Raw genomic sequence first — 461,373 nt, forward strand, 5'->3', positions numbered from 1 at the left:
CCCGGCTGGTCTGGTGCAGGGGATGTAAGGGATGCAAGGGGACGGTGCGGCGCTTTGCGCAAAGCGGCCGCCGCAGGGCGCAATGCCGTGCAGGTGCTTTTGTGCAAAGAGGGAGCTGCGGAAAGCAGCAACAGGCATGGGTGCAGCCAAGGACGCCTCACAAGGTGTTTGGTCGGGAACAGGTTTGTTGCATGTTTGCATCCTGTGTGCCAAATTTCACCATGCTGAAATGATTTACTTTTTTGCTATATTGCTTGTGAATGGGGTAAATACGCGGCAGAGTTGTCGTATGTTGCGACAAAAAAATTTTTCATAAAAATTTAATAAATTAAGTATGATATCTGTTTTGATTGAAAAACACGACATATTTGTCGCTAATTTGGACGGCGCGGCATGTTCCGCAAAGAACGTATTGGGAAAAAGTGAGGTCTGGCGGGGATAGCAAAAGGGCAGGGGATGTTGTGAATCATTTGGCATGTAAATTGAAAGGAGGGGCGCGTTAATATCACAACAGTGCCCGTCGGTACTACGAAGGAGTTTTAATCATGGCTGCAAAAGCAAAGCGCGCCGCCCTTATAGGTTACGACTGCCTTATTCCTAAAAGGCTTGAAGTAATGCTCGCTCAGGGGGGGCTCGATAACTTCAGAAAGTTCATGCAGGAGGGCAGCTACATTCCCGAAGGTTTCAATCTGCCTACGGTCACTCCGCCGTCCTGGGCCACTATCTGCACGGGCGCATGGCCCCGCACCCACGGCGTGGAAGACTACTATTACTACCATGAAGGCCGCAGCCTTGATTACAAGGAAACCTCGCAGGCTTTTGGCTCCACCATCCTGACCGCAGAGACCATCTGGGACGCGTGGGACAAAGCTGGCAAGAAGTGCCTCGTGGTCAACTACCCCATGTCCTGGCCGTCCAAAATGCAGCACGGCGTCATGATCATGGGCGAGGGCCTCAGCCCCGCCGAAACGCGCTGGCCCCTGCATGGCAATGAGCACAAGGAATATTTGTGCTCTGAAAGCGTTATCTCCACAGATTTCTATCCCATGGGTTCCCAGGGCACCTTTGATGATGCCGAAAGCTGGGCCAACCTGCCGGAAGGCGAAGAACCCCTTGAAATGAACGTGCGTATGCACTTCAAGGAAGCCATCGAACCCCTGGAAGACCAGACCTGGCACTGCCTTGTGTGGCAGAGCGGCGATGAAGGCTATGACCGCATGGCCCTTTGCCCTGAAAAGGACTACGCCAAGGCCTTCTTTACCATCCAGCTTGGCCAGTGGAGCGAACCCGCCCAGCACGACTTTACCGTGAAGGCCGATGGCCGCACCGAAAAAGGCGTGTTCCGCGCCAAGCTCATGCAGCTTTCTGACGATGCTGAAGAATTCAAACTGTATATTTCCGGCATTGCTGGCCGTTGCGGTTTTATCGCTCCGGCTGAAGCCGCCGCTCAGATTGACTTCAGCAAGCACATCACGGCCAACGATATTGGTCTGGTCGCCTATCTGCACGGCATTATTGATACCGACACCGTGTGCGAACTGGTGGACTTTCACAGTGCATGGCTCTGGAACACCATTGAGTCGCTTATCAAGGCTAATGCGGACTGGGATCTCTTCTACATGCACTCCCACCCCATTGACTGGTTCTACCACGGCTGGCTCAGCGAGCTGGACAGCACGGACGATGCGGTTCGCACCAAGGCCGAAAAGATGGAACGCTACATCTACGAAGTGGAAGACCGTCTGCTTGGCCGCCTCATGGACATCATGGGCGATGAAACCGTCATGTGCGTATGCTCCGACCACGGCGCAACGCCCCTCGGCCCCATCCTCAACACGGCCCACGCCCTCAAGGAAGCGGGTCTGTGCTCTTACGAACCCAAAAAGTCTGAAAACTACTGGGATATTTACGAGGAAACCGAAGGCTTCAATTACGTGCTTGATGTGAGCAAGTCGCTTGCCGTGCCGCAGCGCTACATGTTCGTGTACGTGAACCTGAAGGGCCGTTACCCCGGCGGTATTGTTGAGCAGGAAGACTACGAAAACGTGCGCGACCGCATCATCAACGCCCTGCTGGACTACAAGCATCCCGACACGGGCGACCGCCCCGTGCTGCTTGCCGTGCGCAAGGAAGACGCTCACGTGTTTGGCATGGGCGGCGCGCAGGCTGGCGATGTGGTGTACGTGCTCAAACCCGAATACATGGCCGAACACGGTTACGGCCTGCCCACCGGCGAATCCGGCTGCGGCAGCCTCAAGAACCTGCTCATGTTCCGCGGCCCCAACATCCGCAAGGGCTACCGCTATACCCGTCCGCGCTGGCTGGCCGACATCGTGCCCACCTTCTGCTACATTACGGGCAATCCTGTGCCCGCCGACGCCGAAGGCGCGCCCATTTACCAGATCATGGAAAACCCCAATCTGGTTGATTAATTCACCATGCCGGGGCAAGGGCGCGGCTTTTGCACCGGCGCGATAAAACACAAAGCCCCGCATCAGCGGGGCAGACGACAAGGATAAGATCATGGCTGAAAAGAAAGCGATTCTCCTGATGCTGCCTTCCGTTGCGCTCAGCGGCGCATCCGAAGCGCTGGACAAGCTGAAGAAAAAGGCCGTTCTGCTGGCTAATGCCGACAGCGCCGGTCTGGAAGCTCTGGCCCTGGAACTTGGCGGCAAAAAGGTTGAAGCTGCCGCCCTTGAAGGCGCGGAAGACGCGCTGCTGGTGGTGCAAGGTGATGAATCCGCTCTGACAGCCGCTCTGGAAGCCGCTGACCGTCGCACCCTGGTGGTGGTTGCCGCCGCTGACGGCGTTGCCTTCTACGGTCTGGCTGTGGACAGCAAGGCCGGGGCCGTTGTCCGCGCCGTTAACGCGCAGGATATTGCCGTTACCATTGCCACCATTGCGGATCTGCCCGTCAGCGCCCAGTGCACCGGGGGTATCATTTATCAGGCAATGAAAAATCCCAACCTCAAGCTTGATGAAATCAGAAAGCTCAAAGAAGCCCTGGTGCGCATGGAATCGGTTATTCAGCGTGATAACCGTGAACCCTGGGACAAGCACGACTGCGCCTAATTTTCTTGCCGCTGTGACCGCGCCTGCCGTGTGGGGGCATGGCTTGCGCGGTTATCTGGAACCGCAGCCGTGCTGCGGTTCCGACCCATACCTTCCTCCAAACGCCTGCGGAGATTGAGCTTTATGTTCAGTCTTCGCAGGCTGTTGTTTTATCGGTATGCGGGCAACTCAAACCTGTTTAACGCAGCTTTGCTGTTGATAAAAATTTGCGATAACTGTTGATTGTGATTTTTTTTATGTGATAATTAAAATATAGCTATATATGTGGCAATAGTTAGCATTATTGTGTTGTCATAACGACTTGTTGTGGCGTCACTATTTGTATTTTGTGCTGCATTGTTGCCTGTGTACTTGTTATTCTCTGATAAATTTGAAATCATTAAAATGAAGTAATCAGAAGTGCTTTTTAAATTATGGCTGTTGCTTTTTTTGATAATAGTCAGCATTTGTTATTAACGGTGCATCTGTAAATAATAAATGGGAAAGTATTTGTTTCATTAAAAGTGGCGCGAAGAGCTGCGTTAGGCTGAACACCCTGCGAATTTCTGTCAGATTTGAATGCAGGGAGGTCGCGATTATAAATTCAGTTTGACAATTGGGGGAATGCATGAAGTTTCTCAGAACAATTGTTGACGCGCTATGGAGGGCATCGCTCCGGTTTCGATCCGTTCAGCCCGGTAAAATCTTTGTGGTCGCACAAAGGGACTATTTGTTATTGCGGCTCTTTTTTGTAGACAGACAACGCCAGCTTGAAAATGTTGCCTGCGATGTTCTGTATATTTCACCACAAAAAATATTGCTCAAAGCAAACAAGCGTTTTTTGCCTGATATTCTTAAAGGAGAGCGCTGTAGTCTGTATGTAAAAGTACCTCATGCAATAGCTGAAAAATATCTAGGAATTTCATATCCTGCAATCAGGCATGGTTTCATTTTTAAAACACGGATCATCGCAAATCATATAGATACTGAATCAAAGCAATGCATTGTTGAAGTTTCCATGCCTAAAACATATGTGCAGCGTGATCTGCAGCGACATGAGCGCGTAGGTCTCACGCCTCTGATGCTCAAAAAAAGTTCTCTGTGGATTTGCAACAAGCAGTTGCCTAAATCTGTGAATGATATGAATGAGACGCGTTCTGGATTTTTGGGTGACAATATATGTTCTGCTGTACATATTGTGAATCTATCCGCAGGTGGATTAAGAGTGCAACTTGATAATCTTAAAGGTTTTGAAAATCCCCGCAGTGAGTTAAACAAGCCAGTTGTGTTGCATCTTGTATTGTACAAGACCTCACGCAAGGAACTGTCAGTGTGGGCAGTATGTTCTTGTGTCAAAGTCCATTTCAGCCCGAGCCTGAAAATACTGACATTTTTCTTGAAATATGTGCGGGAATGGGATGATCCAGATGAGGGCGGCGTGGGCTGGAAAGCCGTTGACCGCGATGGAATTTCGGACATTGAGTCCTGGGTGGACAACGACTATTGTATGCTGCTTGATAAAAACCATATGATTTCTGAGGAATTATGTCTTTGTTTTGGCCTTGATCCTGTCAGTATGCATAAAAAAACCGCACGCCGTTCATAACAGGCATGCGGGATAAGATAAAATAACTACAGGGAATTGCGAAAATCAATTTCTAACCTTGCAGCTTTTCACTCCCCCCGGACATTCTGCGCATTTTGCGTTGCAGGGTGCGCAGGTTCAGCCCCAGCTCTTCCGCTGCTTTGCCCCTGTGCCAGCGGCACTTTTCAAGCGCCTGCCGGATCATTCGTTCTTCAAGTTGCAGCACGGCCTGATCAAGGCTGATGCCCTGGGGCGTGTTGAGCAGCAGGTCGGCTCGTCCGGCGTCCCCCAGCGAGAGAAGCGCCTCGTCGCCAAAGGCAAGGTAACGGTCAAGAAAGTTGTGCAGCTCACGCACGTTTCCGGGCCAGTCGTACTGCTCCACGGCCAGTCGCACATGGGGCGGCAGAATAAGGTTCAGGCCGCGCTTTTCAAGCCATGCCTCCACCAATAGGGCAATGTCGCCGTGACGTTCGCGCAGGGGCGGCAGGGTGATGGAAAGCACGTTGACCCGGTAATAAAAATCGGAGCGCATGGTTTTTTCGCGCACCATTTTTGCAAGATCCTGGTTGGTTGCCGCAATAAGGCGGAAGGATGACTCCTTGGGCGTATTGCCGCCCACGGGGGTATACATCTTGTTTTCAATGGCTCTGAGCAGCTTGACCTGTAGATGCAAGGGCAGTTCGCCTATTTCGTCCAGAAACAGCGTGCCGCCGTTGGCCGCGCCTATGTAGCCCTCTTTATTGGCATGCGCGCCGGAAAACGCCCCCTTCACGTGCCCGAAAAATTCACTCTCCAGCAGTTGCTCGGGGATTGCGCCGCAGTTTACCGGCACATAACGGCCCTTGCGCCCGCTGTATTCATGAATGCTCTTGGCGGCAAGGTCTTTGCCGCAGCCGGTTTCACCGTAAATGATGACGTTTGAATCTGTTTCCGCCGCCTTGAGAATCTGGCTGTATACGCGGCGCATGGGCTCGCTTTTGCCCACAATGTTGCCAAGGCCGTAAAGATTGATAACAGAGGTTCGCAGCTCTCGATTTTCTTCGCGCAGGGCCATTTCCTGAAATTTCTGCTCGCTCACGTCCATGATCAGGCCTTCGAGATACCGCAGAACGCCCGAATCATCGTACACTCCCTCCCCCTGATCCCACAGCCATTTGACGCGCCCAGACGGCAGTAAAAGCCGGTACATGACCTGATATGGCTCATGGGCGACAATACTGTCGCGGATGGCTTTGCGGCTGGGGCCGAGGTCATCGGGGTGGGTCATCAGTTCAATGGTGTTGTGGTGGTCAAGCACCATGTCTTCGGCTGGCACCCCCAGCAACTCGTAGCTGCCACGGCTTACAAACTCCAGTTCATACTGAAGATAATCACTTTCCGGCGCGTCGATATTGAGAACGCGGCACCGATAGGCCATGCCGGGCAGGTGATTGAGCAGGCGGCGATAGCTTTTTTCCACATTAATGGGGGGAACTGGGGGCGATGAAAGCATGTGGCGGCAACCTTGCAAAAAATGTCGTTTGTCGCGACACAAATGTCGCTTCCGGGCCGGGATACTAGCGGCATGTGCCATAAAACACAAGCGCGGATGGCGTTGTGAAGCCAAGGGCAATCTGATGGCACTATTAGTGCAATAGGCAGGCCAAATCGCGCGGGGGCAGAGTGCTCTTGCGTTTTTTCAGCCTGGAGGCTTTGAAATGTCACATGAACTCAGTGTTTCTCTCTGCCGCCGCGGCGGCAAGGTGGATCTGGATATGGAGAGCGGCGCCTTTGGCGTGCTCACCATAGACGGTGAAAAGATTCCGCCCGAAGAACGTTCCGGCACGGCCAAAAAGCTCCTGGCCGCCTCTGCCCTGTACTGCTATTGCGCCGCTTTGGACAAGGCCCTGGATACGCGCAATGCCAAGTACGACAAAATCGAGGCCAAGGCCACGTTGCACACAGGCACCGATGATCTGGGCCGGGGCAGGGTAACGGGCATTGATATCGATGTTACCGTGCATCTGGATGAAGAGTACGAATTCATTTTTGACCGTGTGGAAAAGATCATGCGTCAAGGCTGCCTGGTCACGGGTTCGCTGGAGGCCGCCTTCCCCGTGAAGTACAACCTCAGGCTCGCCGACGACGAAGATTAGGAGCCCGCATGTCCGACCAGAAAAAAAGCATGATCGTTGTGGGCGGCGGCCCTGGCGGTTACACGGCGGCTTTTGCGGCCGCCAAGGCCGGAATGGCCGTGACCCTCGTGGAGTGCGCCGAACTTGGCGGCACCTGCCTCAACAATGGTTGCATACCCACCAAGACTATCAAGTCGTCTGCGGAAGCGCTGGAGATTGCCCAGCAGGCGGTGCAGTTCGGCGTCAAGATTGAAGGCGGCGTCAGCATTGACCCGCAGGCCGTCTACGAGCGCAAGGAGCGCGTTTGCGCCACCCTGCGTTCGGGCCTTGAAAAGACCTGCGCCGCCCTGGGCGTAACCCTGGTGCGCGGCAAGGGGCGCCTGCTTTGCGGCGGCGCGGTGGAGGTGACCGGCAACGGCGCAAGCTCCAGCCTGTCAGCGGATTACGTCATACTGGCAACGGGTTCGCATCCTGTGAACCTGCCGGGCCTGACAGCCGACCACAAACGCATTCTCACCAGCGACGATGCTCTCAAGCTCACGCATGTGCCTGCCTCCATCATCATTGTGGGTGGCGGCGTCATTGGCTGCGAGCTGGCCTGCATCTATAGGGCTTTTGGCTCCGTTGTCACAGTGATTGAAGGGCAGGACAGGATATTGCCCCTGCCTTCGGTGGATGCCGACATCAGCACCTTGCTCCAGCGCGAGATGAAAAAGCGCCGCATTGCCTGCGAACTCGGGCAAACGCTCACCCATGTGCGCGTGGATGAAAACGGCGTCAGCGGCGTACTTGCGCCATCGCCCTTTGTGAGCGGCGCGCCCGCGAGGCCCGAACGCCCCATCAGCGCCGAGATGGTGCTTGTTTCTGTGGGCCGCGCCTCCATGACCGCCGGGCTTGGCCTCAAGGAAGCCGGTGTTGCCACGGACGAACGCGGCTGGATACGCGCTGATGAATACATGCGCACATCCCTGCCCGGCGTGTATGCCATTGGCGATGCCCTTGGCCCTGCGCGCGTCATGCTGGCCCATGTGGCGGCCGCCGAGGCTCTTTGCGCCGTTAACGACTGCCTGACCGGCGGCAAGGGCTCTCCCATGGATTACCGTTTTGTACCTTCGGCCATCTTCACCTCGCCGGAAATCGGCTGCGTGGGTATGAGCGAGCAGCAGGCGCGCGATGCGGGCTATGAGGTCAAAACCTCGGTTGTGCAGGTGCGCGAACTTGGCAAGGCTCAGGCTATGGGCGCGCTGCCCGGCTTCTGCAAGCTGGTGGCGGATGCCAGCGACGGCACCCTGCTGGGCGCGCACATGGCTGGCGCGCACGCCACCGACCTTATTGCCGAAACAACTCTGGCTTTGCGCATGGGCGCTTCCATCAACGACATAGCCACCACCATTCACGCCCACCCCACGCTGGCCGAAGCCATTGGCGACGCTGCCCTGCGTATGGAAGAGGAGTAGTATCATGAAAGATCTTGACCAATTGGCTTTGCCCGAAAACCTGCGCTATACCGACGAACACGTGTGGCTGTGCGTGGAAGGCGAAACCGCCACCGTAGGTATCAGCGACTTTGCCCAGGATCAGCTTGGCGAGATCGCTTTTGTTGATCTGCCCGCCGTGGGTGCAACATACAAAAACGGTCAGGAATTCGGCACCGTTGAATCGCTGAAGTCCGTCAACGCCCTGTTCATGCCTGTTGCCGGGTCAGTGCTTGAAGTGAATGAAACGCTGGAAAGCACGCCCACCCTCGTCAATGCCAAGCCCTACAACGAAGGCTGGATGCTGCGCATCCGTATGGACGACCCTGCCGAGGCAACAGCTCTGGCCGACAGCGCCGCCTACCTCAACCTTTTGCGCAAGGGCTAAAGGGCAAAACGGTGAAAGGCCCTTCCGGCAACGGCCCGAAAAGCGACAGGGGCGCGTGCAGCACCTCTGCGCGGGATGCGGCATACGTACGCAAGGGGCTTTTTCTCGCTGCGCTGACAGGGGTAATTTTCAGTCTTGATGGCCCTATTCTGAAGCAGGGGCTGGTGAAAGAGCCGTTCAGCATACCTGAATTCTGGTTGTTGGCCCCCCTGTTTGCCGCAGGCTGTCACGACATCAGCGCGGCCTGTCTTTCTCTTGTCCTCAATGTGGCCCAGGGCAAAGGGCGGGAGGTGTTCCGCACCTTTTGCAGCAAGCCCGGCAAGTTTTGTATAATGGGCGCTTTTATGGGCGCTCCCCTCGGCATGGGGGGGTACCTGATGGGCATTTCGCTGGCAGGGCCAGCCTATGCCTTGCCCATTTCCACCCTGTATCCGGCAATTGCGGCGGTGCTGGCGCGCTTTTTTCTGAAAGAGCGCATTTCCGCAAGGGCCATGTGCGGCCTTACGCTTTGCGTGGCGGGCGCGTTTACCGTGGGCTGGTCCGCGCCGCAGGGCGGCGTGGGAGGTCAGGCCTTTTATCTGGGGTTGGGGTTCGCCTTTCTGGCCGCCTTTGGCTGGGCATCGGAAGGCGTGTGCGTTACGGCGGGCATGGATTTTATCGAGCCTGTTGTGGCCCTGAACGTCTATCAGATCGTTTCCAGCCTGCTGTATGTGCTGGTGATCGTGCCTGCGGCCTTTGTGCTGCTGGAGCGCACCCGGCCCGGTCTGGACGCAGTTGGTCTGCTGATGCAGGCCCTTGCCAGCCCCGGTTTGCCCTTTTGCATAGCCGCTGGCCTGGTGGGCTGTATTTCATACCGCTGCTGGTACACGGCCATGAACATGACCGGCGTATGCCGGGCCATGGCCCTGAACGTGACCTATGCCCTCTGGGGCATACTATTCAGCGCCCTTTTTACCAACGTTACCGTTACCCGTAATCTTGTGGCGGGCGCGGTGGTGATAGTTGCGGGCATTGTGCTGGTTGTCATGCAGAGCAAGGGCGGAACAGCCTTGCGCCAAGCGCAGGAGGGGCTGTGATGCGTATTCGACTGCCTTTGCGGCTGGCTGTTGGCAGGTTGCTGCTGGACGGCGCGCCCCGCACTGCCTGTGATGTGTGCGCGGCCCTGGAACCAGAATATGCGGGCGAAAGGCAGATCAATGCGGCGAACATTGAAGCCCAGCTGCAAGCCCTCAAGGGTGTGGGTATTGTGATCGTTTGCAATGAATCCGATCAGGGCGTTGCGTACGGAATCACCCCTGATGGCAGGCAGCGGGTTTTGCGCAATCTCTAACGCAGGGCAGGCCGCGCAAAACGGCAAGCCCGATCAAAACCGGAAAGATCAAACCATCCCCTGTGGAGGAAAGTGCGACGTAATTGTCGCCTCCCTTGTGCGGAGAGATGGGGGGACGAGGGCATCCCGGCAGGGGTTGTTCTTTTATTCCCTAGCGTGGCCTGGAAAAATCGGGTACAGCGGCCCGCGCAAGCCCCAAATATGCGCGTCAATGGCGGGTGCGTCACATGTGTCGCAAAATGCGCGTTCGTGTCGCAATCAGTGCCGCAACAAGGGCATGTTGAGTAAAAAATATCCTGCAATAGCTGACGATAAGCGGTTTTTTGCAGGAGTTGTGAAAAATGGTATATATTATGCAAAATGACTCACAAAGAATTTCGAAGCACGCGCAACTATCCCGGCAGCCCATTGGCAGCTTTCAGGGGCGTTTGGCTTCTTTTGAGCACCCGGACGGCAGACCGGGACATTTAACAACTCTCACCAAGGAGTGCAGCCGTGCAGCAAACCGATGACTGTGCCTGTTCCGACGCTAAAATAGCAGTCAGGGATCTAACGAAAATGTATGGGGATCTTACCGTTCTGGATAAGGTCAACTTTACCATCAAGCGCGGAGAGCTGGTTTGCATAGTCGGGCCTACGGGATGCGGCAAGACAACCTTTCTCAACTGCATGTCCAAACTTACGGAAACCACCTCCGGCAACATCTACATTGATGGTGAAGTGGCAAATCCGCGCAAGCATAACCTGGCCTTTGTGTTTCAGGAACCAACGGCTTTGCCGTGGCTTACCGTGGAAGAAAACGTGGCCTATGGCATGCGCATAAAAAAGGTTCCGCCCAAGCAGCTCAGGGAACGCCTTGATATGATCCTGGAGATGGTGGGTCTGGAAGATACGGCCAAGCTGTATCCCAACCAGGTTTCGGCCAGCATGATGCAGCGTATCGCCGTGGCGCGCGCCTTTGCCGTGAACCCTGATCTGCTGCTCATGGATGAACCCTACGGCCAGCTTGACGTGAAGCTGCGCTTCTATCTTGAAGACGAGCTTGTGAAGCTGTGGCAGACCCTCAAGAGCACCGTGCTTTTTGTTACGCACAACATTGAAGAAGCCGTGTATGTGGCTGACCGCATCCTGGTGCTGAGCCCCAAGCCCACCAAGGTGAGGGCGGAAGTGGTTGTTGACCTGCCGCGCCCGAGGGATTTCAGGGATCCGCGTTTTGTCGAACTTCGCCGCCAGGTCACAGACCTCATCCGCTGGTGGTAGGAAAAAGGGACAGCTTATGCAATGCAATGAAAAAGTAACCTACCGCAAGCCCATGCGGCTTCGCATCCTGCCGGTTCTGAGCGTTTGTATTTTTCTTGGCGTGTGGCAGCTGTGCGTTGGCCCGGCTGACAGCAACGACTGGCGCATTCCCGGTACGCTGCTCAGCTCGCCGTATGACATTCTGAGCCTCATGTTCGACAAGCTCACCAATCCCGCACCTGACGGCGCAGTGTTGCTGGAGCATGCCTGGACAAGTATGCAGGAAGCCTTTTTGGGCTACGTGCTGGCCCTGATTGTGGGCCTGCCCCTGGGTCTTGCAATGGGCTGGTTCACCACGGTGCGCGGCCTTGTGCGCCCCATATTTGAAATCATCCGGCCCATTCCGCCGGTTGCCTGGATTCCGTTGACCATTTTCTGGTTCGGCATCGGTCTGCCCGGCAAGGTTTTTATCATCTGGCTTTCGGGCATCGTGCCGTGCGTCATCAATACATACACCGGCGTGCGCATGACCAACCCTGTGCATATCCAGATGGCCAGAACCTATGGCGCTTCCGACTGGCAGATATTTACCTCCATCTGCGTTCCTTCCGCGCTGCCCATGGTGTTTGGCGCATTGCAGATCGCCCTGGCCTACTGCTGGGTGACCCTGGTTGCCGCTGAACTGCTGGCCGCAGACAAGGGCCTTGGCTACCTCATCACCATCGGCCGCATGCTTGGCCGTACCGACCTTGTGATGGTGGGCATGGTGAGCGTGGGTATAGCTGGCGCAATCATCGGTTTCATCATTGACAAGATCGAATCCCGGCTGCTGGCCGGCATCAGGAGATAGCGCCATGCAGTCTTCCTCGGCGTCCAACGGGCAGACCCAGAGCGTCTGCAATGAAACCATCAAGAACACGAAAAAATACGAGTTTTCGCTGATACGTGCCCTCAAGAGCGAATACTTCTTGTACATCGTTTCGCTGGTGAGCTTTTTCGGCCTGTGGCAGTGGGCTGCCACGTCCAACGTGTTCGGGTACAGCAGCGCCCTGGCCACGCCCTTTCAGGTGGTGGAAAGCCTGCACGACCTGAGCGTCAACAAGCTTTCCGGCCTTGGCCTGCTCGAACATCTGTGGATCAGCACGCGCCGCGTTATCATCGGCTTTTTGATTGCCGCTGGCTTTGGCATCCCGCTGGGTCTGTTCATGGCTTTCAACGAAACATTCCGCGCCGTTGTGAAGCCCATTTTCGACATGTTCAAGCCCATGCCGCCCCTGGCCTGGATTTCTGTGGCCATCCTGTGGTTCGGCATTGGCGAAGCGCCCAAGATTTTTATCATCGTCATTGGCTCCTTTGTGCCGGTGGTGCTCAACTCTTACAGCTGCCTGCAACTCATCGAACCCGAATTTTTCGATGTGGTGCGCATCATCGGCGGCAAGCGCTGGGACGAAATCCGCCTTGTGTGCATTCCTGGCGCACTGCCCGCCATTACGGCTGGTTTGCAGATCGCCATGTCCAGCGCCTGGACGTGCGTTGTGGCTGCGGAGCTTGTGAATTCCCGTTCCGGCCTTGGCTACATCATTGTGCAGGGTATGAAACTGTCCGACCCCGGCATGATTATCGGCGGCATGCTCATTATTACCGCCGTTTCGCTGGTGTTCACCCTGGGGATGGATCTGCTGACCCGCAAGCTGTGCCCCTGGCAGCGTGAAATCGAGAATCTTTAGAGAGCCAAGGAGCTGAACGTGAAAGACACGCAGCCAAAAATTGTCTGTGACAATATAAGCAAAACCTTCATCCAGAAGGGAACCCAGGTGGTTCCGGTTCTGGAAAACATCTCCCTTGAGGTGCGCGATCAGGAGTTTCTGGTCATCCTCGGGCCGGGGCAGTGCGGCAAGACAACCTTGCTGCGCATCCTCGCCGGGCTTGAAGCGCCTTCATCCGGCGCGGCCTATCTGGACGGCAAGCAGATTGTGGCCCCCGGCCCGCAGATCGGCCTGGTGTTTCAGAGCTACAAGCTCTTTCCGTGGAAGACCGTGCGCCAGAACGTGGAAATTGGCCTTGAGGTGCGCGGGCTTGAGCCTGCGAAGGTTCGTGAGATCTCAAATCACTATCTTGGCATGGTCGGTCTGCAAGGCTTTGAGGATTACTATCCTCACCAGCTTTCGGGCGGCATGAAGCAGCGTGTGGGCATTGCCCGCGCCTATGCTCTCAACCCCGAGGTGCTGCTGCTTGATGAACCCTTTGGTCAGCTTGACGCCCAGACCCGCTTTTTCATGGAGCAGGAAACCGAGCGCATCTGGCACATGGACAAGCGCACCATGATTTTTGTGACCAACAACATTGATGAAGCCCTGTTCCTCGCCGACCGCATCGTCACCATGGAAGACAAGCTGCCGGGGCATGTGCACACTTCGTATGATGTGCCCCTGCCGCGCCCGCGCGACACCATGGATCCCGCGTTCCTCGAACTGCGGGCCAGAATTACGGAAGAACAGAAGCTCACGCTCTAGTACTGCGCACAGCAGCAAGGGCCGCGCCGCACTTGGGTGCGCCTGCCAGCGGTGCGGCCCTTGCCGCGCATGCGAGAGCATGGATTTCTCGGCAAACCTGTATGCACTTGCCGAGGTTGCTCAAGTGGTTTGTTTGAAGGTTCAAGCAGTTGAAAGGTTTTTCGTCAAAAGCGGATCTGTCCACTAACCAATTAGGAGTCATGCATGAGAAAACTGCTTCTGGTCGCGCTTCTGCTTTGCATGGGCGCTGTCATCTGCGGCGGCCCCGTCGCCACTCTGGCAGCCGACAAGCCCGTTGAAATTTCCACCTGCTGGATGGACGAATCCCCGGGCTTCAACATCTGGTACGCCAAGAAAATGGGTTGGGACAAGGAAGAAGGCCTGGACATCAAGATGCTGCTGTTCAACAGCGGCCCTGCCCAGATGGAAGCCCTGCCCGCCAAGGAATGGGTGCTCGGTTCCACGGGCGTTGGCGGTCAGCTGATCGGCGGCATCCGTTATAATATCTACTCCGTGGCCCCCATCATCAGCGAAGGCGAAGTGCACGTGCTTTACCTGCGCCCCGACAGCCCCGCCGCCAAGGTCAAGGGCTACAACCCCAAGTATCCCAACGTGTACGGCAGCCCTGAAACCGTCAAGGGCATGAAGATCCTGTACACCTCCCAGACCACCGTTCACTACATGATCGGCAAGTGGCTGAGCATCCTTGGCCTTACCGAAGCCGATGTGACTCTGGTGAACATGGAACAGCCCTCAGCCGTGCCTGCTTTTGAAAAGGGCATTGGCGATGCCGTGTGCCTGTGGGCGCCCTTTACCTTTGTGGCTGATTCCCGCAAGTGGCAGCGCGCCGGCACCATGACCGACATGGACTGCATCACCGTATCTTCGCTCGTGGGCGACAAAAAATGGTGCGATGAAAACCCCGAACTGGTTGCCAAGTTCCTGCGCGTGTACCTGCGCGGTTCCAACATGCTGCGCGAAGAAGGCCCCAGCCCCCGCATCATCAAGGAATACCGTCAGTACATGAACGAATTCGCCGGTATCCGCATGACTGACGAAGAAGCCAAGCTCGACATCCAGATCCACCCCCGCTGGTCTTACGAAGAAACCATGGCTCTGCTCGACAGATCCAAGGGTGAATCGCAGGCCGACAAGTGGCAGAATTCTGTGGCCGACTTCTTTGGCAGCATCAAGCGCTTCTCGCCTGCTGAAATCAAGAAGTTCAAGGACGCCCAGATCAATACCGACAAGTTCCTCAAGCAGGTTCAGCTGCCCATTCCCAGCTGGAAGTAGCTCCTCCCCCACGGACACGCGCCGGATGTAAATCCGGCAGTACCGGGCCTGTTCTTTGCCTATTGCCGGGCAAGAACAGGCCCCTTATTTTTTATGGCAGGGCAGGGGATGACAGAGGATTGCAGAGGATGGTTGTGGATGTCTGTGAAAGGCCGTGTGTGGCGGGCAGGGCGGGGGAGACCTTGCCCCCGGTAAAGCCCGTGGAGGATTGCTGTGGGGGTAGTCTGTGCGGGAATATCGCGGCTATCCGCTATGTGGGCAGCAAGTGATCTGACCGCTGATTATTTGCCTTTATCTTCAGCTCCATCATCCGGCGCGGAGGTGGTCACAAGGCCCACGTCCTTGATGCCAGCGCCGCGTACCTTGTCCATCACGCTCATGACCATGCCGTAGGGAACATCCTTGTCGGCCCGAACAAAGAGCTGCCGCCCGCTGTCCTTTACCCGCGCGCTCAGGGCATCCGGAAGATTGTCCATGTCTGTTTCCTGCTCGTTGAGAAACAGCGCTCCGCCATTTTTGACCGTCAGGATAACGTGGTCGTCATCCGTGGGCAGCACTTCGGAGGTTTCCACCTTGGGCAGGGCTACATCAAGCCCTTCGGTCATCATGGGGGCTGTGACCATAAAGATGATCAGCAAGACCAGCATCACATCCACAAAGGGCGTGACGTTGATATCGGCAACAAAATCGTCGTCGGCGGAAGATGCGGCCATGACTAGCGCTCCTCTGAAAAGGCTATGCCGTCAGCGTGTTGCGGCGCTTCGTGTTGCAGGCGGTTGAGCATCTGCCCTGCAAAGTTGATGCATACGCCCTCAATATGGGCCAGTTTGGCGCGGAACACGTTGTAACCACACACGGCGGGTATGGCCACAAACAGGCCGACAGCGGTGGCGATGAGCGCCTCGGCAATGCCGGGCGCGACAGTTGCCAGCGAAACGCTCTTCATTTGGGCAATGGCGGTGAAGGAATGCATGATGCCCCACACCGTGCCGAATAGGCCAATAAAGGGGGCCGTGTTGGCTGCGGTGGCAAGCAGGGCCAGGGATGATTTGAGAACGGCGAGTTCTTCCGCAACGGCAAAGTGCAGGGCCCTGCGTACATTGTCGTTCAACAGACGGTCAACATCGCCCGTGCGGGAAATACGGTTGAATTCGCGAATGGCGCGGCGTGCAATGCCAAAAAGGGGGGAGTGCTTGTCATTTGCCAGCACGGGCAGCGCCCGACTCAGCTCCCCGGCCTCGTCAAACGCCGCCAGCCCCGCCTGCGTGCGCTGCTGGGCTGTGCGCAGCAACATCCATTTGCTGCACATATAGGCCCAGCTTGCCACAGACATGCACAAGAGCAGCGCCAGCACGCACTTGGAAACAAATGTTGCCTGCAACACCGCCTGAATCATGGAATCCATTATATCCCCCCAAAGAATATGAAATTGAAATTCAAAGCTATTGTGTGGTAGTACGCTCCGCAAGCTTTGTCAACCTGACAGGATAAATTCAAGCAAAACAGTATAATGTTGAGCATGTTACCTGTTGATGCTGAAGTCGACCGGAAATTCCACCACGCACATCACAGGCTTGCCGCCCACCTTGCCTGGGGCAAAGCGCCAGCGCTGCACGGCTTCAAGGGTTTCTTCCTTGAAGTGCTGCGTTTCCTTGCCTGGCAGAACCACGGCGCGCACCACCTTGCCCTGGGCGTCAATGACGGCGCGCACAATGACGGTGGCTTCCTTGCCAATACGCTTAGCCGCAGGCGGGTAGTTGGGCTTGACCCGGTGGATGGCAACAGGTGACTGATCCCACTGGTTGAAGCCGTATACCGAGCCAGCGCCCTGGCCACGCCCCTGATGCATGCCAAGCCCGCCGCCGCTGCCGCCGCCCTGACCTCCATCGTTTCTGCCGCTGCCCTGAGCTTCGGCGGCGCTGCCAGCGGATTCGGCATCCGGCCCCTGCCGGGTATCACTGCCCAGCGAGGGCGGCGGTGTTTCCATGGGGGGGCGGTCTTCTGTTTTGGCCGTGGGCCGTTTTTGCTGATGCTCCTTTTTGGGCGGGCGCTTTGGCTCGCACTTTTTTTTGAGTATCAGATCCGGCTGTTCAACTGGCTGCTCGGCCTGCGGTGTTTTTTTGTCCTTGGGCTGTTCTTTTTCCTCAACCGGAGCGTTGCGCTCCTCCCTGGCTGTGGCGTTGGGATCAGTGCCGTTGGTGACCGAGGCATGGCTTGCGCCTTGCGTGGCAGTGCCCATGCCCATGCCCACAAGGGAAACCCGCATGGACGATTCGCCGCCGCCAGAGGCCTGCAAAGGGATGCCCCACAGGCATATAAACAGCCCTACGTGTACGCCCAGCGAGAACAGCAGGCCTCTTTTGTGCGTTTCGCGGGATGCGGCAGAAGCAGCGCCCAGTTTTTGCGGATTGATGCGCCGCAGGGTGGAGCGCGCCGCCACAGGGCCAGCGGCGGGCAGATGTTGCTCTTTGCTCTGGGCGGAAGCCTTGAGCAGCTCGCGCAATTTGGCTGACTGCGGCTGGCAAAAAACCTCCCGCACTGGCCCCTGTTCCACGCATTTGCCCTTGTCCAGCACAAGCACCCGCTGGCAAAAGCCCTTTACCAGCGTGAGATCATGGCTGATAAAGATCAGCGACATGCCAAAGCGCTGCTGCAAACCACGCAGCAACTCAATAATCTGGAATTGCAGCGCCCTGTCCAGTGATGAGGTGGGTTCGTCCAGCAGCAGTACGCGGGGGCGCAGCACAAGGGCGCGCGCAATGGCTACGCGCTGGCGTTCACCGCCGGAAAGTTCGTGCGGAAAACGGCTGGCATATGCCGGAGAAAGTCCCACATCCCGCAGCGCCTCAAGAACGCGCTGCGGCCTGTCCTGCGCTCGTGGGGCGTGCACGCGCAGGCCTTCTTGAATGAGGTCATGCACGCACATGCGCGGATTGAGCGAAAGATAGGGGTTTTGAAACACCACCTGAATGCTGGCGCGCAGGGGGGCCATTTGCGCATGGGTCAGATTCTGGATTTCTTTGCCCATAAGACGGATTCCGCCACGGCTTGCCACAAGCCGCAGCACGGCCAGGGCCATGCTTGATTTTCCTGATCCGCTCTCGCCCACAATACCCAGGCATTCGCCCTGATGCAGGGCAAAGTTCACGTTGTCCAGCGCGGTAAAGGGCAGCTGCGTCCGCTGGAAAAGCCGCGTTTTCGGGCGGCAAAAATCCACGCTCAGACCTTGCGCCTCCAGAATGGGGCTGCCGCCATGCCGGGGAACATCCTCGGCCCACTGACGGCTGCCTGTGTGGAGCAGGGCGCGGGTGTATTCGTGTTGCGGGTCTGCAAAGAGCGAGGAGGAGGACTCCACAATTTCGCCGTGGCGCATCACGTGAATCGTATCCGCAAATCGCCGCACCATGCCCAGATCATGGCTCACAAGCAGCAGGCTCATGCCCAGTTCCGCGCGCATGTCGCGCAAAAGCTCCAGAATAGCCTGTTGCACGGTGGCGTCCAGAGCGGTTGTGGGTTCGTCTGCAATGAGCAGGTCGGGCTTGTTGGCCACGGCCAGCGCAAGCATGATGCGCTGCCTTTGTCCGCCGGAAAGCTGGTGCGGGTATGCCCTGTAACGTTCCACAGCTTGGTCGAGCCGCACAAGGTCAAAGAGATCCAGCACCCGCGAGCGCACCTGCTCCTCACTCAGGCTTTCGTGCGCGCGCAGGCATTCGGCCACCTGATCGCCCACGCGGTGCAGGGGATTGAGCGCTGCCAGCGGATCCTGAAAAACCATGCCGATTTTGCGTCCGCGCAGGGCCATGACGGCCTTATCCGGCAGGCTGAGCACGTCCTCGTCTTTAAACAGAATGCGCCCCTGCGTTACGTGCGCCCCGCCGGGGAGCAGACGCACGATGGAACGGGAGGTGAGGGTTTTGCCCGCGCCGCTCTCGCCCACAAGGGCAACGCACTGGCCCTTTTCCACACTGAACGAAACATCGCGCACCACTGTGCGCATAGCCGTGCCCCTGGCTGTGCCAAGGGCTGCCGGGTCGGAGATTCCCCTCCCGGTTTTGGCATCAGCTCTGGCAAAGGCCACATGCAGGTTTTGAACGTCAAGAAGGCTCATGCCTGCTCCCTCCATGTGTTTTGCGGGGTTTCCGCGTCTGCCGCGCCGCCGCTCAAAAATACGCCGGGGTCAAAGGCATCGCGCAGGCCCTCGCCAATAAAAACGAGGCAGGTCAGCATGCCCGCAAGGGTAAAAAAGGCGGCAAGGCCTATCCACGGGGCAAAGAGGTTGTTCTTGCCCTGCACCACCAGTTCGCCCAGCGAGGGGTATTCCGGCGGCAGCCCAAAACCCAGAAAGTCCAGCGATGTCAGGGTGACGATGGAGGCATTGACCAAAAAGGGCAGAATGGAAATCAGGGCCACAACGGCGTTGGGCAGCACATGGCGCAGCATTATGCTTTTATCCGGCACGCCCAGCGCACGGGCCGCCCGCACGTATTCCATGTTGCGCGCCCGCAGGCTCTCGGCCCGCACCACGCCCACCACGCGCATCCAGCTGAAGGCCAGCATGAGGGCAAGCAGCGCCCAGAATCCCATGGTCATGACGCTGGAAATGATGATGATAAGATACAGCACGGGAATCCCGCCCCACACCTCCATGAAGCGCTGAAACAGCAGGTCTGGCAGCCCGCCGTAATAGCCCTGGGCAACCCCTGCGGTCATGCCCACGGCGCAGCCGAAAAAAGAGAGGCACAGACCGAACAGTACGGAAATGCGGAACCCATAAAGCAGCCGCGCCAGAATGTCCCGCCCCTGATCGTCCGTGCCCAGCCAGTTGCCGTGCCCTGGCGGCGCGGGAAAGGTCGTGCCCTCCTGCCGCGAAATGGTGTTGAAAGAATAGCGCACCGGGGGCCACAAGGCCCAGCCACGCTCCGCGATGGCGGTCTGGATGAATGGGTCTGCAAAATCGGCGGCAATGGGCAGGTCGCCCCCAAAGACGCGCTCGTCCAGAGTGTGAAACATGGGAAAGTAGAGCCGGTTTTCATAGCTCACCACTAGGGGGCGGTCATTGGCCAGAAACTCGGAGCACAGGCTGGCGGCAAAGCACAGGCAGAACAGGCACAGGCTGACTAATGCCCGGCGGTTGCTGCGGAACGTCTGCCATCTGCGGCGTGTGATGGGGTTCATGCCTTGCTCCTCCCGCTGAAATCGATGCGGGGATCAACCTTTGTCATGGTCAGATCTCCAATGATGGACGTCACAAGGCCGATGAGCGTGAAAATATAGAGCGTGGCGAACATGACGGGATAATCCCGCTGCATGGCGGCCTCAAATCCCAGCAGCCCCAGCCCGTTGAGCGAGAATATGGTTTCTATCAGCAATGATCCGGCAAAAAACATGCGCACAAACGCGCCGGGCAGCCCGGCAATGATGATCAGCATGGCGTTGCGGAACACATGCCCGTACAGCACGGTTCTTTCATTCAGGCCCTTGGCGCGCGCTGTTTCAACATACTGCTTGCTCAGCTCGTCCAGAAAGGAATTGCGGGTCAGCATGGTGAGCCCGGCAAAACCGCCGATGGTCATGGAAAGTACGGGCAGGGCCATGTGGTGCAGGTAGTCCAGCACCTGCCGCCAGAAGGGCAGGCTCTCGTAACCCAGAGTGTGCAGGCCCCGCAGCGGGAATATCTGCCAGTAGGAGCCGCCCGCAAACAGCACGATCAGCAGCACGGCAAACAGAAAACCGGGGATGGCGCTGGCCGCCACCATGACGGCCCCGGTGGCGAAGTCAAAGGTGCTGCCCCGGCGTACGGCCCGGGCTATGCCTACGGGTATGGACACAAGGTAAATGAGCAGGGTGCTCCACACGCCGATGCTGATGGAAACAGGCAAGGCGTTTACAAGCAGCCCGGCTACGCTGTCTGCCTTGAACAGGCTTTTGCCGAAATCAAACGTGGCAAAGTCGCGCAGCATTTCCCCATACCGGGTGAGAATGGGCTTGTCGAAACCGTAGAGCTTGCGGATGGCGTCCAGCGTTTGCGGGTTAAGCCCGCGCGCGCCGGAATAGGCGCTTTCAGCAGTATCTGCCATGCCTGCGGCGGGCAGGTCGGCTCCGGCGCTGCCCACCCGTTCCATATAGGCGCTGCCGCTGCCTTCCAGCATGGCGATGAACTGCTCCACAGGCCCGCCGGGCGCAGTCTGCACAATAAAAAAGTTGATGGTCAGAATGCCCAGCAGTGTGGGGAAGATAAGCAACAGACGGCGAAGAGTGTAACGCAGCATCAGCGCGCCTCCCTGTCGGTTTGCACAACGGTGGCGGGCACAGCCTGCGCGGGCGGCGTAGCCCCGGTTGCCGGGACATGCCACGCCATGATGTCCACACCTTCATTGCCTTGCTCTGCTGGCGGGGTGATGCGGTCTTTCCACCATGCAATGCGCATGCTGCCGCTGTACCATGCGGGGATAACGTAGCAGCCGTGTTGCAGCAGCCTGTCCAGCAGTGCGGCGCGGGTGTGCAGATCCTCGCGGGTGGGGGCCGCCACCAGTTCGTCCACCAGCGTGTCGATCACGGCATCGCGTATGCCCGCATAATTGCGCGAGCCGCGCGCCCCGGCAGCCGTTGAAGACCAGTAGTTGCGCTGCTCGTTGCCGGGATTGGACGACTGCCGCACCGTGGCCTGAATAAGGTCAAAGTCGAATGCCCGTACACGGCTGACGTACTGGGTCTGATCCACCAGCCGCACGTTGAGCGTGATGCCCAACCTTTTGAGCGTATTGCGAAAGGGCGTGTACACGCGCTGCATGGAGGGCGAACTGGTCAGGATTGTCAGGCTGAGGGGCTGGCCCTGAGCGTTGAGCATCTCGCTGTTTTGTATGCGCCAGCCGGCTTCTTCCAGCAGATGCAGGGCGGCGCGCATCCTTTGACGTTCGGTATCGCGCCCGCCAGCGGGCTGCACGGGCAGAGGGCCGAAAACTGCGGGATCAAGCCTGTCGCGCCAGCGCTCCATGAGCTCAAGCTCCCCGGCGGAGGGCAGGGGCTGCGCCGCAAAGGGGGAGCCAGTGAAAAAACTGCTGTAACGCGTGTAGGCATTGTAAAAGAAGGCGCTGTTCATCCAGTCAAAGTCAAACAGCAGGCTCAGCGCCTGGCGCACGCGCCTGTCCGCCAGTGCCGGGCGGCGGGTGTTCAGGAAAATGCCGCCCATGCCCATGGGGCTGGCATACTCCTGAAGCTGCCGGGTAATGCGTCCATCCCGCACGGCGGGCACATTGTAGGCATTGGTCCAGTCCTTGATATTGCTTTCGCTGTAAAAATCCGCTTCTCCGGCAAAAAAGGCCTCGCGCGCAACGGAAACATCACGGTAATAATCCACCTGAACCGTATCAAAATTGTAGCGGCCCTGATTGACGGGCAGGTTTTGCCCCCACCAGTCTTTACGGCGCTCGTAAATGAGGCGTGAGCCCATAACGCTGCCTGTGAGGCGGTAGGGGCCGCTGCCGGGCATGATGTCCGTCTGCGGGTCGCCCAGATTGCGGCCTTGCCACCAGTGGGCGGGCAGCACGGGCATCTGGCAGACAATGAGCGGCAGTTCGCGGTTGGTGCCGGAGGCAAGCTTGAAGATCACCTCATGTTCACCAGCAATTTCCACGCCTTGCACCTGCTCGTAATAGGAGCGGTAGACGGGCGAGGCCTGCTTGATGAGTGCGGTGAATGTAAAGGCCACATCCTGCGCTGTAACAGGGGTGCCGTCAGAAAACCTGGCCTGCGGGCGCAGGCGCACACGCAGGGTTGTGCGGTCTGGCGAGAGGTCAAAGCTTTCGGCCAGCAGCCCGCGCATGATGAACTCCTCCGTGCCGCGCTGGCTTACGCCAAGCGTTTCGTATGTCAGGCCAAGCTGCGCCGCGCTGACGCCACGAGGGCTGAAGGGGTTGAAGCTATCGAATGTGCCAATGGCGCTCAGGCGGAGCCTCCCGCCCTTGGGCGCGTCCGGGTTTACGTGGGTAAAGGGCGGGAGAGATTCGCTTTGCTGCGCATCCTCCCACAGGCCCAGAACCTCATGGGGCGCGCCCAGGGCGGGCGAAACTGTTACGGCGGCCAGCAGCGCCGCGCACACGCCAGCCCTGAGCGCAGCCAGAATACCGCGCAGCGGCCCGTAAGGCGCGCGATTCATGGCTGGATGACGTGGGGTGGCGGCTGCCGCTGCCGTTTCAGCATGCATGACGTGGTGGCTCCAGATGCGTTAAAAGGTATACTTTACGCCAAAGTAAAACTGGCGGCCCAGGGCATAGGTTCCCTGCGATGTGGCGGTAGTGCTGAGGTTGGACAGATTTTTTCTGTCCAGCAGGTTGAGCGCTTCCACTTCCAGCGTAAGGGTCTGATCTTTGTACTTGATGGCGTCAAAGCTCAGCTTGGCGTCCACGTTGAGGCTGTCTTCCTGATAGGCTGTTCTGTAGGATGAAAGCAGAAGGCCGGAAGGCCCGACCACACTGGTGGAACCGGAATCGTTGTAAAGGCGTTTACCTCCCTGTTCCCAGCGCAACTGGCCCATGAGACGCAGGCGGTCTTCCCAGAACTGGGCGCTGTGGGTGTAGGCAATAACCCAGGGGGAGTTGAAGTTGCTGGCAGGCATGTCGCCCTTTGGCGTGACGACGCCGTTGAGCAGCACAAAGTTTGGATCGCGGATGGTGGAATCCGTTTCGCTGAAGGAATCGTTTGTCCAGTCCGTATAGTTGCCTTCGGTTTTGGACCAGGTGGCGGAAAGCTCGCCCGTGTGCTTGCCCCAGTCGCCAAAATCAAAGGTGCGCTCGGCAGAAAGCGTGATGCCCTTGTAGTCGGTCTTGCCGTCGTTGGAATACTGGGAGTAGCTGATGCCGTCTTCCTTGACCATCGCACCCTTGAGCTGATTGCGGTAGTCGCGTTTGACGTAGGTGGCCTTGAACAGCGTGTCCCACACGTCAGCCGACGCGCCAAACGTGTATTCATCGTTGTACGGCGTTTTGAGGGACCCAAGGCGGAAGGCTCCGGGGGGCGCTTTGGGGCCTGCAACCCAAGGGGAGTTCCAGTTCGCACGTGTGAAGGTCTGCAAGAATGAGCTGCCGTGCAAGGCTTTTTCCATGACCTGAGTGCCGTAATAGCGGTTGTAACCGCCGAAAACATTGAAGCGGTTGTCGTTAAGCAGGTCGATATTGACAAAAAGGCGCGGAGCCACATCGGTGTTTTCGGTCAGCGAATCGTAGGAAACGCGCGCACCGGGGCGGATAGTAAGCCGCTCAACCTTGATGGTGTCCTGTAAATAAAATGCCGGGGCAAACACGCTCTCGCGGCGCTCAAGGTCGTTGTAAACCTGCTTTGTCTTGGCATACTGCTCGCCAGTTATGACGCCGTTGCCGTACGATCCCGATGCCCCGCTGGCTAACGCGGCATTGGTAAAAACCGTGTACCCGCCGCGTTCGCTCTCCAGCATGATCTTTTTGAGTTCAAAGCCTGTTTCCAGCTGATGCGTAAAGTACTTGGGGCCAAAGGCCTTGAAGTCCATGCTGCTGGCCCAGCTCAGGGTGGTTTGCTGCTGAAGGTAGTCGCCGTAGCCGCCTTCCGTTGCCAGATTGTTGCTATAGGCCCAGCTTTTGGTGGACGGGCTCACTTTCCATACATAGTTGACATCTTTGTTGTTTTTACGGTCAAGGTTGTTCTTGCTGTAGGTGATGTCGTTGCTCCAGCGCCCGATGGGAAAGTCGTAGTGGCTGTTGAGCATCATATCAACGCCGCCGCCGTTTACGCTGTATTCGCCGCCGTCCTTGAAGTTGGCGTTGAAGAGCGTGGCTTTGTAGGGCGCGTAAATGGTGGTAAGGCTCAGATACAGCGGGCTGGTCTCCGGCGTGTTGATCTTGAAGAGGTAGTTCTCATTCAGGCGGCGTTCGGTCACGGAGCCATCGCCAGCCTTGAGCTTGAGCGGTATGATGGATGTGGTGTTGGTATAGGCCATCATGACGCCAGGGCCGTTTTGCCACAGGGGGCCTTCCAGCCGCAGCGAAGGATAATACTTGTAAAATTCCGGCTGGTAATTGTTGCCTGCAAGGGGTTGAGCGTTGCTGTCGCTGCTGGTGTAGTGAAATTGCGTCAGGTTGCTGTCTGTATAGCGAAAGGCCGCCATGCCGCGCCATCTGTCTGAGGCGGCATCGCGCAGCTTGGCGTCGATCACGCCGCCAAGAAAGTCGCCGTACTTGGCGGGCACGTTTTCCGTGTAGACCTTCACGGTATCCAGCATGTCGGTGCTGATCATGATGGACTGCGAATCGCCGGTGGGGATGCCGCTATTGGCGGTGTGTTCATACCCGCCGGGATTGATGAGGTTGTTGTTGCCCAGCCCGTTGATGATGAAGTTGTTTTCGTAGTGTTTTGCGCCACGAATGGAAATTTTGGGCGGTGTGATTTCGCCGCCGAGCATGCCGCTACGTGAGGACGAATCAAACTGCACGTTGGATTGCCCGCGCAACAGGTCATTGATGCTGTTGGTGGCTGAGGGGGTCATGTCCATGGTGCGGCGGTCGATCAAAATTTCGCCGGGCTGTTCTGTCTGGCCGCGAACCTGCACCCCTTCCAGCCGGTGTACTTTCCCGGCTGTTTCGTCCGCAGCTGCGCCTTCCGCCGGTTTGCCCTGCTGAGCTGGGGAGGGTGCGCCATTGCGGCGCAAAGCCTCCTCAATGGCGGCGTCATCTGGCGATTCCGATTCCACAGCAAGCGCCATGCGCGCAGAGGGGAGTTGCGCCAGCAGCGCCGCAGCCAGCAGCATGAGCTGCACGCAGAGCGCTTTTTTCTTAAAAAAAGAATGCAATTTCCTTTTCATCTTTAAGGCTACCTTTCTTCCTGTGACAGACAAACCGAAAGCCCGTGCGTCCTTAATGCGGTCGCACTGCCTTTCGCGCGCGTTAGCGCAGCATCAACCCGTGTATGTTAAGCGGCGCTGCCGCAATGACAGCCCTGCGGCAGCATTCGTGCCAGAGGGCCTGCAACCAGAAGCGTCAGCAGGGCAGGCAGACCAAAAACAAGTACAAGCAGGATTTCGGGTGCGCAGGTGCGCAGCAGCGTACCGGATTCCATGCGTCTGTTGCCCTGCCGCTTACGGATGGCAAGGAGCAGGAGCAGGCCCAGCAGATTTCCGCCAGCGGCCCAGAGGGGATATTCCGGCAGGGCGACTTTCAGGCTGGTTCCGGCAATATGGGGTTCAAACTGCACCACAGTCAGCGGGCAGAGGAATGAAAGCCAGCGCTGCTGACTCATCTGCCGTTCAACAACCGTTGCAGGGGGGCTGAGCAGCAGGTTGCGGATGATTTTAAGGTCGCCGTCAGCCGCAATCACAAGCACATCCTGAGCCATGCGCGAGCCAAGAGTGTTCACGTTAAAGGTCGCATCCAGCGGGGTGGCCCACACCGAAACATTCTGCACATCAGGCTGATACTGCAAGGGCAGCCGCATGGGGGCCTGACCGCGCCTGTTTATGTACAGACCAGTTTCTGTGGCGATAGTGCCCAGCAGGCCACTGTATTTGTTTTCGCGCACATCCACGCGCAGCGTTTTGCCGGGGATGAGATGCCCGGTGTTGCGGCATTCGGGCTTGCCGCGCACCATAAGCAACTGGAAGAGCATACCCTTTGCATCCACGAAAAAGAGGCCTTCATCCATGCTTTTGAAGGGGTCGGCATTGCTGCCCGCAGCCTGAAGGGGAAACTGCGCCCCGGCGGTGAGCACTGCGGCGGTAAAGGCGGCTCCTTTGGCGGTGTTTTCCTTGCCGTTGGCGCAATTCACAAAGCGCAGGCGGGTGTCGTCCAGCAGCAGGATGTCTGGCGGCAGGGAAAAGGACGCGGTTTCTGGCGCAGATTCCATAAGCACGAGAACGCGGGACTGCGGGAGCATGACCTCGCGCGGGGTTGCCCGCAGGCGCACGCCTTCCTGCGCATTCCTGAAGGTGACGGAGCGCCCGTTGACGCTCATGGGGAATCCCCCCCATTTTTCCACATCGCGCGAAAACATGTAGGGCAGGGCCATGCGCCCATCGCGCTGGCTGATGCGGTTGCCTTCCTCGTCCCTGAACTGGAACACCGAAGGCCCGGTTTCAAAAATGATAAAGTCCTTTTTTACCGAACTGTATACAGCGCTTAGCTGAAGATAATCCGCCCGCGTGGCCCGCAGGTACAGTTGCGGAACAAACCAGGCCAGAACAAAAATACCCAGAAACACCGGGGCAAGGCGAAGCCAGTAAATACGCATTATTCTCCCTCCTTGACCCGCAGGGCGGCTGCGGCCACAGCCGGAATCCAGGGCAGACAGGCGGCGGCGTAAAGCCATATGCTGTTGCTCATGGGTGCGAAGCCTCGCCCCCCTGTCAGCATGGTTACATAGGCGAATCCCGCCAGAGCAAAGCATATCTTGCGTTTGAACGAAGGGTCGGCAATGGCGGCGGCAGTGGCGCACCAGCTTGTAATGCCAGCCAGGCCCCAGGGCAGCAGGGTTTTGAACATGGGTACGGAAAGCTCCGGCGGCAGGCCGTGGTGATTGTTTATCAGGGCAAAGCCTGCGGATGCGGCGCAGAATACAAGCGCCATCAGGCCCAGACCGGTTGCGGCCTGAACAGCAAGAGCCGGAATGGCGTTGACCGGGAGGTGGAAGAGCAGGCGCAGTCTTTTACCCAAGCATTCAGGGGCCATCTGCACCGAGGCAAGCCAGATGCCGCCAAGAATGAAGGCCCACTGGAGAGAGCCAAAATAGATGCTCTCCTTGAATATCAGCCCGTTCCAGGTATCCACGGCACCGTGCATGGAAAGCACGCCCTTGAACGTCAGGTGGTAGTCCGCAAGGGCCGCGCCAGCGAAAATAAAGGGGATGCACCAGAAATAGCGCAGTTTGATCCATTCCTTAAAAAACAGTGCCTTGATCATGTCCTTCCTGCTTTGCTCTATGCCGTGTTGCTGTGCCGTTCAGAGCAGATTGCCGTTGAAATGCCCTAGTATCTGCCTGTCAGACCCACAAATGCGTCCTCAAAGGTCATGGGCACGGGTTGGGGCGCGCCATCCGGGCAAGCCACCCCTCGTGCTTCAAGAAAAACGCGCATTTCATCCGGCTGGGCCCGGCTGAACAGCATCAACCTGTCTGCGCAGCGCTCGACCCGCAGCAAGGGGCCATCGTTGTTGCGCAATTCGTCCGCGGCAGTGCAAAGCGGCAGATCATAGCGCAAAAATGAACGCATGAAATCCGCCTGGCGTTCTTTGGCCAGAACTGCCCCCTTGTGGATAACCACCAGCGAATCAAGCAGGTTTTCCAGCTCCTGCACCACGTGCGAGGTCAGCAATACCGTGGTTCCGTAGCGGCGCACGTGATCCCGCAAAAAGTCGAGAAACAGGCGGCGGTAGCCCACATCAAGGCCTAGGGAATAATCGTCAAGGATCATCAGCTCGGCCCGTTGCGCCAAGATGAGGCCCAGTGTGACCTGCGAGCGCTGCCCGCAGGAAAGTCTGGTGATGCGCCGGGTAAAGGGTATACCCATGCGGCCCACCACATCATAATAGATGCCCCTGTCCCACTGTGGATAAAAGCTGGAATAGAAGCGTTCAATCTCGCCGATGGTCATGAAATTGTACTGGATGAAGCCCTCGTGCAGCAGGCCGATACGTGCGCGCACCTGCGGCGGTATGGCGTGGCTTGGGTGCCCCATGACCATGCACCGGCCCGAATCCGGCTGCATGAAGCCCATCAGGATGTTGATGCTGGTGCTTTTCCCCGCGCCGTTTTTACCCAGTAAACCCACAATCTCGCCGCGCGACACGCTGAAATCAACGCCGTGCAACACTTCTGTGCCGTGGTAGCTATGGCGAAGAGCCTCGCATGAAATAAGCTCATCCATCACTTGCTCTCCTTGGCTGTATTGGTCTTGCTGGGGCTGGGCCTGGCGATATTGCCCTGGTCGGCACTGGGCTGGGAATGCGCCGCAACTGTCCATATGGCGGAGGGAGCTGCCAGAAGGTCTTTCAGAGCTTCCGCTACAGCTTCTTTTGTGCAGTTTTGCAGGTTGCTCTCTGTTGTTTTGCTCCATTCAAGATAGGGGTAGCCTGTAGCCAGTTCTGTAAGCAGCATGCGCTGCCAGTACTGGGTGTTGCTGCGGCTGGTCTGAATCTGGGTGAGCATGGGCAGGCGCAGTCGGTCCAGTTCCTGCTGGCTCACCTTCCAGGGGGCGAGAGTCCCAAGATATTCCCTAACCTGCCCCATCTGCTCCCGGTTGGTGTGTACATCGATCTGGAGCAGGGAATAGCCGTCCTCATTGGGCATGGTGCGGTAAAAGGCGCTGGGGCTGTAACTTGCGCCCATGCGCTCGCGCAGATCGCGGCGCAGTTTGTCGCGCAGCAGCGCTGCCGCAAGCTGCCGGGCAGCCAGAACTTCCCTGTTGCCCTGCGGTGCGAAATCAAGACGCCATGCCTTGCGGACAACGGCCTGATCTACAGAATCCGGAACCAGAATGCTCGCGGATTTGCCAGCAGGAAATTCCAGCGGGGCGGGTTTTTCTTCCGCGGCCGCAGGCTGGGTTGTGATGTGGCTGAAGTAGCGTTGTGCCAGTGAAATTGCTGCATTGGGGTCAATATCGCCGCTGATGATCACACGCACAGGCTCTTTTTTACGGCTGGCGGCGATAAAGCTGCGCACATCGTCAATGCCAAGGCTGGCCGCTTCCTCGGGCCTGAGGGGCTGATATCTGCGCACATTGCCGTAAAAAAAGGTCTGCCCTGCGATTTTTGAAACTTCTTCAACCGTTTCAGTCTGTTTGCGGTTTTGAGCTTCAAGTTTGCGCAGGGCGCGTTGGAGGCCGTCAGTCTCAGGCTGCGGATCGCTGAACTGCGTCCACACCGCCTGCACCAGCAACTCAAGCTGCCGGGAGTCACCTTCAACACTGATGATGGCATTGTTGGGGCCGTGCACCTCACCGACCCTGCCGCCCATGCGCTCCGACAGTTTTTGCGTTTCAAGGCGCGAGAGTGCGCCGAGGCCGCTTTCTGCCAGAGTTGCGTTGGCTGTTTGGGCAAGGGCGGTGACGCTGTCGGGCAAGTTGGCGTATCCCTTGCCAAAGAGAAGCTGCACCGAGGCCTTGTTGGGCTCAAAATTAAGCGGAAGCACGTAGCATTCAACGGCGTCGCTCAGACGGGTCTGGAGGAGGGGTACAGCCGGGCTGCCCGGCTGGGAAAGATCACGGCTGGCTATGGGCGCATCTGCGGGGGCCGCAGTTGCCGATGCTGCCGCCGGAAGTTCAAGATATGGGAAAGCAATGGATTTTGTCTGCACCGTGGGCACTGGCTGCGCAGCAAGGCCCTCTTGCCATGCTGTGAGGATGGCGGCTGCATCGGGCGGTGTGGCGCTGCCCACGGCAAGGAAAACATCGTCCATTGCCAGCATGGAGCGGAGCGCCGCATTGACCGCATCTTCCGTGATGGCGGGACGCAACTGCCGGAACAGGTCCAGATCAAAGGCGGGGGCGGTTTGAACGTAGTCCGCATTGGCGGTGCGTACAAACTGGTCTGCCACATCGGCATTGCTCATGCCAGCGCGCTGCTCCTTGAAGCGGGAAATTCTTTTTTCTGCAAAATCAAGTGCCTGAGCTATCTCCTGCCGGGTGAAGCCGTGCGTTGCCGCCAGCTTCACCTCTTGCGCCAGGGCAGGCAGCGCCTGTTGCCAGCCGCCGGAGTGCGTTGCCAGCCCGATAGCGGCAGAAGGGGTAAGGCCCTGCCGCCAGTTTGCGACAAAGCGCGCGTTGTTCCAGAGATTGTCGCGTTGATCGCGCTCCAGCAGGCGGCGCTGCATGCAGTACCCGAGCACGGAATCCACAAGCTGGTTTTGCTGATTCAGACGCGTATCGCGCTGGTGCATGCGTGGAAAGCGCATTATTACAGAAAGTTCCTCGCCGCTGATGGCGCGTTGCTCCCCTTGCGCCTGAATGCCGCCAAGCTGCGCCTCGCCCCATGATGGGGGGAAGGGCACCGGGCCGGGGGTCGTCATGTCTGCAAAGCTGTTTTTCACAAGCTGACTGACCTGATCGGCAGTGACGGAGCCTGCGATAACCAGAATCATGCGTTCCGGGTGGTACCATTTGCGGTAAAAAGCCTTCAGGCGCTCGGAGGTTGCCCCACGGATGCAGTCTTCCGTGCCGATGGGCTGGTTTACAAAGGCTGTGCCCGCATAGAGCTGGGCAGTGCGCTGGCGTTTGCTTGCCATGGCTTCGCTGTCGCGCACATTTTTTTCTGCCAGAATAACGCCCAGCTCCTTGGCGACTTCTTGCGGGGCAAACTGGATGCCATCCGCAAAGTCGCGCAGAATTTTCATCCCCATGGCAAGCGTGCTGGTGTCGCAGGATGTGAGGTTGAGTTTGAAGACGGTTTCAGCCCAGGCTGTGTGGGCATTGGTGTCGCCGCCAAAGCTCATGCCGTGGCGCTGGAAAAAGGGAATGAGCGATCCGGGGGCAAAATTGCGCGTTCCGTTAAACGCCATATGTTCAATATAGTGGGCGTATCCTAACTCACTGGGCATTTCCATCAGCGAACCGGCCTGAACATCCAGATACATGGAAACGCGACCAGCTGGTTTGGCATTGGGGATGACCGCATAACGGAAACCGTTTGGCAGCCGCCCAAAGGTGATGGCAGGATCTGGCGGCAGGTCAGAATGCTCGTGCGCCCATTTGCCGTCGTACCAAAATGCTTCCGGGGGGGTGTTTGTAAGGATATTTTTTGCAAATGATGTGGAAGTTAAGGCCGTTAACACAATGCACAGGGCAAGGATTGATTCGGTCAAAAATATGGTCATGTCTTCATATCCGCATGTTTGAGTGCTTGGAGTAATGAAAATCTCTATCTGGAAATGAAATTGAATTTCTTTTGACTTAGCTAAGTAGCCAGAAACTTGGATAGTGTCAATTATAATGGTGAGTTATTTATAAGGCGTTATGAGTGAATAAAAAATATCAGAAAATCTGCACAGAGGTTTTTAGCAGAAGCGTTTATATAACTATCTTAATTAAAATAGCTTTTATAAAAATATTGGCTGTAGATTACAATTGAAAAAGGAATATCCTTTGAAAAGCGGCGAGGGATGAAAGTGTGGCGGTTGCCGTTGAGGGGGGGGGGGCAGGTTGCTGCTGGGGGAGATGTCAGGATTTTTTCTGTGGCGGATTTTCAGTGGCTGCAATTAGTTGCGGGTGCGTAAAAAAAGAAGGAGGAGTTGTGTTCCTCCTCCTTGCCTGTGGTGGCTGAATGGCTGCAGAGTGTTTTCCCGGCATCAATCCTGAAGCTGAGGGCGACGCAAACCTGCTGAGATTCGCTGAAAATGTATCTGATCTGCCAGAATATGCTGCGCGCAACCGCAACTAGCTAATAAATCTGCAGTAATGCGGCAATGGTATGATAATCAAAGGCACTCAGGGCGTCATGCATACTTCGCCTTATGTTGTGTCTTTTGCAAACTTCAAAAAAATGACAGCACTACTGATTATCAGGATGCAACGTATGAATTCCATAGCCTGATGGCAGCCGATTCGCTGACAGACCACTGCAAAGGGCAGTTTCCGCATTCGCAGACAAGCCGATATATGTCGTTAACTCTGCCTTCAGGTCTGGATACTTCAACCTTGGGGGCTTTTCCACATTTGATACAGGGGTGAATGACAGGGAGATTTTCTTTGTTCATGCGGGCAACATAATCTTCTTGTTGCCAGTAGTCAAAAGGGATTAACCACAAAGGCCTGCCAGGTGTTCTAAGCGGTGGCATAAACCTGGACAGCTTGAAAGTGGACAGCTCACAGTATCTTTTTGTTTCCCTGCTAGCTCATAGGTTTGTTAGGCAGGCCTTTGCGATCCCCTGTTTGCAAACAGGGCTGAAAGGAACGATGGAAATAATAATATGCAATTATTAAAAATGGTTAAGTGCGTCTTGTTCGCTGATTTATGAAAGGCTGTTTCAGCGTTTGCCAATGCGTACAGTTAAGCAACAATAAGGTTAATTGTATGTGTAACTGGTGTAGTTTTGTTATTGATGTATGTTTTTGTTAGTTTTTTTAATTATAGTAATTTTAGAGACACTGTTAATTTGTTATGGTACACTGCTAGCAGGTATTGATTGATGGGAGTAGCTGTGGAATATCAACTTGATCTTGTTTCTGTGGCTCTCAAGAGCGAAGGTGAAAAAATATTCACCCTTGCAGATGGTCATGAAATGAAAATTTTGCCATCGGGCGATGGCAAAACAATGTCCATCATTATTGATGACGGTGTTTCATACAAGACAAAAGGAGCAAACGACTTTGTAAAAATAATCAGACAGATATTAGAGGGTAGAGGCATTGCCGGATGGGATGAAACTCGGGAAGGACAAGACAATGTTGATCAGGTTCTTTTCATGTACAAAGATGATATTGAATAACGTTTTATGAATAATTTGTAATGCATAATGCTTGCAAATATCAGACACAGGGCATGAATTATTCTACAATCAATCCGCACCATGCTTTTATTTTACATTGGGTAACGTTTATTTGCCCATGTGAGGAGGTACAATTTTTTTGAACATGAACAGGGAGAATGAATTATGCAAATTAACTCAAAACAGCGTGCTGAAATAGAACGAATTTTATCGAATTGGAAAAGATATCTTGATAGTCTTCCGCCAGCATCCGATGATTTGAAATTACATAAATGGCTTGGTATGAATACGTCGTTAGTGAAAAAAGATACTTTTAGTAATAATTTGCGCTTTGTTGCAGATGAACTGAGAACGCGCCTTGACGCAACGGCATTATAAAGCTGGGTAAAATAAGGGTGTGAGCAGGGCTGTCCTTGTCAGGTAGGCAACGTTATTGGGTCGCAAGAGCTGAACGTTGCATCCCTGGGCAGTTCATCTCACCTTCTTTGTTTTGATGGTGGATGGATCCAGACGATTGCGATTCTCTGGGGAAGTCGGGTCTGCGGGGAGAGCCGGGTTTTAGCAAACTGTTAACCATTCTGGTAGCAGCTTGGGTTGAGACAGGCAATTTTTCGAGGGCGGTTGAATTACTGTGCGCAGGCCTGTGGCATAGTTCAGATAAAAAAAGAAGGCCGTGAAAATCACGGCCTTCCTGCATTTTAAATGCTTGCTGGACTTACCAGCGACGGGCGGCGGGCTTTTTGGGCTCAGCCTTGTTCACGCGCAGAGCGCGGCCGTCAACTTCTTTGCCGTCAAGGGCAGAGATGGCGTTGATGGCGCTGCTTTCGTCCATTTCAACAAAACCGAAGCCACGGGCGCGGCCGGTTTCGCGATCAGAAATCAGGTTCACGGAAAGAACATCGCCATAGGGCTTGAAGAGAGCTTCAACGCCGTCCTGGGTAGCAGACCAAGACAAATTACCGACATAAATAGAAGTAGCCATGTGAGACTCCAAGGGGTTAAGGGGAGGTAGACTTTCTGCTTGAAGCCTTACCCATGTAAAGTCTCTGGCGAAAAATTTACTATACCCAATCAGTGATGTGGTAACATAGGGTGGTGTGCAGAAAATGTCAATGAATGTTATTTTAAAATAAGTAACATGACGGCGGAAATTTACATTTTTTATAGAACTATTATCAGGTGGATCAGTGGGATACAGACTAAAAAATTATTTTTTATTATTCATTTAGACACCATGATTTTATGTTGATATGATGGTTAATTGATATTGAAAAAATTGGAGCATGTATGAATTATAAATTACGGCTTGTCGCAAATGTTCTTACAAGTAAGGAAGAAAAGGTTTTTACCTTTCATGATGGGCTAAGAATGTCCATCGAACCCGTGGGCGATGGTAAAACAGTAAATATCACCCTGGGGGAAGATGAGACGTACAAAACTAAAGGTGCTGATGCCTTTTTGAAAAGGGCGGAAAAAATACTCAAGCAGCGGGCACAAAGTGAGTCTGGCGAGTCCTCAGAGAATCATGACGATATATTCAAGATTCTTTCCTTGTATGAAGGCTGCGGCCAGCGCCGTAGGTGATATGCGGCTGAAAATGGCGCAAGCTGCAGATAGTGTAATTTAATTTTTTATTACGCTTCTTTTGTGTTTAAAAACTGGCTTTGCCTATTAAGGCAGAGCCAGTTTTTACGTCTATGCGCTGGAATTTAGCACGAACAGCGCTTGTCACAGGGGGGTACCGCACATGGCGCCTTGGGGAAACCCTTGGGAATTTTATGAATGTTGATTAAAGACTAATTAATATAATAATAAATATAGATTAATATTATAAGCAGGGGAAGGTTATGAGAAATAAATTTTTTGGAGGAAATATGTTTAAACGGATTGCTCTTGCTGTAGCTCTGACTCTGAGCCTTTCAGTTCCTGCAATGGCTGAAAATTCCGGAATTTATGTGGGCTTGAAGTTCCTTGACTCCATCCAGAGCACGGGTTCCATGTCCAGAAGCGGTGCAGTTGTTAACGCCTTTGATGTCAAGAACTACTCGCAAAACACGATGGGCGGCGGCATATATGCTGGCTATGACTTTTATTCCCTGAACCAGGTTCCCTTGCGCGCGGAAATTGAATACGACATCCGCACCAATTCGACCACCAGCTGGGAACTCAAAAATGGTGGCAAAGCTGCTGAGCTCAAAGGCACCTGGGGCCTTCAGACCCTGTTCCTCAACGCATATTGGGATTTCCACAACAGCACGGCCTTCACACCCTATGTTGGCGCGGGCCTTGGCATGGGCTTTCTCAAGAGCAAGTACGAAATTGAAATCCCCAGCGCGGGAAGCGAAAGCACCACCAATCTGAACACTGTTTTTGCGTGGAATGCAGGCGCTGGCGTTTCCTACGCTTTTACCGACAACATTTCCGCTGATCTTGCCTATCGCTTTGTGGGCCTTGGCTACTCGGAAACCGAAAAGACCATTTTGGGCGAAAAGCAGAAGCTTGGCATGGCACCCTATGCCAACGAATTCAGCCTTGGCCTGCGGTATACGTTTTAAGCATTGTTTCATGACCACCTCCCTTCCTGTGGCCGTCCTGTGTGGGCGGCCTTTTTTGTGGGGACACAGGGATGGCATTCCGGATGCGAGCGCGCCTGTCGCTGGCTGCTCGTTGAAGCTGGCAGCGGGCTTTAGCAAGTACTTGTCGTTGGGGCGCTTACCCGAGGCGCGAGGGGCAGTTCATTCGTCGCTGAAAGAGAGCAGACAGAGGGAGCTTCTGGGGAAGGGCGGATAGCAATTTTCGAAGCTATCACGAAATAAGTCACGGATAGTAAAGGGTTCGCCAAAAAGAAAAAGGAGTTACTGTTTCCAGTAACCCCTTGAAATCTGGCGGAGAGGGGGAGATTCGAACTCCCGGTACGCTATTAACGTACACACGATTTCCAATCGTGCTCCTTAGACCAGCTCGGACACCTCTCCATTCGGTGTTGTGCACCGCTCAAAGCCGAATACCTATATAGCAGGCATTTGGGAATTGCAAGAGAAAAAATTGAATCAGGGCAGTTTGTTGCAAAAAAAGTTGTCGTGAGGGCAGCAATCGGCCCAATGCGGTGCGCCCTTTCCTGTTCGCCGCACAGGGCATCGGCCCTGGCGAAGCCCCACAGCACAGCAAAGCGTCCAGAGCAAAGGCCACAGACCAAAGTCCCACAGCGCCCCCTAAGAACAAAGGCCCACCCGGAATCCCAGGCGGGCCTTGCATGATATATCAACAGAGCTGCTTGCCGATCGGCCTTGGCTAATCGTCTTTGCGGTCCTTGTTTTTTGTCTCGTCGTCTTTGCGCTTTTTCTTGATGGTCTGCGCGGCGCGATAAAAAGCCCACAGGCCAAAGATCGCCATAACGGTAATGCCCACAGCGTTGAGTGTCAGGATGTCCATTATATGATCCTTCTGACGGCATCAGGCTGCTGAGGCCGCGCCATTGCGCAAGCGCGCGTTCTTGTTCTTGTCCGCAGGGGGTTAGCCCATCACGCCTATGGTGCTGAAGCCGCTGTCCACATAGATGACCTGGCCCGTCACAGCGTGGGCAAGGTCAGAGGCGAGGTACAGGGCCGTGCCGCCCACGTCGCCGGTGGTGACGTTGCGGTGCAGCGGGGCGTTGCGGTCAACAATGTTGCACAGATCCTTCATGCTGGAAACAGCAGAAGCGGCAAGGGTCTTGATGGGGCCAGCGCTGATGGCGTTGATGCGGATGCCCTTGGTGCCAAAGTCGCAGGCAAGGTAGCGCACGGAGGCCTCAAGAGCGGCCTTGGCAACGCCCATGACGTTGTAGCCGGGAATGACCTTGGTGGATCCGTGATAGGTCATGGTCATGATGGAAGAACCCTCGTGCAGCAGGGGTTCAAATGCGCGACAGACGCCAGTGAGGGAGTAAGCGGAAACATCCAGGGCAAGGCGGAAGCCCTCGCGGGAGGTGTCCACAAAGCGGCCACCCAGGTCTTCGCGATTGGCAAAGGCCACGGAATGCACAAGAATATCCAGATCGCCCCACTTCTCTTTGACCATATCTGCGGCAGCCTGGATCTGCGCGTCATCGCACACATCGCACTGGAAGGTGAATTCACCGCCAAGCTCTTCGCTCAGGGGGTCAACGCGTTTTTTGATGGCATCGCCCACATAGTTGAACGCCAGTCGGGCGCCCTGTTCCCTAAGGGCATTGGCAATGCCGTACGCGATACTTCTATTATTGGCCAAACCCAGTATAAGAGCTTTCTTTCCTTGCAGCAGCATGGATCCTCCTGAAAAAACAACGCAAACCGAACGTGTCGGCACTAAAGTGTATCAAAACAGCGGCAGCGCGCGCCTGGGCGAAAAAAAACGCACAATATACTCGGCGCTGTCGGACAGTGGACGGCAGGTCGATGGTACGGCCCGGCGCTTTTGTGAAAAAAGTGCCTAGGCTCCCACGCCAAAGGCGCGCCCGGCACTGTTGTACCGGACGCGCTCAAATTTTTTACTTTGTAAGGATGTCGTAAGCTTCCTGGTAGCGGTTCGCCGTGGCCTTAATGATTTCTTCCGGCAGGGCGGGCGGCGGGGGCTGCTTGTTCCAGGGCTGTTTTTCCAGCCAGTCGCGCAGGTACTGCTTGTCAAAGCTGGGCTGGCCCTGACCTGGCTGATACTGGTCAGCGGGCCAGAAGCGGGAAGAATCGGGCGTGAGCACTTCATCAATGAGGTGCAGCTTGCCGTCAATAAAGCCGAATTCAAACTTGGTGTCCGCCACGATGATGCCGCGCCCGGCGGCGTAGGTGCGCCCGGCCTCGTAAATGGCAAGCGTGGTGCGTTCAACCTGGGCGGCGGTTTCCGCGCCGAGCAGTTCTGCAGCCTGGGCCACGCTGATGTTTTCATCGTGCTGGCCCAGTTCGGCCTTGGTGGAGGGCGTAAACAGCGCAGGTTCCAGCTTGTCGGATTCGCGCAGGTTGGCGGGCAGCTTGTAGCCGCACAGGGTGCCGGTGGCCTTGTAATCCTTCCAGCCGGAGCCGGTGATGTAGCCGCGCACAATGCATTCCACGGGCAGGGGCTTGGCCTTGCGCACGATGACGGCGCGGCCTTCAAGCTCGTCCTTCCAGGGGGCCAGAGCGGCGGGGAAGCGGTTCACATCGCTTTCAATCAAGTGATTGGGAATGATATCCTTGAACTTTTCCATCCAGAACAGGGTGATCTGGTTAAGAATCACGCCCTTGTAGGGGATGGGTTCGTTCATGATCACATCAAAGGCCGACATGCGGTCAGTGGTGACAATGAGCAGTGTTTTTTCGTCCACATCATAGATGTCGCGCACTTTCCCGCGAGAAAGAAGGGGATAGGCGCTGATCTCGGTTTTTACCACGACTTTCATGATGGCTCCTGATTCCTCTGGCTCTTGCTATTTCTTCCCGCGCGCTTCAACGGAGCGGGCGTGGGCTTCCAGGCCTTCCAGCCGGGCAAGGGCGGCTATGGACTGCATGTTCTGCTGTAAAAAGGTTGAAGAAGCGGCCACGATGCTGGTCTTTTTGCAGAAGGTCTGCACCGAAAGAGCCGATGAAAAACGCGCCGTTCCCAGTGTGGGCAGCACATGGTTGGGGCCGGCAAAATAGTCGCCCACAGGTTCTGGGCTGTGCTGGCCCATGAATACGGCCCCGGCATGGCGGATAAAGGGCAATACGGCCCAGGGGTCGCGGGTGCACAATTCAAGATGCTCCGGGGCCACCATGTTGGCAACCGCCACTGCTACGGAAAGATTGGGCGTAACCACAATGGCGCTCCAGTCTTCCAGTGCGCGGGCGGCGGTGGTGGCTCTGGGCAGGGCGGCGCACTGCTTTTTCAGCTCCTGCTGGAGGGCATCGGCCAGACGGGCATCGTCAGTGATGCAGATAGCCGAGGCCAGGGCATCGTGCTCCGCCTGCGAAAGCATATCCGCAGCAAGCCATGCGGGGTTGGCGGAAGAATCGGCCAGCACGAGCACTTCGCTCGGCCCGGCGATCATATCAATGCCCACAGTGCCCTGCACAAAGCGCTTGGCAGTGGTGACAAAAATATTGCCCGGCCCGGCAATAACATCCACAGGCTGAATGGTCTGCGTGCCGTAAGCCATGGCCGCAATGGACCATGCCCCGCCAACGCGGTAAACTTCATCAATATCAAGTAGATGTGCGGCGGCAAGAATGTGCGGATTTACCGTGCCGTCCTTGCGGGGCGGCGTAAATACGGCCAGACGCGGCACGCCAGCCACCTGGGCGGGTATGGCGCTCATGAGCAGGCTGGAAACAAGGGGCGTATTGCCGCCCTGACCGCCGGGAACATACAGGCCGCCCGCGTCAACAGATGTGACCTGCTGGCCGAGAATGCTGCCGTCCGGGCGGGTGAGAAACCACGATTTCTCAACCTGCGCTTCGTGGAAAGAACGTATATTGGACGCAGCCTCGCCGATGATTTCGCGGCTTTCAATGGTGACGGAGGCTGCCGCCTTGGCGATTTCCTGTTCGCTCACGCGCAGGGGCGGGGCAAAGTCAGGGCAGTCAAAATTGCGCGTGTACTCCACAAGGGCGTCGTCGCCCTTTTGCCGCACAGCGTTGATAATGTCGGTTACGGCGCTTTCCACCCCGTTGCCGGGGTTGTGCCGCCCTTGCAGCCACTGGGCCAGCGCGGGCCATTCCTGTTCATGTTGCAGCGTCAAAATTCGGCATGTCATAGTGCTGTTCCTCTTCTGGTTCGCGCAATATACAGAAGCCGCCGCAGAATGTCGAGGCGCAGATGTCTGTCAGCTGGCGCAAGTGCTGGAGCAGCAGCGGCCGGAACAAAACTTTTTGCAGTGACGGCAGCGCCTTGACAGTGTGGACAAGCATACTTACTTAACGGAAAGCATCGTGACCCCGCCGGGGTCGATTCAGGAGGAAGCATGCAGCGTCATAAAATGAACCACTCATTCGGACAGCAAGGCAGCCAGCAGGGCGGCCAGGCGGATAACCGGGCAGAATGTCAGCCCGAAAAGCCGGAAGATGGTTTTCTTGAAGAAGACGGTATTCTGTTCGGTCAAAATGCGGGTAAAAATCCCGCTGCCGATTCCGTGCAGGAGTCTGATACTGCCCCGGCAGACAAGGCGGCTTCAGCCGAAAGCCTTGAAGAACGTTGCAAGGCGGAGCTGACAGAAATGCGCCTGCGCAATGCCGCAGAAATGGACAATTTCAAGAAGCGCCTCACGCGCGAGCATGAAGAGCAGATGCGCTACGCGGCTGAAAAGGTCTTGGGCGACCTGCTGCCCACGCTTGATAACCTTGATCTGGCCCTGCGTTACGGCAGCAAGAGCGAAGCCTGCAAGGACATGTTGCAGGGCGTGGCCATGACCCACAAGCTCCTGCTTGATGCGGTGGAAAAGCACGGCCTCAAGCCCCTCGGCGAGGAAGGCGAAGAATTTGATCCCAACGTGCATGAAGCCGTGGGGTTTGAAGACCGCCCCGATTTTGCTCCCAACTCTGTGGCGCGTGTGCTGCAACGGGGTTTCAAGCTGGGCGAGCGTTTGCTCCGTCCCGCCAAGGTGATGATAAAACAGTAATTTTTTTACGCGGTTTTTTCGGCCCGGCGTCTTTGGATGCCGGGCTTTTCTGTTTTTTGCGCGCTGGGTTATGCCGTGCCCAGAAAATGGACGGCTTCGGCAATGATTTGCCGTAATTGTGATGCCGTTTCCGGCTCGTCACCCTCATGGGCACTGCCTTCCGGGTCGTAATCACCACCCATTTGCAGCGCCAGGCCCAGGCGTAATTCCAGCAGTTCCCCTTCCGCCAGCGGGCAAAAGGCAACACCTCTCCGCCCAATGGCGGAAAATGAACGCGGCAGCATTCCCATGCCATCCCCCTGGGCAATGCGGGCCAGCAGCACGTCGTGCTCTCCCGGTTCTTCCAGATAAACTGGTGCAAAGCCCACATGGGTGAAAATGCCGCGCATATGATCAAAGTACGCGGGATTGTTCTCGCGCCGAAACCAGAAAAGAGGTCTGCCGTTCAGGTCTTGCAGTTTTGCTGCGCCGTTGCCTGCAAGGGGCAGGCCTGCAAGCCATGCTGTGGGCAAAGCTGCAAGCAGAGGTTCCGCATACGGCAGGGGGCTAATATGAACGCCCGCAGCATCAAGCGGCAGAGCCACCAGCGCCGCGTTCAGCCTGCCCCGGTGAACTCCCCGCGCAAGTTGGGGCGAGGGCTGGCGCACATACCGCACCGGGCTGCCGTTGAGAGTATCAAGTCTTTTTATAAAGCCCGCAAAAATGCCCTGTTCAAAGGCTGTTGTCAGGCCAATGGACAAGGATGCTTCCGATCCATTCCTGCCATGTCCGAGCCTCCGCAAACGCGGCCCTGCGGCGTCCTGTGCTTCCAGTACCGGGCGGACAATGCGCAGCACTTCCAGCCCAGACTCTGTGAGTGTCAGCCCTCGGCTGTGGCGTTCAAACAGCGTGATGCCCAGCATTTCCTCCAGATGCCGCATATGGCGGCTCAGGGGCGGCTGGGTCATATAGAGCCTGTCAGCTGCGCGGCGCAGGCTGCCTTCTTCTGCAACTACAGAAAAATAGCGCAGCAGCCGCCAGTCGGGGATGTCAAAAAGATCGTTAGTCATGCTTTAAAGGTATCACCAAAAAGGCAAGAGGCAAAGCAAGGGCTTGGGCATAAAAGTCTGATCAGGGCCACGGCATTGAGCCAGGCCATTACCCAGGAGAATGTCATGCAGACTGATCGTTATGCCGCAGGGCTTGCCATGCTGGAACAGGTTGACGGACGCGGTGGGGAAGAAGTGCTGGAAAGCGTGCGGGCCATTTGCCCAGATTTTGCGCAATACCTTGTAGAATTTCCGTTCGGGGATATCTATTCAAGACCAGGCCTGGATTTGAAAAAACGGGAGATTGCCGTTGTGGCGGCCCTGACCGCAATGGGCAACGCGGCCCCGCAACTGCGAGTGCATATTGCGGCTGCCCTGCATGTGGGCTGCACCCGTCAGGAAATACTGGAGGTCATTATGCAGATGGCCGTGTACGGGGGGTTTCCCGCAGCGTTGAACGGCCTGTTTGCCGCCAGGGATGTTTTTGACGGGCAGGATGGGCAGAAAGTGTAGGGCAGGCGCGGCGCTTGCTGTTGGTAGCCGCTGTGTCAGAACAGGGGGAAATGCCGGGCGGATGCAGAAGCCCGCCATTACGCGGAAAAGTTCAGGAGCAGCTACATGTCTGAATATTTCGCGGCGATGCTGCGGAACTGCTCCTGCATGGCCAAAAAGGCGTCTACCACTTCGGGATCAAACTGGGTTCCGCGCCCTTCCAAAATAATGCGCATGGCTGTTTCGTGCGGCATGGCGGGTTTGTAGACACGCTTGCTGCGCAGGGCGTCGTACACGTCGGCCACGCTCATAAGGCGGGCGGAAAGCGGAATGTCCTTGCCAGCTATCCCGCGCGGATAGCCCTTGCCGTCCCAACGCTCGTGGTGGCAGTAGGCAATGTCGCTGGCGATGCGCAGAAAGGAATTTTCCCCCAAAAATTTGTCAGCCGAGGCCAGCACCGCTCGCCCCAGCGTGGTGTGTTCCTTCATGGCCTCGTATTCCTCATCGGTGAGGGGGCCGGGCTTGTGCAGTACTGTGTCTGCAATGGCGACCTTGCCAACATCGTGCAGCGGCGCTGAAAGGTAGAGCCACGAAATGGCATCGGCATCCAGCTCGTCCCTGTACTCAGGCAGTTGGGAAATATAGACGGCCAGCGCCTTCACATAGTTCTGCGTGCGTTTGATGTGCGCACCGGTTTCCGTATCGCGCCATTCAGCAAGGCTTGCCATGGCGTGAATAGTGGCTTCCTGCGTGAGGGCAAGCTGGCGTGTGCGGGCAAGCACCAGGTCGTTCAGGTGGTCGCGGTAGAGTTTGAACTTGAGCTGGTTGGCTACGCGGTTGCGCACCAGCGAGGAGCGGAAAGGCTTGGTTATGTAATCCTGCGCGCCCAGCGAGAGGCCCTTGGCTTCGTCGGTTTCTTCATTCTGCGCCGTAATGAACATAACCGGGATGTCACGGGTCTGCGCATCGCTGCGCAGGCGCTTGCACACTTCGTACCCGTCCATGCCGGGCATGATGACGTCAAGCAGGATCAGGTCTGGCGGGGGCTGCCGCAGGGCCAGACGCAAGGCGTCTGTGCCGTTTTTGGCAAACATGATTGTGTATTTGTCGCGCAGGCATTCACTGAGAATGCGCAGGTTTTCAGGCGCGTCATCCACAAGCAGGATGATGTTGCGCCTGTGTACCTGGGATGGATCGGCGGTTTCTTCTGTCCAGTTCATGACTTGCCCCGTGTGAGCACGGGCAGGCGTGTGGCTAGATGTTCGCCCAGGCGGCGCACCATGCGGCTTTCTGCCGCTGTGAGCACGTCATAGGTTTTGCCCGCCACCGGTTCAGCATCGGCATAAATGCCTCGGGCGATCACATCATCGTGGCGGTTTTTCAGTGTCCAGCGCGCCTCAAGCACGGCCTTGGAATCGAAATTGCCGTCCAGTCTCTGCAAATCCACAAGCAGCACATAGTCGGCGCGGGTGTCGTCGCCCGGCGCAAGCACATTCAGCCCCACGGCCAACAAGGGCGGGGTCAGCACTTCCTGCACCACGCGGCGCACACCATGCCCCACGGGCTCCGCCCAGGCGTGAAATTGCGAAACAACAAGCTCTGTCTCACCATTCACACGGCTGACAATACTGTTGCGGTCAAGATAATCCGGCACAGTGACCTGCGCCACGCGCAGGTTTTTTGTGGGCAGCGTGTCGGCCTTGACCGGGTCAATGGCGCTTTCAAGCAGATAGTAGCGCGTGGGTGTGCTGCGCGCGCAGCCGCTCAAAAGTGTGAGCAGCACCAGCGAAAGAAGAAGGATTTTGCGTTGCATCAGCGTGTTCCTTGCTTGCCCCGCAGCAGAGCTTCGGGATTACGTTCAAGCATTTCGGCCAGGGTGCGCATCGAGCGCATGGTATCGGTGCTCTCTTTGAGAAGGCGGCGCAGGTCGTTCATGGTGGGCGAATCGCGCCCCAGAATACCCTGGGCCGATGATGTGACCACGCGCAACTGATCTGCCGCAACTGCCATGCTCTGCATGGCTTCGCGGAAGGAAACCAGCGTGGCGGGCAGCTCTTTTTCAACAGAGGCGCTGGCCGTGCTCAGGCTTTTGAGAACCTGTTCCGTATTGGTGCGCATGGAACCGTCGTGCAGGATGCCGTGGGCTTCCTGAAAGGTGTTGGTGAATGCCGTAAGCGCCTTGCCCAGCTTGTCGTCACTGAGGCCGAGGGCAAGGTTTTGCAGCACGGCGCTGAAAGAATTTACCATCTGCTCCAGCGGCATCTGCGAGAGCGTGCTTTGCAGCGTATCAATGGGCGAAGGAATGGTGGGGATTTCCATATCCGGCGTAGCGGAGCGGAAGTTGGCCGCCGTGGAAGGATAAAAATCAAGTTCCACGCGGTATTGGCCGGTGATGAGGCTTTGCAGTTGCAGCCGCCCACGCAGGCCGCGCTGCACCATGCGGCGTATGATTTCCTGCTGGAAAGACTCGGAAGGAGCGGCAGCGCCGCTGGCGCGTACAAAGCTGCGTTCGTCAATGCGGATATAGACGGGGATGGTCACGTTGGAATCCCGCGCGTTGGCAACCAGATTGATGCGCGTGACGCTGCCCATGGGCACGCCCCTGAACACAACCGGCGCGCCCGTGGAAAGCCCGCTGACCGAGCCATCAAAGTACATCACATATTCAAGGTCATTGCTGAAAAGGCGGCCACCGCCGAGCAGCATGATGCCCAGCACCAGCAGGGCCAGGCCCCCCAGCACAAAAGCGCCGACAGTTGTTTTGTATGACTGCGAGTTCATCAGGATTGTTCCTTGTGCGAAGTTGCAGCGTGTGAAGTTGCCGCCGGGGCATTTTCGCCTGCGTCTTCATTCCGGTCGCGCATGCCGCCTCTGGTCAGAAAGAGCTTTGCGCTTTGTTCTGTATTGGGATCTTTCGCCAACTCGCTGGGATTACCGCTGGCAGTGACCGTTCTGCTCTGCGCATCCAGAAAGATGCTGTTTCTGGCTATGGTAAAAATGCTCGGCAATTCGTGAGAAACAATAACAAACGTGGTGCCCAGACTGTCGCGGAGTTCCAGTATCAGATCGTCAAGCAGCCGGGAGCTGACAGGGTCAAGCCCTGCAGAAGGCTCGTCCAGAAAGAGAATCTGCGGATCAAGCGCCAGCGCCCGGGCAAGCCCCGCGCGTTTGCGCATGCCGCCGCTGATCTCCGAGGGGTAATAATCCTCAAATCCGGCCAGACCCGCAAGAGCCAGTTTGAGCGAGGCCTGCTCCCGGATTTCATCATCGGTAAGATCAGTGTACTGCTGCAGGGGCAGACCTACATTTTCCGCCAGTGTCATGGAGCTCCACAACGCACCGCCCTGAAAGAGCACGCCCGTGCTGCGCATGATGCGGCTGCGGCTTTCTTCCGTGCCAGCCCAGAAATCCTCGCCATTATAGTAAATCTGTCCTTCCTGCGGCTCCTTGAGGCCCATGAGCACGCGCAACAGGGTGCTTTTGCCGCAACCGGAGCCGCCCATGACCATGAAAATGTCGCCCACGCGCACGTCAAACGACACGTTGCGCATGAGCACAAAGGAGCCGAAGGCCACCGTAAGGTCGCGTACCCTGATGCGCACGTCTTCATCCGATACGGCTGGGGCCGGGCTGGACGGGACAGAGCCGGGTGCGTCCGTATTGGGCAGGATAATGGAGGGCTGGGCGGCGTCAGGCATGTTACACATCCAGCACGTTGCAGATAACGGTGATGATGGCGGTAGCCACAATAATGCCCACAATGGCCTGCACAACCGCCGTTGTGGTGGCCTGGCCCACAGCCTGGGCGCTGCGCCCGCAGCGTATGCCCTGATAGCACCCAGCCACGGCCACAATGGCTCCGAAAACCGTGCCGTACACAAGGCCGATAATCATATGCTTGAAGGGCACCATCTGGATGGTGGCGTTAATGTATTCCATGGGGTTCAGTCGCAACATGGTGGTGCCCACAAGAAAACCGCCGATAATGCCCATGAGGTCGGCATACAGGGTCAGCAGGGGGATCATGGCCATGAGGGCCAGCACACGCGGCAGCACAAGAAAATCGTGTGGAGAAATACCTAGGGTGGAGAGGGCGTCCACCTCTTCGTTGACCTGCATGGTGCCGATAAGGGCGGCGTAGGCCGCGCCCACCCGGCCCGCCATGACCACGCCCACCATGATGGCCCCCATGACACGCAGCATGCCGATGCCCACAAGGCCCGCAACGTAAATCTGCGCGCCAAACTGGGTGAGCTGCACCGCGCCCACAAAGGCCAGAATCAGGCCAAACAGCAGGCTGGTGAGCGAAATGATGGGCAGGGCGGCCACGCCGCATTCGTGCATGGCTGCAAACAGATCCATGGGGCGCATCTTGGCCTTGCCAAGAAACAGCCGCCAGATGGAAAGCACAATCTCGCCAAGAAAATTCAGAAAGTCCGTGATCTTGGGCGGCAGGGCCAGCACGGTCTCGCCCACACGGGTCACAAAGCCCATATCTGTTTTGCTGCGTTCAGAGCCTGCCTTGGCAGGAACCGCAAAGGCCAGTTTGATAAGGCGCTCGAGGCCTTCGGGCAGTTCTGTATGCACCGGCAGGTCACGGGCGCGCGCCGCCTTGACCATCTGCACCAGAAAAACCAGCAGGGTGCTGTCCCACTGTCCAAGGGCGGCGCTTTCAAGACGCACTTCGCGGATGCGCTGGTCGGCTGTCTGGCTCAGGGCGGCCATGGCCTCCTGTGGCCAGGGCTCGTCCAGATTCCAGCGCCCGCCAACGCTCACGCGCAGCAGCGGCCCTTGAACAGATACGGTCACTTGCGGACTTGTTTCCATCACTATACTATACGCGTAGCATAACATCTTCGCAAGCATCCTTGCCTGCGAACCATTTTGAAACCTTTTTGAAACTCCAAACCACCGGGCTGTCATGTCGCTGAAACAACGCCTCAATCTTTCTGCCGAGCCTGTCTTTCTTATGGACGGCTCTGCCTTTATATATCGCGGTTTTTTTGCCAACAAGAACATGCAGCGCTCCGACGGCTTTCCCACCAATGCGCTGGTGGTGGTAACGCGTGTGCTGCTGCGCATTCTGCGCGATGAGCGGCCCTCCCATTTTCTCTTCGTCAAGGACGGCAAGGGCAAGAACTTTCGTCATGATCTGTACCCGCTGTACAAGGCCAACCGGGATGCCACACCCGAAGATCTGGTGCGGCAGATGGATCCCATTGTGCGCATGGTCAAGGCTCTTGGCATTCCTGTTGAAATTTCCGACGGCTGCGAGGCTGACGACTGCATAGCCTCGCTGGCAGCGCGTTTTTCCGCCCAGCGGCCCGTGGTTATTGTGAGCGGGGATAAAGACCTAAAGCAGTGCCTCGGCCCCAACGTGTACATGTGGGACCCTGCATCCAAGGAAGAAAAACTGCTCTCTGGCGCGGATTTTACGGCGGAAAGCGGCCTCAGGCCAGACCAGTGGGCCGATGTGCAGGCTCTTGTGGGCGACACGAGCGATAATATCCCCGGCGTACCGGGCATCGGCCCCAAGACGGCGCAGAAAATTTTTGAAATATGCCCAACGCTTGAAGACATACGCGACCATTTTGCCCTGCTTGGCCCCAAGATTCAGGACAAACTGCGCGACCACCTTGAAAACATGTTTTTGTGGCGGCAGCTCACGGCCCTTTCGCTGGATGTGTGCACCGGGCTGACCCTTGACGACATGGCCGTCAATCCGCTGGATGAAGCCTTGTGCGCCAGCATGGCGGACGAATTTGAACTGCACGCCCTGCGCCGCGACATGGCAACGCTGGCCCGTTTGCAGCGTAATGCCCCCGCAGGTTCGGCAGCGGCCCAGACGGGCCTTGCAGCTGAGGGGTCTGCACCGAATGCTGGCTCAAATACTGGTGCGGATGCTGGCGCGTCTCGCCCGTCTGCCCAGGGTTCTCTGATGGCTGCCGCCGAAAAATCTCCTTCAAGGGCGCGCCCCGCAGCCGGGGCAGGCCCACAGATGAGCCTGCTGGATGTGGCCGACGAACCCGAAGCTCCGCTTCTGAGTGAAGCAGGGCAGTTGCCCCCCTGCGCAGGGCTTGAGGCCGCAATCATCTGGCCCGGCGGGCCGGGTAAACCGCCCCATGTGGCGGTGGCTGGCGGCGATGATTTTCGCTGGGGCGGCACTGTGGATGATCTTTGCGCGTGGCTTGCCGGGGCGCAAAGGCTGGTGACGTCTGACCTCAAGGCCCAGCTGATAGCCGCCGCTTGCTGGCGCAAGCTGCCGTCCGAGGCCAATCCTCCGTTTTTCTTTGATCTTGGCCTTGCCGCCTACCTCATTAACCCTGAGGAAAGCGATTACGGCTGGCCCCGTCTGGCTGTGCGCTGGGGCATACCCCTGCACGAAGGACAGGGCGGCAACGGCCCGGCCAGCATGGCCCTGCGCATGGCCGCTTCCATGGAGCAGCGGCTGGAGGCTGACGGTCTGCTCGAGCTGTACCGCACACTTGAACTGCCGCTCACGCCTGTGCTGGCCCAGATGGAGGCGCGCGGTGTCGCCATTGACGCAGCGGCCTTTCAGTCCTTTCTTTCAGACGTGCAGGGCGAGATCGACAGGCTCACGCAGGAGGTTTTTGCCGCAGCGGGAACCACGTTCAACATCCGCTCGGCCCAGCAGCTCGGCGAGGTGCTGTTCAACACGCTCAAGTTGCCCTCGCCGCGCAAAACCCGTGGCGGGCAGGCATCCACCAATCAGGAAACACTGGAAAAACTGGCCGGGCAGCATCCCGTGGTAGAGAGCATTCTTCAGTTCCGCAAACTGGAAAAAATGCGCTCCACCTATCTGGATCCCCTGCCGCGTCTTGTGGACCCGCGCGGGCGCATCCATACGACCTTTAACCAGAAGGCCACAGCCACGGGGCGGCTTTCGTCCAGCAATCCCAATCTTCAGAACATCCCCGTGCGCGGGCCGCTGGGCAAGCGCATGCGCTCGTGCTTTATCGCCGGGCCGGATCACGCCCTTGTTTCCGCCGACTATTCGCAGGTTGAACTGCGCGTGCTGGCCCACATGTCGCAGGATACGGCCCTGCTTGAAGCCTTCCGCAACGGTGAGGACATTCACGCCCGCACGGCTGCGCTTGTGTACGACCTGCCATCCAGCGAGGTCAGCCCCGACCAGCGGCGCAACGCCAAGACCATCAACTTTGGTCTTATTTACGGCATGGGCGCGCAAAAGTTGGCTCAGGAACTGAAAATTACCACCAATGAGGCCAAGGAATTCATTGCGCGCTATTTTGAGCGACTCACAGGCCTTAAGCAATTCTATGAAGAGGTGGAGGCTGTTGCCAAGCGGCAGGGCTATGTGACCACCCTTGGCGGTCGGCGGCGCTTGTTGCCCGATATCCATTCCGCCAACGGGCAGAACTACGCGCTGGCGCGGCGGCAGGCTATCAATACCGTGATTCAGGGGTCAGCGGCGGATATCATCAAGCTTGCCATGCTGGCTGTGGCCCATGATGCGGAGTTGAAGCGGCTGGATGCCCGGTTGCTCTTGCAGGTGCATGACGAACTTTTGCTGGAAGTGCCCACGGAGGCTGCGGCTGCCGCGGGTGAGCGGGTGGCGGCGCTTATGGGCGGGGTTGCGCCGGGCGGCGTGGCTTTGTCTGTGCCTCTTGTCGTGGATTGGGGGCAGGGCAGGGATTGGGGCTCCGCCCACTAGGGCGCAAGCGTCTTTTGTTCTCAGGCTGCGTCAGACTGCGGCGGCTTTTTCGGTCGAGTGCCAAAATCGCTGCTGTCTTTATCCGTAGCTTCCTTCGTCGCAACGGCTAAAGCATGCACACTCCCTCAAAGCCGCCTTGTCTTCCTTGCCTGAGAACAAAATCCATCTTGCGCCGGGAATGAACCCCGCCATGCTAGGTTGCTTTGCGGTTTGGGGAGAGCCTGTCAGGCTGATTTACGCAAACCCGACTTTTGCGGCCTGAATGCGTCAGCGCCGGGATTTTGATGCTCACGTACTTGAGTACGCTGCGCTCAAAACCCCGGCGTTTCCTTTTCAGGCCACAAAAAGCGTATTTTGCAAATTCGCCCAACACCAGCCATCGCCTTCGCATTCGCTCCAGCGAGTTTAAGGAAGGCGACTCCACGACCAGCTCCTGATGGCGAGTGGTATCTTTCTAACTCGTAGGGTGTTTGGTGGGTTACGGCTGTTGGGAACATGCGTTGCAAAAAAAGTAAAATTTTTTAGTAGGATACAGATTTTCTGTTTGTCTCTTATTTTGTAGCCTAGAAGCTTACAGTAAATTTAAGACGGGAGAAAGTGAATCAAAGCGATTTTTCAACGGTTTAATAGGCAAATGATTGTTGGCTGAAACGGAAATCATCCAAAGAGAAAGCGGACTCTGGCATTTACGCGGTGCGGAGGGAGATCACCTGAGTGAGCGGTGCGGAGGGAGATCACCTGAGTGAGCGGAGCGAGGGAAGGAAGCTCCCGCAGCCATAGCCGCGTTGACCTCGTCGTTTTTCGGAAGTTGGAAGCCCTCTTAAGGGGGTGTTCCGGGGGGAGTGCAGAGGGGGCCAAGGAGGGGCGCAGCCCCGACGGAGTGTTGGCAACGTCAACACGACCGGAAATCAGGAGTAGGTCGCGGCTTTGCCGCGCCGTAAGCGACAGATTTTCGTGCCTTACCGCCCGGCGGCGTAGACGCCGATGGCGGCCCAAAGCCCGTAAAACGGGATTTGGCATCAGGATGAAGGGGGCGTAGCCCCATAACCGGCCCCGCCTTGCCGCGCGCCGCGCAGGCGTCCCAAACTCCGCCGAGAGGCGGAACTCCGTGCCCGAAGGGCAGCATACTCAAGCATTCGCACGCCAGAGGGCAAGATATCGTGCCCTAAGGGCAGCAAAAATCCGTTATCTGCCAGCCGCGCAGCGGCGAAAAACAACACTTCCACCTTTCAAATACGCTTCCAGCCCGCCGGGCAACTGAAACCGCGTATTCCCCCGCCCCTTGGCAAGGGCATCATCCAAGGCCAGCAATGTGCGTGCCCGTGCCTGACCGTGAATCTGTCCCGTACTGTCAGAATCCTCGTCAGCATTCCCCGCCGCAGGGCGGCACAAAAACCGTACAGCCCGTACATACAGGCGCAATCGGGCAGCCGGGTGCAGCCCCGCCAGCAACCTCGCGGGCAAGATCAGGCTGGGGCCTTTGGCGGTGTTTTCATTCTTCCGCAGCTCAGCGTCATCCTTCCCCACAATCCACGGATGTTCTGCCAGAGCCGCGTCTAGCGCCGTATTCCAGTAATCCTCATCCATGCGCGCCATTTGCCAGAGATCATGCAGGGTGCGGTCTAGGGAGGGATTTTCTTCGCGCAGCAGGGGCAGCACATCCAGCCGCAGCCTGTTGCGCTTGTAGTGGCGGCTCTGGTTGCTGGCATCCTCGCGCCAGTCAATGCCGCATTCGACCAACAATGTTCTCAACGCTTGCGCGTCCGTTGCCAGCAGGGGGCGCAGCATATGGCGCTCGTCATCGCGGGCGGCCATGCCGCCAAGGGCGGGCCAGCCTGTGCCCCGCGTGAGGCGCAGCAGCACGTCCTCGCTCACATCGCCTGCGTGGTGCCCAAGGGCGATAAAGTCGGCCCTCACGGCAACGCGTTCCTGCTCAAGCAGGGCATAGCGTAACCGACGGGCGGCATCTTCAATGCCAATGCCGCTGTTTTCGGCAAGCTTGCGCACATCGGCTTGCCGCACGATGCAGGGGATGTTCAGGATGTTGCATAACTGGAGTGTAAATACAGCGTCTTGCGCAGATTCGTCCCGCAAGCCGTGGTCAACGCTCAGGGCGTGGAGGCTCAGCTCCAACCGTGGAGCCAGCAGGTGCAGCACAAAGGCCAGCGCCGTGGAATCTGCTCCGCCGGAGAGGGCCAGCAGCAGACGCGAACCTTTTGCAAGCCCAAGCCGCGTCAGGCAGAATCGTTCCACCTCAAGGCAAAGACGGGCCGCAGCGGGCGGGATGTTTTGCAGCGTAGGCGCGGATTTGATCATGGCATGCCTGCGGCAAGGATGTATGGGCAAAATGTCGGCCCTGAGAGATTTGAGTCTGCGAGGCTGGGAATGCCCAGTGCGGGAGGGCTTTGGGGAGCAGCATGTGCCGCCCCTAAGCCGGATTGATGCCCAGCTCGGCCAGCAGGTTCTCAAGCCATACGATCATGCGGTCGCGCAGTTCGGGCGAGGCATAGTGCACGCACTCGCAGCGCATACGGCCACGCGCGCGCACCAACAGTTCAAGGCGCACAAAATTTTCTTCAATTTCAAGGCCCATAACGTGGGGGCCGCAGCTTTCCTCATGCTCCTGCTGCACAGGCGAGAGCATGTCGGCGGGAACGGGCAGCCAGAAGAGGCCGTCCATGCCCGAGGTAAGCTCCATCTGGGTGAGGGTGGCGGTCAGCTTTGCGGTATCTTCTTCCGTAATGTCATCAATTCCGTACCAGCGCATCAATGTTCCTCCGAATAAGGGCAGCCAGTTTTATCCAGATTGAAAATACGGCGCGCAATGCTGATGCGCGGGCCGTTGCCCTCCTGGGACATGCTGCCGCGCTTGAGAAACATGATGGGGTCGTGGTTGAGCTTGCGCACCAGCGCACCCACCAGAGCCTCAAGGGCATCGCGGGTTTCATCGTTCACCGGGCCGAGCCTTTTGAGGGTCTTGACCAGTTCTTCCTGTCCCATGCGCTCGCCGCGCTGGATGAGGTCAACGATGGTGGGCTGCACATCAAGGCTTGAAAGCCAGCGGGAGAACAGCAGCACTTCCTCGTTGACGATATCCGCGGCCTTGGCGGCCTCATCACGGCGGGTGGCGAGGTTTTCTTCCACCACTTCCTTGAGGTCGTCAATGTCGTACAGATAGACGTTGTCGAGGCCATTGACGTCCGGGTCGATGTCGCGCGGCACGGCAATGTCGATAAAGAACATGGGCCTGTTCTTGCGGGCCTTGAGCACTGCGCGAATGTCGCGCGCGCGGATGATGGGTTCCTGCGAGCCGGTGGAGGTGATGATGATGTCCACCTCTGTCAGATGCTCAGCCATGTCTTCAAAGGGGATGGCCCGTCCCTTGAACTGCTTTGCCAGCTCCTGCCCGCGCTCAAGAGTGCGGTTGGCAACCAGAATTTCATCAATGCCCGACTGCAAAAGGTGCATGGCGGCAAGTTCGGCCATTTCACCCGCGCCCACCAGCATGGCCTTGTGGGTCTTCATGTCGCCAAAAATGCGTTTGGCAAGCTCCACGGCGGCATAGCTGATGGAAACCGCGCTGGAGGCCACCGCAGTTTCTGTGCGTACCCTTTTGGCTACGGAAAAAGCCTTGTGTACCAGTCTGTTAAGTATAACGCCCGTGGCGTGGCATTTGACCGCCTTGCGGTAGGCGGTTTTGAGCTGGCCCAGAATCTGCGGTTCGCCCAGCACCATGGAATCAAGGCTGGACGCCACAGAAAACAGATGGCGCACCGCTTCCAGATTTTTGTGCACGTAGACGTAGGGCTTGAGCTCTTCGGGCTTTGCGCCGCGCGCAACGGCCCAGTTTTCAAGCACCTGTCCGGCCACGTCGCCGTTGCCGGCGGCCAGCAGCTCCACGCGGTTGCAGGTGGAAAGGATCACGCTTTCGCTCACCGCGCCAACACACGGCACGGCCCAATGCTCTTCATCGCAGTGGTTGACCAGGGCAAAGCGCTCGCGCACGTCCACGCTGGCAGTGCGATGATTCAGGCCGACAAGAAAGATATCACAGTCCATGATGATAGCCCGGTCAGCGCCGGATGAATGCGTGGTGTGTTTCCATGAAGGTATTCACCACAATGATTGAAAAGAGGCAGAGAATAAATACAAAAACAGCCAGTTGCGCAGGCTTGCGGCCCTTCCAGCCTTTGGTGAGGCGGTTGTGGAAAAGCACGGAGTAGAACAGCCAGATCACAATGCTGATAACTTCCTTGGGGTCGCCCGTCACCGTGCCGCCAAATACCGGCTTGGCCCAGATAAGCCCGGAAACGATGCCCAGAGTATACATGGGGAAGCCGATCATGGTCGTGATGGCGTTGATTTTATCAAGCATGGAGAGGGCGGGCATGTCGAGCCAAAAGCCCTTCATGGTCAGCTTGCTCTTGATGCGCCCCTCCATGAACAGAAAGAGCGCACCGGCGGCAAAAGCCAGCGCCAGCAGGGCAAGGCTCAAAAAGAGCGTGCCGATATGCAGGGCGTAAAATGAGGTGTTGAGCGAGGGCGGTACCTGCACCACTGAGGCCAGATACGGGGCCGACATGGCAAAGAGCATAAGCCCAAGCGGCGTGGCGAATACCAGCGGAATCTCCTGCCGCAGCTTGGCCCAGGCGGCAATGCCACAGAGCACCACAAACCAGGCCATGAGCTGAAAGTACGCGCCAGCGCTCAGGCCGCCGGGCAGAGCCTTGTGAAAGCCCAGAAAGAGCATGAGCGTCTGACAGGCAAAGCCCGCCAGCGCCACGCTACAGCCTATCTTGCGCCACAGGGCGCTGCGCGCGGCAATGCCCGCAAGCCCTGCAACACTGGCGGAGCCATAGAGCAGCAGGGTTACGGCGGTGGAAAATTCAGGGGAGATCATGGAGCAACTCCGCTATATTGGCGTGCAGTGCGGGCGGAAGCGCCGCCTGCAAATAACGCGTACAGTTTTCATGGTCGTGTTCTTCCAGCCACTGTTGCAGAGGCGATTCTGCCAGCTTGCGGAACAATCCGGTATTCTGCCCTGTATCTTGCCCCAAGGCAAGAACCAGTGGCCGCAGCCGACCCATCAGGGTTGCCATGCGCGAACGCGGTTCAAGCCAGCGCTCAAGTTCGCCCTTCCAGCGGCGGGCCAGCGCGGGGCTTGCCCCACCAGTGGAAAGCCCCGCCGCAAGCGGGGTGCTGCGGGCCACGGCAGGCACCTGAAAACAGCCTTCATCCGGATTGCTCGCGCTGTTGCACAAAACACCCGCTGCGGCGCACAGAGCGGCAATGCGGCTGTTTTCCGCAGCGCTGCCCGTGGCGGCAAATACCAACCCGCAGCCCTTGAGGTCGGCAGCCTCGCAGGCGCGGCATTCAAAGCGTACCCTTGGGTCGCGCAGCAGTTCCGCCGCTTCCGGCGCTGATTCCGGCGCAGGCCCGGCAAGGTCGAGCACCAGCACGGATGCCGGATTGCAGGCCAGCAGGCCGGAAAGTTTGCGTTGCCCCACCTGACCAAGGCCGACCACCAGACAGCGGATGCCTGAAAGCGAGATAAATATGGGGTAGAGCGGGGCGGTGGGCTGTTGTGCGCGCATGTGTGATCCAGATGGTGAAAGAAGCTTGAAGGTGAGCATACAGCAGTGCGAAATATTTTGCAAAGGGCCAGCGCGCTGCCGTCTTTGCGCAGCTTCAATTGTTGTGCAGCGCAGTTGCGCCCCACATTGCTTGCCTCGGTGGGCAGATTGCCTTAGATTGTGGGCAATTGGCAGTTTTACGCATGTTTCGGCCATTAACTGACTACTGCCATCAACAACCATACGGAACGACATGCCCAAATTTCTGGTCATACAGGCGGCGCGCTTTGGCGATCTGGTGCAGACCAAGCGCCTGTTGCTGAGTCTGGCTTTGCGCGGCGAGGTTCATCTTGCCGTGGATGCCAGTTTGGTTCCGCTGGCCAGGGTGCTCTATCCCTTTGCCGAATTGCACGCCCTGTCGGTGCACGGCAGGCCCGAGGCAGAGGCGTTGGCGCGCAGCACCGCTGTGCTGGTCCGTTGGCAGGGCTTGCACTTTGAAGCCGTGTACAACTGCAATTTTTCCGGCACTACTGCGGCCCTGTGCCGAGTTTTTGAGGCAGAACAGGTTCAGGGGTATCGGCCCGAGTCCGGGGGGATTTCGCGTTCGCCCTGGGCGCGGCTTGGCTTCCGCCTCAGTGAACGGCGCGCGCTGGCAACGCTGAATCTTGTGGATTTTTGGGCGCATTTCGCACCAGAACCGGTTGAGTCTCGCAGGGTCAACCCCGAGGCGACCCCCGGCGGGCGAGGGCTTGGCGTGGTGCTGGCTGGGCGGGAATCTCGCCGCTCGTTGCCCGTGCCCGTGCTGGCCGAGGTGGTGCGCACGGCCTTTGGGGCAATGGGGGGGCCGCGAGTGCGCCTGCTGGGTTCAAAGGCGGAGCAGCCCGCAGCCCGTCAGCTCATGCGGCATTTGCCCGGCAAGATGCTCGACAGGGTTGAAGATTGCAGCGGCAAAACAGACTGGCCCGGCCTTGTGGACGTTGTAAACGAGCTGGATGCGCTGATCACGCCCGATACAGGCATCATGCACCTTGGCGCACACCTTGGCGTGCCTGTGCTTGGTTTTTTCCTTTCTTCGGCCTGGCTGCACGAAACCGGGCCATACGGCGTGGGCCATTATGTATGGCAGACGGCGCGCACCTGCGGGCCGTGCCTGGAAACCGCCCCTTGCCCCTACGATGTGGCCTGTGGTCAGCCTTTGGCACAGGTGGAGCTCTTGCGCTCCATTGCCGCAGTGCTTGCTTGCATAAAATCGGGCGCGCCCTCAGCCACCGCACAGGCGGAATCATGGCCGCCCCTGCCAGCGGATTTGCAGTTGTGGCGCACGGGCATGGACGCCTTGGGCACGCTGCCTCACCTGCTCGCGGGCTGTGACCCGCATGCGCGAGAGCGCAGGTATGTGCGCGATTTTCTGGCTGCGCGCCTGCATCTGCCCATGTTGGACGAAAGCGCCGCCCTTGCCCCGCAAGCTCCGAATCTTGACGAATGGCTTTATAACGATGCGGACTGGATGTTGCCGCCAGGGAGATACTGCTGATGCCCGCCGCTCCTCTGCGAATTCTTGTGGTGCTGCCCATGTACGGCGGCTCGCTGCCCATCGGCCGTTACTGCGCCAGCGCTCTCAGCGGGCTAGGGCACAGTGTGCGCGTGTTTGAGGCGCCCTTGCTGCACCCGGCTTTTACCGGACTGCGCGGCCTTGGGCTGGCCCCTGCGCAGACAGCCCAGCTGGAAAATTCTTTTTTGCAGGTGGTTTCGCAGGCCGTGTGGGCGCAGGTGCAGGCGCAGGAGCCGCATCTGGTGCTGGCTCTGGCGCAGGCTCCCATAGGGCGCAGCCTGTTGCAGCGTTTGCGCCGGTCGGGCGTGCGCACGGCCATGTGGTTTGTGGAAGACCACGAGGTTTTTGACTACTGGAAGGCCTACGCACCGCTGTACGATGTTTTTGCCGTTATCCAGAAAGAGCCTTTTTTATCCATGCTCTCGGGCATCGGGCAGGGCAACTCCCTGTATCTGCCGCTGGCGGCCCAGCCGGATTTCCACAAGCCTCTGGAACTGACCGAGCAGGAAAAGCGCGAATACGGGGCCGATATCGGCTTTCTTGGCGCGGGTTACCCCAACCGGCGGCTGGCTTTTCGTCAGCTGGTAGGGCGTGATTTTAAAATCTGGGGGTCGGACTGGGACGGCGAGAGCCTGCTTGCGCCCCACGTGCAGCGCGGCGGCGCACGCATTGATGCGGATGAGAGCGTCAAAATCTACAATGCCACGCGCGTCAACCTGAATCTGCACTCGAGCCTCGGCACTGCGGAGCTTGTGAGCAAGGGGGATTTTGTCAATCCTCGCACTTTTGAACTGGCGTGCATGGGGGCCTTTCAGCTTGTGGACAGGCGGGCGCTCATGCCCGAGCTGTTTGCGCAGGATGAACTGGCAACCTTTGGCACGCTGGAAGAATTTTACGCGGGCATCGAGTATTTTCTGGCCCATCCGGACGAGCGCCATGCCTTTGCCGCCCGCGCAAGGGAGCGGGTGTTGCGCGATCATACGTATGAGCAGCGCATGGCCGCCCTGCTTGATTTTGTGGAGCAGCGCCTCGGCCCCTGGCCGCTTGAGCTGGAGTCTTCCGGCGGCATGCCGCCTGATGTGGAGGCCGCGCTCACTCCGGAGATTCGCAGGGACATGGCGGCGGTGGTGCAGGGGCTTGGCCTTGGCCCCAATGCCGGATTTGACGATGTCATCAATGCCTTGCGCGCCCGTAGCGGTGTACTGACGGAAACAGAGGCTGCCCTGCTGTTTCTGGATGAATGGCGCAGGCAGTACGGCAAAAAATAATTTCCCACTACCGCAGAAAAATTCTTGGCGCGCATGCCCAGTTTTGCCCGCGGCGCAGATATGAAAAACCCCGCCGTGAGGCGGGGTTTTTACGTCATATCAATGTGACAAGTTGTCGTTACTGCACAATATCGGTCATGGACGGAGGCAGGGTGATTTCCGTCATGTTGAGGTAGAAGGGCAGCATGATGGCAACCGCCAGCGCCAGCGCGGCCAGCAGGGTGATCTTGTGGCGCATGGGGGTGGCGCTGCGGGCCACGAATGTCCAGAGCAGGGCCGGAGCAAGCCAGAGCAGCAGCTCTGCGCTTTCCATGATGGCGTCAGTGACGGTAAAGGTGTCGTTTTGCCATGCGTTCTGCACGTCAAACACCGAGGATGCCAGCAAAATAACCCAGAAAACAGCCCAGGCATTGCGCGCCCATGTGGCGCACCAGGGGAGCATGGTATTGTAGTGGTCGCGGCCAAAATCGTCGTATTTGCGGCGCAGCACAAGCCAGAAAGCGCCCATGCCGCCTGCCACGGCCAGCATCAGGGGCAACGACCAGAAAAGGGCGCACCAGAAGGGGGTTCCAAAACCGGGAACATAAATGTGCCCAAGGGTCAGCAAGTCTGCATCGGGGCGGGCCAGGGCCGTGAGCAGGCGCGCGGCAGCCAGGGACGCCACGGTGGCGATGATGCCCTGAATGCCGCTGACCACGCCCATGCCCACATGCAGCATGGGCAGCTTGAGCAAAAATTTCCACAGCGCAAAATACATGCTGTTGATAAGCACGGCCAGGCCGAGCATGATCCAGCTCATTTCAACCATGAAGTCGGAGATGGAGTCGGGCGTATAGGAGTTTTGCGTAAAGAAGAGCCAGACCCTGCCGCAGATGAGCAGCGCCCAGCCAAGCAACAATGAGAGCAAGGCCAGCTGGCGGGCGCATTTTTCATAGGAGGCGCGCTTGCGCGTAACCGCCAGCGCCCGTGCGGCGGCAGACATGAAACCCAGGCCCGCAAAGGCCAGCAGGGCCGCGAGCGGCAGGGCAATGCTCAGGGCGTCAAGGCCCATGCGCGCCAAGGGAAAGGACTGTCCAAGATGCCGCAACGCGTCCATCCAAGTTGTCAGGGCCGCTGCCATTTCCTGGAAAAAATTCATCTGGCTTCGCCTCCGGTCTGGCTTGATGCCGGATAGGAACTGTTCATGCGGATTATCGCCGCCCTTCGCCTGCCGTGCCTCGGGTAAGCCCCTGTGCACGTGCGGATGAAGGCAAAATCCCGTTTTGCAACCGGGGGCAAGGCACATCAGCAGGCCGTGAAACAGCCCTTTGGATGTTGCGACGCTCCGGTTGTCCGTATCTGTTATGCTGTACGAGCGTGAGCAAGCCTGTTCTTGCCTGAAAAACGCTGCCGCTGCAAGAGTTCTTGAAATATGGCCGGGGTTGAGGCACAAGAAAGGTTGGCAGGTTGATGGGCTTGTGCGTTTGCAGTTCTGGCAGCTATAGCAGCCGGACAAGCGGCAAGGCCGGGCCGACTTTTTTTTGATGGGCGTCTGTTGCGGGCTTTTGATGCATTGAGCGATATTTCAACGCAAGAATGCTCTTGTGCTGGAGACCGGGATGAAAACACTGATTGTTGTGCCGTTGGCCTGCGTTGCGCTGGTTGCCGGGTGCGCTTCTTCTGACAAAATGCGTCAGGTGGAATCGACCAGCGAAACCAACCAGAAGGTGCTGCGCGAGACCGACCAGCGGTTGCGCACGCTGGAGCAAAGCGTAAACACGCTTGATACCCAGGTTGCCCAGCTCAATAACAGGGTTTACGAAGTGCGCACCCGTGGCGGACAAAAAACCGGCATGACCGTGGTGCCCATTATTCCGCCGCAGCCCCACAAAAGTGCTGTGGTTGCGCCTGCCCAGCCGGAAAGCGCCCAGCTAACCGCGCACGGCCCGGTTGCGACCAGCAGCCCCGAGCGTCCCGCAAGCCAGCCCCCAGTGAATCCCGCAAATACAGCATCGGCAAATTCTGCAACGCCCAACGCCCGCGCTCTTGATCCTGCCGCCACAATCAGGCCGATTCCCGCTGCCGCCCCGCGTGAGGCTGCCAAAGCCGAAGCCGAGGCAATGCCCAAAACTCCTGCGGCAAAGACCGCTGCCCAGCAAAGCCCAGCAGAAAAGCCGCAAGCCGCCGCCAAGGGCGCGACGGGGTCGGCGTCTGCCTCATCCGCCGCATCTTTCGCCCTGCCGCCTGAGTCGGCTTCACCCCCTGCGGCTTCTGCCGCAAGCGGAAAGGGGGCGGTTCAGCCCATGCTGCCGCCCGTTGCCGCAGCCGGGGGCAATCCTGATGTTCCCGTGCCTTCTGTGCCGGTCTCTGATCTTGCCCTGCCGCCCGAGCATCCAGGGCTGGGCCTGCCGCCCCTGCCTGGGGATGCCGCCGCCAAAAACGGCGCAAAGGGCAAGGCTGCCAAAGCCGCTGCCGGATCGGCTCCTGCTTCGGCTCCTGCTTCGGCGGCAAGCGCTGCCGCCACGCCTGCTGTTTCGGCGCAAGCCCAGCCGCAAGCTCCTGCGCAACCGTCCGCAGCCTTGCCCAAGAGCGGCAAGGGCGAAGAAGCCGCATACAAGGCAGCCTTGCAGCCTGCCATGTCTGGCCGGGCCGCAGACAGCATTGGCCGTTTTCAGACCTTTTTGCAGGAATACCCTCAGGGCCGCTTTGCCGCCAATGCGGAATACTGGATTGGCGAGGGGTATTACGCCCAGGGCAAGTACAAGGATGCGCTGGCGCAGTTTGAAAAGGTCAACAGCCAGTGGCCGCGTCATCATAAAAACGCCGATGCCCTGCTGAAAACCGGCATGACTCTGAGCCGCATGGGCGACAAGGAAGGTGCCGCGCAGGCCTACAAAAAGCTGCTGTCGCAGTTTCCCAACTCAGAAGCGGCGGGGCTTGCCCGGTCGCGTGGTCTGGCCCGGTAAAATGGGCTTTGCAGCGGCGCTGGGCCATACAGCGGTGGCGGCATGAGCCAGCAGTGTAAAACTCTGGCTGCAATGGACGAGGCCGCCCGCAAGGAATACTGGGCCAGCCTTGCCCTGCGGCACTGCCGTGGGCTGGGTGCGCGTTCTGCCGCACGCCTTGCGCGGCACTTTGGCTCGGCCTACGCCGCCGTGCAGGCGCGTGAACTCTGGCATGAGGCGGGCGTCAACAAGGGGCAGGCCGCCGAACTTGCTACGGGTTCGTGGCGTGTCACTGCCAGGGAAGAATGGGATCGCGCCCGTGATCTTGCCGCATCCATAGTTCTGTGGACAGACCCTGAATATCCCGTTCTGCTGCGCCCGGTTATTGACGCGCCCCTGCTGCTCTATTGCCGGGGCGATCTTTCCCTGCTGCAATCGCCGGGTTTTGCGGTGGTTGGCTCGCGCAAGGCCACCAAACATGGCAGGTCTGTGGCCGAATACATGGCGCGCTGTCTTTCGGCCTGCGGCATTGCCATTGTTTCCGGCATGGCGCTGGGCATAGACAGGGTTGCCCATGAGGCCGCGCTTGAGCGCGTTGGCCGCAGCATCGGCGTGTTGGGAACGGGCATTGATATGCTCTATCCTATTGGCAACATGACTGTTTTTGATGAAATGGAGCGCCGGGGCCTGCTGATCTCTGAATTCGCACCCGGTACGCTGCCGCATGCGGGCAATTTCCCCATCCGCAACCGCATCATCAGCGGGCTTTCGCTGGGTGTGCTGGTGGTGGAGGCCGCCCAGCGGTCGGGCAGCCTTATCACGGCGCGGCTGGCGCTGGAGCAAAACCGTGAAGTGTACGCCGTGCCAGGGCCTGCGCTGGATGCCCATTGCCTTGGCTGTCAGGATTTGGTGCGTCAGGGCGCGCATGCAGTATTCAGCGCCGAGGATGTGTTGCGCGATCTGGCGGAGCAGTTGCGGCCCTTTGGCATCAGCGAGGTCGGTGTGCCTGTTGAAGAGGAAGGGCTGCTGGAGGATGTGCCTGCGCCGGAATCACCCAAGGCGGCAGGCGCGCTAAAGACATCAGAATCCAGTGCCGCAGGCCGGGGCGCGACGGCGGGGAAACCCGGTAGGGCCAAGGCCAATGGGCAGGATGCTCCAACCGGGGAGCATGTCAGCGAAAACGCATCCAATATAGATGATACCAGCAGCAAGGCGGTCACAGTGCAGCCCCTCAACGAGGGCGAGCGAGTCGCTGCGGAAAACGCCGCTGCCGCCGATGGCAACGCTGGTCTGCTTGAGTATCTGCGTCAGCATGGCCCCACCCATGCCGATGTTCTGGCTGATGCCGCAGGGCTGAGCGCTGCGGCGGCCAATGCCGCTCTTGTGGGGCTTGAGATGCTGGGCAAGGTGCGGCGTCTGCCCGGCGCGCGTTATGAGGTAACGGCATGAGCAAGGCACAGAGCGGGCAAAATGGCCCGGACAGCGCGACCGCCAGCCGAAAGGCCGGGAGCGGTGCTGCTGCGGCCAAAACGGCAGGGCGCAAAAAAACTGCTGGCAAGCCGATTCAAGGTTCGTTAACCGAGGCAGCCACGCCAAACACTCAGGAACAGGCCGCTGGCGGGCAACGTAAACTCGGCCCCGACCGGGCAAAGCTCTTTGTTGATGCCTTTCTGGCCTGGATGGAAGTGCAGAAGGGCGCTTCGCCCGCCACGCTCAAAGCCTATGGCAGCGACCTTGCGCAACTCATCGAATTTCTGCGCGGGCAGGATGCTAACCTTGGAAGGCCCGAAACCGTCACCCGGCGGCACGTGCAGGCCTATCTGGCCTGGCTGTTCCGTCAGGGCGAGGCAAAAAGCTCCATGGCCAGAAAACTGGCGGCTGTGCGTTCATTCTTCCGTTTTCAACAGCGCAATGGTGTGGTAACAGAAAATGTGGCCGCGCAGGTGCGCAATCCCCGGCAGGAAAAGCGCCACCCCCGCGCCCTGAATGTGGACGAAACCTTTGCCTTGCTAGATGCGGAGCATGGGCAGGCCGGGACAGAGAGCGCCGAATCTGCGCGCCTGCTGTGCCGCGACCTTGCCTTGGCGGAACTGCTTTATGGTTCTGGCCTGCGTATTTCTGAGGCGCTTGGCCTCGATATTGATGATGTGCAGCTTTCATCGCGCGTGTTGCGCGTTATGGGTAAAGGCTCGCGCGAGCGGCTTGCGCCGCTTTCCGACACATCGTGCGAGAGCCTCAAGGCATGGCTTGACGAGCGTCCGCTCCTGGCTCTGCCGGAAGAACAGGCTCTGTTTGTGGGTTCGCGCGGTTCGCGCCTGAACCGCAGGGAGGCTGCGCGCATTGTGGAGCGCCTGTGCCGCCGGGCCGGGCTGGATTTTACAGTGTCGCCGCACAGCCTGCGCCATTCGTTTGCAACGCACCTGCTTTCGGCTGGGGCCGACCTGCGCAGCGTGCAGGAGCTGCTGGGACACCGCAGATTGACCACCACCCAGCGCTATACGCAGGTAAGCCTTGAGCATTTGATGGAAGCCTACGACAAGGCCCATCCCAAGGCGACGAAAAAATAAAAAAATCACTAAGTTAAAAATATTGTTTATTTTCAAGTAGATATGTTTTCTAGGGTAGAGTGTCCACTAATCTGTTTCGGGTTTTTTTGTGCGAAGACCTTGGCATGAACAGGACTTTGTGCTAAAGAGAACAAAGCGGTCGCACTGAACCGCATACCCGAACAATACCGGAAGGAGAGACTGTCATGTCCGCATTAGTTATTGGTCACATGAATCCTGATACCGACAGCATCATTTCTGCCATTGCCGCCGCCGACCTGTACAGCAAGCGCGGTCTGGACGTTACCCCTGCCGCCCAGGGCGCGCCCACTCCTGAAACCGAATTCGTGCTCAAGAAGTTCGGTCTCACCGCTCCCCAGGTTGTTGCCGATGTGGCTGGCAAGAATCTGTATCTGGTGGACTATTCCGATCTGGCTCAGGCCCCCAAGGGAATGGATTCCGCCTGTGTGCTCGGTATCGCTGATCACCACAAGCTTGGTGATGTGACCACTTCCGCGCCCCTGGAAGCCTGGATCTGGCCCGTGGGCTGCACCTGCACCGTGCTGAAGAACATGTTTGACTTCTACGGCGTGGAAATTTCCAAGGGCATCGCTGGCGGCATGCTGTGCGCGATCCTTTCCGATACCGTTATCTTCAAGTCCCCCACCTGCACCCCCGCCGACAAGAAGGCCGTTGAAGAACTGGCCAAGATCGCGGGCGTGAGCGACGTGATGTCTCTGGGCATGGAAATGTTCAAGGTCAAGAGCGCCGTTGAAGGCACCTCCATGAAGGACCTGGTCTTCCGTGACTACAAGGACTTCGACATGGGCGGCAAGAAAGTTGGCATCGGCCAGCTCGAAGTGGTCGACCTTTCCATTCTGGAACCCGTCAAGGCTGGCCTTCAGGCCGAAATCGCCCGCGTGAAGGGCGAAGGCCGTCACAGCGTGTTCCTGCTGCTCACCGACATCATGAAGGAAGGCTCTGAAATGCTGATCGTTTCTGACGATCCTTCCGTGGTGGAAAAGGCTTTTGGCGTGAAGGCCGAAGGCAAATCCGTGTGGCTGCCCGGCGTGATGAGCCGCAAAAAGCAGGTCGTGCCCAACTTTGAAAAGGCTTTCAAGTAAGCTTTAGCTTAGCTTGAAATGATTTTGCCCCGCCGGGGCAGGGAAGCAGGTTCTTGCGAACCGAACCCCTGCCGTGGCGGGGTTTTTTTGCATGGCAGCACTTGGCGCTCTTTTAAGCGCCAAGTGCTGCCTTTTGCGCAAGGGTGAGGCCGCGTCATAACAGTGCCGCACCGGCGAGCGATTTGTGCGGTAGCGGGCTCTGGCGATACGGCTGAACAATGCCGCACTGTTCCGTTATCCCTTAGCGGCACTTTGCCCGCGCTCTGGCTGATATGGGGGCGCAACTTGCGGCAAAAGCGGGGTAAACAATCAGCCCTGTGCGGGTTACTTGACCCCAGCGCACGCATGTTGCCGCGTAATTCAGTTGAGGGCTGGCTCCGCCTGATGCTCGGACGCAAAAAAGGCTGCCAGTTCTATGCGAACCGACAGCCTTTGACTCTTTTACTGCGGTGGTTGGCGAGTGTGCGGCCTACAGGCTGCGTTCTTCCAGACCTTCGCCGCTCTTTTGTTTGGCCTTGTTGGGCGGGGTAGTGACAGGCTGCAAGCCGGGCACTACGTCATGCACTTCTGTGGGCGGCAAGAGCGGATCGGCGGCATCGCGCTGAATGACCTTGCTGTCGCGCACATACAGCGTGCAGGAAAGGCCAAAGCATTCATATACCGCGGCCACGGTGCCCTTGAGTTTTTCCTGATCATTGAGCGGCGGCGGAACAAGCACATAATAAATGCGGGTGCGCCCACCCCTCTTGGGTTCCACAAAGCAGGAGACTATCCATTCATCCTGCCCGTCCCCGTTCCAGTCCGCAATGCCGACCATATTGACTTTAAGCTTCTGCGTGGCATGATTGATGCTGAAACCGTTGGGGAAACGCTGCACGCGGCTGTCGGGCAGGATGGTGGCGGAAAATGTTTCGCCAAGATACACATCGTGCGCCGTATCGTTTTGCAGCATAAATGAGGGCGAAAGGCGGGTGAAAAGTATGTCGCCGTAGTCTTTCAAACCCTTGAACGACATGGGGGCAGTGTAGGAGCCGTCCTTGTCCAGCAGGTCACGGGCCTGGAGTTCCTTGGGCATGTTATGCGCCATTTTCATGAATTCGTCTTTTTCCACCACAACCACAGGGCGGGTGGTACCGCAGCCAGCAAGCAGACAGCCCAGGCAAAGCAGGGCGCAGATTCGCGATAAGACCATGATGTGTGTCGACTCCCCTGGCGGAGATTTGACGGCAAAAAGCCGCTTCTCCGTGAATGCAGCATTTGTAAGCGTCTGCGAGCGGCTTGTAAAGAGCATTGCAGGCAGTCTGGTACGGTATCTGCATGTTTTTATGATAATGTCATGAAAATGCTCCAACCCCACAGGACACGACATGTCTGAACCAATATACTTGCAGATGCCCGAAGCCCGGTTGAAAAAGCATGGCCGCATGTTTTTGCGCCTTCTGCCCCTGTGGGTGATAGCCTGTCTGGTTGCCGCCGGGTGGTGGTGGATTGAATCTGGCCGTGTGACAAGCACCTGGGCCATGCTCGATGGCATGGTGTACGCTGTTTCGTCCGAATTTCCCGCCAAGGTCGAATCCGTGTCTGTCCGCGAGGGTGATCACGTCAAAAAAGGACAGGTCTTGGCCCGGCTGGACGCCAAAGCATACGCTGGCCGTGTGGGCGAGGCCGGGCGCGAGGCAGCCGCTCTGCGCACCATGGCTGGCCCGCCCAGCATTGAAGAGACAGCAGCCCGCCTCAAACAGGCGCAGGATTCAGAACAGGAGATGGTGCGCCGCATCGCACTGGCGCGGCATGATGAAGACCTCAAGCAGAAGGCGCGCGAAGAACGAGTGGCGGAGCATGTGCGCGCCCAGCTGGCCTTGCGCACACTTGATAGCCAGGGCGGTGAGCGCGCTGTGGGCAGCGCGCGTTACGCAGCCGCCAAACAGGCAGAAGCTCAGACCCGCCTTGCCAAGGAGCGGGCCATTGTGGAATTTGAGCAGGTCAGCCTTGTGCGCGCAGCTATAGATCAGGAACTTGCCCGAGTGCGCGCGGAAGCACTACGTTACAAACAGTTGGCCTCAAGCAACCGCTATGCGCCAAAATATGTGGCAGGGGCCTTGGGCGCTGCCATGAATGCCGTGCCGCAAAATGCTGTGGACGGCAATCTCTACGCGCCGCAAGATGGGCGCATTCTGCGTGGCATCGCCATGCCAGGGCAGTCTGTGCAGCGCGGAGAGCCAGTGGTCTTGCTGCTGCCCGAGGGCAAGGAAGCGCAAAAGTCCTTCTGGCTGTTGGCCTTCTTTACGCAGGATGCCGCCAATGCCCTCAAACCGGGCCAGAAGTGCGCCATAACCCTGAAAAACGACACCAAGCTTGAAGGGCGCGTCTACGACAGGCTCGACCCCCAGCCCCTGCCGTCCAATGCCATTGCGGACAACAAGGATGCCAGGGAAACTGCGGCCCGCCCGGAAGTTTACGTGCCTGTGCGCATAACCATCAGCGATGGCGAGGGAAAGCAGTTTGAACCCGGCATGCTGGGGAAGTGCGAGGTCATGACGCGGGTTTTCTGGAATTAGGGGGATGCTGGGCATCTGTGCGGCAGACGACCTAGCTGATGAATCTTGTCGATTGAATTTATTGCCCTTTGGGTATGATATTTCGCCATCCGGCGAAATTTGGGACGCCTGCGCGGCACGCGGTTTCGCCTCCCCGGCGTGGGATGAGCCTTTAATCTTTGCTGCCCTGCGGGCACGGGGACTCCGCCGTCCGGCGGAGTTTTGGACGCCTCCCCGGCGTGGGGCAACGGGGGCCTGTTAGGGGCTGCGCCCCCTCCATCCTGATGCCAAATCCCGTTTTACGGGCTTTGGGCCGCCATCGGCGTCTACGCCGCCGGGCGGTAAGGCACGAAAATCAGTCGCTTACGGCGCGGCAAAGCCGCGACCTACTCCTGATTTCCGCTCGTGTTGACTGGGTCAACACTCGGCAGGGGCTTCGCCCCTTGCCCCCCTTGCATCCCCCCCGGATCACCCCCAAAGAGGGCTTTCAACTATCTTTATGCTACGAGGGCAACGCGGCTATAGCTGCGGGAGCTTCCTTCCCTCGCTGCGCTCACTCAGGGGATCTCCCCCCGCGCCGCGTTAATGCCAGAGTACGTTTTCGCTTTGAATGTTTTCCGTTTCAGCCGAATACCGCAAAAAATTAGTTAGTTTCCGGCAATACTCTGGGACGATTTCTGACGCCAAACGTATACTCGCACTCGTTCAGAAGCAGTGAAAACGCCCCAACCTCATCAAACTACCACCATACGGAAAACTGAAATTTCGCATATCGGCCTAGCAGCCTCAGCCCTCGCTGCAACACATCTGCCGTTCTCTTTCCATTGCCTTCCTTGTTTTTTCCTACTTCCCCTACTTCCCGGTGTACACGGCGCCAGAGGTGGGGCTTTCCTTGACCACGATTTTTGAAAGCCCCCTGATCTGGGAATCCAGCTTGCCCCAGAGCCAGATGGCGATATTCTCGCTGGTGGGATTTTCAAGCCCTTCAATATCATTCAGATACGTGTGATCCAGCTGGTCAACATACGACTTCGCAATCGATTTAATGTCGCCAAAATCAACAACCCAGCCATTGGTTTCAGACACTTCGCCCTGTACATAAACTTCAACAACAAAAGTATGCCCATGCAGATTGCCGCATTTGTGGCCTGCCGGAACAGCGGGCAACCGGTGCGCTGCGTCAAACGTCATAGTAACGTAAATATCCATATGCTCTCCTACGAAATCCCGATAAACTTGTGTGTCTGAAGGCTGAGCTTCCACAGTGGGCGATCCTGGCAGATGCTGACCGCGTCTTCCGTTGCCTGTGACTGACCAGCATAGTCGCGGGGTTGCAGAAAAAAATGTTTGAAATCCAGTTGCTCAAAATCCTGTACGGAGATGGCCTCTTGAGGCCAGACGAGCTTTAGCTCGCTCCCGGATGTAACAACCAGTTTCGTTCCCGCCTTGGGGCTGACCGTAATCCAGTCCAAGCCCTCAGGCAGGGCAAGCGTCCCGTTGGTTTCTATTCCCGTCTCCACACCGCAGCGGCCCAACTCCTGCAACAATTCTTCGGTAAGTTGCAGGGCAGGTTCCCCCCCTGTAAAGACCACGTAAGGCCGATAGCCCGGATGCGTATAGCTGGGGAAAAAAGAGCAGATCGCCTGGGCCAGCGTAGCGGCGTTTTTGAATTCTCCGCCCGATTTCTCGGCCCCGAGAAAGTCTGTATCGCAAAATGGGCATTTGGCAAATTTGCGATCTTCTTCCCGTCCTGACCACAGGTTGCAGCCGGAAAAACGGCAGAAAACTGCGGGGCGGCCTGCGTGGAACCCTTCCCCCTGCAACGTATAAAAAATTTCCTTGACTGCAAAGCTCACTATATTTCTCCAGTTTCACCGCACAGTTGCCGTGCACTCGCTTTTACGCAACAGGCAGGCAGCCGCAATCTTACTGCGTGAAGCGCGTATTCTTATACCCTCAGAGACATGCTGAGGCAAAATGTGTATTTTATCAAGAATATCAATGGAGTGTTGGCAGCGCCCAGGCAATGGACTTGCAGCTTTTGAAAAGCAAGCGCCGGGATTTTGCGCGTCCGTACTCCTGCACGGTAGCATCAAAACCCCGGCGCTGACGCATTCAGCGCGGCAAAATCGTATTTGCGCCATCAGGCCTGGCAGGCAAGCCAATTCCCGGTTAAGGGATGGAGCCAGTTATGGAGTCTGATCAGTTCGCCTGTCCTTCCAGTTCCGCCAGATGGTTGCGGGCAAAATCCAGGCTGGCGTCAAGCTCCAGCGCGGCGCTCAGATATTCGCGGGCCTGCTCGGCATTGCCCATGAATTTTTCGCACAGGCCGAGGTTGGCGAGGTCCATTGCAGAACCTTTGTCCACCCGCAGCACAGCCTTAAAGGCCTCTGCCGCCTTGGCGTAGTCGCCGGTCTTGAAGTGGGCCACGCCAAGCAGGTTGCCGTATTCCTTCATGTCCGGGCAGAGCTTGGCAGCGGCTGCCAGCGCGGGCAGTGCCTCCTGCCAGCGGCATTCGAGGGTATCTGCATAGCCAAGGTAAAAGGAGGCCAGAGCCTGGGAATCTGCGTCGGGTTGCAGAGGCACGGCTGCGGCAAAGGCGCTGCGGGCCGTGTTGAAATCTTCCGCGCGCAGGGCCAGCATGCCTTCAAAGAATGGCAGAAAATGCGCGCCGGGATAGCATGATTCCAGCACTTTCAGGCCGTGCAGCACTGTCTCCGCATCGGCTTCTTCCACGAGTTTGCGGCCCACAAAGAGTCCAAGGCTCTGGTTGCGGTCGCGCTCGCGAAAATGCAGGCCCGGTACAATGCTGTAATGGGTGGGGATGCCGAGGCGCGGGTGCGTGGTTTCTACCGCGTAAAGCTCCAGCGGAGCAAGGCCGCGCAGGGCTGTGAGCAGTTCTTCACGGATATCGGCATTCTCCACGGTGGGCAGGCTGGCGAGGGAGACGGTTGGGCCTTCGATAAGCCAGTTGACCTGTTCAAGGGTCGTGTACTTGGAAAGGCCCGAAGCTTCGTAGCAGGCGCGGGTGCAAAAATCGCCTGCAAGCTGGGCAACTTCCGTAACCGCGCGGATAGCCGCCTTGGCAGGGGAAGCCGCAGTACCGGCGGTGTAGACGATTTCAGAACTGTCGGGAAAGGTTTTGGGATCCCAGGCCACGGCGGCAACCGTGGGCAGGGGCATGCCCTGGGAAAAATCTTTCAGCACAATGTGCACGCCCTCGCGGTCAAAGGCCGCCAGCAGTTCGGCCAGCACCGGGTCAAAGGCGCAGGATGCCGGGTCGATGGTGGGCGTGGTGGGCAGGTTGCGGTCAACGCGGCAGCACACGTGGCGCTCAATCAATTCGCTCAGGCCTTGCAGCAGCGATTCTTCGCGGCTGTTGCCAGCCGAGGTGCCGTTGAATTCGCCAAGCAGTTTGAACCAGTCCAGCGGGAGCCACACGGTTTTGCCGTCCAGCAGGCGGGTAGCGGGGTAGAACTGCCAGCGCGTGAGATCAAGCACACGGCGGGCATCCTGCGGCGAAAGGGTGTCGTCCACCGAGCGCAGCATGGCCTCAATGGGCAGCAGATCACTGCCAAAACGGGCCTCGGCCTCGCTCCATGTGGCGCTGACCATGTGGGGGCGTTCTTCCCAAAAGCTGAAAAAGGCATAACGCTCCATCAGTTCCATGAGGGCCGAAGCCTCGGCCTGTTCGGCGGAGGAGCCTTTGCCCATCTGCTTGCGGGTGGGCATGATACGGCGGGCATCGGCACCGCACACGCTCAGAAACACGGGAATGCCAAGCCTGCCCACGTCCACGCGGCGCGTTTTTGACAAAATGTCGAGGCGGGAGGAATCCAGCCGCTCGCGCACGCGGGCAATGGTCTGCGCGGGACTCATGGTTTTGTCCAGATCGCGCGTGTAGCCCTTGGGGCAAGGGGCCAGAGTTATGATGGGCAACTGCTCGTTCATGGCCGCTCCAGAATCAGAATACTGTACAGACGGCGCTGTTCTTCGCCGTTTTCGTCGTGGGATTTAACGCCGATGCGGCCTTCGGTAATTTTGAAGGTCTTGGCCGCGATTTTGCCAAAATGGGGTTTGGCGCGGGCCACGTCGGTGCAGAAAAAGGCCTTGCCGCCGGGTGCGAGGTGGCGATCCACAAACTTGACCAACGGCCTGTGCAGGTCGTCCAGATAGAGGATTTCCGAGGCGGCGATAATGTCAAAGCCGCTGGCAAAGCGCGGGTCGCGGCCCGGCGCGGTCACGTCCACGTGGGTGACCTCGATCTGGTCGCCCAGACCGTTGCGCAGCACGTTGGCCCTGGCAAAACGCAGGGCCTGCTCCACCACATCGCTCAGCACCACACGCGCAAATCCGTAGCGGGCAGCCACTAGGCTCAGCGCGCCGCAGCCAGCGCCAAGCTCCAGCAGGCTTTTGCCCTGCGGTTCATACTTGCGCAGCAAACGGCCCAACACAAACGAACCGGGCCAAAGCTTTGCCCACAGGGGCAGATCCTTGAGCGGATCATGGATGGCCTTGCGTTGCAGCAGCTTGTCCAGATGCGCGCTCATGTTCTGTATGGAGAGCACCTGAAGGGGATTTTCGTCCACATGCAGCGGCTCGAATTCCACATCAAAATCGGTGCGGATGCGTTCCAGCAGGGTCTCAAGTTCGGCGGCATGGGCCGGGGAAAGACTGGTCGATGTTTCCTCGGGTGACAGAGGCGGACACAGGGAGTCAGACATGGATGTTCCTTGCAAAGGGGAATACAAAGGCTTCGATAAGTTAGTTACTATACCCGCATTTGAGGCGCATGGCAATCCTTATTGATTAAGTAGGTATTGCAGTGGGCCAGCCCCCCCGCAAAAGAGGTTCGGCCCACCAAAGGGACTCGACCCAGCAGGGGAAGTCTGGCATTGTTGGCTGGTCGGCTGGTGTGCCAGTGGCCCCGCCGCAAACACTGAGCGAGAGGATTATGAAGCAGATTTTTCGTTTGGAAATGGTTGTGGCCGAAGAAGATGCAGACCGCGCCACCGGCTTGCTGACCTTGGGTGTGCCCTTTGGCTGGGAAGAAGAAACCCTGCCCACGGGTGAAACCCGCTTTCGCGTGCATTGCGAAAACCCCGAATTCATCAACAACCTGCAAAGCGACCTTCAGGCCCGCATTCCCGCTGCGGAATACACCCTGACCACGCTTGAGGATCAGGACTGGCTGGCAGCATGGCGGCAGTTTTTTACGCCTGTGCCCTGCGGCAACCGGTTTGTGGTGCTGCCCCCCTGGCTTGCCGACAGCAATGATTTTCCTGGTCGGGAAAAGATTGTTATCGAGCCCAAGAGCGCGTTTGGCACGGGCCATCATGCCACCACGGCCCTGTGCCTCACCGTGCTGAGCGAGCTCGTGGAAGCTGGGCGCGTCAAGCCGGGCCAGCATTTTCTGGACCTCGGCACTGGCTCGGGCGTGCTTGGCATTGCCTGCTGCAAGAGCGGCCTGACCGGTGAAGGCTACGACATCGACATGCTGGCCGTGGAAAATGCCATTGAAAACAGGCAGATCAACGGAATCGAAGGCTTTGAAGTGGGCCTTGGCAGCATAGACGCCCTTGAAGGCCGTACCTATGATCTGGTGCTGGCAAATATTCTGGCCCGCCCGCTGATTGATCTTGCCCAGCGCATTGTGTGGGCCTGCAAGCCCGGCGCATGCCTGGTGCTCTCAGGCCTGCTTGAAATTCAGGCCGACAGCGTGGAAGAAGCCTACATGGGCCAATGCCTGCCCAAGCCCCGCCGCGTTATTGACGGCGAGTGGTGCGCGCTGGTCTGGGATTAGCATTGACGGTATTTGCTCTGGCAGCTGCGGCGGCGCAGGCGGATATTTCGTCTGCGTTGCCCGGTTTGCCCATTGTTCTTGCGCCGGAAACCGCCCCGGCAATGCTCTTTGCCATATTGGTCGGGCTTGGTGTTGTCTTGCAGCTTGCGGGCAGGTTTTACGCCAGCCGGGGCGCAGCCCTGCTTGGGGCGGGCCTTGTGCTCGGCGCGGGCCTGTTTGACCGCGACCCGGTGCTGGTGGTTGGGCAGCTTGTGCTTGTGGCGGCCCTGTGGCCCAAAGCGCGCAAAAAGGCCCGTACTGCGGAAAGCCGGAGAAAGCGAAATCCGGCCTAGAATCAGGCCATTGCGCAGATTATTGCTTTGGCCAGTGCTTGGGCCGCTGCTTTGCACGGCGTTCCCCTGATCGGGGTGGAATCTGCCCGGAACTCAGCCCGGAATTTTGCGCAATGCGCAGGCAGGCTGTTCGTGCTATCGGCGCTGATCCCAGGTGGGGATGGGCGGCGGAGTGTAGTTATCGAGATCTTTCAGCGTAGTGCCCATGCGGGTAGGACGTCCGTTGGGGCCGCGCAGCACAGGCCCGCAAGACTGCGCTTCAATGACGGGCGGTATGCTCGCCGGGTCGGGGCGCAGCACTTCATCAGCAGAATGCAGATAGGGCAGGGGGTCAACGGCCTTGCCCGAGGCGTCCAGCAGGCCAAAGTGCAGGTGGGCCCCGGTGGTTCTGCCGGTACAGCCTACAAGCCCCACGGGTTCGCCTGCGGTAACGCGCTGCCCGGTTTTTACCAGAGTTTTTGACATGTGCCCGTAGCGCGCCGTCATGCCGTCTTCCTGGCGGATGTCAACGGAGAGGCCCAGTGGGCCGTTTTCGCCAGCGCGGATGACTGTGCCGGGCTTGAAGGCCGTGACAGGCCAGCCCATGTGCGCGCGAATGTCTATGCCCCCATGATCGCGCATGACCATGCCGCGCCTGCTGAGCCAGCCGGGCATGCGGCGGTTGCCAAAGGGGGATGTAATCAGCTCTCGCAGAGGCGGCAAGGAACGGCAGACCTCGGCATTGGCGGCTGTCTTGGGATGGGCTGATTCCGGTATTGCTGGCGAAGATTCAGGCTCTGCACGCTGGCTGCTGGCAGAAGTGCCCTGCGCTTCGGTTTGCCCGGCCTCAGATTCTGGACTGTCTGGCTGGCCCGCGCTGGGTTCCGCAACAAGTTCCGTGGCAAGTTCCGTGGCAAGTTTTGCGCTGGCGGCAGCAGGCGCAACCGATGCGCCCCCGGCAACAAGTTCCGTGGGCGGGCAGCCAAGGGCTATGCAGAGGGCGGCAGGCGCGAGTCTGCTCAGAAATTTCGACACGTTTTCTCCCAGGCTGCTGGCTGCGCGTTTTGAGCGTGAACAGGTCGGCAGCATACGGCCCACTGTAAAAAAAGCAAGCCAGGCTTACTGCTAGTATGGCGAAAAGCCCGGCACAAGGAGGCAGCACATGCAGTTACGATCCATCACCGGAGACGTCACAGGGCGTCCCACCATTGATGGCGCAGGTGTGCGCCTTGTGCGCGTGCTTGGTTCGCCCACAGTCAAAACGTTTGATCCCTTTCTTATGCTTGATGCCTTTGATTCCGTAAATCCGGAGGATTACGTAAAGGGTTTTCCCATGCATCCTCACCGGGGCATTGAAACCTTCACCTATCTTGTGAATGGCGTCATCGAGCACAAGGACAGTTTGGGCAATGCTGGCGTTATCCGTGATGGCGGCTGCCAGTGGATGACCGCCGGGAGCGGCATCCTGCATCAGGAGATGCCCCTTGCCTCGCCGCGCATGCTCGGCCTGCAACTCTGGATCAATCTGCCGGCCGCCCACAAGATGACCGATCCCAAGTACCGCGACATCACCCTCGATATGGTGCCACGTGTTGAGGAAGAGGCCGCTTCCGTGGCCGTGGTCGCGGGTGAATACAAGGGGGTTGAAGGTGCTGCGCGCGGCGACTATGTGGACGTGCGTTTTCTGGACGTGCGCCTCAAGCCCGGCGCGCGCTGGCAGGTGGAAACAAACCCCGCGCACACGGTTTTTGCCTATTTGTATGCTGGCGACTGTTTCTTGATGGATGGCAGGGAGCCAATGCTGGCCCGGCATGCTTACCTTCTGGTCGATGGGGACACCGTGGCCTTTGAAGGCGGCGAAGAAGAATGCCGCTTTGTGCTGGTTTCCGGCGCGCCCTTGCGGGAACCAGTTGCCTGGGGCGGCCCCATTGTCATGAATACGGATGAAGAGCTGATGCAGGCGTATTTTGAAATTGAAGAAGGCAGATTCATCAAACACTGGCTTCCATCTGCGCAGAATTAGCCGCTGGAGGATTGAAAATATCCGGCTTGACACGGCTGCTGCGGGGTCTTATCTGACCAATTTGCTTTGCAAACAGGAGCAAGTACCATGCAAAATTGTATTTCTGTCTTGTTTCGTAAGGGCAAACATCACGGCCTGGCACTTTTATGCACGCTGCTCGTAGCCGCTTTTGCGGTTACTTGCGCGTTTGCCGCCGAGCCCAAGGTGCGCGTTCTTGCCACCACCTATCCCGTATATCTGTTGACCCGCGCTGTTGCCCAGACAAGCCCGGATGTACAGGTTGACCTGCTCATTCCCGCCCAGACCGGCTGCCCGCACGACTACGCGCTGACCCCCAAGGACATGCAAAAACTCTCCAAGGCCAATGTTGTGATCATCAACGGCCTGGGTATGGAGTCCTTTCTGGAAAAGCCGCTTGCCGCCGCAGGCAAGAAGATCGCCATCATCGACAGCAGCAAGGGCGTAAACGCCATTGTTGAAAAACATGACGAAGATCACGATGCCGACCACGACAAGGCGGACGTTGCCCATAAGGATGACCACAACCCTGGGGCAGCGGCAAAAGGGCATGATCATGCTCATGAACACGGTCACGGCCATGACCATGGGCACGACCACGGCGGCCTGAATCCGCACGCTTTTTCCAGCCCGCTGCAAGCTGCAGTGATGGCGCGTAACATTGGCCGTGGCCTTGCTGCGGCTGCGCCCGTTGCCGCAAAAAACTGCCCGCAGGCTGCGGAAGCCTATGCCGCCAGGCTTGAGACTCTGGGCCAGCGCCTTGCCGCCGTGGGGGCCAATGCCGCCAACAAGAATGTGGTGGCCCTGCACGATGGTATGGCCTACCTTGTGCGCGATGCCGGACTGAACCTTGTGGATGTGATTCAGGAAGATGAAGAGGCCCAGCCTTCTGCGGCGCGCCTGCTCGATCTCGTGAAAAAAATAAGAGAATCCAAGCCGGTCGTGCTCATTGGTGAGCCGCAGTATTCGGACAAGCCCGTGCTCGCCCTTGCGGCAGAAACGGGTGTTCCGGCAGTGCAGCTTGACCCGCTGGCCTCGGGGGCGTCTGACGCGTCCCTTGATTATTATGAAACCGTCATGTCCAAAAACATTGCCACGTTAGAGAAATATTTTGGCAAATAAGAGCTTGCTTGCCCCCTCGGTCTGCTTTGAGAATGTATGCCTCAGCCGGGGGGGCAATCGTATTCTGAACAATATCTGCGCCACTGCGCCAGCTGGCGGCAGTACGGTTCTTGTGGGCCCCAACGGGGCGGGCAAGACCACGCTGCTGCTCTGCCTTATTGGTGAAATGGCCTATACGGGATGCATCCAGTTTGCTGGCCTTGAGCGCCAGCCCCGCATGGCCTATGTGCCGCAGCATCTGATTATGGATCGTAGCCTGCCCTTGCGCGTGTGCGAATTTCTGGCCCTGAGCCGCCAGCGCCAGCCCTTGTGGCTGGGACTGCGCCCCTGGGCGCGCAGCGAGGGCCGCCGCCTTTTGCAGATGGTCAAGGCCGAGCATCTGGAGCAGAGTCGTATGGGCGACCTTTCTGGCGGCGAACTGCGCCGTGTGCTGCTGGCTGCGGCCCTTGGCCGCAATCCGGAACTGCTGGTGCTGGACGAGCCTGCGGCAGGCGTAGACGTGCGCGGCGAGAGGCTCTTTTGGGAATTGCTGGACACCGCCCGGCGCGAGCGCGGCTTTACGCAGATCATGGTCAGCCACAATCTGCCTCTGGTGGCGCACTACGCAACCCACGTGATCTGCCTCAACAAGACCGTATGCGCCACAGGCGCGCCGCGCGCCACGCTGACATCCTCCACCCTCATGGAGCTTTTTGGCGTGCCTATCCACCTGTACCCGGACCAGTGCGACCCTGAAGACCCTGGCTGCCCTCAGTGCGGCGTGGTGAGCGAAGCCGAGGGCCTGCTGCCCAACTATGCGGCCATAGAGCGGCGCGAAGCAGCCCGTATGAATGCACGGCTGGCCTCGCGCATGGCAGCCTCACCGTGCGAACCCTGCAGCGAAAAAGCGCCGGATCAGGGAGGTTCCCGTGCCTGATCTCAGCCCAATATACGCGCTTATTTCCATGATTCCGCTTGATTGCCTGCAAATGCGCTTTATGCAGCAGGCCTTGCTCGGAGTGCTGCTGCTGGCCCCCATGGCCTCAGTGCTTGGTGTGGAAGTTATCAATTTTCGCATGGCCTTTTTTTCAGACGCCATCGGGCACTCGGCCTTTGCCGGGGTTGCGCTGGGGTTGATACTGGCTGTGCCGCCGCGTCTTGCCATGCCCCTGTTTGGTATTCTGGTGGGGCTTGGCATCATGGCTGTGCGTCGCAAGAGCGACCTTTCGTCCGACACCGTCATCGGCATTGTTTTTTCTGCCGTGGTGGCTTTTGGCCTTGCCGTGGTGAGCCGGGCAGAAGGCGTGGGCAGGGACATGCAGCGCTTTCTTTACGGCGATATCCTTACCATCACCGATGGCGAAATCGGCTTTCTGGCCTTGCTGTTTGTTGCCCTGCTGGCCTTTCAGGCCGTGGGCTACAACAGGCTGATGTGCATTGCCCTGAACCCCGTTATGGCGCGGGTTCACGGTGTGCGCGTGGCGCTGTGGCAATATGCTTTTGCCGGGCTGCTGGCGCTGGTGGTGATGTTTTCCGTGTGGGCGGTGGGGGTGCTGCTGGTGACGGCCATGCTCATTGTGCCCGCCGCCACGGCCCGCAATTTTGCCCGTTCCGCCGGGGGGATGTTCTGGTGGGCGCTTCTTGTGGGCACAACATCCGCATTTGCAGGGCTGACGCTTTCGGCTCAGGAATGGCTGGCTACGGCCAGCGGAGCCACCATTATTCTTGTGGCCTGCTGCTGGTTTGCTGTAAGCCTGTTTGTTGCAGGGGCCACGGGCCGCAGACGTTCCTGACGGCAGCGCCGCAGCGCATCTTTACGTCTGCTCTGGCACTCTTTGTTGCAATACCACAAAAAACGCCTTCCCCTTTCAGTTGGGGAAGGCGTTTTGGCTTTTGGGGTAGCTGTTATGAGTTAGGCCAGCTTTTTGACCGCTTCCAGAGCGGCTGCGTAGTCAGGTTCGTGGGCAACTTCACCCACCAGCTGACTGTATGCCAGGGTGCCATCCGGGGCGACCACAAAGACCGAGCGGGCCAGCAGATCCAGCTCCTTGATCAGAATGCCGTAGGCCTTGCCAAAGGCACCTGCACGGTAGTCGGATAGGGCTTCAACAGCGGTTACGCCAGCAGCGCCGCACCAGCGAGCCTGCGCAAAGGGCAGGTCGCGGCTTACTGCCACAATACGCACCTTGTCGGACAAGGCTGCTGCTTCGGTATTGAAGCGGCGAACTTCCATATCGCATACGGGAGTATCCAGCGAGGGAACGCATACAAGCACAAGCACCTTGCCAGCGTAGTCTTTCAGGCTGCGGGGGCTCATATCATTGGCGGTCAGCGTGAAGTCGGGGACCTTGCCGCCAATGGCTGGCTGGGTGCCTTCAAGATGCATGACATTGCCTTTGAAAGTAACTGTATCCATAGGAAACTCCTTATTGTTTCAGGGTTCTTGGATTCTGTGCCATCAAGGCCTTATTGTCAATAATTATTATTAGCGAGTAAGAAAAAGCCCGATTTCTCGCTCCTGCCTTTTCATTGTATCGTTGCGGGAAACTGTTCGCAAGGGCAGCGCGTAGCGGTACACTGCGGCGGTGGAGAAAACCTTTTGCTTCTCCATTGCCATGCGCGTGGCAATGCCTATATATACATAAGAATGTGCCTACATCAGGAGAATTTGATGAGTACTTTGACACCTCGCGGCATTGTTGCCGAACTTGATAAATTTGTGGTGGGTCAGGAACAGGCCAAGCGTATGGTTGCCGTGGCGGTGCGCAACCGCTGGCGGCGTCAGCATCTTGCGCCGGAGTTGCGCGATGAAGTTTCGCCCAAGAATATCATCATGATGGGCCCCACGGGCGTGGGCAAAACGGAAATTGCCCGCCGCCTGGCCAAGCTTTCTGGCGCGCCTTTTGTAAAGGTTGAAGCCACCAAGTTTACCGAAGTGGGCTATGTGGGGCGCGATGTGGAATCCATGGTGCGCGACCTCATGGAAATCGGCATCAACCTTGTGCGCGATGAAGAAAATGCCCGTGTGCGCAAAGCTGCCGAGGCCGCTGCGGAATCGCGTCTTATGGATTTGCTGTTGCCCAGCTCCTTCGGGTCGGAAGAGCGCGCCTCCACGCGCGAAAAGCTTTTGCAGCAGTTCCGTCTTGGTTTTCTGGATGACCGCGAAGTGGAAGTGGAAGTTACCGAGCAGGGCGGCGGCAGTGTTGATCTGTTTGCCATCCCCGGCATGGAGCAGATGGGCGGGCAGGTTAAGGACATGTTCAGCAAGGCCTTTCCGCCCAAGCACAGCCGCCGCAAAATGAAGGTGCGCAATGCCTTTGCCGTGCTTGTGCAGGAAGAATCGGGCAGGCTTGTGGATCAGGAAGCCCTGGTGGACAAGGCCCGCGAAAGGGTGGAGCAGACGGGCATCATCTTTATTGACGAAATCGACAAGATCGCCAGCTCCTCGCAAAACCGCACGTCAGACATTTCGCGCGAGGGCGTGCAGCGCGACCTGCTGCCCATTGTGGAAGGTAGTTCGGTCAACACCAAGTATGGCATGATCCGCACGGATCACATCCTGTTTATCGCGGCGGGGGCTTTCCATTTCAGCAAGCCATCGGACATGATCCCCGAATTGCAGGGGCGTTTCCCCTTGCGGGTGGAATTGCAGCCCCTGGGCAGGGAAGAATTTTTGCGCATCCTCAAGGAGCCGGACAATGCCCTGACCAAGCAGTACGAGGCATTGCTGGGTACGGAGCAGATTCGCCTGAGTTTTACGGATGACGGGCTGGAAGAAATTGCGGCCTTTGCCGAAGACACCAATTCCCGCACGGAGAATATCGGCGCGCGGCGGCTCTATACAATCATGGAAAAGATCCTGGCTGACATATCCTTTGACGCGCCTGAAATGCCCGGCGCGCAGGTGGTGGTCAACAAGGCCTATGTGGAAGAGCATTTGCAGGATGTGCGCGATGATCAGGATTTGAGCCAGTATATTCTGTAAGCTCTGGGCCTGTGCGCGGCTTCGGCTGCGTGACAGCGGAAGCAGAGCATAAGAAATCGGAACATTGAAGATCAAAAAAACCGGCCACTGGCCGGTTTTTTTGTAACTACCGATAGAACAAAAGAAAAAAGGTTCGCGGTATAACCGCGAACCTGAATTTTCTGGTGGGCCATCAGGGACTCGAACCCCGAACCAACTGATTAAGAGTCAGCTGCTCTACCAATTGAGCTAATGACCCGCATTGCGTGAAGAGGTGTTTACGCAAATGGGGGGAAAGTGTCAAGCGGATACGATTTTTTTTGTAAAATTATTTTGCGCGACAGGCCATTACCTGCAAATATCGATGCGGTAGAATTAGTAAATTCCCGCTCTGGGCGGGGAAATTTTAAAGTTTTGAACGAAAAGAAAAAGTTTTTTGCCTGCAAGGCATGGCAATCCAGCCACGGGCGGCTTCCTCGTGAATCAACTCAGTAAAATTACACAGTCTTAAGGAGTGTCTGACAGGATCGGGCATTAAAAGACCGTGATTTTGTTTTGCCGAAGCGCAATCTGCTAAATTGGCTCTAAATCAAAGATGGGGCAAGAGCCGGGCGTTAGCGCTGTCTGGCTGCGTTGCCGAGCTGCTTTTGGCCAATCAGAGAGGCAACCGCGCTGAGGGCTTGACGAATCGGCGCACCTTGGGCTACAAAGCCACTCACGTCATGCATATGCGGCATTGCCCATGTGCCTTGATCAGTCTGCCGGGATGGTGGAATTGGTAGACGCAGCGGACTCAAAATCCGCCGAGGGCAACCTCTTGCGAGTTCAAGTCTCGCTCCCGGTACCAAAAAAGTAAGGGCTTGCAGCAATGCAAGCCCTTTTTCGTTGATTTTTCCGCACCATCTTGCACCAAACCCAAAGGCGGCATTAGTGCATCTGCCTGCGGCTGCCCGCAAAGTTTACCCTGTTAGACTAATGCACGGTAAACGCAAACAACTGCAGCCGCAGCAATGACCACCTTAAGTATGTTGCGAAATGCGTCCGGATTAATCCATTTGGCAACAGGGAATGCGCAGAATGTTCCCAGCATGGTGGCCGGAAAGCCGTATAGCGCATATTGAATTACTGCTGGTGAATAAAGGCCGGAATACGCCTGTAATGTGCAGGTCAGTGTTCCCCTGAGTATGAAAAACACACCCAGCGTGCCCAGAAACACCCTCGGCTGCCAGCCTGCATATAAGCCGTATGCGCCCACAGGCGGCCCGTCAAAAGAGATTGCTGTTCCAAATACTCCGGCTGCACAGCCTGCAAGCCCGCCTACCAGCCATGATTCTGTTCCCTTTTCGCGAATACGAAAAACTTGTTGCCAGAGCAGAAATAGCAGCAGCAGTACACCAACAATTCCCTGCAATATTTGTCCTGGAACCATCTGCAAGATGAACAGGCCTGCCACCGACCCTGGTATTGTTCCAGCCAGGAGCGGGCCCAGCGCACTGACCCGGCAAAAACGAAAATGCAGAGCAGTCAGCGTGCCGTCCATGGCGAGATTGAGAATGCAGCTGAGGACAATAACCTGCTGTATGGGGATGAACATGGCCGCTATCGGAACTGCAAACATGGCGCCGCCTATTCCGCTGACTCCAGAAATAAATCCTCCCATGAACCAGGCGCAGACGACCACAATTACTTCTAACTCCATAACATTTTTATTCCTTTTGTTTCGAATGATCTAAATCAATCTGCGTCAGTGTACTGATGGTGCGTGTGCACCAGTGGAACACAAAAGTTTTTTTATATTTTCAAGCCTTTCTAGAACAAGGTTTCGCCCTGTGGCCTGAGCATCGGCAATGCATTGCGAATATGCGTTCAGAGTTGTTTCTGAATACATCAACAATTCGCACAGCAGGTACCGACAAAAATCTGCATCATTGCCGTCAAAATAATCGGGATGTTCCTTCACCGCAGTCTGAAGCCATGCCAATTCGCAAGAAATTATATTCTTTATGGTTTGGGAAATTTCGGGCATTTCAATGCTCCCGCACATCAACGCGTATTTTTCCGTCATCACGTTTCGGCCTGCGCGTTCAGCATCTCTCAGGTCACTCAGCCATGCTGCAAGAACCTGTGGTGAAAGAACTCCATATACAATATGACGCATGGTGCGGAAAGCTTCGGGCTGATTTTGGCAGTCCGCCTTGCCACCTACATTATTAACTGCCTGGAACATTTTCAGCTCCAAAGCGATTATTTCATTGATGACGGATGCGTCGTTGCTGTCAGTCATTTTTGCTCCATGTCTAAAAAAAGTTGTAATGAATAGCCGTTTCTAAATTTGTAACCAAATTCACATGAAGTCCTTAAGCAAATACAGTGCCAGAGATATTAGTGGCTTTTGCAAGTTGTTGAACGCCGCAAATAAATTGTAGTATTTCAAAATGAGAAAAAAATTTTCGCAAAAAGGAAAAAATTCATCGAAATATAAAAAATAGTTTATGGAAGCTAATGGTTTTTTATACTAATAGATCAATATACCTACATATTGCGGTAGTCAGACTGTCCTGGAGATTTTTTTCACTATTTGGCACAGCCTTTGCTCAACAGTCACGAAGACAGTTATTCCCAGCCGGCAGCTACATGAGGGAATAACCAGTGGACAGGTGCAACAGCCAGTGAATTCTGTTTCGACGTCCCCCGGGGTGCACGATGCAATTGTCGAAGCAGATTCTCTGGCCCACTCTTTAGTGCTGGGAGTACTATTATGTCGGAACAGGTTAAGCTTGAAAAAACACTATCGCCAATGCAGGTTTGCGCATTGGCGCTGGGCTCCATTGTCGGCTGGGGTTGCTTTGTGTTGCCGGGGGATATGTTTCTGCCCAAGGCCGGGCCGCTTGGAACGCTTTACGGCTTCATGATAGGTGCGTTCCTTATTTGTTTTGTTGCAGTGTGTCTTAGCTATATGATCAAGTACGCGCCTGTGGCAGGCGGTGCATTTGCTTACGCATACATAGGTTTTGGCCCCACAGCAGCGTTTGTCTGCGGCTGGGCGCTTGTAATCGGATACATTGCCATTGTGGCCATTGATATCGCCGCGCTGTCGGTGATCTTTCGGTTTTTGTTCCCAGGTATTTTTGAATTCGGCCCGTTGTATGCCATAGCCGGATGGCAGGTATACACAGGGGAAGTGCTGTTGATGACGGCCGGAACCCTGATTTTTGGCTGGATCAACTACCGGGGCATTGGCATAGCAGGTAAAATTCAGCTTGTACTGGCTTTTATGCTGACAATTGGCATTGTCGCACTGTTTGCTGGTGTGGTTGCTCTGGATTCGAGTCAATTGAGTAATCTTACTCCTGGTTTTTCAGAGAATGGCTCGCCTCTGTCTTGCGTGCTCCTGATTTTTGCCATTTCCCCCTTCCTTTTCGTCGGATTTGATACCGTTCCCCAGGCGGCGGAGGAGTTCTCCTTTGACCCCGCCCGGGCAAGAAACATCATGATAATTGCCATTGTCGTAGGTGTTATCCTGTACGCCATGGTAATGCTTGCAGTGGGTATGGCTATATCTTATCCGGAAATGCTCGCAAAACTGGATGCGCAGCGCGCAACCGGCGGTGCCGCCTGGGGCGCTGGCGAAGTGGCAACCATGGCCTTTGGCCGATTCGGCAGTGTTGTTCTTGCATGCGCCGTATTTGGCGCAGTCCTTACAGGCATCAACGGGTTCTTTATCGCGGCCAGCCGGTTACTGCTCAGCATGTCCCGCAGCCGGATCCTTCCCGAATGGTTTGGCAAAATCCATCCCAAGTACCACACGCCTTACAATGCAGTGCTTTTTATCGTCATAATCACACTTCTGACGCCATTCGCTGGCCGTTCGGCCATCGCCTGGACGGTTGATATGAGCTCCGTTGGTACAGGCATCGGCTATCTCTTTACCTGCCTGGCCGCCCGCCGCGTCATCAATGGTGGTGTTAATGTTCCCAACAAGGCCTTCAAGCTGCTTTGCTGCGCTATCGGAACCATCACCGCCGTACTGTGCATTGTGCTCCTGCTTATCCCCGGCTCTCCGGCCCTCATCGGCGGTGCACCCTTTGCCTGCCTTGGCATCTGGATAGTGCTCGGATTTATTTTCTACAGTACCAGCAAGAAAAACTGGGTTACCCTCCCAGAAGCCGAGGTCAGAACAAATATTCTGGGCAGTAAAGATATTGCTGTGTACTTCAACTCTTAGGCCTGCAGCCTGCCACAGGATTAAACCTGTCGGATAATCTCTTCAAAAAAGTAAAATGTACCCCTTGCCGAATCAGACAAGGGGTACGTTGCTTTCAATATGGAGACACTGTCATGTCTTTATATTCTCTTAAAGCGCCATTGGCTATTTTGTGCGGCGCGTTTTGCGCAAGCACTTCCGGCACGGCACAGGCCCTTGCGCCGGATGGTGTTACGCCCCTCGCCGTCGGCGCCATTCGTCTTCTGGGTGGGGGGCTGGTGCTTTTGCTGTGGGGATTGATTTCACGCAACATCCCCCGGCCTGCTGGCTGGCCGAAATTGCATATCGTTATTTCTGCCGCAGGGCTGACTGCTTATCAGCTCTTTTTTTTTGAAGCCTGCAAGCAAATTGGCGTGGCCGTTAGCACAATGGTTGCTATTGGCGGTTGCCCCATAGTCGTGGGAATTCTTGGGTGGTTTTTTTTGAAAGAGAAACCTGCCAGAGTCTGGTATGCTGGCACGGTCTTGGCCTTGTGCGGCCTTGCGATGCTGACGCTGGGTACAGGCGGCCAAGTGCAATTCAGTATACCGGGGATGGGGCTGGCTGTGCTTGCGGCATGCAGCTACGCTGTATTTCTTGTGGCCATCAAGCCGATGCTGCAACGGCATGATCCATCGCAGATCATGACGGTCATCTTTCTGATCGGGGGGCTGAGTCTTGCGCCCTTGCTCTGTACGCAGCCGCTTGGATGGCTCTTGACGCCGCGTGGGGCGTTGGTCGCCGCAAATCTTGCCACCTTGACAACCAGCCTCTCATTTACCCTGGTGCTGTATGGCATGAAAACTACTTCTGCGGCTGTGACTTCCACGTTGGGGCTGGCCGAACCTATCGGAGCGGCCGTTCTTGGTTTTATGGTGCTTAACGAACCATGCACCCAACAAACTCTGCTCGGATTGTTTTGTATCTTGGTAAGCATGTTTTTTTTGATTGCCTCGTCACACAAACCATCCTGTAATGGCAGGCAATCAGTATTGAATTGATTGTACTTCCAGGAGATTGCAGCTTTCCAGGAGTATGCGATCGATGTGCGGGCGAATTTACGCCAAAAGCCCCGCTCCAGAAACGGAGCGGGGCTTTTGGCGTAAACGACGTATTGGCGGGAATACTATTCTGCTGTTGCCGTAACAACTACGCCCTTATCCTCGCTGAAAGAAAGGGAAAATGCGTTTCCGTGCTTCAGCAGAAAGTCTTTTTCTGCAACGAAAGGAACGCCGTGAATTTTGGTCTGCTCGTCTTCTTCAGCGTCTGCTGCATCCATTCCAAGACCAAGAGTGATTTTGGAATGGCATCCGCCGCCGACCTTGTATTCACGAAGCCGTACACAAGTGCCTTCGTCTTCTTCTTCCAGCATTGTGCGCAGTTTTTGCAGCATTGCATCATCGATTGTAACTGTAAACATGAGAAACCTCCGCAGTGTCGGATTTTATTTCTTATACGAGAGATTTGCGCATCGGCACGGGAGGATGCCCCAGAGCATTGTTATGCCGGAGCCACGACTACCCCTTGACCTTCAACATAAGAAAGTGTGAAGGCCCTGCCGTATTTGAGCAGAAAATCTTTTTCTGCCGTAAACGGCACATTGCCTACAGAAATCTGTTCGTCTTCATCTTCATCTGGCTCGTCCATACCCAGACCGAGTACGATTTTTGAGTGTCAGCCTCCGCCGACTTTATATTCCCTGAGCCTGACGCAGGTTCCTTCGTCTTCGTCCTGAAGCATGTTGCTGAGTTTTTGCAGCATTGCTTCATCAATCGCCACTGAGAACATTCTACCTCCTATATGATAGTATACTTCAAACCATGCCTCTTCATCCTGATCAGCGTTTTTTCGAGCGAATCCGCTGTATATTGGCTCACAGGCGGCAATGGCTTGTTTAAGGCCCTGTATTTGCTGGTGCCAAACATGTGGCAAGGCATGACTTCTATATGCTGTTGCCCGAATTTGCCCAAAAAGCTGGACATGGCTGCAAAATTCTCATCGCTGTCATTTAACCCTGGCATAAGTGGCATACGGATGCGCACCTCAATGCCCGAGAGAAGTGCAGATTGCAGATTTTTCAGAATAAGAGCGTTGTCCTGCCCTGTAAGTTCTTTGTGTTGCACCGGGTCCATGTGTTTGCAGTCAAACAGCAGCAGGTCGGCAAGCTTCAGGGTTTTTTCAAAGCGGTCTTCAGGGCAGAATCCGCAGGTATCCACAGCTGTATGCAGTGCGTCATCGTGGGCTGTTTGCAACAGATCAATGAAAAAATCTCCGCCCATGGTTGGCTCACCACCGCCAAAGGTGACTCCGCCGCCGGAATTCGCATAAAAAGCTGAATCCCTGTGGACAATCTCCATCACCTCATCAACCGTCATTGTCTTGCCGCTGATTTCTCTGGCCTTGTTGGGGCAAACTGCCGCACAGGCACCACAAGATGTGCATTTTTCAGCGATTTTCCCACATTTGCCGTCTTTCTGGCGCACTGCCGCACCACTGGGGCAGGCGGCCAGGCAGGCGCCGCACCCTGTGCAAAGGTCGCTGAAAACCAGAAGCTGCGGGGCAACCTGCTGAGATTCAGGATTGCTGCACCATAAACATCGCAGCGGGCACCCTTTGAGGAAAACGGTGGTGCGTATCCCCGGCCCGTCCTGAATGGACATACGCTGGATGTTATAAATCATTCCTTGGCTCATGGTTGCACCTGAACTTCCACACAGCGGGAGGCCGGGGGACGGCAACATCCCCCCGGCCTCGTATGGAGGAGAGATTAAAAGTTATTATATTCCGTGCGCTTGACGATTTCGTTCTGAACGCCCTTGTCCAGCCGGGTGAAATACGCGCTGAAGCCAGCCACGCGGACCACCAGGTTGCGGTAATCCTGGGGCTTTTTCTGCGCGTCTTTAAGCGTTTCGGAGGAAACGCAGTTGAACTGGATGTGCGAACCATCAAAGTCGCAATAGGTTTTTATAAGTGAAACTAGCAACCTTTCGCCTGCGGGACCAGCCAGGGCAGCAGGCGTGAGCTTGACGTTGAAGTGGTTTGCGCCATACCGCACGGTGTCGATAGCCTGTGCGCCAGCCTTGATAAGCGCCGTGATGCCTTCATGATCCGTGCCCGGGGTGGCCGAGACGCTGCCGTCTGTCAGAGCTACACCGGCTTTGCGGCCATTTGGCAGAGCGCCCATGAGCGCGCCAAAGTAGTTGTGGTAGGAAAGCGAATAAGCATCCAGCGGGGTGCGGTAGCCAAAGCAATCCGGGCCGATGGAGCCGTGGATGGTATCCACGTCGCGATAGAAGCGCTGCACGAAGGCTTCCACATCGGGAAAGTCATTCCCGTGTTTGGGCGCATCAAAGCACATCTGCCGGATATCTTCATATCCTTCAAAGTTGGCTTTAATAGCCTCCAGCAGTTTTTCCATGGTTACGGCCTTGGTTTCAAACACCAGATGCCGAATGGCGAGAAGCGAGTTGGCCGCGTCAATGCCTGCGGTCATGATGGGATTGACCTGCGGGTAGCGGGTGCCGCCTTCTTCTTCGCACATTCCTTTGTCTATGCAGCCATCATACATGACAGAACGGAAGATGCTCGGCACCACTTCAAGCCGCGCCATCTGGCTCAAATCAGAATGGTGGCGAGAAACAGTGAACACCTGCTTGAGCTGCGCCTTATAGGCATCGTAAACTTCCTCAAAGCTCTTGAATTCTACGGGGTCACCCGTTTCGACGCCCAACTGTTTTTTGGTTTGCGGATCTTTGCCATTGTTGAGCAGAAGTTCCACAACCTTTGCAAGGCATGGCTGATCTTCTTGGGTGATAAAACTGCCCTTGCCGCAAACACCTGTGGAAACGCAGCCGTAGTTGCCCACGTTGCGAGCATCTTCCAGTGTGATGCCGCCCTTGTATTGAGCAAAGCGGTTCATGGTGCGTTGAATAACCACATTGTTGTTCAGAATCTGCGGTTGGCCGGACCCACCACGAATGCATTCCACCACTTTGTGCATGTAGGAATCTTTAAGCTTGGGATGGTAGAGCAGGGTCAGGGTCGGCTGGATGTTTTTCATCTGGATCTGCGTTTCCAGCAGCAGTTCTTCAAGCTCCGTGCTGGCATCGTTGCCGTCCTTGTCAAACCCGCCGATGGTAATGCTTTGACCCGTGTGACCAGAGAGGGTCATGGCGTATGAGCCGCCCTGATACTCGGCCAGTTCCAGGTGCTTTATCCACTGGAATTTGAGCAGAGTGAGCACCTGCTCGCGGCTCATGTTGCCTTCTTCAATGTCCTTTTTGTAGAAGGGATACATGTACTGCCCATAGCGGCCGGGTGAGCAGGCGCAGGCCATCTGTTCGGTTTCTATGCAAAGATGGATGAACCAGAAAGACTGTATGGCCTCACGGAAGTTGCGGGCCGGAAATTCAGGAACTCGGCGGCAAATCTCGGCGATTTCGAGCAGTTCTGCCTTGTTGGCAGCATCCGTCTCTGTTTGCGCCGTATGCTCGGCCAGATCGGCATATCTGTGGGAATGGGCGATGACCGCTTCGCAGGCAACAATCATGGAGCGGTACAGTTCGGTCTGGTTGGTACGCTCAAGCGTGGTGGGGCAGTCAAGCAGGCGCTGCTTCAGGTCATCAATGACCCAGCGCATGCCCTTGTTCAGAGCCAGGGGGTAATCGGCAATGCCTGACCCGCTGGCAACGCTCACGTTGTCGTAGTACACGCCAGCTTTGGAGTAAGGGGCGGGGTTGAATCCGTACTTATCCTTGAACAGCTTGTTGTTTATATCGATGCAGGTGTGACCGCGCCAAGATTTATATGTTTTTTCAAGCAGCTCCTGAGTTTCCTGCGGAATCTTCATTTCGCCGAGCGAGGCCATTTTGGCCATCTGCATTTCTTCCTTGATCCAGGCCACGTTCCATTCAGGATAAGCGTAAACACCGGCGCGCGTGCCAGTCAGCGTTCCCACAATAGGGTTCCCGTCCAGGAATATCTTTTTTTTGAGCAACACGCGTTCGAGCAACTTGGCCCGCTTGTAGAAGATGTGCTCGCCGTTGAACTCCTGATAAACCTCATCAAGAAATTGCAGCCGTTCCGGGTCCATGATCTGCGGGGCATTGAGAAGAAATTCCTTAAGGTCTGTCAGGCGGCTTGCCGCCGTGCTCCAGTTGATCGCATAACCCTTGGGTTCGGTTGTTTCACCGCTTTGAAAGGGAACAACAGGCATTGTATACTCCTAACTAGTTTTGCCCTGCATACGCAAAGGCAGGTTTTTTGCTTGTAAGAAAACAACGCGTTTATGTGGGGATAAGCACAAGCTGTGCCACGCTCTGATTTTATTGCCAAAAGCGCTAAAAAGCGGACTCGTACCGAGTTCTGAGCAGGTTTGCCTCGTAGGGCAACGTAAGAAAATTTCATAAAAAGAAAGAAATTTGTCTTTTTTTAAAAAAACAGATACTCAAAACTTGAAGTAATGTCGGTTGTCTCCCCAAAAGGGGCTGTTTGGCTAAAAGGATGTGAAAAATGGCACATGACTCAACCCTGCGACGCAGGTTTGCCAGCGTAAGCCGCGAAAGCGTGCTGAATCCGTCCATGCTTGCTATCTGGGATGGTATGGGTATTGGCGTTGCTGTTGTTGATGCAGAAGGAATATGCAGGTACATGAATCCGATACAGCAGCGGATTGATGGATTTGATCAGGTTATTGGTAAGCATATTACCAATCTGTATGTTCCACACGACATCAAGTGCATACCGACAATTGAGTGTCTTCAAAAGGGAAAGCCTATCTTAAGACGGGTGTATACCTATAAGACTACAAACAATTTTATGACCCGTACGGTCACGGATTTCTTTGCGCTGTTTGATAGTGGTGTTAAAGATGGCGTTATTGCGTTTACAAGCTGGCTTGGAGAAGACATCCTCGGCAAGCTTGGCATACGAAAAAGTGAAGGGCGGGGCTGTAACAAACCGCAGACGCTGTATTCATTCAACGATCTTGTAGGTAAGGATCAGGCTCTTGTGGCGGTGATTGAGGCCGCGCGTGCAGCAGCGCATTCAAGCTCGCCGATAATGATCTGGGGGGAAAGCGGCACTGGCAAAGAGGTTTTTGCTCAGGCCATACATGCGGCGAGCAACCGGGCGGCCTTTCCTTTTGTGCCAGTTAACTGCGCGGCCATTCCAGAAACTCTGCTCGAAAGCATCCTGTTTGGCACCACCAAGGGCACCTATACCGACGCCTCAGATAAGCCCGGCCTTTTTGAAGAGGCCAACCACGGTACCATCCTGCTGGACGAACTCAACTCCATGCCGCTTGGTCTGCAAGCCAAGTTGCTACGCGTTTTGCAGGAAAAGCGCGTCCGGCGACTTGGATCGCACGAAGAAATACCAGTAGATGTGCGGATTATCAGTATTCTCAATCAGCATCCGCTTGAGGCAGTGCAGAGCGGCGTGCTGCGGCGGGACTTTTTTTACCGCCTTGCGGTGGTAAGCTTGGCAGTGCCGCCATTGCGCGAGCGGCGAGAGGATATTCCCCTGCTTGTCAAATCTGTGGTGGCAAATACGGAGGGCGGCAATCCGGTCAGTATTTCCGGCGAGGCCATGCGCATGTTCATGGAATACCACTGGCCTGGTAATGTCAGAGAGCTGGAGCATGTGATTGAGGGCAGCTTGGCAATGATGAACGAAGAACGTTCCATTGATCTCAATTCGCTCCCAAAGCATTTTCTCGAGTTCTACCAAAAAGATCGCAATGAGCCAGCGGGTGTGCCAGTAGCACAACTGGCTGAAGCCGCTTCAATTATTGAAAGCGAGCATAAGGAATCATATTACGACTATAGCGTGATTCAGAGAGGTACTGTTGTTTCGCTTAAAGAATGCATGAATGCCTACGAATCTTCATGTATAAATAATGTGTTGCGGATAACAGGCGGAAATGTGGCCAAGGCTGCGCGGATGATGCATCTTACGCCAGCTGGATTGCGCTACAGGATAAAAATGTTGAAGATTGATGATTCTTATTATTAGGCATGCCTTGTAGGTAGCTGTAGTTATTATTTTTTTTACTTTCATTGGTGATGGGCGCAGTACACGTCTGCCGCAGTCGAGACTATGGCGCAATGCTGCTTTTTGGGGCGATTGCCGTGGGATGCGCAAGGCAGGGGCTGATACCGAGGTAAACAGCAAGCACTGGGCAAAAAATGGACTAGGTGATTGAAGGCTGGGCACAATTTTTAAAGTCCGGCCCGAATGCGGCCAGATGAAAGCCACGAGCCCCTTGACCAGCCGCGTCTTGTGGTGATGGTAACATCTATTGAAAAGAACACGTTGACCGGGATTAATGGTGCTGGGGCGGCCTCTGGCAGGATATCTGTTTTGATGCAATCAAGCGGTTGTCATGCTGTGAGCCGGGCTGGATTTTTATCCGGCTTTTTATTGTGCGATCTCTTTGATCTAGCTGCGGCATTTGCAAGGTGAAAGGGCTAAAATGACCACGAACATTGTATGGAGAAGAGACGGATTTTTATTACGGTCAGCCCGTTTTGAAGATTCAGAGCCTTACTATGAGCAGAATTACAATCCCCTGGACAGAGAACTGGTAAGAATGACAGGGTGCAAGGATAGTTTTACAAAAGTAGAAGTCACCTCATTTTTTAGTAAATCCATTGAAGCTGCCGACAGATATCTATTTTTACTCATGGCACCGGACAAGAGTATTATTGGCGAATGCGTTGTGAGCGAGATTGATCATGCTCTTCGCAGCGCTCATTTTCGCATTGCTATTCTTCAAAATGCATATAGGGCAAGAGGACTTGGAACATGGGCAGTTCAGTCCATTTGTCGTTTTGTTTTCGATGAATTAAAGATGCATCGTCTTGAACTGAATGTGTTTTCATACAACACGCAGGCACGGCGTGTGCATGAAAAATCAGGATTCAGGATAGAAGGTATCCGGCGCGATGCGATTATGTATGGTGGCAAGTATGAGGATGATATTTTAATGGCCATGCTGGAAGACGAATGGAATTTAATTAACTAAAATATAAAGATAATCTTGCAAATGTCTTGCCCTCTGCTGATGCGTTTTGCCCACATGTGTGGTGTAAAAAACTTCAGATAATTCTTCTTGTGTACGAATCGAATTTTTCACCAGCGCGGTGCTACCGTTACGGCCTGAGACCCCACTGAATACCTTGATTGCAGCAGTCTAAAGCAGACAGTGGTGCAATTACTCAATGCCGTGTGCATCCCTATCGACAAGCTGATGCCCTTACGCTAACTTGATATACAACTTTAGGCCGAATCATGTCGGCGCATCTGCAACAGCAAGGTATCCTGTGTTTTTTTATAGCGCTTGTCGTGTCCTGCCTGCCTTTAAGGGCGGCGGGTCATGACAGCATCAGCGCCTTCAGGTTGGAGGCCCTCATTCGAGGCGGCGTGTCAGCGCCCGCCTGTTTCCCCTTCCCATAGCCTAGGCAGGAAGCGGGGGCTTTTTTATTGCCTGCCGTACTCCTGCTCTTGTTCCATATCTCCCCACGTTTCCCCCTGTAGCAGTTTAGTTGCCGAAGCTTCCCATTGTATTGACCGTCTTGCAGCACTGCGCTGCTGGCGCTTTTGTCATATTGCCCGCTCCACAGCCTTGCGCTGTGCGGCGGGTTTTGTTTTGCGTTTTTGTACCGCAGCAATGGGTACGATCAGGAGTATGCGCTATGTATGTAGCTGGAATTGATGTTGGTTCTGTGGCTGCAAAGGCCGTTGTGCTTGAGCTGCTGCCCAACGGCGGCTCGCAGATTGCCGGGCGGGCAGTGCTGCCCACAGGCTGGAATACCGCCGAGGCGGGCGAATTTGCGCTCAACAATGCCTGCGAGGCTGCCGCAATGGCGCGCAACGATCTGAGGCATGTCACTGCCACGGGCTACGGGCGCATTGCCCTGCCTTTTGCCGACAAAACGGTTACGGAGATCAGTTGTCATGCGCGGGGCGCTGCACATCTTTTCCCCCGCGCCGGGCTTGTGCTCGATATCGGCGGGCAGGACAGCAAGGTGATAAGCCTGGATATTCCGCGAGAAGTGGAGGCGGGCAATATGGATGCGGCTGGCGGCGCGGCCAGTTTGGGCGCGCTCAAATCCGCCAGCAAACCGGGCGCAGTGCGCGATTTTTTGATGAACGACAAGTGCGCGGCAGGCACCGGACGTTTTTTGCAGGTGCTCTCGGGTATTTTGAACATGCCGTTGGACGAGCTGGGCAAGGCAGCCGCCACTGGCAAGCCTGTGGCCATCTCAAGCATGTGCGCTGTGTTTGCAGAAACAGAGATTGTGGGCCTGCTGGCCCGCAGCACGCCGCCGCAAGATATAGCAGCAGGGGTGTTCCGCGCCATTGCCCGCAGAATGTGCGCCCTTGCCCGGCGCATCCCCATGCAGGGGGAATGCGTATTCACCGGCGGCCTGGCGACCAGCCCCGCCTTTGCCGCCATTCTTTCAGACGAACTTGGCCTGACAGTTCAGGTGCCGCACGACCCGCAGACTGTGGGTGCGCTTGGGGCGGCCCTGATTGCCGCAGATTTGTGCGCGAAAAAAGACCGCGCTCTCAATACACAGCAATAACATCAATAACCTCAATAACCTCGCAAGGAAGGAAAGCATCATGAAGTGTGCCAGCTTTGACCGCATTATTACTGCTTTTGAAAAAAACGCTCTGGCAGTGCAGGAGGCCAAGAGGGAAGGTAAAAAAGTTGTGGGCCAGTACTGCCTGTACAGCCCTTCTGAAATAGCGGTGGCCGCAGGGGCCATCCCGGTTTCCTTGTGCGGCACCCGCAACGATTCCATCCCCGCGGCAGAAGAAATGCTGCCCCGCGCCCTTTGTCCGCTCATCAAGAGCAGCTTCGGCTTTGCGCTTAAAGACAGTTGCCCCTACCTGAGCGCGGCAGATGTGGTTGTGGCCGACACCACCTGTGACGGCAAAAAGAAAATGTACGAGCTGCTTGCAGCCTACAAACCCGTTTTTCTGCTGCAACTGCCCCAGGTGCAGAATGATGACGCCCTTGCATACTGGCGGCATCAGTTTGAGCTGCTCATCGCCTATCTGGAAAAAGAATTTGGCGTATCCATCACAGAGCAGAAACTGCGCGACGCCATCAAGCTCATGAACCGTGAGCGCATGGCCCTCAAGGCCGTTATGGATCTGGCAAAGCGCAAACCCTCGCCCATCACGGGCATGGAGCTGCTGGAAATCGGGTTCAAAACGTCCTTCTTCCCTGATAAGGAAAAAGGCATCTCCATGATGCTGGAACTTGCGGACGATCTGGGCAAAATGGCCGATGCGGGCCAGACAGGCGTTGCCGCAAGCGCGCCGCGCATACTGCTGACGGGCGTTCCTGTGGGCATGGGGTCGCACAAGGTTGTGCGCCTGATTGAAGAATGCGGCGGCAGCGTGGTCTGCCTTGATAACTGCTCCGGCTACAAGAAAACCCGCGTGATGATGGACGAGCAGGGCGACCCGCTGACCGAGATGGCCCGCCGTTATCTGGATGTGCCCTGTGCCGTCATGTCGCCCAATCCGCGCCGCTACGAGGCCATCAAGGAACTGGCGGCAGATTTCGCGGTGGATGCTGTGGTTGACCTGACCTGGCAGGGCTGCCAGACCTATGCGGTGGAATCGTCCTCCCTCAAGAAATTTGTTCAGGAATCCTTGCAGTTGCCCTTCCTGCAAATCGAAACAGACTACTCTGAAACGGATACGGAGCAGCTCAAGGTTCGCGTAGAGGCGTTTATCGAAATGCTGTAGAAGCTGCGGTTACTCCCGCCAGCGTCAGGCGGCCCGCGCTGCTCCCGAATGTAATTACGGGGCAGGGCAGGCCGCCTGATTTTTTTTGCGGATGCGCATGCGCTTGGGCCCTCAGATTATGGTCTTGGCAGCCTCAGCTTCTCTTTTTGCGCACTTGTAATGGTACATCTTAACGTCTGCCCGCGAAATGGTGTCGTCAATGCTGACATCCTGCGCCGGGTCAAATTGCGCAATGCCGTACGAAAAGCACAGGCAGAAGTTTCCAATGGTAACTTGTCGTGCCTCAACGCAAATTTCAGCAATCTTTTTTTCTGTTGCGTCCAGGCTGGCGTTGAACAGCAATGTAACAAACTCATCACCGCCAATGCGGTACGTTGAGCCCTGAGTCCTGAAATTTTTCATAAGAAGCTGGGCAAGGGCCCTGATGTGTTCATCGCCAGCCGAGTGACCAAACTGGTCGTTGATGGCTTTAAGTTTGTTCAGGTCGCACGACACCACGGTTATGTTTTTTTGTTGCTCTGTACCGTGCAGCTTGTGGGTGGCCAGTTCAAAGGCGTTGCGGTTCATTGCGCCTGTGAGCAAATCTGTATATGCGAGCCATTGATAGAGGGGAATGGAAAAGCTGCGAATCAGCACAATGGCCACAAAGCCAACGCCAATGGCAACGCAAATGGAAGCAATGATGTAATACCGCTGGGAGCTTGCGGTATTTTCAGCAAAATATTCTCCGTCAAATTCGATAACAAGAGCGCCAACCGTGACTCCGTTGCTTTTGATCGGTTCGCAAGACGGAATGATCATGCCCCATGATGTATTAAGAATATCTGTTGCATGAAAAACATCACCATCTAGACATTTGTTCACAGCGGGGAGAATTTCGGCTTCTATGGGCGAACCGCAGGCACGAAAATCTTCTGAATCCCGTGGCAGGCCATCAACAACATATATGGCATTGCCTTCAGAATTGCGCTTTGCCGTGTAGAGATACCTGACGGCGGTTATTTTACGAACGTCGTCAAGCTCTTGCTGCACCTTATTGTAAAGGTGCGAATCCTCATCTTTGTCATCATAAATTGCAGTGAAGTTTTCTGGCGGTATGCGGTCAAGCAAGAGAGAAAAAATGGCGTCTGACCTCATGGTTGTTATGAGTTTTAAATCAAGATTTCTGTAATAATAGAAAATTGAAGTTATCAACGCCGCAGTTATTATTATGGAAATAACAACGAGAGAGAGTAATTTTAACTCTGCGCGTGAGAAGGTTTTATCAAATTTGTTTCTGTCCGTTGATTCTGTATAGTACTTCTTAAGCATATCAGATTCCCTTGAAATGAATGCGATGATGGCTTCTCAATTTATACGCTACAATAAACTATATTTGATATCAAGCTTCTCAACTTTTTGAAATAATTATCTTATAATAAACAGGATATTGAAGTGAAAAATTTTATGAGTCAAATTGGTCGCGTAAATATAAGTTAATTTAATCTGCAAATATTAATATCGAAAGTGTGGTTGAAGTCATTGTCAGCTCGCATAAGTAACCACGCAGTAACGGTTCTTACCTGGGTAGGATATGCATGTCGCAGGTAAACTGGCGGTATGGGCAGTACAAGCAATGGCAAAAAGGTGAGATTGTGAAAAAGTGTTTTTTTGCACTGTTGCAAAAAAACACTTTTTTAAATTATATTGTAAATTAAGTATGTTATAAAAAATATGTTGTAAATTTGCAACAATGAGAATTGATGGTGGTTTCTGGAATTTTGGAGATATTTTTAAAAAATATAAATATTACATATAGTTAAATATAATGGCACGGATGATGCTCTTATGTGGTCATTGAGATGAATATCACAAGCATCTCGCTTGAACATAATCACCATTCAGGAGTTTCATCATGAGTCAGTGCGGTTGCTGCATGTCCCCCCAGGAAGAACGCGTTGTCAATAAGAGCGTTGACCGTAAAGGGCGCGAGCGCGTTTACGGCATTCTGGAACAGAACCAGTTCAGCCTTCCCCACGTGGACGTTGAGCGCGCCAAGTATTTCACCGAATCCATGCGCGAAACCGAAGGTGAACTGCTGACCCTGCGCTGGGCCAAGGCCCTGAAAAACGTGGCCGAAAAAATCACCGTATATATTACCCCCAGCCAGCTTATTGCTGGCCGCGTGGGCAAGTTTGGCCGTTACGGCATTCTGTATCCTGAAATCGACGGCGACTTTTACCGCGAAGTACTGGCCGACCTTGAGCACCGCGACAAGAGCCCCTTCCAGATTTCGCAGGAAGACATCAAGGTTGTTATGGAAGAGATCGCCCCCTACTGGGAAGGCAAGACCTACCATGAACACCTCAACAAGACCCTGCCTGCCGAAATCCGCAACGTCACCTATGTGGACGAACGCGGCCTCAAGTCCAAGTTCGTGGTAAGCGAAACCTCGTCCTACCGTTCGGCCCTTCAGTGGGTGCCGGACTACGAAAAGGTCATCAAGCGCGGCTTCCTCGATATTCAAAAAGAAGCCCGCGAAAAGCTTGCCACCCTTGATCTGACCAACTCCGTTGATCTGTGGGACAAGAAGCCCTTTCTCGAAGCCATGATCATCGTGTGCGACTCCATCATGATCTGGGCCAAGCGCCACGCCGATCTGGCCCGCGAACTTGCCGCCAAGGAAGGTGACCCCAAGCGCAAGGCCGAGCTGCTCCAGATAGCCGAAACCTGCGATCACGTGCCCGCTCACCCTGCCCGCAGCTTCCGCGAAGCCATGCAGTGCCAGTGGTTTGTGCAGATGTTTTCGCGCATCGAGCAGAAGGCCAGCGCCATCATCTCCAATGGCCGTATGGACCAGTACCTGTACCCCCTGTACAAAAAGGACATTGAAGAAGGCATCATCAGCCGCGAAGAAGCCAAGGAACTGCTCGAATGCATGTGGGTGGACATGGCCCAGTTCATCGACCTGTACATCAACCCCACGGGCGTTGAGTTCCAGGAAGGCTACGCCCACTGGGAAGCCGTGACCATCGGCGGCCAGACCCCCGATGGCGAAGACGCCACCAACGATCTGACCTACCTGTTCCTTGAATCCAAGCGCGAATTCCCGCTCAACTACCCCGACCTTGCCGCGCGCATCCACTCCCGTTCGCCCGAACGCTTCCTGCGCGAAGTGGCCCTGACCATCAAGGATGGCTCCGGCTTCCCCAAGCTCATCAACGATGAAGAAGTGGTGTTCCTCAACACCATCAAGGGCTGCCCGGTCAACGAAGCTCTGGACTACGCCGTTTCCGGCTGCACCGAAACCCGCATGCCCAACCGCGATACCTATACCTCCGGTTGCGTGTACGTGAACTTTGCCACCGCCCTTGAAATGACCATGTACAATGGCCGCATGCAGCACTACGGCGATGAGGTTGTGGGCCTTGAAACGGGCGAAGCGACAACCTTCAAGAACTGGGAAGACTTTTACGAAGCCTACAAGGCCCAGCACCTCAACCTGCTGCGCAAGGCCTTCCAGCAGCAGCATGTGGTGGACAAGCTGCGCCCGCAGCACTTTGCCGCGCCGCTTTCTTCCGTGCTGCACAACCTGTGCATGGAAAACCTCATGGATCTGCACTGCGAAAAGATCCCCGGCGGCGTGGATTACTCCTACTTTGAATTCCTGGGCTACGGCACTGTGGTGGACTCCCTTGCCGCCATCAAAAAGCTGGTGTTTGAAGAAAAACGCCTGAGCATGAAAGAAGTGGTGGAAGCCTGCAAGGCCGACTTCAAGGGTGCCGAACCCGTGCGCGAAATGCTGCGCAACGCCCCCTGCTACGGCAACAACGATCCCTATGTGGACAGCATTGCCAAGGACGTTGACCGCGTGACGCAGGTGGAAGCTGAAAAGAGCTCCCGCGATCGCGGCGTGCATGTGGACGTGCGCTACGTGCCCATCACCTCGCATGTACCCTTTGGCAAGGTGGTTTCCGCCACGCCCAACGGCCGCCATGCCTGGACTGCGCTTTCCGACGGTTCTTCCGCTTCGCACGGCGCGGACAAGAACGGCCCCACCGCGGTTCTGCTTTCCAACTACCATTCCAAGAACTACGGCATGACCAACCGCGCTTCCCGCCTGCTGAACATCAAGCTGTCGCCCAAGTGCGTTTCCGGCGATGAAGGCACCGAGAAGATCGTGAACCTTATCCGCACCTGGTGCGACCTCAAGCTGTGGCACCTGCAGTTCAACATCGTGAACAGGCAGACCCTGCTCAACGCCCAGAAAGAACCCGACAACTACCGCAGCCTGCTGGTGCGCATTGCAGGGTACAGCGCGTACTTCTGCGATCTTTCCCGCGATCTGCAGAACGACATCATCGACCGTACCGAACACGCCCAGTTCTAACATATCGCCGCGAGGGGCTTTTGCCGGACTGCGTCAAGTTTCTTGCCGGATACCAAAGGCCCCTCGCAGCGATACTCTCCAAAACCCTCAAACAAACAGACCGTCAGGGGAGGGGCAAGCCCCCTCCCGAAAATTTCCAGCGCGGAAATCAGCCGTTTAACAGAGTGCAAGCCCGCCATCTGTTCCTGATTTCTGACCGCGTTGACCGTGCCAACGCTCCGGGGGGAGGGGAGCAATCCCTTCCCCCTTTGAATTTACTCAAACGGCGCGCCAGGGCTGGCCGCACACCAAGGATGACCCCATGACTGACGCACAAGTACAAGGCGTTGTTTTTAATATACAGAAGTTCAGCGTGCACGATGGCGAAGGTATCCGCACCCTGGTTTTCCTCAAGGGTTGCCCTCTGCGTTGCCGTTGGTGCAGCAATCCGGAGTCGCAGAATCTCCACCCCGAGCACGCCTTCAATCCCTCGCGTTGCCTTACTGCCCAGGTCTGCGGGCGCTGCCTCAATGCCTGTACTTCGGGCGCGCTCAGCCTTGTGGATGGCCTGATCGCGCATGACCGCAGCAAGTGCAGCGAATGCTTTGCCTGTGTGCGCGCCTGCCCCTCGGGCGCGCAGAGCGTATATGGCGAAACCATGTCTGTGCGGCAGGTGCTTGATAAAGTTGAAGAGGACGGCGTCTTTTATCACCGTTCCGGCGGCGGCATGACACTCTCCGGCGGCGAGGCCCTCATGCAGCACGAATTTGCCAATGCCCTGCTGCGCGAGGCCCGCAAACATCACATCAATACCACCATCGAAACCTGTGGCTGTTATCCCTACGAGCATCTGCATGAGGCCTGCAACCACCTGAACAAGCTGATTTTTGACATAAAGAGCCTTGACCCTGTGCAACACAAAAAGCATACGGGCGTGGATAATATGCTGATTTTGCGCAATTTTGCACGAGTCTGCGAGGACTTTCCCCAGTTGCCCATACTTGCGCGTACCCCGGTGATACCCGGATTCAATGACACCGAGGACGATATCCTGGCTATCCGCGAATCAATTCCCCGGCGTCCCAATATCCAGTACGAGCTGTTAGGCTACCACCGTATGGGGCAGCCCAAGTATGGCTACCTTGGCCGCCAGTATGAACTTGAAGGCGCAAAGCTTGATGAAGCAAAGATGGAGCACTTGAGAAAAATTGCTTCTTAGTGCTGAATTTGTTGTATTTTTATGGAATCAAGCGCCAGGACCGCAAGGCCCTGGCGTTCTGTTTTTGGGATGAATATTGGTGGTTGTGTAAAAATGCACAGCCAGCTATTGGGTGTGTGTTTTTTTGCACAGGTTGGTTGCTCTACTTTTATATAACATGCTTATTTTTAATGATAAAATATTGTTTTTTGATTTGTTGCAATTCTGCAACGGGTGAGTGCGTGTGGAGAAGAATGATAAATAATTCTTATTCCTGATTAAAATATATAATTATTTTAGAGTATTATAAAATTATTTACGTCTCCTTTTGCCATTTGCAATCAGTATGAGGGCAGTGTGCAGCACTATTTGTGAGTGCTGCCAACCGGTGCAGTTTTTCAGAAATATATCTCCCCGCCATATTTTTTATAACATAATGATATTATAGATATTTTTTAATGATATCTATTGTTATCACTATTAGGAGGCTTGTTTTTGCACTCAATTTCACAATAGGCACGCTTCTTGCCTTTAGGGATGCATAGCCGCGAGGCACAATTTTTATTCCTAAAGGAATGTTTCATGAACATCATTGATTTCCGTTTTCGCCCCAGCACCCCTGACGCCGTTAAGGGAATGCTTTCCAACAAAGTGTTCGGCGGCATGTTTGAACTTTTCAAATACGCTGACCGGGCCAAGCCAGAGCCTATTGAAAAGATCGTTGCCGACATGGAAAAGCAGGGCGTGGTCAAAGGGGTTGTGACAGGGCGTGACGCTGAAACCACCTATGGTCTTGGATCCGCCAATCCCGGTATTCTTGAGCTCATGCGCCAGTACCCGGACAAGTTCATCGGCTTTGCCGGGCTTGATCCCCACAAGGGCATGGACGCCACAGCAGAGCTTACAAACATGGTGAACAAGGGCATGCGCGGCGCGGCCATTGACCCGTATCTTGCGCGCATCCCTGCCAGCCATGCCAGGTATTATCCCATCTACGCCAAATGCTGCGAACTTGACGTGCCCATCGTCATCACAACCGGCCCCGCCACTCTGGTGGACGGTGCGGTGATGGATGATGCCCACCCCCGGCACATCGACCGCATAGCCGCCGATTTCCCCAAGCTCAAGATTGTTATCAGCCACGGCTGCTACCCCTGGGTGAGCGAGGTCATCATGACCGTGCACCGTAACCGCAACGTGTACATCGACCTTGCGGAATACGAAGAACAGCCTTTTTCCGAAGGCTACATCAAGGCCGCCAATACCCTCATCGGCGACAAGGTGCTCTTTGCCAGCGCGGCGCCATTTATGGATTTTCAGGAGCAGATCGAGCTGTACAAGCGGCTCCCCTTTACGCCGGAAACGCTTGAAAACGTCATGTACAACAACGCGGCGCGTCTGCTCAATCTTTAATGATTGCAGGCGCAAGCCGCGAGGCTGCGCATCTGCCCAGCGAGTTTTGACCGGGAGCGGATCGGTTTCGTGTCCTGGTAGTGAATAAACGAAGTGGCTTCAGGGAATGTTCCCCCCGGGCGCTAGCGCTTTGGCGCAAAGGCCAGTATGAACATCCAGGCAAAAGGATCAAAGGAAAACCATGCATAGCGAACAAATGACTCACGACCAGAAGAAGAATCTGCGCCGCGTTGTGGCTTCGTCCATCATCGGCGCTGTCATCGAATGGTACGACTTCTTCCTGTACGGCGTTGTGGCCGGGCTTTTCTTCAACAAGCTGTATTTCCCTGATTTTGACGCGCGTATCGGCACTATGCTTGCTTTTGCCACTTTTGCGGTCGGCTTTGTGGCGCGGCCTTTGGGCGGCGTGATTTTTGGCCATTTTGGCGACAAGCTGGGCCGTAAAAAAATGCTCATCCTGACCCTGGAAATCATGGGTATCGCCACTGTCTGCATCGGCCTTATCCCCACCTACCACACCATTGGCATCTGGGCGCCTATCCTGCTGATCGTCTGCCGTCTTGCCCAGGGCATCGGCCTTGGCGGCGAGTGGGGCGGCGCGGTGCTCATGTCTTATGAATCCGCACCGGCAGACAAGCGCGCCTTTTACGCCAGCCTGCCGCAGATCGGCATGTCGCTTGGTCTGTTGCTTGCCTCGGGCATCGTGGGCTTCTTCTCTGTTGTTCTTACTGACGAAGCCTTCCTTAACTGGGGCTGGCGCGTTGCCTTCCTGCTTTCTGCCGTGCTGCTTGCCGTTGGCGGCTACATGCGCAGCACCGTGCAGGAAACCAAGGACTTTTCTGAAGCCAAGGAGAAGATGCCTGAAGCCAAGTATCCCCTGCTGGACGCCTTCAAGCGTTATCCCAAGATGATGCTGGCCTGCATGGGCGCACGCTTTATCGATGGCGTGTCCTTCAACGTCTTTGGCGTGTATTCGCTCACCTATCTTACGCAGCAGCACGGCATTGGCCGCTCCGCAGCCCTGACCGCCGTGATGATTTCTTCTCTCGTCATGTCCTGCTTTATCCCCTTCTGGGGCCATATGGCCGACAAGCACGGCAAAGCCAAAATTTACGGCGTGTGCGCTGTGCTGCTCGGTATCTCCAGCTTCCCGGCCTTCTGGGTGCTGCATAACTTCTCCGGCAACTACCTGTGCGTGGTGCTTGCCCTGGCGCTGCCTTTCGGCATCCTGCACGCCGCCGTGTTCGGCACCATGTCCAGCGTGTTTTCTGAAAGCTTTGACGCTTCGGTGCGTTACTCCGGCATCTCCTTTGTTTATCAGTTCACCGCCATCTTTGCCTCGGGTCTGACCCCCATGGTCGCCGCCATGCTCACCGGCATGGCCGATGGCGCGCCCTGGTACCTCTGCGGCTATCTGGCCGGCATTGGCGTGCTCAGCGCGCTTTCCACCCTGTGGCTCAGCCGCATGGCCCGCGCCCGCCGCAATGCCCAGGCCAGCAATACTGTTACCCAAACCCCTAAGACCGCAATGGTAGAAGCCACCAGCGCCGAAGGGTTCTAACAATGGAACACGCTGTCGGCTTTTGCCGGACGGCAGCGCCTTTCATTTGCTCCCATGCCCGTAAAACGGGCGTGGGAGCATACTTGCGCCCTGGGAGATAATGCATGTACAATCCCCACATGCTAGCAGACTATGTAGAACAACTTTGCGATACCTTCCGGGACGCTATCTGCGTTACTGACCGGGAAGGCATCGTTACGCTCGTGAACAAGCGCCATGCGGAACTGACCGGTATTTCCCGTGAAAAGATGGTGGGGAGCCGCATTCAGGACATGGTGCAGAACGGCATTTTTGACGTTGTGCTTAATCCGCGCATTGTGGAAACCGGGCAAAAGGTCTCAAGTGTACAGAACCTCTACAACGGGCGCACCTTGCTGCTTGACGGGCACCCTGTAAAGGACGCCACGGGCAAGGTCGCCTATGTGGTAACGGTTATCCGTGATATCACGGCGCTGACCGAACTGCGCGAGGAAATTACCGCGCAGCGCGAACTGCTTGAAACTTTTCAGAATCTCAGCAGTGAAGGCGTCACGGGCAACCAGTACCCGCGCGTGGTGCAAAGCCCTGTCATGCAGCGCCTGTACGCCGAAGCCTGCGCCATTGCAGAAACGGACGCAACCGTGTTGCTGCTGGGTGAAACCGGCGTGGGCAAGGACGTTGTGGCCCGGCATATCCACCGCAACAGCCTGAGGGCCGATGCGCCCTTTATCAAGGTGGACTGCGGCAGCATCCCTGAAAACCTGATAGAAACGGAACTGTTCGGCTATGTTCCCGGCAGTTTTTCCGGCGCAAGCAAGCATGGCAAGGCCGGGCTTGTGGAGGCGGCCTCGGGCGGCACCCTGTTTCTTGATGAAATTGGCGAACTGCCCATGACCATGCAGTCGCGCCTGCTGCGGGTGCTACAGGATTGGGAAGTGCTGCGCGTGGGCGCCACAGTGCCCAAAAAGGTGGATGTGCGCGTTGTGGCCGCCACCAACAAGGAGCTGGAGCGCGAGGTCGCCAAGGGCACGTTCCGTTCTGATCTTTATTACCGCCTCAAGGTGGCGGTGCTGAACATCCCGCCCCTGCGCTCGCGACGCGTGGATATTCTGCCGTTGGCGCAGAGCTTTTTTACCTTTTACGGCAAGAAGTACCGCAAGGCCGTCAATCTTTCTGACGAGGCCAAGCAGGTGCTGCAAAACCACACATGGCCGGGCAATGTGCGCGAGCTGGAAAACCTCGTGCAGGGGCTGGTGGTGACCTGCAAGCATGGGCTTGTGGGCGTGCGCGATCTGGCGGGCATCCGCCCCTTGCCGCCGTGCGAATCCGGCGAAGGGCGCTACGCCTTGCCCTCCATTGAAGGCCGCTCGCTCAAAAGCATCATGAAGGAAGTGGAAACTGCGGTCATCGAAAAGGGCATGCAGCGCTACGGCTCCATCAGCGAGCTTTCGCGCCAGTTTCAGATGGACCGCAGCACCATATTTCGCAAAGTTAAGGAAATTGAAGCCATCAAGCATGGTTAGCGGCTGCGCCAGCCAGATCAATCCACCTGGGCGGCATTGTTTGCCGTGGGCTTTTGCAGCGGCGGCTGTTGCAATCTGCGCCATCGCAGCGCGACTGAATATTCTGGAGTATGCATGAAGGGTCTGAACCTTGCGCGTGAATTTTATGCGGCCTGCCTTCCCGCTTTGCGGGCGGAGATTCCCGACATTATGGACGTGGCCGCCGCTGGTCTGGTGGGCGAAGGCTCGGAATGCTTTGGCTGCGACGATGCGGAATCCCAGGATCACGACTTTGGCCCGGCTTTTTGCCTCTGGTTGCCGCGCCAGATTCTGCGGGCAGAGCTGCCGCGCATAGAGGCTGCCTTTGCCCGCTTGCCACGCGAGTTTCAGGGCTTTGAAAGCAGGCTTGCGCCTGAGCGCAGGCAGGGAAGGGTAGGGCCGCTGCCCATTGAAGATTTTTATGCCTTTTTTACCGGGCTGGAAGACGTGCCCGCCACCTGGCAGCAGTGGCTTGCCATCCCCGAACATCAGCTTGCGGCCTGCACCAACGGTCAGGTTTTTGAAGACCGGGGCGGGGAATTTACGCGGCGGCGCGATGCCCTGCTGGCGTGCTATCCGCGCGATGTGCTGCTCAAAAAGATGGCGGCCCGCTGCATGATCATGGCACAGGCCGGGCAATACAATCTGCCCCGCAGCCTCAAGCGCAATGATTCTGTGGCGGTCATGCTGGCAACGGCGCGCTTTGCGGAGGCGGCGCTTTCCTTCGTCTTTTTGTGCAACCGCCGTTACATGCCCTTTTACAAATGGGCCGGAAAGCTGGCCGCAACTTTGCCCGTGCTCGGCCCGCAACTGGCGCGCGCATTGAGCCTTGTGGCGCAGACCCCGGCCAATCAGGAGCACGGAGCGCAGATTGTTGCGGCGGTGGAAGAATTTTGCGGCATGGCGGCGGCGCATCTGCGCGCTGTGGACCTGAGCCGCGCATCCGGCAACTGGCTCTGGGAGCATGGGCCGCAGATTCTGCGGCATGTGGAAGAGCCAGCCCTGCTGCATATGGATATGCTGCAAGGCTGATCTTGCCCCGCAGCCCTTGCCTCTGGCTGCATTAGAAAGCCTTTTTACTCTGTCGAGCACCTATTCCACGAGGAGTTGCCGATGGCCGCACAACGCCAATGGCTTGATGAACTGCGCCCCGCCCTTAATCTGATGAAGCAGGGCCAACCGCAAAGGTGCATTGAAGCGCTGGAAGCGCTTGTTGCGCGGTATCCCGGCGATGATCTTTGCCGCGCTCTGGCGCTGGACGGCATGGGCCGTGCCAATTTTGCCCTGCAACGCCCGGATGCCGCCGTTCAGGCCCTGCAGGAAAGCCTTGCCCTGTTGCGCGCCGTCATGGGCCCCACAGCGCCCATGACCCTCGGGGCCATGCAGAACCTTGCCCATGCACTGCTTGGGCTTGAAAAGGTAGAAGAAAGCCTTGATCTTGGGCGTGAAGCCCTGCGGCTTACCATTGAGGCCTGCGGGTCGGATTCCCCACAGGTTGCGGAAGCGCAGTTGCGTCTTTCCTCCGCCTATTACCGCAAGCGCGATTTTGACCGGGCGGAATCCCTTATGCTCAGCGCCAAGGAAATCTGGGAAAAACAGGGTTTCTGCGTGCCGCAACTGGGTGTTTGCCTCAATAACCTTGGGCGCATCTGCGAAGAACGCGGGCAGCTTGCCGAAGGCATCGCCCTGCACCGTCAGGCCGTGGCTTTGCGGCGGGAACTGCTGGGCGAGCACGAGGAAACGGCTTTTTCTCTGGGTAATCTTGGCGTGGCGCTGGCCTCTGCCGGGCAGTGGGACGAGGCCGCCGCGACCTTGCAGGATTCTGTGAGCATGTACGACCGCCTTGGTCTTGGCATGGGCGCAGAAGCGCAGGGCTACAAAAAGAATCTTGAAATCTGCCATCAGGCCAGAGCGGCTGCGGCCCCCACGGCGTGAGCTGAAGGAGTATAGGCTATGCAGGAAAATTTTGATCGGGAAGCAGCGCTTGCCGAGATCATTGAACGCGAGCTTGCCATGTTTTTGGCCACCAACAACGAGGGCGGCGTTTCAGAATGCCAGACCCGGCCCGACACATTCCGCGCCATGCGAAAAATGGCCCATTCCGCGCACGAAGATGCCGTGCTGGATTCGTACCTTGCCGATTTGCGGCAGGCGGAAGTGAACAGCCGCAATCTTATGGTTGAAAAATACGCCCGCATGGACGACCGTTTGCCGCCCCTGAGCACAAGCCCGCTGCTGGATGAAATCGCCGATGCTGAAGAGGCCTTTCTGCATGAGGCCCAGACGCGCTATCCGCACGTCATAAAAAGCAACGGTCAGGGTATGTTTCGCCGTTACCTGCGCTGCGAGCTTGAAACGCTTTCGGACAGAACGCTGGAACTCTACGCCGCGCAGGTGCGCCGCGCGCAACAGCAGGGCCGCAACCTTGTGGTGGAACGGCACGATTTTTTGATGCGCCTGCTGGGCAAGGGCGGCATTGACGCCTGCGAAGCCGCAGCACAGGGCAAATAGCAGGGGCGCGGGATATGGAATTTGGTTTTATCGGCGTAGGTGCCATGGGCGGGCCGCTGGCGCGCAATCTTATCCGCGCGGGCAAAACCGTGCACGTGTACAACCGCAGCGCCGAGGGGAGGGATAAAACCCTTGCCGTCGGAAAAAGCGGCGTACCCGCCATGAGTATGGCGGACATGGCTCCCTGCAAAGTCGTATTCACCTGCCTGGCCCTGCCGGAACATCTGACGGAAAAAGCCCTCGGCACGGATGGCCTGTACGCGCACATGCAACCCGGTTCCGTGCATGTGGAACTTTCGACCATCGATTCCCATACTGCCTTTGCCCTTGCCGAAGCCGCAGACAGGCAGGGTATTGCCTACATTCAATGCCCCCTTGGCAAAACGCCAGCCCATGCGGAACGCGGCGAAGCCCCGCTCTTTGTGGGCGGCGACCAGCAGGCCATTGCCGGGCTGGCCGAAGTCTGGCCCATTCTTGGCGTGTTCAACAATGTGGGCACGGTTGAAGCTGCCTGCGCGGTCAAGCTGGTCAGCAATCTTGTGGGCATGGCAAATCTTGCTGTTTTGAGCGAGGGGCTGCGCATAGGCGAGGCCGCCGGGGTGGAAAAAAATCTGCTGCTGCAACTGCTTGGCGAAACTGGCGCGCAAAGTTTTCAGCTTGATGCCAGGGGAAAATCCATGGCCCAAGGGGAGTATGATCCCCCGAGGTTCGCGCTGGAACTTGCCCTCAAAGATCTGCGCCTTGGCTGCGGTATGGCCCACGGCATGAATGTGGATGTGCCCCTGCTGGATATGGTTTTTGCCCGGTTCGGCCGTGGCGAGGCTGCGGGGCTGGGCAAGAAGGACTGCGCAGCGGTGCACGAAGTTTAGGGGCTGATTCAGCATAATTATATTGTCGGACTGGCAAGTATTTTCAGCTCGCACAAATACGCTGGCAAACAGCGGCAAGTCATAAAATTCGATAAAAGAACCCCCATCAGGCGGGCAGAGTATACCGGAAGGAGTACCTGTTTTTGCCTGATGGGGGCTGTTTTTTGGGGCTTGTCGCGCGGGTTCTGTGCAGAAAACGTGCGGGAGGCCCCATAATATGCTTTGTGTGGGCTTGATGCCTTTTGTGTTGGTTTACTTGAGCGCCGCCGCGCCAGCCTTGGAAACGGCGGTGTCTTCAGCCACGCTGCCGCCGCTCACGCCGATGGCCCCGACAATGACGCCATTGCGGATCAGCAGTTCGCCGCCGCCAAAGATGACAAGACCCCTGTTGGTGACTTCAATGCCATAAAGTTCCTTACCCGGCTGGGAGGCAGCGCCAAGCTGGGCAGTGGACATATTGAAATAGCGGGCCGTTATGGCCTTTTTTTGTGAAATATCGATGCTGCCAATAAAGGCCCCATCCTCACGGACAAAGGCTTTGAGGTTGCCCCCGGCATCCACAACGGCAATGTTCATGGGGATACCCTGTTTTACAGAGAAAGCTAGAGCAGTGTTGAGCACTGTCTGCGCTTCGGCCAGGGTAAGATCGCCAGGAAGCTGCTTAGCGGGTGCTGCGGCGTAAGCGTTGAAGGCAACAAGTAAAAGGACAAGAAAAAGAGGCAGGATACGGCGCACGGTGCTACTCCTTAGTTGATGTTAAGGAAACAGAATTTCAACCGTGGGGGGGGCGAAACCGTCACTGCGGGTTTGGCTCCTGATGCTTGAGGATAGCTCTTTGTGTAAAAAAGAACAATGTCGTTTTTGTGGCTAAACGGGCTGCGGATTGCTTGCCTGTGCAATGATTGCAAGCGCTTCAGCAAGAATCTAATCCACAGATTTTTTATTGCTGCCTGACCCTCCCCCCGAAAAGTATGCCATTGAAAAGTTCGTGTTCCTGACATAGGAGCACAAGAATGAAACGTAGCAGATTCACCGAAGAACAGATTATTGGAATCTTGCGGCAAGCCGAGGCTGGCGTTCGTGTTGTCGATCTTTGCCGTCAGAATGGTATTTCGGATGCGACCTTTTACAAATGTCGCAGCAAGTTCGGTGGAAGGAACATCTCTGACGCAAAGCGGTTACGCCAGTTAGAGGAAGAAAATGCACGGCTGAAAAGACTTGTAGGCGAGCAGGCACTTGATATTGTCGTCCTGAAGGACGTGATCTCAAAAAACTTTTGAAGCCCGCAGCCAACAGGGAAGCCGTGCATCACATTCAGGCTGCGCATGGCTACTCAGAGCGGCGGGCTTGCCGAGTGATTCAGTTTAATCGTTGTTCAGCCAGACGGCCACCATCTGAGGACCGTGATCTTCTTTTACGGACTCGGATGCTGGAACTGGCAAATGATCGACGGCGTTTCGGTTCTCCGCGCTTGCATGAATTATTGCGCCGGGAAGAGCTGGTGCAGAATCACAAGCGGACAGAAAGGATTTACCAGGAAGAAAACCTTTCGTTGCGCACCCGCAAACGCGTGAAGCGTCCAAGCCATGCCCGTATTGTCCAGGCTGGCCCTGATGGCCCGGATGAACAATGGGCGATGGATTTTGTAAGCGACTCCCTTATGGGTGGGCGACGCATCCAGATTTTGACAATTGCCGACCTGTGGGATCGTTCAAGCCCCGCACTCGAAGTGGATATGTCGTTGCCTGGAGTTCGAGTTGTGCGTGTTCTTGAAAGACTACGCCTTCAAGGTCGGTTGCCGCAGCGTATCAAGGTTGATAATGGGCCGGAATTTAGCGGTAAGGCCCTGGATGCATGGGCTTTTGAGCATGGAGTACAGATAGAGTTACTCGTCCGGGGACGCCTACGGATAATGGGCACATTGAAAGTTTTAACGGAAGATTCCGGGATGAGTGTTTAAATCAAAACGTGTTTCTGTCCCTGCACGATGCCCGCAGAACAGTTGAAGCTTGGCGGCAGGATTACAACCAGCAGCGACCGCACAGCTCATTGGGCTGGCTAACTCCGGAAGAGTTCCGTGAAAAGAATATAACCTGCAACCCATTGGGAACCACTAACTTACAAGTGGTATACGCAGTGGGGTAAGGTCACTCCGTCTTATCAGATGTATTTTGATGCAGATAAAAGCGTCACGTAAAAACATCATGATCTTTGAGGCGTTGGAATGTTGCCAAGTCCTGTTGCTGAATTGAGGATTGCGGTTTGCTTGATGGTGTGTTGTTTAAAATTTCTATGGGAGATATCAGCTCATCGTCCATGGTAAATGCACGCACTTTTTCTATCGAAGTGTAAATTTTTCACGCTTGGGATACCGTCAGCGACGGTCAACGCTATCTTGAAAAGATGCCAGCAGGATTTCTGCTATTTCACGGATTGCGCCCTTGCCGCCGGGACTAGTGGTACAATATGAAGATATTTCTATGGCCTTTGGGTGCGCGTCTGCAGGACAGCACGGCCACCCAGCAGCTGAGAGACAATTAAAATCATTTATGTCATTTCCAATATATGCTATCTGTTTAAAAGAGAGTCCCCGCTTAACAAGCCACCCCTCAAGCGCCTTCTTTTTGTCTTGGCATTGTTGTATAACCTCAATACGTAATTTTTTTGCTCTCGCACTTACGACGGGGTTTGATTCTTTTGATAAAATGAGCACTTCAAATCCATTTTTTTGTAATAATTCAATGCCCATGCCATCAGATCTGGAACAGCGAACACTTTCGCATCCATTTTGATCAACATATACGCAGTCGTCGGTGTGGACACCGTCAAAATCAGTCACCAGTGTTTTTATCCCTGGAGGTGGCGGCAGCCTAAGCTGTTGTCCCCTTCGTGCCGCAAATAATGCGTCAATGAGGCGCAAATCATCAACCGTATCAATTTCTACAAATGGCAATTCTAGAGGCACTAATTTCGTTGGCCCACAAAAACGGCTGCTATGTTTAATGAATTGTGCGACGCGCATGACGTAAACGGCACCAGTTTCGCGAAATCGCTGGGGTAAATCCTGGCGACGCACTCTTGGCTTTGTTTTATCGTGGTTTATGCCAAAGGCTTCGCCATTTGCATCTACACCCCAAAAAAAGCCATGGTCTTCCGCGGCAGATAAGGCCACATCAAACCGAGAGTCTTCAAGTGCTGATATTACTCTATCTATATCTGTATGTGTGGTTAATGGAGAGGTGCATTGCAAGAAAACCAGGATTTCTGGATCAATGCCCTGCTCGTGCAATACCTGTAATCCATGGAGTAATGCGTCTTCAGACGATGCCGTATCGCCAGATATCGTAGATGGGCGCATAATGACTTTCGCGCCAAACTGCGAAGCCGTTGATGCTATTTCTGGATCATCTGTTGAAACATACACAGCATCGACATGGCTGCTTTCGTGAGCGGCAAGGACAGCGTGTGCTACGAGAGGGAGTCCCCCAACTACGCGAAGATTCTTTCGCAAAATACCCTTTGATCCTCCCCTCGCGGGGATGATCGCGACACACCGAATAACGCTGTTATCCACGATAATTCTTCCATTTAAGTTTTTCGCGTTGTATAGCCTCTACAGGAAGAATTTCTTCCCGTTTATACGTGAGCGCTTTGCCAACACTCGCAATATCGCGGCAGAGTTTGCGCAAGCCATCCGGTTCAAGACTCGCAGCATGATCGGTGCCTTTCCATGTTCTGTCTAGGGTGAAGTGTCGCTCAACCCATTTTGCTCCAAGCGTCAAGGCTGCGATATCGGCAGCGATCCCGAGATGATGGCCCGAGAATCCAATTCCTCCTATTCTACGCTCAAACCGTCTTTTCAGGTAGTCAATTTCAAGGAGGCAAATGTCCTCAAATGCGACAGGGTATCCAGATGTGCACGAATACAGAATAACATCTTGCGCTCGACCCTGAGATTCATAAAAATCTACTATTTGATCTATTTCTTCACGATTCGTCATGCCAACTGAAAGATGCAATTGGCCTGAATGATGCTTGCAGAGAAATTCCTGCATAGGGAAGTTTAAATTGCATGCTGAAGGAATTTTAATGAGGGCAGGTCGCAGTTCGGTGATCTCTTTTGCGGACGTGAGATCCCAGACAGAAGTTGAGTAGATGATTCCTTCCTTTTCGCAATGAGCCTTCAATTCCGCGTGCTGTTCTTGCGTAAACTCAAGGGCTTCTCTATGCAGTCCATACGTGGCGGCATAGGCATTTTCTGGCACTGGATGTGGCGCGTTATACTGTTCTTCTGTCAGCAATACCTTATTGTTCCGTTTTTGGAATTTAGCGATATGAGCCTTGCAATACGTGGCGGCGACGGTGATCATCTTTTTTGCAATGTCCATTTCGCCTTTATGGTTGCATCCTATTTCAGCGATAACATAAGCCATTATATTCTCCAGTGTTAAGGTAATAAGACTATGAAATGGATATTGTGCATATCTAACAGATGACATCTTAATAACACATCAAGCAAACAATGTTAGCTTAAAAAAATACTTGTAACGACAAGGAATCAGCTAAAAATTCTCGGAAAATTCAAAAGTGGAGGCCCACCTGCCACAAAAAATAGATATTTTTAAAATCATTCTTGCCGCCAAAGAGGTGAAGCATGTTGGAGTTAGCAGCAAAGATAAGGAAGATACCTTTCATTGCTATATCTGCTCCAACCATATCTCCAGAGCAATTCCGTGGCAAGTTGGCAGTGAGGTAAGATCACTTTTTTGCCTGATGGAGTAAAGCATTATGTCCAGGATATTTAATGGCATTCTCAGCAGTGAGCACAATCAAATTGCATTTGGTTAGTTCTTGCAGAAATATTATAGATAATCAAAAGATGTCTGGTATAAATATTATCTCATTAATTTTTTAGCCGTGAATATATTGTTGAAATAGTTTTGTATAGGAATGGATAGTGCTGTAGATTTTTTTTTATTTTTTCTTTGATTTTGGCCTGCATGGATGAATGCTTGCTCCATTCCTCAGCAAATTTTTGAAAGTGCATTGTTATTATTTCAGGGTAATTTCTTTCATGCAGGTCACTCATAAACATTTGAAGTGTTGAGATTCCTCCCCAGTACAAATGATTCTCAACGGCTTGAAGAACATAGAGGAGTGCTTCTCCATGAAGTTCTTTTTGTAGTGCGAAGTCGAGCATATGTCTGATAATTATCAGTCTATCTTTATTATTACGCTGTTGCACTAATGGATTTGAACAGATGGAGTTGTTATTGTCCATGCTGTAAGAATAAATAGCACCAGGACAAAAAACTATTTTTTGTGCTGTATATGTAGTCTGTAGGGCAAAGAGCATGTCTTCCGCAAAACCGAAATATCCCTCTTCGACGAGAAAACGAATGGCATTGTCTTCAAGAAGCTTCCGATGAATCATTTTTGCATATGGGCCAGGGTAGTAAGTTTCCTTCACCAAAGAAAGTCTTTCGGCAACGAGCTTGAATGTTTTCGCCGGGTAGCTGGTGGTTTCAATTATATTCCCCTGGCGTACTCGGTGAAGATTGCACAGCACTATATCAGCAGATGTAGCCAGTGCGGTTTTATAAAGAGCGTGTACGTAGTCTGAGCTGACGTAATCGTCCGCATCAACAAACAGTACATAGGTTCCACAAGCCATGTCCAATCCCCAGTTTCTGGCCGCAACAGCCCCACGGTTACTTTGATTGCTCCAAATAATGCGGCTGTCTCTTTTTGCATACTGAAAGCATATTTCAGCTGTTTTGTCCGTGCTGCCATCATTAACCAGAAGGACTTCCATTGATTCCGGACCGCTGGCGAGTATGGAATCTAAGCAATGCGTTAAGAATTTTTCAACATTGTATGCTGGAATTATTACAGAAATATCTTTCATGCCCTTTCCGTGTATAAATTAAACTATCTTCTGCGCCCCAAAAGTATTGTTATGCCAAAAAATGTTACACGCAAATATTTATGAAATTTTTTTGTCTCCAGACCTTTGAGGGTTTGCTGTAAAACTATCTTCAAATCTGTAAATTTATCAGAGGAGAGTGATCTGTATGTGAGCCCCTGGACAGGAGCAGCGACAACTTCATTCGTGTTCGTTAGACGCAGGTAGTGTATGGTTTTCCCTGGGTACAGACAGTTCAAGGTATAAAAAAAAGCTTTGAGTTGCTGTGGCGTAAGACTCTCACAGGAGAAATCAATGAATAATATGCTTGACGCAATCGCAAGTGACCCTCGTATTGACGCAATTTGTGCTGCTTGCAAATATGTTATGTCTTTTATGTCGCCGTGAATAGTTTTTTGATCAAGCACGCTGTTGCAAGATGCAGGAATAATAGAGTGAATCAAGCCATCGCGTAAATTTTTTGCTATAATGGATTCAAGAAATTTATAGAAATGTGTGCCTGTTATCTGATTATGTAAAGAAAATGTGTTGTCAGTGAATAGCTTCAAAAGCCCCTTTGCCACTTCAGGGATTTGTCCAAAGGCTACAATATTCGCGTACTCCCCATGCAGGTGATCCGATTTTACAATGGAAAAAAGAGGAATATTTCTGAAGAGTTGAAGAGTGAGCACCTGTGGGCTTCGAACAAAGCGGATGAGCATGCCAAGGCTTCTTCGACCGTTTTTAAAATTTTTTGCAAAAACATATCCCCTGAATTTCCAGTACAAAACTGGGGGCAGAAGCCCTCTGGCTAAAGCAAAATACTTTTCGTGCAAGTAATTAGGCACCATGGAAAACTTGTAGCAAATTTCACTGTATGCATAGGCATAGAAAAATGGCCAAAGATTCCCCGGCAAGAGCTTTTTGAGCCGCATTTCAATATGTGCCAAAATGCCCAGCATATGGATCGCCATTTCATTTTTTCCGTCTGTAGTATCACTGATAATGGACCCAGGCCTATTTATGCGGTAGCAAATCAGTCGTTCTCTGACTTGAGCCATCCGTTTTGCAGCAAATATTGTTTGGAAATAAAATGGATTGTCTTCGTAAATAAGCCCTAGCGGAAAATTCGCACCTATTTCATCAAGGAAACTTTTTTTACACAGCTTATTCCAAGCCACAACAAACGACTTATAGGAAAAAATGCTATCAGCGCCCACATCTCGCCAATCAAAACTGTATTCAAATTTTACATCGTTAAAAAGGGGGAGACTTGAGGTATCATTTGCAACAACTGTTTGGCGCAGGGTGTCATCAAAGTATTGCACTTGAGAAAATACGATATCTGCATCATATTCTACAGCCTTAGCATGGAGTTTAGCGAAGGCGTCGGACAGTACGTAGTCATCTGAGTCAAGAAAAACTACGTACTCCCCTTTAGCAATGCGGAAACCTGTGTTGCGAGCACCAGCGAGGCCCAAATTTTTTTGATGGATCACCCCTACCCTCGCGTCCATTGCCGCGTACGCATCACACATATCTGGACAATTGTCTGGGCTGCCATCATCTACAAGAATCACTTCTATGTCTGAAAGCGACTGTGTCAAGACACTTTCAACGCACTGGTTGAGATATTTTTCAACATTATAAACAGGGATGATGACAGATATAAGAGGGTGTTTCATGAATTTTTTCTGCGAGTAAACAGCTTTATTTTGTTAAAAAGAAAGTATATCTGGCTATCTGGTAGCCATTGAACAGCAAGCACAGAGAGTCCAAATAGTTCATACACTCGGTAGCAGCCTTGCTTAAATCCTCGCAAAACAGTTTTACCCAATAAACAAATTTCAAGTCGCAGTTCCTTCGGTGTTATTTGAAGAAATTCGGACACAGAGGCTTCAGCCGGTTTGGAGAAGTAGCTTGTGAGGTGTTTTGTGTTTAACCAACGCAGTATAGATGGTTTGATCCAAGATCCACCCCACCAATGAATAGTATATGTGTTATCACTGATGCAACTTTTATCATATTTTTCGTTATACCGATAAGGATAAAAAACTTTTTCTGGGAATAGTGTTATTGGGCCAAACGTAACAGCCTCCTGAAAAATCCGACTGTCATAGAGAATGCATTTATATTTTTGTGTAAGAATGCACGTAGTAATTTCCGGGATGGTATAGAGTGGCGTTTTCCATATAGATCGCTGATAAAATTCATATAGGTCGCAGAGTAGAGGGTGCCCAGCGACGCAACCAAAAATGGACATATTTACTTTGTCCCATGATTCAAAGGCAGCAAAGAAGTCGTGCTTTAGAAAACAGTCAAAACGTTTTAGAGCGGTAATATCCGTATCGCAGTAAACGCCTCCGTAATCTCTGAGAGTTTTTACCCGGATATAGTCGGCAACATAGGCCCACATTTTGCGTTCGTAAACGGCTCTAAACCATGAACATCGCTCAAGTTCTTTTGGGAAATCAAAATACTGGGTAGAGTTGTTGACTTCAATAATGTCATAGTCTGGCATGACATTCTTCCAGCTGCCAATACAATCGGATATCTCCTTTGGCAAAGGGCCATCAAATACATAAAATATTCTTTTTGGTATTTCCGGAGTATCTGTCATGCTGAAATAATCCATAATATTATATGTCTAGCAGTAATATAGTTATAGAATACATTGATTATTTCTGTTGTGATATGCAAGCGTCTCTATTGTAAATAATGCTTAGCGACTGTGATCATTGCGTTGCATTAGTCCATAAAGTCTTCCGCGGAAAACTTTCCAATAATATTCACGCGAAAGATCGCTGCTCAAAAACATGCGAGTTAAAGGATAGAGCACATTGAGGAGCTTAAATGTCAGTGAAAAATTGTGTTTTCTAAGAAGTTCCATTCTGCCATGGGAATAACCCCATAGTTTTTTATCAGATTCTGGGCCATCCTGCCATGGATCGTGGAATACCACTATATCTTTTCGCCGATAGATATTGAACCCCATGCTCAGCGATCTAAGTAAATAGTCCGTTTCTTCACCGCTTTGGTACGGGGTTGAAGCGCCCGTTCCCAGATTTTCGTCAAACTCTCCCACCTTCTCCACGACGGCTCTTCTTAGAAAGATAAGCCATGATGGTGCTTTTCGAAACACGGAGAATCGTGTTTCTCTGACCAGTGAAGGTGCAGGCAGTTTTTGGGTAAATGAGCCAATGCAACCAGAAGAGTGGTGGTTTGTTGAAAAAAAAATTAGCTACCTTCAGCAAAGTGTCTGGTGAATAATGGCAATCATCGTCTGTGAGGGCAACAATATCTCCTCTTACATGCGGTAGCAGTTGATTCCTTGCAGCAGAGAGTCCTTTGGGGGGAATCAAGCGATAGTCGATATCAAGCTTCGTGCTGTAGTGTTGCAAAATATCCGCCAAAAATTGTGGCGGATTTTGATCCCCCAGTAGAACAGTGAAGTGTGGATACTTCTGCACGACCAAACTCTCAAGGAGGCGAATGAACGGTTCTCTCCTATTTCTGGTCGTTACAAGTAGCGAGAAGTGTGGAGTGGCGTGGCTGTCTGCAGAAAGATGCACGGTAGAAACTTCTCCTTATCCTAGTATGCTGGGTTTAATTGCAAATGCAATTTTTTATTTTTCTTGCGACTTTGTGTAGTTTTTTGTGGCGCTTAATGTAATTTTTAAAGACCAAATAGATTTTTTGCAGGGGATCACGAAAAAGAATTTTCGGCTGCAAATCTTCAAACTTCCCCACCAAAAGACCGGTCAGGGCACATGCTTTTGCCTTGCTTCCTGTATGTCGTTCCGCTTGAATCTCTTTGAGAATGCAAGGAATCCAGTCATCCTCATTGGCAGAGAAGTTTGAAATTTTTGGAAGAGTGGAAATTCGCATGGGAACGTATTGTTTCAAATCCAAAGAACGTTGCAAATTTTCTTCAAGAGAGTTTACTGAGCCGTAATTAGCATATTGCTCAAGCGTTTCAATTTTTAAATACTTTGTTATATCAGTTTTGTCTGAATATTTGCTATAAATTGTGCGCACGAAACTCAATGTCAGTTGGTTTTGAGGATAATAAAGTTCCTGCTGCTTTTTTTGCAGTAAAATATCATTTCGTTCATAATCCGTGTACCAAGAATACTGGTTTTCACTAGATGTGTCCTTGCAGCCAAAAATGCGCTCAATACAATTGGGGGTTATTTGTTTTATGCACTTCCAGACATAACTTCCACCCCATTCAACTTCCATGAGAGGCTCAAAATATTCCTGTAAAAGCTCCATTGAAATGTGAATATAAGGGTGCCAAGCATGAATATAATCTTGATGAATAACCACAGATTCATTAGGTATCAGATGCGGAAAAAAATTTCTAATCACACTATCTGTTACAGCAAGAGTCTTGCAACAATCTAAGCCAAGTAATGCAATTGGCTGTTGGTATGCATATCCAATTTCACAAATATCACCTTCATGGACAGTGAGCATTGATGTGAACGATGCTGTCATTTTGTCAAAAAAATTGCGAAAACTTGTTAATTCGTCCTTTACCTCATCTCCAAATATGTCTTGCAACCACTGACGAATATATCCCTCATCAATTTTGAATAAATCGTACACATATACCTTTTTGTCCTCAGGACACATAAATGTATTATTTTTTAATCCTTCAATAAGGGCATGGGTTGTTCCCCCAACGAAACATCCTGCGTCGATGACGGCGCCGGGACATGATATTTGCGAGGCGTAGTGATAGTAAATGGCACGATCTCCAACCGTGAGCATGGCCGGATGTTCTTTAGCTGCAGGGGGGCACGTGGCGTCATAGTTATCAAAAAGGCGTTGGCGCTCAATTCGGCTCGGTTCGGGAACCTCAATAATTTTAACAGGCAGTGTTTTAATGTCCTTTTGTCTATCCCCATGATAAAATTCAATTATATTTTCACTATTGAAACAACCAATTATCTTGTCATAGCACTCATTTGAAGGGCGGATATGCATAAGCGATCGTATCATATAGAAAATAGAATTAAACTGTTGCTGTTTAATTTTTTTAGTAACCACAGCAGCAATGTATTGTGCTGATTCAAAGAAAGCCTCAACAGCCTGACTTTCCAGCCCGTTAGCAATCACTTTGTAGGTATTATGCCCCAGAATGCTAACAGCCACTTCCGAGGTGTATTCTTCCAGGGAAAATTTGAGGAGATTTCTCTGAATGATTGCCCAAATCAAGGATGCATTGATGCAATTCGCTTTTGACCACGGTCTATTGGACAGGCTGTTCTTTCGTTCTCGATAGTTAACACTGACCGTTGAGGTGTAGTAAACTCTATCAGACATTGCGTAAATAAAGGGGATTAGCGCCAAGTCTTCATGGGCTCCGGCGGGGAAAGAAAATCCATGTTTCCTGTAAAATGCACTGTCAAAGAGTGTCCCCCAAGCACGCATAGGGATAAAAGAATCTCGATCTAACAGGTATGCACCTCGGAAGGCTTGAAGTCCCGCTAGCGCCACATTGATATCCCCGCCCCACTGTGCGCGTTGTTTTTCATCAAAAGCTTCTTCTTTGCCGTTGAGCAACAATTTACGGCAGCTACCCACGACAACTGGGTATCCACCTTCATTCATTGTAGCAACAAGGTTTGCAATGACAGAATCCGATGCAAGAGTATCATCTGAATCTAAAAAGAAAATATATTTCCCGTGGGCTGCCGCCACTCCGGTGTTTCTAGCAGGGCCTAAGCCCAAGTTGCAGTCATGTTTGCACAAAATTATATTATTATGATGTACAGCATAGCGATTCAGGATTCCCAAAGTCCCATCTGTTGATTTGTCATCCACTAGAATCAGTTCAATAGTAACATCACGTTGTGCAAGAATTGAATCCAAGCACTCACCAACATAGCTCTGAACATTGTAGCAAGGTACAATCACAGAGACAATATCGTCTGTTTGATTGACGAAAGCAGTTTTAGGGCGACCAAACAAAGTTAGCCCAGAACAGCGAAGATCTTCTTCAGAGATATTTTTTGCTGCAAGTGTATAATAGTTATTAAGCGTATTGCCGTCCTCACTACGCTCACTTGCAAAGTAGAAGTATTTGTCTAAAGTGCGCAATAGCTCTGAAGGTAGTTTTTTATTTGAGGTTGAAGAGAAATAAATACTATCAACAATGGGCTCAACATCCTCAGCTATAGCAATTGACGTTCCAACTTTATCCATTAACGCCGCACGCATTTCATCGGCATTCAATACTAGGTGTGCCCAGTTATCTATTGGATTATTGTATGAAAATGTGTATCCTCCAGGGATTGATGAGCTTTTTGTTGCCCACAAGTGGTGGCCATTGCTGCACGTCCAGAACGGTTCCCCTTGTAAATATATTTGGCCATCTGGTTTCAAAATTTCAAGCAATTTTAGGGCAATGGACTCTATATCCATGAGGTGTTCTAGTGTTGCAATGCAAAAAATTAAATCAATTGAATGAGGAAGTATCTGACAGTTTGCAAAATCTTCCTGAAATACCATCAGGTTATCTTGAAGCAAGTATTTATCTTTCTTCGGGAGCCATGGATTGTACGCACATACAGAGGATGCTCCATTGGCAATGCAGAGTTGGGCCATCACCAAATTAGGGTCAGAGCCTATTTCAATAATATTCTTATTTATTATGGGTGTGTGTTTGAGCATTTCTTCGAATGAATGCAAATAATAGGTGTCCTTCCCTTCACTTACAAGGGGAATTCCCTTTGTAATAACAGTTGAAGATGATGTAAGCATGAGTTCTGCCTTTTTTTTATATTTAGCCATTAGAGTTTTGTACAATGTTTTGGATTCTTGCCGCAACTCGTCTATAAGACAAGGGTGTTCAACTATTTTGCATATGCAATGAAGCATATCTGGTATGCTTTTAGCAATATGGAAAGAGCTCAAAGCGCCTGTACCCTCAGCAGCTCCTTCTGTGCAAACTAAAGCCGCTCCATGCGCCATCGCATCTAATGTCTTGATTTTTATTCCAGTTCCACCTCGTTCAGGGTTGATAATGACATCACACGCAGCATAAAAATCATGCAAGGATGGTACTTGCCCCAAAAGGGTGTGCTCCAGAGCGGCAAATTCATTCGGGGGGCAGAATTCGTAAATTCTGTCGGACACTCCACCTGCGATACGGAGGGAGATTTTGTCTTGAAGATTCTTGTCCTTGGCAGCTGCGCGTACAAAGAGAGCTAAATTTTCTTCATTTATAAAGTTACTTGACCCGATATAACCAATAACGAGCTTATCTCTTGGGTCTGAAGGAAACGTAAGCTCAACTGGAGAGGGAAGAGGAGGGATGGTAATAACTTGTTTGGTTGGAGGAGATATTTGCGTAAAGTAAGCGGCTTCTTTCTCTTGTAGGGCTATAATCTTGTCAGCTCTGCTACATGCAAGTTTTTCTCCCTCAGCATCAAGGCTCATCCAGCCTGATTCAGAAAAACCTTGAGCCAAAATTTTACGATTTCTGTCGAGGAAACTGTCATGCGTCAATAAAATCTTTTCCGTGTACGAATGGCAATAGTCAAAAATCGCGGTAAAAAAAGTATAATTTGTGAAGCAGATGTCGTAGGGGAATTGCGCTACAAGCTCCTTAACCTTGCTGATGACTTCTAAGCCACACCAATCATCAACATGTACATTCAGGCCATTACTGTTGGCGCTCGTAGAATAGCTCGTGACTGGTATTGAGAATATTTTATCATAGCATTTGGCATCGCCAGATTGTTTTTTGTTTCGTATATCACGCGCATCAATTCCATAGTATAATAGGTGAATTTCGTATCCTTGACGATGGAAAAGCTCCAGCCAATACCGAATGACAACAGAATTTCCTTCATTTTTTAGTGGATGAAACATGGTTGCAAACAGAACTCGTTTGTGGTTGCTAGTCGTTTTTACTCTCTGAAATTCCGAAGGTGATACTCCTGTTTTGTCAAACCATATATGACAGTCTTTTTTAAATAGAGGAAAATTCCTGCATACATCATAATAGGGGAAAAAAGATACATTGTCTGTGAGGTAGTGCTTTTCACAGTAATTTGTGACTGAAAAAGTTTGTTTTGGGTGGCGTTGCCCTGTAAGATACAGATGTATTCCTGGTTCTCTCGCGAACTCAAGAACTTCTTGTAGTAGATCTTCATGTTGGTAGAGAGGAATGTCGGCGCCAATATTCATTGTTTTCCCTTAGTTTGTTCTGTCATCATATCTTTTAGAAAAAGTAATACAACTGGATAGGCTGGCATGGAGTGGTGGGTCACATCTTGAACAATAATCTCCATCACAAGTTTCCACTCGTAATCTTCTAAAAAAATTTTGCAAAGCCCAATTTGCTCGGTGGGCAGTGTGGCGTTATAAGTCGTAAGTTGGTATAATGCATCAAAAAGAAGTTTAGATCGATCGTGTATTGGGCGCGATGCTAAAAGCTTAAGCCAAACGTAGAAACTTGGTTGCAATGGATCAAGTAATGATAGTAGTAATGCTAGGCTTGTTCCCTTTGCTTCAAGAGGGTCAGATTCCCCTTTCCTGCGATATTCAGAAGATTGCAATGCTAAGACATGATTGATTGCCTGCTCTGTTGTTTTAGCTTGTGAAATTGCGTTGTCGTGCTGTCTGTACAGCATGAGTGTACAAGGAACATTACCGAGTTCGTATGATTCCAATAGGCGAAGCCATAGGTCGTAATCCTGAGTGCTGGCAAATTGTCTCCTATAGCCGCCGACAGCCTTGATGGCTGAGGTTCGTATGATAGAACCCGGATGCGACAGTTCCGGGCCGACAGTGTACGTTTTCTGGCGAATAGCAGTTGGCGCAGAGGGAGGCTTCCAGCTGTGAGGTTCACTTTCGTGGCCTTCATCATCAAAGAAGAAGAGATGGCAACCAGCAGCGGCAATTTCAGCGTGTGCTTTCATATATGACAACTGAAATTCTATTCGCTCAGGAAAAGCAATATCATCCGCATCCATCCTTACAATATACGGCGTTTCTATTGACTGTAAGCCTTTGTTAAGGCTTGCTGTCAATCCTATATTGTAGTCATTGGAAATAATAGATATTCTAGCATCTTTTTTCGCATATTCTGCAATAATTGCAGACGTGCCATCCGTTGAGGCATCGTCAATAATCAAGAATAAAAAGTTTTGCATTGTTTGTTGCAAAATACTGATAATGGCATTTTCCACATAGTTTCTGTCATTATGGCAGGCCATCAACACCGTTACAGGGCAGCCTTGCGGAGGGGTTTGTATAAACTCGACGCGGTCTGTCGCTTCGCACCATATTTCTCCCCAGCGAAATTCCTTGTAGCTAATAGCCAAGCCTGCTCTGCTCAGCTCGTGCACAAAGCTTTCATACGTGTATTCCGTCTCGTGGGTTGGATCAAGACGCCACTCTATGCCGAGTTCCTTTTTCAACGGAACACGCCAATCACGCTCAAAAATCGGCACTCGCAGCAGAAAACGTCTTGGGTGTAATTTGTTTCGCAGTGCGATAAGGAAAGAAATCCTGTTAGGTAAGTGTTCCAGAACATTTGAGAGAACAACTGTGTCATACTCCCCATCCTGAATATCCGTTATCGCATTCCCTTGTACGAATGTTATATTCGGGTGGGAAAACCTGCTTCGCGCAAAGGCAATGTTCTCTCCGCTCAACTCAATACCTGTAACCAGTGCCTGCGCATTTTTTGCCATGTCGTATGCCAAAAAACCGACACCGCAGCCAACGTCAATGACTTTTTCGCCACGTTGAACACGGTTGACAAAAAAATCATGATACTTGGTATGTCGGTGTTTTGAGTGGATTCCGCCATCGTAGGCAATGGCAAGTTTTCCTTCCAAAGGGTATAAGTGTTCTTCAAAAGAAAAAAGAAGGCGTAATGCCTCATCTGGTGATTTTTCTGATATGAATTTGTGTATAGTTGTTATTGTGTCATTTAAAAAAGTTTCGCTTGAATTTTGAATTATTGGCTTCAGTTGAAGTTCAAGTTTTCTAAAGATGTGTTGAGCCTCTTCATGTGTTTTTGTTGAAATGTATTCTTCAATGCTGTTTATAATGCTGTTACAGAATTCAGCATTTGTAGTCTGTTGCTTCCGAGAGAGTAATGCGTGTAATTTTCGGCAACCTGAGGAGAATAGCGCGGCCAATGCGAGTATACATTTTGTGACAAGCATGTGGCGAGGGAATTTTTCATAAACCCTCAGTTCCAGATTCAAAATTACATTCAAAGAAAACTTTTTGGCTGCTATCCTGGCATTTTCGCCCAGCCTTCGCCTTAATACCTCATTGTCAAGCAGTGTTTTAAGACCAGCTCGGATGGAATGGGAATCTGGAGAGCACAGTAGTCCATTTTTATGATCTTCAATGATTGTGCTAATTCCCGGGACATTGGTAGCAAGAACGGCACACCCACACGCCATATATTCCAGAAGAGATTTTGGATGACCTTCATAATGTGAAACCAACGTGCAAATTGTGCTTTTGCAGAGTATTGATGGGAGTTGAGTGTGCGCAACAGAATGAACAAACTCAACTTTGACCGCATTAACTCGGGCAAAATCGGCAAGAGCCTCTCTTTCAGGTCCATCGCCAATAAGTTGAAGTGAAACATCAATCCCACTACAGGCCTCAATCAGGGCAAAAATATTCTTCTGTGGGGCTAGCCTACCCACTTGGGTAATTACAATAGGTCTTTTGGCGGAATAATCCGGCAGCGGGGCATGAAAAAAGTGATCTGGAATATAATTAGGAATGCAGGTAATAGCCTCTGGTTGCACATTGTGCGCTGATATAATGTATTTGCCTGCTTCTTGAGTTGTCACAATGCAGGCATTTGCTTTGGAAAACACTTCCCGTTCTATGCGCAAGGCATGGCCGAGAGTTTCCGGGTTTTCCTGATAGCAAAATTCGCTCCAGACATAACCACAACGGGAAACAAAAGGTTTGCCCCATATTCTGGCGCAACGCAAAGCGCAATCCGCCCCGTTTGTCTGGTTTGATTTGATAACGTCCGCCTTAATTAAAGGCAGAGCATGAAGGAAAGGCATGTGTCGCTCATATTGTCCACATGGCAAGTTATGGAAATTGCCATAAACCTTAAGCCATGGAAAGCTTTGAGCAATATCTAGTTCCTTTTTATCACCCCAAGAAATGATGCTAATTTGTCCCCCCTGCTCTGCCAATTTTTGGTATAAAGCCAACTCCCTTAGCAATGAGCCGTTTCTCTCCCAAGCTTCCAGCGACATCCCACGAGTCATTACAAGGACTAGTCGTATTATTTTTTTTATATTTTCAACTTTTGGCATGGCAAGCACATTGGTGGTGAGGTTATCTGATGTTAGTGCGATTTGTGACACTTATTTGAGGTTCTAGGGGGTAAGAAAAAAAATTGTCTTTAAATAACGTGTAGAACGGTTTTTGGGAAAAAAATATATATAGCCTTTGGCGATTGTGGTCACAATCTGCTAACAGATGGCGCGAATATTCCTTGCAAATTTTAAAAGTCGTTTCGTTTCAATACCCACCATAGTGGACCGCATTCAAGGTCAAAAAAGTCAATATCATCTCGGAACAGTTTTCGGAATGCATTGTCACTTTTCTTGGCTTGTCGGGGAATTTCACAATATTCACTGTCAAATTGCAAAACTGAAAATCCCATGCGCCTTGATCTGTAGTTAATAAATTCTTGAGCATCAGTTGGTGAAAAAAACCAACGATGTCTATCTTCTTCCGGTTCTGGCTGAAGACCATAAAACTTCATATCCTTTTTCCGTCCTCTGTATCTTCCACTTCGCAAAAAATGCATGAAATCAGCGTATGGATTCGGGAGAGAAATAATAACAGTCTTTTTTGCTATTCTACAACATTCATCAAAAGCCGCGTGAATATGCTCCAGATGCTCTAGAACGTCCAAGCACAACACAACATCAAAGGACATATCTTCAAATGGATATGGGCAGTTCTCCAGATTGTATTCTTGATCAATCGAAGCGCCAAAGCCAATCGTGTGATAGCGGACGTTATGGGGAAGATGTTTTGCCAAGACACCTTTATCGGCACCAACATCAAGGATGTCATCAACACAAAGTGCTGTTTTATATTTCTCCCAGACGTATTGTCCTTTGCCTTCGCGGTCGGTATAGACAAAATCTGTAAAAAAATCGCAATTGAGTTTGTGTAAAATAGCCATTTCATCTCACTAGTTATTGAGACTGAAGGAATTCACTTCTTTTCACCAATGTATATTGTCTGCCATTGTTCTAACCATCCACCCATTGCGTCAATAGGTGGAGTATCAAGATTGTCTTTTAGCTTCCCTCCATAGTGGTTTTGCCGTCGTCTGCTAATATCGTAACCTAGTTGTAATGTTTTCATGTCTCCGGTTTGGTTGAAAAGTATTTCAAGGCCAGAGTGTGTAAATCTGAAAAAATCCTTGGGACATGGATGATAGCGCCAGGAAAAAGGTGTCAGATGAACATTTAACCCGCTGGGCCTACAGATTCGCACACATTCTCTGCCCGCAGCAAAAGGATCAGCAACATGTTCAAGTACGTTGTTTGAAAAAACCAATTCATAAGAATTGCTGGAAATTTCAGGGCAATGGATTATATCCCCGCGTATGAATCCTCTGCGGGGTTGCACATCAACATCCAATATATCATACCCATTGCAGGCAACAGCTTGCGGAAATAAAAAAGAAAATTCCCCATTTCGACCCCCTACATCGAGAACTTTCTTAGGTTTTTTTTCAAGTATAAATTGGAATACATCTTTCTCGGAAATGAGGTTCAAATGGGATGAGTATGCCCCATCATTTAAAATTTGTTTAGCACGATTTTTTTTAGTAACTAAAAAATTATTATAGATAAAGCGAAACATTCAAAACCTCATTATAAAATCATAAATTATTTGTACAATGTTATTTGTAACTAATCCATCACATCTATATTCACTCAAGACAACGTTTTCGCATCCTTTTATAGAATTATTCCGCGCATTGACAAGTACACCTCGTAGTTCATCCGGGGATTCAAGATAAAAAGCCGAGAGTGAAGAATAGTAGCTTTCACGTGGGCCACCGAGGAAGCTGGCTATAAAGCAAGGTACACCGCTTCCAATATTTTCAAATATCAGGCTGCTTCCTAGGGAAATGATGGCGTCATAAGCAAAGATATATTTTCCTGGCCAGTCACCGGGGTGAAGGGTAATGCCGAGCGTATCGCAGATTGGTTGATTGGTAACAACATCATGCCATGCTGCCGCTAATGGATGTATTTTCAGCCCAAGAGACCAGCCTTTAGGCAGCAGTGCTAGTACTTTTTCATACATTGCACGCTGGTTAGCAATGCATGTTTCGTAGGTGTCACCGTCTTGAGATATCACCCCACGGCGTCCCCCCGGGTGCAACAGCAAAACGCGTTTGCGTAGACCTGAATGTAAGTTTTCATTCTCTTTCTTATGGGCCAAAGAGTCGGAAAACGGAAGGCCAGAGTGGAACCAGGATCTCGACAAGGCAGACTTTCGTAATGTGAACAGGTAGTCCGCCTCAGCAGACAATTGGGGTGCTAAGGAAAAATTTTTGTTGATATAGAGATCTGGAATATTTTGATACGGAAGTGCCACCAGAACGGTCTTGCCATTTGAAAATGTGTTTAATTCTTTAAAGCATTTATTGACACTCAGAACAACGTCAAAGGCTCCAAAATTTTTCCAGCCAAATCTTTGGAAAAGGTTGCGGACTTGATGGAACGTCTTGTTCCCAGGAAGCACAGTGGTGTTTTCTTCAATCCAACGCACTTTGTCTATTCCACTATAATCCATACCAATAAGATCACAGATAAATCTTAACGCTGTTTCGTCCAATGAGGTAACAGCCTTAGGATTATCGCGTATATAGGATTCAGAAAAATAACCCCGTTTAACCATGTATATATTGTGTCCATCTTGGATGAGGCGTCGAGCCACTGGCCATATGGATCGATAATAAAGCGTCATTGTTCCTGTACACAAAATATCGAGAGACATCATCCCTCCAAAATATGCAGATGCATTGCAGCACGAACTGACTGCGCCATCAGTAATCTTTTACTTTCACTCCGCTACCAGACGAATGACGGTTCCCTCGCCTGCTGGGCGAATATCACCAAAATACTCATGCTTCAGTTTGGAAAGGGTGTTTGCCAAATAATCTGTCATTGGTATACCATTGGTATTCATAGCGCGGATATGCAATCCGGGCGCTTCTAATACATAGCAAAGCGACTGAGCAGTAAAAAGTGGACATGTGAACCTGGGGGCTTGGGCATGGCTACATCTTTGTTTGGGTGAGGCACTTCGATAAAAAGATATCGTGTCAGTTCCCACTTTTTTTAGGCGCATGACATTTTTACTCTTGCATTTTGGGCACAAATCTTTTTTTTGCGAAATAATTCTGAAAAATATAATATATTATATAAATATCAATAAGCATTTTTTTCAGAGTTTTTCCAATCTATCTTTATCTTTTTTTATGGCGTCAACATACAGAGAAATCATAGGTGATTTCGTGTCAAATATCGTAACGTTTTGCATTTCTGGATGCACGCTGCCACCAAAGCCGGAGTGGATAACTGTAAAGCCAGCCTGCTGCAATGCCTCACTGAGTTTTTCAAACGAATACCATTGGATATGGTCACCAGGAGCTTCTGGTCTAAAGGGCAATTTGTGTACAATAAAGTTTAAAAATTCATCCATAGCCATTGTTTCAAATGCATCTTTTAATATATCATCTGGAAAAACTGACGTCCGTTTTATATACTGCTTGCAGCGAGGTGTTGCAATTTCACGGACAAGGTAGTCTAGCGGTTTCGGATGGGGAGTCTGCGAGTCTCGCCATTTACCTTGGAACCACGCGTCTCTCCACGACCAGTATTGGGGATAATGTTTTGTGGCCATATATAGCGCCTCCGCGTCAGGACAGATAACACGAAAGACGCCTTTAGGGCGGAGAACCCTGTAAACTTCAGAAAAGAGGGATCGAATATATTCTTCTTCTATATGTTCAATGACATGCGAACAGTAGGCAAGGGTGATGGAATTGTTTGCAAAAGGGAGTGCGTCTTTTCTTATATCGAACGGAATGAATTCCGCTGTTTGACGGGAACTGTACCATTCGCTAGGGAAATCGAGATTAGTCCAACCAGCAGCAGAAAAAGCTCCAGCCCCAATGTTAATTTTAGTTTTTTTTAAATCATCACAGGAAGTAGGCAACTGTTCATTGTGGACTTCGACTCGAGGTTTGCGCCAGAAGAAAAACGATTGAAGCATTACGGTTGTCCTTGTGTGCTCTTGTCAAGAGTCCATGCTTGTTCACACCAAATAACACCTGCTCTGGCGTCTGCTATGAGTGCGCCCTTGGGAATGACCATGTCAAATGTTACCGCGTTTTCCACGATATCGAACACTATGTCACCTTTGACTTTCACCGTAAGTATCAGCCCTTTTTCGAGAAGCGGAAGAGTGGGAACCGTACACAAAATGGCACCCTTGCCCTGAGGTAGAGGCCCTAGATCAGATTTTGCCGAATTAAGGAAAAGCAGGATTTCATCTCGGGAGTTTTTGATGACTAGGGCAATTCCATACCCTCGGATAGGTGTTTTAGCTGTATAATAGATCTTGAATGTTGCAGCCGCACCTGTGATTGGTGCATCAATTACGTTGCCCTTGGAATCCAGAAATTCAATGCTGGTGATTCGCATGTCTCCCGAGCCTTGGCGTTGATCCTCGGGGAGCAGTTTTCTAGTTGTTTTTCCGGCAATGCCCAGTGTGGCATAATATTCATCAAGAGTTTCCATAGCTGTGCCATAATGGAGCATTTTTCCAGACTCAAGTAGCATCCCATCTGTACATATCCGGGTTATTGCTGTTGGGCTATGTGAAACAAAAAGTAGGCTGACACCCTGCTCTAACATAGCATAAATAGCGTTCAAGCATTTTTTTTGAAACATGATATCACCGACAGAGAGTGCTTCATCCACAATCAGCAGATCTGCCTGAACGTACAGTGCAATGCCAAATGCTAGGCGCGAAACCATGCCGCTTGAATATTGCCATACCGGACGTAAAAGCCAATCTCCCAGTTCGCTAAAATCTTCAACTTTAGCGGCGACAGCTTGAATTTCCGTTCGGCTCAATCCCATGATTGTGCCGAGTATCCCAATATTCTCCCTGCCAGACAGCTCCATGCTCATGCCGGCAGTCAATTCGATCATGGGAAAAATTCGTCCATAAACATTAACAGTGCCTTTGTCTGGTGGGGTCACTCCGGCTAGCACTTTTAACAAGGTTGACTTCCCTGCGCCGTTTCTGCCGAGAATACCCAAAGAACCACCGCGTGGGAGGGTGAAATTAATGTCACGCAAGGCCCATTCGTGATCCGCAACATGCTGCTTTTTCCACGGAAGGAAAGGTGGCAGGCCGTATCTTTTCCACAGCCCCTTAACTTCAATTATCGATTTTTCACTCATATTAATAAATATCCGCAACGTAGCGCGCAATGCGCTTGAATAAGGGCAAAGCAATGGCCCAAAGGAGGATTGTGATCAGCAGGACTTTAAGCAGGACGCTCCAATCGGGGAATGTGCCCAAAAACAATATTTGACGAAACATCCCCACGCATTCGGCAATTGGATTGATTTGCACGGCCCACAGTAGGCTTTTGGGAATAATTGCGGGAGAATAAAAAATTGGTGTGGCAAACATCCCCAGTTGAATCAAGGTAGGAAGTACCTGGATGATATCTTGACGATAAAAGGCGATTGAAGCAACCAAGAGGCCAAGTCCGAGTGCAAAGAAAAACACCAGCAGAAAAATTACTGGGATGAATAGATGTAACCATCCTGGTATGTAATTATAATAGATGAGCATTCCTTCTAGTAAGACTAGATAGATGCAACAGGTAAATAAGGGGAGTAGCGAACTTGCAAGAACAAACACTAATGGGGGAACAGGCATTTTTTTCAAGATGCTGACATTTGCCACAACGGCAGGAAAGGCCGAATTTAGAATCCCTGCGAATAGCAGCCAGATGCTCAAACCCGAAAACAGGAAGGGGATCATAGGTACCCCTTCAGGATTGGACAGGCCGAACATCAGGCGAAAAAAAACAAAAACGCACAAGTAAGCTGCCGGGGCAACAAAGGCCCAAAGTGGTCCAAGGCATGTGCGGCGATACATGGAGTTAAACTCTCGCCAAAAAATGGCTTTCACCAGCGTTATATTACGCTGCCAGCTGGATATGTTCAGGTGCATACTCCTCCGAATCTGTTCAATCAGCATAATTCGAGAATGATGATACTCACAAATGTCCCGCTAGTCATCCCCAGCTATTTTTTTATCTAGCTTAAGCGAGAAGTGCGATTGCTGAACGCACGTGAGGCGATCCGTATTGTAAATATACTTATTTTTATCCATAATTGGGGGGCAGTCAATAATTGTTTTTTGGAAAAAAGGCCGATTTCATTATCCAGCATGTAACATGCCTTTTCAGCATGTTTTTAACTACCATATGTTTTGTTTAGAAGACTACAACCCTTTACTCAAACATAACGCAAGAAAGTTGCAATCCAAATTTTAATACGCCACAAATCAAACAGCTTTTCGCGTGAATCTTTTTTTACCTGCCTGCTGACAATGTCCTGTGACGCCTTCCAGCCTGGCATTGAGCACAAATAGGTGACTGATAACTCCAGTGCATGGTAGTAAGAACAGTAATATAACTTGATTACACTCATATAACTTTGTTTGACTAAAATAACTTTTTACGCCAATGTCGGGGCATGTCGCAATCATTGCCCGTCACAACGTGGGAAGTCCTGAAGCTCACTATTCCGCAGATGGGCCTCATGCTGTGCCATCTGGCGGTTTCCATGACAGACCTGTGGGTATGCGGTCAGATTGATGGCCGAATCCTTGCGGTGCTTGGCGGCATCTCTCAAATTTTCGCCTTTCTCATGCTTGTCACGTCTATGGTTGCCAGCGGCTGTATGGCTACTGTCAGCCGCGCCGTGGGGGCTGGCCTGCTCTTGCGGGCTCGGCGATATGCCGGGCTGGTTCTCTGCATATCGCTGCTTGCCGGAAGCTGCGTTGCTGCTCTGGCCCTTCTGGCGTTGCGGCTCGTGCCCCTGAATGGTTTGTTTTCTCCGGAGCTTGCTCCTGCCGCCTCCCTGTTTGCCCAAGCCTATGCCCTGCAATTGCCGTTTTATTACAGCATGATAATTCTCAATTCCACATTTCGCGCGCACAAAATGGTGTGGCTGCCCTTTGCCACTTTGTGCCTGGTGGCGCTGGTCAATTATGTGGGCAGCGTGGGCTACGGGCTGGGCCGCTGGGGGCTGCCCCAGTTGGGCTATGCCGGGGTGGCGTGGTCAACCGTTGCCTCGTCTGTGCTGGGCTTTGCCTGCAATATTGCTCTGGCGGCGCGGCGGGGAATCATCAGCCGGTCATCCTTTGCAAGCTGGCGGTGGAACAGGGCCGCGCTGCCGCGGCTGTGGCGCATTGGCATCCCCGCTGCCTTGGGCAGTCTGGCAGGGCAGAGCGGCAGCATGGCCTTGCTGGCCTGTGTTGCAAACATGCCCGGCAATGCTGCGGAAACTCTGGCGGGGATGACGCTCGGCATGCGGGTTATCAGCATGCTGTATTTTCCTGTGGCGGCGATGGGTATGACCCTTGCCATCATGACAGGGCATTTGCTGGGCGCACGGCGCAAGGCTGAATGCTACGGCATGGGTCTGCACTATGCCCGACAGGTGGCCATGATCGCCATTGTGGCGGCAGCGGCACTGTTTTTGAGCCGACACGCCATTGCGCGCTGGTTCACCCATGACCAGGCCGCCGTAACGGTGGCAGGAATTTTTCTGCTGGTCGCCTGCGCAAAACTGCCGCTGGAAGTAGTGGGCATGCTGTTGCAGGCAGTGCTGGACGGCGCAGGGGCCACGCGCCTTACCAGCCGCATTACTGCCCTGACCCGCTGGGGCATCTGCGTCCCCCTGGCCTATGCCCTGACCTATCTGCTGCATTGTGGGGCCACTGGCATCTTTGTGTCCATGGCCTGCGCCGAAGCAACCGGAACCCTGTGCCTGCTGTACCTGTACAGGCAAAAAAAATGGCTTGGTAGCCTGTGATCTCTTTGATATACCCTACAAGTTAACAGCATTCAAAGAATGTTAGACAGAGGTATATTAAGGAGCCGCCCCCAATGCCCGAAGACGAAAAGCAGCTTTCGCCAGCGCTGGAAAATTATCTCGCCATTATTTTCAGGCAGGAATTTGCCGCCGGGGCCTGTAGGCCCAGCGACATTGCCGATGCCGCCGGAGTTGCCCGCCCCTCTGTGACCAACGCCCTGCGCGAGCTGGCAAAGCGCGGCTACGTGACCTACGCCCCGTACAGCCTCGTAAATCTGACCGAAAAAGGGCTTCGTGCCGGGCAGGAACTGGCGCACCGCAACATGGTGCTGAAAGACTTTTTTCAGAATGTACTGCAACTTTCAGAAGACAGAGCCGCTAGCGTGGCCTGTGAGCTTGAACACGTCATTCCTGAGGATGTAATGCTGCGCTGGCGGCAGTTTGTGCTGTACATGCACCACACGCAGAGCGAGTGGGAGCATTGGCAACAAAAAACCGAAGCCCTGCGCGAAGAGCACGCCACAAAGCAACATGCGGCAAGCCCCAAGGCACCGCCAGCAATCGTGCATCGCAAAGAGTTTGTAAAAGACTGACCGACAGGCCCAAATCGATGCGCCGTGCAGGCATTTTGCATGCGTCAACAGGGCGGGTTTTCGCGCCATCAGCGCATGCGGGGGCACTCTCGGCCAATCCGCTCTAGTGGAGCGAATATTCCACAGGCACCCGCACGCTAAAGCTGCTGCCGCGAACTCCGGTATCCAGACCGGCAAGCCTTGTACCCAACTGCTCCGTGGCTGAATCCAGCACGCCGTGGCCGCTGCCCCTGTGCAGCGAGGAGCCAGTGACCTTGCCATCATTGCCCACCTGCACCAGCAGAATGGCTGTGCCCTCGGCTCCGGTGCGCCGTGCGTGCTTGGGGTAGTTTTTATACTGTTCTATGGCCCCCAGCAGTTTGTGCAGCACGCTTGGGCTGGCTGCGCCGCCTGATTCCGCGCCGTTTTTTCCATGCCCTGCGGTTCCCTTGCCGTCTATAACGCCCCTGGCCTGCGCCTCAGCCCCTGCGCCGGGGGGAGTCTCTGCGGCGTTTTGCTGCGGCATCTGCACGGCAGCAGCAGTTTGCACAGGTTTGACCGATGCGGCCCGCTGTATGTCTTGTTGCTGGGGCTTGCTCATGCTGGTTTTTTTGACTGGCGAAACCGTTTTTTCAGACGCCTGCGCCATGTTGTTCACAGGTTGCGGCGGCTGAGGCTGCTGTTTTTCCTGCGTCTTTATCACCTCTTGCGGCGTGATAGCCCTCAACGGAGCTGCCGCGCCCCCATCCGGCAGGCTTGGGGCAGCAGCGGGGCGAACGCTGGCTGCCATCTGCGCAAGCGACACCCGATAGACTTTTTCCTGCGGCAAGGAGGCCTGTCCACCCAACAGCAGGGCAAGGGCGATAAGGCCGCCGTGCAACGTCAGCGAAGCCAGGGTTGATCCTGAACACAGACCGGGCAAGACTGACAGTTTTTTCATGATGTTGACCTCCATGCGTGCAAGGTCGCCTGCGGCAGGGCTTTGCGGCACCGCCGCAGGCGGGCCTGTTCTGTTATACCGTGGCAGCAAGGGCCGTGATGTATTCCCGCGCCTGTCGGCAGTCTTCCTCATCGGGATGCTTGGCGGCTTCTTCAAGGCGGGCGCGGCGTTCGTCCGTCATGGGGTGGGCGTTGTCGGCCATTTTCTGCATCATGGCCACCACCGCCGGGTCAACGCGGCCCTGACACAGGAATGATCCCAGAATCCTGTTGCCGCGTTGCGGCTCATTGAGCAGAGCTTCTCCCTTTTTTTTGCAGTCAGCGGCGTGTTCCGAGTCCGGCCATGCCCCAAGGGTCCCGAACAGGGCCACGGTGCAGTTTTCGATGCTCTCAATATACCGTTTGGCATCGGCATCGGGCATGCCTTTGTCCACCCAGTAGCCCACGGCCACAAAGTCATAGCCGCTGGGGTTTGGGGCATCCTTTACAGGGTAAATATCGCAGTCGTGCAGGCCCTCAGCCACGGCACGGGCCACCTTTTCCGTATTACCAGTGCGGGAGGAGTAGGCCACCAGAGTTTTCATTGAATATTCTCCTTGCCCAGCGCCGTGCGCAGCGCCAGAAAGCGTTCTTTTACCGAGGGGATGAGCGCGCGGTTTTCGCGCCCTATGTAGATGGAAAACACAACCGCGCCCGCTGCATCAAAAAACTGGATGCTGTGACTTTCCAACCCTATGAAGGGCAGGGACAAAAAAGCCATGTGGGCAATGTTGTTGCTGCAAATGTGCCCGCCCAGAGGGCAGCCGTGATCAAGGTTGAAATAGCCGCCCCCGTGCTTGCCAGCGGGGATCTGCCCCTTGATCTCCACCACGCTTCCACCGTGGCGCATGATGAACGTGGCGGATTCCCAGGCTGTGAGGTCGGCCCATATGGCGTCAAAGTCCGCCGCTGCGGCAAAGGCCCGCATGGGCTGGGGCAGAGCTTCCGCGGCCTGAAGTTCGCTGACGCCGCAGGTCTGCGCCAGCGTGTCCAGCATGACCATTTTTTTCTCGGCCAGTAGGGCCGCTACCTTGTCTGCCAGTGTATTGTCGTTTGCCGTTGTCATGGCAGCTTCCTTTACACCGCCTGAGCGGTGGAGTTTTTGTGCTGGGCGGTGATGCTCGGGGTATTGCCGTGCTGCTTACGGGCAGGTGTTTCCGTCAGCGGGGGGTCGATTTGTCGGGGTCCGACCAGCGGCAAGCGCAGCGCCTGCCGCCCCATGCCAGCCAGCAGCTCCAGATCGTGTGTGATAAGTAGCACGCTGCGTTCCTGATGGGCCTGCCGCTCAATGGCGGCTGCAAGCCTGTTCATGTTGGCCCCGTCAAGGCCGCTGGTCGGTTCGTCCAGAATGAGCAGGGAAGGGCGTTTGGCCAGAGCGCAGGCAACGACCAGACGCTGCTTTTCCCCGCCGGAAAGCGACTGCGGATGCCGCCCCGCGAGATGCAGCAGGCCGAATTCTTCAAGCAGCATGCGCACATGCTCGGGGTCCTTTTGCCCGGCCAGCTCCAGACAGGTCTGCACCTCCTGCTCCACGGTGCGCATGTGCAGTTGATGGTCGGCATTCTGCAAGACCAGGCCGCTGTGGCGCATGCGCTGTCTTGCATCGCACGGTTGATCGCGAATGAGGATTTCGCCGTTCTGCTGCTGGTCGAGGCCCGCAAGAATCCGGGCCAAAGTGGTTTTGCCCGCTCCATTGTGCCCAATAATGGCAGTGACGCCGCCGGGCAGGTCAAAATTGACGTCTTCGTAGAGGGGCTTGCGGCCCTTGTGCGCATGGGTGAGGTTGCGGGCCTGTATCAGCCCGTGGGCGCTGGTGCAGCCGGGCAGGGTGCGGCGCGCATCGGGAACGCGGGCCTCGCGCAGGCCGAAGCGCCGCCGCAGTTCCGCATCGTGCAGCATGGCAAAGTCGCCCTCCGCCTCAATGCGTCCCTCGCGCATCACAACAACCCTGTCCACCACGTCAGCCAGCCAGTAGAGCCTGTGGTCAACCACCAGAATCGCCATGCCGCGCTCCTTGAGCTGGGCCAGCTTGAGGGCCAGTTCGGCCGTGGATTCCGGATCAAGGTTGGCCGTGGGTTCGTCCAGCACAAGGGCCTGCGGGCGTTGGGTCCACAGGGAGGCCAGGCCGACCTTCTGCTTTTGGCCTTCAGAAAGCTGATGTATGGATGACCGGCAAATTTCCTCCAGGCCAAACTGCCTGACGGCCCCGGCAACGGCATGGCGCATGGTTTCAATGCCAAGTCCTTGCCATTCCAGAGCAAACGAAAGTTCATCTTCAACATTAAGAGCAAAAAACTGCTGCTCGGGATCCTGAAACAGGGTTCCGGCCTGACGGGCAAGCTGGGGCGGGGTCTGCTCCGTGGTGGGCGTACCGTTGACCAGCACCCGGCCTTGCAGGGTACCGCTGAAATAATGGGGGCACAGGCCGTTGAGCAGCCGGATAAGCGTGGATTTGCCGCATCCGCTTGCGCCGGTGCAGAGCACGAGTTCGCCCGGCTCTACCGCAAGGCTGAGGTCGCGCACGGCAGGGCTTTGCTGGTGCGGATAGGTGTAGGTGACGTTTTTACAACGCAGCATCAGCGCATTCCTCCAAGGCTGGTTCCGCCCAGATGCATTTGCAGAGTCAGAGCCGCCGTCAGCACCGCACAGGCCGCAATCAGCAGCAGCGTGTCGCGCAGGGCCCAATGGCAAGTTTTGTAGGGGGTCATGGTTTTGCCGTAGCCCAGTCCCTTGAGCTCCGCCGCGATGCCAAGATCTTCTGATGTGCGCAGCGAGCGGAACAGCAGGGGAGTGAACAGCAGTCGCATGCTCTGCACCGGATGGCGGGTAATACCCCATGGTGAAAGTCTGTAGCCCCGAAGCCGCAGCGATTCCGTGACCTGCTGCACATCGGCCAGAAAGGTGGGGATAAAGCGCACCACAACCGCCGCGGGCAGATAGATGCAGAATGGCAGCCGCATGCCGCGCAAGGCATTGAGCAGATCCTGCACACGAGTGGAAAGCGCCATGGGCAAAACCACGTGCAGCATGGTGAGCATACGCAAAAAGGGAACAACAAGCCCTGTAAATCCGGCTTTGTTGAGCGACGGCATGAACTGTCCCATGATCCACATGCAGCCCATTGCCATGCCGCACATGAGGGTAAAGAAAAGATATGCCCAGAGCAGCGCCTTGGGTTTGCGCAGAGAAAGCGCGTAGCACATGGAAAATCCGCAAAGCAGCAATTGCCCCTGAATGTTTGAAACAACCAGGGAGCCGATTGCCGCCACCACGCTCAAGGCCAGTTTTGCGCGTGCGTCCACCTTGGGCAGCCAACCTGCGGCGTCTGCCGCGTTATTGTCGAACAATGCCCGCATGGCGCAGCTCCTTTACAGCGTTGTACCCGGTGAACAGACCCGCCGCCGCCCCCAGGTACCCCAATATGACCACCGGAACCGCCGCCATGAGCAGGGAAGGATTTTCGCGCATGAATAACCAGGAAATTCCCAGCGAACAGACCCTGCTCGCAATGTCGAACACGCCCACGGCCAGCACCGGGCCCCATGCCCGGCTGTAACCGCCGCAAAGGGCGACAGATGCCTCAGCCATGAGAGCGCCCAGCAAGATCGCGGGCAGCAGGGTGATGCTGGCCCCAAGCAACAGGGCGCTGACGAGCATGCTGACCAGCGAGAACAACAGCAATGTTCCTGCCTTGCGCACCCTGTAGAGCATTACCACCAGCAGGGTCGTGTAGATCAGGTTTTTCAGCAGCAGCGAAACCGGATTCATGCCGCCCCCGGCCAAGGCCACCAGCAGCGTGGAAACCTTGGCCGCAGCGGCAAAAACCCCAATGACAACGAGCTCGTGGGCGCTCCAGTATCGATGGACCAGTTCACTCATGGTGCAACTCCAATATCCGCCCTTATATAGAAAATGAATACGAAATTCAATATCAATACAAGGGCGGATACCTGATTTAAAATTCCACACTTACCTTGATGTTGGCGTGAACCCCTGGTTCGTAAATGGCGGCATTGGGTTCAAGACTGTATTTTTGGTTAAAAATGTTAAGCACTTCGCCCACAACCATGTACTGCTTTTCTTTGCCGAATTTTACGCCCAGCATGGCGTTGGCCGTTGTCCACGTATCGTTCTTGTATTCGATACGGCTGGAGCCGCTTTCGGTCTGGGTCTGGCTGGCAAATCGGGCGTAAACATCGCCGATGATGTCCACGTCGTCGTTGACGGAGTGGAGCGAGCGCACGCCTGCCCGGCCTGTCCATTCCGGCACGCCGGTTTTCCACGTGGTGTAGTCGCCGTTGTCATACTGGCGTTTCATCCAGGTGGCGGAAACGTAGGGGGTGAAGCCAAAGGGCAGGTCATAGCTGCCGCTCAGTTCCATGCCATGGGTTTTGGCCGAGCTGACGTTGCGGTAGCGGTAGGTATTGTTGCCGATCTGTTCGGTGGCAATGTAGTCCGAGGCAACGGTGTAGAAAAGCGACGCATCGAGGGCCAGCCCGTGAGCCGCGTAGCGAGCGCCCACTTCCCAATTGTTGGAGTGCTCGGGTTTGAGTGCGGAGTTGGGTTCAACCGTGCCGCCGCCCATGCTGGAGATGATATATTTCTCCTGCAGGTTAGGCACCCTGAATCCCTGCGAAAAACCGGCCCGCAAGGTCATGTCGTCAATGCCCTGCCACATGAGCGAAAGGTTGAATACCGGCTGCGATTCCCATGTGCTGCCCTCGCCGCCAGCGCTGGGATTGGAATACGTGGTGGTAGGCGGGCCCATCATCTGGGATGTTGTGGTTTTGTCGCCGCGCGCTGTGTTCATGGTTGAGCGCACCCAGGTTTGGCGCACGCCGTAGTTGAGGGTGAAATCCCACGGCAGCTTGGTTTCCATGAGGCCGTACACGGCATGCGTGTCCATGTAGCCCTCGTACTTGTAGTGCGTGAGGGAATTGATTTTTCTGGTCATGAAGGCGTTAATGGGAATGGACATGTTGGAATAGGTATTGGTGTCGGCATCCAGCCCATCGCGGTTGAATTCATAGCCGGCAATGAGGTAGTTGTTTTCGCCCAGAGCCCAGTCGCTCTGCATGCTCGCGCCCCATTGCTCGTTGGTGTTGTCCGCGTAGTTGTTCATCAGCACAGAAGTTGTGCCGGACTTCGCCTCCACATGGTTGAGCATCTTTTTGTGGGTGTCTTGCCAGAAGGCATCCAGCCGCAGCTTGGGCAGGAAGGACGTGAGGTTTTTTGCCTCCATGAAGACGGCGGCTTTTTTGCGCTCCCACGGGGAAATATCGACGTAAAACGAATTGTCTTCCGTGGTTCCGGCCATGACATCGCTGTAAAACTGCTCGTAGGAGCCGCCCATGGTGAACTTGTCGCTGAAGTCGTAGCTCAGGAAGGCGGAGCCTGACTGCTCCTTGAACTTTGAATGCGGGGCCTCGCCGTCAGGCGTGGAAAGATTGTGCTGATAGGTATTGAACCCTGTGGCGCGGTACTTGAAACCCTTGTACGCGCCGTAGATGGACAGGCTTTCGTCAAAGCCCTTGGTTGAGCCGTTGTAGCTGCTAGTTATCTGCCCTTGGATGGGCTTGGTGCCGCCCTTCTTGGTGATGATGTTTACAACGCCGCCCAGCGCTTCGGAGCCGTAGAGCACCGAAGCTGGCCCCTTGATGACCTCAATGCGCTCAATGATCGCCGGGTCAACGAGCAGGGGCGTGCCGTCCATGGACTTGTTTTCGGCAATTTTTTGCCCATCGATGAGAATAAGCACGCGGGTGGGGTTTTCACCGCGCAGGGATATGCGCTTCAACCCCTGCGCGCCAGAATTGACAACCTGCACGCCGGGCACGTCTTCCAGAAGGCCGCCGACAGTTGTCGCTGTCGATTCCTTGATCTGTTCCTTGGTGACCACGCTGACCGACATGGGCACGTCGAGCAGTTCCTTTTCCACCCTTGAGGCAGAAACTTTGACGGTTTCCGTCTCAAGGGTCTGAGCCGGGGCCGGCGCCCCCCAGAGCAGCAGCCCGGCAAGGCCCAAGGGCAGGGCCTGAGCGTTTAATTTACGCAGCAGCGACATTCTTTTCCTCCAGCATCGCCTTGAGAAAATTGAGTAAAAGTTGTGTGAGGTTTACCTGCCAGAATTGCCCGGCCAGGGTGAGCACCACCCGGCCATCATGCCATTCAAGCAGTTGGGCGCGTTGCCACTGGGCAAGCACTGGCTCCCATATTTGACCAAGAGGCAGGGCAAAACGACGCTCAAGGCCTTTTACATCCATCCAGCCCTGCTCCATACACTCGGCAACCGACCTGTAGAGGAAGTAGTGGCGCTGGGGGCTTTGCACAAAGGCCAGAGGCTTGCGTCCGTCACGCACATCCTGCTGCCATTCTGCGTAATTGCTGTTGTTCATGTAAAAGTGCCCGCCCAGATTGCCCCCTGCGCCGGGGCCGAAAGCAAGGCAGTTGGCCGAAGCCTTGACATACAGATTGTAGAGGTTGCGTTCGCGCGAAGTGCGCGCCCAGTGGCTGAGGGAAAGGCGGCGGTAGAAGGCCCCTTCCATGTCTTCCACCGCTGCGGCGTACATGGCCGACTGAAGGGGAATATCCGCCGTGGGGGCGATTTTGCCCTGTTCGATGCCGCGCCCAAGCGGGGTCTGGCGGTACACATTGAGCTGGTAGCAGTCCGCCCCGTCAAGGTTGAGGGATTGGGCAACGGCAATGTCTTCGCGCCAGAGTTCCAGCGTCTGGTTGGGGAAACCGTAAATAAGGTCAACAATGACGGCGGCCTGATCGTAGCTCAAAAGCTGCTCAAGGCCGCGCTCCATGTCTTCGCGCGAACCCAGCCGCCCCATGGACTGCCGGATGGAGGTATGGAAGCTCTGCACGCCCAGCGAAAAGCGGTTTGCGCCGCCTTCAAGGCAGGCTTCCATTTTGCTAGGCCCGAAATTGGTGAGCCTGCCTTCAACCGTGATTTCGCAGTCGTTGGCAAGCGGGAGCGCCTCTCGCACTCCTTCAAGAATGCGCTTGAGGTCTTCCGCTTCAAGGGCTGTGGGGGTGCCGCCGCCAAAATACACGGCGTGAACGGGCGTGCTCTGCACTGCCTTGCGCTCGCGCCACATTTGCAGCTCCGCCAGCAGGGCGTCGGCATACAGGCGGCTGTCGCTTTCGTGATAGGCCTTGTTGTAAAACCCGCAGTACAGGCAGTGCGTCTGGCAAAAGGGCACATGGATGTAGGCCACTGTTTTGCCCTTGAGGGGCGAGGCCAAAAGCAGATCCATATGGCTCTGCATGCTTTCCGGCTCAATCATGTTGCCGCCAGTACCGGGGTGCATGGCGATTTTGCCGTCAAAGGCGTGCGAGAGGGCGCATACGCCTTCTTTGGCAAAAAAAGCGGAGAGGTCTTTGGGCGCGCGCCCTGACGCCGCCGATAATTTGCCCGGATCGGGCATTTCGTAAATTTTCTGGTTAGGCTGGGGATGCATCTGCGTTCCTCGATTGCAAATAAAAGTTAGTCTTAACTAATTCTGTTAACTTCAATTAATTAAATTGAAAAAGAATGTCAATACCAGATTGAAAAAAGCTCAGCAATTCGTGAGGACGCCCGGCTGTTAATGGAAAAATGGTGGAGAAAGCAGCTTGGAGCCAAAGAACAGTAGCGGGCTTCTTGCAAAATTTGCGAGGGGAGCAAGGGGGATCGTGATGATGGGAGGGGCAGAAAAAGATTGCTTGCAATCCGCCGGAGGCGCTGCCTGAATTCGGCAGCTTATCTGGCAACGGCGCGCCAGTATAAGCTGCCAGCAAAAGCCCCTGCCCGCATAATCGCAGGGCAGGGGCTTGGGGCGCATCAGGTGGCCGTTTTTTTATCAAGCCAGTCTAGGGCAGCAATGTTGCTGCATCACCCAAAGGCCGTGCGACATCGACCCGGTGTGCATGCTACTTCCAGACGCTTTCCGCCACTTCAACAACAAGGCGTATCTTGTTCCACTGCTCTTCTTCTGTCAGCGTGTTTCCTTCTTCAGTGGAGGAAAAGCCGCACTGGGGGCTGAGGCAAAGCTGCTCAAGCGGAACAGTCTGCGCAGCTTCATCTATTCTTGCCCTGATGGCACCACGGTCTTCCAGCGTGCCGGTCTTGCTTGATACCAGCCCAAGAACCACCTGCTGGTCACGCATGTGCCTGAGCGGCGTAAAATCGCCTGCACGCTCGGAATCGTATTCCAGAAAGAAGCCGTCCAGTCTGGCCCTGCCAAAAAGCTCCTGCGCCACAGGTTCGTATCCGCCGCTGGAAAACCATGTGGAACGGAAGTTTCCCCGGCAGATGTGCATGGTCACCGTCATGTCGGAGGGCCGGTCTGCGATGGCGGCATTTACAAGGTTCACATATTTTGCCGCCAACGCCGCAGGATCAATGCCTCTCTTTGTCAGCGCTGCGCGCTGTTCGGCGGAGCACAGGGCACCCCAGCTCGTGTCATCCAGCTGGAGGTAGCGGCAGCCAGCGTCGTAAAATGCCTTCAGGGCGTCTTTGTACGCATTGGCAATATCTTCCAGCAACGCGTTTTCAGACCCATAGAAATTGGGCAGGGTAAACTGCTCGTTGCGGATAGCCAGAACAAAGTGGAGCATGGCTGGTGAAGGAATGGTCATTTTGGCCGTGTGCTCGCCAGCGCAGGATTTAAGAAAGGCAAAATCACGCAGCATGGGGTGGTTGGAAAAGCCCACCGGGCCAGCCAGCTCAACGCTTTCGGCCTTGGTGTGTACGCCGTGAAAAATAAAGCCCTTGCTGGTAGCCGTTTTTTGAATGCCCTGAAGCCCAGCAAAAAAATCCAGATGCCACCAACTGCGGCGAAATTCGCCATCGGTAACGGCCTTGAGCCCGCACTGTTTCTGTTTTTCTACCAACTTACGGATGGCCTCGTCTTCCACCTTGCGCAGATCATCGGGGGTGATTTCTTTGTCTTGCAGTTGTTTTCTGGCCTTTTTTATGGATTCCGGGCGCAGAAAGCTGCCCACGTGGTCAGCGCGGAAAGGAGGTTTGTTCCAAAAATCTACGGTGTTTTTTTCAGCCTTCATTTATTTATCCTTTATGTTCGGTTACGCCAGCGTGGCGCGAACAGTTTTTGCGGCTTCAACCATGTTTTCCAGCGACGGGTACGCTTCATCCCACTGGCGTGTTTTCAGGCCGCAATCAGGGTTAACCCACAGTTTTTCCGCTGGAATGTGCCTGAGTGCGCGGTGCAGCAGTTCGATCATTTCTTCCGTTGAAGGCACGCGTGGGCTGTGGATATCGTACACGCCGGGGCCGACCTCGTTGGAGTAGTTGAACCTGTCAAAAGCCTCCAGAAGCTCCATGCCGCTGCGGCTGGATTCTATGCTGATGACATCGGCGTCCATCTGGGCAATCCAGGGCAGAATGGCGTTGAACTCGCTGTAGCACATGTGCGTGTGTATCTGCGTGCTGTCGGCAACGCTTGAGGTAGCCAGCCTGAAAGCCTCCACGGCCCAATGAAGATAATCTTCCGCTGCTGCGCGAGTCAGGGGCATACCCTCGCGCAGGGCGGCCTCGTCAATCTGGATGATGCGCACGCCAGCCTTTTCCAGATCAAGAACTTCGTCTCGGATAGCAAAGGCAATCTGCTTGCACACTTCTGCCCGCGGGAGGTCGTCCCGTACAAAGCTCCAGCACAGAATGGTCACCGGGCCTGTGAGCATGCCCTTGACCGGCTTTTGCGTGAGCGACTGCGCATAGCGTATCCAGGCTACGGTCATGGGCTTTTTGCGGTACACATCACCGTAGATTACGGGCGGTTTAACGCAACGGCTGCCGTAGCTCTGCACCCAGCCGTTCTGCGTAAAGCAGAATCCTCCCAGTTGTTGACCGAAGTATTCAACCATGTCGTTGCGTTCCGCTTCGCCATGCACCAGTACGTCCAGACCCAGCTGTTCCTGCTTTTCAATGCAATGGCGGATCTCATTTTGCATGGCTGCCGTGTATGCGGCTTCGTTTATGCTACCGTTTTTGAAGTCGCGCCGGGTTTTGCGTATTTCTGCCGTTTGAGGAAACGACCCGATGGTCGTAGTGGGCAGGGGAGGCAAGGCAAGCCAGCCTTGCGCTTTTTTGCGGGCGGGATAGCTGGATTGGCGGTGCAGTTGCGAAGGGGCGACGGCGGCAACCCGCTGCCGCACAGTTTCAACATACTGATCGGGATGCGCTGCGGCATCATGCGGGTCTGCCGTATTGCGCTGCAATCCTTCGGAATTAGCCTGTTCCGCAATTTTCCCAAGGTTTGCAACTTCCGCACATTTTTGCACCGCAAAGGCCATGCGGTGACGGATATGGTCTGGCAGGGCTGTTTCTGCCTCCAGATCCACGGGCGAGTGCAGCAAGGAGCAGCTTGAGCCGACAAGAATCCGTTCGCTGCCCAAAGCCGCTGTTGCTTGCGCAATGCACGGCAATATCCGGGCAAAATCCGTCTTCCAGATATTACGCCCGTTCACTGCTCCAAGCGAAAGCGCCATATTATCAGGGATGGCGGCCATGATTTTGCCCAGCTCATCCCTGCCGCGTACCATATCCACATGCAGCACCGCGCAGCCGGAATCCACCGCCAGCGCGAGATTTTTTTCAAGCGGCCCAAAGTATGTTGTGAGCATCAGCCTGTTGCCGCAGGCGGCGTTGAGACCCGCGTATATTTCGGTAAAGCGCCTGACCGCAGCCGGGGGCAGCAACTCTGTGCTCAGCACGGGTTCTTCTATCTGGATACTGTCGCAGAGAGGGGCGAGCGAGGCCAGCAGATTGGCGTACACCAAGACAATGCTCTCAAGGCGCGACCATTTGTGTGCCTCGTGCCGCGATTTTGCCAGCGTCAGCCAGGTAAAAGGCCCGATCATGGCTGGCTTGGGCGCAAAGCCCAGATCCCGGGCCAGGAGCGTGTCTGCCAGTACAGGATGCTTACCCTCCTGCCAGGGCGCATCGCCTTCAAATTCTGGTACAAGGTAGTGGTAGTTGGTGTCGAACCACTTGGTCATTTCCAAGGGCGGAACATTGCGCAGGGCGTCACCCCGCGCAAGGCTGAAGTATCTCTCTAGCGGTGAGTCGGCCTTGTCCGCGGCAAACCTTGCGGGCACTGCACCGAGCATGCAAGTGATATCGAGCATGCGGTCATAAAGCGAAAAATCTCCGGTGGTCACATAAGCAAGGCCAGCATCGCGCTGGATGCGCCAGTGTCGCTTTTTCAGGTCGTTTGCGACTTCAATAAGGGATTGGGCGGAACGGGTACCGTCCCAGAAAGACTCAAGGGCTTGTTTCAGCTCTCTTTGTCTGCCGATTGATGGAAACCCGAGAATGTGGGTTTTCATGGGGATGCTCCTTTCAATAGAAGTTGAAAGGGCAGTCCATTTCACGTTCGTCCAGAACAGGATGCGGGGCATCCGTCAGGCCGGGCATTTGCCTGTACGCGAGACAGTACTGCCGTGCTGCGCCAATCGCAGCAATTGTGACAAGTCGTCTCCTGGCTTCCGGCCTGTGGCAGTCTGGCCTTCCCATTTGCAATTGCAAACAGTGACCATGACCCAGGTAAATGCCGGTTACAGTGGCGCGCCCGCGGCAGATTTTCACTGCCTTCCGTTTCTAATCACAATATCTGGATAAATTGATATATAGTTTTGTTCTTTTCGTCAACAGTCGCCTTTGTGCAATACCCACATGCTGTGGCCTAAAATCGCCCCCCTAAAGATATGCATTGAAAGGTAGTGCTCCTGCCATAGGAGCACCAGAATGAAGCGGAGCAGATTCATAGAAGAGCAGAGTAGTGGGATAGCGGGCCTATGCACAGATGGTTGTATCCGGTGCTATTGCTTGTTTTCCCATTCAGGTTCCTCCCTGGTTTCGGGCAAAGTATCCTGCTCGAACAGGCCGAACTTTTTCATTTTTCTCCAAAGCGTAGCGCGCCCAATGCCCAACCGGAGCGCAGTTTCTTTTCTGTTTCCGCCGCATTGCCGCAACATGTCGCGCAGGGCGCGTGCTTCCAGAGCATAAAGGCTGGCGGCAGAGGAGTCCTGTTGGCTGACAACTGGGGCAACGTCGTTTGAGCATGTCTGTTCGTATGGGTGACAGCTGCGCAGGGAATCGGCCATGATGTCTTCAGAAAGCACACCATGCGTGGCAATAACCATGGCTCGCTCCAGAACATTGGCCAGTTGCCGTACATTGCCCGGCCAGGGGATAGTTTCCAGAAGCGCCATTCCCCGTGGATCTATTCTTGGCATGGGTTTGTGCTGTTCTTTGGATTTTCTGTGCAGTATGAACCGCGCCAGCAGGCCGACATCCCCCAAGCGTTCCACCAGCGGGGGAAGCTCCAGAATGAGCACCGCCAGTCTGTAGTACAGGTCTTCCCTGAACCTTCCCGCCTGAACTTCTTTCGCCAGATTGCGGTTGGTGGCCGCGATAATGCGCACATCCACCGGCGTTACCTTGTTGTCGCCCACGCGCGAAACCTCTTTTTCCTGTAGGACTCGCAGCAGGCGACATTGCAGGGGTAAAGGCATTTCGCTTATTTCATCCAGAAAAATGGTGCCGCAGTGGGCCATTTCAAAAAGACCCATTTTGCCGCTTTCGCTGGCACCAGTGAACGCCCCCCGCACATAGCCGAACAGCTCGCTCTCAAGCAGGTTTTCTGGCAGAGCGGCGCAGTTTACGGCCACAAAGGGGCTGTCTGCCCTGGCGCTGGCATTGTGGATAGACTGCGCAAATAGCTCCTTGCCTGTTCCTGTTTTGCCGTAAATGAGGACAGTGCTTTCGGACTGCGCATAGGTAAAGGCCCGCTTTTTTGCTTTTTCCAGTGATTCCGATTTTCCCACCACATCGGCAAAGGTGCTTTTGGCCACATGCCCAGAATCACGTACCCGTTTGCGCACCCGCTGCTCCAGAGACTGGATGCGCCGCACTTCCTGCAACGTAAGCACCGCGCCCCGGCTGTGCCCGTTCACGTGGATGGGCACACTGGTAACAGCCAGAGAATTGCCGCCTATCAGGCATACCTCGGAGGCTTGCTCGTTTTCAGGCGTCTGGATGCAGGATTCCCAGGGCATGCCCAAAACCTCGCGCACGTCGCGCCCCACCACATCTTGCCGCCGCAGGCCAAGCAGCTCAAGGCCGATGCGGTTTATCTCAGAAATATGCCCCGAGGCATCAATGCCGATAATGCCATCGTTGATGGAGTTGAGCAGGGCATTAATTGTGCCGAGGCGCAGGTCTTTTTCCTTCTGGAGCGAAACAATGCGCTTGCCCTCTTCAATGGCGTCCTGAATGACGCGCGGATCCATGTCGATGTGTACGCCCTGCGCGCCAAGAGCCCGTGCGGCGTTTACCACGGGCGAGCCGCCCACAAAGGCCTTTACGCCTCTGGCAATGAGCTGCCGCAGTCTTTCCGATATATCGGCAAGATCCGTCAGGGTTTCCACAATCACCGGTTTTTCAAAAAAATCCTTTAGGGCAAGAGCGTTGTAGGTGAAGGATTCAAATCCCACCACCGCGATTTTATCCGCAAGGCCAAAGGCGCGGTTGACCGCGCGCAGCATGTCCACGCTCGTATACCTTAGCTCCAGCACATGCGTTTTGAGGGCTTCTTTAAGCAGGGCAGCCGTGCCGCCGTTGCTGACTACAACCATGGCCTGCCCCTGGTCGATATGGCTTTGGGCAAGGCGCACTGCATCTTCCAGCGCTGCTTCATAAACAAGAAAGCTCTCGCCGATGCGGCTGAAAATGTTGCTGATAGTGTTGGTAATCGGTTCGCTTGGGGTGATGAACAGAATGTCTTCCCTGCGGATATGAACCATGGACGTCTCCATCTGCAAATTGTTTCCTTTTGATACATGGTATATCAAGTGAAACATAAATGAAACAGATAGATGCAACACATCATTCTGAACCCGCCGGTATTCTGGAGGTAGCCTGAAGGATGAATACTGTTTTAGTATTGTAATACGCTGTAATTAATGAGTTTTTTAAGGTGTGTGCGCCTGTCTGCAACCACTGGACTCTACTGGCATGTCTCTTGCTTTTTGGCGCAAGAATGCATTCGCCATGTTTCATAGGGAGGACACCATGAGAGTTCATGTCATAGAACCCATAGACGAAAGCGCCATGCGCAAACTGCGTGCTGTGGCGGAAGTAGTGGCGTGGGATGATCCGGAAAAAAACGACCTTTCCCGAGCGGATGCGGTCATTGTGCGCGCCGCGTCCGTCACGCGCGAGCAGATTCTTGCTGCACCGGGGCTGAAGGTTATCGGCAAGCACGGCGTTGGCGTGAACGCCATTGATCTGGTCACAGCCAAGGAGCGGGGCATACCTGTTGTGTATACCCCGCTGAGCAACGTAAATTCAGTAGCCGAACTGGTTTTTGGCTTTATTCTCGCCACTGCCCGCAAGCTGCGCGACAATATGGAGCACATACGCCGAGGGGCAGAGCGCATAGCCCCCGCAACTCTTACAGGCCTTGAGATTTCCGGGAAGTCGCTTGGTCTTGTAGGCTTCGGCAATATAGGTTCACGCGTGGCGCAGATTGCCGTGAATGGGTTCGGCATGGAGGTTCATGCCTACGACCCCTATATGAAAGGGGCCACAGCGAAGGAGCGCGGCGTGCACTTGCATGAAACTCTTGAAAGCATGCTGTGCGAGGCAGACTACATCAGCGTGAGCGTACCACTTACCGAAACGACCAGAGGCCTCATAGGCTCCGCGCAGTTTGCCTGCTGCAAGCCCACGGCCGTTATCGTCAGCACCGCGCGCGGCGGGGTTATTGACGAATCTGCCCTTTATGAGGCCTTGGTGCGCAAGACTATTTACGGCGCTGCCAGCGACGTATTTGTGCAGGAACCCCCCACCATGGAAAATCCTCTCCTGCAATTACCCAACTTTATTGGCACCCTGCATATAGGCGGCAGTACGCACGAATCGCTTGTGCGCGTTGGCAATACGGTTGTGGACGATGTGCTTGCCGTGTTGCACGGTGAAAAACCGCTCTATCCCTATGCGGTATAGCTTTTTGTTTTAGCCTGTTACCGAAAAGGATTCCGCTATGACTCAGACGGATACAACCTCGCCGGTTGAAGAACAAAAGTTGCGTGAAGCAAAAAAGGCCACTGCGGCCGCCGCATTCGGTACCTTTTTGGAATATTATGATTTTTCAGTATACGGTTACTGCGCCGCCCGCATATCCAAGGAATTTTTTCCCAGCGACAATCCCACGGTTTCATTGCTCTCCACCTTGGCCGTGTTTGGTCTGGCCTTTATTGTCCGGCCTTTGGGCGGCCTGTTTTTCGGGCACATCGGTGACCGCTACGGGCGAAAATTTTCGCTTGTGGCTACGGTGGTGCTTATCGGTGTGGCCTGTACGGCCATCGGCTGCCTGCCCACCTACGATCAGATAGGCATTGCTGCGCCTATCCTGCTGATTCTTTGCCGCATATTGCAAGGATTTTCCGCCGGGGGCGAGATAGGCAGCGCGGCTTCGTACATTCGTGAATGGGCACCCGCAGAACGCCGCTCCCTGTATCTTTCCTTTGTGCCCAGCGTGGCCAATTTGGGCAAGGCCGGGGCCGCTGGCCTTACCGGACTGGCCGCCTATCTGTTTGTTGGCGAAAGCGCAAGCTGGGCCTGGCGTGTACCCTTTCTGGTGGCCATGCCCCTCATGCTCGGTTGCCTCTGGATGCGTCTCAAAATCGAGGATACTCCCGATTTCACCAACATGAAGAATGAGGGCAAGCTTTCTGAGGCCCCCATTAAGGAGCTGATAGGTCAGTACCCTGCTTCACTGTGCAAGCTGTTCATGTACTCTCTGGTTCAGAATGTGGGCACGTATTGCGGTACCGTGTATGTCGCCATCTATATGCGCACAGTGCTGAAAATGCCTGCCACCGAAGTTGGTTTTATCGTGCTGATAGCCGTGACCTGCGCGGCCCTCTTCATACCCGTGTTCGGCCTCATCACAGACCGCGTAGGCCCTGTTAAAACGCTGGTGGCCTGCTACGTCTGCTATATTGTGCTGAGCTATCCCTGCTACTCAATAATGGGCAAGAGCTTTGGCATGGCCATATTTGCACTGGTTACCACCATGATCCCTTATGCCCTGTGCCAGGCTGGGTCATATTCCATGTACCCGGAGCTGTTGCCGCCCCGCGTGCGCAGCACAGGGGTTTCCTTCGGGCATAGCATGGGGGCTGTTTTGGGCGGGGCCACCACTCCGTTTCTGGCCACGTGGCTCATCTCCAAGTTCAACGACATCATGATTCCCGCTTACATCCTCATTTTTGTGGGTGCGCTGGGCCTGGTTAACCTGCTGATTCTCAAGAAGGCCGACCCCGCTGAAGGGCGTCGGTTCCGCTAATGGCCTTTCTTTAAACAACAGTACGCGGAGAAATATATGGAACTTTTTGATTGCACTCTTCGTGACGGCGGCAATGTGCTTGGCAACGGGTTTCCGGCTGATCTGACGGAACTAATACTGAAAGGGCTTGTTGATTGCGGCGTACGGTATATCGAATACGGCAATGCCAATGGCATTGCCGCGGGCGAAGAGCAGGGCAAGGTTGCCCCGCTGACCGATGCCCAATACATGGCTCTGGCCAAGCCGCTGGTGGGTAAGGCTCGTTTGGGTATGTTCATTCTCGCTGGCAACGCTACGGAAGCACGTGTGGCGGCGGCCGCAGAGGCTGGCCTGAGTTTTTTGCGCGTAGGGGCCAATGCTGGTGATGCCGACAATGCGCGTCAGGCCGTTGAACTGGTAAAAAAGCATAAGCTCGAGGCCTGCTATTCACTGATGAAGGCCTACGTGCTCAGCCCTGATGCGCTGGCCGATGAGGCCGCGCGATTGCAGGATATGGGAGTGGATATGGTGACCATTATGGATTCTGCAGGAACCATGATGCCGGATGAAGTCTGCAGCTATGTAAAGAAAATGGTGCGACGGGTGAGTATTCCCGTAGGTTTCCATGGGCATAACAATCTGGGTATGTCCGTGCCCAACGCAGTTGCGGCTTTCAGGGAAGGTGCCGCCATAATCGACTGTGGTTTGATGGGCATGGCTCGCAGCGCGGGTAATTTGGCAACGGAGATCGCGGTAGCCGTTTTTGACCGGCTCGGGGTTCGCACGGCTGATCTGAATGTTCTTTTGCAGTTTATTGATGAAAAGCTTGCGCCCGCCATGGAGAAACACAATTACAGGGCGCCTGTCGTGCCCCTTGATCTGGTGTTTGGCCTTGCGGGATGTCATTCTTCCAATACTGCGGCATTGCGCGAAGCTTCAAAGGAGTATGGCGTGGATATCTTCCGCCTTACCATGGCCGTTTCTGCTGAAAACCGCAAAAATCCTTCCAAGGATCTCATAAAACAGCACGCATCCAAGCTTGCTGCTGCGCGTTGCCTGTAGGGCTTGCGCCCGTCCTTGCACGGCGGTTCCTGGCGTGATCTTTTTTTTGATGTGTGCAACCGTCTTATGTTATGCAGTAAAAAGCGGGGGCCGCGCCGTTCATTGCGTGGCCCCCGCGGGTGGGACATCTTCAGCGGTGTTGCAGGGTGCGAGGGAGCACCTTGGCAATATCCACAGGCTAGTAGCTGTTTTTTTTACCGGTAGTTCCGGAAAGGTTTTTGTAGGTGGCCAGCGCATTGTCCATGGCATCGATAAAGAGCATAGTGTCAACGGCAACGGCAACAAATGTTGCGCCCCATTCAACGCATTTGCGCGCCATGACCGGATCCACGGCGAGAATGCCGGGGGCTTTGCCCTTCTCGCGAATGCGGCGGATTGTACGCTCAATTATTGCCGTAACTTCCGGGTGCCCGGCATCATCCGGATGCCCGAGAGAGGCTGAAAGGTCAGCAGGGCCAATAAACACGCCATCCACGCCTTCCACATCAATGATCTCATCCAGATTTTCAAGCGCCTTGCGGCTTTCAACCTGAACAAGCAGGCACAGGTTTTCTTCCGCTTGCGCCATGTATTTGGGTACGCGGCTCCAGCGGGAAGCCCGCGCAATACTGGCTCCAACTCCGCGCACGCCATGAGGGGGATACCGCAAGGCATTCACCATGCGCCGGGCGTCGTCCGCAGTGTCCACCATGGGAACCAAAACGGTCTGCGCGCCAATATCCAGCACCTGTTTCAGCAGCGCCTTATCACCTTCAAGGGGGCGCACCACTGGGTGGGCCGGATAGGGCGCCACGGCCTGCAGTTGCGCCAAAAGCGTCTGCACATTGTTTGGCGCATGTTCTCCGTCAATCAACAGCCAATCGTAATCGCACGTGGCCGCCATTTCCGCAATGTAGGATGAGGCGGTGCTCAGCCAAAGACCTATCTGCACTTCGCCACGGGAAATGGCTTCCTTGAACCTGTTCTTCTGTTTCATGGTGTGTACTCGTTATTTTTGTAAGCCGCTATGCCGACTGCTTTTCAGGTTGCGCTTTTTTGTCCTTGCGCAACATCATAATGGCGATGGAACCGATTATGGTGATGACTGCAAGCGTCAGCAGCCCGGCCAACTTGTTGCCAAACAGAATATCGGCCTGAGCCTTGATGTTAGGGGCAAGAAAACCGCCGATTGCGCCAAACATATTGGTAAATCCGATACCAGCGGCAAGTGCCGCGCCCGTGAGCATGCTTGTGGGCATTGTCCAGAATACGGGCTGAACCGCAATAAATCCCGCCGCGGCAAAACACAAGGCTACAATGGCTATAACCGGACTTGCCAGCGCGGAAACGCCAATGCCAATGCCCGCCATAAGCAGGGTAAGGGCGGCGATGTTACGCCGTTCACCCGTGCGGTCTGAATAGCGGGGAATGTAATAGGTGCCGAAGAGGGCCGCAATCCAGGGAATTGCCGTAACAAGCGAAGCCTTGAAGCCCACGGCTGTACCCAGCAGCGCCGCCACCTGTGATGGCAGGTAGAAAACCAGCCCGTAAACACTGATTTGAATGATCATGTAAATGACGGCCAGATGCCACACGGTTTTATTGCGCATGCCGTCGCTGATGCGTGAAGTTGTTTTGCCGCTTTCTTCTGCCGCAAGCGTGGCAGCAAGATGGTCTCTTTCGGCTTTACTGAGAAAGCGCGCCTCAGCGGGGGTGTTGTCCAAATACAGGAAGGTAGCCACACCAGCGAGAAGAGCCAGTCCGCCTTCGATGACAAACATCCAGTACCATCCAGGGTGTCCCATGAAGCCGTGCATCTCGAGTAGCGCGCCGGATAACGGAGAACCCAGGGTAAGCGCCAGCGGAGCACCCATATAAAAGAGTCCCATGATGCCAGCGCGCTTGCTTTGTGGAAACCACTGGGATGTAAGGTAAATCATACCAGGGAAGAATCCCGCCTCGGCCGCGCCCAACAGACTGCGAACAAGCAGGAATTTCATTTCCGTATCCGCATAGGCCATGGCCGCTGAAAGCAGGCCCCACACAAGGGTAGTGCCGCCAATCCACGCCCGTGCGCCGAATTTTCGCATAAGCAGGTTGGCCGGAACCCCCAGCACAGCGTAAAAAATAAAGAAAATGCCGGCGCCCATGGCAAAAGCGCCGTCGCTCAAGCCAGTATCAATCTGATAGGCCTGTTTGGCGAATCCTATGTTCGCCCTGTCCAGAAATGCCAGAATATACAGCATCAGCATGAAAGGAATAAGCCGCAGGCGAGTTTTGTTGACAACCTGCTCAATATCAGGTGACATATTCTGCTCCTGTTGCACGGTCATTAGCTATGGGAGAGAGGGCTGCCGGGGTGCCACCCGGTGGCCCGATTTTCGTAGCGGGGGTCGGAACCCCTTTGCGTCGAATCCATGGCCGATCCTTTCCTAGTGTTCAAAGGGGCGGACGATGTCGCACGCTCTGTTCAATTCAACGCCGAAACCAGGCTTGTCCAGGGTTTCCTTGCTGATGCGTCCGTTCACCGGCACGGGCTCGTTGAGCAGCAGCGGGTGGAACTGCGGGCGTACCTCAAGGCAGTCGGGGCTGGTCATAAGGTATTCGCTGAACGGGGTGTTGACGAACGTGATGACGGCATGGTGCGAGTAGACGGAGGAACCGTGCGGCACCACAAGTTGCCCACGCGATTTGGCAATGGCCGCAATCTCGGTAAGTGTTGTAATACCGCCGCACCAGCCCACATCAGGCTGCATGATGTCCACGCCGGTTTCTGAAAGTGTGCCGAACGACTGGATGGTGCCGTGGTGTTCGCCCGTGGTCACCATCATGCCCGCAGGCACGTTGCGCTTCAGTTCCCTGTAACTGTCATACTGTTGCGGGGGAAAGCATTCCTCAATCCATTTCAGATTGTATGGCGCGCAGGCGTGAGCCAGTTTGACGGCGTAATTCACGTCCTGGCTCATCCAGCAATCAAGCATCAGCCAAAAATCAGGGCCGCATTTCTCACGGTATTCCGCAACCATGGCCGCATCTTTGCGAATGCCTTCATCGCCGTCGTGCGGTCCCCAGTGGGTAGGCATTTTCCCGCCGATGAATCCCATCTTCTGGGCGGCGTCAGGACGTGCTCCTGTGGCGTAAAAACGAATTTCGTCCCGAACAGCGCCGCCAAGCAGCTTGTAAACGGGCATGTCGAGCACTTTTCCGAACAGGTCCCACAAGGCCAGATCAACGCAGGAAATGGTGTTCATGACCACACCGCCTGAGCCGGAGTAGTACATGGTGGCGTTAATCATCTGGTCGTGAATAAGCTTGATGTCGCTGACGCAACGGCCTTCAATGAAACGGTTAAGGTGTTTTTCGACAATAAAGCAGCCAAGTTCGCCGCCGGTGGAAATGGCAAAGCCGGTAACACCGTTTTCCGCTTCAACTTCAACAATAAGGGTGCCCAGCACATTAATGCCGAAAGACTGACGCGACTGCTCATACTTTTTGTACTTGCTCATGGGTGTGGCAATGTGGTCGTCGATCCAGTGCTTTCCTGCCTGATCATGGTAGTCTCCGCCACCACCCGCAGCCTTGGCGGTCGCACCGCCGCAGTAATACGCCCGAACCTGCTTGATTTTGGGAAGATTCATTTTTTTCCTCCATGTTGCTGGTTAGTTGTCCGTCTGGAACAGATGGCTGCGCGCCTTACCCGTTCCAACCCAGATCACGTGATATGTCTTTTGCGCAGGCAACAACACCGCGCGCAAGTTCCGGAACGGTATCGTCCGATATCTGCATGGATGCGCCAACAACCGAAATGGCACCGGCCAGCGCGCCCCTGGCGTCAAATACAGGGGCGGCCACGCAACGCACGTCCGGCTCGTCTTCCCCATTATCAAATCCCCACCCTTGTTGGCGAATGCGAGTCAGTTCCACGCGTAGAGCTTCAGAATTGGTGATGGAAGTGGGGGTGGTACCCACAAACGTCGTCCCGGCAATAATGGATTCGCGAATGTTGTCCTGCTGCCATGCCAAAAGGCATTTCCCAAGGGCCGACCTGTAAAGAGAAAGCCTTTTGCCCACGTAAGAGCGCACACTTATGGTGCCCTGTGATTCAATTTTCAGAATATAGTAGGCAGAATCACCGTCCACTATGCCGAAGTGGCAGAGCAAACCAGTGCGCTCCATAAGAACCGTAAGGTGCGGGCGGGATATTTCGCGGACATCCAGCTGCGCCGCGGCTTTTTCTCCTAGGGCGATAAGCCTGACCCACAACCGGTAATTACCCCTGTCATCCTGCTTTACCAGACGGAGTTCCTGTAATTCTTTCAGCAAAAGGTAAGCAGTGCTTTTGGGCATGCCGGAATGTTCAATCAACTGCGCTGTGTTGGCTGAGCCTTGCTCCGCCAGACACTCGAGAATCGCCATGGTTCTTTGTAATGTTGACATAGATTTTTCCAATATTTTGGAATGAATTCCTAATTGTTGAACTAAACCTAGGATGCAAGAAGATTTGTGTCAAGCAGTCCGCTCTTTCCATAGCAAAACGTGATCGCTCGACATCCACGAAAAAAAATTTTTCCATGATAACAGTAAAATAGACGGGGAGATGCATGCGCGAGGGCGGCAAAGGGCGCGCTCAAAAAAGATGCGAAACAGGAAGCATGCCCGTTGACGCGGAAGAACAGCAGGGGGGCCTGAAAGCGGAAGTATAACCCGCGGGCATGTCTGCGGTCTCGCGCCGCAAATGCTTGTTGCCAAGCTAGGGTTCGGATATACATAGATTGACTGTATTACTTGCAGAGTACCCTTGGGATATTTATGGGGAAAAGCGCAAAACCCGTTTTGCATTGCGGCGAAGTCTGCTTATGGTCGCAACCTTGGAGCAAAAAATGAAAACGCGTGTAGAACACGATTTTCTTGGCGAAATGAAAATTCCGGCCAATGCCTATTATGGCGTGCAAACCATGCGGGCCGTGCAGAATTTTAGCATTTCTGGCCGCACAATTTCCCAATGCCCTTCGCTGATAAGGGCTTTGGCTTACGTAAAAAAGGCTGCGGCCCTTGCCAATGCGGAACTGGGCGCATTGCCTGCAAACATAAGCAAGTCCATCTGCGCTGCGTGCGATGAACTGCTGGCGGGCAAACTGCATGACCAGTTTCCGGTGGATACCATTCAGGGTGGGGCAGGTACCTCTACCAATATGAACGCCAATGAGGTTATTGCCAATCGCGCCCTGGAAATCATGGGTCATGAAAAGGGCGATTACCAGTATTGCCACCCGAACAACCACGTCAACTGTTCCCAATCCACCAACGATGCCTATCCAACAGCCTTCAGGCTGGCTCTGTATGCCGAGCTTACCAACCTCATGGAGCACATGCGGTATATTCAGGGCTGCTTTGCGCGCAAAGGTGTGGAATTTGCCGATGTGGTAAAGATGGGCCGCACCCAGTTGCAGGACGCCGTGCCCATGACGCTGGGCCAGGAATTTTCGGCTTACGCAACAACCATCGGCGAAGACATTCTGCGCGTTGAAAAAAATCGTAAACTGCTTCTTGAGATTAACCTTGGGGCCACGGCCATCGGCACCGGCATCAACGCGCCTTCAGATTATTCGCGCATTGTTTGCAACCATCTCAGCAATCTTATCGGGCTCAATGTGGTGACGTCAGACAACTTGATTGAAGCCACATGGGACACAGGCAGCTATGTGCAGATTTCGGGCGTGCTCAAGCGTTTTGCCGTCAAACTTTCAAAAATCTGCAATGATCTTCGTCTGCTTTCTTCCGGCCCGCGTACGGGTATTAACGAGATAAATCTGCCGCGCCGTCAGCCGGGTTCTTCCATCATGCCCGGCAAGGTCAATCCCGTCATTCCCGAGGTGATCAACCAAATATGCTTTGACGTCATTGGCAAGGACATGACTGTAACCATGGCCGCAGAGGCGGGGCAGCTTGAACTGAACGTCATGGAGCCGATAATTGCCCACACGCTTTTTTTGGCGGTGGAACGCCTGGGCATCGGATGCAGGACGCTTGGGGAAAAATGTGTGGAAGGCATTACCGCCAACAGGGAACGCTGCCTGGAACTCGTAATCAATTCCATCGGTATCGTGACCAATCTTGTGCCGGTTATCGGTTACGAAAAATCGGCGGCAATCGCCAAAGAGGCCTTGGATACCAATAAATCAGTTTCTGAAGTGGCGCTTGCGCATGGCGTGATGACTGCGGAACAACTTGAGAAACTGCTTTCGCCCGAAAGCATGACCCGCCCAAGCCGCGCGCACCTGTAAAATACAACCTTACGGTAACGCTGCGGGGCAATCCGCAACTCCAGACAATAAAAAGCCGCTCAGGCCTGCGCGCTACCGCGTGCACCTAGGCGGAATATTCTACGTTGAAGAATGAATCAGGCAGCGGAAACGCCTTTGATTTGCTTGCCCACGCCCGTAAGGTTTGTTTTTTATTTAACCTTGCGGATCAATGTTCACGGTAACTTTTTGAGATGAAGGCGGGGGCAAAGCCTCTCCAAGAAAGAAGAGCAAGCCAGAATCTCTTGAACTGAACAGAGGTCTGAAAAGTAGAAAGCCCGTTAAGCCTTCAGCTTAACGGGCTTCTTTAAACTCTCTCTGAGTTCAAATGATGCCAAGGACGGAACTCGGAACAATTTGAAATGTAGAGTTTCAACACGTTGAATTTGTTTTATTTTTTTTGTTTGCGAAGGCTTGTGACCCCGTTTGTGATCCCATAGCAGCCATGACCTACGTGAAAATTCAGAATAAAAAAGAGGAGTGGCCATCATAGGGTTTATATCAATTAGCGACTTATTGGCCATACGAACAATCATTTCTGGACAGAGAGATTCACCTCTACCCCATCCACTCACATAATTTCCAATCAAGCATATCGCCCTGCCAGGCGCAAGTTATTCGTGGATTTAATGAATAATTCCGTGAATGATATTGACATCCATTTTCTATTTCACTAAGAATGAAATCGATCTTCACTTTCGTTTAACAACTTGAACTGATTGCCTAGCTGATTTTTAGACGGGCAGAGCATCAAAGTTGTTATTTATCAGTTTGCTATCTGTAGTTTTGCCGATGGTATGACGCAATAATTATATCTATTTTGATTAAAACTCTTTTTATCTAATTTAAATAACCTTTATTCACCTGTAATAATTAGATGAGTAGTATGCTGTATTCTTTTAAAAGAAATATTTTACCTGCGATAATGATAGTATGTGCATTGCATCTGTTGGTATTTTTTTGCATTGCATATGTATTTTCAAATGATCGTTTGGATATATCAACACAACACGGGTCTGCAATTTCTATTCAATTTGCTGTTGTTCCAGACTCTTCAGCAACAGAAGCCTTTGTTCCGCAAGTTGCGGAACCAGAAGTTTCTCCTGAGCCTGAACCCGTGATCGACTCTGAGCCACAGCCTGTCGTTAACCTGCCCAAACCAAAGCCCAAGCAGCAAGATAAGCCCAAATACAAGCCCAAGCCTCAAACCCCAAAATCGTCATCTGCTTCAGTTGATGCTGCGCAAGGCCGGACATCGGAAAATGCTTCGCCCGTCACGGGCCCGGCTTCGCAAAGCGCTCAACTACGATCTGGTGGGGACTCGGCCACAGTGGTTCGCAGGGTCAAGCCCTCATATCCTGCGCTTTCCCGCCGCATGGGCGAGGAGGGGCGCGTCGTCCTCAACGTGCTGGTGAAAGCGGACGGGACAGCAGGGGCTGTCAGCGTCAAGCGGTCCAGCGGTTTCCCCCGGCTGGATGATGCGGCGAGCAACGCTGTGCGAGTATGGCGTTTTGAACCGTACAAGATCGGCGGGCTGGCCGCAGATCACGAATATAGTGTTGTGGTCGATTTTTCGTTGACTAATTAGGAGAAAATTAATGGAAAACAAATTTAACTTGATAAGCATATGGGGGCATGGCGATGCCGTAACCCATACAGTAGCCATAATACTTTTACTTATGTCAATTGCATCGTGGACAGTGATTGTAATTGGGATTTTAAGACAGCAGAAATTTAAAAAGAATCGTGCAAGATCAAAATATTTTTGGATGAAAGATACTGTTGATGAATCTATTGATAACATTTGCAACAATGCTTCGCCATGGAAACAGATAGCACTTGAAGGGAGATACGCTTCTCAAGGGTTTTGTTCTACTGCGGCGGATACACAGAACCCAAATGCACATGCGGACTGGGTCATTCGCTCAATGGCCAGTGTGCTGGATAAAATTTCATATTACCAGAGCTATGGATTGGTTCTTCTTTCTTCCATTGGTGCAACAGCCCCCTTTGTAGGGTTGTTTGGCACGGTCTGGGGTATTTACCACACCCTTATTGCCCTGAGTGGCGGCGGGCAGATGAGCATTGATCAGGTTGCAGGGCCTATCGGCGAAGCCCTTGTCATGACGGCCTTTGGTCTGGTTGTGGCTATCCCGGCAGTGCTTGGCAACAACGCCATAGCAAACTGCAATCGCAGAAATCTGCAGGAACTGGGGCTGTTTGCCCAAGATCTGCAAACCTATCTTGTTACAGGGCAGCGGCCACTTTCTACCAAGTAACCGCAACAAGGAGAAGGTATATGCACGTCGGCGGAAAGAGCTTGAGCGCAAGAATGGATGGCGAGGTTATGAGTGACATAAATGTTACTCCTCTTGTGGATATAATGCTTGTGCTGCTCATCGTATTTATTATTACGGCGCCAGTAATTCATCAGGCTTTTAAACTCAACCTTCCAAAAGAAAATGCACAGAAGCATGAGTTGCAGAACTCGGATATAACTATCGAAATATCCGGCGCTGGCGCGTACAGCATGAATGGTAAACCTGTTACAGAAGATGGCTTGCTTACGGAACTACAGGGTGTTGAACGTGGAAATGGCGGCGATGCGCGTATCAATCTCCATGCTGATGAATCAACGCAATACACAAACATCGCCCGGGTTCTTGCGCTTGCTCAGCAGGCCGGTCTTTCCAAAATTGCCTTTGTTACTTCACCTCAAAACGAAACAAGGTAACGATTTGCATTTATAATACAAACCTTAACTGCAGTCTGCGATGTGTATTCGGCATCGAGAGGAGAACTGGGGAATGACGCGAAGAAGAAAGGTTTCCTTGGTGGCGGGGTTGATGGTTATGGGCTTGTGCGGCCTGGCAGGGCCTGCACTAGCGGATGATGCAGCGGGGGGGGCTCCTGATGCAGCAGGGCAAAGTACCGAAGAAAAAAGAGCCCTTGATGTGGTGCATGTTACAGCGCAAAAGCGCTCGGAGGCGGAAAACGCCGTGCCCATCAGCATGGAGGTAACAACTCCTGAAGAAATGAGGGCTGATCACATTACAAATGTAGAAAATTTGGTGTCTTCAACCCCGAACGCCTCAATGGGAACCGGCGCAACCGGTAGTGCCATGTCAGCCTACATCAGCATTCGTGGTATTGGATCAACCATTTCTGAAACGGATCCCGCAGTCGGCATGTTTTTGGATGGCATTCCTCTTTCACAGATTCACAACTATATGGGCAACCTTCTTGATGTTGAGCAAGTTGAAGTGCTGCGTGGTCCTCAAGGCACTTTGTATGGCCGCAATACCCTTGGCGGTGCAATCAACATAAATTCAAAAAAACCAGATCCCAGCAAGTATGAAGGTCATGTCACAATCGGCGTCGGCAATAAAGAGCAGTTTCGCTCCGAGGTTGTGGGCAACGCCCCCCTTTGGGACGGAAAAGCCGCAGTGCGCGCAGCTTTTGCATACGATCAGGTTGGGCATGTGTGGGATAACGATCAAGGCGGCAATGTCGGCAAGCAGAACAACTATCAGGGACGCTTGAGCTGGTTCATGATGCTTGGGGAAAACACAACTCTTGATCTTAGTGCTGATATACAGAAGCAGTATCGCAACGATGGCGCCGTCATGACTATGGATGACTACAATAATGACCAGCGCCATTATAATGTTTCAAGCCCTCTTGGTGGGAGCAATAACTCTGGTGGCGTCAGGGCTGAGCTCAATCATGATTTTGACAGCGGTTATAAGTTGACCTCGCTCACAGGGTACCGCAGTTCTGCCATGAATTATAAGGGTAACTACGGACCTGTTGGTTTCTTCAATAATGTCAGCGCAATGTATAACGCATTTGGGTTTACAAATTTCCAGTTTCGGGATCATGGAACATATGGGGAAAGTTTCGGGCAGATTTCTCAGGAACTTCGGCTGACTTCCCCTGATAAAGCGGCATTCAAATATGTGACTGGCGTGTATGCGGACTACAACCGCACGGACGTTACGAACTCCATAACGAACAAGTGGGATGCCGGCTCCGTTTGGTTCCCTTGGTCAATGAACGACAATCATGCGGATTTGGAATTGCGGGGGCAGCAGAACGGTTGGTCTGTGGCCGCATTTGGCGATGGGTCATACGACTTTGACGAACACTGGCAGGTGTTTGGTGGAGCGCGTGTTGGCTACGACAAAAAAACTTATGAATTCAAGGCGTCATCCAACCTTGGGGAAGACTATATTGCAGGTTTCTGGGATGGGCCTGGTTTGAAAATGGTTCGTGAGTATGATGGCACTTGGGATAATATATATTTTACCCCAAAGGGCGGAATCAAATATAACTTCAACGAATTTAACAACGTTTATTTCAGCGTAAGCCGTGGTTACAAATCTGGTGGCTTCTCGACTTCATTGTTCTACAACAAGCCGGGCTTTAAGTACGATGAGGAAACCACAATCAACTATGAACTCGGTATGAAGAACATGTTTCTTGACGGGCGCATTAGCCTTGATACCTCGCTTTTCTATGTTGATTGGCGTGATCAGCAGGTTCTGGCCTATGACTCATCAACCGGTATAACCGGAATTATCAACGCTCCCCAAAGCCGATCCTACGGTTTTGAAACCAGTCTCAAAGGCAAATTTGATAATGGCATACATGTTGGGATTGGCGTGGGCTACGCGGATGCGACGTATGTTGATTTTAAGAATGCCCCCGGAACCTATGGTGGCTCGATTGATGCCAGTGGAAAGCAACAGCAGTACCATTCAAAATTTACTGGCAGGGCCAACGCTGGCTATGAATTTGCTTTGCCATGGGACAATCTGGTTGCAACTTTTGACGCAATCTACCGTTATCGCTCAAAGTATTACTTTGATGTTGAAAACAGGATTGAGCAAGAAGGCTATGGAACGGTTGATGCCAGCTTTACTGTTGGCAACGATTCCTACGAGGTAAACCTTTGGGGGAGGAATCTCCTCAACCAGGGTGCGCTTGCTTCCGCAAGTTACATGAACGCCAGAAACTCGACTTATGACCAGAACACGGTAGTCAGCCTTATTGATCCCCTTATGTTCGGCATAAACTTTACCAAAAAGTTTTAGGCAATAATGCTACTCAGGGGTGCGTTTTCCCTGCACTGCGGGATGCCGTTTGCAGAGAAAGCGCACCTCATGGCGGAGAATTCAATGAAGTGCGCGGTTCTTGCTTCTGTTGTCATAGCCAGCCTCCTTGGCGGCTGCTACGGGCGGTCAGATACTGAAGTTCAGGGCTATGTTGAAGGTGATTTTGTCAGAGTTTCTCTGCCTGCAAGCGGTATTGTTGAAACCCTCTCTGTTTCGCGCGGCAGTCATGTTAAGGAGGGAGAAGTCCTTTTTACCCTCGACAGCAACAGGGAAAAAGCCGCACTGGACAAGGCCAGATCCGAGCTTGAGGCCGCAAAGGCGGAAGTATCCAATCTACTTTCTGCGGAACGGAATGATGAAATAGAAGCCTTGCAGTCTGGCATTGCAGAGCTCAAGGCCCAGCTTGCCTACACCGCAGCGTCGTATCGCCGTAAATTGAATCTCAGCCACAGCGGTGCTGCGTCAATGGATGAAGTTGAGCGCCTGCGGTCAGAGGAATCGGCCACGAGGGCAAAAATCCGCGCCAGCGAAAGCCGTCTGCGTTTGGCCCAGCTGAGCATTGGGCGCGAAGGCGAAATTGAAGCCGCGCAAAAGATGCTGCAATTCCGTCAGGCCGCTGTGCGCGAGGCAGAGGCGAATCTGGCTCTGCGACAAGCGATAGCGCCTGCTGATGCCGTGGTAAACGATATCATCTATCGGCCTGGAGAAACCATAGCGAGTGGGCAGGCCGTGGTGGAACTGCTGCCACCAGATAACATCAAGGCCCGTTTTTTTCTGTCCCCGACCCAGGTTGGCTGGACGTCCGCAGAACCGGAAATTCTGCTGCAATGCGAAGGTTGCGGCAAAGGCATCCCCGCTCGCGTAAATTTTGTTTCTTCCGAGGCTGCCTACAGGCCGCCGGTGCTTTATTCGCGTAACGAATCGGGCAAGCTGGCCTTTATGGTTGAAGCGGTTCCTCTTGAGTCTTGCGCGCAACTACGCCCGGGGCTGCCCGTGACGGGAGTTTTCCATAAATGACAAACGCCATCGAAGTGCAGGGCCTTACCAAAACGTTTGGCAATGCTACTGTGGTAGATTCTGTGTCGTTCAGCGTTCCAGAGGGCCAGATTGTTGGTTTTCTTGGCCCCAACGGATCAGGAAAAACCACGACCCTGCGGATGATGTGCGGCCTGCTGACGCCGGACAAAGGCACTGGCACCTGCCTTGGGCTCGATATCTTGACGCAGGCAGATCAGATCAAACTACAGGTGGGGTACATGCCTCAGCGTTTTTCGCTTTATGAAGACATGACTCTTGAAGAAAATCTCGCCTTTACAGCCCGCATTTATGGGTTGAGCAATGTGCGCCGTGAAATCCAGAGCGTGCTGCACCGACTGGGATTGTGGGACCAGCGCAAAAAGCTGGCCGGGTCGCTCTCTGGCGGGTGGAAGCAACGGTTGGCACTGGCAAGCTGCGTGATGCACAAGCCCAAGGTATTGCTTCTGGATGAACCCACCGCAGGGGTGGACCCTACAGCCCGGCGGGAATTTTGGGAGCAGATACATGCACTGGCGGCAGAGGGTATTACCGTGCTTGTGTCAACACACTATATGGATGAGGCGGAGCGCTGCCACAGCATTGCCTACATTGCCTATGGCAAACTGCTTGCTTGCGGCACAAGCCGCGAGCTTATCAAAATGTTTCCCATGAAAATGTACTCCGCATGCCTCAAGCCAGACCTGGCGCCAGCAATTCTTACCCGCATAGCGCAGCGGCTTGAGTCGCAAAACCATGTGGATGTGGTTATACCCTTTGGCAATGACCTGCACGTGGGCGGCGCAGATGCAGCCCTGCTTGAAGAGGCGATCCGCCCCTGGCGGCATGACCCGGCGCTGGTGTGGTCAGACGCCGAGGCATCGCTTGAGGATCTGTTTATTCTTCTCATGAACCGTGCCCTGAAAGATATGAAGATGGGGCTGGCCTGATGTTTAGTGGATTTTCCCTAAGGCGTTTTGTGGCTTTGCTGATTAAGGAACTGATCCAGATGAAGCGCGACCGGGCAACGTTTTCCATGTTGCTCAGCGTGCCGCTTATGGAAATTCTTCTGTTTGGCTATGCGATCAATGCCGACCCAAAGCATCTGCCCACCCTTGTGGTTGATGGTGATCAGTCGGTTATGAGCCGTTCGTTTGTAAGTTCCCTGGAAGTATCGGGCTATTTTTTGATCACCAACCGCAATGCAACGGAAGCGGAGTCGCAGCGGGCGCTGGCCAACGGTTCCACCCAGTTTGTCATCAATATTCCCGTAGATTTTTCACGAAAGGTTGCCAGGGGCGAACGCCCCGAGGTGCTGGTCGAGGCTGACGCAACCGATCCTTCCGCCACTTCCGCCGCCATAGCTGCCCTGTCCGGGCTTGCGGCAAAAGCCATAAATGCGGATCTCACCGGGCCGCTTTCTGAATTGAAGCAGGGGAGCCCGCCGTACTCGTTGCTGGTGCACCGCAAGTATAACGAAGAAAACGAATCGGCGTTCAGCGTGGTTCCCGGTATCCTTGGCGTGGTGCTTTCATCAACCATGATCATGATGACTTCCATAGCCATGACCCGTGAACGTGAACGTGGAACCCTGGAAAGTCTGCTGGTGGCCCCCATTCGGCCCCTAGAGATGATGCTTGGCAAGATTTCGCCCTACATCCTTATAGGATTCGGTCAGATACTGGTTATTCTTACAGCTGCAAAGGTGCTTTTTCATGTGCCAATGATGGGTTCCATGGCCTTGTTGTTTCTGGTTTGCGTGGTTTTTATCTGCGCAAATCTGGCACTTGGATTCATTTTTTCATCCATTGCCAAAAACCAGATGCAGGCCAATCAGGCTTCTTCAGGTTTTCTGCTGCCGTCCATCATCTTGTCTGGGTTTATGTTTCCTTATCGGGGTATGCCAGACTGGGCGCAATGGCTTGGTGAAATATTGCCGGTAACGCATTTTTTGCGGATTGTGCGCGGGATTCTTCTTAAAGGTAATACCCTTGCTGATATCTGGGTGGATTTTGGCGCGTTAGTGCTGATTCTGGCGGTTGTCTGCACACTGTCCATCCGCTGCTACCGCCGTACGCTGGATTAGGCCTTTCCAATCTGGGCGCACAGCAAAATTTGGATACATTCTTCAGCTTATAGGCATCACCTGAAGGCAACAGGTGTAAATTTCAAGGATGCGTATGTTAGCAATGTTATCACGAAAGCCTTTTTCTGTATGGAGTCTGATAGCCAGCCTCTACACTACGCAATATCTCGGGCTGAGCTTTTTTTCAGTTGCACTTGTTGCCATATTACGCAAGCAGGGTGCTCCTCTTGAGCAGATAAGCTCCGTTTATGCCCTTGGCATGATTGGAGCCTGCAAATTTTTGTGGGCTCCCTTGGTGGATAAAATTCGTTTCACACCACGAATTGGTCATTTTCGTGGTTGGCTGATCTTGATGCAGTCGCTCCTGGTTGTGGTGCTTTGTGCTATCGCAAGCCTGGATGTGCAAACAGACTTTGGCTCTGTTTATCTGCTGTGCATCGTCATGGCCCTGTGCGGAGCAACCCAGGATATCGCAACAGATGGCCTGGTATGCTCCATCCTTTCCAAAGAAGAGCGGGGCATCGGCAATGGCATTCAGACTGCCGGGGGCATGCTCGGCTTTATGATAGGCGCAGGCTTTGTGTTGATGGCATACCCCAGCCTTGGCTGGCGTCAGTCTGTCTTGATTCTGGCTCTGGGCACTGCCGTGTCATTGGTGCAACTGCTTTTCTTTGTTGAAGATGAATTGCAAATTCAAAAGCAAAGTGGTTTGCAGGCCGCTGCCAGGCTTGTGGGGTTTTGGCGTCAGCCGGGCATGACATCCTGGCTTGTGATGCTGTTGCTTTTCCCCATGGGAATTACAGTTGCCTACAGTCTGTTGACGCCAATTCTGGTGGATAATCATTGGTCGCTTGAACGCATCGGGTTTTATGTGGATGTGCTCGGTCCAGTTATGGGCATTGCTTCCAGCTTGTTCGCAGGGTGGATGATTTCCCGCCATGGACGGAGTTTCACCATGAATTATTGCTTGGGGATGCAGCTGCTCAGTATTGCAGCGGTGCTTTTTATGGCCATGGGAAACGTGAGCACAAGTATGGTCGTAGCTGCGGTCATGGCTCATTTTCTGGGCTATGTGCCGTCAGTCACCATGCTTAGCACGCTGATGATGGATCATGCATCCAAAGAAAGTCCGGCAACAGACTACACAGTGCAGTTCAGCATATATCAGTTTTTTGCAATGGGCATGGGGGGCACGGGCATGGTTATGGCTGGTCGCCTGGGTTACAGTGCAACTATTTGCGCAGCGTTAGCCTGCTCGGCGCTAGGGGGCATCTTCGCCAGATTTTATGTGTCCTCCTCTGCAAAAAAAGAACCCCGCGCGTCTGTGGCTTAAGCGCGCGAACGCCCCCTTAACAAAGGCGGCTGGCAAGATGAATATTCGCGGCAGCACGCTTGTTGCCGCAACACAACTGCTTCCGGCAAGCGAGATGAGGTGAACATGTTTTACGCGCATGATCTTGGATGGCCGATAAAGGAGATAGAGCGCTACAGGGCGGAAGGTTACTGGCGTGAGGAAACGCTTAACACCTTTCTGAGTGATCTGGCGCGTAAGCACACAGGGCATCTTGCTGTTATTGATGGCGAGTTTTGCCTTACCTATGCTGAGCTGGAGCAAAAGGTGGCTCAGGCTGCCGCCGGGTTTGCCGCACTTGGGCTCACGGCGGGGCAAACGGTGGTTTTGCAATTGCCAAACTGCTGGGAATTTGTGGTTGCCTTTTTTGCCCTTGTCCGCCTTGGGGTTGCCCCGGTTATGGCTCTGCCCGCGCATCGAAAGGCAGAGATTTCCGCATTTGTGGAGGCGGCTGGCGCAAAAGCCTATATCTGCGCCGACGAGGCGTCGGGCTTTGACTACCGCACGTTGGCTCGCGAACTGCAACAGCAGTACCCCGGCCTTGATCACGTAATTGTGCGCGGCAATGCAGAGGAGTTTGTTCCTTTCAAATCCTTGTTTGGCACCGGTTTTGCTTTGCCGCAAGACCCTGCCATGCCCGACTCCCTGCTCTGTTTTCTGCTTTCGGGCGGCACCACGAGCACCCCAAAGCTGATTGCGCGCGTCCATTGTGAATACCTCTGTTCAGCCCGTTACAACGCCGCCGCCAATGGGTTCGATGCCTCAACCGTCTATCTGGCCACCTTGCCTATGGCGCACAACTTTCCGCTGGCCGCACCTGGTCTGCTGGGAACCTTTTTATGCGGCGGAACCCTGGTCATAGCCGAAAATCCCGATCCAGACACATGCTTTGACCTGATAGACAAGCATTCCGTCACCAGCACCGCCCTTGTGCCGCCTGCGGCGATTCTCTGGTGCGACATGGCGGAACTGCTGGATCGTGAGGGGGATTTTCCCAGTTTACAGAGCATCCAGGTTGGTGGCGCGCGCGTGAGTGAAGAACTTGCAAGGCGCACCATAAAAGTATTCGGCTGCCGCTTTCAGAATGTTTTCGGCATGTCTGAAGGTCTGGTAAGCATGACCCGCATGGATATGGATGAAGAAACGGTTTGCAGCACACAGGGAAAACCCGTGTGCCCGGCGGACGAGTTTCGTATCGTTGACGCCGCAGGCAAGGAGGTGCCGGATAATACCGTCGGTGGTTTGCAGATTCGCGGGCCATACACCATCCATGCCTACTACAAACGGCCAGATGTCGATGCGGAATCGTTTACCACCGATGGATTTTTTCGCACTGGGGACCTTGCGCGGCGTAGGCCTGACGGGTGCATGGTGCTTGAAGGGCGGGAAAAGGATCAAATCCAGCGTTGCGGAGAAAAAATAACTCCCGAAGAAGTGGAAAATGTACTTGTAACCTGCCATGGAGTGCGTGATGCCGTGCTTGTGGGCATTCCGGACGAGCATCTGGGCGAGCGTATATGCGCTTTTATCCATGTGCACGAGCACGATGACGATGGCTTGAGCGCGCGCTCGCTACGTCTTTTTTTACAACAGAACGGTCTGACGACCTTCAAGATCCCCGATCAGTTTGTATTTGTTCCTTCGTTTCCCTGCACTGCGGTGGGCAAAAATAACCGTCGCAGCTTGCGCGAGCAGCTTCTGATGCAATATCAGCAACATATTGCAGAAGCTAAAGGAGCAGAACATGAATGCTGAAGCTCCGATACTATCGCGCCTCGGCTTGCGCCGCTGGATTGCGGAAGTTCTTGATTGCTCCCCGGAATTGATAGGAGACGAAGATTCCCTCATAGAGCTTGGCATGAGTTCGCTCATGATGATGCGTCTGCCTGTTATGCTCAAAAAAGCTGGCGTAAGCGTCAAGCTTGCGGATATGCTGAAAGATGCAACCTTGGGAAGCTGGGTTCGGTTGGTGGAGCAGGGCAGAAGATGCTCTGCGGAGCAGGAGCCGGAACGCATCGTTGACGGGCAGCCCTTTGCGCTCACGGATATGCAGCGGGCTTACTGGCTGGGGCGTCAAACGGTTTTTCCCTTGGGGGGAATTGCCGCGCACGGCTATCTGGAAATTCATGAGCCAAAGGGAAAATTTGATCTGCCGCGTCTGGAAAAAGCCCTCAACCAGACAATACTGGCCCATCCCATGCTGCGGACAGTGCTGACGCCAGATGGGCAGCAAAAGGTGCTGCCAGAGGTTCCCTGGTACCGCATACACAGCCGTTGCGGCGCGCATGCCACGGCAGAGTGCAGGGAGGAGATGCGGGCGGAAGTGCTGCCAGCGGAAACTTGGCCGCTGTTTAACATATGCGTGAGCGGAACGGACAACGCGCCTTGCGCATATCTCCATATCAGCTTTGATATCCTGCTGCTTGATGTGGCCTCTCTGGCTTTGTGGCTGAACGAGCTGCACGGTCTTTACACTGGGCAGCAGAAAAAAGCCTGCATTAGTAACAGACAGTTCTCACAATATGTAGCGCAAGCTGAGGCCAGCAAAGAACTGGCGTCTGCAAAGAGGCACCGGGAGTGGTGGCAGGCGCGCGCGGCGCAGTTGCCCCGAGCGCCCCAGTTGCCGTTTGCCCATCAGCCAAGAGAACTCACGCCACCCGTCATAGGTAGGCTTGCGTCGCACATGCAGGCCGATGCATGGCAAAGCCTCAAAAGTCACGCGGCAAGGGCCGGGGTGACAGCTGCGGGAATGTTCGCTGCCATTCTTGGTGAAACTCTTTCGCGGTTCAGCCGTTCGCCTCACATGACTCTGAACCTGACCCTGTTTGACCGGGCAGGGGAAAGAGCAGCCTATGACGGCGTGTTGGGTGATTTTACCTCTATGCTGCCGGTGACGGTGCGCGCAGGTGCGGGGCAGACTTTTCTTGCGCTGTGCCGCGCCGCCCATGAGGATATTTGTCAGGCGCTGTCACATGCGGATATCAGCGGGGCCGAGGTCAATGCAATCATCGCCCGCGCTCACGCTACACCCAACGAAAACCCACTTCCCGTTGTGTTGACCTGCGCCACGGGCATTGCAGGCGGCAGCTATCTGGATGCGGCTTCACGCTTCGGAGAGCTGATTTTTGCCTGCAATCAGGCTCCGCAGACATGGATAGACGCGCAGGTTGTGGAATATCGCGATGGACTTTCGCTGGTTTGGGATTATCCCCAAGGTCTTTTCCCTCCCGACCTTGTTGAAAGCATGTTTGAGCAGTTTGTAGCTCTGGCCCATGCCCTGTCAGACGGCGGGGTGTGGGGGATGTCTGCTCAGACCGTGCGGCAGCCGCGTATACAGCCAGCATCTCTGGCCTTGTTGCCCCCTGCCCGGCAGAGCCTGGCAGGGCCTTTCTTGAAGCGCGCCGCGTTCAGCCCTGCGGCAACCGCCCTCATTACACCCGAGAAGACGCTCTCTTACGGCGAACTGGATCGGCTCAGCGGGGATCTGGCTCATCGGCTGACCTCGGAACTGCTGGTCAACAAGGGGGAACTGGTTGGCATTGCCCTTCCCAAGGGATGGCTTCAGGTGGTGGCCGTTCTGGCGGTGCTGCGCGCTGGGGCGGCATACTTGCCCGTGAACGTCAGCGACCCGCAAAGCCGTATTTTGACCATCCTTGCGGAAGGCGGCGTTCGCCTTGCCCTGTGCGATGGGAAAAACCAAGGATTTCTGGCTGACGCAGACTGCCAGCTTGCAGAAATTTCTGTCGAAAGCACACCTCTGCTGCTTGCGGATTTTTCTGGAAATGACACTGGGAGTGCAAGGGCAACTGGAGCTGACAAGAAGCAATCCGGCGGACAGACTGTTGCGGCTGACGCTTCGGTGGATGTCGATCCGGAAGCCACGGCCTATGTGATTTTTACTTCTGGGTCTACGGGCAAACCCAAGGGCGTGGCGGTTTCGCATCAGTCTGCGCTGAATACGATTTTAGATGTCAATTCCAGGAATGCCGTGGGCCCAAATGACAGGGTGTTTGGCATCTCGCAACTCAACTTTGATCTTTCCGTCTATGATATCTTTGGCACTCTGGCGGCTGGCGCGGCTTTGGTTTTGCCACAGCTCGCGGAATTTGCCGAACCTCTGGAGTGGGTGAAGCAGGTGGAGCATACGCAGGTTACTGTGTGGAACTCTGTGCCGGCGCTGGCGCAATTGCTGCTGGATTCAGCCAAAGCCACAGGAGGATGCCTGAAGCATTTGCGCCTCTTTATGCTCAGTGGAGACTGGCTGCCAGTAGAATTGGCCGCCAGCATCCTTGCCTTGCCGCAAGAACCGCGTCTGGTCAGCATGGGCGGAGCGACAGAAGCCGCAATCTGGTCAGTTGAAAAAGTTGTGGATGCGCTTTTGCCGGGGCAGAAGACAGTTCCTTATGGAAAACCGCTTTCCGGTCAGATGCTCTACGTGCTGGACGCATCCATGAGGCCATGCCCCCTGTGGGTACCCGGCGAAATATACATCGCGGGAGTGGGGCTCGCGCAGGAATATCTGCACAGGCCGGAACTGACGGAACAATCGTTTTTTTCTCACCCTCAGACTGGCGAGCGGCTCTACCGAACCGGCGACTGGGGAAGAATGCTGCCTGATGGCGATATTGAATTTATGGGCCGCGATGACACGCAGGTCAAAATCAACGGCATGCGCATTGAGCTTGGTGAAATTGAATCAGCCATTGCAGAGATGCCCGGTGTGCGGCAGGCCGTTGCCGTTGTGGCCGAGCACTCGCAGAGTAGAAAAATCGTGGCTTTTGCCCAGCCGGACGGAGATCACAAGTTGGACGCCCAGCGTATCGGCCTGGCCCTGAAAGGTCGGTTGCCTTATTCCTGGCTGCCAGCGGAAATTTGTCTGGAATCAACATTCCCGCTCACTGCCAACGGCAAGGTTGACCGGCGCGCCCTGACTGCCCGGGCAAAGGCCTCCCTGAGCAAGCCCCGCGCCAGGGAGGCGTCTGTTCCTGAAACAAAGGCCCAGCAGCAGATAGCGGATGTGTGGGCATCCGTGCTCAACGGAGCGCGGCCAGGCGTATCGGTATCCTTTTTTGATGCAGGCGGGACTTCATTTCTTGCCATGCAGCTGTCCACACGGCTCACGGCGGTATTGCAGCGGCCTGTGCCTGTTCTTTCTGTTTTTCAGTACACAACCATAGCCAGTCAGGCGAAGCACCTCATTGATGCCGAAGTGCTCTGTTCCACAGAAGCCGGGCACACTCAAGGCCGCGTTGAAAAGCTCCGCGCCATGGCGTCCCGCGTGCGCCCCAGGAGGTAACATGACAGAAAATTCTTTAAAAATAGCAATAGTTGGCATGGCTGGGCGCTTCCCTGGTGCGGAAAACCTGGATGCTTTCTGGGAAAATCTGCAAGCCGGAATTTCCGGTGGAAAGATGCTTGCCGATGCTGACGATGGTTTGGTTCACTACGGCTTTGCGCTCGAAAACAAAGACATGTTTGATGGCGATTTTTTTGACGTTCCCGCGCGCGAAGCAAGAATGCTGGACCCGCAGCACCGAATTTTTCTTGAATGCGCGTATGCGGCTCTGGAGCATGCGGGCATGGCCCCCAGAGCCAACCGTCAGCTTGTTGGAGTTTTTGGAAGCTGCAATTTCAACGGCTACGCACTGCGCTTTGCAGACAGGATTCTGGACGCCAAGCCTCTTGATCTGGTGGATATGCTTGCAGCCAGCGACAAGGATTATCTGGCTGCGCGTGTTGCGTACAAGCTGAACCTGAAAGGCCCGGCAATGACGGTGCAAAGCGCCTGCTCATCGTCCCTTGCGGCTGCGGCAATGGCTTGTCAGGCTCTTCTCGCCGGGCAGTGCGATGTGGCTTTGGCGGGCGGTGCGGCGCTGAAGGCCGGGGTGAGCCCCGGCTACAGCTATGAGCCGGAGGGGCCGCTTTCATGCGATGGGCATGTCCGCGCCTACAGCGATGATGCCAGTGGAGTGAACGAAGGGGAAGGGGTTGGCGTTGTCGTGCTCAAACGTCTGGATGACGCGTTGCGCGACAGGGATATCATTTATGCCGTCATTTCCGGCTATGCCATTGGCAACGATGGCTCGGACAAAACGGGATTTTACGCGCCGTCCGTGTCTGGTCAGGCGGCGGTCATTGCCGATGCTCTGGCTATGTCTGGTGTTGACCCTCTGGAAATTGGCCTTGTGGAGGGACACGGTACAGGGACGCCCATTGGCGACCCCATGGAAGTTGCGGCGCTTACTCAGGCCTGGGCAATTCCCCAAAGCGCTCCCCGCCAGTATTGCCGTCTGGGGTCAGTAAAAACTGGCATAGGGCACCTGAACGCCGCCGCAGGCGTTGCCAGCCTGATCAAGACAGCGCTGGCGCTGCATCACAAGGTTATTCCCGCCTCGCTGGATTTTCACGCGCCCAATCCGAGGCTGGCGCTGAAGTCTACCCCTTTTAGAATTGCCGGCAAAACAGAATCCTGGACTGTTGCGGCAGGCAAAACCCGCGTTGCAGCGGTAAATTCACTGGGTATCGGCGGCAACAATGTGCATCTGATCTTGGAGGAAGGCCCGGAGCCCACAGCTACGGATGCCCCTGGCGCAACCTTGATTACCCTTTCCGCCAAAACTACTGCCGCTCTTGAAAAAAAGGTGGTGGAGCTGAGCTCATGGGGGCAGGCGCATCCTGTCCCGCTGGCTGACCTCGCGCATACGCTGCTTTTGGGGCGCGATATGCAGGCCTGCCGCCTGAGCCTTGTTTGTCAGGATTCGGAGTCACTTTTGCGCACGCTGCAATCTTCGGCTTTGTTGCGCCGGACAAACAGGCTGGAAGATCCAGACAAGGCCCGGCCCGTGGCTTTTCTGTTCCCCGGTTTCGGATCGCAGTATTCGGGCATGGCAAGGGAGCTTTGCGCACTACATCCAGAATTTGGAAATGTTTTCAATAGAATATGCGCGTTGTTTCAGCATGAGACCGGGATTGACGTGGCTGCGGCGCTTGATCGTCAGGAAGTGTCCACAGATACGCGTCTGGGTACGTTTGCCCTGTTTGCCGTGGAATACGCGCTGGCGATTCTGTTGCAAGACTTTGGAATACAGCCCTCCTTTGTGATGGGGCATTCGGCAGGGGAGTACGTAGCCGCAACCGTGGCGGGGGTCTTTTCCGAGAACGCCGCCGTTCGCCTTATTGCAGAACGATCGCGGCTTATTGACGAGTCCCCGTCAGGGGCAATGCTTTTTGTGCCGATGGCGTCAGAAAAGCTGCAACTCCTTTTGCCAGAAGGGGTAAGCATTGCAACTGTGATCACACCCAACGGATGCGTTGCCTCCGGCACTGCGCATGGAATCAATGCACTTGAGGCTGCGCTGAATGCGGCAGACCTGCCGTTCTCAAAACTGGCAGCAGAAAAGGCGGGCCACTCCAGCCTGCTGCATTTCGCCATGCCGCTGCTGCGCAAGGCTTTTGAGGGCGTCGAGCTGCACAGACCGCAACTGCCCATACTTTCAAATGTCACTGGAAGCTGGCTCACAGAAGCTGAAGCCACGGATGCCGAATACTGGGTTCGCCAGTTGTGCGCCCCTGTGCAGCTATCTGACCAGATATCCACATTGTGCCATGAGGGCGAGGCAGTATTGCTTGAAGTTGGCCCTTCGCGAAAGCTGAGCGCCATGCTGCGCCGCCATCCGGCCTTCAAAAAACACTCGCCGATTATTCCCGTGATGCCTTCAGAACAGGGCAAGACCGGGGAGCATATGGCCCTTCTGGAAGCCATAGGGCAACTCTGGCAACAGGGAGGCCGCGCTGACTGGGCAAAAATAGATGCCCTGAGCGGCGGCGGGCACGCTGTGCCTTTGCCGACCTATCCCTTTGAGCGCCAGCGTTACTGGCTTGAACGGCATATGGCGGGCGGCAAGACGCCAACGGATCAGGGAATGGAAATTTCTGTTCTCTGCTGGCGACAGATACCTGTGACAATGCCCGTAATGCCTCAGGGCGTTATAGGATTTTTGGGCAAAGATGGGGCTGATGTTGCCGAGGCGTTGCGCCAGCGTGGCTGGAATACCCTGCTGTTCAAAACTCTTGCGGATTTGCAGGGCAGTCGTGCCCTGCCGGATACATTGGTGGACTGCCGTTTTGCCGGACAAGGCGGTAATTCACTGGCATCTGCGGCGCGTACGTGCGGGGAGGCGGCGGAGTTGTGCGCATGGCTGGCCGAGTGCGCCAACGGGCAGGCCATGAGTGTTTACTGGCTCACCTCCGGAGCGGCGGCCTTTGGCACGGCCCTGCCGATCATTGACAGAAGCGCCTTGCTGGCTCCTGCCCGTGTGCTGCCGTTTGAGTCCAGAAATACCCTGGCTTGCGTGCTGGATGTGGAAGAAGGACTTTCCGCCCCGGTACTGGCCGACCTGCTGGAAAAGGCTGTGAGCAACCGCATGGCGGCAACAGCGCTGACGTCTCTTGTGGCTGTGCGCGCCGGAATTTTCTGGCAGGAGCAACCTGAATGCGTGCAGCAGTCTGAAAATATAAAAGAGCACATTCATCTGCGTGAAGGGGCGGTCTACCTTGTTTTTGGCGGCAGTGGCGGCATTGGCCGAACATTCATGCTCGATCTGGCCAGGCAGGCAGCCGAGCAGCAGCGCCGCATAACACTTGTCCCCCTACAGAAAACGCGCCGATCCGCAGAATTCTGGGAGAACTGCGCCAGTGAGTGGGCGATTGTCAGGCCGCGCTATGTCGACCTCAACAAGCAGGATGAACTCATGCAGGTATTGGATGAGGTGCTTGCTGAACATAAAGATGTGGCTGGAATTGTGCACGCCAGCGGCGTCACTGGCGGTGGATTGATGCAGGCGCAAAGTTTGTCCGTTGAAAAGACGGAAAACTGGAGCGCCAAGGTTATCCCATTGCTTGGCATTGAAAAGGTGATGCAGTTTTGTAACGTTGATTTTGTTATTTTTAATACATCCATAGGCGCATTGTGCGGTTCTGTTGGACAACTGGATAACACTGTAGCCAACATAGTGCTGGATACCTGGGCCATGCGGCAGCAGCGCGCGGGAACACGCGTCATGGGTATACGCTGGGACGTATGGCGTCAGGTAGGCATGATCAACAAGATGGCTTCGTTGCATGCGCGGCTTTCCGGAGAGGAGCTGAAGGGGGGCATAGCTCCTGATGCTGCCCTTGCGGCGGTTAAGGCTTGCTTCGGAATGATGGTGGAGCTTCCTGTTGTCAGCGGTCGCAGCCTTGCCGCCATGCTTGAAGAGGCGCGCACCAAGCGCGGGCTTGCAACGGATGCTCTTGAGTCGGCCGACCTCAAGGCCGAAGGAAGCGTTGGGCAGCGCCCCCCGCTGATGGTCGAATGGCGCGGAGCACGTCATGCGCTGGACCGGGCTCTTGTTGATCTTTTTGAGTCGCGCCTTGGCTTAAGCGGCATAGGTATTGATGATGACTATGTGGAGCTTGGGGGCGACAGCCTCATGGCAATGCCCCTGGCAAAAGAAATCCGTGATCTCTTTGATCTCTCCGCATTCAGCGTAGCGCAGATATTCCGTCAACGGACTGTGGCGAACATTGCAGACTACCTGACCGAATCGCAGGAGGAAAAGGAAAGGCTGTTTGCCCTCGCAGAACTGCTTGAATCTGTAAAGCACATGCGCCCAGAGGACGTTTCTGCGTCACTGGAGGCCTTGTCATGAGTCTCAGCGCCGAACAGTTGCAGCTTTTTTCCCGGCTGGCAGGGCAAAAGGGGCTTGCCCGCGCAGAACACCGAACCAGCCGTCAACAGAGTCCTTGCCCGGTGCAGGAGGGCGAGCCCCAAGAATTTCCCATGACGGACGTGCAGCGCGCCTACTGGATTGGACGCACGGCTGGCGTCAACCTGAGCGGCGTGGGGAGCCACGGATATCAGGAGTTTGATTGCGGCGCCCTGGATGTTGAACGACTGCAGAAAGCCTGGGACAGGGTTATTGCCTGTCACGACATGCTGCGCGCCACGGTAACGCGTGAGGGCATGTTTCACATCGTGCCGGAGGTGCCGCCTCTGCGCTGGGAAATTGAGGATTTGCGTCAGCTTGATGCCGCAGAAAAGGAACAGCGCCTTGCAGCGCGGCGAAACAAGCTTTCGCACCGCGTCCCCGACCTTTCCGTATGGCCGATAATAACACTTGGAGCAAGCATTATCGCCGATGACTTTGTGCGCGTGCACCTGAGTTGCGATGCTGTCATGGCGGACGTGTACAGCATTGGCAACTGTCTGCGGGAGCTAAGTTTTTTCTATACGCATCCCCAGGGCGACATGCCCGTTCCGGGCATGACTTTCGGTCAGTATGTGGAAGAGCAGAAACGTAAGGAAGAGACCAGTTTTTATCATGAGTGCCGCAAATACTGGCAGGACAGGCTGGCGGACTTTCCCGCTGCGCCGCAATTGCCAACGCAGGAAGCACAGCCGCAGGTGCAGCGGTTCAAACGCTTGAAGGCCGGTCTGGAACCGGAACAATGGGCAGCGTTCAAGGCCATGTGCAACCGGCACGCCCTTACCCCTTCCGTGGTATTATACACAGTCTTTGCTGCCGTGATGGGCCAGTGGGCCGCCCGGCCGGATTTTTGCCTTAACATAACGGTTTTCAACAGGGAATCTGAAAATCCGGCCATTCAACATGTGGTGGGCGATTTTACCACAACCATGCTTTCAGCGGCCAGAAAGATGCGTCCGCAGGAAAGCTTTGTTGATTACGCCAGAGAACTGGACGCCCGGTTCTGGCAGGATGTGGAACACAGCGCGTACTCTGGCATAAAGGTTCTTCAGGATATTTCCGAGCGGCAAAGGCGTCCGGTTCTTATGCCCATTGTTTTTACAAGTGCGCTGGGCGCCGGGGATGTGGGAGAAATTCTGGACACCAACAACGGCGTGTTCGGAAAACCCGCCTACACAATAACACAGACTCCCCAGATATGGCTTGACCATCAGGTTCTTGAGGAAGACGGAAGGCTGGTTTTCAACTGGGATGTGGTGGAAGGGATTTTTGACGAAGTTCTTCAGAATGCCATTTTCCGCTGCTATGGCAGCATTGTTGAAGCTCTTTGCAAGCCTGACGCAGACTGGCAGCAGCCAATCATGCCCGAATTGCCTGAAGAGCAGATGGCGCGACGCCACGATGCAGACCCTTGTTTTGAAGACGATGGGCATTTGTTGCACCAGGGATTTCTGGAGCATGTGCTGGCGCTCCCCAACAAAAAGGCCGTTATTGCGCCCGATCGCACGCTGACGTTTGGCGAGCTGTTTCAGGCGGCTTACGCCGTGGCGCGGCAGTTGACGGGCGCTTTGCCGCAAAATACGCAGAATGTCCTTGTGGCTGTGGGGCTTCCCAAAGGCTGGGAACAGATTGCGGCTGTCATGGGTATTCTGCTTACGGGCGCAGCCTATGTGCCGATTGACCCCGCGTGGCCCCGTGCGCGGCGCTCGGCCATTTTGCAACAGGGATTCATGGCTGTGGTTGCGGAGCAAGGCGCAGCCGCCCATGACTGGGATGATCTGCCGCTGGCGGTCGTCAGGCAGGAGGACACTTCGGTAGATGCGGCGGCAGACGCGGCGGCTGATGCGCTTGTTACTGCCCGGCAAACCTCGCCGGACAGGTTGGCCTACGTCATCTTTACCTCTGGAACAACAGGTACGCCCAAGGGCGTCATGATGACGCACCGTGCGGTGCAAAATACCATTCGCGATATCAATTCAAGATTCGGGGTTTCGTCAAACGACAGTGTATTCGCCATCTCCGCCCTGTCATTTGATCTTTCGGTCTATGATATTTTTGGTCTGCTTTCGGCTGGTGGGCATATTGTACTGCCTGATGAACGTGAAATACGTGACCCTTCCGCCTGGGTGCGCCGTCTTGCCCGCCATCCGGCAACCCTGTGGAATTCTGTGCCGATGCTGTGGCAGATGTTTGTGGAACACGGTGCGGCTGTGGAGCATATGCCCCGGCTGGCGTTGCTTTCCGGCGACTGGATTCCGCCGCGCTTGCCGGGCGATTCTGCGCACTTTTCTCCTGCAACCAGATTGATAAGTCTGGGAGGCGCCACGGAGGCCGCCATCTGGTCCATTGCTTACGAAATGTCGCCCAATGATCCCCCGGCAGGGTGGAAGTCCATTCCCTATGGCCGCGCGCTTGCGAATCAGAAAATGCTCGTTCTGCATGAGGACATGACCCCTTGCCCGGATGATGTGCCCGGTGAACTGTATATCGGCGGAAGGGGCCTTGCCATGGGCTACCTGGGGGACAAGGCGCTCACTGACCAGCGTTTCATTACGCACCCGCGTAGTGGAGAGAGGCTTTATCGCACTGGCGACATGGCTCGGTGGCGCGGTAACGGGCAGATAGAATTTATGGGGCGCAACGACACTCAGGTGAAGGTAAATGGCTTTCGCATTGAACTTGGGGATATTGAGGCTGCCCTTGCCTCCCTGCCGGGCGTGCAGGCTGCCGTTGCTGCCATAATGCCGCTGGCTGGCGCAGGCAAAGGGCTGGTGGGATATGTGGTGCCGCAGCAGTCACAGCGCTCGCCCTCCCCAAACGATTTGCACACGGCCCTCCGGGCCAGACTGCCCCTGTATATGGTGCCTCAACATTACGTGGTGCTTGAGCAGTTGCCGCTTTCCGATAATGGGAAGGTGGACAGAAAGCGCCTGCCTGCTCCCCAGCTTGAAGAAATCGCCACACAGGAAAAAGGCACGGAGCTTGAGGAGCGCATTCGTGAAATTGTTGGGCTGCATCTGGGTATTTCGTCATTTGGCCTCCATGACAGATTTTTTGACCTTGGAGCCACCTCGCTTCTGATGGTTAAGATCCATCGCAGTCTTAACCAGATACTCCCGCAGCAGATTGCATTGATCCAGCTTTTTGAAGCACCCAGCGTGCATGCGTTGGCCAGTCTTATCACAATGGGAAGTACAGACGCCCCCGGCAAAGGACGCAGCCATGCGGAAAAACGGCTGGCTGCCAGAAATTCACGCCGGGGCAAGGCTGTGCAGCCGTAAAACGTATTTTTCATAATTGCCGGGCTGGCGCATGCACAGACATATGCCGGATGCGCATTACCGCGCTTTTTCGCCAAAGAAATTGGAGAAGACGGATGACCAAGTGGAATGAAGACAGGCCTGATGCCGTTGCAGTTATCGGAGCAGCGGCGCGTTTTCCGGGGGCTGTATCGCTCGATGCTTTTTGGGATGCCGTGCGGACTGGTCGTAATTGTACCACAGATACCGCAATTGAGGATTTGAGGGCCGGAGGCGTTCCTGATGCCGACCTCGGTGTGGATGGCTACATTACAGCCATGGGCCGTCTTGATGATGTAATGGCCTTTGATGCCGGTTTTTTTGGTATAAGCGCTCATGAGGCGGAGTTGATGGACCCGCAGCAGCGCAAGTTTCTCGAATGCGCATACGAGGCTCTGGAAAGTGCTGGTTATGCGCCGGGCGTCAACGAAAACCGCGTGGGGGTCTACGCATCTGCCAGCCACAGCAGTTATCTGCCTTCGGCTATCCTTGGCGCGGGAACCGCCCGCGTGACGGAAGCACTGCAAATGGCCATTGGCAATGACAGGGATTACCTTGCCACGCGTATTTCCAATCTTCTTGATCTCACAGGCCCCAGCCTTACGGTGCAGACGGCCTGCTCCTCGTCGCTTACCGCCATACACCTGGCCTGCCAGAGCCTGCTTGCGGGCGAATGCGATATGGCGCTGGCTGGCGGGGTGTCCATAACCTTGCCTCAGGTGGACGGATACCGACACAGGGAAGGGCTTATTCTTTCGCGCAGCGGCGTATGCCGTCCTTTTGACGCGCAGGCAGATGGAACCGTCAACGGCAACGGCGTAGGGATCATCCTGCTTAAGCCGCTTGATGCGGCGCTCAGGGATGGGGATGCCATCCATGCCATTGTGCGCGGAACCGCCGTCAACAATGACGGGGCCAGCAAGGTGGGCTATACGGCTCCGTCTGTTCATGGCGAGGCTGCGGCTGTAGCCGAGGCTCTTGGAGTAAGTTGCGTTTTGCCAGAGGAAATAGAATTCATTTCCACTCACGGCACCGCAACTGCAATAGGAGACCCCATTGAGATAGAGGCCCTTACGCGCGCCCTTGAAACCTCCAAAAGGGAATACTGCACACTTGGCGCTATAAAGGCCAATATTGGGCATCTTGACGCAGCGGCAGGCATAGCTGGTTTCATGGTGGCCATGCTGGCTCTTGAAAAGGCGGAGTTGCCGCCGATTGCCAATTTTAGCACGCCCAATCCTGCCTTGCGGTTGAACGAAACCCCCTTTGTTATCAGAAAAACCGCAACCCGCTGGACGAATGCTACACGCTACGCCATGGCCAATGCTTTTGGTTTTGGCGGGACCAACGTTTCCATCGTGCTTGAATCTGCGCCAGAAGTGGCTGAACCCAATAAATATGAAGATGATGGGCCGTTTATACTGCCGCTTTCAGCCCACACCCAAAGCGCGCTGGATGCGCTGGTGGATATATGGCGGCAGTGCGCCGCGCAGTGCCCCCATCTGTTGCACGCCTGCTGGACAGCAGCCTGCCGCCGCAGCCACCGGGCCTACCGTATGGCTTTTGTGGGTAAATCCCGCGCGGAGCTTGTGGCCGCACTTGCAGCGTATCCGCAAAAAAATGTCCTTGGGCAGAATGCGCAGGAAAACACCGCTATCGAGGCTGTAATACCTGCCGCAACGCTGCTTCAAAGTCTTTGCCACAAGTTTGGCAATGCGCGTGAGGCCATTGGACAGTATGCTGCCGAGGCCGCAATGGATCTGGAAACTGCTCTTGGGCAGCAGAAATTTTGCGCTGATGCGCTGGATAAATTTTGTCAGGCCATGGGAGTCGAACCATTGGCATTGCGACTCACAGGTGCACCCGATGCGGATGCAGCTCTGCTGCATTTTTTGCAGCATGTTGCCAGCGCCTATGCTTCTGGCAAGCAGATAGGCTGGGCTCACCTGCTAGACGGACGGCTTACGCGTATTCCACTCACGCCCTTTTCTCGGGCGACGTACTGCCATGCGCTTGCGCAGCGGCGGGAATATGTTCCGCATGACCCGGTAGAGGCCGCGCAGGTGGCAGCAGCGCGCATGGCTGCAACAGCGGGGCATGTTCTTGAACCACATATGTTGGTGGAACGTGAGGCTCTGCTGGAGAATCTGTGCGCGGGCGCTGTGGCACGGGCCTTTGCCAGGCTGGGATTCCCCAGCAGGGCAAAGGTTGCCCAAGCGCTTGAAGCCATGCGTATTCCCCTCCAGCTCTCGCAGCTTGTAGAAAGGCTGCTTCTGGCCCTGCACGAAAAAGGTCTGCTGCGTCGCGATGGGGATTTTTATCATGATCTTGCGCAAATATCGGAAGCGGCATTCAGCGAACTTGAGGCAGAAACGCAACCCGTCTGGGAAGCCTGGGGGGCAATGGAATCCGTAGTTCTTTCCACTGCGGAACGCTTGCCCGATCTGCTGACAGGGCAGCTTGACCTGCGGGAAACATTCATGCCCAGAGGCAACCTGAGCGGAGCGCGCAGGGTGTATTCCGAGCTGCCCAATTCCGTATATTTCAACGCTCTTGTGCGGGAGCATGTGCGCGAATGGCTTGAAAAAACGGCATCGGGAGAGGCTGTACGCATTTTTGAAATAGGCGGTGGAACAGCCGCCACAGCCGAACGTATCTTGCCTCTGTTGCCGCCAGACAGATCCACATACATGTTTACCGATGTGTCGCCCGTGTTTCTCAAACAGGCAAAGCAGCGGTTTTCAGAATATGGATTTCTTCGCACCGGTCTGTTCAACATGGAAGAGCAGCCGGAAATTCAGGGGTTTGAGACGGGCATCTATGATATCGTCATCGCTGCAAACGTACTGCACGCCGCCAAAGACTTGAGCGTTGCCGTAAGGCATGCGGCCTCACTGCTACGCCCTGGCGGCATGCTGCTTCTGTATGAGATAACCCGTGCCAATTTCCTTGGTGAGATAACCACGGGGCTTTTGCTGCCTGATATCACGGATTGCGCTGTCCGTGGCATCCAGCCCATGGCCTCCAATAAAACATGGGAGTCTGTGCTCGCTGCCAGCGGCTTTGGCGATATCCAGATTTTGCCGCGTGACGATCAGGCGGAGGCGGCCCTGCCGGACAGGGTGCTTTCGGCCCGGTATCTGAACAATAACGTCAAGGCAGAAGCGGTGCTTCCTGCCTGGTGCACCTATCAGACGGTTTGGGAACCAAGGGATATTACGGGCAATGGTGCTAAACTGGGCAGAATTCTATTGCTGGCAACCCATGAAGATGCCCCACAGTTTGCGGCAGAGGCAAAAAAACGCGGCCTGGCGCTTACGCTTGTTCCGGCAGAATGCACGGTGGCAGACCTGCGGGAGTGGACAGATAGGCAGGCCCTCTGCACCGTGCTTGACGCAAGAGCCCTGAGCGAAACAACGCACAGCACAAACTGCGCGGAGCAAGAGCGCCTTTGCGGTGGAATGCTCCATCTGCTTTCGCTGTTTACCGCCAGAGAACTGGGCGGAACAAAATGGCAATGGGCTACATTGACCAAGGGGGCCGCGCGCACTGTGCTGCATCCGGCCCAGGCCACCTATTGGGGAATGAACCGTGTTGTGTCCATGGGCCATCCGGAACTGGGGCTGCGCCAGTTTGACCTTGCCGATGCGTCAGCCGGAACCATAAGCACTCTTTTTGACCTGCTTGAAAGCGGAGAATCTGAAGAACTCAACGCCATCGATGGGGGGCAGTGGCTGGTGCCAAGGCTTGAGCGCCGGGCTATTGCGGATATTCCCCCATGCGGCAAAACGCCAGACACCACAGGCTGGCAGGTTATTGTGGGAGGTCTGGGCGGCATAGGAATGGCCTTGGCTAGGGAGCTGGTTTCCCAGGGTTTTCTGTGCATAGCACTGCTCAGCCGTCGCGCTCCCGGCCCGGAAGAACTGCAAGCCATTGCAGAGATAGAAAAAAGCGGCGCACAGGGTGCAAGTATAGTTTGTGTTCAGGCCGACGTAACGGACTACTCTGCACTTGCACTGGCAGCTGCCCATCTGGAATCACAGGCCGCAATACGCGCAGTATACCATTGCGCCGTGGTCAAGCGCGTCAGCGGTGCGGATGAACGCGATCCCTGGCCCGCCTTCTGGCAGATTATGGCTCCAAAGGTTCTTGGGGCATGGAATCTCCACCGCCTTTCCGAGGAGCGCAAGCTGACGCTGGACAGGATGGTGTTCTTTTCCTCCTCGGTCAGCATTGCTCCGCCGTACAGCTTGCCCCATTACGTTGCCGCCAATACCTATCTGGACGCACTTGCCCGCTGGCGGCGCAATCAGGGGTTGCCCGCGCTTTCCATCAGTTGGGGGGCGTGGAAGGACATCGGCACGGTTTCCGATCCTGCCCAGGCCGACCACCTGCGCAACGGCGGGCTATACGGTTTTTCTCCCGCTGAAGGCATGGCCCTGCTGAACGCTGTTCTTGGCAGAGATACGGCGCATCTGGGGGTGATGAAGGTCGACTGGTCACGTCTGCTCAGGCAGTACGGGGAGCGCGTTCCTGCCTATTTTTCCCGATTTTGCAGCAGGGGTGCGGCGCAATCGGTCATGCCCTCCGAGCATGGCATCAATACGGCCAATCCTGTTGCGGAGCGGTCACATATCCTTTCATCTCTGCGAAGCGCCAAGGGAGAAAACGAACGGCGCTCCATGCTGGAAGCGTGGCTTAAAGAGCGTTTTGCCTCACTGCTGAAGACAGGAGCGGAATCCATTGACCGCACTGCAAGCCTCTTTGATCTTGGTGTGGACTCCCTGATGTTCATAGAGATGACAGATGGGCTTGAGAAAGACCTGGATATCAAGATTTCGCCAAGCAGCCTGCTTCAGAATTTCACTGTTGAAAACATTGCGGCCAAGTTGCTGCCTGACCTGAAACTGGGGAGCAATACCACAAGCTCACTTGCAGAGTTGTTTATTCCAGAGCCGCACAAGCGGTACGAACCTTTCAGCCTGACGGACGTGCAGCGGGCCTACTGGATTGGCCGCCGTCAGGAAATGGCCTTGGGCAATACCGCCTGCCAGGGATACATAGAATTTGACTGCGAAAATCTTGATGTGGAGCGGCTGCAAAGCGCCTGGCAACGTCTGATAGCCCGGCACGACACCCTGAGAACCGTTATTGGCGAGGACGGCTTGCAGCGCGTACTTGAACATGCGCCGGATTTCAGCATTGCGGCGCATGACCTGACGGGCCTGACTGACGCTGAGCGGAATGATGCGCTGGCGAGCATACGCGGCAGGCTTTCGCACAAGGTGCACGATCCTATGCTGTGGCCTCTGTTTGATGTGGAGGTTTCGTTGCTTTCCGGCAACATGCGGCGTTTGCATGTGCTTATGGACAATGTGGTGATGGATGGAAGGAGCATCAGTATCCTTCTGGCAGAGTGGGCGGCTTTGTACCATAACCCGGATCACCCCTTGCCTCCGCAAGAAATTTCATTCCGTGACTATATTTCCGCGCTTGAACGTTACCGTAAAACAGAAGCCTACCAGCAGGCAGAAGCCTACTGGGATGCGGAGGCAAAACTGCTGCCTCCGGCCCCGGAACTGCCGCTGGCAAAACAGCCAGAATGCATAGAAAAACCCAGGTTTGCCCGTCACGACTACCGTATGGCTCCAGACTTGTGGCAAGCTCTCAAAGTTGCCGCAGGGCGGCATGGGGTAACATTTTCTTCTGTGCTGCTCACGGCCTATGCTGATGTTCTGGGCCTTTGGAGCCGGTCTTCCAGTTTGACGGTCAACGCCCCTGTCTTCACCCGTCTGCCGTTCCATCCCGCTGTAAACAATGTGCTTGGCGAGTTTACATCAAGTATACTGGTGCGTTGCGAAACAGGCCGGGGTATGGCCTTTGCCGACAAGGTCAAGGCTGTGCAGCAGCGTGTTTTTGACGGGCTGAAATATTGCCAGGTCAGCGGCGTTGAGGTCATGCGCCGTAAAATACGTGACGGAGCTTCCTCACGGTCTGTGCGGATGCCTGTTGTTTTTACCAGCACCTTTGGCCTCGCAAAAAAGGCGGATACAGGTTTTGCATCGTCCATTGAGGGATTTTCTTCTCTCGGGCGGGAAGTTTTTAATATCAGCCAAACACCACAGGTCTGGATAGATAATCATGTGCATGACCGTGATGGAACGCTGAGCATTTACTGGGATGTGGTGGAAGAACTGTTCCCGGCTGGAATGATAGACAGCATGTTTGCGGCCTATTGCGGTACGCTTGAACGACTGGCCAAAGACGATGCTGCCTGGATAGCCGATGTTCCCGCAGAGTTCGAGGTGAAGGTTGAGCAGCCTTTGCCGCTGAAGGAAAAAGCGCAATTGCTGCATGCCGGCTTTGTTCGCAATGCCGCTCAATATCCTGACCGCACGGCTGTTATTGATGCAGACAGGGTGATGACCTACGGCGAACTTTTCAGGGAAGCAGCCACGCTGGCGGGGAGGATTGCCGCCCTGGTTGCTCCAAAGAGTCACGAAATTCCTCTCGTGGCCGTGGCCTTGCCAAGAGGGCATCAGCAGGCAGTGGCGGTGCTGGCCGTGCTTTTTGCTGGCGCGGCCTATGTTCCCATTGACCCCGATTGGCCGTTGCCGCGCCGTAAGGCCGTGCTTGACGAAGCAAGGCCCGCTTGCGTCGTGTCCTTGATGGGCGAGGATGCTGCAAACTGGAATGCCCTGCCCATTTGCCCCGTTCTTGATCCCGTTGCGGAAAATTGCGGCCAACATATGGCGCTGGATGCGTTGTTGCGCACAGATCCCGGCTCGCTTGCATACGTTATATTTACATCGGGCACCACGGGAGTACCCAAGGGCGTCATGATGAGCCATGCCTCCGCCATGGTGACCATTGATGAAATCAACAGGCGGTTTTGCGTTACGGAGCATGATCGGGTGCTTGCTCTGTCGGCACTGACCTTTGACCTCTCCGTGTACGATTTCTTTGGTATATGGGCCGCTGGCGGGGGAGTTGTCATGCTCCGTGAATCCACCATCCGCCGTCCTGATGTATGGCGGGCGCTCATGGAACAGCACGGTGTCACTGTATGGAATTCCGTACCCATGTTCTGGCAGATGCTGCTTGAATCTGGCGAAATACCCCAAACACCACCGCGACTGGCCTTTTTGAGCGGCGACAGCATCCCTGTGAGCCTGCCTGCCGAAAGCGCAAAGCAGTTTCCGACAACGCATATGGTGAGCCTGGGAGGAGCCACAGAGGCTGGCATCTGGTCAATCTGCCACGAAATGGCTCCAGACGACCCGCAGCCGGGCTGGCAGAGCATCCCATACGGCAAGGCCCTTGCCGGGCAGAGTTTTCAGGTGCGGCATGAGGATATGCGTATATGCCCTGAACATGTGGCTGGAGAACTCTATATCGGCGGCGCAGCGTTGGCCCTTGGGTATCTGCATAATCCGGAGCTCACAGCCGCAAGGTTCGTCCATTCGCCGTCAGGCGGAGAACGGCTCTATAAAACAGGCGATATGGGCGTCAGGCATGCCGATGGAGCTATCGAGTTTCTTGGCCGTCTGGACACTCAGGTTAAAGTGGGTGGATTTCGGATAGAACTCGGCGATGTGGAGGCCGCTCTGGCCGCCCTGCCGGATGTGGCGCTCTGCGCGGCTGTGCTGGCAGGGGCAGGGCAACTGGCAGCTTTTGTGGTTCCAGCCAACACGCCCAGCGCACCAACTGCGGAGGCTCTGCAAAAGGCGCTTGGGGAAGCACTTCCCCGGTACATGGTGCCCGCGCTCATCAGGGTTGTTGATCGAATGCCTCTCACCCCCAATGGAAAAATAGACCGGCGCGCGCTTGCGGAACTCGCCGGGCAGGCGGTTGCCCGTGCGCAGGGCTCCGTTCCTTCTTCAACTTCCTCGTATTCTTCTTCCGAGGCAATGCTCTGCGATGTCTGGCGAGAGGTGCTGGGCGTGCCAGTTGCCCCTGCGGACAATGTTTTTGCCCTGGGCGCGGATTCTCTTGGCGCGGTAAGAGCGGAGGCGCTCGTCAAAAAACGGTACGGTCTGAAACTTCCTTTGCAGACAGTGTTTGATCACCCCGTGGTGAGCGAAATGGCCAATTGTCTGGACGAGCGTTTGTTGCCGGATGTGGGCACTCTGCGCTCGTCAGCATCTTCAGAAGTGCTGTTCTGCCTCGGCGATGCGGTGACGGACGGAAGCAGTTTCCATGATTTTGCACGCTACTGGCCTCTGGGAAGCGTGAAAACAGTATCCGTGATGCCCATGAAAAGTGACACCCTTGAAACAGCTGTTGCGCGGTTGTGCCGCCATATCTCACTTGCACAACCGCAAGGCCCGCTCCGGGTGGCGGGGTATTGCGCAGGAGGCCTGCTTGCCTGGCTGGTGGCGGAACACCTGCAGGAAATGGGGCGCGTGGTGGACAGGCTTGTTCTGATTGACTGCATGCCCCTTCCGCCCGGCATACACAACAATGCTTCGATGTTGGAAGGAATTGTGCTGGGTATGGCCGGACATTCTTCGCCTGAGTTGCTGGAAAACCTTGGCGGCCTGTGCGCACTGCTTGAGGGCGCGGAGTATAAAAAAACCGCCGTGCCCAGCGCCTTTGTGGAAAGTCAGGAAATAGTTGGGCAGGGGCAGGGTTTTGAGTTCTGGCGTAACAGGGCAGGCCTGCTCCACAAAATTCCCTCACCCGGAACACACGCCGACTGCCTGAAGCGCAAACAGCTTCTGGTGTGGCTTGGAGAATTTGTCGACTGGTTTGAAACAGCGGGGGAGGCGCAGCATGTCTGAGTTGAGTCCCTGGCTTATCTTTGATCGTTTGCCGGAGCCGGATGACCTGATTCTTTTCTGCTTGCACTTTGCAGGAGGGCAGGCGGCTGTTTTTCGGCAGTGGCAGGAAAATGCGCCGCAGGGCACGGCCATTTGCCGGGTGCAGCTGCCCGGGCACGGCACGCGCATGAATGAGCCGCTCCTGTCGGACATGGAATCGGTACTGGATGGACTGCTGCATGCGTCCAGCCCCTGGCTGGGTCAGCGATTTGCGTTTTTCGGGCATTCCATGGGCGGCACCATTGCCGCTGAATGGGCCATTCGGCTTCAGGAGGAAAACATGCCTTTGCCGCAGTGCCTTTTTATCAGCGCCTCGGAACCTGCGCACAAGCACTGGTGGCCTCCGTGCAGCGATTTGCCAACAGATGCGTTCAGATCGTTCATTTTCAGCAATGGGGGCATCCCGCGCGAAGTCATGGAGCATGAGGAACTTATGGAAATATTCGAGCCCATTCTTCGTGCGGACTACGCCCTGCTTGAAAACTGGGCTCCAAAACCCGTGCGTTCCATCCATGTTCCCATTGTGGCCTTTGCGGGAATGGATGACACCGTGGTTCCACAACCGGTGGTGCGCGAGTGGAAGCGTTTTGCGGCTTCTGCATGGGAACTGCGGCATATACCGGGCGGACATTTTTTTATTCAGACACATGCGGAGCTGGTGATGTCCAGCACTTTCGACTGCCTGAAAAAATTGAATTAAGGAGCGCTGGAATGAGTAGCTTGCAGGCTGAAACGCAATCTGTTTACCGCCATGAAGCGCCCGCAACAATGCGCGCTGTGGTGCTCTACAAGGCGGAAGATGAAAAATTAATGTCCATTGCGGATGAGGATGAAAGGCTGAGAGCCGCAATCCATGTTGAACATGACGTTCCTGTACCCAAGCCTGGTCCAGGCGAGGTGCTGGTCAAGGTTATGGCTGGCGCAATGAACTACAATACTCTTTGGGCGCTGCGCAGACACCCTGTCAGCACGTTTGACCGGCTGGGAAGATTCGCCAAGCTTGATCCTGATGCCGTGCGCCACAACCTGGATTACCAAATCATGGGCAGCGATGGGGCTGGCGTTGTTGTCAGCGTTGGGGATGGCGTAAAAAACTGCCAGCCCGGCGATAATATTGTGGTTTTCCCCGTGGTTTTTGATCACCAATCCCCACAGGCCATTGAGGATTACCTGTACGATGAAAAAAGCCGCATTTGGGGCTATGAAACCAATTTTGGCGCTTTTGCGGACTATTGCCTCATACGCGCCACGCAGGTGCTTCCCAAACCCAAACATCTTTCATGGGCAGAAGCCGCAGTGCTGACCGGAGGAAATTCCACCGTGTACCGTATGCTGGTTTCTCCCAACGGCGCCCAGATCAAGATTGGCGAAAGCGTTCTTGTTTGGGGGGCCAGCGGCGGCATAGGCAGCATGGCGGTACAGTACGCGTTGCGGGCTGGCGCAACGCCCATCGGCATTGTCTCAACGGAGGAGAAGGCCGAACTTGTGCGCGCTCTCGGCTGCACGGCGGTGATTGTGCGGCCCAATGCGGAAAACAACTTTGTGAACGCGGACGGTACCCCAAACATGCGCAGGCTGGTTCGCTTTCGCCGGGATGTTTTGCAGGCAAACCAGGGGCGGGCGCCAGATGTGGTTTTTGAACATCCCGGGCGCGCAACCTTTTACGCCAGCGTTCTGGTGGCGGCCAACCGGGGGCGCATTGTGACCTGCGGGTCAACAACGGGTTACGAGCATCTTTACGATAACAGATACCTGTGGATGTATGGCAAACGTATCATTGGTTCGCACTGCGCTTCGTGGAATGAGGCCGCGCGGGCAAACGACCTGATCTGCCGTGGCGTGATTATGCCAGAACTGAGCAGCGCCTTTCCGCTGGAACGCTTTGATGATGCCGTTGCAATGCTGAACAGCGACCATGTGGGAAAAATAGCAATCCTGTGCAACGCCAGTACCGCTGACGAAGGCATTGAAGATATGGTTCTTCGTAATGAAATCGGTGAGCGGCAGTTCAGAATTTTCCGCAAAAAGGATGCATGATGGAACAGGTTAAGGAAACAGGGAAAAGCCCACTCTATGTATACTGGCAGGCTGCGCTGCCAGACAGGGGCAAGCTGCTGCTTACCCTGCTGCTTGCCTGCCTGGCTGCGGCGCTTGAAATTGTGCCCTTTGTCCTCATTTGGGTCATTGCCAGGGAGGCATTTGAGAACATGGCCGGAACAGACAGGGCGCTCTGGCTGACCGGGGGAATCCTGGGCGCAATACTGCTGCGCTTTGCCATACAGGGGGCCGTAACCATTCTTGGGCATCTGGCCGGATTCCGTTCAGAATGCCGGCTGCGTTGCCGTCTGATAGACCACATGAAAACTGTCATGCCCGCTGCCGTTGAAGGAAAAAGCGCTCAGCTGAGCCGTGCCGCCATGGATGAAGTGGGTCGCCTCAACGGTATTTTGGCCCACACCATTCCAGATGCCATTGCTGGCGTGTTTATGTTCCTGATATGCGCCGTGCTGCTGCTCTGGGCAGACTGGCGGCTTGCCATGGTCTCGTGCAGCATGCTGGCCTTGGGCGCATGGGCGCAGGTGCGCATCGCCAAGGCTTCTCCCGAGATGTTCGTGCGCTGGGTGCAGGCAGACGGGCGGGCATCGTCGGCGCTTCTATTTTATGTCAGGGGGCTTGCCACATTGCGGGCCTTTAACCGGCAGGCAAGCTCTCTCAATGAAGTGACCGACAGCATCTTTGCCATCGGCAAGCTGGCGGGCGAGGTAACCCGAGCCTGCGCCGTGCCGTATTCGTTGTTTGGCCTTGCCATGACGTCACCCTTGCTCGTTATTCTGCCATGCGCTCTGCTGCTCCACGAATACGGCTCGCTTGGCACGGCTGACCTTGTTTTTGCAACGGCCATCAGCGGAATTATGCTACTTCCGCTTACCAAGGTGGTCATGAGCCTTACCGCACTTCGCCTTTTGCAGGCCGCAGCCGCCCACATACGGGATATGATGGCGCTGCCGGCCTTTGCCGACCCCCCCGCGTATAAACCTGTGACTGGTGCAGAAGTTGTTTTTGAAAATGTGTCCTACAGCATTGCATCTGGTTCCGGAGAGGAGGTTTCCATACTCCGGAACATCAACTTCACCCTGCCGCAAGGCCGCATTACAACCGTTACGGGTCCATCCGGGTCAGGAAAAACAACACTGGCCAGACTTCTGGCGCGTCTTGATGATGTTTCGCAGGGCCGTATTCTCATTGGTGGGCAGGATATCCGTGATCTCCCAATCCTCCAGTTTCAGAAACTTGTGAGCATTGTTTTTCAGGATGCCTTTTTGTTTCACGGCACGATCCGAGAGAATGTGCTGCTTGCCAAGCCTGACGCAACAGAAAGCGAACTTGCAAATGCCATTGAGGCTGCTGGTTGCGCTGAAATGCTGAAATATATGCCCCTGGGGCTGGACACGCCAGTGGGGGATAAAGGGCTGGGACTTTCAGGCGGTGAACAGCAGCGCATCGCCATTGCCCGGGCATTTCTGAAAAATGCGCCCATCCTGATTTTGGATGAAGCGACCGCCCATCTTGATCCTCTTGCCGCAAAGGATATTACGCGCAGTCTGAAGCGTCTGATGACTGACAAAACAGTTTTTGCCATCTCCCACCGTCTTAACGAGATAGAGAACGCCCATGCCACACTTGTTGTTGTGAACGGTTCCCTTGAAAAACAGGGAACGCATGGAGAGTTGCTGGCCTCTTCGGCGGTATATCAGAATCTTTGGCAGTTGCAGACGCGTTCAAGCGCATGGAGGCTCGGCATGGAACGAGCCAGGGGAGAGGTGGCATGATTCGGGAATATCTGGGTTTTGATCTGACAGAGCATCGAGATGATAAAATGATGCAGGGCATTGTTTTTGGCGCTCTGGGGGCCTGCGCCGAAGCCTTGCCCTGGTTTTTGGCAGCGTTTGCCTTGCCATATGTGCTGGAAGGGGGAAACACGCTTGCTGCTGCGGTAGCCGTTGCGGCACTGGGGATTGTGGGTTTTCTGCTGGGACTCATGGCAAAGGTTAAGGCTTTGTGCGCCAATTTTGACGCAACATACGCGATGGTTTCGCATGCCAGAATCGGCTTGGCCAACCATCTTGCAAAATTGCCTTTGGGCCGGGTGCTGTTGCAAAGGGACGGGGCCTGGGCCGAACTGATAACCGCGCAGTTCAGCATGTATCAAGACATAGTAACCCTGGTTTGGGGCTGCGTGGTGGCTGGAACAGCCTTTCCCGTACTGTTGTGGTTGCTGCTGCTCTGGCTCAACTGGGCCAGTGCGGTGGTGCTGTTGCTGGCGCTGCCTTGCGCCATGCTGAGTGTGCCCCTGGCGTATCGATTGCTGGACAGGGCCGCAGCCAAGGTTGCCAAAGCGCGGCAAGAGGCCTCTGTGAATGTGCTTGAGGTCATTACAGGTGCAAGGGATCTGCGTTTTTTCGATCCTCTGGAGCAACGTGCCGAAACTGCACTGCAATCCCTGCGCGACTACCGCGACCAATCCATGAAAACAGAGGTGGCGCCTGCCCCCGCATTACTGCTGTTTAGCCTGGTCATCTTTATCGGAGCCGCAGTGTCTATTGGTGTGGCAAGTCTGCAATTTGCTGCGCAAGGGGGCAGCCCCGCAACGTTTTTTGTGGTGATTTTGCTGACGCTGCGCCTGGGCATGGCAATCAATGAATTTGGTCCATATCTGGCGGAAATGCGTTTTGTTGGCACAATCATTCAACGTATCCGAGATGTTATGGATGAACCGATCATGCCGCAAACGCACCAGGGACAACAGCCGCAGGATGGCGGCATTGACGTGTCGCACGTGATATTCAGCTATGGCGGTGCGGATGTCATTCATAATGCTTCACTTCAGGTAGGCAATGGTAAAATGGCCGCCCTGGTGGGGCCATCTGGGTCTGGAAAAAGTACACTCGCAGCGCTGACGGCCCGTTTGTGGGACGTCAAAGGCGGGGCTATTCGCATAGGCAATGTGGATTTGCGGGATATGGATGAACGCACATTGCAGGAAACAGTGAGCATGGTGTTGCAGGATGTGGTTCTGTTCCCCATGACTGTTGCGGATAATATCCGTCTTGGGCGTCCTGAAGCTTCAATGGACAAGGTGATTGAGGTCGCCAAGGCTGCCTGCATCCATGAGCGTGTGGTGCAACTGCCTCTTGGGTATGAGACCCTACTTGAAAGCGGAGATGTCGCGCTTTCAGGCGGGGAACGTCAGCGGTTGGCCATTGCCAGGGCCATTCTGAAAGATGCGCCTGTTCTTATTCTGGATGAAGCAACGGCAAGTCTTGATCTGGAAAATGAAACAGCGGTGCAGCAAGCCCTCGCCAATCTTTGCCGGGAGAAAACCACACTTGTGATTGCACACCGCCTTTGGACCATTCAGGATGCAGATTGCATTTTTGTGATGGACAAAGGTGCCATAGTTGAGCGCGGAACCCATGTTGAACTGATGAACGCAGCGGGATTGTACGCAAAAATGTGGGAAGTGCAGAATGAAGGAGGGTAGTTCTTTGCGCAGAATATGTTTTTGCGGTTTTCATATTGATGGTTCAGGAATATTTGTTTCTGCGTCGTGCTCCTGTAGTGGCAATTGCTTCTAATCATTTAAAGGAGACAACATGGAAAACAAGGAAATGTACGCTGACGCCGGGGAATTTTATGACGTGATGGCAGGCAATTTGTGGCAGCGCCGCAAGGGCTTTCTGAAAGCACTTTCTGGTCTTGTGGATGTAGAAGGGGCTGTTCTGGATATCGGTTCTGGCACCGGGCATGGCCTTGTTGCCGTGGGCCGCGTGTTGCCCGATGTGGAAATGTTTGCCATAGAACCTTCCCCGACTATGCGTGCCGTGCTTGTATCGCGGATCATGCAGACAGAAGGCCTGCAAAAGCGAACTACCGTGATCCCATCAACCTTTGAAGGCGCTGATCTGCCTGAAAAAGTCCGGGCCGTGCTGTTTCTTGCCTGCATCGGTCTTATGGACGATGCGGCCCGGCGTAATTTCTGGGGCAGGCTTGCTAAACATATGTCGCCCGGCGGTTTGGTGCTTTTTGACGTGATGATGATTGATAAACCTCAGCCTGTTGAAAAGATTCATGTGGCGGAAGTGCCCATGGGACGCAATGTTTACCATGCCTGGGCTGAAGGTGTCCCGCTGGATGAGCAGCGTGAAAAATGGGTGTCCACATATCAGATTGTCCGTGACGGCAAAGTAGTTCTGGAAAGCCATGCTGAGTATACATGGCAGACTGTAAGCCTCAAGGATGTTGCGCGGGAGGCGGCCCCCCATGGCTTTGAATTTGAACCCGTAAATGATGATACACTTATTCCCTCGGGTATACTGCGCAAACTGCCAGCGTAATCTGTTCTGCCCCGGCACCGGGAGTATGCGGGTCTTATTGCACCTTCGTCATTGCCATCGGCATGGATTTTTACTGCTCTGTGGTGCGATGCACGGCACGAAGGACAGTATCGGCTCAGAATAACAGGTCTTTTGGCTGGCATGTAACATGATGTGCCAGCCAAAAGATTGTATCACGCGGATTGTCATTCGTGGCAGTAGGGTGGAATGGGGGCGAACCCGTTTTGGGGTTTGCCGGTGGGATTTTTTGTTCTGCGGTGGCGTAGTAATATTTAATGAATTGAAAATTCATTTTCATTTTTAATTAGAGTAAATTCGAGAGGTACACCATGAAAAAACCGGGCGAATGCTCAAGCCTTGAAGATATCCGCTATGAAATAGATCTGCTGGATAAAGAAATGGTCAACCTGCTTGGTCGCCGCCTGGAGTATGTCCTAGCGGCTGCTGCTTTCAAAAAGGGTGAGGAGGACATCCCCGCGCCAGATCGGGTAAGAAGCATGCTGGCGCAAAGGCGGGCATGGGCCAGGGATTGCGGGCTTGCGGAAGACTTTGTTGAAAAGTTGTTTATTCGTATTACCGACTGGTACATTGCCACGCAGATCGGGCATTGGCGGCAAATCTACATGCCGGGCAGGGCGGGTGAATGATGTTTGACGTTATCCGCCATTCCCTGCTTTTCGCAATGGACACCGCCAGCAAGAAAGCATCCGCAGAAGGACGGTCGGTGCTTGCAGTTGCAAGTACACCTGTGCCTCATGCGGATTTGCTTTCTATATTTGCCCGCTATTCTCGTCAGGATGATGTAAGCTTGTGGCTTGGGCTTGCGGGCAGATCCATACTCGGCGTGGGGAGCGCCCTGGAGTGTTTGGGACAGAACAGCCGTAGATTTTCCACGGTTTCTTCTGAATGGCATGCAGCCATTGATGGGGCTGTTGTGGTAGGCGGTATCGCGCCATTTGCACTGGGTGGTTTTCGGTTTGACCCTGCCTGCAACATTTCGCCAATGTGGAAAAATTTTAAGGATGGGGCACTGTCGATACCTCGTCTGGCAGTTTTGCATCTGGAAGACGGCGGTTGCCATGTGGTCGCTGCGGATTACGTTCCTCCCCATGCTGATCTGGTCAGCAGGTTTGAGCGCATGGTTTCTTTATGGAAAAACAGGGATTCAATCGCTGGGTCTGCCCCTTTAGCACCACCAGTGTTACTTGAGTCAGAAAAAGAGAAGCACCGTTGGCATACTCTGGTGCATGCTGCCCTGCGCGATATTTCGCAGGGCAAGGCCAGAAAGATTGTTGCCGCGCGTATGCTGCGGGTCAAAGCCGACGTGCCATTTGCTGTGCCTGCTATTGTGCAGCGTTTGAAGGTGGACAATCCCAAAGCTGCGCTTTTCGCTTTTGGGCGAAAGGGGGCTTATTTTGTCGGCGCTACTCCGGAGGTTCTTCTTGCCGCAAATGCTGGAGTTTTTCGCACAATGGCCCTGGCAGGCAGCGCTCCGCGAAGTGAAGACCCCGCTCAGGATGCAGCATTTGGACAAGGGTTGTTGGCCTCTGAAAAGGAACGGCAGGAGCATGATTTTGTAGTGCAGGCCGTATCGCAGGCGCTCAGATCGCGCTGCAGATGCATTGCTATGGATGCCTCGCCCTCGCTGCACAAACTGAAAAGTGTGCAACATCTAGTAACCCATTTTGGGGGTGAGATTGTGCAGCCATACAATATTCTTGATATTATTGAACATCTGCATCCCACCCCCGCTGTGGGTGGGGTACCTTGCAATAGTGCGCTGGAATTCTTGCGTGCCCATGAAGATTTTGACCGAGGCTGGTACGCAGGGCCGGTAGGTTGGCTTGATGCTCTTGGCAACGGGGAGTTTATGGTCTCGCTACGGTCTGGCATCATCGACGGACGAAGCGCAACTCTTTTTGCCGGTTGCGGTCTGGTGGCTGGTTCTGATCCTGAAAAAGAATATCGGGAAACGCAGCTAAAATTTTCCACCATGCTAGACGGGGTATGCCCAGAGTGGAAAAAAAATAAGCCAATGCGAGTTAAAAAGGCTCTACCTCAAAGACAGGGGCAAAGCGTCCCTGAGAAAGGAGAGCAAGCCACAATCGCTTGAACTGAACAGAAGTCTGAAAAGAAGAAAGCCCGCTAAGCTGTCAGCTTAACGGGCTTCTTTGAACTCTCTCTGAGTTCAAATGGTGCCGAGGGCGGGACTCGGCAGCGGAGCGAGGAGGACTAGAGCCAACTGGCTGTATTGCTTGATAAGTTAAAAGAGCAGGGTAGTTATGGTGACCCAGTGAGTGGCACACTCACACGCTGTGCCAGATGTCTTATTTAACCCATCTCGTCTTCACCAGCAAGGGCACACGTCTCATGTCTGCCGAACCCTATTTATGGATCATGGCGGACATAACCCGACAATCTTTGTTACTTCTCCTTGCCGACGGTCTATGTTCCATTTCTTGCATCAGTTGACAAGGCTAGGTTATATAGCCTGTAGAAGCTGTTGAAATATTTCAGACAACAAATGAAACTGCGCCGTTGGGGGATCCATGCTCCAATATACTCCGCGTTATCCAAAGGCATTCGGTCATCCTGCCTGGAAGCTGTATGGCTCTGTAAATGATGCGCTTCTGCAAGACTTATTTTGGCGTAAAGTTCAGACAGACCCCGGTCTTGTGGCAAGATTGGCAAAAATCCTTGATCCTAATGCAACGCAAGAAAAAGAAGATATTTTTCTATCTGATAATACTGCTATTTCTTTGCATCCTGAAAGCTGCGGTGCATATTCTACAATAAGAAACAGCTTGTTGAATTACCTTCATGGAAACAGTGAAGATAAAAAAATTATTTCCGAAGCAGAAGAATATCCAGCAGCGGGTGGATTATATCTTGGCCCACTTTTCCGCCAGAAATGTGGGTGGCTTCCAGAAAATATCTGTTCGAATATCATCAGGGAAATAGAGTTGCCTCTGACCAAAGAAGATCGTTGTCTCTTCAATAGAAAGGCTTGTCACAACAGCGTGCTGATGACGGACATAGACAAGCAGCATGCGCAACAGACTATTAAAGACTTTTCGATAAATTTTGGATTCAAGCAATTTAGAGTGTATTGGTACTCCACAGAGAATGGAAGTACAGCGTTTGGTATTGTGTATTTTTTTAATGAATCAGGAATGGTTGCTAAGCTTCCCATATCGGCCTGGCAGCGTGCGGGTAACTCTACTGGCAATGTTGTTTTTGATCTGCTTTATCCTACCAATAAAGTTCCTCTTTATAATCTATGTGATATCATACGGTTTAGGCCTAGCTCTCAATATGTCCTCATATGCTCAAGCGAAGCGATGTGCGAGACTATCAAGCAGGATCACGCATGGATATCCAAATGGCTACCAATAACGACATGTAGTTCGGTTGAAAGAAGCGATTGGGCATCCTTGGGTTCACTGATTCCGCTTATTTTTCCAGACAACACGGCAGCCGGGTGCCATGAGGCTTTTAAGGTGTACTCCGCTTTGCAGAAGCAAGGGAGCTCTGCCTATTTTTTAAGACGCCAGAAGGTGACAAGCCTCTCTGGTTTGGTCCAAGACTTGTCTGACCTGACTCGCACCAACGGTGACGGTGAGTGCGATCTTTCTGAATTCGCAAAACATTGCCGCGAAAAATTTGGCGTGGAGCCTCCGCAGGGAATTTTACCCCAAGGGCAGCCTTTGCTGGAATTGCCCGACAGCAAAAACGAACCAGAATTGCTTCTGGAAGATCTACTGCGTCTTGGTGACCAGATGACGATGTTTGCATGGCGTGGTGTAGGAAAGAGTTTATTTGTGCTGTTGCAGGCATTGTGCTTCGCAAATGGACAAAAGGCGCTCTGTGGGAAGGTCTGCCCTTCGCGGAAATACCGTGTCTTGATAATTGATGCAGAGTTGCCCGCAGACAGCCTGAAAAAACGTGCTCGCGCAATTGCCGAAGGACTTGGTTTGCCAGAGAGTGCCGCGAATGAACTTATAGTCCGTTCATCCGTGACTGAAAAAAAAGATATACGGTTGGATACTGACGCTGGTTGGGAGGACTTGCTGCCTGACCTTGAACAAGCCGAGATTATTGTTGTTGATAGCCTCTTCAAAGTTTTTCCGTCGAGCATGTCAACAGGGATTTCCAATGCAGCTGCTCCCAATATGTTCTATGATTGGTGCAGAAAGCATAGAAAAACAGCAATTGTGGTTGATCACCAAGGTAAAAAGGGAGATACCGCGTATGGCACAATGGGGAAAGAGATTGCTTTAGACGTTGTTCTGCAGCTGAAGAGTAGTAAATGTGGAATTGAAGCAATAGCAACAAAAAATCGTAATTTTGAATCTGGTGAACATTGCTGGACTAGTTACAAAATTAAGAGCGAAGCTAGCAGGATGGTCTTTGACGTTAGTCAGAAACCTATGATTCATTCTGATTCAGGCCTACTTTGTTCCGATGATGAAAATTCAGAAGATGTGGACGGTGATATGCCGGTTGCTAGCGTGTTGACTATTGATCAAGCCATAGTCGATTATGCCAAAAAGAACCCTACACATGGGCAGAAGGAAGTGTGTGCTGCTATTGTTGAAATGGGCATATGTAAAAGGGCTACCGCTCACAAGTATTACAAGGCACTGAGGGAAAAAGGCATGCTTGCTGATTCAACGGAAAATAACACTAGTGTGCAATTGGATGATGATACATGTTAGTCCCAGTACAGCGCGGTGCAATATATTAGTGAAGATTGGCCGGTCAGCGGTTGGTGGTTTTTTCCCCTTCTACCTAGACTCTGAAAACCAATCTTGCTTAGCTGGCTAGGCATATTTTTACTGTCCATCCATCTACTGACGACTCCCCTAAAGGGGGAGTCGTCAGTAGATGGATGGACAAAATAATTGTCAACCATTCTAATAACGATTTGTTGTCATTAGTTTGTATAAGTAAACTTTATCGCAACAATGTTATGTGAAATTTGTTAGCATCTTTCAGAAGTAAATTTTTTTATATTCGGTGTAGTGCGTACTTGTCTATCCCGGTTTTAGTAGTGTCTTAATAATAATCATAAAAAAGCTATTTGCTACAAATGATACGTGCATTCTGTAGAATAAATTATAAACACGATGTTTATTGCCAGTGGTATGTTTATTAGCCATAAAAGTAATAACTATGACAGAGTAAAAGTAAGCCAAGGGAGATGGTCATGGCAAAAGACACCACTTCTGGGAATAAATACAGAGGCTACACAATTAACAATGGTCAAGATGGTAACCTCCATTGTCATATAAAAACATTAGACCAGATCATAGGCACGGTTGAACACATGACAGCAGAGCACTCAAGGGTGTTGTCAGTACGCCTTGATATTCAGAACACAGCAACTGGTCGTATCGGGAACAATGGACAAGAGATTGACTATACACTCGACAGTAAGGACATGACCAGGATTATTGAAAGTGCAACACGTACTCTAAACTCAAAATCAAAAGATGGGAAAAATGATCCCGATGTGCACTGGGTCTGGACTACAGAAAGGACCTCGCCAGATGACAAGCCACACTTTCATGTAAATGCGTTTGTCAACGGCAATGCAATTCAAAACGGCTATTCCGTTAAAGAAGCTGTGAGTAGGGCAGTCAAAAACAAACTGCAAAACGCAAATAACACTCCCAATGAAAGCTATGAGGGATTGGTTAATTTTTCTGGGAGCAATGGAGCCAAAGGCAAGCTCATAGAGCGCAATTCACCTGAGGCCGAAGATCAGATCAATGATGTAATCTTTGCTGGTAGCTATTTGGCTAAAGTCCGCACCAAGGAATTCAACCCCAAAGGATCAAGGGTATCCTCATGCACAAGGATCCCTCGAAAATGATGTTGCGAGTTGCGGAGGTAGTGGTATCCTCCAGACCTCTCGGATAAGCCTTTATGTTTGCAGGACATCGGGGGCCTGGTTTGTGTTGACTTTTTTTTTCAATCATCCCTACGCTAATTAAAAGACTTGCTCGCAGACTTTATTGGTTGTTTTGGTGACTTCGGAGTTCCGAAGTGTGGAATGGTCAAAAAATACGAGGTGTTGCTGTGTCTATTAATCCACCCAAGGTATCGACAAGTGCTCAATTTGTCCCCCAGAACCCTGTGGGTGTTAGCTCAAAGATCGAGATGCTCAAGATATCAGAGATATTGCCTGATAGTAATCAGCCCCGGCGCTATTTTGATAAACAGCAACTTGAAGAGTTGAAAGGCTCTATTAGTGTTAATGGAATTATTACTCCGATTCTATACCGGGTTGATGGCGATAAAAAAGTAATAGTCTCGGGTGAGCGCAGATACAAGGCCGCATCAGAACTTGGTCTTGAAGAACTGCCAGCTCAGTTGGTATCTGGAAATTATAGGATCATTGCATTAACTGAAAATTTACAACGCAACTCTCTCCTGCCCATGGAAGAAGCTCGAGCTATTCAAGACATCATCAATGCATCTGGTTTAGCTCAACAAGGCGTTGCAGTTCAATTGGGCAAGGCAGAAAGTACTATCTCTGAAATACTCAAGCTCAATAGCCTCCCATCTGGCATACAAGACGCGGCTATTACGAGTCCCCTTTGGTCGCGCAATAAACTGCTTAAACTTTCAAAATTAAAAGATGATAAGCAGCAAGCTGAATTCAAAAAGATGCTAGAGGCCATCGAAAAGAAGGAAGCAGCCAAAAAGTCGCGAGATTCTAGTTCTGGTGAAGCAGGGCAGAAACCTACTGCCCAACCGGAAAATAAGATTCCCAAAATAGACCGCAGATTGACCGCATTCAAAGGTCACATCCAAAAGTTGCGCGATAGAATCAAGAAAGATGTAGAAAAAATAACGGATGCTCGTTTTAGAGAAGGCATTGAAAAGGAGATACGAGCTCTACTGGATGAAGTCTCTGCCTATCAGAAAGGCAAATCCGAAGAGAATTAACTGTTTCACTCAAAATATTTGAGGGTGTTGCTTTACTGGCAACACCCTTTTTTTATTTTATTATCTGCTTATTATATGCATTCCCACACCAACCCTTATCAGCCCAACAGGCAGGAGAACACATGCAACAATACTGGCAACGCAATTTTGAGCGTTCTGAAAGACTAATAAACCATGGCATCGGCACAGAAGCATTTTTTAGAACCATAGAACAGGAATTGCCGCCCGTGGTCTCAAGAGCAGAGCTAGCGAAGGCAACAGGAGGGCTGATTTCAGCAAAAACGCTGTCCAATGAAGACGCTTTGCACAAAGGCCCCGCAGAGCGTGTACGGGCAGGGTCAAAGATTGGCTACCCCCGCGCCTCAGTCATGGCGTATATTCGGAAAAAATTTCAACTATTATGAAAAAATTTGAGGTGATTATGTACGGTTTTACCCCACGCAGTGCCAATCAGCCTGCTTCTGACAAGCAACTTTGCTATGCCTATGACCTCGCGGAGCGGCAGGGACTAGACGCTGAAGCTCTTTGTTCTATAAACTTTTACAAGGAATATAGCGAAATGACAGCAAATGAGGCTAGCCAACTCATTGAGTTGCTAACGCAATGAATATGTTTTTGTTATCTGTTGATGGGATAATGCGTTATGCAGAATATATACTTTATCATGGCAATTGAAACTGAAAATTATACTGTAACAACAATAATCAGTGCTAGAAATGATACCATAAATTTATTATTGTTAGTCTTTTGTGGGGAACTATGATTAAAAATAGTAATTTTTTGTGAGTAGTTCTGTTTAATAGCGAGGATATCTTCTGCTAGTGTAAGTCGTATTGATATTTTACATGCAGTACAACGGGGATATCGCCGTTGCCCAGAAGCTCCGGGCGTTTCACGCTGCCGCTGGCCGCGCGAACAGCCCGGTATGCCGCAGCATCGAGAGCTGGTGACCCCGATGTCTGCCGCAGCACAGGGTCGGTAAAGCTGCCGTCAGGGCGCACGGTGAAAGCATAGGCTGCAACGCCAAGCAGTCCTTCTTCGCCTCCATCCATGCGGTGGGCATGTACTGCCGCATCCAGCTCGTCAAGAAAGGCAAAAAAAGCCTCACGTCGTTTGTCTGCGGTATTTTGCGGCTCCATCCTGGTGGGGGTTGCCTCCATACTGATGTCAGCGCCGCCTTGCAGAGAAGCCCCTATCCCAAGGGATTCCATGCTGATTATTGTGGGTGTGCCCAGCGAATTTTGCGCGGAGGCTGCGCCAAACAGGTGGAGCATGCCCCAGTGGGCAAGGCACGAAATGGCAAGCGCGGCGTAGAACCGCTCGGTGGTGGTCATGGCCTGTCCGTTGCCGGCTGTCCAGTGGTGGCAATAAGCAGTTTTTCGCCGCCCTCCATACGCACTTCATCCACAAGAAATATCAGGCCTTCTACCGGTGCCTTGGGGTCAGCGGCCAGCACAAGTCTGCCCGGCCTGCTCCTGAAGCCGCGCACAAGCTCGTGCAGTTTGCTCCTGACTTCCTGCCGGGGCAGGGGTTGGCCTTCGCAAAGAATATCGCCGTCAGCGGTGAGGCGCAGTTCAATCACCCTGCCTGACAGGGTTTTGCTGCTGTTGGCTGCGGGCAGATCAACCTCAAGCCCGCGCACCGCAAATGCAGCGGAAATTACAAAAAATATCAGCAATATGAATAACATATCTATGAGCGGAATCAGGTCGTACTCATATGCTGCGTTCAACGGGCGGGAAAGGCGAAGCATCTGCATTGCCTCCTTGGAACAGCAAGAGGTAATTTGCCGGGCAAGTCTGCGTTAGAAGATGGTGTCGCAGCTCGCACAGCGAAATAAATTAGCAGGCATCGCCAGTGGCGGTTGTGCTTTGCATCAATGATGCATTGCCCGCAGCGTCAAGCATGCTGGCAATGTTCTTGAGACGGGCATGAAAAAATGCCAGCGAAAACTGGGCAACAATGGCAATGCACAGGCCGGATGCCGTGTTGAGCAATGCCTGCCAGATACCGTCGGCCAGCATGCTCATGTCCACACCGTTGGTGGCGTGCGCGATGCGCGAAAAAATGGAGATCATCCCGCTCACCGTTCCCAGCAGGCCCATGAGCGGGGCCAGCCGGGCAATTGCGCCGAGCAGGCCGAGCCGCCGCTCCAGTTGTTCAAGAATCTGTTCGCCTGCCAGATGCAGGGCTGATTCGCGGTTGGGGCTTGCCACTGTGAGCAGCTCGGCAAACGGTTGCAGCAGCGGCACTGCGGCCATGCGTTCTGCCACCGTTTCCACATCGCCGTTGCACGAGGCTTTGAGCAGGGCCGCGCGCAGTCCGTCATCGGGCAAGCCGCACGATGCGTATAGCAGCAGGCGTTCCACAATTATCGTCAGGGCAAGAATGGAAACTGCCAGCAGGGGCCACATCATCCAGCCCCCAAGTGCAATGATGTTCATTACTGCCTCCTTGACGCAACCGGCACGCAGTACCGGCAGGGTTTATGCTGTTGTGGGTGCGCTGCCTGAAGCATGAACCGGCGCGAGGTTCACCCCGATAAAGACCATGTACCGCTCGTCTGATCCATCGGGGGCTTCTTCAAATTCCAGGCGGCCAGCGGCGTACTGGGCAACGGCTGGCGTAACAGTTCCATCGCTGCAAAGATTGACAATGCCCTTGGCCCGGCACAGCCCTGGGCCAGCGCAAGCCACCATGCGTTCTATGTCTTTTACGCTGACCGGCTGCGGCAGATTGAGGCAAAATGAGGCAAAACCCTCGTCTGCATGATTGAGGTTGCGCAAGGCGTTCATGGGGCGCAGACGGGGCATGCGCGAGGGCGGCAGCCCCTGGGCGTCCAGCCATGCGGTGTGCAGGGAGTCCAGAACGGCAAAGGATATGTTGCCCTGCGCTGCGGGCAGGATAACGGCTTTGGGATTGCGACGGCGCAGGTCGTGCATCATCGTTTCAAGCTGTTGTCGGGAGACGGCGTCGGACTTGTTGGCAATGATGACATCGGCCTGTTCCACCTGCGCCATGCTGATGCCAGAGCAGGATGCGTCCCAGGTCAGCGCGTCGGCGACCGTTATGATCAGCCCAGGCCGCACCAGATCGTCAAGGTCTTTCATGGATTCAAGCACGTTGGCGGGGTTGGCAAGGCCTGTGGTTTCAAGGATTATCTGTTCGGCGGGGGCCGCTTGCAGCAGGCGTTGCAGGCCGGGCCGCAGGCTGTCTGCAAGCGAGCAGCATACGCAACCTTCGTCCAGTGCTTCCACATGCGTCTCCCCGCGAGTGAGAGAAGCATCAAGCCCTATGCGGCCAAACTCATTCTGTATGACGGCGGCGTACTGCTCCCGGCCATTCAGATAATCCAGCCAGCGGCGCAGAAATGTGGTTTTGCCCGCGCCAAGAAAACCGGTCAGTATGTGCATGACAGGCAGATCGGCGTTGGTGCATGCAGCCCCTTGGCGCTGGCGGCCGGGCAGGTGCGTCAGAACCTTGCCTTCAGCAGACAGGGCGGCGACCGCCCCCGCACGGCCAGTGCTGCCACAAGCAGCGTGGGCCGGAGCCTGCGGGCCTGTTCCCAGTTGCGCTTGCAGCGACAGAACTTTGGGGAGGGTATTTTCTCGGTCTGCATCTGGCTGTGTCTGCGGCGTCATGTGCAGGCTTAGGTGCGGTTCTTCTTCAAACAGGGTGCTTGCGGTGGCTGTTACCGTTGTAAAGAGCCGCAGCAGCAGCCTGAATGCGGGCACATCATATTCCACCCCGCCGGGTGGAACAATCCACTCCAGAGGCTGCGCGGATTGCACTGCGTAGCTGTTTGATGCGGCAGGGGGTTGCGTGGCAATTCCCTGTTGGGAAATCTGGCGGTATCTGGCCGGTGCGGCTACGGACAGGGTCAGGCCTGTGCCATCCAGCGCGGTGACAATCTGAAATTTCCCCATGCAGAACGGGGCCAGCTTTGGCGCGTGCAGCGAAAGATTGCGCACGCTTTCCTCGTATCTCTCACCCAGGGCCAGCGACAGGGCCTGTAGAGGAAAAGTGTCGAGGACGGGATCTGCCGCATCGGGGAAAACGTGCGCTGTGAACGTGCCGTAAAGAAAAGAAGCATCCGCGTGTTCTTCCTGAAAAACTAGGCCGTAGACGTGTGGAGAATTAGCCACCCGGCATGTCCAGGCGGCATACAGCTGGTTGGAGGGGCGTACCCCTCGCCAGCCCAGCCCCCGTGCCCGTCTGCGGTCAAGGTGTATGCCGGAGAGCAGGCAGTTGAGTATGGATGGACTCTCTGCATCTGTTTCTGGCGAGAGGGGGCGCGGCAATAGCGTATCGAGGCGCATGGCTGTTCTCCGTCGCGGTAGGCTGTGTTTTAACCCAGCCGGGAGGGGAGTGGTGTGCTCCCCCCCCGGCTGTGCCGTTTACGAGGGAAACTTGATGACGTCCCCGTTGCCGAGGTAGTTTGTTGTTTTGGAGCGAAACCGCGCCGTACCTTTCACAACCGGATAACCGGCATCCACAAATTTTTGCGCCGTGATAAGCCCAGTGCAGTGGTTGCAACCCACCCTTTGCAGATCCCACTTTTTAAGGCCTATGACCAGGTCGTCGTACTTGGGGTCCCAGTCGTCAAAGGGTGAGATGTGCAGGCCGCCGTAGAGTCCGTAGAACTGGTCGTTTTCGTAGGCAATGGTCTTGTAGGCGGTGTCGGCAAAAAGAATGATGCCCTGGTGGCAGCACCCGGTAATGCTCACAAGGCCAATATCTTTTACGTTGCAGTAGAGCGACATTTCCCCAAACACCTTGAAAATGATGGGGCAGTCAAAGCCATAGAGGGCCACGCCCTCCTGAATTTTGTGCAGGCCCTTGGGCACTTCTGTCCACTTGCCCACATGGCCGCTGTCTTTAAGATACTGCTTGCCGTTGGGGTAGAAGGTGTTGGGCGTGTAGATGTGAATATTCGGATTGTACTTGGTTACGGCGGGCAGGCCAAAGTAGTGGTCCATGTGCTCGTGCGTCTGGATCATGGCGGCAATTTCATTGTTTGCCAGCATGGTGTCGATGCCTTCGCGCTTGTAGCAGGTGTCCATCCACAGGTAATTCCAGCCGGTGTCAAAAAGGTATTTTGTCACCTTGCCGTCCATGGCTTCAATTTCAACAAGGCATGAAAAACCACCGGCATTCTCGGAGTGTACGCTGTTTTCGCGTACGATCTGCCAGGCTTCTTCCAGCTTGTTGGGCAGCAGGTGCTTGATCAGCTTCATGCCGTCGGCGTAACTGCCCTTGCCAATGCCCTTGCCGTTGCCGAACGGCGGCCAGTTGAACGTGTACTGGTCTACCAGCAGGCCGCCTGCGCCGGTCACATCCTTCATGAATGTGCCGTTGTCAAACCAGCTTGTCTCGGAGATATTGGTAATCTTGATTGCCTTGCATACGCCGATATCTGCGGTTCCGCGCTTTACGTCCTTAAGAAAGGCCCTGCGCATGGGTGAATATGAATACGCGCCCATGGCTCCGATGGCCCCTACGCCGACCCCTAACGCAGCACCCTTGATAAATTCTCGTCTGTCCATGTTGTTCTCCCTACTGCACAAGGGTGAAGTGTGCGCTGAACCAGGGCAGCGCGGCCACTATGGCAAAGTACAGAATAACGCCAGCGAGAATGCCCACCACAAGGCCGGGAAGCATGGCCGGGGTCCAGGCGCTCTGGACGGCAAAGGCGTGTTCTTCGGCGGCGATATCCTCGCTGGTGCGCAATTCGCGCTTCCAGCCGGGCCAACCGTCCATGAACCACCAGTTGATCAGCCAGATGTCGATGAGCCAGATCATGGGTATCATGGGGAACTGCTGCGGGTGAGAAAAGCCCTTTTGCGTGCCGAGTACAAAGTGGGCGTACTTGTAGTACAGGCAGTACACAGCGATACCGCCAAGGGCCACCAGCCCTGTACGGATAAGTACGTTTACCGGAGTGCTAAACTTGTTGGGCCAGTTGCCGCAATAGAATTGCAGAAATAGCGCTGGCACAAGGAAGAAGATGGCCGTTTCACCCACGTGCAGCCAGCGCCAGTCGGGGGCGGCATCGCGCCGGTGACCGCGTATGGCGTCGCCCCACACGAGTTCCTGCATGTACCAGAAGAAGAAGCACAGCGAAACGGAGATGGCTATGATGCCAAAAAATGTCACAAAACGGCGCAGCCCCGGCCTTTTGATAAGGCAGAATGGATAGCGCTCCCAAATTCCTTCCACAAACCACACCACAACGGTGCAGCACATGATCCAGGCCACATGGAAGTTGGCCGAAACAGTTTGCGCAAACGATTCCCAGTACGGCGGCGTAATGGCCGTAAAGTACTGCCACGGGTAATACAGAATGCCCATGTGGTTGTGCATGGTCATAAAGTAGATGACCAGACTCAGGCAGAACGTGCCCAGCCAGATGCTGAAGCCTCTCACAGGTTGGCCCTCGTTTTGCCAGGGGCGGCCCTCCAGAGCCACAATCCAGGCCGGGCTGATCCACGAGGCAATAACGGCAAACATCATGCAGGCCTGGGCCGCGTATTCTGTGGAGTAGAAATCGGTCAGCCCTGGCAGTTTTTGCAACTGGTGCGGGCTGAAATAGGCAAATGCAAAATTGCCCAGAATATTTTCAAAAAAACCATGAATCATCAGTATCATAACGCCTACTGACACAAGCGATAGCACAAGGCCCTTTTGCAGGGGGTGCGCGTTGCGTATCCAGTTGCGTTTGAATGGCCAGAAATCGAAAATATAGGCCATCCAGATGAGAATAATGAGCCACCAGCGGCAATAGTTGTAGCCCACATAGGGCGTATAAAAGCGCATGATGCCGCGTGGATCCTGAAAAATCCACCAGGTTACGGCAAATATGGAGAGCGTTACCGCCATGTTGGCCAATACAGGCCAGGGGCCCTGCCAACGCTTGATGAGCTTTCGCTCTTCAAGATAGGGAATGTCGTGGTCAGCCATAGAACCCTCCTCAAGATTGCGGGGTTTCCGTTTCCACGGGGGGGCGCGCTTGTGCGCGCATTGCCTGTGCAACTGCTCGAATCAGTGCATCCTCGTTCATGCTATCCACGGGCAGCCCTAGCCGCTGCCCTTCAAACCGCAACATGATGGACGAAAATTCCGGCGGCAGCAGTGCCTCGCCGGTGCAGGCCAGGGCCTCTGCACCGAAACTTTCGCCCGGTATGCATGGGGAAACCGCGCGCCAGTTTCCCCGTAAAAAATTGCGTCTTTTCTGGTCTGTCATTCTTCTTCCCCAAGGCTTTGCAAAAGACATGTTGCGTAGGCCGAAACGGAAGATGCGCAGGCTTGCGCGTCTGCATGGCGCAGACCGTGCAGCGTGCGGGCCAGGTGCTTGAACAGCTCCTCCAGCCGCGCCTGGCTGCACTCTTGCAACCGCCGGGCAAGCGCACCAACCTCTGGCAGTGTGGCTGCGCCGGCCTGCGCAAGGCGGGCGTTGTCGATGGCCCGTAAAAGTATGTAGAAAAATTTGAGGTGATGCTGCGCCAGCAGGCGCATATCGCCGCTGTGCAGCGCCATGCCGATGGAGGGCAGATGCCGCTCAATGGTCAGCATGACTGACGGCGCAAACGAACCGGATACCGCTGCCAGCAAGGGGGGCATGACGATATTCATGGCCCGCAGGCTGTCGGCCAGGCTGGCGGCGTCGGGGTTGCAGGGCAGGGCACGGACAAATGTGCCCTTGTTGCGGCGGGTTTCCAGAATACCCTTGCCCACAAGGGTGCTCAGGGCCGTGCGCAGCGTTGCGCGGCTGACCCCAAGCTCTTCGGCGAGGTGGCGCTCGGCGGGCAGGCGTTCAAAAAGTGACCAGCGCCCTTGCAACAGGGCGTGTTCCAGCGGGTTTTCGGCGTTTGCTGGCGTGATCATGGGCGTCCTCCAGGCAAAGCGTATTCAAGTACTTTTATATGACTTCATTGTGCGCGCCTGTAAATTTTTTGGCAACACAAGCCAAAAAAATTTCTTCTCATGTTTAACATTATGAAAAACATGATGTATTTTTATCAATTTGGTATGACCACTATAAAAGTGTGTGTACAATTGAACGGATTACAAGCAGATTATACGGGTTAAATAACAGGGAGATAATTAAAATAAATATCAATGGTCAGACCACAGGCGCGTATAAAAAAGACTTGCTCATGGTCAGTGTCTATTTTACTGCCAATACGGCTGGATTGCGTTTTTATTGTCAACAAATGGAGCTGGAATGGCGCGTTTTCTTCAATGGCGCAAGGGCTTTCCTGGATTATTGTGGAGCATTTGCCAGCGCGAGTCGCGTCTTGAGGTTTTTACCCGATGGCGCGGCGCGGGTTTTGATGCGCCGCAGCTGCTGAAAAATGCCGCATTCAGAAAGCAGGCTGTGATGGAGCAGGATTATCCACTGCTAGTGGAGTTCTGGGACATGATCCACGCCGGGCGGCCTGCCGCCGCTATCTTCAGGCTAAAATACGATGATGGCCGCACGCCGCTCATTTTGCAGGGCTGGCCAGAGCCGGAGCAGGATGTGTACAGCGGTTTTTTGAAAGAGGCTTTTTTGCCTGGCGGCTACAATTCTGCTTGCTACAATGCGCAGCTTCAGATGCGCGTGGGAGATGCCGATTACCCGGTATTTACCGTAGACCTGAAAAAGCAAAAACTGTGCGACGTTAACACAGCCGCGCAAATGCTTTTTTGGGGGGAAGAGCAGGCGGAACGCGTGCTTGTGCTCAAAGATGTAGTGCCGCCGTCAGCCATGAGAGTTTTTTTGACCGCGATGGAAAAGGCTGTCGAGCGGGATGCGTGGTCGGGCAAGTTGCTTCTGGGCAATGCCGAGCGTGGGCTATTTTCCGCACATGTGCGGCTTACCTTGTGGGGCGAGCCGGGCAAGGAGGTTGTGCGGGCTGCGCTGGTCAAGGTTGATGCCAAACCCGTGAAGCTTGAGGATGACGGTGCTCTCGCGCTTTGCACAGGCGATCTGCGCCCGGCGCTTGAAGAGCTGCATGGCCTTTGCAAACCCGAAGTTGACGGGCTGATGCTTTCGCATATCCAGATGGGCAGCGGCCGTGTAGCCGTATATGGTGTGGGGCCTGTTTTTGAGGGCCTTGAATGGGGCACCCTGCATGCCTATGAGGGCACTATCGCTCAGGATATTGAGCGGTACAGTTTGAGTTCGCTGATTGTGGAAGACACCCTGGACAGTGTCAAATCCATTGACTGGGCGTTATTTGCCCCACTAGGCGTCCGCTCGTATTTTGCCAAACCTTTCTATGCCGAGCATGGTCTGCACGCTGTCCTTATTCTGGCTAGCAAAAGGCAACGCGCCTTTGGAGCAGATGCGGAAACTCTTTATGTAGATGTTTCGGCGGCATTTGGTCAGATCATGTTGCGCTGGAGGAATCCTTGATCAACTCCTGTTGCGACAGGTATATGTACAAATATAACTTTTTACATATTTTGCCTCATTAGTTGTATATTCCACTAATATAGTTCGTTTTATTAATGTCTTTATGTTTCAGAAAACTAATTTTATGGTAATATAATTGCTTTTGGCAATAATGACTAACAGAGAGGGCCGGGGAAATCCCCGGCTCTCTCTGTTAAGGCCCGGACCGTACGTCTTACATCTGCTACAATTCACCAACCTTTCGCAGAGAAATTTGCGCCTGCAACGGAATGCCGGGCACTGTGCCCGTTCCTTTAATCTCATTCCCTGATACCTTGCCGAGCAACGAAAAGTTTGTGGCATCGCCCAGCACAGAGAATCCTGCACCGTGCTTGATCAGGCTGACGTCGGCCCTGACTGTATCTCCAGTAAGGGCGTAATTTCCATGATAGGCGATAACTGCATCTCCGCCGCGCATAATCCCATTTTCAAGGAACACTGTGCCACTCCCACTTCCGAGTGGTGAGGCAAAATCAACATGATAGATACCGTTCATACATACTTCCTTTGCTTCCCGGCGACCATGTGGTCACCGGGAAAATGTTGCGGTGCGTAAAATGCTACTTGCCTTTATGCTTGGTAGGGTCAACCAGCTTGTAGCCTTGCCCTTTGCCGGGGGTAGGAGGCAACGGTTTGCCTTTGACAACCGTCACTTCCGTTTTGGTTTTGGAGTTTTGGTATTGACCGGAATCAGGGGCCTTTTCACCAGGATTCAGTATTTGCTTCGGCATGGGGGTGCTCCTTACAATGTTGAAGATGGGTAGTAGTGGTCTCGCCTTTACAGCCATTATTGTCCTATATGTAAGAATCGTGCCAAAACCAGCACACTACTCTAAATATCTAGATTTATATAAAAATATTGTAGAACAAAAAATATTCATCCTTGATGAAGCATAACTATTATTGTGCTGACACAATAAATATTATAGTCCTTTTTTATGAATACACTCATATGTTGGATCGGTAATGCTGACCTCTCTGCAGCTGAAGCAGGCGACGACCACAATCTTGGCCCAATCGCTCAGGCGCTCAAGGTTGATAGATATACACATGTGCTTCTTCTGAATAATTATCTTAATGACAGGGTCACCATCTATCGCCAGTGGCTAACGAGCCAGTTCACCACAGTGATTGATATTCGGCCCGTCGAGTTAACCAGCCCCACCAATCATAAAGAAATTTATGAATCCGTAAGAAATATTCTTCACGAATTTACATGCCGCTATCCCGACTCATCACTGACTTTTCACATAAGCCCAGGCACACCTGCGATGGCCCTCGTATGGCTGCTACTGGCTCCAACGTACGGGGCGCGAGTTATTGAATCGTCCCGTGTAAAGGGCGTGCAACAAGTTCAATTCCCATTTGAAATTGCGGCTTATTTTTTGCCAGACCGTGATCTTTCCCGCCTGACGCAAGCAAACACGCCAGCTCATCCGGCCTTTAAAGATGTGTTGTACAGTAGCCCTGTGATGCAGCAGGTTGTGCAGCACGCGCTGAATGTGGCACCCCGCGACGTTACTATTCTTATTGAGGGGGAATCTGGCACAGGCAAAGAACTGTTTGCGCGAGCTATACACGCTGGCAGCCTGCGGGCAGGGAAGAATTTCATTGCCGTCAACTGCGGTGCAATCCCGGCTGAACTTATTGAATCGCAGCTATTTGGCTATAAAAAAGGAGCGTTCACCAACGCTCTTAAAGATACCCCCGGCTACTTTCAGTCTGCCGAGGGGGGTACACTATTCCTTGATGAATTGGGTGAGCTTCCACCCGCTGCTCAGGTCAAATTACTGCGAGCTCTTGAAGAACGTGCTGTTACTCCGGTGGGTTGTACGCAAGAAGAAAAGGTAAACGTGCGCATTATTGCGGCAACAAATAAAAACCTTATGCACGAGGTCGCTGCCGGACGGTTTCGTAGCGATTTATTCTACCGCTTGGCAGTCGGAATTGTGCGCCTACCAGCGCTACGGGAACGTGGGAGTGACTTGGAATTGCTGCTAGAGCATTCGCTAAAACAAGCCAACGAAGAGCTTGCCATAAATGGCAAGCCCTCCCAGAAACAATTTTCTGATGCCGCAAAGAACATTCTTCTCAGTCATTCTTGGCCGGGAAATGTACGCGAGTTAAAAAATACCGTTATGCGGGCGGCGTTATGGTCGCCTGCTGACCTCATAGATGCTGACTCAGCCAGGCAAGCCCTGCTTGTCACCCCTGAAAATCCTGTTAACCTTTTGGATCGACCAATAGGTAACGGCTTTTCATTAAAGGGTTTGCTAGATATGGTAGAGTCTCACTACTTGAAAAGAGCCATGCATGAAGCTGGTGGAGTTAAGACAAAAGCAGCTGACTTGCTGGGTTTGGGGTCGTATCAGACCCTAACCAACTGGTTGGCCAAGCAGGGATTGAAATAAGTGGCACAGCCCTTGCTTGTAGCAAGACATGAATGAGGAACACATGCAGTCAACAAATTTTGAGTTTTTACGGCCTGCATGGCCGGAACTTGCCGAGCTGGGAGCTTTTGCCGAGCTTTATGTGCAGAGTGATCCTCCTTCTTCACGTTTTAAGAGCCGCCTTCTCGCTGAGCATCTGGCCATGTTTGTGTGCAAAGAATTGGGTATTCCTATTGTGGATGGCAATTTTCTTGCGGTGCTCAAAGAATTGGAAAGAACGAAAACTCTGCCCAAGCCCGTGCTTGATACATTCCATCAGGTTCGTATGTCGGGCAACAAGGCTGTGCACAGTCTTATTCAGGACAACAGTCACGCACTCGAAACAGTCAAAAGCGTTTTTGATTTGGCCCGCTGGTGGGTATTATTCAGTACCCACAGCAAAGAGGGCTTGCCAACGGCGTTTAAGTCTATCCAAAGTATTTCTGCTCCCAGTGCGCAATACGAGCTTGAGCACCTCAAAAAACTGCATGAAGCAAGCGAAGTCCTCGTTGCTGAAAATGCAAAATTGCACAGCCAATACGAAAGTCTGAGCGCTGAAGCGCGGGCCACAAATTCGGCTGCCTTCAAGGCTAAGGCCACTGAAGCTGCTGACGCTCTTCTCTTTAATGAAGAGGAAACGCGCAAGCGCCTTATTGATACCATGCTTCTTGTATCTGGCTGGGACGTTAAAGATAAGGCTCAGGTTGATTTCGAGGTTCCGCTCTCCATTGATGGCACGCCATCTGGCACTGGCCGTGCAGATTATGTGCTTTATGATGAAGACCATACGCCTCTTGCTGTTGTCGAGGCCAAACGCACAGCTGAAAGCCCCGCTAAAGGCCGCAAACAGGCGCAGGGTTACGCTGATGCTTTGGAAAAAATAAGCGGCATTCGCCCACTCATTATTCTTAGCAATGGCTACGAAACAACCTTGGTGGATGATGCTGGCGGGCCAGCCTCACTGACACCGCGCGGATATCCTGATAGGCAAATCTACGGCATTCCTTCTCGAGACAGTCTGAACTATCGCGTTAAGTTCCAGCGCGAAAGAATGCAAAATCCGGCGCACGTGAAGCACCGTCCTGACATCGCTGGGGGGGCAGGCCGCGAATACCAGTTAGAAGCCATCAAGGCGGTTGCGGAGTGTTTTGGTGAAAAGCGCCGCCGCAAGGCCCTTATTGTTCAAGCGACTGGTACGGGGAAAACCCGCGTGGCCGTTGCACTTGCCGACCTTCTCATGCGCGCTGGCTTTGCCAAGCGAGTGCTCTTTCTTTGCGACAGAAGAGAATTGCGCCGTCAGGCAAAAAACGCCTTCACTCAATTTTTGCCAGATTATAACGTAAGTTTGTTGGCCCGCACCAGAGAGCCAGCAGCGCAGGTAGTTCTAGGTACATATCCCGCCATGATGAAGCGGTTTCAGCAGTACGATGTGGCTTGGTTTGATCTTATCATTGCAGATGAATCACACCGGAGTATTTACAACAAATACAGAGATCTATTTCTTTATTTTGATGCCCTGCAAATTGGCCTTACCGCAACGCCAAGAAATAAAGTCTCGCACAATACCTACAAGATGTTCCAGTGTGATGATGGTCTTCCGACCTATTTTTACGAATATGAAAGAGCAATTCAGGAAGGCACTCTGGTAGATTTTACGGTCATTACGGTAACCACTAGATTTTTGCGGGAAGGAATCCATTATAGCCAACTTTCCGACGAAGAGCGGCTGCGCATTGAAGAAGAAGGCATTGACCCTGAAAGCTTAGAAATCGATGCGGAGAGAATCGATTCTCAAGCTTATAATAAAGATACCAATCGTAAAATTCTGCAAAACCTTATGGAAAATGGCCTGCGTGATAACACAGAAAACGGGCCTGGCAAAAGTATCATTTTTGCCCGCAATCATGTGCATGCGGAACTATTAGGCAAGCTTTTTCAGGAAATGTACCCAGAGTTTGGCCCCAATTACTGCGCCGTCATCGATAACTATAACCCGCGTGCCGAGCAGCTAATTGATGATTTCAAAACCCCTGGCAGCGATCCTGTCATCGCCGTGTCGGTGGATATGCTGGATACTGGCATAGATGTGCCGGAAGTGCTCAATCTTGTTTTTGCCAAGCCAGTAAAATCTTACGTTAAGTTTTGGCAAATGATTGGTCGTGGAACTCGCCTTTGTAAAGATCTGCATGGCCCAGGCAAGCACAAAGAACAGTTTTACCTTTTTGACCATTGGGGCAACTGCGAATATTTCGAAGTGGATCGGGCTAAGGAAGAGGCCCAAACTAGCACGTCACTTCTTGAACGGGTATTCGAGGCACGTCTTGCCTTGGCTGAAACTGCACTGGCCAAATATGACAAAACAACCTTTGACCTCACGTTGCCCCTCGTGCGGGGAATGATACAGGCATTGCCAGACAACAGCCTGCCAGTGCAGGAAAAATATCGGCATAAGCTGTTTGCTTTGTCCGGCTCAACCCTAGAGCAATTTTCCCCAACAACGGTGCAGCTTGTGCGCAAAGAACTCTCGCCGCTCATGCGCTATGTAAACATTCGTGGCGACAAAGAGGCGTACGCTTTTGACCTTTTGCTGACGGAGTTGCAAACAGAGTTATTGCGTGAAAGCACTATCGCCGAGGGATTGAAAAATAAGCTGGATAATGCCCTGGCTGGCCTGCAAACGAACATAATGGCCGTGCGTGACAAATTCGACCACATCAGGCCGTTGCGGGAGCAATCTTTTTGGGAACAGCCATTATCAGCCCTTCTGCCCGCCTTGGAAGAAAAACGCCAGGCCTTGCGGGGTATAATGCAATTCAGTATCACACCGGGCACGCCTTCCGGCATGCCACCGCGTATTCTGGATATTGCTGACTCTGGTGTCGTTTATACGGTGCGGGGAACAATGCGGCCTTCTCCGGAAGACATGCGCGCATACCGGGAAAAAATTCGCGGCGTACTAGAACCGCATTTTACCACCGACCCCACATTGCGCAAACTGCGACATGGCGAGCCCCTGAGCGAAGAGGACTTTGCCCATATTGCCTCATTGGTGCTCACTCAAAATGCGGGGGTAAGCCTGGATACCTTGCGCGAGTTCTATCCGGCCACTTCACAACTTGAAATGGAATTACGGGCCATTGTTGGTATGGATGCAGAAGCGGTCAAGGAGCGCTTTGCAGTATTCTTTCATAGGCACCCGAGTCTTGGATCCATGCAAATAGCCTTTTTAAACCTGCTGCAAAAGCATATTCAGGCTTACGGTCCTGTACAGCTGGAGCATTTGTACGAAGCACCATTTACGCATTTGAGTGCAGATGGGCCGGACGGAATTTTTACTAACGAAGAACAGATGCAAGACCTTGTATCTGTGCTCGAATCTTTAACAGAGCCGACCCCTAGCGCGGCTTCTGCCTAACCAGACTTTTGGAGCTTTTCATGACCAATGGTGACCTGCGCAATAAAATCGACAAACTTTGGACAGACTTTTGGACAGGGGGCATCACCAACCCTCTGACCGTCATTGAGCAGATCACCTATCTGTTTTTTTGTCGCATGCTGGACGAAGCTGAAACAAACCGAGAAAAAGCCGCTCAACGCACCAAGCAGCCATATAAACCCCTATGGTTTGCCAAAGATCAAAAAGAACTGCGATGGGGAAATTTTCGTCATATGACCGGTGAGCCACTGCTCACTCTGGTACGTGACAAAGTTTTTCCCTTTTTACGCACCCTCGATCAGCCCCATAATGTCAACGGTGAAAATGAAGGCGCAAAAATCGGCCTGGGCGCACTCATGAAGGATGCGCAGCTGCTTATTGTAAAGCCCGGGCTGCTTTCCAGCGCCATTGCCGCTGTTCATGAAATGGACATGGGCAATACCGATGCCAAGGGGGATCTTTACGAATATTTGCTCTCCAAGCTGAGCACTGCAGGAATCAACGGGCAGTTTCGCACTCCCGCCCATATCCGCGAACTCATGGTTGAGCTGCTAGAGCCTAAACCCACAGATGTTATTGGCGATCCTGCTTGTGGTACCGCTGGTTTCTTGGTCAAGGCTATGGAATACCTGCGCCGTACCAATACTTCGCCGGACATGGTCTTTAACGGCGATGATGGCAGCCCTGTCTATGTGGGCGACCAGCTCACTCCCTACCTTGATCACATCAACAACCACATGTTTCGTGGTTTTGACTTTGATCAGACCATGCTGCGCCTCTCGGCCATGAATATGATGTTGCACGGCGTGGCAGGGCAGTGCATTTTTTATCAGGATTCCCTTTCGGAGAGCTTTAAACAGAATTATCCTGCTGAAGTTGAAGAGCATTTCGATATCATTCTGGCCAACCCACCTTTTAAAGGTAATCTTGATGGGGATGACATCGCTCAGGAGCTCACCCGTAAGGTTAAGAGTACCAAAACAGAATTGCTATTTTTGGTGCGTATGCTGGGCATGTCGAAGAAAGGCGGACGTTGTGCGGTTATTGTGCCGGATGGCGTGCTTTTTGGTTCCAGCAAAGCCCACATTGCCCTACGACAGCTGCTGGTGGATGACAACCAGCTTGATGCCGTTATTTCTCTGCCCTCGGGTGTATTTAAGCCATATGCGGGTGTGAGCACGGCCATCTTGCTTTTTACCAAGGGCGGCAACACTTCCGACGTATTCTTTTTTGACGTGCAGGCTGATGGCTTTAGCTTGGACGATAAACGCAACCCCATTGAAGCCAATGATCTGCCGGAATTGCTGAAATGCTGGAAAACACGGGATGCAGGCAAGGTTACTGACCGCACCAGCAAGGCCTTTTTTGTGTCTGACGCAGAAATACGCGAACAAAAGTATGACCTGAGCCTCAACCGCTATAAGCAGCAGGTGTATACACTAGAAGAGTATGATCCGCCGTTGGTGATCCTGGAGCGCATGGAAGTTTTGGAACAAGGAATCATGGCGGACATGGTAGAACTACGGGAGATGCTGAAATGAAGTGGAAGACTGTCCCGATAGGGAATGTATGCCAAATTATTTCTGGCACTACACCATCAACTAAAATAAAAAAGTATTGGAATGGAGAGCTTGATTGGGTAACTCCTGGAGAAATAGAAGACAAATCAAAATACATCGTTAGCACTCAAAAAAAAATTACAAAGCAAGCAGTAAAAGAAACAAATCTGCGTCTTCTTCCAGTTGGAACAGTACTTTTATCTTCGCGAGCTCCCATTGGTAAAGTGGCAATTGCTGCGACTGAGATGTACTGTAATCAAGGGTTCAAAAGCCTCATTTGTTCAAGCGAAGTGCATAATGAATTTTTATATTGGTTCTTAAAGGGGAAAAGAAAATTTTTGAATTTTCTTGGACGGGGAGCAACTTTTAAAGAAATCTCAAAGGACATTGTTGCTTCAATAGAGCTTCCTCTTCCCCCTCTTGCCGAGCAGAAGCGCATTGCTACAATTTTAGATAAAGCAGAAGCTATACGCCGAAAACGCCAGCAGTCCCTCGAGCTGGTAGACGTTTTTTTAAAAAGCGTATTTTTGGACATGTTCGGTGAGCCGGTTGCGAATTCGAAGGGATGGGATATTTCCACGTTTGCGAATCTCGCAGATTTCCGGCTAGGGAAGATGCTTGATGGAAAGCAGCAAACAGGAAGTCACCAGCATCCGTATCTTGCCAATTACAACGTTCAATGGTTTTCATTTGATTTGACAAAGCTGAGAGTTATGGATTTTGACCATAAGGATAGAGAGGAATTTTCTTTAAAACGCGGGGATATTCTTATATGTGAAGGAGGGGAAATCGGACGGACAGCTATATGGAATTGCGAAATTGAAAATTGTTTTTTTCAAAAAGCACTCCATAGAGTTCGATGTAACCAGGATTTTGTTACTCCAGAATACATTATGTATTTAATGTTTTTTTATGCTAAAAATAAATTATTTGACACATTAGTTGGTGGTGCTGCAACAATACCACACTTGACTGGAAAAAAATTGAAAGAACTTACTATCCCTTTGCCACCTATAAATGTGCAATATGAATTTTCGTCAATTGTGAAGCATGCATTGGCTATTAAAGCTAATCTTTGCAAAAAAAGTTATGAAGCTGATAATCTTTTTGACTCAATTCAAATGCAACTATTCTGAAGATGCGTAGAATATATTTGAGCATGACGTATTTGTGGCACGGCGCCTCTTATAATTGTAAATATTTAAAATATTTTCGATCCCTACTGCACAAACAAGAGTGATGCAGGCACTCTGTATAAACTATACAAAAAGGTTTCCTATGCGTCTGACAACACTGGATATCAAAAATTTTAAGGGGATTGATGAAGCTGGTATTCGTGTCAGCTTTGCCCCAATAACGTTGCTTTTTGGCCCAAACAATGCAGGTAAAAGTACAATTATCCAAGCTTTGCACCTTATACATGAAATTCTGTGCAACAATAATTACAATCCAGACAGTGTTAAAGGTGGTGGAAGCTCAATTAACCTTGGTGGATTTAAACAGTTTGTTCATAAGCATGACTTGACTCGTGCCGTAAGTATATGTCTTGAGTTTGATCTTGAAGGTACGGATCTTCCTCCATTTGTGCGTCGTGACGAAATCAAATGGCAACAAATGCAGAATTATTTGTCTGAGCATAGCAATAGAGCGCACACAGAGAGAGACTGTCCATTTTTCGATGAAATAAAGCTCATTGATATCGATGAGCCTTCAGATAGCATTTGGGAAACAGCTCAAGACGCACTTAACAGAATCTCAAACATTGGCGTGTGTGTTAACATCTCGTGGGGTGTGGCCACGGAACGGCCATTCATTTCACGGTATGAGATTACCATGAATGGCGTGGTTGTGTGTGGCATCTCTTGCAAAGAAAATGGTGCTCAGCTCTTTGAAGGTATTGATTCTTCGCCAATATTAACACCAAGTGAAAAGGAACAGTGCCGCAAGCACATTGAAATTAATCTGTTATCTGACAATGAAAGTGGAACCTCGGACGACAATGAAATTGAATTGCCTAAACTGTTTGAGATTATTTCTCAAATAATTAATTTTGATTCTACATGGGAATCGTTAATCCCAGGCTCTTCTGGTACTGACTATTGCCCAGGGTACACTGAGATTCTCAACCCAGAAGTCAGGGGCAATGCGCTCCCGCTATGGGACAGACCTCTGGATTTATCAGAAATCACGTCCTCAAAGATCTGTGAGTCATTTCTTTCATCATTGCTTGTTGGCCCAGGTCTTTTGTTAAGAGATTTGCTGGATGCGCATCTCCTTTATATTGGCCCGTTGCGTGCCATACCTCCTCGTAATTTTTTACCCGCTCAAACAGCAGATCCTGATAGATGGGCAAACGGCTTGGCCGCTTGGGATATCCTTGCCTCAGCGGATCCATACGAACTTGAACAGGTAAATCAGTGCCTTTCTGAGCTTTGGGGCAAGCAACCACAATACTATGTTTGTCGAAAAAATAATTTAACTCTTGATGCCAACGGTACCCTTGCCTTTGCTCTTCAAGTCGCCTTGATGGAGGGTGACGTCGACGAGGCCACGTTGCCGCTTTTGCGTCAACTCCTTGCACAGGCTCCCGAGGCATGCATAGTTTTTCGCAGTCGCAGTTCTGACATGGAAGTAGTGCCCCATGACATGGGTGTTGGTATTGCTCAGGTCATGCCAGTGCTAGTTGCTGGTGCGTTAGCTAAGCGCAATGCAGTGATAGCTGTCGAGCAGCCGGAGTTGCATATTCACCCTGCGTGGCAGACTGCTTTGGGTGATGTGTTTTGTCGGGCAATCAGCAATGATGATCCGCCGATGTTTCTTTTGGAAACTCACAGCGAACATCTCATGCTGCGGCTGCTGAGGCGAGTTCGGGAAACGTCTGAGGCGGAGCTACCTGCTGGCTTTCCTAAGATACTTCCAGAAATGATTTCCGTTCTATGCGTGCAGTCCAATGAGGATGGGCGAACAGAAATCATCCGTATTCCTGTCACGCCTGACGGTGATTTTGGGCAAAAGTGGCCTAACGGCTTTTTTGCTGAGCGGGCAAAGGAGTTGTTCTAATGCTGCATGAATTTGCCGTTGAACCTAAATTGCTAGGTACTTGGGAGTCCTTTCATTACCTCCATGAAAAATTTGGCGTTCCAAAGGCTAGGCTAATCGCAGAATTTCCCAAAAAATGGCGCAAGATGGTTCACGAAGCTGCCGATAACTTCTCAGTTCGTCAGAGAAAGATTCTTGAAGAATGGTTGGCGGACAAAGGTGCATTCTTAGTCCCGAGTGGACGTGACTGCGCGATGCCTGACAATTGGCTCGAAAGCGCCGAGTCAGCACACGCTGAAAAACCATTTCATGCAATTCTCGCTTGCGAAAATCCGCGAGCAAACCCAGCGGTACTTTCTGCAGATTCTCCAATTACTGAAACTCATCATTTATTCACGTGTCCGCACGAGTGCGCAATGCCAAAAAATCTAGCTGGGTATCTTGCAGTTAGCAGCTCGCTTTTGCGCCATTCACGAGAAATAATTTTTGTTGATCCGTATTTTAAAGCTGAAAAAAAATGGGGGGAACCGCTCAGAGAGATGCTTCGATGCATCCCTGTTGAACCCACGAAACTCAAATATTGCGTCAACATATCTCCGAATGGTGAGTCACAAGATTTTCGTGTTTCCGAGTTAAAAGAGAAACTGCCACGATTTATCCCTAAAAATTTTTCCCTTAACATTGTCATGATTGAAAAGGTTTTGGGACACGATACTCATAACCGTTTTATTCTGACGGAACGGGGGGGCTTAAAATTCCCATGGGGATTGGATGTGTTAGAAGGCTCACCGGAAGATATTGTAAACTTGATGGATAAAGAAACTCATCAGGCAAAATTTGCAGAGTATTCAACCCTTACAGGTCATTCGGTCGTTGCAACTCTCATGATTACTGGGACAGCGGAACTATGAAGATGCCTTCCTTTGATCAACTTATTCTCCCTACTCTCAACGCTCTGGAAAACCTTGGTGGGTCTGGTAGCATTGAAGAAATTGCAAGCACGGTCATTCAGAATCTTAATCTGCCGGAGGCCGTCACTTCGCAGCCTCACAACGCTGACAAGCCAAGCCAGACAGAGGTGGAGTATCGTTTGGCGTGGGCACGAACGTACCTTAAAAAGTACGGCCTGATAGACAACTCAGATCGTGGTGTATGGGCACTGACTCCCCAACACAAGCCAGGACAGGTTATTGACGTCAAAACGCTAGTGCAGACAGTTAGGGCGACCAGTGCTGCCCTATCAAAAAAGAAACAAAAGAGTCTGGTGGAAGAAGACTCGCTGCCATCTATTGCCGAAGAAGTGGAAGCTGGGTGGAGAGAAATATTGCATCAGCAATTGTTGCAACTAAAACCAGACGCTTTTGAAAGGCTGTCCATGCGGCTATTGCGCGAGAGTGGCTTTGTTCAGGTAGAAGTAACAGGTCGGTCTGGTGATGGTGGCATAGATGGCAAGGGCATCATCAAGCTGCAAAATGTGTTGAGCTACCATGTTGTATTTCAGTGCAAACGTTACAAAGAAAGCGTTGGCTCAGGGGCTATTCGTGACTTTCGCGGGGCCATGATCGGCAGAGCCGACAAGGGACTGTTCATAACAACAGGCGCATTCACCCGTGATGCAATAAAGGAAGCCACCCGTGACGGAGCATCTCCTATCGACCTTATTGATGGGGAAGACCTTGTGGATATGCTCAAGCAACTTCGTCTTGGTGTTGCTGTCCGCATGGTCGAGGAGGTCGAAGTAAACTCTGCATGGTTTGAAGGAATTTAAGTAAGAAATCTAGTTATTCTGTGTTGCAACGTATATATTAAATTCATTTCTATAAAAAACGAATATTCATGTTTTATAATTCAACACAATAAATAATAAAGAGGCTATTATGAACTCTTCAAAAGTAAAGTTTTTGCAAGAAACTTCTATTGTTGATGATTTCATTTCTTTTTTCAATCAAAAACGCCCAATTTATAAACTTCATAACAGACCAGACCCTCCAGATGCTGTAATTGAAAATACGTTTCTCAAAAAATATTTTTGGTTCGAAGTTACAACAGTGTTCTTTAGCAAGGAATGGGCAATTGATTTAAACTCCTCTGCTGATCACAATAGAGTCCATAAGCCAATGCAACAAGGTCCGTACGTTAATATGGATGATACGGTCTTCCAGCGCACTATTAAAATATTTTCAGAAAAGAATAAAAAGAAAAGCTATGACGAGGCGTTTTCAAAACATGGAAAAGGAATGCTAGTAATAAAAATATATTCTCCATGGGGTGTTGATAACAATCTATTTGTTAGAATAAGAAATGCAATAAGGAGAAAAAATAAAAGAACTCTCTTCAACAGAGTTTACATATATTCAACATGTGGAGATGGATACACGTTTATGAGATGCTGACATTAACTCAGCCAGATAAGTATGTCATTGAACAATTAGTGTTTATTACATATTAAAATAAAATTTAACCATGTTATCCATCAATTTTTAAGAACATATTACTCTTTCAAGAATACCAGAGTAAAATTCTAAATCAACCAGAAAGCTCTGTCCGGCTCAAGCCGGATGGGGCTTTTGCCATTTTCGAGGGTACAAACATGAACCAATATCAATCAGAAATCATTACTGAACTGGCCAAGGCCCTGCTTAACGTGCAGCGAACCGTGCAACCTGTCACCAAAGACGCAGAAAATCCCTTCACCAAGAGCTGGTACGCTAGCCTCAACAGTGTCATGGACGCCTGCCGTGATGCTCTCATCGAAAACGGCATCTGGCTGTGCCAGTACCCGGTGCCTGTGGAGCAGCCTAACTCCCTAGGGCTGGTTACCAAGCTGACCCATGCAGAGTCTGGTCAGTGGCAAAGCTCTCTTGCCGTGGTTCCTTTACCCAAGGCCGACCCGCAGGGCATGGGATCGGCAATGACATATGCTCGCCGCTACGCTTTAACCGCCATGTTGGGCATGGTAACAGAAGATGACGATGGTGAAGGTGCTAAAAATGGCAAAAAATCGCCTACACGGCCAAAATTGTCCGTAATTACCCCTGAATCACAAAAAGCGCGTCATCGCGACCCATCCACAGCAAACAACATTTCAAACACCTCAAATCGCCCCTCAGCAAGCCTTGAAAATCTACCGCCCCTAGAAGGCGTCACCTACCAGCAGGTTACCGCTCAAGATGGGCGTCCCTGCATCATTGCCACCGGCAACACGCAGGCCAAAAAGGAATTACTGACCGGTTCGGGCTTCCGTTGGAACCCGCAGAGAAAATTGTGGTGGAAGTATGTTGACGCCGCATAAAAAAAATAAAAGTACCGAGTGAGAGGGCTGCCTGATGGCGGCCCTCTCGCTTTTATGGAGACTAGATCATGGAGCAGATGAACCGCACGGAAGGATTACGGGCTCTAATCAGGCAAGGTCTGCAGGCCGTTGCCCACAACGACACACTTGCACACCTAGGCGACCGCTCCTGCTATGTGGGGATGAGCGACATCGGCCAGCACTGGGAATGCCCACGGGCTGCGTTGGCCAGAAAGGTGATGCCCATCACAAACAGCCTGGAACGGCTGCTTACGCTGCAGCGCGGGCACTGGTTCGAATCTGGGGTTGGGCAAGCTCTGGCATCGCAGGGCCTGCATGTATTGCCTCAGCTTGAAATCAGCTGGCAGCATCAGGGTGTACCCATCAAAGCTCATCTTGATTTTGTGCTGGTCTGGGGTGCGCCCGTCAATGCCATACGCATTCTGGAAGTGAAGAGTACGGACAAGTTACCAGTTTCGCCTCACGATTCTCATCTGCTGCAACTGCACGGGCAAATCGGCCTTTTGGTAAAAGCATGGAACAAGCCCGTTTTCAGTCTTCGTGCTGAGGACGGCACGATTCTGCATGACAAAATGACCTTCCCTCAACTTTGCCGTGCCCAGCTTGGTCTTGAGATGCCCCCAACTGCTGCCGAGGCAAGTATGGAAGCATGGTTGCTCTGCCTTTCCATGAAAGAGGTTAAAGCGTTCGGCCCCTATGGCTTCAATCAGGCCATGCTCGATACGGCCCTTGACCATGCGGCCCAACTTTGGGGAGAACTTGCAGATTTCCGCGCCGGACACATAACCCTGGCACAGGTTGATTGCGCTCAGGGCTTTTACCCATTGTGCTCGTTCTGCGAGCACAATGGCGACTGCCCTAAATTCCCGCAAGGCGTGCAAATGCCACAATGGGAGCCAGCACTGGAAAAGCTGGCAGCCCTTAAAGATCAGCGTACTGCTTTGGATTCCGAGATAAAAGAAATGGAAACAGTACTCAAGCTGGTTCACCGCCAGGCTGGCACACGGAATTGGGTAGACACGGGAAACTACCGCTTTCGTATGGCAGTGGCAGCAGGGCGTACCACGTTGGACAAGGATGCTCTGCGGGAGGAGTTGACCGAGATTCTTAACGCTGAGCACATGGGCGGCATCGACGTGGATACCTTGCTGGCCCGTTGCGAGCGCACCGGCTCACCTGTCGAAAAATTGAGCATTTCGCCCATAAACTGAAAAATGGGGCACTCATGACCATCCCCTCACTTTTATCCCGTTCGCCAAAACCGCCCCACCCTGGGGCAGTTTTCGTTTTAAGGAGCCAGGCATGAATAATATCAACGACCTTTGTAAGCTGCAGCCCACGGATCTTGATGCCGGTCAGGTCTTCAGCGGCAGGCCCTCCGGCACCACGGTCAGGGGCTACGCCGTCCCTTCGGCCTACACCCCGGCCATTGACCACGAATATATCTTCCATGAGTCCAGCCGCGATGTTGTGGTCTGGTTTCTCAACCCCCAGGAACCACTGTACGTCTTCGGCCCCACTGGTTGCGGCAAAACCAGCTGCATCAAGCAGCTGGCTGCCAGACTTAACTATCCCGTCTTTGAGGTCACCGGACATGGGCGGATGGAGTTTGCCGACCTGGTTGGTCACCTGACAGTAAAAAATGGCAGCATGACCTTCGAGTACGGCCCGCTTGCACTTGCCATGCGTTACGGCGCACTTTTGCTGCTGAATGAGATCGACCTGACATCCCCTGAAATTGCAGCAGGCTTGAACAGCGTGCTGGACGGCTCCCCCCTGTGCATAGCGGAAAATGGCGGCGAACTGATTGCGCCGCACCCCATGTTTCGTCTGATTGCCACGGCCAATACCAATGGCGGCGGCGATGACACCGGCCTCTACCAGGGCACCCAGCGGCAGAACCTTGCATGGCTGGACCGCTTCACCATCTGCGAAGTGGGCTACCCATCTGCCGATGTGGAAAAAAGCCTACTTGCCCGGCGCTTCCCTTCGCTGCCCCAATCGCTGTGTGCCACCATGGTGGACTATGCCAATGAGGTCCGCAAGCTGTTCATGGGTGAGTCTTCCACCAGCAATCTGACCAACGCCATTGAAGTTACATTCTCCACTCGCAGTTTGCTGCGATGGGGTGATCTGACCGTTCGCTTTCAGCCTCTGGCCCATCAGGGCGTGCAGCCCGTCACCTATGCCCTCGACCGGGCACTGGGCTTCCGAGCCAGCCGTGAAACCCGCGCAATGTTGCACGAGCTAGCTCAACGCATGTTCCCGCAACAGGTCGAAGTTGAGTCCTCCCAAACCGTAACGGCAGAAATTGAAATCCTGCAAGGCGAGCAAGCCCTACGCTTCATGCGCGGCCATCTGCACCACACACCCACGGTGGCCAAGCCCCTCGTTCATCTTCAGGTAATTCACAACCTTTCCGGCAAAAAGCAGGACGGCAAGTTCTGGATCGGCGAGGCTAGCCCTGTGGGCCTCACGCTAAAGTGGGGCAAGCCGGACACCGTTGGCCAGCAGCATTTTATTCCCGCCGAAAACTGTGAGGGCAACAATTCCGTGATGGAGCTTGAAGCACGCGCAGAAAAGAAAATCAAAGAAGGCTACTCCCTCAATACAACAAGAAGCTCATTCTAGGAGGCTACTATGGCACAACTTGTTTCTGACATTCGTATTTTGGACAACTTGCTGGCCCTCAACCTCAACGTCAGCCTGTGGTCTGCCCGTCGTAAAATGAGTCAGGAAGACCTGGGCGGCGCAGAACTGCCCCCTGAAGATCTGGCTTCTTTGGGCTCAAAGCGCATTGCCGACCCGGAAAACCTCAAGGTGTTCGGCACACTCAAAGCCCGCGCCTTCAACTACCTTGACCGGCAAGGTGTACGGTTTATGTCCGGCTGGGCCATCCCCGAAGAAAAGGCCGGCGAAATCGTGCAGGAGCTGCTTAACATCCGCACTGAATTCCAGAAAGAAAAGGAAGCATTTCTGGCGGACTACGACCAAAATATTCAGGGATGGATAGAGAAACACCATCAATGGGGCGAAATCATTCGTAACTCCCTTGTGGGGCCTGACTATGTACGCGCCCGCATGGATTTTCGCTGGCAGCTGTACAAGGTGGCCCCGCTTGAACAGCACACAGACAACACCGCTGTGCTGGAAGCAGGTCTGGCGGAAGAGGTGCAGGGCCTCGGCGGCACCCTGTTTGATGAGGTGGCCAAGTCGGCTGACGATATATGGCGCAGGGTTTATCATGGCAAAACGGAGGTAACCCACAAGGCGCTCTCGCCGCTGCGCACCCTGCATGCCAAGCTCACGGGCTTGTCATTTGTAGAGCCACATGTGGCCCCGGTAGCTGACATCGTGCAGGCTGCACTGTTGCGCATGCCCAAGAAGGGCAACATCACGGGTACAGACCTGCTGCTTTTGCAAGGGCTGGTCTGCCTGCTCAAGGACAGTACGACTCTTGTGGGCCACGCTCAGAAAGTAATTGAGGGCTACGGCCCGGCATTTGTGCTGGATGCCCTGTTGGCTGGTCCGGACGTTATCCACGAGCCAGACGGCCTTGCTGGACAGATGGATGGCACCATGGATGGGAATCTGGACGATGAACCCATCCTGCCTGAGATTCCCGTGGCTGACAGCGCATTACCGCATCCTGCCATACCCAGCCTGGGCCTGTGGTGATGCCATGATACGCACAAAAGACGTTCTCAACTGTCTGCCCCTTGTGGCATCTATCCTTGGTGACCGCTATGGCGTGCAGGTACGTATTGGCGGCAAGGAAGCCTGCACCAACGGTAAAGTTATCCATCTGCCATCGTTGCCCATTGATTGTGAGCCGGAATTATTGGCTCTGGCCAAGGGGTTCACAGACCATGAGGCTGCCCATATACGGCACACAGATTTTGGCGTGTTGCAAGCCGCGAATCTTGATCCTGTGACCTTCAATTTGTTCAACTGTCTTGAAGATTGGCGTGTTGAAAAAATGCTGTCAGGCATTTTCCCTGGCTGCCGGAGAAACCTGAACTGGCTAATACGACGATTCTTTGTGGAGCAGGCACAGCCAAGGGCCGGGGACGATTCCCCGGCCCTTGCTGTTTTGGACTATGTGCTGTTGACAGTGCGAGCCTGGGATGTGGATGAGGTGACACCGGCACGCCAACACGCGGCAAGCATCGTGGAGCAGCACTTCCCCAGCTTGATAGGAGCCCTGGATGCCATCTTGGTCAAGGCCTACATCCATTGTCCGGATACGATGGCAGCAGTCAAATACGCTCGGCAAATCGCTCAGTGCATCCGGCAGTGGGAACCGCCTCAACCAACTGCAACCACCAAATGTACGGATAAAGACGGTCAGGGTGACATGCCCCAGCTGACAAAGGAGGGCACCGATTCAGCCTCACAAATTGACCAGCAATCTGAGCCGCTTCAACCGCTAAGGGCTTTGAGTGCTTTACCGCTTAAAGCCCTATTCCATGCGGAGGCGCAGGATCTACCCCAGCAACTCGGCGAAATCATGGCGATTGAGCTTGCCAATAGCAGCGTAGAATCCTCCAGTGACGCTCTGACTGTGGCGGTAGAAGGCACTCGACAAGCAGCCCCCTTGCCAGCAGAGCAGAAGCTGCAAGCCCTTCAGGCCAGCATTGCCCTGCGCACTCGCCTTCAGGGTTTTCTGCAGGCACAAACACAAAGGCGTTGCAGTATCGGGCGCAGAGGGACTCTGCACGCCAATTCACTTTATCGTCTGCAGGTTGGCAATGCTCGTGTTTTCCAAAAGGAGTCTGTGCAATTGGGCCTCAATACGGCTGTCCACGTCCTGCTGGACGTAAGTGGCAGCATGGCTGGCGCACCGATTAATCTTGCCAATCGGGCATGCTTTGCCGTGGCAACGGCGCTGAGCCATATCCGTGGCGTGAACCCTGCAGTAACAGCCTTTCCCGCAGTCACGGAAACCAATTCAGTATTCCCCATCATGCGACACGGGCAGGCCGTGCCAGACATGTTCGACATTCGGGCTTCTGGAGGGACTCCCCTAGCTGGGGCCGTGTGGTGGGTTTTGCAAACAATGTTGCCCCTCAAAGAGCGGCGCAAGATGATTCTGGTTATCACTGATGGCATGCCGGACAACCCGTTGGCTGCAAACAATGCCATCGGAGTGGCGCAAAAACTTGGCTTTGAAGTTTATGGCCTTGGCATACGGGATGAGCACATCACGCACCTGTTGCCACACACAAGCCGGGTGGTCAACGACTTGCCTGATCTGGTACCTGCCATGTTTGCCCTGCTGCAGACTGCATTGCTTAAAGGCGGTGCTGTATGATGGCTCCCCTCGATTTTAGCCCTTGGTACCGAACGGGAATATTTCGTTTCTTCTTACTTAACAAAAAGCGGCGCATTCAGCGCTGCTAAATGAAGGGGGGGTAAATGAATTACCTGAACTGGATACCTGTTGTTATAGCTGTGCTTCAAGCAATTAAAGACAATTGGGATGACTAGCCTGTACTCGGGTAGCAAATAGGAGCAAGAAAATGAGCAGCAAATGGGCATTTATAGGCGGCATACTGACAGGGATCGCAGGAGTATTCACAGCGGCTGCGGTTTCGGTGGAATTGGAAAATCGAAAAGACAGCAGATGCAATGCGGAAGAGGAACTGAAAAGGCTGGCCTTGCCTGAAAGCGAAGGCAGGTAAAAAAGTTGATCACTGGGCAAGGATGCAGGCTATTCCTGCATCCTTGCCCAGTGATGCCATTTCCTGAATGAAGCGAAGAGAATATCGATTCTTTCATTTCGATTTCTCGAAAGAAATTTTTGAGATAAGTTCCTCGTAAATTTGTTTTATTGAAAACTTATCTCCATATTGCCTGCCGGCCAAATTTTGTATTTCATGCCCAAATACCTGTCGAAACATGTCAGTATGCATGTTTCTGACTTTGAAAAAATTTGAAAAAGAGTGTCTGAGTGAATGAAAGCTTTTTCCATCAACAATATTTTTTTCTTTCAGAAGTAAACCAAATGCTTTTCCTACTTGCTTTCCATATTTAGGTGATTTTTCAGTTTTATTTAATAATGGAAATAGTCTGATCTGATTGCTTTTTATCATTACATTCCTGTATGATATCAATCCTAATTTTATCAGATGCTCATGTATTGGTATCTTTCGTTTTGCATTTTTCGTTTTTAAGATTTTATCGCATAAACCGTCAGTGCTGTCTTCTCGAATATCAATCAAAAATATGCCATCTTCTTCATAGATATCCTCGCAGTGAAGCTGACATATTTCTTCAAGCCGCATCCCAGTATAGAGGGCAATCAAAGGAACCCAATAATAGGCTGGATTCTTGAAAGCACTAGGTTTATAGCCAGCGCAAAAGAATATCCGTTTTATATCATCATCAGTGAGTGGGAGTCTCTTTTCTATGTCCTGCTGTGTATCTTTAAGTCCAAGTCCTTGCGCAGGATTACGCTCAATCAAATTCTCACGCATAGCCCAAGTAAACATTCCTGAAACAGCTTCAACAATTACATTGATGCTTTTTATACTCAATGGAGTTTTATTTTTGTATTTTTCAATGAACTCTTTTATGGAAAGCCCAGATTTATCTAATTGTTCTCGCCATCGCGGAGGAAGTTTTTGAAGTGTATCTCTAAAACTACGCATATCCTGTCTGGTAATAGAATTTATTGGTTTGTTCCCAATGATTCTTAAGAGACTTGTAACTCTGTTTTTATGATCTGCAAGAGAACGTTCTGCCCATGCGCCGTCTTTAACTTTTATAACGCAATAGCGATCTATGAGTTCATCAAGATTTAGATACTTTTCTTCTGCTGGGCTTAGAGATTGTTGATATGGAGTATATTCTGCTTGGTGGTAGGGTTGTTCATAAGAAAAATCTCCTCGTAGTCTTGCTGCCCTAATTTTTTGAAGGCTGATTTGCATGGCCAGATAACTTCTGGTGAGTCCATCTACATTGTCGCGGGAAATTTCTGAGATATCAAATACACCGTTCTTAACAAGGTCAAAGACACAACGTTGAACATCGTTATCGAAATTATTTCCAGTGTTGAGATTGTTAAGGTGCATTGATGCTATGTTATCGTTGATATGTGCAATATCAACATTTTCAATGTTACATTCGTCATCTTCAGTCTGGATTATATCCGGTGGAGTAGGCGATACAGCCTCATCGTCAATCTGATACTTTAAATATCCGTTCAATCGTTTGCGAATATCAGAAGGGCTCAATTCTCGTTTGTCTGGAGCATCAAGGATTTTATTCAGCTCATCCTGAAGGAATCTACGAAGCTCCTTAATTCGCTTCATGTTTTCAGCAAAATCAGTATGTCCGCTCATCGTCCAATGCTCCAAGGATTCTTTGGTCAAGGCGTGTAGCTGCGCAGCTATGCGTGATGCCTGAAATTGATAGGCCGTACGCAGGCTGATCCGGATTTCCTTCGCGGGGCAGCCTAGCGTGTGCTGCTTGGGAAGCTTATAGCGATAGTAAAAGATCCTTCCTTTTAGGTAAAGGAAGGCAGGAAGCTTGGCAGGGGAGAGGTGATTATCGGGGGCATACTTGCACATAGTCGTAACTCCTGTGACCCAGTGAGTGCCCCAAAAGGGCATCTGCAAAGGGGAATGGGGTCACCAACTACGGAAAGCTTATCAAACGATAGAAAAAGAAAAAGGAATTGAGCTTGTTAGCTCAATTCCTAAATTCGTGGTGCCGAGGGCGGGACTCGAACCCGCACGAGAATCCTCACTACCCCCTCAAGATAGCGTGTCTACCAGTTCCACCACCTCGGCGCGAGAAGATGTACTACGGCAAACTGAAATACTTGGCAAGCTTTTTTTTCAAAAATTTATCAAGACTTGCGCTTGAAGGTTGATACAGGTAGATTTTTTCGTTCATGAGAGGTGAGTATGGACGAGATAGTACAAAAGTTTTTGCGCGGCACAGGGCCTGTGCTGTGCGTGGATATAGGCAGCGGCACGCAGGATGCCCTTTTGGCCCGCCCAGGCCTTGAGTGCGAGAACTGGCCGCGCTTTGTTTTGCCAGCCCCAGCGCGGCTCGTTGCGCAGCGCATCCGCGAGCTGACCCTGCTCAAGCGTAATATATGGCTTTACGGCGCCAACATGGGGGGCGGCTTTACTCAGGCCATCAAGGAACATTTGGCGGCGGGTCTTTCTGTCAGTGCAACCGCAGCGGCCACGCGCGGTATTCATGATAATGAAGAAGTCGTGCGCAAAATCGGCGTGGAAGTGCGTTCCAATTGCCCCGAGGGCAGTGTGCCGGTTTTTCTCACCGATTATTCGCCGGAATTCTGGGGCGGGCTGCTGCGCCATGCAGGGCTGCCCCTGCCGCATCTGGTGCTGACCGCTGCGCAGGATCACGGTTTTCATACCCACGGCAACCGTCAGGCGCGCATGCGCGCATGGACGGAACTGCTGGGCGCATCTTCTGATCCCAGGCACTGGATATACGAAACGCCGCCGCCTTCGCTGACGCGCCTTGTGCCTTTGCACGATAAAACAGGCGGCCCGGTTGCGGACACCGGGGCCAGTGCGCTACTAGGCGCATTGTGCGACAAGGAAGTGATGGACCGCAGCTATCGGCAGGGCATCACGGTCATCAACGTGGGCAACGGGCATACCGTGGCTGCGCTGGTATATAAGGGACAGGTGCGCGGAATTTACGAGCATCACACCGGCATGCGCACTCTGGAGCAACTGCTGGGTGATCTTGAACAGTTCCGCAAGCACTGGCTGCCCACAGAAGAGGTGCAGGCCTCCGGCGGGCACGGCACGGCTTTTGGCCCGTATTGCGAAGAAGCCGGCGGCTATGAGCCAACCTACATCACCGGGCCAAAGCGCGCTCTGCTGCAAGGGCAGGGGCGTTTTCTGGCCCCGCACGGCGATATGATGATCGCCGGATGTTTCGGCCTTATCTGGGGATGGGCGCACACCCGGGCTGGAGAGTAGCTTTTTGTTCCCGTCACGGCGGGTGGATACGCATTACAAGCTGGCGCGCCTCGGGGGCGTTGCGGCATGAAGCTGAGGAGGCGGCATGGAATTCTTTGATGAGGCGGAGTGTTGGAGCAGGGATCAGATTGAGCAGACCCAGCTTTCCCGGCTGAGAAGCACAGTGGCCCAGACGCGCAAGTGCGATTTTTACCGTCAGCGCCTGGACGAAGCGGGCGTTGGCCCGGATTCCATCCGCAGCCTGGATGATCTGCGGCGCATCCCCTTTACCACCAAGCAGGATCTGCGCTCCCAGTACCCCACAGGGCTTTTGTGCGTGCCGCAGTCCGAGATCGTGCGCATGCACTGCTCCAGCGGTACCACCGGTTCGCCCGTGGCCATCTGCCACACGCAGAACGACATCAATTCCTGGGCCGACCTTATGGCGCGCAGCATCCACATGGTTGGCGTGCGCCGGGACGATGTTTTCCAGAACATGTCCGGCTACGGGCTGTTCACGGGCGGCCTTGGCATCCATTTTGGCGCGGAGCGTCTGGGCTGCATGACCATCCCCGCCGGGGCTGGCAACTCGCGCCGCCAGATCAAGCTCGCCAAGGATTTCCGCACTACGGTGGCCCACATTCTGCCCTCATACGCACTCATTCTGGGTGAACACCTGCGCAATATGGGTGAAGACCCGCGCCAGTTCCCCTTGCGCATAGCCCTTGTGGGTGCGGAGCCGTATACCGAAGAATTCCGCCGCCGCATCGAAGATCTTTTTGACATGAAGGCCTACAACTCCTACGGATTGTCTGAAATGAACGGCCCCGGCGTGGGCTTTGAGTGCCTGCATCAGGCGGGAATGCACCTGTGGGAAGATGCCTATATCCCTGAAATCGTTGATCCTGAAACTGGCGAACCCATGCCCGAGGGCGAAGTGGGCGAACTTGTCATGACCTGCCTGTGCCGCCAGGGCATGCCCATCCTGCGTTACCGCACCCGCGACCTTACGCGCTTTTTGCCGGGCGAGTGCGCCTGTGGCCGCAAGCACCGCCGCATAGACCGCATCCTTGGCCGCGCGGACGACATGTTCATCATCAAGGGCGTCAACATCTACCCCATGCAGATTGAGCAGGTCATCATGACCTTTGCGGAAGTGGGTCAGAGCTACCTGATCTTGCTTGAGAACGATGGGCTTGGCGATGTGATGCGCGTGCAGATCGAAATCCGCGACGAGCATTTTGTGGAAGACATGCGCGTGCTGCAAAACCTGCAAAAGGCCATTGCCGCGCGCCTGCGCGATGAAATCCTCATTACGCCCAGGGTTGAACTTGTGGAAAGCAACAGCCTGCCGCGTACCGAGGGCAAGGCCGTGCGCTTGCAAGATATGCGCAACAAAAACTAACAGCGACCGGAGAGCCGCATGGATTTTCTGCCTTTTCCCCTGGCTTCATTGCTGGCCGGGGCATTCATAACGCTGCTGTGCTTTGTGCTGCTGCTCAACATTTTTGGGCTGCCCGCCAACTGGGTGCTGCTGGGGCTTGTGGCGTTGTGGAAGGTGGTGCATCCCGGCGCGACCTCCATGGATGTCTGGTTCTGGATCATGATGGTGGGCATGGCCCTTGTGGGCGAAGCCCTGGAAATGGGCATGCAGATACTCAAGGCCAAACGCTATGGCTCCAGTTCTTCCGGCACGTTTGCGGGGATGATTGGGGCCATAGCGGGGGCCATTCTGCTTGCGCCGCTCTTTTTTGGGCTTGGGGCGCTTATCGGCGCGCTGGCTGGGGCGTGGACAGGCTGTTTTGTTGTGGAGCACCTCAAGGGGCGCCCCCTGCGCGAAGCACTGGACGCGGCTTTTGGCGCCATGATGGGCCGATTCCTCGGCACTGTGTGCAAGTGCGGCGCAGGCGGGGCCATGCTGGCTCTGGCTGCCGGGCGTATCTGGCCCAAGCTGCCGCCCCAGATGCCGGCTTTTTCTCCCGAAGCTCCCACGCAGGTCTTGCTGACGCTGCTGCGGGGCCTGTGCTGAGGTTATGATGCTGCTGCAAGGTCTTGAAGTTGTATTGGTCAAAACGCGCTTTCCTGAAAATATTGGCATGGCTGCCCGCGCCTGCGTCAACATGGGCTGCCCAACCTTGCGCCTTGTTGATCCGGAACGGTGGGACAGGGAAAAGGCGCGCCCTTTGGCAACGCCAAAGGGGCAGGATATTCTGGATGCCGTGGAAGTGCATGAAGACGTGGCGCAGGCCGTAGCTCAAAGCGCACTGGTATTTGGCACCACCGCGCGCGTGGGCGGCTGGCGTCAGGCTTTGCTTTCGCCGGAGCAGGCCGCGCACGAGGCTGCGGCCGTGCTCGCCAAGGGCGAGAAGGTTTCTTTTGTTTTTGGCCCGGAAGACCGTGGCCTTAACAACGATGAGATCATGCATTGCCACCGCTTGGTAACCATCCCCACGGATCCGGCTGCCAGTTCGCTCAATCTTGCCCAGGCCGTGCTGCTGCTCAGTTACACCTGCGCCAATGCCGTGCGTGCCCTGCAACACGGCGAAAGGCAGATAGAAATGCCGCGCGGCGGTAAGGTGGCAACTGCGGCAGAGCAGGAGCGCTTGGTGGAATCGCTTAAGGATGTGTTACTGCGTCTTGATTATCTGCACGGTGACAACCGTGATTATTTTTTGATGCCCTGGCGCAGGCTTATTAGTCGGGCAGGACTATTACGGCACGAATATGATGCCCTCATGGGACTGTGCCGTCAGGTGCGTAACAAACTGCCAGATTAATTTTTTTTATGCAGGCTTTTCAAAAGCCCGTTCTTGCTCTCCATGCATGGTTCAATGCTGTGAGGACGCAGGAACGGGTTTTTTCTATTGGGTGCAATGCTGACTTGCAATTTTTTTTCTTTTTTCTTCGACACTGGGCAGCGCCCGCTAATGACTCAAAAAGTCTGACTAGTTGAAAAAAAATTCACAATCATTGAGGCGAGGGGTTAGTTCTAACACTCCAGATTTAAACGCGATTTTTTTTCTACGCAACAAGCAAACAAGTTGAACCCATTGACCATACTCAAGTATCTGATACTCTAAACGTATATTTTGTGTTATCTGTTTTGTTGTAGGAGAAATCGTTTTTTCGTAACTATCTTGATCTGTGGCCTATTAATTTTTTTAACCATGCCGTTAAGGAGAGTGAAGATCACTTAGTCTTAAATAAAGCTGGCCGTAAGCCCCGTGCAGAGTTTTTGCACTCCGAGGGTGAGCGCTGGCGGCTGGTCTGCACCGGCCACATGGCGTTATGATACGGTAAATTTGTGGTGGACGTTTCTGGCAAGGAGAATGGCATGCGTTGGACTATTGCGCACACATATGTCGGATCGCTATTCGGCGCGCTGATTACATGCTGTGGCGTTGTGCTTTTTGTCTCAATCTACTTCATGAAAGTTCCGATCGAAGACGAACTGAACAAGGGCATCGTAAGGATGCAGCAGGTCATCAGTTCTGCCAATGAAACCACAGCTCAAAAGTTTTTGCAAAGTGCTGATCTTATTGCAGAGGATGATGACTTTGCCAGGGCTGTCGCTGAAAAAAACACTGATGCGGCGGTCAAGCTTGGCTCAGTCCTGATGAAAAAGGCCGGTTCGGATTTTATGACCATCACCGATGAAAAGGGGATAGTCATAGGCCGCGGGCATTCCAAAAAGCACGGCGACAGCGTTACCAATCAGGAAACCGTGGTTATTGCCCTCACGGGCAAGCCCGCTGTGGCCGTGGTGGCTGGCACGGAGGTGCCGTTCACAATACGCGCAAGTTTTCCCGTAATGCACGATGGCAAGCTTGTGGGCAGCGTATCTATTGGTACCTCGCTTGTTACGCCCGCCTATCTTGACTGGCTCAAAAAGCTTTCTGGCGTCAACGTCACCATTTTTAAGGGTGATATGCGCGTAATGACAACCATCATGCAGGATGGCAAGCGCGCCATTGGCACCAAACTGCAATCGCCTGAAATTCTCAAGGCAGTGCTTGAGCGTGGCGAAACGGTTTACTCACATAATAATATTCTTGGTATTGACTACAATTCTGCCTACTGGCCAGTCAAAGATGCCAATGGCAAAATCGTGGGTATGTGGTTTGTGGGTATGCCTATTGATGAATTACAGCGTCTGGAACGCGTGGCCATAAGCAATTCCATATGGATTGGGGTGGGCCTGCTGGTCTTTCAGCTGATTCTTTCGTTTGTTCTCGGCCTCAAGATCAGTGCCCCCATTCGCAAAATAACCGCCTATGCGCAGGCTGTTGCCGACGGCAATAACGAGGCGCAGCTTGACGTATACAGCCGTGACGACATGGGACAACTGGCTGATTCCTTGCGCACGATGGAAGATAATCTGCGCAAGCTGGTGCGCGATGCCAGCGAAAAGGCCGAGGAAGCTCACAGAATGGGCGATGAAGCCAGGGTCGCCATGGAAGAGGCCCGTGTGGCACAGGGACAGGCGGAGCAGGCCAAGCGCGAGGGCATGATCAGCGCTGCTGCCCAGATAGAAGAGGTGGTGGGGCAGCTGAACGCCTCCATCAATGATATTTCCGAGCAGGTGGAAAACACCAGCGGTGCTCTTGACCATGCCGCAAGCCGATTGGCCGAAACCGCAACCGCCATGGAAGAAATGAATTCCACGGTGCTTGAAGTCGCCAAAAATGCCGGCGGGGCGTCTGATATCTCCAACGCTGCCAAGCGTAAGGCAGAGGTCGGTTCTGAGATTGTGTCCAGAGCCGTGGTGGGTATTCAGGAAGTGCAGCGGCAATCGCAGGCCCTCAGGGACGGCATGACCCAGCTGGACGACCACGCCAAGGCCATCAGCCAGATCATGGGCGTCATTTCAGATATCGCGGATCAAACCAACCTGCTGGCCCTGAACGCGGCTATTGAAGCCGCCCGTGCGGGCGATGCCGGGCGCGGATTTGCCGTGGTGGCTGACGAAGTGCGCAAGCTGGCGGAAAAGACCATGTCCTCCACCACCGATGTGGGCAACGCCATTGCTGCCATCCAGCAAAGCGCCGGACAGAGTATTCAGCAGGTGGAAAAGGCCGTTGGCAACATTTCTGAAGCTACGGAGTATTCCAACAAGTCTGGCGAAGCCCTGAAAGAAATCGTTGGCATGGTGGATCAGACAGCCGATGAAGTGCGGGCCATTGCCGCCGCAAGCGAGCAACAGTCTGCCACCAGCGAAGAAATCAACAGGTCTGTTGCTGATGTTAACCACATTGCGGCAAGCACTTCGCAATCCATGCAGGTCGCCATGAAGGAACTGGAATCCCTGCGTGCCCTGGCCCGCAGCCTTATGGATCTTATAGAACATATGAAGAAGGGCTAAGGCCCAGCGGCTTGCTCCCATAACGAATAAAGGCTCTGTTCCTTCGGGAACAGAGCCTTTGCTTTTTGAGGTAGGCGTTCTCCGCGCAGTTCGGGCTGTCAGGGCAGGAGGGATTACAGCGCATATCGCCTCCTCCCGGTTCCCATGAGATATTCCCGTTAACTTGCTCCTGCCTAGGTCTATCGGCGCAGAATTGTTTTCAATGTTTCAGCTTCTGCCCCGCTGCAGCTTTTAAGAAACTGCTCAAGGCGGGCTTGCACGGCAGGGTGCCTTGGGGCGAGGTCGTACAGTGAGGCCGCCGCCGCGGCGCTGCCGGAAAATGTGTCGTCATTGCGCAATCCCTCTGAATTCAGCTTGGCGTAGCGCAGGGCAGCGCGGATAATGGCATCCAGAAATTCATTGCTGCCAGAGGCCATAAAGGCCGCCCAATACATCTGTAATACGGATTTTTCCGAATAGATGTCCCAGTTGGTCAGCGGGGCGGGGCTGTGCCGAATCTGCTGGAGCAGCAGCTTTTCCTCCGGCTGCAGCAGTGTGGCAAGCAGCTCTTCTTCATCAGGCAATTGCGCAAGATGGGCCATCCAGGCCAGAGTGCGCCGCCCATCGCGGCTCAGACCGGGCTGGGGGGGCAACAGGCGTTGCCGGGCAGACGGATCATCGCGCAACACCTGCGCCAGAAAGGTTGCCAGCATGATCTGTTTGAGGCTGTCTTTCAGCACCCCTTGCCCGTCAAACGTGCGCAGAATGCCTGGCAGCGTCTCGATGCGGCGGTGCTGGTAATAATATTCCAGGTCGTTGGCATAAAAGGACAATCCCTTGGAAATGGCAAGCGCATTGCAAGGGCGCGGCCATGCCGCGGGCAACAGACAGGCAAGGGTTGCCGCAATAAGCAGAAAAACCGCAAAGCGGGCAGGGGGAGTAGCAATTTTCATGGGTGGGTGTGGGTTAATCAAAGTCGGCAAGCAGGGCATCCAGCCCCAGCACATTGGGTGAACTTTCGCGCAGGCGGTTCAGCAGGCGCACGCGGGCTTCCAGCAGGTGGGGTGAGGACACGCCGTTGCGGATGGAACTGTGCGCCTCCAGAAAAGCCGCCAGATTGTCGCAAACCTTAACAAGTTGGCCGTCCTTGGGATCCAGATCGTCCCGGTTGCATGTGGCAAGAGCCTGAAAGCTCTCAACTGCCCGAACTGTGCCATTTTCACACACGCATTCCTGAAATTCGGAGCCGACCGCCGCGCCAAGGTAGTATTCAATGCGCTCCACCAGGGAGGTGAAGCCCTCCGCGCGCAAGGGGCCATACACGCGGCGCTCCAGCTCTTTATCCTCGTATTCCTTGATAATCTTTGGCAAGTCTGAAATGGACTGCTTGACCGGCGAGATAATGTCGCGGGTGAGCACTTCCGGCAGGTCGTGGAACAATCCGCAGAAAAAGTTGTTGTTGGCGCGCGCTGGGCAGGCATCAACGGCAAGGCTGAAACAGTAGGCGTAGCTGGCCACAATAAACATATGGCCGAGAACAGACGTGGCCGGAATGCGCGGGGCCTGCGTCCACCGCACCTGAAAGCGCAGCTGCCCGCACAGGTTGGCAAGGCGCGAGAGGGCCGTGCCCTGGCTGCGCATGGAGGCAAGGCCGCGCAAGTCCGTGAACGTATCCAGCCGATCGGGAAACGACTGGCCTATGTCACCCATTTCATCATCAAACGGCGCGTTAAGCGGCTCTATGAGCCTGAATTCCCACTGCGAGGCAAAGAGGTGGGCAGCAGTAAGAATGCGGCGCGCAAGCGTGTCGTCATCAGGGCTGGTGTGCCACTGGCGCATGCGTTCCCAAAAGGGGCCAAGAGGCGCAAGCGAAGGCTCAAGCATGTCGAGCACGTGCTCGGTCAACTGGCGGAACTGCTCGGGGTTTTCCTTGATTCTGTAGTAGATGGGCGGCTTGATGTCGGTGATGATGAGCCGGTAGAAATAATCAAACAGCCCGCCCTCAATGATTTCTGTTGCAAGCGCCGTGCGTTCCGGGGCTGTCATGTGGCGGGAGTTTTCGTGCCAGAGCACGCAGGCCAGGAGCATTTTGTGGGCCTGCTTGTCAATTTCAAGCAGTTCCACTGGCCGCAGCTTGTCATTCCAGCGTAACAGATACGCGCCGGAAAAAATAAGCTGTAGAAGATTCTTGCGAATTACAGGCATGAAAAGCCCCCCCAAAAAAAATGGCTACGCAAAAAACCGTTTGCACTATAGGGCGGAGTGGAGTAAAGCTCAAGAGCTTCAACGCTGTTGCCGGGAAAAAGCCGCATATGCCAAGGGCATGTGGGGTGCATCCCGATTGAGATGAGCAGTTGCGTATACAACTCGCGAATCCTGGTGACGCGGTGTATCGCCAAAGTGGTCATTTTTTCGCCCCTGATGAAGGCGATCGCTTGACAGCTATTGGCGTTTATAGTATTGAGGCTGCCTTTACTGCGATATTGTCGTCATCCCGTTCGACGGCACATCGCGCAATGGATCTTTTTGCTGCCGTTATGGCCGCTGATATTTGCAGATGTGAGGAGTCACTCCGATGAAGACGTTCAGCCCCACCCCCAAAGACATCAACCGTGAATGGTTCGTGGTTGACGCTCAGGATCAGGTGCTCGGTCGTCTGGCCAGCCAGATAGCCCACCGCCTGCGCGGCAAACATAAGCCCGAATTCGCTCCCCATATGGATAACGGTGACTTTATCGTGGTTGTTAACTGCGAAAAGATTAAAGTTACCGGTAAAAAGATGACTGACAAAAAGTACTACCGGCACTCTGGCTGGGTGGGCGGCCTCAAAACCACCCAACTCGGCGACATGCTGGCCGACAAGCCCGCCCGCGTGCTGACCACTGCGGTGAGAGGCATGCTGCCCAAGAATCGTCTGGGGCGCGCCATGCTGAAGAAACTGAAGATTTACGCCGGGACCGAACATCCGCATACGGCCCAGAATCCCCAGCCGCTGACGCTGCCGCATTAAGGAGTAAAGAGCCATGAGCGAGAAATTTGAATACGGCACTGGCCGCCGCAAGACCGCTACGGCCCGTACCCGCGTCTACGCCGGTTCCGGCGGCATCACGGTAAACGGCCGCAACTTTGAGGATTATTTTCCTCGCAAGACCCTGCAGATGATCATCCGTCAGCCCCTGGTTCTTGCCAAGCTGTCCGACAAGTTTGACATCCGCGTGAACGTTGCCGGTGGCGGCGTTACCGGTCAGGCCGAAGCCGTGCGCCACGGTATTTCCCGTGCGCTGCTTCTGATTGATCCGGCCCTGCGCCCCATGCTCAAGAAAGCTGGCTTCCTTACCCGCGATGCCCGCAAAAAAGAACGTAAAAAGTACGGCCTGCGCGCTGCCCGCGCCCGGTACCAGTACTCCAAGCGTTAATATGCCTTTATGGAAGCCCTCTTTATGGGAGGGCTTCCTTTTTGCCTTTGAGCGGGTCGCATGTCGGCCCGCTTTTTTTTGGCGGAGTTCCCGAGCAGTTTTGTAGGAATGCTCGGCCCGCTCCCGCTCCAATCCCGGCGACTCTGCGGAGTGCCGCATCTGTGGTGGTCTTATGGAAAACGACAATACTTCAAATTTTTCTTCCGCATCTGATGTGTTGCCGATGCTGGATTATGCCTACACCCATGAGCAGACGCAGGCCACTACCGGCTATTTTTCCTGTGTTCCGCCAGAAAATCTGGATTTTGACCGCGCGCTGGAACGGCTTGAGGCCGCGCCAATGGACGATTTTCTGCACCTGCATCTGCTAAAGCTTCTCGCGGACAAGGCGCAGGATGAGCTGAACCTTCTGGCCGCCAGTTGTTATGACGCTGCCAGCAACAAGTTTACCCGGCCAGTGCTGGCGGCCCTGCTGGCTGAGTGCGCCTTGCTCGGCGCGGAATCGCCAGAAAAGGGCCACGGCCTTAGCGCGTCCTTTCCGCCTGATGCCGCGGAGCGGCTGGCAGCTTACAGCCCCGCCGTGTATCTGCGGGCTGCAACCCTGCCTGACCACGCCATTGCCGCTGCCTGGAGCGCCCTGTTCCGCGCCAATATCTGCGAGCATCATTCCCTGCCGCGACCGGACGAGGCTGGCATAGCACCTCTGTTCAGCGGGGAATTGCTCGATGCCACAGCCCGGCGCATGGCGGAGCATGCCGATGCACTGGCCCGGCAGCACGAAAAATTCAAGGCCGAAGCCTGGGAACCCTGGCAGCGGCCTCCGGCGCAGGAAACATACCTGCGCGCCGTGGACTCGCTGATGGAAAACGGTGTCGTGGATGGCCCTGAACTGCGCCATGAGGCATCGCTTTCACCCATTGCGCTACTGCGCGGCTGGCAGGTGGATATTGCCGTAACCAACGGTTCGGTGCGCCATACATTGCGGGGCAAGGCCACAGCCTACGGGCGCGGCCTGTCCCTGGCAGCGGCCCGCGCATCCTACGCCATGGAAATTGTGGAACGCGCCAGCACCTATGTGAGCGTTGGGCCGGGGGGGGGCACTGCCGCCCATGCTGGAACTATCCTTGGCCGCAAAACAGAACTGCCCCTGACGCTTGCGCGTTTTTCCGAGCTGGCGGAGCAGGGCAGAGCGGCGCTCGACCCCAATCTGCTGCCTCTGGAAGCTCCCTATACTGATGCCCCCCTGCACTGGCTCCCGGCCTCGGACGCATCTGGCGCGACCGTTCTTGTGCCTGCGCAGGCGGTGTTTCTGTTCTGCAATCTGGACGAGCAAGCTCTGTTTATTGCTGGTGGCTCCACCGGCCTTGCATCTGGCAATATTATGGATGAAGCTGTGGTTGCCGCCCTTACGGAAATCGCCGAGCGCGACGCCGAGGCCACAACTCCTTACAGTCGCACGCGCTGCTTTATGCTGCGCAGCCGCGATCAACTCATTCAGTCGCTGCTTGACGACTACGCTGCCTGCGGCATCCGCGTGCAGTTTCAGGATTTGACCACGGAACTTGGGCTGCCTGTGTACCAGTGCTTTGTCACCGGGCGTGACGGTACTGTCGCGCGGGCCACAGGAGCCAATCTTTGCGGCGCGCGGGCTGCCTTGGCTGCGCTCACCGAAACCCCGTGGCCTTATTCAACGGCGCAAACCAAGCCGCCATGCCCTTCAGCTCCAGGACTAGCGGGACTGCCCGTTCGTGTGTTAGAAGATCTGCCGGATTACAGCCTGCCCTCCCCCCGCGCCAACCGCCGTTTGTTAGAGTCGGTGCTGTCGGCGCACGGCAGAAGTCCTCTCTATGTGGATCTGACCCGCAAGGATTTTGATATCCCCGTGGTCAGGGCCATTGTTCCCGGTCTTGCCCTCACGGCAGAGTGGGACAGGTTCTCAAGGCCGGACGCGCGCCTTTTTGCGCGTTATGCCGCGTGTTGTCTATGAGTTGCCGTAAGTACAGCTAATTACAATTGCAGCCCGGCGGCAACTCGGGTATAGTAGGGAGCGACCGGCCCATAAGAGAACAGGCCGCTCTGAACGCACAACCTTTGGAGGGTTAGGATGAAACTGGGTAAATTTCTTGCCGCGCTGGCTGGTCTGGCGCTGACCTTCGGCGTTGCTGGCCAGGCGCTTGCCGCTGATGCCGGTCCCATCAAAATCGGCGTGTACCTTCCTCTGACCGGGCAGAATGCCTTTGGCGGCCAGCTCGAACTTGAGGGCGTGCGTCTCGCCCATAAGGAAATGCCCAAGGTTCTTGACCGCCCCGTTGAACTGGTGGTGGTTGACAACAAGTCTGACAAGGTCGAATCGGCCAACGCCGTGAAGCGCCTTATCGAACGCGACAAGGTCGTGGCCCTTATCGGCACCTACGGTTCCTCGCTGGCCATGGCTGGCGCTGAAGTGGCTGAAAAGGCCGCTGTCCCCGGCGTGGGCACCTCCTGCACCAACCCCCTTGTGACCCAGGGCAAGAAGTACTACTTCCGCGCCTGCTTCATTGATCCTTACCAGGGCGCTGCCGCCGCTACCTATGCCTATGAAACCCTCGGCTTCCGCAAGGCCGCCGTGCTCATGGACATGACCAGCGACTACGCCGTGGGCCTCTCCAGCTTCTTTACCCGCGATTTCAAGAAGCTCGGCGGCGAAATTGTGGCTACTCTCAAATACAGCTCCGGCGATCAGGACTTCACCGCCCAGCTGACCGAACTCATCGCCAAAAAGCCTGACATCGTCTTCATGCCCGCCTACTTTGCCGAAGGCGCCATCATCATGAAGCAGGCCCGCGAACTGGGCGCCAAGTTCCGCCTCATGGGCGCGGACGCCATGGACAACCCCGACACCCTCAAGCTGGGCGGCAAGGCTGCGGAAGGCTTCCTGCACACCACCTTCCCCTACGACCCCGCCATGCCCAACATGAGCCCCGAAGCCAAGCGCTTCACCGAAGCCTGGAAGACCGCCTATCCTGACAAGGAAACCAACGTTAACGGCGCTCTTGGCTACAACACCTATTTCCTGATCCTTGACGCCATCAAGCGCGCCAATTCTTCTGATCCCAAGGCCATTACCAAGGCTCTTGCAGAAACCAAGGATCTGCCCACCGCACTGGGCCTGCTGACCATCAACAAGACCCATGATGCAGAAATGCCCGTGGGCATCATTGAATACAAAGATGGCAAGCGCGTTTACGTGGGCGAAGTTACACCCAAATAAGTAAACAACAGATCAACCCCGCGGCGATATTCGCCGCGGGGTGCTTTTTTCATTTTTTTGCCGCTGTTCGAGCGGAAGGGCCAATTATGGCCTTTTGTCCGTTGCGAGGCGCTGAGGTGGCCCATGAGCCTTGATATGTTTTTGCAGCACTGCTTTAACGCCCTGACCCTTGGGTCGCTGTATGCGCTGATCGCCATCGGCTACACCATGGTTTACGGCATCCTGCGCCTGATCAACTTTGCCCACGGCGATATTTTGATGATCGGCGCGTATTTTGTATTTTTCGGCACGTTCGCCTTTGGCTGGCCCTGGGGTGTAGCCGCTGTTGTCGCCGTTCTTGGCGCCAGCGTGCTCGGTATCCTTGTAGAAAGGATAGCCTACAGACCCTTGCGCGATGCCCCGCGTATTTCGGCGCTTATCAGCGCCATTGCCGTATCATTTTTTATTGAAAGCCTCGCCGTGGTGGTCTTTACCGGCCAGCCCCGCCCCGTGTTGCAGCCCGAATGGCTGGTTTCTGAATGGCAGCTTGGCGGCATACGCATTCTGCCGCTCACAGCCTTTGTGCCGATCATGACCATCGTGCTTGTGGCCATACTTTTGTATGTGGTGTACCGAACAAAGCCTGGCCTCGCCATGCGGGCCATTTCAAAAGATATTGAAACTACGCGCCTTTTGGGTGTGCGGGTGGACAACATCATTGCCCTCACGTTTGGCATAGGCTCAGCGCTGGCGGCGGCCTCGGGCATCATGTGGGCCTTGCGTTACCCGCAGGTGCATCCCTATATGGGCATCATGCCTGGCCTCAAGGCCTTTATCGCTGCGGTGTTCGGCGGCATTGGCTCCATTCAGGGCGCTGTTATCGGCGGTGTTGCCCTTGGCTTTGTTGAAATCATGACCGTGGCCTTCATGCCTGAGCTTTCGGGGTACCGCGACGCTTTCGCCTTTGTGCTGCTGGTGTTCGTGCTGCTGTTCAAGCCCACAGGGCTGCTGGGTGAGCGAATGGAGGAGAAAATCTAATGCGCCTGAACAGAAGCACCATTCTGAGCATCATGGTCATGCTGCTGTTTGGCCTTGTGCTCTCCCAGGCAGAAAGCTTTCTCGGCGATTACCAGATTTATATCGCCAAACTCATTTTCATCAACGCCATTCTGGCGCTTTCGCTCAACCTGATCTACGGGTTTACCGGGCTCTTCTCTCTGGGGCATGCCGGATTTATCGCCATCGGCGCGTATGTTTCGGCCCTGTGCATCTTGAGTCCCGAGCAGAAAGAAATGATGTGGATTCTTGAACCGATCATCTGGCCTTTCTCCGATCTGTTTACGCCTTTCTGGGTTTCTGCGCTGGCTGGCGGGTTGGTGGCCACCATCTTTGCCTTTATCATCGCCGTGCCAGTGCTGCGGCTTGGCGATGACTACCTCGGCATTGCCACCCTCGGCTTTGCAGAAATCATCCGCGTCCTGATCGTCAACGCTACCTCCATCACCAACGGTTCGCTGGGCATCAAGGGCATTCCAGGGCATGCAAGTCTGCTTTCGTGCTACATCTGGATGCTCTTTACGCTCATAGTGCTTTCGCGGCTCATATTCAGCAATTTCGGAAACGTGATGCGCTGTATACGTGATAACGAAATCGCCGCCAGGGTCATGGGCATCAACGTGTTCCGCTACAAGGTGCTTTCGTTTTGCGTGGGCGCGTTTTTTGCCGGTGTGGGCGGTGCGCTGCTTGGCTCCCACCTCTCCACCATTGACCCCAAGATGTTCAACTTTCTGCTGACCTTCAACGTACTCATGTTCGTTGTGGCTGGCGGTCTTGGCTCGCTGACGGGCAGCCTGCTCGGCGCCACGGTCATCACCATCCTGCTTGAATGGCTGCGCGCCATTGAAGAACCCATGGATCTGGGCTTTATTGAAATCCCCGGCATCCCCGGCATGCGTATGGTGGTGTTTTCGCTGGTGCTGCTGGCCATTATTCTTTATCGGCGCGAGGGCATCATGGGAACCCGTGAGCTGACCTGGAAATCAATGGGCGCGTTCTTCAGGAGGGGCAAGGCATGAGCGGTTTTAATCTGCCCAAGGCTCCCAATTACGAGGGCGCGCTGCTGCTGGCCAAGGACGTGACCATGCGCTTTGGCGGCGTGACCGCCGTGAGCGATCTTTCCATCGCCCTGCCCAAGGGTGCCATCGCGGGCATTATCGGCCCCAACGGCGCCGGCAAAACCACCGCATTCAACGTTCTGAGCGGTTTTTACACGCCTCAGGAAGGCGACGTGGTTTTTGACGGCAAGAGCGTGAAGGGTCTTGGCCCCTCGGAAATCTGCCGCATGGGCATGGCCCGCACTTTCCAGAACATCCGTCTGTCGCAGCAGATGACCGTGCTTGAAAACATCATGGTCGGCTGTCATGTGCGCCGCCGCTGCCCCTGGTGGATGGCCCCTCTGGGGATTCCCGCTTTTTATAAGGAAGAAGCGGCCATTGTGGAAAAAAGCAAGCAGCTTGCCGATCGGGTAAACCTGAGCGGCAACCTCAACGATCAGGCGGGCAGCCTGCCATACGGCGCGCAGCGCAGGCTTGAGATTGCCCGCGCTCTGGCCACAGAGCCAAAACTGTTGCTGCTTGATGAACCCGCAGCGGGCATGAATCCGCAGGAAAGCCTGGATCTCATGCATTTTATCGGCCATATCCGTGACGAATTCGACCTCACCATCCTGCTGATCGAGCATGACATGAAGGTCGTCATGGGCGTGTGCCAGTACATCTGGGTCATGGAATACGGCGCCTTGATCGCCGAGGGCGAGCCGGAAGCCATACGCAACAACCCCGTGGTTATCCGCGCCTATCTGGGTGAGGACGCCTCGCTGGAAAAAGTCATTTAGCCGTGACCAGGGCGGCGGAGCCTTGCTCCCGCTGCCCGTTGCGGCTTGCAAAGGCGCTGTTTGCCGCTCCTGTGCAGGAGCAAACGGCCATACGCAGCAGATAGACATGCCCGGAAAGCTCTTCCGGTGCAGACCGACATATGGACAGGGTGCATCATGCTTGAAATTCGTAATCTCCATGTGCGCTACGGCGGCATTCAGGCCGTTCAGGGCGTAAGCCTGAATATCCCGCGCGGCAGCATTGTGACGCTTATCGGGGCCAACGGCGCGGGCAAGAGCAGTATTATCCGCTCCATTGCCGGCCTGAACAAAACTATCAGCGGCGACATTCTGCTGACCCGGCACGAGGGCGATGCCCCGGCTTCGCTCATGGGCCTCAAGCCTGAAGACATGGTGCGCAAGGGCATTTCTCTTTCGCCGGAAGGGCGGCGTATCCTGCCCCATCTGACGGTGGAGGAAAACCTGCACCTGGGCGCGTATTCGCGCAGCGACAAGGCAGAAATAGCCCATGATATCGAGTGGGTTTACAGCTTGTTTCCACGACTCAAGGAACGTCTCTGGCAGAAAGGCGGTACGCTCTCCGGCGGCGAGCAGCAGATGCTGGCCGTGGGCCGCGCGCTCATGAGCCGCCCCGATCTGCTCATGCTTGACGAGCCTTCGCTGGGGCTTGCCCCGCTGCTGGTGCGCGAAATTTTCGACATCGTCAAGCGCATCAACGAAGAAGGTAAAACCGTCCTGCTGGTGGAGCAGAACGCCTTTGCGGCGCTTTCTGTGGCGCACTATGCCTACATTCTTGAAGTTGGCAGGGTCGTGCTTGAAGGCCCTGGACGCGAACTGCTTGAAAACCCCAAGGTCAAGGACGCCTACCTCGGCGGCTAGACCTTCTCCTGATTACAAACAGCGTTGATCTGATCAGCGCTCAAACCGGCGATCACATGACTGCCGGTTTTTTGTTGCTGAAAACTTCGGCAAATTCAACATGGCCACGACCTCATGAAGCCGGGCCGACGGGTTTGGTAAAAGACAGCAGCTTGCCACCCCGTGCCGGGGGTATTAGTATTCAAGTCGGTTAAAACAGTCCGGGAGCAGGGCGGGGCAATCCATCGCCGCTGCACCCTTGCGACTGCAAATCCATAAGGAGCAAACATGCAACGCATACTTCTGTTATTGCCCCTGCTGCTGGCCTTGCTGGCTGGCGCGGCCTCTGCGGCTCCGGGCGAACAGCGAACCCTGACCAAACTGCCCAACGGGCTTTCCGTGTATATCATCAAGGACAGCCGCTTTCCTCTGGTGGCAACGCGCCTTTACGTGCGCACCGGGTCGGCCAATGAGGACGCCAAGCAGGCTGGCATCAGCCATCTGCTTGAGCACATGGTCTTCAAAGGTACAGAGCATCGGCCCAAGGGCCAGGTGGCGCGCGATGTGGAAGCCCTTGGCGGCTACCTCAACGCGGCCACCAGCTTTGACAAGACATGGTACATGACGGACATGCCCGCCGCCCACTGGCGTATGGGCATGGACGTGGTGAAAGAAATGGCCTTTCAGGCCTCTCTGGATCCCAAGGAGCTGGAGTCGGAAAAAGAAGTGGTGATTTCCGAGCTTGAGCGCGATCAGGATTCGCCCATGAGCAGGCTGTTTGAAAGCCTGCAGGTGTCCACACTCCAGAACACCCCCTACGGGCGACCCATCATTGGTTTTAAGGAAACCGTGCGCGCCATCACTGCCGATGACCTTCGCGCCTATGTGAAGCGCTGGTATCAGCCGCAAAACATGATGCTGCTGGTGGCGGGCGATATTGATCCGCAAGCTGTGATGCATCACGCGCAGGAACTTTTTGGCGGCATGGCCAACACCAACGATGCTGTTACGCCGCCGCAGGTCGATTTGCTTACTGCCCCCGGCGGTCAGCGTGTTGAAGTGGTGCGCGGCCCCTGGAACAAGGTCTATCTGGGCATGGCCTTTCCTGCGCCAGCCTTGCGGGACCTGCGCTCTGTGGATCTGGACGTGCTGAGCTACCTGCTTGGCGGCGACGGCACCTCGCTGCTGAGCCGCAAATACGAGTATGAAAAGCAGCTTGTGGACAGCATCAGCGTGGGCAACATGAGCCTTGCGCGCGCGGGCATGCTGTACATTACAGCCAATATGGCCCCGGAAAAGCTGGAGGCCTTCTGGCAGGGGCTGACCACAGATCTTGCCAAACTCAAGGCCGCAGACTTCAAACCCGAGGCCCTCAAGCGCGCCCGCTACAATCTTGAAGACAGCATGGACCGCTCGGCGGAAACGCTCAACGGTCTGGCCTCCTGGCTGGGCAGCGTCCAGTTTGAACTGGGCGGCGATGTGGCGGAACAAAATCTGCGCTTCACCCAGCGTAATGTTTCGCAGCCGCAGGTGCAGCAGGCCATTGACCTCTGGTTTGACCCCAGCAGGGCGCGGGTGCGTGTGCTCGCGCCTGAGAATGCCAAGCTGCCCGATCTGGAAGCCGTGCTGCAAAAGAACTGGCCCGGCAGCGCCGCTGCCAAAACTGCGCAGCAGGCTTCGGCCAGTGCGGGTCAGCAGGAAGTGGTCGATCTGGGGCAGGGACGTACCGTCATTCTTATTCCTGATGCCACTGTGCCCTATGTGGCGGTTGATCTCATGCTGCCCGGCGGCAACGCCCTGCTGAAGCCTGACCAGCAAGGGCTGGCAGAACTGACGGCCAGCACCCTTGGCGATGGCAGCGGCAAACTGGACGCCCAGGCCATGGAACGCTATTTCGCCGACCGCGCGGCATCACTCTCCGCCAAGGCGGGCCTGCAAACCTTTACCGTGTCCCTGACCGGCCCGGCCCGGTTCAATGCCGATTATTTCTCCATGCTGGGCGAGGTTCTGGGCAAGCCCCGCTTTGAAGCCAAGGAAATCAAGCGTGAAGCGGAAAACATGAAGGCCGCCATCCGCCAGCGGGCAGACAGGCCCACCTCCTTCCTGTTCTCGCGCGTGAATCCCTTCATCTTCCCCGGCGGGCAGCCCTACGGCTACGACAGCCTGGGGACGGAAGCGAACCTTTCCAAGTTTACGCCCAAGGATGTACGCTCGTTCTGGGACAAGCAGCTCGTGCAGCCCTGGGTGCTGGCAGTGGCAGGCGATTTTGACCGCGAGGCCGTGCTGGCCTTTGCCCGCACATTGCCCGCGCCAGACAAAAAGGATTTCTCCTTGCCCGCCCCCTCGTGGGGTGATGCCCGCAACCTTGATCTGCATCTGCCGGGGCGCAATCAGGCCCACGTGCTCCAGATGTTCAAGGCTGTGCCCTACACCAGCCCGGACGCCCCGGCACTCATGCTTTTGCAGTCTGTGCTTTCCGGGCAGAGCGGCCTGCTGTTCAGCCAGATGCGCGATGAGCAGGGCCTTGGGTACACGGTCACGGCATTTTACCGCGCCATGCCTCAGGCTGGCATGATGGCTTTTTATATTGGCACTACGCCTGACAAGGTGGCGCAGGCGCGTGAAGGCTTTGCCAAGATTATTGCTGATATCAAGGCAAAACCCCTGCCTACGGAACTGCTCGAGGCCGGGGCCAACCGCCTGCTTGGCGAATACTACCGCGACAAGCAAAGCCTTGATTCCCGCGCGGGCGTGGCCGCCACAGACGCCGTGCTGGGCCTGCCCCGCGATTTCAGCAAGTCGCTCATCGACAAAGCAGCCAAGCTGACCCCTGCGGATATTCAGGCTGTGGCGCAGAAGTATCTGGACGACAAGAACCTCTACAACATGATCCTGCTGCCGTAGGCGGCGTTTCGGGTTTATTGACGGGCTGCATCGGGTATCCGATTGCGCTTCCCTGCAAATTGGCGGTGGAAGCGGAGTTGGGCCGATGCGGCCCCTTGTGTTGCTTGGCTGTTACGAAATGCTCAATCACTGTTTGCGCGTACAAAAAAAGTTTTTATAAACGATATCTTCGGCAAGGGGCGGGCAAATAAAAATGTCAAGTCCGAGGTAAGTCCCCTTACGTGGGGGAGGCCGTCTTGAAAACCCGGCGTGGGTAGAGTAAGTTCTTGTCTGCGTTACGGGAACTGCTTTCTGAGGAAAGCTCGCCAGGTATCGGCTGCGGTCGCAGTGCCGGTGCCTGGGCGGCAGCGCCATGCGGGCATGATGCCTGAATTCATGACGAAATGTTCCAGCAACGCCAATCAAAGCCACACATGTTGCGGGTCAGGTTGCCTGATCTGGCTCTAGTCAGGGCGAACTTTTTTGTTCCCGCCCTCACTGTTTTGCGGCCTTGATGTAGTGAAAAAATGGGCAGGCAAGAAAATTCAATAGTGAATTCGCAGTGTTGCTACGGCACTAGGAGAGCTTTTTTGCGTGCATTTATTGACAGGGTGCAATTCTTTTGAGATTTTCTAGACATTGAAAGCGCCATGGAGCTTAATAGGGAATTCCCGTGAAATTCGGGAGCGGACCCGCCGCCGTGTGCCTGTTCAAAACCGCTTTTCCTCGCGTGTCACTGGATAAAACCGGGAAGGCCGAAAAGCGGCAGGCAAGCCGGAAGACCTACTTTCAACCGTTCTAAGAAAGTGGAGCATCTGCAACGGGCTTTTGCAGATGAACCGTCAGAAAAAGGCCATTGATGGCCTCTCCGCCCGTTTTGTTCGGGCGCCCTTTTTGTTCATAGCCCACACGTTTGGAGCGAAGTTCATGCTCGCCAGCATTATTAAGCGCGACGGCACGGAAGTGCCTTTTGATTCGGTCAAGATTCTCAATGCCATCACCAAGGCCAATCAGGCAGTTGGCGGTGAAGACATGTCCCCCACTGACCTGCTGTTTGTCACCGAAAAGGTGTGCAAAAAGCTGGAGTCGCGCTGCCTCAAGCATGTGGAAGAAATTCAGGATGTTGTTGAAGAAACCCTGATTCAGTACGACTACGCCAAAAGCGCCAAGGCTTACATTCTGTACCGGGCCGAGCATACGAAAATCCGTAATGCGGAATCGTATCTCATGGATATCTATAAAAAACTTACGTATTCCCCGGCCCTGCAGGAAGACATCAAGCGCGAGAACGCCAATATCGATGGCGATACGGCCATGGGCACCATGCTCAAGTATGGTTCCGAGGGCTCAAAATTCTTCATCGATAACTACATTCTGCCCAAGGATGCATCTGCCGCGCATCTTAACGGCGATATCCACATTCACGACAAAGATTTTTACATGCTCACGGAAACGTGCTGCCAGATTGACCTTATCCCCCTGTTTAAAAATGGTTTTTCCACGGGGCACGGGCATTTGCGCGAGCCCAATTCCATTGAGAGCTACTCGGCCCTTGCCTGCATTGCCATTCAGGCCAACCAGAATGAAATGCACGGCGGCCAGAGTGTGCCGCATTTTGACTTTGCCATGGCCGAAGGCGTTATCAAAACCTACCGCAAGGAATATGAGCGCGCCTTTGCCGCCTTTTTGCGCATTGCCCAGAATCTGGAAGAGCAGGCAGCCATTGACGCCGCCAGAGAAACCATCGCACTGTTGCCCGAAGGCCCACGCCTTGGCACCTGCGATGCCTTTGGAGAAGCTCTTGTGGCGGCTGCCCCCGAGGCCCAGCGCGAACTTGTAACGCGCGCGCATGCCTATGCTGCCGGCGAAGCCTTCAAATACACAGAGCGCCGCACCTATCAGGCCATGGAAGCCCTGATCCACAACCTGAACACCATGAATTCCCGCGCAGGCGCGCAGGTGCCTTTCAGCTCCATCAACTACGGCACGGATGTTTCTGCCGAGGGCCGCATAGTTGTCAAAAACTTGCTGCGCGCCACCAAGGCCGGGCTTGGCAATGGGGAAACCTCCATTTTCCCCGTGCAGATTTTCAAGGTGAAGTCCGGGGTCAACTATAATCCCGAAGATCCCAACTACGATCTTTTCAAGCAGGCTATGGATGTTTCCGCCATGCGGCTCTTCCCCAATTTCAGCTTTCTTGATGCGCCGTACAACCTCCAGTACTACCATCCGGACGACTATAATACGGAAGTGGCGTACATGGGCTGCCGCACACGTGTGCTTGGCAACGTGTACGACAAGGACAGGCAGGTTACGTGCGGTCGCGGTAATCTGAGCTTTACGTCCATCAACCTTCCCCGGCTTGGGCTGGATGCGCGCGGTGATATCAGCCGTTTCTACGCTCTGCTGGACGACAAGATCGATCTGGTGTTCCGCCAGTTGCTGCACCGGCTCAAGATCCAGAGCGCCAAAAAGGTGCGTAACTATCCCTTCCTCATGGGCGAGGGCATCTGGCTTGATTCCGACAAACTGGGTTGGGACGACAGCATTGAAGAAGTGCTCAAGCACGGCACACTGACCGTGGGCTTTATCGGCCTTGCCGAAACGCTCAAGGCTCTTGTGGGCCAGCACCACGGCGAAAGCGAAGATGCCCAGAAGCTTGGCATTGAGATTGTTACGCATCTGCGCAAGCGGTGCGATGACGAAGCTGAAAAGACAGGGCTCAATTTTTCACTCATCGCCACCCCGGCGGAAAGCCTGAGCGGGCGCTTTGTCAATCTCGACAAGGAAAAGTTCGGCAGCATCCCCGGCATCACTGACAGGGATTACTACACCAACTCGTTCCACGTGCCGGTGTACTGCCCCATCAAGGCCTTTAAAAAGATACAGATCGAGGCTCCGTACCACGCGCTGACCAATGCGGGCCACATCACCTATGTGGAGCTGGATGGCGATACCTGCAAAAACCTTGAGGCCTTTGAGAGCATCATCCGTTTTATGCACGATAATGGCGTTGGCTACGGCTCCATCAACCATCCCCTGGATCGCGACCCTGTCTGCGGCTATGTGGGTGTGATCAATGGCGCCTGCCCCCGTTGCGGCCGTAAGGAAGGCGAAGGCGTGAGTGCCGAGCTGCTTAAAGAACTGCGTAAAAAATACCCGCACACCCCCAAGTGGGACTAGCGGTCATATACAATTTTCATCAACTTTTGCTGATAGAACAAGGAGAGCGAAAATGCTAATGAAATCGCGTCTGTTCGAGGAAACCAAGCCCGCGCAGAAACTTGTGGGCCAGGATGTGGGTTTTGAACGTACCCGCCGCATCACCGGTTACCTTGTGGGAACGCTTGACCGTTTCAACAACGCCAAGCGCTCGGAAGAGCGCGATCGTGTCAAGCATGCCTGAATCCGGTAATGCCGGGGTCATGCGGCTGTCAGGCATTGTGGAAGAATCCATAGTGGACGGCCCGGGCCTGAGGTATGTCTTGTTCACGCAGGGTTGCCCGCATCACTGCAAAGGGTGCCACAATCCGCAGACGCACGACTTTGAGGGCGGCTTTCCGTTTACGGCGGAGGCCGCCCTTGCCCAGCTTGGGGAGAACCCTCTCCTGGCGGGCGTGACGCTGTCTGGCGGGGAGCCCTTTGAGCAGGCCCAGGCGCTCTGCGCCGTGGCCGAGGGTGTACAGGCCATGCGCAAAAATGTGATCACCTACACGGGGTACACATTCGAAGCCCTGCTTGCCCGCAATGACTCTTGGACAAACCGGCTGCTGGAACTGACGGATGTTCTTGTGGATGGCCCCTATGTGGAAAGCCTCCGCGACCTTGAGCTGCAGTTCAGGGGCAGTTCAAACCAGCGCCTCCTTGACCGCGCTGCCCGAGAACGAATAGCGGCAGAACTGCTCAGCCGTTGAACTTTTTGCGAGTCCTGACAGTTTGCTCTGCCGATCGCGTCTGTTCCCCGCTTTTAGCGGGGTTTTTTATTGGGGTTTGGCCGCAGAAGGCTTACTGCTCTGGTGTGGGCTTTGTGCCGGTCACATATGAGGCAAAACCCACATCCATCTGCTGTATATGATCCACCAGCCAGGTTTTCAGGTATTCCAGCAGGGCAATATCAATAAAAGCCTTGTCGTCAAGCACGGCCTCCCTGAGTTCTGTCACTGTTTTTCTGAAACTCTGGTGTACTTCAATGTGCCGTGCTGTGAGCGGATAAGCCGTGCGGCTGAAGAATATTTCTTCTGTGGCAAAATGGCTAAAGGCATAGCCCGTCAGATCATCAAGAATTTCGAGCAGCAGACTTTTATCGCAGCCTTTCTGCATTCCACGGTGTAGTTTGTTGATGTACGAAAGCAAGAGCTTGTGCTGGCCGTCAATGACGGGAATGTTCGTGTTGTAGCGGCTATCCCAGGGGAAGGCCTCTGCAAGCGTAGTATCTGCTTCGTCTTTGTCAGTGTCAGCTGTGCCCAAAAGCTGGCTGGCGTGCAGCAATATGCATTCGCTATGGTGGAGCACCGCAGAAAGGTCAAGAATTTGCTCCGTGATGTGCGGGCGGTCCACAGGTAACACACTGCCCGCATCAGCAGCTGTAGCCAGGTCATTCAATTCAGATTGGGCTTTGCGCAGCGCCGCAAGGGCAGTCTGCTGCGTCTGCATGTCCACAACGCGCCTTTCGCGCAGTTCCTGAATTTCCTGCCGGAGTTTGGCTGCTGTTTCGCGCGCCTCGGCAAGATCGTGGCGAAGCGTGGCCTCTCTGGCATTGAGGCTGTCTTCCAGAGCGCGCACAACATCGCAGGCCGTGGGTATGGACGGAATTTCAGCGCAGCCTGGCTGCGCGAGGGCAGCTACGACTGTGCGCAAGGGAAGCAGGAGGTAGCGGTAGAGCAGCACAAGGCCGCAGAAGGAAAAAATCAGGGAGAGGACAACAGCAAGCCGAGAAAAGGGCGGGGTGAGCTGCATGGCGATAATGCCAGCCAAGGGAGCAATAATCAGAAAAATGATTGGAACGCCCATGATTCCCCCCGTCAGTGGGTATGGCTACCCAGTTCAAGGTTGCCTGGCAGCCTTGGCCGCCTCATCGCACAGCCTGCGCATAACCACAAAGTTTGCTGCAGCCTTGCGCTGGGCGCGTATGCGCTCTTTGTTGACGCGTAGCACATTATCGGCCAGGAGCGCTACCACGCCGTTGTCCAGATAGCCGAGTTCCGCCATGGATGCGATGATTTTCATGGCTTCGGCCAGAGGCATGCCGTTGCGGTAGGGGCGGTCTTCTGTGAGGGCTGTAAATACATCCGCTACGGCGATGATACGCACAGGGAGCGTCAGGCTGCTTCCTTCAATATTGTGGGGATAGCCAGTGCCGTCAATGCGTTCGTGGTGTCTGCCTCCCCATTCCCGTACGCAGGTAAAACCGGGTATGGAACCCAGCAAATCCATGCTGATTTCAGCATGTTTCTGAATTTCCTGCACTTCTTCAGGCGTGAGCGCCGCTGGTTTTTCCAGAATTTCGAGCGGCACCGCGAGTTTGCCAATGTCATGCAGCAGACCGGCCACAAACATGGTTGTGAGATCGTCGGCATCGGCCATGCGGGTCAGCCTGAGCAGCATGCGCGCCGTATAGGCCACGCCAAGGGAGTGGGTGGCTGTAAAGGGGCTTTTGGAGTCAATGGTTTGCGAAAAAAGCCCGCACAGTTCCACAAGCTGCACCGGGCCAAGAATCACAGAGCCAAATGCCGTAGCCAGGTATTCTTCCATGCGCTCGTGGCTGCCCAGAAGCGCTGAAATTTCCGCATCATGAGCGAGGGTTGCCAGCGCTTCAAGGCAGGCTGGGGCGTATTCCCTGTCTCTTGCCTGCAGGGTGAGGCAGATGCTGTGCAGGTCAGAAGTCTGCTTGCCGCGCAGGGCCACGTCAACCCGGTCAGCCATGTGAATACAATTGGCTGGCAGTGAATGCTGGTCGGATGCCTCATAGCTGCACCATTCCGTATGGTGATGCAGCACCATGTCGCATACAGGCGTGGGCAGCCCTGCTGTTTTGCAAAAGGCCCAGCCAGCCCGGCAGTGCAGGGCTTTGTTGCGCTCAAATATGAGGTCGCGCGTATCGCTTTTGAGCGGCACTGCCCCAATATCGTGCAGCATGCTGGCCATAAGCATGTATTTGCGCGTGGTGCGGGGTAACCGCATGCGTTCGGCAATAACCTGGCTCAAAAAGGCAACCCGCAGATGATGTCCGGCAAGAAGCGGCGTGACCATGTCCAGCGCACGCGAAAAACCCATCAGCAGATCAAAAAGGCGAATTGAACGCATGAAACCTCACTCTCACCAATCGGGACAGATATTCAAAGTAAAATGATAGGACAACCGGCCCCTGGAGGCAAGAGGCTCATTTGCGTAGCGACCGAAAGAAAGAGTACTCTTTTGCATCATGGGTGCAACCAGAGCCGTATGTTACAATTGCGCAGAATTTTTGCCGCAGACGTAAATGTGCCGCACCCGGATGAGTGCGGCACGTAATCTAAAGGTATTGAAATCTGCGCCAATTGTTGCTTGAGCCAGGATTAATCCTTGAAAGGAGAAATCATGCGCAGGGTTTTGATGACATCAGGGAAGTTCTGGATGACAAAGTCCACTTCTTCCTGCGTGGTGTAGCGGGAGAGGGAAAGGCGGATGGAGCCGTGGGCGTATGTAAAGGGCACACCCATGGCGCGCAGTACATGCGAAGGTTCAAGGCTGCCAGAGGTGCAGGCAGACCCGGAGCTTGCACAGATGCCGAACCTGTCGAGCATGAGCAGGATGGCTTCGCCTTCCACATTTTTAAATGCAATATTGGTGGTGTTGGGCAGGCGGTTATCCACATCGCCGTTCACCATGCAGTCGGGGATACGTTCGAGCAGTCCCTGTTCAAGCCTGTCGCGCAGCATGGCCACGCTGACGCGTTCTTCCTGCATGTGCGCAATGGCAAGCTGAGCCGCTGCGCCAAGCCCTGCAATGTAGGGCACATTTTCCGTACCCGCACGGCGTCCCCGCTCCTGATGGCCGCCCCGCAAAAACGGGCGGAAGCGCACACCCTTGCGCACATACAGCACGCCAATTCCCTTGGGGGCATGCAGCTTGTGGCCGGAGAGCGAAAGCATATCCGCAGGCAGATGGGCAAGGTCAATGGGCGTTTTGCCAACGGCCTGCACGGCATCAGTATGGAACAGCACGCCGCGCTCGCTGGCCATTTCAGCCATGCGCTGGATGGGATAGATATTGCCCACTTCATTGTTGGCAAACATGATGGATGCCAGCGCCGTATCAGGCGTGAGGGCAGCTGCGTATTCGTCCAGATCAAGGCGTCCCTTGTTGTCCACGCCAAGGTAGGTCACCCGGTAACCCTGGCGTTCCCAGTGCTGCATGACGCTGAGCACGGCGGGATGTTCCACGCGGGTGGTTATGAGGTGGCGCTTTTCAGGCTGGGTCTGGATGGCAGACCATATGGCGGCATTGTCGCTCTCCGACCCGCAGGAGGTAAAGATGATTTCGTCCGGGTTTGCACCCAGCAGACTGGCCATCTGCTCGCGGGCTTTTTCGACCGCATCGGCCACCTGACCGCCAAAGGTGTGCATGCTTGAAGGGTTGCCGTACAGCTCGTTCAGATAGGGCAGAATGGCATCGCGTACTTCAGGCGCAACAGCCGTGGTGGCGTTGTTGTCAAGATATATGGTTTTCATGGCGGTTAGGCCTCCTCAACCACGATGTCGGCTTCAACATGTTCGCGCAGCAGGCGCTGCACCAGATCGCGGATGGTCACTTCGCTCGAGCGGCACTGGGCGCAGCGCCCGCGCAGGGAGACCACAACGCGCAGACCGTCCACATCCACCAGTTCAATATCGCCGCCGTCAGCAGCAAGCTGGGGGCGGATTTCTTCATCGATGGTCTTGAGCACCTTCTGCATGCGCTGCACGTTGGTGAGGCGGGGTTTGGGCTTGAGCTCGACCAAGGGCTTCTGCTTGAGCTGACCAGCCAGAATTTCGGCGATTTCATCAAGGCATTCGCCGCATGCGCCGCCAGCCTTGGTGTAGTTGGTGATTTCTTCAACGGTCTTGAGGCCGTTTTCGGTGATGGCGCGGATAATCTGGGCATCCGTGATGCCAAAGCACTTACACACCAGCTTGCCGTCTTCGTGGGCATGGGGCACGGGCGGTTCGCCCTTCCACTGGCGGATGGCGGCTTCAAGCGCCTCCTGGCCCATGACGGAGCAGTGCATCTTCTGCTTAGGCAGGCCGCCCAAAGCGTTGGTGATGTCCTTGTTGGTGATCTTGAGCGCGTCTTCAACAGACATGCCCTTGACCATGTCTGTCAGCACAGAGCTTGACGCAATGGCGCTGGCGCAGCCAAAGGTTTCAAAGCTGGCGTCTTCAATGATGTGCTGGTCGTTGATCTTGAGATATAGCTTAAGGGCGTCGCCGCAGGTCAGGCTGCCCACTTCGCCAATGGCGTTGGCGCCTTCAAGGGGACCCACATTGTGCGGCCGCATAAAGTGGTCGTGTACTGCTTCAGTGTAATTCCACATGATTGCCTCCCGTTACGGAGCATTTCTCTGAGTCTATGATTTCCTGCAAGGTGCGCTTTTGCAGGAAGGAGCGGATGTGCCCGTCCAGTTCTGTCCAGAAGCCCCGGGTGGAGCAGTGGGATTCGCGTTGGCAATGGCGACCCTTGCTCAGACAGCGCACAGGGGAAATTTCACCCTCAAGATGCTGAAAGACTTCTTCAATGTTAATATCTGATGGCGATTTGGCAAGGGAGTATCCGCCGCCAGAACCGCGCACAGCACGCAAGATGCCCATGGGGCGCAGTGCCCGCACTATCTGTTCCAGATAGCCCGATGAGATGTTTTCTTCACGGGCCACCTGCCCCAGTTGCAAAAGAGAGCCCTGGGGCTGGGCCGCCAGACGCAGCAAGAAGCGCAATCCGTAACGGGTTCTGGTAGAAAATCGCATAGGCATCCTCGTATCCTGTAGGGGTTCAGGATTATGAACTCTTACTTGCCCTGCCGGTCACGGGCAATGGCAGTAAGGCTGAAGGGCGTTTCCTGGTAAACGTAGTAGTTAAGCCAGTTGCAGTAGAACAGGTGCGCGTGCGCCCTCCAGTTCATGTTGGGCAGACGGCTGGGATCGTTGCCGGGATAGTAGTTGCTGGGCGGTATGGGACTCATGCCCCGTTCCTGATCGCGGCGGAATTCCGCATCCAGGGTGCCCCTGTCGTACTCAAGGTGCCCGGTCATGAAAACCTGTGAATGATCGCGGCTCTCAACCAGAGCAAGCCCGGCTTCTGGCGATTCGGCAAGAATGCGCAGCTCGGATTGTTTGCTCACATCCTTGGCGCGAACTTCTGTATGGCGCGAATGGGGCGCGACAAACGTATCGTCAAAGCCGCTGAACAGGCGGCAGGCCGGCTGCAAGATGTCGTGCTGGAACACGCCGGAAACTTTGGCAGGCATGGCGAACTTGGGGATACCGTAAAAATGGTACAGGGCCGCCTGCGCCGCCCAGCAGATGTACAGGGTGGAGTACACGCGGCTTTGCGCAAAGGTCATGATGTCCAGCAGCTCGTGCCAATAGTCCACATCTTCAAAAGGGAGGTGTTCCACCGGAGCGCCGGTCACGATCATGCCGTCAAAGCTGCCGTGGCGAATTTCTGAAAATGTCTTGTAAAAACGCTCAAGATGCTGAGTGGGAGTATTTTTGGATTCGTGAGCTTCTGTGCGCAGCAGGGTGATGTTGACCTGGAGGGGCGAATTACTCAAAAGCCGCAGCAACTGCGTTTCTGTGGCGATCTTGGTGGGCATGAGGTTGACGATGGCGATTTCCAGCGGACGAATGTCCTGCTGAACAGCGCGATCTTCCGTCATCACAAAGATGTTTTCGCTCTCAAGCGCTGCACAGGCGGGAAGATCAGCAGGAATCTTGATGGGCATGTCGATGATCCTTTACAGCAAAGCAGTCTTACTTGGCAGTGCGTTCACTGCCCCTTACGGCCCGTCTGCGGGTTACGGTTTTTGGGCGATTTCAATTAATAAAAGCCCGCCCCTAAAACATAGCATTACACTATGTTTTGTCAAGGCGGACTTTAGGTATTTCCTACATGGGCATTTCTTGCCCATGTATACTTCTTATAACATGCTTACAATTGTACAATATGCGTCTCCAGCGTCAAGGTGCTGCCTGCTGCCTCAATGGCGCGGTGCGCCAGCCTGTCCAGCCCGCCGCAGCAGGGCACGCTCATGCGCAGTACGGTGATGCCCGCAATGCCGCCCTGTTTGATGATGGTTGTGAGCCTTTCGACCAGCACTTCGTTGTCTTCAAGCTTGGGGCAGGCAATGATGGGTACGCGCCCGCGCATCCAGTCCGTATGCAGATTGGGCAGGGCAAAGCCTGCGCAATGGGCGGCCAGCAGGATATTGGCCCCGCGCAGATAGGGCGCTGTTGGCGGAACCAGCCGCAACTGGATGGGCCAGGTGGGCACCTGCGCCCGCAGGTCTTGCGATCCGGCGGGGGCCGTGGTTGCAGGGCCGCCAGTCAGCGGGGTGAACGTGCGCGCCATGCTGCCGGGGCAGCCGCCGCCGTGTGGGCGGTGGGGCTGGGCGATTCCATCCCTTTTTGCCTTGGCGGCCAGGGCCGCTTCTTCATCAAATTCGGGCGCGTCCCTTTCCACAAGGCGCAGGGCGCCCTCGGGGCAGTTCAGACATGCGCCGAGGCCGTCGCAGTAGATGTCGCTGACAAGTTTGGCCTTGCCGTCAATGATGGCAAGCGCTCCCTCGGCGCAGTCGAGTACGCATTGCCCGCAGCCGTTGCACTTTTCTTCGTCAATCTCAATGATGGGACGTTTCATGTTATGCCTCCTTTGCCATGCGCGTCAGCGCTGCGGGCGTGTCGATGACATGGTCGGCCTGGGCTGCGCGCAGTTCGTCCGCGCCGCGAAATCCCCAGGCCACGCCGATTGAGATCATACCCGCATTGCGGGCGGTGAAGATATCCACGTTGCTGTCGCCCACGTAAAAGCTGCGTTGGGGCAAAAAGTCCATGTGCCGCAGCATGTCGAGCGGGGCGTCCGGCTCCGGCTTGAGGGGCACGCCCTCCCTGCCGCCGCGCACAAGGGTAAACGGCACGTCAGGAAAGTAGCGGCGCACCAGCTCAACCGTGAGGTCGTCCGGCTTGTTGGAAAGGACGGCCAGGGCATGGCCATCTGCGGCAAGCGTGTGCAGCGCTTCGGTGATGCCGGCATAGGGCTTGGTGCGGATGCACATATTTTCACCGTAGCGGGCGCGGGCCGCTGCAATCAACGCTGTCAGCTGGTCTGAAGAAAGCTTTGCTGCTTCACCCTCGGGGAGGGCGTCATTCACAAGTTTGTGAAAGCCGCGGCCCACATAGAATCTGTACGCTGGCAAGGGATGAACTGGATAGCCGTGACTGGCCAGAACATCGTTGCAGGCCTGACCAATGTCTTCCAGGCTGTCAACCAGTGTTCCATCCAGATCAAAAATGAATGCTCTCATGTATGCTCCTGTGGGCCCTGCAAGCGGGCACCCGTACTGTAGCTGAAAAGTGGATTAAATCACAAGTATTCAATGGGTATTAATGCGACAAAATCCACTATTCTCTTTTTTTTCAGTGTGTTAAAAGATTGTTTCGCAAAATGCACATAAGGGTTTGTGATGCCTGCTGCTTTTTGTGCTTTGCTGGACAGAATTTTCACGCATTGATAGAACAGTATCGCGGGCTCAAGATGCTGTATGTGACGACCGTCACGGAGGATCTATGGCAAGACATATTTTAAATATCAAGAGTCTTGGTGAAAAGGCGTCCTGGCTGCTGGTGCAGCAGGCATTGGGCATGCCGGAACCGAAGCTGCAAACAGACTTTATGGCGCAGCGCGTGGCCCTGCTGATGTTTTCGCAGCACTCCCTGCCTGAGAGGCTTTGCGTTTCTGCCGCTGTGCGGCAAATGGGCGGCAATGTCGTGTACGAGGGCAGCCGTGGCAGCTGGCGCAATGAAATGAATGATTACCAGGAACAGCTCCTGCCTGTTTTCAGCTACTACATTGACTGCATGTACATGTACGGCATGCCCGTGGGCGGGTGGGATATGGAGGCATCGTGTCTGCGCTTCCCGCTTATCAATGCGGGCAGCCCGGATGCGCACCCGGCGCATGCGCTGGCCGACATAGCCTGCATGTTGCGCAATTCGCGTTATCTTGACGGCGTGACCTGCGGCTGGCTGGGCTGCGTCAACGGAACGCTGCATTCATTGATGGCGGCAACGGCATGGTTTCCCTTTTCACTGCGCATTGCCGTGCCGTCCCGCGTGGACCCCGCGCCGCTCAAAGAAGCTGCGGAGCGTTACGGGTCGCGCATTACCATTGTGGATAGTGTGGAAGAGGCCGTGCGCGGCGTCAACTATGTTTTTGCGGGCTGCCGTAGCGGCCTGACGGACGAAGAGCGCGAAAGCTGGCAAGTGACGCCGGAACTGCTCGCCAAGGCGGCGCATGACGCGCATCTTATGCTGAGTGCTTCGCCCATAGCGGCGATCCGTGTTGACGATTCCATTCTGGCCAGCAAGGCCTCACTGTTGGTGCAACAGGCAGAATACCGTTTGCGGGTTCACAAGCGCATGTTGCACTGGGTTTTTCTTGATAATGAAAGCGGGATCTAGTTTATGGGTTTGCAAAACGGGCAGGGCGGTCTGAATACGCTGTCTGCATTGGCGGCGGATTCGACTGTTGCGGGCGAGGCTGATGCCGCTTGCGGAACAAAGCATAACGTTCTGACTGCCAAAGAGCTTATTGAGTTCATACAGGTTTATGCTTCCACATTGCTTGCGGCGGGCGGGCAGACTTCACGAGTAGACCGCACCGCCTGCCGCATTGCACGGGCATATGGCTTTGAGGTGGAACTGGCCATATTCCCCAAGCACCTCATGCTTTCGGTCATCAAGCCAGCCGAAGGGGGCATTCCGGCGGAGCGCCGCACTGCGGTCAGCTCCATTGTGTCTGGCGCGCCCAATTTTCAGCGGGTGGCGGCGCTCAATGCCCTGAGCTGGAGCATTGCCGATGAAAACCTCAGCCTTGCCAAGGCGCGCGAGCATTTCAGCGCCATCTGCGCGGTGCCCACGCTTAATCCCGTGCTGCTGCGTTTTCTTGTGGCCTGCGCCAATGCCGCCTTTTGCGGTTTGTTCAACGGCGATGCGGTGGCTATGGGGCTGGTTTTCTGCGCAACCTTTCTGGGCTTCTATCTGCGGCAGAAACTGCTGCACTGGGGCCTTGACCTGAAGGTCACGTTTTTTCTCTGCTCATTTGCTGCCTCTCTGGCGGCATCGCTGGGAGTGCTGCTGCATCTGGGCAACACGCCGCAAACAGGCATGGCTGCAAGCGTGCTGTTTCTCATCCCCGGCATCCCCCTGATCAACGCCATGCTGGATATTCTTGACGGGCATGTGCTCATGGGCGTTTCGCGGCTGATTCAGGCCAGTACGCTCATTATCTGCATTGCTCTGGGGCTGGCTACAACCATGCTGCTTATGGGGGTGGATTCGCTATGATGCTGGTCGATTGTCTTGCGGACGGAGCGCTTGCAGCTGTTGCCGCAGTTGGTTTTGCGGCCATTTCGCGGCCCACCAAGCGGATAGCCGTCATGGCTGGCCTGCTTGCCGCCACGGGCCATATGAGCCGTTTTTTGCTGTTGCAGGCCGGTATGGGGATTGCCAGCGCATCGCTCTGCGCCGGGTTGATTATTTCCTTTTGCAGCATGCCCATCGCGCGCCGCTGCCATACCCCGGCGGAAATGTTTGTGTTCCCCGCGCTGTTGCCCATGATTCCCGGCATGTTTGCCTATAAGGCCATTCTGGCGACCTTGCAGTTCCTCAACACTGCCGGGACGCCTCAGGGCCAGACTGTGCTTGTCAGCGTTGTCTACAACGGCCTCACGGCATTTTTCATCATGTGCGCCCTTGCCATCGGGGCCATACTACCCCTGCTTCTTTTCCACCGCGAAGCACCGCTTGGGCGTACACTGCACAAGCTGAGCAAGGGCGGCAACGCGGTCTGAATCAGGCGCTTGCCATGCAGGAATAGTGCTGCCTGCGGCTCAGGGCTGGCATACAGAGGATGGGAGCAGGTCTGGCAGAAAGATAGTGGCGTGAGGAGGCGCTGGCCTGCGCTGATTTGTGGTGATTAAAAAAATACAGCCTAAAAATATGATCCTGATGTGCATAAACACGTCAGGATCTTTTTTACAGTCAGTTGCGCATGGCGGCAAAGGCCCACCACCATGCAGCAGCGCAGATCAGGGCCGTGAGTGCCCCCGCCGTCCACTGGTTCAACCTCCTACGGCAGTTTCGCACCTGCCATGCTTCAAACGCTCCCAGTGCCAGTCCACAGCCAAGCCCGGCCAGATGTGCCGCATAGTCGGTATTCTCGCCTTCAGTGCCGAGCATGGCCAGCAAGGCGGCTGCGGCAGCCACAGGCAGCATGGTTTTGCGTTTGCCTTGTTGCTGGCAGGCCATGTAGCCGGAAATAGCCCCAATGCTGGCAAACAGTGCCGTGGAAAATCCCATGCTCAAAACCGGGCGGGGCCGCAACAGCACGGTCAGGGCATTGCCCAGCGCGCCTCCCAGCAGGGTGAGCCACAAGGCTCTGCCAACGCCTGTCATACGGGCCAGCAGGGTCATAAATATAGCCCCGAAGGCTATGTTTCCGCAAAGATGGGTAAGGCTGGCATGGAGGGTAAGCGCGGTGAAGCTTCTGTACCATTCATTGAAAATGCGAACCCGCACTGCGTCAAGAATGCCCGCGCTGCTCCACATATCTGGCGGTGGCAGGACTGCGGGGGCAGGCCACCAGCCCATGCGCCAGCCGTGCCAGAGAATGAGCGGCAGCAGCGCCAGCATTGCCATGTAGGCATGGGGAAAAACTTGCAGCGGCGGAGGCTGGGCGGCAGGCGCTGCGCTTTCGCGCACAAAGTCTCCCAGCTCCCTGAGTGCAATATTTTCAAACAGCGCGGGCACATAAATGTATTCCCTGCCGTTCATCTGCACAGTCTGGTGAGGGATATTGCAGGCATTGAGCACAAGCAGCCATTCACGAAAGCGTGCATAGCCCGTGGTGCCTTGCAAGCTGGCAACCGGGCGCCAGTCGAGAGGCAGGCTGCTGGGCCTGCGGCGGGCGCGCCAGTAACGCGAAAAGGCAAAAATTCTCGGTGGAATTGTACGCATAAGCAAAAAAGCCCCGGCAGAAACCTGTCGGGGCTGAAAGCTGCAAAAGAAGGTCAGTTAGGCCTGCTTACGCACCGTGGGCTTAACAACAACGCCAGAGCGCAGGCAACGGGTGCAGACGGAAAGAGTCCGCACGCTGCCGTCGGGGAACTGGTGACGCACGCGCTGCAAATTGGGATTGAAGCGACGCTTGGTCTTAATGTTGGAGTGGCTCACAAGATTGCCGACCTGGGGCTTTTTGCCGCAAAAGATGCATTCCTTGCTCATACATTCCTCCGTATATGCAAAAAAATAGTTCAATTCAAATGCGGCAAGAACAAAGCCCGCGCCGAAAAAAATGACAGCGTTGCATATGGGCATAACCGCGCGAAAAGGTCATATAGCTCATGCAGCATGGAAAGGCAAGAAATTTTCTCAAAAAAAGGCGGTTGCGGTTCAAGTGCCGGGCAGCCAGCCAGACATCGAGCCGGACAGACCTTAACACTCTGGAACAACAGAATTTTTCAAGAAAAACTGCAGGGGCTGGTTACTGTGCTACTCGGAAGTAATCCCGGTGCGTACGCGCCCAGTCAGACGCATCAAGCTCCCGGGGCTTTTTTACTTCGTCCTTGTGACCAATGGCCACGAGGCAAAGTACGCCATAATGATCGGGAATGCCAAGTGTTTTTCTTACTTCCGCCTCGGCGGAAGCGGCGCCGTTGGTGCGCAGACGCATTTGCACCCATGTGGAGCCGAGGCCCAGGCGTTCCACTTCCAGTTGCACCAGAATGGCAACAATGGAGGCATTTTCAACCCATACGTCCGCTTTGTCGGTATCGGCCACCACGGCCAGCACCAGGGGGGCTGTGAGCAGGGGCATGGTGCCGGAATCGCGGCAGTCTGCCAGCGCAGCAATAACAGCCTTGTCGCGCACGGCCACCAGTTCCACCGGGCGGGTATCCTTGGATGAAGGGGCCAAAAGCCCGGCCATAAGCAGTTTTTCCAGGTGCTCATCACTGACGGCTTCATCTGTGAATTTGCGTATACTGCGGCGGTTGCTCAACAGTTCCAGCATGGCTTTATCCTTTGTGGCATGTGCGGCATGGCACCGCTGGCTGAAAAAAACAAATGGAGGGGGGCGCACGTCTTCAATGAAAAAGGGGGCCATCTGGCCCCCTGTAGCGTTACATTCTTACTGAAACCGGCTGCTTGCCCTGTTCGCCCCCAGCGCCGATGGAAGGAGCTTTGGAGGTCGCCAGTATGTAAATTTCGTGCGGGTCAAGAATCAGGATGACCGAGCCATCGCCCATGATGGTTGCGCCCGAAATCCCCTTGAGGTCGCCAAGGTATGCGCCCAGGGGTTTGATAACAATTTCCTGCCGTTCCAGGAGCCGATCGACCACGAGACCCAGACGCCGGTCGTTGTCGTGGATGACAACCACGGAAAGCACATCTGGCAGAGGATCAGTGCGGGGCAGCCCCAGCATTTCTGAAAGCTCCACAACACCAAGTACCTCGCCGCGCAGGGTTACGGCCTTGCGTCCCTTCACATCTGTGAGGCGTTCGGCTTCAATCTTGGTGGTTTCAGAGACGGCATCAAGGGGAATGGCGTACATCTGCCCGGAAACATTGACCATAAGCGCGTCAATGATAGCCAGGGTCAGGGGCAGGCTCAAGGTGAAGCGAGTGCCCTTGCCCACCTCTGAATACGTGCTGACGCTGCCCTTGAGGTTCTTGATGTTGGTGCGCACCACGTCCATACCCACGCCGCGGCCTGAAATATCAGTGATTTTTTCAGCCGAGGAGAAACCGGGGGCAAAGATGAGTTCCAGCGATTCGCGGTCATCAAGCTGTGCGGCTTCTTCAGGTGTGATGACGCCCTTGCGGATGGCAACTTCGCGCATTTTTGCGGGGTCAATGCCCTTGCCATCATCTTCAATTTCAATGGCAACAGAGTTGCCCTTGTGGAAGGCGCGCAGTACAACCTTGCCCTTGGCGGGCTTGCCCGCAGCGAGGCGCTGGTCTTCAGGTTCAATACCGTGGTCAACAGAATTACGGATAAGGTGGACAAGCGGATCGCCGATGACCTCAACAACGCTCTTGTCCAGTTCAGTTTCTTCACCTTCCATGACCAGATCCACTTCCTTGCCGCTTTTGCGCGAAAGGTCGCGCACCAGCCGGGGGAAGCGGGAAAAGACCGAAGAAACCGGAACCATGCGCACCTTCATGATGGTGTCTTGCAGATCGTCAGAAATGCGCGCCATGGCGTAGGTGGTTTCAGAAAGGCTCTGGGCGACCTGAGAAATATCCACGTCATGCCCGGTGTCTTCGAGCGAACGGGCGATGAGGGTGTACCTGTTACGGTTGATGATGAGTTCGCCAATGAGATTCATCAGGTGATCAAGGCGTTCATGGTCAACACGGATAGTGGAAGAACCCTTGTGGTTCTCGGCAGCCGGAGCCGCGGCTTGTGCCGCAGGCTTTGCCGCAGCCGGAGCCGCCGGTTTTGCAGGTGTAGCAGGCTTGGCTGCTGGTGCCACCGGTTTTGCGGGCGCAGCGGGCTTTGCAGCAGCCGGAGCGGCTGGCTTGGCGGGCGCAGCGGGCTTGGCAGCAGCCGGAGCAGCCTGTTCTTTTTCGATCTTGGGTTCGATCTTGGGTTCGACCTTGGTTTCGGCTGCAGGTGCAGCAGGCTTTTCGTCCGCCGGGGTCGAGGCCGGGCTGGGAGCCGCAGCAGGCGCAGCTGCCGGGGTGGCGGCCTTGGCAGGGCCGTCCAGCGCAAGCTGAACCATATCTTTGATGATGGAAACTTCCTGATCCAGCAGGTCAACCATCAATTCAAAATCAATACCGCTGATGCGCCCCTGATCCACTATGCCAGCCGTGCGCTCGGCGTAAACCTTGATGTCTTCAAATTCCATGAAAGCGCAGGCGTTCTTGACCGCAATCAGGCAGCGGTACAGGGCATCAATGGAATCTTTGTGGCTGCCGTCTTTCTTGAGAGTTTCCAGCGCAGCATGAATAATTTCAAACTGCTGACGCACCGTGACGCGAAAGGCCTCGGTATCATCGTTTTCAGCGCCAACGGCAAAAAATGTCGGTGTGACCACTTCAACCGGAGCGTGGGGTTCTGCGGCGGCAGGGGCTTCCTTCTCGCTGGCCTCTTGCGCTGCGTCCTGGCTCTCTGCGGCTTCGTGATGGTCGCCGTTGCCGTTTTGGCTGGCCTGGGCGTCAAGAAGTTCCTGCGGCAGCGAAATGGGGCCGCCTGTCTGGGCTTCCTGAAGCTGCTTGACCACGGGAGAAATGTTGAAAGGAGTGGCTGAACCCGCTTCAATATTGATGCGCTGCACCAGAGCTTCCAGCACGTCAACCACAAGAAGCAGAAGGTCGATCAGCTCATGGGTGGGCGTGATCTTGCCCTGGCGGACATTGTTGAGCAGGGTTTCTGCTTCGTGCGTGAGCGAATTCAGTTCGCTGTAGCCGATAATGCCGCTGTTGCCCTTCATGTTGTGGAAGAAACGGAAAATATCGTTGACCAGTTCATCACGGCCAACGGGATTTTCTTCCAGATCCAGGAGGGAACTTGTGAGGTTTTCGATGGTGTCGTTGGACTCATCGATAAAATCTTTCAGGTGCCCTTCGCCAAAGGCGGTGAGGGTATACGTGGGCAGATCGGGCAGCGTCTGCACCCAATCCTTGCCAGACATGGCCGTAAACTCTGCTTCGTCTCCGGCTGTGGCGGCTGGGGTGTCGTGGCTGCTTTCGCTGTGCGTTTCCGTAGCTTCATCCACCGTGGACAGTTCATCACCCATGGCAGGTTCTTCAACAACAGAGGCAGGTTCGACAATCTCTTCTTTTGGTTGGGGCGTTGTTTCGCCGGCCATGATGGCTTCGATCTGAGCCATGATGTGCCCAATCTCCACTTCGCCTTCAGCGTTGGTGGATTCAAGATTGTCGATCATCTGGCGCAGGGCATCGGTGGATGCCAGAATGACATCCATGATTTCCGAGGTGACAACCATTGTGCCCTTGCGCAGTTCGTCCAGAATATTCTCAGACTTGTGCGCAAGCTGATTGATGCGGTTCAGCCCCAGAAAACCCGATGCTCCCTTGAGGGAGTGCATGGGCCGAAAGATATCATTCAGCAGAGCAAGATTGTCCGGCGCCTTCTCAAGCTCAAGAAGGTTAGGCTCGATAGTTTCGAGATGTTCTTTGGCTTCCGCGATAAAATCGGCGAAAAGTTCCGGATCAAAAAATTCCTGGCTCATAACCTGTACCTTTATATGGCTGAAAGCACACTAATGTCCGAATTGGACACATACTGTCTTTCTTATCGGCTATCCCAGAAGCATCTTTATATTACGAACCATTTTTTCAGGCTGAGCCGGTTTTACCATATACAGGTTGGCGCCGAGGCTCATGCCGGTCTGGATGTCCTTCTCCTGCCCTTCGGTTGAAAGGACAATAATAGGAATATCCTTATAGGCATCCTGAGCGCGAATAGTTTTGATAAACGTGAAGCCGTCCATGCGGGGCATGTTCACGTCCGAAACAATCAGGTCGACCGGCTCAAGGCTGTAAAGCTTTTCAATAGCATCAAGGCCGTCCTCGGCGGTGCTGACCTTGAAGCCTTCGCCCTTGAGAACAAAGGCTACTAGGTTACGGATAGTCTTGGAGTCGTCTACGACCATAATATGTTTTTTCATAGGTGATCCTGTCCGTCTGTTGTTGGCTGCCGTACAAATTTCACCGAACTCTAGAGATTATTCAGACTATTGGCAAGTCAGACCGTACGCAGTTTCAGCTAGGCAGGCGATCAGACTTCAATAAGTTTTTCGACAATCAGTTCCGGGTCGATAATACCGTGGAGGCGCTCCTTGATATTGGCGAGGCCGCACAGAAAATCTGCCCCTTCGCCAAGTTGCGCCTCAATGTTCCAGCTGATGCTGTCTTTTGAAACCATGTACATGGTATGTATTTTGTCGATAATAAGGCCAAGCTGCATATCTTCTGTGCCACAAACGATGATAAAGCTCTTTTCGGTATAGCGCTTTGTCTGGTCTGTGGTCAGCAATGCATCCAGGTGCAGCAGTGGCGTAACCTTGCCGCGCAAGTTGACAACACCAGCAATAAAGGGGGGCGCCATGGGCAGCCGGGTCAGCGGCATGTAGCGCAGCACCTCGACAATTACCGGCACTGGCAGCAAAAAAACCTGTTCGCGCACATAGAACGAAACCATCTGTACCTGTTCTTCTGCCGCAAGCCGTGTGCGCAAGGAAGGCCGGGCTGCTTCTGCCTCTGCATGTCCGCCATGACGGGAATGGCGCGTATGGTCTTTTGATTCTCCAGCTGCGCCAGCCATCACCTGTTCCGGCTCAAGCACCGGCATGGTCTGCAACGCATCGCTGCCCAGATATTTTTGCACAAAGGCCTGTTCCGCAACGCTCAGCTTTGCGTCTGCCGTCTGCGGCACGGCCAGGCACTGGTCTGCAAAGTACTCTTCGGGCGTTTTTACCATAGCTTTACCACTTCTTCTGCAAGCGAATTATACCCGAGCGCACCCTTTGAGCGGGCGTCGATATCATAAATGGTGCACCCTTGGGCGCTGGCCTCGCGAAAGTGCGTGTCCACCCCAATGACCGTTGAGAACATGGATTGCCCCATTTTGCGCCGCATCAGTTCAAGTACACGTGTGCAGGCTTTTGCTCTCCTGTCGTACATGGTGGGCACCGCCCGGTAGCGTACGGACCTGCCCAGAGCCTTGTTCAACGTGTGCAGCGTGTCAAACAGCAGCTTGAGCCCGTGCAAGGCAAGAAAATCTGTCTGGATCGGAATTATCAGCAGGTCTGCGGCAACCAGCGCATTGACCAGCAGAATGCCCACATGGGGCGGACAATCCAGAATTATGTAATCGTATTCATCGCGCACATGCGTGAGGCTGCGGAGGAGCACACTTCCCTTGGCCTGACGCTCGCGAAAGTCAACTTCAAGCTCTGAAAGCCGTATACTGCCCGGCGCCACGTCCATTCCCGGCAGCGCCTGCACATGGATAAGGTCGGGCCAGATCACGGGCCAGGCATCTTCCTGCGCAAGAAAAAGATCATGCAGGCTGCAAGTGATGCCTTCGGGGTATATTCTCGCATGCAGCGTGGCGCAGGCGTGGGGATCAAGATCAAGAACAAGAACTTTTTTCCCCATGCGGGCAAGCGCGCTACTCAGCGAAATGGATGTCGTGGTTTTGCCGACGCCCCCTTTTTGATTGGCAATAGCCAGAATTTTTGCACACATGGTATCAGTATCAGCTCATTTTTCTGTAAACAATGGTTCCCTTGTGGTGTTCAAGCTGGAACGCGCGGCTGATGTTGTGCAGGGATTCGGAATGCCCGATAAGCAAAGCGCCGTTGATTTCAAGGTTGTCGTAAAAGGCGTTGATAACCTTGCGCTTCATTTCATCGTCAAAGTAGATGATAACGTTGCGGCAGAAAACAATCTGCGATTTTTCAATACGTTTGAGCTGTTCCCTCTCGTTGAGGTTAATGGGCCCAAAGGAAATGAGCGACTTCAGTTCCGGCTTGACCCTGTATTGCGTGTCTTCCTTGATAAAGTAAGCGTCCACAATTTCCTTGGGGGTCGTGCGCAGGGCATAATCGTTGTAAACTCCCCGGCGGGCAGCTGCCAATACGGCCTCGGAAAGGTCGTTGGCTGTGATCTTGATGTCCCAGCTGGAAAGTTCGCTTTTCAGAACCTCACACAATATGATGGCAAGCGTGTAGGGTTCTTCGCCCGTGGAACAGCCAGCCGACCAGATGCGCAGCTTTTTGCGCCCAGCCTTGCGGCACTGGTCAAGAATGTCGGGCAGCACACTTTTTTGAAACACTTCAAGCTGCGGCGGATTGCGGAAAAAGCTTGTTTCGTTGGTTGTCACCACTTCAAAAAGCTTGGTGAGTTCTGTGCGGCGGCTGCCGTCAAAACGCAGAAAGTTGTAATAGTCGCTGTAACTTTTAAGGTTCAGCTCCTTGATGCGATTTGAAAGCCGGTTCTCAACAAGGTACTTTCTGTTTTCAGCAATGAAAATACCGCACTGCTGATAGATGAAATCTCGCAGTTGCAGAAATTCTTCGTCCGATATCTGCAAATCCTTGCGAAAGGGCGAGGCTGCACGGGTGTTGTCTGCCGCTTGCGTGGGCGAGCGAAAAGCCGCAGCAGGCGTGAGCGGCGGGCGCATTGCGCTGGTCGCGGGTGCACTTTGCGCGGACCGTGTGGCGCCAAAGCCGCCCGCAGCAGGCGCGGGGCTTGCTGTGCGCGGCGGCAGGGCAGACCCCAACGGCGGCCTTGCTGTTTGCCCCAGGCCTGACTGGCCTAGCCCTGATTGCCCAAGACCAGTTTGCCCGAGAGGAGGCCGAGTTGTCGCTCCAGACAGCCCGGATGCGGTCTGACCAAGGCCGGATTGTCCAAGGCCGGATTGTCCCAGGGGCGGGCGTGTTGCCGCAGGCGCAGTTGGGCTGGTGGCACCGCCTGCTGGCGGTGTGCCCCCCAAGCCTGTGCCAGCGCCTGCACCCGCAGGTGTGCGGAATGCAGAACCTGTCAGGCCTGTGCCTTGCGCCGGGCTTGCAGGGGCAGGAACTGTTGTTCTGAATGGCGAGGCCGGGGCGGGCGCAACGGGTTTGGCAGCCGGAGCGGCAGGCGCTGCCCCGGGCGTTGGCGTCACGCCAAACCGTGGACGTTGCTCTGCGGGAGTAGCCGCGCCGCCAGCAGATGAGCCGTTGCCGCTATTCTGGGCAGAGCCGAGCGGGCTTTTGGGAAATAACGTAGGGGGCTGAGACATACCTACTCCTGTTCGGCCTGGATCGTTGCCACCGCTTCTTCTGCTGCATGCTGGATATCTGGGTCTTCATGGTTCATCAAACCCAGCAGCACGCTAAAGGCCACATTGCCGCCGATTTTACCGAGAGCCTCAATAATTTTGAGGGCCACCATGGGGCTTGAATTCTCAAGCATTTGCGCCAGTTGCGGAACGGCAGTGGCAACTTTGTGCATGCCCAGCGCATCAACAGCGCGTATGCGAACCCATTCGTTTTCGTCATCAAGCCCATTGAGAATGTAGGGCAGCACAGTTGGGGAAGCGATTTGCCCAAGCAGGTCAATCACTGCAAGACGAACATCCTTGTCTTCATCTGAAAGGCGGGGTAGCAGCAGGGGCAGATATCCCTCGGCCTGTTCGCCAAGACTCTGGAAGGATTCCACCGCCACCTGCCGTATGCGGGGCGATTCATCGTCAAGCGCTGCCGTTATTTCAGACAGATTTTCCACAATGCCGTAACGGCCAAGGGCATACACGGCCATCATGCGCTGCAGGGGGTCTTCGCTCTTGGCGCGCTCCTTGAAACGTTCGTTCAGCTTGGCGCTGTGCAGATTGATGCAGGCTTCCAGCGCCATTTCCTTAACGTCCACATAGCGGTGATCCAGCTGGGCGAAGACAAGGTCTTCCACGTCAGGGCAGGTGGGCTGGTTGCCAAAGAAGACCAGTGCGCTCTTAAGAACCTCAGCGTCTTCTGAATCATTCATGATTGTTACAAAGAATGGGGAGTCGGCGCAATCGCCAAGCTGAGCCAGTTCCGCTGCCGCCATGCGCTGCAGTTCCGGGCTGGCATCCCAGAAAACATTCTTGAGATCAGGCACGCAACGGCGGTCTGCCATAAGATGACAGGCCTCCATTGCCAGCAGGGTGCGCGATTCATCAACGCTGTTCAGGGCATCGCGCACGGAGTCATTGTAGCCGATGGCGGCTATGGCCTTGATGGCGGCTTCATAGAGTTCATCCTGGCGTTCCCTGTCGAGGGTGGCGGCCATGTTGATGATGTCTTCGGTGCACGCGTCCGAGCCGATGGCGCTCAAGCCTTGCAGCGCGGCCAGCAGGACGTCTTCATCGTTGTCTGTAAGGGCGTCGAGCAGGTAGGAACGCAGCCTTTCCTGCGATTTGCCAGCCAGCAGCGACAAGCCGCGCCCGTTGAGAATCTGTACGATAGCTTTGACAATCTTGTGTCGCAGAGCTTCGCGAACATTTTCAAGCGAACTGAAGAGCAGGGGAATGGACTTTACATCGCCCATATCGCCAAGGGCGTCCACAATAGCCGAACTCACAAGGGACGAGGCCTGGGAAAGCAGTTTCACAAGAGCGCTGGCGGCGGAGTAGTCCTTGATTTTCGCAAGGGCTTCCACCACGGCAAACTGCACCCATTCCTCATCGTGCATGGCCTGGCACAGGGGGGTGACGGCTTCGGGAAAAGCCAGTGTGCCAAGGCTCACAGCAGCCTGATAACGCACGTTCACTTCCGGGTCTTTGAGCAGGGCGCGGCAGAGCAGCAGGCAGGACTGATGCGTACGGCAGTATCCCAGAATATCTGTGATAAATATCCGCAAGTCCACATCGTCGTGCTGCAGGTAGGGCTGAATGCTCTCAATGCTGTCCGAGCCGATTTCGCGCAGAATGTCCATGGCCACGTTGCGCACGGGGGCTTCGTCGCTGCTCAGGAGCGGCAGCAGAGCTACAACCACCTGGGGCCCGCGAATTTTGCGCAGTGCGTATTCCGCTGCTTCCTGTACGCCCACACTTGGGCTTTTGATGTGTTCGCAGAGCATGGGAACGGCATCCTGGAGGCCCTGATCGCCAGCGCTGAATGCCGCGTCGCGAATCGCGTCATTTTCGCCCGACTTCAGGGCTTCAAGAATTGCTTTGTGCTGTGGATTTTCCATGTTCATAGTCATGTCCTGCTACGGTGGGGTCAGCCTCTGACCGTTGTTATGATGGCGTTGGCAATATCGTCCACATCAAGAATGAGGTTGGCGAGCTTGTTGTCTACAATCGCCTTGGGCATACCGTAAACGACACAGGATGCCTCATTTTGCGCTATAAGGCAGCCGCCCTTCTCTTTAAGAACCTTGGCTCCTTCGCATCCGTCTGAACCCATTCCGGTGAGAATTGCGCCAAGCGTGCGTCTTCCCATTGCTTTGCCCGCAGTTTCAAAAAGCACGTTTGCCGAAGGTTTGTAAAGGGCATCGCGTGGTTCTTCTGCAACAAAGATTTCTGGCAACGGGCCGCGCATGCGAATGCCCAGGTGTTTGCCGCCAGGGCAGACATACGCATGGCCGGTTTTGAACTTGTCACCATCCTGGGCTTCGGTAACGCTGATCTTGCAAACACTGTCGAGACGCTTGGCAAACGGATTTGTAAAAGCCGCTGGCATATGCTGCGCAATAAGTATGCAGGCCGGAAGATCCGCAGGCAGTGCCGAAAGAATCTTTTGCACCACTGGCGGCCCACCGGTGGATACGCCGATTACAACCAGATCGCGCGGCCCGGTGCAGGGCGTTTGCACATAATCCGCAGGTTGCGAAGGTTGAGGGCGTGGAACCGGAGCCTGAATCTGGTTGATGCGTCTGTACTTGAGTTTGATGATGGTTTTACGCCGTGCGATGGCCCGCACCTTGCGCTGCAGTTCCGCCCCAAAACACTCCCGGTCGCAGCTCATGGTTTTAGGAATAAAATCAAGAGCGCCGTACTCTAACGCCTTTAGTGTGCTTTCTGCGCCGCTCTGTGTGAGAGAGCTGACCATCAGCACGGGAATCGGAGTTTTTTTCATCAACTGTTGCAAAACTCCAAGGCCATCAAGCCTTGGGAGGTCAACATCAAGCGTCATTACGTCCGGATCGAGTTCTTCGGCTTTTTCCAGGGCCTCCTGACCGTTGCGGGCTGTGCCCACAACCTTGATTTCAGAATCCTGCTCCAGAAGTGAAGTAATGGTGTTGCGCATAAAGGTTGAATCATCAACCACGAGGACACTGATCATAGGATAAGCTCACTCCAAAAAATTCTCTCTCTATCTAGTTTTTGTATGCTACGTCAGGCATTATTTTTTTACAAATAAAAAATTACTTGCCAAACTACTCAGTCTCGCTTATGTTCCCTCTCTCAACGGGATGTGGCTCAGCTTGGCTAGAGCGCAGCGTTCGGGACGCTGAGGCCGCGCGTTCAAATCGCGCCATCCCGACCAGCAAAATCAAGGGTTTACGGTAACCACCGTAAGCCCTTTTTTTGTTTTTCCCTTCTTTATTTCCATCGCGCGGCTCTATGCTTTTAAATTTTGAAGAATCTTTTCTGGTTAGTTGCCGACAGTGTCCGGTTTTATCTGTCGCCGTTTGATGGCTGGCAGTCGTCGGCAAGGTGTCCGCAATGGCTTAATCCTATGCCCACAATGTCCAGATTGATCTTGCTAAACCAATAAACACCATGGCGTGATGGCAAGAACAAGCTGTACCCGGTAGCTCTGGCCAATTTAACATGGCAAGCTGCTTTGTTTTTTAATGCATGTACCCATAAAAATAGTGTATAAAACGCGATAAAAAGATCTGTTGAAATTACAAGCCATTAAATCGTCTGAATAGTAATATGTGTCTATACGATTTATGTAAAAAATTTGTCAATTTATGAGATAGTATTTTTAGCAAATATTGAGAAAAATTATTTATTTTTTTGATGTTATGCATGTTGAAAAATAAAGTATAAATAATAATTTCTTGTGTAACTGCCAGAAATAGTAGTTTTCAAAAAAAGCATGAACACATGTTGGTGAAAATAAGGCATACCAAAATAAGTTAAGAATAAGTTTAACTCGCTCATTATATATTGCACCGACAGCAGTCAGACAATATAGATGTTTTGGCTGTCTAATATGAACGTGTATGTAACCAGCTATTCCTGTACTTAATATTTTTGCAGCCAATTCGAGCGGTAAGAGAAAAGAACTCGTCGAATTTTTGATGATCAGGGTCTCTTGAAAATATAATGTGACGAATCTGCCGTAAAGGTAAGAAATAGACTGCTGAATCGGTAGGCTGGAATCCACATGGGCTGGTAGCGTAGTGATGGCGTGAACGTTGGTTCACGCGGTCTGTCGGCAACCTCCTGATCTGTGATTATTCCAGTTTAGGGTTCAGGAGTCAGGTATTCCGCCATTTTTGCCCGGGTGGCGGGATACCTTTTTATGGCGTAGTTAATCAATTCAAATTGTCATATGGGCCAGCAGTAAGGGAATGCTCCCTGTCATCTCCAGATAATCCTGAACCATAGTATTCTGTTATCATTTGAAATGGCGAAACCCCGTTTCTTAGGGGATGCTCATCACATCCCCTAAGAAACGGGGTTTCTTCTATTTTGGGGCAACCGAGGTTAGGCCTGCGGATGCTTGGTCTCGTTGCTCTAGAGGCGCGCTGACGCGCCATGCACCTAGCTCAGTGAGGCAAGGCGCTTGATGGCTTCTTCCGTATCAGCAGGGGAGCCGAAGGCCGTCAGGCGCACATAGCCTTCGCCGGAAGCGCCAAAGCCAGCGCCGGGCGTGCACACAAGAGCCGTGTTGTTCAGCACGTGGTCAAAGAATCCCCAGGAGGTCATACCGTCAGGCACGCTCACCCAGATGTAGGGAGCATTGACGCCGCCGTAGACTGAAAGGCCCATGCCGGTTACTGCGTTGCGCAGGCTTTCTGCATTGCGCTGGTAGCCGTGGATAACGTCCATGACCTGCGCCCGGCCTTCCGGGCTGTAGGTGGCGGCAGCGGCCCGCTGCACAATGTAGGGGCAGCCGTTGTACTTGGTGCACTGGCGGCGGTTCCAGAGGCCGTTGAGCGCAACCTTGCCGCCCTTGGCATCGCTGACCTGGAGCGCCTTGGGCACAACAGTGTAGGCGCAACGCAGGCCGGTGAAGCCAGCGGTTTTGGAGAAGCTGCGGAATTCCACGGCCACTTCCTGCGCGCCCTCAAGCTCGTAAATGCTGTGGGGAACAGAACTGTCGGTGATATACGCCTCGTAAGCGGAGTCATACAGAATGACGCAGCCTTCGCGGCGGGCATAATCCACCCAGCCTTGAAGCGCCTGACGCGAAAGCACGGTGCCCGTGGGGTTGTTGGGGTAGCACAGATAGATGATGTCGGGCCGGGTTTTGGGAAAGTCCGGCACAAAGTCATTTTCCTTGAGGCAGGGCAGGTACACGAGCCTGTCCCACTGCTTGCCGTCAAATTCGCCGGAACGGCCCGCCATGGCATTGGAATCCACATAGACGGGGTAGACTGGGTCAGTCACTGCCACAATGCTGTCAGCGGCAAAAAGCTCCTGAAAATTACCCACGTCCGACTTGGCGCCGTCGCTCACGAACACTTCGTCGGGGCTCAGATCAACACCGCGCGCCTTGTAGTCGTGTTCCGCGATGATTTCGCGCAAAAAGGCATAGCCCTGTTCCGGGCCGTACCCGTGAAACGTGGCGGCATCGCCCATATCGTCCGCAGCCTTGTGCAGCGCCGCAACAACGGCAGGAACAAGGGGACGGGTCACATCGCCAATGCCCAGGCTGATGACGCGCTTTTCGGGGTTGGCTTCCTTGAAGGAGGCGACCTTGCGGGCTATTTCCGCAAAAAGATAGTTGCTTTGCAGCTTGAGAAAATTGCTGTTTACGCTGGTCATCACATTCCTCTGAATCAGATGTGGTATATGCCGGTGAAGACGGTGACGGCTCCGCCGGTCATGTAGACATGGTTGGAAATTTCGTCCCAATGGATGTGCAGGGTGCCGCCTTTGAGTTCCACGTCAAGCTCACGCCCGGTAAGGTTGTTGAGCACGCAGGCAACCGCAACGGCGCATGCGCCGGTGCCGCAGGCAAGGGTTTCGCCCGCGCCGCGTTCCCACACGCGCATTCTCACCTTGGTGGAAGAGATCACTTCCACAAATTCGGTGTTGGTGCGCTGCGGAAACAGCCTGTGGTGCTCAAAACTGGGGCCGATCTTGGGCAGATCAAGGTCGTCTATGCCTTTCATGAACACAACCGCATGCGGATTGCCCATGGAAACAGCGGTAATATCGTAGCCTGCGCCGTCAACCTCGACCGGGCGGGCCACAAAACGCTGGGCGCTTGTGTCGCCCTCGACCAGCACGGGAATATTGGCCGGGGTCAGCACTGGTTCGCCCATATCAACCGTAGCTCCGCAGACCTCGCCGCCTTCAAACAGCAGGCGGACGATTTTTTCCCCGGCGCGGGTTTCAACGCGGATAACATCCTTGGAAAGAATGCCGTGGTCGTGAACATATTTGCCCACGCAGCGGATGGCATTGCCGCACATTTCAGCCTCGGAACCATCAGAATTGAACATGCGCATGCGCACGTCTGAAGTGCCGGAAGGCAGAATCAGTACAAGACCGTCAGACCCGACACCGAAATGGCGGTCGCTGATCTGTCGGGCAAGGTCGTTGGGGTTCTCGACACGTTCTTCAAAGCCATTCACATAGACATAATCGTTGCCGATGCCCTGCATTTTTGTAAAGCGCAGTGTTGCAGCCATATATACTCCTTATCATACGGGGGGCCGAAACAGGCTGCCCATAATTATCTTGGCAGTATCACAAATAAGTATTTATTCTGATTCAAGGCAAAAGTAAACACAGTGCGGCGCGCCTGCCGTGAATCCAACGTGCGGCGGCGGTTTAAGGCCGCAAAAAAAGCGGAGAGCCGCCAGACTCTCCGCTTGATGACCACTGGCCTTCGCCGTCCGTTGCGGCGAACGGCGAGGCCTGTGGCTCCCTGCGGCAGAACCGCAGGGGCCGGAGGCAAGGGGACCATCTTCCCCCCCGGGATGAGACCCCCTGCCCCCAACTATTTCTTAACGACCTAGTGAGCCCAGAGCAGTTCTGCGTACTTGGGCAGAACCCACAGGTTGTCATCAACCATGCGCTCAAGAGCGTCGGCATGGGTGCGGCATTCGGTCATGGCGGGCAGGATGCCGTCACGAGCGGCCTTGGCCTGTTCCAGCGCGCCTTCGGTGCACTGGGCTTTTTCCACGGCCTTTTCCAGCACCGCCACACCCTTCTGGAGTGCAACAATGTGGCCGCGCAGTGCGTTAAAGTATTCCTCTTCGCTTGCAGCGCCCTTGTCGCCAAGCACGGCACGGGTTTTAACCACCGCATCGGCGGCCCTGGTCTGGGCTTCCATGCTGGGCGGCAGCACGGAAGAGCGGATCATGTCGGCCAACAGATTGCCTTCAATGCACACGGTCTTGCTGTAGTTTTCCAGCAGGATGTCCTGACGGGAGAGAATTTCACGCTCGGTCAGGATGCCGTGACGCAGGAAGACGTTCATGACGTCGGGATCGCTGTAGTGCTCAAGAGCGGTAACGGTGTTGTTGTAGTTGGGCAAGCCGCGGCGGGCGGCTTCTTCAGCCCAGGATTCAGCGTAACCATTGCCGTTAAAGACGATGGGCATGTGTTCCTTGAACAGGCGGGGCAGCAGAGACTGCAGGGCCGTGTTCAGATCAGTGCCGCCAGCAACCGAAGCTTCAAGTTCGGTGGCAATGTCGTCCAGGGCGCTGGCAACAGCCGCGTTCAGGGCGATATTGACCGGAGCCACGGACTGCGAGGAGCCCACGGCGCGGAATTCAAACTTGTTGCCGGTGAAGGCAAAGGGGCTTGTGCGGTTACGGTCGGAAAGATCCACGGGCAGCGGAGGCAGGGTGGAAACGCCCACTTCCATGACCGCGCTCTTCTTGTTCTTGGAACCCTTGCCGTTGATGATGGTGTCAAGCACGTCGGTAAGCTGTTCGCCAAGGTAGACGGACAGGATGGCCGGCGGGGCTTCGTTGGCGCCAAGGCGGTGGTCGTTGCCAGCGCCCACGGTGCCGAGGCGCAGGGCCGCGCTGTGCATGTGCACGGCGCGCAGCACGGCGGCCAGGAAGACCAGGAACTGGGCGTTGTCCACCGGCGTGGAGCCGGGGTTGAGCAGGTTGGAGCCATCAGAATCGCTGATGGACCAGTTGTTGTGCTTGCCGCTGCCGTTCACGCCCGCAAAGGGCTTTTCGTGCACCAGGCACACAAAACCGTGCTTGCCAGCCATGTGACGCATCATGTTCATGCAGAGCATGTTGTGGTCGCAGGCGATGTTGGCTTCTTCGTATACCGGGGCGATTTCAAACTGACCGGGGGCCACTTCGTTGTGGCGGGTCTTGGCCGGAATGCCCAGCGAACGCAGCTCGTTTTCCAGATCCTGCATGAAGCTCATCACGCGGGGAGGAATGGAGCCGAAGTAGTGGTCTTCCATTTCCTGACCCTTGGGCGAAGTCGCACCAATCAGGGTGCGGCCAGCAAGCAGAAGGTCAGGTCGCAGGGCGGCCAGATTTTTGTCCACCAGGAAGTATTCCTGCTCGGGGCCAACGTTGGCGCGCACATAGCTGGCCGTGGTGTTGCCGAAGAGCTTGAGAATACGCATGGCCTGACGCGACAGGGCCGATATGGAGCGAATGAGCGGGATCTTGCGGTCAAGAGCTTCGCCCGAGTATGAGTAAAAGTACGTCGGAATGTGCAGGGTGGCCCCGTAAGGAGCGGGGATGATGAACACCGGCACGGAGGGATCCCACGCGGTATAGCCGCGGGCTTCAAACGTGGAGCGGATGCCGCCGGAAGGGAAGGAGGAGGCGTCCGGCTCACCGCTGATCAGCATCTTGCCAGAGAATTCGCTGATAACCTGACCATCAATGGTGGGCGACAGAAAGGCGTCATGCTTTTCGGCAGTGAGGCCGGTCATGGGATGGAACCAGTGCGTGTAGTGCGTGGCGCCGTTTTCGATGGCCCAGTCCTTCATGGCATTGGCGACAACATCAGCGATTTCGGGATTCAGGCGTTCACCATCGCGGATGGTCTTGGCCAGCTTCTTGAACACATCCTTGGGAAGGCGCTTGCGCATGGTGGCTAGACCAAACACGTAGCGGCCAAAGATGTCTTCCGCGCTGCGGCCTATTTCATCAGCGCTGGTGGGGATGACCGGTGCAGTGTTCACTGCTTTGAACAAAGCTTTTTTGCGGGGGGAACTCATACCCTCGTCTCCTTTCTCAAGTTGTTGCTAGTATCAGGCACAGCCCGATTAAAGGGCCTCATCGCCGCGCTCACCAGTGCGGATGCGGATGGCATCCATCACATCACTGATGAAAATCTTTCCGTCGCCAACCTGTCCTGTGCGGGAGATGGACACCACAGCATTCAGAACAGTTTCCAGCATGTCGTCGTGCAGCACGACCTCGACCTTGATCTTGGGCAGGCAGTCCACCTGCATGGTGGTGCCGCGATACACTTCAGTGTGCCCACGCTGGCGACCAAAGCCCTTGATTTCAACGTAGTTCAAGCCGTGGATGCCCATGTCGGTAAGCGCGTCCTTAACCTTGTCAAACATGCTGGGCCGGATGATGATTTCAAGCTTTTTCATAGGTCGTTCCTTTGCTGTTTCCCGTTGGACTACAGGGAGTAGCCGCGTTCGTTGTGCTCGCTCAAATCGAGACCGGTGAATTCCTCTTCAGGCGTAACTCGCAGGCCGACAACCGCGTCAACCACATAGAGGATTATCCGGGAAACTATGTAGCAATAACCCCAGGTAGCCACAATGGACACGATCTGGATCCAGGCCTGTTCAGGATTACCGTAGAACAGACCGTCTGAGTTGTTAATGGCCGCGCAGGCGAACAGGCCGGTGGCAAGCGCACCCCAGGTGCCGCCAACGCCATGAATGCCGACCACGTCAAGGGCGTCGTCGTAACCGAACTTATTCTTCAGGAGCACGCCGCCGTAGCAGATGATGCCGCCAACAAAACCGATCAGCATGGCGGGCAGCACTTCCACAAAGCCCGCGCCGGGGGTGATGGCCACAAGGCCCGCCAGTGCGCCGGAGATAGCGCCAAGGCTTGTGGGCTTGCCGGTACGAATCCATTCAACGAGCATCCAGCCAAGAATACCGCAGGCAGAAGCCATGTGGGTGGTTACAAGGGCCTGACCAGCAAGGGGACCGGAAGCCAGGGCGCTGCCAGCATTGAAGCCGAACCAGCCGAACCAGAGCAGGCCGCCGCCAAGCAGGGTAAGGGGCAGGTTGTTAGGCGTTGCATGCGAGCTGCCAGTGGAAAGCCGCGGTCCAAGGGCCTGGGCACAGGCAAGAGCCGCCGCGCCGGAAGACATGTGCACAACTGCGCCGCCAGCAAAGTCCAGAGCGCCCATCTTGCTCATCCAGCCGCCGCCCCAGACCCAGTGGGCCATGGGCGAGTAGACGAAGAGCAACCACAAGCCGGAGAAAACAAGCATGGCAGAGAAGCGGATGCGCTCAGCGTAGGCACCGGAAATAAGGGCCACGGTAAGAGCAGCAAACATGCACTGATACCCCATGAAAACCGTGTGGGGCAGCTGGGTGGCGGCAGGAGCCGACTCGCCGCCCACACCTTTGAGGAAGAGGTAGGAAAGATCGCCGATTATGCCGCCCACATCTTCGCCAAAGGCCAGAGTGTAACCCACAACGGCCCATAATACAGAGATGAGAGCCAGCGCGCCGTAGCTGTGCATGTGGGTAGAAAGGATATTGCGGGAGCGAACCAGGCCACCGTAGAAGAGGGCCAGCGCCGGGGTCATCAGCATGACCATGGAGGCGCAGATCAGAATAAATGCAGTATCCGAGGCGTTCATACGGGCATCCTTCAGCGTAGTTCGGACCGGCGAGGGAGGCAGGGTACCGCACAGTGCGGCAGGCTGGTTTCCGTCGTTCCGTTCCGCGTTTAATAGAACCTCATCCTCGTGGGCTGGCGCCATGCCCACACTGCGACACGATGCCGCAGCAATACCCTGCTTACGCATGAAGTGTGCCAAATGTGTTTCACTGTGGGGGAAAAAGATGTAACAAGCTGATTTTATGTATATTTTTATTTTTAAGGGCAGACAGGAAGAATTGCAGGGGGTTGGCGTCTGTGGAATATTTCTACGTTGATGTAGAAAAAAAGAGGCCCCCCGGAGCGCTGTTTCTTGGCGCATGGGGAGCTTCTTTAATAGTTGTGTTATTTAAGTATTTTATATGAAAAAATCAAAAAATTTCAAAAATGTAGAAATTATTGGTACATCTTTGTAATGAGCGAAGAATTATTAAATAACATACTAGAATTTATTATAAAAAATTCGTATTTGGAGCAAATTCTGGCCTTTTTTCAAAATACCGTTTTGTAGAAACTGTATATCTACTCGGTTTCGTCCTTACGGTACACGGGGCGAAAAGCCTTGTAGGTTATGCCGTACTTTTTCATGCGCAGAGCCATGATCCTTTCCGTCAATCCAAGGCTTGCTGCGGCCTTGCCCATCTGGCCCTGGCTGAACTCAAGCGCTTCGGTGATTGATGCGCGTTCCAGTTCGTCCAGCTGTTCCTGCAAACTGCCGGAAAGCCCCTGCCGGATCAGCCCGGGCGTGAGGCCGGAACTGGCGGCGGCGCGGCTGCCGTGCAGGGCAGGGGGCAAGTGCTGGGGCAGAACAAGGCCTTCGCGGCCCAGCAGCAGCACGGCGCGCTCCATGACGTTTTCAAGTTCGCGGATATTGCCCGGCCAGGTATAGCGTTGCAGCATATCCATAACAGAAAGGGAGAGGCGCACATTATTGCGCCCGTTGGCCAGTGCGTATTTTTTGATAAAGTGGTTTGCCAGCGGCAGAATGTCCTCTGGCCGGAAACTCAGGGGCGGCAGGAAAATGGGGAAGACGTTGAGGCGGTAGAACAGATCGCGGCGGAAGGTTTCTTCCTCAACCATTTTTTCCAGATCGCGGTTGGTGGCGGTGATAAAGCGCACATCAACATAATGCGTTTCCATGCCGCCAAGGCGCTCAAAGGCCCTTTCCTGCAGCACGCGCAGCAATTTTGCCTGGGTCATGAGCGAAAGCTCGCCCACTTCGTCCAAAAACAGCGTGCCGCCGTTGGCAAGCTCAAAGCGCCCCTTGCGTGTGGCGTTTGCGCCGGTAAAGGCTCCGCGTTCATGGCCGAACAGTTCGCTTTCAATGAGGTTTTCTGGCAGTGCGGCGCAGTTGAGCGAAATAAAGGGCTTGTTGGCGCGTGTGCTGCCCGAATGGATGGAGCGCGCAGCAAGTTCTTTGCCCGTGCCGGATTCGCCCTGTAGAAAAACTGTGGTGCCGGACGGGGCAACCTGAGCAATCTGCGCGTAGACCTTTTGCATCACTTCTGAATTGCCCACAAAGCCGCGCGGCCTCAGGGGCGAGGAAGCTTCTTCATCCATGCGCCCCTGCGATTCGAGGGCGGCATGCCCAAGCAGGGTTGATATAATGGTGAGCAGGCGCATTTCGTCTTCAAGCGTGGCATCGTCCACGAGCAGATGGTCAACCGACAGCGCGCCCACAACCTGGTCGTTAAGGCAGATAGGCACGCAGATGAAGGAAATGCCCTCCTTGCCCAGATCACGAGAGCGGGTGCGGTTCAGAAAAAGGGGCTCTTCAGATACATTAGATATGTACATGGAGCGCCCGGTTTCGATCACGCGCCCGGTGATGCCCTCGCCGCGCACGTAGCGGCCCCGGCGGGCCTCGGCGGGTTTGAGGCCGTAGGCAGCCTCGATGCGGATTTCGCCGCTGTTGGGCGAAATAAGCGTGATCGCGCCGCGCATCATGTGCAGATGCTCTGCCATGAGCTGGAGCGCCTTGTTCAGGGCAACCCCCACATCCGTGGCGGAGTTGACCACATTGGAAAGATCCAACAAAAGGCGCAGCTGCTCTTCGCGGTGGCTGTCTGCGTTGGCGGGAGAGCGCGACACGGTGCCGGGACGGGGAGATGTATTGCTGGATTTTTGCATGCCGTGCTTATACCTCAGGCCGGGGCAAACATGCAATCCGTCAGGGGGTTACTAGCCGCAAGAAAGGGCTGCCAGGGGGGGGAGGGCACTTGCGCGGGTTGGGGGCTGGGCCAGATTAGGTTGCAGTGGGTAGTGGGAGAACGGACTTTGCGGGGGAAGGGGATAGCGGCCTAACTGATTTAGCGGCTCGACAGGATTAGGAAACCCCAGCTCTTGATCTGACCATCGCGAAGCTCCTGACCGCTGAATTTTATGCCAATTTTAAAAAGTCGCTTGACACCTGCCCCCTATTGCCGTAGATACACCCTTCACAGCGCGTCCCCATCGTCTAGCCGGCCCAGGACAACGGCCTTTCACGCCGTCGACAGGGGTTCAAATCCCCTTGGGGACGCCAATTAAGAAAGCAAGCTCTTACGAGAAATCGTAGGAGCTTTTTCGTTGTTGGGAAGGATTTGCGGCTCTACACCAATGGCGGGGGCAAGCCACTATAATGGTTCCACGCTGACGCACAGCGATGCGCAATTGGAGAAAAAATATTTAAAACGGGCAGCAAAAGCTGTACGTGTCCTTTTGATATATGAAATCCCTTTTTGGTGTTTAAATTCTTATAGCATGCTGTTATCTAATCTTATTATTGATTGGCAGCTTTCTCCACCAATGTATAACTCGTGCTGCGTCCGCCGCTCTCGCCTTGCCGCAAAATGTCTTATCCGATCAATTCCCGAATATCCCGCAAGGCGGAATCAGGTGAACATTTTGCGAGTTTGGCGTATTTGCCGCTGGTCAGTTTTCCCTTGAATCTGGTTAACAGGCGGTTGATGATAGCTCGCTGGCGTTTGCGCCCAGCATCATTTCAACAACGGCTTCCGCGTTTCTGCTCAGGGCATCAGGCCCGCCGATGTCAATTCCAAGCCTTCGAGCCAGTGAAGAGCGCACCGGAGCCACGTCAAGAGATTCCCCTTCAATTACGCTCGACTTCACCGCATCCGGGGGCAAAATCTCCAAGCCAGCCTCAAGCGCGAGGAGAAGCCAAGGGCTTGCATCCGCCTTTGGAGCAGACCCTGCTTGTGGCGCATGGCGGCAAGCTGTTCCGCCAGCTTTGCAATGGCCCACTGGAATGATGGTCAGTCCGGCCGCCTTTCGTGAATATAGCGCAGAACCACCGCATTTCTTCGGCATATATTCACCGCAAAAATTGCGGTGAATATATGCCGTAAGCGCCGCATTTTTGTTGCGGGGGCATCAAAATGCATGACGACTTTGATAATGCGTCCGCCATGCCATCTGTCCGTTAAAGGTCGGCCAAGGGAGCACTGCATCCTCTTAGGATAAGCATTACTCTCAGAGCTGTGGGCAACAGTTCATTGGCTGGCGGACACAGAAAAAATTCCGTGAGAAAAATCTGACCTGTATCTAGCGGGAAGAAGTGAAACCACTTCTAGAGCCGTCGGCCCTGCAAAAATCTGATTACGATAACGACAACCGCAATGACCAAAAGTATGTGGATAAAGCCACCCAATGAATAGGATGTAATTATTCCCAACAACCACAATATGACAAGGACAACAGCAATCATTTCAAGCATATGCACCTCTGCGTTTGATGTTAATTGCTTCATGGGCAGAATCGTCATTACAAACCAGATACGCGTGTGCGGTAGAGCACATACATTACCAACTTATTATTGTACCTTTAAAACGATTGCTCGAACAAAATATGAAATATATAATATTTTATCATAACTTTTGAGGATACCAAGATGCTTAAAGATCCTGCCCCAGACCAAAACCGCCTTCTTGCAGTATTACCCACCCATATTTATGACATGTTGCTCCCTCAGCTGGAGTTGGTGTCAATGCCGCTTGGCAAAGTTTTATACGAATCCGGCGATGTCATGCGCCATGTCTATTTTCCAATAGACTGCATTATCTCGCTATTATATGTGATGGAAAACGGCGCTTCAGCGGAAATTTCCGTAGTTGGCAATGAAGGCGTCATTGGCATCTCACTGTTCATGGGAGGGGAAAGTACCTCCAGCAGAGCTTTGGTACAAAGTGCTGGCCAGGCATATCGCCTGAGCGACAAGCATTTTAAAGATGCTGTTAGCTGTCACGTTGAAATGCTACAACTGATGCTGCGTTATGTTCAGGCATTAATTACGCAGATGGCGCAGACAGCCGTATGCAACCGGCATCATTCCATAGATCAGCAGCTCTGCCGTTGGCTTTTGCTCTCACTTGATCGCCTGCCGAGCAATCAGTTGAGCATGACGCAGGAGCTGATCGCCAACATGCTGGGGGTTCGCCGCGAGGGAGTTACCGAAGCCGCAGGCAAGTTGCAGCGACTGGGGGTCATTGAATACCGCCGGGGGCAGATTACAGTGCTGGACCGCCCAAAGCTTGAAGAGCTGTGTTGTGAATGCTACGCGGTTGTCAAAGCAGAAACCGACCGCCTATTGCCTTTTCCACCAAAAGCCCCTGGTAAAACCTAGAAGAATCAGAAACTGCTGAGTGCAAAGCAACATATATCTCCCCTCCACCACAAGCGGTTTGACAGGCCCTTCATAACCTGCCTGCCAAACTGCTTATGTGTCCAAGGGGTGTGCTTAACGGTTTTTGTTGTCCTGCGAATTACCGTATAGTCCCCCTGCCAAGCCACCCAGGGCTCCGCCAACCGCGGCTCCGACAGCCCAGTTTCCTCCCGTCAGCGCGCCTATGCCAGCTCCTGCGCCAGCGCCCAGTGCTGCGCCCGACAGGCCGCCTTGTTGGGTTTTACTCATATTTGTGCACGCCACGGGACCAGCAAACAGAAGAAAAATTGCAATGGTTGGGGCAAGTAGTTGTTTCATCATGATTCTCCATAGCTAATTAATATGCAGGCTGAGTTTTTTGTTTCTTGTGGCTTCCCATGGTTTGCTCAAGCCTCGTGGAAGTGTCACTTCCAGAACCAGGCATTGAAGCTTTAAGCTTGGGCTGCACCAACTCGCTCCACAACACATCAAGAACAAGCCTGTCCTGCTTGCTGGGATTATTCATGCTGTAGCTGTTAACGGCACTGCGAAGCTGTTTGAGGCTCATACCGTCCAGCCCGGTGCACCAGCTGCCGATCATGCTCTGCCGCAACGGCAGAATGCCTTTTTGACCCTGCCATTCCTTTTCGAGCTCAAACACGCTCACGATGCCTGCAAGAAAAGCGTATTGCTCAAGCTCTGATGAAGAATCCCACATCTTCAAGGTAATAACAGGCGCACTGCCCTGTTTTTCAGTGTTCGCTGCATGTGCATTGCCAGGAAAGGCCCATATAACCATTATGACGACCATTGCTGCCACACAAAACATAAACCAGTACGTCATTTTGACCATTGTAATTTCCTTATTGATATCATGCATCATGCTCTCCTTATTCATATCGACCATTGCCATGTTGGCGAATATCAATTCATACCACATTTGACGCACTAAAAAGGTAAAACAAGAGTAATGGAACCAAAGTTTTGTGCCACCTTCTGCTTTTTGAATTCTTCAGTCAGGTAAACATGTCTGTAGGCAATTTGCAGGCTGTTTATGGTTACGGCTGCTCCAAAGCTTGCTTCCCCCACAAAGGGTTCTTTGGCCACGCGATGACTGTCACCCCATGTGTTGCCGTCTAGAAAAATATTGTGGGCAACAGCGCGACCTTCAGCACCAGCGAAAATATAAAAACCCCAATCTTTGGCTTGTCGTCCCCCCATGTCTTCTGGGGTTGGCGCACCAATGCTCGAACTGGGATGAATTTGTGAAGTGTTGAAGGATGGGGGCAGGTTCCAGCCAAGGCGTAGTTCCGAACCCGCAGTTGCCTGCGTCAGCACGTTGCCAGCTGTGAGTGTGTGGTAAGGCAAAACATCCCAGCTTAATCCCGACCAAATACTTTGTTTGTTGAGGCGATAGTTTCTGCCCCAGGAGATGGTCATGGCAGGCTCATCATGCAGTTGGTTGTCCCAGCCCTTGGCGGTTTCAAACCCGCGCAACCGGTGGACGCCATTTTGCGCATATTCCGCCAGGGCGCTTGGTCCCACCACGCCCGCTGTAAGCTCAAAAGTGTCCATCATCTGCGTCTGCTTGGCGTGCAGGGCCAGGAAACTGTAAAGATACCCAGCGTACGGGCGATCATCTTCTTGAAGATCGCGAATCGTGGTATCTTCGGGCGTATAAATGGACTGTCCTGCCCCTGCTGAAATATTGTATTGTGTAACTTGTTTATTTTGTGTCTTTTCAAATTTTTCCATTACCGAGTCAAAAGTATCCGGGAAAATTCCATTTTTTGTAAGTGTATTTAGTGGTTTAGATATAACTCTAAACTTAACGGCATTGGTATAGTACCCATCGTGGTGGTAAAATGAATCATTCTCATAATAGAGTACAAAAGTGCTCTTTTCCGCTTGTGTGTTGTCGGCTTTGTCTGGTTCAACTGCAAAGCACAGGCTATTTGTCAAAAGAAAAATTACAAGAAAGAGTGGGATAATATGGCAGTTCATAGTTATTCCTATGTTATTACAATAATAATTACTACGAACTGCCTTTACAATTTCACATATGATGCAACGTTCATCTACAAAATGATCTGATGCAAAACGTTGCTCCGAAACTGTGTTGACGCTTATAAATATGCTTGCGTTTTGCTTTGGCAAAACATTACACAATTATTCTTTAAGATTGTTTACAACGGACTTGACTCCCTTCACACGTTTTGCAATATGGGCGGCTAGCCTGGAGTGCTCCGACGAATCCGTTTTTCCCGAAAGGGTCACAACATTGTCCTTTGTTTCAACACTGATATTCAGCGTTGAAAGTCCCTTTTCTTTAAGAATGTTTGCTTTAACGGCCGCAGTGATTGAAGCATCATCAACGTACTCACCAACTGACTGGTGTGCAGCGGCATCAACAAGCAGATTGTTCACAACACCAGTAACGCCATTGACTTTTTTTGCTACGCGCACTGCAAGGTCTGAATGCGCTACGGTATCTATTTTGCCAGAAAGAGTAACGACTCCGTCCTTTGTCACCACATTGATGCTGAGCGAAGAAAGACCCTTTTCGCCCAATATTTTGCTTTTTACGGCCGTTGTAATAACAGAGTCATCAAAGTATTCGCCTGCCGTTTGAGTGGAGTCATTGCTTGCTGCGGACGCATCGTGCATTGTTGACATCGCAAGCGCCAGGCCAAGAGTGAAGATGAGGGCAACAAAAAAATCAGCGCATAGATTTTTCATGGCAATGCCATTTCCTTGTTTAGAGTTTATACATTTTTGCGGTAAGCTATGGGCAACAGTTAATCATCACGGGATTCTCTTATGCTGTCCTTGATGTCATTATACGAAGCATTGATCTTGCTGACGTTCTTCTGCACATTGCCCTCCACCTCCAGCTGCTTGTCGCCAGTTATTTTGCCAACAACTTCTTTTGCATGGCCACTTATTTCTTTAAACTTGTTTCTGACTTTGTTATTTTTCATGGTATTTTCCCGTGTTAACGTGCGATACAGTGTTATGTTGGTGTTTGAGGGCATTTTCTGCGCAGTTGGCAAAAAATGCCCTCAACCTTTTACTCAAATGCTCTCCGCAGCGGGCATGTTGCGATCAGCACCTTTTACTTTTCAGAATTGAACTCGGGCATTGCCTTGATTGTTTCTTTGGTCGCACCTGGCAAAATAAAGCGCGAATCCATCACCTTGAACTGGTTGAGCGGAACAACAATGTCGTGCTTGCCCATACCAAGGAATCCGCCGGTACTCACAACTGCATACGCAAGGCCTTCGCTGGGCGTTACAATAATATCTTCAATGCTGCCCAGCTTTACCTTGTCCTCGGTGAATACATCCTTTTTCATGATATCCTTTGTGATGCTCCACCCCTTTGAAGCGGTGATGGTCTGTTCTTTTGTCGCTCCAACTGTCTGGGCTTGTGCCATTGAGGCCCCGGCAACCAGTGAGATGGATGCAACAAGCGCGCAAATCATAATCTTCTTGAAGAAATACATATTGCTCTCCCGGTAATAGTTTGACTGCATCTGCATGCACATTGGCGGAAATTTTCTAGATAATATCTAGTTTTCCAGGCAATGAGCGTTGCAATACTGATGCAAAATATATTGCTGCTGGATTATTGTTTACTGACACGGCAAAGACTGGGCTTCGGTAAAAACAATTTGGTTTTTTTAATTAATTTGATTAATAATTTTTATAAAAACAGTTATACTAACTGCTATAATGAAATCATTATTATAATAAGTACAATTTATAAGGCTTTTATAAAACTGATATGGATGCATATTTAAAGAGATTTACCAGCTGAACTTACCTTCATGCAAAAAATAAATACCGTCTGTACGCTATGACACATTGTTTAATTTTATTTCATACAATTAATAAAAGTCAAAAGTATGTACATAATAGGCACAATTATTTCATTAATATAGTGCCCGTTGATTTAGAAATTGAGATAGCATTTGCGAGATTGATAACTTCGCAGATCCTTGCGATAGAATCATCCCGGCTCTGCACAGCCATGATCGGGCGGTTTTGGAGTAGACAGGAAACGGAATCTTTGTGACCGGGCTTGGGCATGAGCAGGGCATGAAAGCGCTGTATTTTACATCCGGCCTAGGATTTTTCAGCAGCACATGCTCACAAGCGGAAGGGTATGGCAGGGCTGAAGGTGTGCTTACCCCTGCCGTTGGGCGCCGTCTGTTGGGCGAGCGCCAGACGTGTGACTTTTGACGTATCCAGCAGTTGCCAACCGACCACTGTTTGCTGGTGGGCGTTCTCCGGTTAACCATATGCGCGTGTATCAGGATAATGTGGCAGAACAGCCTGTTGGGACAAGACTAACCGACAGCCAGCTTGCAAAGCGCATACTGGCAAGGTTTTCACACTGCAACGAAATCATCGTTGGTGCTCTGTCGGATTCGGGATTGCTGCGGCATGAATGATGAGGGCGGGAGGGTGCGCGTCAGTGTCACCAGGCTTACTGCGATGCGCAGCCCCCAAGACAAGGAATGTCTGAAATTCTCGCCAGGGCATTCAATATGGGATCATTGCTGTTCGGCTAAGCAGTTAGCTCCAACATGCTGAGAGAGTATGGATTTTTTCGTCGTCGCGGATTCAGGAGATCTTCCAAAGAGGTCGTGCCGAGCAGATTGAGTTGGATGATCTGGAAAAGCTGCTGCACGGATAGCCTGAGGCTGCTGAGGAGTTTCTGGTGCTCGGGGAGCAGATAGACCGGTTGAATCCAAGGCTACTTTTTTCGGGGCGATTACCCCTACACCTGGGGAAAGTTTACCCATGGCATATTTTACCCCTACTTGCGTCAGAAAGCGGTTGCAAGCTGAGGCTGTGCTAGCAAAAAGCACCCCCTCACCTTGAAACCGCCTTCTTCGTTGCCAGGGGCATAGCCTGCGCCGCGTGCGCTGCCCGGCTGTAACCCAATTCCCTTTTCGCTTCAGTCACCGTCATGCGTTGCCCTGTGCAGAGGTCCTGCCATGCCACACCCGGGTCACACGCAATACATGACGCGCTTAATGCTCGATAAAGCTAAGCAAATCAAGGGTTAACTGCTCTTTATCAGTTACAAGAAGTCCATGGGGCGCCCCCTTGTATTCAATCAGCTTTACCCCTGGAATACTTTTTGCGGTCATACGGGCAGAGGCGTCTATTGGCACTATTTTGTCTTCTGTTCCGTGAATGATCATTGTCGGCACTGTGAACGCAGGCAGATCATGCCGGAAGTCTGTTGTGGAAAAGGACTTCAGGCATTCAATTGTTGCCTTCAAGCTGGCTTGCATGGCTATGGCGCGAGTCCATTCCAGCAATTCGTTGCTGACCGGGCTGGAAAGTATGCCTATTCCAAAAAAGCTCTTGAAAAAGTCGGCAAAGAATTCCGAACGGTCCTTTTGCAGTGCTCTGGCGATCAGATCAAACTCAGCCTGTTCTGTCCCGGCGGGGTTGTCTTCTGTTTTAAGCCGGTATGGGAGCACAGAAGAAACAAGCGCCGCCTTTACCACAGACCTGCCGCCATGGCGGGACATGTACCGGGCCACTTCACCGCCGCCCATGGAAAAGCCTACAAGCGTCACATCCTGCGCGCCTGTCTGCTTGATGACTGCGGCCAGATCATCAGACAGTGTGTCGTAATCATATCCGCTCCATGGCTGCGATGAGCGGCCAAAACCCCTGCGGTCATAAGTGATAGCACGGTACCCGGCCCCAGCAATTGCCATGGCGTGATCATCCCACGTATCCGCTGACAGGGGCCAGCCGTGCAGCAGGATAACGGGGCTGCCAGTGCCCCAATCTTTGACATACAGTTTTGTGTTGTCAGTTGTGGTCACATAATTCATGATTTTATCCCTTGGTTATCGGTTAATACAAATTTTATTTCAGTATATTATATAATTTTAATAAATATTATTCACAAATAGTTATGTATAAACATAACTAATGTGATATAATTATACAATCTGATTCATTTATTACAATGTGAAGATTATATATTGTAAGGATTTATTAGTCTGTTCGGCATCACACATTATAACAATAGATAGATAAATTCTGAATTTATAGTTCATATCATTGTTGCCCGGCTAAGCCGCGAAACCTAAGAGGCTGATGCTGTAAGAATTTTCAATTTTTTGTAGTCTCGGATTCAGGAGTTCATCCAGCGAAGCCGTGCCGAGCAGACTGAGCTGGATGATCTGGAAAAGCTGCTGCCCGGACAGCTCGAGGCGGCTGAGGACTTTTTGGTGCAGGGGGAGCAGATAGATCGTCAGGCAGGGTGTGCATCTTGATGCCGCCCTTTTTCTGGCGGAACGAGGCCCAGGGAAAAGCGACAGGCAAAGCTTGATGGTGGTGGCGTCCAGGCTGAACAGCTTGGATTTGAAGCGGAACTTGTGTTTCGGGGCTTTTGCCGCACACTGGCCGCGCATTTCGACGAACAGGGCCTGGGAAAAACCACAGGCCTGGAGTTGTTGGCGTCAGCAACGGTGGAGCGGGCCACGGTTTTCAGGCCCAGTGATACAGGCGTCTCCCTGCCGCGCTCAGACAACGCAGGCCGTCGCGCATGGAGCGCCCGCGCAAGCTGGGTAAAAGCCATGGCGATGAACTGTTCCTTGAAGCCTAATTTGCGCGATGAACGTCCTGTTTTGTGCCGGCGTTCGAGCTTCTGAAAAATATGTCTGGGAATCAGCGGTGGCGTCAGGAGAAAAGCGTATTATGGTGACTCAAGTCCAAAATATTCTTGTGTGGCAGGATGTTGTTGCTATTTTTTACCACACGTCACCGATATTTCGGACTTTTTTATTACTCCTTAGCCGGACTGCAATGATATGGGACTATGTTTTTCGCAATGATCGGCCAGAGGCGTAAATTTTGGTGGCGCTGTTTTGGGCTGGTTGAAGGCCACAATAAAAATGGGCCCTAAGGCCCTGTGGTGACTCTTGCATCGTGAGAGTATCCGGCAATTGCAAAACTCGGCGTGCCCGGTTTAGCGGCAACAACTCCGGGCGCGCCCGTTTGATTTGACAAAAAGTGTCATCACTTGTCTTAAAAAAATCCTCTATCTTTTCAAAAAATTGCAAATTCTGTCAAATGTGCGCTGAAACTGCCTATCAATATTACTGTACATTTTTGTAAGCACAGGAAATGGGTCTTCATGTCTGTATTTGTAAGTATACTGCATTATTTCAACATGAATTCCATTCTTTTCTTTTTCGCAAAAAGTATTGCGAATTTCATTAACCATAACGACATGGTCATCAGCCAAGGCGATCACGTAGCGCCGTGATCCCATGTCCCGCAGGTGTGCCTCACGTTCTCTGCTGCCTGTCCCATAGTCCAGCATACAGCGAAAGGCCTTTTCAAACTCGGTGTTGTCAGAGAGCAAAACTTCAAGTCTTTCTTTTGAGAGCAGGCACTCCCGGAGTTTGCCCACAGCTTCGCTGTCGAGAATAAATTTTGATTCCGGGTGCAGGCCGCTGACAACAGGCCCGCCACAAAATGAAACATGCCGCGATGCTGAAAAATAGTCCGACCTGTTTGCCATCATAAGAAGATCACCGAGAAGGGTTCCAACGGAGTAGGTGAAAAAGTCAATTGTGGCAGTTTTATCGATAGCAGGGTGAAGATCAGTCTTTATTGTCTCCACAAGCTTGATGAGATCATAGTAACTTTCAAGACCAGACTGGATAAAGCGCTCAGGCTGCTCGCAAAGCCGTGCGCTGATGGCCGCATTGACAAAGCTGGAACTGGTGAGCGTTGGCAGGGTACGCTTCCGCTCGCGGCTCAGGTGCGCCATGCGTTGCGGATCTGCCCACCGGGCCGGGGCACGGTTCATATGAAATGCGAGGGGAAAAAGAACAACGGCGTGACCAGTCGCTTCAACTACTGATGCGGCCCACGGTAGATATTTGGTCCAGTATCGTTCATTCAGGCCATGAAGCATGATGACAACGTTGCGGGCTTTTTCCATACGGGCCGGCATCATCACATGATATCTGAAATTATTATTCTCCTGAATTTCTTCATCAACTTCTGATCCCGTGGCGCTGGCAGGGGTCTGGGAATCTGCCGGGCCGACCTTCTGCCGAGCAGGTGAGTGAAAGCTGAAATTTTTGACGACAAAGTTATCCCCAAAAGGTACTTCGTCCTCTGAAAAGCTGATTCCGCCAGAAAAAAGTGTGACAAGTTTTGAATAAAGCATAGATGTAACCATTCAACTCCGTTCGATAGAAATGTAATTTAAATGATATTATAAACATATATTGACTACTGCCACCCAGGTTTAAATAATATAGTTACATAATATTGAAATGTCATTACATATATGCGCCCATTCAACACCAGCTGATACAATCAGGCAAAATATGCAAGTATTGTTTATTGTTGAACAACAACAGATACTTCATGTTCCTGTTGGTCATCAACCAAAGGAACAAGCAAGTCATTTTGAGCAGTTCCATCAAGTGTGATGGAAAAGTTCTTGCCTCCGGCATATTCCTGAGTGATTTTTATGTGATAGACCGCACTAAGATGGCGATAATGGACAGTGCAGCAGTCCCAGTTCGCAGGCAGGCAGGGCACAATTCGCAAGGCGCCATTTTCGAGGTTGATTCCCAAAAGAGATTCCAGCATCAACCGGTACATCCAGGCGGCTGAACCCGTATACCATGTCCAGCCGCCGCGCCCAACAAGGCCGGGGGCGGCATAAACATCGGCGGCAGCCACATAGGGTTCCACTTCGTAGCGCGCCACATCCTCCGCAGTTTTGCAGTGATTTACCGGATTGATGATGTTGAAGACTTCCCATGCACGTCTGGAATCACCCAGCTGGGCAAAGGCCATAGCCGCCCACACGGCTGCGTGGGTGTATTGGCCGCCGTTTTCGCGCACACCAGGCGTGTATCCACTGATATAGCCGGGGTTGGGGGCCTGCACATCAAAAGGTGGTGTAAACAGCGTTACCAGTTTGTCCTCGCGTCGCACAAGGTAGTCATCCAGCGCCAGCATAGCCAGTGTGGCATGCTCCGCACTCCCTGCTTTTGAGAGTACCGACCAGCTTTGCGCTATGGAGTCGATACGGCACTCACTGTTTTCTGCCGAGCCCAGGGGGGTGCCGTCATCAAAATATGCGCGCCGATACCATCCGCCATCCCAGCCGTGGGTTTCGATTTTGTCTTTCAACACCGCCAGGTGACTTGTACATTCCTGATAAAAAGGCAAATCACCGCGCGCTGCCGCAAGGGGACCAAACCTGGAAAGCACATCGTAAAGGAAAAAGGCCAGCCAAACGCTTTCACCTTTTCCACCAGCGCCAACCTTGTCCATTCCATCATTCCAGTCGCCAGAACCCATAAGCGGCAGCCCGTGTGCGCCAAATTTTAACCCATAGCGGATTGCCAACACACAATGCTCATAGATTGCTGCCGTGATTCCTGAATCGGAAGGCTGGTCGTAATAGGCATCTTCATCGTCCTTGAGGGGCCGTCCTGTGATCAAGGCAACCTGCTCGTCCAGTATGCCGGTATCCTGAGTGGAGCTGATATAACGGCAAACTGCCTGGGGCAACCAGAGGTAGTCGTCTGAACAGTGCGTGCGCACCCCTCGCCCTGACGGCGGATGCCACCAGTGCATGACATCTCCCTCTGCAAACTGCCGCGATGCGCATAAAAGTATCTGTTCACGCAGCAAATTGGGTGCGGTATGCACAAGAGCCATTGCGTCCTGCAACTGGTCGCGGAATCCGAATGCACCGCCAGACTGGTATATGGCTCCGCGCCCCCACATCCTGCAGGCTATGGCCTGGTACAGCAGCCAGCCGTTGGCCATCACGTTGAAAGACGTATCTGGTGTTTCCACATAGGCAGAACCAAGCAGGCGATCCCACTGCCGCCAGACCCTGCTCAGGGATTCCTGCGTTGCCTCCGCTCCTTTAAACCGCATGGCAAGTTCTCTGCATTCATCTTTGGATTTCCCGACTCCAAGCCTGAATGTAATGACCCTCTCCTCGCCAGCGGCAAGAGTGAACGGAACCTGAATAACGGCACACGGGTCCAGGCCAACGCCGTTTCGGCCAGAAAGGCGGCTGCGCCCCATGGCCGCCGGATTATCCAGCGAGCCATTGCGCCCCAAAAATTCAGCGCGGTCGCAGCTCACAGATTTAATGCTGTCGTCTGTGCCAAAAAATGCCGTTCGATCAGGAAACTCAGAATTGTAGGAATTGCAGGCAAAAACTGTCCCGCTCATCTGGTCAACTTCTGTGGCTATGTGCATACGTGTTTTCTCCGGCAAATCGCCCAGAACCCATGCCACATAACCCGTTGCCGACAGTCTGCGCGGTATTGACGACACATTTTTCACCGTCAGCCGCATGCATTTTACCGGGGCGTCCACATCAACATGCACAAGAAGCTCTGATTGTATGCCGCGTTCCGTATGCTCAAACACGCTGTAGCCGAATCCGTGCCGGGTTGTGTAGGGTGTTTTGCCTCGGCATGGGCGGGGGGTTGGAGACCAGAAGTAGCCGGTGTCGTTATCGCGAATATAGAAAGCCTCGCCCCTTGAATCACCCACGGGATCGTTTGACCATGGGGTAAGGCGATGCTCATGGGCATTTTCGCTCCAGGTAAAGGCGAGCCCTGTTTCCGAAATAACTGTTCCAAATTGTGGATTAGCGAGCACATTGGCCCATGGAGCAGGTGTTGCCTGGCCCTGGGCCGTAATTATGACATACTCCCGCCCATCGGGAGTAAAACCACCCAATCCGTTAAAAAGTATAAGGTCATTGCGCGGGGCAGGCAGGGCGCTCTCCTTACGGAAAGCTCTTGGCCCGTCCGACAGTGCGAGATAGGGAATTGTATTGACTGGCGCTATGCGACCTTTTACCAGTTGCGCCAAAGGACCTTTGTCGTCTGTGATGATGACCCGGGCAACTGCCTGCATCAGGATTCTGTCTTCTTCAACTATGCGATCCGAGGAAAGGACGAAAATCCCCCCCGGTTTCCCAAGGCTACTGCCATTTCCCTCTGCAATAAGCCCCATGATCTGGTCATGCAGAAGCTGCCTGTATCCGGCCTTGTCTTCATTCCAGATTACCAGGTCAACCCGTAGTCCTTTAAGGTTCCAGTAGGTATGCGCTCGCAAAAGCTGGCGGACAAGCTCGATATTATCAACGCTTCCTATCCGCAACAGCAATATGGGAAGGTCGCCGGACAGCGTGTACCCCCAAAGTCCGGACTGCCCCTTGCTGTTTTGCACAAGCAGAGAGCTTTCAGCACGCAGTTGCGCATTGGCGTATAAGATTGAGTCTGCCAGGCCGGTATAAAGTTGCGCCTCCACCTCGGTGGCGTGGATCTGGCGCAGCAATATTTGACCACGCACCCAGGCCATACGGGAAACACGGTCGGCAATGCCCTTATCCCGGTATTTTTCAATGAGGGCCATGGCTGTTGCCCGTGATTCGCCCACGCCAGAAACAACATCAATTATGGCAGACTGCCCGGACTCAAGCGTGATGCGGGTGCGCACAGAAACAACCGGGTCAAGCACGGCCCCTGCACTGTCAGAAAGATCAACAACATCCCTGTCCATTGCCCTTGGATTTTTTATGGTGCGCTCACGGCCAATAAATTGTCGTCTGTTGGTTTCGTAAGAAATGGCGTCAACAGGCACGCCATGAACGGCCATCATGTGCAGCATGCAGGGGGTATTTTCTTCTTCAGACCGGGCGCGGCGGGTGCATAGAATTGCAAACTGATCTTCAACTATTTCGGTCTGGACAAAAAGATTGCTGAATGCAGGATGCAGGGCATCAGCGGCGGAAGGAGCAAGAACCACCTCGGCAAAACTGGTTATGTCGAGGGTTCGCTGTTCCAGAGAATTGTTCGTGATCTTTGTTCGCCGCAGTTCAACATCGTGTTCTGGCGAAACCGCAATGTCAGTATGCACATCATACTTAAGGTTACGGCAATGAAATTCGGCTCGCCCTTCTGAAAAAATCACCTTGAAATGTTCAGTTCTTACCTGAGTTGGCTGAAAGGTAGTAGACCAGTATTCTCCAGTGGCAAGATCGCGGATGTAACAAAACGTACCCCAGTCGTCGCACGTCGTATCTTCCTTCCACCTGGTGACAGAAAGGTTGTTCCAGCGACTGTACCCGCCGCCGGCATTGGTTACCATGACATGATACCTGCCGTTTGAAAGCAGCTGAACCTCTGGCTTTGCAGTGTGTGGCGAACCGATGATGCGCGTTGCACCCTTTACAAAGCTGTGAATTGCGGGAACACCCGACCGTGTTGACGTGCGCACATAACTTGGAATTGCTTCCGGAGCCCGTTCCTGCAAAACCAGTATGGCGGATTGAAACTGTGGATCGCTCTCAAACCGTTTTTGCATGGGGTAATCAAGAAGCAATGCCTCCAGAGCAAGCAGGCTCATTCCTTGATGATGCGCCATGTAGGAACGCACGATCTCGAATGTTTCCCCCCTCGGTAATCGCGATTCGGTATAGTCAACGGCCTCGTACATGCCGTAATCACCTTCTACGCCTCCTTGTGAAAGACGTTCAAGGTTCAGGCAGGCATCGCGTGGAGCTATCATGGCGGCCAAGGCCGAAGCGTACGGAGCTACAACCATATCTGCGGTCAGATCGCGCTTGATACCTAGCCCCGGTACGCCAAAGGCCTTGTACATGTAGTCAGCGCGCGCATCGGTCATGCAGTAGCCGCTTTCAGATATCCCCCACGGCAAACCGCATTTTTTTCCATACTCGATCTGAGCGGCAACAGCAGCTTTACAGGACTGGTCAAGCAGACTGTTTTCATAAAAGGGCATTACAAGAAGCGGCATCAAATACTCAAACATCGAGCCGCTCCAGGAAAGAAGCACCGGCTTTTGATCTGTGGTGGTTGCCAAAAGCCGCCCAAGAGAAAACCAGCTTTCCTGAGGCAGATGCCCCTGAGCGATGCCCACAAATACTGCCAGCCTGGCCTCAGAGGCCAGAAGGTCATAATAGCTTGCATCCCTTCTGTTTTCATCCGTATTGTAGCCGATGGATAGCAGCTTACGCTTGGAATCATAAAGGAAATCATACTCAAGGCATGACAGACCAGTACACTGCTCCATCATCTCCGCTATCTGTTCAAGGCGCGCCCTGGCCTGGCGGCTACCTGCCCCAACAAGCACCGCGAGTTCAGCAAAAAGATGCTGCCTTGACGGATCTTTCTCCTCCGCGGCGTACAATGCCAGGCGCGGCAACAGGGCATCTTCAAGTGCGGCGATTTCAAACAGGGTGAGGTGAGCGTCAAGCATCTTAAAATCTTGCAGATCAGCAGCGGACACGCCCTGAAGCGATGTCCAGGGCATAAAAAGTGTAAGCTCGTCCAGCGCATCCTGCAATTTGAGACAAAATGTTTCCTGCACGATGCCGCCGTACTGCTTTTTCTCCTTGTCAGAAGCCATCTCGCTCTGGATCATGGCTGCAGTTGCAGATGTTTGCAGGAGCTCAAGATCTTTTCTGACCTGAATTGCAGACGGCGATAACGACTGAACAGCCGCAGCCAACTCAAGGCTGAGAGTGTCCAGTTGTGAATTTGCAACCTCATCATGGGGCTTGGGGGCGGTTTCAGCCAGGATGGCAAGCGTTTTTTGCAGGTCTTTAAAAAGCAGCGGATGACTTACTCTTTTTTCCACAAATTCCTGCAACCCTGCGCGCAAAACCAAAAGGTGTCCAACCATGTTGCCACTGTCCACAGACGATACGTAGCGCGGCGACAGAGGTGCCAGAGACTGGGTGTCGTACCAGTTGAAAAAATGGCCTTTGTATCTTTCAAGTTTTTCCATCACGGACAGGGACTTTGATGTGCGCTCCAGAAATGCCCCAGCGGTTATAAAACCGAAGTCATAGGCCGAAAGATTTGCCAGCAGCGCAATGCCCATATTGGTGGGTGAAGAACGGTGGGCTATCCTGCCAGTGGGAATTTCCTGATAGTTGTCTGGCGGAAGCCAGTTGCTTTCAGAACCGGCAAAGGTTGCAAAAAACTTCCAGGTCTTGCGCGCAATTCTGAACAGAAAAACAGTTTGCTCTGGGGTGAGCTTTTCCTGATGCCGCTTAAGAGGAAGGCTCGACCACCAGGCCATGACCGGAGAAAAAAACCACAGCAAGCAAACAACGCCAGCCAGGGCAGTGCTTACTGCCATACCGTTGCCCAAAGCAACACAGGCAAGCATAACCAGCACGGCGATTACGGGCCCGGCCCACATGGCAGCCACGGTTTCTCTAAGGTGAGCGGGAGCAGCGTTGCCAGAACAAACCGATACATTCCACTGAAGAAGGCGTTTTTTTGAGGCCATCATTCGCCAGAAACTGCGAAAAATGGCATCCAGATTTGAGGCTGCTTCAACAGGCAAGTAGAGCAATGCCTCTGCAGGTTGAGAAAAATGCCCTGGAATTTCAGAAAACTGAAGCGCCATGTGACGCCTGAAAGACGTGTCCTCCGGCTTGTGGAGCATGGCAACGACAGCTTCAAGCAAGGCTGGCAGAAACATAGAGCCAACCACCAGCGAGGTCCATTGCCACGATAATGGCAGCATGCCCCACCCGGAAATCAAAAGCAGTATCAATGCGGCAGGGGTCAAGCTGCGGCGCAGATTGTCAAAAATTTTCCAGCGCGAGAGTAATGAAAGGGGATTCTTGTGCACCTGCCCATCGCCTTCGGTAACGCGAGGCAACAGCCAGCTTATGATCTGCCAGTCTCCGCGAATCCAGCGATGACGTCTTGCGGCATCGGTAAGATATGCCACGGGGTAATCTTCATAAAAAGAAACATCACTCAGTAGGCCAGAGCGGGCAAAGCAGCCCTCAAGAAGGTCGTGACTGAGCACCTTGTTATCAGGAAAGCGCCCGGACAGCATGGTGGCAAATGTATTCAGGTCGTAAATGCCCTTTCCGATGTATGAGCCTTCGCCAAATACATCCTGGTAGCTGTCAGAGACTGTGCGCGTGTATGGGTCAATGCCGCTCTTTTTACAGTTGAATCGGGCATAGCGCGAACGGTTGGCCCCGGCCAGGCTTGGCTCTACGCGCGGCTGTAAGATGCCATATCCGTTTATTACACGCTTTTTATCCTCATCAAATCGCGCGCGGTTCAGGGGGTGAGCCATGGCCCCCACAAGCTGGCGGGCAGAATCTCGGGGCAACTGCGTATCTGCATCAAGCGTTATAATGTAGCGAACACGCGAAAAAACCGCCCTGTCACCCTCAACAACCGAAAAGACATCCGGGGCTTTGCCGCATAAATAATTGTTGAGTTCCTCTATTTTGCCGCGTTTGCGTTCATGCCCCATCCATATTCCTTCCTGAGCATTCCATAAGCGGGGGCGGTGAAAAAGAAAAAACGGGGTATAATTTTCTGTTGCATATTTGGCATTAAGCTCTGCTGCCTTTTGCCGGGCCATACGGACGAGCAGTTTGTCGTTGGGGGTGGTTTCCGTTGCAGAATCAGAAAAATCCGTGAGCAATCCAAAATATAAGGATGTGTCCTGATTGGCCAGAAAACGCACCTCAAGGTCATCGAACAAGCGCTTGATGGAATCTTTGCTGGTGAGCATTGCTGGCACAATAACCAGAGTCAGAAAATGTTCTGGCAAACCGGCGGAAAAATCCATTTTGAGGAGAGGTTTGGGATTGATGGCAATGGAGGCAATTTTATTGGCAACAGCCAGGGCCAGATGGCAGGCTACAATGATAATTGGTAAAAGGAATAGAGAAGCCCATAAATTATGTACGCCCTGTGCCATGGCGACAAAGGCGAAAGATACTGTAAAAAATAGCGTTAATAAAATGATTGTAGATATATACAGAGGAACGCGTAAATATTCAGCCGCGCGTGCAAGGGTCTGCACTGGGCCGAAATGGGCAGATATGGCAGTTTCAAGCCGAGGCTTGCCTTCTGCAGTCAAATAGCAGCCAACATGCGCGGAGCGAGCATTTTTGCCATGCTGGGTCATGCCTTCGCGGGCAAGCTCAATGGCTTTCTGGGCAATCTCGTTCTCTGTCAGCTGGCTGCACCTCGCCATTTTTTCTATAATAGTGCGGCAATAATTGCGCGAATTGAAGTCCATAGCTGCATAAATTTCTGCAGGGTCCTTACGCAACGTGCCTTCAACAACACTTACTGAATCGACAAAGCCTTTCCAGTCAACAGATTCAATAGCTCGCAGGCTGTTGAAACAATTGCTCATGGAAAGCTGGCTGGCAGCCTGCATCTGGTTTTCCACATGCACAAGCTGGTCGATCGTTTGACCTGAGTCAGCAAGTTGTTGCTCAACCCATGTGAGCGGTAGCGCCAGGGAGGGGCCCATGCCTTTGAGCTGGCGGCTGAACTCGGCGACAAACGAGCCCGTAAGTGATGGATTTGACCGCGCCATGTCCGCAATTACCATGATCAGGTCTTTGGGAGAGGCCGCAGCAGTGCGCGTCAACTTGCTGGCCCAATGCACCGCAAGCGCACGGTCAGTTCTGTATGCAGCTATGAGAGCGGTGATATGTCTGATGTTTTCTATGAGAGCAAAGCGAAACATGATGGGAACAGCCCATAATTCTCCCATAGTGAGCACAGAAACGGTTTGATAGGAGGACAGGACCGCTGTCACAGTTTCAGCATTCACCCGCCCGTCACTATGCCATATAACTTCCTGGGCAATGTCATAGGCACGGGGCAGCCCCGCAGAAAATCCCGTGGTCAGGTGGGGCAGTTCCCGACTGTAGCCCTTGGGCAAGTGCCGCCTTACTGCGCGAATCTGCTCTTCAAGGATATAAAAATTATCAAGAAGACATTCTCCTGCGGGCGCTATCTGCACGCCGCTCCGCGCATCTTCATTCAGCAGGTTGTGCACAGACAAAAACATTTTTTCGTTGTCCACAAGCCGTGGAAGTAATATTTCCGGGTGTTTTTCTGTTGCAACACGGTGTCTTTCTGCCAGCAGCCTGCCGTGTACTCCAAGATGCTCAGTGCTGAATAGCTCAAGTTGATATGGCCCGACCTCTCCTGCGTACTTCCATGGCATCTGTCTTGCCTGAAAGAACGCCCGCGAGGCGGATAGTATCCCGAAAGTTACCTTGCTGAATAGGTTCATTGCGAATAATTCCAATATGTTAAATGCATCTTGTTGCAGTGTATGCTTAGTTGCTCCAGGCTATATTACCTCGTTAATCCCTTGCCGCCTGTCATGCCGCAGGCGACTCACCGCCAAGCCCTCCAACGTGCCCGATCTAAAGCAGAAGTTGTACAATTGGGAAAACATTGGGGATAAATATTCAATAATAATGCATGTTATTTAATTGTGAAAATAAATTTTCTGACTATTTTTATCTTTTATAAACAATTTATATAATACAGTACACAAATTAATTTTATATTTTTTTTATCTAATTTTGACGCATAAAATGAGAACACTATAGAATTTATCTCCTTGTTAAGCTTTTTTACAATAAAATATTACTAATAAGTCATGATATTATTAGGATATGTTTCTCAAAAAAGAAAGAGAAGAGGTGCAAAGGATCAACGCCAAAAGTATTTAGAGGCGTGAGGGGTGACAATCTGCAGCGGCGTGACAAGGTTCTCTCCGCTGAGCGAGCAAGGCGTGTGCTACGCAATTTCTGCTATAAGGACAGCTGGGCTACCATGCTGACTAGTTTAGAGACAGGAGAGCCCCATGCTAGGGCTATCCGAGGTGCAGATGGGATTACAACACTTGGTTGACCTGCAATACCCGCCTAAATCCTACCGGCAGGTAGTCGCTACTGAATGGCAGATGTAGGTTTGTGTCGAGATTCTTGTCCTATTGGATGGCATTTATCATGTCATTTAAAAAATATTTGATACACTTAATAGCTTTATGTGCTATGATGATTTTTATATCTCCAATAAAATACACTACTATTTTAGATAGTAAAATTATAATTTATGAAATAAATAGTGACAATAGTAATTATGAGATTAAAATATAAACACTGTAAAAATGTTTATATGGCAATATTTTCGTTTTTACATGCAAATTTACTCACCAATTCCGAAAACAATTGCCCCACACAATATTACAACCAGGGGTTCATTTTGGATAAAATAATACTAGACACGCCCTCTCCAGAAATTTGTGCCAGCAAAATCTTTGAAGCCAGCGGTGCAAAATTCGATGCGGATGTAGCGACGGATCTTTGGCAGAAAATCATGCAACATAAGTGGGTTCTGTCTGAAAGACTGAATCGGGATGTCGGCTTCAAGATTGCCTGCACCGACTTTCTTGAGAACATAGGGACGGATGAGGAACTCTCTACGCACAATCAGGAAAAGCTTTTGGTGCAGATGGGCGCGCGCACCATCAGCCGAGATATTTGGGATACTATCTCCGACACACAACCCCCCAAGCAACTGATTCACAAGAGGATTATACTCCCCTTGGTCGAGGGGGCGCTTTCACAAAAGTATGGCGTCATTCCGCCTAAAACTATCATTTTTTTTGGCCCTCCCGGTACGGGCAAGACCCATTTTGTCAAGGCAATGGCCGGGAGACTGGCGTGGTGGTTCATAGAAATCGCGCCAAGCATGCTTATGGTCGACGGTGTAGACAAAATTGGGGCACATCTGCGGGCAATAATGGAAAAAGCGCGAAGTTTAGATGAAATTATTCTTTTTATTGATGAATTTGAGGAATTCGCAGGCAGCCGGGATAGCGCAAATCGAATCGACAGATCCATTACCAACGAATTTCTCAAACAGGTGCCACTGATAAAGAGCCAATCAAACAAGGTTCTGCTCGTATGCGCAACAAATTACATCCGTCAACTGGATGCTGCGCTGCTACGGCCGGGGCGATTTGATTGCATCATCCCGGTAGGAACCCTGGATGACGATGGAAGAAAAACAATTCTGGAATACTATTTGGCAAAGATGAACTGTGGAGCTGTTGATGTTGATCATATTGTAAGCTTGACATCTAAATTTACCCCCGCAGATATTGAGTATCTATTCCAAATTGTTGCCCAGTATGCCTTTGAAGAAGAATGCGAAAGAGGGGCAAACACTCCTGTGACCACAGAGATGATTGCTGAAAAAATTGCTTCTTTCAGACCGTCTTTGACGGAAGCAATGATTACAGAGTTTAGAGAAGATGTCGCAATTTATTCACGGGTCTAAGTCATGTGAGTCATTGCGGAAGGCTTTTATGCGCTTTACGTGTTGAAGCTGACCGGCGTGACCGTCTGCCCCTCCCGCAGAAATATGCACACATCTGCCGCACCAAAGAAAAGCCCCGGCCACTCCAATGGCCGGGGCTTTTGCTGCTTAGCGCCAGAGGAATGCAAGATCAAAAACAAGGGGTTTGGCCGATATGTTCTGATTTATATATGTATATTATTTGTGATGAACACTAATAATTGCTTTAGTGCGGCTGACGGGCGAAATTAATTACACATAAGAATTATATTTATTATAAATTATGAAGACAGTATTTTTTTGCCATGGTAATGTGTAAATAGTCTAAATACAGTAGGAGAATTTATGAATTATCTATTCAAGTTGGCCGACGTGGCACTCAAGAGTGTCGGCAAAAAGACATTCATCCTTGAAGATGGGCACAGTATGACAATTTTTCCATCAGGTGATGGAAAAACCATGAAAATTGATATTGACGACGGGGAATCGTACAAGACTAGGGGAAGTAACAGCTTTGTCTCGCAGATAGTAAAGATTTTAAAAAATAGGGGGGTTGCATGGTGGGATGAAACGAAAGAAGGACAAGACTATGTTTACAGCGTTCTTTCAATGTATGAACAATTTGAAGATGTTCATCAGGAAGAACTCCAGAATATGCCCGGCAACAAAAGTTCGCTTACCTCCCACTAATGAATCGTATTCGTCCATGTTTGTAAAAATGTCCACAACTTCACAATTTAGTCTATTTCATTATTTTTTACTTGGGTTACACGGGTCAAAAACCTCCTTCTTAGCGGGGTATCCCAGGCTAGAAAGAGGAATGGAGAAGTATCAATGAATATAAGCTTAAAACAACGTGCCGAGATGGAACGTCTTTTATCTAATTGGAAAAAGTATCTAGATAGTATTCCACCAGCCTCGGATGAATTGAAGTTGCACAAGGGGCTTGGAATGAACACCGCTATCGTAAAAAAAGATCATTTTAACTGGGTGTTGAAGTCTTTTGTTCATGACATGAGGACGCGCCTTGATGCGCTGCCGAATAAGCATCGGTAATGGTAAAACTAAGGCCGGGGGAACCATGACCGCTCCCGGAGGACTAACTTTCAATAACTTTTCAATGAGATACTTTTCGGGGGTAAGGTCAACCCCTGCTTCTCTTCTTTTCGTTTGTAAAAGAATCCTTTTTCCGTAAAAGCGCGGAAGGGTAGAAGGTGGGACGTCAGGCCCACGGCTTGCCAATGCGCTCAAGGCATCCGAAACTTCCGCGAATGCTCCAAGGATGTGCAGATATTTGCCCGTGGTTGTCTGTTTTTCGTGTCGCAGGGCGTGCTGGATGGCAAAGAGGTTCTTACCCCTGGGCTAGAAAATGGCGGCAGCCAGAATGCCGGATGGCCTGAAACCAAAATGGTTTCACCTTGGCCTTGGTACAAGCCTTTTTATCTCAACAGGCAGGTCAAAGGTCTGCATGGGTATTAATGGGCCGCTGGCGCGGCATCGACAGACAAATCCATCGATGCCGCAAAAATATCTCCGACATGTAGCAGCGTTAATGCAACGTCTTTTTAAGCTTGTCCCAGCGCCTCTTCCAGTTTTGGTACTGCGTACTGGTCTCCGCCGCGACAGTCATTTATGACAATAACCGGGAAATTTTCCACCACAAGTTCACGAATGGCTTCAGGCCCCAGATCATCATAGGCGATAACTCTGGCTTCATTGATGCGCACACTCAGCAGCGCGCCCGCTCCGCCCGTTGCGCCCAGATACACGGCCTTGTGCTCGACCATGGATTTTTTCACGTCGGCCGAGCGCATACCCTTGCCGATCATTCCCTTGAGTCCTTGTTCCATCAGGCGCGGCGCATAAGAATCCATGCGGTAGCTGGTGGTTGGCCCTGCTGCGCCGATGGCGTAGCCGGGAATGGCAGGAGACGGCCCAACATAATAGATAACTGCGCCCTTGGGGTCGAAGGGCAGGGGGTGCCCCGCGTCCAGAGCTTCCACAAGGCGCTTGTGAGCGGCATCGCGCCCGGTATAGATGACGCCTGTCAAATACACGGTATCGCCAATACGCAACTGTTCCACTGCTTCATCAGAAAGCGGCGTGGTCAAATAATGTTCGGACATTAGAGCGTAACCTCCTTGTGGCGAGAGCTGTGGCACTGAATGTTTACGGCAAGAGGCAGGCTGGCCAGATGACAGGGAACGACAGATATTTTGACCCCAAGGCAGGTGGTATCGCCGCCAAGCCCCATGGGGCCGATGCCCAGGCGGTTTATGGATTGCAGCAAATCGGCTTCCATTCCGGCGACCTTGGGATCAGGGTGAACATCATCCACTTCTCGCATGAGAGCCTTTTTGGCGTTGATAGCGGCCAGCTCAAAGTTTCCACCAATGCCCACGCCCACCAGAATAGGCGGGCACGGATTGGAACCAGATTCCGCAACGCGCCGGATGACAAATTCGCGAATGCCTTTCCACCCTTGCGCCGGAGCCAGCATGGTGACGCGCGACATATTCTCGGAACCGCCCCCCTTGGCCATCATGGTGATCTTGATTTTGTCACCGGGAACAAGGTCAAAATGGATAATGGCAGGGGAGTTGTCGCCCACATTCTGACGGGTGAAGGGGTCGCACGTGGATTTGCGCAAAAAGCCGTCCTTGTATCCCTGTACCATGCCTGCGTTGATTGCTTCACGCAGGGTGCCGCCCTCCACACGCACGTCTTCCCCTGCTTCAACAAAAAACACACCAAGGCCGCAGTCCTGGCAGAGGGGCAAACCTGTTTTGGAGGAGAGGGCCGCATTGTCCACCAGTTGCGCCAGAATTCCCCTGGCGGATTCCAGGGATTCGCTCTTTTCGGCCTTTGCCAGTGCATCCAGAACGTCATCTGGCAAATAGCGACCTGCCGCCATGCACATGGAAGCCACAGTGTCCACTATCGTTTGTCTTGGTATGGTTCGCATATTGTTTTCGCGCTCCGTTAAGGTTGCAAAAAGGTTATCAGCAAAAGGTAGCTGCACGAGTACGCATAATCACCTTGGGAAATCAGGATTCCTGCTTAACTCGCCGATGCTTTTTTCCGTTCCATTGTTTTTGTTGCTCACCGGGGCCGAGTAACATCCCAATCATGCAGGGCGAATGATACAAAAGCGCCCTGCATTACCGATATATGCAGCGCAAGATTGATACTGTGGAAAAGCATGTTTGATGCCATAGTCCTATTTTTTTGTAACTATTTTAAATGCAATACTTTTTAAAACATCCAACCCCTATAAAAAAATCTCCGCCATAACATACGTTATGACGGAGATGGAACAATAAGAGAGAACCCGCAGCCCCGTTTACTTGTGTCTTTTATAACAAGCTGCATTGGAGCATTCTAAAAGTTATACGCCACGCAGCCAGAAAACTGCAGATTGTCAGCTCTGGTCAGCAACTTCCCGAGATGATTTGAGTCTTTTGGAAAGAGCAGGCTGAGATATGCCCAATAAGCGAGCGGCCATGGTCTGATTTCCCCCAGCCCTGAGCATTGCTTCGGAAATCAGCAGCTTGTCCGCCTCGGCAAGGCTGGGCAAATGCTCGCACACGGCAAAGGGATTACCTGTGGCCTCAAGGGATGCCAAGTGTGAAGAGTTGCATCCGACAATGGCCTGAATGCCGATGGTAGACAATTCCGGGCCGTTGCTGAGGCTCACTGCATCATAAATCATGGCCCGCAGCTCGCGTACATTTCCGGGGAAGGCATATGCCGACAGATATTCTTCCAGACCTGAAGGAATGTCAGGCGCAGTTTTGCCCATGGTTCTGGCCGCTTCTGCAAGAAAATGCCGCATCAACAGGCCGATGTCTTCAGCGCGTTCGCGCAGTGGCGGAATATGCACATGGTGGGTGCGCAAGCGAAAGTACAGATCGCGGCGAAAACGTCCCTCTGTCTCGTCTACAGCCAAATCACGGTGCGTGGCCACAATGATGCGGGCGTGCAGACGTTTAGGCTGATCCGCGCCCAAGGGATAATATTCGCCTTCCTGGAGCAACCGCAAAAGCTTCACCTGCGAGGACAGGGAAAGGTCGCCTATTTCGTCAAGAAAGAGCGTACCCCCGGCGGCCTCTTCTATCATGCCTTTGCGCGGTGTAGCCGCTCCGGTGTACGCGCCGCGCACATGCCCAAAAAGCGTATCGGCAAAAACGGCATCATCAAGCCCGGCAACATTAACAGCCACCAATGGCCCGTCACGCCCGCTGATGGCATGGGCCGCCGCAACCAGGTTTTCCTTCCCGACGCCAGATTCACCAGTCACAAGCAGGGGCTGGGGGCTTTTGGCGACAGCTTCAATGTAGGCGAAAACGCCGTGCATTGCCCATGAACGGGTGATAATGGAGGCAAAGGCTTCAGGGTGCTGTGCCCCTCCCGCTACGAGCCTGTTTTTTACTTCAAGATTTTCCCTGCGCAGTTCCAGCATCCGTATGGCGCGCTGCACGCCGCCCACAATGCGGTCTTCCTCATCGGTCTTGATGTAGTAGTCAAACGCGCCAAGCTTCATGCAGCGCACGGCAGTGTCCAGCTGGCTGACCCCGCTGATGATGATACAGGCAGTTTCAGGAAACTGCTCGGCAATGGAGGCCAAAATCTCCTCGCCGGAAATATGGGGCATGGTCAGGTCAAGAATCACGAGGCCAATATTGCCCTTGCTTAGCAGCGGCAAGGCCTTGCGGCTGTCATCACACAAAAAGACATTTGTGATGCCTGCCGATGACTCCAGCGTCAGCGAAAGGGCCCGCAACCAGGCGGGCTCGTCATCCACTATGAGAATACCGAAATCCGGATTAAGGGCGGAGTTCATTGGTCGCAGTTCTCCTTGGCCACAGGAATTGTCAGTGAGGCTTTTGTCCAGCACCCAGGGCATGATTCAAAAGTCAGCGTACCGCCGTGCTCTTTCAGAATGCCCGCGGAGACGGACAGCCCCAGCCCTGTGCCCCCGGTTTCACGCTTGGTGGTAAAAAAAGGGTCCGTCAGATGCTGCAGCTGTTCAGGGTTGATGCCCGTACCCTCATCCCGCACACACAAATCAACAACAGCCTTTTCCGGGTCGTAATGCGTGGTTATGACAATCGCCCGCGACTTGTCCGGTAGGGCCTGGCAGGCATTGAGCACCAGATTGACCACAACCTGTTCTATACGTTGCGAGCTGCCCCACACAAAGGGCAAGTCGTCTTCGTAATTGGCGGAAAAATGGTCGGTGTGCTTGCGGATGGTGGATTCAACAAGGCGCACGGCCTTGCGCGAGGCATCGTTTATGTCGATGAGGGACTTTCCCACCCCTTCTTCACGCCGCGCGAAGTCTTTAAGATCATTAACGATGCGCTTGATCCGCAAAGCGCCTTCCTGCATTTCGTCGAGCATCATGGGCAGTTCGTTGCGCATGCGTTCATAGGAAATGCCGCCCAGAGTAAACGATCCTTCGCGCTCGCGCAGTTCATCAAGCATACGCGTCACATCGGCCAGCACTCTGCGAAGAATTGGAATATTAAGAAGAATCAGCCCATTGGGATTATTGATTTCATGGGCAACACCAGACACAAGTATGCCCAATGCCGCCATTTTATCGGCCTGCACCAGTTGGCGCTGGTTACGCGAAAGTTCATCAAGCGCCATGCTCAGCGAGCGGGTGCGCTGCGCCACCTGCTTGCGCAGAATATGCGTCCACAGCACCACACCACCAAGCACTATCAGCAGGGGCACAATAATCGCCCCGGCGTACAGGGCCACTGTTTCCCACCGAACTTTCCCGGTCTCCAACACGCCCAGCCATTTGTCGTGAATAGCCTGATAGCGTCCGGTTTCACGCAGGATGGCCAATCCTTCGCTCAGACGGGACATGAGCATTTCATTGCCCTTGAGCGCTGCGTACCCATAGCGCACCGACGCCACAGAACTGACCACAACGTAAAGGTTGTGCAGTTTGTTTTCCCGGATAATGTAATTGCCAGGCAAAACAGCCACTACGGCGTATTCGCCCTGGCCAGAGGCCAACAGACGCAGCCCGTCGGCAGGGGTGTCTGTAAGAATCAGATCCTGTGCGAACCCTTTGGAGGCCAACACCTCATTCATGTAGCCAGCTCGATGGACTATAACTTTTTTTCCCTCAAGCTCATCGAGTGAAGAAACCGGAGGAGTGTCCCTGCGCGCAAAGATGGCATGGTTGACAATGGTATGCGGAACGAAATCCAAATACCTGGAACGATCTTCGGAAGAGGTCATCCCCTGAAGCATGTCCAGATCTCCCCGTTTGAGAGCTGCCAGTTCAGAAGACCAGCCGCCGAGGCGGAACTCAACCTGCATACCCATTGTTTCTGCGACCGCACGGGTCAGGTCAACATTGAATCCGGCAGGTTTGCCGCTTTTGTCGAGGAATTCATAGGGCGGGTAGTCACGGTCGCCGCCAACAAGCAAGGAGCGCAGAACCCCAGGGGGCTCTGCGGATGTATCATTTTCACTATATTCCACTGCTGCGGTGTTTGAAACAGCAGCAGGAAGAAGCAGGAGCGCCAGAAGAATGCGTACCAATAGTGCAACCATGGTTATTCCTGCCGTGTTTTTTTTAAAGCGTCAACTCATTAATGCATATTTCATGTTGCATGCATGGCACAGAATACAAATCTCTGCATGTGCGCAGTGTGGAACAACGCGCATAGCCGCTGAAAAAAGCCATTTTACAGAAGGGGGCAGTATGGCTTGCCCCCTTCTGTGAGGGCTACAACAAAACAGGCAATAGTTTTGTTCCTGGCCTCCAATGGTGCATTTCAACAGTTTTCATAACAGATGCAATTTCAGCAGATGCAACGTTCTTTGCAGCCTAGAAACTTTTTGCGGATTGCGCTGGGCAAAATGCCGCGTACTGATTCCAGCGTGGCCATGCGCCGCATGATGCCCAGCTGATCCTGAAGCGGTATTTTCTTGGGGCAGACATCTTCGCAGGCCAGCAGGCCCATGCAACCAAAGACGCCGGAATCGTCTCCGATCAGTTCATAAAAGCTATCGCTTGTGCGGTCATCACGTGGGTCTATATAAAACCGCGCCAGACGGTTGATACTTGCAGCCCCAATGAAGTCGTTGCGCATAAGGGCCGTACCGCATGCCGCCACGCAGCAGCCGCATTCAACGCAGCGGTCAAGCTCAAAGATTTCGTTGGCAAGCGTGTTGGTCATGCGCTCTTCCGGGGCATAAGGCTCAAAGGGTTTGCTGGTATGAACCCATGACTCGATTTTTTTGCCTACCTGTCTGAACCATGTGCCCGTGTCCACTGAAAGGTCGCCCAGCAGTTTGAACACCGGCAGGGGGTGCAGGCTGATGTGATCCGGCAGGTCGGAAGTGCGCGTGTGGCAGGCAAGACCGGGGCGGCCATTAATGACCATGGCGCATGAACCGCAGATGCCCGCGCGGCAGCAGAAATCAAACTGGAGCGTAGCGTCCATGGTTTCGCGGATCTGCGAAAGTACCAGAAAGAGCGTCATGCTTGCGGTTTCTTCCAGCTCAAAGTGCTGCATGCGCGGTTTTGATTCCGGGTCAGAGGGATTATGCCGGAATATCTCCAGATGAAGGGTGCGTGCCATGCCTATGCTCCTTGCTTCTTGATCATGCTGGGAGAAATCTCGGCGGCAATGATTTTGCCACCGCCGTAACCACGTTCACCCGGGGGAATTTCATACCACGGAGTTGCCGATTCGTAGCTGAGTGTCGGCAAGGTATCGCCTTCCTTCCAGTGCGCCAGAGTGCGGTTGAGCCACTGCTGGTCATTGCGCTCGGGGAAGTCTTCCCGCGTGTGCGCTCCACGGCTTTCGGTGCGCATGAGCGCCCCATAGGCAGTGCACAGCGCAAGCTTGATCATGCCGGGCATGCGTAGGGCGGTGGAAATTTCAGGACTGAACGAACTGCCGGATGTGCCGTTGAGACCGATATTTTTACTGCGTTCAAGCAGAGCCTGGAGTTTTTCCACGCCTTCCTCCAGATCCGGGCCATTACGGAAAATGCCCACATGCTCCATCATGACGTCCTGCATGGCATTGCGCAGCGTAAAGCAGTTTTCACTACCGCCACGGCACAGTGCCGCTATGCGGCTTTTGACCAGATTTTCCGCATCACGCATGGCGGCTGTGGAAAACACGGAATCGTGTCCCTGAAGAAATTCTACAATTTTGGCGCCCACGACACGGCCCGCAACAATTGTCTCGGACAAGGAGTTGCCCCCCAAGCGATTAAATCCGTGCATGTCCCAACAGGCAGCCTCGCCTGCGGCGTACAGGCCATTCAGACCATAGGCCGCACCGTCCTTGTTGGTGCGTACGCCGCCCATGCTGTAGTGCTGGGTCGGGCGCACGGGAATGGGCTGATGAATGGGATCAACACCAAGGAAATTTGTCGCGATTTCATACACTTCACGCAGATTGGTGGTGATGTGCTTTTCACCCAGATGACGGATATCCAGCCACAGGTGATCCCCATACGGACTTTTTACGCCAAGCCCCTTGCGCATATGCTCGGTCATGCGCCGGGAAACCACATCGCGGGAGGCCAGCTCTGCTTTTTCCGGTTCGTAGTCGGGCATGAAACGATAGCCGTTGACGTCAAGCAGGGTTCCGCCGTCACCCCGGCAACCTTCGGTAACAAGAATGTCGGTGGGCACGGTGCCCGTGGGATGAAACTGCACGGCCTCCATGTTGCCCATGGGCACCAATCCGGTTTCCAGAGCGGCTATCTGTCCTCCACCATCACAGATGACGGCATTGGTTGTGGCGCGATAAATGCGCCCATATCCGCCAGTGGCAATAAGCGTCGCGCGTGCCAGATAGGCCACCAGCTCGCCAGTGCGCAGGCATCGTGCAACGCAACCCTGGCAGGACTGCCCGTCATGGATGAGCGCTTCGGCCTGCATGCGGTCGTGCACGTCCACACCCAGTTGCAGCAGGCGGTTATCCAGGGTGAAGAGCACGGAATGCCCCGTACCGTCCGCTGTATAGCAGGTGCGCCATTTGGCTGTTCCGCCAAAGGCGCGGGCATGGATGAGACCCTCGTTTTCGGCTTTTTCCTTGGCCTGAAAGGGCTTGCCACCCTTAAAGTAGGTATGTTCGCCAGGTTCCACACGATTCCAGGGCACGCCAAGATAGGCCATCTCGCGCATGGCTATGGGCGCGGTGTCCGCAAAAATGCGGGCCACTTCCTGGTCGCAGCCCCAGTCGGAACCTTTTACGGTATCCATAAAATGCACGTCGGGGCTGTCGCCCTCGCCCATGATGGAGTTGCCGAGGGCCGCCTGCATGCCCCCCTGCGCCGCCGATGAATGCGAACGGCGTGGAGGAACAAGGGACAGACAAATAACGTCAAATCCGGCCTGGGCCGCTTCCACGGCAACGCGCTCGCCGGCGAGTCCGGCACCTATGCAGAGCAGATCAGTTTGAAAAACTCGCACGTAAGTCCTCCTATCCGGCCAGCAGCCAGAGGCGCAGCAGGGTCATAAGGCCAATGGCCACAAAACCGCCCATCATCATATACTCGCCACGTTGCCAGCGGGAGCGCGTGCTTCTGGTTATAAAACCGTACTTCACGCCAAGGCGGTAAAAACCGATGCCCACATGCAGCTCGGCCAGAGGCAACAGCAGCAGATAAAACGGCAGCCAGCCGCCGCGCACCCGCGCTGCGCTCGTGGCCGCGTCAATGGGCAAATGGGTGAGGATGGTGTACATGTGGATGCTGCCCATAATCAGAATAACCAGAGCAGTCGCAACCTGCACAATCCACATCCAGGTGTCCTTGTGCCGCAGGCGCACGGCATGGTTCCAGAAAAGACTCCATTCCCCGGCGGCGAAAGGCATCTTGCGGGCGGCGATCACAAAATGCGCCACCATGAGCATGAATATGATTGGGCCGCCGATTTGGGCCATGCAGGTGGCTTCAAGAAACCAGCCAAGAGCATTCATGGCAGAAGGGCTTATGATAACGCTGCCCACCATAAGCAGATGCGCCCAAAGAAAGGCGATGAGCAGCACGCCTGATATCGCCTGAAAAAAATCCAGCCGCGATTCAGATCTGGTGTGCGGCGATTCCCCGGCATTGTACAAAGCCTGACTCATAATTTCTCCTGATATCCCTGTCTTGTACCGTGGTTACAGGAAGGTCATGACCAGGGCGTAGCTTACAAGCGTGCCCACGGTAATGCCTATGGCACCAGGGATAATGAAACTGTGATTGATGATGAACTTGCCGATGCACGTGGTGCCTGATCTGTCAAAATTGATGCAGGCCAGATCGCTGGGATAGGTGGGCAGGATAAAGTAGCCGTAACACATGGGCATGAAGGCCAGCAGCAGCTTGGGCTCAAGGCCGAGGCTGAGGCCAAGGGGAACAACCGCCGCCAGCGCGGCTGCCTGGCTGTTCACAAGCTTGGAGACAAACACAAGCACAAGAGCGTACGTCCAGGGATAGGATGTCACCACGCTTGCCAGTTCCGTCTTGATGAATGCAAGGTGGGCATGGAAAAAGCTGTCAGTCATCCAGGCCACGCCAAAAACGGAAAAGATGGCGACCATGCCAGCCTTGAAGACCGCACTGCTCGATATGGCCTGCTGCTTGACCTTGCAGAACATAAGGATGCACGCGCCAGCAATGAGCATGATCATCTGAATGACAATGTTCATGGAAAGAGGCGCGAGCTTGTTTGGCGGGCCGAAAGAGGGGCGCAGGTCAGCAAAAGCGCCAAGTATCACCACGGCGGCTATTGCGGCAAAAAAGAACCACACGGCGCGGTATGCTTCTGGGGGAAATACCTTGTCCAGCAGGGTGCTGCCGCCGCCGTATATGTAGGACTTGGTTTCCGGGTCGGCCAGCCGCTTCTGAAATTCCGGATCCTTGTCCAGGTCTTTGCCACGGTGCATGGACCACAAACCAGCGCACAGTACGCCCACGAAGGTGGACGGAATGGAAATGGCCAACAACGTGACAATGCTTATGGCAGTTCCCACACCGTGGGCTTGCCCGAGCATGGAAACCATTGAAACAACAGCAACAGAGACGGGTGATGCGCAGATGCCGATCTGCGCCGAAACAGAAGCGACAGCCATAGGCCTTTCAGGGCGGATGCCCTTGTTGATGGCGATGTCATAGATAATGGGGAACATGGTGTACGCCACGTGGCCGGTACCGCACAGCAGCGTAAGAAACCATGTGGTGATGGGAGCCAGCAGGGTGATGTGTTCCGGGTGTTTGCGAAGCAGGCGTTCAGCCACCCGCATGAGCACATCCAGTCCCCCCGCCGTTTGCAGTGTGGCTGCGCAACCGATAACGGCCAGAATTGTAAGAATGACATCAACGGGCGGTTTGCCCGGCTGCACGTTGAAGACAAAACAGAGAATGAACAAACCAATGCCGCTGATGAGGCCCAGCCCCATGCCGCCGTATCGTGTTCCCAACAGCAGACAGGCCAGAATGACACAAAGTTGCAGTGTCAGCATGAAATCTCCCATTTTCGTTATTTTGTTTCATGATATGACTGCTCAGCCATACATGGCTGAACTGCACGATAGTGCTTTGGCACTATCGCCTTACATGCAGCGCGTGACAGATAACGGGAGAGAAAGCAGGTTTGATGCCAGAGTGATTGCCTCTATGTAATAGTTCAATATATAATGTTTTTTTATTTTTATCATCACACAATAAAAAGTCCTCCATAACAAAAGTTATGGAGGACTTGGAACGAATTGGGCCGAATCCGCGATTTATGGAGATTGTGCCTTTTATAACAAGGCGCATTAAGTCATTCTAAAAGTTATAAGTACGTAAAGTCGGATAATTATAGTGAATTGACTGGGTAGCTCCTGTGTTCGGTGTTACACCTGTCACCGCCGTCAGTCCGCCTTGCGCGGATTGGCGGACAATCTGTCCAGCAGGCGGTCGTAATAGGGGTCGTCCTGCTCAATCTGCATGGGGCGCTGAAAGCGCATTTTGGCCCGGGTGACCATAAAGCGCACCCTTTGCATCTGGCGCACGCGTTCCTGCTCGTCTTCGCACCGTTCCAGCAGATCAACAAGCCTGTTCAGTTCCTTGCGCTCCTCAAGCTCTGGCGGCAGGCAGCCAGCATTGCGCAATATTTTGTAGGCCATGCGCATGTCTTCCGGCACATGGCTCAGGTCTTCAATCTCAAGGGGTTTGCCAGCGCCGGGCAGATTGTCAAAGGCCCCTTGCGACAGGGCTTCCTCAATGCGGCGTTCCGCCACAAGCTGGATGACAGACCAGGGATTGGCGTCACTCATGACTATCCTCGTCCGGCGGCAGAGCGTCTGTTTGCGGGGCAGATTCCGGGCTGTCGCTCCACAGTTTTTTCCATTCCATGAGCAGCCGCAGGGCGTCCAGCGGGCTGAGCTCGTCAGGATTCAGCTCGCGCAGCAGCAGCACAAGCGGGTGTTCCGAGCGCGGCGGCGCGGCGGCAATTTCCGGCAGCTCCGGATCTTTTTTTGCTGGCTCAGGCAGGCTCAGGCCCGGCAGGGAGACCGCAGAAACCACGGTTTTTCTGGCGTTGTCGCGCCCGCGTTCAAGTCCCTGCAAGATGGCTCTGGCCCGCTGCACCACGGGGCCGGGCACTCCCGCAAGGCGGGCCACCTCCACGCCGTAGCTGCGGTCTGAAGGGCCGGGAACCAGCTTGTGCAGAAAGAGAATATCGTTGTTGTATTCGCGGATGGCGATGTTCATGGTGAACACGCCCGCAATGCGGCCTTCCAGGGCGGTCAGCTCGTGGTAGTGGGTGGCAAAGAGGGTGCGCAAGTCGCCGCCAGCCCGCTTAGCAAGGTCTTCCACCACGGCCCAGGCCAGGGCTACGCCGTCATAGGTGCTGGTGCCCCGGCCAATTTCGTCCAGAATCACAAGGCTGCGGCGGGTGGCCTGACGCAGAATGCGGGCCGTTTCCATCATTTCCACCATAAAGGTGCTCTGACCCTGCGCGAGATTGTCTGATGCGCCCACGCGCGAAAACAGGCGGTCTACCAGCCCGAGGCGGGCGGCGCTGGCAGGAACCATGGAACCCATCTGCGCCAGAAGGCTGATGATGGCAACTTGCCGCAGCACGGTGGATTTACCGGCCATGTTGGGGCCAGTGAGCAGGCAGAGGCGGCGTCCGGCATCAAGGCGAAAATCGTTGGGTACAAAGTTGGCGCGGCCAAGCATGGCTTCAACCACAGGGTGCCGCCCCTCGCGGATGTCCAGATTGGCTTCCGCGTCAAGCTCCGGCCTGCACCAGTTGTTGGTGCGGCCCACCTGCGCGAGGCTCTGCCAGTAGTCGAGCTGGGCAACCATATCCGCCGCGTGAATGATGCGTTCGCGCTGGGCGGCCATGTGGGTGCGCAGATCCTGAAACAGCGAGTACTCCAGCGTCTTGCGCTTGTCTGCGGCAGACAGAAGCTCTTCTTCAAGCTCTTTCAGCTCCACAGTGGTGAAGCGCTCGGCATTGGCAAGGCTCTGGCGGCGGATAAAATGGAAGGGCGCAGGGCCGCTGTGAGCCGCGCGCGTGAGCTCGTAATAATAGCCGAACACACGGTTAAAGCCCAGCTTGAGCTTGCTGATGCCCGTTTTTTCCTGTTCCTCGGCCAGCATGTTCTGGAGCTTCTGTTCGCCGTGTTCCGCCAGATCAAGCAGGCGGTCAAGTTCCGCATTATAGCCGGTTTTGAACAGGCCGCCCTCGGTAATGACCGCAGGAGGGCTGTCCACCAGGGCGCTTTGCAGCAGGGCCGCGCAGTCTTCCATGTTGTCCCACGACTTGACCACATCGGCAACGCTCTTGGGCATCTGCCCCGCAGGAGCGGAAGTTGTGTCAGAATTCGCCCCGAAAGGCGTTCCTGCCCCGTGCAGGGCGGCATACACATCCGGCAGGGCCGCAAGGCTGTTGCGCAGGGCAATAAAATCGCGCGGCGCGCCCTGATTCAGGCTGATGCGCGTGGAGAGCCGCTCCAGGTCGTAGACATTTTTCAAAGCTTCGCGCAGTGAGGCGCGGCGAACATCGTCCGCATGAAAAAAGGCCACAGCGTCCTGAACGCGGGTGATGGGGGCAAGCTCTCGCCAGGGGTGGCGCAGCATGTCTTCAAGCAGCCTGCCGCCCATGGGGGTCATGGTGTCGTCCAGCACATGGCGCAGGGTGCCTTTGCCCTTGCGGCCATTGAGGCGGCAAAAAATTTCAAGGTTACGCTCGGTCACATCGTCAATGAGCAGGCGGCGGCCAAGATCAAGCGGAGCAAAGGGCATGAGGTGGTCGGGGTTGCGCATCTGCGTCTGGCTCAGATAGACCAGCAGCGCGCCGCAGGCACGCATGAGCTCCGGCTTGCCTTCCAGTCCAAGAGCGCCAGCCTCGCGCACGCCCTGAGCGGCCACAACGCGCTCTGTGGCGCGTTTGAGGTCAAACTGGGGCGCGGGCATGCGCACAAGCCTTATACCTTCCAGAATGCACCGTTGGGGCGGCTCGACCCCTTCCGGCACCAGCAGTTCGCGCGGGGCGAGTTTTTGCGCCCACTGCCAGAGTTCGGCTTCGCGCTTGAACTCAACGCCAGACCACTGGCCCGTGGAAATATCCGCCCAGGCAAGGCCGCCAGCTCCACCGGAGGCGGAAGGGCACAGCGCCCCCAAAAAGTTATGGCTCTTGCTGGCGAGGTTGGCGTCTTCCAGCACGGTGCCTGGCGTGATGACGCGCGTAACGGCCCTTTTGACCAGCCCCTTGGCGGCTTTTGGGTCTTCTGTCTGGTCGCAGATGGCAACGTGGTAGCCCTTGTCGATGAGCTGGGCCACGTAACCCTCCACCGCATGCCACGGCACGCCGCACATGGGGATGGGGTTTTCTGCATCCCTGCTGCGGCTGGTGAGGGCAATCTGAAGCTCGCGGGCCGCGACCTTGGCGTCTTCAAGAAACAGTTCATAAAAGTCGCCCATGCGGTAAAACAGCAGGGCATCGGGGTGTTCGGCCTTGATGCCCATGTACTGCTCAAACATGGGGGTCAGTTTTGCGGGGGCTTCAGACATAATAATTCTTGGGGTGATGGTGACGGTTGCGGCTTACCGCAACCATAAAAAAATTGTGGCGCTGCCCAGACCCTCAGCCGAACAGCGCCACAAAGCGGATTGAGAAACGTCTAGTGCTGCTTGTCAGGATCCGGAACCAGTGATTCTTCGGTGGCAGCAGCAGTCGCGGCAACGGGGGCCACAGACGCGGGCTGGGCGTCGGCCTTGCCGTTCTTGCTCAAGAACTGCGCGCGGGCTGTGTCTGCGCCAAGCTTTTTCTTGGTTTTTTCCAGTTCGCGCTCAAGGCTGCTGATCTGCCATTTCTGCTTCATCAGGCGGGCGGTCAGATTGACCTTGTCCCACACCAGAAAGCCCAGAGTCATCAAGGCGCCACAGGCGAAGGCCGCGATGACCAGAAAATAGAAGGGCAGGGCAATGGAAGACATGGCGGGAATAAAGAACAGGTTGAGCGTGAGCACCATGCTCTGGGAGAGCGCGCCCTGGTTCTGAAAAAAGAACACAAGAGCGAGGAAAAAGAGGATGGCGAGCAAAAATACTTTGATATACCGCATAGACATACTCCTCAGGCTAAATAAAGCTATCTCAAAAAAACTTCACGGGCTTTTTGAGAATGCCGCATCGCCCAAGAGGGCACAGCATCGCGCTCTCCAGCCGGTCTTTGTCGCCCCCTGCGAAAAAGACAATCCCCGCCACAAGGTCATGCAGCCCTTACGAGCCGCAACCTTCCTGCCCGGGCGTGGAAGCGGCGCGGTCTTGCTTGCCATTGGCCGCGCCATTCGTGAAATACGGTTTCAGTGCCGCATAGGTGCGGCTCAAGTGTTCGGGCATGGTGCGCACTTCGTCAAACACTGCCATGAATGAAGAGTCGCCCGTCCAGCGCGGCACCAGGTGAAAATGCAGGTGTTCGCGAATGCCCGCGCCCGCTGCCTGCCCCTGGTTCAGGCCGATGTTGATGCCTTCACAGTTAAAGTGCTGCTTTAAGATTACAGTGCACTGCTGTAAAAGATCCATGATTTCATGGGTTTCTTCCGGCTTGAGGTCAGCCAGCAGCATAACGTGCCGATATGGGCACACCATGATATGCCCGTTATTATACGGGAACTTGTTCATGATGACAAAGGCCATCCGGCCTCTGTGCAGTACCAGGCGCTGCTCGTCATCCGCCGTATGCTCGGGGAGGCAGAACACGCAGGAGTCTGGCTTGGGGCCAAGAATGTACTCAATGCGCCATGGAGCCCATAGTTGTTTCATAGTTGGTTTCTATACACCTCTTATAAACGCTGGGCAAGTGAAGAATTCCGACTGGTTTGTTCTTCATTCCCATTGCCGGATTTTGCAGCGATACTGCACACGAGGCTGCGCGCCAGATCCATCTGCTGCTCTGGCGTTGCGGCCGTGCCGTCAAGCTTGGCTGCAAGCACGGCGTCCAGAATGCGCCCAAAGGCGGGGCCGGGTTCCAGCCCCATGATGCGCAGGTCTTCGCCGCTCACATCCGTCTTTTCTTTGCGCCACTGGGTAATGTAGCGCGAAAGGTTTTTTTGCAGGGCGGCATTGCTTGTGTCTGCCATGAGGTAGAGCAGGCATTCGAGCGAAAGGGGCCGCAGCAGGGCGCACAGGGCGCTGATGCTCTCCTTGCCTGCCTCATGGTCTTTTTGCCACGGCTCCAGCTTGCCGCGCACCACGCGCATGTGCTCGCGCTGGCGCAAAATGTCGGCCCGTCGGGGTTCGGGCAGGCCCATGCGCTGATAGTGATTTGCCGTATCGGCATAGCTCATGTTGTGGTTGAGGGCCAGAAAGAAGGCCAGCCACGGTTGGGCAGCCTCTTCAAAATACAGCAGCCTGTACCACGTGAGCGTCTCCTGAAGCCGCAGCAGCAGGTTTTTGCGCGTGGGATTGAGCGACAGCAGGGGAGAAACCGCCTCGAGCACGCCGAGCTGGTCAAGACGCGCAATGCAGGCAGAAGGGTCTTCCTCATCGCAGATATGCTGGAACTCGTGGAACAACCGAAAGCCCGAGAGCTTGTCCATGAGCTTGAGCTTGAGGGCGTTCTTGATGAGCTTTTCCGTACCTGCCCCGATGTGGAAGTTATAGCGCTGCTCAAAGCGCACAGCTCTGAGGCAGCGGGTGGGGTCTTCCACAAAGCTCAGTGTGTGCAGCACCCTGATGACGCGCTCCTTGATGTCGCGCTGGCCGCCGAAAAAATCCACCAACTGGCCGAACGGCTCGCAATCAAGCCGTACAGCCAGGGCGTTGATGGAAAAATCGCGGCGGAACAGATCCATCTTGATGGACGAAAGCTCAACCGTGGGCAAGGCCGCAGGGTATTCATAATATTCAAGGCGCGCCGTGGCTACGTCGATGCGGGCTTCGGCCCCTGCGGCATCGGTATAAATGACCACAGAGGTGAGGAACTTCTGGTGCTCGCGCACTCGTCCGTTGAGTTCTTTTGCCAGTGCCCGCGCAAGGGCTATGCCGTTGCCCTCCACCACCAGATCAATATCCTGGTTGGGGCGCTGGAGCAGAAGATCGCGCACAAAGCCGCCCACGGCATATACTGGCAGCCCTAGCTCCCTCCCCAGCCTGCCCGCAAGGTGCAGCATGTTGCGGCTGGCAAGGGGCAGTCTGTCCTGTATGAGCTTGCCAAGGTTGCGTTCCTTGCCGCTGGTGGTGCGCGGTTCCGGCATATGGCCCGGCTCCTGCGCAAAAACATTGATAAGGTCTGTGCGCGTGACCACGCCGATAACCTTGTCGTCTTCCACAATGGGCACAAGGCGCTGGCGGCCTCCCACGATGGTGGTGGTCAGATCCTTGAGCGTTGCGTCTGGCGGCAGTGTGGTGATTCTGCGGCTCATGTAGTCTTCAACCGTGGATGCGCCAAGGCCGTGGGCGCTGGCCCGCGAGGCCGTGAGGGCATCCAGCAGGCCGATGCACTGGCGGGTATCGGGCATGAAGACCGGTACGGCCTTGAGCCCGAAGTGGAGCATGAGTTCATCTGCCTCATGAATGGTGGCGGCGGCCTCAATGCCTACGGCTGGCGAAGACATGTATTCGCGCGCTGTTTTATCTGGGTAGGCCTGGGCGTAGAGGTGGCGCAAAATCATATCGCGCACTTCATGCACCGTCATGGTACGCACGGAGGCCGAAGCCGCGTAGGCATGCCCGCCGCCGCCAAGGGCCGCGCAGATGTCGCCTACGTTGATGGCCTCATTGCGGCTGCGGGCCACCACCTGAATGCGGTCGTCCATAAGCCCGATGGCAAACAGCACCGGGAATCTTTCCATTTCCATAAGTCGGTGGGCCAGATAGGCGAAATCACCCAGATAATGTTCCATGGCGGCTTCTGAAAGCGTTACCTGAACATTGTTGATGTTGTACGTCTGGGTGGATTCCAGCAGGCTGTTCAGGGCCTGTATGTGCAGGCTTGTGAGTTCGTGGGCCGCCAGAGCATCAATGCGGTTCACATCCATGCCCTGCCCGAGCAACCATGCAGCCGCCATAAAATCGGCCTGCGTGGTTGAAGAGTAGGTGAAAGAGCCGGTATCGCCATAAATGCCAAGGCCCAGCAGGGTGGCATCGTCCGCGCTGAGACTGAGGCCACGCTCCGAAATGGCCTGTACAATGAGGCTTGTGACAGAGCCGATGTGCGCCATGTGCGTATGCGGACTTGTGATGTCGTCCGTAGAATCCGGGTGGTGATCCCACAGTTCCACGGTCACGTCATCACGGTCGAGCAATTGGGCCACATGGCTAATGCGGCCACGCTGACGGGTATCCACAACCACAAGGCGGGTTATGGAATCCCACGGGATTGCCGAAGTTTCCACAATGCCCAGCGTCGCCGTGTCCAGCCCGGCAATGAGCTTTTGCAGGCCGCGCTCCTGCGTGCCGGGAAAGAGCAGCACATGCGGGGTGTAAAGGAATCGCGCCGCCAGCATGGCTGCAAAGGCGTCGAAATCTGCACTTGCGTGGCAGGTGATGAGCGTTGTCCCGGCTGTATGCTGTTCCGCAGGGGCGGACGCTGCCTGTACGGAGGCAGTCTGATCAGTTGTGGTTTCGGCGGATGCCGCCTGTGGGGTCGTTTCCGGCGCAGGGATCACTGGCGGCTCCGAGGGTGGAATTGATGGTGTATGCCGCGCAGGCGTTCGGCCTGCACATGGGTATAAATTTCTGTGGCGCTTATGTCGGCGTGCCCAAGCAGCATCTGCACGGCGCGCAGGTCTGCGCCGCCCTCGAGAAGGTGCGTGGCAAAGGAATGCCTGAACGTGTGCGGTGAAATGGCGCGTCGGATGCCCGCCTCAAGCGCATACTTTTTAACCATTTTCCACACGTACTGGCGCGTCAGGGCACGGCCCGAGCGGTTGACGAAAAGCTGGTTGCCTGTGGGCGCAAACAGGGGCCTGCATGCGCTGATATAGTCTGCCAGCATTTGCTGCATCAGGTCGTGCAGGGGCACCAGCCTTTCTTTGGAACCCTTGCCAAACACGCGCACAAGGCCGCGTTGCAGGTCAAGATCCGGCACGCACATGGTGCACAGTTCAGAAACGCGTAGGCCTGCGGCGTACAGAAGCTCAAGCATGCAGCGGTCGCGCTTGCCGCTTTTGTCGCGCAGGTCTGGCTGGGCAAGCAGGGATTCCATTTCGTCCCTTGTCAGCACCTCCGGCAGGTGCTGGGGCAATTTGGGGTTTTCCAGCAATTCAGCGGGGTTTTTACGCAGCCTGCCTTCTTCAACTGCAAAGGCGAAAAATGCCCGCAGGGCAGAAAGACGCCGTGCAAGGGTGCGCCCTGTGTTCTGCCGTGCGCGCAGCCAGGCAAGGTACAGAAAAATCTCCTGCTCATCGGGGTCGGGCAGGGATTCTTCCGCCGCGCCCTGAGCCAGCTCCTGCCGGTACAGAAAAAAACTCTCCAGATCCTGCCCGTAGGCTTCAACCGTATTGGGCGAAAGGCCGCGCTGGGCCAGCAAAAAATCCCGCCACAGTGGTAAAAGGGTTGCCAGGGCAGGGGCTTTGGTGCGTGGATGTGCCATGCGCCCATGCTAGCCGCCTTACTGCAACGGAGCAAGCCTTTTGCAATCAAAACCGCCCGGATGCGTTGCATGCGGTGGGCTTTATCCTTTCCGCGAAAAAAGATATGCTGCAAACCTTGCTAAAAAGCGGGCTGAACCTATCTGAAGGAAACCTGATGGCAGATCAAACAAAGCTGCGGGCCTATGTGAGCCTTGGCTCCAACTGTGACATCGCGGCAGAAAAACTTGCAGCAGCCCTGGACGCCCTGGCCACACTGCCGGAAATGGGCATTGGCGCAGTATCACCCGTCTACCGGACAGAACCGCAGGAATATACGGAGCAACCCTGGTTTCTCAACCAGGTGGTTGAGCTTTTTCCCGGCGATAACTGGCGGCCTTGCAGCCTTGTGGACGCTTTGCTGGACATAGAGGCCAGGCTTGGGCGGGTGCGCAGCCCTGACCCGGTACTGCGTTTTGGGCCGCGCGTGATTGATATTGACCTGCTGCTTTTTGGGCAGGAGCGGAGCACCGATCCCCATTGTCTTGTGCCGCATCCACGCCTGACGGTGAGGGCTTTTGTCATGCGGCCATTGCTTGATATCGCGCCTCTGATCGTTGTAGACGGTCTGCCCGTAAGAGATTGGCTGGCGCGTACAGTCTGCCGCGTGGAAGGGGACAGAATTTTTCAGTGACTGGTGCCGCCCTCTGTGATATTGTCTTCCACGGCTTTAATATGCCTGAAAGGGCTGCACTCCAGCCTTACGCGACCCGTGCCACGGGATTAAGGAGCATAACAAATGGTAAAGTGGCTCATTCTGATTTTGGCGGGCTACGCCCTGTATCGCCTTTTTGCCAATGATCTGAACAAGAAGCAGAAGGAAAGCAAGCAGGAAAGCGCTGCTGAAATGGAGCGTAAGGTTGCCGCGGGCGAGATGGTCAAAGACCCCGAATGCGGCGCGTATGTGGCCGTTGACGGCTCTATTTCCGTGCGCGACGGTGAAAAAGTTCACCGTTTCTGTAGCTATGAATGCCGTGACAAGTTCCTGCAACGCCTTGAAGAAGGCGGCAGGGAACTGCCCCCCCGCGAAGAATAGCCTTTTTCAGCGTAGCTGGAACAGGCATTTTGTTCCCTTATGCTTCAGATAATTTGCTGGGCATGATGTGATTTTGTGCAGATAATATAAAACCGCCCGCCGGGATGATTCCAGCGGGCGGTTTTTTGCGGTTTATTGCTGCCAGTAGGCTCTGTCGCTTCCCATTGTGCCCGCATAGGTGTGCCGGGCATGCCGGGCGGCTTCTTCCCTTTCCTTTTCCTTCTCTCTGGCGATAGCCATGAAAAGCCGTATGCGATTGAGCTGATTGGCCTCGCTGCTGCCGGGGTCGTAATCCAGCGCCATGATGTTGGCCTCGGAGCGTTGACGGCGAACGGCCTTGAACGCGCCGCGCCCCACCACGTGATTCGGCAGGCAGCCAAAGGGTTGCAGGCAGAGTATGTTGTTTGTGCCGTGTTCGAGAAACTCCAGCATTTCTGCGGGCAGCAGCCAGCCCTCGCCAGCGCTGTTGCCAAGGGACATGACGCTTTCGCCCAGCCGGGCCAGATCGTCAATATGCGCCACAGGCATGACGTGGGCGCTCAGGTGCGAGGTGTTGAGCGCGCCGCGCATGTAGCGGCGCACACCTTCAATACGGCGCATCACAAGTCCATTGCCCAGCGCAGCCCAGGCGCTGCCGCCCTGATAACGCCAGTCGTACACGGCATCGCGCAGGCAGTAGAGCATGAAGTTGGCAAAGTCCGGCAAGAGCGGTTCGCCGCCTTCCTGCCTGATCTGCTCAACAATGTGATTGTTGGCGTCTGCATGATAGGTCAGCAGGATTTCGCCCACAACAGCCACTCGTGGCTTGGGGGACAGTGCTGTGCGGATGGAGGCAAAATCCTGCACGAGGCGGGGCAGCAGGTGCCGCAGAGCGGTTTCATCCCCCTTGCGCACCACCGGGATCAGGGTTTGCAGCCAGTGCTGCACCCTGTCTTCGGTTTGCCCTGTATGGCATTCGTAGGTGCCTGTAAACAGCGAAAGCCTTTGCAGCATGTCGCCAGCAAGCATGCCAAGCAGCATGCGCCAGAGCAGGGCGCGGTCAGGCCGCAGGCCGGGCTGGCTTTCTGACCCCGAAGCATTGAGCGTGAGCACGGGCACCGGGTCGTAGCCGTATTCCATAAGCGCCCTGCGCAGCAGAGCCGGATAATTGCTGGCCCGGCAGGGGCCGCAGGTCTGCGAAAGCAGCAGGGCCGTGCGGCGTGGATCAAGCCCGCCATCGCGCAGAGCCTGTAATAGCTGCCCAATAGCAACGATGGCCGGGTAGCAGGCATCGTTGTTTACATAGGCCTGCCCCAGACTCACGGCTTCTGCGTTCACCGTGGGCAGCAACTGGATGGTGTGTCCGCTGCCCGCGATGGCCTGGGTCATGAGCGGAAAATGCAGCGGGGCCATTTGCGGCACAAGAATGGTATGCGTGGCCGCATCACGTTTGTTGAACACCGGCGGCGCGTGGGAAACTGCGGTTGCTGTGCTGTCTCCAGCCCTGGTGCGGCTCACTGCCAGCAGCGAGCGGATGCGTATACGCGCAGAGGCCAGGGCATTGCCCTCGTCCATCTTGATGAGGGTATACAGCTTGCCATGGGCGCGCATGAGCTCCCGCATCTGGTCGGCAGTGATGGCGTCTATGCCGCAGCCAAAGGAAGTCAGTTGCACGAGTTCCACCCGCGCGGCGCCGTGGTCTGCCTCGCAGGCCCACAATCCCGCCCGGTAGAGACGGGCGGCGTATGTCCACTGATTGCGCGCCCGCAGGGGAAAGGACATGCGGTGGCCTGTCCAGCTGCGGGGCATGGCGTCCTCGCTGATGACCGCAGCGCCCAGCGAGGCGATGAAGTCGGGCAGGCCGTGGTGCACCTGCGGGTCCGCGTGGTAGGGGCGGCCGGCCAGAAACACCAGAACGCCCTTGTTGCGCAGGGTTTCGGCATAGATGTGTCCCGCCTCGGCGCGCAGTTCACGCAGATAGTGCGCCTGTTCGTGCCGCGCAGCCCGTACTGCGGAGCGTACTTCGCCCCTCGGCAGGTTGAATTCGCGGCAGAGGTTGCGCACTAGCGAGGCCGTGTGCGTGAGGTTTACAAAGGGCGAGTGCATGACGGCCCCGGCATCCTTGAGTTCCGGCAGATTCTCGCGCACCACCTGCGGATAGCCGCAGGCCACCGGGCAGGAGAAGGAATCGCACATTTCGGCAAATTCCTGCGCCTCGCGCGGTATGCAGGGGAAGAAAATGCTCTTGATGCCGCTTTCAATCAGGGCCAGCACATGACCATGCGCCAGCTTGGCTGGGTAGCATACGCTTTGGGAGGGCACGGACGACAGGCCAGCCGCAAACAGGGCGCGGCTGGTAGGCGGCGACACTTCAACCCGGAATCCCAGCGAAGTAAAGAGGGTGAACCAAAAAGGATAGTGCGCGTAGACGTTCAAAACTCTGGGGATGCCCAGCCTGCCGCGCGGCGCGGATTCAAGGGGCAGCGGTTCGTAGCGGAACAGGCGCTGGTTTTTCCAGGCCACAAGGTTGGGAGCTGTGACGGTTGCGCCACGGTGCGCCTCGCTGAACCTGTCGCACCTGTTGCCCGCGATGTGACGCGAACCGTGCGAAAAGCGCGTTTCTGTGAGCAGGCAGTTGTTGCCGCAGTCGCGGCAGCGAAAGCTGCGCGTACGCATGGCCAAACCACGGATAAGCGGGGCTGTGATGGAAGAGCGAACGCTGACGCACTCTGCCTTTTCCAGAGATTCAAGGGCCGCGCCGTATGCGCCCATAAGGCCGGAAGCCGCAGGGCGGTGCACATGTCGCCCCAGAGTGCGCTCCATGGCGCAGAGCAGGGCATCGTTGAGGAAAGATCCGCCCTGCACAACCACATGTTCGCCCAGTTCTGCCACATTCTTGATGCGCAACACCTTGTCCAGCGCATTGCGCACAACAGAATAGCAAAGCCCCGCCGCAATGTCGGCAATCTGCAAGCCGTCTTTCTGGGCCTGCGTGACGCGCGAATTCATAAAAACCGTGCAGCGCGAGCCAAGATCAGCCGGATGCGCGGCGTACAGGGAAATATCCACAAATTCCTGCATGCTCAGGCCAAGGCCTTTGGCAAAGCTTTCAAGAAAAGCCCCGCAGCCAGCGGAACAGGCCTCGTTGAGGCTCACGTCGCTGATAACGCCGTTATCCACCTTGAGGCATTTCATGTCCTGGCCGCCTATGTCTATGACATAGCTGACTTCTGGCACAAGGCGCGTGGCCGCCTTGAAATGGGCCAGGGTTTCCACCAGCACTGTATCCACGCCAAGGGCGGATTCTGCCAGATGCGCTCCGTAGCCCGTGGCCCCGGATGCGGCAAGCCATGCGCCGTCAGGGATACGCTCAAGCATGTCTGCCAGCGGGGGCAGCAGGGTCTGTAACGGATTGCCGCCGTTGGAAGCGTAGCAGGAATCAAGGATGTGCTGTTCGTTGTCTACCAGCACGGCCTTGACCGTGGTTGAACCGAGATCCAGCCCCAGGAACAGTGGTCCCCGGGCCTGCCGGATATCTGCGGAGGGCAGCACATTGGCTGTTGCGTGGCGCTGGCAGAAGCGCGCGTATTCCGCGCTGTCGGCAAACATGGCAGGGAGAATTTTTTCTGCGGCGACCTTGGGCGCGTGCGAAAGGCTGCTGGTGCTCCGGGCAAGATCGGCCAGATCGAGCAGTTTGGCGTCTGTTTCGTGTTCTTCAAGCGACATGGCGCAACGCGCAGCGCCAATGGAGGCTGTGCACTGGGCATGGGGCAGGTGCGCAATGTGCGCCTCCGCAAGATCAAGATTCTGGATGAACAGATTTTTGAGTTCGGGCAGAAAGTGCAAAGGCCCGCCCAAAAAGGCAACCTTGCCGGTAATGGGCCTGCCGCAGGCCAGCCCGCCGATGGTTTGCTCCACCACCGCCTGAAAGATGGAGGCCGCGATATCTTCACGCGGTACGCCGCCGTTGAGCAGGGGCACAATATCCGTTTTGGCGAACACGCCGCAGCGCGAGGCGATGGGGTAGAGCGTGGAATGCCTTGCCGCCAGATCATTGAGGCCGCCCGCATCCGTGCTGAGCAGACGGGCCATCTGGTCGATGAAGGCCCCGGTGCCGCCCGCGCACGATTCGTTCATGCGCAGTTCCACATCCTGCCCCAGATAGAGCAGCTTGGCGTCTTCGCCGCCCAGTTCCACAGCCACGGAAGTATCCGGCGCAGCATAGGAAATGGCGCGGGCTGTTGCCAGCAGTTCCTGAACAAAGGGGATGGAGAGCTGATTGCTGAGATCAAGAGCGCCGGAGCCTGTCATGGCGCAGCGCACGGTGGCGGAAGGGTAGAGACGGGAGACTTCGGCAAGCAGGGCTGCCATGGTGGCGCGAACTGCCGTGCCGTGACGGCTGTAGCGGGTTTCGGCAACAGAGCCGTCGCCGTTCAGCAGCGCCAGTTTTACTGTGGTGGAGCCAATATCAAGGCCGAGATAAAAGAGTGGTGGAGACACGAACAAGTCCTCACATGAAACAGGTTTATGTGATTTGGGCCTGATGTCTTCATAAAGCTGAAGTAGAACTTATTTACTTTCTTTCATAAATTCAGGCTACACTTGAACGTGAAAAGAATTCAAGCCCCTTTGCATAAAAAAATTACGGCCTGCTGATTTTAAACCATCCACTCTTGGAACGGTTCAAAATCTACAGGCCGTAATTTTATCAGCGGGAGTAAAAAGGGATATTGAAACGCTAAACTATACTTTGCTGCGGCAACTACTGTTGCGTCATGGAAGCATCAATGCGACCTGTGACGTTGTCCTTGATCCACTTGGGGTCAAGCCACTCAAGAGGGGTCACTTCCACGCCGCCCACAAGAATGCCAAAGTGCAGGTGATCGCCAAAGGCAAGGCCTGTGCTGCCGGTATGGCCAATGAGCTGGCCTCGCTGCACCACATCGCCCACTTTAACCATCTGATCGTTGAGGTGGGAGTAAATGGACATGAGGCCCAGGCCGTGGTCAATGACAATGAGGTTGCCGTAGATGCCAAGGTTGCCGCAGAAGACCACGCGGCCGCTGTTGGCGGCGGGTACCTCGGCATTGCGCACCGAAGCAAGGTCAAATCCCAGGTGATAGGATTCGCCCACGGGCTTGCCCTGATAGTTGAAGAAACGGTGGTCGCCAAATCCGGCACGCGGGGCAGAGCGCGGCAAACGCTCAAAAACGCCGCTCCACAGCATGGCCGCGGCAGTGTCCCGTCCAATTTCGCGCAGGGTCTGCACATTGGCGGCGCGCACCTGATTGTTGATATACAGGTAGCACTCCAGCGGGTTTGTGGCATCGGGGGCCAAGTCGCGCAGCTTGCTCTCAACCGCCATCAGAAAGTTGTCCGTCACTTCAATGCTGTCGCTCTTGAACGTTCTTTCAAAGGACATGACCGTGAGGTGGCTTTTGGTGACGTTGCCCGCAAGGTCTGTGGCCGTGATCTCAACGCTGTTCTTGTAGTCTCTGGCGGTCATTGTGTACGGGAAAGGGAAAAAGCAGATATAGCTGCCGTCTTTTTGCATGTAGCCGGGCACAAAGTAGCCAGCAACAAGCACGCCACTATTGCTCACTTCTTTATCAACAGTATAACGCACCACGGCAGTGCCGCCCCTGCGCACGTTGGGGGGCAGAGTTTTGACGGAAATGCGCGGCGGCTGCGTATCAAAGCGCATAGGCAACTGGACGGTGCGCGTATTGCCCTGACCAAAACCGGCAAGTGACCCGTCCGTGGCCCGGATTTCAAGCTCAAAAGCACCTTCACGCAGGTTGGCGTCCTTCATGGGGACATCCACTTCGCGTTCAGGAATATACTGGTCAAAGTGCTTGCTGTAGATGACGTTGAGGACGTTGTTCTTTCGCACGCCAACTGTAATGGAGCGGATGCCTGACGGGTCCTTCATACGGACCTTGAGGACGCTTGCGGCTGAAACCCTGCCTGTATTTGGTGTAATATCAACAGCAGGGCCTTCAAGATCTTTAAAAAAAGTATAGCCGCCTAAAACCAGAATGGCGACCACTATAATACCTAGTACCGATGAAAACAAACTTCTTTTACGCATTGCCGACTCCTCATTCTCGCTTCCCGAAGGGTTGCATAAAGAATGGCAAGTTTCAAGGGAAAGTCTGGAACTTGTCTTGATATCTCTGCAAGCCTCCCCGATGGCGCATTGACTTGGCAGGAAAAATCTGTTTTCACTTCCGCAGTATGCAGTACAGCAAATATTCTGCGGCTGGGGGTACGCCCCGCGAGCCTTCTCCGTCCGTGGACCCAAAACGTCTGCGGCGCAGGATGGTACGCGAGCAGCTTGAAGCGCGCGGAATCAGCGATCCGGCGGTGCTGGGGGCCATGTTTGCTGTGCCACGCCATCTTTTTGTGCAGGAAGCGCTGCGCTCCCAGGCCTACGAAGACACTCCCTTGCCCATTGGCTACGGGCAGACCATTTCTCAGCCCTACATTGTTGCCTTGATGACCCAGCTGCTTGAAGTGCAGCGGGGGATGCGCGTGCTTGAGGTCGGCACCGGCTCCGGCTATCAGGCCGCAGTGCTTGCCACCATTGGCTGCACGGTCTTTACCGTTGAGCGCATGCGCGAGCTGTATCAAATTACTTCAGGGCTCTTGCGGCAACTGGGACTTAGGGGTATCCACATGCAGCGGCGTGACGGCACGCTTGGCATGCCTGAAGCCGCGCCATTTGACCGTATCATCGTTACTGCCGGCGGGCCGGAAGTGCCGCGTCCTCTTGTTGATCAGCTTGACGAGGGCGGCATCATGCTTATCCCTGTAGGGTCAAAGCCCCGTACGCAGCGCCTTGTGCGCGTGCGCAAAGAGCAGGGGCGCGTTAGCTCCGAAGACCTGGGGCCGGTAGTTTTTGTAGATCTGGTGGGCGATCACGGCTGGTAGATACGCCGTCGTAAGCGTCCGCTACAATTGAAGGAGATGTCATGGGATCCTGTTCATCCTGTTCTTCTGCATCCTCTTGCTCCAGTGCAAAGAGCAATGGCGGCAATGGAGAGTGTAATGACCCTATGGCCAAGCAGGACCGCGTAATCGCTGACCGCTTGGGCCATATACGCCACAAGATATTTGTCATGAGCGGCAAGGGCGGGGTGGGCAAAAGCTCCGTGACCGTCAACACCGCAGCTGCGCTGGCGCGGCGCGGGTTCAAAGTCGGCATTCTTGATGTGGACATGCACGGCCCGAGCGTGCCCAACCTGCTCGGCCTTACCAGCACGGTTGAGATTGACGAAGCCACCCAGCTGATGATTCCTGCCGCCTATGACGAGAATCTTTCCGTCATTTCAATGGATACGTTCCTGCAAGACAAGGATCAGGCCATTCTGTGGCGCGGCCCCAAAAAAACTTCGGCTATCCGGCAGTTTATTGCGGACGTGAAGTGGGGCGACCTTGATTTTCTGCTCATTGACTCCCCTCCAGGAACGGGCGATGAGCACATGACCGTCATGCAGTCCATTCCCGATGCCCTGTGCGTGGTTGTGACCACCCCGCAGGAAATTTCGCTGGCAGACGTGCGCAAGGCCATCAACTTTTTGCAGTACACCAACTCCAACGTGCTTGGCGTGGTGGAAAACATGAGCGGCCTCGTGTGCCCGCACTGCCATCAGGAAATCGACCTGTTCAAGAAGGGCGGCGGCGAAGATCTGGCCAAGCGCTACGGGCTCAAGTTCCTCGGCGCTGTGCCGCTGGATCCCACAACTGTGGTTGCGGCTGACAAAGGTATTCCTGTGGTGTACCTTGAAGCGGAAAGCGCAGCCAAGGAAGCCTTTCTTAGCCTGGCAGATTCAATTGCCGCTGCCGCCGACGGCAGCTTGGAAGCCCTTGCCGGTTCGCGCAGCTAGTTGCGCCCCTGCAGGTTTGCCCGATAGAATGCAGGCTTCCCTGGCGGCTGGTGCACGGTCGCCGGGGGAGCTTTTTTCTCCTTTTCTCCCGTGTTCTTTTGTGGTAACGCTTTAAAAAATTCGCACGGAGCGCCTGAGAGGAAGAATGCTTAATCTTGCTAATAAAATTACACTGTTACGCATTTTAATGACCCCTCTGGTTGTTTTGCTGCTCTATTTTGAAGGCCCGATGACCTGCATTTTGGCTACTCTGGCCTTTATTTTTGCCTCCCTTACCGACTGGGCAGACGGTTATATTGCCCGCCGCTCCAATATGGTCACCAGCATGGGCAAGTTTTTGGACCCGCTGGCCGACAAAGTGCTGATTTGCTCGGTGCTGATCATGTTTGTGAAGCTGGACTGGGCACCCGCCTGGGTGGTTATCATTATTGTATGCCGCGAGCTTGTGGTCACAGGCCTGCGCGCTATTGCCATTGACGAGGGCATCGTGCTTGCCGCCGACAACTTCGGTAAGGCCAAGACTGTGCTCCAGATTTTTGCCATTGTGCCTCTTGCCCTGCATTATCCCTTGTGGGGCATGGATCTGCGGTTGCTTGGCCTTGTGCTGCTCTATATAGCGCTGGTGCTGGCCGTGGTTTCAGGGGCCAACTATTGCTATGATTTTTACCGCAACACGCGTAAACAGGCAGGCTAACGGGAACAACGCATGAGTACGTTGCAGATCCGCCTGAAAAACTGCATCCAGACCATTCTGGAGCTGGAGCCCGACATGCGCGCCGGGGTCTGGGGCCGTCACTTTGATCAGGAACTGAACACCCTCAAGGATTATCTGCATCAGGTAGACCAGATGAACCTTGCGGAAGAAGACGTTACGCGGCTTGAAAAGGCCACGGCCACTTTTTTGGCTGAACTGCGTCTTTCAGCGGGTAACGGTTCTCAACCTCAACGGCTGCTGCAGTAATGTTTTGGCGTACCTTTATTCTGGTTGTGCTGGGCCTTGTTAATGTGGTGTTTTTTGCCCGCATGGTCTGGGGACCCACCGGCCTTATTGAATACCGTGAGCTCAAGCACCAGTACGCCGAGCTTGAAAAGCAGATTGCAAGCCTTGATGCGGAAAACCTCTCTCTGAGCCGTGAAATTCGCCTTTTGCAGTCCGACAGCCAGTATATGGAAAAAGTCATTCGTCAGCGCCTCCACTATATTCGCGATAATGAGGTGCTCTATCTTTTTGGCGAGGTGGCGAAAACGGGGCGGGAGCAGAAACCATGACGGAAAAAATTGAATGGTATAAAGAAGTCCTGGAGCTTGAGCCCAATTCCAAGGTCTTTTTCCCTCTGGCGCGTCTGCTTTCCGAGGCTGGACGCACAGAAGAAGCCGTTGAAATTCTGGAGCAGGGGCTTGCCCGGCACGAGGAATTTCTTGAAGCCAGGCTTTTTCTCATAGAGCTGCTGCACACCGCCAATCGGCTCGAAGCCTGCGAAAAGCAGGTGGGCAGGCTGACAAAAATGTTTTCTACCTATGCAGGCTTTTGGCAGGCATGGGCCGCCTGCATCAATGCTGCCGGCGATGCGCCTGATACTGCCGCCGTGCTGCGTTTTCTGGCCCTTAATTTTTCAAAGGGTCCGGTATCATTGCACGAAGTCATCAACCAGGGGCTGGCCTCCCTGTCTGGCGCTGGGGCCAATTTGCAGGCGCGTTCCGAGGCCGCCATCCCTGCTGCTGGACCATCCGCACATGAGGCGGCATTTGCAGCGACATCAACGGCTGCAAATCCGGCAGCAACTGGGGCCGCAGCGACCGGGGCAGAAGCGGCTGAGCAATTTGTTGCCGCTCCCGTTCTGGCAACTGCTCCCGGCTTGGTAACCGCCATGCATGACGCGGATGCCCCGCTTGATGCTGATGCTCACATTGATGACGTTGACGCTCACGATCCTACTGATTTTGATCCTGATCTTGCCATGGCGGACGATGAGGCCCTGCCAGCAGAATCGGAAGACACTCCTTCCATGCTGGCTCGCGGCGCAGATGCGTATGCCGCATATGCTGCCCCGGTCACCCAGTCCGAAGCTGTTGTTGTAGACGATGCAGATGAAGGGGAGGAGCGTTTTTCGCTGCGTACCCGCTCTATGGCCGAAGTGCTGGCAGAACAGGGTGACATCAAGGGCGCACTTGATATTTACCATGAGCTTGCTGCCGCAGCGGTACATCCGGAAGAAAGCGCTGATTTGCGTCAGCGCATTACTACGTTGACTGCGCGACTGGGCAACGCCCAGACGGTAGATCCTGTCCAACCCGCTGCAACGGCAGAACATGCCAGCGGCAAGGACAAGCTGATAAGCATGCTTGAAGCTTTGGCTGAACGTGTCGAAGCCAGGGCGCACAGTTAATGAGGGAGAACACTGTGTTGAAATCATATGTGCGTTATTTCTTTTTGCTGGCATTTGCTGCATCTCTTGTAACGGGTTGCAGTTCATACCAGCCCACTAAGAACGTCTGGAAATCCACAAAGTCGTTGTGGAACAGCTATGTGAGCCCCCCGGCCACCGTGGATTTTGAAGAAAAGGGCAATCTTTCGCCCCAGGCGCTTTCCCTCACGCACAGCATGATGGGTATTGACGTTGAGCTGAGCCGCCTTGAACGGACGATGCTCAATGCCGATAAGCCGCCGACGCGCGAGTGGCTTGCTTCCTTCCTTACCTCCTTCCCTTGGGTCAGTGGTTTTGCAGGGGTAAAGTACGATGGCACCATTTTGGGTCAGGAACCTGCCAATCCCATGAAGCCGCTGGATTTCATTCCGCTGCTTTACGAAGACAAAAAGCAGAGCACACGCGCCCTGCGCGCCGATGTGCAGAACTCGTCCTTTGGGCCTGAAATTCTGCTTGCTTCTCCGCTCTATGACGGAACGGAATTCCTCGGTGTTGTTGTTGCCAACTTCGATATGCGTTCGCTCATGCAATACTCCCAAACGCCGCAGGACGTGGTCATTCTTTCACCGCAGGCATTGCTCTGGCCTGGAAAGTATGATTTCGCCTCGACCCCGCTTGCTGGCGTGAACTGGGACGAAGTGAGCGCAAAGAGTACTTCTGGCACCTGCACCAACGTGAACGGCACCTTCTATTATAATGTGCGCTTTCTGGGTAATGTGCCTCTGGTCTTTGCCGTGGCCGAGTCGGGCAATTTCCCGCAGGGCAATGGCAGTGTGGAGCAGGGGCTCGCATTCTTCCCGAAGGATCGCCCCAAGCTTACCCCGCCGCCTCACGAAGTGCGCAAGAACAAGAACCGCTTTGAAGAAGGCCTGAACGTGGACGTTGCGCCTGAACAGGCCACAGCCACTGCTGATCAGCCTTCTGCCAAGCCTGCTGGCGGGGCGGACATTCAGCCCGGCAGCAAAGACAGCATGCTGCTTAAGCGTAAAAATGCCGAACGCCGCAAAGTGCAGGAACGTCAGCTTGCAGGTGAAAATGCCTCTGTTGACCGCGCACCCAGCACCTCTGCACCCAAGGGCAAGGAAAAGCCGCCTGTCGGCCTTGGCATAGCGCCTGATGACGATGCCACTACCTTGCCTGGGGGACGTCCCAGCCCCTTTGGCCCCAAGGACGGCGATGACGCTGCAAAGCCTGCCGACACCGGCAGCGCAGGCAGCGGCAAGACCGATGCCCCGGCTGCGGCGCCAGCTGCGGCCCCGGCAGCTGCCAAGCCTGATTCCGCAGCTCCGGCTGGCGAAGAGCCAGCGGCACTGCCGGGTGGGCGGCCAAGCCCCTTCGGGCCACGGAACTGACGCATTCTGGATTAAACTTGCGCCGCCCCGAGGCGGCGCAAGTATTTTGGAAGATGTGCAACCTGAAAAGTCCGCACGCAGGCAACCAGTTTTGGCATGCAATTTTGTTGCGGCGGAAGATTCGTAAAGTTTTTAGCTAACTTGGCGATTTTCCTTTTCAGGGGTAAAGGCTCAATTGTTCCTCTCAATTTTCTGGATGTTGTAAGGAGCCCCCAATGGCTGACATCACGGTTACGGAACACCTGCTGCTGCATCAAAAGCGTAGCCCCCAGGCAACGGGCCAGTTTACTGGTCTTCTGTACGACCTGATCCTTTCGGGAAAAAGCATTTCCCGTCGTATCGCCAAGGCTGGCCTGCTTGATATCCTCGGCGGCACGGGCGAAGTGAACGTTCAGGGTGAAGATGTGCAGAAGATGGATTCCATCGCCAACCGCATCCTGCTTTATCGCATGGAGCGATGCGGCGCTCTCTGCGCAATGGGGTCGGAAGAAGAAGCTGAACTTGTACGCGTGAGCAAGGATTTTCCGCGCGGGGACTATATTCTTATTTTTGATCCACTGGACGGGTCGACAAATATTGACGTGAACATCAATGTCGGCACCATATTCTCTATTTTGCGCAGGCCCGAAGGTCATACCGGCGAGGTTGCGCTGGATGAAGTGCTGCAACCCGGCATCAAGCAGGTAGCGGCTGGGTATATTCTGTATGGCCCTTCCACCATGCTGGTTCTCAGCACAGGGCAGGGCGTGCACGGCTTTACCCTTGATCCCGGTGTGGGCGAATTTTTGTTGTCTCACCCTGACATGCGCATTCCCGAGCAGGGGCACATTTACTCGGTCAACGAAGGCAACTGGAAAAAATGGGATGCGCCAGCCCGCGATGCCGTCAACTGGTTCCACGGTTGCGAGACTTCGGACGGCAAGCCCTATTCTTCGCGCTACGTGGGCGCGCTGGTGGCCGACTTTCACCGTACGCTCATCAACGGCGGTATCTACATGTATCCGCCCGATGCCAACAAGCCCAATGGCAAACTGCGCCTGATGTGCGAGGCCAACCCATTGGCTTTTCTTGCAGAACAGGCTGGCGGCAAGGCGAGCGACGGGCATGGGCGCATTCTTGAAAGGGTGCCGGACAAGCTCCATGCGCGCACGCCTCTGTACATAGGCTCGAAGCTGGATGTTGAGGCTGTGGAAAAAATCTACGCCCGTCACGCGGGCAGATAGCTTTTGCGGCAGCCCCCGCGGGTTTGCGGTGGCTGCCTTATTGTACCGGCCTTTGACCGTAAATGGCGAACCGCATGTTGTGTTTGGGAATTGAAAGTTCTTGCGACGAAACCGCATTGGCGCTGGTTGAAGACGGGCGGCTTGTGGATGCCGTGCTTGCAAGCCAGGCCGATGTGCATGCCCTGTTTGGCGGAGTGGTGCCGGAACTTGCCTCGCGCGAGCATTACCGCTTTGTGGGCGCGCTGTTTGACGAACTGATGCGGCGCAGCGGCAAGGCCAATTCTGATATTGATCTTGTGGCAGCGGCGCGTGGCCCAGGCTTGCTTGGCAGCCTGCTGGTGGGCGTTGCCTTTGCCAAAGGGCTGGCCCTTGGCCTTGGCAAACCCTTTCTTGGGATCAACCACTTGCATGCGCACCTTCTGGCAGTAGGGCTGGAGCAGAAATTGCATTTTCCGGCCCTTGGTCTGCTGGTGTCGGGCGGGCACACGCACATCTACCGGCTTGAATCGCCTTGGGATTGCCGCCTCCTTGGGCGCACTCTTGATGACGCTGCTGGTGAAGCTTTTGACAAGGTTGGCAAATTTCTGGGTCTGGCTTATCCTGGCGGCAAGCTTATGGATGCTCTGGCCAGGGCAGGGCATGCCACGCCAACCATGTTTCCCCGGCCTTATCTTGATAATGACAATCTGGATTTCAGCTTCAGCGGCCTCAAGACCGCCGCAACGGGCCTTGCCGCGCATCAGTTGGCGGGGCAGGAATGGCCTCGTCCGCTGACGGATATTGCCCATGCGCCGCAAGCGCTTAAGGATTATTGCGCTTCATTCAATCTGGCTGTTGTGGATACCTTGTGCGCCAAGATGGCTCGGGCGCTTGACCGCAACCCCGGTGTTACAACACTGCTGATGGCGGGCGGGGTAGCCTGCAATTCACTCTTGCGTGAACGGATTGAACAGCTCATGCAAGGCAGGGGAGGCCAGGCTTATATTCCCGGTCCCCTGTTATGTACCGATAATGCCGCAATGATTGCCCATGCTGGATGGCTCTTGGGCGCACGGGGTTTCAGTCATGATTTGCGTATGGAAACCATACCCCGTGGCAAAATCATACCCGATGACATGTTGTGTAGCTTGTGCTGAAAGTGTCAAGAGACCATGCAAAACAAGAGATTGTCTTGACAGAGAGCACATTGGTATCTACTCTTAGTCAATACAGAAGCATACACTTTAAATGCGCTTCTGTTCGCGTCACAGGCCAATAGTGGCCGTGGAGCGATACAAAGCAACGTAAGGAGATAGTTATGGCTGAACAGGTCACTGACGCCACCTTTGAAAGCGTTGTGCTCAAGTCCGATCTTCCGGTTCTGCTCGATTTTTGGGCTCCCTGGTGCGGTCCTTGCCGCGCTGTTGGCCCCATTATTGACGAACTGGCCACTGAGTATGATGGCAAGGTGCGTGTCGTAAAAATGAACGTGGACGAAAATCCGGCCACGCCCACCAAGTTTGGCATCCGCGCTATCCCGACTCTTGTCCTTTTCAAAAAGGGTGAAACGGTAGAGCAGATCACCGGAGCTGTCACCAAGGCTGCCCTGAAAGACCTTATTGATACAAAGGCTCTGGCATGAAAGAATATGATGCCGTAGTCATAGGCAGCGGCCCCGCTGGCATTACGGCAGCAATGTATCTGGCCCGCTCTGGTTGCTCGGTGCTTATGCCCGAGCAACTGGCAGCGGGTGGTCAGATTTTGCAGACTGAGGCCATGGAAAACTATCCCGGTTTTCCCAAGGGCATTAAGGGTTATGAGCTAGCGGATCTTTTTGAAGCGCATTTGACCGGCCTTGATGTTGACCGGCCAGCTGCAGCTGTTGAATCCGTAGCCGGTTCGGCTGGGCGTTTTGTTGTTCGCGCCGGAGGCGTGGATTATATCGGCAAGACGGTCATTGTTTGTTCCGGAGCGCACCACAAGCCGCTCGGACTTGAGGGCGAAGACCGGCTGCGCGGTCATGGCGTTTCCTATTGCGCCATCTGCGACGGCAATTTCTTTCGCAATCAGACCGTGGCGGTTGTTGGCGGTGGTAATTCGGCGTTGGAAGAGTCGCTTTATCTTGCAAAGATTGTGGGAAAGCTCTATCTTATCCATCGCCGCGATGAATTCCGCGGGCACAAGATTTATCAGGATAAGCTTGACGCCTATGGCGACAAGATCGAGATCCTGCGCAGCAGCGTTGTGAGCCGTTTGCACGGCGAAAACGAGCTGACAGGTCTGACGGTTAAGGAACTGAAGACCGGAGAGGAACGTCATTTGCCCGTAGACGGGCTTTTCGTCTACGTGGGATATGAACCCTCCACCGGCTTTTTGCCCGCAGAGGTCGTACGTGACGCGCAAGGTTTCATTATCACCGATACGGAAATGCGCACCAGCATTCCGGGCGTTTTCGCAGCCGGTGATATTCGCTCCAAGCTTTGTCGTCAGGTAATCACTGCCGCCGGTGACGGCGCAACTGCCGCGCAGGCGGCGTTTGTATTTTTGGAACAGCTCCATGCATAAAAAACTGCTTCGCTCCATTTTGCTTGTCATAAGCATGTTTGCGGTTTCCGGTTGCGGCATCATTGATATGATCTACCTGCCGCCGGCGGAAGACACCGCCCAGGAGGTTTTTGAAGCCGCCAATGACGCCATGAGTGAGAAAAACTACGTGCGCGCCGTGGAGCTGTACAACAAACTTCGCGATACGTATCCCTTCAGCCCGTACACGGTTGATGCGGAACTGTCGCTTGCAGATGCCTACTTCCTTGACGAGGAATATGAGCTTGCTGCCGAAACCTACAAAGATTTCGAGTCGCTGCATCCTCGCCACGAAGCCATTCCCTATGTCCTGTACCAGACTGGCATGTCGCTCATGAAGCAGTTCCGCTCCATCGACAGGGCCACCACAGAACTCAAGGAAGCTTACGACTACTTTGACCGCTTGCGCCAGACCTTCCCCGACTCTCCGTATTCCAAGAGCGCGGAAGAGCACATGCGCACGTGCCGTCAGCTCATGGCCGAACACGAACTGTATATTGCCGATGTGTTCTGGCACATGAAAAAGTACGGTCCGGCCTGGCATCGTTACGAATACATTATGAAGAACTTCAAGGATGTGCCTGAAGTTGCCGACCATGCCAAGGAAAAGAGCCTCGCTGCCTATCACAATTACCGTGAGGCGCAGTCGCAGGAAGTTCGCGAAAAGCGTGAAGGCAGCTGGAAGCGGTGGTTTACCTGGCTGTAACAATCCGTAACGGTTTTTCCTGAAGGTTGTCAGATTATTACAAACCGGCTGTTTTGCAAAAAACAGCCGGTTTGTCTCACATTGCCCCTTAGCAATATTCTGACTACGCTTGCAATCAGCGCGTTTCGCGCGCCAAACTCTGCAAATTCCGTATATTTAATCCTTCTGTAGGAAACGTACTATGAACGTTATGGATAACGGCGCCAGCGAAAAAAGCCGCGCAGCCATGTTTTCGCTGCTCGCGGCACTGGGGCTTACCAGCATCAAGCTTGCGGTCGGCTTGTATACCAACAGCCTTGGCATATTGTCTGAAGCCTTGCACAGCGGGCTTGATCTGCTGGCGGCTGCCCTTACCCTTGCTGCGGTGAGAATTTCAGCCAAGCCTGCTGATTCACGGCATCCTTACGGGCATGGAAAGGCCGAAAACCTCTCGGCTCTTGCGCAGACGGTGCTTTTGTTCGCCACCTGCGTATGGGTGGTGTATGAGGGCGTTCAGCGCCTCACTTCAGGTTCAAGCCCTGTTGTGCCTTCGCTCTGGGGTGTTGGCGTCATGGCGATTTCCATGGCTGTTGACATCAACCGGGTACGTGTTTTGCGGCGGGTTGCCAAAAACTTCAACAGCCAGGCTCTAGAAGCTGATGCCCTGCATTTTTCCACAGATATTCTTTCTTCTGCCGTCGTGCTTGTGGGGGTGCTGGCCGTGTGGCTTGCACAGGCCCTGCAACTGCCTGAGCCCATAAGCCGCGTCCTTTCACAGGCAGATACGGTGGCGGCCCTGCTTGTGGCTGCGATTATTTTTCGGGCAAGCATGCATATGGCCTCGGATGCTGTGAATATGCTGATGGATTCTGCTTCATCACAGGCGAGCGAAGCCATTGTGGTAGCCGTGCGAAAGATCGCGGGCATTTCCGAGGTCAGGCGTGTGCGTGTGCGCACCAGCGGGCCGCAGAGCTTTGTGGATTTGACTGTTGGCGTTGCACCGGGCCTGAAGGTAAGTGATGGGCACCGCCTCGCGCATGAGGCTGAAGAAGCTGTGTCCGGCGTTCTACCTGGTGCGGACGTGACCGTGCACGTGGAGCCACGCAAATCGTGCCGCATTGATGAAAATAACCCCTTTGCTCTGGTGCAGGTTGCCGCATCTGAGCATGGCCTTGCGGTTCATGATGTGCATGTTTTGAGCGCAGACAGCGCCTGCCATATTGAGCTGCACGTTGAACTGCCGGGTCAGATGCCCTTTGACCGGGCGTACGCGCGGGTCAAGGCCTTTGAGGACACACTGCGGGAGGCATTGCCGGGTGTTGAAATCGTCAGCCACATGGAGCCCAAGGCCCCAAGCGCTGCGCTGGAACCGGGCGCTTCGGTTTCCGTGCCTTTTTCCGAGATGGCATGGCGTGAAATCAAGGCAGCAGTGGAAAATGAGCCTCTGGCGGCCATGCCGCACAAGTTTTCTACCTATGTGCTGCCGGAGCAGGGTGTCTGCATTTCATTCCACTGCAATGTGAGTGTGGGGCTGTCTGTGGAAGAGGCGCACAACGTCTGTACGCGCCTTGAAAAGCGCATTCGTGCCGCAGTGCCCCAGCTGGGCCGCTTGAGCATCCACATGGAACCGGCAGTTGTGTCAAATACCCCTGCGGCATAACAGTCCAAGTGCATCTGGCGGGCATGTGGCTTAATAAAATCGCCGCGCCGCCGCTCTCTTTCAGCGCAACATCCTGCCGATTTCAGCCTTGATTACGGCGCTGTTGTGACCAGCGCCGTAATCCTTTTGCTTTTTGGAGATTCCGCTCTGTACGCGGGCTTTGGCAAAAGTGGAGCAGGCAGATTTCTTGCTGTGAATCAATTCTGATTTTCAGCCTGTTCCTGCGGCTCCTGCTCAGCAATAGCGCCATCATGCGGCTCAGCTTCCGCGTCTGCGGCATTGAGTGTGCCGGGGGCCAGACGCTGGGGAACCGCTGTTTCAACGAGCGCGCGCCAGAGGTTATCAATGCCGTAACGGTTGCTGGAAGACGTGACAATGGGGCGGGTTCCGAGCAGCTCCTGCCATTCATTTTGGCGGTTGGCGCGCTCCCGCTGGCTGCACTTGTCTGCCTTGGTCAGCACGGGCACAATATTCAGGCCGTTGGTGCGGGCAAAGGACGCCAGATTTTTGTCGAGCTTCTGAGGTTCAAGACGGCTGTCGAGCAGCAGGGCCAAGGCCTTGAGGCTTGTGCATTCCACCAGATACCGCTCAAGCAGGCTCGCCCATTTTTCGCGTTCCGTATGGCTTGCGCGGGCATAGCCGTAACCCGGCAGGTCAACGAGATAAAAGTCATGGGGTGTCACGCGGTAATAATTTACCGAGCGGGTTTTGCCGGGCGTGGAGCTGACTTTTGCCAGTTTTTTGCGGCCAGCCAAGGCGTTGATAAGCGATGATTTACCCACATTGGAGCGCCCCGCAAGGGCTATCTGCGCCACAGGCAGAGATATGAGCTGCTCAAGAGTATAGGCTGTAGTTTCAAGGGTAAGAACGGGATTCATAATAAACCTCATGTGATACTTTAACTTTGTGTCTTGACAAGCAAGCATCTTTCAGCAAATATTTTCAATTCAGGGCTGATATTTTCAGCTAACTTCCGTATAAGGTAGCCGCTCTTGCCGCAGTTGGCAAATGATCGGCCTTACGCCCGTTTGCGCCATTTTTGCGGCGACATGTTTAGGAGGACAAATGTATTCTACCACAGACTTTCGCAAGGGTCTGAAGATCGAAGTCGAAGGCACCCCTTACGAAATCGTTGATTTTCAGCATTTCAAGCCCGGCAAGGGTGGCGCTATGGTTCGTACCAAGCTGCGCAACATCCTTACTGGCCGCATGCAGGATATAACCTTCCGTTCCGGCGAAAAAGTCAACAAGCCCGACCTGGAAACCCGCGACATGCAGTTTCTGTATCGTCAGGACGATGACCTTATCTTCATGGATATGACCACCTACGAACAGCTCCAGATGCACATCACCACCACTGATGGCAAGGAAGGTTTTCTTAAGGACGGTCAGGAATGCCGCGTGCTGCTGTACAAGGGCAGCCCCCTTGATATCGACATCCCGCTGAGCCTTGTGCTCGCGGTTGTTGAAACCGAGCCCGGCGCCAAGGGCGACACTGTCAGCAACGTCACCAAGGCCGCCAAGCTTGAAACCGGTATTTCGGTTCAGGTGCCCATTTTTGTCAACGAAGGCGATCGCATCAAGGTTGACACGCGCACCAAGGAATACCTGGGCCGGGAATGATGACCGGTTCGGGAGGGTAGCCCTACGGACGCCCATAAATTCAGCCGCGAGCTTCTTGGCCTTTTTCTTATCTTCTGGGCGCTGTTGCTTTTGCTCAGCCTGCTCAGTTTTGACGCCAACGACCCCAGCCTTAACCATGTGGTCAGCGGTGTTGTCAAGGTAAAGAACAAGGCTGGCCTTTTCGGCGCGTACACTGCAGGTTTTCTTAACGATGTGTTTGGCGTGGCCGCCTATCTCTGCCCACTGGTTTTCGGTGCGCTGGGGGCGGCCTACGTTTCTCCTTCGTACAGCCTGCACTGGTCGCGCTGGCTTGGCTTCTTTTTGCTTACCGTCTGCCTGCTTGTCATTGGCTCCGCCTCGGATATCACCCTTGGCGACATGTGGGGCGGAGGCATGGTGGGCAATGCCCTGCACCTCAATGCCAGCCGATATCTGAGCCCTGGCGGGTCTGCCTTGGTTTGGATATTTGTGGCGCTTGTGGGCATGCAGCTTGCGGGCAATATCTCTTGGTTCAATGTGGCGGCGCGTGTGCTGCACTGGGCGCAGGCGCGGCTTGCCGCCCGTGCGGGCAACGCAACCGGGCCTGTTGTTGCAGAAAGCCCCGCAGAAGGCGAAGACGGCAAGCGGCGTTGGTCGTTGCTTGATCTGCGCCTGCCTTCCATGGAATTCTGGAAGCGCTGGCGCGACCGCCTTGGCAACATTCAGCCCACGGCTGACTCGCTGCCTGATGTCTTTGAAGAACAAAAGACCAAAGCGGCCCGAGCGCAGGCAAATGAGCCAGCGGCACCACGCCCGGCAGTACAAGTGGATGCTGACGATCCCTTTGCCGTGGCGGTAGACATCAACGGCATGCCCATTTCGCCTGCTGTTTCTGTTGGCGCGGCCTATGCTGACGAACAGGGGGGTAATGCCCCGGCCCATGATCCTGTGCACGATGGTGCGCATGATCTGGCGCAGGATGACGCGGCGCATGCTGCCTCGCCTGCCGCTTCTGCCCCGAATACTGGCGGCAAGGCAACAAGTGCTGCCGCCCCTGCTGCCGAAGCCCCCAAAAAGCAGGGTGGCCTGACCGGGCTGCTTGCTGGCATGACAGGCCGCAAGGCCGCCATTCCGCTGCCGGGGCTTGAGCTGTTGGCCCCGCCTGTCAAAGTGCCGGGCAACAACAATAAGGAAGACCGCGAGGCGCGGGGCAAGGCCCTTATTGCCTGCCTCAAGGATTTTGATATTCAGAGCGAGCTTGTGCATGTCACGCCCGGGCCTGTGGTCACCATGTACGAGGTGCGCCCTGCCCCCGGCATTCGTGTGAGCCGTATCGCCAACCTCAGCGATGACCTGGCGTTGGCCCTCAAGGCCGTTGCCGTGCGTATTCAGGCGCCCATTCCCGGTACGGATACGGTGGGTATTGAAATACCCAACGACAACCGCGAAACCGTCAATTTCAGGGAGCTTGCTGCTTCTGAGCCTTTCCGCAAAGGGTGCGGCCCCCTGACCATGATTCTGGGCAAGGACATTGCGGGCAAGCCCGTAATGGCCGACCTCGCGCGCATGCCGCATCTGCTTGTGGCTGGCGCCACGGGCGCGGGCAAGAGCGTATGCCTCAACGGCATTCTTATCAGCCTGCTGTACCGCACCCAGCCCAAAGATATGCAGTTGTTGCTGGTTGACCCCAAGCGCATTGAAATGGCCGTGTATGCGGATGAACCGCACCTGGTGCATCCTGTGGTCACAGAAATGAACGAGGCCAAGAACGCCCTTGATTGGGCCGTGCACGAAATGGATCGCCGTTACGAAGCAATGGCGCGTCTTGGTGTGCGCAACGTGGCCGGGTTCAACCAGAAGCTGGCCGCTTGCAAGAATGATCTGCCGCCGGATTTTGCCGACCTTGAGCCTCTGCCATATCTTGTTGTCGTTATTGACGAACTGGCAGACCTCATGATGACCGCCGCCCGCGAGGTGGAAACCAGCATCGTGCGCCTTGCGCAGTTGGCCCGCGCCGCCGGTATTCATATGATCCTTGCTACTCAGCGCCCTAGTGTGGACGTGGTGACAGGGCTTATCAAGGCGAACTTTCCGTGCCGTATATCCTTTCAGGTTACGTCCAAGCACGATTCGCGCACCATCCTTGATCAGGTGGGCGCAGAACATCTGCTTGGCCGTGGCGACATGCTCTTCAAGCCCAGCGGCGGGCGCTTGCAGCGTCTGCACGGCCCCTTCCTCAGCGATGAAGAGGTGCAGGCAGTGGTGGGCTACTGGAAGCGGCAGCTCAGCCCCTCCTACAAGGTGGACTTTGCCCAGTGGGGGCTGGACTCTGTGAGCGGCGGCGGCAGCGGCGGAGGCGGCGATGCCGCGCAGGATCCCCTGTACGGCGAAGTGCAGGCCTTTGTGAGCGATCAGGGGCGCGCATCCATATCGCTGGTGCAGCGCCGCTTCAAGATTGGTTTCAACCGCGCTGCGCGTCTGGTTGAACAGCTTGAGCACGACGGCATCATCGGCCCGGCAGACGGCAGCAAGCCGCGCGCTGTGGTCAAATAAATCAAACAGCACAACTGGCGGCTTATGCCGTGGAGGTGTTATGCGCATAAATGGCATGCTAGCCCTGGCAGCCGGGCTTGTTCTTCTTGTGGCTTCAGCCGCGCAGGCTGCGGATATAGCGGCGACCATCCAGGCGCGGTATGAAAAGCTGCGCACGTTTTCCGCCACGTTTGAGCAAACGCTGACCCATAAGGAAAGCGGCTCGGTGGAGAAACGGCAGGGCAGCCTGCTGTTCCAGAAGCCCCTGCTCATCCGCTGGCAGACAGATAAACCCCATGAAGAAACCCTTGTGGTAACGCATAAGGAAATTTGGGATTATCTTGCGGATGAAGAAATTGCCTACCGCTACCCCCTGGAGCTTGTGCGCGATTCACGCACCATCATTCAGGTCATCACCGGGCAGGCCGCGCTGACCAAGGATTTTGACGTCAAGGAAGCCGGGCAGGAAAACGGCCTCGCCAAGCTGCACCTTTACCCCAAGGAACCCGCCCCGCAGATGGTTGAGGCGCTTTTGTGGGTTGAGCCTTCCACCGGCTATATCCGCAGGGCCAGCATCATTGACTTTTACGGCAATTCCAACGACGTGCGCTTTACGCAGTTCAAGCCCGACACTTCGCTGAAAGAATCAGACTTCACCTTTACCGCGCCCAAAGGCGTGGAAGTTGAAGACCGCATTGACCGCAAGGTGCAGGAAAAGGAACTCTTTAAATAATCTGAATACGACACAACAAAAGGCCGTGGGGTTCGCAAACTCCACGGCCTTTTGTTGTGTTTATGGGCAAGGTTATACGCACATGCGCCGGAATACGCCCGGCGCATCTTCGTCTACTATGGGAAAAGACTCCTGTAGCTCGCCCGGCACACTGACAGGCTTGCCGCTGACCATATCAATGAAGACCCACTGGGTTTCCGCCTCGGCAAGCAGGGCTTTTTCCTTTGCGTTCCAAAAAACATAGCGGCGCAGGCTGCGGCGCGAAGCGTAGGATGCAATCCATGTGGCGGCAGTAATCACATCACCCAGAAAGGCCGGGCGCTTGTAAGTGATGGTGTGCTGCCGCACCACCCAGCCCTGGCCAATACTTTCGTACCGCTCCATAGGCCAGCCGCAAACCGCGGAATGCGCAACAGCCACATCCTGCATCCAGGCCACATAGCGCAGGTTGCTGACGCGGCGCTGCATGTCGATATCATCCTGCCCAACCGTGATCTGCTGCGTGTATATGTTGATCCGAGCCATATGTCCTCCGCATTTGTGATGGCGCAGACCATACCCCTTGCAGGTAAAAAATAAAAGACACGCGGGCTTGCGTTAATTAACCCGCGTGTCTTCTGGTTGATAGAACAGGTTGTTACAGATTTGTCAGGGCACGTTTTGCCGGGCAGTCAGACAAGCCGTTTGTTACGCGTTTGCCATACCCTCGGCCTTGCTGTTTTGTGCGCCTCACACGCAGCCCTGAACAAGGCTGTCGAGCACAGCTGCGGAAAGGTGGCGCGGCTGCGCCCGCAACTGAGGGTCAATGCCCCATTGCCGCAGCACATCCAGCGCCATGTTTTGCGCTGCTTCAAAACTCTCGCTGACCGGAGTGGACAGAGGTGCTGCCAGGGTCATGGCCGCCGGTTGCACGCCAATGAGGGCACAGTGCTCAGGAGCTGTGCCGCGCAGGGCTGCAAGGCCCATCACTTCCGAAAAGCTGTTCTGGTGCGGGCCGATTTTTTGCGCTGTCAGGTATGCCGGCACGTTGTCGCGCAGCACCAGTTCGCCCGGTTCCAGCCCAAAATCAACCGCATCCAGCACCAGCAGTTTGTCAGCCCTTTCCACAAAGGTCAGCAGGGTCTGCCCCTGGGTGCCGCCGTCCACAACTTCCACGTTTTCAGGAAAATCCCAATGGGCGTAAAGCCGCTGCGCCAAAAGTACGCCAAAGCCTTCATCGCCGTACAGAATATTGCCAAGACCAAGAATGACGATCTGTTCCATGAGATTTCCGTGCACCTTTGCGGCAGTAGTGCCGCTTTTGGCGGCAACAAACCACGCTGGCTTGATTTGTTATCTGTTTGGCGGCCCAGTTGGGCCGCCAAACATTACTCTCAGTTTACATCAGGTTGCTACTGCTTGCGCCGTTCGCGGAAGCCGCTGAACATGGACGAAACCAGGGTGGTCTTGCCCATGATTTCTTCGCGTATGACCATGTACAGGTGCACGGTCACAAAGGTAATGAGCAGCAGCATGCCCAGTCTGTGCAAGCTGCGGGTCATCTGCCCATTGCCGCCAAACCAGTTGTTTATCCAGTCCTGCACAAATGCGAAAAAGCGGATAAACGGCACGTGGCTGTCCTGCGCGTACATGCCAAGGCCCGTGAGCATGATGACAAGCATGAAAATCATGCCCGTGCCCATGCCCAGCTGCGCCAGCGGGTTATGCCCCACATGCGCGGCGCATTCCTTGTTCAGGAACAGATACCAGCGCACGTCCTGCCACAGGTCGTTCCACCAGTCCTTGCTCCACACCGGCACAATGATAAGCTCGCGCGAAAAGCGGTTGCCCCACACAAGGCCGTATATGTAGCGCAGCACTGTTGAAATAATCAGCACAAAGCCCGCAATAAAGTGGGCCATGCGGGTGTAGCCCATGTAAAAGGTTTCGTACGGCTCACCAGTGACGGAAAGCCAGGGTTTTCCGATAATGTAGCCAGTGACAATAAGTACAATGACACAGGCAACCATAACCCAATGCCAGATGCGAATGGGCAGTTGATAGACGTATATGCTTTTGCCCATTGGCAGTTGCGGCAGAAGATGTTGTTCGCTCATGACGTTCTCCCGGCGGAAGGCTTGTATTCCGCGTCTCGGCTTGCCCGAACGCTAGAAGCAGTTGTCTGTCCGCACCGATATGAGCTCTGATCCGTCCGGCCCGAGGATATGCGTGGAGCAGGCCAGGCAGGGGTCAAAGCTGTGCAGGGTGCGCAGGATTTCAAGGGGCTGGTTGGGAACCGCCATCTTGGTACCCATGAGCGAGGCCTCGTAGGCGCTGAGCTGCCCATCGGGGCTGCGGGGCGCACCGTTCCAGGTAGTGGGAACAACGCACTGGTAGTTCTCGATCTTTCTGTCCTTGATGGTGACCCAGTGCCCCAACGCACCGCGCGGAGCTTCTGTAAAGCCAACGCCGCGCAGGGTGCCGGTGGGCCAGCTTTCGGGCTTCCACAGCTTGGTGTTGGCCGTTGCGCGGTTACCGTTTTTGAGGTTGGCCACAAGCTTGTCGTAGAAGTAGCGCATCTTGTCGGCAGACCATGCCAGCTCCAGCGAGCGGGCTGCAATGCGTCCAAGGGTGGACTGCAGCACAGAAACTGGGGCCTTTGCCTGACCAAGGAATTCGTCAATGAGGCCCTTGATCTCGGTGTCCTTCCTGGCATAGCCCACCAGCAGGCGCGCCAGCGGCCCCACTTCCATCTGGTGCCCGCGCCAGAGCGGCGTTTTGATCCACGAATATCTGTCGCGCTCGTCCACCTGCTTGAGGTCAGTGGGCGTGCCCTTGATATTGGGGCCGGGGGCGTAGTTGGGTTCGGTCATGCCGTCAAAGGGGTGCAGACCGGTTTTGCCGCCGGGGTAGGGCTTGTACCAGGAGTGGGACACGCATTCCTGAATTTCTTCAGGATTGCGCAGGTCAACAGGCAGCACTTCGTTGAAGTTGCCGTTGATGATGGCCCCAGGGGGCAGCAGCAGACTTTTTTCAGAGTAGTCATTGGCAATGTCGGGGATTGCGCCATAGGCAAGCACGGAAAGTTTGGAAAGCCCGCCGCCTATGTTCAGCCAGTCTTTATAGAAGGCGGCCAGCGCAAGGGTGTCGGGTATGACAACCTGTTGAGCAAAATCACGGCAACGCTCAATAAGTTGCAGCACCAGTTCCAAACGTTCCTGATTGATAACGTCGGCAGCGCCGTGCGCATCGAGGTTCAGCGAGCAGGGTACGCCGCCCACAAGCCAGTTGGGGTGCGGATTTTTGCCGCCAAAGATGGTGTGTATCTGCACCATGTCTTTCTGGAAATCCAGGGCTTCCAGATAGTGGGCCACCACCAGCAGGTTGGCTTCGGGCGGCAGCTTGTAGGCAGGATGCCCCCAGTAGCCGTTGGTGAAAATGCCCAGCTGGCCGGATTCAATCACGCGGGTGAGGCGATCCTTGATGGATTTGAAGTAGCCCGGCGAGGAATTGGGCCAGGGGGTGAGCTTGTGCGAAAGCTCCGATGTGGCCTTGGGATCAGCCTTGGCGGCAGACACAACGTCCACCCAGTCAAGGCCCGCAAGGTGGTACAGATGCACCAGATGGTCATGGTACATGAGGCACAGGTGCATGATATTGCGGATGATATTGGCGTTGTCTGGTATTTCTATGCCAAGCGCATCTTCCACCGCATGCACGGAAGAAAGGGCATGCGTACCCGTGCAGACGCCGCAGATGCGTTCAACAAAGGCCCAGGCGTCGCGCGGGTCGCGGCCTTTGAGGATGATTTCAATACCTCTGAAAATGGTGCCGCACGAAACCGCATTGGTGATGACGTTGCTGTCGTCTAGGTTCACCTCGCAACGCAGGTGTCCTTCAATGCGGGTAACGGGGTCTACAACCACGCGGCGGCCCGAGTCCTTAACGGCATAACCCTGAGAAGTAGTGTATTCGTATGCCATGGGGTATTTCCTCAGTTGTTGGAGTCGGTGTCGGAGGAGTTCTTGGTGTTCTTGCTACCTGCGTGGCGCACCATACTGGCAACGCCGTGTACGGCAACACCCGCGGCCACGCCCGCTACAGCGGCAACGCCCACGGTTTCAGCCGTTGCGTTGGTGCCGAGATGCGGAATGGTGGTGATGCGGTCATAAAACGAGCCCTGATCCCAGAAGTTCTGTTCCGAGCAGCCTATGCAGCCATGCCCGGACTGAATGGGAAATGAGACACCGTTGTTCCAGCGTGTGGAAGGACAGGCGTTGTAGGTGGTGGGGCCTTTGCAGCCCATCTTGTACAGGCACAGGCCAGCGCGCGCGCCCGCATCGTCCCACGATTCCACATATTCGCCCGCGTCAAAATGGGCCCTGCGGTAGCAGTGGTCGTGTACGCGCTTGCCGTAAAACATTTCCGGCCTGCCCTGCGAGTCAAGGGTGGGAAGGCGGTCGTATGTGATGATGTAGGTCAGGATTGAACTCATAACCTCAGGGATGGCCGGGCAGCCGGGAACCTTGATTTGCGGTTTGTTAGGAAAGAGCTTGTGCAGCGGGGTAGCGCCCGTTGGATTGGGGTGAGCCGCCTGTACGCAGCCCCAAGAGGCGCAGGTTCCCCAGGCCACAAGGGCCTTGGCATGCTCCACGCCTTCCTTGAGCTTTTCATAGAAGGGTTTGCCAGCATCAATGCAGTACATGCCCTGGCCGTTGAGCGGCACGTTGCCTTCAACAGCGAGAATATACTGGCCATTGTACTTCTTGATGGCCTCTTCATAAGCCTCATTGGCCTGATCGCCAGCGGCGGCCATGATGGTGTCCTGATAATCCATTGTGATCATTGAGAGCACAATGTCTGTCGCCAGCGGGTGGGCTGTGCGCAAAAACGATTCGGTGCAGCAGGAACAGGAAAGACCATTTATCCATAGTACGGGGACGCGCGGTTTGGTAGAGAGAGCCTGCGCGATTGCCAGATCCGCCCCGGGGCCAAGGCCCATGGCAACGGCTGTGAGCGCACAGAACTTCATGAAATCTCGACGGCTGACACCACGATTACGCAAGGCTTGTTCAGTAGTTTCGAGATGAGCCATAAGTACCTCGAGAAGAACATGGTTGCAGGTTGATTGATAGATGACCGACGCAATTAATAACTATCAGTACTCCTTGCGCTTGTATACCGTTGTAAGTACAAGATTTTAGATGTACTCTGTCTGACCTCCTTACCTCAAAACAGATTTCTTGATGCCGGTACTGTTTAAATCCGCCATAACACCGACCAGAATGTCAGTCTGTGTGCGCAACTCGTTGAGAACTGAGGTCGCCTGGTCCATGGCGTTTGCGGTGTTAAGGGCAAGCTGATTGATATCTTCAAGGCTGCTGTGGATGGTTTCGCTGGCGGCTGACTGCTCTTCGGAAGCTGTGGCGATGGACTGGGCCTGGATGGTGGAAGCGTTTGCCAGCTGCACAAGCGCCTGCAATGTTTCGCCAGACTGCCGGGCCAGAACCGTGACCTGCTCAATGGTTGCAGCGGACTGCTCCACATGCGAGATATGTTTGCGTGTTCCGCCCTGAACCGCATGGATGGCTTCTCCCACCTCCTTGGTCGCTGTCATGGTTTTTTCGGCAAGCTTGCGCACTTCATCGGCGACCACGGCAAAGCCCCGCCCCGCATCGCCAGCGCGCGCAGCCTCAATGGCCGCGTTGAGTGCCAAAAGGTTGGTCTGGTCGGCAATGTCACTGATGACATCCAGAACTTGCCCGATGCCCTCAGCCTGTTGACCGAGCAGGCCCATATCGACCTTCATTTTATTGGACTGCTCTTGCACCTGAGCGATTGCAGAAGTGACATTTTCAACAACTGTTGAGCCTTCGCTTGCCTTGGTGTGTGAATTTTCTGCCGTTTGGGCGGCATCTGCAGCATTTTTGGCAACTTCAATGACTGTAGTACTCATTTCCTGCATGGCGCTGGTTGTAGTATCAAGCCTGTTGGACTGGCTTGTTGCGCCTTGTGTAGAAATGCGCACCTGTTCCTCAAGGTTGTTGAGGGCGAGATTGAGCGATTCCACAACGCCGTGAATTTTGTCTACAGCCGTAGCAAGGGTGCTGGCTCTTGTATTTGCTTCCTTCTCAGCCTGCTCGGCTGTTATTCTGCACTGTTCCGCCTGTTTGCCGCGCTCATCAGCCAGGGCATGCTCTTTTTGGGCCGCCTGGATCTGTTCCTTCAGGCGGGCGACCATTTCGCGCAGCACATCGGCAAGGCCGCCGATCTCGTCATTTTGTTTGACTGTCAGCGCCGAATCAAAATCCCCGTGCGTGATGCCTTGGGCGTAGCGTAGGGTGCTGCGCACTGGCCTTCCAATAGTGATGCAGATTCTCCAGCCCAGCAGAATGGTGAAAAAGGCCACCAGAAGCGCGGCAGAAAGAGCGATCAAGAGGCCCCTTTGGGCCAGACGCACTTCTTCGCGAGCGTTTCCAAGCAGTTGATCTCCCCAAGCCTTTTCCACTTCCATCAGCTTGTCGATGCGGCGGGTGGACGCTGCAAACCATTGCTGCGGGTCAGCCTCAAGGTTGGATTTTTCAAGGTTGGCGTAGGCAGTATCGCGGAATTTCGTCACCTCTTCATCAATAGATTGCATTTTGCCTTGCAGAAGGTTCAGCGCCGCCTTGCCGCCCAGTTCCGCAAACGAACTCAGATAGGTGTTTTGTGAGCTGACCCTGTAGAGCCAGTCGCGGTAGAGCTGTTTGCTGAAGGTTCCGGCAGAAAAGGCGGCGTTGAGCGTGGCACGCTCCTGCCCGGCAATCTCCTTGCCGTGCAAAAGCTGAATAATTGATGTAAAGGCAAGGTCGGCGCGGGCGTTCAGTTCAGAAATCGCAGTGATCAGTTCATTGATGCTGGTATTGTACGCCGCGATGGCTTGAAGGGCATCAATGCGGGCGTCTTTGGCAGCGTTTCTGGTTGTAGAAAGGTCTGTAAAGTTTTGTGTAGATGCAGCAAATATTCTGGCAAGAGAGTCATTTTCCAGACTATCCGAGCCAGCAAGCACGGCAGTAAAGTTCTTGTAGGCAGAATTTGATTTATCTGTCTGTTCCGCCAGTTCGGAAGAAAACTTTTTGCCCTTGCTGCCTAGGAATCCAGCCGTGTAACCACGCTCTTTTTGCAGCTCGTGGATAAGTTCACCAGCAGAGAGGCTGACAACCAGCGAGCGTTCTATGGCTTTAAGGTGGTCTATTGTCTTCCAGCGTTGAATGCTTTCCGCAGAAACAACGAAGAGAAAAGTCGCCATGGGCAGTACGAGCAAAAGACTGAGTTTGCGGGCAATCTTGAGGTCGGCAAGCATGGTGGCTCCCTCCTTAAAAACGGTTGTCTTATTCCATTTGCTGGGGCTGCGTTTGCGTTCTTATGGCATTTATGTAGCAAGCTAATAATTGTAAGTAATAAATGTATTGAGATATTGCCAAAGGATTTAACGTTTGTAGTAGCATAATTAAAGGAAAAGACAATAACGTTGTTGAGAGAATATCAATCAAGTTCCTGTTTGTATTAAATAATTTAATGTAAATTGAATATATTATTATATTTTAGCTAGTTATAATTATTTATTTCGCATTTGTTTAGTCAGTTAATGAAAGTAGATAGCAGTGTAATAATAAGTAATGTATAGTGTTTATAGCTAGCAATTAGTTTTTAATACATTTAATACTCTTATTTTTAAGTATAAAAAATATAAATTTCAAATAGCCCGAGCTGGTTGGGATTGGGGGGTATAGCGCACGGGGTAGTAGTGGCATATTTATTTTTTTTGTACTACTACTTATCGTGTTATGATTTAGAAGTTCGTGTTCACAATTTGGGCCAGAATTGCGGTCAAATTTTATATTTTCCTGACCTCTACTGTCCCGGAGGTTCCCGTGTTGCCGTTTGATTACCCGCCGCCTCGGCGCAGCAAACGTTTGTTTGTCTGCTGGTTGGGGTATTCCGCCATTCTGCACGCTGTGCTTGCGGCATGTCTGCTTGCAGGGGCCTACGCCTTGCCCCGGTATCTTCCGGTTCAGTCAGGCGGGGCAGTGATGGTCAGTCTGGCAGGTGCGGGGAGTTCATTGGCAGGGGATGGGGGGCAGCAGCCACAGGCTGCGAACGGCATGGCTGAGGATGTTCCAGTTATGCAGCCAATGACAGAAACGGCAGCAAAAGCCGAGCAAAAGGTGGCTGAGGCTGTTCCTGTAAAAAAGCCTTCTGTCAAGCCGAAGCAGGCAGAAAACAAGGCGCAGCCCTCGCAATACAGGCAGGAGCAATCGGCCCAGCCAAAGCCCCAGCAGGTAACCACAGCTGCGGGCCAGTCTGCTCAAACCGGCCTGCCAGCTCAATCTGGTGGTGATGGCGGTCAAGGCTCTGCCAGCAGCGGCTCTGGTTCTATGGAGCAGGCCACGGACGCTGTGCAGGGGGATGGTTCCCCCCATCCGCAGGTTATGCCTTGGAATGCTCAGGGAGGGCCGCGATTTTTACGGCAGGCTCCATTGCGGTACCCCCGCGCTGCCCAGCGCCGTCATCTTGAAGGAAAGGCGGTTGTGGAAGCCTATCTCGATACGCAGGGCAAGCTGCTCCGCGCCCGCGTGTTACTGGCTGATCATGAAGATTTTGCCGATGCGGCGCTGGCCTGTGTGCAGTCTTCATCGTTCAAGCCTGCCCAGCGTGAGGGCAAGGCCATTCCCTGTGTGGTGCGTATTCCCATGCTTTTTGTGCTTAAAGGGCTATAATGATCAGCCCTGATTGCTCTGTTCCACAGGGGATGCCTGTTCGATCCGGCATGCCTTCTTGGGCGAAAAGACCATGGCTGCGACCAGTATGGCGGAAGACACCAGCACAATAACGGCCCCCGGCGGCACAGCCCAGTGGAATGAAAGCCACAGGCCCGCAACGGAAGCCATCGCGCCGAACAGGGCGGCCAGCAGAAACATTCGGCTCAGGCGATAGGTGATCTGCAGTGCCGTGGCTGCTGGTGTAACAATGAGCGCATATATCAATAAGCCACCGATTGCCTTGAGGGCAAAAGCCACCACTAGTCCCATCAAAATGAGGCAGGCATAGTAGATGCCCTTGACGGGGATTCCCGCAGCCACCGCAGCATGCCTTTGCCCCATGATTGCCTCGATTTCTTTGAAAAACAGAAAGACAAAGCCAAACAGGAGCAAGGCCGTTGCAGCCATGAGTTGCAGGTCAAAGAGGGTGACCGTGAGCAGGCTCCCCCATATGAGGCTGAGGCCTTCTGTTCGCGCGCCGGGCATAAGGCCCAATGCCAGCATGGCCAGGCTCATGACCACCGAAAAAACAACACCCATGGCAGTGTCAAGGCTGAATCCGGGCTTTTCGGCAAGCGGCCCCACGGCAGAGGCTGCCCCAAGGCTGGCCGCAAGACCTCCGGCCAGCGGTGGAGCGCCAAGCCACAAAGCAAGCAGCGCCCCGGCAAAGGCGGCGTGCGAAACGCACATTCCCACTAGGCTCATGCGCCACAACACCACAAAGACGCCCATTGCCCCGCAAACAGAGCCGCCAAGCAAGGCCATAATCAATGCCCTTTGCAAAAAGGCATACTGAAAAAAGTCATCCATATTTTACCCGCAGTTATTTGCTGTGCAGGGGCTCCCTGCTTAAAACAAGGCCGCCATGCGTTCGCCGCTGTGCGCTATCTGAATGGGCACATCATACAGCCTGCTCAGGAGGTCAGCATTGACTGCCTCCTGCGCTCCGCCTTGCCAGAGCATGCCGCCAGCTCGCAGCATGGCAACCTTTTGGGCCAGTGCAAACACTGCGTTGAGGTCATGCGTCACCATGATGACGGTGAGGTTGAATGTTTCACGCAGCGTGGCAACGGCATTGCAAATGTCCCGCTGCGCGCGCCAGTCCAGCGCGGCTGTGGGTTCGTCAAGCAGCAGCAGTTCCGGCTCCTGCGCCAGGGCGCGGGCAAGCGCCACCCGCTGCCTTTCGCCGCCAGAAAGATGCCCGATAGGGCGCTGGGCCAGATGCGCAAGGCCAACAATTTCAATTGATTGCATGGCAAGGTTTTTTTCTTTTTTACCAGGCCAGCGAAAAAGTCCCAGCCGCCCATAGGTGCCGCTGAGTACGGAAGCAAAGACAGAAAGTGGCATCTTGGGATCAAGGTCGGTAGCCTGAAAAACATGCGCCACCTGACGGCGTACCTCGCCCAGCATGTCTGAGCTTACACTTTTACCTTTAAAATACACCGTGCCGCCATTGTGTGGCGTAAGCCCGTTAAAAAGCCCCATCAGCGTGGACTTGCCCGCGCCGTTGGGGCCGATGAGCGTCCAGAAATCACCCTTTTCGATGCGCAGGTTTATACCGTTCAGGATGCATCGCTTGCCGTAGTGAACGCTGACGTTGCGCAGTTCGGCCAGGCACGGGTTCACGGCTTTGCCTTTATGGTTTGCAATTGCGTCACGTTGCGGCGCAACAGGCTGAAATAGTCCGGCGCATCGTCGCTGGAGCCGGGAAAATTGGAAAGTACTACGTGCGGCACCCCAAGCTCCAGCGCCAACGGTAGCCCCGCGTCTGGCCCGCTCTGATAATTATCCACCACACCCGCCACAGGGATGCCTTTGACTGCGCTCAAAATTTCAGCCAACCCGCGCGCGTTAACGTCTTCAGCCCTGCCAAAGGTGCGGATCACGTCAAAGCCCGCCCATTTTACAAATTCTACCTGCATATAAGCGGCGATAACAGGCAATCCCTGCGTGGCAGCAAGCGCAGAGCGGCATTCTGCGGCAATGGCGTCAATTTTTTGCAACCTTTGCAGCGTCCTCCGCCTGACAACCGGCGCAAGCTCTGGGGCCGCGCCTTCAAGCGCCGCCGCAATTTCCTGCACGGCCTGCTTTTGTATATCGGGTATGAGCCAGCTGCCACGCGGACTTACTTCAACAATAGCAAGCAAAGGGTTGCCCACAGCCTGGAGCATGGCGTCGACCTGCTGCAGATGGCGCTGAAATGGGTGAACGAGCAGCAGTTTTGCCTTGGCGGCAAAAATATAATCCCCGGTGCTGGCATTCTCATGACCGGGACAACTTGAACCTTGAATCAGGGTGAGCGTTTCGCTTTTGCCTTCTGTCAGGTCGGCAACAATATCTGAAATAAGCGAAGTTCCGGCCACAACGCGCAGCGGTTCTGCCGCCGTTGCGGAAAGGGGAATGAGGATCAGGGCAAGCCACAGAAGGGCGGAAAATTTTTTCATGGCGTATCTCATCTATTTTATAGCGCAAAAATGGAAGTTGTCTGGCCCTTCACTGGCTTCAATGTTCGTAAATCCAGCCTCGGAAAAGATGATGCACATGCCCGTGGGGCAGGGCAGATGATCGCCTTCCACTGCGTGGTGGCTGTCATGAAGCTGATTGAGTTTTTCACGACCATCTATGTGCAGCACATAGGCCCGGCCAGCAGGACGCAGAACGCGATAAAATTCGCGAGCTGCGGCTTTTTTGTCCGCCACATGCGGAAAGGCCGAAAAGCAGATAACCATGTCCACGCTGGCATCCGGCAGGGGCATGCATTCTGCCGCGGCCTGATATGTACGCACATGGGGAAAGCGCGCGGAAAGACATTTGAGCATTGCGGCGGAAGGGTCCAGCGCCAGGAATGACGCATCGGTCTGGGCATGTTTTTGCAAAAACGGTTGTAGTACCCCTTCGCCGCAGCCCACATCCAGAATAACCCGGGCATGCGCCAGGGGCAGTCCCTGAACCAGCTGGTCAACCTGCCTGAGTTTTTCCGGCGGATAGTTGCGGGCTTCCCATCCGGTGGAGTGCGCGTTGAAAAACTCCTCTCTTTCAGCGTGTTGTGCAGAGTCCTTGCTCATGCTGCCTCCTGAAAAAGCGCCGCCCTGAACGCAAGGCGGCGCTTTACTGATTAGAACTTTAGGTCAAAACCAACCATGACGCTTGTGCCGGGCATGTTGTAAAGCCCCCGGTTGTTGCCGGAAAGCTCCATACTGTAAGCATAGGGCGTATTGAAGATGTTGTTTACCGCCACAAATACCTTGCCTTCTTCAATGTGCATGTCGTCGTAGCTGAAGGTGTAGTCCAGCCTTGCGTTAAACACGTTGATGTCGGGCAGGCGATTTCTTTCATTCAGAGTGGTCACGTTGCTGGAAGGCGCTCTCGGATTTGTCGTCCGCACCCAGTTGGCTGCGTATACATCCTTGAGATACTGGTAATCGCCGCTGAGCTGGAAGTGGTCAAAGAACTTCCATTTGAAGCCGGTTTGCAAGGTAAAGGCAGGCGTGTAGGGCATTTTGCTTGTAGTTTCGCCGTCATCGCCCTTGGCCCATGTTTTCAGCCATGTTGCGCCCACAAAGAGTTCAAGGTTGTCTGTGGGCGTGACGCTGCCAGCAAGTTCAAGCCCGTCAATTTTGTATTCAGACGCGGACGAAGTGAAAAAGTCGCTGGTGGGGTTGGCGTTACCGTACATATAGGCCCGTAGCCTGTCGCGGCCGTCATCGTGAAAAACCGTGGCGCTTGCCGTGAACAGCCCCGGTTGGGTGTGGCTGAGCGACATTTCATAGTGATCCACCACTTCAGGACGAATATCCTTGGTGTTCAGGCCGGAAGGCAGTGATGTTTTGTTGGTCAGCAGGCCCTGAAGGATAACAGGGCTTGGATAGTTGACGCCCCGCGCGTAGTTGAGGCCAAGATTGGTGTTGTTGTAGCCAAGCACAAGGCCCACCTGCGGGGCGGTATTGTCTTCAAAAAGGTTGCTTGTGTACAGGCGCAGACCAGCGGAAGGCGTAACATGAAAGCTCTCCTTGCTGCCAAACATCTGGCTGACGGCAGCGTAGGGCGAAAACATCCTGTGCTGCGGAAATTCCCACGATGTTGTGGAATCTGTGGAATACGTCCGCTGGTCGTTGCGCAGGTCGCTGATATCAAGATCAAAGCCGTTGACGATCTCGCTGCCTTCCCAAATGGAATAGGTTTCGCGGCCTCGCAATCCGTACAGATTGTTGGTTTGCACTGATGTGGTTTTGTTGGAATTTTCGCCGCGCAGGTAAAACAGGGTGTCGTTGTAATAGCCTTTGAGGTACCCATTGGCATTATTGTACTTATTGATGAGGCTCAGCGTGGCAAGGCTTGTCTGTGTATCGTAGCGGTCTGTGGTGCGGGTATTGGTAATGGGATTGTTGGGAACCTGAGTCTGGGCATCCACACGGTTGGCCATCATACGCAATGACCAGTTGTCAGACAGGCCTATGCCCATGTTGCCATAGTAACTCGCCTGGTAGGCGGCGGTGTGATCCTTGTGCCCCAGTGTGCTGACAAGGCTTTGCGCGGCGTAAATGTCCACATTGTCTTTTTTTGCGCCCATACCCACATTTTCGGCCACGGTGCCAAAGCTGCCGCCCTCTGCGCCGATGCGCAGTTCATAACCTTCCTTGGTCATGTATTTGGGAATAAAGTTCAGCATAGCATAACCGGTGCCAAAGCGCGAAGGCTGGGGATACTTATAAATTTCCATCCCCCCGAGTGCGTAGACCGGGATGCCGTCAGCCAGGGCCTGCCCGTACAACACGCCGCTACGCGGCACGTCATCAAAAAAGATATTGATGTCAGGGCTGGGATGGCTTGCGCCACGCCCGCGCACATAGAGGCTCGCGCTGGTTTGCCCGCCGATGATGTTCTTTTTCTGATACATGACGCCCGGCACGTTGCGCAGGGCGTCATAAAAATCAAGGGAGTTCTGGAGGCGGATCTGCTCTTCAGTCACCACGTTGTACTGGGTGCCGAACCGCGTCTGCACAGGAACAGTGGGAGCCTGATCGGCCACGCCGAAGGTGGTTACGGCGGGCAGGTCGTAGGCTGTCAGGCTGCCCTGCGTGAGGTCTGCCTTTGAGGCAGGGGCCTCCTGGCCTCCTGTTTCGGGTGGAGTCTCTGCCGCCCAGCCCGGCTGAACGCAAAGACAGTGGCCTGCAAGCACGGCAGCCGCCACAATTGCTGAAACCTTGTTCATCACACGTTTTCCTCCTTCTTATACCTGTCGCGCGGGGTGCGCGTGGGCTTTTCGCAGGGGATTGCTGCACAACCTTTTGAAAGTGTTATGTAATATAAAAAAGTGTTACCGATCGGGCGACGAATACAGCAAAAGGGCGCAAGAATGCCGCCCAGCTTGTTGATTCATGTTATTTTTTTAAAAATTGTAACACAAGCTATAGTTTGTCTAAGGTACAGTCAAGCTTGTGATACCATGAATATCTGCAGAATGCCCGCGTGGTATGCTGGCAAAAGAGGGGGGATTGTACCCGGCAGGGAAGCTGCTGGATCAGCCTCCCTGCCGGACTCAGGGGTATATGCTAGGCGCGTGGCCTTTAGAATTTGTAGATAAAGCTCATGTTGACGTTCCATGCGTCCTGGGTGGTGACGCCGCCCATGCGTGCGCCGCTTGTGGTGGTGTACCCGCCCCAGACATCCTTGGACTGGTCAAGCCACAGGGCAATGTAGTTGGCTTCCACCACAATCTTGAAGTTGTCGTACATCTGGTAGGTGGAGGTGATGCCAAATTCCGCAGCATAGTCGCGCGAGGTCAGGTACAGGCCGTAGTAGTTGGCCGTGTTAAAGTCGCCCATGCTGCCGGGGGTTACATCGGGGCGGAACAGGGTTTGCCCGTCCACATCCTTCTGCCCCTTGATGTACTTGGCCATGGTAGGGCTGTTGGTGCCGCCAAGCAGGTTGGCGTGGAAGGTGTGTTTGAGCTTGTCCAAAAAGCTCACGTCCTTTACGCGTGCGCCCACGCCCCAGGTTCCCACAAAGGTGGAGCCAAGCAGGGTATCTCGCCCAAGGGTGAGGGTGCCAAGCGTGCCGAAGCTGTCCAGCCCGTTGGTGCTTTCGTTGTTGGCCTCAATGGTGGGCATGCGCTCGGAGCCATTTTTCACGTTGCCGTCATCGCCGCTCGTATACCAGCCGTAGATGCCGGGCACACCCCAATCCATGCTGTATTCTGCCAGCAGGGAGCCGTACCAGCCTTTGCGGTTCAGGGTTTCCACGCCGGTGTCCGACTGCCCGTAGTTAAAGCTCCACGCCAGGCGAAAGGGATTCCAGGCCACGGCTTCGCCCGTCAGGCCCGTCCAGAAAATGGTGGAATAGGCATTGGCGATCTGCCGCCCGACCTTGCCATTGCTGAGGGCATATGTGGCAGGGGCGACACCCAGCGCGCCCGCACCATCATTGTTTTTGCCGTAAAAATCATTGTTCTTGCGAAAGGTATTGCTGCCGAACGCGCCCACAATGCCCCAGGGCGTGATGTTGACGCCTTCAAAGCGCAGGGGAGCGGTAAGGCCGAAAAGATCAAAGTTGTCCAGATAGCTCTGTGGAGAATTGTCATTGCCGGCCCAGTTGTCGTTGTAGGCGCGCGCCCAGAATCCTGTGAGCGAGAGGTGCTCGTTCACGGGAACGGAAACCGTTATGCCTGCGGTGTCGGCGTCAAAGGCCTGCGAGGCTTCGGTCACGTAGTCCGGCAGAAAGATGCGCTGAATGCCCATGCGAACCTTTACGTCGGTTTGCGGCATGGTCCAGTCAAGGTAGCTGTGCTTGATCTTGATGACGTTGTTGCCGTCCGCCCCCAGGGCCGCGCCGGACTTGTTGCCGGCCTGTCCCCAGTACTGGCGGCCAATCTCAAAATACACGGTGCCGGAAAGCGCCTCTGATGCCACGGCGTCAAGCTGAAGGCGCACACGCGACTTGGCCTCGAACTGGTCTTCATTATAACGGCCCCAACCAGTGGTGCGGTTGCCTTGTGTCCCATTGGTGGAGCGCCCCCGTTCCATAAAATTTCCGCCGCCGCCATATTCAAAATTCATTATCCAGACGCCCTTGGTCTTGAAGTCCACAGCCTGCGCAGTGGCGGCAATGCCAGGCAGCAAGGCTGCGGCAGCCAGAAGCGATAAAACTTTTTTCCGCATCGTTCCCCCGATAGTGACGTAAGATTTCATATGGACACGTTTTGTCAATTCGTGCTACTGAATTTGCTTGCAACGGCGATGTTATCTTTGCAGAAAAAGTGCTACTACTGTCAACCCCTAAATCTGCCTCGCCGCATGGAGCGCGATATGCGAAAAATCGGTTTTGTACTGGCGGCCCTGATCTGCTGCCTGAACATATCCGCCTGCCAGAATGATGAAAAATCCACTACCCAGGCGCAGCGTACCGAAATGGTCTACGCCAGCACCAAGGACATCCGCATCATCAATCCCCATCTTTACTCCGGGGAAATGGCCGCCCAGAATATGGTGTTTGAACCGCTGGTGGTGAATACCCCCGAGGGAGTGAAGCCCTGCCTTGCCGAAAGCTGGGAAATTTCGCCCGATGGACGCGTGTACACATTCCATTTGCGCAAGGGCGTGACCTTCACAGACGGCGCACCCCTTGACGCTGCCGCCGTTAAGCTGAACATGGACGCCATTGTTGCCAACAAGCCGCGCCACGCATGGCTTGATATGGTTAACGAAATCGAGCGCAACGAAGTTGTGGACACCCACACCTACAGGCTTGTGCTCAAGCATCCGTATTATCCCACTCTGGTTGAGCTGGGGCTTGTGCGGCCTTTCCGCATGATTTCGCCCAACTCCTTTATCAATGGTCAGACCAAGGACGGCGTTTCCGGCTATGTGGGCACTGGCCCCTGGGTGCTGACCGAACACAAGGACAAGCAGTACGCGCTGTTTACGGCCAACAAAAACTACTGGGGCGCGCAGCCCAAGCTGCAGGCCGTGCGCTGGCGCGTCATGCCTGACCACCAGACCATCATGCTTGCCCTGCAAAAGGGTGAAATTGATCTGGTTTTTGGCGCAGACGGCGACATGCTCAACATGGATGCCTTTAACGCGCTGCAAAAAGAAGGCAAGTACGCCACCCTTATCAGCAAGCCCATCGCCTCGCGCGCTATCCTGCTCAACGCGCACCAACCCGTGACCAAAGACCGCGCCGTGCGTATGGCCCTGCAATACGCGGTCAACAAGCAGGCCATTGTGGACGGTGTGCTGAACGGCACGGAAAGTGTGGCCGACACGCTTATTTCGTCCACTGTGCCCTATTGCGACCTTGGCCTGCCCGCGTGCGGCTATGATCCGGCCAAAGCCGCAGCCATGCTTGAGGCCGCTGGCTGGAAGCTCGGCTCCGATGGCTTGCGCGCCAAGGACGGGCAAAAGGCCATAGTGCGCCTGTATTACAATTCGCAGAACGCGCAGGAGCGCACCCTGGCGGAATATGTGCAGAGCGATCTGAAAAAGGTCGGCATTGAAATGAAGATCATCGGCGAAGAAAAACAGGCCTATCTTGACCGCCAGCGTACAGGCGATTTTGAGCTGCAATACTCGCTTTCTTGGGGAACTCCCTACGACCCGCAGTCCTACCTTTCGTCCTGGCGCATCCCCGCGCACGGCGATTATCAGGCCCAGGTGGGCATGGAGCGCAAGGAATGGCTGGATAAAACCATCACCCAACTCATGATCGAGCCGAATGAAGCCGCCCGCAAAGCCATGTATAAGGAAATTCTGACCTACGTGCATGACGAGGGCGTGTATGTTCCCATTTCATACTCTCGCACCAAGGCAGTGCATTCCAAAGCCTTGCAGGGCGTTGGATTCGGCGTGTCGCAGTACGAAGTTCCCTTTGAAAAAATGTATTTCGAGAACACACCCGCCCGCTAGGCTGCGGGCATGATCAGGGGCGCGGTTTTGCACAAACGCAAGGCCGCGTCCCATGCTCAACATATATGAAAGCATACATTCTACGCCGCCTTTTGCTGACTATCCCGCTTTTGCTGGGGATTTCTTTTGTTTCATTCGTCATCATCCAGCTCAGCCCCAGCGACCCAGCAGAGGTGGCTGTTCGGGTTAACGAAATAGTGCCCACGGACGAAGTGCTGGCGCTCACGCGTGAGCAGCTTGGTCTCAACAAGCCTTTTCTGACGCGCTATGCGGACTGGATGTGCGCCGTAGCGCATGGTGATCTGGGCAGGCGCTATGTGGACAACAAGCCTGTTGCGCAGGAACTGGCCCAGGCGCTTCCCCCTACCGTGTGGCTGGCGCTGACGGCAACCCTGTTCATGGCTGTGTGCAGCGTGGCTATGGCTTTTGCGTGCGCCATGTACGAGGGGCGCACCGTGGATTACCTGCTGCGCGGTTTTATTTTTCTTGGCACAGCCACGCCCGGTTTCTGGGCCGGGCTGCTGCTCATGTGGCTCTTTTCCGTCAAGCTCAACTGGTTGCCCACCAGCGGCATGCAGGGCGCAAGCTCGGTCATACTGCCCGCAGTGACGCTCTCCTTGTCCTATATTTCCACTTATGCGCGGCTTCTCCGCAACAGCATGGTGCAGAACAAACAGAAGAATTCCGTGCTCTATGCGCGGGCAAGGGGCCTCACGCGGGGCATGATCTGGCGGCATATCTTTCGCAATTCCCTGCAATCCACCCTGACCGGGCTTGGCATGTCGCTGCCAAAGCTCATGGCCGGAACCTTTGTGGTAGAAACCATCTTTGCCTGGCCCGGCCTCGGCTGGCTGTGCGTCACCGCCATTTTTAACCGCGATTTCCCCGTTATTCAGGCCTATGTGCTGCTGATGGCCGTGATGTTTGTGGGCTGCAACCTGCTGGTGGACATCTTGTGCGCAGTCATTGATCCGCGCCTGCGCGCCAGGGGGCAGGCATGAGGGTATGGCGGCGGCTGCGCAACGACCCTGTGGGCATGGTCTGCCTGTGCTTTCTGCTTGCCGTGGCGGCGCTTGCGCTGTGCGCGCCCCTGGCGGCTCCGTGGGATCCCACGGCCATTGATGTGAGAAACAAATTTGCAGCATGGTCGCTGGCGCATCCCCTTGGTACCGACCAGCTCGGCAGGGACGTGCTGTCCCGGCTCATCTGGGGCGGGCGCGCCACCCTGGGCTTTTCGCTGCTCACCATGGGCATAACCCTTGTTATCGGCAGCGGATTGGGCATTGTGGCCGGTTTCTGTCGCGGCAAGGTTGACGAAACCATCATGCGCTTTTGCGATGTGATGATGTCCTTTCCCAGCGAGGTGCTCATTCTGGCCATTGTGGGCATGCTTGGGCCGGGGCTTGGCAATGTGGTCATTGCCAGCGTGATTGCCAAGTGGCCCTGGTACACGCGCATGGTTCGCTCTGTGGTCATGCAGTATACGGACGTCAACTATGTGCGCTTTGCCCGCGTGGCGGGCTGCGGCATGTGGCACATCTTCCGCAGGCATCTGCTGCCCGGCGCGCTGGGCGAAATCATTGTGCTGGCAACGCTCGATACCGGGGCGGTGATATTGTCGGTTTCGGCTTTGTCCTTTCTGGGCCTCGGCGTGCAGCCGCCCACGGCGGAGTGGGGAGCCATGCTCAGCGACGCCAAGGACATCATGTCCATGTATCCGCAGCAGATGCTGCCCGCAGGGATGACAATCCTGCTGGTTGTGGCGGCTTTCAACTTTTTGGGCGACAGCCTGCGCGATGCCCTTGACCCAGCCCACACCACCCTGCAGGGGGTGAGCCTGTGAGCGCGTTCAATACAGATTGCCAAAAGCAGGAGCCGTCCTGCGGCGCGGTGCCCCATGTACTTGATGTGCGCGATCTGCGCGTGGTGCAGCGCGCAAACGGGCAGGCGCTTGTGCACGGCGTGAACTTTACGCTTGCCGCCGGGGCCTGCCTTGGCATCGTGGGCGAAAGCGGCAGCGGTAAAACCCTGACCTGCCGCAGCATCATGGGCCTTTTGCCGCCCACGCTTGCGGGTGAGGGCACGGCTGTTTTTAACGGTATTGATCTTGTGCATGCCCCGGCGGAGCGGATGCGCCAGCTCCGGGGCAGCAAGATTGCCATGGTGCTGCAACAGCCCATGACAGCCTTTGACCCCCTGTACACCATGGGGGCGCAGTTTAGGGAAACCCTGACTGCGCATGGGGCGTACACCGCCGGGCAGGCAGATGATCTGGCCGTAACCATGTTCGGGCGCGTGCGCCTTGACGCGCCGCAGGAAGTTTTGCGCAGCTACCCGCACGAGCTTTCAGGCGGCATGCTGCAACGCTGCATGATTGCTCTGGCATTGGCCCTTGAGCCGCAGATCATCGTTGCCGACGAACCCACCACGGCACTGGATGCGGAAACGCAGTTTGAGGTCGTGCAACGGTTTCTGGAACTGCGGGCACAGTGCAATACCGCCATGATCTTTGTTTCGCACGATCTGGGCGTGGTGCAGCGTCTGGCAGATGCCGTACTTGTGATGAAGGATGGCCGCTGCGTGGAATACGGCCCTGCGGAAACCGTGTTTAACGCGCCGCAGCACGAATATACGCAGTATCTCATCCGCACGAGGCTTGCGCTGACGCGGGGTTTTGAAGCCATGCTGGAGCGCGCCCATGCTTGAGGTAAGAAATATCTGCAAAAGCTATGGCAAGGGTGGATTGTGGAATCCCCAGCCCAAACCTGTTCTGCATGACCTGAGTTTCCACATCCCCGTGGGCGCGACCGTGGGGCTGGTGGGCGAGAGCGGCAGCGGCAAAAGCACGCTGAGCCGCCTTGTTCTCGGGCTGGAGCGCCCAAGCAGCGGCACGGTATTGCTAGAAGGGCAGAGTGTGGCCCAGTGGCTGCGGCGCAATCCTGGCCGCATGAGCGTGGTTTTTCAGGATTACACAACCTCGGTCAATCCGGCCTACACCATCCGCGGCATCATCCGCGAGCCTTTGCTGGCCTGCGGCAGAGGTGCTGGGTCGGACAAGGCAGTGCTTGCGCTGATGGATCGCGTTGGCCTTGCCGCTAACCTTGCAGACCGCTTGCCCCATGAGGTCAGCGGCGGTCAGTTGCAGCGGGTGTGCATTGCCCGCGCCATCGCCACGGATCCCCGCTTTGTGGTCTTTGACGAGGCCATCAGCTCGCTGGATGTTTCGGTGCAGACCCGCATTCTTGACCTGCTGCGCGAGCTCAAGGGCAACATGACCTATTTTTTTATTGCGCACGACCTTCAGGCCGTGACCTATCTGTGCGATGATATTCTTTTTATGCATCGGGGCCGCATTGTGGAACAGGCCTCGGGCACAGGGCTGGCTGGCGTTTCGCACCCCTATGCGCAAAAACTGGTGAGTTCGGCAATCCTGTTTCGTTCGGCCTGGAATGGCTGAGCGGTATTGATCCGGCAAAAATTCAAGGAGTCTTTATGAGCCAATACGCTACAGATACAGCCTGCGCCATTCCGGATGCCATGTCCGTCCCCGGCCCGACGCTCACGGGCCGCATAGAAAACTACTGGTCGCGCCGGGCCGAAAGCTACGGCGAAATACGGCGTCATGAGCTTGCCTGTGAGAAAAAATCCCTGTGGCTGGCGGAAATAATGCCCCATCTGCCAGAGGCAAGGCCATTGCGCATCCTTGATGTGGGCACCGGGGCCGGATTTTTTGCCATTCTGCTGGCAGAACAGGGCCATTGCGTCTGCGGCGTGGACATGACCCAGGCCATGCTGGACGAAGGCTCGGCCCTTGCCCGGCAAGCCGGGTGCGATGTGGCCTTTCAGCGCATGGATGCCTGTTGCCTTGAGTTTGAATCCGCAAGTTTTGACGCTGTGATTTCGCGCAACCTCACCTGGACGCTTCAGGATGCCGCCGCCGCGTACCGGGAGTGGAACCGCGTGCTGCGGCCCGGCGGGGTGCTCCTGAATTTTGACGCTGACTACGGCTCGGTTTCTTTTCTGGATCTGGCGGATCAGCATGTGGGCATAAATGACGACATGATGCTTGAATGCGAAAACATTCGCCGCCAATTGCCGCTCAGTTCAGAATCCCGCCCGGTATGGGACGTGCAGACCCTGCGCAACTCCGGTTTTTCAGACTGCTGGTGCGACCACGGCCTGAGCGCGCGCATCTACGCCCACCGCGATGAAACGTACAATCCTGTGCCCATGTTTGCCCTGCGGGCGGTCAAGTAGCAGATAGGGAGCGGGAGTTTTGTCTGAAGCTGCGGCGGAGGGAAATGCCCGTTGCAGGGAGGGGTGACTGATGTGCAGTTCCGGCAAGGCAGGCTCTGTCGGCTCCGGCGCGCAGCCGGGTGTTGCGCAGCCAAATACGCAGCCGTACAGGCAGGAATCGGACGCTCTGGGCGCAGTGGATGTTCCATTGTCGGCATACTGGGGCGTGCATACGGCCCGCGCGCTGGCAAATTTCCCACTTTCGGGCCGAGCCGTGAGGCCGGAGCTTGTGCGGGCAATGGCGCTCGTCAAGCTGGCCTGCTGCCGCGCCAACGCGGAGCTTGGCTATCTGCCGCAACCCGAGGCGCAGGCCATTGCCGATGCCTGCCGCGAGGTTGCCCAGGGCGGTCTGGCTCATGCCTTTGTGGTGGATGCCCTGCAAGGCGGCGCGGGAACCTCCACCAATATGAATATGAACGAGGTACTTGCCAACCGGGCCGAAGAACTGCTTGGGGGCAGCCTTGGCTCTTACGCCCGCATAGCTCCCCTGCGGCATGTGAACCTTCACCAGTCCACCAACGATGTGTACCCAACTGCGGTGCGGGTTGCCGCCCTGTTTCTGCTCAAGGATCTGGAACTGGCCATTGCAGCCCTGCAATCTGCCTTTCAGGAAAAAGAACTGGCCTTTCGCCATATTCTCAAGGTGGGCCGCACCCAGTTGCAGGATGCCGTGCCCGTGACTCTTGGCATGGAGTGTTCCGCTTGGGCGGAATGCCTCTCGCGCGACCGCTGGCGCGTGTTCAAGTGCGCGGAGCGGCTGCGCGTGGTCAACCTTGGCGGCACGGCGGTGGGCACGGGCATAACCGCCCCCCGCAAATACATTTTTCTGGTGATCGAAAAGCTGCGCGAGGTCACGGGGCTGGGCCTCTCGCGGGCAGAAAATCTGGTGGACGCCACGCAGAATGTTGATCCACTGGTTGAAGTTTCCGGCATCCTTAAAGCCCATGCAGTAAATTTATTCAAAATTTGCGCTGACTTGCGATTGCTTTCATCCGGCCCCTCGGCGGGAATAGGCGAGCTTAAACTGCCAGCAAGGCAGGCGGGGTCAAGCATCATGCCGGGCAAGGTCAACCCCGTAATCTGCGAGGCCGCATCACAGGCCGCTCTGCGGGTCGTGGCCGATGACAGCGCCGTGACCCAGGCCGCATTTATGGGGCAACTGGAGCTTAACGCATTCATGCCGCTGCTGGCGGATTGCCTGCTTGGCAGCATGCATCTGTTGGCGCAGGCCAATACCATGCTGGCCGAAAATTGCGTGCTGGGCCTTGAGGCTGACGAAGCCGCCTGCGCCCGGCATCTTGGCAGGTCATTTGCCACGGTTACTGCGCTTGTGCCAGTGCTTGGCTATGCGCTTGCGGGCGAAATAGCCGCCCAGGCGCACAAAAACGGGCAGAGCGTGCGCGCGGTGGTGCTGGAGCGGGGCCTGATTAAGGCGGAGGATGTGGACAAGCTGCTCAGCGCAGAGGCCGCAACGGCCCTTGGGCACAGGTAGGGCAACAGGCGGGTAAGTTACGCAACCGGAGCTTCTGGCATGAATGAAACACCCAAAAGTCTGCGCCTGCACATAGGCATCTATGGTCGGCGCAATGTTGGCAAGTCGTCCCTGCTCAACGCACTGGCGGGGCAGCAGGTTTCCATTGTTTCCGACACGCCCGGCACAACCACCGACCCGGTTGAAAAAACGCTGGAACTGGCGCCCCTCGGGCCTGTGGTATTTATTGATACTGCGGGCATTGACGATGTGGGCGCGCTGGGCGAGCTGCGCAAGGAGCGCACGCTCAAGGCCCTTGAGCGTACGGATGTTGCCCTGCTGGCCGTGGAGCCGGGGCAGTGGGGCGAGTATGAAGATTTTTTTGTGGGCCAGTTGCGTGAGCGCAAAATTCCTTTTGGTGTGGTTTTTGGCAAGTGCGATCTGGCAGCCCCTTCTGCCGGGCAGCTTGGCGGGCTGGATAAGGACGGCATCCGCTGGATGAGCGTATCCGCCATGACAGGCAAGGGCATGGGGCAGGTGCGTGAAGCTCTGGCGGCCCTTGCGCCGGAACACTGGTTTGCGGAGCCGCGCCTGCTGGGCGACCTGCTGCCAGCGGGCGAACTGGCAGTGCTGGTGGTTCCCATTGACCTTGGCGCGCCCAAGGGGCGGCTCATACTGCCGCAGGTGCAGGCCATACGCGATATTCTCGACAGCGACGCCTCCTGCATGGTGGTGAAAGAGCGGGAACTGGCCCCTGCGCTGGCCCGGCTGAACAAAAAACCCGCTCTCGTGGTCTGCGATTCGCAGATTGTGCTCAAGGCTGTGGCAGACACGTCGCCAGATATCCCGCTGACCACGTTTTCCATCCTCATGGCCCGTTTCAAGGGCGATCTGGCGGCTTTTGCCAGGGGCGCGGCTGCCATAGACCAGTTGCAGCCCGGCGATGCCGTGCTGGTGTCCGAGGCCTGCGGGCATCATCCTTCTGCGGACGACATCGGGAGGGTCAAGATACCGCGCTGGCTCAGGCAGTACGCCGGGGGCGACATCCGCGTGGATAATCTGGCGGGGCGGGATTTTCCTGACGATCTCAGCCCCTACAGGCTCATAATCCACTGCGGAGCCTGCACCTTCAATCGGCAAAGTATGCTTGCGCGCCTGGGGCGCGCCCATGAGCAGGGGATTCCCATGACCAACTACGGGCTGGCTATCTCGCATGTGCAGGGCGTGCTGCGCAGGGTTCTTGAGCCTTTTCCCGCTGCTCTGACGGCTTTTGACGCCGTTTCACAGGTCTGAGCGGGCAGTGCGTCCGAAATCCGGTTGTGGGCAAAACAAGCTAACTATCTTAATTAACAAATGTTAAATTGTAGGCAAAGCAAGGTGAGTCCTTTTTGCTAAATAAAATGTTGTTACGTAATTGACAAAAGTGTTACCAAGGGGCAATCTGCTCAAAACACTGTGCGCACATGCCGTGCTCTGTCATGCCCACAGCGACAACGCCTGCGTGGACGAACACGGGTGGTGGTCGATCTTTTTGGGAGTTTCTTGCTTGTTTAGTGTTACTTTTTTAAATTTTGTAACACATTTTCTTAGTACGTTGGACATCTCGGGCTGCACACGTGCTGGTTTGGCTGGCAGTGGCGGTTCATGGCACAGGATTGGGTGGTAAAGCATGCGCCGCGAAGAAATACTTGATCTCCTGTTTGCACAGCCCTTTGAGGCGGTTTGCGAACGTGCCGCCCGTGTGCTGGAAGAAGAAAAAGGCGCGCATGTGCATGTTCGCGGTCTCATAGAATTTTCAAATTCGTGCAGGCGCAACTGCCGCTACTGCGGTTTGCGCTGCGAGAACGCCAATCTGCGGCGATACACGCTTGCCAAGGCGGAGATCATGGCAGCCGCCACGCGCGCCGTTGCCTTGGGTGCAGACACCATTGTGCTGCAATCGGGTGAATACGCCATTGATCCCATGTGGCTGGCCGATGTGATTGACTGCCTGCGCGGCGGACTCAACGTGCCCGTGACCCTGAGCGTGGGCGAGCATCCGCGCGCCGCATATGCCTTGTGGAAAGAAGCCGGCGCAGTGCGTTTTTTGCTCAAGCACGAAACCGCCGATCCATTGCTCTACGAGGCCCTGCATCCTGGGCATGTGCTGGCGGAGCGCATTGCCAGCCTGCGTGTTTTGCAGCGGCTTGGTTACGAGATCGGCTCCGGTTTTATGGTGGGCCTGCCCGGTCAGAGCCTGAACACGCTGGCAGACGACATTATTCTGGCCCGCAGGCTTGGGGTTTCCATGTGCGGGGCCGGGCCGTTCATTCCGCAGCACGACACGCCGCTTGGCGCGTATCCTGCGGGCAGCGCGCAGCTCGCCCTGCGTGTGATGGCCGTCATGCGCATTGTCATGCCCTGGGCCAACATTCCCGCCACTACGGCCCTGGCAACGGTGGACGCGCAAGGCGGGCAACGCAACGGCCTGCTGGCGGGCGGCAATGTGCTCATGCCCTCGTTTACGCCGTCAGCTTACGGCAGTCAGTACTGCATTTACGACAATAAGAACCGTGTGGACATGCTTGGCGCGCGCAAGGCCATTGAAGGGGCTGGGCGCAGCCACACCCTTGCCCGCTGGCAGGAGCCAGCGGCAGAGGATGTTGTTTCAGGCCTTGTGTCCTGTGCCGTTTCTGGCGCGCCTCACGCATCGGCCTAGGCCCGAATTTACTTGCAGAATCACCAGGCGGACGCAAACGCGCCGCTGTGAACAAATCAACCTGTTACCCGCCAGGAGGCTGTAATGCCGCGCATTGAAATGGAACACATCGCGTACGAGCTCAATGTGCCCCCCCAGGGCGCGGACGGCGACAAGATGTTTTTTGTGCAGATTGATCCCGAAAAATGCATCGGCTGCGATTCCTGTCAGGAATACTGCCCCAGCGGCGCCATTTATGGCGAAACCGGCCTCACGCACAAGATTGCCCACCCAGAACCATGTATCAACTGCGCCCAGTGCCTGACCCACTGCCCGGAAATGGCCATCTATGAGGTGCAGACCTGGGTGCCGGAGCTGCAAAAGAAATTGCAGGACAAAAGCGTCAAATGCATTGCCATGCCTGCGCCTTCTGTGCGTTACGCTCTTGGCGAAGCCTTTGGCCTTGCCCCCGGCAGCGTTACAACAGGCAAAATGCTGGCAGCCCTCAAGCAGCTTGGTTTCTCCAACTGCTGGGATACGGAATTTGCCGCTGACGTGACCATCTGGGAAGAAGCCTCTGAGTTTGTGGAGCGCCTCGGTGCAAAGCGCGATCTGCCCCAATTCACCTCCTGCTGTCCCGGCTGGCAAAAGTATGCGGAAACCTTCTATCCCGACCTGTTGCCGCATTTTTCATCCTGTAAATCGCCTGTGGCCATGAATGGCCGCCTTGCCAAAACCTATGGCGCAGAAAAGGCCAAGTACGACCCCAAGAGCCTGTATACTGTTTCCATCATGCCCTGCGTAGCCAAAAAGTACGAAGGTCTGCGTCAGGAATATGCACAGAATGACCTGCGCGACATCGACGCCACCCTGACCACGCGTGAACTGGCCTACATGATCCGTCAGGCGGGCATTGACTTTAACAAGCTGCCCGACGGCCAGCGCGACAGCCTCATGGGCGAATCCACCGGCGGCGCGACCATATTCGGCGTGTCCGGCGGCGTTATGGAAGCGGCCTTGCGCTACGCCTATCAGGCTGTAACCGGCAAGCGGCCGGAATCGTGGGATTTCAAGCAGGTGCGCGGGCTCAAGGGCCTGAAGGAATATACGGTAACCGTCAACGGCATTGAACTGCATCTGGCGGTTGTGCATGGCGCAAAACGCTTTGCCCAGGTGTGCGATGAAGTGCGGGCGGGCAAATCGCCGTATCATTTCATTGAATTTATGGCCTGCCCCGGCGGGTGCGTGTGCGGCGGCGGGCAGCCCATCATGCCCAACATGCTGCAAAGCGCGGAACGCAAGGCCACAAGCCTGTTTGCCGGATTGAAGCAGCGTCTTGCCAACACCCAGCCCAAAGCCTAGAGGAGGCCGCCCATGTCTATCATTGCCACCACCAGACGCGGATTTCTGAAAGGCGCGTGTATTCTTTCCGGCGGGTTGCTGCTTGGGGTTCGCATGGCCAACAAGGCCTACGCCGCCGCCAAGGATTTCAAAGATTACATGAGCGACCGCTCTGCCGCCGTGTACAGTGCCGACTCAGCCTTTCCCAAGCGCGCCAGCCAGGACAATACGCAGGTAAAGGCACTTTACGATTCCTGGCTCGGCAAGCCCCTGAGCCATAAATCAGAAGAAAACCTCCACACCAAGTGGTTTGATAAATCAAAAGGCCTCAAGGCTCTTACGGCTTCAGGCGAATACCCCAACCCTCGCCACAAGGAGTTTGAGGGTACCGCCTATCCGTACGAATAAAGCCACGGCCTTTTCCACCTGAGGGACCCCAAGACCCCTCGGGCCAGACCCACGGCCGACACGGTTTGCCCCCCGTGTCGGCCAGTTTGAATGCTGGGCTGTCCCTGGCCATTTATCCAGGTCAACAGGCAGCCCGCACACAGCGCACTTTGGCCGTTCACATGCCCAGTGGACAGCCTTATGCATAAAATTTTTGATTTCGGTGAGATAGTTCCTGGCTGGAAATGCCGCCCATAGAAACGTTAAGTTTGCAGCCTGTATTTTCTCTTTTTGCGAAAAAGCAATCCTCAGGGATGTTTTTTCACAGTCCGCCTGCCGAGTTCTCTATGCCAATATGGCTGGTCACCCGCCCGCACCGCCTGAGAATATGGGTCTTGCCGGAGGTTTTTTATGTATAATCCCCAGTCGTTGCGCGCAGATGAATTTATTGACCACAGTGAAGTGCTCGATACCTTGAGCTATGCAACCGAGCACGCGCGCGATGCAGAACTTATTGACTCCATCATTGCCAAGGCCGCGCAAAAAAAGGGTCTGACCCACCGCGAGGCCTCAGTGCTGCTTGCCTGCGAGCTGCCGGAGAAAGTGGAGCAGGTGTACAGGCTTGCCAACCAGATCAAGCACGACTTTTACGGCAACCGTATTGTCATGTTTGCGCCGCTGTATCTCTCAAACCACTGCATCAACAGTTGCGTGTATTGCCCCTACCATTCGCAGAATAAAAACATCGCCCGCAAAAAACTCAGTCAGGAAGAAGTGGCCCGCGAGGTGGTTGCCTTGCAGGATATGGGGCACAAGCGTCTTGCGCTTGAGGCGGGCGAACACCCCACCATGAACCCCATTGAGTATATACTTGAGTGCATCAAGACCATTTACGGCATCAAGCACAAGAACGGGGCCATCCGCCGGGTGAATGTGAACATAGCGGCGACCACGGTGGAAGAATACGCAATGCTCAAGGATGCTGGCATTGGCACGTACATTCTGTTTCAGGAAACCTACCACAAGCAGAGTTATGAAAAGCTGCACCCGGCAGGGCCCAAGCACGACTACGCCTGGCACACCGAGGCCATGGACCGCGCCATGCAGGGCGGCATTGACGATGTGGGCCTGGGGGTTCTTTTTGGTCTTGAGGGCTACCGCTATGAATTTGCGGCTCTGCTTATGCACGCCGAGCACCTCGAAGCCGTGCAGGGCGTTGGCCCGCACACCATCAGCGTGCCGCGCATTCGCCGCGCAGACGACATCAACCCTGACGTGTTCGATAACGGCATCAGCGATGATACGTTTGCCCGCATCTGCGCCTGTATCCGCGTGTCTGTGCCGTACACGGGCATGATTGTTTCCACGCGTGAGAGCAAGGCCGTGCGTGAAAAGGTGCTGCCTCTGGGCATTTCGCAGATCAGCGGCGGTTCACGCACCAGCGTTGGCGGGTACTATGAGCCGGAGCCGGAAGAAGACAATTCCGCGCAGTTTGATGTGAGCGATCGCCGCACGCTGGACGAGGTGGTGCGCTGGCTCATGGAGCAGGGGCATGTGCCGAGTTTTTGCACGGCCTGTTACCGCGAGGGCCGTACTGGCGACCGTTTTATGAGCCTGTGCAAGAGCCAGCAGATTTTGAACTGCTGTCACCCCAACGCCCTGCTGACCCTCAAGGAATATTTGCAGGACTACGCCTCGCCGCAAACCCGGCAGATGGGCCTTGCCATGATAGAGCAGGAACTGAACAAAATTCCCAGCGACAAGGTGCGCAACAAGGCTGTGGAATACCTTACCGCCATTGAAAGCGGTCAGCGGGACTTTCGATTTTGAGGTAAGTTTTTCTGAAGGTTTTGCAGGAGGCTAAACGGACTGCGGCGCATTGGAGTTACCCCAATGCGCCTTTTTGGTATGTAGGCCCCGCTAGGGCTGGGGGATATTTTTTATTTGCACTGGAGCCTTGGTCTCTCAGTTGCCCGCAGTCGCAAACCACTGCCCCCACAGAGTTCTTTTTTCGCTGCGGCAACGCCCTGACCACCATTCAGCCGTGTGCGACAAGCTGCAATTTTTATGATTTTTTGTGCTATTTTTATTAATAAAATAGTACAAAACAAAAATAGTAAATAATTTCAGCTTGTTTATGGGTGTTATTAGATATGCTTACCGCCAGCAATGAAAATAAAATTGTTTTTTTCACTTTTTGTGATTGTACGCAATTTCAAATAAATGATTAATGCACTAATATGATTGAACAAAAAATTCCTTTAATTGTACATTTTTGAACAGAAGCATGTATTTTTTTTAACAATTATTGACACAAACTTTCTGGCGGAGTAGTATTTACATTAATTTATAAATTCACAAGCAACTGTTGTTTTAATTGTTTGTGGATTGATCAAGTATATCTTTTCGTAAATTTTATTCCTATTACAAGGAAAAATTTATGTCTAGCAGCGAACTTGTTGACATTGTCTACATAATGGCATTCTGCCTTGGTGGTATGAGCTTTGCTCTGGGGCCTTTTGTAATAGTTTTTTTTCTTGCCCCTCGCATCACTCGCAACACTGTGGGCAAAACCCGCCAGATTGTTGAGTGCGGCATTGACCCCATTGGCGATGCCTGGATCAAATTCGGCGCGGTATATTATATGTATTCGCTGCTGTTCCTCGCATTTGCCGTTGATATTCTCTTTCTCTTCCCTGTTGCGGTTATCTACAACAAGGCTTCTCCCATCAGTGATTTCCTGACGTTCGCGGAAGTTTTTCTGTTCGTGGGCATTTTGTCCCTCGTCATTCTGTACGCGTGGAAAAAGGGAGTGTTCCAGTGGCAACGGAAAATATATTCGGATCGGTAGTCCACTTTTCGCGGCTGGATTCGCTGCTGGACATGTGCCGGGCCAATTCGCTCTGGCCCATGACATTCGGCCTTGCCTGCTGCGCCATTGAAATGATGGCGACCGGCGCGTCCCGCTTTGATCTGGCGCGCTTTGGGGCCGAGGTGTTCAGGCCATCGCCCCGGCAGAGCGATGTGATGATCGTTTCCGGAACCATCAATAAAAAGATGGCCCCGGCTGTGCAGATCCTTTACGACCAGATGCCCGAACCAAAGTGGGTCATCGCCATGGGCAATTGCGCCATTTCCGGCGGGCCTTTTGTGTATGAAGGGCAGTACGCCGTGGTGGAAGGGGTGGGCAAGCTTTTTCCTGTTGATGTGTTCATTCCTGGGTGCCCGCCAAGGCCGGAAGCCCTGATTGAAGGCATCTTGAAGCTGGAAGAAAAGCTCACAGGCACCCGGCGCTGGCCCGTGGTTACGCCTCCCGGGCTTCCCGGCCCTGCGGCGGCGCAGGCGGCCAGAATGCAGGCGGAGGCGCAAGCGCCCCCGGCCCCTGCCGAGGATGCTGCGGGTGTCCCTGTGGGAGCCTCCGGGGATGCCAAGGCGGGCAACGAAGCAGGAGGGCATACGTCATGAAAGCAGACACCCTTGACGCACAGTTGGCGGCCCTGCCCGGAGCCAGGGTTCGCGCCGCAGATCATGCCGCTGTGGGCTATGATCTTGATGTGGCGCTGCCGGAAAGCTCCCTGCTTGCCGCCGTGGGCATCATGGACGGAGCGGGGTACTTTCTTGAAGGAATGACAGGGGTAGACTGGCTTGGCGAATGCGAGACCCTGCGCAAGGAGGCCGAAGCCATAGCAAAAAAGGCTGCCGAAACCGCCGCTGCCAGTGCAGCGGACGCGACTGATACCAGCCAGGTCGCCCCACCTGAAGCCCCTGTGCAGAAATCCATACCGCAGGAAGACGAGCTTGAAGTGGTGTACGACTTCAACCTCTATGCCGCCCGCCACAGGGTATGCTTGCGAGTGCGCACGCCGCGCTCCAACCCGCAGATCCACACCATCGCCGAAATTTATCCCATAGCCCACTGGCACGAGCGCGAGATTCACGAGTTCTTTGGCATCGTCTTTATTGGGCATCCCTACCTCATCCCCCTGTTGTTGCCCGAAGACGCGGAATACCACCCCTTGCTCAAGGACTACAGCGCATGAACTATCTTGCCCAAAGTCCCACAGACGAGCGCTTTGTTCTGAACCTTGGCCCGCAGCACCCGGCTACGCACGGCGTTTTGCGCGTCAAGATGGTCATGGACGGCGAGTATATAGTGGAGGCCGAGCCTGTGCTTGGCTACATCCACCGCATGCACGAAAAAATGGCCGAAAACCGCACCTGGGCGCAGTTTATGCCCAATACGGGCCGCATGGATTACCTGCATGCCCTTGCCTACAACCACGGCTATGCCTGCCTGGTCGAGCGCGCCGCTTCCATTGAAGTGCCGGAACGCGCCGAGTACATCCGCGTCATCACCAACGAGCTGAACCGGGTTTCAAGCCATTTGCTCTGGTTTGGAGCTTTTGTGCTTGATCTTGGCGGGTTCTCGCCGCTTTTGTACGCCTTTGACGACCGCGAACAGATTCTGGATCTGCTGGAATCCGTTACCGGGTCGCGCCTCACGTACTGTTACTTTCGCTTTGGCGGCGTGTACAACGATATTGACGATGCTTTTGTAACAGGTACGCGGGCATTTATTACGCGTATGCGCAAGCGTCTGCCCATGTATGATTCTCTTGTTTCCAAAAACCTCATTATCCAGCAACGCCTTGTGGATGTGGGGGTTGTGTCTGCCGAGATGTGCCGCAAATACGGCGCCACCGGCCCGGTTGCGCGTGGTGCGGGCATTGCCTACGACGTGCGCAAGCACGAGCCCTACGGCGTTTATGACCGCTTTGCCTTTGACGTGCCTGTGTATGCCGAGGGCGATTCCATGGCCCGCTACAAGGTGCGCATGGACGAAATTGAACAGAGCTTGCGCATCATCGAGCAGGCCCTCGACCAGTTGCCGCAAGGCCCGGTTATGGCGGCCAAGGTTCCCAAAACCATCAAACCGCCCAAGGGCGACTATTACCATGCTGTTGAAACGGCGCGCGGTCTTCTGGGTATCCGCGCCGTCAGCGACGGCAGCGGCACCCCCTGGCGGCTCAAGTGGCGCACCCCCTGTTTTTCAAATCTGCTTGTTTTTGGCGAGGCGGGCAAGGGAATGCTGCTGCCCGATGCCCTGGCGCTGCTCGGCAGCCTTGACCTGGTGATTCCGGATATTGACCGCTAAGGAACACAGCTATGACGTTTTATTCCGAAATGCTGCGTCTTCTGGGGTATCTTGTAGGATTCCTTGTCTTTGTGGCGCTTAACGCGGCCTATCTGGTGTGGGTTGAGCGCAAGGTGGCAGGGCATATACAGCGGCGCATAGGGCCCAAGGAAGTTGGCCCCTACGGCCTGTTGCAGCCGCTGGCGGACGGCTTCAAGCTCATGACCAAGCAGGTATTTATTCCCACGGATGCCGACGGCGTACTGTTCTGCCTTGGCCCCGTGCTGGTCATGACCCCGGCCTTCATGAGCTTTGTGACCATTCCCTACACCGAAGGGTTGGTAGCGCGTAACCTTAACCTGGGGCTGCTGGCCATTTACGCCTTTGCTTCGGTAAACGTGCTGGGCCTGCTGCTTGGCGCGTGGGGCTCGCGCAACAAATACGCCGTTATCTCTGCCGCGCGTGTGGTTTCGCAAAACGTGGCCTACGAAATCCCCATGCTGCTGGTTGTAGTGAGCCTTGTTATGGTTATGGGCACGCTCAACCTCAACGAAATTGTGGGCACGCAATCGGGCGGATTCTGGCACTGGAATGTGTTTCGCCTTTCGGCAAGCCCGCTCATGCCTGTTTCGTGCATCATCTTTTTCATCTGCATGCTGGCGGAGACAAACCGCGCCCCCTTTGACATGGCCGAGGCCGAAAGTGAGCTGATCGCAGGCGCTTTTACGGAATATTCGGGCATGGGTTTTGGCGTGTATTTTATGGGCGAGTACGCCAACGTTGTGGTGGGGGCCAGCCTGCTGACTTTGTTGTTTCTTGGCGGGTGGGATTGCCCGCTGGGGCTTTGGCCGGGGGCGCACTGGTTTGCCATCAAACTCTACGCGGTCATTTTTACCGTAATCTGGGTACGCTGGACATTTCCGCGCACAACCTTCTACGGCCTGCTGAACCTCTCATGGAAGGTGCTTATCCCCATTGCGCTCGTCAACCTCATCATTACCAGCGCGTTGCTCAAGGTGCTGTAGCATGAACGCATACTTTAAAAATATCTTTTCAGGCGGGTGGAGCCTCTTTGTGGGCATGGGCATAACGCTGCGCTATTTTTTCAAGCCGGTGGTTACATCATCCTACCCGCGTGAGGTGCTGCCCATAACACCGCGCTACAGAGGCCATATCGACCTTGTATACGACCCGGAAACCGGCACGGACAGGTGCATTGTGTGCGGATCGTGCCAGAAAGCCTGCCCCTCGGGCTGCATAGAGCTTGCGGGCGAAAAACTGGATGGGGCCAAAAAGAAGACCCTCACGAGCTACAAACTGAATTTTACCAAGTGCAGCCTGTGCGGTATGTGCGTGGAATCGTGCCCCACAGACGCGCTGACGTTTTCTCATGACTACAATCTGGCCGGGTTTGACGAGGCGGAGTATCACTTTGACCTTGTACGGCGGCTCAAGGAGCGTCCCTGATGTCCAGTCATGAAACTATGCAAACGCTGGCTGAGGGCATTTTCTGGTTCTTTGTGCTGGTGACGTTTAGCGGCGCGGTGCTGGCTGTCTCGGCGCGCACTCTCATACGCCGCGTGGCAGGGCTTGCCCTGTGCTTCACTGGCGTGGCGGGGATTTATTACTACCTTTCCAGCCCCTTTGTGGCCTTTATGCAGATGCTTGTGTACGTGGGCGCGCTGTGCGTCACCATTACATTCGCCATCATGCTGGCCGAAACATCGGACGCAAACCGCGCCCCGCGCCGCAACAAGCTGAGCCTTTTTCTGGGTGCTGCGGCCAGCTGCGCCATCACAGCGGCGCTTGTGGTGCAATCCATCGTGGCTCCCTGGCCGGAGACGCCCCCGGCCCAGATTGAGGGAACCATCGAGCGCATCGGGCAAGCCTTGCTGAGCACGTATTCCATGAGCTTTGAACTTATTTCCGTGGTTCTGGTGGTAGCCATGGTGGGGGCGCTCGCACTGGCCCGCCACGGGAGGGACAAGTGATGCACTACGCAAGCTTGAGTCAGTCTCTTGAAACCTATCTGGTCATCGGCGCGGTTTTGTTCGGTCTGGGGCTGTTCGGCATGGCCATGCGCCGCACGTTCATAGGCATGCTCATTGCGTCCGAGCTTATCCTCTGCGGGGCATCGGTCAACTTTATGGCCTTTGGGCGGTTTTGCGCGCCAGACACGGCAACCGGGCAGATCGCGGCGCTGTTTGTCATGGCCATCGCAGCGGCGGAAGCGGTAATTGTGCTTTCCATCATCATTGCGGTGTACCGGCTGTACAGATCTGTTGAAACGGACGCTCCGTCAGACCTCAAAGGTTAAGGGGAACACATATGGATATTGTTGAATCCGTCAGACCCCTGGCCGCCATACTTACAGCGTTGATCGGCGCATGCCTGATAATGCTGACGGGGCGTTGGCCCAACGTGCGCGAAACAGTTTCGTTTGTAACAGCGGTGGTCATGTTCTGCATCATCGCTTCCATGATAGGTGATGTTGCACCCGCGCCTATGGGGCTCGGTCACACGTTGCATCTTACGCTTTTTCCGATCCTGCCGGGGCTTTCGGTGAGCTTTCGGGCAGATGCGTTTTCCATGATATTTGCCCTTGTGGGCTCATTCTTGTGGATTATCACAGTTTTTTACGCGGCAGGGTACATGCGCGGCTTGAACGAGCATGCCCAGACGCGCTTCAGCGCCTGTTTTGCCCTGACGCTTTTTGGTGCCATGGGCGTGGCCTTTGCCGACAACCTGTTTACGCTCTACCTGTTCTATGAAGTGGTGAGCGTGTGTACCTACCCCCTTGTGGCCCACCATCAGGATGCCGAGGGCTATGACGGCGCGCGCAAGTATATTGTGTACCTGACCACCACGGCAAAAGGGCTGGTGCTGCCAGCCATGATCGTCATTTACGTGATCACGGGTAATCTGGACTTTGCCCACAACAGCCACACGGGCATTTTGTCTGCCGGGGCCAGCGATGCGCTGGCAACCGTGCTGTACGTCTGCTGCGTTCTGGGTTTTGCCAAGAACGGCATCATGCCGTTCCACCACTGGCTGCCGGGCGCGATGGTGGCTCCCACGCCTGTTTCGGCCCTGCTGCATGCGGTGGCGGTGGTCAAGGTGGGCGTGTTCTGCACCACGCGCGTCATGCTCTTTGTGTTTGGCACTGATTTGATGAAAAGCCTGAACCTCGGCGTGCCCACGGCCTACTTTGTTTCGTTCACCATTCTTGCGGCCTCCATCATTGCCCTGACCAAGGACAACCTCAAGGCACGGCTGGCCTATTCAACCGTGAGCCAGCTTTCCTACATCGTGCTTGGCGTGGCGCTCCTGACCGTAGACGGGATACAGGGTGGCATAGTGCATATCGCCAACCACGCATTCTCAAAGATAACGCTCTTTTTCTGCGCGGGCGCGATCTATGTGGCAACGCACAAAAAGTGCATTTCTGAAATGAGCGGCCTTGGGCGCTCCATGCCTTTTACCTTTGCGGCCTTTGCCGTGGCCTCGCTTTCCATGATCGGCGCGCCGCCCGTGGCAGGGTTTGTGACCAAGTGGAAGCTGCTGGTGGGCGCTATGGAAATGCCCACGCATTCCATGGGCATATTGCTGGTGCTGCTGGCAAGTACGCTCCTGAACGTGGCCTACTTTGCGCCTGTGACCTACAAGGCATTTTTCGGCAAAAGGCCGGAAGGTGAAGAAACGGGCATTCGTGAAGCTCCGCTGAGCATGGTTGTGCCCATTCTCATAGCGGCTGGCGTTTCCGTGTTCATCGGCATTTACCCCGATGCCATCATGTCCTTCGTGAAGGTGGTGACAGGATGATAGTGAACATCATCGAATTTTTCCGCGCCCGGCTCAAGGCCACCATCCGTGTGTGTCTGGTAGTGCTGGCCGCGCTGGTGGTGTGGGACGCCCTGTTTGTTTCAAAAGAGCATGTGCACACCTATGTGGAGCGCATACCCGGGTTCTGGGCCGCGTTCGGCTTTGTCGCCTGCGTTGTGATTATCATCGTTTCCAAGTGGTTCGGCCATTTGGGCATTATGACCCGCGAGGATTATTACGATGACTGAGCCATGGATTCACCCCTCCGCAGTTCTGTTGCTCGGCGCGGTAATTCTGCCGCTGCTGCCCAAGGCCCTGCGCCGGATATGTATTGTGCTTGTGCCGGTGCTGGCCTTTTGCGCCGTGCTGCTCATGCAGGGGCACAATGGCGTATATGGCGTGCTGCCCTTCATGAAATGGCAACTCATATTCGGCAAGGTCGATGCGCTTAGTATGGTTTTTGCCTACATCATGACCCTCATGTGCGTGATCGGCTCCATCTACGGCCTGCATGTGGAAGAAGCTGCGCAGCATTCCGTTGCCTGGACATATGTGGCGGGATCGCTGGGCGTCATCTTTTGCGGGGATTACCTGACGCTCTTCCTTTTTTGGGAGCTGATGGCCTTCTCCTCCGTATTCCTGGTGTGGTTCAGGCGGCGCAAGGAATCTCTGGCCTCTGGTTATCGCTATCTGCTGGTGCACACTGCGGGCGGTCTGCTGTTGCTGGCAGGGCTTGTGCTGCGCTACCGGGCCACGGGCGATCTGACCTTCGGCCCCATCGGCGTGGCTGATCCGCAGCTCTACACCTATCTGATCATGGCCGGGTTTATCCTCAACGCGGCTGTGCCGCCCCTGCATGCGTGGCTGCCCGATGCCTACGGCGAAGCCACGGTGACAGGCGCGGTATTCATGTGCGCCTTTACCACCAAAACCGCCGTGTATGTGTTGGCGCGCAGCTTTGCGGGCATGGAGATTCTGGTGCCGCTTGGCGTCTGCATGGCCCTGTACGGCGTTGTGTACGCAGTGCTTGAAAACGATGCCCGCCGCCTGCTGGCCTACCACATCATCAGTCAGGTGGGGTACATGGTGGCAGCAGTGGGCATAGGTACGCCGCTGGCCATCAACGGTGCCTGCGCTCACGCTTTTGCCCACATTCTTTACAAGGGACTGCTGTTCATGGGCTGCGGCTCGGTGCTGCACATGACGGGCGTGAGCAAGTTCACCCAGTTGGGCGGACTGTACAAAAAGATGCCCAAGACCTTTGTGTTCACCCTGGTGGGCGGACTTTCCATTTCGGCCTTTCCGCTGTTCAGCGGCTTTGTGACCAAGGCCATGATCGTTGCCGCCGGATTTGAGGCGCACAATTACTGGGCGGGATTTCTGCTCACCCTGGCCTCTGCGGGTACCTTCCTGCACACGGGCCTGAAGGTTCCGTACTTCATCTGGTTCGGCAAAAACAACTGCTCCAAGGAAACATGGGAGCGCGCGGGCGATCCGCCGCTCAACATGCAGGCGGCCATGGCCGTGGCCGCGTTTTTGTGCATCTTCATCGGCTGCTACACGCCGTATCTGTACGACATGCTTCCCTTCCCCGATGTGGCGGCGCAGTACCACCCCTACAGCGCGGCGCATATTTCTGAAACCTTGCAGATACTGTTGTTTACGGCCCTCGGATTCTTTTTGCTGCTCAAAAAGCTCACGCCCGAACCCACCATCAGTCTGGACCTGGACTGGTTTTACCGCATGGGCGGCAGGCTGTTCTACTGGTTTGCGCGCAAGCCCGTGCAGTCTGTGGACAATACCGTGGGCGAGGCCTGGAACCGGCAGGGCATAGTGCCGCTCATGCGCACGGCGCGCTTTTGGTCATGGTTTGACTGGCACTGCATTGATACGGTGGTTGACGGCACGGCCCGCAGCGTGCGCGCTCTTGGCGGCGTGCTGCGGCAGGTGCAGAGCGGCAGCCTGCAAATAAACATTATTTCCATGGCCGCAGTGGTGGCCCTGGTGCTCACGCTGCTGGCTCTTGTCTGAGCCGGGGTGAAAGGAGATCGCCACAATGGATTTTCTGAGCATGAACACCTTGGGGTATCCCATCCTCAGCATCCTTGTTTTTCTGCCGCTGGCAGGGGCTGTCATTGTGCCTCTGCTCCCGGGAGAAAACGGGGTGCGGGTGTGGACGCTGCTGGTCACTCTGGCAAACGCCGTCATTTCACTGCCGTTGTTTACGCGGTTCAACCCCACATCCGCCCTGTACCAGTTTGCGGAGCACCACCAGTGGATTGCGAGCTTTAACGTCAACTACACCCTTGGCGTGGACGGTATTTCGCTGCTGCTGGTGATGATGACAACGCTCATCATGCCGCTGTGCGTGCTCGGCTCGTGGAAGTACATTCAGAAACGCGTAAAGGAATTCATGATCTGCCTGCTGGTGATGGAAACATCCATGCTCGGCGTGTTCATGGCGCTGGATCTGGTGCTGTTCTATGTGCTGTGGGAAGCCATGCTTATTCCCATGTATTTGCTCATCGCCGTGTGGGGCGGGCCGCGCAAGAGCTACGCCTCCATCAAGTTCTTTTTGTATACCTTGGCAGGCTCGGTATTTCTGCTGGTGGCCATTGTGGCCCTGTACATCAATCAGGGTACGTTCAGCATTCCCGCGCTCATGGGGCAACAGTATTCCGAGCGCTTCCAGTTGTTGGTGTTTCTGGCATTTTTCATCGCTTTTGCCATCAAGGTGCCCATGTTTCCCTTCCACACATGGCTGCCTGCGGCCCATGTGGAAGCCCCAACTGCCGGCTCGGTGATTCTGGCCTCGGTGCTGCTAAAAATGGGCACATACGGCTTTTTGCGCTTTTGCCTGCCCATCACGCCCGGCGCGGCTATCGGCCTGCTGCCTGCCTTGCAGTGGCTCTCGGTAGCGGGAATCCTTTACGGCGGCCTGACCGCCCTTGCGCAGCAGGACATGAAGAAGCTCATTGCCTACTCAAGCGTTGGGCACATGGGTTTTGTGACTCTGGGCATCTTTGCCCTGAACCAGCGCGGGCTTGAAGGTGCGTTGTTACAGATGATCAATCACGGCGTCACCACAGGGGCTTTGTTTCTTTGCGTGGGCATGGTGTACGAGCGTTCGCACAGCCGCGAGCTTTCGGATGCGGCGGGGCTTGGCAAGTTCATGCCCATCTATGTGACGTACCTGACGTTTTTTTCGCTGTCGTCGCTGGCCTTTCCCGGCACAAACAGTTTTGTAGGCGAGTTTCTTATCCTTGCCGGAGCCTTTTTCAACAACAAGATCGTGGCTGTCTGCGCCATTCCCGGTGCCGTACTGGCGGCTGCATACATGCTGCGCATGTTGCAGCGGGTAATCTGGGGCGGCACCAACAACCCCGACCAGTCGCGCATGTACGATCTTGGCTGGCGCGAGGCCGTGACCCTGGCCCCGCTGCTGGTGTTTGTTTTCTGGATTGGCTTGGCCCCGGAACCGTTTTTGCGCGTCATGAGGCCCAGCCTTGACCATCTGCTGGCGCAGACCGGCTACCATGCCCCGAGCGCACTGGCCCTTGCTGAACTTATTGCGCGTTGATGAACCCCAAGCACAGACATAAGGCCTACGCATGAACGCACATCTTTTTGCACCGGAACTGGTTCTTCTTGCAGGGTGTCTGCTGGCATTTTGCATGACTCTGACGGAAGCCCGGACGCAAACCCTGCGCCTGCTGGTTCTTTGCGTTGGGGCAGCCTTTGCCGCCACTTCTGTTCTTTGCCTTTTTGCCAAGGGAACCCTGTTTTACGGAGCCTACAGGGTAGACCTGTTTTCACAGCTGGTAAAATGCGTGATGTCCATCGGTTTTACCCTGATGCTGCTTTTTGGGGCGGATACCAAGGGTATTTCTGTTCGCATGCGCCCGGAATATTATTTCTTTCTGCTCACAAGCCTGCTTGGGCTGACCCTGCTTTCAAGCAGTGTGGAGCTGATCACCCTGTTCATCGCCCTTGAACTGTCTTCGTATTCGCTCTATCTGCTGGTGCCCATGCGTACCCCCTCGGACAGCATGCGAGCGCCCATGGAAGCGGCCATCAAGTATCTGCTCTTTGGCGTGACGGCATCGGGCATCATGCTCTTTGGCATGAGCTGGATTTTTGGCATCGCGGGCAGCACCTATCTTGACCAGATATTGCCAGCCATGAGGACAGCCGGATCACATGCCGCCCCGCTGGTGGGGCTGCTGATGCTCTTTTGCGGTATGTTCTTCAAACTGGCGGTGTTTCCCTTCCACTTCTGGGCGCCGGATGTGTACCAGGGCGCATCCAACGACACCACGGCCTTTATCGCCTCCATACCCAAGATTGTGGCCGTGGCCGTGCTGGCGCGGTTCTGCGCCATGACATATCCCGGCGAGGGGCACGTGGCGCTGCTGCTGACCGGGCTTTCCATAGCGTCCATGTGCTACGGCAACCTCACGGCGTTGGTGCAGACAGACGTCAAGCGCATGCTTGGCTTTTCGGGCATTGCGCATGCCGGGTACATCCTCATGGGTATGGCGACCCTGCAAGGCTGGGGCATTGCCACGGCGCTCTATTATGCCACAGGCTATCTGTTTATGATGCTGGCGGCATTTCTGGTGCTGTGCGTGGTTTCGCCCGATGGGCGGAACCTGAGCGTCAAGGATCTGAACGGCCTTTCGCGGCGCTCGCCCATGCTGGCCTTTGTGCTGGGCGTGAGCATGTTTGCACTGGCGGGCATTCCGCCCTTTGTGGGCTTTATGGGCAAGTTCATGCTGCTGACGGGCGCGTGGCGGGCTGGGCATACGGCCCTGGTTATCATTGCCGCCATCAACACAGCCATTGGCATCTACTACTATTTGCAGGTGGTGCGCGCCGTGTATACCGAGGCCGCGCAGCATGATGCGGAACCCATTGTGCCGCACGCTGGCGCGCGTATGGCGGGCATATGCCTTGTGGGGCTGGTTCTGGCTCTTGGCATTGCGCCTGAAAGCATGATCCGGCTGGCTACAGAAGCCGTGCTTGCCGCATGGTAGGCTGACAGATAAGCACGTAGCAGTGCAGAAAAACAAAAGTCAGTGCTGACCACAACGGTTGCACTGACTTTTGTTTTTCTGCTGCCCTACAAGAAAATGTGCCTGATTTTCGCGGCATCGTCGCGTTGCACTGTGCGGTGATAGCGAACCGCCGGATACCCAAAAAGCATTGCATAAAAAGGTGTTTCTGTATCCAGACCGAGAATAGGACGCAATTCTGGAGCGGCATCAACTGCAAATTTCAGGAATCCGCACCATGTTGTACCCAATCCGCTGCATTGGGCGAGCAATTCAAAATATGCCAGAGACAGAGAAATATCTTGCAGAGGTGTGCTTGCGGTCTCTGCCGCAGAGACAACAAGCAAGTGCGGCGCGCCTCTAAAAATTTCATCTACTCCCTGTTGCCGATAGGCTGCCACAGCCGCCGATAAAAAATCTGGCATCAACTCATGGCATTCCATTTTGTTCTCAATTGATTCAATCACCCTGATGCGTAGTTTTTGCATCACACTGTGGTCATCTACCACAGCAAACCTCAAGGTGCGATCATTACAGCCTGTTGGTGTATTTGCCAGCGTGGCGAGAAGATCATCAATCATTCTGGCTGGTACATTTTCCGTACTGTACTGGCGTACACTGCGCCGTCCCCGTAACAGTGTGTGCATCTGGATTGCAGCGGGTATTTTTTCTGCGCTCAGTTCAATGCTGTTTTCTGCCTTGAGGCCAAAGATGCTTACAGCCCCCGTCGGGCATACGGCCAGGCAATGCTGACATTCAAGGCAGTTTGCCTCCAGTATGGGCGAAACCCAAGGCAAACCGCCAGAGATGGAAATTATATGGCGAGGACAGTCGGTTATGCATGCATTGCACTGGACGCACTTTTGTGGATCAACTGTAAAATGTATCTCTTTCATGGCTATGTCCTTTGATGCGGCTACGCTGGCAGGATGTTGATATTTTGTATCAACCCGTGTTTGACAATGAATTCATAAGAAAATTTTTGCGGACTCCCTGGAAAATTTCCTTTTGTCAGCGTTATGACATTTGTGCTTTCGGCGGTAGAAGTTGCATCAATAACTGTTGTGCAAAGATCAAATTTTTCTTTTGAATCTGTAACAAAGTCTTTAATGGCATTTATTCCGCTGATTTCATTGTTTTCGGCCGGGTCAAAGAGCACAGCCGTGCTAGCCAGGCAACTGTCCAGTTTTTCAGTGTCGGCAGTGTTCATTATTTCCATAAATATTTCCACGGGTTTTGGCATGCTGGTATTCATATCAACCTCCATTATTTTGTTGAAATTTATGTCTAGCAGAGTAAACATGACAGCATTATGTCATGTTTTTTGGACACAATGGAGGCCAGAGTGAAAATTGACCGTCTTTTGTCAATTGTGATGATTTTGCTGGAAAAGAAAAAAGTAAGCGCCTCAGAACTTGCCCAGACGTTTGAAGTATCTGTGCGAACCATTTATCGCGATGTTGATACAATAAATCAGGCGGGTTTGCCCGTGGTCACGTACCCTGGTGCAAAGGGGGGCATCGGCATTCTTGAAAGCTACAAGGCGGAAAAGCGTTTCTTCACGTCGCAGGATGTGACCATGATCCTGATGGGGCTGGGCAGTATTCGCACGTCTTATTCAAGTGCCGAGGTGGCAGGAGCAATTGCAAAAATCAAAGGGCTTGTTCCTGAGGCAGAGCGCAAGGCAATTGAATTGCAGGCAGGACAGGTATCAATTGATTTGACGCCCTGGAGCAACAATCATGCTGGTATGGCAGCGCTCGTGAAAATTCAGCAGGCCCTGAAGGATAACAGGCTATTGGAGTTTGATTATAATGACCGTAAAGGCCAGCGGAGCGCCCGCCGCGTAGAACCATACAAACTGATTCTTAAAAGAAGAAGCTGGTATCTTGGGGGATATTGCCTGATGCGTGAGGGCATGCGCCTTTTTAAAGTTTCACGTATGGCTGAAACAAAACTGTGCAAGGAATCGTTCTCTCCGCGATCTGTTACTACAGAAGATTTTATTGTTCGAAATTTTGACGATGCAGAATGCATGGATGGAATAATACGGATATCCGCAAGGGCCAGAGAGACAATTGTGGAACTGTTTGGTGATGCTGCGCTTGAGCAGGAGAATGAAAATACGTGGCTGGCCCGTATTCCATTAACTGACAATGATCAGGGGCACAGTTTTGTTGCCAGCCTTGGCAGCGATGCAGAAGTGCTCGCCCCTGAATGCATCAGGGAAAGCATGAAAGAGTATTTCAAAAAGGCCCTGAACATCTATTGTTAATGCAATCCTTTACCTGACCAGCCCATCCTTTATTTCAACGTTTTGTTATGGCGTTGGCTGCATCCGGCAGCAGGGCGAGGGCGTAACAGTTGCGCAGATCGGCAAGGTTGCGCTGCGGCACCCCGGCGCTCAGGAGCAGGGCTTCCCAGTTTTGCCTGATCGTCCCCTTTGTTTCTTCAACAATCATCTGCGCTTCATCGGGAGCAAGGCCAAAGTGCCGGGCCGCGCCCAGCACATTGCTCATGGCGGTGCTGCGACCTTTTGGCCCCACGCTCAGGTGCAAGGCCCGTGGGGCATCGTCCATCACAGGCTGCGGCACCACATCATACGCCGGAGAGAGCCGCCAGCCGGATCGGCCATTCTGGTCAGCCAGATGCAGAAAACCATGATTGCGTAAATGGTCATCGGAGTTGTTGCACAGGGCATTGAAGACCATGCGCTGGTACAGCTCGCGGATATCGCTACGCGTGGCCTCGGCGCTGTAAAAATCCCGCCGCATGGCCGTGACAATATCTGCATAGGCGGCATGCGCCTCCGGCCCTGCTGCGCCGATGAGGGTCATTGCTGAAACAAAGGGCAGGCGCTGCAGGGCACCGTTTTGAATTTGGCGGTCAAAACGCTCAACCAGAAGGATATCGCGGTTGCCCAGAACCGTAATCCGATTCGTTTCCGGCACACTGATACCGCACTTTCCCGCAAGGAGCATGTTTGCATGTTCTATGCGACAGGTGGGCCAAGCTTCGCGCTCCTTGCTGAATTTTGCAATCCAGAATTTGCCGTCCTGCTCAAACGAGGCCTTGGGCCTTGCGCCGCCGATGGAAGAACCGCGCACAAAAAAGCGTCGGTACTGTGGATTGAGTTCGTCTGCCTGTTCCACATTGTCCGTAGCCAGCAGCATGCCCTGGAGGTCAAGTTCCACGCCGGGGAGGTTCTGCGCCCAGGGGGGCACATCTGTAAAAGGGACGGAATCGGGCGCGCTGCTGAAACCAAGCGCGCCGATTCTGTCCGGCCCGGCGTAGAGCATGTAGTCAAATTCGCCAAGGTGGGAGCCTGAGGCTTCGGCGGCGATATCAAGAACGTGACGGCCCCAGTCGTCAGGGCAGGCATCGCGCAGCCCATTAAAGAGCGCACCGCCCAGCGGGCCTTCGTAGGTGTGTTCCCGTTGCAGGGGCAAGGCAACAGGGTCAACGGCTACCGCGTCGGGCCGCTCCAGATAGCGGTTGGAATACTCAAAGAGGCATTGGCTGAACCGGCCATCCTGAACATAGCGCAGGCGTCCGGCAACGACAAAGCTGCCTCCAAGGTGCATATGCACATACGCCACGCGGGTTGTCATGACCAGTCTCCCTTAAAAGTCGTAGGAAATTTTGTCCTTCCCGCCCGTCGCCTTGCCCTCAAGCCGCCTGCGTTCGTGGGCAAGGCCGATCATGTCCGTTTCCATGGCGGCCACGCTGTCCAGGTCGTTTTCAAGCCCGAGGGTGAGCAGGGCAGTCACAAGGGTGCCAAGGCTTGTTCCCGGTGTGCCGCTCTCTAGCCTTTGCAGGGAGCCAACAGAAACCATCATGAGCTTGGCCATTTCGTGCAGTGTCAGACCCCGGCGCTTTCGCGCCAGTTTGATTCTGCGGCCCAGATCTTCAAGTTTTGCCAGAACCTTGGGCGGCAGGGCGGCTGTAGAAGCTGATGATTTACTCATAAATAGTATTTTTTTAGTTATTTTTACTAATATATGGATAAATTAAAAATGGTCAAGGGGAAATACCCGCGCAGTGGTCCCTGTTTTGGCAGGAGACAATCTTGCGGTTGCTTGAAATAGGAAAAACAACGGCAACCAGAAACAAAAGCTGATGCGCCTCCGCTACAGGCCGCCGCCTCCACCCCCGCCAGAGCCGCTGCCCGCGCCGCCCCCGCCGGAGCTGAAACCACTGGCGGATGAAGATTCGGCAGATGCGGAGGAGGCGCTTACGGCGCTGCCAAAACCATTGGAAAAGTCGCTCCAGCCGCCATGCCCGTGCACAAGGGCGACATCAACGCCGGAGTCTTCCAGCGCCGCTGCCTGTAGCTGGTCGGCAAACCTGTTGCACCACGTTTTTTCCAGCCCCAGCACCAGTGCATAGGGCAGCAGGCGGCGGAAAACCTCGGGCGTGTCTTCGGGCTTTTCGTCCTGCGCGCCTACCTGTTCCATGCGTGGCAGTTCCGCAGTGCGCATGTACATGGCAAGGCCATCAATTTCGTCCAATACCTGGCGCGCTGCGGGGCTGGGAGCCTTGATGACGGCTGTGAACGCAATGGACGTGATGATCATGAGCAGAAGAAGCAACCACCCAAGATCGTAAAAATAAAACTGAAGACCAACCGCAGTTATCCCGGCCAGTGGCAAAGCCATAAGCCCCAGAGTTACCAGCAGGGATTTTGCCTGCTGCCGCACCAGCAGCAGAGGGAGCGCCAGTGCTGCGCAAAAGGCCAGGCAAACCGCGAGCGACAGCAGAATCAGCGGAATTTGCGAGCCATCAGGGGTAAGCAAGGCAGGGTCAACTTCCCAAAAGCTCGCCGCAAAGGCCAGCGGCAGCACTAAAAAACAGCCAAGCACCGCAACCCAGGTGTTCAAGCGCCATGCGCCCTTAAAGTTCTGCTTCAGGTTTGTCCTGGCAGCGTTGAAAATGCTGCGGACATCTTCATCTTTGGGGCGAAGCAAGAGTTTTTTGCCCTTACCCGCACAGCGCGCAAGTTCGCGGTACACGGCCTGTTCTTCTGGGGTAAGTTCCCCTTTGCGCCCGTTTGATGCTGCGGTCAGTTCCAGCGCGTAGGTTTTAGCGTCCGCCTTGCTGATGCGGCACAAGCCCTTGAAAGCCAGAGCCAGAAACGTGGCGGCAAGCCCCCGGCCAGAGATGCGGGCCGACTTGTAGAAGAACTCCACCGCCAGCGGCGAAAGCGCTTGCGGCCTAGCCTCAGCAGCAGATTTTTTGCTCCACTGAGCCGTCTTTGGCGGATAATAGCGGGGGAATATGGCACCCTTGGGCGGATCAATGCCAAGGCGCTGCCAAAGCAGAAAATAATAAAGAAACACAGCGCAAAAAGCCAGGCACTGCGCAGGCAGTAAGGGATTATCGTACAGCACTTCAAAGAGCAGCCCCCGCTCCCTGATGGCGCGCTCCTCTTCTTGTCGGGCCAGCTCCAAGGCCTCTTCTTCCCGTTGCTGCTGCAATGCAAGCGGAAACACCGGGTCGGCAATGCTCTGCTTGTCAAAGGCTACAGCCACCGTAAACTGCGCCTCAGGCTCAAGGGGGCTGGTAAGCGTAAAAGTCGCTTCATTGGCTTGCGGCCTGCCGATTGTGATGCCGTCTGTATTTCTGGAGCCAGCAGGCCCGGCCCACGCGGCGGTTTGCCGCACGGCTACGCCCTTGGGCAGAATGACGCGGCAGGATGCGTTAAGGATGGGGAAGCCCCACACGCCAGTGGCGTTCCAGTTGAGCTCTCCGTTGGATTCGTAAAAGCGCAGGTGCAGGGATGTGTCGTATTCCAGCACAAAGCGGTGTTGCCCCGTGGAGAGCGGCTCCTTGCCGCGCATGAGCACCCGAATGTAATCGCCCCTGATTTCGGTTTCGACCGGGTTGAGGGGCACTCCGTCAATGCTTGCGGATGTAACGGTGAAAGGAACCGTACCACTGTAGTTTGCCGGGCCGGAATAGAGCAGAGGGAGATCGCGATATATGCCTTTTTTAATCTGATTGCCTTCCGCATGCACAACAATTGCTTCTCGCACGTGCATGCTGCCGTCCTGATGGATTGTGACGGTAGAGGCAAAGCTCTCTATGCGTTCCTGCGCGTATGCAGCAAGGCACGTGGCATGGATGCAGAGCAGCAGGGCGCATACGGTCAGTGCCATGCGGCGTGTAAAACAACTGCTGGCATAGGGCGTATGCATTGGCTTCATCCTTGCGCAGGCTGTTTGTGAGGATTGCCGTGACGCGGACAGTGGTTAAAAAAGCAGGTCTGGCAGGCTCAAGGCCGTCAGACCCACAGAGCCGAGCAAGCCCATGAACGCCAGGGCCATCCGCGCAAAATTGCCGCGTATATAGCACCGCCGCGCATACCACAGCCAGATCAGCCCTGCGGCAAGATTGCAGCCAAGCAAGGCATCTGACCGCCGCGCCATTATAAGCACGCCAGAGACCCAAAGCTGCAAGGCCGCCATCAGGGCAGCAGCCATGAAGTACAGGGCCTGCCGCCACAAGCGGCGGCCCAGCCCGTCTTGCCTGTTATTGTGCACCAACATCAGGAACTGCCCGTTCTGCTGGTGAATCAAGTTCAAAATAAGTGACAGGGGCAAAGTGGAAAAATCCGGCAACCAGATTGCCGGGGAACTGGCGAACGCGGTCGTTCTGTTCCCTTGCTGCGCCGTTGTAGTAGCGGCGGGCCATCTGGATTTCGTCTTCCAGCGTTGCAAGGCTTTGCTGCAACTGGCGATAGTTTTCGCTGGCCTTAAGCTCCGGGTAGGCTTCCGCAATGGCAAAGAGTTTGCCCAGCGCGCCGGAGAGCAGATTCTCCGCCTTGGCCTGGGCCGCAACATCACCCTGCGCGGAAAGGCTGCGGGCGCGCGCAGCGCTCACTTCTTCAAACAGGCCCTTTTCGTGGCTGGCGTACTGTCTGACGGCGCTGACCAGATTGGGCACCAGATCGTGCCGCCGTTTAAGCTGCACATCAATGCTGCTCCAGGCTTCCTCCACCATGTTTTTGCCGCGCACCAGGGCATTGTAAAGGGCTACAATGACCGCAAACACAACCACAGCGGCCCCTATGGCGATCAAAATGCCGGTGCTCATACGAACTCCTTGGATTTGTTGGGGACATGCGCAGGCTCATGAAGCCGCGTGTTGCGCACGGCCTCGGTTTGCATGGCTACGGGTCAGTTAATGCTGTCATAAAAACTGGCATATGTGCGATATTCGGTCAATGCTCCTGCGCCGTCAGGCCTGCAGGATTTTGCGCATTCTGGTGAATTTTTGCCGCCTTGCCGTCTTCAGGCCAAAACATCCAAAGACATTTATGCACAGGTACGTTACGAAGGGAAGGAAGTGGAAAGGGAAAATCAGGCCGAAATCACCAATAAAATTCCGGGGGATTGCGACATGGGTTTTTTGAGGGTTTCCAACGTGTGCGCGCATGATGGCTCTGCTTGTGTCGGCTGGGGAATGCCCCGGAGTGCGATTTCTTTTTCATGGTTGCAGGCTGCCGCGAAACCTGCGCTTGTGTTGCTGTGCCTGCTGCTGTGGCCCGGGCTTTCGGCTTATGCGGCTCCCCGTTCTGTGGGGGATTGGGTGGTCGAGGTGCCCGCAGGCTGGAAAACACAGGAGGAGGGGAATCAGGTACTGCTCAGCTCTCCCAAAGAAGACTGCTATGTGACGATGCTTGAAAAGGATTGCTTTAACGGCGATCTGGATCTGCTTGCAAAAGCTTCCGCCAGCACAACCGGCGGCAACGACTTGCGCACTCTGGGTGAAGGCAAGGGGGTTGTTTTTGCGGACAAGATTGCGCGGTACTGGGTTGGCCTTGCGGACGACAAATATATGGAAGTCTCTGTTGGGCATGCCTGCCGAGGTGCGGGGCCGATTGTAAAAAGCCTGAAAATTTCCCCAAAGGCCAAGACTGCAGCGCCTCTGAGCAAACTGCTGGCAGTAGCGCAAGGTCCTGAAAATACCAGGTGGCTTGTGACCGGCGATCGTCCTGACGATGCAAAGCCCGTGGAACCCGCAGACCCTACAGGCGACAGGCCTGATTTTGCGGCCTTGGCAGATCCTGCTGCCCCCGCCCCTGCACCGCAGGAAAAAACCATCCCCGAAGGTTGGCGTACTACGCACACCGGCCAGTGGACAATCTACGACAAGCCGGACGAAAAAGTGTGGTACGCTGTTGGCCTGTATCCGCTCAAAAAAGTAGAAAACGGGCAGTGGGGCACGGATCTTATTGATCTTGCCCGCAAGCTGAAGGGCATCAATATCACCACTGGCGAAGGCACCGTTGATTTTACTACCCGCGAAGGCGGCATCGGCACTGTGCTGACCAATGACGCCAACACGGTTGTTGAACTGTACTACCCCGAAGACGATGCCAACCTGGCGGAACTGCGCGAAGCGCTGCACTGAGATAAGCAGGGCATTGAGCGTGTGAGGCAGGCATCAGCTCTTAAATGCATCACAAGGAGTCTTGCATGTACTTGCTGAAACAATGGGTTGCTGGCGTGGCGGCCCTGTTGGTTTTTTTGCCGTCAACGGGGTTTGCGGCGGGGATAGTGCTGAAAAACAGCATGAGTTCTGACATCAAGGCCGTTTTTTGCGTGGGCAACAATGGGGATAAAAAGCCTGTTGTTGACGGGTTGGCAAAAAGGTCATCCAAAACGGTAAGTCCGGCCAAGTTTCCTGAGCATGATTGCACGCGCATTGGCGTAACCATGCAAAACGGCATGGGCTGGCAGTATTATCATGAGCCGGAACCGGGCTCAGCCAAGGAAATTGAATTTGCAATGGATGCTGCAGGCCGTAATGAAAAGCGCAAGTATCCCTCCATGCTCATTACCATGCCCGATGGTGACGCTTATGTGGCCCCGGCGGGTGTGCCCATGTTCATGCTGGTGCAGATGATGCGCAAGGGAATGGACGTGGCCCGCTGGAAGGAATTTGCCATGCCCGGCTATGAAGGGCTTAAAGAGCCCGGCGCTTATGCCATGTGCTTTGCCGATCAGTCGTGGAGCCTCGCGGGCAAGGGCATGCAGTTTGACGGCAAGGGCGGCGAACTGGAAACGGTAACGCTGTCTGCGCCCTTTGCCAATACAACCATCGGGGCCATGTTTGAAGAACTGAAAAAGAACGATTGGCTGCCGCTGGTTCTGGAAGCCGGAGGCCAGACAAGCGTATTTGGCGCGCAGGGCGCGGCCCTTGCCCCCAAGGGAAAAACTGTGGACTGCCCCCAAACCAGTGACGGCATGTGGCAGGCTCTTGAAACCCTGTTTGTGAGCGGCACAGAAAATGCGGATAAGCCCGTGCGTATCGTGCTTGGCAGCGAAGGGCTGCGGTTTGCCATGAACCTTGATCTGGATGCCGCATTGGCGGAGATAAGCCTTACAAGAGCGCCAGCGGGGAAGTAGGGGAGTATTGAAGTCCTGCTTGAAGGAATAAATAAAAATGTGGCTCATATGTCTGATGAGGACGTATAAGCCACGTTGATTTTTTCGATGTTGCCAGGCATGCAGAACGTCATGCTTGCTGAATTATTTTCCTCAACGTTGTGCGGTGTTGCAAAATAAACATAGCAAACTAGTCTGCTTTTTTTTGTTCACCCTTGTAGCCGTCATTATAGCCCTGCTGAACAGCATCAACCTTTCTTTCAATTTTTGCAGAGGCTTTGCCAGCAGTTCTGCCAACCCAACTGCATCCGCTGGAAAAGAAAAAAAGCGCAATCAAGGCTGTTGCAAGAATCCGCATGATAAATTCCATCCTAAATTGAGAGTTGTCCTAAAAGAGTCTCTTGTATATTGTGCGGCTGTCCAATCTGGTGCCTTTTTAATAAATAAAGGCATGCAAACATGCAAGCAGGGGAGCAAATGCAAACTTCGCCCATAGCTCTGGTAACGGGCGCAAGCAAGGGAATTGGCAAGGCCATTGCCCTTGGCTTGGCCGCCGATGGTTTTGATATCTGGCTGAACTACCGCAACGACCACGATGCCGCAGAAGCCGTGCGCGATGCCATTGAGGCTCTGGGCCGTCAATGCGCGCTGCTGCCCTTTGACGTGGCGGACAAAGATGCGGTGGGAGCCGCCCTTGATCCACTGCTGGCGGCGGAAACTCCCTTTGCCCTGATCAACAACGCGGGCTTTGCCCGCGATACCGTCTTTGGCCTTATGTCCGAAGAGCAGTGGGATTCCGTCATCGGTGTGCACCTCAACGGATTTTTCCATGTATCGCGCAAGGTTGTGCCGCAGATGCAGCGTGCGCGCGCAGGGCGTGTTATAAATATTGCTTCTACCTCAGGGCAAGCTGGCATGGCCGGGCAGGTGAACTATTCCGCAGCCAAGGCTGGTCTTATTGGCGCCACACGCGCCCTTGCCCGCGAGCTTGGGCGCCGCAACGTGCTTGTTAATGCCGTGGCCCCTGGCTTTATCAGCACCGAAATGACGGCCGGGCTGCCAGTGGATGAATATATGAAAAGCGTGCCCCTTGGCAGACCGGGTTTGCCGGAAGAAGTGGCGGGCTGCGTGCGATTTTTGTGTTCCAACTTGTCGTCCTACGTTACCGGACAGGTGCTGTCTGTTAACGGCGGACTGTACATGTGAGGCCCGATGCGGCGAGTTGTCATAACTGGCGTGGGGCTTGTATCCGTTCTGGGCGTTAGCCGCGAGCAGATCGCCAATGCGTTGTATAATGGAATTTCGGGCATAGTTGCCGACCCGCAGCGGCTGGAACATGGGTTTCGCAGCCAGCTTACAGGGCGCATAGACGGCTTTGATTGCGCGCGCCATCTTAACAGAAAGCAGCGCAAAAGCATGCCGGATTTTGCCATTCAGGCGCATGCGGCAACGCTGGATGCCCTGGATCAGGCCGGGCTGGCACCCGAAGACCTGCGCTCAGACAGGTGCGGCCTTGTTTTTGGCAATGATTCCACGGTGCAGTCTGTAGTTGACCAGCAGACGGCGCTTCAGGAGGCTGGCTGCACTTCCGGCATGGGCAGCGGCCATGTTTTTCGTTGCATGAATTCCACCATCACCATGAATCTCAACGTGCTGCTTGGCAATACCGGCCCAAGCTGGACGGTAAGCGCCGCCTGCGCCAGCGGGGCATATGCCATCGGTCAGGCGGCAGACCAGATTCGCCTTGGGCGGCTTGACCGTGTGGTCTGCGGCGCTGCGCAAGAAGTGAACTGGCCGTCTGTCTGCTCCTTTGACGGTCTTGGGGCTTTTTCTGCGCGTACCCCTGCGGAGGCGGCCTCCCGCCCCTTTGACAAGGGCAGGGATGGGCTGGTGCCAAGCGGCGGCGCTGCGGCCCTGCTGCTGGAAGATTACGGTACGGCCCACAGGCGCAATGCCTGCATTCTGGCAGAAGTGCTGGGCTTTGGTTGCAGCGCGGACGGTGAAACTCTTTCCGTTCCCAGCCGCACAGGGCTTGCGCGCGCCATGCGTATGGCTCTGGCGGAAGGCGGGCTGAGTGCTGCCGATGTGGATATTGTCAACGCGCACGCCACATCCACCCCTCAGGGCGATGCGGCGGAGGCCGCCAATCTACGGGCCGTTTTCGGCGCTGACTGCCCCGATGTCATGGCGCTGAAAAGCCTCACAGGGCATGAACTGTGGATGTCTGGCGCGTCGCAGGTTGCCTACGCCGTCATTATGGCGCAGGCGGGCTTTACGGCTGCTACCATAAATTATGAAGAGCCGGACGAAGATACCGCTGGCATTCCCGTGCTTGTCCGCAGGCTGGAGCAACCCCCGCGCGTCGTGCTGAATAATGCCGCGGGCTTTGGCGGCAGCAACGCCAGTATCGCCTTGAGGCTCGGCTGATGCGCTGCGTGGTCGCAGGCAGCGGCATTACCGGCCTGACTGCCGCCTTGCTGCTGGCGCGGCAGGGCCACGATGTTGCCGTGGTGGAGGCTGGCCCGCGCGTTGCCCCGCTGCTGCGTGGTTTTTGGCGCGAAGGCCTGTATTTTGATACGGGATTTCACTGCGGCGGCGGTCTGCATGCCGGGGGCGTTTTGCGCCGCTGGCTGCGGGCGCTGGGTCTAGAAAAGCATTTGCGGCAGATCACGACCAGCCGCACGGAGGTCTTTCACTTTGCCGACGGCAAGGTGTTTCAGCTCCCGGCAGGGCAAGCGGCGGTAACAGAAGCTGTTGAGCGGCAATTTCCCGGAGCCGGGCCAGCCATGAAGGCTTTTCTGCACCATATGGATACTGAACTGGGCCACTCCCCCTACCTGAATCCTTCTGTGTGGGCAGAACCGTCTTTTGCGCTCCACAGCGTGGGCAGCGTGGCCCAGTATGCTGCATCTGCGGGCTTTCCTCCTCACTTGCGGGCCATGCTCGGCACCCGGTGCCTTTTGTATGGTGTACGGCCCGAAGAATCCTCACTTGAAGAATATTCCCTTGTGGCAGGGCCGTATTTTCAGTCCAGCGGCTCGTGGCAGGGTGGTGGGCTGGCTCTGGTTGAGGCGCTTCTGACGGGCCTCGGCGAACTTGGGGTCACTGTGCGCTGCAACTCTGCCGTTGCGGGTATAGAGGCGGACAAGGCGCAAGGCGTGCGCGGCGTGGTATTAGGTGATGGTTCCCGCCTTGCCTGCGAGCGCTGCTTCTTTACCGGGCATCCCTCGCAGCTTGAGGGGCTGATTCCCAAGGGCCTCATGCGTCCGGCCTACCTGCACCGCATAAATGAGCTGCCGGAAACACGTTCCGCCATGCTGCTGTTTGCAGAAACACGCGATTGCCTGAATGAAAACGAAAGCATTTATCTGCTGCCGGAGCCTTCAGCGGAAGAATTGTTCCCGGGTGTGGAAAGCCCGCACCCCAGCGTATACCTCTTTTGCGACAGACCGCAGCCGGATGGCAGAAAGGCCGTGATGGCCGTGGCGCTTATGGACGACAAGGATTTGCCCGGCGGCGATCCGCACCCGCGCCCCAAAAGCTATGTGGAGTGGAAGCGTGAGTCCACTGCCCGGTTGCAGGCCTACATTGAAAAACGGTTACCGGAACTGGCCGGGCGCTGGCGCATTTTGGATGCAGCAAGCCCGTTGACCATGCGGCGTTGGGTTTACGGCGCTACTGGCAGCCTTTATGGCGTGCAGCACCATCTGGACGCCATGCCCATGCTGCCTGTCACACGCCTGCCGGGGCTGTTTTTGGCCGGGCAGAACATTCTGCTGCCCGGTGTGCTGGGCGGCATGGTCAGTGCTGCTCTGGCCGTGGGATTTTCTTTCGGTCATGATAACGTTCTCAAGGAGTTCAGGGAATGCGCGGAAAGCGAGTAGTCGTAACGGGCATGGGCGCAGTTTCGCCATTCGGCGAAGGCGTGGCAGCCATGTACGAAGGTGTGCGCGATAACCGCTGCGCATTGTCCCCCTTGCCAGCCTACAAGCTTGAAGGCTTGTCTTGCCGAGTAGCCGGGCTGGTGCCGCCATTGCAGGAAAAGCGCATTCCAAGGGAATTGCGGCGTTCCATGTCGCCCATGTCGATTTTTGCCTGCCTGGCTGCCTGGGAGGCTCTGGCCAATGCCGGTCTGGGCAATCGCCCCGAGCAACGCATGGGTGTAGCTGTAGGCTCAACGGTTGGCAGCCCCACCATGCTGCACGAGTTTTTTGAGATGTTTCTGCGCGAGCACAGCGTGGAGAGCATGCGCAGCACCGTATTTTTCAAGATCATGAGCCACACGGTTGCCGCCAATGTGGCCCTGGCCTGCGGGTGCGCAGGCCGCACGCTTGCGCCTGCCGCCGCCTGCGCCTCTGGCCTCATGAGCCTGTGTCTCGGGTTTGAGGCTATCGCGGCAGGGCGGGAAGAAATGATGCTCTGTGGCGGCGCGGATGAATTTCACCTGTTGACCTCCGCCACCTTTGACCGTCTTGGCGCTGCCTCGCACACAGAAGACCCGGATTGCGCCTCGCGTCCCTTTGATGCGGAGCGCACAGGCATTGTTTGCGGCGAGGGTGCGGGCATCCTGCTGCTGGAGAGTCTGGAAAGCGCTCAGTCCCGCAATGCGCCCATACTGGCGGAAATACGCGGCGCTGCCATATCTTCATCGCCCGGCAGCATCGCCCAGCCCGACGCGGCTGCCATTGCCGACTGCATGCGCAGAACATTGGAAGATGCAGGCGCGCAAGCTCAGGATGTTGCCTATGTTAACGCCCATGCCACCGCTACAGAATTCGGTGATATTGCAGAAGGGCAGGCCATTGAGGCTGTTTTTGGCTCTACAACACCTGTCAGCAGCTTCAAAGGGCACCTGGGGCATACCATGGCTGCCAGCGGCGCGCTGGAAAGCATTTTGTGTATAGAAATGTTGCAGTCCTCCACATATTTTCCAACGCGCGGCTTGCGTAATCCTGATGCCAGATGCGGAAATTTGAATCATATGAACGGGCAGCTGCATAAACCAAGTGGTTTGGTATTGAAAAATAGTTTTGCGCTTGGCGGTTGCAATTGCACTATCTTATTTGATAGGTTGAGTGAAAATTCAATCAGTGTTGGGAAAGAATGAACGATAATAAAATTAGAGAGACGATTGACGCGGCCTTGAGTGAAGAATTTGAATTGTCCCCGGATCAGCTTGTTCCTACAGCGCATATCAAGGAAGACCTCGGGCTTGATAGCCTTGATATCGTAGATATGGTCATAGTGCTGGAAAAGGCCTTCAACTTCAAATTGCAAAACAAAGAGTCCCTGGTAAAAATTCAGACACTTGGGGACATTTATGCATTCATCGAGGCCTTGCGCGATGAAGGAACCGTCAAGGCGGAACAGTAATATTGTGTCAAATATTGCCATAAGTGCAATCTTTGTTTGCTGGACACTTGTTATTTTGCCTTTAACTCTGTGCATTGCCGCGTTGCACACGGTTTTCCCCGGTGTCATGTGCGTGGTTAATCGGCGGTACATCTGGCTTTATGGCCGCTCTACGCTGTTTTTTTTGCGGCCTTGGCTGCCGGTGCGTATTCGCAACGCACATATGGCAGTGGAATATCCTGGGTCGGTTGTTGTGTGCAACCATCAGTCTTTTTTGGATATATACCTGCTTGCGGCGCAGGATCAGGCCAATGTGTGCCTGATAACCAAAAGTTGGCCCTTCCGGTTGCTCTTTTTCTTTGCGCCCACCATGCGCAGCGCGGAATATATTGATGCGGAGAGTCTGTCCGCAGAACAGGTCGAGGCTTTGTGTCTTGAACGTCTGCGTGATGGGGTTACTCTGGTGATTTTCCCCGAGGGCAGCCGTACCCGCACTGGTGCTCTCGGCAAGTTTCGGGCTGGCGCTTTTCACGTTGCTGTCAAGGCTGGTCGCCCCGTGCTCCCCTTGCTTATCCATAACAGCTTCCAGGTGTTTCCTCCTGGCGCCAAGGGCTTTCATCCTGCTACTATCCATATGGAGTTTCTTGATCCGGTATGGCCTCAAGCCTTTGCCGGAGAACTTTTACCGCATCGCGCCATGATGCGGCATGTCAGAAATCTTTATGTAAAACATCTAACGTGTGCGACAGGAGAGTAACTGTAATGAAAAAATATTTTTTGCTTACCGTGCTGCTGATGACTCTTGCGGCCATTGGCTGCCGTTTTGGCCAGCCTGTTGGCACCTTTGCCTATGACTTCCCCTCTGCTGAAGCCAGCAAGAATATTTCTGAAAAAAAGATGCACGATGCTATCGTCAAATCCTGCGCTGATACCGGCTGGCGCGTTTCTGAACCTTCCGCCAACACTATTGAAGCTACAATCATGGTGCGCAACAAGCACACGGTGGTAGTGTCCATCCCCTATACGGCCACGCATTACAGCATCAACTACAAGGCCAGCACCAACATGGAGTACAAGGCCAAGAGCGATGGCAGTGCCTCGATCCATCCCAATTACAACAAGTGGGTCGGCATTCTTGACAAGGCTATCCGCAAGAATGTGGCGAGCAGTGAATACTGATTTGCAGCAGCCTCTTACGGCCATTGTGCCGCACCGTGCCCCCATGCTTCTTCTGAGCGGGCTTGAAAGTTTTAGCTCGGAAGAAGCGCGGGCAACGGCGGCAGTGCGGGAAGATAATCCCTTTCTGCGGCCCGATGGCAAACTTGAGCGCGTGGCCTATGCGGAAATCATGGCGCAGTGTTTTGCCGCCGGGGCCGGGGCCAGCCTGCTTGCAGCAGGCGGTGCCTGCGCGGGCTGGGGCTACCTTGCCGCCCTGCGCGATGTAACCGTGCATGCAGATGCGTGCGTGGGGCAGTGCCTGGACGTCTTTGTGCGCGTCTCAGCCAGACTTGGCGAAATTGCGGTGGTTGACGGCGAGGTGCATGCCGAGGGTCAACTACTGGCCACCGCGCAGTTCAAGATATTTATGCCGGAGGAAACGGCCTGATGCGTTCATCTGCGGGCCTGCTGCTCTTGGCTGGGCTTATTATGGTTTTTACCGTGCTGCCCACTTTTGCGGTTGCGCAGGAGCAGCCGCTTGCAAACGCCGAGGCTCTGCTTGATGCTGCCGCAAAGCAAAGTGCTGGCATTGCCAGCCTGAGCGCTGATTTTGTGCAGGAAAAGTCCATGGCCGTGTTGGCCCGCCCCATGACCTCGCAAGGCTATTTTTGCCTGCGCCGTGCTGCCCATGCGGCCAATGCCCAGGCGCGTGCAACCAGCAAGGATGACAACGGCTTTGAAACCGCCGACAGCCTGCTTTGGGCGTATACCCGTCCTCTTGCCTCTGGCTTCATTTACAAGAATGGAAGAGGCGCACTGTGGGAAGGCTCGCCGGAAGCAACGCGCCCTGCCAATGAGCGGGAATCCACTGTCATTACAGCTATAATCCGGAATATTCTGGACTGGATCAGCATTGATCCGGCGGCTCTGCGCGCCACCTACAGGCTCGAGCGCCCGCAGGCCGACAAACCCATGCTTCTTCTGTACCCCCTTCGACAGTCTTTTTTTGCAAGGCTTGAAGTAACCTTCGCCGATGATCTCAAGAGCGTACGCCAGTTGACCTTTGCGGAACGTAACGGCGATACGGTGCGCATTGCCTTTAACCAAACTCGGGTCAACGAGGCCTTGCCAGCGCCCTGCGCCGTGCTTGAGGCAGCGGGGAGCGGTGGTCAGTAGGCCTATGGGCAAGCCTTTCATTGTCAGGCTTCATTGCTGGATACGCTCACACAAGATTCTGGGATTCAGCCTGGTTCTCTTGTGTTGGGCGGTTTTTGCCTTCTTGGCTGCCCGGATACAGCCAGATTCCAGTAGCTTGGCCTTTTTTCCCGACGATGTGCCGCAGGTGCGCCGCATGGCCAAAGCCCTGGATGTTTCCCCGGCTTCTGGCCTGCTGTTTATTGATCTTTCCACAGAGCGTCATGGCGGAAAGTATGCGCTTGCAGGCGCTGCCGATGCTATCGTGGGCGATCTGCCGCAGGATATGGCTGAAAGAGTGGGGGCCGTGGGCATGCCCGATGCCCAGGCGCTCATGGCTCTGCTGCCGTATTTTATGGATGATGCCACGTTGGGCCAGCTGCAACAGGCAGCCGATGCCCCGCAGATTGATGCCGCAGTGCGCTCGGCTCACAACAATCTGAACAGCCTCCTTGCCGCTGGCCCCGCCCAGGAATGGCTGCGGGCTGATCCACTGAGCTTGCGCCGGCTTGTGCTTTCACGCCTGCCAGCAGAGCATGCTGGGGCCATGCCTGATCCTGTGCTGGGCTACCCTGTGAGCGAGGACGGCAAACACCTGTTGCTGGTGCTGCGACCAGCCCATTCCCTGCACGATGTCAGCGCCGCCGCTCGGTTGATGGACGCCATCCATGCTTCCATGCAGAAACACCTCGCGCCGGATATGCAGGGCCTTGTGGTGGGCGGGCACAGGCACAGCGCCGTCAATGCGCAGGTTATCCAGCGCGACGTGACCAATATCGTCTTTTTTTCCATGCTGGGGTTTGTGCTGGTGTACGCCTTGCTGGTGCGCTCGCGCGGTGCCCTGTGGCTTATGCTGGTGCCCGCGTTTGCCGCCAGCTTCGCCCTGGGCGGCATGACCCTGCTCACGCCAGCACTCTCCGGGTTGGCCTTGGGTTTTGGCGCGTCCGTACTCGGCGTGGCGGAAGACTACGCCGTGCATATGCATTTTGCCCTGCGTAGCGGCGACTCAACAGAGAGTGTGCTGGAGCATATTACGCCGCCTCTGTTTCAGGGATATCTGGTCAATGCTTCCGGCTTTGCCGTATTGCTGTTTTCGGGCATTCCGGCTGTACGCCAGCTGGCCCTTTTTGCCCTGCTGACCTTGAGTGCGGGCTTTGCGCTGGCCGTTGTTGTGCTCCCCATATGCCCCTGGTTCAATACGCCGCCCCTGCCTGTGCGCAAAGAAAATACAGCGCTGCGTCAGCCTGTGCCCCTGCGTGTCTTTGCGTGTGTTTTTGGATTGTTGCTGTTGTGCTACGCCTTGTTTTCCATCGTACGGGTGGATGTTTCACCCCGCACCATGGGGGCGGACATGGCGCAATTGCAGCAGGACGGCGAGAAGCTTAAAGCCATTTGGGGATCGCGCGACAGCAACCTCCTCGTGGTTGAAGGGCCGACAACGGACGCGGCCCTTGCCAATGGCCGTGCTGTAGCGCAGGCCTTGCGCGTTCTTGAACCGGAAAACAAGATCGGCACACTTACCGATGTGTGGCCTTCGCCAGAGCAGACTCAGGCCAACGTGCAGCGGTGGGAGGCCTTTTCAAAGGCGGAAGGGCCGCGTGTTCAGGCCCTTTTGACAACCGCAGCGCAGCGTTACGGATTCACCGCTGAAGCCTTTACCCCCTTTGTGGAGCTGCTTGAACGCCCGGTGGCGGACTTTGACCCGGCAGTGCTACGCGCCGCAGGCCTTGGCGAAATGGTAGACGTATTTTTGCATGCGCCGCAAGCTGATGATCACACGGCAAGGCTTTTGCTCTTTACCAGCAAAAAGGCGGATGTGAGCCGTCTGGAACCTGCCCTCGCCGCGCAAACCCTTGCGCTGGCCCCCGGTGAGCTTGAAACAACGCTGTTGCAGCAGCTTGCCATGGAAAAACGGCTTGTTCCCCTGGCCTGGATGGCCTGCCTGGCGCTTCTGTTTTTATACTTTCGCGATGCGCGGCGAACCTTGCTTGCATCTTTGCCACCGTTGTGTTCCGTTGCATGTATACTTGCGTGGATGTCCATCACCAGCCACCCCCTGACATTGGCGGGCATGGCGGCAATGCCGCTGGTGCTGGGCCTTGCGGCGGACCACGGCATTGTGGTCACGCATGATCTTGTCAGCGGGGTGAAGATGGGCGTGGAGCGGGCCGTTGTTGTGTCTTCTCTCACCACGTTCACTGGCATGGGGCTGTTGGCCCTTGCGCAACACCCAGCCCTTAAAGCTATGGGTGAAGTTATTTTCTGGGGTTTGATTGTGGAGGTTCCTGTGGCCTTGTGGCTTTTGCCCAGACTCTGCCGGGTGCAAGGAAAACAGGCATGAAGGCAGTACGTTACATAGGCTTACTGCTGATTGTGGGTTTGCTTGCAGCATGCGGCGCGCAAAAGCGCGCCGTGCTGTTGCCGCCGCTTCAGGCAAGCCAGCAGAGCGGTTCGCTGGTGGCGCAGTTTGGCGCGCGGCTGACCCTTGCCGGGCAGAGCGCGCCAGTGCAGGGCGAAGTGCAAATGACTGAATCCGGCGGGAGTCTGGCGCTTATTCTGCCGCACGGCAGAACTCTGGGCGTCTGCACGTACAGCGCCGATGTTGCGCCAGACAGTGGGCCAAAGGGCGCAACAAGTGCGCAGTCTGTAAAAATGCAATGCACCACGGCGGAAGGTATGGGCAGGGAGGCCGCCAGCCTGCTTGTTCGCGCGGGTGTGGCCGTATACAGAATATTGCCTGCTCTCGGTCAGGATGCTGTGCAGCCGAACCTTGAGGGCAAAGGCTGGAAGGCTCGGTTCAGCCCGACAGCGGATGGCTTGAATGGCGTGTACAGTGAGCAGGACGGAATGACCATGGATATGTATTTTGTGGAGATTTCGCATTTATGAGCGTGATGCGTCGTGCCGTGCTGCATGCGGCCAGCCAGTTGGAACATTCGCCCGAGCAGGGCGCATGGCGGCAGAGCTTTTGTTTTGCGGCGGACAGTGCGGTGTTTGCCGGACATTTTCCGGGGCATCCTGTGCTGCCCGCTGTCGTTCAGGTGCTCATGGCTCAGGTTGCTCTTGAAGCAATGGGGCAATCCGCGGATCTGACATGTGTGCCGCAGGCCAAATTTCTTGCGCCGCTTGGGCCGGATGTGGATATTTTGCTGACCCTGAGCAAGGGACGGCGTGAGGGGCGCTGGGAATGCACCCTGCACAGCGGCGAAACGCTGGCAGCCCGCATACAGGTGGAGGTGCCAGCCCTATGAGCCTGCACCGCGCTTCACGTCCCCGCCGCCGTAGCGCGCCGGAGGTGCCTTCTCTCTGCGTCAGCGTCCAGCGCACGGTGCGCTTTGAAGAGGTGGATGCCGTGCGCTTCATGTGGCATGGCCGCTATGCCAGCTGGCTTGAGGATGGCCGGGAGGCCATGGGCCGTGCCTATGGTCTGAGTTATCTGGATTTTCGTGATAATGGCGTTGTGGTGCCGCTCAAGCTCTTTCATCTGGATTTTCACCATCCGCTGCTCTACGGCCAGACATACACCATCCATGCGGAGCTGTTCTGGAATGAGGCTGCAGTGCTGGATTTTGAATACCACATTGAAGACGCGGACGGCCTTGTGACCACCACAGCCAGCACAACCCAGCTCATGCTTGATCTGAACGGCAACCTGCTCATGGAGCCGCCAGCCTTTTACCGCGAATTCTGCGCGCAGTGGCGTCAGGGCAAGGTCATATGCCGCCAGTAATTGCCGTGGTCATTCCGGTGTACAACCACCGAGAAGGCCTGCGCGATGTGGTGCAGCGGGCCCTGAACCAGTGCGGCACGATCATCGTGGTGGACGACGGCTCCACTGACGGCAGTGCTGATAGCCTGGAGGGCCTGCCCATCACGCTTGTGCGCCTGCCCCGCAACGGCGGCAAGGGCGCGGCCCTGCTGGCTGGCGCGGCAAAGGCCGCACGGCTTGGCGCAACGCACATGATTACGCTGGATGCCGATGGGCAGCACTACCCGGAAGACATCCCCTTTTTTTTGCAGGCCATTGCGCAGCACCCCGGCGCAATTATTGTGGGCTGCCGCGATTTCAACGTGCCGCACGTGCCTGGCTCGTCCCGTTTCGGCAGGGCGTTTTCCGCCTTCTGGATGCGTGTGCAGACAGGGGAGCGGGTGCGCGACATGCAGAGCGGGTTCCGCGCTTATCCCTTGCGTGTGCTGGACTGCCTGAAATTCACGGAACCGGGCTACGCCTTTGAGGTTGAAGTGCTGGTGCGCGCCGCATGGGCCGGATTTGACGTGCGCGAAATTGGCATTCGGGTGTATTATCCGCCGAGGGAAGAGCGCGTTTCGCATTTCAAGGCGCTCAAGGACAATATCCGTATTTCTCTGCTGAACACGCGGCTGACTATCCGCGCCCTGGTGCCTGTGCCCTTTCGCCAGCACAGCGTGGACGGGCAGGGCCGCATTTCTCTGCTGCGCCCTATGGATTCCCTGCGCCGTCTGCTTGCGGACAGAGCCACTCCGTGGCAATTGGGGCGCTCGGCGGCCGTTGCCATAGCTGTTTCCACACTGCCCTTGCCGGGTTTGCAGAGTATTCTGCTCCTGCTGTGCATTGGCTGGCTGCGGCTGAACAGGCTCTGCGCTCTGGCAATGATCCCGCTCACGTGGCCCCCATTTGTGCCGGGCCTTGGGGTTTTGCTTGGTTACAGGCTGCGCAATGGCAGCTGGCTGACGGAATTTTCTGTGCAGACCCTCGGCTATGAAGCTCCACAGCGCATACTCGACTGGTTTGTGGGCGCGCTTGTTCTTGCACCGCTGCTGGGCCTGCTTGCAGGGGCCGTAGTGGGCGCGCTGGCCTATCTTGCGGCGCGCGGCATGACGCGCATGCGGCAGGGGGGCGGCAAAGGGAGCGACCTTGCAGACTAAACGCCCCATAACAGCCGTACTTGGCTCCCGGCTTCAGTACGGTTTTTTTGAGGTTCTGGTGCGCTGCCGGGTGCTCTTTGCAGCGCGAATTGTACTGGCCTTTGTTGTTCTGTACTATGCCATGCTGCCCCATGTGCGCCAGCGCTGCGCGGCCTATATTGACCGCCGCTTCCCCCGCGCCGGAGCCTGGAGCAAGTTTGTGCATGCCTACCGCCTGTATCTGAATTTCGGGCAGGTGCTGCTGGACAGGATGATTGCCGGGGTCACAGGGCGGTTTCCTTTTTGCGAAACTGACCAGCATGTGCGGCAGCGATTTGCCGAGGCAGGGGCCAACCCACATGGCTGCATTGTGCTGACGGCGCACATTGGCGCGTGGCAGGTGGGCATTGCGGGGCTGGAGCAGTTTGACCGCCCGGTGAACGTGGTGCAGTTGCTCAATCCCGAGGATCAGGGCAAACACTACTTCCAGCACGGCAGGGGCAGGCCGTTCAAGATCATTGATTCGGCGGATCCTGTGGGTTCCATGGTCGAGGCTGCGGCAGCGCTGCGGCGCGGCGAAGTGGTCTGCCTCATGGGCGACAGGTTGCACGGTACGCGGCAATCCGGGCAGGGCGTTGAGGTCATGTTCATGGGGGGGAGCATCCACATCCCAGCCAGCGCCTATGCTCTTGCCTCCATCACGGGGGCGGAACTGCTCATGCTCTTTACCGTGCGGGAAAAAGGCGTCACCAGAGTTTTTATGGCTGAGCGGCTGGCGGTGCCCGCTGGTTTGCCACGCCGTGATGTTTCTGTTTTTCAGCCGTATGCGCAGCAGTTTGCAGCAGCTCTGGAGACTGTTGTGGAACGGCACCCGTACCAGTTCTTTAATTTTTACGATATGTGGTCGCAATGATGACAAAAAATGAAATGGAATCCGCCCTGAAAGTGGCGATTATTGATGGCCTGCGCCTCGAAGACGTTACCGTGGAAGACATTGATTCCTCGGCCCCGCTGTTTGGAGATTCCGGCCTGATGCTGGACTCGCTGGACGCGGTGGAACTTGTGGTCGTGGTTGAAAAGCATTTTGGCGTAGCCATTGCTGATGCCGAGGAAGCCCGCAAGGCCTTTACCTCAGTGAGCGGCCTTGCAGACTTTATCTGCGCCCGCAAAGCGCAGGCGTGAGAAAAGCAATGCAGCACGGCTCAGGCGTTGTTGTAACAGGCATGGCCTGCCTGTGCGCGGCGGGTGACAGCCCGGTTGCGGTTCTGGATGGCCTGCAAAGCGGGCGGGGCGGGCTTGTTCCGGCTAGTGTACTGGACAGCCGGGCCTTGCCGTATCCGTTTTTCGGGCTTGCTGGAAAGCACTTTCCCGGCGGCCGCAAGCACTCCGCCCAGGATACCCTCACGCTCGCAAGGGCCGTGTGCCGCAGCGCGCTGGCCGAGGCCGCGCTGCCCCAGCATCTGCTGCGCGAGGCGGGCATTGTGCTTGGCACAACCGCCGGGAGCGCGTCACATTTTCTGGAGTCTTACGCCGCCAGCCGTGGAACCACGTCAGAGCAGGCTGCTGCATCGGCACCGCCTGCATGCTCCTGCGGGCAGGGGGCCGACCGCGATGATTACTTCAGCGCCAATCTTGCGCTGGAGATGGACGTGGAGGCCCACGGGCCGCGCCTGACCGTCACCGATGCCTGCACATCCGGCGCGGACGCCATTGGTCTGGCAATGGATCTCATCACCACAGGCCAGTGCCAGTGCGTGCTTTGTGGCGGAGCCGATGCCCTGAGCCTCGTGCCGCATACGGGCTTTGCGCGGTTGATGATATATTCCGACCAGCCGTGCCGCCCCTTTGACCGTGACCGCAAAGGCCTGAACCTTGGCGAAGGCGCAGCCGCTCTCGTTCTGGAAAGCGCCGAGCATGCCCGCGAACGCAATGCCGCCGTGCTCGGGCATGTGCTGGGCTACGGCAACGCCTCTGACGCGCACCATTTTACCGCGCCGCATCCGGAAGGGCGGGGCCTGGCATTCGCCATCGGCTCGGCTCTGGATCAGGCGGGCCTTACAGCGGCGGACATGGCATTTGTGAACGCGCATGGCACGTCTACCCGTGAGAACGACAAGGTTGAAGGGCGGCTTTTGTGCACCCTGTTGCCGGGGGTGCCCGTATGGGCCAGCAAGGGCGGCACTGGGCACACACTTGGGGCCGCTGGCGCGCTGGAAGCCGTGCTGACGCTCGCGGCCCTGCGCAACGGCACGGTTCCGGCCTCGCCGGGGTTTTTCAATATTGATCCTGAAATAGGTTTTGCGCCCACGCAGAGCGCCCTTGCGGCATCGTCGCCATTTGCGCTTTCAACCTCGCTGGGTTTTGGCGGCGGCAATGCCGCTCTGGTTCTGGGGAGGGTGAAGCCGTGAGCAGTGCAGCGCTTTCTGTGGCGGGAACCGGGCTTGTGCACAGCATAGGCGGCAAGGATGCCCTTGCTGCCATACAGTCAGGGCAAACGCCTGCCATATCTGCCCCCGATATTTCTTCACTCGCGGCATTGTTGCCGGGCGTGTCGCTGCGCCGCATTCCCCGGTATGCGCGTATGGCGCTTCTGGCCTGTGTGCAGGCTCTGGATGCAGCGGGCTGGCGACAAAAAGAAGTCCTGCACCGAACAGCTCTTGTTTTTGGTACGGCCTACAGCAGCTCGCAAATGAGCATGGATTTTATGGATTCCATTCTGGACAACGGGCCGCATCTTTCTTCGCCAACGGCCTTTTCGCATGCCGTCAACAATATGGGCGCAGGCCTGCTCAGCCTGCTGCTTGGCATTGAGGGGCCGTGTTTTACCATCTCGCAGTTTGAGCTTTCTTTTGCCGGCGCTGTGAGCACGGCGGCAGCCCTGTTGGGTGCGGGGCGGGCCGAGAGGGTGCTGCTCTGCGCGGTGGACGAAACCGACAACCGTTTTTCCCGCTGCTGCCCGGAATATTTAAGCAGCAGGCACCCCCAGACGGAAGGGGCCGTTGCCCTGTGTCTGGGCGGGCAAGCTGCGGGTGCGCCTTCGTTGCAAGCGCGGTGGGGGCAACAACCGGAGGCGGACGGCCCGGTCTTTGCCTCTGGTGCCGCATCCGGGCCCGGCTGGACAAACCATGAACATCTGTACGGTCATGGGCCGCTGGCCCACGCACTGGACGTGATGCTGGCCCTGAACATGCCTCAGACGGACAGGGCCGAAGCTGTTAACTGCGTCTGCGCTGCTGCTGCAAGCGGCAGACAGGTATTAATCGAAGTGCGGGGTGCGTAATGGAGTCCTGGCCGCTTGAGCGGATTGCAATTCTTGATTTCAGGGCCGTTACGGCGATTGTGCAATCCGTGGCGCAGGCAGAGTTGAGCCAGCACAATCCGCTGAGCTTTGAGGCGCGCGCGCCGCACGGGTTTGCATCCATGCGCTGGGAATCGCTTGGGCTTGATGCCACTGCGCTGGAAAATATGGCGCAGCGCTGCAATGCCATGTTTCACACCACTGCGGCAGCGCCCGAAGTCGGCGGGCTGTGCGGCGATTTTTCGCAACAGGTTTTGCAGCAGTGGGAAAACAGCGACCGTTCACTCACGTTTTTTACTTCCGGCTCAACAGGCAAGCCCAAACCCTGCACGCATAAGGAAAGCCACATCCGGCAGGAAGTGACCAGTCTGGCCCCCATTGTGGCGGACAGAACCTCGGCGCTGATTACCGTCCCCATGCATCACATGTACGGCTTTACGTTCGGCTTGCTGCTGCCCCTGAGCCTCGGGGTGCCTATCCGCAGCGTGCCACCTTTGCCGACGATGGTTGAGGCGCAGATGCGCCCCGGCGACCTTGTTATCAGCATTCCGCTGTTGCTGTCGCGCCTTGTGGATATGCGGGGATGGCAGAGTTCCAACTCGGAGACGGGGCAGGGGATTACCCTGCTGACCGGTACCTCGCCCACGCCGCCCGAGGTGATGCATGCGCTGGAGCGGCAGGGCTTTCGCGTAATGGAATTTTTTGGCTCGTCCGAGATGGGTGTGGTTTGCTGCCGCTTTGAGCCGGAAGCCGATTATGAACTGCTGCCGCATGTGGCGCGGGGAGAAGGGGAGCACGGCAACGCGCTGGTGCGCTGCCTGCCGGATGGCGTGGTGCAGCACTACCCGCTGATGGATAACGTAACCTGGACTGGCCAGCGGCACTTGCGACCGGGCGCGCGCATCGACAAAGCCGTGCAGGTGGGCGGCATCAACGTGTTTCCCCAGTATGTGGCTTCGGTAATCGAGCGCCACGAAGGGGTAAAACAGTGCCTTGTGCGGCTGATGCGGCAGGACGAGGGCTATAGACTCAAAGCCTTTGTGGTGCCGCAACCGGGCTATGACGTGTCAGCACTGCACAAGGAGCTGATTCTGCATGCCCGCCGTGAACTGAGCGATGTGCAACGCCCCGGTGCCTATACCTTTGGCCCGGATATCCCCCGTGGCCCCCTGGGCAAGCCGATGGATTGGTGACAATAGCGGGCTAAAACACAGTCATCATAATAAGCAGATAGCCAGTCATGATTGAACGGACTTTTCAAGATATTCCTGATGGGAAAATTGAAGATGCTGACCAGCATGAATTTCTGGTCAGTCTTGGCTGGTCGAGAGGAATTTCTTGGAATGATCTGTTGCGGTCAAAGCGCATACTTATAGTTTCTGAAGCAGGCGCGGGTAAAACTTATGAATGCAAAGTCCAGTCTCAGCGCCTGAGCAATGCTGGCGCACCAGCTTTTTTTGTTGAACTCTCATCATTGGCAACAGTTGATCTTAGAGATTTGTTTGATTCTGAGGAGGGAGCGCGTCTGGACAGTTGGCTTTCTTCACCAGATGAAGAAGCCACTTTTTTTCTCGATTCAATTGATGAGCTAAAGCTTACACAGCATTCTTTCAAGCTGGCGCTTACGCGCTTTAAGAAAGGGATAAAAGATCAGCTCCATAGGGCAAAAATTGTCATAACAACTCGTCCAATCCCTTTTGACGAAAGTTTGATTCGAGAATTGCTGCCAATCCCGCCCGGACAGCCGAAGGGTTCGAAAGAAGAACGGTTTGCGGAGATCATGACGCGTGAGCGTCTTCAACAGCACAACGCCGATGATGCAAACGAACCCCTGGGGTGGCGTTTGGTCGCCTTACTGCCCCTTTCCGATGAACAAATTAAAAAGTTTGCCTCACAACAGCGAGTGGAAAACCCAGAGCAGTTGCTAGAAGACTTGCTGCGCCGCAACGCGCAATCTTTTGCGCGCCGTCCGCAAGACCTCATTGAACTATGCGCCGACTGGCGGGAAAACAGGCGAATACGAATACATCGTGATCAAGTCAAAACAAATATCCGTGTGAAGCTTGAGGCGCGCGCTGATAGACGTGAAGCCTGTGAATTGTCGTCAGATAAAGCGTGGGAAGGTGCAAGCAGGCTGGCGCTTGCAATGCAAGTCATGCGCCTTTTTACAATTCGGCACAGTGCTGCCTCAGACATCGCTGGGGACGATGCAGCACTGAATCCGTTACGTATATTGTCTGATTGGCAGCCAAATGAAGTGAAAACGCTGCTTGAGCGGCCGCTCTTTGGTTTTGCGTCTTATGGCCGGGTACGGTTTCACCATCGTTCAGCAATGGAATATCTTGCTGCCGAGCGTCTTACGTACCTTCGCGAACAAAGAATGCCTCTGAAGTCTTTAAGGCGACTTATTTTTGCTGAAACAAAAGGCAAAATAATAGTTCGACCCTCAAAACGCCCTGTTGCAGCGTGGCTGGCGTTGAATATTCCCAGCATATTTGAGTCGCTGCGAGATAATGAACCGGAAGTGCTTTTAAATGAAGGCGACCCGGAAGCACTCAGCCTGCCGCAGCGAAAGGAGATTCTGCGAGCCTTTGCCAAGAGATACTGTTCTAGTGGTTGGCGAGGAATGGATGTGCCGTCCATTCAGGTTGAGCGCTTTGCTTCAGCTGATCTTGCAGATGAAATTCGTCAGATATGGCTTGAAGGGGTAGAAAATCCTGAAGTTAGAATATTTCTCCTGGGTCTTATTGGTGGTGGTGGCATCACCTCCTCTGCTGCTGATGTTTATGATCTTTTGAATAGTACAAATTCTTCTGCAAGCGATAAAATAATAGCTCTCCGAACACTCGCCGTCCTTAATGACAAAAGTCTGTGCGAGGTTTCTGCACATATCGCAGAGAGTGACACTTATGGGTCAAAACTCTTTGTCAGCCGAGCTGTTGCAGTTCTTTTTCCTCAATTTATGTCTGCGGACCAGCTTTGTAAGACACTTAGGTGGATAGAATCCAAAGAGAACACCCTATGGGAAGGTAGCAGGTATATCACCAGCATTATAACATCGTCTGAGATTGATTATGATGTTCTGGTCGTACTGAGGGAAAGTTTTGTAGCATTGCTATCCGAGGGGCTTCGTTGGCAACACGAGTGGCCGCATATCACAAATGATTTTCCTCAGTATTGTGGCATCTTGGCTGCTATATGTTTACAAGGCCTTAAGCAAGATGTGAACAAGGCCTGGTGTCAGGCCAGTGTGCTCGCTTTATGTCTATTTGATAGGCATTATGGGGGAATTTGTGAATCCATTCTGAAACTGCGTGGATATTTATTTGGCTTATCTGCAAAAGATAATTGTTTTTTATTTTGGTGTGCGGATGCATTCCTACAAGCTCTTCATTACAATAGTGATCCCATTCGACGTTTTCTGGCGCTATCAGGAGTATATGGATTTGTGAGGCTCAATTTTGACAGGGATCATAGATGGATCAATAATTCGTTGGCTGATAAAAATCGTACTGTAGATGATCGTGCAATGCTTTTGGAAGCTATACTTCACATTACTCCAGTTCATGAGATTGTTGGTGAACGCCGTAAAAAAATTGAATCTCTTGTTGAAGACAACCCATCACTACTCAAAATTTTTGACACTAGAATAAAAGTACAAATAAAAAATAAAAAAACCAGTTTGCGATTAAGTAGAAAGGAAAATGGCCGCGAAGATCATAAAAATCGGGCTGAAGCCAAAAAACGTGCTACCTGGATAGAATTTTGGCGCAGGGTTACCAATAAATCTGACTATGCATTTTCAAGTGAGAAATCATTCGACACAGTATGGAATTTATGGATTTTCATGCGCAGGCTGGCAGATGATGATAATTTGTCTGTCTGGAATCGGAGTGCTATTGAAGATTACTTTGATAGAGCCACTGCGGATAGACTTAAATCTGTTTTGACTACCATATGGCGCAACGATAGCCCGACATTGACTTGTGAGCGTCCAGATGAAAGTCGTAATTCTTATTTAAAGCGCTGGGAACTGGGCTTGGCAGCGATTAGAGCCGAAGCTGAAGATTTAGAGTGGGCAAAGAAGCTCACTGAAGAAGAAGCCCTAAGAGCTGTACGTTACGCGCCACTTGAGTTGAGCGGACTCCCGCATGGGTAGGCCCGCTTGTAGAAGCTCATCCCTCTGCTGCGGAAGTCCTTTGGAAAGAAGTAGCGTGGGAACTTGACCAAGCGTTAGTGGTGGGTAGTTATTCTTGGTTGCTCCAGCAGCTTAAAGATGCTCCAGAAAATATGGCGAGAGTGTTTCTCCCTCGCCTGTTAACTTGGTTGGAATCTGGTGTAGCTTGCAATGACGGGAATAATGATATCGTCATGGCAGAAAGAATTCGCCATGCCACACGTCCAATAATAAAATACGGTGATGTTGCGACAAAGACAAAACTTGCACAGATTGCGCTTGAACGTCTCACTAGCTCTCTTTCATCAGAATTGCACGACATGTGGCTCTCCACATTGTTGCAAATTGACCCAGAACGTGGGGTAGTGGCATTTGAGAATTTTGCAAGCACGATGGAGCCTTCTGCTCGCTCAGAAGTGGTGTCCTGTTTTTCTAGGTTCTTCGGAAACCGAGATAGTGCTGTGAGTCTGCATAACAAGTTATTTACGCCACAGTTATTGCTTCGGCTGCTCCGTCTCGCCTACCAGCATGTTCGGGTTGAAGATGATGTACACCGCGAAGGCGTTTTTTCCCCAGATGCTCGCGATGATGCCCAGATGGCGCGTCATAATATTTCTAACGCATTGTTCAGCATAAAAGGTGAAGATGGTTTTAGTGTTCAGCTTGAAATGGCTGCGGATCCTTTTTGCGAGCATTTCAAGGATAGATTTATTGCAATAGCTGAAGAAAACTGGGCTCAAGAGATTGACGCGCATGCGTATGATGAGCAGCAGGCCATTGCGCTCGATAAAAGTGGCGAAGTCCCTGCTGCCAGTAATGAAGCAATGTTTGGTATCTTAAAAGACAGGTTGTCTGACCTGGATGACCTTTTGCTGCGCGACACGTCTCCTCGAGAGGCATGGGCCGGAATTGATAAAGAGTCGGTGTTAAGGCGCGAGATCGCTCGGGAACTAGAGTACGCCGCCAATTCTCTTTATACAGTGGATCAGGAAGCAGTGACCGCAGATGAAAAAGAGACAGACATTCGTTTGCGTTCCGTGGTTGGCGGTTATGAGGCTGTGATTGAGCTTAAGTTGGGGAATGAACGTACTGCTAAAGATCTGCGTGATACGATTAAGAACCAACTTGTAAAAAAATATCTGGCCGCAGAAAAAAGCAGGGCTGGGGCGTTGCTTGTGGCAATTTCCAAAAATCGTCAATGGGAACATCCAGATGAAGGCAAAAAGATGAATATTACTGAACTCACTGAACTTTTGCGCAATGAGGCAGAGCGTGTACAAATTGCCTTGGGAAGCAAGGTGTTTATTATGATTCATCTTCTGGATTTGCGTCCTCGCCTGTCAACTGAGAAGAAAGCCAAAACCAAAGCCTAGAGTCAGCTCTTCCAATAGCAAAACAAAAAGTGGCTTATACGTCTTATTCAGATCGTATAAGCCACTTTAATTTGTGGGGGTGGTGGAGGCGGGGGGAGTTGAACCCCCGTCCGCGAACTGTCCACACGAAGCATCTACAGGTTTATGTCAGGTATTAATTTCACCGTGGTGGTAGCCCCTGACCGGGCGCATCACGGCAATCTCGCCGGTAAACTCCTCGCGGAAAACCCCGGTGAGCACCGATTTCCGCCAGCCTGATAAGTGTCGCCATTCAGGGTTATCAGACATGGCCCAGAATGACGTGACCGCCTAAGCGGTCGTTGCCTCGCTGTTTTTAGGCAGCGTAAGCGTAGTCGTAATCGTTGTTGGCAATTACTTTTGTTGCCGCTTTTTACGAGGCCAGCGGCGCCTCGACCTGCCGCTAAGGCTTCCACGTCCCCGTCGAAACCAGTGCGCCCCCATTTGGTCAAGCATTACAATAAGTCGCTTGCTCGACTTTGGCAAGCTCTAACGGATATAGAAATGCGAGAGCGGTCCCTTAAGGCACATATGGTAGTGCCCCAGCAGGGGATTGGCATCTTCAACCTGATCGATAATATCGTTATGGATCTGGGTTGCCAGTTCTACACCGTGCGAGAGCATGGCCACCTGGGCCATTTCCTTAAAGTTTTTTTGCAAGTCCGGCTTGCGCGTGATGATATCGCACAGCAGGTTGGCGTCGTTGTCGTTGCCTTCAACCACCAGTGTTCCCTCGGGCGAAACATACAGATGCAGGCGGTCTTCGGGCCGGAGGTGGCGTTCTTCAAGCTGGCTGTTCAGCATGTCCATAAAGGCTTCCTGAAGCGAATCAAGCCGCGCTTCAAGTGCCGTAACAAGCCCTTCGCCATCCTTTGCCAGGCATCTCAAGGCCCTGGCCGATGCTTCGTCCAGGCCCGAAAGCGGTTGCCCCGCAATCTGCCCGTGCCGTGCATGCGAGGCGGCTTCGGGAGCGCCAGTTTGCATGTGGAGCATGGCGCTTATGCAATTATTATTTTCGTTAGTCACATGCTCCCCCTGTGGCTATGGTCAAATTTGCCTTTCCGTTATCTGGAGAAGGTATAAGCAAGATAAGTGCCAGTTCTCATTGCAGGCCTGAAAAAGGGCAAAAAGTTTAGAAAAAGTCAAAAAATTGTCAGAAAGATACGTAGATACTGGCCGAAGCACGATAATGTCGCGGCAAGTATGAAAGAAAAATGCCGCATGGTCTAAACCACACGGCAAATTTTGCAGAGTGCTATTTTTCCAGGCTGCGGGCCAGCGCCTCGCCCTGTTCGCCGCCGCCTGCCATGCGCGCAAGCTCGGCGTGGCGGTCTTCCTTGTTAAGGGGGGAGCAGAGGGTAAAGGTTTCCCCATCGCGCACCATCTTAACAATCTGAAAATGCCTGCGGGCGCGGGCCGCCAGTTGCGGCCAGTGGGTGATGAGCAGCATCTGGCGCGTTTCGGCCAGTGCGTAGAGCTTTTCGGCCAGCTTGTTCAGGGTCATGCCGCCAACGCCGGCATCGACTTCGTCAAATATAAATGTAGCGCCTTCATCGTCCTGCTGCACGCTGGCCAGCGCCAGCAAAAAGCGCGAAAGCTCGCCGCCCGAGGCGATTTTATCCAGCGGTTGCGGGGGCTGGCCGGGGTTGGGGGCCCAAAGGATGCGCCCTCGCTCGTCTGTAACGCCGGGCCAGATTTCCTGCACGGCAAAATCGGGCAATACCCGTACCTGATCTGAAAAGCCCAACTGGCGCAGTTCATTTTCAAGTTTGGTCGCAATGGCGGCTGCCGCTTCGCGGCGCGCCGGGATGATGCTGGCGGTCACGGCGGCAAGCTCTGCGGCAAGAGCTGCCGCTTCCTTGTCCAGCCGGGTGATGTCCAGCGCGCATACATCAAGGAAGGAAAGGTTCTCAGAAATTTCTTCGCGCAGGGCCAGAATCTCTGGGAGGGTTCTGTGCAGCTTGCGCTTGAGTTGCGCAAGGGCAAACAGGCGCTCTTCCAGATGATCCATGTCGGGCATTTCGTCCAGCCCCGGCAGGGCGGGGGGACGGCGAAGCCTGCCGCCAAGGTGGGCCAACTGCTGGCGCAGGGCGGCCACGGCGTCGGCATCGGCCTGGAGGGATTCGTCCTCCCGGCACATGCGCTGCAAGAGCTTTTCCAACTGGCCCAGCTGGTCGATCACGCCTTCTTGATCATCGCCTTGCAGCAAAATGAGCGCCTGCTCGTAATTCTCCTGCTGGTGCTCCATGGAACGGGCCAGCGCGCGAATTTCTTCCAGCTTTTCTTCTTCGCCTTCTTCGGGAGAAACCTTGTCGATCTCCTGCTGCTGCATTTCAAGCAGCTCGCGCCGTTCGCCCAACCCGGCCTGACGCTCAAGCAGGGCAGAGCGCTGGGCCGCATTGGCCTGAAGGCGCGCAAGCAGGGCGTCCCGCTGGTGCAGAAGCTCGGGGCAGCTTAGGCCGCTTTCCAGCAGTCTGGCCTGAAATGAGGATTGAAGCAGTTTTTGCTGGGCGTGTTGGCTGGTGTGGGCCACAAGGCGGTTGCGCAGGTCGCGCAGACTGTCTTGCGAGCGCAGCTCATCGTTGATGTACAGGCGGCTGCGGCCTGTCTCCGCCACAATTTCGCGCCGCAGAACCATGTCCGCATCTTTTGTGCTAAACAGGGCCTCTACCTGTGCGCGCTCAGCACCCGCGCGAACCATATCCGCCGAAAGTTTGTCGCCAAGCAGAAAGCCCAGCGCTTTAAGGATAAAGCTCTTCCCCGCCCCGGTTTCACCCGTCAGCACGTTCATGCCGGGCGAAAATTCCAGTTCCATGTCCTCAATGAGGGCCAGATTGCGAATGCGCAGGTATTCAAGCATGGCTTTAACGTATCTTTATGGCGGTTTATTTACTTAATGTAAAACTTTAACTATCTTGGATGCCCTTACATTTCAAACTATTGGCGAAGGCGCGGATCAAAGATATCCCGCAGGCTTTCACCCAGAAGGTTATAGCCCAATACCGTTACCAGGATGGCCAAGCCGGGATATACCGACAGCCAGGGTGCGGTTTCAATCACGGCTTTGCCGTCCATGAGCATGTTGCCCCAGCTGGCTGCGGGGGGCTGCACGCCAAGCCCCAGGAAGCTGAGACTTGATTCTACCAGTATGGCCCCGGCAACGCCCAGTGTAGCTGTTATCAGCACGGGCGCAAGGGCATTGGGCAGTATGTGCCGAAACAGTATGCCCGCTGTGGATGTGCCAGCCAGCCGTGCGGCGTCGACAAATTCACGCTCGCGCAGGGTAAGCGCCTCTGCGCGCACAAGGCGGGTAACGCCCATCCACGAGGTAAGCCCAATAACCACCATGATATTGGTAAGATTGGGTTCAAGAAAGGCAATCACCGCCAGGATAAGAAAGAATGACGGAAAGCAGAGCATGATATCAACCACGCGCATGATGCACTCGTCCACCCAGCGGCGAAAATAGCCGCTCACAAGGCCAAGAACAGTCCCGATGCTGACCGATATGCCCACAGCCACAAAGCCTACCCAAAGAGAAACCCTGCCGCCGTAAAGCAGGCGCGAAAAAACATCGCGTCCAAGGCGGTCTGTGCCGAGCAGAAAGCGGGAGGAGGGCGGCTCCAGAATATTGTCCAGATGCAGGGCGTTGGGGTCAAAGGGCGCAATCCATGGGGCAAGGAGCGCGGCCAGCGACATGGCAAGCACAATAACAAGCCCGAGCGCGAGCATGAGGTTGCGGCCAAGCAGCTTTTTGAGGGCGCGGGGCAGCATCAGGCGTTGTCCTTTGCGTTGCGGATGCGCGGATCCGCGATTCCGTAGCAGAAATCCGCCAGCAGGTTGCCCACGAGCGTGAGTACAGCCCCAAGAACCAGATTGCCCATGATCATGGTGTAATCGCGCGCCATAACTGCGCCGTAAAACAGCTGGCCCAGCCCCGGCAGGGCAAAGATGGACTCAATAATGACGCTGCCGCCGATAAGCCCCGGCACCGAAAGGCCCAGCAGGGTAATGACGGGCAGCAGCGCGTTGCGCAGGGCATGCCGCCAGATAACCGCGCCAGCGCCAAGCCCCTTGGCCCGCGCTGTAAGAATGTAATCCTGCCGCAGCACTTCAAGCATGCAGGCGCGCATGTAGCGCGACATGCCAGCCAGCCCGCCCACGGTATACACCAGTGTGGGCAGGGCCAAGTGCCGCGCCAGATCGCAAAACTTGCCCCAGGCGCTCAACTGCTCGTAATTCATGGATGTAAGGCCGGAAATGGGCAGCCATTGCAGCTCAATGCCAAAAAACATCATGAGCAGCAGGGCCAGCCAGAAGGACGGCATGGCAAAACCCAGAAAAACCAGCACGGTAACGGACTTGTCCAGCAGCGAATTCTGCCGGCAGGCGGAAACAATGCCCACCGGGATGGCAATGAGCAGGGTGAGCACCAGTGAAATAACGTTCATGCCCACGGTGAGGGGCAGGCGCTCAAGAATTTTGCTCAGCACCGGGCGGGAATCGGCAGACATGGAATTGCCGAAATCCAGATGCACGATGCGGGTCAGCCAGTCCCAGTACTGCACATACAGGGGGCGATCAAGCCCATAAAGCACCTCAAGCCGCTGACGCGCCGCAGCGCCAGCCAGCGGATTGAGCGTGGTTTCCATATCTGTGGGAGAGCCTGGGGCCAGATGGATGACCCAGAAGCTGATGATGGTGATGCCCCACAGCACAAGCAGCATCCACAACGTTTTGCGTAAAACGTGCAGTAGCGGGCCGGAAAAACGGCCTTTTGCGGCAGATGCGGGCAGGGTGCTCATGAAAAAAGCTTACTCCGTGCGGGTCATCCACTGGCGCATGTCGTCCACTTCCTTCTGCCAGCCAGATGAGAGGCGCAGCTTCAGAAAGCGGGCGTACAGGGCATCCAGCAGACCGGTGCACACTTCCATAAGATAGAACTTTTCCAGCAGCAGGGCGTCCGGGTCGTCATCACTGTCGCCCTTGTCGAGCTTGGGGGTCTTGAGGCTGTTGAGGCAGAAATCCTCAGCTTTTAGGCTGACCTGAAAGGCAAGCTCTTCTTTTTCAAGGCGCAGCAGGGCGCGGCTGACCTGTTTGCCGTTGCCGAGGCCAAAACGGGCTTCGCGGAGAGGGGAGAGCGAGCCGGAAACAGAGGCTGTTTCGCGGGCATCGCCTTCGCCGCCTTCTACCACAATGCGCTGTTCCATGGAAACGGCAAAGGGCGCGCCGTCTTTGTCAGTGAACGCGCCGGGGGCGGTGTCGCTCTGGTACCAGAGCCAGGTCAGAAATTCCTTGCCGAGAATGCTGTCAGTGGATTCGCCAAGATAAGGCATGTTCATGGGGTCTCCGTGCCGTCATCAGGAAAGGGGAGCGAACTGCGTGGGTTCCAGCTTGTCCAGGCGGATCAGGCTTTCTTCGTCCAGCATGGAGACCGCCAGATTGTAGGGCGTCAGTTGCTCCAGATGCAGCTCAAATGTTTTGAGAAACTCTTCCAGGAAGAGATCGATCATCTTGTTCTGGGTGGACGCAAACCAGACTTCGTTCTTGTCTGTAGCCCAGAGCACGTTGAATTCGCCGGGAACAGGCAAAAAACGGGAGCGCAGGCGCAGCAGCACCTGCTCCTTGAGTTCTTTTTTGCGCTCGCGGGCAATGTAGTTCTTGCCCTGTTCGCCCATGCGCTTTTTTTCTTCCTTGAGGGCAAGAGCAACGTGCTTTTTGACCACGCCAGCGGGTATGCGCCGCATATCCAGCCGCAGAGAAAACACGAGGTACGCGCCTTTCTGGGGCGGGGCCGTGACCCAGTCGGTATCGAGCATGTCCTCAAAACAGGTCCATCCCTGGCCCTGCATTTCAGGAATATCGTCAATGTCGCGCATGGCGAACTGTTTCAGTTTGTCCAGTATCTGCGGCCAGAGCGTGGCCGGAACAGGATCAAGAATGCGGAACCGTGTAAAGCTGCAAGAGCTGTTGGCAAAGCCCATGGAAACTCCTTGCTGAAAACCTGTGTTGGCAGTGTTGTACGTCAGAGCCGCTTCGGGAGCAAGTGCAAGGCTGCCACTGGTTTTGCGCCGTTCAAAAAGCCAATGCTGGCGCAGCAATGAATCTGTAGGATGCGTTGTTCGGCCATATTGGGGTGGTCGATCTGGACGGGATTCATGAGTGGCAATCAGGGGCTTCTTATATAAGGAAAGGATGAAATGGCTATGGGTAAAAACTGAACTCACAGGTTTGAGTAAATTCGAATCCTCAAAATTCAGGGAACGGCGGGAAAATTCATGGCGGCTTGTTCATTTTGCATTGTTCAGACCTCTGCGTGTGGATGGTTTGGCGGTGGTGCCGCCAATGGCATTCTAAGCAGACTTTCGTGCTGGTTTTGAACCCCGGCCCACCCAGCATACAGTATTTATAAATGTCCCATAATGATAATTATGTAAACTTTTGAATATTGGAACCAGCCGTAAGGTCGGTTCTGTGCTGTATGCGCTTCTTGCTTGCCCTTGACGGCATGCTCCACTTCACGCACCATGAGCGCATCTTCCCAAGGAGAAATCACCGTGCCGCCCAAACATTCCGGCAATCCCGGATCATCCGCCAGAAACAGCAGCAAAAACAGTTCGTCCACCAGCTCCCATAAAAAGGAACAACCTGCGGGCGCGCGCAAGAATCATGCTCCCCGTTCTGATAGCTGGTCTGCCAATGGGCCGAATGGCCGTTCTGATTCGCGGGCAGATTCCCGGCCAGGTACTCAGCCGAACGCTCGTGATGCCCGAGACGGTTTTTCGCAACGCAAACCCGCCCCGCCCCAGGCAGTCAACTCTGACGCCAATCATTCTGCACGACCTGGCATGCCCTCAAAGCCTCAGCCTTCTGCTGACGCCAACGCCGATGAAGGCATACGCCTTAACAAGGCCATTGCCGCAACGGGTCTTTGCTCGCGCCGTAAGGCAGACGAGCTTATTCTTGCCGGACGCGTCAGTGTTGACGGCATGCCGGAGCCCAACCCCGGGCGTCAGGTATTGCCCTTTGAGAGCATTGCTGTCGATGGCCGCGTGTTGTCGGCCCCGCAGTCCTATACCTACCTCATGCTCAACAAGCCCGTGCATGTGGTCTGCACAGTGAGCGACCCCGAAGGCAGGCCCACAGTGCTGGATTGCCTTGCGCCTGAACACAAGACGCTCAGATTGTATCCTGTTGGCAGGCTTGACTATTTTTCTGAGGGATTGCTGCTGCTGACCAACGATGGTCAGCTGGCCCAGCGCCTCACCCATCCACGCCATCACCAGCCCAAGACCTATGAGGTGCTTGTGCGCGGCACTGCGTCTGAAGGGGCGCTCAAGGCCATGCGGCGCGGCATGCACCTTGACGAAGGCGAAGATATTATGCCTGTGGACGTGATTGCCCAGCAAGTTGGCGGCAATACACAGTTGCAAATGGTGCTGCGCCAGGGCCTGAACCGCCAGATTCGCCGTATGTGCCGCGATCTGGGGCTGACCATCCTGCGCCTGTGCCGCGTCGCCCAAGGCTCATTGCGCCTTGGGGATCTGGCCAGCGGCAAAGCCCGGCCTCTTACGGATGCCGAGGTTGCCAACCTGCGTGAAAACGCTGGCTTGCCCGCCTCGCGGTAGGCCTTGCAGGCAATCTGCCTGTCGGCAGCCAGTGCAAGCCCGTTGGAAAAAGGATATTTAATCAGAATTGCTGATAAAAAGCGCAGCCTCAATGACCGAATACCCGGCACTGAGGCTGCGCTTTGCTGACTGAACAGCAATCATACCTTTATATTGAACCGTAAAAAATTGCCGCGCGCTACGCGCGCTTAGCAATGAAAGCTTACCTTTACTTCATCAGGCATCGCCTTTCAACAAATGCTCGAGAAAATCGATGGCATCCTTTTGCACGGCTTGCAGATGGTCTTCTCCCTTGAAGCTTTCCGTATATACTTTGCAGATGGCTTCCGTGCCGGAGGGGCGTACGGCAAACCAGCCGTCATCGCTGACAACCTTCACCCCGCCGATGGGGGCATCATTGCCGGGCGCGCGGGTAAGCACATTGGTAACAGGCGAGCCAGCCAGAGTTTTGAGTTTTACGCTTTCGGGCGTCAGCGCCGCAAGCTTTGCGCGCACGTTGTCGTCCGCCGGGGCATCCAGCCGCTGATAGGCGGGCGCGCCAAGCCGCTCGGTCAGTCTGGTGTAGAGCTGGTCGGGTGATGATTGCTCCACCGCCATCATTTCAGCCGCCAGCAAGCACATGAGTGGGCCGTCCTTGTCTGTGCTCCAAGGCGTGCCGTCAAAACACAGGAAGGAAGCGCCCGCGCTTTCCTCGCAGCCAAAGCCGCAACGGCCATTGAGCAAATAGGGCACAAACCATTTAAAGCCCACAGGCACCTCAACAACCGGGCGGCCAAGGTCCTTCCCTACCCTGTCGAGCATGGCGCTTGTCACAAGGGTTTTGCCTATGCCGCGCTGCGCGGGCCATTCCCTGCGGGTGCGGAACAGATACCATGCGGCGACGCTCAGGTAATGATTGGGGTTCATCAGTTCGTTGCGCGTCACAATGCCGTGGCGGTCGGAATCCGGGTCGCAGGCGAAGCTCAAGTCAAAATGATCGCGCAGATCCAGCAGGCGGCTCATGGCATAGGGCGAGGAGCAATCCATGCGGATTTTGCCGTCCTTGTCGCAAGGAACAAAGCGAAAAGTCGGATCCACTGCCCTGTTCACCACTTCAAGGTCAATGCCGTAGGCTTCAGCAATGGGTTCCCACATGGGCAGGCTTGCGCCGCCAAGGGGGTCAACGCCGATACGCAGGCCAGACGAGGCAATGGCCTTCATGTCCAGCACCCCTGCCAGATCCTGCACATAACTGCCGATGAAATCGTATTCCTCCACCAGCGAAGAGGCGCGTGCCGCCCGCAGGTGGGTGAGCTTTACGCCCTTGTTGCCATTTTCGAGGTAGACATTGGCGCATTTTTCAATCTGGCTGGTGACCTCGGCTTCTGCCGGGCCGCCGTGGGGGGGATTGTACTTGAAGCCGCCGTCGCGCGGGGGATTGTGCGAAGGCGTGATGACAATGCCATCGGCCAGACCGTTAACGCGGCCCGCATTCCATTTGAGCACGGCATGGGAGATCGCCGGAGTGGCGGTGTAGGCTCCGCCAGCAGAAATGCGCACATTTACGTTGTTGGCTACCAGCACTTCCAGCGCGGAGCGAAAAGCGGCTTCAGACAGCGCATGGGTATCGCCGCCAAGAAACAGCGGCCCGTCAATACCCTTGGCGGCGCGGTAGTCGCACACCGCCTGAGTGATGGCGTAGATGTGCTCCTCGTTAAAGCTGCACAGCACGGATGTGCCGCGATGCCCCGAGGTGCCAAAGGCAACACGCTGGGCTGCAAGCGCCGGATTGGGAAATTCGGTGTAATACGCGCTCATGAGAGCGGGGATGTTCTCCAGCTTTTCCAGCCCAGGCAGATGCCCGGCATCGCTATGCACAACTGGCATTGATATTCCTCCAAAAAGTGGTGCTCTGCCAACTATATGCCCTATCGCGCATGCCTGCAATGCAGGATGCATCTCTTGATATATTATTTGGTATTTATGGTGCTATGGCTGACGAAGGCACATTTTTTCAAAAAAATCGCGGTGTTCTTCCAGCTGCGGGTCAAAAAGCTCGCTGGAAAGCATACCATAAGCTCCGCGCACAAGAGCTGTGCGTTTTTCAAGCGACTGTTCAAGCCGCTCCCGGTGTGCCTGAGTGGCGCACATCTCTGCCAGTATCTGCGTCAGGCTGACCGCGCGCGCGGTGTCTGTATGACGTCGGGCCACTGCCCTGCCCCCAGCTTGGGCGATTTCCGCGAGTTTTTCGGGGTTTGCGAGCGATTCTGCGGCAATGGCCGCAGCTGCCTGCGCATCGTTGCGTTGGTACGTGGGCAGAATTTCCTCGCCGGGGGCAAAGAGCTCGTTCAGGCCGTTGCCGCAGGTTTCCATCAACAGGGCCGCGCCGCAGGCAATGGCCTCAAAACAGCGGAAATTCACTTCTGAAGCCGCAGTCTGGTTAAGAACAATGCGGCTGCGCGTAAAGATGGGCTTGTAATCGCCAGAAATTGCCACCAGTGGCTGTCTGGCGCGGAAGGCCTTGAGAAATGGCGCGCGATCCGGGTTGTTTTTGTGCCCGAGGGTTCCCACAAAGGCTACCGGGATATCGCGCAATGTAAAATCCCCCACTGGCTCAAGAATCTGGGGATAGAACAGCGGAAACCAGCGCGCCGGTATGGCCTCGTGCGAAAATACTTCCACATAGTCTTTCTGCGCCACAAGGGTTGCGTCAAAGCCGTTGGAATACGGGATGTGCCAGGGGTTGCAGTAGGTATCAATGGAATAACGCACCGAAGGCCAGGGGGCATTTTCCGGATCAAGCAGTTCTGGCATGTTGCCGTCATCGCAATAGAAGAGTGCGTCAGGCGCAAAACCGAGCGCATCAAGGCGGTTCAGGAGTTGCCGCACAGAGTACGGGTGCGGTGAGGGAATGTCGGCGTCAACTGCCGGATGCGCCGTGATGACGTGGTGCCCAAGGCGTTTGAGGGCAGAGGCCAGATACGGCCCGCCAATGTTGAGTATGCGTAAGCTCATGGATAAAAAAGGGCTGCCCCGGTTAAGAGGCAGCCCGTGTAGTTGTGCCTGCTACTTGCTCAGGCTTACAGTTCGGAAGTACACATCGCCTCGCCGTGAAATCTGCAACATGACGGCCCCGCGGGCAACGCCTTCATCGTTGACGATTTTCGACAGATCCGCAGCGCTGCGAACGGGTTTGAGGTTGGCCTTGAGAATCACGTCGCCGGGGCGCAGATCGGCTTCGGCAGCGGGCTTGTCAGGATTGACGTCAATGATGACCAGCCCTTCGTTTTTCTCAATCTTGAGGTCGCGGCGTTCTTCATCCGTCAGCGAACGGACGGAAATGCCGAGCAACCCTTCGTCCTTCTGCTTCTGATCCTTGCCGTTCTGGTCGCCAGCCTGCGAGGTTTTGCGCTCACCAAGCGTTACGGAAAGGTCAATGGTTTTGCCATCGCGCCACACCGTTATTGCAGCCTTGCTGCCGGGGGTTTTGTCGGCAATCACGCGCAGCAGGGCCGCAGCGTCTTCAATGGCCTTGCCGTCAACGGAAACAATGATGTCGCCGTCTTTCATGCCAGCCTTGGCAGCAGGTTCGCCTTCCATAACGCTGCCCACAAGCGCGCCCTTGGCGTCCTTGAGGCCCAGCGCCTTGGCGGTATTTTCTTCAACATCCTGAATACCAACGCCAATCCAGCCACGGCTGATCTTTTTGCCGGACTTGATCTGGTCGATGATCTTGGCGGCCATGTTGCTTGGAATGGCAAAGCCAATGCCCTGCCCGCTCGCAATAATGGCCGTGTTGATGCCAATCACCTGCCCGGCCATGTTCAGCAGCGGGCCGCCGCTGTTGCCGGGGTTGATGGAGGCATCCGTCTGCAGGAAGTTGTCAAAGGGGCCAGCGTGTATGTTGCGGTTTTTGGCCGAAAGAATACCCGCCGTCACCGAGTGGTCGAGCCCAAAGGGGTTGCCGATGGCCAGCAGCCACTCACCGATCCGCAGTTCATCCGAATTGCCGAACGCAAGGTAGGGCAAGGTTTTTTTGGTTTCAATTTTCAGCAGGGCGAGGTCGGTTTCTTCATCTGCGCCAACCAGCTTGGCCGTGATGGCTTCGCTTTTGCCATTGCTCTGATCAAGGGTCACACGGATAACATCCGCATCGGCGACCACATGATTGTTGGTAACAATATAGCCGTCAGCGGAGACAATAAAGCCGGATCCCAGAGACTTCTGTTTCATCTGGGGGCGCTTGCCACCGCGCTTGCCGCCGAACTGGTCAAAGAATTTGTCAAATCCTGGCGGCATATTGCGGAACATTTCCCCCATGAGATCGTCCTGGCTGTTACCGCTGGCCTTCCGTTCCGTACCGATGTTTACGACTGCCGGGCCGCTTTTGGCCGCCAGTTCGCTGAAGTCGGGCAGATTGGCTGCCTGGGCAAGCTGCGATGCCGCAAGAAAGGTCACGGCAAGCATGGCTGCAAGACATTTTTTTATCATCATGGAATAGCTCCTGGTTACTTATTTTTCAGAGCCTTCTGCAAAGCCTGTGCCATGATGTTCATTCCAGACCCGCTGTTGGAGCTTGCGGCGGATGCATGCTGCTTCCATGCCTTGTCTTCGGCGGGTGCGGCAGTTTGTTCACCCTCAGGGGCAAGGCTGATGCGTCTGGCGCTGGTGTCCAAATTTTGTACAGTAAGGGTAACGGCGTCGCCCTTGTCCAATTTGCTGTACTGTTTGCCCTGCTTGGAGTTTTTGATGACGCCAGCAGGCAGCAAACCGGTGATGCCGGGGGCCAGCGTAATAAAGAGGCCATAGGGGGTGCGGCTCTCAACCGTGCCGCTTACCGTTGAACCAACGGCAAACTGCTGGGCGGCTTCCTTCCAGGGGTCGCCTTCCGCATCGCGCAGGCTCAGGGAAATACGGTGGCTTTCAAGGTTGATTTCCTTGATTTTAACCGAAACGACTTCGCCCGCCGCAAGCACGTCTTCGGCCTTGGCCACGCGCTTTGTCCACGACAGTTCAGAAATATGCACAAGGCCTTCAATGCCGGGCAGAAGCTCCACAAACGCGCCAAAGGGCGCGAGGCGCACAACCTTGCCGGAAACGACCGTGCCGGGCTCAAGCCTGGTGGTCACATCCTGCCAGGGATCGCCCTCGGCCTGCTTGCGCGAAAGCGAAATGCGCACGTGGCCCTTGCTGTCCTTGCTGATGGAGATAACCTTGGCGCGCACGGTGTCGCCAAGCGACACGGCTTCGTCAGGAGCGCCCACGCGCGACCAGGAAAGTTCGGAAAGGTGGATCATGCCTTCAACAGAAGGAGCAAGCTCCATGAATGCGCCAAAAGCGGCGAAACGCGTGATCTTGCCTTCAACCATGTCGCCGGGCTTGAGGCTTTCAAGCAGGGTGTCGAGCTGTTCGGCGCGTTCACGCTCAACAATGGCGCGGTGCGAAACCACAACATTTCTGCCGCGATTTTCAACGCGGATAACCAGAAACGGCATGCTTCGGCCCACAACCTCGGCGGCGTCTTCAGACGTGGCAACGCCAAGCTGGCTGCCGGGGCAGAAGGCCTGCTTGCCAAGCACGTCAACCGTGTAGCCGCCCTTGCACACTGCGGTTATACGGCCGTCAACCGGCACCGCCGCATCGCGGGCTTCTTCAAGCGCGGCAACACCGCTGCCGCTCATGGAGCGGGAAAGGCGAATCTCTTGCGAGGAAACACCAGTAACCCACGCTTCGAGGCTGTCGCCGGGCTTAACGCTTTCATTGCCCTCGGCATCAAGAATGTCTTTGCGGTCAATGATGCCGTCAACCTTTATGCCCACGTCCACAAAAACGCTGTCGCCAGTGATGGCAATTACAGTCCCGGTCACTTTCTGGCCGGGCTGCAGGCGGTTTGAAGCGGTTTCGTGGGCCGCCAGCATGGCGGCAAAATCCTCAGCGCCTTCCTCCGACATGGAGGTTGCGAACTTATCCTCGGTCATAGTTTTCCTGCTCCTTACAAGCTGGGCTTATTGCTCAAGTCCGCCATATTACGCCATCCGCACAAGGAAAACAATTGTCTTTTTAGTCCTGATTTTTCCGGGCCTTTTGGTGGGTACTGAATCAAATTTATACAGGTGGATATTTTTTAAGCATGCTGCCCACTCAAGCGGCAAGCAAAAACAAAAATTCAGGACAGGCCGAGAAATAATAATTTGGGGAAATGATACTTATTTATTTGTACTAATAATTAAAACTGTATTGTTTGATCAAACAATAACTTTTGTTATGCAACTAGTTAAAAAAATCTTTTGATTGCATTTTTATTGTGTGTAGTGTTAATGATAGACATCTTTTACCTATGCATGGCTCATCAAAGTGTTGTTGGAATGATCAAACAGTTTCGCAAATGAAACGAGATTGTGTATGGCAATATTGAATACACTGAGCATTCCTTTGATATATGTTTTTAGTATTTCTTATTTAGTTGTTGAAAAAAATAAAAATGATTTTTTTTCTGTTTCAAAAATGAATAATTCAATTTTATATCTATATGACAAAATGTTGCCGCCCTAGTGATCTTGAATAAAAACTGGGTGGATAACGTATTATTGCTGTATCAGGAGCTGAGAAACCAGACTTACATCAGGCCATAAGCCAGGATTCCCGCCATGAAATACTTGAAAATTTTGTATGTGCAGGTTCTCATTGCCATATTTATTGGCATTCTTTTGGGTCACTTTTATCCTGAACTGGCCGTCAAGATGCAGCCCTTGGGCAAGGGCTTCATCAACCTTATTAAAATGATCATCGCTCCCTTGATTTTTTCAACCGTTGTTACCGGCATAGCCGGCATGAAAGATATCAAGGCGGTGGGCAAAACTGGCGGCATAGCACTTGTCTATTTTACCGTCATCACGCTTACGGCCCTTGCCATCGGCCTTGTGGTGGTCAACCTGGCCCAACCCGGCGCTGGCATGAACGTTGACGTAAGCACCTTCAATGCTGCGGACAAAAACATTGCCGCCCAGTATGCTGGCAAGGCAAAAGACAACAACATCATTAACTTCTTCCTCAACATCATCCCCAATACCTTTGTTTCTGCCTTTACCAGCGGCGAAATCCTTCAGGTGCTGCTGGTGGCCATGCTGTTTGCCTTTGCGCTGAACTACAGCGGCGAAAAGGGCAAGCTGTGCTTTGACCTCATCAAGAGCCTTTCTGAAGTGTTGTTCAAGGTTATCGGCATTATCATGCACGTGGCCCCCATCGGCGCGTTCGGCGCAATGGCTTTTACCATTGGCAAGGAGGGTATCGGCTCTGTGCTTGTGCTTGGCGAGCTCATTGTGTGCTTCTATGTTACAAGCATTCTTTTTGTCGTGTTCATTCTGGGGACCATCTCCTTTAGCTGCGGGTTCAGCATCTTCAAGTTTGTGCGGTATATTCGCGAAGAACTGTTTATCGTGCTTGGCACATCTTCTTCCGAATCCGTACTGCCAAACATGTTGCGCAAGATGGAAAAAGCTGGCTGCAACAAAAGCGTGGTAGACCTTGTAATCCCCGCTGGATATTCGTTTAACCTTGATGGAACAGCCATTTACCTGACAATGGCGGCCATATTCCTTGCCCAGGCCACCAATACGCCCATGCCGCTGGGTGATCAGCTTGTGCTCTTGGGTATTCTGCTGATTTCTTCCAAGGGCGCGGCGGCTGTTACCGGCGGCGGCTTTATTGTGCTGGCCGGTACGCTGAGCTCTGTTGGCAACATCCCGCCAGAGAGCATTGCCGTTATCTTCGGCATCGACCGTTTCATGTCTGAAGCCCGCGCGCTCACCAACCTTGTGGGCAATGGTGTTGCAACCATCTTTGTTTCAAGGGTTACAGGCAACCTGGATGTGGAAAAGCTGCATGCAGAGCTTGACCGCAAAAAAGTGGTAGGCCAGCCCGTCCCTACAGCTTAACCTTCACAGTCTGCCTCTGCCCGGCTGAACATTGACCGGACAGGGGCAGATCCCCCTGCTCCACCGATTTTTCAAAACCCACTATTGAATGTTTGTCAGCCCGCAGAAACAGCGGGCTGATTTTTCTTTATTCCCACGTCGTCTCCTTGTACCGTTATAGAACATCGCTGGAATACGGCGCAGTATTGCGCGCAAACAAAGGTTTTGAACATGGACATAAAAGAATTTGAAGCATACTGGGCAGACAGGCAGCCGGATCGGTCAGATCTGGCGGAGTTCTGGAGCCGCCGCGCCCAGTCGTTCAACACCCATTCTGCCGAAGCAGACTCCAGCGCGTACCGTCGAGATCTGGTTGCCAAGGTTGCAGCACGCGCCAAGGTTGGCAAGGCTGATGCAGTGCTGGACATCGGCTGTGGGCCGGGCAGGCATGCCCTGATTTTTGCGGGGCTGGCAGGCAGCGTTGAGGGCTTTGATATCGCGCCCGGCATGATCGAATACGCAAATGAAAATGCACAGCGTGTGGGGATGGAGAACGCCCGGTTTCACGTGCTTGACTGGGATACTGCGGATCTGAAGCAGCTTGGTTGGCAAAAACGGTTTCAGCTTGTCTTTGCCTCGCGCACGCCTGCCGTGTATGACCGTGCTACCCTTGAAAAAATGACAGAGGCCTCGCGGGGCTACTGCTGCCTCATCACACAGGTGACGGGCGATAATTCTGTGCGCAGGGAGCTTGCGCCAGTTGTTGGCGCTGAAAATCACGATGACTATACCCGACGGGGGCTGTACAGCGCCTTCAACATCCTGTGGTTGCAGGGTTATTATCCCGAAGTGGAATACCTTGAGCGCTCGTGGGATTCTGAATGCCCACTGGAAGAAGCCATTGTGATGTACACGCGGCATTTTAACAGCAGAGGACAGCTCACAGAAGCGCAAGAGGTCGCCCTGGCAGACAAACTGTGCGCCATGAGCAAAAACGGCATGGTGCACGAAACTGGCAGCTCGCGGGTGGGCATGCTTTTCTGGAACCCCAGCCTGTGAGGCTCTGCGGGGGTGCAGGGGGGCTGCGCACATCCGTCTCACCTGCGGCCCCTGCTTTTGACGATGTTCAGGCCTTTTCTATCAGCCATGTCCTGATGGGAAAGGCCGTTTCTGTCCAGTGCGTCTTATATTGCATCTTGGGGCCATCAAGAGGCCCCATGTCGTAGCGTTGCACACCTTCCTCGCAAAGCCAGCGGATTTTTTCAATCTGCATAAGGTTGCCCAGTGAGAGCTCATGGCAATCCTGCGCATAGCTGAACTGCTGCCCCCGATAGATATCCCCGGCCAATCCGCCAAAAATAAAGCCCACGTCCGCATTTTCACAGCGGGCAAAAATGACGCGCGCACCCTTTTCCGGCGCGAGCCGCTGGAGCAGGAATGCGTAAAAATCGCATATGCCCGGCTCCGCCATGCCGCAGTGGCCAATCCCCTTCCAGCTTGTGCGCTCGACGGCGATCATGCGGGTAAACACCGCCTTTGCTTCATCTTCCGTTGAAGGCAGCACGCGTTCATAAGAGATGCCCAGCTCATGCGCCTTCTTGGCCGAACGTTTCAGATTGCGGCGCAGATTGGCCGAGCGGCGCGAAAGATAGCCGTCAAGCCCGCCAGCAAGCGAAGCCGAACCCTGAATGCCCGCTTTTACGAGGTGCGCCTGGAGGGGCATGCCTGTTTTGTTGAGCATGTTCTGCACATAATCCAGGCCAGGGCCAAGCCCGCCCACAAGAACTTTAGGAAATCTGGGTGCATAAGTTCTGGAAAAAAAGCGCATGGCTTCGGCAAAAAGCTGCGGGGCGTTGCTGCCCAGAAGCGGGCAGCCGAAAAACCACGAAGGTTCAAGAGGCGTGATAAAGATCTCTTCTTCCGAAACAAGGCCTTCCGCAAGGGCAATAACGCTGCCGTCGGCTTCTGCAAAAAGTAAACGCCGTTTGGGGCCAAAGGCGTCATGAAAGGCAAGTTGCCATGCTGGCGTGCAACTGAACGGGTCGGCTTGAGCACTGTGCAGCGCTGCGCTATGCCACGTTGCGTATTGTTCGGGTTTGGCGTTGTGGGGCAAATGTATAAACTGCATGGCGGCACCGGAGTAAAAGGCAAGGCGTTTATGCCCCATGCGCTGTTGCGCACACCAAGGCATAAACGCCGTCTATATTGGTTGTACGGGCCTGATCAGCTGCATGGCAGGATCAGACTATTTGTCTGTTGCAGCGTTGTCCTGTTTCTTTTTTTCGGCTACGTATGCTTCTTCATGTATAAGCGTACTACCGCACCGTGGGCAGGACAGTAGTCTGAAAAATAGCCGAAGTTTAAAGATAAATTCATCCACGAGGCCCGTTGGGCAGTAAAACACATCACCACAGCGCTTGCATCGGTAGACAGTTTTTTCTTTCATAATGCCCCCAGGGTCGCCAATAAATAACTATCAATGAATTACCATGGATGATGGGGGTTATCAATTACCCTGCCCCATGTCATTGTGCCAGTTATCCAATCGGTGCCTGGGCGCCCTCCTGTCCATGAAGGGCGCCCGGAATTATCCCTGGGGTTGCTTTGCAGCCCAGATATCAATTTCTATGCTGATTTCCGGCAGACCCAATGCCGATACATACGCAATCGTCATCGATGGATGTTTGCTATCAAAAAGCTTATCCCACTCACTGTCGAAATAGTCCCAGTCGATTTCTTTCACAGACCAAATATTAACCTTGGTAATATCTGTTCCAGACAGTCCCTCAGTATCAAGCAATGTTTTAATATTTTTAAAAAGTTGCTGCACTTCATCGTTAAAATCCGCAGGAAAAGCGCCATCGCCCCTGATGCCGATTTGCCCTGAAAACACATAGGTGTCCATGCCAGCAGGTATAATGGTTGTATGTGAATATTTTCCAACAGGCTGATACATGGTCTTTGGTGTTTTTCTTATAATGGTCTTCATGGTGCTCTCTTTGTTTTGATTGGTGCCGAGTGTATGTTCCACAGGAGCGGAAACGGGCTCTACCTCAAAGACGGGGGCATAGCGGCTCCAAGAAAAAATGGGCATACCAAGCAAAGCTGGCATGCCCACCAGGGCAACCTTTGTTTTCCGACCAAAGAAAAGAAGAGAAGGCCCTGTGGAACAATTTTTAATTGGCTTGCGGGATTTTGCAATCGAAAAAGTGGTGAGTCGTATGCCCCCGGTTTTTGAGGCAAGGTGGACGGGCAAGAATACGTGCCCACACTGCGCATGCGAGAAACTACGCATCAAGGACTCATTCTGGCGGACGATCCGTAATATTTCCATTCATGGAAGGGCGTCACGCCTAGTGATTCGCTGCCACAAATACCGATGCGAAGAATGCGGTAGATATTTTAATACCAGACTTGCAGGCATAAAAGTGTGGAGCAGAACAACAGAGCTGCTCAAGCGCAACATTTTTCAGGCCTACAACAAAGGTGTTTCCTGCAAGGACATCGCCGACGAGCACCGCATAGGCGTAGCCAGCGTGGAGCGCTATTACCACCAGATGATGCAGCACAAGAGCAGCCACTGGGCAAACCGCACATGCCCGCGCATTCTGGGCATTGATGAGCATAGATTTACGCGCAGGCAGGGCTTTGCAACCACATTTTGCGACTTGGCCCGCCGCAGGGTCTTTGATGTGGTTAAAGGGCGCAGCGCCGCCGATATGCGCGATTTTTTGCAATCGTTGCAAGGCCGCCACAAAGTTAAAATGGTCTGTATTGATATGAACTCTGCGTATCGGCGACTTGTGAGGGAGTGGTTTCCCAATGCGCACATTGTTGCGGACAGATTTCATGTTATCAGGCTGGTGAATCAGCACTTTTCAGAGCTGTGCAAGGCAATTGATGAAAAACAACTTGCTTATGGGCGAGGCGGTATGATGCGTCTTTTGCTGACTCGCCGTGATCGGTTAACAAACTCACAGAAAGAGCGATTACGAGCATACTTTGCTGACAGGCCGGACATTGAATCACTGTATGAATTTTTACATGAAACAGCGGACTTATTGCGTGTACGGGCGCAAAGTGTCGATTGCTGTCGCAGGTATATAGCTGAATTATTAGATAAAATTGATCACCTTCGAAAAACGCCCTTCGCGCCATTGCGCACCCTGGGTAAGACGTTGCATAATTGGCGGGAAGAAGTGGCCCGAATGTTCCGGTTTACCCGAAATAACGGCATCACAGAAGGTTTTCACCGTAAAATGAAGTTGATCCAGCGGCGTGCGTATGGCTTCCGTAATTTCGAAAATTATCGGTTGAGAGTGCGCGTTCTGTGCTGCTGAAATGGCTAGAGAATTGTTCAGAAACCTGTCGGAAAAATGCCCGCTGAAGGGGCTTGCCCCCGTCTTTGGTGTAGAGCCGCGTTCTGTGCTGCTGAAATGGCTAGAGAATTGTTCAGAAACCTGTCGGAAAAATGCCCGCTGAAGGGGCTTGCCCCCGTCTTTGGTGTAGAGCCCGGAAACGGCATCTGGATGATCTTCCTGTAAGCTGAGCAGGACTTTTAGCGTAACAGCATCATAGCAATTTTGAAAGCATCTTGTTGCAGCTGTGAAAAATAGTATGACAGAAGCGTGCTTGGGCAGGGATTACTGGGTTTGTCTGCCCTGTCCAATGAATCTGCATAGTCTGCCGCAAAACAAAAAAAACCGGAAGTCTCGTAAGACTTCCGGGTATGAAATTCTGGTAGCAAGGGAGGGATTTGAACCCCCGACACTGCGGGTATGAACCGCATGCTCTGACCAACTGAGCTACCTTGCCGTGTCAGCGCCTCGTTAGCGCGACGATCTATTTATAAAAATTGCCGCCCCTTGGCAAGCATTTTTTTAATTCACCATGAAATAATAAATAAATGGGGCGATCAGCAGGCGGTACACGGCAAAAGGCACCAGGGTAACGCGGCCCATGAGGGCGATGAACACCTTGACTGCCAGCAATGCCGAGAGGAACGAGCCGATCATGCCCACGGCAAAAAAGGGAATATCCGCAGCACTGAACAAATGCCAGCTTTTCAGCATGTCGTAGCCGGTTGCTGCAACCATGATGGGCACTGCGGCAATGAACGAATACTCCGCCGCCAGCGAGCGCTTGCCGCCAAGCAGCATGCCGCCCATAATTGTTGAAGCCGAGCGTGAAAAACCGGGCCACAGGGCAAGGCACTGAAAGCAGCCAATGCCAAGGGCCAGCTTGGGCGTCATGTCGTCCAGCGTAATATATGAGGGTTTGAACTTGCGTTTTTCAACCACTATCATCATCACAGCGCCCACAACCAGCGCAATGAGCACGGTCAAGGGACGGAACAGATAGGTCTTGATGGTCGAGTGCAGCAAAAGCCCGAGCACGCTGGCGGGCAGCGATGTAAGGATAAGCAGCATGATGCCGCGCATGCCCGCAAAACGCACATAGGGCTGGGGACGCACGAGGCCCAAGAAGCGCTTCCAGTACAGCACCACCACGGCCATGATGGCGCCAAGCTGAATAACCACCTCAAAGGTGGCGGCCTTTTCGCCCATGAAGTTGAGCAGATCGCCCACCAGAATGAGGTGGCCGGATGAGGAAACAGGCAGAAATTCCGTCAGCCCCTCGACAATGCTCAAAATTACCGCAGTAAACAGATTATCCATAAAAACCCTCTGGCGCGAAATCCTGTCGCCTAGTGTGGGATGTGTCGTCCTGCGGGCAGAGCATTGCCAAAAGGCGGCACAACGGCTATGGGTGAATAAAAAAGGATATCTCCATGACAACCATTATGCCGCAAGGTGAACTTGTTCGTAAGGCTGCGGCCTATCTGGCGGAACAGCGTGCCCTGCATACTGGCAAGAGCCTGTCTGCCCTTCTGGACGAAGCGGGTATGCGTTTCAACCTTACGCCGCTTGATGCCGCCGCCCTTGAGCGCCTGTTCCGTGAAGAAGAGGCCAAGGCCCACTAGAGCATTCCGTCCATCGTTCGGTATTCAGTTAACTGGTGCTGGTTGCAGACGTCGCGCCCATTTGAACCACGGGTGCGACGCCGCTCACCACGCCTGAATTATGCTATTTCGCTGCCGTCAGGCACGTCGCGGTCTACAGCAAGCAAACCGAGCGCGCTGTCGGTTCCGGCCGTAAGCACCATGCCGTGCGAAACCAGGCCGCGTATCTTGCGCGGGGCAAGGTTCAGCACTGCGCACACGCGTTTACCTACTACATCTTCCGGCGCATAGTGCTCTGCCAGGCCGGAAAGAATCTGGCGCAGTTCTCCTTCGCCAAAGTCAATTTCAAGCCGCAGAATGCGGTCTGCATTGGGATGCTTTTCCGCCACCTTCACCGTGCCTACACGCAGATCCAGAGCCTTGAACTGGTCAAATTCCACATTGGGCTTGACGGCGGGGGCTTCTGCCCCGCCCTGATCTGCTGCAGCCTGCTTGGGCGCGGCTTTTTCCTGCGCTTTTTCCGCCTGCTTGTCCTTCTTTTGAGCCTTGGGTTCCTTGCTGTCCGCGCCTTCTTTTTTCACTTCAATGCGCGGGAACAGGTTGGAGCCTTCCGCCACCTGAATGCCGGGTTCAAGGCCTTCAAAATGGGCAATTTCGTCTTCCACATTGGCAACCGGGGGCTGTCCGTCCTGCACCTGCTGCCCGAGCTGGGCCAGCATTTTGCCAGAGGCTACGGGCATGACGGGCCAGAGGCAGAGCGCGGTTTTGCGCATGGCCGCCAGCATGACGTACATGACGGTTGCGAGGCGCTCCATGTTGCCCTGCTTGTAGAGCGTCCAGGGGGCCTGGGTGTCCACATATTTGTTCAGGGCGCGCACGAGTTCCCACAGGGATTCAAGCCCCTGGGCAAACTGCACGTTGCCAAAAAGCTGCACAAAGTTGCGCATGGAGTTGGCGCACAGGTCGGCAATGGCCTTGTCGTCCTCCTGAAGCGCCTTGGGCATGGGAACGCGGCTACCGAAATACTTGGCCGTCATGGAAAGCACGCGGCTGAACAGGTTGCCAAGGTCATTGGCAAGGTCGGCGTTGATGCGGCCCACAAGGGCGTCTTCGCTAAAGCTGGCGTCAGAACCAAAGTGCATTTCGCGCAGCAGGAAATAGCGGAAGGCGTCCGGCCCGAAACGCTGGGCCATATCGCTCGGTTCCACGACATTGCCAAGCGACTTTGACATCTTGGTGTCGCGCACAAGCCAGTAGCCGTGGACATTCAGATGCTCATACAGCGGCAGGCCCGCAGATTTGAGCATGGTGGGCCAGAATACGGCGTGGGGCTTGAGAATATCCTTGGCAACCAGATGTTCGCCGGGCCAGAATTTTTTAAAATCTTCGCCATCGGGCCAGTTCAGCGCGCTGATGTAGTTGAGCAGCGCGTCAAACCACACGTAGCAGACGTAATCCTTGTCAAAGGGCAGCTCAATGCCCCAGGTCAGGCGCGATTTGGGGCGCGATATGCACAGGTCTTCCAGCGCGCCGGATTCGAGCATGGCCAGCACTTCGCTGCGGTAGCGCTCGGGCCGGATAAACGAAGGATTGGCCTCGATGTGCTCCTTGAGCCAGGGCAGGTATTTGGACATGCGGAAGAAGTAGTTCTTCTCGCTGATAAACTCCGGCTTGGTCAGGTGCTGGGGGCAGAGGCCGTTTTCCAGCTCTTTTTCGGTATAGAACCGCTCACAGCCGTAGCAGTAATGCCCGCCAAACTCGCCAAAATAGATGTCGCCCGCGTCATAGACCTTTTGCAAAAAGGCCTGCACGGCGCTGATGTGCTCGGGATCGGTGGTGCGCACAAAACGGTCGTTGGCAACGTCAAGCTTGGGCCACAGCGCGCGGAAGCGGCCGCTGATGTCGTCCACAAACTCCTTGGGAGTCTGGCCTTGTTTTTCCGCCGCCTGAACAATCTTGTCGCCGTGCTCGTCTGTACCGGTGAGGAACATGGTGTCCTCGCCAATCAGCTTGTGGTAGCGGGCCATGGCGTCCGCAACCACAGTGGTATAGGCATGCCCCAGATGGGGCTTGGCATTGACGTAATAGATGGGCGTTGTGATGAAAAAGCTGTTCACTCAAGGCTCCGTAAGCTTAATTGCTAGTCGTGGTCGGGCCGCTGCGACTTGTTGCGGCGGCGTTTGCGGCGATTCTTGCCCGGTTCGGCCTGCGCCTCCACACCGGGAGCGCGTTCGCCGGATTCGGCGGGGGCGGATTCCTCGGCGGGGGTATCGCGCTCGTCCTGACGGAATTCATCCATAAAATCAAGAGAGTCAAGAGTATCCGGCGTGGCGGAAACCACAAGCAGGCTGTTGTCGTTCATGGGGCTTTTGGGCGGCTGCTTTGGCTGTACGCCCTGGGGGGCCTCCGGCCTGTGGGGCGAAAGCGCCTGCCAATCGTCCAGGCTCAGTTCGACTTCTTCATTGTTTTCCGTCAGCACAGAAAGGGAATTGCGGAACATATTGGCCCGCAGAACCTTCATGGGGCCTTTGTCCGTCTGGTATTTCTTGCCGAGCCGCGGGCACATGCGGTGAAAATGGTCGTAGTTGTCCTGCTCGTAAGAAAGGCAGCAGAGCAGGCGGCCGCAAATACCCGAAATTTTGGCAGGGTTCAGAAAGAGATTCTGCTCTTTTGCCATACGGATGGTCACGGGCGCAAACTTGCGCAGATACCTTCGGCAGCAGCAGACCATGCCGCAGTTGCCCACAGCGCCCACCATCTGCGTTTCGTGGCGCACGCCTATCTGCCGCAGCTCGATGCGCGCCCGGTATTCGCGCACAAGGTCTTTGACCAGGTCGCGAAAATCAATGCGGGAGGGCGCGGTGAAGTAAAAGATGAGCTTGCTGCGGTCAAAAAAGACCTCCACATCCACAAGTTTCATATCAAGGTTGCGGTCGCGGATGCACTGGCGGCAGAACTGCTGCGCTTCACGCGCCATCTGCTCGTTGGCTTCACCACGGAGGATGTCTTCTGAACCGGCATGACGCAGAATGGAGGGCAGTTCCTGCTCCATCTGTCCGGGCAAATGCTCTGCGGGGCCGGATACTATTTCGGCGAGGGTCTGGCCCTGTTCTGCCTCAATAAGCACATGATCCCCCCGTTTGAAGCCGGAGGGGCCGGTATAATAGCTTGTTTGTCCAAGCGTTCTGAAACGGAGACCGTATATGGGCATAAATTGTCGCTTCGGCAAAGGTAGTGGAATATGTATTCCGAAAAGATTCTTTTCCGTCATTAATGCCTTGCTGTCAACTGGGCTGCGGGTCGGGCTACGGCTGCGCATCGGCCGTTCACCCTCGCGCGGCTTGCAAAGCCGGGTTGCCTGATTTACATTTTTAAACATAAGGGAGTACTTGCCATGATAGAACGTCAATCGGCCCTCACCCTGCTGGCCGAGCAAAAAACACCGCCTTCCCTGTTGCAGCATGCCCTGGCCTCCGAGGCCATAATGCGCGCCCTTGCCCAACATTTTGGCGAAAATGAAGACCTCTGGGGCCTCACGGGCCTTTTGCACGACCTCGACTACCCCGCCACGGCGGAAAACGCCGCGCGGCACGGGCTGGACACAGCAGAAATGCTGGCTGGCCAGTTGCCGGATGAGGCCCTTACGGCCATTCGCGCCCATAATGCGGAAATGAACGGCGCGGCTGGCCCAGCCTCGCGCTTTGATTACGCCCTACGCTGCGGCGAAACCGTCACCGGGCTTATCTCTGCCGCTGCGCTCATGCGCCCCACGGGCATGGAAGGCATGGAAGTTAAAAGTATAAAGAAAAAGATGAAGGATAAAGCCTTTGCGGCCAGCGTGTGCCGCGACAACATCCGCCAGTGCGCCGAGGCCGGGCTTGAGCTTGATGCTTTTCTGGCTCTGTCCATCGAAGCCATGCGCGCCAATGCGGCGGAACTTGGTTTAAGCAAATAGCTCCAAAACAGCCGAGGCTGCACCATGCAAGAATGTTCGCTCGAAACGGAAATCCGCACACTTGGCCCCTGCAAGCTTGATTCTGTGCTGCCCTACCGCACATGGGCAGACAACAAGACCGTGCAGATTGTTGTGGATGAAGAACTGTCGGAAGAAGTGAACGCGCCCTTCAGCGTATGCCTTGAGGCCGCTGGCCCGCGCAAAAAACTCTATTTTGACACCACCCGCGCCAAGTGCGCCATCGTGACCTGCGGCGGGCTTTGCCCCGGCATCAACGATGTCATCCGCGCCATTGTGATGGAGGCCTTCCACGCCTACAACGTGCCCTCCATTCTGGGCATCGCCTACGGGCTTGAGGGTTTTATTCCCAAGTACGGGCATGCTCCCTTTGAGCTTACGCCTTCGAGCGTGGCGGACATTCACCGTTTTGGCGGCACCATGCTTGGTTCCTCACGCGGGCCGCAGCCTGCCGAGGAAATTGTGGATAACCTTGAACGCAGCAACGTCAACGCTCTCTTTGTCATTGGCGGCGACGGCACCATGAAGGCCGCTCTTGCCATCAGCAGCGAGGTGCAGGCGCGCGGGCTCAAGATATCCGTCATCGGCATCCCCAAAACCATTGATAACGACATCAACTTCATTCCCCAGTCGTTCGGCTTTGAAACAGCCGCCTTCAAGGCCACGGAGGCCATTGAATGCGCACATACCGAGGCCTGCGGCGTGCCCAACGGCATTGGCCTTGTCAAGCTGATGGGGCGGGAATCGGGCTTTATCGCCGCGCGCGCGGCTCTGGCCCTCAAAGAAGTGAACTTTGTGCTCATTCCCGAGGCTCCCTTTGCCCTTGAGGGCGAGGGCGGGCTTTTGCCCGCGCTGGAAGAACGCCTACGCTCGCGCGGGCATGCCGTGATTGTGGCAGCCGAGGGCGCAGGCCAGCATCTTATGGAAAATCACGCCGCCAAGGATGTCTCGGGCAACCCCGTGCTTGGTGATGTGGCCGACCTGCTGCGCAAGAATATCAGTTCCTATCTTGGCGCGCGCGGCATTGAGCATTCGTTGAAATACATTGACCCGAGCTATATCATCCGCTCCATCCCGGCCAACGCCAACGACAAGGTCTATTGCGGATTTTTGGGCCAGTACGCAGTGCATGCCGCCATGGCCGGACGCACAGACATGGTGGTGGGCAAAATTCAGGATCGTTACGTGCATCTGCCGCTGGAACTTGTGACCCGCAAGCGCCGCAAGCTCAACATCTATTCAGACCTGTGGCGGGCTGTGCTTGAATCCACCGGTCAGGGCATGCTGAAGGGCATGCTGCCCCCGGCGTAACCGGCAGCATGAAGCATCTCCGACAGGTCAAGGCCTCTGCCGGTTCTGGCAAGACCTATGAATTGACGCATTGTTTTCTGCAAAGGCTGGTGCAGAGCGGGCCGCCCGCGAGCGCTTCTGCCTCCTCGGCCTGCGTGCTTTTGCCGGGGGGCCGCTGCGGCTGGGGCGACATCCTCGCCATTACCTTTACCAATGCCGCTGCTACTGAAATGCGCGACCGCGTTATCCGGCAGCTCAAGAGCGCGGCCCTCGGGCAGCCCATGGGCGGGCTTGCGCTATCGCCCGAGCAGGCCTCCCGCTGGGTGGATGTGATCATGCGCGATATGGGCGCGCTGAACATCCGCACGATCGACAGCCTGCTGCACCTCATTGTGCGCGCGGCAGCGCTTGAGCTTGATCTGCACCCGGATTTTCAACCTGTCTTTGCGACTGAAGAAGTGCTCACTCCCTACCTTGATGTATTGCTTGAACGCGCATGGCAGGGCGATGAAACCATGCGCTCCCTGCTGCGCGAGGTCTATCGGGCCATGGCCTGGCGGGAGAACAGCACGGGCTTTCTTGCGGGCGAAAAGCTGCTCAACCAGTTGCGCGGCCTGTTGGATGACGTGCTGCTCGGGCGCTTTGAAGACATTTCGCCCACAGAAACCCTGCACAAACGGCTGAGCGAAGTGGAGAGCATGGCCGTTACCCATGCCAATATCTTTCTGGCCGCTGCGGCTGCCAGCGGGCTCAATTTCAGCAAAAACGCCCTCGCGGCTGTGGAAGCCATTGCCGCCGGGCAGTGCAAGACTTCGGCATACCTGAGCAAGGCCAGCGCGTCCGACCTGTTTTTGAAAAAGCCCGTTGTTAGCGATGAGGTGCAAAAAGCCTACGAGGCCTTTGCCCGAGCAGCCGGGGTTCTGGCGGATACCGCTCCTCTACTGCGTCAGGCTGTGGGGCTTGCCCCCGTGCTCTTGCTGGCGCGCACCCTTGTGCAGGCCTTTGTGCAAAACCAACGGCAGGAAGGCAGCCTGCCGGGCCTGCTGATTCCGCACATGGCGCGGCAGGTGCTTGAAAGCGACAACGGCGTGCCCGAGGCCCTGTGCCGCATGGGCTCGCGCCTCACGCATTTTCTGGTGGATGAATTTCAGGATACCAGCCGCGAGCAATGGTACGCGTTGCGTCCCCTTGTAGAAGAAGCGCTCTCGCGCGGCGGCTCCCTCACCTGGGTGGGTGACGTCAAGCAGTCCATTTACGGCTGGCGTGGGGGCGAACCGGAGCTGTTTGACGGCGTGTTTGACGATGCGGGCCTCACAGCCCTCGCGCCTGACGGCCAGCGCGATAATCTGCCCTACAACTGGCGCAGCCGCCGCGAAATTGTACAGCATAACAATGGTATTTTCGGCCCCTTGGCGCAGCCGGACATGGCCGCAAAGGTCATGGCCGCCCTTTTGCCCTCGGGCACCCCGCCGGAAATCTGCGGGCAGGCCGCTCAGGGCCTTGTGCGCGCCTTTGAGGGCACGGAGCAGCAATGCCCTGAAAACGCCCGCGAGGGCGGCTTTGTACGCGTGGAAACCATCCTTTCCGTGGATGCCGAGGCTCTGGGCGAAGATGTGCTTGAACGCCTCTGCACCCTGTTGCATGAAGATATTGAGCCACACCATCCCTGGGCCGATGTGCTCATTCTCGTGCGCAGCAACGGCAAGGCCACCCTTGTGGCCGACAGGCTGATCCGTGAAAATATCCCTGTGATTACAGAAAACAGCCTGCGGCTTGCCGCGCATCCGCTGGTGGTGCAGGCCGTGGCCCTGCTCTCCTTTCTTGATAATCCTGAGGACGACATCGCCTTTATGAGCCTTGTGTGCGGCAGCATTTTCAGGGAGCATCCCGAAGCTGCGGCTCTTGCGCACGAGGACATCGCGGGCTGGTGCGCCGCATCCAAGGGCGGGCCGCTGTTCCAGCGGTTCAAAAGGCGCTGGCCTGAAATCTGGCAGAGGCTGCTTGCCCCGTTCCACAGTCAATCCGGCCTCATGACGCCCTATGACATGACGCTTGAATGGTTTGCCCGGCTGGATGTGGAGCGGCGCTATCCGGAGGCGGAGACCTTTTTGCGGCGCTTCATGGAAGTGCTGCACAGCGCGGAAGAAAAGGGCCTTGCCACCCTGCCCACATTTCTGGAGCACTGGCGCGCCAAAAGCGGCGAAGAAAAGGTGCCCATGCCCGAAAACATGGATGCAGTGCGCGTTATGACCATCCACAAATCCAAAGGCCTGGAAGCCCCTGTGGTCATTGTGCCGTGGACAGACCTGCGCGCCCGCATGGGCAATGAAACCGTGATGGTCGAGCGCGAAGGCCTGCGCCTTGCCGTGGGCAACAGAAAGCATCTGGGTGCGCCCTATCATCAGGAGCTTGCCCGCCAGTGCCGCGAAAACGTCCACCTGCTCTATGTGGCCTTTACCCGTGCGCGCGATGCGCTCTACGTGCTGCGCACCAGCACCGTGGGCGGGCGCGGCTCTACCAGTGACGTGCTGGATATGCTTATGGAACAGGCCGGGTTCACAGCCCCCTACACCGTGGGCGAGGAGCCAGCCGCGCACGATGCCGCCCCGGTTGCAAGCGCTGCGAGGACTTCTGCCGCGGCCCCCTGGGGCAGCAAGCCGGATGTTGCGGAAAGCCCGGAAGGCGAGGAAGACGTTGCTTCTGCGGATGCCGCCCGGAGCATTGCTGAAGCCCCGGATGCTGCGGATTCCGCTGGCTTTGCCGACCCCGCCTGGCGGCCCATGCAGTGGCTGCCGCGCCTCAAAATTTTTCGTAATCCTCTGGCAGGATTCAGCTTTCGCGCAGAAGACAGGGGCAGTTTCCTGCATCTGTGCCTTGAGCATCTGCACATAACGGGCAATCCGCAGGCGGACGCGCAGGCTGCGCTGAACTTCGGGCTTGGGCATTTTTCCCTGCCTGTGCCGGACGAGGCCGCGTTGCGGGAAAATGCCGTTGCGGCGCTGCAATGGTTTGCCTCGCAGCCGCAGGCGGCTCGCTGGCTGCAAGCGGGCTGGCCCGAACATTCGCTCATGGACGCCGAGGGGCACTTGCTGCGCATGGATTTGCTGGTGCATGAACCGTGGGGGCCGCTGGTGCTTGATTATAAAAGCGGCCAGCCCGAAGCCGACCATGTGGCGCAGCTACAGACCTACCTTGCCTGCCTGGAAGCCGGGAACGACTGCGCCCCCGGCAGTGCGCGCGGCCTGCTGGTGTACCTTGATTTACGGCGGTTTCAGCTTGTGGAAGCGCACGGCGTTTCGGCCTTTGCCGAGCGTTGCAGCGATCTTTTGCCCGCCACGGAGGCTCAGGCATGAGCGCATCGCCGATTCTTGTTTTTCCCTGGCAGCGGCCCTTTCTGCCCGACCTAAAAGCCTTTCTGACCAGGATTGGCAAGGGGCGGGCTGGCGCAACCCTGCTGATCGTGCCCCACAACCGGCCCTGGCGTTACCTTACCAAGCTCTATGCGGAAGAAGGCTATCAGGGTTTGCTGCCCAAGGTCATGACCCTGGCGGATGTGATTTCGGCCTGGCGCTCGCAAACCAGCGCAGATCCTCTGCACACTGCCAACGTGCTGGACAGGGTCGCCCTGCTGCACCAGTGCGTTATGGGCCTCGCGCAGGATGACGAGGGCCTTGCCGCACGTTTTGCCCGCATGGACATGGCGCACTTTCTGCCTTGGGGCTTGCGGCTCTCAAACCTGCTGGAAGAAATGCTGGGCCAGCGTGTGGCTGCTGTGGATCTCAGCCATGTGGAGCAGGAGGTTTCCGGCCCTGCGGCTGCCCTGCTGGGCGCTCTGGGGCGCATCGGCAAGGCCTATGTGGCCGCGCTGGAGGCTCGCCGCTGGACGACACCGGGATTGGACGCCTTTACCGTCAGCGAAGACGGACTTGCCCTGCCCCGCTTTTTTACGCCCGCAGATGACCGCCCCGTTGTGATGGCCGGATTTTCGCTGCTAACCGGCAGTGAGGAAGCCCTGCTGCACAGGCTGTGGCAGGCAGGCGGGCAGATATGCCTGCATGCAGACCCGGCGCTGGCTCTGGGCACAGCACCGCACTGGGCATGTGACGCGCAGGCTGCGTGGCTGCGCCGCTGGAAGGCCACTGCTCGCCTTGCTGTGGAGCCCACGGACGCCGAGGCCGCGCATAAGCCGCGCATATCTTTTTTTGCCGGGTATGATTGCCATTCACAACTTAAAGCATTGCATGAAGAACTGTCCGTGCCGCATAGCGATGCCAGCAGGGCCGGCAATGGGGCAGAAAACGGGGACAGCGGCATATCCGCGTCTGACGGGCTTTCTACGGCGGTTGTGCTCACAGACAGCGCCCTGCTCATGCCCGTGCTGCACCATTTGCCCAACAAGGATGTCAACGTTTCCATGGGCTATCCGCTGGAACGTTCGCCCCTCAACCGTCTGCTTGAGGCTTTACTGCAATTGCAGGAAAACAGGACGGAAGATGGCCGCTATTACTGGCGCAACCTGCTCCAGTGCCTGCGGCACCCCTACCTGAACCTGCTGCGCGTGGATGACGGCAGCGCAACGCCCCTTTATTTGCGCGAGGTCTTGCGCCGCATTGAGGGCATGATTCGCGGCGGGGCCCGGTTTGTGGATATGGACGAGGTTGCGCGGGAGTGCGCCCCGGGCATGCATCCTGCGCTTTTTGAGCTTTTTGAAGCCACGCTTAATATGCTGGTGCGCCAGCCGGGGCTGGTTGACACCACCGAGGGCATGGCCCTGTGCCTGCAAAACATCTGCGATTTTCTGCTGCGCAACGGCGGCGACATGTGGCGGCATTTTCCGTTGGATGCGGAGGCCATGTACCGCCTTGCCCGCCATGCGGCCCCTGTGTTGCGGCAAAACTGCCTCGCGCAGACGCCCTTTCCCACCAGCGTGTTGCACGGCATAGTGCGCGAGGTGCTGCAACAGGAGCGGGTACCGTTTGAGGCGGAGCCGCTCACGGGCTTGCAGGTGCTGGGCATGCTTGAAACGCGCCTGCTGCACTTTGACAGGGTACTTATTGTGGACGCCACGGACGACAAGCTGCCCGGCAACCCTGCGCAGGATCCCCTGCTGCCCGATTCCCTGCGGCAGGTGCTTGGCCTGCCCGATGCTCGCAGGCGCGAACGCGCCACAGCCCACACGCTGTACCGGCTCTGCGCCGGGGCGAAG

The 461,373-nt window shown here is 54.8% G+C and carries 370 protein-coding genes, 7 tRNA genes, 1 other RNA gene, 4 pseudogenes and 2 riboswitches (1 of these 384 running past the window's edge); of the genes and pseudogenes, 200 read left to right on the forward strand and 182 right to left on the reverse strand.

Annotated features, from left to right (window positions below; genetic code table 11):
- Positions 1–545 precede the first annotated feature (545 nt).
- From ACUZ9P_RS09885 to ACUZ9P_RS09895, 3 genes are all read left to right on the forward strand, one after another.
- Positions 546–2,432 (forward strand): alkaline phosphatase family protein, encoded by a 1,887-nt coding sequence (locus tag ACUZ9P_RS09885; RefSeq protein WP_449249565.1) that lies wholly within the window; start codon positions 546–548, stop codon positions 2,430–2,432.
- A 91-nt stretch (positions 2,433–2,523) separates the two neighbouring features.
- Complete coding sequence (locus tag ACUZ9P_RS09890) at positions 2,524–3,072, forward strand: hypothetical protein (RefSeq protein WP_449249566.1); 549 nt, start codon at positions 2,524–2,526, stop codon at positions 3,070–3,072.
- A gap of 607 nt (positions 3,073–3,679) precedes the next feature.
- Positions 3,680–4,657: a hypothetical protein gene (locus tag ACUZ9P_RS09895; protein ID WP_449249567.1), complete on the forward strand. Its 978-nt coding sequence runs from the start codon at positions 3,680–3,682 to the stop codon at positions 4,655–4,657.
- Between the two features lie 52 nt (positions 4,658–4,709).
- Here ACUZ9P_RS09895 and ACUZ9P_RS09900 read toward each other — a convergent pair whose 3' ends face one another.
- On the reverse strand, positions 4,710–6,128 hold the full coding sequence (locus ACUZ9P_RS09900; protein ID WP_449249568.1) for a sigma-54 interaction domain-containing protein: 1,419 nt from the start codon (positions 6,126–6,128) through the stop codon (positions 4,710–4,712).
- Positions 6,129–6,333: 205 nt separating this feature from the next.
- Here ACUZ9P_RS09900 and ACUZ9P_RS09905 point away from each other — a divergent pair, with 205 nt between their 5' ends.
- The 10 genes from ACUZ9P_RS09905 (at position 6,334) to ACUZ9P_RS09950 (ending at position 14,988) form a co-directional block, all read left to right on the forward strand.
- Positions 6,334–6,771, forward strand: coding sequence for an OsmC family protein (locus ACUZ9P_RS09905; protein ID WP_298992649.1), 438 nt, complete (start codon positions 6,334–6,336; stop codon positions 6,769–6,771).
- An 8-nt stretch (positions 6,772–6,779) separates the two neighbouring features.
- Positions 6,780–8,207 carry a dihydrolipoyl dehydrogenase gene (gene lpdA / locus ACUZ9P_RS09910; protein ID WP_449249569.1) on the forward strand — a complete coding sequence of 476 codons (1,428 nt, stop codon included), beginning with the start codon at positions 6,780–6,782 and terminating at the stop codon, positions 8,205–8,207.
- Between the two features lie 4 nt (positions 8,208–8,211).
- Positions 8,212–8,613 carry a glycine cleavage system protein GcvH gene (gene gcvH / locus ACUZ9P_RS09915; RefSeq protein WP_449249570.1) on the forward strand — a complete coding sequence of 134 codons (402 nt, stop codon included), beginning with the start codon at positions 8,212–8,214 and terminating at the stop codon, positions 8,611–8,613.
- Positions 8,614–8,624: 11 nt separating this feature from the next.
- Complete coding sequence (locus tag ACUZ9P_RS09920; RefSeq protein WP_449249571.1) at positions 8,625–9,689, forward strand: DMT family transporter; 1,065 nt, start codon at positions 8,625–8,627, stop codon at positions 9,687–9,689.
- Positions 9,686–9,943: a hypothetical protein gene (locus tag ACUZ9P_RS09925; RefSeq protein ID WP_449249572.1), complete on the forward strand. Its 258-nt coding sequence runs from the start codon at positions 9,686–9,688 to the stop codon at positions 9,941–9,943. The genes ACUZ9P_RS09920 and ACUZ9P_RS09925 overlap by 4 nt, the downstream gene beginning before the upstream one ends.
- A 558-nt stretch (positions 9,944–10,501) precedes the next feature.
- Positions 10,502–11,203 carry an ABC transporter ATP-binding protein gene (locus ACUZ9P_RS09930; protein WP_022658549.1) on the forward strand — a complete coding sequence of 234 codons (702 nt, stop codon included), beginning with the start codon at positions 10,502–10,504 and terminating at the stop codon, positions 11,201–11,203.
- A gap of 16 nt (positions 11,204–11,219) precedes the next feature.
- Complete coding sequence (locus ACUZ9P_RS09935; RefSeq protein WP_449249573.1) at positions 11,220–12,032, forward strand: ABC transporter permease; 813 nt, start codon at positions 11,220–11,222, stop codon at positions 12,030–12,032.
- A gap of 4 nt (positions 12,033–12,036) precedes the next feature.
- On the forward strand, positions 12,037–12,909 hold the full coding sequence (locus ACUZ9P_RS09940; RefSeq protein WP_022658551.1) for an ABC transporter permease: 873 nt from the start codon (positions 12,037–12,039) through the stop codon (positions 12,907–12,909).
- 18 nt (positions 12,910–12,927) lie between these two features.
- Complete coding sequence (locus ACUZ9P_RS09945; protein WP_449249574.1) at positions 12,928–13,695, forward strand: ABC transporter ATP-binding protein; 768 nt, start codon at positions 12,928–12,930, stop codon at positions 13,693–13,695.
- Positions 13,696–13,899: 204 nt separating this feature from the next.
- Positions 13,900–14,988, forward strand: coding sequence for an ABC transporter substrate-binding protein (locus ACUZ9P_RS09950; protein ID WP_291442389.1), 1,089 nt, complete (start codon positions 13,900–13,902; stop codon positions 14,986–14,988).
- 281 nt (positions 14,989–15,269) lie between these two features.
- Here ACUZ9P_RS09950 and tolR read toward each other — a convergent pair whose 3' ends face one another.
- The 11 genes from tolR to ACUZ9P_RS10005 all read right to left on the reverse strand — a co-directional run bounded on the left by tolR (position 15,270) and on the right by ACUZ9P_RS10005 (position 31,809).
- On the reverse strand, positions 15,270–15,701 hold the full coding sequence (gene tolR, locus ACUZ9P_RS09955; RefSeq protein ID WP_449249575.1) for a protein TolR: 432 nt from the start codon (positions 15,699–15,701) through the stop codon (positions 15,270–15,272).
- A gap of 2 nt (positions 15,702–15,703) precedes the next feature.
- The gene (locus ACUZ9P_RS09960; protein ID WP_449249576.1) at positions 15,704–16,393 is read right to left on the reverse strand and encodes a MotA/TolQ/ExbB proton channel family protein; all 690 of its coding nucleotides are present in this window, start codon (positions 16,391–16,393) and stop codon (positions 15,704–15,706) included.
- Between the two features lie 117 nt (positions 16,394–16,510).
- On the reverse strand, positions 16,511–19,096 hold the full coding sequence (locus ACUZ9P_RS09965) for a dipeptide ABC transporter ATP-binding protein (protein ID WP_449249577.1): 2,586 nt from the start codon (positions 19,094–19,096) through the stop codon (positions 16,511–16,513).
- Complete coding sequence (locus ACUZ9P_RS09970) at positions 19,093–20,163, reverse strand: ABC transporter permease (RefSeq protein ID WP_449249578.1); 1,071 nt, start codon at positions 20,161–20,163, stop codon at positions 19,093–19,095. Before ACUZ9P_RS09970 ends, ACUZ9P_RS09965 begins: the two co-directional genes overlap by 4 nt.
- Positions 20,160–21,257 carry a microcin C ABC transporter permease YejB gene (locus ACUZ9P_RS09975; protein ID WP_298992615.1) on the reverse strand — a complete coding sequence of 366 codons (1,098 nt, stop codon included), beginning with the start codon at positions 21,255–21,257 and terminating at the stop codon, positions 20,160–20,162. The genes ACUZ9P_RS09970 and ACUZ9P_RS09975 overlap by 4 nt, the downstream gene beginning before the upstream one ends.
- On the reverse strand, positions 21,257–23,191 hold the full coding sequence (locus ACUZ9P_RS09980) for an extracellular solute-binding protein (protein ID WP_449249579.1): 1,935 nt from the start codon (positions 23,189–23,191) through the stop codon (positions 21,257–21,259). The genes ACUZ9P_RS09975 and ACUZ9P_RS09980 overlap by 1 nt, the downstream gene beginning before the upstream one ends.
- A 21-nt stretch (positions 23,192–23,212) precedes the next feature.
- Positions 23,213–25,804 (reverse strand): TonB-dependent receptor plug domain-containing protein, encoded by a 2,592-nt coding sequence (locus ACUZ9P_RS09985; RefSeq protein ID WP_449249580.1) that lies wholly within the window; start codon positions 25,802–25,804, stop codon positions 23,213–23,215.
- A gap of 119 nt (positions 25,805–25,923) precedes the next feature.
- A complete protein-coding gene (locus tag ACUZ9P_RS09990) occupies positions 25,924–27,237 on the reverse strand; it encodes a DUF4857 domain-containing protein (protein WP_449249581.1) in 1,314 nt (437 codons plus the stop codon).
- Entirely contained in the window at positions 27,237–27,905 is a 669-nt protein-coding gene (locus tag ACUZ9P_RS09995; RefSeq protein WP_449249582.1) for a hypothetical protein, read from the reverse strand. Before ACUZ9P_RS09995 ends, ACUZ9P_RS09990 begins: the two co-directional genes overlap by 1 nt.
- A gap of 65 nt (positions 27,906–27,970) precedes the next feature.
- Entirely contained in the window at positions 27,971–28,867 is an 897-nt protein-coding gene (locus ACUZ9P_RS10000) for an ABC transporter ATP-binding protein (protein ID WP_449249583.1), read from the reverse strand.
- Entirely contained in the window at positions 28,867–31,809 is a 2,943-nt protein-coding gene (locus tag ACUZ9P_RS10005; protein ID WP_449249584.1) for a M16 family metallopeptidase, read from the reverse strand. The genes ACUZ9P_RS10000 and ACUZ9P_RS10005 overlap by 1 nt, the downstream gene beginning before the upstream one ends.
- A 1,323-nt stretch (positions 31,810–33,132) precedes the next feature.
- Here ACUZ9P_RS10005 and ACUZ9P_RS10010 point away from each other — a divergent pair.
- Together ACUZ9P_RS10010 and ACUZ9P_RS10015 are read left to right on the forward strand one after the other, a co-directional pair.
- Positions 33,133–33,420, forward strand: coding sequence for a hypothetical protein (locus ACUZ9P_RS10010; protein WP_298992601.1), 288 nt, complete (start codon positions 33,133–33,135; stop codon positions 33,418–33,420).
- Positions 33,421–33,585: 165 nt separating this feature from the next.
- Positions 33,586–33,798 (forward strand): hypothetical protein, encoded by a 213-nt coding sequence (locus ACUZ9P_RS10015; RefSeq protein ID WP_449249585.1) that lies wholly within the window; start codon positions 33,586–33,588, stop codon positions 33,796–33,798.
- Positions 33,799–34,135: 337 nt separating this feature from the next.
- Here ACUZ9P_RS10015 and ACUZ9P_RS10020 read toward each other — a convergent pair whose 3' ends face one another.
- A complete protein-coding gene (locus ACUZ9P_RS10020) occupies positions 34,136–34,402 on the reverse strand; it encodes an RNA recognition motif domain-containing protein (RefSeq protein ID WP_022658563.1) in 267 nt (88 codons plus the stop codon).
- Positions 34,403–34,707: 305 nt separating this feature from the next.
- Here ACUZ9P_RS10020 and ACUZ9P_RS10025 point away from each other — a divergent pair, with 305 nt between their 5' ends.
- Together ACUZ9P_RS10025 and ACUZ9P_RS10030 are read left to right on the forward strand one after the other, a co-directional pair.
- Positions 34,708–35,004, forward strand: a complete 297-nt coding sequence (locus ACUZ9P_RS10025; RefSeq protein WP_298998750.1) for a hypothetical protein — start codon at positions 34,708–34,710, stop codon at positions 35,002–35,004.
- 290 nt (positions 35,005–35,294) lie between these two features.
- Entirely contained in the window at positions 35,295–35,975 is a 681-nt protein-coding gene (locus tag ACUZ9P_RS10030) for an outer membrane protein (RefSeq protein WP_449249586.1), read from the forward strand.
- A 328-nt stretch (positions 35,976–36,303) separates the two neighbouring features.
- Here the strand turns inward: ACUZ9P_RS10030 and ACUZ9P_RS10035 are convergent.
- The 3 genes from ACUZ9P_RS10035 to ACUZ9P_RS10045 form a co-directional block, all read right to left on the reverse strand.
- A tRNA-Ser gene (locus ACUZ9P_RS10035) sits at positions 36,304–36,395 on the reverse strand.
- Positions 36,396–36,711: 316 nt separating this feature from the next.
- Positions 36,712–36,852: a hypothetical protein gene (locus ACUZ9P_RS10040; RefSeq protein WP_449249587.1), complete on the reverse strand. Its 141-nt coding sequence runs from the start codon at positions 36,850–36,852 to the stop codon at positions 36,712–36,714.
- Positions 36,853–36,933: 81 nt separating this feature from the next.
- The gene (locus ACUZ9P_RS10045) at positions 36,934–37,704 is read right to left on the reverse strand and encodes an enoyl-ACP reductase FabI (RefSeq protein ID WP_449249588.1); all 771 of its coding nucleotides are present in this window, start codon (positions 37,702–37,704) and stop codon (positions 36,934–36,936) included.
- On the opposite strand from ACUZ9P_RS10045, the gene ACUZ9P_RS10050 reads away from it, so the two are divergent.
- Complete coding sequence (locus tag ACUZ9P_RS10050; protein WP_449249589.1) at positions 37,703–37,873, forward strand: hypothetical protein; 171 nt, start codon at positions 37,703–37,705, stop codon at positions 37,871–37,873. The genes ACUZ9P_RS10045 and ACUZ9P_RS10050 overlap by 2 nt on opposite strands.
- A gap of 54 nt (positions 37,874–37,927) precedes the next feature.
- Here ACUZ9P_RS10050 and ACUZ9P_RS10055 read toward each other — a convergent pair whose 3' ends face one another.
- The gene (locus ACUZ9P_RS10055) at positions 37,928–38,809 is read right to left on the reverse strand and encodes a phosphoribosylaminoimidazolesuccinocarboxamide synthase (RefSeq protein WP_192111476.1); all 882 of its coding nucleotides are present in this window, start codon (positions 38,807–38,809) and stop codon (positions 37,928–37,930) included.
- A gap of 27 nt (positions 38,810–38,836) precedes the next feature.
- Positions 38,837–40,141, reverse strand: coding sequence for a histidinol dehydrogenase (gene hisD, locus ACUZ9P_RS10060; protein ID WP_291442407.1), 1,305 nt, complete (start codon positions 40,139–40,141; stop codon positions 38,837–38,839).
- Between the two features lie 375 nt (positions 40,142–40,516).
- On the opposite strand from hisD, the gene grpE reads away from it, so the two are divergent.
- Entirely contained in the window at positions 40,517–41,002 is a 486-nt protein-coding gene (gene grpE, locus ACUZ9P_RS10065) for a nucleotide exchange factor GrpE (protein ID WP_449250251.1), read from the forward strand.
- A 68-nt stretch (positions 41,003–41,070) separates the two neighbouring features.
- Here the strand turns inward: grpE and ACUZ9P_RS10070 are convergent, their stop codons facing one another.
- On the reverse strand, positions 41,071–42,051 hold the full coding sequence (locus ACUZ9P_RS10070; RefSeq protein ID WP_449249590.1) for a LysR family transcriptional regulator: 981 nt from the start codon (positions 42,049–42,051) through the stop codon (positions 41,071–41,073).
- Between the two features lie 105 nt (positions 42,052–42,156).
- Here ACUZ9P_RS10070 and ACUZ9P_RS10075 point away from each other — a divergent pair, with 105 nt between their 5' ends.
- Positions 42,157–42,543, forward strand: a complete 387-nt coding sequence (locus ACUZ9P_RS10075; protein ID WP_449249591.1) for a carboxymuconolactone decarboxylase family protein — start codon at positions 42,157–42,159, stop codon at positions 42,541–42,543.
- Positions 42,544–42,644: 101 nt separating this feature from the next.
- On the opposite strand, the gene ACUZ9P_RS10080 is transcribed toward ACUZ9P_RS10075, so the two are convergent.
- From ACUZ9P_RS10080 to ACUZ9P_RS10100, 5 genes are all read right to left on the reverse strand, one after another.
- On the reverse strand, positions 42,645–43,742 hold the full coding sequence (locus tag ACUZ9P_RS10080) for an HD-GYP domain-containing protein (RefSeq protein ID WP_449249592.1): 1,098 nt from the start codon (positions 43,740–43,742) through the stop codon (positions 42,645–42,647).
- Positions 43,739–44,335 (reverse strand): PqiC family protein, encoded by a 597-nt coding sequence (locus tag ACUZ9P_RS10085; protein ID WP_449249593.1) that lies wholly within the window; start codon positions 44,333–44,335, stop codon positions 43,739–43,741. The genes ACUZ9P_RS10080 and ACUZ9P_RS10085 overlap by 4 nt, the downstream gene beginning before the upstream one ends.
- On the reverse strand, positions 44,335–45,303 hold the full coding sequence (locus ACUZ9P_RS10090) for an MlaD family protein (RefSeq protein WP_449249594.1): 969 nt from the start codon (positions 45,301–45,303) through the stop codon (positions 44,335–44,337). Before ACUZ9P_RS10090 ends, ACUZ9P_RS10085 begins: the two co-directional genes overlap by 1 nt.
- Entirely contained in the window at positions 45,303–46,073 is a 771-nt protein-coding gene (locus ACUZ9P_RS10095; RefSeq protein WP_449250252.1) for an ABC transporter ATP-binding protein, read from the reverse strand. Before ACUZ9P_RS10095 ends, ACUZ9P_RS10090 begins: the two co-directional genes overlap by 1 nt.
- A 148-nt stretch (positions 46,074–46,221) precedes the next feature.
- Positions 46,222–47,349, reverse strand: a complete 1,128-nt coding sequence (locus tag ACUZ9P_RS10100; protein WP_449250253.1) for an MlaE family ABC transporter permease — start codon at positions 47,347–47,349, stop codon at positions 46,222–46,224.
- A 94-nt stretch (positions 47,350–47,443) separates the two neighbouring features.
- On the opposite strand from ACUZ9P_RS10100, the gene polA reads away from it, so the two are divergent.
- Positions 47,444–50,218, forward strand: coding sequence for a DNA polymerase I (polA, locus tag ACUZ9P_RS10105; protein ID WP_449249595.1), 2,775 nt, complete (start codon positions 47,444–47,446; stop codon positions 50,216–50,218).
- A gap of 1,185 nt (positions 50,219–51,403) precedes the next feature.
- Here polA and tilS read toward each other — a convergent pair.
- The 5 genes from tilS to ACUZ9P_RS10130 all read right to left on the reverse strand — a co-directional run bounded on the left by tilS (position 51,404) and on the right by ACUZ9P_RS10130 (position 55,812).
- The gene (gene tilS, locus ACUZ9P_RS10110; protein ID WP_449249596.1) at positions 51,404–52,534 is read right to left on the reverse strand and encodes a tRNA lysidine(34) synthetase TilS; all 1,131 of its coding nucleotides are present in this window, start codon (positions 52,532–52,534) and stop codon (positions 51,404–51,406) included.
- A 112-nt stretch (positions 52,535–52,646) separates the two neighbouring features.
- The gene (locus tag ACUZ9P_RS10115; protein WP_449249598.1) at positions 52,647–52,985 is read right to left on the reverse strand and encodes a hypothetical protein; all 339 of its coding nucleotides are present in this window, start codon (positions 52,983–52,985) and stop codon (positions 52,647–52,649) included.
- Positions 52,985–54,277, reverse strand: a complete 1,293-nt coding sequence (gene hemA / locus ACUZ9P_RS10120) for a glutamyl-tRNA reductase (protein WP_449249599.1) — start codon at positions 54,275–54,277, stop codon at positions 52,985–52,987. Before hemA ends, ACUZ9P_RS10115 begins: the two co-directional genes overlap by 1 nt.
- Positions 54,278–54,290: 13 nt before the next feature.
- Positions 54,291–55,118: a cytochrome c biogenesis protein CcsA gene (ccsA, locus tag ACUZ9P_RS10125; RefSeq protein ID WP_449249600.1), complete on the reverse strand. Its 828-nt coding sequence runs from the start codon at positions 55,116–55,118 to the stop codon at positions 54,291–54,293.
- Positions 55,105–55,812, reverse strand: coding sequence for a precorrin-2 dehydrogenase/sirohydrochlorin ferrochelatase family protein (locus tag ACUZ9P_RS10130; protein WP_449249601.1), 708 nt, complete (start codon positions 55,810–55,812; stop codon positions 55,105–55,107). The genes ccsA and ACUZ9P_RS10130 overlap by 14 nt, the downstream gene beginning before the upstream one ends.
- Before the next feature lie 232 nt (positions 55,813–56,044).
- On the opposite strand from ACUZ9P_RS10130, the gene ACUZ9P_RS10135 reads away from it, so the two are divergent.
- Both ACUZ9P_RS10135 and ACUZ9P_RS10140 read left to right on the forward strand, forming a co-directional pair.
- Positions 56,045–57,325 (forward strand): glycosyltransferase family 9 protein, encoded by a 1,281-nt coding sequence (locus tag ACUZ9P_RS10135; protein ID WP_449249602.1) that lies wholly within the window; start codon positions 56,045–56,047, stop codon positions 57,323–57,325.
- Positions 57,325–58,611, forward strand: coding sequence for a CgeB family protein (locus ACUZ9P_RS10140; RefSeq protein ID WP_449249603.1), 1,287 nt, complete (start codon positions 57,325–57,327; stop codon positions 58,609–58,611). Before ACUZ9P_RS10135 ends, ACUZ9P_RS10140 begins: the two co-directional genes overlap by 1 nt.
- A gap of 118 nt (positions 58,612–58,729) precedes the next feature.
- Here the strand turns inward: ACUZ9P_RS10140 and ACUZ9P_RS10145 are convergent, their stop codons facing one another.
- Positions 58,730–59,749, reverse strand: coding sequence for a hypothetical protein (locus ACUZ9P_RS10145; protein ID WP_449249604.1), 1,020 nt, complete (start codon positions 59,747–59,749; stop codon positions 58,730–58,732).
- A gap of 460 nt (positions 59,750–60,209) precedes the next feature.
- Here ACUZ9P_RS10145 and ybgF point away from each other — a divergent pair, with 460 nt between their 5' ends.
- The 4 genes from ybgF to ACUZ9P_RS10165 all read left to right on the forward strand — a co-directional run bounded on the left by ybgF (position 60,210) and on the right by ACUZ9P_RS10165 (position 65,205).
- Positions 60,210–61,556: a tol-pal system protein YbgF gene (gene ybgF, locus ACUZ9P_RS10150; protein WP_449249605.1), complete on the forward strand. Its 1,347-nt coding sequence runs from the start codon at positions 60,210–60,212 to the stop codon at positions 61,554–61,556.
- A gap of 42 nt (positions 61,557–61,598) precedes the next feature.
- Complete coding sequence (gene dprA, locus ACUZ9P_RS10155) at positions 61,599–62,984, forward strand: DNA-processing protein DprA (RefSeq protein ID WP_449249606.1); 1,386 nt, start codon at positions 61,599–61,601, stop codon at positions 62,982–62,984.
- Entirely contained in the window at positions 62,981–64,102 is a 1,122-nt protein-coding gene (locus ACUZ9P_RS10160) for a tyrosine recombinase XerC (RefSeq protein ID WP_449249607.1), read from the forward strand. The genes dprA and ACUZ9P_RS10160 overlap by 4 nt, the downstream gene beginning before the upstream one ends.
- Before the next feature lie 185 nt (positions 64,103–64,287).
- Positions 64,288–65,205 carry a manganese-dependent inorganic pyrophosphatase gene (locus ACUZ9P_RS10165; protein ID WP_291442438.1) on the forward strand — a complete coding sequence of 306 codons (918 nt, stop codon included), beginning with the start codon at positions 64,288–64,290 and terminating at the stop codon, positions 65,203–65,205.
- 469 nt (positions 65,206–65,674) lie between these two features.
- On the opposite strand, the gene ACUZ9P_RS10170 is transcribed toward ACUZ9P_RS10165, so the two are convergent.
- The gene (locus ACUZ9P_RS10170) at positions 65,675–66,397 is read right to left on the reverse strand and encodes a hypothetical protein (RefSeq protein WP_192111493.1); all 723 of its coding nucleotides are present in this window, start codon (positions 66,395–66,397) and stop codon (positions 65,675–65,677) included.
- Between the two features lie 175 nt (positions 66,398–66,572).
- Here ACUZ9P_RS10170 and ACUZ9P_RS10175 point away from each other — a divergent pair, with 175 nt between their 5' ends.
- Entirely contained in the window at positions 66,573–67,763 is a 1,191-nt protein-coding gene (locus ACUZ9P_RS10175; protein WP_449249608.1) for an HlyD family secretion protein, read from the forward strand.
- A gap of 831 nt (positions 67,764–68,594) precedes the next feature.
- On the opposite strand, the gene queD is transcribed toward ACUZ9P_RS10175, so the two are convergent.
- From queD to ACUZ9P_RS10195, 4 genes are all read right to left on the reverse strand, one after another.
- Positions 68,595–68,951 carry a 6-carboxytetrahydropterin synthase QueD gene (gene queD, locus ACUZ9P_RS10180; RefSeq protein ID WP_411330884.1) on the reverse strand — a complete coding sequence of 119 codons (357 nt, stop codon included), beginning with the start codon at positions 68,949–68,951 and terminating at the stop codon, positions 68,595–68,597.
- An 8-nt stretch (positions 68,952–68,959) separates the two neighbouring features.
- Positions 68,960–69,598, reverse strand: a complete 639-nt coding sequence (queE, locus tag ACUZ9P_RS10185; RefSeq protein WP_449249609.1) for a 7-carboxy-7-deazaguanine synthase — start codon at positions 69,596–69,598, stop codon at positions 68,960–68,962.
- Positions 69,599–69,944: 346 nt separating this feature from the next.
- The gene (locus ACUZ9P_RS10190) at positions 69,945–71,693 is read right to left on the reverse strand and encodes a YcaO-like family protein (protein WP_449249610.1); all 1,749 of its coding nucleotides are present in this window, start codon (positions 71,691–71,693) and stop codon (positions 69,945–69,947) included.
- Complete coding sequence (locus tag ACUZ9P_RS10195; protein WP_449249611.1) at positions 71,690–72,466, reverse strand: class I SAM-dependent methyltransferase; 777 nt, start codon at positions 72,464–72,466, stop codon at positions 71,690–71,692. Before ACUZ9P_RS10195 ends, ACUZ9P_RS10190 begins: the two co-directional genes overlap by 4 nt.
- A gap of 230 nt (positions 72,467–72,696) precedes the next feature.
- On the opposite strand from ACUZ9P_RS10195, the gene ACUZ9P_RS10200 reads away from it, so the two are divergent.
- Both ACUZ9P_RS10200 and ACUZ9P_RS10205 read left to right on the forward strand, forming a co-directional pair.
- Positions 72,697–73,545 carry a 50S ribosomal protein L11 methyltransferase gene (locus ACUZ9P_RS10200; RefSeq protein ID WP_449249612.1) on the forward strand — a complete coding sequence of 283 codons (849 nt, stop codon included), beginning with the start codon at positions 72,697–72,699 and terminating at the stop codon, positions 73,543–73,545.
- A gap of 2 nt (positions 73,546–73,547) precedes the next feature.
- Complete coding sequence (locus tag ACUZ9P_RS10205; RefSeq protein WP_449249613.1) at positions 73,548–73,877, forward strand: hypothetical protein; 330 nt, start codon at positions 73,548–73,550, stop codon at positions 73,875–73,877.
- A gap of 135 nt (positions 73,878–74,012) precedes the next feature.
- Here the strand turns inward: ACUZ9P_RS10205 and ACUZ9P_RS10210 are convergent, their stop codons facing one another.
- Positions 74,013–74,891 carry a M23 family metallopeptidase gene (locus ACUZ9P_RS10210; protein WP_449249614.1) on the reverse strand — a complete coding sequence of 293 codons (879 nt, stop codon included), beginning with the start codon at positions 74,889–74,891 and terminating at the stop codon, positions 74,013–74,015.
- 127 nt (positions 74,892–75,018) lie between these two features.
- On the opposite strand from ACUZ9P_RS10210, the gene ACUZ9P_RS10215 reads away from it, so the two are divergent.
- From ACUZ9P_RS10215 to ACUZ9P_RS10230, 4 genes are all read left to right on the forward strand, one after another.
- Positions 75,019–75,879: a pirin family protein gene (locus tag ACUZ9P_RS10215; protein ID WP_449249615.1), complete on the forward strand. Its 861-nt coding sequence runs from the start codon at positions 75,019–75,021 to the stop codon at positions 75,877–75,879.
- An 87-nt stretch (positions 75,880–75,966) separates the two neighbouring features.
- The gene (locus ACUZ9P_RS10220; RefSeq protein ID WP_449249616.1) at positions 75,967–77,019 is read left to right on the forward strand and encodes a metal ABC transporter solute-binding protein, Zn/Mn family; all 1,053 of its coding nucleotides are present in this window, start codon (positions 75,967–75,969) and stop codon (positions 77,017–77,019) included.
- On the forward strand, positions 77,009–77,935 hold the full coding sequence (locus ACUZ9P_RS10225; RefSeq protein ID WP_449249617.1) for a metal ABC transporter ATP-binding protein: 927 nt from the start codon (positions 77,009–77,011) through the stop codon (positions 77,933–77,935). Before ACUZ9P_RS10220 ends, ACUZ9P_RS10225 begins: the two co-directional genes overlap by 11 nt.
- Positions 77,928–78,791, forward strand: a complete 864-nt coding sequence (locus tag ACUZ9P_RS10230) for a metal ABC transporter permease (RefSeq protein WP_449249618.1) — start codon at positions 77,928–77,930, stop codon at positions 78,789–78,791. The genes ACUZ9P_RS10225 and ACUZ9P_RS10230 overlap by 8 nt, the downstream gene beginning before the upstream one ends.
- Before the next feature lie 119 nt (positions 78,792–78,910).
- On the opposite strand, the gene tpx is transcribed toward ACUZ9P_RS10230, so the two are convergent.
- Positions 78,911–79,414: a thiol peroxidase gene (tpx, locus tag ACUZ9P_RS10235; RefSeq protein WP_449249619.1), complete on the reverse strand. Its 504-nt coding sequence runs from the start codon at positions 79,412–79,414 to the stop codon at positions 78,911–78,913.
- Between the two features lie 255 nt (positions 79,415–79,669).
- Here tpx and hslU point away from each other — a divergent pair, with 255 nt between their 5' ends.
- Positions 79,670–80,983 (forward strand): ATP-dependent protease ATPase subunit HslU, encoded by a 1,314-nt coding sequence (gene hslU, locus ACUZ9P_RS10240; protein ID WP_297893651.1) that lies wholly within the window; start codon positions 79,670–79,672, stop codon positions 80,981–80,983.
- 162 nt (positions 80,984–81,145) lie between these two features.
- Here hslU and ACUZ9P_RS10245 read toward each other — a convergent pair.
- Positions 81,146–81,221, reverse strand: a tRNA-Lys gene (locus ACUZ9P_RS10245).
- A gap of 501 nt (positions 81,222–81,722) precedes the next feature.
- Here ACUZ9P_RS10245 and ACUZ9P_RS10250 point away from each other — a divergent pair.
- Positions 81,723–81,809: transfer RNA gene (locus tag ACUZ9P_RS10250), tRNA-Leu, on the forward strand.
- Between the two features lie 120 nt (positions 81,810–81,929).
- Here the strand turns inward: ACUZ9P_RS10250 and ACUZ9P_RS10255 are convergent.
- Positions 81,930–82,661, reverse strand: coding sequence for a sulfite exporter TauE/SafE family protein (locus ACUZ9P_RS10255; protein WP_449249620.1), 732 nt, complete (start codon positions 82,659–82,661; stop codon positions 81,930–81,932).
- A gap of 45 nt (positions 82,662–82,706) precedes the next feature.
- Positions 82,707–83,246, reverse strand: a complete 540-nt coding sequence (locus tag ACUZ9P_RS10260) for a DUF4125 family protein (protein ID WP_297893656.1) — start codon at positions 83,244–83,246, stop codon at positions 82,707–82,709.
- Positions 83,247–83,720: 474 nt separating this feature from the next.
- Between ACUZ9P_RS10260 and ACUZ9P_RS10265 the strand changes: the two genes are divergently transcribed.
- Complete coding sequence (locus ACUZ9P_RS10265) at positions 83,721–85,187, forward strand: APC family permease (RefSeq protein WP_449249621.1); 1,467 nt, start codon at positions 83,721–83,723, stop codon at positions 85,185–85,187.
- Between the two features lie 113 nt (positions 85,188–85,300).
- Positions 85,301–86,206 (forward strand): DMT family transporter, encoded by a 906-nt coding sequence (locus ACUZ9P_RS10270; RefSeq protein WP_449249622.1) that lies wholly within the window; start codon positions 85,301–85,303, stop codon positions 86,204–86,206.
- Positions 86,207–86,331: 125 nt separating this feature from the next.
- Here the strand turns inward: ACUZ9P_RS10270 and ACUZ9P_RS10275 are convergent, their stop codons facing one another.
- From ACUZ9P_RS10275 to ACUZ9P_RS10290, 4 genes are all read right to left on the reverse strand, one after another.
- Positions 86,332–86,625 carry an ErpA-related iron-sulfur cluster insertion protein gene (locus ACUZ9P_RS10275; RefSeq protein ID WP_072311493.1) on the reverse strand — a complete coding sequence of 98 codons (294 nt, stop codon included), beginning with the start codon at positions 86,623–86,625 and terminating at the stop codon, positions 86,332–86,334.
- Positions 86,626–86,705: 80 nt separating this feature from the next.
- Positions 86,706–86,993 carry an ErpA-related iron-sulfur cluster insertion protein gene (locus ACUZ9P_RS10280; protein WP_157735197.1) on the reverse strand — a complete coding sequence of 96 codons (288 nt, stop codon included), beginning with the start codon at positions 86,991–86,993 and terminating at the stop codon, positions 86,706–86,708.
- Between the two features lie 8 nt (positions 86,994–87,001).
- Positions 87,002–87,898, reverse strand: a complete 897-nt coding sequence (locus tag ACUZ9P_RS10285; protein ID WP_449249623.1) for a glycyl-radical enzyme activating protein — start codon at positions 87,896–87,898, stop codon at positions 87,002–87,004.
- Between the two features lie 74 nt (positions 87,899–87,972).
- A complete protein-coding gene (locus ACUZ9P_RS10290; protein WP_449249624.1) occupies positions 87,973–90,420 on the reverse strand; it encodes a glycyl radical protein in 2,448 nt (815 codons plus the stop codon).
- A gap of 296 nt (positions 90,421–90,716) precedes the next feature.
- Between ACUZ9P_RS10290 and ACUZ9P_RS10295 the strand changes: the two genes are divergently transcribed.
- The 4 genes from ACUZ9P_RS10295 to ACUZ9P_RS10310 all read left to right on the forward strand — a co-directional run bounded on the left by ACUZ9P_RS10295 (position 90,717) and on the right by ACUZ9P_RS10310 (position 95,975).
- The gene (locus ACUZ9P_RS10295; protein ID WP_449249625.1) at positions 90,717–92,219 is read left to right on the forward strand and encodes a sigma-54 interaction domain-containing protein; all 1,503 of its coding nucleotides are present in this window, start codon (positions 90,717–90,719) and stop codon (positions 92,217–92,219) included.
- A gap of 460 nt (positions 92,220–92,679) precedes the next feature.
- Entirely contained in the window at positions 92,680–93,231 is a 552-nt protein-coding gene (locus ACUZ9P_RS10300; RefSeq protein ID WP_449249626.1) for a GNAT family N-acetyltransferase, read from the forward strand.
- A 670-nt stretch (positions 93,232–93,901) separates the two neighbouring features.
- Positions 93,902–94,795 (forward strand): acyl-CoA dehydratase activase, encoded by an 894-nt coding sequence (locus ACUZ9P_RS10305; RefSeq protein ID WP_449249627.1) that lies wholly within the window; start codon positions 93,902–93,904, stop codon positions 94,793–94,795.
- Positions 94,796–94,835: 40 nt separating this feature from the next.
- The gene (locus ACUZ9P_RS10310; protein WP_449249628.1) at positions 94,836–95,975 is read left to right on the forward strand and encodes a double-cubane-cluster-containing anaerobic reductase; all 1,140 of its coding nucleotides are present in this window, start codon (positions 94,836–94,838) and stop codon (positions 95,973–95,975) included.
- A gap of 111 nt (positions 95,976–96,086) precedes the next feature.
- Here ACUZ9P_RS10310 and ACUZ9P_RS10315 read toward each other — a convergent pair whose 3' ends face one another.
- A complete protein-coding gene (locus ACUZ9P_RS10315) occupies positions 96,087–97,286 on the reverse strand; it encodes a GGDEF domain-containing protein (protein WP_449249629.1) in 1,200 nt (399 codons plus the stop codon).
- Between the two features lie 583 nt (positions 97,287–97,869).
- Between ACUZ9P_RS10315 and hpsG the strand changes: the two genes are divergently transcribed.
- The 9 genes from hpsG (at position 97,870) to ACUZ9P_RS10360 (ending at position 109,395) form a co-directional block, all read left to right on the forward strand.
- Positions 97,870–100,344 carry a (2S)-3-sulfopropanediol dehydratase gene (gene hpsG / locus ACUZ9P_RS10320; RefSeq protein WP_449249630.1) on the forward strand — a complete coding sequence of 825 codons (2,475 nt, stop codon included), beginning with the start codon at positions 97,870–97,872 and terminating at the stop codon, positions 100,342–100,344.
- A gap of 301 nt (positions 100,345–100,645) precedes the next feature.
- The gene (hpsH, locus tag ACUZ9P_RS10325; protein ID WP_449249631.1) at positions 100,646–101,542 is read left to right on the forward strand and encodes a (2S)-3-sulfopropanediol dehydratase activating enzyme; all 897 of its coding nucleotides are present in this window, start codon (positions 100,646–100,648) and stop codon (positions 101,540–101,542) included.
- A 561-nt stretch (positions 101,543–102,103) separates the two neighbouring features.
- Positions 102,104–102,934, forward strand: coding sequence for an amidohydrolase family protein (locus ACUZ9P_RS10330; RefSeq protein ID WP_022658612.1), 831 nt, complete (start codon positions 102,104–102,106; stop codon positions 102,932–102,934).
- Positions 102,935–103,115: 181 nt separating this feature from the next.
- Positions 103,116–104,495, forward strand: coding sequence for an MFS transporter (locus ACUZ9P_RS10335; RefSeq protein ID WP_449249632.1), 1,380 nt, complete (start codon positions 103,116–103,118; stop codon positions 104,493–104,495).
- A 104-nt stretch (positions 104,496–104,599) separates the two neighbouring features.
- Positions 104,600–105,997 carry a sigma-54 interaction domain-containing protein gene (locus ACUZ9P_RS10340; RefSeq protein WP_449249633.1) on the forward strand — a complete coding sequence of 466 codons (1,398 nt, stop codon included), beginning with the start codon at positions 104,600–104,602 and terminating at the stop codon, positions 105,995–105,997.
- A 114-nt stretch (positions 105,998–106,111) separates the two neighbouring features.
- Entirely contained in the window at positions 106,112–107,047 is a 936-nt protein-coding gene (locus tag ACUZ9P_RS10345; RefSeq protein ID WP_449249634.1) for a DUF4037 domain-containing protein, read from the forward strand.
- Positions 107,048–107,128: 81 nt separating this feature from the next.
- Positions 107,129–107,950, forward strand: a complete 822-nt coding sequence (locus tag ACUZ9P_RS10350) for a tetratricopeptide repeat protein (RefSeq protein ID WP_449249635.1) — start codon at positions 107,129–107,131, stop codon at positions 107,948–107,950.
- Positions 107,951–107,968: 18 nt separating this feature from the next.
- Complete coding sequence (locus ACUZ9P_RS10355; RefSeq protein ID WP_449249636.1) at positions 107,969–108,526, forward strand: DUF4125 family protein; 558 nt, start codon at positions 107,969–107,971, stop codon at positions 108,524–108,526.
- Between the two features lie 14 nt (positions 108,527–108,540).
- On the forward strand, positions 108,541–109,395 hold the full coding sequence (locus ACUZ9P_RS10360; protein WP_449249637.1) for an NAD(P)-dependent oxidoreductase: 855 nt from the start codon (positions 108,541–108,543) through the stop codon (positions 109,393–109,395).
- Positions 109,396–109,647: 252 nt separating this feature from the next.
- On the opposite strand, the gene ACUZ9P_RS10365 is transcribed toward ACUZ9P_RS10360, so the two are convergent.
- A complete protein-coding gene (locus ACUZ9P_RS10365) occupies positions 109,648–110,130 on the reverse strand; it encodes a GlcG/HbpS family heme-binding protein (RefSeq protein WP_298996946.1) in 483 nt (160 codons plus the stop codon).
- A gap of 278 nt (positions 110,131–110,408) precedes the next feature.
- On the opposite strand from ACUZ9P_RS10365, the pseudogene ACUZ9P_RS10370 reads away from it, so the two are divergent.
- A pseudogene (locus ACUZ9P_RS10370) lies at positions 110,409–111,540 on the forward strand (IS3 family transposase).
- Positions 111,541–111,769: 229 nt separating this feature from the next.
- Here the strand turns inward: ACUZ9P_RS10370 and ACUZ9P_RS10375 are convergent.
- The 15 genes from ACUZ9P_RS10375 to ACUZ9P_RS10445 form a co-directional block, all read right to left on the reverse strand.
- A complete protein-coding gene (locus tag ACUZ9P_RS10375; RefSeq protein ID WP_449249638.1) occupies positions 111,770–112,969 on the reverse strand; it encodes a cytidylyltransferase domain-containing protein in 1,200 nt (399 codons plus the stop codon).
- On the reverse strand, positions 112,962–113,828 hold the full coding sequence (locus ACUZ9P_RS10380; protein ID WP_449249639.1) for an N-acetylneuraminate synthase family protein: 867 nt from the start codon (positions 113,826–113,828) through the stop codon (positions 112,962–112,964). Before ACUZ9P_RS10380 ends, ACUZ9P_RS10375 begins: the two co-directional genes overlap by 8 nt.
- Positions 113,829–114,298: 470 nt before the next feature.
- Positions 114,299–115,303: a glycosyltransferase family 2 protein gene (locus ACUZ9P_RS10385; RefSeq protein WP_449249640.1), complete on the reverse strand. Its 1,005-nt coding sequence runs from the start codon at positions 115,301–115,303 to the stop codon at positions 114,299–114,301.
- 23 nt (positions 115,304–115,326) lie between these two features.
- Positions 115,327–116,985: a glycosyltransferase family 2 protein gene (locus ACUZ9P_RS10390; protein WP_449249641.1), complete on the reverse strand. Its 1,659-nt coding sequence runs from the start codon at positions 116,983–116,985 to the stop codon at positions 115,327–115,329.
- Positions 116,982–117,920 carry a glycosyltransferase family 32 protein gene (locus ACUZ9P_RS10395; protein WP_449249642.1) on the reverse strand — a complete coding sequence of 313 codons (939 nt, stop codon included), beginning with the start codon at positions 117,918–117,920 and terminating at the stop codon, positions 116,982–116,984. Before ACUZ9P_RS10395 ends, ACUZ9P_RS10390 begins: the two co-directional genes overlap by 4 nt.
- A gap of 102 nt (positions 117,921–118,022) precedes the next feature.
- Complete coding sequence (locus tag ACUZ9P_RS10400; protein WP_449249643.1) at positions 118,023–118,394, reverse strand: glycosyltransferase family 2 protein; 372 nt, start codon at positions 118,392–118,394, stop codon at positions 118,023–118,025.
- Positions 118,372–118,872 (reverse strand): glycosyltransferase family 2 protein, encoded by a 501-nt coding sequence (locus ACUZ9P_RS10405; RefSeq protein ID WP_449249644.1) that lies wholly within the window; start codon positions 118,870–118,872, stop codon positions 118,372–118,374. Before ACUZ9P_RS10405 ends, ACUZ9P_RS10400 begins: the two co-directional genes overlap by 23 nt.
- A gap of 34 nt (positions 118,873–118,906) precedes the next feature.
- Positions 118,907–123,502, reverse strand: coding sequence for a glycosyltransferase (locus tag ACUZ9P_RS10410; protein ID WP_449249645.1), 4,596 nt, complete (start codon positions 123,500–123,502; stop codon positions 118,907–118,909).
- Positions 123,499–126,624 (reverse strand): glycosyltransferase, encoded by a 3,126-nt coding sequence (locus tag ACUZ9P_RS10415; protein WP_449249646.1) that lies wholly within the window; start codon positions 126,622–126,624, stop codon positions 123,499–123,501. Before ACUZ9P_RS10415 ends, ACUZ9P_RS10410 begins: the two co-directional genes overlap by 4 nt.
- 191 nt (positions 126,625–126,815) lie before the next feature.
- Positions 126,816–127,508, reverse strand: coding sequence for a class I SAM-dependent methyltransferase (locus tag ACUZ9P_RS10420; RefSeq protein WP_449249647.1), 693 nt, complete (start codon positions 127,506–127,508; stop codon positions 126,816–126,818).
- 32 nt (positions 127,509–127,540) lie between these two features.
- The gene (locus ACUZ9P_RS10425) at positions 127,541–128,197 is read right to left on the reverse strand and encodes a class I SAM-dependent methyltransferase (protein WP_449249648.1); all 657 of its coding nucleotides are present in this window, start codon (positions 128,195–128,197) and stop codon (positions 127,541–127,543) included.
- Complete coding sequence (locus tag ACUZ9P_RS10430) at positions 128,198–129,343, reverse strand: hypothetical protein (protein ID WP_449249649.1); 1,146 nt, start codon at positions 129,341–129,343, stop codon at positions 128,198–128,200. It lies immediately after the preceding gene.
- A gap of 450 nt (positions 129,344–129,793) precedes the next feature.
- Positions 129,794–130,624 (reverse strand): class I SAM-dependent methyltransferase, encoded by an 831-nt coding sequence (locus ACUZ9P_RS10435; RefSeq protein WP_449249650.1) that lies wholly within the window; start codon positions 130,622–130,624, stop codon positions 129,794–129,796.
- Positions 130,624–131,823 (reverse strand): ABC transporter ATP-binding protein, encoded by a 1,200-nt coding sequence (locus tag ACUZ9P_RS10440; protein WP_449249651.1) that lies wholly within the window; start codon positions 131,821–131,823, stop codon positions 130,624–130,626. The genes ACUZ9P_RS10435 and ACUZ9P_RS10440 overlap by 1 nt, the downstream gene beginning before the upstream one ends.
- A gap of 1 nt (position 131,824) precedes the next feature.
- Positions 131,825–132,607, reverse strand: a complete 783-nt coding sequence (locus tag ACUZ9P_RS10445) for an ABC transporter permease (protein ID WP_449249652.1) — start codon at positions 132,605–132,607, stop codon at positions 131,825–131,827.
- A gap of 527 nt (positions 132,608–133,134) precedes the next feature.
- Between ACUZ9P_RS10445 and ACUZ9P_RS10450 the strand changes: the two genes are divergently transcribed.
- Positions 133,135–134,478, forward strand: coding sequence for an MATE family efflux transporter (locus tag ACUZ9P_RS10450; protein ID WP_449249653.1), 1,344 nt, complete (start codon positions 133,135–133,137; stop codon positions 134,476–134,478).
- A gap of 74 nt (positions 134,479–134,552) precedes the next feature.
- Complete coding sequence (locus ACUZ9P_RS10455; RefSeq protein WP_192111539.1) at positions 134,553–135,071, forward strand: metal-dependent transcriptional regulator; 519 nt, start codon at positions 134,553–134,555, stop codon at positions 135,069–135,071.
- 103 nt (positions 135,072–135,174) lie between these two features.
- On the opposite strand, the gene ACUZ9P_RS10460 is transcribed toward ACUZ9P_RS10455, so the two are convergent.
- The 11 genes from ACUZ9P_RS10460 to ACUZ9P_RS10510 form a co-directional block, all read right to left on the reverse strand.
- Positions 135,175–135,990: a TonB family protein gene (locus ACUZ9P_RS10460; RefSeq protein ID WP_449249654.1), complete on the reverse strand. Its 816-nt coding sequence runs from the start codon at positions 135,988–135,990 to the stop codon at positions 135,175–135,177.
- Between the two features lie 73 nt (positions 135,991–136,063).
- Positions 136,064–136,573, reverse strand: a complete 510-nt coding sequence (locus ACUZ9P_RS10465; protein WP_449249655.1) for a flavodoxin family protein — start codon at positions 136,571–136,573, stop codon at positions 136,064–136,066.
- Positions 136,570–137,094: a heme utilization cystosolic carrier protein HutX gene (gene hutX / locus ACUZ9P_RS10470; protein ID WP_449249656.1), complete on the reverse strand. Its 525-nt coding sequence runs from the start codon at positions 137,092–137,094 to the stop codon at positions 136,570–136,572. Before hutX ends, ACUZ9P_RS10465 begins: the two co-directional genes overlap by 4 nt.
- An 11-nt stretch (positions 137,095–137,105) precedes the next feature.
- Positions 137,106–138,605, reverse strand: coding sequence for an ABC transporter ATP-binding protein (locus ACUZ9P_RS10475; RefSeq protein WP_449249657.1), 1,500 nt, complete (start codon positions 138,603–138,605; stop codon positions 137,106–137,108).
- On the reverse strand, positions 138,605–139,384 hold the full coding sequence (locus tag ACUZ9P_RS10480) for an energy-coupling factor transporter transmembrane component T family protein (protein ID WP_449249658.1): 780 nt from the start codon (positions 139,382–139,384) through the stop codon (positions 138,605–138,607). The genes ACUZ9P_RS10475 and ACUZ9P_RS10480 overlap by 1 nt, the downstream gene beginning before the upstream one ends.
- Positions 139,362–139,907 (reverse strand): MptD family putative ECF transporter S component, encoded by a 546-nt coding sequence (locus tag ACUZ9P_RS10485; protein WP_298996974.1) that lies wholly within the window; start codon positions 139,905–139,907, stop codon positions 139,362–139,364. The genes ACUZ9P_RS10480 and ACUZ9P_RS10485 overlap by 23 nt, the downstream gene beginning before the upstream one ends.
- A 76-nt stretch (positions 139,908–139,983) precedes the next feature.
- Positions 139,984–142,092 (reverse strand): TonB-dependent receptor plug domain-containing protein, encoded by a 2,109-nt coding sequence (locus tag ACUZ9P_RS10490; protein ID WP_449249659.1) that lies wholly within the window; start codon positions 142,090–142,092, stop codon positions 139,984–139,986.
- Positions 142,076–143,494, reverse strand: coding sequence for a heme anaerobic degradation radical SAM methyltransferase ChuW/HutW (gene hutW / locus ACUZ9P_RS10495; protein WP_449249660.1), 1,419 nt, complete (start codon positions 143,492–143,494; stop codon positions 142,076–142,078). Before hutW ends, ACUZ9P_RS10490 begins: the two co-directional genes overlap by 17 nt.
- Before the next feature lie 451 nt (positions 143,495–143,945).
- Entirely contained in the window at positions 143,946–145,079 is a 1,134-nt protein-coding gene (locus ACUZ9P_RS10500) for a 5-methyltetrahydropteroyltriglutamate--homocysteine S-methyltransferase (RefSeq protein WP_449249661.1), read from the reverse strand.
- A gap of 21 nt (positions 145,080–145,100) precedes the next feature.
- On the reverse strand, positions 145,101–147,365 hold the full coding sequence (metE, locus tag ACUZ9P_RS10505) for a 5-methyltetrahydropteroyltriglutamate--homocysteine S-methyltransferase (RefSeq protein ID WP_449249662.1): 2,265 nt from the start codon (positions 147,363–147,365) through the stop codon (positions 145,101–145,103).
- Between the two features lie 122 nt (positions 147,366–147,487).
- Positions 147,488–147,660, reverse strand: a riboswitch (cobalamin riboswitch).
- A gap of 197 nt (positions 147,661–147,857) precedes the next feature.
- Positions 147,858–149,843 (reverse strand): sigma 54-interacting transcriptional regulator, encoded by a 1,986-nt coding sequence (locus ACUZ9P_RS10510; RefSeq protein WP_449249663.1) that lies wholly within the window; start codon positions 149,841–149,843, stop codon positions 147,858–147,860.
- A gap of 268 nt (positions 149,844–150,111) precedes the next feature.
- On the opposite strand from ACUZ9P_RS10510, the gene ACUZ9P_RS10515 reads away from it, so the two are divergent.
- The 3 genes from ACUZ9P_RS10515 to ACUZ9P_RS10525 are packed head-to-tail and all read left to right on the forward strand — an operon-like array spanning position 150,112 to position 153,433.
- Complete coding sequence (locus tag ACUZ9P_RS10515; RefSeq protein ID WP_449249664.1) at positions 150,112–151,047, forward strand: hydroxyacid dehydrogenase; 936 nt, start codon at positions 150,112–150,114, stop codon at positions 151,045–151,047.
- A gap of 37 nt (positions 151,048–151,084) precedes the next feature.
- Positions 151,085–152,392, forward strand: a complete 1,308-nt coding sequence (locus tag ACUZ9P_RS10520) for an MFS transporter (protein WP_449249665.1) — start codon at positions 151,085–151,087, stop codon at positions 152,390–152,392.
- A gap of 36 nt (positions 152,393–152,428) precedes the next feature.
- Complete coding sequence (locus ACUZ9P_RS10525) at positions 152,429–153,433, forward strand: 4-hydroxy-2-oxovalerate aldolase (RefSeq protein ID WP_449249666.1); 1,005 nt, start codon at positions 152,429–152,431, stop codon at positions 153,431–153,433.
- Between the two features lie 178 nt (positions 153,434–153,611).
- On the opposite strand, the gene ACUZ9P_RS10530 is transcribed toward ACUZ9P_RS10525, so the two are convergent.
- The 4 genes from ACUZ9P_RS10530 to ACUZ9P_RS10545 form a co-directional block, all read right to left on the reverse strand.
- A complete protein-coding gene (locus ACUZ9P_RS10530) occupies positions 153,612–154,409 on the reverse strand; it encodes an aldolase/citrate lyase family protein (RefSeq protein ID WP_449249667.1) in 798 nt (265 codons plus the stop codon).
- A gap of 28 nt (positions 154,410–154,437) precedes the next feature.
- Positions 154,438–155,721, reverse strand: coding sequence for an MFS transporter (locus ACUZ9P_RS10535; RefSeq protein WP_449249668.1), 1,284 nt, complete (start codon positions 155,719–155,721; stop codon positions 154,438–154,440).
- A gap of 123 nt (positions 155,722–155,844) precedes the next feature.
- Positions 155,845–157,050, reverse strand: coding sequence for an L-rhamnonate dehydratase (gene rhmD, locus ACUZ9P_RS10540; protein ID WP_449249669.1), 1,206 nt, complete (start codon positions 157,048–157,050; stop codon positions 155,845–155,847).
- Positions 157,051–157,105: 55 nt separating this feature from the next.
- Entirely contained in the window at positions 157,106–157,849 is a 744-nt protein-coding gene (locus ACUZ9P_RS10545; protein WP_449249670.1) for an IclR family transcriptional regulator, read from the reverse strand.
- A gap of 443 nt (positions 157,850–158,292) precedes the next feature.
- Here ACUZ9P_RS10545 and aspA point away from each other — a divergent pair, with 443 nt between their 5' ends.
- The 25 genes from aspA (at position 158,293) to ACUZ9P_RS10670 (ending at position 204,905) form a co-directional block, all read left to right on the forward strand.
- Entirely contained in the window at positions 158,293–159,696 is a 1,404-nt protein-coding gene (gene aspA, locus ACUZ9P_RS10550) for an aspartate ammonia-lyase (RefSeq protein ID WP_449249671.1), read from the forward strand.
- Between the two features lie 904 nt (positions 159,697–160,600).
- A complete protein-coding gene (locus tag ACUZ9P_RS10555) occupies positions 160,601–161,302 on the forward strand; it encodes a TonB family protein (protein WP_449249672.1) in 702 nt (233 codons plus the stop codon).
- A gap of 10 nt (positions 161,303–161,312) precedes the next feature.
- The gene (locus tag ACUZ9P_RS10560; RefSeq protein WP_449249673.1) at positions 161,313–161,993 is read left to right on the forward strand and encodes a MotA/TolQ/ExbB proton channel family protein; all 681 of its coding nucleotides are present in this window, start codon (positions 161,313–161,315) and stop codon (positions 161,991–161,993) included.
- 20 nt (positions 161,994–162,013) lie between these two features.
- A complete protein-coding gene (locus ACUZ9P_RS10565) occupies positions 162,014–162,448 on the forward strand; it encodes an ExbD/TolR family protein (protein WP_449249674.1) in 435 nt (144 codons plus the stop codon).
- A gap of 73 nt (positions 162,449–162,521) precedes the next feature.
- Complete coding sequence (locus ACUZ9P_RS10570) at positions 162,522–164,810, forward strand: TonB-dependent receptor (protein ID WP_449249675.1); 2,289 nt, start codon at positions 162,522–162,524, stop codon at positions 164,808–164,810.
- An 84-nt stretch (positions 164,811–164,894) separates the two neighbouring features.
- Positions 164,895–165,848: an HlyD family secretion protein gene (locus tag ACUZ9P_RS10575; protein ID WP_449249676.1), complete on the forward strand. Its 954-nt coding sequence runs from the start codon at positions 164,895–164,897 to the stop codon at positions 165,846–165,848.
- Positions 165,845–166,795 carry an ABC transporter ATP-binding protein gene (locus ACUZ9P_RS10580; RefSeq protein WP_449249677.1) on the forward strand — a complete coding sequence of 317 codons (951 nt, stop codon included), beginning with the start codon at positions 165,845–165,847 and terminating at the stop codon, positions 166,793–166,795. The genes ACUZ9P_RS10575 and ACUZ9P_RS10580 overlap by 4 nt, the downstream gene beginning before the upstream one ends.
- Before the next feature lie 29 nt (positions 166,796–166,824).
- Positions 166,825–167,931: an ABC transporter permease gene (locus tag ACUZ9P_RS10585; protein WP_449249678.1), complete on the forward strand. Its 1,107-nt coding sequence runs from the start codon at positions 166,825–166,827 to the stop codon at positions 167,929–167,931.
- A gap of 94 nt (positions 167,932–168,025) precedes the next feature.
- Positions 168,026–169,264, forward strand: a complete 1,239-nt coding sequence (locus tag ACUZ9P_RS10590; protein ID WP_449249679.1) for an MFS transporter — start codon at positions 168,026–168,028, stop codon at positions 169,262–169,264.
- Between the two features lie 105 nt (positions 169,265–169,369).
- The gene (locus tag ACUZ9P_RS10595) at positions 169,370–171,037 is read left to right on the forward strand and encodes a (2,3-dihydroxybenzoyl)adenylate synthase (protein ID WP_449249680.1); all 1,668 of its coding nucleotides are present in this window, start codon (positions 169,370–169,372) and stop codon (positions 171,035–171,037) included.
- Positions 171,027–174,578, forward strand: a complete 3,552-nt coding sequence (locus ACUZ9P_RS10600; protein WP_449249681.1) for an amino acid adenylation domain-containing protein — start codon at positions 171,027–171,029, stop codon at positions 174,576–174,578. The genes ACUZ9P_RS10595 and ACUZ9P_RS10600 overlap by 11 nt, the downstream gene beginning before the upstream one ends.
- Position 174,579: 1 nt before the next feature.
- Positions 174,580–178,971, forward strand: coding sequence for a beta-ketoacyl synthase N-terminal-like domain-containing protein (locus ACUZ9P_RS10605; protein WP_449249682.1), 4,392 nt, complete (start codon positions 174,580–174,582; stop codon positions 178,969–178,971).
- Positions 178,968–182,309 carry a non-ribosomal peptide synthetase gene (locus ACUZ9P_RS10610; RefSeq protein WP_449249683.1) on the forward strand — a complete coding sequence of 1,114 codons (3,342 nt, stop codon included), beginning with the start codon at positions 178,968–178,970 and terminating at the stop codon, positions 182,307–182,309. Before ACUZ9P_RS10605 ends, ACUZ9P_RS10610 begins: the two co-directional genes overlap by 4 nt.
- Positions 182,310–182,404: 95 nt before the next feature.
- Positions 182,405–191,110 carry an amino acid adenylation domain-containing protein gene (locus ACUZ9P_RS10615; RefSeq protein WP_449249684.1) on the forward strand — a complete coding sequence of 2,902 codons (8,706 nt, stop codon included), beginning with the start codon at positions 182,405–182,407 and terminating at the stop codon, positions 191,108–191,110.
- Positions 191,103–191,849 carry a thioesterase II family protein gene (locus tag ACUZ9P_RS10620; RefSeq protein ID WP_449249685.1) on the forward strand — a complete coding sequence of 249 codons (747 nt, stop codon included), beginning with the start codon at positions 191,103–191,105 and terminating at the stop codon, positions 191,847–191,849. Before ACUZ9P_RS10615 ends, ACUZ9P_RS10620 begins: the two co-directional genes overlap by 8 nt.
- Positions 191,850–191,860: 11 nt before the next feature.
- Complete coding sequence (ccrA, locus tag ACUZ9P_RS10625; RefSeq protein WP_449249686.1) at positions 191,861–193,186, forward strand: crotonyl-CoA carboxylase/reductase; 1,326 nt, start codon at positions 191,861–191,863, stop codon at positions 193,184–193,186.
- Complete coding sequence (locus ACUZ9P_RS10630) at positions 193,186–194,979, forward strand: ABC transporter ATP-binding protein (RefSeq protein WP_449249687.1); 1,794 nt, start codon at positions 193,186–193,188, stop codon at positions 194,977–194,979. Before ccrA ends, ACUZ9P_RS10630 begins: the two co-directional genes overlap by 1 nt.
- On the forward strand, positions 194,976–196,691 hold the full coding sequence (locus ACUZ9P_RS10635; RefSeq protein ID WP_449249688.1) for an ABC transporter ATP-binding protein: 1,716 nt from the start codon (positions 194,976–194,978) through the stop codon (positions 196,689–196,691). The genes ACUZ9P_RS10630 and ACUZ9P_RS10635 overlap by 4 nt, the downstream gene beginning before the upstream one ends.
- 112 nt (positions 196,692–196,803) lie before the next feature.
- The gene (locus ACUZ9P_RS10640) at positions 196,804–197,544 is read left to right on the forward strand and encodes a class I SAM-dependent methyltransferase (protein ID WP_449249689.1); all 741 of its coding nucleotides are present in this window, start codon (positions 196,804–196,806) and stop codon (positions 197,542–197,544) included.
- Positions 197,545–197,873: 329 nt separating this feature from the next.
- Positions 197,874–198,191, forward strand: a complete 318-nt coding sequence (locus ACUZ9P_RS10645) for an isochorismate lyase (protein WP_449249690.1) — start codon at positions 197,874–197,876, stop codon at positions 198,189–198,191.
- Positions 198,188–199,657 (forward strand): isochorismate synthase, encoded by a 1,470-nt coding sequence (locus tag ACUZ9P_RS10650; protein ID WP_449249691.1) that lies wholly within the window; start codon positions 198,188–198,190, stop codon positions 199,655–199,657. The genes ACUZ9P_RS10645 and ACUZ9P_RS10650 overlap by 4 nt, the downstream gene beginning before the upstream one ends.
- 436 nt (positions 199,658–200,093) lie before the next feature.
- On the forward strand, positions 200,094–202,262 hold the full coding sequence (locus ACUZ9P_RS10655) for an AAA family ATPase (RefSeq protein ID WP_449249692.1): 2,169 nt from the start codon (positions 200,094–200,096) through the stop codon (positions 202,260–202,262).
- Positions 202,263–202,753: 491 nt separating this feature from the next.
- Positions 202,754–203,422 carry a YagK/YfjJ domain-containing protein gene (locus ACUZ9P_RS10660; protein WP_449249693.1) on the forward strand — a complete coding sequence of 223 codons (669 nt, stop codon included), beginning with the start codon at positions 202,754–202,756 and terminating at the stop codon, positions 203,420–203,422.
- 206 nt (positions 203,423–203,628) lie between these two features.
- The gene (locus ACUZ9P_RS10665; protein ID WP_449249694.1) at positions 203,629–204,501 is read left to right on the forward strand and encodes a ParB/RepB/Spo0J family partition protein; all 873 of its coding nucleotides are present in this window, start codon (positions 203,629–203,631) and stop codon (positions 204,499–204,501) included.
- A 122-nt stretch (positions 204,502–204,623) separates the two neighbouring features.
- Complete coding sequence (locus tag ACUZ9P_RS10670) at positions 204,624–204,905, forward strand: hypothetical protein (RefSeq protein WP_411330864.1); 282 nt, start codon at positions 204,624–204,626, stop codon at positions 204,903–204,905.
- 414 nt (positions 204,906–205,319) lie between these two features.
- Here the strand turns inward: ACUZ9P_RS10670 and ACUZ9P_RS10675 are convergent, their stop codons facing one another.
- The 8 genes from ACUZ9P_RS10675 to ACUZ9P_RS10710 form a co-directional block, all read right to left on the reverse strand.
- Complete coding sequence (locus ACUZ9P_RS10675) at positions 205,320–205,835, reverse strand: TonB family protein (RefSeq protein ID WP_449249695.1); 516 nt, start codon at positions 205,833–205,835, stop codon at positions 205,320–205,322.
- Positions 205,832–206,254 (reverse strand): ExbD/TolR family protein, encoded by a 423-nt coding sequence (locus ACUZ9P_RS10680; RefSeq protein WP_449249696.1) that lies wholly within the window; start codon positions 206,252–206,254, stop codon positions 205,832–205,834. Before ACUZ9P_RS10680 ends, ACUZ9P_RS10675 begins: the two co-directional genes overlap by 4 nt.
- 88 nt (positions 206,255–206,342) lie before the next feature.
- Positions 206,343–206,945 (reverse strand): MotA/TolQ/ExbB proton channel family protein, encoded by a 603-nt coding sequence (locus ACUZ9P_RS10685; RefSeq protein WP_449249697.1) that lies wholly within the window; start codon positions 206,943–206,945, stop codon positions 206,343–206,345.
- A gap of 42 nt (positions 206,946–206,987) precedes the next feature.
- A complete protein-coding gene (locus tag ACUZ9P_RS10690; protein WP_449249698.1) occupies positions 206,988–208,820 on the reverse strand; it encodes a CobW family GTP-binding protein in 1,833 nt (610 codons plus the stop codon).
- Positions 208,821–208,898: 78 nt separating this feature from the next.
- Positions 208,899–210,047: a twin-arginine translocation signal domain-containing protein gene (locus ACUZ9P_RS10695; RefSeq protein ID WP_227118414.1), complete on the reverse strand. Its 1,149-nt coding sequence runs from the start codon at positions 210,045–210,047 to the stop codon at positions 208,899–208,901.
- Positions 210,048–210,057: 10 nt separating this feature from the next.
- Entirely contained in the window at positions 210,058–211,461 is a 1,404-nt protein-coding gene (locus ACUZ9P_RS10700; RefSeq protein ID WP_233483097.1) for a hypothetical protein, read from the reverse strand.
- Positions 211,462–211,471: 10 nt separating this feature from the next.
- On the reverse strand, positions 211,472–211,744 hold the full coding sequence (locus tag ACUZ9P_RS10705; protein WP_449249699.1) for a hypothetical protein: 273 nt from the start codon (positions 211,742–211,744) through the stop codon (positions 211,472–211,474).
- A complete protein-coding gene (locus ACUZ9P_RS10710; protein ID WP_227118412.1) occupies positions 211,741–212,385 on the reverse strand; it encodes a GntR family transcriptional regulator in 645 nt (214 codons plus the stop codon). Before ACUZ9P_RS10710 ends, ACUZ9P_RS10705 begins: the two co-directional genes overlap by 4 nt.
- Before the next feature lie 340 nt (positions 212,386–212,725).
- Between ACUZ9P_RS10710 and ACUZ9P_RS10715 the strand changes: the two genes are divergently transcribed.
- Positions 212,726–213,901 (forward strand): hypothetical protein, encoded by a 1,176-nt coding sequence (locus ACUZ9P_RS10715; RefSeq protein WP_233483096.1) that lies wholly within the window; start codon positions 212,726–212,728, stop codon positions 213,899–213,901.
- A gap of 223 nt (positions 213,902–214,124) precedes the next feature.
- Here ACUZ9P_RS10715 and ACUZ9P_RS10720 read toward each other — a convergent pair whose 3' ends face one another.
- Both ACUZ9P_RS10720 and ACUZ9P_RS10725 read right to left on the reverse strand, forming a co-directional pair.
- Positions 214,125–214,436, reverse strand: a complete 312-nt coding sequence (locus tag ACUZ9P_RS10720) for a hypothetical protein (protein WP_449249700.1) — start codon at positions 214,434–214,436, stop codon at positions 214,125–214,127.
- A gap of 64 nt (positions 214,437–214,500) precedes the next feature.
- Positions 214,501–214,671 (reverse strand): hypothetical protein, encoded by a 171-nt coding sequence (locus tag ACUZ9P_RS10725; protein WP_449249702.1) that lies wholly within the window; start codon positions 214,669–214,671, stop codon positions 214,501–214,503.
- 207 nt (positions 214,672–214,878) lie between these two features.
- Here ACUZ9P_RS10725 and ACUZ9P_RS10730 point away from each other — a divergent pair, with 207 nt between their 5' ends.
- From ACUZ9P_RS10730 to ACUZ9P_RS10795, 14 genes and pseudogenes are all read left to right on the forward strand, one after another.
- Entirely contained in the window at positions 214,879–216,351 is a 1,473-nt protein-coding gene (locus tag ACUZ9P_RS10730) for a sigma-54 interaction domain-containing protein (RefSeq protein WP_449249703.1), read from the forward strand.
- A gap of 43 nt (positions 216,352–216,394) precedes the next feature.
- The gene (locus tag ACUZ9P_RS10735) at positions 216,395–219,784 is read left to right on the forward strand and encodes a DEAD/DEAH box helicase family protein (protein WP_449249704.1); all 3,390 of its coding nucleotides are present in this window, start codon (positions 216,395–216,397) and stop codon (positions 219,782–219,784) included.
- Positions 219,785–219,804: 20 nt separating this feature from the next.
- The gene (locus tag ACUZ9P_RS10740; RefSeq protein WP_449249705.1) at positions 219,805–221,346 is read left to right on the forward strand and encodes a type I restriction-modification system subunit M; all 1,542 of its coding nucleotides are present in this window, start codon (positions 219,805–219,807) and stop codon (positions 221,344–221,346) included.
- A complete protein-coding gene (locus tag ACUZ9P_RS10745; RefSeq protein WP_449249706.1) occupies positions 221,343–222,500 on the forward strand; it encodes a restriction endonuclease subunit S in 1,158 nt (385 codons plus the stop codon). The genes ACUZ9P_RS10740 and ACUZ9P_RS10745 overlap by 4 nt, the downstream gene beginning before the upstream one ends.
- Positions 222,501–222,642: 142 nt before the next feature.
- Positions 222,643–224,424 (forward strand): AAA family ATPase, encoded by a 1,782-nt coding sequence (locus tag ACUZ9P_RS10750; RefSeq protein ID WP_449249707.1) that lies wholly within the window; start codon positions 222,643–222,645, stop codon positions 224,422–224,424.
- Complete coding sequence (locus tag ACUZ9P_RS10755; RefSeq protein ID WP_449249708.1) at positions 224,424–225,314, forward strand: hypothetical protein; 891 nt, start codon at positions 224,424–224,426, stop codon at positions 225,312–225,314. Before ACUZ9P_RS10750 ends, ACUZ9P_RS10755 begins: the two co-directional genes overlap by 1 nt.
- Positions 225,311–226,171 (forward strand): restriction endonuclease, encoded by an 861-nt coding sequence (locus tag ACUZ9P_RS10760; RefSeq protein WP_449249710.1) that lies wholly within the window; start codon positions 225,311–225,313, stop codon positions 226,169–226,171. Before ACUZ9P_RS10755 ends, ACUZ9P_RS10760 begins: the two co-directional genes overlap by 4 nt.
- 109 nt (positions 226,172–226,280) lie before the next feature.
- Entirely contained in the window at positions 226,281–226,796 is a 516-nt protein-coding gene (locus ACUZ9P_RS10765) for a hypothetical protein (protein ID WP_449249711.1), read from the forward strand.
- A gap of 197 nt (positions 226,797–226,993) precedes the next feature.
- A complete protein-coding gene (locus ACUZ9P_RS10770; protein ID WP_449249712.1) occupies positions 226,994–227,695 on the forward strand; it encodes an ERF family protein in 702 nt (233 codons plus the stop codon).
- Positions 227,696–227,763: 68 nt separating this feature from the next.
- On the forward strand, positions 227,764–228,927 hold the full coding sequence (locus ACUZ9P_RS10775) for a hypothetical protein (protein WP_449249713.1): 1,164 nt from the start codon (positions 227,764–227,766) through the stop codon (positions 228,925–228,927).
- Between the two features lie 91 nt (positions 228,928–229,018).
- Positions 229,019–229,987 (forward strand): annotated as a pseudogene (locus tag ACUZ9P_RS10780) (AAA family ATPase); the annotation flags it as partial.
- 369 nt (positions 229,988–230,356) lie between these two features.
- A complete protein-coding gene (locus tag ACUZ9P_RS10785) occupies positions 230,357–231,394 on the forward strand; it encodes a DUF3150 domain-containing protein (RefSeq protein ID WP_449249714.1) in 1,038 nt (345 codons plus the stop codon).
- Positions 231,395–231,398: 4 nt separating this feature from the next.
- Positions 231,399–233,030 carry a cobaltochelatase CobT-related protein gene (locus tag ACUZ9P_RS10790; protein ID WP_449249715.1) on the forward strand — a complete coding sequence of 544 codons (1,632 nt, stop codon included), beginning with the start codon at positions 231,399–231,401 and terminating at the stop codon, positions 233,028–233,030.
- A gap of 208 nt (positions 233,031–233,238) precedes the next feature.
- Positions 233,239–233,400: a hypothetical protein gene (locus ACUZ9P_RS10795; RefSeq protein WP_449249716.1), complete on the forward strand. Its 162-nt coding sequence runs from the start codon at positions 233,239–233,241 to the stop codon at positions 233,398–233,400.
- A 93-nt stretch (positions 233,401–233,493) separates the two neighbouring features.
- Here ACUZ9P_RS10795 and ACUZ9P_RS10800 read toward each other — a convergent pair whose 3' ends face one another.
- Both ACUZ9P_RS10800 and ACUZ9P_RS10805 read right to left on the reverse strand, forming a co-directional pair.
- Complete coding sequence (locus ACUZ9P_RS10800; protein ID WP_449249717.1) at positions 233,494–235,290, reverse strand: tyrosine-type recombinase/integrase; 1,797 nt, start codon at positions 235,288–235,290, stop codon at positions 233,494–233,496.
- Positions 235,291–235,427: 137 nt separating this feature from the next.
- Positions 235,428–235,512: transfer RNA gene (locus ACUZ9P_RS10805), tRNA-Leu, on the reverse strand.
- Positions 235,513–235,629: 117 nt separating this feature from the next.
- Between ACUZ9P_RS10805 and ACUZ9P_RS10810 the strand changes: the two genes are divergently transcribed.
- The 5 genes from ACUZ9P_RS10810 to ACUZ9P_RS10830 all read left to right on the forward strand — a co-directional run bounded on the left by ACUZ9P_RS10810 (position 235,630) and on the right by ACUZ9P_RS10830 (position 242,029).
- The gene (locus ACUZ9P_RS10810; protein ID WP_449249718.1) at positions 235,630–236,688 is read left to right on the forward strand and encodes a DUF1786 family protein; all 1,059 of its coding nucleotides are present in this window, start codon (positions 235,630–235,632) and stop codon (positions 236,686–236,688) included.
- An 85-nt stretch (positions 236,689–236,773) separates the two neighbouring features.
- Entirely contained in the window at positions 236,774–238,072 is a 1,299-nt protein-coding gene (locus ACUZ9P_RS10815) for a phenylacetate--CoA ligase family protein (RefSeq protein ID WP_240825551.1), read from the forward strand.
- Positions 238,073–238,090: 18 nt separating this feature from the next.
- Entirely contained in the window at positions 238,091–238,696 is a 606-nt protein-coding gene (locus tag ACUZ9P_RS10820; RefSeq protein WP_298997170.1) for a DUF456 domain-containing protein, read from the forward strand.
- 7 nt (positions 238,697–238,703) lie between these two features.
- Entirely contained in the window at positions 238,704–239,444 is a 741-nt protein-coding gene (locus ACUZ9P_RS10825; RefSeq protein WP_449249719.1) for an RNA methyltransferase, read from the forward strand.
- Positions 239,445–240,001: 557 nt separating this feature from the next.
- Entirely contained in the window at positions 240,002–242,029 is a 2,028-nt protein-coding gene (locus ACUZ9P_RS10830) for a methyl-accepting chemotaxis protein (RefSeq protein WP_449249720.1), read from the forward strand.
- Positions 242,030–242,208: 179 nt separating this feature from the next.
- On the opposite strand, the gene ACUZ9P_RS10835 is transcribed toward ACUZ9P_RS10830, so the two are convergent.
- On the reverse strand, positions 242,209–242,961 hold the full coding sequence (locus ACUZ9P_RS10835) for a translation initiation factor 2 (protein ID WP_449249721.1): 753 nt from the start codon (positions 242,959–242,961) through the stop codon (positions 242,209–242,211).
- A gap of 13 nt (positions 242,962–242,974) precedes the next feature.
- The gene (locus ACUZ9P_RS10840; RefSeq protein WP_449249722.1) at positions 242,975–244,213 is read right to left on the reverse strand and encodes an HD domain-containing protein; all 1,239 of its coding nucleotides are present in this window, start codon (positions 244,211–244,213) and stop codon (positions 242,975–242,977) included.
- Positions 244,214–244,583: 370 nt separating this feature from the next.
- Between ACUZ9P_RS10840 and rplM the strand changes: the two genes are divergently transcribed.
- From rplM to nrdG, 12 genes are all read left to right on the forward strand, one after another.
- Positions 244,584–245,018, forward strand: coding sequence for a 50S ribosomal protein L13 (gene rplM, locus ACUZ9P_RS10845; protein WP_022658653.1), 435 nt, complete (start codon positions 244,584–244,586; stop codon positions 245,016–245,018).
- Positions 245,019–245,031: 13 nt separating this feature from the next.
- Positions 245,032–245,424: a 30S ribosomal protein S9 gene (rpsI, locus tag ACUZ9P_RS10850; protein WP_022658654.1), complete on the forward strand. Its 393-nt coding sequence runs from the start codon at positions 245,032–245,034 to the stop codon at positions 245,422–245,424.
- 172 nt (positions 245,425–245,596) lie between these two features.
- Positions 245,597–247,411: a YcaO-like family protein gene (locus ACUZ9P_RS10855; RefSeq protein ID WP_449249723.1), complete on the forward strand. Its 1,815-nt coding sequence runs from the start codon at positions 245,597–245,599 to the stop codon at positions 247,409–247,411.
- Positions 247,412–247,528: 117 nt separating this feature from the next.
- On the forward strand, positions 247,529–248,674 hold the full coding sequence (locus tag ACUZ9P_RS10860) for an ABC transporter substrate-binding protein (protein WP_298997186.1): 1,146 nt from the start codon (positions 247,529–247,531) through the stop codon (positions 248,672–248,674).
- 123 nt (positions 248,675–248,797) lie between these two features.
- Positions 248,798–249,691: a branched-chain amino acid ABC transporter permease gene (locus tag ACUZ9P_RS10865; RefSeq protein ID WP_298997188.1), complete on the forward strand. Its 894-nt coding sequence runs from the start codon at positions 248,798–248,800 to the stop codon at positions 249,689–249,691.
- Positions 249,691–250,728, forward strand: coding sequence for a branched-chain amino acid ABC transporter permease (locus ACUZ9P_RS10870; protein ID WP_298997191.1), 1,038 nt, complete (start codon positions 249,691–249,693; stop codon positions 250,726–250,728). The genes ACUZ9P_RS10865 and ACUZ9P_RS10870 overlap by 1 nt, the downstream gene beginning before the upstream one ends.
- Entirely contained in the window at positions 250,725–251,546 is an 822-nt protein-coding gene (locus tag ACUZ9P_RS10875) for an ABC transporter ATP-binding protein (protein ID WP_449249724.1), read from the forward strand. The genes ACUZ9P_RS10870 and ACUZ9P_RS10875 overlap by 4 nt, the downstream gene beginning before the upstream one ends.
- Before the next feature lie 156 nt (positions 251,547–251,702).
- Positions 251,703–252,425: an ABC transporter ATP-binding protein gene (locus ACUZ9P_RS10880; protein ID WP_192111566.1), complete on the forward strand. Its 723-nt coding sequence runs from the start codon at positions 251,703–251,705 to the stop codon at positions 252,423–252,425.
- A 267-nt stretch (positions 252,426–252,692) separates the two neighbouring features.
- On the forward strand, positions 252,693–255,308 hold the full coding sequence (locus ACUZ9P_RS10885) for a M16 family metallopeptidase (RefSeq protein ID WP_449249725.1): 2,616 nt from the start codon (positions 252,693–252,695) through the stop codon (positions 255,306–255,308).
- Between the two features lie 605 nt (positions 255,309–255,913).
- A riboswitch (cobalamin riboswitch) is annotated at positions 255,914–256,092 on the forward strand.
- 122 nt (positions 256,093–256,214) lie between these two features.
- Positions 256,215–258,470, forward strand: coding sequence for an anaerobic ribonucleoside triphosphate reductase (locus ACUZ9P_RS10890; protein WP_449249726.1), 2,256 nt, complete (start codon positions 256,215–256,217; stop codon positions 258,468–258,470).
- A 52-nt stretch (positions 258,471–258,522) separates the two neighbouring features.
- Positions 258,523–258,693, forward strand: a complete 171-nt coding sequence (nrdD, locus tag ACUZ9P_RS10895; protein ID WP_034605181.1) for an anaerobic ribonucleoside-triphosphate reductase — start codon at positions 258,523–258,525, stop codon at positions 258,691–258,693.
- Entirely contained in the window at positions 258,686–259,201 is a 516-nt protein-coding gene (gene nrdG / locus ACUZ9P_RS10900) for an anaerobic ribonucleoside-triphosphate reductase activating protein (protein WP_449250254.1), read from the forward strand. The genes nrdD and nrdG overlap by 8 nt, the downstream gene beginning before the upstream one ends.
- A 91-nt stretch (positions 259,202–259,292) precedes the next feature.
- On the opposite strand, the gene ACUZ9P_RS10905 is transcribed toward nrdG, so the two are convergent.
- The 8 genes from ACUZ9P_RS10905 to ACUZ9P_RS10940 all read right to left on the reverse strand — a co-directional run bounded on the left by ACUZ9P_RS10905 (position 259,293) and on the right by ACUZ9P_RS10940 (position 266,820).
- Positions 259,293–260,297, reverse strand: a complete 1,005-nt coding sequence (locus ACUZ9P_RS10905) for a bacteriohemerythrin (RefSeq protein WP_449249727.1) — start codon at positions 260,295–260,297, stop codon at positions 259,293–259,295.
- Between the two features lie 33 nt (positions 260,298–260,330).
- On the reverse strand, positions 260,331–261,590 hold the full coding sequence (locus ACUZ9P_RS10910) for an HD-GYP domain-containing protein (protein WP_449249728.1): 1,260 nt from the start codon (positions 261,588–261,590) through the stop codon (positions 260,331–260,333).
- 251 nt (positions 261,591–261,841) lie between these two features.
- Entirely contained in the window at positions 261,842–262,996 is a 1,155-nt protein-coding gene (nifS, locus tag ACUZ9P_RS10915) for a cysteine desulfurase NifS (protein WP_449249729.1), read from the reverse strand.
- Between the two features lie 5 nt (positions 262,997–263,001).
- Positions 263,002–263,838 carry a Fe-S cluster assembly protein NifU gene (gene nifU, locus ACUZ9P_RS10920; RefSeq protein ID WP_449249730.1) on the reverse strand — a complete coding sequence of 279 codons (837 nt, stop codon included), beginning with the start codon at positions 263,836–263,838 and terminating at the stop codon, positions 263,002–263,004.
- On the reverse strand, positions 263,822–264,265 hold the full coding sequence (locus ACUZ9P_RS10925) for an RrF2 family transcriptional regulator (protein WP_449249731.1): 444 nt from the start codon (positions 264,263–264,265) through the stop codon (positions 263,822–263,824). The genes nifU and ACUZ9P_RS10925 overlap by 17 nt, the downstream gene beginning before the upstream one ends.
- Before the next feature lie 41 nt (positions 264,266–264,306).
- Complete coding sequence (metA, locus tag ACUZ9P_RS10930; RefSeq protein ID WP_449249732.1) at positions 264,307–265,242, reverse strand: homoserine O-acetyltransferase MetA; 936 nt, start codon at positions 265,240–265,242, stop codon at positions 264,307–264,309.
- Between the two features lie 206 nt (positions 265,243–265,448).
- Positions 265,449–266,156, reverse strand: coding sequence for an ATP-binding protein (locus ACUZ9P_RS10935; RefSeq protein WP_449249733.1), 708 nt, complete (start codon positions 266,154–266,156; stop codon positions 265,449–265,451).
- 1 nt (position 266,157) lies between these two features.
- Positions 266,158–266,820 carry an HAD family hydrolase gene (locus ACUZ9P_RS10940; protein WP_449249734.1) on the reverse strand — a complete coding sequence of 221 codons (663 nt, stop codon included), beginning with the start codon at positions 266,818–266,820 and terminating at the stop codon, positions 266,158–266,160.
- A 262-nt stretch (positions 266,821–267,082) separates the two neighbouring features.
- Between ACUZ9P_RS10940 and ACUZ9P_RS10945 the strand changes: the two genes are divergently transcribed.
- Genes ACUZ9P_RS10945 through ACUZ9P_RS10955 form a run of 3 tightly spaced genes read left to right on the forward strand, consistent with a single transcriptional unit; the run spans position 267,083 to position 269,367 of the window.
- Positions 267,083–267,976: an ornithine carbamoyltransferase gene (locus tag ACUZ9P_RS10945; protein WP_449249735.1), complete on the forward strand. Its 894-nt coding sequence runs from the start codon at positions 267,083–267,085 to the stop codon at positions 267,974–267,976.
- A gap of 3 nt (positions 267,977–267,979) precedes the next feature.
- Positions 267,980–268,861: a threonine/serine exporter family protein gene (locus ACUZ9P_RS10950; protein WP_449249736.1), complete on the forward strand. Its 882-nt coding sequence runs from the start codon at positions 267,980–267,982 to the stop codon at positions 268,859–268,861.
- Complete coding sequence (locus ACUZ9P_RS10955) at positions 268,858–269,367, forward strand: threonine/serine exporter family protein (RefSeq protein WP_449249737.1); 510 nt, start codon at positions 268,858–268,860, stop codon at positions 269,365–269,367. Before ACUZ9P_RS10950 ends, ACUZ9P_RS10955 begins: the two co-directional genes overlap by 4 nt.
- Before the next feature lie 190 nt (positions 269,368–269,557).
- Here ACUZ9P_RS10955 and ACUZ9P_RS10960 read toward each other — a convergent pair whose 3' ends face one another.
- From ACUZ9P_RS10960 to ACUZ9P_RS11005, 10 genes are all read right to left on the reverse strand, one after another.
- Positions 269,558–270,532, reverse strand: a complete 975-nt coding sequence (locus ACUZ9P_RS10960) for a rhomboid family intramembrane serine protease (RefSeq protein ID WP_449249738.1) — start codon at positions 270,530–270,532, stop codon at positions 269,558–269,560.
- A gap of 57 nt (positions 270,533–270,589) precedes the next feature.
- The gene (gene rpmB / locus ACUZ9P_RS10965; RefSeq protein WP_027180796.1) at positions 270,590–270,799 is read right to left on the reverse strand and encodes a 50S ribosomal protein L28; all 210 of its coding nucleotides are present in this window, start codon (positions 270,797–270,799) and stop codon (positions 270,590–270,592) included.
- Between the two features lie 259 nt (positions 270,800–271,058).
- Positions 271,059–271,586: a nitroreductase family protein gene (locus ACUZ9P_RS10970; protein ID WP_449249739.1), complete on the reverse strand. Its 528-nt coding sequence runs from the start codon at positions 271,584–271,586 to the stop codon at positions 271,059–271,061.
- Between the two features lie 109 nt (positions 271,587–271,695).
- On the reverse strand, positions 271,696–274,776 hold the full coding sequence (locus tag ACUZ9P_RS10975) for an Hpt domain-containing protein (protein WP_449249740.1): 3,081 nt from the start codon (positions 274,774–274,776) through the stop codon (positions 271,696–271,698).
- Between the two features lie 69 nt (positions 274,777–274,845).
- Complete coding sequence (locus tag ACUZ9P_RS10980) at positions 274,846–275,214, reverse strand: response regulator (RefSeq protein ID WP_022658680.1); 369 nt, start codon at positions 275,212–275,214, stop codon at positions 274,846–274,848.
- Positions 275,215–275,324: 110 nt separating this feature from the next.
- Positions 275,325–276,026: a chemotaxis protein CheW gene (locus tag ACUZ9P_RS10985; protein ID WP_449249741.1), complete on the reverse strand. Its 702-nt coding sequence runs from the start codon at positions 276,024–276,026 to the stop codon at positions 275,325–275,327.
- Positions 276,020–276,796 (reverse strand): ParA family protein, encoded by a 777-nt coding sequence (locus tag ACUZ9P_RS10990; protein ID WP_449249743.1) that lies wholly within the window; start codon positions 276,794–276,796, stop codon positions 276,020–276,022. The genes ACUZ9P_RS10985 and ACUZ9P_RS10990 overlap by 7 nt, the downstream gene beginning before the upstream one ends.
- A gap of 10 nt (positions 276,797–276,806) precedes the next feature.
- Positions 276,807–277,643, reverse strand: coding sequence for a CheR family methyltransferase (locus ACUZ9P_RS10995; RefSeq protein WP_298997542.1), 837 nt, complete (start codon positions 277,641–277,643; stop codon positions 276,807–276,809).
- A 692-nt stretch (positions 277,644–278,335) separates the two neighbouring features.
- Positions 278,336–280,267: a HEAT repeat domain-containing protein gene (locus ACUZ9P_RS11000; RefSeq protein ID WP_449249744.1), complete on the reverse strand. Its 1,932-nt coding sequence runs from the start codon at positions 280,265–280,267 to the stop codon at positions 278,336–278,338.
- Positions 280,268–280,290: 23 nt separating this feature from the next.
- A complete protein-coding gene (locus ACUZ9P_RS11005; protein ID WP_449249745.1) occupies positions 280,291–281,355 on the reverse strand; it encodes a protein-glutamate methylesterase/protein-glutamine glutaminase in 1,065 nt (354 codons plus the stop codon).
- Positions 281,356–281,481: 126 nt separating this feature from the next.
- Between ACUZ9P_RS11005 and ACUZ9P_RS11010 the strand changes: the two genes are divergently transcribed.
- Positions 281,482–281,559: transfer RNA gene (locus ACUZ9P_RS11010), tRNA-Pro, on the forward strand.
- Between the two features lie 1,232 nt (positions 281,560–282,791).
- Here ACUZ9P_RS11010 and ACUZ9P_RS11015 read toward each other — a convergent pair.
- From ACUZ9P_RS11015 to ACUZ9P_RS11040, 6 genes are all read right to left on the reverse strand, one after another.
- Positions 282,792–284,018 (reverse strand): LL-diaminopimelate aminotransferase, encoded by a 1,227-nt coding sequence (locus ACUZ9P_RS11015; RefSeq protein ID WP_449249746.1) that lies wholly within the window; start codon positions 284,016–284,018, stop codon positions 282,792–282,794.
- 14 nt (positions 284,019–284,032) lie between these two features.
- Positions 284,033–284,890: a diaminopimelate epimerase gene (dapF, locus tag ACUZ9P_RS11020; protein ID WP_298997257.1), complete on the reverse strand. Its 858-nt coding sequence runs from the start codon at positions 284,888–284,890 to the stop codon at positions 284,033–284,035.
- A 326-nt stretch (positions 284,891–285,216) separates the two neighbouring features.
- Complete coding sequence (locus ACUZ9P_RS11025; RefSeq protein ID WP_449249747.1) at positions 285,217–287,409, reverse strand: glutamine synthetase III family protein; 2,193 nt, start codon at positions 287,407–287,409, stop codon at positions 285,217–285,219.
- A 48-nt stretch (positions 287,410–287,457) separates the two neighbouring features.
- Positions 287,458–287,796 carry a P-II family nitrogen regulator gene (locus tag ACUZ9P_RS11030; protein ID WP_022658689.1) on the reverse strand — a complete coding sequence of 113 codons (339 nt, stop codon included), beginning with the start codon at positions 287,794–287,796 and terminating at the stop codon, positions 287,458–287,460.
- A gap of 29 nt (positions 287,797–287,825) precedes the next feature.
- The gene (locus ACUZ9P_RS11035; RefSeq protein ID WP_449249748.1) at positions 287,826–289,034 is read right to left on the reverse strand and encodes an ammonium transporter; all 1,209 of its coding nucleotides are present in this window, start codon (positions 289,032–289,034) and stop codon (positions 287,826–287,828) included.
- Positions 289,035–289,576: 542 nt separating this feature from the next.
- Positions 289,577–291,184, reverse strand: a complete 1,608-nt coding sequence (locus ACUZ9P_RS11040; RefSeq protein WP_298997265.1) for a sigma-54 interaction domain-containing protein — start codon at positions 291,182–291,184, stop codon at positions 289,577–289,579.
- 317 nt (positions 291,185–291,501) lie between these two features.
- Here ACUZ9P_RS11040 and ACUZ9P_RS11045 point away from each other — a divergent pair.
- A tRNA-Glu gene (locus ACUZ9P_RS11045) sits at positions 291,502–291,578 on the forward strand.
- 410 nt (positions 291,579–291,988) lie between these two features.
- Here ACUZ9P_RS11045 and ACUZ9P_RS11050 read toward each other — a convergent pair.
- Together ACUZ9P_RS11050 and ACUZ9P_RS11055 are read right to left on the reverse strand one after the other, a co-directional pair.
- The gene (locus ACUZ9P_RS11050; RefSeq protein WP_297892204.1) at positions 291,989–292,189 is read right to left on the reverse strand and encodes a DUF4172 domain-containing protein; all 201 of its coding nucleotides are present in this window, start codon (positions 292,187–292,189) and stop codon (positions 291,989–291,991) included.
- 433 nt (positions 292,190–292,622) lie between these two features.
- Complete coding sequence (locus ACUZ9P_RS11055) at positions 292,623–292,817, reverse strand: lmo0937 family membrane protein (RefSeq protein WP_367274818.1); 195 nt, start codon at positions 292,815–292,817, stop codon at positions 292,623–292,625.
- 126 nt (positions 292,818–292,943) lie between these two features.
- Here ACUZ9P_RS11055 and ACUZ9P_RS11060 point away from each other — a divergent pair, with 126 nt between their 5' ends.
- Positions 292,944–293,675, forward strand: a complete 732-nt coding sequence (locus ACUZ9P_RS11060; protein ID WP_297892209.1) for a Crp/Fnr family transcriptional regulator — start codon at positions 292,944–292,946, stop codon at positions 293,673–293,675.
- Positions 293,676–293,789: 114 nt separating this feature from the next.
- Here ACUZ9P_RS11060 and ACUZ9P_RS11065 read toward each other — a convergent pair whose 3' ends face one another.
- The 11 genes and pseudogenes from ACUZ9P_RS11065 to ACUZ9P_RS11115 all read right to left on the reverse strand — a co-directional run bounded on the left by ACUZ9P_RS11065 (position 293,790) and on the right by ACUZ9P_RS11115 (position 310,774).
- The gene (locus ACUZ9P_RS11065) at positions 293,790–294,032 is read right to left on the reverse strand and encodes a glycine zipper domain-containing protein (RefSeq protein WP_297892211.1); all 243 of its coding nucleotides are present in this window, start codon (positions 294,030–294,032) and stop codon (positions 293,790–293,792) included.
- A 19-nt stretch (positions 294,033–294,051) separates the two neighbouring features.
- Positions 294,052–294,573 (reverse strand): hypothetical protein, encoded by a 522-nt coding sequence (locus ACUZ9P_RS11070; RefSeq protein ID WP_449249749.1) that lies wholly within the window; start codon positions 294,571–294,573, stop codon positions 294,052–294,054.
- Between the two features lie 68 nt (positions 294,574–294,641).
- Positions 294,642–295,697: a lipid A deacylase LpxR family protein gene (locus ACUZ9P_RS11075; RefSeq protein ID WP_449249750.1), complete on the reverse strand. Its 1,056-nt coding sequence runs from the start codon at positions 295,695–295,697 to the stop codon at positions 294,642–294,644.
- A 165-nt stretch (positions 295,698–295,862) separates the two neighbouring features.
- Complete coding sequence (locus ACUZ9P_RS11080; RefSeq protein ID WP_297892220.1) at positions 295,863–296,432, reverse strand: BON domain-containing protein; 570 nt, start codon at positions 296,430–296,432, stop codon at positions 295,863–295,865.
- Between the two features lie 59 nt (positions 296,433–296,491).
- On the reverse strand, positions 296,492–296,674 hold the full coding sequence (locus ACUZ9P_RS11085) for a CsbD family protein (protein WP_297892223.1): 183 nt from the start codon (positions 296,672–296,674) through the stop codon (positions 296,492–296,494).
- 134 nt (positions 296,675–296,808) lie between these two features.
- Positions 296,809–297,198, reverse strand: coding sequence for a PRC-barrel domain-containing protein (locus tag ACUZ9P_RS11090; RefSeq protein WP_298997284.1), 390 nt, complete (start codon positions 297,196–297,198; stop codon positions 296,809–296,811).
- A 1,536-nt stretch (positions 297,199–298,734) separates the two neighbouring features.
- On the reverse strand, positions 298,735–299,556 hold the full coding sequence (locus ACUZ9P_RS11095) for an alpha/beta fold hydrolase (protein WP_449249751.1): 822 nt from the start codon (positions 299,554–299,556) through the stop codon (positions 298,735–298,737).
- Positions 299,557–299,799: 243 nt separating this feature from the next.
- Positions 299,800–300,141, reverse strand: a complete 342-nt coding sequence (locus tag ACUZ9P_RS11100; protein ID WP_449249752.1) for a hypothetical protein — start codon at positions 300,139–300,141, stop codon at positions 299,800–299,802.
- Between the two features lie 197 nt (positions 300,142–300,338).
- Positions 300,339–300,413: pseudogene (locus ACUZ9P_RS11105) on the reverse strand (hypothetical protein); the annotation flags it as partial.
- Between the two features lie 357 nt (positions 300,414–300,770).
- Positions 300,771–301,925: a DUF6051 family protein gene (locus ACUZ9P_RS11110; RefSeq protein WP_449249753.1), complete on the reverse strand. Its 1,155-nt coding sequence runs from the start codon at positions 301,923–301,925 to the stop codon at positions 300,771–300,773.
- A gap of 164 nt (positions 301,926–302,089) precedes the next feature.
- Positions 302,090–310,774, reverse strand: a complete 8,685-nt coding sequence (locus ACUZ9P_RS11115; RefSeq protein WP_449249754.1) for a GH36-type glycosyl hydrolase domain-containing protein — start codon at positions 310,772–310,774, stop codon at positions 302,090–302,092.
- Positions 310,775–311,688: 914 nt separating this feature from the next.
- On the opposite strand from ACUZ9P_RS11115, the gene ACUZ9P_RS11120 reads away from it, so the two are divergent.
- The 3 genes from ACUZ9P_RS11120 (at position 311,689) to ACUZ9P_RS11130 (ending at position 313,980) form a co-directional block, all read left to right on the forward strand.
- A complete protein-coding gene (locus tag ACUZ9P_RS11120; protein WP_449249755.1) occupies positions 311,689–312,906 on the forward strand; it encodes an ATP-binding protein in 1,218 nt (405 codons plus the stop codon).
- 363 nt (positions 312,907–313,269) lie between these two features.
- On the forward strand, positions 313,270–313,614 hold the full coding sequence (locus ACUZ9P_RS11125) for a hypothetical protein (protein WP_449249756.1): 345 nt from the start codon (positions 313,270–313,272) through the stop codon (positions 313,612–313,614).
- 144 nt (positions 313,615–313,758) lie between these two features.
- On the forward strand, positions 313,759–313,980 hold the full coding sequence (locus ACUZ9P_RS11130; protein ID WP_298997297.1) for a hypothetical protein: 222 nt from the start codon (positions 313,759–313,761) through the stop codon (positions 313,978–313,980).
- Positions 313,981–314,489: 509 nt separating this feature from the next.
- Here ACUZ9P_RS11130 and ACUZ9P_RS11135 read toward each other — a convergent pair.
- From ACUZ9P_RS11135 to xerD, 14 genes are all read right to left on the reverse strand, one after another.
- Positions 314,490–315,050 (reverse strand): Fe-S-containing hydro-lyase, encoded by a 561-nt coding sequence (locus tag ACUZ9P_RS11135; RefSeq protein ID WP_449249757.1) that lies wholly within the window; start codon positions 315,048–315,050, stop codon positions 314,490–314,492.
- Positions 315,050–315,889 (reverse strand): fumarate hydratase, encoded by an 840-nt coding sequence (locus tag ACUZ9P_RS11140; protein ID WP_449249758.1) that lies wholly within the window; start codon positions 315,887–315,889, stop codon positions 315,050–315,052. Before ACUZ9P_RS11140 ends, ACUZ9P_RS11135 begins: the two co-directional genes overlap by 1 nt.
- A gap of 456 nt (positions 315,890–316,345) precedes the next feature.
- Positions 316,346–317,767, reverse strand: a complete 1,422-nt coding sequence (locus ACUZ9P_RS11145) for a sigma-54-dependent transcriptional regulator (RefSeq protein WP_449249759.1) — start codon at positions 317,765–317,767, stop codon at positions 316,346–316,348.
- Entirely contained in the window at positions 317,764–319,503 is a 1,740-nt protein-coding gene (locus tag ACUZ9P_RS11150; RefSeq protein WP_449249760.1) for a transporter substrate-binding domain-containing protein, read from the reverse strand. Before ACUZ9P_RS11150 ends, ACUZ9P_RS11145 begins: the two co-directional genes overlap by 4 nt.
- A gap of 251 nt (positions 319,504–319,754) precedes the next feature.
- On the reverse strand, positions 319,755–320,537 hold the full coding sequence (locus ACUZ9P_RS11155) for a fumarate reductase iron-sulfur subunit (RefSeq protein WP_449249761.1): 783 nt from the start codon (positions 320,535–320,537) through the stop codon (positions 319,755–319,757).
- 2 nt (positions 320,538–320,539) lie between these two features.
- On the reverse strand, positions 320,540–322,390 hold the full coding sequence (locus tag ACUZ9P_RS11160) for a fumarate reductase flavoprotein subunit (protein WP_449249762.1): 1,851 nt from the start codon (positions 322,388–322,390) through the stop codon (positions 320,540–320,542).
- 10 nt (positions 322,391–322,400) lie between these two features.
- A complete protein-coding gene (locus ACUZ9P_RS11165; protein ID WP_298997320.1) occupies positions 322,401–323,051 on the reverse strand; it encodes a succinate dehydrogenase/fumarate reductase cytochrome b subunit in 651 nt (216 codons plus the stop codon).
- Between the two features lie 33 nt (positions 323,052–323,084).
- Entirely contained in the window at positions 323,085–324,428 is a 1,344-nt protein-coding gene (locus ACUZ9P_RS11170; RefSeq protein WP_449249763.1) for an anaerobic C4-dicarboxylate transporter, read from the reverse strand.
- A 393-nt stretch (positions 324,429–324,821) separates the two neighbouring features.
- Positions 324,822–325,226, reverse strand: a complete 405-nt coding sequence (locus ACUZ9P_RS11175; RefSeq protein ID WP_298997329.1) for a DnaJ family domain-containing protein — start codon at positions 325,224–325,226, stop codon at positions 324,822–324,824.
- Positions 325,219–327,972, reverse strand: a complete 2,754-nt coding sequence (gene mutS, locus ACUZ9P_RS11180; protein WP_449249764.1) for a DNA mismatch repair protein MutS — start codon at positions 327,970–327,972, stop codon at positions 325,219–325,221. The genes ACUZ9P_RS11175 and mutS overlap by 8 nt, the downstream gene beginning before the upstream one ends.
- A gap of 110 nt (positions 327,973–328,082) precedes the next feature.
- Positions 328,083–328,523 (reverse strand): LapA family protein, encoded by a 441-nt coding sequence (locus tag ACUZ9P_RS11185; protein ID WP_449249765.1) that lies wholly within the window; start codon positions 328,521–328,523, stop codon positions 328,083–328,085.
- Between the two features lie 157 nt (positions 328,524–328,680).
- Positions 328,681–329,223, reverse strand: a complete 543-nt coding sequence (locus ACUZ9P_RS11190; protein WP_192111865.1) for an HIT family protein — start codon at positions 329,221–329,223, stop codon at positions 328,681–328,683.
- Positions 329,224–329,243: 20 nt separating this feature from the next.
- Complete coding sequence (locus ACUZ9P_RS11195; protein ID WP_449250255.1) at positions 329,244–331,949, reverse strand: CBS domain-containing protein; 2,706 nt, start codon at positions 331,947–331,949, stop codon at positions 329,244–329,246.
- A 116-nt stretch (positions 331,950–332,065) separates the two neighbouring features.
- Positions 332,066–332,995 (reverse strand): site-specific tyrosine recombinase XerD, encoded by a 930-nt coding sequence (xerD, locus tag ACUZ9P_RS11200; protein WP_209817508.1) that lies wholly within the window; start codon positions 332,993–332,995, stop codon positions 332,066–332,068.
- Between the two features lie 155 nt (positions 332,996–333,150).
- On the opposite strand from xerD, the gene folK reads away from it, so the two are divergent.
- Positions 333,151–333,666 carry a 2-amino-4-hydroxy-6-hydroxymethyldihydropteridine diphosphokinase gene (folK, locus tag ACUZ9P_RS11205; protein ID WP_449249766.1) on the forward strand — a complete coding sequence of 172 codons (516 nt, stop codon included), beginning with the start codon at positions 333,151–333,153 and terminating at the stop codon, positions 333,664–333,666.
- Positions 333,667–333,771: 105 nt separating this feature from the next.
- The gene (locus tag ACUZ9P_RS11210) at positions 333,772–334,068 is read left to right on the forward strand and encodes a transcriptional regulator (RefSeq protein WP_298997344.1); all 297 of its coding nucleotides are present in this window, start codon (positions 333,772–333,774) and stop codon (positions 334,066–334,068) included.
- 132 nt (positions 334,069–334,200) lie between these two features.
- Here ACUZ9P_RS11210 and ACUZ9P_RS11215 read toward each other — a convergent pair whose 3' ends face one another.
- Both ACUZ9P_RS11215 and ACUZ9P_RS11220 read right to left on the reverse strand, forming a co-directional pair.
- Positions 334,201–338,547, reverse strand: coding sequence for an acyl-CoA dehydratase activase (locus ACUZ9P_RS11215; RefSeq protein ID WP_449249767.1), 4,347 nt, complete (start codon positions 338,545–338,547; stop codon positions 334,201–334,203).
- Positions 338,548–338,809: 262 nt separating this feature from the next.
- A complete protein-coding gene (locus ACUZ9P_RS11220) occupies positions 338,810–340,138 on the reverse strand; it encodes a M23 family metallopeptidase (protein ID WP_449249768.1) in 1,329 nt (442 codons plus the stop codon).
- Positions 340,139–340,368: 230 nt separating this feature from the next.
- Here ACUZ9P_RS11220 and ACUZ9P_RS11225 point away from each other — a divergent pair, with 230 nt between their 5' ends.
- The 13 genes from ACUZ9P_RS11225 to ACUZ9P_RS11285 all read left to right on the forward strand — a co-directional run bounded on the left by ACUZ9P_RS11225 (position 340,369) and on the right by ACUZ9P_RS11285 (position 351,844).
- On the forward strand, positions 340,369–340,980 hold the full coding sequence (locus ACUZ9P_RS11225) for a protein-L-isoaspartate(D-aspartate) O-methyltransferase (RefSeq protein ID WP_298997549.1): 612 nt from the start codon (positions 340,369–340,371) through the stop codon (positions 340,978–340,980).
- Positions 340,981–341,021: 41 nt separating this feature from the next.
- Positions 341,022–341,936 carry an Mrp/NBP35 family ATP-binding protein gene (locus tag ACUZ9P_RS11230; protein ID WP_298997350.1) on the forward strand — a complete coding sequence of 305 codons (915 nt, stop codon included), beginning with the start codon at positions 341,022–341,024 and terminating at the stop codon, positions 341,934–341,936.
- 145 nt (positions 341,937–342,081) lie between these two features.
- Entirely contained in the window at positions 342,082–342,630 is a 549-nt protein-coding gene (gene pgsA / locus ACUZ9P_RS11235; protein WP_449249769.1) for a CDP-diacylglycerol--glycerol-3-phosphate 3-phosphatidyltransferase, read from the forward strand.
- A gap of 12 nt (positions 342,631–342,642) precedes the next feature.
- Entirely contained in the window at positions 342,643–342,897 is a 255-nt protein-coding gene (locus ACUZ9P_RS11240; protein ID WP_022658717.1) for a hypothetical protein, read from the forward strand.
- Positions 342,897–343,205: an FtsB family cell division protein gene (locus tag ACUZ9P_RS11245; RefSeq protein ID WP_240824406.1), complete on the forward strand. Its 309-nt coding sequence runs from the start codon at positions 342,897–342,899 to the stop codon at positions 343,203–343,205. The genes ACUZ9P_RS11240 and ACUZ9P_RS11245 overlap by 1 nt, the downstream gene beginning before the upstream one ends.
- Positions 343,202–344,323 (forward strand): tetratricopeptide repeat protein, encoded by a 1,122-nt coding sequence (locus ACUZ9P_RS11250; RefSeq protein ID WP_449249770.1) that lies wholly within the window; start codon positions 343,202–343,204, stop codon positions 344,321–344,323. The genes ACUZ9P_RS11245 and ACUZ9P_RS11250 overlap by 4 nt, the downstream gene beginning before the upstream one ends.
- A 14-nt stretch (positions 344,324–344,337) precedes the next feature.
- Positions 344,338–345,714, forward strand: coding sequence for a hypothetical protein (locus tag ACUZ9P_RS11255; RefSeq protein ID WP_449249771.1), 1,377 nt, complete (start codon positions 344,338–344,340; stop codon positions 345,712–345,714).
- 215 nt (positions 345,715–345,929) lie between these two features.
- Positions 345,930–346,937 (forward strand): class 1 fructose-bisphosphatase, encoded by a 1,008-nt coding sequence (fbp, locus tag ACUZ9P_RS11260; RefSeq protein WP_449249772.1) that lies wholly within the window; start codon positions 345,930–345,932, stop codon positions 346,935–346,937.
- 74 nt (positions 346,938–347,011) lie between these two features.
- The gene (gene tsaD / locus ACUZ9P_RS11265) at positions 347,012–348,073 is read left to right on the forward strand and encodes a tRNA (adenosine(37)-N6)-threonylcarbamoyltransferase complex transferase subunit TsaD (RefSeq protein WP_449249773.1); all 1,062 of its coding nucleotides are present in this window, start codon (positions 347,012–347,014) and stop codon (positions 348,071–348,073) included.
- A 161-nt stretch (positions 348,074–348,234) separates the two neighbouring features.
- The gene (trxA, locus tag ACUZ9P_RS11270) at positions 348,235–348,558 is read left to right on the forward strand and encodes a thioredoxin (protein WP_192111854.1); all 324 of its coding nucleotides are present in this window, start codon (positions 348,235–348,237) and stop codon (positions 348,556–348,558) included.
- Positions 348,555–349,481 carry a thioredoxin-disulfide reductase gene (trxB, locus tag ACUZ9P_RS11275; protein WP_449249774.1) on the forward strand — a complete coding sequence of 309 codons (927 nt, stop codon included), beginning with the start codon at positions 348,555–348,557 and terminating at the stop codon, positions 349,479–349,481. Before trxA ends, trxB begins: the two co-directional genes overlap by 4 nt.
- Positions 349,474–350,205 (forward strand): outer membrane protein assembly factor BamD, encoded by a 732-nt coding sequence (locus tag ACUZ9P_RS11280; protein WP_192111853.1) that lies wholly within the window; start codon positions 349,474–349,476, stop codon positions 350,203–350,205. Before trxB ends, ACUZ9P_RS11280 begins: the two co-directional genes overlap by 8 nt.
- Before the next feature lie 181 nt (positions 350,206–350,386).
- On the forward strand, positions 350,387–351,844 hold the full coding sequence (locus tag ACUZ9P_RS11285) for a cation diffusion facilitator family transporter (RefSeq protein ID WP_449249775.1): 1,458 nt from the start codon (positions 350,387–350,389) through the stop codon (positions 351,842–351,844).
- A 197-nt stretch (positions 351,845–352,041) separates the two neighbouring features.
- Here the strand turns inward: ACUZ9P_RS11285 and yihA are convergent, their stop codons facing one another.
- Entirely contained in the window at positions 352,042–352,722 is a 681-nt protein-coding gene (gene yihA / locus ACUZ9P_RS11290; protein WP_449249776.1) for a ribosome biogenesis GTP-binding protein YihA/YsxC, read from the reverse strand.
- Between the two features lie 187 nt (positions 352,723–352,909).
- Here yihA and efp point away from each other — a divergent pair, with 187 nt between their 5' ends.
- The 3 genes from efp to lolA all read left to right on the forward strand — a co-directional run bounded on the left by efp (position 352,910) and on the right by lolA (position 356,711).
- Entirely contained in the window at positions 352,910–353,467 is a 558-nt protein-coding gene (efp, locus tag ACUZ9P_RS11295) for an elongation factor P (protein ID WP_022658729.1), read from the forward strand.
- Between the two features lie 90 nt (positions 353,468–353,557).
- Positions 353,558–355,999: a DNA translocase FtsK gene (locus ACUZ9P_RS11300; RefSeq protein ID WP_449249777.1), complete on the forward strand. Its 2,442-nt coding sequence runs from the start codon at positions 353,558–353,560 to the stop codon at positions 355,997–355,999.
- Positions 356,000–356,039: 40 nt separating this feature from the next.
- Positions 356,040–356,711 carry an outer membrane lipoprotein chaperone LolA gene (gene lolA / locus ACUZ9P_RS11305; protein ID WP_298997371.1) on the forward strand — a complete coding sequence of 224 codons (672 nt, stop codon included), beginning with the start codon at positions 356,040–356,042 and terminating at the stop codon, positions 356,709–356,711.
- Between the two features lie 72 nt (positions 356,712–356,783).
- On the opposite strand, the gene ACUZ9P_RS11310 is transcribed toward lolA, so the two are convergent.
- The 6 genes from ACUZ9P_RS11310 to ACUZ9P_RS11335 all read right to left on the reverse strand — a co-directional run bounded on the left by ACUZ9P_RS11310 (position 356,784) and on the right by ACUZ9P_RS11335 (position 364,032).
- A complete protein-coding gene (locus ACUZ9P_RS11310) occupies positions 356,784–357,236 on the reverse strand; it encodes an acyl-CoA thioesterase (protein WP_449249778.1) in 453 nt (150 codons plus the stop codon).
- A 204-nt stretch (positions 357,237–357,440) separates the two neighbouring features.
- The gene (hybD, locus tag ACUZ9P_RS11315; protein WP_298997375.1) at positions 357,441–357,974 is read right to left on the reverse strand and encodes a HyaD/HybD family hydrogenase maturation endopeptidase; all 534 of its coding nucleotides are present in this window, start codon (positions 357,972–357,974) and stop codon (positions 357,441–357,443) included.
- A 128-nt stretch (positions 357,975–358,102) separates the two neighbouring features.
- Entirely contained in the window at positions 358,103–358,807 is a 705-nt protein-coding gene (gene cybH, locus ACUZ9P_RS11320) for a Ni/Fe-hydrogenase, b-type cytochrome subunit (RefSeq protein WP_449249779.1), read from the reverse strand.
- A 51-nt stretch (positions 358,808–358,858) separates the two neighbouring features.
- Positions 358,859–360,673 (reverse strand): nickel-dependent hydrogenase large subunit, encoded by a 1,815-nt coding sequence (locus ACUZ9P_RS11325; protein ID WP_449249780.1) that lies wholly within the window; start codon positions 360,671–360,673, stop codon positions 358,859–358,861.
- A gap of 11 nt (positions 360,674–360,684) precedes the next feature.
- Positions 360,685–361,785 (reverse strand): hydrogenase small subunit, encoded by a 1,101-nt coding sequence (locus tag ACUZ9P_RS11330; protein WP_449249781.1) that lies wholly within the window; start codon positions 361,783–361,785, stop codon positions 360,685–360,687.
- Positions 361,786–361,914: 129 nt separating this feature from the next.
- Positions 361,915–364,032: a methyl-accepting chemotaxis protein gene (locus ACUZ9P_RS11335; RefSeq protein ID WP_449249782.1), complete on the reverse strand. Its 2,118-nt coding sequence runs from the start codon at positions 364,030–364,032 to the stop codon at positions 361,915–361,917.
- Between the two features lie 823 nt (positions 364,033–364,855).
- On the opposite strand from ACUZ9P_RS11335, the gene ACUZ9P_RS11340 reads away from it, so the two are divergent.
- Positions 364,856–365,449, forward strand: coding sequence for an energy transducer TonB (locus ACUZ9P_RS11340; protein ID WP_449249783.1), 594 nt, complete (start codon positions 364,856–364,858; stop codon positions 365,447–365,449).
- Positions 365,450–365,452: 3 nt separating this feature from the next.
- Here ACUZ9P_RS11340 and ACUZ9P_RS11345 read toward each other — a convergent pair whose 3' ends face one another.
- The 6 genes from ACUZ9P_RS11345 to ACUZ9P_RS11370 form a co-directional block, all read right to left on the reverse strand.
- Positions 365,453–366,301 carry a metal ABC transporter permease gene (locus tag ACUZ9P_RS11345; protein WP_449249784.1) on the reverse strand — a complete coding sequence of 283 codons (849 nt, stop codon included), beginning with the start codon at positions 366,299–366,301 and terminating at the stop codon, positions 365,453–365,455.
- A gap of 39 nt (positions 366,302–366,340) precedes the next feature.
- Complete coding sequence (locus ACUZ9P_RS11350; RefSeq protein WP_449249785.1) at positions 366,341–367,117, reverse strand: ABC transporter ATP-binding protein; 777 nt, start codon at positions 367,115–367,117, stop codon at positions 366,341–366,343.
- Positions 367,114–367,935 carry a metal ABC transporter solute-binding protein, Zn/Mn family gene (locus tag ACUZ9P_RS11355; RefSeq protein ID WP_449249786.1) on the reverse strand — a complete coding sequence of 274 codons (822 nt, stop codon included), beginning with the start codon at positions 367,933–367,935 and terminating at the stop codon, positions 367,114–367,116. The genes ACUZ9P_RS11350 and ACUZ9P_RS11355 overlap by 4 nt, the downstream gene beginning before the upstream one ends.
- Positions 367,936–367,947: 12 nt before the next feature.
- Positions 367,948–368,556, reverse strand: a complete 609-nt coding sequence (locus ACUZ9P_RS11360) for a class I SAM-dependent methyltransferase (RefSeq protein WP_449249787.1) — start codon at positions 368,554–368,556, stop codon at positions 367,948–367,950.
- Between the two features lie 50 nt (positions 368,557–368,606).
- Positions 368,607–370,703 (reverse strand): TonB-dependent receptor, encoded by a 2,097-nt coding sequence (locus ACUZ9P_RS11365; protein WP_449249788.1) that lies wholly within the window; start codon positions 370,701–370,703, stop codon positions 368,607–368,609.
- 355 nt (positions 370,704–371,058) lie between these two features.
- On the reverse strand, positions 371,059–372,648 hold the full coding sequence (locus ACUZ9P_RS11370; protein WP_449249789.1) for an outer membrane homotrimeric porin: 1,590 nt from the start codon (positions 372,646–372,648) through the stop codon (positions 371,059–371,061).
- A 147-nt stretch (positions 372,649–372,795) separates the two neighbouring features.
- Here ACUZ9P_RS11370 and nikA point away from each other — a divergent pair, with 147 nt between their 5' ends.
- The 25 genes and pseudogenes from nikA to ACUZ9P_RS11495 all read left to right on the forward strand — a co-directional run bounded on the left by nikA (position 372,796) and on the right by ACUZ9P_RS11495 (position 398,558).
- On the forward strand, positions 372,796–374,394 hold the full coding sequence (nikA, locus tag ACUZ9P_RS11375; protein WP_449249790.1) for a nickel ABC transporter substrate-binding protein: 1,599 nt from the start codon (positions 372,796–372,798) through the stop codon (positions 374,392–374,394).
- A gap of 65 nt (positions 374,395–374,459) precedes the next feature.
- A complete protein-coding gene (opp1B, locus tag ACUZ9P_RS11380; RefSeq protein ID WP_449249791.1) occupies positions 374,460–375,395 on the forward strand; it encodes a nickel/cobalt ABC transporter permease in 936 nt (311 codons plus the stop codon).
- Positions 375,392–376,237 carry a nickel/cobalt ABC transporter permease gene (gene opp1C, locus ACUZ9P_RS11385; RefSeq protein WP_022658747.1) on the forward strand — a complete coding sequence of 282 codons (846 nt, stop codon included), beginning with the start codon at positions 375,392–375,394 and terminating at the stop codon, positions 376,235–376,237. The genes opp1B and opp1C overlap by 4 nt, the downstream gene beginning before the upstream one ends.
- Positions 376,234–377,100 carry an ABC transporter ATP-binding protein gene (locus ACUZ9P_RS11390; protein ID WP_449249792.1) on the forward strand — a complete coding sequence of 289 codons (867 nt, stop codon included), beginning with the start codon at positions 376,234–376,236 and terminating at the stop codon, positions 377,098–377,100. The genes opp1C and ACUZ9P_RS11390 overlap by 4 nt, the downstream gene beginning before the upstream one ends.
- Positions 377,093–377,851 carry an ABC transporter ATP-binding protein gene (locus tag ACUZ9P_RS11395; protein WP_449249793.1) on the forward strand — a complete coding sequence of 253 codons (759 nt, stop codon included), beginning with the start codon at positions 377,093–377,095 and terminating at the stop codon, positions 377,849–377,851. The genes ACUZ9P_RS11390 and ACUZ9P_RS11395 overlap by 8 nt, the downstream gene beginning before the upstream one ends.
- Positions 377,852–377,886: 35 nt before the next feature.
- Positions 377,887–378,651 (forward strand): class I SAM-dependent methyltransferase, encoded by a 765-nt coding sequence (locus tag ACUZ9P_RS11400; protein ID WP_449249794.1) that lies wholly within the window; start codon positions 377,887–377,889, stop codon positions 378,649–378,651.
- Between the two features lie 70 nt (positions 378,652–378,721).
- The gene (locus tag ACUZ9P_RS11405; RefSeq protein ID WP_449249795.1) at positions 378,722–380,182 is read left to right on the forward strand and encodes an aspartate ammonia-lyase; all 1,461 of its coding nucleotides are present in this window, start codon (positions 378,722–378,724) and stop codon (positions 380,180–380,182) included.
- Between the two features lie 39 nt (positions 380,183–380,221).
- Complete coding sequence (hydF, locus tag ACUZ9P_RS11410) at positions 380,222–381,454, forward strand: [FeFe] hydrogenase H-cluster maturation GTPase HydF (protein WP_449249796.1); 1,233 nt, start codon at positions 380,222–380,224, stop codon at positions 381,452–381,454.
- A gap of 376 nt (positions 381,455–381,830) precedes the next feature.
- Positions 381,831–382,859: a [FeFe] hydrogenase H-cluster radical SAM maturase HydE gene (hydE, locus tag ACUZ9P_RS11415; protein ID WP_449249797.1), complete on the forward strand. Its 1,029-nt coding sequence runs from the start codon at positions 381,831–381,833 to the stop codon at positions 382,857–382,859.
- 84 nt (positions 382,860–382,943) lie between these two features.
- Complete coding sequence (locus tag ACUZ9P_RS11420) at positions 382,944–384,200, forward strand: [FeFe] hydrogenase, group A (RefSeq protein WP_022658754.1); 1,257 nt, start codon at positions 382,944–382,946, stop codon at positions 384,198–384,200.
- 12 nt (positions 384,201–384,212) lie between these two features.
- Positions 384,213–384,587 carry an iron hydrogenase small subunit gene (locus ACUZ9P_RS11425; protein WP_022658755.1) on the forward strand — a complete coding sequence of 125 codons (375 nt, stop codon included), beginning with the start codon at positions 384,213–384,215 and terminating at the stop codon, positions 384,585–384,587.
- A gap of 390 nt (positions 384,588–384,977) precedes the next feature.
- The gene (gene hydG, locus ACUZ9P_RS11430) at positions 384,978–386,396 is read left to right on the forward strand and encodes a [FeFe] hydrogenase H-cluster radical SAM maturase HydG (protein WP_449249798.1); all 1,419 of its coding nucleotides are present in this window, start codon (positions 384,978–384,980) and stop codon (positions 386,394–386,396) included.
- 610 nt (positions 386,397–387,006) lie between these two features.
- On the forward strand, positions 387,007–387,417 hold the full coding sequence (locus ACUZ9P_RS11435; protein WP_022658757.1) for an NADH-quinone oxidoreductase subunit A: 411 nt from the start codon (positions 387,007–387,009) through the stop codon (positions 387,415–387,417).
- A pseudogene (locus tag ACUZ9P_RS11440) lies at positions 387,402–387,869 on the forward strand (NADH-quinone oxidoreductase subunit B); the annotation flags it as partial. The gene ACUZ9P_RS11435 and the pseudogene ACUZ9P_RS11440, both read left to right, overlap by 16 nt.
- Positions 387,870–388,027: 158 nt before the next feature.
- The gene (locus tag ACUZ9P_RS11445; protein ID WP_449249799.1) at positions 388,028–388,606 is read left to right on the forward strand and encodes an NADH-quinone oxidoreductase subunit C; all 579 of its coding nucleotides are present in this window, start codon (positions 388,028–388,030) and stop codon (positions 388,604–388,606) included.
- The gene (locus ACUZ9P_RS11450; protein WP_022658760.1) at positions 388,603–389,721 is read left to right on the forward strand and encodes an NADH-quinone oxidoreductase subunit D; all 1,119 of its coding nucleotides are present in this window, start codon (positions 388,603–388,605) and stop codon (positions 389,719–389,721) included. Before ACUZ9P_RS11445 ends, ACUZ9P_RS11450 begins: the two co-directional genes overlap by 4 nt.
- 11 nt (positions 389,722–389,732) lie before the next feature.
- A complete protein-coding gene (gene nuoH, locus ACUZ9P_RS11455; RefSeq protein ID WP_022658761.1) occupies positions 389,733–390,725 on the forward strand; it encodes an NADH-quinone oxidoreductase subunit NuoH in 993 nt (330 codons plus the stop codon).
- Between the two features lies 1 nt (position 390,726).
- Positions 390,727–391,167, forward strand: coding sequence for a NuoI/complex I 23 kDa subunit family protein (locus tag ACUZ9P_RS11460; RefSeq protein WP_022658762.1), 441 nt, complete (start codon positions 390,727–390,729; stop codon positions 391,165–391,167).
- The gene (locus ACUZ9P_RS11465) at positions 391,167–391,691 is read left to right on the forward strand and encodes an NADH-quinone oxidoreductase subunit J family protein (protein ID WP_022658763.1); all 525 of its coding nucleotides are present in this window, start codon (positions 391,167–391,169) and stop codon (positions 391,689–391,691) included. Before ACUZ9P_RS11460 ends, ACUZ9P_RS11465 begins: the two co-directional genes overlap by 1 nt.
- The gene (gene nuoK, locus ACUZ9P_RS11470) at positions 391,691–392,017 is read left to right on the forward strand and encodes an NADH-quinone oxidoreductase subunit NuoK (RefSeq protein ID WP_022658764.1); all 327 of its coding nucleotides are present in this window, start codon (positions 391,691–391,693) and stop codon (positions 392,015–392,017) included. Before ACUZ9P_RS11465 ends, nuoK begins: the two co-directional genes overlap by 1 nt.
- A gap of 11 nt (positions 392,018–392,028) precedes the next feature.
- Positions 392,029–393,522: a monovalent cation/H+ antiporter subunit D family protein gene (locus ACUZ9P_RS11475; RefSeq protein WP_449249800.1), complete on the forward strand. Its 1,494-nt coding sequence runs from the start codon at positions 392,029–392,031 to the stop codon at positions 393,520–393,522.
- Entirely contained in the window at positions 393,519–393,770 is a 252-nt protein-coding gene (locus tag ACUZ9P_RS11480) for a hypothetical protein (RefSeq protein ID WP_449249801.1), read from the forward strand. Before ACUZ9P_RS11475 ends, ACUZ9P_RS11480 begins: the two co-directional genes overlap by 4 nt.
- Positions 393,763–395,553 (forward strand): Na(+)/H(+) antiporter subunit D, encoded by a 1,791-nt coding sequence (locus tag ACUZ9P_RS11485; RefSeq protein WP_449249802.1) that lies wholly within the window; start codon positions 393,763–393,765, stop codon positions 395,551–395,553. The genes ACUZ9P_RS11480 and ACUZ9P_RS11485 overlap by 8 nt, the downstream gene beginning before the upstream one ends.
- A 25-nt stretch (positions 395,554–395,578) precedes the next feature.
- The gene (locus ACUZ9P_RS11490) at positions 395,579–397,102 is read left to right on the forward strand and encodes an NADH-quinone oxidoreductase subunit M (protein WP_022658768.1); all 1,524 of its coding nucleotides are present in this window, start codon (positions 395,579–395,581) and stop codon (positions 397,100–397,102) included.
- Between the two features lie 31 nt (positions 397,103–397,133).
- The gene (locus tag ACUZ9P_RS11495) at positions 397,134–398,558 is read left to right on the forward strand and encodes an NADH-quinone oxidoreductase subunit N (protein ID WP_449249803.1); all 1,425 of its coding nucleotides are present in this window, start codon (positions 397,134–397,136) and stop codon (positions 398,556–398,558) included.
- 86 nt (positions 398,559–398,644) lie between these two features.
- Here ACUZ9P_RS11495 and ACUZ9P_RS11500 read toward each other — a convergent pair whose 3' ends face one another.
- Both ACUZ9P_RS11500 and ACUZ9P_RS11505 read right to left on the reverse strand, forming a co-directional pair.
- A complete protein-coding gene (locus ACUZ9P_RS11500; RefSeq protein ID WP_449249805.1) occupies positions 398,645–399,472 on the reverse strand; it encodes a nitroreductase family protein in 828 nt (275 codons plus the stop codon).
- A 20-nt stretch (positions 399,473–399,492) separates the two neighbouring features.
- Positions 399,493–399,831 carry a nuclear transport factor 2 family protein gene (locus ACUZ9P_RS11505; protein ID WP_022658771.1) on the reverse strand — a complete coding sequence of 113 codons (339 nt, stop codon included), beginning with the start codon at positions 399,829–399,831 and terminating at the stop codon, positions 399,493–399,495.
- 90 nt (positions 399,832–399,921) lie between these two features.
- Here ACUZ9P_RS11505 and ACUZ9P_RS11510 point away from each other — a divergent pair, with 90 nt between their 5' ends.
- Positions 399,922–400,851, forward strand: coding sequence for a helix-turn-helix transcriptional regulator (locus tag ACUZ9P_RS11510; RefSeq protein WP_022658772.1), 930 nt, complete (start codon positions 399,922–399,924; stop codon positions 400,849–400,851).
- Positions 400,852–400,885: 34 nt separating this feature from the next.
- Here the strand turns inward: ACUZ9P_RS11510 and ACUZ9P_RS11515 are convergent, their stop codons facing one another.
- From ACUZ9P_RS11515 to ACUZ9P_RS11535, 5 genes are all read right to left on the reverse strand, one after another.
- The gene (locus tag ACUZ9P_RS11515; protein WP_449249806.1) at positions 400,886–402,187 is read right to left on the reverse strand and encodes a type II toxin-antitoxin system HipA family toxin; all 1,302 of its coding nucleotides are present in this window, start codon (positions 402,185–402,187) and stop codon (positions 400,886–400,888) included.
- Positions 402,188–402,199: 12 nt separating this feature from the next.
- Complete coding sequence (locus tag ACUZ9P_RS11520; RefSeq protein WP_298997429.1) at positions 402,200–402,544, reverse strand: helix-turn-helix domain-containing protein; 345 nt, start codon at positions 402,542–402,544, stop codon at positions 402,200–402,202.
- Positions 402,545–402,706: 162 nt separating this feature from the next.
- Positions 402,707–404,773, reverse strand: coding sequence for a DUF2207 domain-containing protein (locus ACUZ9P_RS11525; RefSeq protein ID WP_449249807.1), 2,067 nt, complete (start codon positions 404,771–404,773; stop codon positions 402,707–402,709).
- A 54-nt stretch (positions 404,774–404,827) separates the two neighbouring features.
- A complete protein-coding gene (locus ACUZ9P_RS11530; RefSeq protein ID WP_449249808.1) occupies positions 404,828–405,124 on the reverse strand; it encodes a hypothetical protein in 297 nt (98 codons plus the stop codon).
- Positions 405,108–405,671, reverse strand: a complete 564-nt coding sequence (locus tag ACUZ9P_RS11535) for a LemA family protein (RefSeq protein ID WP_449249809.1) — start codon at positions 405,669–405,671, stop codon at positions 405,108–405,110. The genes ACUZ9P_RS11530 and ACUZ9P_RS11535 overlap by 17 nt, the downstream gene beginning before the upstream one ends.
- A 252-nt stretch (positions 405,672–405,923) precedes the next feature.
- Here ACUZ9P_RS11535 and ACUZ9P_RS11540 point away from each other — a divergent pair, with 252 nt between their 5' ends.
- Positions 405,924–406,991: a hypothetical protein gene (locus ACUZ9P_RS11540; RefSeq protein WP_449249810.1), complete on the forward strand. Its 1,068-nt coding sequence runs from the start codon at positions 405,924–405,926 to the stop codon at positions 406,989–406,991.
- A 65-nt stretch (positions 406,992–407,056) separates the two neighbouring features.
- The gene (locus ACUZ9P_RS11545) at positions 407,057–407,989 is read left to right on the forward strand and encodes a hypothetical protein (protein ID WP_449249811.1); all 933 of its coding nucleotides are present in this window, start codon (positions 407,057–407,059) and stop codon (positions 407,987–407,989) included.
- A 169-nt stretch (positions 407,990–408,158) separates the two neighbouring features.
- Here ACUZ9P_RS11545 and ACUZ9P_RS11550 read toward each other — a convergent pair whose 3' ends face one another.
- The gene (locus tag ACUZ9P_RS11550; RefSeq protein ID WP_192111807.1) at positions 408,159–408,326 is read right to left on the reverse strand and encodes a hypothetical protein; all 168 of its coding nucleotides are present in this window, start codon (positions 408,324–408,326) and stop codon (positions 408,159–408,161) included.
- A 119-nt stretch (positions 408,327–408,445) separates the two neighbouring features.
- On the opposite strand from ACUZ9P_RS11550, the gene fabG reads away from it, so the two are divergent.
- The 21 genes from fabG to ACUZ9P_RS11655 all read left to right on the forward strand — a co-directional run bounded on the left by fabG (position 408,446) and on the right by ACUZ9P_RS11655 (position 429,404).
- Entirely contained in the window at positions 408,446–409,174 is a 729-nt protein-coding gene (gene fabG / locus ACUZ9P_RS11555; protein ID WP_449249812.1) for a 3-oxoacyl-ACP reductase FabG, read from the forward strand.
- A gap of 6 nt (positions 409,175–409,180) precedes the next feature.
- Entirely contained in the window at positions 409,181–410,395 is a 1,215-nt protein-coding gene (locus tag ACUZ9P_RS11560) for a beta-ketoacyl-[acyl-carrier-protein] synthase family protein (protein ID WP_449249813.1), read from the forward strand.
- The gene (locus ACUZ9P_RS11565) at positions 410,395–411,852 is read left to right on the forward strand and encodes a phytoene desaturase family protein (RefSeq protein WP_449249814.1); all 1,458 of its coding nucleotides are present in this window, start codon (positions 410,395–410,397) and stop codon (positions 411,850–411,852) included. The genes ACUZ9P_RS11560 and ACUZ9P_RS11565 overlap by 1 nt, the downstream gene beginning before the upstream one ends.
- A complete protein-coding gene (locus tag ACUZ9P_RS11570; protein WP_449249815.1) occupies positions 411,834–413,075 on the forward strand; it encodes a beta-ketoacyl-[acyl-carrier-protein] synthase family protein in 1,242 nt (413 codons plus the stop codon). Before ACUZ9P_RS11565 ends, ACUZ9P_RS11570 begins: the two co-directional genes overlap by 19 nt.
- Complete coding sequence (locus ACUZ9P_RS11575) at positions 413,072–413,341, forward strand: acyl carrier protein (RefSeq protein WP_022658786.1); 270 nt, start codon at positions 413,072–413,074, stop codon at positions 413,339–413,341. The genes ACUZ9P_RS11570 and ACUZ9P_RS11575 overlap by 4 nt, the downstream gene beginning before the upstream one ends.
- 202 nt (positions 413,342–413,543) lie before the next feature.
- Positions 413,544–414,077: a lysophospholipid acyltransferase family protein gene (locus tag ACUZ9P_RS11580; RefSeq protein WP_366208618.1), complete on the forward strand. Its 534-nt coding sequence runs from the start codon at positions 413,544–413,546 to the stop codon at positions 414,075–414,077.
- A 5-nt stretch (positions 414,078–414,082) separates the two neighbouring features.
- On the forward strand, positions 414,083–414,499 hold the full coding sequence (locus ACUZ9P_RS11585; protein ID WP_449249816.1) for a hypothetical protein: 417 nt from the start codon (positions 414,083–414,085) through the stop codon (positions 414,497–414,499).
- Positions 414,489–414,926: a 3-hydroxyacyl-ACP dehydratase gene (locus tag ACUZ9P_RS11590; protein WP_449249817.1), complete on the forward strand. Its 438-nt coding sequence runs from the start codon at positions 414,489–414,491 to the stop codon at positions 414,924–414,926. The genes ACUZ9P_RS11585 and ACUZ9P_RS11590 overlap by 11 nt, the downstream gene beginning before the upstream one ends.
- Positions 414,926–415,654 (forward strand): outer membrane lipoprotein carrier protein LolA, encoded by a 729-nt coding sequence (locus ACUZ9P_RS11595; RefSeq protein ID WP_449249818.1) that lies wholly within the window; start codon positions 414,926–414,928, stop codon positions 415,652–415,654. Before ACUZ9P_RS11590 ends, ACUZ9P_RS11595 begins: the two co-directional genes overlap by 1 nt.
- 175 nt (positions 415,655–415,829) lie before the next feature.
- Positions 415,830–418,013, forward strand: coding sequence for a hypothetical protein (locus ACUZ9P_RS11600; protein WP_449249819.1), 2,184 nt, complete (start codon positions 415,830–415,832; stop codon positions 418,011–418,013).
- A complete protein-coding gene (locus ACUZ9P_RS11605) occupies positions 418,010–418,561 on the forward strand; it encodes a hypothetical protein (protein WP_449249820.1) in 552 nt (183 codons plus the stop codon). Before ACUZ9P_RS11600 ends, ACUZ9P_RS11605 begins: the two co-directional genes overlap by 4 nt.
- Positions 418,558–418,923, forward strand: coding sequence for a hypothetical protein (locus ACUZ9P_RS11610; RefSeq protein ID WP_449249821.1), 366 nt, complete (start codon positions 418,558–418,560; stop codon positions 418,921–418,923). Before ACUZ9P_RS11605 ends, ACUZ9P_RS11610 begins: the two co-directional genes overlap by 4 nt.
- Positions 418,920–419,402 (forward strand): acyl-CoA thioesterase, encoded by a 483-nt coding sequence (locus ACUZ9P_RS11615; RefSeq protein WP_449249822.1) that lies wholly within the window; start codon positions 418,920–418,922, stop codon positions 419,400–419,402. Before ACUZ9P_RS11610 ends, ACUZ9P_RS11615 begins: the two co-directional genes overlap by 4 nt.
- Complete coding sequence (locus tag ACUZ9P_RS11620; RefSeq protein ID WP_449249823.1) at positions 419,390–420,577, forward strand: DUF2062 domain-containing protein; 1,188 nt, start codon at positions 419,390–419,392, stop codon at positions 420,575–420,577. Before ACUZ9P_RS11615 ends, ACUZ9P_RS11620 begins: the two co-directional genes overlap by 13 nt.
- Positions 420,567–421,469: an LpxL/LpxP family acyltransferase gene (locus tag ACUZ9P_RS11625; protein WP_449249824.1), complete on the forward strand. Its 903-nt coding sequence runs from the start codon at positions 420,567–420,569 to the stop codon at positions 421,467–421,469. Before ACUZ9P_RS11620 ends, ACUZ9P_RS11625 begins: the two co-directional genes overlap by 11 nt.
- Positions 421,466–421,738: a phosphopantetheine-binding protein gene (locus tag ACUZ9P_RS11630; protein ID WP_411330688.1), complete on the forward strand. Its 273-nt coding sequence runs from the start codon at positions 421,466–421,468 to the stop codon at positions 421,736–421,738. The genes ACUZ9P_RS11625 and ACUZ9P_RS11630 overlap by 4 nt, the downstream gene beginning before the upstream one ends.
- Positions 421,739–421,746: 8 nt before the next feature.
- Positions 421,747–422,964: a beta-ketoacyl-[acyl-carrier-protein] synthase family protein gene (locus ACUZ9P_RS11635; protein ID WP_449249825.1), complete on the forward strand. Its 1,218-nt coding sequence runs from the start codon at positions 421,747–421,749 to the stop codon at positions 422,962–422,964.
- Complete coding sequence (locus tag ACUZ9P_RS11640) at positions 422,961–423,836, forward strand: beta-ketoacyl synthase chain length factor (protein WP_449249826.1); 876 nt, start codon at positions 422,961–422,963, stop codon at positions 423,834–423,836. The genes ACUZ9P_RS11635 and ACUZ9P_RS11640 overlap by 4 nt, the downstream gene beginning before the upstream one ends.
- Positions 423,836–425,047, forward strand: coding sequence for an AMP-binding protein (locus ACUZ9P_RS11645; protein ID WP_449249827.1), 1,212 nt, complete (start codon positions 423,836–423,838; stop codon positions 425,045–425,047). Before ACUZ9P_RS11640 ends, ACUZ9P_RS11645 begins: the two co-directional genes overlap by 1 nt.
- A 47-nt stretch (positions 425,048–425,094) precedes the next feature.
- Positions 425,095–428,013, forward strand: coding sequence for a hypothetical protein (locus ACUZ9P_RS11650; protein ID WP_449249828.1), 2,919 nt, complete (start codon positions 425,095–425,097; stop codon positions 428,011–428,013).
- A gap of 212 nt (positions 428,014–428,225) precedes the next feature.
- Entirely contained in the window at positions 428,226–429,404 is a 1,179-nt protein-coding gene (locus ACUZ9P_RS11655; RefSeq protein WP_449249829.1) for a hypothetical protein, read from the forward strand.
- A gap of 80 nt (positions 429,405–429,484) precedes the next feature.
- Here the strand turns inward: ACUZ9P_RS11655 and ssrA are convergent.
- The 8 genes from ssrA to ACUZ9P_RS11695 form a co-directional block, all read right to left on the reverse strand.
- Positions 429,485–429,864, reverse strand: a transfer-messenger RNA (tmRNA) gene (ssrA, locus tag ACUZ9P_RS11660).
- A 47-nt stretch (positions 429,865–429,911) separates the two neighbouring features.
- Positions 429,912–430,448, reverse strand: a complete 537-nt coding sequence (locus ACUZ9P_RS11665; RefSeq protein WP_027180818.1) for a hypothetical protein — start codon at positions 430,446–430,448, stop codon at positions 429,912–429,914.
- Positions 430,449–430,677: 229 nt separating this feature from the next.
- The gene (locus ACUZ9P_RS11670) at positions 430,678–432,282 is read right to left on the reverse strand and encodes an AAA family ATPase (RefSeq protein ID WP_449249830.1); all 1,605 of its coding nucleotides are present in this window, start codon (positions 432,280–432,282) and stop codon (positions 430,678–430,680) included.
- A 77-nt stretch (positions 432,283–432,359) separates the two neighbouring features.
- Positions 432,360–433,196: an ABC transporter permease gene (locus ACUZ9P_RS11675; protein ID WP_449249831.1), complete on the reverse strand. Its 837-nt coding sequence runs from the start codon at positions 433,194–433,196 to the stop codon at positions 432,360–432,362.
- A complete protein-coding gene (locus ACUZ9P_RS11680; protein ID WP_449249832.1) occupies positions 433,196–434,227 on the reverse strand; it encodes an ABC transporter permease in 1,032 nt (343 codons plus the stop codon). Before ACUZ9P_RS11680 ends, ACUZ9P_RS11675 begins: the two co-directional genes overlap by 1 nt.
- Before the next feature lie 9 nt (positions 434,228–434,236).
- Positions 434,237–434,764, reverse strand: coding sequence for a hypothetical protein (locus ACUZ9P_RS11685; RefSeq protein WP_209817391.1), 528 nt, complete (start codon positions 434,762–434,764; stop codon positions 434,237–434,239).
- Positions 434,765–434,782: 18 nt separating this feature from the next.
- Positions 434,783–435,406, reverse strand: a complete 624-nt coding sequence (gene rdgC, locus ACUZ9P_RS11690) for a recombination-associated protein RdgC (protein ID WP_449249833.1) — start codon at positions 435,404–435,406, stop codon at positions 434,783–434,785.
- A gap of 422 nt (positions 435,407–435,828) precedes the next feature.
- Positions 435,829–436,047 (reverse strand): hypothetical protein, encoded by a 219-nt coding sequence (locus tag ACUZ9P_RS11695; RefSeq protein WP_449249834.1) that lies wholly within the window; start codon positions 436,045–436,047, stop codon positions 435,829–435,831.
- 223 nt (positions 436,048–436,270) lie between these two features.
- Between ACUZ9P_RS11695 and ACUZ9P_RS11700 the strand changes: the two genes are divergently transcribed.
- The gene (locus tag ACUZ9P_RS11700; RefSeq protein WP_449249835.1) at positions 436,271–437,050 is read left to right on the forward strand and encodes a pseudouridine synthase; all 780 of its coding nucleotides are present in this window, start codon (positions 436,271–436,273) and stop codon (positions 437,048–437,050) included.
- Between the two features lie 216 nt (positions 437,051–437,266).
- Here the strand turns inward: ACUZ9P_RS11700 and pgm are convergent, their stop codons facing one another.
- The 4 genes from pgm to ACUZ9P_RS11720 all read right to left on the reverse strand — a co-directional run bounded on the left by pgm (position 437,267) and on the right by ACUZ9P_RS11720 (position 443,007).
- A complete protein-coding gene (gene pgm, locus ACUZ9P_RS11705; protein WP_449249836.1) occupies positions 437,267–438,916 on the reverse strand; it encodes a phosphoglucomutase (alpha-D-glucose-1,6-bisphosphate-dependent) in 1,650 nt (549 codons plus the stop codon).
- A gap of 102 nt (positions 438,917–439,018) precedes the next feature.
- Positions 439,019–440,044 (reverse strand): glycosyltransferase family protein, encoded by a 1,026-nt coding sequence (locus ACUZ9P_RS11710; RefSeq protein WP_449249837.1) that lies wholly within the window; start codon positions 440,042–440,044, stop codon positions 439,019–439,021.
- A 51-nt stretch (positions 440,045–440,095) separates the two neighbouring features.
- Positions 440,096–441,523, reverse strand: a complete 1,428-nt coding sequence (locus ACUZ9P_RS11715; protein WP_449249838.1) for a DegQ family serine endoprotease — start codon at positions 441,521–441,523, stop codon at positions 440,096–440,098.
- Positions 441,524–441,537: 14 nt separating this feature from the next.
- Positions 441,538–443,007 carry a 30S ribosomal protein S1 gene (locus tag ACUZ9P_RS11720; RefSeq protein ID WP_298997527.1) on the reverse strand — a complete coding sequence of 490 codons (1,470 nt, stop codon included), beginning with the start codon at positions 443,005–443,007 and terminating at the stop codon, positions 441,538–441,540.
- Between the two features lie 669 nt (positions 443,008–443,676).
- Between ACUZ9P_RS11720 and ACUZ9P_RS11725 the strand changes: the two genes are divergently transcribed.
- Positions 443,677–444,963, forward strand: a complete 1,287-nt coding sequence (locus ACUZ9P_RS11725) for a dicarboxylate/amino acid:cation symporter (RefSeq protein ID WP_449249839.1) — start codon at positions 443,677–443,679, stop codon at positions 444,961–444,963.
- A gap of 210 nt (positions 444,964–445,173) precedes the next feature.
- The gene (locus ACUZ9P_RS11730) at positions 445,174–446,001 is read left to right on the forward strand and encodes a class I SAM-dependent methyltransferase (RefSeq protein WP_449249840.1); all 828 of its coding nucleotides are present in this window, start codon (positions 445,174–445,176) and stop codon (positions 445,999–446,001) included.
- A 67-nt stretch (positions 446,002–446,068) separates the two neighbouring features.
- Here ACUZ9P_RS11730 and ACUZ9P_RS11735 read toward each other — a convergent pair whose 3' ends face one another.
- Together ACUZ9P_RS11735 and ACUZ9P_RS11740 are read right to left on the reverse strand one after the other, a co-directional pair.
- Complete coding sequence (locus ACUZ9P_RS11735; RefSeq protein ID WP_449249841.1) at positions 446,069–447,070, reverse strand: GNAT family N-acetyltransferase; 1,002 nt, start codon at positions 447,068–447,070, stop codon at positions 446,069–446,071.
- 459 nt (positions 447,071–447,529) lie between these two features.
- Positions 447,530–448,054: a RidA family protein gene (locus ACUZ9P_RS11740; RefSeq protein WP_449250256.1), complete on the reverse strand. Its 525-nt coding sequence runs from the start codon at positions 448,052–448,054 to the stop codon at positions 447,530–447,532.
- A 52-nt stretch (positions 448,055–448,106) separates the two neighbouring features.
- On the opposite strand from ACUZ9P_RS11740, the gene ACUZ9P_RS11745 reads away from it, so the two are divergent.
- Positions 448,107–449,282, forward strand: coding sequence for an ISL3 family transposase (locus ACUZ9P_RS11745; RefSeq protein ID WP_449248892.1), 1,176 nt, complete (start codon positions 448,107–448,109; stop codon positions 449,280–449,282).
- Positions 449,283–449,680: 398 nt separating this feature from the next.
- On the opposite strand, the gene ACUZ9P_RS11750 is transcribed toward ACUZ9P_RS11745, so the two are convergent.
- Positions 449,681–449,757, reverse strand: a tRNA-Met gene (locus ACUZ9P_RS11750).
- Positions 449,758–449,822: 65 nt separating this feature from the next.
- A complete protein-coding gene (locus ACUZ9P_RS11755) occupies positions 449,823–450,620 on the reverse strand; it encodes an undecaprenyl-diphosphate phosphatase (protein WP_449249842.1) in 798 nt (265 codons plus the stop codon).
- Between the two features lie 113 nt (positions 450,621–450,733).
- Here ACUZ9P_RS11755 and ACUZ9P_RS11760 point away from each other — a divergent pair, with 113 nt between their 5' ends.
- A complete protein-coding gene (locus ACUZ9P_RS11760) occupies positions 450,734–450,925 on the forward strand; it encodes a hypothetical protein (RefSeq protein WP_192111773.1) in 192 nt (63 codons plus the stop codon).
- 98 nt (positions 450,926–451,023) lie between these two features.
- Here ACUZ9P_RS11760 and metG read toward each other — a convergent pair whose 3' ends face one another.
- Positions 451,024–453,021 carry a methionine--tRNA ligase gene (gene metG, locus ACUZ9P_RS11765; protein ID WP_449249843.1) on the reverse strand — a complete coding sequence of 666 codons (1,998 nt, stop codon included), beginning with the start codon at positions 453,019–453,021 and terminating at the stop codon, positions 451,024–451,026.
- 23 nt (positions 453,022–453,044) lie between these two features.
- Entirely contained in the window at positions 453,045–454,115 is a 1,071-nt protein-coding gene (locus tag ACUZ9P_RS11770) for a PSP1 domain-containing protein (RefSeq protein ID WP_449249844.1), read from the reverse strand.
- A 183-nt stretch (positions 454,116–454,298) separates the two neighbouring features.
- Between ACUZ9P_RS11770 and ACUZ9P_RS11775 the strand changes: the two genes are divergently transcribed.
- The 4 genes in view from ACUZ9P_RS11775 to ACUZ9P_RS11790 are tightly spaced (at most 24 nt apart) and all read left to right on the forward strand, a layout consistent with a single transcriptional unit that may run on beyond the window.
- Positions 454,299–454,859, forward strand: a complete 561-nt coding sequence (locus ACUZ9P_RS11775; RefSeq protein WP_449249845.1) for an HD domain-containing protein — start codon at positions 454,299–454,301, stop codon at positions 454,857–454,859.
- Between the two features lie 24 nt (positions 454,860–454,883).
- Complete coding sequence (locus ACUZ9P_RS11780; protein ID WP_298993730.1) at positions 454,884–456,188, forward strand: ATP-dependent 6-phosphofructokinase; 1,305 nt, start codon at positions 454,884–454,886, stop codon at positions 456,186–456,188.
- Between the two features lie 8 nt (positions 456,189–456,196).
- On the forward strand, positions 456,197–459,520 hold the full coding sequence (locus ACUZ9P_RS11785; RefSeq protein ID WP_449249846.1) for a UvrD-helicase domain-containing protein: 3,324 nt from the start codon (positions 456,197–456,199) through the stop codon (positions 459,518–459,520).
- Positions 459,517–461,373, forward strand: the 5' portion of a protein-coding gene (locus ACUZ9P_RS11790; protein WP_449249847.1) for a PD-(D/E)XK nuclease family protein. The gene runs 1,155 nt beyond the window's last position; the window shows 1,857 of its 3,012 coding nt (coding positions 1–1,857); the start codon lies at positions 459,517–459,519; its stop codon lies off the right edge, out of view. The genes ACUZ9P_RS11785 and ACUZ9P_RS11790 overlap by 4 nt, the downstream gene beginning before the upstream one ends.

Source organism: Desulfovibrio intestinivivus, assembly GCF_053570665.1.

What these genes read in the sequence shown, in the direction of transcription:
- ACUZ9P_RS09965 (WP_449249577.1), bottom strand. Translation starts at nt 19,096, where the DNA reads ATGAGCCTTCTTGACGTTCAAAACCTGCATGTGGCCTTTGCCAGAGCT.
- ACUZ9P_RS10555 (WP_449249672.1), top strand. Translation starts at nt 160,601, where the DNA reads ATGCTGTATTCTTTTAAAAGAAATATTTTACCTGCGATAATGATAGTA.
- ACUZ9P_RS10480 (WP_449249658.1), bottom strand. Translation starts at nt 139,384, where the DNA reads ATGCGGGCATTGTTCGACAATAACGCGGCAGACGCCGCAGGTTGGCTG.
- ACUZ9P_RS10055 (WP_192111476.1), bottom strand. Translation starts at nt 38,809, where the DNA reads ATGAAAGTCGTGGTAAAAACCGAGATCAGCGCCTATCCCCTTCTTTCT.
- ACUZ9P_RS10975 (WP_449249740.1), bottom strand. Translation starts at nt 274,776, where the DNA reads ATGAGCCAGGAATTTTTTGATCCGGAACTTTTCGCCGATTTTATCGCG.
- ACUZ9P_RS10490 (WP_449249659.1), bottom strand. Translation starts at nt 142,092, where the DNA reads ATGTCGCTGCTGCGTAAATTAAACGCTCAGGCCCTGCCCTTGGGCCTT.
- ACUZ9P_RS11630 (WP_411330688.1), top strand. Translation starts at nt 421,466, where the DNA reads ATGATGACAAAAAATGAAATGGAATCCGCCCTGAAAGTGGCGATTATT.
- hpsG (WP_449249630.1), top strand. Translation starts at nt 97,870, where the DNA reads ATGAGTCAGTGCGGTTGCTGCATGTCCCCCCAGGAAGAACGCGTTGTC.
- hybD (WP_298997375.1), bottom strand. Translation starts at nt 357,974, where the DNA reads ATGGAACAGATCGTCATTCTTGGTCTTGGCAATATTCTGTACGGCGAT.
- ACUZ9P_RS10865 (WP_298997188.1), top strand. Translation starts at nt 248,798, where the DNA reads ATGAGCCTTGATATGTTTTTGCAGCACTGCTTTAACGCCCTGACCCTT.
- ACUZ9P_RS11170 (WP_449249763.1), bottom strand. Translation starts at nt 324,428, where the DNA reads ATGCTGACACTGCAACTTTGTGTCATTCTGGCCTGTCTGCTGTTGGGA.
- ACUZ9P_RS10960 (WP_449249738.1), bottom strand. Translation starts at nt 270,532, where the DNA reads ATGCGTACAATTCCACCGAGAATTTTTGCCTTTTCGCGTTACTGGCGC.
- ACUZ9P_RS10990 (WP_449249743.1), bottom strand. Translation starts at nt 276,796, where the DNA reads ATGTGTGCAAAAATTCTGGCTATTGCCAATCAAAAAGGGGGCGTCGGC.
- ACUZ9P_RS10635 (WP_449249688.1), top strand. Translation starts at nt 194,976, where the DNA reads ATGATTCGGGAATATCTGGGTTTTGATCTGACAGAGCATCGAGATGAT.
- rdgC (WP_449249833.1), bottom strand. Translation starts at nt 435,406, where the DNA reads ATGGGCTTTGCCAACAGCTCTTGCAGCTTTACACGGTTCCGCATTCTT.
- ACUZ9P_RS10070 (WP_449249590.1), bottom strand. Translation starts at nt 42,051, where the DNA reads ATGACTAACGATCTTTTTGACATCCCCGACTGGCGGCTGCTGCGCTAT.
- ACUZ9P_RS10535 (WP_449249668.1), bottom strand. Translation starts at nt 155,721, where the DNA reads ATGTCACCTGATATTGAGCAGGTTGTCAACAAAACTCGCCTGCGGCTT.
- opp1C (WP_022658747.1), top strand. Translation starts at nt 375,392, where the DNA reads ATGAGGGTATGGCGGCGGCTGCGCAACGACCCTGTGGGCATGGTCTGC.
- ACUZ9P_RS11250 (WP_449249770.1), top strand. Translation starts at nt 343,202, where the DNA reads ATGACGGAAAAAATTGAATGGTATAAAGAAGTCCTGGAGCTTGAGCCC.
- ACUZ9P_RS11595 (WP_449249818.1), top strand. Translation starts at nt 414,926, where the DNA reads ATGCGTTCATCTGCGGGCCTGCTGCTCTTGGCTGGGCTTATTATGGTT.
- ACUZ9P_RS11725 (WP_449249839.1), top strand. Translation starts at nt 443,677, where the DNA reads ATGAAATACTTGAAAATTTTGTATGTGCAGGTTCTCATTGCCATATTT.
- ACUZ9P_RS10145 (WP_449249604.1), bottom strand. Translation starts at nt 59,749, where the DNA reads ATGAATTTTTTCCAGGAAATGGCAGCGGCCCTGACAACTTGGATGGAC.
- ACUZ9P_RS10760 (WP_449249710.1), top strand. Translation starts at nt 225,311, where the DNA reads ATGAAGATGCCTTCCTTTGATCAACTTATTCTCCCTACTCTCAACGCT.
- ACUZ9P_RS10610 (WP_449249683.1), top strand. Translation starts at nt 178,968, where the DNA reads ATGAGTCTCAGCGCCGAACAGTTGCAGCTTTTTTCCCGGCTGGCAGGG.
- ACUZ9P_RS10310 (WP_449249628.1), top strand. Translation starts at nt 94,836, where the DNA reads ATGAAGTGTGCCAGCTTTGACCGCATTATTACTGCTTTTGAAAAAAAC.
- ACUZ9P_RS10085 (WP_449249593.1), bottom strand. Translation starts at nt 44,335, where the DNA reads ATGCAACGCAAAATCCTTCTTCTTTCGCTGGTGCTGCTCACACTTTTG.
- ACUZ9P_RS11030 (WP_022658689.1), bottom strand. Translation starts at nt 287,796, where the DNA reads ATGAAAAAGCTTGAAATCATCATCCGGCCCAGCATGTTTGACAAGGTT.
- ACUZ9P_RS11155 (WP_449249761.1), bottom strand. Translation starts at nt 320,537, where the DNA reads ATGGCACGCACCCTTCATCTGGAGATATTCCGGCATAATCCCTCTGAC.
- rplM (WP_022658653.1), top strand. Translation starts at nt 244,584, where the DNA reads ATGAAGACGTTCAGCCCCACCCCCAAAGACATCAACCGTGAATGGTTC.
- dprA (WP_449249606.1), top strand. Translation starts at nt 61,599, where the DNA reads ATGAGCCAGCAGTGTAAAACTCTGGCTGCAATGGACGAGGCCGCCCGC.
- ACUZ9P_RS10875 (WP_449249724.1), top strand. Translation starts at nt 250,725, where the DNA reads ATGAGCGGTTTTAATCTGCCCAAGGCTCCCAATTACGAGGGCGCGCTG.
- hydE (WP_449249797.1), top strand. Translation starts at nt 381,831, where the DNA reads ATGCGCCGCGAAGAAATACTTGATCTCCTGTTTGCACAGCCCTTTGAG.
- ACUZ9P_RS10815 (WP_240825551.1), top strand. Translation starts at nt 236,774, where the DNA reads ATGGAATTCTTTGATGAGGCGGAGTGTTGGAGCAGGGATCAGATTGAG.
- ACUZ9P_RS11040 (WP_298997265.1), bottom strand. Translation starts at nt 291,184, where the DNA reads ATGCAAAAATCCAGCAATACATCTCCCCGTCCCGGCACCGTGTCGCGC.
- ACUZ9P_RS10025 (WP_298998750.1), top strand. Translation starts at nt 34,708, where the DNA reads ATGAATTATAAATTACGGCTTGTCGCAAATGTTCTTACAAGTAAGGAA.
- opp1B (WP_449249791.1), top strand. Translation starts at nt 374,460, where the DNA reads ATGAAAGCATACATTCTACGCCGCCTTTTGCTGACTATCCCGCTTTTG.
- ACUZ9P_RS10215 (WP_449249615.1), top strand. Translation starts at nt 75,019, where the DNA reads ATGCAGTTACGATCCATCACCGGAGACGTCACAGGGCGTCCCACCATT.
- ACUZ9P_RS11130 (WP_298997297.1), top strand. Translation starts at nt 313,759, where the DNA reads ATGAATATAAGCTTAAAACAACGTGCCGAGATGGAACGTCTTTTATCT.
- ACUZ9P_RS11730 (WP_449249840.1), top strand. Translation starts at nt 445,174, where the DNA reads ATGGACATAAAAGAATTTGAAGCATACTGGGCAGACAGGCAGCCGGAT.
- ACUZ9P_RS11515 (WP_449249806.1), bottom strand. Translation starts at nt 402,187, where the DNA reads ATGACAACCCGCGTGGCGTATGTGCATATGCACCTTGGAGGCAGCTTT.
- ACUZ9P_RS11190 (WP_192111865.1), bottom strand. Translation starts at nt 329,223, where the DNA reads ATGAAACAACTATGGGCTCCATGGCGCATTGAGTACATTCTTGGCCCC.
- ACUZ9P_RS11685 (WP_209817391.1), bottom strand. Translation starts at nt 434,764, where the DNA reads ATGAACATGCCTTATCTTGGCGAATCCACTGACAGCATTCTCGGCAAG.
- ACUZ9P_RS11755 (WP_449249842.1), bottom strand. Translation starts at nt 450,620, where the DNA reads ATGGATAATCTGTTTACTGCGGTAATTTTGAGCATTGTCGAGGGGCTG.
- ACUZ9P_RS10160 (WP_449249607.1), top strand. Translation starts at nt 62,981, where the DNA reads ATGAGCAAGGCACAGAGCGGGCAAAATGGCCCGGACAGCGCGACCGCC.
- ACUZ9P_RS10485 (WP_298996974.1), bottom strand. Translation starts at nt 139,907, where the DNA reads ATGAGTGAACTGGTCCATCGATACTGGAGCGCCCACGAGCTCGTTGTC.
- ACUZ9P_RS10835 (WP_449249721.1), bottom strand. Translation starts at nt 242,961, where the DNA reads ATGAAAATTGCTACTCCCCCTGCCCGCTTTGCGGTTTTTCTGCTTATT.
- ACUZ9P_RS11280 (WP_192111853.1), top strand. Translation starts at nt 349,474, where the DNA reads ATGCATAAAAAACTGCTTCGCTCCATTTTGCTTGTCATAAGCATGTTT.
- ACUZ9P_RS10260 (WP_297893656.1), bottom strand. Translation starts at nt 83,246, where the DNA reads ATGACTGACAGCAACGACGCATCCGTCATCAATGAAATAATCGCTTTG.
- ACUZ9P_RS11655 (WP_449249829.1), top strand. Translation starts at nt 428,226, where the DNA reads ATGGCAGAAAGAATTCGCCATGCCACACGTCCAATAATAAAATACGGT.
- ACUZ9P_RS10650 (WP_449249691.1), top strand. Translation starts at nt 198,188, where the DNA reads ATGATGTTTGACGTTATCCGCCATTCCCTGCTTTTCGCAATGGACACC.
- ACUZ9P_RS10910 (WP_449249728.1), bottom strand. Translation starts at nt 261,590, where the DNA reads ATGCGTTCAATTCGCCTTTTTGATCTGCTGATGGGTTTTTCGCGTGCG.
- ACUZ9P_RS10385 (WP_449249640.1), bottom strand. Translation starts at nt 115,303, where the DNA reads ATGAAAGATATTTCTGTAATAATTCCAGCATACAATGTTGAAAAATTC.
- ACUZ9P_RS10795 (WP_449249716.1), top strand. Translation starts at nt 233,239, where the DNA reads ATGAGCAGCAAATGGGCATTTATAGGCGGCATACTGACAGGGATCGCA.
- ACUZ9P_RS11760 (WP_192111773.1), top strand. Translation starts at nt 450,734, where the DNA reads ATGACAACCATTATGCCGCAAGGTGAACTTGTTCGTAAGGCTGCGGCC.
- pgsA (WP_449249769.1), top strand. Translation starts at nt 342,082, where the DNA reads ATGCTTAATCTTGCTAATAAAATTACACTGTTACGCATTTTAATGACC.
- nuoH (WP_022658761.1), top strand. Translation starts at nt 389,733, where the DNA reads ATGACGTTTTATTCCGAAATGCTGCGTCTTCTGGGGTATCTTGTAGGA.
- ACUZ9P_RS11230 (WP_298997350.1), top strand. Translation starts at nt 341,022, where the DNA reads ATGGGATCCTGTTCATCCTGTTCTTCTGCATCCTCTTGCTCCAGTGCA.
- hutW (WP_449249660.1), bottom strand. Translation starts at nt 143,494, where the DNA reads ATGCATCCCCAGCCTAACCAGAAAATTTACGAAATGCCCGATCCGGGC.
- ybgF (WP_449249605.1), top strand. Translation starts at nt 60,210, where the DNA reads ATGAAAACACTGATTGTTGTGCCGTTGGCCTGCGTTGCGCTGGTTGCC.
- ACUZ9P_RS10360 (WP_449249637.1), top strand. Translation starts at nt 108,541, where the DNA reads ATGGAATTTGGTTTTATCGGCGTAGGTGCCATGGGCGGGCCGCTGGCG.
- ACUZ9P_RS11450 (WP_022658760.1), top strand. Translation starts at nt 388,603, where the DNA reads ATGAACTATCTTGCCCAAAGTCCCACAGACGAGCGCTTTGTTCTGAAC.
- ACUZ9P_RS09995 (WP_449249582.1), bottom strand. Translation starts at nt 27,905, where the DNA reads ATGATCAAGGCACTGTTTTTTAAGGAATGGATCAAACTGCGCTATTTC.
- yihA (WP_449249776.1), bottom strand. Translation starts at nt 352,722, where the DNA reads ATGAATCCCGTTCTTACCCTTGAAACTACAGCCTATACTCTTGAGCAG.
- nuoK (WP_022658764.1), top strand. Translation starts at nt 391,691, where the DNA reads ATGCACTACGCAAGCTTGAGTCAGTCTCTTGAAACCTATCTGGTCATC.
- ACUZ9P_RS10175 (WP_449249608.1), top strand. Translation starts at nt 66,573, where the DNA reads ATGTCTGAACCAATATACTTGCAGATGCCCGAAGCCCGGTTGAAAAAG.
- ACUZ9P_RS10885 (WP_449249725.1), top strand. Translation starts at nt 252,693, where the DNA reads ATGCAACGCATACTTCTGTTATTGCCCCTGCTGCTGGCCTTGCTGGCT.
- ACUZ9P_RS11175 (WP_298997329.1), bottom strand. Translation starts at nt 325,226, where the DNA reads ATGAGTGACGCCAATCCCTGGTCTGTCATCCAGCTTGTGGCGGAACGC.
- ccrA (WP_449249686.1), top strand. Translation starts at nt 191,861, where the DNA reads ATGAGTAGCTTGCAGGCTGAAACGCAATCTGTTTACCGCCATGAAGCG.
- ACUZ9P_RS11210 (WP_298997344.1), top strand. Translation starts at nt 333,772, where the DNA reads ATGGTAAAGTGGCTCATTCTGATTTTGGCGGGCTACGCCCTGTATCGC.
- ACUZ9P_RS10425 (WP_449249648.1), bottom strand. Translation starts at nt 128,197, where the DNA reads ATGTTTCGCTTTATCTATAATAATTTTTTAGTTACTAAAAAAAATCGT.
- ACUZ9P_RS11530 (WP_449249808.1), bottom strand. Translation starts at nt 405,124, where the DNA reads ATGTTGGTGCACAATAACAGGCAAGACGGGCTGGGCCGCCGCTTGTGG.
- ACUZ9P_RS11115 (WP_449249754.1), bottom strand. Translation starts at nt 310,774, where the DNA reads ATGCCATGGAAGTACGCAGGAGAGGTCGGGCCATATCAACTTGAGCTA.
- ACUZ9P_RS11675 (WP_449249831.1), bottom strand. Translation starts at nt 433,196, where the DNA reads ATGCTGCCCCGCGCCCTCAAAAAGCTGCTTGGCCGCAACCTCATGCTC.
- ACUZ9P_RS10840 (WP_449249722.1), bottom strand. Translation starts at nt 244,213, where the DNA reads ATGCCTGTAATTCGCAAGAATCTTCTACAGCTTATTTTTTCCGGCGCG.
- ACUZ9P_RS10890 (WP_449249726.1), top strand. Translation starts at nt 256,215, where the DNA reads ATGCTCGCCAGCATTATTAAGCGCGACGGCACGGAAGTGCCTTTTGAT.
- ACUZ9P_RS10165 (WP_291442438.1), top strand. Translation starts at nt 64,288, where the DNA reads ATGTCCGCATTAGTTATTGGTCACATGAATCCTGATACCGACAGCATC.
- ACUZ9P_RS09940 (WP_022658551.1), top strand. Translation starts at nt 12,037, where the DNA reads ATGCAGTCTTCCTCGGCGTCCAACGGGCAGACCCAGAGCGTCTGCAAT.
- nrdD (WP_034605181.1), top strand. Translation starts at nt 258,523, where the DNA reads ATGCTAATGAAATCGCGTCTGTTCGAGGAAACCAAGCCCGCGCAGAAA.
- tolR (WP_449249575.1), bottom strand. Translation starts at nt 15,701, where the DNA reads ATGGCCGCATCTTCCGCCGACGACGATTTTGTTGCCGATATCAACGTC.
- ACUZ9P_RS11090 (WP_298997284.1), bottom strand. Translation starts at nt 297,198, where the DNA reads ATGTATTTCTTCAAGAAGATTATGATTTGCGCGCTTGTTGCATCCATC.
- ACUZ9P_RS11065 (WP_297892211.1), bottom strand. Translation starts at nt 294,032, where the DNA reads ATGAAACAACTACTTGCCCCAACCATTGCAATTTTTCTTCTGTTTGCT.
- ACUZ9P_RS11345 (WP_449249784.1), bottom strand. Translation starts at nt 366,301, where the DNA reads ATGGATGACTTTTTTCAGTATGCCTTTTTGCAAAGGGCATTGATTATG.
- ACUZ9P_RS11135 (WP_449249757.1), bottom strand. Translation starts at nt 315,050, where the DNA reads ATGTCCGAACATTATTTGACCACGCCGCTTTCTGATGAAGCAGTGGAA.
- ACUZ9P_RS09990 (WP_449249581.1), bottom strand. Translation starts at nt 27,237, where the DNA reads ATGCGTATTTACTGGCTTCGCCTTGCCCCGGTGTTTCTGGGTATTTTT.
- ACUZ9P_RS11400 (WP_449249794.1), top strand. Translation starts at nt 377,887, where the DNA reads ATGAGCCAATACGCTACAGATACAGCCTGCGCCATTCCGGATGCCATG.
- ACUZ9P_RS10655 (WP_449249692.1), top strand. Translation starts at nt 200,094, where the DNA reads ATGCTCCAATATACTCCGCGTTATCCAAAGGCATTCGGTCATCCTGCC.
- ACUZ9P_RS11365 (WP_449249788.1), bottom strand. Translation starts at nt 370,703, where the DNA reads ATGAACAAGGTTTCAGCAATTGTGGCGGCTGCCGTGCTTGCAGGCCAC.
- ACUZ9P_RS10755 (WP_449249708.1), top strand. Translation starts at nt 224,424, where the DNA reads ATGCTGCATGAATTTGCCGTTGAACCTAAATTGCTAGGTACTTGGGAG.
- ACUZ9P_RS11505 (WP_022658771.1), bottom strand. Translation starts at nt 399,831, where the DNA reads ATGAATACCAGCATGCCAAAACCCGTGGAAATATTTATGGAAATAATG.
- ACUZ9P_RS11710 (WP_449249837.1), bottom strand. Translation starts at nt 440,044, where the DNA reads ATGAGCTTACGCATACTCAACATTGGCGGGCCGTATCTGGCCTCTGCC.
- ACUZ9P_RS11620 (WP_449249823.1), top strand. Translation starts at nt 419,390, where the DNA reads ATGCCGCCAGTAATTGCCGTGGTCATTCCGGTGTACAACCACCGAGAA.
- ACUZ9P_RS11435 (WP_022658757.1), top strand. Translation starts at nt 387,007, where the DNA reads ATGTCTAGCAGCGAACTTGTTGACATTGTCTACATAATGGCATTCTGC.
- ACUZ9P_RS10680 (WP_449249696.1), bottom strand. Translation starts at nt 206,254, where the DNA reads ATGCTTCGCCTTTCCCGCCCGTTGAACGCAGCATATGAGTACGACCTG.
- ACUZ9P_RS11490 (WP_022658768.1), top strand. Translation starts at nt 395,579, where the DNA reads ATGGATTTTCTGAGCATGAACACCTTGGGGTATCCCATCCTCAGCATC.
- ACUZ9P_RS10190 (WP_449249610.1), bottom strand. Translation starts at nt 71,693, where the DNA reads ATGAACGAGCAGTTGCCCATCATAACTCTGGCCCCTTGCCCCAAGGGC.
- ACUZ9P_RS10475 (WP_449249657.1), bottom strand. Translation starts at nt 138,605, where the DNA reads ATGCTGCGTTGTAAAAACGTCACCTACACCTATCCGCACCAGCAAAGC.
- ACUZ9P_RS11220 (WP_449249768.1), bottom strand. Translation starts at nt 340,138, where the DNA reads ATGCGTAAAAGAAGTTTGTTTTCATCGGTACTAGGTATTATAGTGGTC.
- nifU (WP_449249730.1), bottom strand. Translation starts at nt 263,838, where the DNA reads ATGTGGAATTACACTGAAGCAGTACACGACCACTTTATGCGGCCGCAC.
- ACUZ9P_RS10645 (WP_449249690.1), top strand. Translation starts at nt 197,874, where the DNA reads ATGAAAAAACCGGGCGAATGCTCAAGCCTTGAAGATATCCGCTATGAA.
- ACUZ9P_RS10740 (WP_449249705.1), top strand. Translation starts at nt 219,805, where the DNA reads ATGACCAATGGTGACCTGCGCAATAAAATCGACAAACTTTGGACAGAC.
- ACUZ9P_RS10020 (WP_022658563.1), bottom strand. Translation starts at nt 34,402, where the DNA reads ATGGCTACTTCTATTTATGTCGGTAATTTGTCTTGGTCTGCTACCCAG.
- ACUZ9P_RS09895 (WP_449249567.1), top strand. Translation starts at nt 3,680, where the DNA reads ATGAAGTTTCTCAGAACAATTGTTGACGCGCTATGGAGGGCATCGCTC.
- ACUZ9P_RS10925 (WP_449249731.1), bottom strand. Translation starts at nt 264,265, where the DNA reads ATGCGATTTTCTACCAGAACCCGTTACGGATTGCGCTTCTTGCTGCGT.
- ACUZ9P_RS09975 (WP_298992615.1), bottom strand. Translation starts at nt 21,257, where the DNA reads ATGCTGCGTTACACTCTTCGCCGTCTGTTGCTTATCTTCCCCACACTG.
- ACUZ9P_RS09905 (WP_298992649.1), top strand. Translation starts at nt 6,334, where the DNA reads ATGTCACATGAACTCAGTGTTTCTCTCTGCCGCCGCGGCGGCAAGGTG.
- ACUZ9P_RS10905 (WP_449249727.1), bottom strand. Translation starts at nt 260,297, where the DNA reads ATGGGCGTTCCAATCATTTTTCTGATTATTGCTCCCTTGGCTGGCATT.
- dapF (WP_298997257.1), bottom strand. Translation starts at nt 284,890, where the DNA reads ATGGCTGCAACACTGCGCTTTACAAAAATGCAGGGCATCGGCAACGAT.
- ACUZ9P_RS10255 (WP_449249620.1), bottom strand. Translation starts at nt 82,661, where the DNA reads ATGGAGTTAGAAGTAATTGTGGTCGTCTGCGCCTGGTTCATGGGAGGA.
- ACUZ9P_RS11535 (WP_449249809.1), bottom strand. Translation starts at nt 405,671, where the DNA reads ATGAGCACCGGCATTTTGATCGCCATAGGGGCCGCTGTGGTTGTGTTT.
- nrdG (WP_449250254.1), top strand. Translation starts at nt 258,686, where the DNA reads ATGCCTGAATCCGGTAATGCCGGGGTCATGCGGCTGTCAGGCATTGTG.
- ACUZ9P_RS10040 (WP_449249587.1), bottom strand. Translation starts at nt 36,852, where the DNA reads ATGGACATCCTGACACTCAACGCTGTGGGCATTACCGTTATGGCGATC.
- ACUZ9P_RS11025 (WP_449249747.1), bottom strand. Translation starts at nt 287,409, where the DNA reads ATGAGTTCCCCCCGCAAAAAAGCTTTGTTCAAAGCAGTGAACACTGCA.
- polA (WP_449249595.1), top strand. Translation starts at nt 47,444, where the DNA reads ATGTCGCTGAAACAACGCCTCAATCTTTCTGCCGAGCCTGTCTTTCTT.
- ACUZ9P_RS11485 (WP_449249802.1), top strand. Translation starts at nt 393,763, where the DNA reads ATGACTGAGCCATGGATTCACCCCTCCGCAGTTCTGTTGCTCGGCGCG.
- ACUZ9P_RS10350 (WP_449249635.1), top strand. Translation starts at nt 107,129, where the DNA reads ATGGCCGCACAACGCCAATGGCTTGATGAACTGCGCCCCGCCCTTAAT.
- ACUZ9P_RS09950 (WP_291442389.1), top strand. Translation starts at nt 13,900, where the DNA reads ATGAGAAAACTGCTTCTGGTCGCGCTTCTGCTTTGCATGGGCGCTGTC.
- ACUZ9P_RS09970 (WP_449249578.1), bottom strand. Translation starts at nt 20,163, where the DNA reads ATGAACCCCATCACACGCCGCAGATGGCAGACGTTCCGCAGCAACCGC.
- ACUZ9P_RS10510 (WP_449249663.1), bottom strand. Translation starts at nt 149,843, where the DNA reads ATGGTTCATATCCGCAGGGAAGACATTCTGTTCATCACCCCAAGCGAA.
- ACUZ9P_RS10695 (WP_227118414.1), bottom strand. Translation starts at nt 210,047, where the DNA reads ATGGACAGACGAGAATTTATCAAGGGTGCTGCGTTAGGGGTCGGCGTA.
- ACUZ9P_RS10355 (WP_449249636.1), top strand. Translation starts at nt 107,969, where the DNA reads ATGCAGGAAAATTTTGATCGGGAAGCAGCGCTTGCCGAGATCATTGAA.
- ACUZ9P_RS11715 (WP_449249838.1), bottom strand. Translation starts at nt 441,523, where the DNA reads ATGATGATAAAAAAATGTCTTGCAGCCATGCTTGCCGTGACCTTTCTT.
- ACUZ9P_RS11580 (WP_366208618.1), top strand. Translation starts at nt 413,544, where the DNA reads ATGGCAGTGGAATATCCTGGGTCGGTTGTTGTGTGCAACCATCAGTCT.
- ACUZ9P_RS10595 (WP_449249680.1), top strand. Translation starts at nt 169,370, where the DNA reads ATGTTTTACGCGCATGATCTTGGATGGCCGATAAAGGAGATAGAGCGC.
- ACUZ9P_RS11610 (WP_449249821.1), top strand. Translation starts at nt 418,558, where the DNA reads ATGAGCGTGATGCGTCGTGCCGTGCTGCATGCGGCCAGCCAGTTGGAA.
- xerD (WP_209817508.1), bottom strand. Translation starts at nt 332,995, where the DNA reads ATGGCACATCCACGCACCAAAGCCCCTGCCCTGGCAACCCTTTTACCA.
- ACUZ9P_RS10090 (WP_449249594.1), bottom strand. Translation starts at nt 45,303, where the DNA reads ATGAACTCGCAGTCATACAAAACAACTGTCGGCGCTTTTGTGCTGGGG.
- hutX (WP_449249656.1), bottom strand. Translation starts at nt 137,094, where the DNA reads ATGACAACGGCAAACGACAATACACTGGCAGACAAGGTAGCGGCCCTA.
- ACUZ9P_RS11495 (WP_449249803.1), top strand. Translation starts at nt 397,134, where the DNA reads ATGAACGCACATCTTTTTGCACCGGAACTGGTTCTTCTTGCAGGGTGT.
- ACUZ9P_RS11060 (WP_297892209.1), top strand. Translation starts at nt 292,944, where the DNA reads ATGCTTAAAGATCCTGCCCCAGACCAAAACCGCCTTCTTGCAGTATTA.
- ACUZ9P_RS10600 (WP_449249681.1), top strand. Translation starts at nt 171,027, where the DNA reads ATGAATGCTGAAGCTCCGATACTATCGCGCCTCGGCTTGCGCCGCTGG.
- ACUZ9P_RS10660 (WP_449249693.1), top strand. Translation starts at nt 202,754, where the DNA reads ATGGCAAAAGACACCACTTCTGGGAATAAATACAGAGGCTACACAATT.
- ACUZ9P_RS11005 (WP_449249745.1), bottom strand. Translation starts at nt 281,355, where the DNA reads ATGATCAGTGTCCTCGTGGTTGATGATTCAACCTTTATGCGCAACACC.
- aspA (WP_449249671.1), top strand. Translation starts at nt 158,293, where the DNA reads ATGAAAACGCGTGTAGAACACGATTTTCTTGGCGAAATGAAAATTCCG.
- ACUZ9P_RS11335 (WP_449249782.1), bottom strand. Translation starts at nt 364,032, where the DNA reads ATGCTTGCCGACCTCAAGATTGCCCGCAAACTCAGTCTTTTGCTCGTA.
- ACUZ9P_RS11520 (WP_298997429.1), bottom strand. Translation starts at nt 402,544, where the DNA reads ATGAGTAAATCATCAGCTTCTACAGCCGCCCTGCCGCCCAAGGTTCTG.
- ACUZ9P_RS11550 (WP_192111807.1), bottom strand. Translation starts at nt 408,326, where the DNA reads ATGCGGATTCTTGCAACAGCCTTGATTGCGCTTTTTTTCTTTTCCAGC.
- ACUZ9P_RS10435 (WP_449249650.1), bottom strand. Translation starts at nt 130,624, where the DNA reads ATGCTTCAATCGTTTTTCTTCTGGCGCAAACCTCGAGTCGAAGTCCAC.
- ACUZ9P_RS10380 (WP_449249639.1), bottom strand. Translation starts at nt 113,828, where the DNA reads ATGGCTTATGTTATCGCTGAAATAGGATGCAACCATAAAGGCGAAATG.
- ACUZ9P_RS10500 (WP_449249661.1), bottom strand. Translation starts at nt 145,079, where the DNA reads ATGAAGGCTGAAAAAAACACCGTAGATTTTTGGAACAAACCTCCTTTC.
- hydF (WP_449249796.1), top strand. Translation starts at nt 380,222, where the DNA reads ATGAATGAAACACCCAAAAGTCTGCGCCTGCACATAGGCATCTATGGT.
- ACUZ9P_RS10700 (WP_233483097.1), bottom strand. Translation starts at nt 211,461, where the DNA reads ATGGCTGACCACGACATTCCCTATCTTGAAGAGCGAAAGCTCATCAAG.
- ACUZ9P_RS11055 (WP_367274818.1), bottom strand. Translation starts at nt 292,817, where the DNA reads ATGACGATTCTGCCCATGAAGCAATTAACATCAAACGCAGAGGTGCAT.
- ACUZ9P_RS10545 (WP_449249670.1), bottom strand. Translation starts at nt 157,849, where the DNA reads ATGTCAACATTACAAAGAACCATGGCGATTCTCGAGTGTCTGGCGGAG.
- ACUZ9P_RS11770 (WP_449249844.1), bottom strand. Translation starts at nt 454,115, where the DNA reads ATGCCCATATACGGTCTCCGTTTCAGAACGCTTGGACAAACAAGCTAT.
- ACUZ9P_RS10000 (WP_449249583.1), bottom strand. Translation starts at nt 28,867, where the DNA reads ATGGATGAGCTTATTTCATGCGAGGCTCTTCGCCATAGCTACCACGGC.
- ACUZ9P_RS10730 (WP_449249703.1), top strand. Translation starts at nt 214,879, where the DNA reads ATGAATACACTCATATGTTGGATCGGTAATGCTGACCTCTCTGCAGCT.
- ACUZ9P_RS11370 (WP_449249789.1), bottom strand. Translation starts at nt 372,648, where the DNA reads ATGCGGAAAAAAGTTTTATCGCTTCTGGCTGCCGCAGCCTTGCTGCCT.
- fabG (WP_449249812.1), top strand. Translation starts at nt 408,446, where the DNA reads ATGCAAACTTCGCCCATAGCTCTGGTAACGGGCGCAAGCAAGGGAATT.
- rhmD (WP_449249669.1), bottom strand. Translation starts at nt 157,050, where the DNA reads ATGAATCTTCCCAAAATCAAGCAGGTTCGGGCGTATTACTGCGGCGGT.
- ACUZ9P_RS10685 (WP_449249697.1), bottom strand. Translation starts at nt 206,945, where the DNA reads ATGAACATCATTGCACTTGGGGGCTGGATGATGTGGCCCCTGCTGGCA.
- ACUZ9P_RS11700 (WP_449249835.1), top strand. Translation starts at nt 436,271, where the DNA reads ATGCCCTCAAAGCCTCAGCCTTCTGCTGACGCCAACGCCGATGAAGGC.
- ACUZ9P_RS10640 (WP_449249689.1), top strand. Translation starts at nt 196,804, where the DNA reads ATGGAAAACAAGGAAATGTACGCTGACGCCGGGGAATTTTATGACGTG.
- ACUZ9P_RS11720 (WP_298997527.1), bottom strand. Translation starts at nt 443,007, where the DNA reads ATGACCGAGGATAAGTTCGCAACCTCCATGTCGGAGGAAGGCGCTGAG.
- ACUZ9P_RS11245 (WP_240824406.1), top strand. Translation starts at nt 342,897, where the DNA reads ATGTTTTGGCGTACCTTTATTCTGGTTGTGCTGGGCCTTGTTAATGTG.
- ACUZ9P_RS10630 (WP_449249687.1), top strand. Translation starts at nt 193,186, where the DNA reads ATGGAACAGGTTAAGGAAACAGGGAAAAGCCCACTCTATGTATACTGG.
- ACUZ9P_RS11565 (WP_449249814.1), top strand. Translation starts at nt 410,395, where the DNA reads ATGCGCTGCGTGGTCGCAGGCAGCGGCATTACCGGCCTGACTGCCGCC.
- rpsI (WP_022658654.1), top strand. Translation starts at nt 245,032, where the DNA reads ATGAGCGAGAAATTTGAATACGGCACTGGCCGCCGCAAGACCGCTACG.
- ACUZ9P_RS10565 (WP_449249674.1), top strand. Translation starts at nt 162,014, where the DNA reads ATGCACGTCGGCGGAAAGAGCTTGAGCGCAAGAATGGATGGCGAGGTT.
- ACUZ9P_RS11475 (WP_449249800.1), top strand. Translation starts at nt 392,029, where the DNA reads ATGGATATTGTTGAATCCGTCAGACCCCTGGCCGCCATACTTACAGCG.
- ACUZ9P_RS10970 (WP_449249739.1), bottom strand. Translation starts at nt 271,586, where the DNA reads ATGCTGGAACTGTTGAGCAACCGCCGCAGTATACGCAAATTCACAGAT.
- queD (WP_411330884.1), bottom strand. Translation starts at nt 68,951, where the DNA reads ATGGATATTTACGTTACTATGACGTTTGACGCAGCGCACCGGTTGCCC.
- ACUZ9P_RS11145 (WP_449249759.1), bottom strand. Translation starts at nt 317,767, where the DNA reads ATGAACTCCGCCCTTAATCCGGATTTCGGTATTCTCATAGTGGATGAC.
- ACUZ9P_RS10690 (WP_449249698.1), bottom strand. Translation starts at nt 208,820, where the DNA reads ATGCGCCTCGATACGCTATTGCCGCGCCCCCTCTCGCCAGAAACAGAT.
- ACUZ9P_RS11545 (WP_449249811.1), top strand. Translation starts at nt 407,057, where the DNA reads ATGTACTTGCTGAAACAATGGGTTGCTGGCGTGGCGGCCCTGTTGGTT.
- ACUZ9P_RS10430 (WP_449249649.1), bottom strand. Translation starts at nt 129,343, where the DNA reads ATGTCTCTCGATATTTTGTGTACAGGAACAATGACGCTTTATTATCGA.
- ACUZ9P_RS10300 (WP_449249626.1), top strand. Translation starts at nt 92,680, where the DNA reads ATGACCACGAACATTGTATGGAGAAGAGACGGATTTTTATTACGGTCA.
- ACUZ9P_RS10455 (WP_192111539.1), top strand. Translation starts at nt 134,553, where the DNA reads ATGCCCGAAGACGAAAAGCAGCTTTCGCCAGCGCTGGAAAATTATCTC.
- nikA (WP_449249790.1), top strand. Translation starts at nt 372,796, where the DNA reads ATGCGAAAAATCGGTTTTGTACTGGCGGCCCTGATCTGCTGCCTGAAC.
- ACUZ9P_RS10005 (WP_449249584.1), bottom strand. Translation starts at nt 31,809, where the DNA reads ATGACCATATTTTTGACCGAATCAATCCTTGCCCTGTGCATTGTGTTA.
- ACUZ9P_RS11285 (WP_449249775.1), top strand. Translation starts at nt 350,387, where the DNA reads ATGAACGTTATGGATAACGGCGCCAGCGAAAAAAGCCGCGCAGCCATG.
- ACUZ9P_RS10800 (WP_449249717.1), bottom strand. Translation starts at nt 235,290, where the DNA reads ATGTGCAAGTATGCCCCCGATAATCACCTCTCCCCTGCCAAGCTTCCT.
- folK (WP_449249766.1), top strand. Translation starts at nt 333,151, where the DNA reads ATGGCAGATCAAACAAAGCTGCGGGCCTATGTGAGCCTTGGCTCCAAC.
- ACUZ9P_RS09900 (WP_449249568.1), bottom strand. Translation starts at nt 6,128, where the DNA reads ATGCTTTCATCGCCCCCAGTTCCCCCCATTAATGTGGAAAAAAGCTAT.
- ACUZ9P_RS10950 (WP_449249736.1), top strand. Translation starts at nt 267,980, where the DNA reads ATGGGTTTGCAAAACGGGCAGGGCGGTCTGAATACGCTGTCTGCATTG.
- ACUZ9P_RS11780 (WP_298993730.1), top strand. Translation starts at nt 454,884, where the DNA reads ATGCAAGAATGTTCGCTCGAAACGGAAATCCGCACACTTGGCCCCTGC.
- ACUZ9P_RS11570 (WP_449249815.1), top strand. Translation starts at nt 411,834, where the DNA reads ATGCGCGGAAAGCGAGTAGTCGTAACGGGCATGGGCGCAGTTTCGCCA.
- ACUZ9P_RS11775 (WP_449249845.1), top strand. Translation starts at nt 454,299, where the DNA reads ATGATAGAACGTCAATCGGCCCTCACCCTGCTGGCCGAGCAAAAAACA.
- ACUZ9P_RS11785 (WP_449249846.1), top strand. Translation starts at nt 456,197, where the DNA reads ATGAAGCATCTCCGACAGGTCAAGGCCTCTGCCGGTTCTGGCAAGACC.
- ACUZ9P_RS11465 (WP_022658763.1), top strand. Translation starts at nt 391,167, where the DNA reads ATGTCCAGTCATGAAACTATGCAAACGCTGGCTGAGGGCATTTTCTGG.
- ACUZ9P_RS10870 (WP_298997191.1), top strand. Translation starts at nt 249,691, where the DNA reads ATGCGCCTGAACAGAAGCACCATTCTGAGCATCATGGTCATGCTGCTG.
- rpmB (WP_027180796.1), bottom strand. Translation starts at nt 270,799, where the DNA reads ATGAGCAAGGAATGCATCTTTTGCGGCAAAAAGCCCCAGGTCGGCAAT.
- tilS (WP_449249596.1), bottom strand. Translation starts at nt 52,534, where the DNA reads ATGATCAAATCCGCGCCTACGCTGCAAAACATCCCGCCCGCTGCGGCC.
- ACUZ9P_RS11360 (WP_449249787.1), bottom strand. Translation starts at nt 368,556, where the DNA reads ATGAGCAAGGACTCTGCACAACACGCTGAAAGAGAGGAGTTTTTCAAC.
- hisD (WP_291442407.1), bottom strand. Translation starts at nt 40,141, where the DNA reads ATGACATGCCGAATTTTGACGCTGCAACATGAACAGGAATGGCCCGCG.
- ACUZ9P_RS11085 (WP_297892223.1), bottom strand. Translation starts at nt 296,674, where the DNA reads ATGAAAAATAACAAAGTCAGAAACAAGTTTAAAGAAATAAGTGGCCAT.
- ACUZ9P_RS11355 (WP_449249786.1), bottom strand. Translation starts at nt 367,935, where the DNA reads ATGAAAAAATTTTCCGCCCTTCTGTGGCTTGCCCTGATCCTCATTCCC.
- ACUZ9P_RS10945 (WP_449249735.1), top strand. Translation starts at nt 267,083, where the DNA reads ATGGCAAGACATATTTTAAATATCAAGAGTCTTGGTGAAAAGGCGTCC.
- ACUZ9P_RS10450 (WP_449249653.1), top strand. Translation starts at nt 133,135, where the DNA reads ATGTCGCAATCATTGCCCGTCACAACGTGGGAAGTCCTGAAGCTCACT.
- ACUZ9P_RS10050 (WP_449249589.1), top strand. Translation starts at nt 37,703, where the DNA reads ATGGATCCTCCTGAAAAAACAACGCAAACCGAACGTGTCGGCACTAAA.
- ACUZ9P_RS10720 (WP_449249700.1), bottom strand. Translation starts at nt 214,436, where the DNA reads ATGAACGGTATCTATCATGTTGATTTTGCCTCACCACTCGGAAGTGGG.
- ACUZ9P_RS11110 (WP_449249753.1), bottom strand. Translation starts at nt 301,925, where the DNA reads ATGGTTACATCTATGCTTTATTCAAAACTTGTCACACTTTTTTCTGGC.
- ACUZ9P_RS11330 (WP_449249781.1), bottom strand. Translation starts at nt 361,785, where the DNA reads ATGGCTCATCTCGAAACTACTGAACAAGCCTTGCGTAATCGTGGTGTC.
- nifS (WP_449249729.1), bottom strand. Translation starts at nt 262,996, where the DNA reads ATGAAAACCATATATCTTGACAACAACGCCACCACGGCTGTTGCGCCT.
- lpdA (WP_449249569.1), top strand. Translation starts at nt 6,780, where the DNA reads ATGTCCGACCAGAAAAAAAGCATGATCGTTGTGGGCGGCGGCCCTGGC.
- ACUZ9P_RS11125 (WP_449249756.1), top strand. Translation starts at nt 313,270, where the DNA reads ATGAATTATCTATTCAAGTTGGCCGACGTGGCACTCAAGAGTGTCGGC.
- ACUZ9P_RS11635 (WP_449249825.1), top strand. Translation starts at nt 421,747, where the DNA reads ATGCAGCACGGCTCAGGCGTTGTTGTAACAGGCATGGCCTGCCTGTGC.
- ACUZ9P_RS10575 (WP_449249676.1), top strand. Translation starts at nt 164,895, where the DNA reads ATGAAGTGCGCGGTTCTTGCTTCTGTTGTCATAGCCAGCCTCCTTGGC.
- ACUZ9P_RS10465 (WP_449249655.1), bottom strand. Translation starts at nt 136,573, where the DNA reads ATGAAAACTCTGGTGGCCTACTCCTCCCGCACTGGTAATACGGAAAAG.
- ACUZ9P_RS11070 (WP_449249749.1), bottom strand. Translation starts at nt 294,573, where the DNA reads ATGCATGATATCAATAAGGAAATTACAATGGTCAAAATGACGTACTGG.
- ACUZ9P_RS10460 (WP_449249654.1), bottom strand. Translation starts at nt 135,990, where the DNA reads ATGAAAAAACTGTCAGTCTTGCCCGGTCTGTGTTCAGGATCAACCCTG.
- ACUZ9P_RS10520 (WP_449249665.1), top strand. Translation starts at nt 151,085, where the DNA reads ATGACTCAGACGGATACAACCTCGCCGGTTGAAGAACAAAAGTTGCGT.
- ACUZ9P_RS09885 (WP_449249565.1), top strand. Translation starts at nt 546, where the DNA reads ATGGCTGCAAAAGCAAAGCGCGCCGCCCTTATAGGTTACGACTGCCTT.
- mutS (WP_449249764.1), bottom strand. Translation starts at nt 327,972, where the DNA reads ATGTCTGAAGCCCCCGCAAAACTGACCCCCATGTTTGAGCAGTACATG.
- ACUZ9P_RS10315 (WP_449249629.1), bottom strand. Translation starts at nt 97,286, where the DNA reads ATGCTTAAGAAGTACTATACAGAATCAACGGACAGAAACAAATTTGAT.
- trxA (WP_192111854.1), top strand. Translation starts at nt 348,235, where the DNA reads ATGGCTGAACAGGTCACTGACGCCACCTTTGAAAGCGTTGTGCTCAAG.
- tsaD (WP_449249773.1), top strand. Translation starts at nt 347,012, where the DNA reads ATGTTGTGTTTGGGAATTGAAAGTTCTTGCGACGAAACCGCATTGGCG.
- ACUZ9P_RS11325 (WP_449249780.1), bottom strand. Translation starts at nt 360,673, where the DNA reads ATGGCATACGAATACACTACTTCTCAGGGTTATGCCGTTAAGGACTCG.
- hpsH (WP_449249631.1), top strand. Translation starts at nt 100,646, where the DNA reads ATGACTGACGCACAAGTACAAGGCGTTGTTTTTAATATACAGAAGTTC.
- ACUZ9P_RS10810 (WP_449249718.1), top strand. Translation starts at nt 235,630, where the DNA reads ATGGACGAGATAGTACAAAAGTTTTTGCGCGGCACAGGGCCTGTGCTG.
- ACUZ9P_RS10030 (WP_449249586.1), top strand. Translation starts at nt 35,295, where the DNA reads ATGTTTAAACGGATTGCTCTTGCTGTAGCTCTGACTCTGAGCCTTTCA.
- ACUZ9P_RS10335 (WP_449249632.1), top strand. Translation starts at nt 103,116, where the DNA reads ATGCATAGCGAACAAATGACTCACGACCAGAAGAAGAATCTGCGCCGC.
- ACUZ9P_RS10515 (WP_449249664.1), top strand. Translation starts at nt 150,112, where the DNA reads ATGAGAGTTCATGTCATAGAACCCATAGACGAAAGCGCCATGCGCAAA.
- ACUZ9P_RS11525 (WP_449249807.1), bottom strand. Translation starts at nt 404,773, where the DNA reads ATGCATACGCCCTATGCCAGCAGTTGTTTTACACGCCGCATGGCACTG.
- efp (WP_022658729.1), top strand. Translation starts at nt 352,910, where the DNA reads ATGTATTCTACCACAGACTTTCGCAAGGGTCTGAAGATCGAAGTCGAA.
- ACUZ9P_RS10860 (WP_298997186.1), top strand. Translation starts at nt 247,529, where the DNA reads ATGAAACTGGGTAAATTTCTTGCCGCGCTGGCTGGTCTGGCGCTGACC.
- ACUZ9P_RS10725 (WP_449249702.1), bottom strand. Translation starts at nt 214,671, where the DNA reads ATGCCGAAGCAAATACTGAATCCTGGTGAAAAGGCCCCTGATTCCGGT.
- ACUZ9P_RS10285 (WP_449249623.1), bottom strand. Translation starts at nt 87,898, where the DNA reads ATGAGCCAAGGAATGATTTATAACATCCAGCGTATGTCCATTCAGGAC.
- ACUZ9P_RS11000 (WP_449249744.1), bottom strand. Translation starts at nt 280,267, where the DNA reads ATGAACATGGAAAATCCACAGCACAAAGCAATTCTTGAAGCCCTGAAG.
- ACUZ9P_RS10290 (WP_449249624.1), bottom strand. Translation starts at nt 90,420, where the DNA reads ATGCCTGTTGTTCCCTTTCAAAGCGGTGAAACAACCGAACCCAAGGGT.
- ccsA (WP_449249600.1), bottom strand. Translation starts at nt 55,118, where the DNA reads ATGATCTCCCCTGAATTTTCCACCGCCGTAACCCTGCTGCTCTATGGC.
- ACUZ9P_RS11150 (WP_449249760.1), bottom strand. Translation starts at nt 319,503, where the DNA reads ATGGTTGCACTATTGGTACGCATTCTTCTGGCGCTCCTGCTTCTTCCT.
- ACUZ9P_RS11575 (WP_022658786.1), top strand. Translation starts at nt 413,072, where the DNA reads ATGAACGATAATAAAATTAGAGAGACGATTGACGCGGCCTTGAGTGAA.
- ACUZ9P_RS10135 (WP_449249602.1), top strand. Translation starts at nt 56,045, where the DNA reads ATGCCCAAATTTCTGGTCATACAGGCGGCGCGCTTTGGCGATCTGGTG.
- ACUZ9P_RS11405 (WP_449249795.1), top strand. Translation starts at nt 378,722, where the DNA reads ATGTGCAGTTCCGGCAAGGCAGGCTCTGTCGGCTCCGGCGCGCAGCCG.
- ACUZ9P_RS10170 (WP_192111493.1), bottom strand. Translation starts at nt 66,397, where the DNA reads ATGGTCTTATCGCGAATCTGCGCCCTGCTTTGCCTGGGCTGTCTGCTT.
- ACUZ9P_RS10615 (WP_449249684.1), top strand. Translation starts at nt 182,405, where the DNA reads ATGACCAAGTGGAATGAAGACAGGCCTGATGCCGTTGCAGTTATCGGA.
- ACUZ9P_RS10140 (WP_449249603.1), top strand. Translation starts at nt 57,325, where the DNA reads ATGCCCGCCGCTCCTCTGCGAATTCTTGTGGTGCTGCCCATGTACGGC.
- ACUZ9P_RS10270 (WP_449249622.1), top strand. Translation starts at nt 85,301, where the DNA reads ATGTCTTTATATTCTCTTAAAGCGCCATTGGCTATTTTGTGCGGCGCG.
- ACUZ9P_RS11500 (WP_449249805.1), bottom strand. Translation starts at nt 399,472, where the DNA reads ATGAAAGAGATACATTTTACAGTTGATCCACAAAAGTGCGTCCAGTGC.
- ACUZ9P_RS10265 (WP_449249621.1), top strand. Translation starts at nt 83,721, where the DNA reads ATGTCGGAACAGGTTAAGCTTGAAAAAACACTATCGCCAATGCAGGTT.
- ACUZ9P_RS10440 (WP_449249651.1), bottom strand. Translation starts at nt 131,823, where the DNA reads ATGAGTGAAAAATCGATAATTGAAGTTAAGGGGCTGTGGAAAAGATAC.
- ACUZ9P_RS10590 (WP_449249679.1), top strand. Translation starts at nt 168,026, where the DNA reads ATGTTAGCAATGTTATCACGAAAGCCTTTTTCTGTATGGAGTCTGATA.
- ACUZ9P_RS10785 (WP_449249714.1), top strand. Translation starts at nt 230,357, where the DNA reads ATGGCACAACTTGTTTCTGACATTCGTATTTTGGACAACTTGCTGGCC.
- ACUZ9P_RS09890 (WP_449249566.1), top strand. Translation starts at nt 2,524, where the DNA reads ATGGCTGAAAAGAAAGCGATTCTCCTGATGCTGCCTTCCGTTGCGCTC.
- tpx (WP_449249619.1), bottom strand. Translation starts at nt 79,414, where the DNA reads ATGGATACAGTTACTTTCAAAGGCAATGTCATGCATCTTGAAGGCACC.
- ACUZ9P_RS10100 (WP_449250253.1), bottom strand. Translation starts at nt 47,349, where the DNA reads ATGGAAACAAGTCCGCAAGTGACCGTATCTGTTCAAGGGCCGCTGCTG.
- ACUZ9P_RS10200 (WP_449249612.1), top strand. Translation starts at nt 72,697, where the DNA reads ATGAAGCAGATTTTTCGTTTGGAAATGGTTGTGGCCGAAGAAGATGCA.
- ACUZ9P_RS10820 (WP_298997170.1), top strand. Translation starts at nt 238,091, where the DNA reads ATGGATTTTCTGCCTTTTCCCCTGGCTTCATTGCTGGCCGGGGCATTC.
- ACUZ9P_RS10395 (WP_449249642.1), bottom strand. Translation starts at nt 117,920, where the DNA reads ATGACAGATACTCCGGAAATACCAAAAAGAATATTTTATGTATTTGAT.
- ACUZ9P_RS10855 (WP_449249723.1), top strand. Translation starts at nt 245,597, where the DNA reads ATGGAAAACGACAATACTTCAAATTTTTCTTCCGCATCTGATGTGTTG.
- ACUZ9P_RS11100 (WP_449249752.1), bottom strand. Translation starts at nt 300,141, where the DNA reads ATGCGCGGCCAGTGTGCGGCAAAAGCCCCGAAACACAAGTTCCGCTTC.
- ACUZ9P_RS10095 (WP_449250252.1), bottom strand. Translation starts at nt 46,073, where the DNA reads ATGCGCAACGTGTCGTTTGACGTGCGCGTGGGCGACATTTTCATGGTC.
- ACUZ9P_RS11645 (WP_449249827.1), top strand. Translation starts at nt 423,836, where the DNA reads ATGGAGTCCTGGCCGCTTGAGCGGATTGCAATTCTTGATTTCAGGGCC.
- ACUZ9P_RS10825 (WP_449249719.1), top strand. Translation starts at nt 238,704, where the DNA reads ATGCTGCTGCAAGGTCTTGAAGTTGTATTGGTCAAAACGCGCTTTCCT.
- ACUZ9P_RS10735 (WP_449249704.1), top strand. Translation starts at nt 216,395, where the DNA reads ATGCAGTCAACAAATTTTGAGTTTTTACGGCCTGCATGGCCGGAACTT.
- ACUZ9P_RS10765 (WP_449249711.1), top strand. Translation starts at nt 226,281, where the DNA reads ATGAACTCTTCAAAAGTAAAGTTTTTGCAAGAAACTTCTATTGTTGAT.
- ACUZ9P_RS11310 (WP_449249778.1), bottom strand. Translation starts at nt 357,236, where the DNA reads ATGGCTCGGATCAACATATACACGCAGCAGATCACGGTTGGGCAGGAT.
- ACUZ9P_RS10745 (WP_449249706.1), top strand. Translation starts at nt 221,343, where the DNA reads ATGAAGTGGAAGACTGTCCCGATAGGGAATGTATGCCAAATTATTTCT.
- ACUZ9P_RS10530 (WP_449249667.1), bottom strand. Translation starts at nt 154,409, where the DNA reads ATGAAACAGAAGAACAGGTTCAAGGAAGCCATTTCCCGTGGCGAAGTG.
- ACUZ9P_RS11095 (WP_449249751.1), bottom strand. Translation starts at nt 299,556, where the DNA reads ATGAATTATGTGACCACAACTGACAACACAAAACTGTATGTCAAAGAT.
- ACUZ9P_RS11740 (WP_449250256.1), bottom strand. Translation starts at nt 448,054, where the DNA reads ATGCCAGCTTTGCTTGGTATGCCCATTTTTTCTTGGAGCCGCTATGCC.
- ACUZ9P_RS10955 (WP_449249737.1), top strand. Translation starts at nt 268,858, where the DNA reads ATGATGCTGGTCGATTGTCTTGCGGACGGAGCGCTTGCAGCTGTTGCC.
- metE (WP_449249662.1), bottom strand. Translation starts at nt 147,365, where the DNA reads ATGAAAACCCACATTCTCGGGTTTCCATCAATCGGCAGACAAAGAGAG.
- ACUZ9P_RS10115 (WP_449249598.1), bottom strand. Translation starts at nt 52,985, where the DNA reads ATGCGCTGGTACGGAATTGATGACATTACGGAAGAAGATACCGCAAAG.
- ACUZ9P_RS10080 (WP_449249592.1), bottom strand. Translation starts at nt 43,742, where the DNA reads ATGAACTGGACAGAAGAAACCGCCGATCCATCCCAGGTACACAGGCGC.
- ACUZ9P_RS10415 (WP_449249646.1), bottom strand. Translation starts at nt 126,624, where the DNA reads ATGCCAAAAGTTGAAAATATAAAAAAAATAATACGACTAGTCCTTGTA.
- ACUZ9P_RS10195 (WP_449249611.1), bottom strand. Translation starts at nt 72,466, where the DNA reads ATGTCTGACTCCCTGTGTCCGCCTCTGTCACCCGAGGAAACATCGACC.
- ACUZ9P_RS10710 (WP_227118412.1), bottom strand. Translation starts at nt 212,385, where the DNA reads ATGATCACGCCAGCAAACGCCGAAAACCCGCTGGAACACGCCCTGTTG.
- ACUZ9P_RS10345 (WP_449249634.1), top strand. Translation starts at nt 106,112, where the DNA reads ATGAAGGGTCTGAACCTTGCGCGTGAATTTTATGCGGCCTGCCTTCCC.
- fbp (WP_449249772.1), top strand. Translation starts at nt 345,930, where the DNA reads ATGGCTGACATCACGGTTACGGAACACCTGCTGCTGCATCAAAAGCGT.
- ACUZ9P_RS11185 (WP_449249765.1), bottom strand. Translation starts at nt 328,523, where the DNA reads ATGCGGTATATCAAAGTATTTTTGCTCGCCATCCTCTTTTTCCTCGCT.
- ACUZ9P_RS09960 (WP_449249576.1), bottom strand. Translation starts at nt 16,393, where the DNA reads ATGGATTCCATGATTCAGGCGGTGTTGCAGGCAACATTTGTTTCCAAG.
- ACUZ9P_RS11460 (WP_022658762.1), top strand. Translation starts at nt 390,727, where the DNA reads ATGAACGCATACTTTAAAAATATCTTTTCAGGCGGGTGGAGCCTCTTT.
- ACUZ9P_RS11680 (WP_449249832.1), bottom strand. Translation starts at nt 434,227, where the DNA reads ATGAGCACCCTGCCCGCATCTGCCGCAAAAGGCCGTTTTTCCGGCCCG.
- pgm (WP_449249836.1), bottom strand. Translation starts at nt 438,916, where the DNA reads ATGCCAGTTGTGCATAGCGATGCCGGGCATCTGCCTGGGCTGGAAAAG.
- ACUZ9P_RS10790 (WP_449249715.1), top strand. Translation starts at nt 231,399, where the DNA reads ATGATACGCACAAAAGACGTTCTCAACTGTCTGCCCCTTGTGGCATCT.
- trxB (WP_449249774.1), top strand. Translation starts at nt 348,555, where the DNA reads ATGAAAGAATATGATGCCGTAGTCATAGGCAGCGGCCCCGCTGGCATT.
- ACUZ9P_RS11080 (WP_297892220.1), bottom strand. Translation starts at nt 296,432, where the DNA reads ATGAAAAATCTATGCGCTGATTTTTTTGTTGCCCTCATCTTCACTCTT.
- ACUZ9P_RS11735 (WP_449249841.1), bottom strand. Translation starts at nt 447,070, where the DNA reads ATGCAGTTTATACATTTGCCCCACAACGCCAAACCCGAACAATACGCA.
- ACUZ9P_RS10580 (WP_449249677.1), top strand. Translation starts at nt 165,845, where the DNA reads ATGACAAACGCCATCGAAGTGCAGGGCCTTACCAAAACGTTTGGCAAT.
- ACUZ9P_RS09935 (WP_449249573.1), top strand. Translation starts at nt 11,220, where the DNA reads ATGCAATGCAATGAAAAAGTAACCTACCGCAAGCCCATGCGGCTTCGC.
- ACUZ9P_RS10775 (WP_449249713.1), top strand. Translation starts at nt 227,764, where the DNA reads ATGGAGCAGATGAACCGCACGGAAGGATTACGGGCTCTAATCAGGCAA.
- ACUZ9P_RS10330 (WP_022658612.1), top strand. Translation starts at nt 102,104, where the DNA reads ATGAACATCATTGATTTCCGTTTTCGCCCCAGCACCCCTGACGCCGTT.
- ACUZ9P_RS11480 (WP_449249801.1), top strand. Translation starts at nt 393,519, where the DNA reads ATGATAGTGAACATCATCGAATTTTTCCGCGCCCGGCTCAAGGCCACC.
- ACUZ9P_RS10075 (WP_449249591.1), top strand. Translation starts at nt 42,157, where the DNA reads ATGCAGACTGATCGTTATGCCGCAGGGCTTGCCATGCTGGAACAGGTT.
- metA (WP_449249732.1), bottom strand. Translation starts at nt 265,242, where the DNA reads ATGCCCATCAAGATTCCTGCTGATCTTCCCGCCTGTGCAGCGCTTGAG.
- ACUZ9P_RS10130 (WP_449249601.1), bottom strand. Translation starts at nt 55,812, where the DNA reads ATGCGCGCACAACAGCCCACCGCCCCGCTCTACCCCATATTTATCTCG.
- ACUZ9P_RS11240 (WP_022658717.1), top strand. Translation starts at nt 342,643, where the DNA reads ATGAGTACGTTGCAGATCCGCCTGAAAAACTGCATCCAGACCATTCTG.
- ACUZ9P_RS10715 (WP_233483096.1), top strand. Translation starts at nt 212,726, where the DNA reads ATGGCGCGTTTTCTTCAATGGCGCAAGGGCTTTCCTGGATTATTGTGG.
- ACUZ9P_RS10980 (WP_022658680.1), bottom strand. Translation starts at nt 275,214, where the DNA reads ATGAAAAAACATATTATGGTCGTAGACGACTCCAAGACTATCCGTAAC.
- lolA (WP_298997371.1), top strand. Translation starts at nt 356,040, where the DNA reads ATGCGCATAAATGGCATGCTAGCCCTGGCAGCCGGGCTTGTTCTTCTT.
- hemA (WP_449249599.1), bottom strand. Translation starts at nt 54,277, where the DNA reads ATGGACTGTGATATCTTTCTTGTCGGCCTGAATCATCGCACTGCCAGC.
- ACUZ9P_RS10445 (WP_449249652.1), bottom strand. Translation starts at nt 132,607, where the DNA reads ATGCACCTGAACATATCCAGCTGGCAGCGTAATATAACGCTGGTGAAA.
- ACUZ9P_RS11395 (WP_449249793.1), top strand. Translation starts at nt 377,093, where the DNA reads ATGCTTGAGGTAAGAAATATCTGCAAAAGCTATGGCAAGGGTGGATTG.
- ACUZ9P_RS11670 (WP_449249830.1), bottom strand. Translation starts at nt 432,282, where the DNA reads ATGCTTGAATACCTGCGCATTCGCAATCTGGCCCTCATTGAGGACATG.
- ACUZ9P_RS11140 (WP_449249758.1), bottom strand. Translation starts at nt 315,889, where the DNA reads ATGCGAACCATACCAAGACAAACGATAGTGGACACTGTGGCTTCCATG.
- hslU (WP_297893651.1), top strand. Translation starts at nt 79,670, where the DNA reads ATGAGTACTTTGACACCTCGCGGCATTGTTGCCGAACTTGATAAATTT.
- ACUZ9P_RS10570 (WP_449249675.1), top strand. Translation starts at nt 162,522, where the DNA reads ATGACGCGAAGAAGAAAGGTTTCCTTGGTGGCGGGGTTGATGGTTATG.
- ACUZ9P_RS11035 (WP_449249748.1), bottom strand. Translation starts at nt 289,034, where the DNA reads ATGAACGCCTCGGATACTGCATTTATTCTGATCTGCGCCTCCATGGTC.
- ACUZ9P_RS10675 (WP_449249695.1), bottom strand. Translation starts at nt 205,835, where the DNA reads ATGACCACCACCGAGCGGTTCTACGCCGCGCTTGCCATTTCGTGCCTT.
- ACUZ9P_RS10305 (WP_449249627.1), top strand. Translation starts at nt 93,902, where the DNA reads ATGTATGTAGCTGGAATTGATGTTGGTTCTGTGGCTGCAAAGGCCGTT.
- ACUZ9P_RS11605 (WP_449249820.1), top strand. Translation starts at nt 418,010, where the DNA reads ATGAAGGCAGTACGTTACATAGGCTTACTGCTGATTGTGGGTTTGCTT.
- ACUZ9P_RS11445 (WP_449249799.1), top strand. Translation starts at nt 388,028, where the DNA reads ATGAAAGCAGACACCCTTGACGCACAGTTGGCGGCCCTGCCCGGAGCC.
- ACUZ9P_RS10525 (WP_449249666.1), top strand. Translation starts at nt 152,429, where the DNA reads ATGGAACTTTTTGATTGCACTCTTCGTGACGGCGGCAATGTGCTTGGC.
- ACUZ9P_RS11015 (WP_449249746.1), bottom strand. Translation starts at nt 284,018, where the DNA reads ATGACCAGCGTAAACAGCAATTTTCTCAAGCTGCAAAGCAACTATCTT.
- ACUZ9P_RS11225 (WP_298997549.1), top strand. Translation starts at nt 340,369, where the DNA reads ATGGTACGCGAGCAGCTTGAAGCGCGCGGAATCAGCGATCCGGCGGTG.
- ACUZ9P_RS11650 (WP_449249828.1), top strand. Translation starts at nt 425,095, where the DNA reads ATGATTGAACGGACTTTTCAAGATATTCCTGATGGGAAAATTGAAGAT.
- ACUZ9P_RS10340 (WP_449249633.1), top strand. Translation starts at nt 104,600, where the DNA reads ATGTACAATCCCCACATGCTAGCAGACTATGTAGAACAACTTTGCGAT.
- ACUZ9P_RS09930 (WP_022658549.1), top strand. Translation starts at nt 10,502, where the DNA reads ATGTATGGGGATCTTACCGTTCTGGATAAGGTCAACTTTACCATCAAG.
- hydG (WP_449249798.1), top strand. Translation starts at nt 384,978, where the DNA reads ATGTATAATCCCCAGTCGTTGCGCGCAGATGAATTTATTGACCACAGT.
- ACUZ9P_RS10015 (WP_449249585.1), top strand. Translation starts at nt 33,586, where the DNA reads ATGCAAATTAACTCAAAACAGCGTGCTGAAATAGAACGAATTTTATCG.
- ACUZ9P_RS10295 (WP_449249625.1), top strand. Translation starts at nt 90,717, where the DNA reads ATGGCACATGACTCAACCCTGCGACGCAGGTTTGCCAGCGTAAGCCGC.
- ACUZ9P_RS10830 (WP_449249720.1), top strand. Translation starts at nt 240,002, where the DNA reads ATGCGTTGGACTATTGCGCACACATATGTCGGATCGCTATTCGGCGCG.
- ACUZ9P_RS10620 (WP_449249685.1), top strand. Translation starts at nt 191,103, where the DNA reads ATGTCTGAGTTGAGTCCCTGGCTTATCTTTGATCGTTTGCCGGAGCCG.
- ACUZ9P_RS11600 (WP_449249819.1), top strand. Translation starts at nt 415,830, where the DNA reads ATGGCCAAAGCCCTGGATGTTTCCCCGGCTTCTGGCCTGCTGTTTATT.
- ACUZ9P_RS10045 (WP_449249588.1), bottom strand. Translation starts at nt 37,704, where the DNA reads ATGCTGCTGCAAGGAAAGAAAGCTCTTATACTGGGTTTGGCCAATAAT.
- ACUZ9P_RS11585 (WP_449249816.1), top strand. Translation starts at nt 414,083, where the DNA reads ATGAAAAAATATTTTTTGCTTACCGTGCTGCTGATGACTCTTGCGGCC.
- ACUZ9P_RS10605 (WP_449249682.1), top strand. Translation starts at nt 174,580, where the DNA reads ATGACAGAAAATTCTTTAAAAATAGCAATAGTTGGCATGGCTGGGCGC.
- ACUZ9P_RS10705 (WP_449249699.1), bottom strand. Translation starts at nt 211,744, where the DNA reads ATGACAGACCAGAAAAGACGCAATTTTTTACGGGGAAACTGGCGCGCG.
- ACUZ9P_RS10750 (WP_449249707.1), top strand. Translation starts at nt 222,643, where the DNA reads ATGCGTCTGACAACACTGGATATCAAAAATTTTAAGGGGATTGATGAA.
- ACUZ9P_RS10985 (WP_449249741.1), bottom strand. Translation starts at nt 276,026, where the DNA reads ATGGTAAAAACGCCCGAAGAGTACTTTGCAGACCAGTGCCTGGCCGTG.
- ACUZ9P_RS11420 (WP_022658754.1), top strand. Translation starts at nt 382,944, where the DNA reads ATGCCGCGCATTGAAATGGAACACATCGCGTACGAGCTCAATGTGCCC.
- ACUZ9P_RS10410 (WP_449249645.1), bottom strand. Translation starts at nt 123,502, where the DNA reads ATGAATATTGGCGCCGACATTCCTCTCTACCAACATGAAGATCTACTA.
- ACUZ9P_RS10220 (WP_449249616.1), top strand. Translation starts at nt 75,967, where the DNA reads ATGCAAAATTGTATTTCTGTCTTGTTTCGTAAGGGCAAACATCACGGC.
- ACUZ9P_RS10390 (WP_449249641.1), bottom strand. Translation starts at nt 116,985, where the DNA reads ATGAAACACCCTCTTATATCTGTCATCATCCCTGTTTATAATGTTGAA.
- ACUZ9P_RS10275 (WP_072311493.1), bottom strand. Translation starts at nt 86,625, where the DNA reads ATGTTTACAGTTACAATCGATGATGCAATGCTGCAAAAACTGCGCACA.
- ACUZ9P_RS11560 (WP_449249813.1), top strand. Translation starts at nt 409,181, where the DNA reads ATGCGGCGAGTTGTCATAACTGGCGTGGGGCTTGTATCCGTTCTGGGC.
- ACUZ9P_RS11425 (WP_022658755.1), top strand. Translation starts at nt 384,213, where the DNA reads ATGTCTATCATTGCCACCACCAGACGCGGATTTCTGAAAGGCGCGTGT.
- cybH (WP_449249779.1), bottom strand. Translation starts at nt 358,807, where the DNA reads ATGAGCGAACAACATCTTCTGCCGCAACTGCCAATGGGCAAAAGCATA.
- ACUZ9P_RS09980 (WP_449249579.1), bottom strand. Translation starts at nt 23,191, where the DNA reads ATGCATGCTGAAACGGCAGCGGCAGCCGCCACCCCACGTCATCCAGCC.
- ACUZ9P_RS11075 (WP_449249750.1), bottom strand. Translation starts at nt 295,697, where the DNA reads ATGAACTGCCATATTATCCCACTCTTTCTTGTAATTTTTCTTTTGACA.
- ACUZ9P_RS10935 (WP_449249733.1), bottom strand. Translation starts at nt 266,156, where the DNA reads ATGAAACGTCCCATCATTGAGATTGACGAAGAAAAGTGCAACGGCTGC.
- ACUZ9P_RS11340 (WP_449249783.1), top strand. Translation starts at nt 364,856, where the DNA reads ATGCAGCCAATGACAGAAACGGCAGCAAAAGCCGAGCAAAAGGTGGCT.
- ACUZ9P_RS10880 (WP_192111566.1), top strand. Translation starts at nt 251,703, where the DNA reads ATGCTTGAAATTCGTAATCTCCATGTGCGCTACGGCGGCATTCAGGCC.
- ACUZ9P_RS10560 (WP_449249673.1), top strand. Translation starts at nt 161,313, where the DNA reads ATGGAAAACAAATTTAACTTGATAAGCATATGGGGGCATGGCGATGCC.
- ACUZ9P_RS10940 (WP_449249734.1), bottom strand. Translation starts at nt 266,820, where the DNA reads ATGAGAGCATTCATTTTTGATCTGGATGGAACACTGGTTGACAGCCTG.
- gcvH (WP_449249570.1), top strand. Translation starts at nt 8,212, where the DNA reads ATGAAAGATCTTGACCAATTGGCTTTGCCCGAAAACCTGCGCTATACC.
- ACUZ9P_RS10420 (WP_449249647.1), bottom strand. Translation starts at nt 127,508, where the DNA reads ATGGCTATTTTACACAAACTCAATTGCGATTTTTTTACAGATTTTGTC.
- ACUZ9P_RS11165 (WP_298997320.1), bottom strand. Translation starts at nt 323,051, where the DNA reads ATGAGTCAGGCTTTGTACAATGCCGGGGAATCGCCGCACACCAGATCT.
- ACUZ9P_RS10670 (WP_411330864.1), top strand. Translation starts at nt 204,624, where the DNA reads ATGCAACAATACTGGCAACGCAATTTTGAGCGTTCTGAAAGACTAATA.
- ACUZ9P_RS11615 (WP_449249822.1), top strand. Translation starts at nt 418,920, where the DNA reads ATGAGCCTGCACCGCGCTTCACGTCCCCGCCGCCGTAGCGCGCCGGAG.
- ACUZ9P_RS10770 (WP_449249712.1), top strand. Translation starts at nt 226,994, where the DNA reads ATGAACCAATATCAATCAGAAATCATTACTGAACTGGCCAAGGCCCTG.